Here is a 461,373-nt window from a genome sequence, read left to right as displayed (position 1 = left end):
CGGGAAAATGCAGCGGTCTGGGTTACCCGGCTGGATAACGGCAAGCCAGTGGCGAATGCCGATATACAAATTTCCGATTGCTTTGGTCGTTCGATTTGGAAAGGGCGATCTGATGTCAATGGCATAGCGATGCTGGCTAAACCACTCAGCGGATGTCAGAGCGATGAGGCGGGTGTTGAAGCTAAGCGTGGCGAGTCAAAAATTAACGGTTATTTTGTGAGTGCGCGTAAGACGGATGAAAAAGGCCGGGCTGATATGGCCTTCGCATTATCGTCATGGAATAACGGTATCGAATCGTATCGCTTCAATTTGCCAACTGAGTTTAATACAAGCGCCTCGGTGAAAGCACACACGGTATTGGATCGCAGTTTATTCCGGGCTGGTGAAACGGTGTCCATGAAGCATTTGATCCGTGCCGAGACTATGCATGGTCTGGCTTTGGTTAAAACAGAACAGTTGCCGAATCGCTTGCGCATCGTGCATCAGGGCAGTAATCAGGAATTTCAGTTCCCTGTGGTCTGGAGGGGCCGTAACGCCGCTGAAAATACCTTCGCCATTCCCGCGCAGGCAAAATTGGGGCGCTATGACATTATCCTTGATAAAGGGAACGTTAAACTGGCAACGACCAATGACGAAGGTGGTAACGAGGATTACCGATATAGTGATCAGACTTATTACACCGGTGGTTTCCGTGTCGAAGAGTTTCGTCTGCCACTGCTGCAAGGGCGCGTGATTCCGGCCAAGGGACCGCATATTACGCCGAAAGAGCTACCGCTGGGGCTGCAATTGAATTATCTGAACGGTGGCGGTGCCTCTGGTTTATCGGTGCAAGTAACCAGCCTCTTGCGTAACCGCATGCTGCACTTTCCGGATTATGAGCAGTTCTCTTTTTATACCAATGATGGTAACGAAGATGAACAAAAAATCGTTGCGAACAAGCTTCCTGTCACATTAGATAAAAATGGTAGCGGTAAAACAGTATTGAGTGCTTTGCCTGAGATACGGCGTCCGCGTGAGCTGCTGACAGAGATGACCTATGCCGATCCGAATGGTGAAATACAGACGATCAGTAGCGTAATTCCGGTGTGGCCAGCGGCTGTCGTCGCGGGGATCAAGAATGAAGACTGGGTATCGGTAAAAAACAAAACCCGTTTTACTGCGATTGCACTCGATACCAACGGTAAGCCCATGGCTGACGTACCGTTAGTCATTACAGGTATTGCGAGGCACAATGATTCACATCGGCGTCGTATTGTCGGTGGTTTCTATGCATACGAAAATACAGAATCGAGCAAGGAATTAGGCCAACTTTGTAAAGGCAAATCTGACGCACGCGGCTTACTGATCTGCGAAGTTGAGATAACAGAATCCGGCAATATCGAATTGCAGGTCAAAGCGTCTGATAATCAGGGGCGCAGTTCTTATGCGAAAACCTCGCTCTGGGTCACGGGTAAAGGTGAGGTCTGGTTTGATGGTGAGAACCAGGATCGCATGGATGTGTTACCGGAGAAAAAACAGTATAAGGCTGGCGATGTTGCAAGCTTCCAGGTACGTATGCCTTTCCGCTCAGCGACGGCATTGGTTGCGGTTGAACGCGAAGGCGTGATTGACACTATGGTCGTCGAGTTAAACGGCCGTGATCCGACTATCCGGGTACCGATCAAAGCGAGTTATGGCCCGAACGTGTATGTCTCCGTGTTGGCAGTGCGGGGTCGTATGCGTGAAGTGCCGTGGTATTCCTTCTTCAGTTGGGGATGGAAAGAACCACTCAACTGGTGGAGTGAATTCCGTGAATATCAGGCGCCAGGTGCAACGGTTGATCTGGCGAAACCAGCGTATAAATATGGGATTGCAGAAATCAACGTTGGCATTGCTGCTCAGCAGTTAGCTGTTACCGTCAGCAGTGATAAACCAGCCTACCCGATACGGGCAACATCGAAAGTCAGCATACAAGTCAGGCTGCCGGATGGTAAGCCTGCGGCCGGTGGTGAAGTTGCTATCGCGGCGGTGGATGAAGCCTTACTGGAACTGCAACCAAACGACAGCTGGAATGTACTGACAGCGCTGTTGCAACGTCGCAGTTATGGTGTTGAAACTGCCACAGCACAAATGCAGGTAATCGGGAAGCGTCACTACGGGCGTAAAGCAGTGGCTGCTGGTGGTGGCGGCGGAAAATCTCCCACCAGAGAGTTGCTTGATACCTTATTGCTCTGGAAGCCTGCAGTGCAGCTTGATGCCAACGGCCGGGCACAAATTGATGTGCCGCTCAACGATGCCTTAAGCAGTTTCCGGATTGTGGCTGTCGCACAAAGTGGTGACGGTATGTTCGGTACCGGAACGACAAGCATCAAGGCAACGCAGGATCTGCAGATTGTTTCCGGATTGCCGCCATTGGTGCGTGAAGGTGATCATTACAACGCCATGCTGACGGTGCGTAATACCACAAGCCGTGCGATGAAAGTAATGCTGCAAGCAAAAACCAACGGTGCCTCGGCATCATTGCCTGCACAAGAGTTACAGATACCGGCCGGCGAGGCACGCGAGGCGAACTGGCTGATAGAAGTGCCGCTACTCGGTGCCGATGTGCAAAGTCAGCAATTGCAGTGGGAATTCAGTGCACAGGAGCAGGGGGCAACTAATCAGGGCGCGAAAGATAGCCTGAAGTTTGTGCAAAAACTGATCCCAGCAATACCGGTGACAGTGCAGCAAGCGACCTTGATTCAGCTGGATAAGCCTTTGAGTTTACCGGTGGTCAAGCCAGCAGATGGTTTACCCGGTCGAGGTGGTATTGCAGTTTCTTTCCTGCCCAGCCTGATCAGTGGGAGTGATGGTTTGCGCCGGTATTTTGAAAACTATCCATATATCTGCCTGGAACAAAAAACATCCAGAGCCATCGGCTTGCGTGATGCGGGAATGTGGCAGAAAGTAGTCAATGAATTGCCTACTTATCTGGATGCTGATGGCCTGGCGTATTACTACCCACCAACAGACAGTGGACAAAGGCTGGGAAGCGATACGCTGACGGCCTACCTTTTGTCGGCAACGCTGGAAGCGGGCTATGCGATACCCGAATCACTCAGAGATAAGATGCTGCAAGGCTTGCAAGCTTTCGTAGAAGGAAAAATCACTCGTGATTTCTGGTCGCCACGCAAGGATTTAGATGTACGCAAACTGGCGGCGCTGGAAGCCTTATCCCGTTACAACCTTGTCCAACCAAGAATGCTTGGTTCAGTGCAAATCACTCCGAATCAATGGCCGACGGGCGCGGTGTTGGATTGGTATCTGATACTGCAAAGAAGCAGCGCTTTACCGCAACGTAGTCAGGCGTTGAAAGAAGCGGAACAGATATTAAGCAGCCGGCTCAACTATCAGGGCACGCGCATGGGTTTTTCCAATGAGCGCGATGATTACTGGTGGTGGCTGATGGGGAATAGTGACGTCAATGCAAATCGTTTATTGCTGGCGATGATGGACAATCCGGCATGGCGCGATGATTTGCCTAAGATACTCAATGGCACCTTGCAAAGGCAGGTACATGGTCATTGGATGACGACAACAGCGAATGTTTGGGGTTTGCTCGCACTGGAGAAGTTTTCGAAAAAATTTGAAGCTGAAAAAGTCAGCGGTTCCAGCCGTATCAGTCTGCAGCAAGCAGCGAATCCGGCATTGAATTCGCAAAACTTTAACTGGCCAGCGAATGGCGGTGGTAAGCTGCTGTTGCCGTGGCCGCAGACAATTGCTGCTGATACGAACCTGAAAGCGACGCATGATGGTAAAGGCAAGCCGTGGTTGCAGTTGCAAAGTCTGGCGGCAGTACCGTTGAAAACAGCATTTTCCAGCGGTTACCGGATCACGAAAACGGTAACGCCTGTGGAGCAAAAACAAGCAGGAAAATATCAGCGCGGCGATATCTTGCGCGTCAACATCGATATTGATGCGCAAACCGATATGACGTGGGTGGTGGCCACCGATCCTATCCCCGCTGGGGCGACCTTGCTGGGTTCAGGTCTGGGGCGCGATTCTGCAATTGCGGCTGCGACCGAACGTAACTCTGGACAGGCATGGCTGGCATACGAAGAGCGCAGTTTTGACAGTTTCAGAAGTTACTATCAGTTTGTTCCTAAAGGTAAATTCAGTATGTCTTACACGGTCAGACTGAATAATGCCGGTGAATTTCATCTGCCATCGACCAGAGTTGAAGCTATGTATGCGCCGGAAATGTTTGGTGAGTCACCAAATGCCTTGATGATAGTGAAGTGAAGCGGTTTTTATCCTTATCCCGAATGACGCAAATGTTTTCCGGCGGCGCTAAAGTGCCCATGTTTGCGAGGAATACTTTGCGTCAGTTCGTTTATTGGCTGAGTGCATTACTGTTGTTATGCAGTGGCAATGTTTATGCGGTGGTCAGCTATCAGGATGTTAAAGCCCGGTATTTATCCTCAGATGCCGTGTTGCTCGACAGGCACGGCGTTATTTTGCAGCAGATGCGGGTCGATGCCAGAGAGCGCAAACTGGCATGGGTCAGCCTGGAAGATATCTCTCCCGCACTCAGAAGTGCACTGATCGCATCCGAAGACAAACGTTTTTATCAGCATTCCGGTGTTGACTGGAACGCGGTCGCTGCTTCCGCTTGGGGTAACTTGTGGAATACGAAAACACGTGGTGCGTCCACCATCACGATGCAACTGGCTGGTTTGCTGGAGGAGGATTTAAGGCGCCGATCTTCCGCCCGCAGCACCTCGCAGAAAATTTCGCAGGCGATTGTTGCGCAATGGCTGGAGCGTCAGTGGCGTAAAGATCAGATTTTGGAAGCGTATCTGAATCTGGTGCCATTTCGCGGTGAAATCGTCGGTGCACATGCACTTGCACGAGTGATGTTTGGCAAGCATCCGAGTGGCATGGATCAGATTGAAGCAGCGATTGCCGTTGCGCTGATACGTGGTCCGAATGCCAGCATCAGCAAGGTCAGTGAGCGTGCCTGCCATATCCTGCGTGAGCAAAAACATCCTGAGTTCTGCGTCAATCTGGAAGGGCAGACGGCACTGGCCTTTTCTCATCTGAGCAGTAAATCCGGGACGGCCATAAACAGCATGTACACAACGACGCAGAGCGGATTAAATCTTGCGCCGCATTTTGCCCGCAGAGTCCTGACGGCGGATGAACGTCGCGTCACATCGACGCTGGATGCCCGTTTGCAGGCGTTTGCAAAAGACAGTCTGATTCGCCAGTTATCAGCCTTAGTCGATCGCAATGTTGAGGATGGCGCTATCGTTGTGCTGGATAACGCCAGTGGCGATGTTCTGGCATGGGTAGGTTCCAGCGGTAGCTTATCCGATGCGGCCCATGTCGATGGCGTGGTCGCACTGCGTCAGGCTGGCTCTACCCTGAAACCGTTTTTGTATGAACTGGGTTTGGAAAAACGCCTGATCACTGCGGCTTCGGTGATGGATGATACGCCGGTCAATCTGACGACAAGCAACGGCTTATATATTCCCCAGAATTACGATAAACACTTTAAGGGGCTGGTCAGTGCGAGAACCGCATTGGCGTCTTCGCTGAATATTCCTGCCGTCAGGATGTTGATCAGCATTCAACCCGAGGTGTTTTTCCGACGTTTGCAAGCGCTGGGTTTGCAACTGCGTGAATCTGGCGATTATTATGGTTACAGCCTCGCCTTGGGTAGTGCTGATGTCAGTTTGCTGAGTTTGACGAATGCTTATCGTAGCCTTGCAAATCAGGGCAATTTTAGTATTCCACGTTACAGAAATTCTGATCCGCGTCCATCGTCAGTGAGAGTGATGGATACCGCTGCATCTTATATCGTGAACGATATTTTGAGTGACAGAGCGGCGCGAGCCATGACTTTCGGATTAGAAAATGCGTTGGCAACCCGAGTCTGGAGCGCTGTTAAAACCGGGACTTCGAAAGATATGCGTGATAACTGGTGCATAGGGTTTTCTGAGCGTTACACCGTAGGGGTTTGGGTAGGGAATGCTTCCGGTGCGCCCATGTGGGATGTTTCCGGCGTCACCGGTGCGGCGCCTGTCTGGCAAGAAATTATGCACTATCTGCACAAAGATAGTCAGCCGGGCAGGGCAGGAAAACGCTCATTGCCCGACGGCGTTGAACAACGTCACATCAGTTTTTCTGATGAGATTGAAGCGCCCAGAAATGAGTTGTTTTTGAAAGGAACAGCGCAGGACAAGATTGTGCGGGCGCATTCAGATCAGATACAGACAAAAATCACTTATCCCAAGTCAGGGATGATTGTTGCCGTTGATCCGGATATTCCACCGGAACGCCAGCGCATGCGCTTTATCTCGGCTGGTGAAGGACAGGTACTGATATTGGATGGACAGCGTTTAAAAACAACGACTGTCATGAGTGAACAGCAAGAAAAAACTTTAAGATACGATTGGTTTCCTCTCCCCGGCAAGCATGTGCTGAGTTTGTTGACGCCTCAGGGCGTGTTGCTGGATCAGGTGAGCTTTGAAGTGCGCGGAGCAATGTTGGTCACGAATAAAAAAACGGGCCAACGCTAAGCTGACCCGTCTCTTGTTTTAATGCGCACCGCCTGCATCAACTGGTGCCGACGATTTTTTCGGCCTGGTCAACCAGACCAGCGCGATCAGACCGAGAAACATAAATGCTGACAGATAAAAAATATCTGTTGCTGCCATGGTGCTGGCTTGTACGCTGATGGTTCTGTCCAGAACTGCATACGCAGCATGCTCAGACATTCCCTGCTGCGTCAGACCTTGCATCGTCTGCACGAATGCCGGTGAAGCATAGCCAGTGCTTTCAGTGATGTGCGCGTGATGCATCGTGCTGCGACTATCCCACATCGTCGTCATAATTGAGGCGCCCATACCACCGCACATAATCCGTACAAAGTTAGACAGACCGGATGCAGCAGGAATTTTTTCCGGTGGCTGACCAGATAAAATGATCGATGTCAGTGGAATAAAGAACATCGACATTGCCGCCCCCTGAATCAGCGTTGGAATCATCAGCGACATCGTATCGACTTCGGTGTTGAAGCGTGCTCTGAGGAAAAAAACCAATGCAAATCCCAGGAATGCGAGCGACGCAACCCGGCGGGCATCCACCTTCGGTAAAATTTTTCCGATGATAGGTGACAATAAAATCGCGAAAATACCAACCGGTGCCATGACTTTTCCTGCTTCAGTCGCGGTGTACGATAACTGCGTTTGCAACCATAGCGGCATAATGACGAGGCTGCCAAAAAACAGGCCATAGCCAACAGAAATAGCAACGACACCTGCGGAAAAATTTCGTCCTTTGAATAAAGACAAGTCGACGACGGGATGGTCTTGTCCTTTTTCCCAGATGATGAAGTAAATCAGTCCAACGGCGGCAATCACCGTCAGTAAAATGATTTCACCTGAATTGAACCAGTCGAGTTCCTTACCTTTATCCAGCATCAGTTGCAAAGCGCCGACCCAGATTACAAGCAGAAACAGACCGACCTTATCAATCGGCAACGCTCGGATAGCTGATTCGCGTTTGTGGTAAATCGACCATGTCGCCCATGCAGTAAATAGCCCGACTGGAATATTGATATAGAAAATCCATGGCCAGGTGTAATTGTCTGAAATCCAGCCCCCAAGCAGAGGCCCCATAATCGGTGCGACCAGCGTCGTCATCCCCCATAGCGCAAGCGCCATCGAACTCTTGGCCGGGGTGTAACTCGATAGCAGCAAAGATTGGGACAGTGGAATCATTGGGCCAGCAACCGCACCCTGCAAAATACGCGCCGCAATCAGCGTCTCGATATTCGGTGCAATGCCACACAACCAGGACGACAACACGAATAATAATATCGAGGTCATAAACAATCGGACTTGCCCGAACTGCGTGGTCAGCCAGCCCGTTAACGGAACCGAGATCGCATTGGCAACAGCGAAGGACGTGATCACCCATGTACCTTGTTGCGGCGATACTCCAAGGTTGCCTGAAATTGCCGGAATCGATACGTTGGCAATTGATGAATCAAGCACATTCATGAACACCGCCAGAGACAGCGCAAGTGTTCCCATTGCCAATTGGGCGCCTTTCAGCGGCGGATGCGCTGCATGAGCAGCGCTGGATGCTGTACTCATTACTTCGCCTTGGTTTTAGCCGAATTGTTAGCAGTATTTGCTGTGGATAAATTGGCATTGATAATCGATGTAATGCGTTGCTCGACATCTTTACCGTTTTGCTCAAATACGCTGGTCTGGTAGGCGGGTGCGGTACGGGCTGCTGTATTTGCCGTGACTGGCGCACCTTGTTGTTGAGAGATATTGACCTGTACCTGCATGGAAACCCCGATGCGCAGTGGATGCGCTTCCAATTCTTTAGGGTCAAGAGAGATGCGCACGGGAACACGTTGTACTACTTTAATCCAGTTACCACTGGCGTTTTGCGCGGGAAGCAATGCAAATGCAGAACCTGTGCCGGCAGACAGGCCAATGACTTTCCCGTGATATTCGACATCGCTGCCATACAGATCCGAATGTAAGGTCACGTCCTGGCCTATACGCATATGGGCTAACTGTACTTCTTTAAAGTTGGCATCCACCCACAGTGAATTCAAAGGAACGATAGATAATAACGGTGCTCCTGCATTGACTCGCTGTCCGATTTGTACTGCGCGCTTTGCAATATAGCCGCTGACCGGAGCCGGTAAAGAGGCACGGTTATATGCCAGCATCGCTTCACGCACTTTAGTGGCAGCGCGCAGCACATTCGGATGTTGCGTGACGGTCGTATTCTCGGTCAGTGCACGATTCGAGCTTAACTGTTCACGCGTAGCCAGCAATGCAGCCTCTGCTGTTTTTAGCGCATTTTTAGCATGTTCCAGCTCTTCGGTAGAAATTGCACCAGAGCTGAGTAAAGTCTGGCGGCGGGCCAGATCGGATTTTGCACGTTCAACATCCGTGCTGCGCACGTCGATATTCGCTTGCAAGCTGGCATTGTTAGCAAACAACACCTTCACTTCACGTACAGTTTGCGCCAGTTGTGCTTCTGCTTGTTCCAATGCGACTTTGGCATCAGTCTTGTCGAGTTCAATCAAAGGTTTGCCAGCCTGCACCAGTTCGGTATCGTCAGCATGAATCGCAACGACAGTGCCAGCAATCTGCGGTGTCACCTGGATGACGTTACCTGCGGCATACGCATCTTCAGTGTGTTCAAAATTACGGGCAACCAGTGCCCACCAAGCGCCGTATGCAATAGCGGCGATCACAATAACGGCGGTAACAACGAGCAGGCGGCCGCGGCGCTTGCTTTTGTCCGGCGCAGCTTCAATTGCAGGCGCGGTAGGGGTATTTGTGTTTTGTGCTGGAGCGTTCATTGCGCTGCCTCCGGTTTGTTAGGTGCTGAGAAATTATTGGATGCCGCATTCGCCGATGCGATGCTTTCGGCCTTGCTGTCATAGCCACCGCCGAGTGCTTTGATCAGATTAATCTGACTGTCCGTGTGGCGAATAGCAATGTCCAGTGATAATTTTTGCTGTGCGAGCAGCGCCGTTTCTGCCGCTAAAACAGGGAGCATGTTTGCTGTGCCTGCTTTTTGTCGTTGCTGAGCGAGTTGCAAGGCGGTTCTGGCTGCTTGTTCAGCAATGATCTGCTGTTTTGCTTGCGCTTCACTGGTTTGCAAGGTCTGTAACTGATCGGCGACCTCGTGCAACGCATCTGTCAGACTCTGATTGTATGTGGCAACAGCGACGTCGTAGCCTGCGACTTTATTTTTCAATTGTGCGCGCAGACGACCGCCCTCAAAAATCGGCAGACGTATGGTTGGTCCTACGCCAACGATACTGCTGCCGCTCTTGACGAAATTGTCCAGACCCAGGCTGGATAAACCGGCAAATCCGACGATGTTGATGTTGGGGTAAAACTGATTTTTCGCCAGATCAATCTCGCTCTGACCTGCTTCAACACGCCAGCGTGCTGCAACGATATCTGGTCTTCTTGAAATTAATTCCAGCGGCAGATTGGCGGGTGCCGCAATCGCCATATTTGTCTGCAAACGAGGTGTAGGAATTTGCTGCCCGCGTTCTGGTCCTGCGCCCAGCAATGCAGCCAGTTGGTTGCGTGTTAAAGCGATGGCTTCTTTCCAGCTGATGATGTCGTTTTTGATACTGGAAATTTGCAACAAACTCTGTTGAATTTCAGATTTTGTTTCCAGTCCTGCTTTTAGCCTCTGTAATGTCAGCTGATCGATTTTTTCGCGTACGGCAAGTTGCTGTTCGCTCAGCGCGAGTTGCTGATATTGACGCGCCAGTTGCAACCAGCTACGCGCAATCGCACTGCTCAATAGAAGACGAGCGCTTTGTTTTTCTGCTTCAGCGACTTTTTCCTGAGAGACGGCAGTGCGCATTTCTGCGCTGTGTTTGCCCCAGAAATCGAGTTCGTAGCTGGCATTCAATGCCAACTGATTATTGCTCTCGTAAGTACCGGCCAGCGGTTTGGGGATCAGCCCGTGTTCGGTAAACCGCTGGTAAGTGCTGTCCAGACTTGCATTAACCGAGGGAAGGGCATTGGCACTGACCGCTGCATTGACGGCGCGTGCTGCATTGATGCGTGCGCTTGCTGCCTGCAACGATGGATTATTGCTTAATCCTGCATCAATCAATGCCTGCAGTTCGTGGCCGCCGATCACCACACCCCAGTCACTGGCAGGCCACAAGCCTTGCTGTTGCGCAAAGATGCCGGCATTTCCTTCGTTGGCTATCGACTTGAGTTGCGACTGACTTTGTATACCGTCAAAACTGACACAGGCAGAAAGCAGTGCCAGTACTCCGACAGCAATCGCATGATAAGCAATATGCTTGCTGTTCATTTTGTTTATCTCGGGAGGTTTCATTTGATTTGTATGTTCACAGTTGATATGGCGGCTGATGAATTTAATTGCCTGTGCAATGATTATTTTGACGACTCTAATAGTGGGCGATTTGCGAGTGCCTTACGCAAAAGACACTTCAGAAAACCGAGTTCTTCTTCTGAAAATCCGGTAAAGCCGATGTTAAGAACTTCTTTATAAATAGACGGCAATTGTGCTGCCATTTCTTTGCCACTCGCGGTCAGTTCCAGTTTAAAAAGGCGTTTATCTGCCGGGTCTTGCGTTCTGAGCAGAAAACCCTTTGACTCCAGTTTATCCAGCGTTCTTTTCATTGCAGCCGAATCGATGAATAAATCACGCGACAGATCCGCTGCAGTATGACATTTACCGAGCCCCAGCATTAAAAAAACACTGGCTTGTGAATGGGTGATGCCACGCGAACGCAAAGCGCCGTCGGCAGCACGGGATAGCATAGTTCTTGTTCTTGCGATCAGATACCCCACGCTGTCTTCTACGTGGCTTACGTCAAACTGTAAGGAAGATTTTTCGTCAGTCATTTCATTAAATAATCATTGCTTAGGCAATAGTTTATCTCAAGTGAAAAATAATTGCTGGGCGTAAAAAAAGCGCTGCCGTAGCAGCGCTTGAAAAGTATCTATGAATTATTTATAAAATTTCGCTCGCATGATCTGCCAGACGTGAACGTTCGCCGCGGGCTAACGTCACGTGACCACTGTGCGACCATCCTTTGAAGCGATCAACGACATAGGTCAGGCCGCTGGAGCCTTCGGTCAGATATGGCGTATCGATCTGCGCGATATTGCCAAGGCAGATGATCTTTGTGCCCGGGCCAGCTCGCGTTACCAGAGTTTTTACCTGCTTCGGCGTCAGATTTTGTGCTTCATCTATAATCAGGAACTTATTGACAAAGGTACGCCCGCGCATGAAGTTCAGCGATTTGATCTTGATTTTCGAGCGAATCAGATCCTGAGTTGCAGCACGCCCCCAATCGCCGGCATCATTGTCTGACTTATTCAGCACTTCGAGATTGTCGTCAAATGCACCCATCCAAGGCGACATTTTTTCTTCCTCAGTACCTGGCAGGAAGCCGATGTCTTCGCCAACTGGCACGGTGACGCGGGTGACAATAATTTCATTGTAGGTTTTGGTTTCCAGTACTTGCGCCAGGCCTGCGGCGAGTGCGAGCAAGGTCTTGCCGGTACCGGCCTGACCCAACAGCGTGACGAAATCACATTCAGGATCCATCAGCAGATTCAGGGCGAAATTCTGCTCACGATTGCGGGATGTGATACCCCATACGCTATTCTTCACATGACCATAATCGCGCAGGGTCTGCAAGACGGCGGTCTTGCCATTAATTTGTTTTACCTGGCCGTAAAATGATGCCTCACCATTATTCGGTTCAAGATAAACAAACTGATTGACCAGCAATGATGGAATCACAGGGCCAGTAATCCGGTAAAACGTGGTGCTGAGCCCGTTTCTGTTTTCTTGCCAGGTTTCTATACCTTTGCCATGTTTATTCCAGAAATCGTCAGGCAACTGGACGATGCCGGAATACAGTAAATCACTGTCTTCCAGAACATGATCATTGAAGTAGTCTTCTGCTGGCAAACCCAACGCCCGCGCTTTGATGCGCATGTTGATGTCTTTCGACACCAGTACGATAGGGCGTCCTGGGAATTCCTGCTCCAGTGCCTGTACAACGCCAAGAATCTGATTATCAGCTTTTCCTTGTGGCAGGCCGCGCGGTAATTCGCCGACTTGCAACTTGGTCTGAAAATACAAATGCCCCTTCGCTTCTTTATTGCCTAACTTGGATAAGGAAATTCCTTTTTCTATATCCTGATGGTCAATGTCGCCGACCAACGCATCGAGAGAACGCGAAATCTGCCGCGCATTGCGGGCAACTTCCGACATTCCCTTTTTATGATCATCCAGTTCTTCCAGCGTGATCATCGGCAGGTAAATATCATGTTCTTCAAAACGGAACAAAGACGTAGGATCATGCATCAGCACATTGGTATCGAGTACGAACAGCTTGATGATTCCCGATTTGTCAGCAGCGCGGCTGGTACTGGATTTAACGCGGATATCAGGAACTTTTGTTTCGGTGGTTCCAATTGCTCCGGTCATCGCTGGTGCGACTATTTTTTTCGTTGCTGGCATGCGCTGAGCTTTAGCCGGTGTCGTTTTTTGTGTTGAACGAGCACTGACTTTTTGGGGGGCAACAGGTGTCTGCGCTTTCTTTGCAGTGGCGGCCTGATTTTCAGCGGCTCTGGTTTTTTCGGTGTGGGCGACTTTTACCGCTTTGCTTGGCTTACCTGATTCCGCTTTTGGATAGTCTTTAGGTGACAATAATGCTGCGGGTTTGGTCGGCATTTTTGGTAATGGCATGAATACCTCAATCAAAAAGTGAGAGCTGTAAAATCAAAAAGCCGCTGTGGCGACCCCAGCTGATTGCTGGTTTTGCCCTGGCGGCTTCTAAGTATAGAAAATTGGTAGAGTTCAATTAGGTTTTTGCGCTCACGAATTCAAGTACTTCATCAACGTGTCCTGCTACTTTGACACCTCTCCATTCTTTCACTAATTTACCCGTGGCGTCAATCACAAATGTGCTGCGCTCTATGCCGCGAGCCTGTTTGCCATACATGTTTTTCATTTTCATGACGTTAAACAGCAAACACAAGGTTTCATCAGGATCGGATATCAGTTCAAATGGCAGATCGAGTTTCTTTTTGAATCCTTCGTGCGAACGCAGGCTATCGCGGCTGATGCCAAAAATTTCTGTGTTTGCGGATTCAAATTGTGGATATAAATCACGGAAAGCGATGCTTTCGGTGGTGCAGCCCGGGGTGTTGTCTTTGGGGTAGAAATAAATCACCAGATTTTTACCCACGTAATTACTTAAGTGAAATTCCTGGTCGCCTGTCATGGCGGCAGAAAATTCTGGCACCTGGCAATTCAAAGCGGAAAGTGTGTCAGCCACTGTAATCTCCTTGGTTAGTGGTGGAGAAGGTGTTGCTGGCAGACTATATCAGGGCAACCAGTTCTCCGGATCTTCCGGGTAGGCTGGCCCATGAAAGGGGATATGTCGGCAATTCTTTATCTTTGATAACGTTAAAGTAGTCAGCCATAGATATGCAACGATAACCTTGCTTATGCCAGCCTGTCAGCAATTCCTCGAATATGGGGGCAAGTTTTTGACCTTCAAGTTCTGCGTGTAAGGTAAATACGTGGTCACGCAGATTTTTTGTCAGATCCAGTATGTGTGCTGCAATCGTTGAACTGGTCAGCTCCTGACCGTTTATTGTTCGTCCCAGCAATTCATCCAGCGTAGGCAGGGTTGTCGGCATTTGTATGCATGACTTTACCTCGTTACCTACTTTTAAACGGTAAGGGCCAGCTTCTGGATTGGCAAGGCTGCCATCGTCAGTCAACATGGCGCGGCCATCAGAGGCGTATTGCATTCCAAACTGATCAAGCTGGGCAAATGCGTGCTCATTCATTTGCCAGCCAGCAGCGCCGTGCGTTACCGGTGTACGACCAAATATCTGCTGAAATTTCTTTTGCGCTTGTTGCATCTGACTGCATGTCCAGTCTTTGCCGCGCTGCCGGACATTGTCGTGCCAGACGACGTGATCCCAGGTGTGGATGCCACACTCAAAACCAGCATCAGCAACCGCGCGCATTTCTGTCGTGCAGTTACCGATGTCCGGTGCAGGCAAGAGCACGCCATACATCAGGGTCTTGATGCCGTAATGTTCTACGACTGAAGTGCGGGAAACCTTTTGAAAAAAACCCGGGCGAAATGCCCGGCGCAATGCCCAGCCGGTATGATCTTTTCCCAGTGAAAACAGAAAAGTTGCTCCGGCTTGATGTTGCTTGAGTATCCGCACCAGATTCGGCACACCTTCTTTCGTACCGCGAAAGGTGTCGACGTCGATTTTCAGAACGATGTTCGGCATGCTGATCTGTATCAGTCCATCAGGGAACGTGCTTCAGCGACTTGCGAACGATAAGCATCAAAAATATTGCGCATCGTATCTTTCATGTCGGTTGTTGGCGCCCAGCCCAATTCTTCGCAAGTATTGGTGATTTTTGGCACACGATTTTGTACGTCCTGATAACCTGCACCGTAGTAAGCGCCGGATGTGGTTTCTGTCAGTTGTACTTTTTTCGCTGTTTCTGCGTATTCAGGATACTCGGCAGCGAGTGTCAGCATCATGTTAGCAAGTTCACGAATCGAGTAATTATTGGTTGGATTACCGATGTTGTAAATTTTTCCGGAGGCGACACCATTTTTATTATCGATGATGCGCATCAGAGCGTCGATGCCGTCGTCGATATAAGTGAATGCACGTTTTTGCGCGCCGCCGTCCACCAGCGAAATGTTCTCGCCGCGGACGATATGACCGAAGAATTGCGTTACTACACGTGAGCTGCCTTCTTTTGGTGTGTGAATATTGTCCAGGCCAGCACCGATCCAGTTAAATGGACGGAATAAGGTGAAGTTCAGGCCTTCCATGCCATAGCCCCAGATCACACGATCCATCAGCTGTTTCGCGCAAGAGTAAATCCAGCGTGGCTTGTTGATCGGGCCGCAGATCAGTTCTGATTCTTCTGGATCGAATTCTTCGTCGTGACACATGCCATACACTTCAGAAGTGGAAGGGAAGACCAGATGTTTGCCGTATTTAGCAGCGGAACGTACGATAGGCAGGTTCGCTTCAAAGTCCAGTTCAAACACGCGCAATGGCTGTTTCACGTAAGTCGATGGTGTCGCGATCGCTACCAGCGGCAGTATGACATCGCATTTTTTTACATGATATTCGACCCATTCTTTATTGATGGTGATATCGCCTTCAAAAAAGTGCATGCGCGGATGGTTGATCAGGTCGCCCAGACGCTCAGTTTGCATATCCATGCCGTAGACTTCCCAGTCTGTCGTTTCCAGAATACGTTTGGACAGGTGATGACCGATAAAACCGTTCACGCCGAGAATGAGGACTTTTTTCATGGTGAGTTCTTCTTAAATGTAAATGTTGGGCTATGCCGTATGACGCAGTCTGATTGTGATCAGGCCGCCCCTGTCAATTGCTTCAATTCGTTGACCGAGATAGGTTTTCCGTCGCAGTGCAATTCAATTATGCGCAATGCTTTACCATCGCCGCATACGCCAAGGGCGACATTATCCACTACATGCAAGCCTGTCGGCAAATTTCCAGCTGGTAAATTAGATAAACGTGCTTTTTGAATAATGAAATGATGGCCTGACTGCTCGAAAAATGCCCCTGGGTAAGGCGGTGCGACAGCCCGGTGGAGGTTATATACCTGTTGTGCCGACTGCGACCAGTCTATCCGACCATCTTCAGGTTTGCGTCCACCGAAATAACTGCCTTCGCTGAGTTTGTTTTCTAATGCTTTGTATTCGCCACTGATCAGGCCGGGCAGCGCATACCAGAGTGTTTGCTCAGCAGCGACGGTTAATTTTCCGAACACTTCATAAGCAGTGTCATCCAGAAGAATCGGTACGGCTGTTTGCGCAATAATTTTGCCAGCATCCGGTTTGGCCGCCATTTCGTGCAAAGTAGCTCCCGTTTCAGTTTCGCCGTGAAAAACTGCCCAGTTAACGGGAACGCGGCCACGGTATTTCGGCAAGAGAGAGCCGTGCAGATTGTAGGCGCCACGTTTTGCCAGCGCGAGCAGATCCACTGGCAGCATGTGACGATAATAAAAACTGAAAATGAAGTCAGGTGCGATGGCAGCGATACGTTGCATCAATTCAGCGGATTTCGGATCTGCCGGCGTGATGCTCTCAATTCCATGTTCCTTGCACAAAGCAGCGACGGATTCAAACCAGATAGTTTCCGCCGGATTGTCTTCATGCGTTACGACCAGGGCGATATGAACGCCACGCGCGAGCAGGGTTTTAATGCTGCGTACGCCGACGTTATGGTAAGCAAAGACGACCGCGGTAGGTTGGGAACTCATTTCAGTTTTCCTTTGCTGCAGCAGGCAGGTCTTGCAAAATCGTTTGCACCACATAACGCGGACGCCCACGTACTTGCTGATAAATACGACCGATATATTCGCCGAGCAAGCCTATGCCAAACAGAATCACACCCATCAGGAAAAAAGCGATCGCGAACAAGGTGAACAGGCCTTCGGCTTCCGCGCCGAAAACGAAACGGCGTATCAGCAGCAACGTCACCAAGCCACCCGACAGTACCGATAGCAACATACCCAGAACAGAAAATATCTGCAAAGGCATAATGGAAAAGCCGGTCATCAGGTCGAAATTCAGGCGTATCAGGCTATACAGTGAATACTTGGATTCGCCCGCTGCACGCTCTTCATGCTCTACGACGATTTCTGTTGGCTTGCGCGAGAATGTGTAGGCGAGGGCAGGTACGAAGGTGTTAACTTCGCTACACTGATTGATCAGGTCAATCACGTTACGACCGTAGGCACGCAGCATATTGCCCTGATCGGTGATTTTGATGCGGGTGATTTTTTCGCGCAAGCGGTTCATTGCTTTCGACGCATAGGTGCGCCATGCGGAATCCTGACGCTTACGCCGTATCGAGCCCACGTAGTCATAACCTTCGCGCATTTTTTCGACCAGAGCGCCGATTTCTTCCGGAGGATTTTGCAAGTCAGCATCCAGCGTGACCACGATTTCGCCACGGGTTGCTTCAAAGCCAGCCAGAATCGCCATGTGCTGACCGTAATTGCCATTGAAAAGCACGACGCGCGTAACGTCGGGGCGAAGGCGGAACTGGTCGGATAACATCGCCGCGGTGTTGTCGCGACTGCCATCGTTGACGAAGACAATTTCATAGCTGACGCCACGCGCCGCCAGCGTATCGAGAGCGGGATAAAGGCGGCTGAACAACTTGGCGAGGCCTGCTTCCTCGTTGTAAACAGGAATGACCACTGATAGTTCGGGTTTCATCATAAGACGTGCCAGATTCAAAGAAGGCGGGATTTTACCGCAGACACGACGCGTTCGACATCGGCTTTTGTCATGGCAGGGAATAATGGCAAGGTCACGATCTGACTGCCGACACGTTCCGCAATCGGGAACATACCTTCTTTAAAGCCACGTGCGCGATACATGGTGAATAAATGAATCGGACGGTAGTGGTAGCCGAGGCCAATTTTCACATCCAGCATTTGCTGCATAAAGACCGCGCGGTTCACACGTTCTGGCAGCACTATATGGAACATGTGCCAGTTAGAGTTGGTGAAATCTGCGACCGGCAATTCGGCGCCCGTTTGCGCTTCGAAATCAGAACCAAACTGCTCGAAATAATATTGCGCCAGTTCTTTACGTTTGGCATTGAATTCCGCCAGATGTTTCATCTGACCGAGGCCGATCGCTGCGGCGATGTCGGTCATATTGAATTTTCCGCCCAGCACATCAACGTCGATGCCATCCACGCCGCTGCGGGTCACGCCTTGCAAACGGTATTTTTCGGCGAGGCGTGCTTCTTCCGCATTGTTCAGAACCAGGCAGCCACCTTCACCGGTCATGATATTTTTGTTGACCTGAAAGCTGAACGACACAAAATCGCCAAACGAACCGATGCGTTTACCTTTCCAGGTGGAGCCTATGGCTTGCGCAGCATCTTCGACCACGCGTAAATGATATTTATCGGCAAGCTCGTACAATTTATCCATGTCGCAAGGCAAACCACACATATGCACGGGAATAATCGCTTTGGTGCGTGGTGTGATCGCCGCTTCAACCAGATTCAGATCGATGTTGTGCGTTTTTGGATCGATATCGACGAACACGGGTGTTGCGCCGGTTTCAATAATCACGCTGGCCGTAGCGACCCAAGAGTTCGGCGTGGTAATGACCTCATCACCAGCGCCGATGCCGGCGATGCGCAACGCGATTTCCATGGTGCAGGTGCCGGAGTTAAAAGTACGTACCGGACGACCGCCGAAATATTCAGATAATTGTGCTTCCAACGCCTGTACTTTGGGCCCGCTGGCGAGCCAGCCGGAACGCAAAACTTCCGTGACAGCCGCAATGGTTTCTTCATCTATGCTAGGTTTGGTGAAAGGCAAAAATGCTAAAGAGTCGCTCATATTGATCCTTTAATTGCGTCTGAGACGCGTATGTACTGCATGTCTGGTGCGTATGGACGCTGTATCAGTCTGATTATACTGGGTGGAGTATATCCGGATGCCGCTTTGTTTTCGCTGACAATTAGGCGATTTTTACGGATACTCCCCCAAATTCCTGCAATTAGCCGTTTTAAATCAGCTCTTCATTAATAAGGCCACGCCGACGATGATGATGCCGATTGCGAGCATACGTTGCAAGGTCATCACTTCGCCCAGGAAATACCAGGCGCCGATTGCATTGACGATATAACCGATCGACAGCAGAGGATAGGCAATCGTCACCGGAATACGCGACAAGCCGATAATCCACACGACGACGGACAGGCCATAGCACGCCAGCCCGCCTATGATTGGCCATTGCGTTGCAATCTGCACGCCGACATGGAACCAGTTGCTGGCATTGACGTGGATTTCGCCGATGGCATTCGTACCTTTTTTCAGCAACAGTTGTGCTAACGCGTTCAACAGGATGCCGGTAATGATGAAGCCGAAAGTGTTGATATTCATTATGGTTCTTGGTTTTTCTTTTATTTTTTAAGGGCGTATCGTCGCGATAATCACGCGGCGCGGGTCTTCCCCAATCACGCGCATAGGCAGGTTTTGCTGTTGGAATTCCTTGTAAATATCGGTGCGGACAATCGCAACAGCCGCTTCACCGCGCTGATTGTGAGCACGCCAGCGTGCAACGAAATCGGCGCGATTTGGTATCCACAATTCTGGCTGTTGCTTCAGGCCGAATTCCATTTCATCCGGAAATTCTACCAGCGTCAGTGTGCGTTCCAGATAAAACGGCAGCGATTGCTCATAACGTCCAACCGCATACAATGGCGTATCGGGTTTTGTCAGTTCGGCTTTTATCGACGGAACATGCGCCGAACCGGCAATGTATTGCCCCCAAGGATCGTGACCAAGGAACGCGACTTGCCCGGCAATAAACCCAGCGCTCGCCAGCAGAATGATGGACCAGTCTTTGCCAGCATGACCTTTGCCTGCAACAAACCACGCAACGAGACCTCCTGCCAGTGTGATGCCAGCGGCGACAAACAGCCATGTGGCATAACCCTGATTCAAGGAGGTTTCAATTGAATTTGAACCCAGTCCCGCTGCTTTATTTACAAACAGCAGACCGATCAAGCCCAACAGTGCAAACAGAATGGCGGCGATTTTCAAGGCGCGCGCTTGACATTGATCGACGTAGAAGCCAATCAGCAAGGCCAGCGCCGGGAAAATCGGCAAAATATAGCCTGGCAATTTAGAGCCGGAAATACTGAAAAAGAAAAAGAAAAACACTGCCCAGATCAACAGCAGCTTACGCGGTTGAAAGCCTGCCGATGGTTCTTTGATGCCCGTCCACAAACCCTGCAGCAATACGCCTAACCACGGCACGATACCCAACAACAGGAAAGGGAAGAAGTAATACCAGGCGCCGCCACGGTTGTGCACGCCGCTGGTGAAGCGTTGAAAATGTTCGTGAATGAAAAAGAAATGTGGGTGTTCAGGATTTTTCAGCGCAATTAAAATGAACCAGGGTGCAGTGATCGCAAAAAACAGGATCAGACCTTTCCCCATATGCAGGCGTGCCCACAAAGCCCAGTCTCTGGTCAGTAAGGTGTAAATGACCAGCACAGCTCCCGGCAAAACAAAGCCAATCAAGCCTTTCGACATGGTTGCTAATGCCATGCCTGCCCAGCACACCAGCATCGCATTGCGGCGTTCGGTGTCGCTGACACCATCACGTTGGCCGAGTAAAAGCCCGCACATGCAGAGCACCATCATGCCGGATAAGCCCATGTCGAGCGAATTAACATGACCCATGCCCGCCCAGTAAAAACTGGACCCCAGCACCAGCGCCGCGATAATGCCGACACGACGGTTGAATAATTTGTTTCCCGTGTAAGCGACAGACGCAACGCCGATCAGACCGCACAGCCCGGTCCATAAACGTGCTTGCCAATCACCGAGGCCAAACACGGAAAAGGTGAGGGCATTCATCCAGTTTTGCAGCGGCGGCTTTTCGAAATACTTGATGCCGTTCAGGCGCAAAGTGATCCAGTCACCAGTGGCCAGCATTTCGCGCCCCATCTCGGCATAGCGGCCTTCATCGGTTGGCACCAGGGTTCTGGCACCCAGCATATAAAACCAGACAATCAGGAAACCGATTGCTAATGCCCACAAGGTGCGCGGTGATTCAAATGGTGATTGTGTATGTTTGGGTATATTCATACTTTCTCCATCACCAGCGCCAGCGCTACTTTACGGCCTTCCGCCATCAAAATGTTATAGGTGCGGCACGCTGCCTGATTGTCCATGCATTCAACACCGATACGTTGTGCGGTCAACGCCGCTATCAGGCGTGGATGGATGAAGCGTTGTTTATTGCCTGTACCCAAAATCACGACGTCGGGTTTAGTCGCATCGATTTGCGCAAAATCGTCAGCGCTCAGGGCATCAAAGCTGCTGACCAGCCAGACGACGGGCTTTGCTTCGGGTAAAACAATCAGACTATGACGATACAGAATCGCGTTGATTTCAACGCTGTCTTGTTCGTAACCTGTGATGGTTTGATATTGTTGTGTCGGTGTGGAATGCAGCTTCATCTTTTCGTTCTGTCTTTGAGGTAAGCCATGTGAGTGCGGCATTGTAACTTTTTTTAACAGAGAGTTCTCTGCTTTCACCTTGCTAGCGTCATCCTTCTTGCGCATCAAAATCGCTCGTATGACAAGATCTTGCGGAAAACTTGCACCATCATGGATCAGTATTGTGGTAAAGCCGTATTTTTTACGATCTTTAAAGAAAATCTCAGGCGCCAATGAATGCGATATTGCGGTTTTCTGTTACGCTCATTTGAGGTTTTGTTGTTTTTATATTATCCGAAATCAGAATCATCTTTCACGGAGGAAGTGATGTGGAATATTTCGATACGCGCTCGTCTTAATTTTGCGATGTATGGACTTGGCATCTTGCTGCTGCTGATTGCGATCGGTGGATTTATGGGCGTGAGGAAGTCAAATCAGGCATTGCAAACTGTCTACGATGACAGGCTGGTGGCAGTTGGTCAGCTCGATATCGTGATCCGAGCCATACTTCGCAATCAGATCGAACTGGCCAGCGCCTTGTCCGTTCCGCCAGAAGCAATCCCAAATTATCTTGATGAAGTCAAAAAAAATAAGGCCATCGCAGACAAAGAGTGGGCTGATTACATGGCGACGTATCTGACACCAGAAGAAAAATTGCTGGCCGATCAGTTTGCACAAAGTCGTGCCCGGTTTCTGGAAAAGGGACTGGTGCCGACGGTGAAAGCGTTGCAGGACAAAGATCAGAAAACTGCAGCAGACTTATTCCAGGGCCCCGTAAGGACTGAATTTGAATCGGTCAAAAAGAATATGGATACGCTTTTGGAGTTGCAACTGAGAGTGGGGAAAGAGGAATATCTGGATAGTCAGGCAAATTATCAGCGTTTTATCTGGATGGCAGGATGTATCGTAACGCTAGGGCTGCTGGTCGCCATTGGTATGCGTTTCTGGCTGGTGCGTTCGATTTCTGAACCATTGAACCGTGCTGTGGATTTTGCAGATGCTATAGCGGGTGGGGACCTGACGCGCCAGATCCGGGTTGATTCGCATGATGAAATCGGCGGATTGCTACTCGCATTACAAAAAATGAGCCAAAACCTGCAAGAAATTGTGCAGAAGGTCAGGTACGGAACCGAAACGATTACCACTGCTTCAACGGAAATTGCTAATGGCAATTTAGATCTTTCTGCGCGAACTGAGGCGCAGGCAGGGTCACTGGAAGAGACTTCCTCGTCAATGGAAGAACTCAACTCCACCACTAAACAAAATAGCGATAATGCACGTCAGGCGAACACGCTTGCTGCGTCTGCTTCCGCCATCGCAACCAAGGGCGGTGAGGTGGTTGCCCGTGTGGTCGATACCATGGGTTTCATCAATGCGTCGTCGCAGAAGATCGTCGATATCATCAGTGTTATTGATGGTATTGCTTTTCAGACGAATATCCTGGCGCTGAACGCGGCGGTTGAGGCTGCACGGGCAGGGGAGCAGGGCCGGGGATTCGCCGTAGTGGCATCTGAAGTGCGCAATCTGGCGCAGCGATCTGCCGCAGCCGCCAAGGAAATTAAGACGCTGATTACCGATTCGGTTGGCAATGTCGAACAAGGGAACCGACTGGTCGCCGATGCGGGCAATACGATGCAAGAGGTGGTCAGCAGCGTTCGACGGGTGACGGACATTATGGGCGAGATTACCGCCGCCAGTCGCGAGCAGGAAATCGGAATTGAGCAAATTAATGAGGCCTTAATCACGATGGATGGAGTGACTCAGCAGAATGCTGCGCTGGTGGAGCAAGCTGCGGCTGCGGCCAAATCGCTGCAGGATCAGGCGGAAGAACTAGAGCGGGTGGTCAGCGTGTTCAAACTCCAGCATCAGCAAGTGGCAAGCACGGCTGGCGGGCGTGCTCCGCAGAGCCGGAAACTGACTTTACTCGCAGGCTGAATGGCGCATTGAATTTATCTGAGTCGACTTAAAAAAAACAGACCGATCAACATTTGATGTCCGGACTGTTTTTTCATTGTCTCCTCTTGTGGGGATGCTGCTCAGAAAAACGCAGCAATCCTAGTGACTTCAGTAACTCATCAGAACTCTTCCCATTGATCGGTATCCCCTTTCTTTGGCGGTGCCTGCGTTGTCAGCGTTTTCTTCGTCGGCAAGGTTTTTACGACGTTGCGTGCAGCCTGACGCGGTGGATTTGCCTTGCTGGCAGGGCTTACCAGTTTAGGTTTAGGTTTCGGTCTGGTTGCATTGCTGCTGGTTGGCGTGACAGTTTCATTTTTTAATTGAAAAATACTGACGGCACTTAGTAAATGCGCCGACTGTTCCTGCATCGCCGCGGCCGCTGCGGCTGCCTGCTCCACTAAGGCAGCATTTTGTTGGGTGACGTTGTCCATTTCAACGATGGCCAGATTCACCTGGGATATGCCTGCACTTTGCTCGGTGGTTGCCGCCGTAATTTCCGCAATAACATCGGTGACTTTACGCACGCTTTCGAGAATATCGTTCATCGTTTCACCCGCCTGATCGACCAGCCTGCTACCGTGATTGACGCTATCCACAGAGTCATTGATCAGGGCTTTAATTTCTTTTGCTGCCGTTGCTGAGCGTTGCGCAAGATTGCGAACTTCTGATGCGACAACCGCAAAGCCGCGTCCCTGCTCACCTGCGCGTGCTGCCTCGACGGCGGCATTTAACGCCAAAATGTTGGTCTGGAATGCAATGCTGTCAATCACACCGATGATGTCAACAATCTTTTGTGATGAAGCATTGATGACGCCCATCGTGGAAACAACTTCTGCGACGACAACGCCGCCTTTCTTTGCCACATCTGACGCACTCAGTACGAGTTGATTTGCCTGTCGTGCGTTATCGGCATTGTGCTGTACGGTGCTGGTCAGTTCTTCCATTGACGACGCGGTTTCTTCGAGCGAGCTGGCTTGCGACTCGGTGCGGGATGATAAGTCCATATTTCCTGAAGCGATCTCGGTGGACGCACTGGAAATTGCTTCTGTTCCGGTACGAACATCACCGATGATTTTTGCAATGCTGTCACGCATAGCCTGTATCGAGTACAGCAGGCTGGACTGGTCGTCTGCTTTCAGTTGTATATCCGCCGTCAGATCACCTTCTGCAATTTGCCGGGTAATTTCTGCGGCATACGCTGGTTCGCCGCCAAGTTGCGACAACAATCCTTTTGCGATCAGTAACGAAATAAGTAACAAGATGCCCGTGAGTATTGCTGCTCCCACTGAGAATGAAAGTAGCCTTTCATAAAATGTGGCATTCACTGAATCAATATAAACACCGGAGCCTATGACCCAGCCCCAGGGCTTAAAACCTTTGACAAACGAGACTTTTTCTACCGGAGCCTCGCTGCCGGGTTTCGGCCACATATAGAAAACAAATCCTTCGCCATGGTCTTTTACCGTTTGCACCATCTCTGTAAAGAGATGTTTTCCGGTCGGATCTTTATTTTCCGATAAATCTGTACCTTCAAGCGCTGGTTTGATCGGATGCATCACCATGCGAGTACTCATGTCATTGATCCAGAAATACTCATCCGAACCATACCGCAATGCCCGCACGGCATCTTTCGCGGCTTGTTTGGCATCGGCTTCCGACATTTTGTTTTTGCTGGACAGATCGTAGTAATGCGCGATGAGTTTCTCAACGGTTTCGACTGTTTGCCTGACATTACTCTCACGCTCATGCAGAAGCATGGCTTTTTCGGAGAAAAGAAACAGCCCGGTTAAAACAATAATGCCTAACACCGCACTGATAATAATGATGCGTAGCTGTCTGGCAATACTCAGTCTCTGAATCGCAGATAGTAATGACATGGTGTCTCCAATCAAAAAATTTTAGTTGCTTTAGCACATCTTTACCAGTTTTGATACTACTCCGCTTTTGTAAAGTGGAATAAATAATTAACAATCTGTGGCAATTCATATTTAATTTCGAATATTCCACTGTTATTGGTTTTGGATTGATGTAAAAAACGTCAATTCTTTGCATGAAATCACGGTTGTGACATGGAATTTTCGAAAACGAATTGATCAAACAGGATGCACTGTGCAAAAATGATCCGTTTCGCAATGCAGCAAAAGCAGATGTTGTTTGAATGTCTTTGACTTTGCTGGCTTGCATGCTTATCGATTAAGGATATTTTTCAGTGCGCCCGATACAGAAATCACAAAAGTTAGCGAACGTTTGTTATGACATCCGTGGACCGGTGCTGGAAAAAGCCAAGCAGATGGAAGACGAAGGGCACAAGATCATTAAGCTCAACATCGGTAATCTGGCCGTGTTTAATTTTGATCCGCCGGATGAAATTGTGCAGGACATGATCCGTAATATGCACAATGCTGCGGGCTACACTGATTCCAAAGGCATGTTCGCGCCGCGTAAATCCATCATGCACTACACGCAGGAAAAATTTATCCGTGGCGTGACGATAGAAGACGTCTACATCGGCAATGGCGCATCCGAGTTGATTGTGATGGGCATGAATGCCTTGCTCAACAGTGGCGATGAGGTGTTGGTACCTGCGCCGGATTATCCTCTGTGGACGGCTGCCGTGAGCTTGTCCGGCGGTAATCCTGTGCATTATGTGTGCGATGAAAGTGCCGACTGGATGCCGGATATCGACGACATCAAGAGCAAGATCACACCGAATACGAAAGCGATTGTCGTCATCAATCCGAATAATCCTACCGGTGCCTTGTATCCGGTAGAGATTTTGCAGCAAATCGTCGAAGTCGCCCGCCAGCATCAGTTGATCGTGTTTGCGGATGAAATTTACGATAAGACTTTATACGACGAAGCCGAACATGTTTCGATTGCTTCGTTAGCGGATGACGTATTATTCCTCACGCTCAACGGCCTTTCTAAAAATTATCGTTCTTGCGGCTATCGTGCTGGCTGGATGGTGGTTTCCGGTGAAAAGCGTCACGCCAAAGATTATATTGAAGGCCTGAATATGCTGGCATCAATGCGCTTGTGTGCAAATGCGCCGGGGCAGTTTGCGATTCAGACGGCGCTGGGCGGTTATCAGAGCATCAAGGATCTGGTCGGGCCTGGTGGTCGTTTATTGCGTCAGCGCGATCTTGCGCACAAATTGCTGACGGCGATCCCCGGCGTCAGCTGCGTGAAGCCAAAAGCTGCACTGTATATGTTTCCGAAACTGGACCCCGAGATTTATCCGATCACGGATGACCAGGAATTCATACATGAACTGCTGACCGAGCAGCGTGTATTGTTAGTGCAGGGAACAGGTTTTAACTGGATCAAACCTGACCACTTCAGGGTGGTATTCTTGCCAAACGCGGATGATCTGACTGAAGCATTCGGACGCATCGACTATTTCCTAGAGGGATATCGTAAGCGTCACGGTACTAATTAATTCCAATTTACTGTTTAAAAATCATATGAAACCCATCAAAGTAGGTCTGTTAGGTATAGGCACTGTCGGTTCCGGCACATTCAACGTCTTGAAGCGTAATCAGGAAGAAATTACGCGTCGCGCTGGCCGTTCAATTGAAATTGCGATGGTGGCAGATCTGAACATTGAACGGGCACGTGAACTCACGAATGGTGTAGCGGAAGTCGTCAATGACGCCAATCTGGTCGTGAATAATCCCGATATCGATATCGTGATTGAACTGATCGGTGGTTACGGTATCGCCAAAGACCTGGTGTTGAAAGCGATTGCGAATGGCAAGCATGTGGTGACGGCAAACAAGGCATTGCTGGCAACGCATGGTAATGAGATTTTTAAAGCGGCACAGGAAAAAGGCGTGATGGTCGCGTTTGAAGCAGCGGTTGCCGGTGGTATTCCTATTATCAAAGCCTTGCGTGAAGGTTTGACTGCTAATCGTATTCAATGGATCGCCGGCATCATCAATGGCACAACGAATTTCATTTTGTCGGAAATGCGTGACAAGGGTCTGGATTTCGGCGCCGTACTGAAACAGGCGCAGGCGCTGGGCTACGCGGAAGCGGATCCGACCTTTGATATCGAAGGCGTCGATGCCGCGCATAAAGCGACCATCATGGCATCGATTGCGTATGGTATTCCTATGCAATTCGACAAAGCTTATGTCGAAGGCATTACCAAGCTGGAAGCCAGCGACATCCGTTATGCCGAAGACCTTGGTTATCGCATCAAATTATTGGGCATTACCAAGCGTACGCCGGAAGGCATAGAGTTACGCGTGCATCCGACGCTGATTCCTGAAAAGCGTCTGATTGCGAACGTCGAAGGGGCGATGAATGCCGTCCTGGTGCAAGGCGATGCCGTCGGTGCGACTCTGTATTACGGCAAAGGTGCAGGCGCAGAACCAACTGCTTCTGCGGTGATTGCTGACCTGGTGGATATCACACGTCTGGCAACCGCTGACCCTGAACATCGCGTGCCGCATCTGGCTTTCCAGCCAGCCGCTATCAGTGATCTGCCGATTTTGCCGATGGCAGAAATCGTGACCAGCTATTATCTGCGCATGCATGTCGAAGACAAACCCGGCGTGCTGGCCGACGTGACCCGAATTCTGGCTGATCTGTCGATTTCTATCGATGCGATGTTGCAGAAAGAGCCGGGCGAGGGTGAAACCCGTACAGACATCATCATCCTGACGCATCAGACCAAAGAGAAAAATATCATTGCAGCGATAGAAAAAATCGAGGCACTGGCCACCGTGACTGGCTCCGTCATCAAGCTGCGTCTGGAAGAGTTAAGCTAATCTGCTTTACATAAGCATTCTGATGATACTGCGTAGCAGGATGGCTTTGTCAAAGTGAGATCGTCGTCATAAAACAGTCGCCAGCGGGCGGCGCACAGAAAAAGCGTGTTCATGAAATAATGAGCGCGCTTTTTTTTTGTCGTCTGACAGCTGATCCGGCAGGCGCATGAACGACAGACTCAGATAGACTCAATCAGAAAGAGATGTGCAGGTGAAAGCTTTTTCGCTCCCCAGATTGCTGGCATATGGTTTGTTTGGTTTTCCACTGGCCTTGCTCGCCTTACCGATTTACGTCTACGTGCCGCAGTTTTATGCCGAGCGTTTCGGTCTGTCGCTGAGTCTGATTGGCTCTGCGTTGCTGGTCTCGCGCGTACTCGATGCATTTCTCGATCCCTTGCTCGGCGCATGGATAGATAAACGTCCGGCGAATCAGGGATATGGTCGCTTTATTCTGTATTCGCTGCCTTTGCTGATGCCCGGTTTTTACGCGCTGTTTCATCCGCCGCAAGCGACGATGGTGACGCCATTGCTCTGGTTTTTCTGCGCCTTGCTGATGGTGTATGCCGGATTTAGTCTGGCCAGTATCGCATTTCAAAGTTGGGGCGCAGCGCTGACCCAGTTGCCCGGTGAACGTCTGCGCCTGACTGCGACACGTGAATTATGCGGCGTCGCCGGTGTTGTTACTGCCGCATTGTTATCGCAATTCGCAGATATTTCGTGGTTGTCTGCGGCGCTGATCTGTAGCTTACTGATCAGCGCCTTTTTGCTGCTGCGTTTTACTCCTGACATGCTCAATCGCCATCTGGAACAGCAAACTAGCTTACGTTGGCGCCATCTGTTTTCGAATCCCTATTTCCGCTCATTATTCTGGGTCTTCGTGCTGAACGGAATTGCCGCGGCAATCCCGGCGACCTTGTTTTTATTTTTCGCCAAAGACCGGCTGCAACTGGCGTCGTATTCCGGCGTGTTATTACTGCTGTATTTTGTAGCTGCCGCTATGTCGCTGCCATTGTGGGTCCGAATTGCGCATCGCATCCATGAAACCCGCGCATGGTTGCTGGCGATGCTGTTATCGGTGCTGAGTTTTATCTGGGCCTACAGCCTGCAAGCGGGCGATCTGACTGCCTTTGCGGTGATTTGTGTTTTATCCGGGCTATGTCTTGGTGCCGACCTCGCTCTTCCTGCGGCGTTGCTGTCGGGTGTGATACGTCAGGCCGGACATAGCGAACGCTATGAAGGAAGTTATTTCGGCGCGTGGAACTGGGCGAATAAAATGAACCTCGCACTTGCTGCGGGTTTGTCGCTGCCTTTGCTCGATTATCTGGGCTACACGCCGGGCATCAGCACTGGAAGCGGTTTGCAAGCTTTGTCATTTGCCTACGCAGTGTTGCCCTGCGTGCTCAAATGCCTCGCCGCTTTGGTATTGTGGCGTGCGCCGTTGCGTAAGGTTTGATCTTTGCAGGTGCTGTACGCTCCAAAGCATTATTTAACAGGCTTTGAGCTTTCAATCTCAAACTTCCATGTTAAATTAACTTTTTGCAAAGTATAAAGAGTTAAACTAACCATGAATATTGATAACCTTGAGAAAAACGTTCGCCGTTCGATCTATTTTGTATCACTTGCGTCTGTCGTCGCACCTACTTTTTATATCATCTGGTTTTGGTTTGTAAATAATCGTGCAATGTCAAAGGACACTGAGGCGTGGGGGCAATTAGGTGATTTTGTCGGAGGAATCGTCAATCCCTTAATTGCCTTTTCTGCTTTTTATTGGCTTGCTACCTCAGTCCTTCTTCAAAAGACGGAACTTGCGGAGACTCGAAAATCATTGGAAGAGTCTAAAAATGTACAGGAAGAACAGGCAAAAACTGTTCTGATAAGCACAAAGCTCCAATATCTGAACATCCAGTTGGAAGCCATAAATTCCCAAATTTCCGCAGAACGGTCGTACATCAACCAACTAATTCAACAGGGGCAGATTCATGGTACTGAATACACAGTTGTAACCAGATCTGGAGTGAATATGACAATTAATAAAGTTCTTAAAGAGGTCAACGATCAAATAACGACGCATTCAGAAGAAAGAGATCGGCTTATTAATCAGGTAAAAACAATTGCCCCAAATCTGGGCTAAATAGAGAAATTAATTGAGAAACAATCTGCAAAGCAGCTTCTCATAATTTAAACGCTAGACAAACAAGGAGAAATTTATGGGGCTTTGGATTTGGGCATTCCTCTTTATCGCTGTTGGATTAGTCATTTTCATATTGCCAGGGAAAAGCATAAGTAAAAGAAAGCAGGAAATGGAATTAAAACTGAAATCGATCGATGATTTTAATTCAACACAGCAGATTATTGGATGCGATGGAAAGTCTGGATTGGCCATCGATGAAGATCAAAGAAAATTATGTCTTATAACTAACAATGGTACATCCGTTTTACAGCGAGTCATCGACTACAAGGGCATTTTATCTGTTGAATTATTTGAGGGCGGAACTTCTGTAACTAAGACTGTCAGGTCATCACAGATCGGTGGTGCTCTTGTTGGTGGTCTTTTATTGGGAGGTGTTGGTGCACTTGTCGGTGGACTATCTGGTAAGACTGAAACTTCAGGGAAAATAAATCGCATTGACTTGAGGCTAATCGTGAACGATACGAATGCGCCATTGCATGACGTAGCCTTTATGAACTTTGCAGACAAAAAGGACGGAATCATCTATACCCAAGCGATGCAGATGGCTCGTCGTTGGCATGGAATATTAGAGGTACTCGTTAAACGAGCTGATGCAGAGGAAAAGGGCTTTGATAATAAAGAACGTGAAGTACAATCAGCGTTGCCTAGCACTTCCGTTGCAGATGAAATCAAGAAACTCGCCGATCTTCATCAATCTGGATTATTGACCTTAGATGAGTTTCAACAGCAAAAAACTAAGCTACTTGGCGCTGATAAGTTGACTGCTTGAGACTTATCTAAAGGCGAGTAAATATGGATATGCTACGTTAGTTTTTACTAGCCTCACCTGAAGCCGATGCTAACGCAGACCTCAACGCAGAATTTTTTCGTGAAACTCTGCCGGGTAATCCTGATGCATTTTTACTAGCGTAGAAACGCGAGTGCCGTAGTTCGGTGAAACGATGCAGGGCGCGGAGAGCAGGCGTTCCATTTCAAACGAGACGCCGGTATCCGGCAGGCGGCAATCGGGAGCCGGATTCGTATTGGCCAGCATTTCAAAGAACGCGTCTTCAGGTGCAAGCTGGCAGAGCAAGCTGCAGAACTCTGCTTTGGTCTTGATGACTTTGTGCCAGCAGGTGTCTAAGGCCGCGTTGGAGATGCCGTAAATGCCCGGTGCCAGCGGCAGGCCGTTACGCGGATCATCGGTGTGGCGATTCGAAAACCAGATCAGATCCTGCGTGTCGCCGACGAGCAGATTAAAGCCATTGTAGTGATCAACTTTGCCGCGTAATTGGGCGACGTAGTCCTGCGCAGACATGTCATTTTGCAGATAGTCAGAAACCAGACCGCCACGCGAAGGTGCATCGTCACGTTTTTCAGAAGGCGCGCGAACGTTGGTGATGGCGGCAAATTTTCTGGCTGGCGCATCGGCTTGTGGGCTTTGTATTCCCAGCCAGGTGCCGCCGGATTGCAGATCGCGCCCTGCATAAATCTGCGGATGGTCTTGCCACCAGCCTGCGGGCGCCGCCGGGCGGTCATAGTATTCATCGCGATTGGCTGCGACCAGCAGCGGCGTGGCGGGGAGTAACTTCCATGCAAAAACGATCAGGCACATACATCTACATCCAAAAAATATTCAGCTCGACGTTCACTGTACTGCAATTCGGCTAAACCCGTTTGCTGCAGCAGTTTTTCCAATTGCTCGGCGAAATCGTCGGGCACATTCGCATACACCTCCATCCAGGTGTGCAGATCATTCGCAGATTCAGGGCGTCGTTGCAGTTTTCCCCTGACTCCCAATTGCGCCAGTACCTGCTGATGCAGGGATTTTTCTGCCGCGATCACTTTTTCCTCCAGCGCGGTTCCGGCTTTAAAATAAATATAACAATCCATCGTGTTTTTTAAGGAAAAAGGGGGAGTATCTGGCAATTTACCGTTAATGTCCGCATAGAATAAGGGCTGTAAAAAATACTCCGGGGAGTATATTTTTGCCCTGAAATCACTTTTCTGAGCTTGTTTTGCGCTTATTTTGTGCGAATCATGGGCAGACTTAACGCAGATGCGAAAGGGGCACCGCCGCAGATTTAAATAAAAGTGATATTGCCACTGGCGATTTCCAGTTGAGTTTCATGTTAAACATCCGTCTGCTCCAAACCAACCTGCTCTAAAAACGTAGAGAAATCTTTTGCAATAAAATTCACACTTTCATCAAGATCAATATTGGTCATGTCAATCGCAACAATTGGCCAAGGTTCAGGTGTTCGAATGTCGAAGGCAATGTAATCGCCGCCACCACTTCCTCCGAATACAAAAAAACCTGGAAAGAACTCTTCATAGATATTCTTAACTTTATTATTTGTGGCAACTTCGGCAGAATCCAGACAAAAATTAAACGGTGACATTGGAAGAGACCCTTCGCCACCATTACTATATGCAAGCAATTCAAAATATTCTTTTGGAAGATTAACCCCAACCACTTCTCGAAGCGATTGCAATGCATCATTCGATGCACCTGGATTTCTAAACCATGCACTGTTAGCTGAAAACATAATAATGTTTAACGCGTAATATCGGTAATCTCGTAGGGTAATGGCAAGAGTTGTGCCAGCGGTCCATCAATGCTGCCGCAACGGATCATGCCGCTTTCCTGATCTGCCAGCGTCATTTCGATTAAGGCCAGAGTGCTGCTGTCATTGATTTGTTCGGCATTGACGATCACGCCGCACGGCTGTTTGTTCTCGCCAGCATTGGTGTCGTCGCCATCGTTGACATTAAAGACATCCATGCCGTCGGTCAGCCCGGCCGCCGGAATCTGCGCCAGCGTCATGCGGCGTTTGAGTTTGCCCAGATACTGGCTGCGGGCAACGATCTCTTGACCCGGGTAGCAGCCTTTTTTGAAATTCACGCCGCCCACCAGTTCAAAGTTAATCATTTGCGGCACAAATTTTTCCTGCGTAAGCTGATTGATATGCGCGATACCGGCCTGAATTTCACTCAGATTCCAGTCGGCGGTATTTGTCGCCTGTAATTGTGAGCTGAGCGAAGCCCAGACCGCGCCAGCGTTTTCAGCAGGACAGAACCATTGATAGCGGGCGACATTCAGCACATCGGCGCAACGGATCAGCGTACCGTATTCATTGCTGACATGCGCGTTGGTCGCCGGTAAATCTGCAAACCAGTTGCTCAGCACCTGTGCCGCCTGTATGCCGCCGAGTGCAAAACTGACGTATTGATCGCAGACATCGCTGAGTTTTACCTTGGCGCGCAAAACAAACATGCCTAGTCGTTTTTGCACCGGTGCCTGTATGGATTTGGATAACTGCAAAACGATCGCTGCATCGGTCTTCCAATAGACAAAGCTGGCCAGCATCCGCCCCTTTGCTGTGCAATACGCGGCGCGGCGAACTTCGCTGGCGGACAAATGTTCTACGTCATTGCTAAGCTGGTTGTGCAAGAAACTGGCGGCATCGTCACCCGCAACTTGTATCAGCCCGGTGTCCGGCAGTACGGTCACGAAACCTTCATTGAACGCTGCGTTGTTCCAGACTGATGTTTGTCCGCTGAGTTTGCCATCGTTGATCTGTAGATGCTGTTGCTCTGTAAATTCTTGCCACATGATGAGATTTGCTTTCTGCTGAACTGTATGAAAACCGGCGGCATTTGCGTTGTCTGCGCTAATAGTCTGCTGACGGTATTTTTGATGAATTATAGTAGCCTCAGCAAATCTTGGTGCAGCAGGCGCATTTTTTGCTGTCCGACAACGGCAAGATCAGAGAATAGCGTGGTGACTTGCGTTACACTACGCGCCTCAGATTTAATTGGCATATGATTTCCGCCATCTTTTTTTCGCCGTCGTTCCGCTATCAACCCACGCGCTTGTATGAGACTGATCAAAACTCTATTTCTGTTGTGTCTATTGTCCGGCGCTGCTGCAATTGCAGGCTTCATATACTGGACCGAGCAACCGATAGCGCTGGCATCAGCATCCGTCGAATTTACGATCAAACCCGGTAGCGGCGTTCGCAGCGCGACCAAACAGATACAGGACGCGGGCATTCCACTGCCGCCGTTTGCATTTGAAATGCTGGCACGTGCGACAGGTAAAGCGAATAAGCTAAAGGCTGGTTCTTACGAATTGTTGCCAGGCAAAAACCCGGTTGAATTGCTGGATAAAATTGTCAACGGCGATTTTTCACAAGGTTCGGTTGCGATTATTGAAGGCTGGACTTTTGCGCAAATGCGCAAGGTTATTGATGCGAGTACGGCATTGAAGCACGATACCAAAGGGCTGACGGATGCCGAGCTGATGAAAAAAATCGGTGCTGAATTTAATGCGGGCGAGGGCATGTTTTTTCCGGATACTTATTTGTTCGCCAAAGGCAGCAGTGATATACAGCTCTATCAGCAGGCGTATGCAAGTCAGCTGAAACGTTTGAATGATGCTTGGGAAGCGCGTGCCGCGAATCTACCTTATCAATCGAAATATGAAGCGCTGATCATGGCATCTATCATCGAAAAAGAAACCGGTCAGCCGTCGGAGCGTGCACAGATTGCTTCGGTATTTGTGAATCGCCTGAAAACCGGCATGTTATTACAGACAGATCCAACCGTGATTTACGGCATGGGTGAGAAATATCAGGGCAAAATTTATAAGCGTGATTTGCTCACAGATACGCCATACAACACCTACACCCGTGCCGGTTTACCGCCGACGCCGATTGCCTTGCCCGGCTTGGCATCAATTACGGCAGCCTTGAATCCGGCGCGCAGCGATGCTTTATACTTCGTGGCGCGCGGTGATGGCACCAGTCACTTTTCAGAAAATTTGAGTGAACATAATCGTGCAGTGAATAAGTATCAACGCTAAGCAACAACCAATACAAATAAAAAGAAAAATGAAAGCAACCGGAAAATTTATCACGTTTGAAGGCATCGATGGTGCTGGCAAATCGACGCATATTGCGTATGTCGCCGAACGACTCAGGCAAGCGCTATCGCTGCAAAGTGTTGAGGTCATCAGCTCACGTGAGCCTGGAGGCACGCCTTTGGGGGAAACTTTGCGCGAGGTATTGCTGCAACAAAAAATGCATCTTGAAACAGAAGCGCTGCTGATGTTTGCCGTACGGCGCGAACACATCGCACAAGTCATTCAACCAGCGCTGGAGCGCGGTGACTGGGTTATTTCTGACCGTTTCACCGATGCGAGTTTTGCGTATCAGGGTGGCGGCCGCCATTTGTCGCTCGATAAGCTGAACGCTCTTGAGCAATGGGTGCATCCAGATTTGCAACCTGATCTGACCTTGTTGTTTGATGTGCCGCTGGCAGTAGCGCGGGCACGTTTGGATGCGACCCGCGAGCTGGATAAGTTTGAACAGGAAAAAGCAGATTTTTTTGCCGACACCCGTAATGAATATCTGCGCCGCGCGGCAGAATTCTCGCAGCGTTTCCGCATTATTGATTCCACGCAAAGTATCGCTGCGATTCGTGACGAGCTCGACGGCATCATTGATGCGCTGTTATTGTCTGCATCAGAGTCGCAACAGATCAATGAAGTAAAGACGAGTAACGCCTGATATGACCAATCCGCTTTTCAGCTGGCAAGCATCTGCGTGGGACTATCTGCAATCATTGCAAGGTCGCATGCCGCATGCTTTTTTGTTGCACGGACCTGAAGGCATAGGAAAGACAGTATTTGCTGAGCACATGGCAAAGTCTTTGTTGTGTGAGCAGCCGGATGCAGCCGGACATGCCTGCGGTGCTTGCGGTTCCTGCGGCTGGTTCAGTCAATACAGCCATCCTGATTACCGGCGCGTCCGTCCTGAATTGCTCGACGAAGAGGAAGCATCTTCTGCTGATGCGGAAAGCGAGCCAGCCGCGAAGTCGGGCAAAGCGAGTAAAGCGCCATCGAAAGAGATTGTGATCAATCAGATCCGTGCGCTGGCAGATTTCATGAATTTGTCCACGCACAGACAAGGGCGGCGCGTGATTGTGCTTTATCCGGCCGAGGCGCTGAATATTCCAGCGGCGAATGCCTTATTAAAATCGCTGGAAGAACCCGGCGCGGATACGGTATTTATTCTGGTTTCTAACAGCATTGATAAACTGTTGCCGACGATATTATCGCGTTGCCATAAATTACCGATGGGGATGCCAGAACGATCGGTTGCGCTGGCATGGCTCAAGCAGCGCGGCGTCAGTGATGCCGATGTCTGGTTGGCACAGCAAGGCGGTGCGCCGCTCGCGGCACTGGCGTTGGCAGAGTCGGATACGCGGTCAGAACTGGATGATTTTTTACGACAATTAGCGCGTCCCAGTGTCGATACCAGCCTGAAGTTAGCCGATAAAATGCAAAAAATGGAGATGTCGGTGACGGTTGCATGGATGCAGCGTTGGCTTTACGATATATTTTCTTACAAACAAAGCGGGAGAATCCGGTATTATCCACGCTATGAAAAAGAGGTAAGGGCGTTGGCTTCCGTAGTCTCCAATGAAGCATTACTGACGTTAATCAAGAGTAGCAATGAACGTCAGGCAATCGCGACGCACCCTTTATCGCCGAAATTATTTTTAGAAGATATGTTGCTTGAGTATTCTGCACTCTTTGCATAACCGCAGCGAAAGTATTTCTATGTCAGATTTAGCATTAGAACCGATGCATAACGCACCGAATCGCCCATCCGTATTGTCTCTGGCGATTAAGGAAAAGGCCGCGTTATTTGCTGCTTACATGCCGTTTCTGAAGAACGGCGGTATTTTTGTTCCTACCAATAAGGCGTACCGTCTCGGTGATGAAATTTACCTGATCCTGACTTTGCTCGATGACCCTGCAAAATACCCGATTGCAGGTAAGGTGGCGTGGGTGACACCGGCCGGTGCCGGCAATAATAAATCTCAGGGCATCGGTGTTCACTTTCCGAGCGACGAAAGCGGAACAAGAATACGCTTGCGTATCGAAGATGCGCTGGGTGCTGCTATACGTTCCAGTCGGCCTACACACACAATTTAGAGTATCATGCCGGATCATTTTTCATACAGAGTCGCCAATTTTGACGATTTACCAGCGATTGTCGCTATTTATAATTCGACGATTGCCTCCCGCCAGGTGACGGCCGATACAGAACCTGTGACAGTAGAATCGCGACATCAATGGTTTTACGATCACACGCCGGAGCGCCGGCCTTTGTGGGTCAGCGAGCAGGATGGTCAAATTACCGGCTGGTTGTCGTTTTCTAATTTTTACGGTCGTCCCGCATATGCAGGAACCGCGGAATTATCGATTTACCTGCATGAAAATGCGCGGGGTAAAGGTCTGGGAAAACACTTTCTGCGTCTGGCGATCGGGCACGCACCGGCAATCAATGTCCATACGCTATTAGGATTTATTTTTGGTCACAATACGCCTAGTCTGAAATTGTTTGAAAATTTCGGATTTGGAACCTGGGCTCATATGCCACGTGTTGCCACTCTGGATGGGATAGAGCGCGATCTGATTATTGTCGGCAAGCGCGTAGCCTGACATCCCCGTTATCCCTGCTCAATGGCTTGGTTATTATGGCAATCTGCGCAGGCAGGTTGCCTTTCATTTTTTATAGGAATTCAATTCATGCTCAGTTATCGTCACGGCTTTCATGCTGGCAATCATGCCGACGTACTTAAGCACCTGGTCTTAATTCAGTTGCTGCAATACATGAATCAGAAAGACGCAGCATATACATATATCGATACCCATTCCGGCGCAGGCTTGTATGCACTGGACAGTGGTTATGCCATGAAAAATGCTGAATATGAGACCGGTATTGCGCCTTTGTGGGATAAAAAGGATCTGCCGCCAGCACTGGCTGAATACATGGCGCTCATCAAAGATCTGAATCCCAGCGGCAAAATGCGTTATTACCCAGGGTCGCCGTATTGTGCGGATAAGGTCATGCGTGAGCAAGACCGATTGCGCTTATTCGAGTTACATCCGAGTGAAATCAAGATCCTCAGTGAAAACTTCCGTAAGCTCGATGCGCATGCTGCCGAACAGGGACGACGCCCAACGGTACGTGGTAAGCGGGTTATCATTTCTGATGGTGATGGTTTTGAAAGTATGAAAGCCTTGTTGCCGCCACCTTCGCGCCGTGGATTGGTGCTGATTGATCCACCGTATGAGGTGAAAGACGATTATCGCCGCGTTAAAGTAGCGCTGGAAGATGCCCTGAAACGCTTCCCGACAGGAACTTATGCGGTATGGTATCCAGCATTACAGCGTCAGGAGTCGCGGCAACTGCCGGAAAAATTGAAGCGGCTGGCGGCCAAAGATTGGTTGAATGTGACGTTGTCTATCAGTGGGCCGTCGCCTGACGGATTTGGTTTGCATAGCAGCGGTATGTTTATTCTGAATCCGCCCTGGACCTTGATGGCAACTCTGAAAGAAACGATGCCGTATCTGGTTGCCGCATTAGGACGTGATAAAGAAGCCCGTTTTGAACTGGAAAGTGGCGCTCCGTTGACGGGGATGAGCGCAAAAGCGCAACGACCGCAACGTGGTTGATGCAGGCGTAAGGAAAACCTGACGGTAGTTATTTGCACAGCAGTCATTATTCTTGCTTGTTTAATAAAAAGGGTGGCAGACATTGCGTGTCTGCCACCCTTTTTTTCGTTATAAGAAGCAGCTAATTTTTTCCATTTTTGCGCAGCGCAATATGCGGGAATGCCTTGCCAGAAAACAGTTTGTAATAAATAGAGGAAATTCTCTAAGAGCATATGTTGCTATGCAAAAAAAATAGTGATTGACGGATTAGTACGGTCGTACAAAAATCAGCTAAGAATAAAATTTAGAAAATGCAGTTAAAAACGAAGTAAACAACTTAGTAGTTCATCAGAGGAGAACAAATGTCAGCGTACCCTAAGAGTCCGGTCATGGGCCAAATGATGCAAAAGCCTATGCTTATCTCAAGTCTTATTGAGCATGCGGATCGGTATTTTGGACAAAGCGAGATCGTCTCTCGCCGCGTTGAAGGTGATATTCATCGCTACAACTACACCGAGTGCCATCGCCGCTCGAAAAAGCTGGCGAATGCTTTATCGAATTTTGGTGTCAACATCGGCGACAGAATCGCGACGCTGGCATGGAATGGTTATCGCCATCTCGAAGCGTATTACGCGGTATCCGGCTCGGGTGCAGTGCTGCATACCATCAATCCTCGTCTGCATCCTGAGCAAATCACTTACATCGTGAATCATGCTGAAGATCAGTATCTGATGTTCGACATCACGTTTTTACCGATAGTTAAAGCGATTGCGCCGCATTGTCCGACGGTAAAAGGTTTCATCATGATGTGCGGGCGTGAACACATGCCTGAAGACAGCGGGGTTCCGAATCTGTTGTGCTATGAAGAATTGATTGATGCGAATACAGATGATTTTGTCTGGCCATTATTTGACGAAAATTCGGCTTCCAGCCTGTGTTACACGTCGGGTACAACAGGGCATCCTAAAGGCGCTTTGTATTCACATCGTTCTACGATTTTGCATTCGTATGCATCGGCGATGCCGGATGGACTGAATGTGTCTGCAAGAGATTCTATCGTTCCTGTGGTTCCTATGTTCCATGTGAATGCATGGGGCTTGCCATATTCCGCACCATTAACCGGTGCGAAACTGGTTTTCCCTGGCCCCCATCTGGATGGCAAATCCTTATACGAGTTATTTGAGCAGGAAAAAGTGACTTTTTCCGCTGGTGTTCCGACGGTATGGTTAGGTTTGCTGAACTACGTGGAGCAAAATAAACTGACGTTCTCTACCTTCAGACGCACCGTTATTGGTGGCTCAGCCTGTCCTCCGGCGATGATGCACACGTTCCGGCACACCTATCACGTCGAAGTTGTGCATGCCTGGGGTATGACAGAGATGTCCCCACTGGGAACGGCTTGTTCCTTGCTGACTAAACATATGGCTCTGAGTGAGCCAGAAAAAGAAGCTGTGTTGACCAAACAGGGGCATGTGTTATACGGCGTGGATATGAAAATCGTCGGCGACGATGGCAAAGAGTTGCCTTGGGACGGTAAGACTTATGGCAACCTGCTGGTCAAAGGTCCGTGGATCATTAATTCGTACTTTAAAAATGAAGGCGGCGAAGCGCTGGAGGACGGCTGGTTCCCGACTGGCGACGTGGCGACGATCGACGCCGACGGTTTTATGCAGATTACCGACCGCAGCAAAGACGTGATCAAATCCGGTGGTGAATGGATAGGCACGATCGATCTGGAAAACGTGGCAGTTTCTCATCCAGCGGTGATGCAGGCAGCATGTATCGGAATTTTTCATCCTAAATGGGATGAACGTCCTTTACTGCTGGTAGTAAAAAAGGCAGGAGCCGAAGTAACGAAAGAAGAGCTCTTACAATTCTTTGAAGGTAAGGTCGCGAAATGGTGGCTGCCGGATGACGTCGCATTTATCGATGCATTGCCATTGGGTGCAACCGGTAAAATTTTGAAAAACAAACTGAGAGAACAATTTAAGGAGCACAAACTACCGACAGCATAAAAGATCAGATTGCATTACTTTGGCTGCCTCTTACATAAAACATTCCAATGAGGCAGCCAGCGCAAGACAAGTCAGCAGGGTAAAAAATTTCCATTCCTAAAAAACGGAGAGAGACAAATGAAATTCCCATTACGCGCATCTTTCGTCGCAGTTGCATTCGCTTTAACTTCACCAGTGTCGATGGCAGAGAATATCAAAATAGCCTACATCGACCCTTTATCTGGCCCGTTTGCACCGGTTGGCCAGAATATTCTGAATTCCTTTCAATACATCGCCGATAAGGCAAATGCTGAAAAATGGGCTGGCAATAATACGTTTGAAGTCGTTGGCTTTGACAATAAAGGCAGCCCACAAGAGTCACTGAATGTGCTGAAAACAGCGATTGATAAAGGTTTTCGTTATATCACGCAAGGGAATGGTTCTGGCGTTGGTCTGGCATTGCTGGATGCGGTCAATAAATACAATGAGCGCAACCCGGGTAAGGAAATCATTTACCTGAATCATGCCGCCGTCGATCCTGACATGACCAACAGTAAATGCAGCTACTGGCATTTCCGTTTCGATGCCAATTCCGACATGAAAATGGAAGCGTTGACGACTTATATGGCTGCCGATAAGACGGTGAAGAAGGTCTATATCATCGGTCAGAATTATTCTTTCGGTCATCAGGTCACACGGGCGGCCAAAGAATATCTGGCACGTAAGCGTCCGGATGTACAAATCGTGGGTGACGATCTTCATCCTATCGGACAGGTCAAGGATTTTTCTCCTTACATTGCCAAAATCAAAGCTTCAGGCGCAGATACCGTCATCACAGGAAACTGGGGCGCGGATCTCGCGTTGTTAGTCAAGGCTGCCAAAGATGCCGATCTGAAAGCGAACTTCTATACCTACTATGGTTCGACCACAGGTGTGCCGACAGCAATGGGCGCATCCGGTATTGACCACGTTAAATATGTCGCTTACTGGAATACGAATAATGAGACCTACGCCGGTAAAGATATCGTCGAGGGATTCAAAGCTAAATATAAAGACGACTATTACTCTCTGGCGACGTATTCCATCATTCAGGCGATGTCGCAAGCCGTAAAACAGGTGAAGAGTGCTGAGCCGGCGAAAATTGCTGCGGCTCTTGAAGGCGCGACCTTTAAAAGTCTCAATGGCGAAGTTGTAATGCGTAAGCTTGATCATCAGTTACAGCAACCTCTGTACATCGCGACTTGGGTAAAAACCAATGGTAAAGATGTAAAGTACGATCAGGAAAATACAGGGCTGGGCTGGAAAACAAATCAGAAAATTGATGCGTTTGTAGCCTCCCAGCCTTCGTCTTGCCAAATGAAGCGACCAGGTTAATTTTTTTAATCTGAAAAGAGAGTCATGCCACAATTGACTCTCTTTTTTTGTCACAAAATAGTACGATCGTTCATAAGATGTCGCTGAAAGGGATGTTGCTGTGGAATTTACCCTTATTACTTTGTTGAATGGGATCAGTTATGGACTGCTGTTGTTCATGCTGTCATCTGGCCTGACACTGATTTTCAGCATGATGGGTGTGCTCAATTTTGCGCATGCCAGTTTTTATATGCTGGGCGCCTATTTTGCCTACATGCTGAGCTCTAAATTTGGATTCTGGACGGCTTTTTTTATCGCGCCTTTGCTGGTCGGTGTGCTCGGCGCATTGGTGGAGCGTTATGGCTTACGTTCTGTCCATAAATACGGGCACATTCCCGAATTGCTGTTTACGTTCGGATTGTCGTATGTGATCGTGGAAGTCGTGCAGCTGATTTGGGGCCGATCCGTTGTTCCGTATGCGATTCCGGCATCACTGGATGGCCCGTTGTTTACGCTCTACACCACCACTTTCCCGATTTATCGCGGCTTCATGATGCTGGTCGCCTTACTCATGCTGCTATTTATTTATCTGCTACTCACCAGAACCCGGATTGGACTTGTGATTCAGGCGGCATTGACACATCCGGATGCAGTGGAAGCGCTTGGTCATAACGTACCCCGAGTCTTCATGCTGGTGTTCGGCGGTGGTTGTGCGCTCGCGGGTCTGGCCGGCGTTGTGGGCGGTAATGCGTTCGTGACCGAGCCCGGCATGGCAGCGACGCTCGGCAGCATCATTTTCGTCGTAGTCGTTGTCGGTGGAATGGGTTCGCTGGCGGGTGCGTTTGTCGCATCTTTGCTGATTGGCGTGTTGCAAACATTCGCTGTTGCACTTGATTATTCGCTGTCCACCTTACTGGCTAAGTTTGGTGTGCTGATCAGCGCAAGTTCTCCTTTGTATTCTTTGCTAAGTCTGACGATTGCGCAGATTGCCCCGGTGATGCCATATTTGTTACTGGTGTTGATTCTGATCTTCAGACCGCGCGGTTTGCTTGGCACACGTGAGGGATAAAAATAATGACAACTTTAAAATACAAACCCTTGAATTTAGGTCGCTGGCTGACCTGGAGCAGTTTTGCATTGATTCTGATCGTTGCTCCGCTGATTTTTCATGAAGGTGCTGCCTTATCTCTGCTGTCGCAGATGGGTACGCTGATGATCTTCGGTTTGTCTTTCAATATGCTGTTGGGGCAGGGCGGAATGCTGTCTTTTGGTCATGCAGTGTATTCTGGGTTGGGGGCTTTTTTTGCGGTTCATGCGATGAATATGATCGCAGAAGGCAGTCTGCCAATACCCGTTTCTATGATTCCACTGGTAGGTGGGATTGCAGGAATGGGGTTCGGAATTTTATTTGGCTACGTGACGACTAAAAAATCCGGCACCACTTTTTCCATGATCACGCTGGGGATGGTGGAACTGGTCTTTGCATGTTCTCTGATGTTTCCGAAATTTTTCGGAGGTGAGGGCGGAATCTCAACCAACAGAGTCATTGGTCAGGCCTTCATGGGCATCACTTATGGACCACAAATCCAGGTCTATTATCTGATCGCATTCTGGTTGTTCGTCAGTGCAGTCGCGATGTTTGCTTTTACGCAGACACCGCTGGGGCGCATGATTAATGCGGTTCGTGATAACCCTGAGCGTGCTGAGTTCGTCGGTTACGACACGCAATGGGTACGTTATCTGACTCTGATTCTGTCAGCGTTTTTTGCCGGTATTTCTGGTGGTTTGTCAGCGATCAATTTTGAAATCGTGACGGCTGAAAACGTCAGTGCCATTCGTTCCGGTGCGGTATTGCTGTTCACGTTTATCGGCGGCATAGGTTTTTTCTTTGGGCCTCTGATCGGTGCCATTCTTGGTGTGTTTTTAACGGTGATGCTGTCGGATTTCACAAAAGCCTGGCAATTGTATCTGGGGGTATTTTTCATCCTGATCGTGATGTACGCGCCGGGTGGTATTGCCAGCATCCTGATGATGAATCTGCGTCTGATGAAATTTTCCAAATTCGGCCGCGTCTGGCCCGTCTTGTGGAAACTGCTGGTCTCGGCTTTGATCGGTATCGCAGGTCTGGTGCTGGCTATAGAGATGCTGTATCAACTCTCACTCGAATCAACACAAAATCCGGTGATTTCCATTTTTGGTATGGCATTCAATTCTGCCGGCAACGGTTCGTGGGCAATTGCCTTGCTGACGTTGGCAGCAGGTATTGTCGGGTTTGTCCTGTTTAAAGCGCCTTTCCAAAAAGTATGGGGTGAGGTGAATACAGAAATAGAAGAAGCTATGCGGAGGGCGCAGGTATGAGTGGTTTTTCGCTGGAATTAAAAGACGTGCGGAAAAGTTTTGGCAGTGCTGAAATTATTCGTGGTGCAAATCTGCAGGTGCCAAAAGGGGAACGTTTTGCGATTATCGGCCCGAACGGGGCCGGAAAATCAACCTTGTTTAATCTGATTTCAGGACGATTCGGTATCAGTTCAGGCGATATTCTCCTGAATGGCAACAGCATACGGAATCTGAAGCCCTACGAAATTAATCGCAGTGGTTTGTCACGCAGTTTTCAGATTACGAATATTTTTCATCGGCTGACGGTCTTTGAGAATTTACGCTGTGCTGTGTTGTGGTCCTTGGGCTATAAATATTCGTTCTGGCAAAGACTGAACGGTCTGAAAGATGCGCAGGAACGTGCTGAGGATGTGCTGGAGCAAATCGGCTTGAAACGGCGACGCGATGTCACTGCGGGTTTGCTCACTTACGCAGAACAACGGGCACTGGAGATCGGCATTACGATTGCTGGCGGCGCAGACGTGATTTTGCTGGATGAACCAACTGCAGGGATGAGCCGGTCTGAGTCTGACGCTGCAGTTGAGCTCATCCGCAAGGTCACGGAGGGTAAAACTTTATTGATGGTCGAGCATGATATGAGCGTTGTTTTTGGTCTGGCCGATAAAATTGCCGTCGTGGTTTACGGCGAAGTAATTGCCTGTGATACGCCACAAAATATACGCAACAACCAGAAAGTCAAAGATGCTTATCTTGGTGGTCACGCGCCGACGGAGGAACACGCATGAGTGCGCTGCTTGAAATTAAAGATTTAAACGCGTTTTATGGCAAAAGTCATGTGCTGCATGGCGTTGATCTGCATGTCAATAATAGCGAGATTGTCAGCCTGCTCGGCCGCAACGGCGTAGGGCGTTCAACGACGGTCAAGGCAACGATGGGGCAAGTGCATGCAACTGGATCTGTCTTATTCAAAGGCGAGCAGATGATAGGCTTGAAAGCCTTTCAGATCGCGCACAAAGGCCTGGGCTACGTGCCGGAAAATCGCGATATTTTTCCGACGCTGACGGTAGAACAGAATCTGTTGCTAGGCGAAAAATCGAATACCAAAACGAAGCCACGCTGGGAAATGGAAGACATGTACCAGATGTTCCCACGCTTACGCGAAAGGCGGAATACCCTGGCAGGCGTGATGTCTGGCGGTGAACAACAAATGCTGACCTTGTGCCGGACGCTGATGGGCGACCCCGACCTGATCATGATTGATGAACCAACCGAAGGTCTGGCACCGAAGATCGTCGAGTTGGTTGCTGAATATCTGAAAGAGCTGAAAAACCGGGGAGTTTCAGTGTTGCTGGTCGAGCAGAAATTAGCGATTGCGCTGCAGATTTCGCAGCGGGTCTATGTCATGGGGCATGGCAGTATCGTGTTTGAAGGAACGCCCGAAGATTTGCTCGCCAACGACAAAATCAGGCAAGAATGGCTGGAGGTGTAAACGGTCTGTTGAAGCGTGGTAAAAGAAAATTACAAAAAATAACACGACCGTACTATTTTTAAGTTATAGTCAAGTTTGTGTGTGCTGAGTTTGAAATCGCCCACCAGATTTGATTTATTCAGAAAAACCAGTTCCATCGTATTTCAACCTTAGGAAGAGACATGAGCGCAGAATACAAAGTTGACGGCAGCATTGCCGTTATTACCTTGAACAATCCACCGGTCAATGGTCTGGGGCATGCAACCCGCCACGCGATCGTCGAAGGCATGAAGCAGGCGCAGAATAACGATGCCGTTAAAGCCATCATCATTACCGGCGCAGGCAAAGCGTTTTCCGGCGGCGCAGACATCAAAGAATTTAATTCTCCCAAAGCCTTTGCTGAGCCCAGCCTGCATACCGTAATCAGCGTCATTGAATCGTCAGACAAACCCGTGATTGCTGCGATACACAGCGTCGCGATGGGTGGTGGTCTGGAGTTGGCTTTGGGGTGCCACTATCGTGTCGCCAGCCCTGGCGCGCAGATTGCGCTGCCTGAAGTGAAGCTGGGCATTCTCCCAGGCGCAGGTGGGACACAACGTCTGCCACGTGTCGTCGGGCTGGAAATGGCCTTGAATATGATTGTTTCAGGCACTCCGGTTGCATCAGAAAAACTCGCGAAAACTGCGTTGTTCAATGAGATTGCCGAAGGCGATCTGATGACTGCCGCAACCGCATTTGCGAACAAAGTTGCAGATGTGCGTCCGCTACCTAAAGTACGCGACATCAAAATCGATTATCCGAACTACGAAGCTTTCCTGCAATTCTCCCGCAATACCGTACGCGCAATGTCAGGCCCATTCCCTGCGCCATTGAAATGCGTGGAAGCAGTTGCTGCTGCGGTAACCAAGAAGTTTGACGACGGTATTAAATTTGAGCGTGATTTATTCCTGGAACTGGTACAGACAACGGAATCAAAAGCATTGCGCCACGCTTTCTTCGGTGAGCGCGCTGCCAGCAAGCTGCCAGATGTACCTGATGACACGCCGACTCGTCCGGTGAAATCTGTCGCAGTGATCGGTGCCGGCACCATGGGCGGTGGTATTGCGATGAACTTTGCCAATGCAGGTATTCCGGTACAGATTCTTGAAATGAAACAGGAAGCGCTCGACAAAGGTTTGGCAACAATACGCAAAAACTACGAAAACACGCTGAAAAAAGGCAAGCTGACGCAAGAGAAATTTGAGCAGCGCGTTGCCCTGATTACCGGCACGTTGTCATATGAAGCGATCTCTCAGGCAGATATGGTGATCGAGGCGGTGTTCGAAGACATGGGCGTCAAAGAGCAAGTCTTTAAAAAGCTAGATGAGGTCATGAAGCCAGGTGCGATTCTGGCGTCGAATACATCGACGCTTGACGTTGACAAGATCGCGGATTTCACCAAACGTCCGCAAGACGTGGTCGGTACGCATTTCTTCAGCCCTGCTAACGTCATGAAATTGCTGGAAATCGTACGCGGTAAAAAAACGGCAAAAGATGTGCTGGCAACGGTGTTGGCGATTTCTAAAAAAATCAAGAAAACAGGCGTGGTTTCCGGTGTATGCGATGGCTTCATCGGTAATCGCATGATTGAGCAATACAGTCGCCAGGCAGGGTTCTTACTGGAAGAAGGCTGCACGCCGGAACAAGTCGATAAAGCCGTTGAAAAACTCGGTTTTGCAATGGGCCCTTTCCGCATGGGCGATCTGGCGGGGAACGATATCGGCTGGTATATCCGTAAACGTCGTTACGTGGAAAAACCACAAATCACGTATTCAAAAACTGCAGATCTGCTGTGTGAAATGGGACGTTTCGGTCAAAAAACCGGCGCTGGCTGGTATGACTACAAACCGGGCGATCGCAAGGCTTATCCATCTGCTGTGGTGAATGAGATGATCGTCAAGCACTCTGCTGATCTGGGCATAGAACGCCGCAAAATTTTCGATCAGGAAATCATTGAGCGCCTGATTTATTCGCTGGTGAATGAAGCGGCATACATCCTTGAAGAAGGCATCGCAACACGCGCTTCTGATATCGATATGGTGTATCTGACTGGCTACGGTTTCCCTCTGCATACCGGCGGCCCGATGTTCTACGCAGATACAGTCGGCTTGCCAAATGTGGTACGGGCGATGGAAAAATATGCTAAAGGTCGTCACGGTGATGCGTGGAAACCAGCGCCATTGCTGGCAAAATTGGCCGAAGATGGAAAAACGTTTAACTGAGATTGCTGTCAATCGACGCGGTAATCTAAGTTTGTATTAAAAACATATGAGTTCTTTAAAAAGCGCAACTTCCGGTTGCGCTTTTTTATTGCTTAAACTGAAACTACCCGATCTCGACCTGCCTGCTTTGCAGCATACAGGCGCTTATCTGCCTGATCTACTGCGATCGGAGCAGATTCCTGCTCTGGCTCCGCCATTGCAACTCCGATACTGACACTGATGTATCCGACTGGCTCAACATGAGACATTTTTATATTGCGCCGAATTTTTTCTGCAATGCTGACCGCATTTTCCTGATTTGTCTTTGGCAGAATAATCAGAAATTCTTCACCGCCGACCCGGCCTGCAAAATCAGTTTTACGCAGTGATGCCTGAATTTGATTGGCAACGTGTGTCAGAACTACATCCCCGGTGGCATGACCATATGTGTCATTCACTTTTTTGAAAAAATCGATATCTATCATCAGTACTGCATATTGCTCCTTACTGCGCGTCATGCGATCAAATTCATGGAGAAGTCGTTCGTTTGCTGCCAGACGATTAGGCAGTCCAGTCAGCGTATCGCGCCGGGCTAATTGCCTTAGCTCTTGATTTGCCGCTTCCAGCTTTGCCGTTCGCTCTGCCACGATTGACTGCAAATCTTTGTTGGCGTCCTCTAAAGCATGTTTGCGAGTTAGCAGTGTGGCAGCCATATCCTCCATTGCAGAATTTAATTCTTTCAGTTCCTTACTGTTGGCAGAAATATTGAACTGAATTTTATCGTCACCATCAGATACCTTCTTGGCTAATTTTGACAATTGAATAATTGGACGACTGATGTAGTCACCTAGCATCCATGCCAGCAAAACAAATACGACTGCGGCAGCTGCCACGCCGAGAGTGATACTTCTCTGGAGACTGTTCACTTCCGATATCACTTGGTCGCGTGGTTGTCTGACCATTACTTTCCAGTTCAGCGGCCACTTGTTACCCACAACAGGCTCACTGACAGAGGCGACGGTTGTCAGATAAAATTCATTCCCTCCCCAGTTATGAAAGCTTGATTCATCTGTTTTGTATTTTTTTGGTGCCACGGGCGCACCTGGAATTTTTTCCGGATGATCAGGATAAATAATTTCGTTATTGCTATTGACGATGAATATTTCAATTTTCCGTTTGTTTGCATCTTCAGGCATTACCTCTCTGATTGCTTCCGATGCCCAGCGCCAATGCGCGTGTGCTCCCAATATGGCGCGTAACTGTCCTTTTTCGTCGTATACAGGAGCGGCAAAATCAATAAAACGGATTGGCCATTCGTGAATTTTATTCCGGAGCAACTCTGCAAGCATTGCGGCCTCATGTAAGTCACCAACATAAGTTCCTTGTTGCGAATGCTGAAACCATGGACGGCTGCTTACATTCTGTCCGGTTAAATTATTGTTAGTTGCATGCAGTACCTTGCCTTTGATATCGACGAGCCCTATCCAGGAGTAATGCGCGTATGACTGATGGAGCCTGCTGAGACTGGCGTCAAAGTCGTTGCTATCTAAGGGCGCGCGCACGAATAGGGGAGTTTGTGCGAGCAATTCTACCTCGCGGCGACGTTCCCTCATATTTTTTGCCAGTATAGTTGCCGTTCCTCTGGCCAGCGCACGCAACATCATTCCGCGGTCGTTAATCAACTGCTCAGTATGAATTTTGGTGATATAAATATAGGTAGGGAAGCCCAGCAAAAAGACTAAGGTAATGAAGGAGCTTGCGATGATGGTATGTAAAGGAGGTGGTTTCAGTTTCACCAGAGTTTACCTTATCGTTTTGCCATAGTTGGCGGAGGAAAGTTTTTATTTGCGGCTCATCTTATTGATAATTTTGCGAAAAAGCAATTGAGCAAAACGGCAATCTTATGTCGCCGTATTGATATTCAATTTATTGAATTCCGTCTGATTTTATTTTTAGCCTCGTACAACGTTTGCTGAAAATCTTATTACCCGGTTCATTCACGCAAGCATTCATCTGGTGATAAAAGTCGGGTGGTATAATTGACGGTTAATTATTCATTTTTGCAAAAGGTTTTTCCGTGCTATCTACCGCAAATATCACCATGCAGTTTGGCCCTAAGCCGCTGTTTGAAAATATCTCAGTCAAATTTGGCGAGGGCAATCGTTACGGTCTTATTGGTGCCAACGGTTGTGGCAAATCGACATTCATGAAAATCCTCGGCGGTGATCTGGAGCAGTCTTCCGGCACTGTGATGCTGGATCAGAATGAACGTCTGGGTAAATTACGTCAGGATCAGTTTGCGTTTGAAGAGATGCGCGTTCTGGATGTTGTGATGATGGGGCACACAGAAATGTGGGCTGCAATGTCTGAGCGCGATGCGATCTATGCGAATCCCGACGCCACCGACGAAGACTACATGAAGGCGGCCGATCTGGAAGCCAAATTTGCCGAATACGATGGTTACACTGCAGAAGCCCGCGCAGGCGAGTTGTTGCTGGGCGTTGGCATTCCAACTGATCAGCATCAGGGCTTGATGAGTGCGATCGCTCCGGGCTGGAAGTTGCGCGTTTTGCTGGCACAGGCTTTGTTTTCTAATCCTGATATTTTGTTGCTCGATGAACCGACCAATAATCTGGATATCAACACCATCCGCTGGCTGGAAGATATTCTGAATCAGCGCAATTCAACCATGATCATCATTTCGCATGATCGCCATTTCCTGAATCAGGTCTGTACTCACATGGCAGATATGGACTATGGCACGTTGAAAATCTATCCTGGCAATTACGATGACTACATGCTGGCATCGTCGCAGGCACGTGCGCAGCAAATGGCCAACAATGCGAAGGCCAAGGAGAAAGTCGCTGAGTTGCAAGATTTCGTCCGTCGCTTCTCTGCCAATAAATCGAAGGCGCGCCAGGCTACTTCCCGTGCCAAGCAAATCGATAAAATTAAAATCGAAGAATTCAAACCATCCAGCCGTCAGAATCCTTTTGTACGTTTTGATGGCGAGAAAAAATTGCACCGTCTGGCTGTAGAAGTGCAAGGTCTGACCAAGGCATATGATCGCACACTGTTTAAGAATGTCGATCTGATGGTAGAAGCCGGTGAGCGCGTGGCGATTATCGGTGCCAATGGCATCGGTAAAACGACTTTATTGCGTTGCATTGGTGGCGACGATATTGCTGGTCTGCACGCGGATCGTGGCACTGTCAAATGGGCAGAAAATGCGAATGTCGGATACATGCCGCAAGATCCTACCGAAGAGTTCGCGTCAGATAAAAATCTGACGGACTGGATCGGCCAATGGACGCAAGAGGGCGACGATGATCAGGCTGTGCGCTCTATTCTTGGACGTCTTTTGTTCGGTGGCGACGATGTGAAGAAATCAGTGAAAGTTCTGTCCGGCGGTGAAAAAGGGCGAATGATGTACGGTAAGCTGATGTTGGGGCGTCACAATGTTTTGTTAATGGATGAACCGACGAATCACATGGATATGGAATCGATCGAGTCATTGAATATCGCATTGGAAAAATATGCGGGAACCCTGATTTTCGTTTCGCATGACCGGGAATTTGTATCGTCGCTGGCAACCCGTGTACTTGAGATCAAAGAAAATGAAATCATTGATTTCCAAGGTACCTACGAGGAATATCTGAGCAGTCAAGGGATTGAATAAACTACTGCTGTATCGCATGTGGTGCAAAAAAGCCGGGTTATCCCGGCTTTTTTACTGATTACTTTTGAGTGAAGTTGATTGCACTATCGCGTAATAGTGTATCGCTTTGGTGGACTTGTTCACCTTTGTATAGCAGATAATCCAGTCTGTCCCGCAAGCTGCGCGCCATTTCTCTGCCTTTTGATTTCATCACGGCTTCGAGATAGGGTTGGCGTAACTTTCTGAAATCGTCCAATGTGCCAGCGCGCTCAACTTTCATCTGTAGTGTGAATCCACGCAATCCGAGTACGCTTTTAATCGTTTCGTTGAAGAAGGTATAGACCTCACGAAATTGTTCGGATTCATTCATATCTTCAACCGCGACCTCGGTCGGCGGTGGTAAGTCGCTGACGAGATTAATTTCAGGCGCAGCAGTTACCAGGACTTCTCCGGCTTTGCTGACAGCGGTAATCAATTCCTGATCTAAAAGTTCCTGTACATTATTTTCATCAAACCCTAATGCGGATACTTTTTTCAATAAATCCGTAGCACTTTGTTTTCCATCTACCATGACCAGTAAAGTGCGAAGACGGTTTGCTAAATGATGTTTGCGGGTAGCGATTTCCTCGCGCCCTTTTTCTGTCTTATCGTAAATACTGTTCAACATATTGAGCATCGGCCCCAAATCATTTTTATGCCAGAAGTACTATCTGGAACTCAGCAAAAGCATACAACACACTTACCGTCGATGCTACAGGTATTCAAGGGCGCAACTGATAAAACACCCGACAATGTCAGATTTTGTGGATGGGGATGACAGGTTTAGAGTGTTGACTCAATTGTGTGGGGCGCGATGTTTCATCGCAACTATTACAAGATGAAGAACAAGAACTGGCACAGTTTTTCGCTGCATCTTCAAAGTGGCTCGCAAGCTTTGGATGGCGACCGCTCAGCTTGACCTGTATTTTTTTTCTGACAGACGCTGGCATCCATTTCAGCAAGAGATAGACCAACGCTGAAAATAACATCAGAAAAGTGATTGCCATTTGTAACATGATTAAGCCCCGGTAAAAAATAGCGCCAATCGATACGTAATAAAAGACGCAATATAGGCAAGGCCAAATAAATAGGCTGCCATCAATACAGGATATCGCAGGGTATTCGTTTCACGCCTCACCACACTCAAAGTCGCGATACATTGCGGTGCGAAGACATACCATGCCAATAAAGACAAGGCGGTCGGCAGACTCCAGGATTGTGCGATAAGTGGCTCCAGCATACTACTAAGCTCATCGCCGGATTGCGACAGGGCATAGACGGTGCCAAGTGCGGCAACGGCGACTTCACGCGCGGCAAGCCCAGGAACCAGCGCAATACAAATCTGCCAGTTAAATCCTATCGGTGCAAAAACGAATTCAAGCAGACGTCCGAGATGGCCAGCGATACTATAATAAATCGGCGGTTGCGTTGCATTTTCAGGTGCGCCAGGGAAGCTGCTGAGAAACCATAACAGGATCATTAACGCCAGAATGATGGTGCCGACGCGTGTGGTAAAGATTTTTACCCGCTCCCATAAACCCAATAATAAATTGCGTGTGTTCGGCAAGCGATAATCCGGCAATTCCAGCATGAGTGAATGCAACTCGGCTTTACCCCATTGATATTTAAAAAACAGGGCGACCAGCATCGCAGAAACAATACCGGCAATATATAAGGTAAACAAGACTAAACCTTGCAGACTCAGTATACCGAAGACTGTTTTTTCAGGAATAAAAGCTGCAATAATCAGAGCGTAGACGGGCAGCCGTGCCGAACACGTCATCAGGGGGGCGATCATGATAGTCACCAGACGATCACGCGGGTTTTGAATGGTGCGGGTCGCCATGATGCCAGGAATGGCGCAAGCAAAACTGGACAATAAGGGAATGAAAGCGCGACCAGACAAGCCTACTTTTCCCATAATTCTATCGAGCAGAAATGCTGCCCGTGGGAGATAGCCGGAGTCTTCCATCACGAGAATGAAGAAAAACAGAATGACAATCTGTGGCAAGAAAACTAAAACGCTACCTGCACCACCAATCACGCCTTTCACTAACAACTCTTGAAGCATTCCCGCAGGCAGGGTAGCTTCAACCAGGCTACCCAAACCTTCAATCGATGACTTAATCAAGTCCATTGGTAACTGCGCCCAGGCAAACACGGCCTGAAATACCAAGAACATGAGGCTGGCAAAAATCAGCGGGCCGAATACCGGATGTAATATCCATCGGTCTATGCGATAACTGAGTGGCGCATCTTCTTCGCCTGCATCTTTTACTTGCTGTACGGATGCTGCAATTAATGCATTCACGGCAAGTTGAATTTCTTCTGGTGATCGTGTTAATGCAGTCGCTGTGCGCGGAACGTTATCAGTCACACCTAATGATTGTGCAAGTATTTCCAGTTGACGAAGCAGGGCGTCAACACCTTCCGTCTCAACGGCAATCGTCTCAACAACGGGAATATTCAGCGCTGACGACAGTGCTTCGATATCAATATTAATCTGGCGTTTTTTTGCCAAATCCATCATGTTGACAGCGAGAATCAGTGGCAAGCCCAGGTCTTTAAGTTCAAAGGCAAGGCGCAGTCCCCGCTTGAGATTGGTTGCATCCACGACGCAAAGAATGGCATCAGGTAAAGCTTCGTTAGCGCGCTGACCTTTGACGACCTCTTCTGTAATTTTTTCATCGGGCGTGATCGCATTCAGACTGTAAGTGCCCGGAAGGTCAAGAATACTCCAGTGACGGCCATTTGGTGCTGTGAAGTGTCCTTCCTTGCGTTCTATCGTTACTCCAGCGTAATTGGCAACTTTTTGTCTTGCACCAGTCAGTCGGTTAAATAAAGCAGTTTTACCGCAGTTGGGGTTGCCGACTAAAGCAATGCGCTGTGGCTTAAGATGGTCAGTCATTACGCTACCTCCATTTTGCTGACGCCTATCAAGGCTGCCTCAAAATTCCGGAGGGCAAACGTCGATTCTCCAATACGAACCGCGATGGGTTCGCCGCCAAAGTAACCTTTATGCAATATTTTGATCTTCTCCCCATGAATGAATCCCAGTTCCTTCAAACGGCGGATGATATCTGTTGCCTGAATCAGATTGCTTTGGGCTGGCTGGAACAGATCAGTCACGATGGCGGCATCGCCAACGCGAAGATGATTCAGGGTGATCGGGGAGGGGGATACAGGCAAACTGCTCATGGCACCAGACGGTAATTGATGTGAAGTAACTCTAAATGATAATGAGAATATATATCAATATCGCAGTCTATTCAATCATTCTTCCTTGTTCTTCCTTGTATTGAAAGTGAGGCGATTGTTTTATTTGGTTAAATCGAATTAAATTATCCTCAGGTGATATTGGTCGTTTTAGCGATCCGGCTTGGTTGTCGGGATATCTTGCGTGAGCTGTTTCCTCTGGCTTTCAAATGCCGGACTCTCATTAAGGTTTTCGTTGGATCTAATATCATTTGCTCTTGTTTTGACGAGTTCCATTATCAACGTCTGTTTTTCATCTTCAACCTGTCTAGTTTTTATTTCAGATTGCTTCAGTTGCTCAGTCAGTACATCTTGTAATTTTGCGGAGACGGCAGCGGATGTCTGTAAGCGTTGTGATTCCAGTTGAGATGCTGACAGATCCTTTTTGAGACTGAGATTTTCCTGTTTTGTTTCTTGCAACAGAAACTCTGTCTGATAATGCTTTATCTGCAGCGCTTCCAGATCTTCTTTCCGCTTTTGTGCATTGTTGGCAATTTCAGCGTTAATTAATAGTAACTGCTGAATCTCTGCTTCTTGCTTTGTCTGAGCGCTTTCCAAAGTTTGATTGTTTTTTCTGATAAGCTGCAGATCGCTTTCCATTTGTGAAATGCGTGCCTCGTAAGCTCTTCTGTCATCTGCGCGTTGATTGGCTGTCGCGGTTTGAAAATGCTCAAACTGATGGCGCATTACCTCATTTTTCTGTTTTAACTCTTTGACTTCCTGATTTCTGTCGTCAAGCCGTAGCGTTAATCCTTCTTTTTCACTTTGCATGCCAGTGAATTTTAATTGGAGGGCTGAATATTTCTCCTCGATTGACTCCAGCACTTCCTGTGTTGCTGCTAGTTGTGTCTCAAGAGTGATTTTACTTGTGGTGAGGGACTCTATGAGGTCGCTGAGCGTTGCTTGCTGGGTTTTTGCTGCCTGAATCAATGTATCGTGCTCTGCGGTCAGCGCAGTCATCTTGCTCTCGCACTCACTTTGCAGCTGTGCGTAGACTCCACGCACCGCATTCAAGATGGATTCAGGCAGGCCGGAGTTGGCTGCCTGGGTCTCGTCCTGATGCTCCTCTTTCCATCGTTTAAGCATGGGGGTAATGGTACTTTTGCTCCCTGTGTCGCCCATCATCTTTCGCACATTATCTACGGTAGCGGCTTCCCCTTTGGCCGCGAGCTCAGTTGCAGCTCGTGCTACGTCAGAATAAAGAATGCCTGCTCTTGCCATCATTCACCTCAATATAAGATACTAAATTACGTAATACGTAATACGTAATATTACGATAAAAATTGATAGTATTAATTTTATTTTCTTCGAATTTTAAGTATTGATAATGTATATTATCGAATATCATATTTAGAATTAATCCTGTTTTTCCCGTTGCCTGTTACGAAATATGAATTCACTGCCAAAACCGAGCCAACTAAAAAATGAAACCTCTGAACCCGGCAGTAATAAGCGGGGAACTCTGGCGGAGGGCTCTCAAAATGGTGTTTTGGCTGCTTCTGCGCAGCAAATAGCCGCATTTCTCGCGGCGGCAACGTCTGACAATACCCGCCGTGCGTATCGCTCAGCCATCAGACATTTTTTGGAGTGGGGAGGGTTATTACCCGCCGATGAGGCTAGCCTGATTCGTTATATGGCAGAACATGCAGGAAAACTGAATCCTCGTACGCTATCTTTACGACTGACGGCCTTATCTCAATGGCATAAGCACCAGGGATTTCCTGATCCTTGCAGTTATCCTAACGTAAGAAAAATCCTGACTGGCATTACGCGAGTCCATGCAAAACCTAAAAAAAAGGCGAGGGCATTAGTTATCGAAGAGCTGGAGCGCATTGTGCTTTACCTCTCCGAACAGAGTGACATCAAAGCAATAAGGGACAGTGCTTTGCTGCAAATTGCCTTTTTCGGTGGTTTTCGTCGCTCTGAATTGGTAGGCTTGCGATGTGAAGATGTGAAATGGGAATCAGAGGGAATTACCCTGCTGCTGCCGCGATCAAAAACCGATCAGGCGGGGGAGGGAATTGCAAAAGCAATTCCTTATGGCGATAGCAGCTGTTGTCCTGCAACGGCATTAAAACGATGGCTCAGCATTTCGGGTGTTTATACCGGCGCAATCTTCAGGCGGATAGATCAGTGGAAGCATGTCGGCGAACAGGCTTTGCATGCGAACAGTGTGAATAAAATACTCACTGAATGTGCGGCAGCGGCGGGATTGGATTATGTCCCGGAATTCAGCAGTCATAGCTTGCGGCGCGGCATGGCTACCAGTGCTTACCGTGCCGGTGCAAGCTTCCGTGATATCAAACGGCAAGGCGGTTGGCGTTTCGACGGGACTGTTCAGGGATATATTGAGGATGCAGATCAATTCAAAGAAAACGCCATGCATAGCCTGTTGCGTCAAAAGAAATAAACTCAATGAAAAATCGTACATGCAATAGTAGTGTTCTGATCCGATGGCCAGGTGAGACATTGATGAATTTGTCGTGAATCATAGGAATTACCGAGATACTCGGATCATAGCAGCAACTCTTCTGCTATGATCATTAAGATGCTTTCTTGGTCTGGAAGGCAATTTTTCCGGTTGAACGATGCAAATAATTACAATGGTTTTGATTCTGCTGCTTGCTGTCACTGTGAGCGGCTTTATTGTCAGATTATCTCCTGTCGCATTGCCATTGCCACTGATTCAGATTGCAACCGGCGCCATTATTGCCTCGTTTTCCCCGTTTGACGTCTCGCTGGATCCAGCCATCTTTTTTCTGTTATTTATTCCCCCTTTATTATTTCTGGATGGTTGGCGCATACCGAAAGAGGCCTTTTTTCTCGATATGAAGCCCATACTGATGCTTGCCATCGGCCTGGTCATTTTTACTGTTGTTGGTATGGGGTTTCTGATCGATTGGCTGATTCCAGCAATTCCATTACCAGTAGCATTCGCTTTGGCAGCAATTTTGTCGCCAACTGATCCGGTTGCTGTTTCTGCAATAGCGTCCAAAACACCAATTCCACCGAGGCTGATGCACATTCTTGAAGGCGAATCACTATTAAATGATGCCTCTGGTCTTGTCTGTTTTCGTTTTGCTGTGTTGGCAGCGTTAACCGGGAGTTTTTCCCTCGCCAAGGCATCCTGGACTTTCATGCTGGTGGCTGGCGGTGGTGCTTTGATAGGAATTGTGCTGACCTACACCATTAATCTGGCGAATCGTTGGCTGATACGACAAACCGGAGAAGAGCCGGGCGTACAGATTATGATCAGCCTCTTGATCCCGTTCGCCGCTTATCTGACAGCTGAACATCTGAATGCTTCAGGAATTCTGGCCGCGGTAACAGCCGGGGTGACCATGCATTACTCTGATCTGACCGGACACACTTTAGCGGCAACCCGCATGCAACGGCGCACGGTATGGGATACCGTGCAAATGATATTAAATGGCATCATGTTTATGCTATTGGGTTTGCAGTTACCGCGGATACTCGAAAGCATAGAAGAAATTGCGATTGATACCGGTATCGCCAGCCTCGCACATTTATCCGCGTATATTGTGTGCATTACGTTTGCACTGACGACCTTGCGTTTAATCTGGGTTTGGGCTTCGCTTAAACTGACTTTATTTGGCAAAAAGGGAAATGTCGCAGATAAAAAATCTTTTCCCCGATTATTGCTGGTTACCGCATTTGCAGGTGTGCGTGGTGCCATTACACTGGCGGGTATCCTCACTTTACCATTGACGATGTTAGATGGCACCGATTTCCCGGCTCGTGATCTGGTGATTTTTCTCGCAATGGGCGTTATTTTGCTGTCGCTGATTGTCGCCAGCATTGCATTGCCTATTTTGGCTGCCGGCTTTGAGTTCTCCGAGCCTGTGGCTCAGATTAATAAAGAAACGGTTGCACGTAATGCTGCGGCATCTGCTGCGATCCGCCGGGTTGAAGATTTGTATCGTGGTATTTCCAATGATCAGCCTGAGAGCCTTGTGCAAATGGAGGCCGCAATGCACGTCATTGAGTTATACCGACGCCGTTTGGCGCACGGGTTGCGGCAGAATGGATCACAGTCACACCATATCCGGGAGTTAGATGTCGAACGACAGATGCGCATCGAAGCTTTACGTGCCGAGCGCGATCAACTATATCAATTACGTTTAAACAGACAGTTGGACGATGTGTTACATCGGCAGTTGGTACACGAAATTGATCTGATAGAAACGGCTCTGACCAAACAAAAACAGCACTAATGTAATACATCGGTACGAATTTTGGTTTAAGACGGCGCACAAAAAATCACTGACAATCAGTTTCTTCTCAAAAGAAAGGAATGGGTGACAAAAAAATAGCCCGCTGTGAGCGGGCTAAAATCCAAACCTTGACGGTGTTGGAGGAGACAGTTGTGACTTTACTGCAGCAAATATTCAAAATGGTTGAGTTTGCCCATCCCCCAAAAATGTAAAGTTAGCGTAAAAAATCACCATTGATCAATTCAAAGATCGCTTTTTTTTTAATTTTTGAAGCCTTCATATAAAGCTTCTTTTACATTTTTGGGGAAGTTGTAAGCACTTCAGTATTACTCTGGCTATTTCTCCCCATCCCCTCGAAAAGGTAAAAGTTTCTTGAGGTAACCTTTTTCAGGTCTATTTTTAGTAGACTTGACCTGCAGCCACACTGGTTGACCAGAAATTACGCCAAGCGACGCCACTGCTCGCTTGGTCAGACGCGACAGCAATATGACATTCCCTATCTACCAAATGCCCTCTATTAAAGGTGCTCGCAACAACCTATGTGTATCTGCCGAAATAGTTATTTCGTGCGGTTCTGGCAACTTTCGATAGTTATCTACACAGATTTCCATAAGTTGAAAAAAGCGTGCTGTTTGGCTATCGAATACTAAGTTTGCTAATTCCGTGTTATGCCCAACCAAAAAATCACCAGCATGCAGAATTTTACCAAGGCTGTTCTTACTGTCCGCTAAGTTCTTTTGTAGCACGCGGATCAAGCCCATTTCCCGTGCTGTCAGGAATGGCAACACCTGGTCATTCAATAGATCGGCTAGTTCCGAGCAATTTCCCGTGCCGTAGCGCACGTCGATATCAATCCGCTGTGCAACAAAATCCACCACTTTGAGGTAAGTCCCCAGGTGCACGTCCGTATCGGGCCAATTGGTTTGGAACCTCTCAATACGCGGCAGTAACCATTTGGCAGTGAAAGTTGGGCTGGCCTACGGGTTTTGGGGGCTAATCGACCGATTGCTGTATTTAACTCGTTAGAACTCAAAAAAACTTGAGTCGGATCAAATATTTTTTAAATGAGAATGGTTATTATTTCCATGTTTTATCAACTTGCCTAATTCCTATCTCATTGTCCAAGGTTTATTTATGTCTATTCTTGATTTCCGTTTAAAAACAGCCGTCGCCACCCTGGCACTCGGTGCTAGCCTGACTGCGCATGCGATTGAGTATCCGATCGGCACGCCGCAACAGCGCGTCGGCCTGGAATTGTCCGCGGTTTATCTGCAACCGATCACGATGGAGCCGGACGGCATGATGCGTAAGGTCGAGGAATCCGACGTGCATCTGGAACTCGATATCAAGGCGCTGGCGAATAACTCGAACGGTTTCCCCGAGGGTTCGTGGATTCCGTATTTGCTGGTCAAATACGAGTTGACCAAGGTCGGCAGCAACCAGAAAATCGCCGGCGATTTCATGCCTATGGTGGCCAACGACGGTCCGCACTATGGCGATAACGTCAAATTGATGGGGCCGGGCAAGTATCAGGTGAAATTCCAGGTCTTGCCGCCTTCAGCCAGTATGCACGGCCATTTCGGTCGTCATACCGACCGTCAGACCGGCGTGCGCCCCTGGTTTAAGCCTATCGATCTGGAATTCGAATTTACCTTTGTCGGCGTAGGCAAGAAAGGTGGTTATTGAAATGACGTTCTTGTTCAAGCGTACGGCGACCTTGTTGTTGGCCACCATGCTGGCTGCGCCTATGGTGCAGGCAGCGCCGGCCAAGGCTGATGTGAATGCCTTGCTCAAAAAATTCAGCGAGCGTCTGGAGCAGCTGGAAAAGCGCAATGCCGAACTCGAGCAGCAGCTGACGCAATTGCGCACCGAAAACAGCGCCAAGCTGGAGCCGCGCATCAAGGCGATCGAAGAGCAAAATGCCAAGATCGAGAAGGGACTGGAAAACGACGGCGTCAGCCAGTACGAGCCGGAGCTGACGGCGCGCCTGAAAGCGGTCGAATACCAGTCGCTTAACATGCAAAAATCTGCCAGAACCGTCAGTGCTCTGGACGGCGTGACCGCCGGCGTCAGCCTGACCACGGTCGCGCAACATCCGGGTGAAATGCCGGCCGGGTCGCATATTCACAACAGCCAGTTGAATTATCGCGGCGATGTGACAGTCTCCTTGCCCTTGCCCAATAGCGGCGACATTGAAAACAAGATGGTGGCAGCATTCCGGCTGGGGCAAGGCATAGGCCTGAACGGAGTGCGCTCGTTCGCCAAGCCGAATGCCAGCGCCTTCCGCGTCAGCAGCACCAGTCCCGACGACAGCGTGGCCGTGCTCGGGCAAGCCTGGTACCAGGCCACCATTCCGCTGCCGTTCGGCGGTTTCAAGCCGCGCTCGCGTGAAAAGCTGGAAATCAATTTCGGCAAGATGGATCCGTTCTCCTTCTTCGATCAGAATGCGGTCGCCAATGACGAGACGCGCCAATTCCTCAACACCGTGTTCGTACATAACCCCTTGCTGGATGCCGGCGGCGATATCGGCGTCGATGCCAACGGCTTTACCCCTGGCTTCCGCGTGTCTTATCTGAACGAAGTCAATAAGGCTGAACCGTGGCGTCTGTCTTTCGGCGTATTCGGCGCCGGCCAGGGTGCGAATTACACGCGCTTCTTCAGTTCGCCGCTGGTGATCGCCCAGGTAGAGAAGCAGTTCAAATCGTTTGGCGGCTTGAATGGCAACGTGCGCGCCTATTACTGGCGTAACGGACAGGCAGCGCAATACTCGGGCGATGTTGCCGCGCATTCGGGTTGGGGCATTTCAGCCGATCAGCGCGTCAGCGACAATGTGGCGCTGTTCGGCCGTTACGGCCATCAGTTGACCGGACGCGTCAGTTTCGATCGCGCCCTGACCTTCGGTGCAGAATTTGGCGGCGGCCTGTGGCAGCGCGGCGCCGATGCGCTCGGCGTTTCTCTGGGGTGGTTGCGTACCAGCAACCAGTTCCGCAACGATGCCCCGACCCTGGCTGATTTCGGCTTTGCCGCCAGCAATGCCGAACGCGTCGCCGAAATCTATTACCGCTATCGCGTCAACAAGCAGTTCGAGCTGTCGCCTGATTTGCAGTTGATTTCGCGTCCGGCAGGTAATTCCGACGCATCCCTGGTCAAGTTGTTCGGTGTGCGCGCCCAGATCGTATATTGAGATGTCTATGTCGCTTAAAAAATTCATCCTCGGCGCCGCGCTGGTATTTTCTTGCATCGCGCCCGCGCTGGCCGAGGAACTGCTGACTTTTCAGATCACGGCAAAAAATGGCAAGTTGATTCCAGAACGGATAGTGGTGCCGGCCGGGCGCAAGATCAAGCTGGTGCTGAAAAATGAAGGACCGGGGCCGGAAGAGTTTGAAAATCTCGAGATGCGTGTCGAAAAAGTGCTGGGGCCGGGGGCGACGTCCTTCGTCGTGTTGCATAACCTGAAACCCGGCACCTATCGTTTCGTCGATGAATTTCACCCTGAGACAGCGCAATGCCTGATCGTTGCAAAGTAGTGGGATGAGTTTTGAAAAACCGGATTGTGCCGCAATGGCGCAGAGACGCATGCCGTAGCGGATCTAGTTGCCGAAAGCGTCTCTACATTTTTGTGTTTGTATTCCTTTGTATTCGTTTATAGGTGTTTTGAGCAAGAGAGAGTTTTGAAATGATCAATGCAATTTTTATCGTCTGGCGCGAAAGCCTGGAGGCGATGCTGGTGATCGGTGTGCTGTCGGCCTGGATTGCGCGCCAGAGCGACCGGAGCGGCTTGCAACGCACACTGTGGCTGGGTGTTCTCGGTGGCGTGTTGCTGGCTGGTGCGATGGCTATGCTGACCTTTGGCGCGCAAAACCTGCTTGAAGGGAATGCGCTGGAAATTTTTCAATTGTGTATGGTATTGATTGCCGCCGTGCTGATTCTCGAAATGCTGGTGTGGATGCGCAAGCACGGTCGCCACATGAAACAGAACCTGGAAGCCGGCGCAGCGCGTGCGGCTGAAGGCAGCGGTCAATACGGTTTGGCGCTGATCGCCGCGCTGGCGGTCGGGCGCGAAGGTGCGGAAACTGTGGTGTTCCTATACGGCATGGGTATGGAGCGGCAGGGCGGGGCGCTGCTCGAACTGGCCTGGTCGGCTGTAACAGGCATCGGCGCTGCGGCGATGACCGCCTGGTTGGTGGCGCGCGGCGCGCGCTATCTGAATTACCGTACCTTGTTCCGCTGCAGTGAAGTGGCGTTGCTATTGATTGCTTGTTCGTTGATCGGTAATGGCGTCGATCGTATCCTCGGGCTCGATTGGTTACCGATGTTGAGTAACAGCATCTGGGATAGCTCGGCCTTGCTCGACGATAGCAGCCGATTCGGCAAGGTGCTAGCTGATTTCGCTGGCTATCGCGCGCAACCGAGCGTGTTGCTACTGATGGTCTACCTGGCGTTCTGGAGCGCGTCCTGGTGGCGTTTGCGCGATCACTCTAACGGGAGCGGTCGATGATCCCGATTCAAGTCGTGCGCGTCGCACCGCCCAGGAAGACGCACCTGCTGCAGCGGCTCGGTGATGCGATGCGCCGCCATGCGCGCCTGATCCGGGCGCTGCAATGGATGGTGGTGTTGTTTTATCTGGCGTTGGTAGTGTTGCCGGTATTTTTACCGCTACCACCGCAGGGCGCAAGTGTTCTGAATAACCTGACCCTGTTCGCGCAATTTCTGTTTTGGGGAATCTGGTGGCCATTCGTCATTCTCAGCGTGTTTTTACTCGGCCGGGTCTGGTGCGGTGTGCTGTGTCCTGAAGGTGCGTTGAGTGAGCTGGCCAGCAAACATGGTCTGGGTAAGGCGATTCCGCGCTGGCTGCGCTGGAGCGGCTGGCCGACCGTGGCATTTATCCTCACGACCGTGTATGGGCAACTGGTCAGCGTGTATGAATACCCGCAAGCTGCCTTGCTGATATTGGGCGGTTCGACCGTGGCGGCGATCATCGTTGGATATGTGTACGGTAAGAACAAGCGCGTCTGGTGCCGTTACCTGTGCCCGGTTAGCGGTGTATTCGGCTTGCTGGCCAAAGTGGCGCCGCTGCATTTCGCGGTCGATGAAAGCGCATGGCGGGAATTTTCCGGGCACGCAGCGCGCGTCAACTGCGCGCCGTTGATCGACATGCGGCACATGAGTAGCGCTTCCAAATGTCATTCATGCGGACGCTGCAGCGGACATCGCGATGCCATCGCACTTGAGGCGCGCTGGCCGAATCAGGAAATTCTGGCGGCAACGCCGCGCGATGCCTCGACACCGGATGCAATCCTATTAATTTACGGCATGTTGGGTGTTGCCATGGCGGCGTTCCAGTGGTCGGCCAGCCCGTGGTTCGTCGCGCTCAAGGCGTTGGCGGCAGACTGGCTGATTGCGCATGACAGTTTCGTCTTATTGCAAGACAACGCGCCGTGGTGGCTGCTGACGCATTACCCGGCCGCCGCTGACGTGTTTACCTGGTTGGACGGTTTGTGCATTCTCGCGTATATCGGTACGATGGCGCTGATTCTGGGCAGTTTAACGCTGGTCTGCATGCGCGGTGCAGCGCGACTGGCCGGCGATATCGACTGGCGTCATTTGACGATGGCGCTGATACCGTTGGCGGGATTGGGCGTATTTTTGGGCTTAAGCATGATGACCACGACCCATTTGCGCGCCGAGGGGGTGACGCTGGATTGGTTGGGGCCGGTCAGAACCTTCTTGCTGAGCATTGCGCTGGGCTGGTCGGGCTGGCTCGGCTGGCGTTTGCTGTGGCGCCAGCAGGTGCATCGTCTGGCGAGTCTTGCCGCCTGCGCACTGTATTGCATGCCTTTGCTTGCGGTGTGGGCATGCTGGTATTTATTGTTTTTTGTCTGGTAATTGGATTGTCATAGCGCCGACAAGCAATAAAACTGAATTTTCCTTATAGGCTATTCTACCCATCCCCTCGAATGGGCGCTTGTGCTCAAGGGGGGGCTAGGATCACGTTTTTTCGCCAAAAGTTAGCTAAGCGCTTGGCATTGTTGTGTACAACGTTGTTGAAACTTGGCCTGTTGCAGATTAAAGCATTCGCCCAATCCTCCGGAACCAGCCTTCCACCTCACGCTCAGCATCTCTTGCTACCAATCGTTCAGCAGCCATTAGGGGAAATGCTTTCTCCGCAAGACACAGCTTTGCTGTCCCCCATAATGCTATCATTCAGGAAATTTTCGCCAAAAAGTTATCAAAGTAATTGATGTTATTGATTTATCGTGGTTCAAAAGCCATTCCATCGAATTCGATTCGCCACCCCCTTTACCCGCAACTTGCCAAGCCAATTTAGCAGTCTTGCCTCTCTCTTCTCGATCAGCGCTGAGGAAACAAAACAGCAAGAAATACTGATGTAACTATTTGATTTATTGGTAAATGTACTTCTATGGTGACGCTAAGCATAGCATGGACATCTACGTGATCTGGCTATCAAGGCATACGATGTCAGCATTAACTATTAGTCAATATTATCGTTGCTTGGCATTTCTCTCGCATCCAAATACGTTTTCAGCTCAGCCATCATCACTTGCTGAGCATCGAGCTTTGCACGGGTTGCGGCCAGCTCAAGCTGCAGGCTGTTAAGCCGGCTAGACATTTCCTTGCTTTGATCAGCAGCATCAGCGATCTGAGCGTTCTTCTTGCCTAGCAAAGCCTCCAGTTGAATTACGCGCTGCGCTATAGCACGTTGCGTTTCGAGCTCCGCATCCAATCTGCGATGATGATTTTTCTCTTCATATAGCGACTTCTGAGCTTGCGACAACTCTGCAACCAGCCTTACTCCATCCTGATTGAGTTGCGTCACTTCTTGTTGCTTCAGTACCAGACTTTGCTTCAACTGACGAAGTTCAGCTTGGAGTTGCTGAACTTCTTGATCATGGCGCCGGATATCTTGTTCGCGCTGCTCTTTGATTGATGATCTGTAATGTTCCAGGGCATCCCTTGCGTGATTGTGTTTTTCCTCCAGCGATTGTCTGTGTACCTCGTTCTCCGCCAGACGTTCTTTGAGATCCGCCACTTGCTGCGCCAACGTGTGCCTGGCGATAGATTCGCGCTGCATAGCCTCCTTTGTCTGCTCGTGGGATTGCATTTCTTCCTTGATAGACGCTATCGCGAGATCCAGTTTCTCTTGGGTGCCCACGTTTTTTTCTGCTAGGGCTGCAATTTCAGCCTCATGTCGGTGATTGCTCTCGCTATGGCGAGATTCCAACTCAGCGATGCGGTTGCTTGCCTCTGTCTCCAACTGACTGGCGAGGCGCGTTACCAGATCCTGCAATGCTTCACTGATCGCGATTTTGCGATTAATGTTGGTGCCGTTTTCCTCTTCCAGCTCCTTCAAATACTTGTGAATAGTGGTCTTGGAGCCGGTGTTGCCCAGCGCAACTCTCACTGCATCGACTGAAGGATGGCGCCCTTGTGCCAAGAGGGAGTTACGTGCTTTTTCGACTTCAGACTTATACAATCCTGCTCTGGCCATGATCACCCCATCTAATATCATAATGTATTACATACCACGTAATTACATACTAATTTTAACCAATATTCAAGGAAAAACAGAAAGTATTTAAATGCAGGATAAGATAAGGTTATCCAGTATTAGTACTAAAAATCCGATAAAATTAGCAGAATATTTGATACAACCCCAACTCACTCAATGATGTAAAAATCTTGGTATGCCATAGCATGAGCAAAATCAATCACTACATCCATGCTGGAACGCGTGACAATACCCGCGTGGCATACCAGTCCGCCGTCCGGCACTACGAAATTGAATGGGGTGGGTTCTTGCCGGCCACCAGCGAAAATATCGCTCAGTACCTCGTTGACCACGCTGAAAAGCTGGCAATCAACACGTTGCGTCAACGTCTTGCAGCTCTCGCACAATGGCATATCGATCAGGGATTCCCTGATCCGACCAAGACGCCTCTCGTTAAAAAAGTCATCCGAGGCATACAGCGGGAACATCCTGCGCAAGAAAAACAGGCGAAACCATTTCAGCTCGAGCAGCTTGGTTCAGTAGATCGCTGGCTAGATCAAGCAATTGCGACAGCAAATAGAGGGTCGGCCGGGATTCCTTAAAATTCCGCAGAAACTGGTTTAACTATATGATTTAATTCGGGAATTTCTATTTTTTGAGGCGGCAACTACGCTCCCAGCTACCCTGCTACAAGACTATCTGGCCCCATGTGGTCCGATAGACGATACTGTTATCGAATGTGTTCCATGTCGCTGGTTCCCAGATAGCAGCCCCTACCTCAGAATATTTAAAAAAATCTGGGACTTGGTCAAATACGGCTTTTGTAACGTAAGTCTGATAGGTGTCCGGAAGTGCTGCTAACTTTGCAGCGTGATTTGCAGCTCGCCCAACCCAGACCAGATCGTTGGCCCCGCGCACGCCGGTGCGCGCCACGAATAAGTCGCTGGTATCGACCCCGATCACGTGTTTCAACGTGTAATTGGTAGTGTTGTATTGCACCGCCATCGTTGGGGCAATCACATTTTTGACCACAAAGTTGATTTGCATCGCAGCTCGTATGGCCGCAACATTCTTCCCATGCCCGAGAAAAACAGCCATGACGCGATCGCCGTCATACGCTGTGATTTCACCACCCTCATTGACGATGATTTTTGCCGCACAGTGTAGAAAAGTCTTATAAACCTCGGCCGCAAATGCGGGTATATGTCTGTCTACAAGCAACGTAGAATCGGCCAAGTCGGCATAGAGAACGGTTGCATTGAGCTTGACGGCGTCGTTGCCGAGGCCAACATCTGCATTGGCCGGAACCACTTGGCCATCGCGCGTAGTCCAGACCTCGCGAAAGATTTTGGCGACTTGTGCGTGTAAATCGTCTCGTAACGCCAAGGGAACTCCTTAAAAGTTCGGATCAGAAATCAGCAAATTTAGCCAGCAGCGCCAGTGCGGTCAGCGCTAAACCGCCGACCAAAAGCCACCCTGCACGCTCCACCCAGTTAGATTTAATTTTCAACCCGTGGCTGATAGTGTAGTGCTGCTCCAGCACCTCGTGGCACAGTTTTGTGGGGCTAAGTGCCAGGACGTCCTCAATAAATTTGTTTTCGTGGCCCTTAGGATAATATTCTGCCACGTAACCGTAAAACGAAATCGGTTTGAAATCGTTGATGTAGCGGGACTCAGCACCAAAAATCTGGGCAAGCGACCCGCGCGGGATAACCGTTAATAAGGAAAAGAGCAAGGATAAGATGGCCAGTGACGAAGCAGTCAAGGCGAACCCTTTCGACCACGGACCACACTCTAGCAAGCGTGCGCCAGTCCAGATAAACGCCAGCAAAGCCGCATTCAACGCCGACAGGAATCCAGCCTTTGTATCCATGACGGAGACCCATTTGCGCGAAGTTTCGGCGATGGCGACGTACATTTTTAAACGGTCTTCATCTTTCCATTCGTCCACTTTTTTCCCTTTTCTTGATTCGCGCTGCAGACTACCGCCCGCGCTGGCTAGTGCCGCCTAAAGTCTATTTTGTAATCGATCGGCGCACCTTTTTTATTCAGATCAAGCGTGTAATCCCCGTATCGATTGATATGGCTGAAACGGTAAGGCGACAATCCCTTCAGTACGTCCTCGTCGACTGGATAGCCTTTGGATTGCATGTCCTTCAATTTGCGGGACATCCATTGCACATTATTGAGGATCACCATATTGGCGACCAGATGATTGTATTTGATCACCTTGCGCTGCTCATGGCGGATATTTTCCGCGATAATGCCATCGCCGCCAAAGAATAGCCATTTCGTAAAATTATTGAACTCCTCGCTCTTATTGGTAGCTGCATGGATAGTGCGCCTGAGTTCTACGTCGTTGATGTACTTGAGCAAAAACTGCGTTCTGATGACGCGCCCAAGCTCACGAAAGGCGAAATACAATTTGTTCTTGCGGCTATAGGTACCAAGTCGCCTCAATATCATGGAAGGTGTGATTTTGCCGGCCTTGATCGAGATAGCGACACGCAGCATGTCAGGATAATGCAATTCGATCAGTTCCCAATCGATATTACCGCGGAACAGACCGTTAATGTGGGGATACTGCTCTTGTTTGTCCGGCCGGAAGAACGTAAGTTCCTTAATATTCCGGATCCGTGGCATCAGGTTGATTCCTAGCAGATAGGCCAAGCCGAATACCGGAGCACTTTGCGCCTGCGTATCGCCGTGGACTGTATCAGGTTGGACATCGGATTCGTTCTTGATCAGGCCGTCCAAGATATGCACTGCTTCGTAGACACCACACGGAATGAAGTGACTGAACAGAGCAATGTACATGTCGGACACATGGTAGTAACCAATGCCACCATACCCGCCATAGCGGATATGATATTCCGACAGCAAGTTTTGCTCGTACACGTTCCATTTGGTGCCGTCAGCCGATACACTCTTTCCAGTGCCCCAGTAGCGCGGCAAGGCGAAACGATTGTAAGAGTTGATGACTTTCACCAAAGCCTTCTCCAGCCGCTCCTCCGTCACATGGCGCAAATTTAGCCACGCGACCTGTTTTCGGCTCAAGCCCTTCAAGGAACGGGCGGTTTGCGTGGGCCCCAGGTTGCAGCCGTAACAGAAAAGTGTTGAGATGAAGCGCTTACGTGGATCGTCAATCTTTGACTCGAACCCGGACAGCGGGCCAAAAATGCTATGCAGATCCAGCCATTGTTCGGTCTCGGTCAAAATATCCAGGATACTCGCCGGCTCCATATGCTCAGTAATGGCCTGGTCAATGACTTCCAGGTTTGGAGGCGGTTGCTGACGCTCGGTGCGGCGGATGATCAAGCCAGACTCAGAAAAATCCACGTGCTCATTGTCTGGGAAGCGCTCATCTACCTGGCGGGCAATCTCGCTCAAGTCGTCACGTAATTTATCGACGAATTTTTCTGAGTCCATCGGCAGGTCCACTAACTTGCCATAGTTCATGATCTCCTTGCGGCACTCCTCCCAACTAATAAGGTGTACGCGATAGTCGTCATATTGGTCACTGTGCTCAACATACACGTCGCCGGACTTAAGCTCTTGCATAATCTGAGAAAACACACAGAGCTCGAAATATTTCCGATGAATGATCTTGTCAGCACCTGACGGCTGTTCTTTGCCAACAATCAGGCGTTGCCACTTCTCCGAAATCCAGTCCAGCGATGCGATGTCCAACTCGTCGGCGTTCACCAAGACATATTCACGATGGCTTGACCGGAACTGGCGCATCCATTGCAATGCCCGCAACAGCGATTCGTCTTGTGAGCTAGACTTCAAGGCCAATACATCCAGGCATTGAAATAACAGCGCCCGCTTAGCGCGATATGGCTGCAATATGAAGGGATAATAGTTATTGCCTGCATAGGCCATGTGTTCGTCGCAACGAATAATCCAGGGCTCGGGATCGCCATCCAGCACTTGCTCTATTAGTGCCAGGCGCTCCTTGTCAGGCGCCTCATTTTGCAACGCAGTCAGCACATCTCGAAACTGGCTGATGAGGCGTTCTGTTTGTTCGGCGTGCTGCAGCCGGTACTCACGTAGCCTATCTTCTGCGACGTGATGCATGTTGCGCACCGCCTTGACGAATATTTCGGCGATATCATCCATCGCCTTTTGCAACTGGGCTTGGATGAGCAATACCGTGAGCGAATAGCGTTTGGCAGGCTTGAGTTCGAGCATTTCAGAAATATCCAGTGCTCTGGCCTCGGTAACCAACTGCGTGCGTTTCGGGACTGATAGGAAGTCGCCGGCTGGAAGGCCCTCGCCCAACATCGTTAGGTCCTGGATATGCTGCAGGAAGCTTGCGATCTCTCGCACACCGGGTTGTTTTGGTTCGCGCTTTAATCGATCCCACCGAGTACGAGCCCCTCTATGGGAAAGCAACTCGTCAATCCGGAAGCGTTGTTCCTCGGAGAGTTCGCCAGCTAGGCGCTTGTATACCTGGTCGTTGTAGGTTTTGCGCATCCGGGTGGCAACGCGCAGTAGAAACGCGAAGCTGGGCAGTTCAAAGCGATGGTGCGCCAACTCTTCGATCATCACATTGATAATATCGGATAATTCTTGCTTGGTATGCGCGGCCTGTAGAGCGATGCCATCCATCCACTCGTGGTCGGTCACTTCAAACTGCCGGATATCGACGTAGGTTCGCAGGAATTTCTGATGCAGCCATTTACTGCCTGATTGCTCGTATTTGACAACGGCGCGTTTCAAGATCGGACGGACGCCTAGGTGATTGCAAACATGCTCAATAATTGGCGCAGGTATCTCGGTCGCGGGAATAAAGTTTCCGAGGCGCTGCAGCAGTTTTAAGAGAATCAACAGCATCGCGCGGGTTGGCGCCTGACGGTACCGTTCAGAGACAAAGGCAATCTCTGCCGGTGTGGGCGTAAATAACGTTAACAGCTCCCGCTCTGTAATCTCAGCATTAAGACGCGGATAGGCCGTTTCATGCAAGCTGCTCACTACATTTCCCCTTTATCGGCAATGTGTTGAATTTTGCTAGACAAGAACATTGCACCAAAGATAAGTTTCCTGTCAATAAAGAAATGATCCCAAGGTGATGCTGAGCAACTAAACTCAGATCGAGCTACTCCCAGCCATGCAATTTGGGGGGCGGTACGGCAGTGAGCCCGCTACGATGATCAGCAGAATGGAAGCCAAGATGCACCTCAGGAACACCTTTATCAGGCGTACCCGCCTTTTTCTTCAGCGGGAATGAAGCACGGCCACTCAGGCTGGCGCCTGAAAGACTGATGTTGCGACTTTTAAGGGCTCTATCGTCTTGATAAAGTGAAGTACCCAGTCGGGCATCAGTAACTCTCTCAGCTCAGTCAGAAAACTCAGCGGTATCTCTGGCCTTGATGTTGGCAGCAGGAAAGCCCGACTGGAAACCGCCTCAAAAACAGCAAGCCCCTGTATCGTCATGCAGAGAGAAAATTCTGGGTTCTGCACACTGGAGGCCAGCGTTTCAGATTGAAATTGACTACCTTCCAGGCACACCAATTCCGCCAATGAGCGAACATGGTCGCGCGCACGATCGAGTGCAAGCGTTGTCTTTAGTGCGGTCGAGGCGGATGTGATGCCCATGCCAGGTCCTATATAGGCAGATTTTCCAATCGAGAAAAATTGCGCCACCCCGCCTTTACGGGCTTGATGAATTCGCTGGGCAGATAGAGGCGTGTCCGCATGAATCCCTTTCACGCGGAACTGATCAAAATACCTTGGCCAACTCCGGGCGACGGTGTGCAGTAAGTCTGGATCGGCAAAGCCGTCTCCTTTGGGGTGCGGTAACACATCGACGAAGGCGACGGCATCGCCTCCTACTATGCAAAAAAGAATCCAGTCGGCTGGTTGAGAGAAAAACTCCCCCCGAGGGATCGGCTCGTCGCTGAGGTGAAAGTGCAAAATATTCCAGTCGGCCCACAGAAAATCAGTCCTGAATTGACGCTTTGCGCCGCTGACATCGTGATGTTTGATCAAACCTTTGCCCTGGTAGCAGTTGATGTCCTTGCCTTGACAAATCAATCTTTCCAAATTCTTGAGCGCCTTCCTGGCGCTTACCGGCAGGCGCTTGGGAAATTTATCCGAATACACTACCTTTCTCGGGATGGGGTCAACGTACCTTAACCGGAAATCGAGCCATCGAAGGAGTGGATTGTCCAGATGGGCCACCTCCCTGGCGTGCCGCAGAGAAAATAGGCCGACTAACTCCGTGGCCACGTCGTTCAAGTCTTGCTGAAACCTGTTTTCCAAAAAAATTTTATCTAGTTGGTAGATCATGTCTATTGTTTCGGGTCCGGGGCTGGCTAGACCCAATTTTAGGGGTCTTCACTACGTCTATGCAACCGACTTTAATTTGCCCAGCACAACGTCACACAATTTCAGTTCAAGGTCATTTAGTGCACTCTTCGTCAGGCCATCGCTCCAGGAAAAGCAGTTTAGTGCTGGGGTGATGTGCGTCATGGTTCATAATTGCAGTATCTTTACGCCGTGGAGGCATTCAGTTGGGAAAACTCACTACAGCGAAGTCCACATTAGGTCAGATTCCCCCCGGCGTCTGGGTACTCGGCTTTGTCAGCATGCTGATGGACATTTCCTCGGAAATGATTCACAGCCTGCTACCCTTATTCATGGTCACGGCTCTGGGGGCCAGCGCTCTGGCAGTGGGCCTGGTGGAAGGATTGGCTGAATCCACGGCCTTGATCGTCAAAGTATTCTCCGGCTCACTCAGCGACTATCTCGGCAAGCGCAAAGGCTTGGCCATATTCGGCTACGCGATGGGTGCTCTTACCAAACCGCTGTTTGCCATAGCGTCCACGACCGGCATCGTGTTGACCGCGCGCCTGCTGGACCGAGTCGGCAAAGGCATACGCGGGGCACCAAGGGATGCGCTGGTCGCGGACATCGCACCCGCGCATTTGCGTGGCGCCGCGTTTGGCTTGCGCCAGTCGATTGATACCGTCGGCGCCTTCCTTGGGCCGTTGCTCGCGGTCGGTTTGATGCTGTTATGGGCCAACGATTTCCGTGCAGTGTTTTGGGTCGCCGTGATTCCCGGTCTGATGGCGGTCGCGCTGCTGTGGTTCGGCGTGCGTGAACCACAGCCTCGTCAGGATCACAAGCGGACCAATCCGATACATCGCAGGAACCTGGCGAGGCTCGGGGCACCATATTGGCGGGTAGTCGGCGTCGGCGCCGTGTTCACGCTGGCCCGGTTCAGCGAAGCATTCCTGGTGCTGCGCGCGCAACAAGCTGGCATCCCCGTTGCCTTGGTGCCGCTGGTGATGGTGGCAATGAATCTGGTCTACGCGGTATCGGCGTACCCGTTCGGCAAGCTCTCCGACCGGATGAGCCATACCAGGCTGCTGGCGCTCGGCCTGGTTGTCCTGATTGCAGCCGATCTGGTCTTGGCAGCCAATGATCACTGGGGAGTTCTGTTGGCCGGCGTCGCACTGTGGGGCGTCCACATGGGTATGACACAAGGCTTATTGGCGACTATGGTTGCCGATACGGCTCCGGCCGACTTACGCGGTACCGCGTATGGATTCTTTAACCTGGTCAGTGGCCTAGCCATGTTGCTGGCGAGCGTGTTGGCCGGCCTGTTATGGGATAGGCTTGGGGCGTCGTTCACGTTTTATGCAGGCGCTGCTTTTTGCGCGGTTGCCCTCGTCGGCCTGGGATGGTCGGCCAGTACCGCCGTTCCCAAAAGGTAGACGGCTAACTCTGCGAAGACGGGTTGCTCCCGACCGACACAGTCGTAAAATGGGTCTGGTCAAGAAAAGTCGCCTGTTCGGAATCGGCGGATGCGTAGAATATTTTCAATTGATCAATTTTTTACGCATGTTATACTCCGTCAATCATGAAAATCTTCCGCATCGCCAATTACATCCTTTTGCTGAGTTTTATCCTCAGCATTGGCGATTGGCCGTTTGTCGATGAGATTCTGGAAGAGCAAGCGGCACTCCAGAGCATGATGGGCACCCTGGACACGGCGCAAGCAGATGCAGAATCCACGCGATTGAAACAAGAATCGATGGTCAGCCACTCCTCAGGCAGCATCTACCAATCGTTGACGAATTTTGTCGACATGCCCCGGCATAATTTAGTCGTCGCTGTTGCCAGCGAGCGCACCGCCTATTTCGCAGAGGAGCCATCCTTTGTGTCCGTAACTGCGATCCCCGCCGAACGTCCTCCGTCCCTTTCTTTGTCCTAGTTTCAAATTTTCCCGTGATTTGGGCGCATTGCGCTCGTATTGTCACGTCATTTTGAATTTCGACAGAGAATACCCATGTCCCTAGCATTTTTTCGGGACGCCCGACCTCTATTGGGGTCGCTGCGTCCATTGGTGCCGGCTGCCTGTCGCGTCTTAGCCGCGGCCACCGTCATCTTCGTTTCATTACCCTATGCCCGGGCAGCATCGTTTGCGGCCGCCCCCCAAGAACTTGCCCCTAATGTCATTGAACCGGCGGCACCACTGACTCTGACGGCGGCACTGAGGCTTGCATTACAGGCAAATCCCGACTTGTCGGCAGCCAGGCAAGAGATCGGGGCAGCGGATGGACAAGTCATGCAAGCCGGTGCCAGCCCCAATCCAGACTTGTCGCTCCAAGTTGAAGACCTGCGCAAGGATACGCGCACTACGACGCTCCAGATCAACCAGGCGCTGGAACTGGGCGGCAAGCGTAACGCCAGGATCACAGCGGCCGAACGCGGCCGGGACGCTGCACAGGCGGACCTGGCAGCCAAGCGCGCCGAAATCCGTGCCGCCGTCATTTCTGCATTTTTCGACGTCGCCGCCGCCCAGGAACGTCTGCGACTTAGCCAGGCGTCGCTCGAACTGGCGCGGCGCGCGACGACGGCCGCCGCCCATCGGGTCGCCGCAGGCAAGATCTCGCCGGTCGACGAAACCAAGGCGCGGGTGGCAGAAGCCACTGTGCGGTTGGAATTGAATCAAGCCAACGGTGAATTGACGACGGCACGCAAGCGCCTCACCACTCTCTGGGGCAATCCATCGCCCAGGTTTGATCGTGCAGAAAGTCAATTTGAGGCACTCCCCTTATTGCCAGCCCTCACGGAACTGCAGGCTCGCGCCGGCCAGGCCCCCGCATTGATGCGGGCCCAGATAGAGGTCGAGCGGCGCATCGCGCTGGTCCAGGTGGAACAGAGTAAGCGCACTCCCGACCTGACGCTCAGCGTCGGCGTCAAGCGGGCGGAAGATTTGGGGCGGAATCAGGCGGTACTAGGGGTATCGGTTCCGCTGCCGCTATTTGACCGCAACCAGGGCAACTTGTTCGAAGCCTTGCGGCGTACCGACAAGGCGCGCGACGAACTATCCGCATCCAGGCTAAGGGTGGATACCGATACCGCGCAAGCCTACGAACGCTACGCGAACGCACGCCAGGAGGCAGAAGCCTTGCGCCAAGAGATTTTGCCGGGCGCGCAAACGGCCTATGACGCTGCCACCAAAGGCTTCGAATTCGGCAAGTTTGGCTTTCTTGACGTGTTGGACGCGCAACGCACCTATTTACAAGCCAAATCCCAATATGTGCGGGCACTCCTCGACGCCTATCATGCCGCTGCCGAGATCGACCGTATTCTAGGCGACGACTCCCTCATTGAACACTTCGCCGCACCTTGAGATTCCCTATGAAAACTAATCTGAATAAAAAACAGGCAATCGCGATTGCCGCCATTGTGGTTGTCACCGTCCTATTGGGCGCTCTTATCGTGGGAAGTAAGCAAATCGCAGTAGACGACGATGACGCGCCTGCCGCAGCAAAAACGGCGAAAGAGTCCGTCGCTCCCGCCAACAGCGATAAGCCCAAAGGTCCGGGCCAGGAGGCCGACAATAAGCCGCCACAAAAATCCCCAGCCGACGACAATAAAATTGAACTAACCGAAGTCCAAATCAAGGCGGCCGCCATCTCGATTCTGAAGGCCGGACCGGCACGGATCAAGGATGTTCTGACCTTGCCCGGGGAGATCCATTTTAACGAAGACAAGACCGGGCACGTGGTGCCGCGCTTTGCCGGCGTGGTACAGAGTGTGCCGGCCAGCCTTGGGCAGCAAGTGAAGAAAGGTCAGGTTCTGGCGGTGATCGCCAGCGTGGGATTGTCCGATTTGCGCAGCGAGCTACTGACCGCGCAGAAACGCCTGTCGCTAGCGGCCACCACTTACGAACGCGAAAAGAAACTGTGGGAAGATAAAATATCTGCCGAACAAGATTACCTGCAGGCGCAACAAGCGATGCGGGAGGCCCAGATCAGCGTTCACAATATCCAGCAAAAACTCAATGCCCTAGGGGTTACGCAGGACCATGCAGACGCACTTAACCTCTACGCCGTCCGGGCGCCATTTGACGGCATGTTGATTGAAAAACATATCACCTTAGGGGACGCGGTCAAGGAGGATGCCAACATCTTCACGATTTCCGATCTTTCCACCGTCTGGGCCGACAGCACGGTTCCCGCCAATAGCCTGAACCAGATTCGAGTAGGTCAATCAGTCACCGTCAAAGCGAGCGCTTTCGATGGCAAGGCCAGCGGCACTGTTTCCTATGTCAGTGCACTCATCGGTGACCAAACCAGAGCAGCCAAGGCCAGGGTGACCCTCGCCAATCCCAACATGGCTTGGCGGCCAGGCCTCTACGTCAGCATCGAAGTCACGGCAAGCGAGACTGGAGTACCGGTGGCCGTCTCGGCAGAGGCGGTGCAAGACATCAATGGCAAGCCGACCGTGTTTCTCAGGACGCCGCAAGGCTTTATCGCGCAACCGGTCACCCTTGGCAGAACGGATGGCCGGCTAACCGAGATTGTCAGCGGCCTCAAAGCCGGCAGCGCCTACGCCGGCAACGGCAGTTTCGTGCTGAAGGCCGATCTCGGTAAGAACACGGCTAAAGACAACGATTAAACGGAGACCCTATCATGTTTGAACGCATCCTCCGCTTCGCCGTTGAGCAGCGCTGGCTGGTCTTGCTGGCCGTCTTCGGCATGGCAGCCTTCGGCCTCTACAGCTATCAAAAATTACCGATTGACGCGGTGCCTGACATTACCAACGTCCAGGTCCAGATCAATACCGCTGCACCAGGCTATTCTCCGCTGGAGGTCGAGCAGCGGCTTACCTATCCGGTTGAGACTGCCATGGCTGGCTTGCCGCGCCTGGAGCAGACCAGGTCGACGTCGCGCTATGGACTGTCCCAGGTCACGGTCATCTTCAAGGAAGGGACCGATATCTATTTCGCCCGGCAATTGATCAGCGAACGCCTGCAGCAGGCCAAAGACAGTCTGCCTGTAGGCGTGAACGCAGCGCTGGGCCCGATCTCGACCGGGCTCGGCGAGATCTATTACTGGACGGTGGAGGCGAAACAAGGCGCCAAGAAGCCGGACGGCACGCCTTACAGCCCGACCGACCTGCGCGAGATCCAGGACTGGGTCATCAAGCCGCAGTTGCGCAATGTTCCTGGTGTGACGGAAATCAATACGATAGGTGGTTACGTCAAGGAGTACCAGGTCGCTCCGAGCCTGGAGAAGCTGGCCTCCTATGGCTTAACCTTGCAAGACATCGTGGTGGCGCTGGAGCGCAACAATACTAATGTCGGCGCCGGCTACATTGAAAGACGCGGGGAGCAGCTGCTGGTGCGCGCGCCGGGGCAAGTCCGGTCGCTGGACGAGATCGGCAACATTGCACTGGCTAACGTGCAGGGCGTGCCGATCCGGTTGCGGGATATCGGGACCATAGGACTGGGCCAGGAATTGCGCACCGGCGCCGCGACCGAAAACGGCCATGAAGTGGTACTGGGAACCGTCTTCATGCTGATGGGAGAAAATAGCCGGGCCGTATCCCAGGCCGTTGGCAAGAAACTGGCGGAGATCAACCGCACCCTGCCAGAGGGGGTCCATGCCGTGACGGTCTACGACCGCACGGTCTTGGTTGATAAAGCGATCAGTACCGTCAAAAAGAACCTGGTGGAAGGCGCGGTGCTGGTCATTGCAGTTCTTTTTTTATTCCTGGGCAATATCCGCGCGGCGATCGTCACCGCCCTGGTGATTCCCCTGGCGATGTTATTTACCTTCACCGGCATGGTGACGTATAAAGTCAGTGCCAATTTACTGAGCCTGGGTGCGCTGGATTTCGGCATCATCATTGACGGCGCGGTCGTGATTGTCGAAAACTGCGTGCGACACCTTGCGCACGCGCAGCAGACGAAAGGCGCAGCGTTGAGCCGCAGCGAGCGATTGCATCTGGTGTTTCAGGCGTCCACGGAGGCCCGCCGGCCGCTCCTGTTTGGGCAATTGATCATCATGATCGTCTATCTGCCGATCTTCGCGCTCGCTGGCGTGGAAGGCAAGATGTTTCATCCCATGGCCCTGACCGTCGTGATTGCACTGGTCGGTGCCATGATCCTGTCGATCACCTTCATCCCTGCCGCAGTCGCGCTGCTGATCGGCGACAAGATCACTGAAACCGAAAACGTCTTGATGCGCAAGGCGAAACAGTTCTACCAGCCTTTGCTGACCAAAGGAATGCAGAACAAGCCGGTAGTGATCACGGCCGCAGTGGCACTGGTGTTGTTATCCGGTCTATTAACGACCCGATTGGGCAGCGAATTCGTGCCTAGCCTGAATGAGGGCGACTTTGCGCTGCTGGCGCTGCGCATCCCCGGCACCAACCTGACGCAGTCGGTCGCCATGCAGCAGAAGATCGAAGCGGCGCTGGTGCAGCAATTTCCGGAGATCGAGCGCGTCTTCACCCGGATCGGTACCTCGGAAATCGCAACTGACGCCCAGGGGCCAAATATTTCCGACGGCTTCGTCATGTTGAAACCGGAAGACCAGTGGCCCAAGCCCAGGAAGTCGCGGGAGGAACTGCTGGCGGCGATGTCTGCCGCGGTAGCCAAAATTCCGGGCAGCAACTATGAATTCTCGCAGCCGATTCAATTGCGTTTCAATGAATTGATTTCCGGCGTACGCAGCGACGTCGCCGTCAAAGTATTTGGCGACGATATGGCCGTATTGAACGATACCGCCGACAAAATCGCCGCCGCGCTGCAAAAGACGCCCGGCGCCGCTGACGTCAAGGTGGAGCAGACGACCGGGCTGCCGATGCTGACGGTCGATATCGACCGCGGCAAAGCAGTCCGCTATGGCCTGAATATCGCCGACATACAAGACAGCATCACCACGGCGGTTGGAGGCAAAGAAGCCGGCATCCTGTTCCAGGGAGATCGCCGCTTCAATATCGTGGTGCGGCTGCCGGAGGTTGCGCGCACCGACCTGGAAGCGATCAAGCGATTGCCAATTGCGTTGCCGAAGGCGGCCGGCAACGACGGCAAAGCTTACTATGTCCCGCTCTCCGAAGTGGCCAACCTGCACTTGGCGCCGGGGCCGAACCAGATCAGCCGGGAAGATGGCAAGCGCCTCGTGATCGTCAGCGCCAACGTGCGTGGCCGCGATATCGGTTCCTATGTTGCCGACGCCGAAAAGGCTTTGTCCCAGCAAGTCAACATCCCGGCCGGCTATTGGATCAAATGGGGCGGCCAATTCGAGCAATTACAGTCGGCCATCGAGCGGCTGAAGGTCGTTGTGCCAGTAGCGCTGCTGTTGGTATTCACGCTGTTATTTATCATGTTCGGCAATATGAAGGATGGGCTGCTGGTGTTTAGCGGCATTCCGTTTGCACTCACCGGCGGCATCCTGGCGCTCTGGTTACGCGGGATACCAATCTCCATTTCCGCTGCGGTCGGTTTCATCGCGCTGTCGGGAGTCGCTGTGCTGAATGGCCTGGTGATGATTTCCTTTATCCGCACTCTGCGCGAGCAAGGCATGTCGCTGGATCAGGCGATCCATACCGGGGCGCTGACTCGACTGCGACCTGTCTTGATGACGGCGTTGGTCGCGTCGCTGGGGTTCATCCCGATGGCGATCGCGACCGGTACCGGCGCCGAAGTGCAGCGCCCATTGGCCACCGTCGTGATCGGAGGAATTCTCTCGTCGACCGCACTGACCTTACTGGTGTTGCCACTACTGTACCGACGCGCGTATCGGAGCGAGGCCGAAGAAGAGGATTTAATCGCTGAGCAATCCAGCAAAGTCACTCAATAAAAAATGCTCGGCCAGGCGCAGTTGCTCGGAGCGAGTAACTCGCCTGGCCAGGATAACTTGATGGTTGCAGTAAATAGATCTGTTTGATGGATTCGTCATTCACTGGAGACTTACATGGAACGCCTCTCAGGAACTCCCATTTTGCCTTTGAATAGCACCGTCTCTCCCGCAAAAGGAGAGCAGAAACCGCTTACGATTTCTAACGGAACCTTTTCAGAGGCCTTGGCTCGCGTCAAAGAGAAAGCTGCGACAACCATTGCCACACCGGCACCTTCGGTTGGGGTGCAGAATGTAAAAAACACGTCGCCGGTAACGCCAGGATTGCAATCGCTGACCAACGCGCCGCCCGCGCATTTTCAATTGACCGGATCGCAAAACGAGGCCGGAGGCCACGCTTTCCACGAACGTGCGTTAGCGCTTCGTGCCTATCGCCAGCAGCTGTTGGCGTCAAACATCGCGAACGCCGACACGCCGGGCTACAAGGCGGTCGACATCGATATCCAAGAAGCACTTCGTACAGGAAGGACGGTCGAATCAGTCGAAGTCAAGTACGCCGTTCCAAGTCAAGGGAGTGTTGACGGCAACACCGTTGATATGGATGTGGAGCGCGTTAAATTTGCGGCAAATGCGCTGATGTATCAATATGAAGTGGACCGAGTGAAAGGACACCATAAGAAAATGGAGGATCTCTTAAAGGGCACTCCCTACTAAATAGCAAAAATGGTTCATTACAAGGAGGACGATGCCGAACCAATTACCCGCGAAGACCCGCGTCGGCGAATGGAATTTGTACGCCTTAAACCCTCATGGTCGCCGTGAGGGTTTATTTCAAGCAACATACCTTTGCCAATTAAAGCTCGTAGCGAAACCCCATGGACGCAGCCCAACGTGGAGGCAACTGAAACCCATTCCCATTTGACGGGCCGATTGCTGTAGGAAGTCAAGTATCTTGGCATGCTTAGTCACCGACACCGTCAAACCTCGGCTGAGATAAACCAACGTTCCTCCGTTACGGCCTGCATCGGCGTTCGGCCCCAAGCCACCAGGTTGCGAATTCAGCAAGATCGGCATGTCGCGAATGGACCACCGCCTGGTCCTCTCCGATGTTCGGACTTCCATTCGGTTCGCGTAGCACGAGGGCGGAATGTATGTGGCTTGGGATACCTCGTAAATAGGGCAAGTAGTCGTCGACGAACGCTATCGGATGTAATTCCTGTAGTGCTGCGGCTTTAGGGCTCGTGTGGGTGCCTGTACTAGCGGTAGCTATGACGCGCTGAATTGGGAAGCCACAATCTCGCAAGTTTTGTAGGCGCGCGGCTTGGAACTGCGATTCAATCGCGCTGACACAAACCAATTCATAGCCGGCATCGTGAAGTCGCAGACAGGCGTCGACCGCACCATTAATCGCGGGAATCGTTGACCAAAAATCCTGGTCGAAACTCGCTCGAAAATGAGCCAGTTCCTCTCCTACCAGTCGACGTACATTCCAGCGGTCGATAGGCCAATAGGCCTGAGGATCACGTATTGCCGGCATCACGTCAAATGCTTTGTTCCAGGCATATCGATAGGCTTCGTGGTAGTCGAGAAGTACGCCATCTGCGTCCAAGGCGATAATTGGTTTCATATGACGTATTCTATAACCTGTTCCCAGAGGCAAACAGTGCACGTTGCTTCAGGAATTGTTTGTAGATTTGGCTGGGTTGTGCCGAACGATTCGTACTTACTTTGTCAGAAAATAATTTGTAGTAGCTCAAAAACAGAGGCTTATCTCGCACGTATTGAGTTGTCCAATTTGCCGCTGGAAGGCGAGAAAGCATCTCGTTGAACAAGAAATTATTCAATGTCTTTACCAAACCGGTCGAGATGGCAATCGTGTTTTGAAGAGCGACATAATCCAGCTTCAAGGGTTTTTCCAACAGCGATTTATGCCCAGTCAAACCTAGTGAAATAGCGTTGCTGACGCCTAATTTTCCGAACCGATGTACCGCGCAATGCCTTAACTGGCAGACTCGGGCGTAATCTTTGATAGCGGTATCCAAATCCGGTGGCAAATTTCCTTTTATTGCTAGCATCTCCCGAATTGCTTTCGTGATGTTTTCGCTACTCACGAATGAAATACGCTCTAACATTGCCTCGGGAAGCATGTCCTTTGGCAAATGGATAGCTGCGCCGTAAGACACGTCCCGCTCGTGTACGCTTTCCTGGCAAATTGAATCGAAAGCGATTAAGCGTCTGAATAAGGTGCGGAAATAACTTTCTACGGCGGCGATGACTCCTAGCAGAACCAACTGGCCTTGAAATGGATCGAAATTCGTTGGTTGCGGTGCAAGCCTATTAATTGCTTGCAGTCGGGTGAGAAATTCATCGATCGGTGAATCAGTGGATTCTTTATATTGCTGGTCAAAAAGCTGCTCGGTAATCAAAGGCGGATTGGCGGGCGAGACACTAAGTGTTAGGCGGCAGCGGAAAGTAGTAGCCATAGGTCAGGAAAGAAATTCGTTTACCGTGAGGGTTACTTTGCCAATAATTTCGCCGGCGCGCACAGGCCCTACATAACTTGCTTGTTGCAGATCCGCAGATGCATTCTGTGCCGCATAGACGTGCCCGACTGTCCGCAGCTTGGTCGACTGATGGATTCGCGCAATCAAGGTGTCGCTAATGCCGGGGACTTCCTCCAAAGGAAGCTTCATGCATTCTTCAAACAATGAAGAGCCAACCAGTTCTGTCCCGCAGTTGTGACAAAATCTTTGAGACTCATTGATGCGGGCAGTATTGCATGCCTGACATGGTGGCAGGTCCAGCTTCAGGCTTGCCAGTTCGTCGGGATCCAACACAGTGGACAGAGTTCGCCTAATGGGCTGTTTCGCTAGCGGCCGCTGCATATATTGGGGCACATCTTTTGACGATGATCCTCTGCCTTCCCGAAAAACACCCTGCGCATGTAAAAAGGCGAGGTGGGGAATGAATCGATCATATTTTCTGTTGACGCCGTGAGACACCGCTTGCAGCGGATACAGCATGCCAACTTCGATTAAAAACCGTAGCATGCGCTCCGCTAGAGGATTTCGATCGCTGTCCTGCTTGAGCGCGAAAATAATATTGCGCGCGGACGGCTCAAGCCCTTTTGCAGCGGCAACGCTGGCAACGGCCCGTTCGAAAAATTTTCGGCCGGTTGCAACCAGTGACGAAAACTGCTTAAGTTTAATTCCTAACGAATCGTATTCCGCACCAATCAGCTCTGTTTGGCGCTCAATAATCTTATTTATTTTTTGCTGCGATGTGCCGGCTTGAACGTCCAAGTATTCACGCAATAAGCGCAAGTAAGCCCTGGGTATGCCGAAAGCAGCAAATTTGAAAGATTCGAATGTGTCCGAATTGATGCCGGCGAGTTCGGTCGACGTAAGGCGGCGCGTTGCAATATCGCCCATAATCTGGGAATACTCGGCGTCTTCAACGGAAAGCCAAAGTGGAACCTCCTCCGATTCATGCGACGCATGGAATGTGGGGCCGTATTGTGTTGATCCAGGATAGACCGACGCCTTGGGTGCAACAAATTCAGTCTTGAGCAGACGGTATATCTCAAAAAAAGCAATCAGATACTGATCTGCTAAGCTGAGGGCTGCATCGTCAAGTAGTAGCACGACGCGCTTGCGCGAGAATTTCTTCCGTAATAAATCGACAGCGTCTAACACATGGTCAACGGTTAGGTTTTGACCATAAGTTTCATATTGCTCGGTACCGCTTCCGCGCTCCAGCAATGAAACAAGCTCCCGCAGCTTGATCTCGTCAAATAAAGGGTTCTTGCCGGTCAAAAATAACGAGGCCTCTTTTTTGTCACTGAGGAAATCGAAACAACTCAACAGCAGCTTGGCCACTACCCAGGAATGAAAGCGTTTCAGGGCATCGGGGGCTTTTTTTAGCAATGGTTCCAAATTGAGGTAGCGGCTAAAATTAGCATATAGCACGAGCGGTGCAGAGTCCGTTTGCATAGCATGCAAATAGGTGTACCGCATTACATGAGTTTTTCCGGTTCCCCGCGGCCCAACCAATAGCTTTGCTCCAGTGCTAAGAAGCTTTCGTCTCGCGTTTTTAAATATTTCCCCGTCAGCCAGGGTCGTGTCTATCAAGTTTAACGAAAGTTGATCTGCGCGCTCTTCAAATTCTGCCATTTAGAGTTAATCCTGAGTCAAAAAAGTATCATTTCTTTTTTTTGGGGCAATATCAAACTGAAACGGGAAAAGTAAGCAAGTCAGCCTTTGACAACTGCTTTGCGCTGACGCCGTAACAGCGGGATGCCAACCACGCTTGCCCATCAGATGAAATGAGTTGTTTAAGTATTTTTTGCTGAGCCTTTTCCGGAACTCTGATCCTATAGACGCAATCTGTTAAAACCGGATATCCACTGGCCACACCGAGAACCTTATGTTCCAGATTTCTGCCTACTCTCGCTAACAAAATGTCTCCCGGCTCCGCACAAACGATATGTCTATCCGTCGAAGCGTGGTATTGCGACTTTCCGAACTGCCGAAGGTCACACCATTCACCTGCGAGATCGACCGGCATATCGGTGGTGTGAAAAACAGGAAAATTAAATGCTCTAGTTTCTGAACTTGTCAGCGAACCTCGCTTGATGTCCAATGCAATGGAGCCAAGTGTGATGTGAGATTTTTTGGAAGAACGCGTTTTCCCTCTGTGCGCGTGATAATCAAAATCTAGGCGATCAATCGCTGCATCTACATCCACCAGGAGTTCGGAGCTCATATCGGAGCCGACATCAAATTTTTGGAGAGGGATTTGCTGGGTCGCTGCGCTGTCCTTGCTAATAACTAGGATATAAGCCTGAGCGTCGGTGCCTTGAAACGAATGCCGCGGCAATCGAATCGCCTTTCGGATAGCGTATCTTTGCAGGAGCTCTTGGCGGAACAGTCGATATTTTGATGCGGAAATCAGACTGTCCGGAACGATGATGCCCAATGTAGCGTTGGCGCTCATCAGGCGCAAGTTTTGAGCAAGGAAAAGCAACGCAGCGTCGACTTCAGATAAAACGGGCAGACAACCACTAAAGCCTGCATCTTCAACAATCTGAGCAAAACCTTTTCGCCATTTCGGAATGATAAAAGGAGGATTGCAAACTGCAGCATCGATTGAGTTAGCTCTCGCCGAGATGAGTTTCGGTAGTCGATCGCTTAGAGCGTCCGCATGAATGTGGCTGTGCTTGACACCGTGTGTAGACTTAAAAAGCTTTCGAAGGTGAGTGCGCGCCGCGGTGTCGACGTCTACGGTCAGTAGCTCGATATTTTTCCAACGCTGTAATGCTGCCCTCGATAATGTGCCGGCGCCAGCGCCCAGGTCAAGGACTCGATTTGGGGAAAGTCCTGCCATTTGATCAATTAAGAGTCCGCCAATATCCGTCTTGGTGTAGTAGCGCCCCAGGCTATCCGAGCCCTCATTTCGTTTGACAATTGCAGGTGCGATCTGAGTCATGTATGTTGTTTGATTTGCATTGATTGTCAAGATGGCTTCGATGGCCGATTGATCATTGACCTCTGGCGGAAGCATTGTTGCTATTGTACCTATTTACTGCGAAGTGCCGATACCTTTTCCGGTGGCTTCTAGTGTGGCGCAACGCTGCAAGAGCTCGATCTTTTCCTGATTCAGGCGTTCTGACAGCAATTCGGCCTTCGTCAACTGTTCCGAAAGCAGGTATGTTTCTCGCGTCCGAACGGCGAGAAGCTGCTCATTCGACGCCAGAGTGTGCTGGCTGGAGGCTTCGCGTTCAGTCGCTATTTTGCACGTCGATGACATTACCTTTAACTCATGCGCCAAGACATTCCGTTCAGAGCGCAGCAGTGCCACCTCGTCGTTTATAGTGCTATTCAGTTCCTGCAAGCGGTCGTTTTCTGCGTTCAAATGCGAAATTTGCGTTTCCTGGACTGCGAGAGTCGACTGCTGCCCGAGCAATCTCTGGTGGCTGGCGGCGAGATCAAGCTCTAACCGTGCGGTACGATGTTCATAGGCCTGCTTTTCTTCGGCGCGCTGCGCGGCGGTCGCTTCCTGATAATGATCGAATTGAGCCCGTGCCAGCGTCAACTGTTGATTGAGCGCGGCGACTTCGGCCGACCTATCCGCCAAACGAAGCTGAAGCCCGGATCGGTCGCTTTCCAGTGTCGCCAGCGATACGCTCATTACTTGTTTTTCCGATTGCAGTTTAGCGATTGCCTGATCTGCGTTTTTCACTTCTGCCGCGAGTGCATCGCTCCTTCGGGCTAGCGCCGTCTTTTCGTCCAGCAGGAGCTGTCCCTGTTTATGCATCGCTTGGAGCTCATCCCGATGGCGTTGCTGCGCCAATTCGATTTGTTGTCCCGCCTCAGCTTGCAGATGGTCGTAGACAACTTTGACCGCCTGTATCAGCGTTGCAGAGAGGCCTGCAGTAGATGCCTCGACCTGTTCCTGGTGCTCCAGTTTCCAGCGCTTCAGCATCGGTGCGATGGTACTTTTGCTGCCGGTGCCGCCCATCGCTTCGCGCACATTGTCGACCGTGACCGATTTACCCTGTTCGACCAATAAAGATGCGGCTCTAACAACATCGGAATAGAGAATGCCTGCACGCGCCATAGTGAGCCTCGGATAAGATTATGTGTTACGTATTACGTAATATAACTATATATAATGAATTAATTAAATTCAAGAAAATCATAATTCACACACTCGATAAGGTTGTTTATCGCGTGTTATTGGGCTAAGGTTTGTGCTATGCTGAAAAATCACCATTACAAAACCCAATTCTGAGCGACATCCCATGCCAGAAAATACCATCCCGGAAATTACAAGCGCTCCAAGTCAATTGGGCAAGCCGCCACAATTGCGTAACGTCGGTACGCCTTCTACTGTGGAACTGCAGGAGCATGCCACACTGCTCGCGGCCGCCACATCCGACAATACGCGCCGCGCCTACCGCTCCGCTATCCAGCACTTCCTGGCCTGGGGTGGGGCGCTGCCGGCGGATGAACCGGTCATCATCCACTACCTGCTGGCCCATGCGGCCGCGTTGAATCCCCGCACGCTGGCGCTGCGTCTGACGGCGCTGTCCCAGTGGCACGTGCATCAGGGCTTTCCGGATCCGGCATCGCTCCCGACGGTCCGTAAAACGTTGACCGGGATCTCCCGGGTCCACGGTAAGCCAAAAAAGAAGGCCAAAGCCCTGCCGGTGGAAGACTTGGAGCGCATCATCGTTGCGCTGGAGCAGTTCGACACCGTCAAAGCTAAACGCGATAGCGCGTTGCTGCAGATCGGTTTTTTTGGCGGATTCCGCCGTAGCGAGGTGGCGAGCCTGGAGGTGGAATTCATCAAATGGCAAGCGGAAGGCATCGCGATCACCTTGCCGCGCTCCAAGACGGACCAGGAGGGGGAAGGTATCGTGAAGGCTATCCCATATGGCGACGACGTCTGCTGCCCGGCAACCGCCCTCAGAACCTGGCTCGCCGCCGCCGGTATTACGTCCGGCCCGATCTTCCGCCGCGTCGATAAATGGGGCAAGATCGGTGCCGACGCACTGCATGAATCCAGCGTGAATACTATCTTGGCTGAGTGCGCCAAGCAGGCGCAGTTGGATTACGTGCCCGAGCTCAGCAGCCATAGCCTGCGCCGCGGCATGGCCACCAGTGCGCACCGCGCCGGCGCCGACTTCCGCGACATCAAGCGCCAAGGCGGCTGGCGCCATGACGGAACCGTGCAAGGCTACATTGAAGAAGCAAGCCAGTTCGAAGAGAACGCCGCTGGAAGCCTGTTGCGCCGCAATTCAGACAATCAATAGGCAATCTTCGAATCTAAAGCTGGACTATGACGATCTGATGGAGAACGGAAAATGAAGCGGGCTACTATAAAAAGAAAAGAACTACAGAAGTTAATCAGAGCCAAATACAAACAATACAAAGATCACAAAAATATCAAACTGGGTCGCGTATTCCATTTGGGCTACCTGGATGACGTCGGTTGCAACTGGAGTATTTCTATTGCCAGGGATGACGACTGGGAGGCGGCCGCTGATTTCATTCGGCCCTATATCGTTCAATTGCGCTACCGATACAGGCTGGCTAAATAATCAACGGGCCGAAAACAGGCGAGTCCCCGTTCACTAAACATGTTCGGGGCTCGCGGGGTGTTGTCTTGGCCCGGTCAGATCGAGTTGATACGAGACCGGATTGAATAAGCATATCGAGATAAGATAGCGCTGGACTAAGGAAGCAATAGCGAATCGTCCATTTAATCGGCACGTAAAAAAAATCGAAATATCTCAATTAAATCAGTGAGTTAAATACATTCCTGCGGAATTTTAAGGAATCCCGGCCGACCCTCAAATACATCTGGAGATCGCGCTGCGGAACTACGTCACACCAGAAATCGTGCCTTGCTGCTCCTCGGTTTTTGGAGGGGTTTTCGTGGCGATGAACTTACCCGCCTGCAGGTCGAGTACATTGAAGTCTCTCCCGGTCAGGGCATGAGTTTTTTCTTGCCACACACAAAAGGTGATCGCCAGAATAAAGGCGTAACATTGAAGGCGCCGGCACTAAACCATTTCTGTCCAGTCACTGCTTATACTGCATGGAAGGAGTTGGCTGGACTTGACTCTGGACCGGTATTCCGGTCAGTAAACCGCTGGGGGAAAATCGGCAATCAGGGACTTCACATGGACAGCTTGATACCACTGCTCCGCACAATATTCAAAGATGCTGGAGTAGCTGACCCTGACAATTATTCCGCTCATTCACTAAGGCGCGGATTCGCTAACTGGGCAACAGGCAATGGCTGGGATCTGAAAACGCTCATGGAGTATGTGGGCTGGAAAAGTGTGCAAAGTGCAATGCGCTATGTGGATGCTGTTGATCCATTTTTTCAGAGACAAATCGAATCCAGATTAAACCTCCCAATGGTAAAGAATATAATCTCAAAAAATCAGGGATAGCACTCTGAACTCAATCGGTGGTTCTCCGACTTTGGCGGTAGCAACCAGAGCCGGATCGGACCTCATCGGTATCCAAAAGCGCGTAATTTTCGATAGAGCGACCGTTCGCTGATACCAAGTTTCTCAGCTAACTGCGAACGAGTGCCACGATGAGCTTGTAGTTGCACCCGGAATGCTTCCTCCTCAATTTGCAGCAGTGATTGCCCTTTGCTGAGTTCTAATAACGGAAGATTTTTTATTTCATCACTCTTTTCTGAGTTTGCAGGAGTTCCAGCACTCAAGATAGAGCCGAGTGCTTGCTTTATGTGTTCTTTCTCAATCACTGTTCCATCGCATAGTAGTGTTGAACGCTCCAGAACATTGCGTAGTTCCCGGACATTGCCAGGAAACGCATGCTCTTGAAGTGTATCCAGGGCTTCTTTCGATACAGTTAAATTCCGCTTGGGGGCAAGCTTGGAGAGAAGCGCGTGAGATATTAATGGGATGTCATCTGAGCGCTCACGCAATGAGGGTAAGTGAATCGGAAAAGTGCTCAGTCGGAAATAGAGATCCTCACGGAAACTCCTTTCTTTGACCATTGCCTGTAAATCTCGGTGAGTAGCTGAAATAATACGCACATCAGAACGCCTTAACTGGGTACTGCCCACACGTCGATATGTTCCATTCTCAAGCAAACGCAATAACTTAACTTGCATAGGTAAAGGTATGTCGCCCACTTCATCCAGAAATAACGTGCCGCCACTCGCGGCTTCCACTAAGCCTGCTTTGCTGGAACTTGCTCCTGTAAAGGCACCTCGTTCATGGCCGAAAAGTTCACTTTCGAACAGAGTATCGGTCAGGCTGGCACACTCCACCACAACCAGAGGTGAGTGAGCGCGCAAACTTGATTCGTGAACTGCGCACGCCACCAACTCTTTTCCTGTACCTGACTCTCCTAATAACAGCACATTTGCCTCCGATGGCCCGACACGGGCAACCAGTTCTAACATTCGCTTAAAGGCTGGCGCACGACCAATCAGTTTTTGTACCGCTGGCTGTCCCTTGGTTAAACGCAAGGACTCCATCTTCTCAACAAAATAGGCTTGTTCCCCCTTTGCGTTGAGCAGCGGTATCAATTCGATATTGACGTATTCCTCACCCTTAGGTGTATGGTGTAAATGCAAAATCCGTTCTCGTTGACCTGATTTACTCGCAAGCGCCAATGGGCAACTCTCTCCTGACTGATCGCAAGGGGCATTAAAGTGGTGTGCCAGCCGCTTTCAAATCGCCTATACGCCCAATGTTTGATAGCCCAACTCCTGTGCCAATCTCAATTGCTACTGGTAGTGCGTCTCCTGTAAGCATCTTTACCGTAACACCGAGGTCAAGGAGTGCTGCAATGAGTTGCTTGGCATCGGAGCGTGGCGGGTCATAAAGCGACACTAGCCCAACCAAAGATGGAGCGCCTTGCTCCAAGCCGCGGGCTACCGCTAATGTACGATAGCCCTTTGTAGCCGCCGTGCTAACGCGCTGCTCCAGTGCCTCGATTTCTGGCTGACTTAGTCCGCAAGCTTCGGCTATAGTGCGGACGGCACCTTTCATCACGCGCAGTTTCTGCCCGTTTTGTTCGACCACTGCTTCAGTCCGTCGATTTTTAGCATCAAAAGGGGAGAAAGATACAGGTGTCAAAGCGGTCAGATCGTCAAAGACGCGGCGCTCTTTGGCTATGGCAATGAATGCCTGATCAATGGGATCTTGATTGGCCTCTTGTGACGCGAGAGCACCTGCGAACAACACATCCGCTTCCGTAGCCGCCTCTAATGGAATTACATCAGTAACGGCAAGTTGGTTCATCGTGATGGTGCCGGTCTTATCGACACAGAGTATGCCCATCGTCGCAGCATCTTCGGCGGCACTTAGACGCGTGACCAGCACGCCATGCTTTGCCAACTCCTTCGATCCAAGAGCCATACTGACCGTGAACATGACAGGGAGCGCGACCGGTACGGCACTCATCAGCAAAACAAGCATGAGTGGGATCATTTCGATCATTGGTACGCCGCGATTCACCGACAGCGCAACTACTACTCCTAGCAGAACACCGACAATGACAAAGAGCCAGCGGACAATCTTGGTCACGACTGCTTCGATGTGAAGTTTCGGGCGTGCCACCTGCACAAGTTCAGTTGTGCGTCCAAAATAAGTCTTCGCCCCGGTCAGAATCACCACGCCGCTGCCTTCCCCTCGACGGGCGACAGCACCCGATGACAGAATATCGCCGGGTGCCTTGTCAGCATCTTGGGATTCGCCTGTGAGTGCCGACTGGTCCAAACTCAGTGCTCCGGTGAGAAGCTTCACGTCTGCTGGAATAACGTCGCCGGATCGAACACGAACAATATCGCCGGGTACCAGCTCACGAGCCGGGACAATCTGCCAGATTGCGTCGCGACGTACTCGAGCGCTGACCTGCAATTGTTTTCGAAGCGCCTCAACAACGCCTTCGGCACGGTGCTCCTGCATAAAGCCCAGCACGGCATTGACAACCAGTAACGCCCCTACCACGACCAGATCAGAATAATTGCCGCGTACTACGGACAACACCATAATCAATTCAAGCATCCATGCAGAGATTCCCCAAAATTTTCCGAGGAATTTTAAAACTGGGCGTTTTGCTTTTTCCGCGACTTCGTTATAGCCGTCCTGATCGCGACGAGCATTCACGTCATCACGGGCTAGCCCGGTGTCTGGATTCACATGGAGAGCAGCGAGCGTATCGGTAATCGATGCTGTACCGAAGTCAGGGGTATTGGCAGATACTGGATCTTTTTTCATGATGAATTTCTCTTTGCCATTGCCAATCTTAGGGAAATTACAAATGAACATTGCTAAATCGCTCGCTTGCATAGGTGCTGTCGGATTTTTGTTATCGGCTTGCAGCAGCACACCAACTAAACCTGTTGAGCAAAAGCCTGTGCCTACCCCAATGGCTGCCAAGCCAGTAGCAACTGCTCCTGCACAGGCATTGATTCCTGAATATCTCGATCCAAATAGCCCGATTTTTAAAGAACGCAGCGTCTACTTCGACTTCGATAATTACACGGTAAAAAGTGACTACACTGCATTGATCGAGCGTCAAGGTAAGTATTTGGCGACACACCCTCAACTGTCTATAAAAGTGGAAGGTAATGCCGATGAACGCGGCGGTGCCGAATACAATCTTGCACTTGGACAGAAACGTGCGGAAGCAGTCGTTCGTGCACTCAAAGTTTACGGTGTGAAAGAGTCGCAAATGGAAGCTATCAGTTGGGGTAAGGAAAAACCGAAAGCCAGCGGCCATGACGAAGCAGCTTGGGCACAAAACCGTCGTGTCGATCTGTCGTATCCGCAAAAATAATTAGCATCTGGATAGTTCGTGTATGAAAATTGATAGCCGGCTTAGCTTAACTGGCGGCTATCATCGCAAATCAGCCAACGGCGTATTGGCAGCAAGTTCATCCGCTCGCAATGCTGCGATAAGTTTCTCAGATTTTTCTCAGCACGTATGGTCAACCTAAACAGGCTTGGCGCTCAATAGACACCAGCGACTATACTTGTTCGCCGATGTTTTTTTTCTTCAGAACAAGCGATGCTGAGAAAATTTTTAACAGCCTTGATATTATCCATATCTTAAACACGCTGAGCACTTGGGCTCTACGGAATGTGACATCTGCAGATGAAAATCTGTAGCTGACTGTCGCTATTGGGGCGTCTCAAAAAACAAAATAAAGCACGCTAAGCTATTTTAGAGCGGCTCAGTGCCAGCTAAGTCAGCTTCCGTAATCTCTCCATTGCGCAAATACCTGCGTTCTTTTTGGAGAAACACCATGAATCGCTACAGCAAAATTTCTCTCCTGGCAACAGCCATTGCCGCTGTGGGCACCGTTGCCTATGCCGCCCAAGGCAGCATGGAAAACGATGTCATGGCCATCACGAAGGCCAAAATCCCGATGACTCAGGCTGTCACCACTGCCGAGCAACACGCCAACGGCAAGGCCGCACGCGCGGAGTACGAGAACTCGAAACAGGGCTGGGTCTACGACGTGGAGGTCGTCAGTGGGTCCAAAGTCTTCGATGTGAGGGTCGATGCCGACAAAGGCACGGTCATTTCGTCCGCCGAAGACAAAGCGGATCGCGATGACGACCACGACAAGCAAGACTAACTACGCCAACAAGGCCGGGTCGCCCCAGTTGGGTGATTCGGCCCCGGAGACCACATGGAAGACCTCAATCACGCACTATTTCTCTGGCTTAATGCACCAGGGCACCCCAGCACACTGGTACTGGCCATCGCCACTTTTTTCGCTGAGTACGCCATTTGCGCGCTTCCGGTCATCATCGGATTCGGTTGGCTACGCGGAAACGAACATACCCGCAAGGTTTTGCTCGAAGCGACCGCGTCCGGTCTGGCTGGTTTGCTCATCAACCAGATCATCGGACTGGTTTGGCAACATCCACGTCCTTTCATGATCAGTCTGGGGCACACCCTAATTCCCCATGCGGCGGATTCTTCGTTCCCGAGCGACCATTTGACGCTCCTATGGGCCGTCGCTTTTAGTTTTCTGATGCACCGCAGCCCGCGCCTGGTGGGAATGGCGCTTGCATCGCTGGGATTACCTGTTGCATGGGCGCGCATTTATCTCGGCGTTCATTTTCCGCTAGACATGGTTGGCGCGGCCTTGGTCGCCTGGCTGAGTGCCTGGCTGGCGTTTCGTGAGATGCGCGTATTTCTGCCTGCCACTTACCGCCTTGCCCTCAGCGTTCATCGAGTCATTTTCGGAAAACTCATCCAAATTGGATGGGTGCGCAAATGACGAGCCTATGGCTGGCCTAAGTTTGGCCGGTCAGACTTATCCCAAGAACAAACCACCTTTGCAGGAGATAACCTTATGAATACGCTGACCACGCCTTCCGCATCAAACTGGCTCAATAAAGTCCCTGAAGTAACGCTGTCATTCTGGGTTATCAAGATCATGTCCACGACAGTCGGAGAAACCGGAGCCGACTATCTGGCTGTCAATGCAGGCTTCGGCCAAGGCATGACTCGTACAGTGATGAGCGCACTGTTGGCAGTTACCCTATTCATGCAACTGCGCACGCGGCGCTACACGCCCTGGATTTACTGGCTTACTGTCGTGCTTGTCAGCGTGGTGGGCACCCAGATTACTGACCTACTCACCGATGGGTTAGGGATTAGCCTGTATGTCAGCACGTCAGCATTTGCCGTGGCGCTTGCGGGAATTTTTGCGGTTTGGTTTTGGGTGGAACGCAGCTTGTCTATCCATGAGATTTTAACGCGACGTAGGGAGTTGTTTTACTGGTCGGCCATTCTCTGCACATTTGCATTGGGTACCGCGGCAGGTGACTTGGCGACTGAAGCGCTTGGCCTGGGCTTTACGTGGGGAGCTGTGTTGTTCGGAACACTGATCGCTTTAACCTATGCGGCATTCCGCTTAGGCGGTAACGCCGTTCTGACTTTTTGGATTGGCTACATCCTGACGCGCCCCTTCGGTGCAGCGCTCGGTGACCTGCTGACCCAGGCCAAAACTTATGGCGGCCTTGGCATGGGTGCCATGTGGACCAGCGCTTTGTTCCTGACAGTGATTGTGATGTTGGTCGCCGTCGCGCAGTTCAGCATTGGCGGCCGCATGAATGCACAAGTAGCCGAATAACCTCTACTCAATAACTTAAGGAAAAATCATGCGCCATTTGAATTTGCTAACCCGCCCTATTGCAGCAATATCGGTTATCGCTCTCTTAGCCCTTGCGGCTGGATGTTCAAAGTCCACCGACACCGGTACCGCAGGCTCTGGAGCAATAGCGACAAGTCAGACCACCTCTTCGCAGCAGGCAAAGGCCGCGTCCAAATTGGGGGACTTATCTGCATTTCGGAACATCGCCGCAGACGTTGCCGCTATCGTGGATAAGGGCGATCTAGCAGCAGCAAAGACACGGATCAAGGACTTGGAGGTCGCATGGGACTCGGCGGAGGCAGGCTTGAAGCCTCGTGCAGCGGATGACTGGCACAGGCTCGACAAGGCCATTGATCCCGCCCTTAGTGCGTTGCGTGCAGATGCCCCCAATCAAACCGACTGCAAAAAGGCGATGGCTGATCTACTGAGCACTTTCGACTCGCTACAAGCGAAGCTCTGACCAGAGAAAACGAATCAATATGAATACTTCAGTAGAAAATGCCCAGAGCAAAGTCCCAGAGGTCACTCTCGTTTTTTGGATCATCAAGATTACGGCCACCACACTCGGTGAAACAGGTGGCGATGCCGTTTCGATGTCGATGAATTTGGGCTACTTGATTGGTACGGTTATTTTTTCAGCCGTATTTTTGGCTGCGGTCTTTGCGCAAATCAAGGCCAAGACCTTCCAGCCATTCCTTTACTGGGCTACCATCATTGCAACCACCACGGTCGGCACAACACTGGCTGATTATGCTGACCGATCCCTCGGTATTGGGTACGCGGGTGGCTCGACCTTGCTTATGGCTTTGTTGTTCGGTTCACTATTTATATGGCATCGAACGCTAGGCTCAGTTTCTGTTAGCACGGTCAGTTCGTCGAAGGCCGAGATGTTCTATTGGGTGACCATCATGTTCTCCCAGACTTTGGGAACGGCACTGGGCGATTGGACGGCGGATACGGCAGAATTGGGTTACACCGGCGGCGCCATTGTGTTCAGCGGGCTTTTGGCCTTGGTCGTTGCAGCTTACTATTGGACAAATGTGTCGCGAACCCTACTTTTTTGGGCCGCATTCATTTTGACCCGGCCTCTTGGAGCCGTGGTGGGGGATTTTCTGGATAAGCCGCTCAGTGCAGGCGGACTGGCCCTAAGTCGTTATTCAGCATCGGCAGCGCTTTTTGCTTTCATGCTCACTGCTATCTTATTGTTCAAGCAACGTGCCGCTAGAACCGCGCATTGAGTATTCGAACCACAAATAGCTACTAACAACCTTAAAATCCAGTCAAACATGAAAAATAACGTTTTTTCCCAATACGACAAACTGAGTAAAGCCTTCCATTGGGTTACCGCAATCATTGTTGTCATTGCATTCATTTTGGGACCCGGTGATTTTGGGCGTTTGCTGGATGAAGGTATTGACCCGGGTACAAGAATTGACATCATATGGCACGAGTCTTTGGGCATTGCCGTATTCACGCTCACACTTCTGCGCTTGGTCTGGGTTACGGTGCGACCAGTTGCCCCTCGGCCCCAGATGACTGCATGGATGCGACTTCTGTCGCAACTGGTGCACCTCGTATTGTGGTTTTTGCTTTTTGCGTTACCTATTACTGCTTTGCTCGCTCTGGGGACGGAGGGACACCCGTTAACGTTGCTGGGTGGGTTTCGGATTAACGAAATGCCTTTCATAGCAAACGCCCATTTGTCTGGTCTTGCCGATTGGGGCGAAGTACACAAATTTCTTGGCGATGTCATCATGTGGTTAGCGGGAATTCATGCGCTAGCTGCGGTGTATCACCACGTCAATCTGAAGGATGGAGTCCTCAAATCAATGTTACCTTGAAGATGGAATGTATCTAGGACGGGGTATGGGGCAATAATAGGAGGAGGAATGCGAGTATTGCTGATCGAAGACGACGCCATGATTGGCGAAGCCATCCAAGGGGCACTGAAAGACGCTTCATACGCTGCCGACTGGGTAAAGAACGGTCTAACTGCCCTCACGACACTGGCTTGCCAGCACTATGACCTGGTGTTGCTTGATCTCGGTCTTCCTGGTAAGGACGGGTTGGAGGTGCTGACCAGCATTCGAGCCAAAGACAATCCGGTTCCACTGCTCATCATCACCGCACGCGATGGCCTCGATGATCGACTGCGCGGCCTGGATGGCGGGGCCGATGATTATTTGCTCAAGCCTTTTGAGATGGCCGAACTGCTGGCGCGCATACGCGCGGTGCTGCGACGTAAGGGCGGGAACGCAACGTCTGTTCTCAGCAACGGTATCGTGTCGCTTGATCCGGCCACGCGGGAGGCTGCGGTCAACGATAGTGCCTTGGTGCAACTCTCCAATCGTGAGTTTGCCTTGTTGCAAGCCTTGTTGGTACGCCCCGGAGCCATTCTCTCGCGCAGCGATCTGGAGGACCGTATCTATGGATGGGGCGAAGAGGTCGAGAGCAACGCAGTCGAATTCCTGATCCATGCACTACGGCGCAAACTGGGCAGCGAAGTCATCAAGAATGTCAGGGGGGCTGGATGGATGGTTTCAAAAAACGCTTGAACGAATCGGTTCAGCTCAAGCTGTCATTTTCGCTGTCGCTGTCCATTTTGGTCATTGCGGTGGTTGCGGGCATTTTTTCCTTCGTATCAGCATTCGAGGAAGCTCACGAGCTGCAAGACGATATGTTGCGCCAAATAGCGGCGCTGTTTGATCGGCAACACCTCCCGCTTGCACATCTTGGAAAAGGTGTCCTCGGTAAAGACAGCGATGAAGAGTCCCGTGTCATCGTCCAAAATCTTGCAGATAGCAGCAAGGCGGCTGGGAAAGGCGATTCCGGAGTTTTGCTGCCACTACCGATGACCCAACCTGATGGTCTGCATACGATTGAAGTCAACGGCGAGCCGTTCCGCGTGTTTGTCAAAACGACGTCCAGTGGCGAGCGGATCGCAGTGGCGCAAGAAACCGGCGTCCGTGATGAACTTGCACGCGACAGTGCCTTGCGAACCTTGATGCCGTTTCTGATCCTGGTTCCTATCCTGCTTTTGATCGTGGCTGACCTTGTGCGCAAGATGTTCCGGCCCATCGCTTCTTTATCGGCTGAAATTGACCAACGCGCCGAACAAGAATTACATCCCGTTCAGGAGAGTCATCTTCCCGCTGAAGTGCGCCCATTCGTGGTGGCGATCAACCGTCTACTGGCTCGCGTTGACCAGTCGATGGAAACACAGCGCCGTTTTGTCGCGGATGCGGCGCATGAGCTTCGGTCCCCGTTGACCGCCTTGTCACTGCAAGCGGAGCGACTGGATCAGGCGGATATGTCTGACCTCGCGCGTGAGCGTCTCATGACACTTCGCCGAGGCATAGAGCGCGGACGAAATCTACTGGATCAACTTCTCACCTTGGCCAAGGCTCAGGCTGCGCTCGACCGACCCAAGTCGTCTGTATCGGTGCAGCAAATCTATCGCCGCGTGCTGGAAGACCTTATGCCGCTGGCCGAGGACAAGCACATCGACATTGGCGTCGAAGGAGAGCAAGACGCCCAACTCTGGGTGAACGAACTGGATGTAATTGCTGTAGTCAAAAACTTAGTCGATAACGCCATTCGCTACACGCCGGATGGTGGCAGGGTTGATCTTTCTGTCACCACGGAGGAAGGCCGCGCAATACTGAAAATCCAAGACTCAGGGGCAGGGATTCAAGTCACTGAGCGAGAGCGCGTGTTTGATCCGTTCTATCGCACTCTTGGCAGCGATCAAGTCGGGTCAGGTCTGGGGCTTTCCATCGTCAAGGCGATCACTGACCGGATTGGTGCTGAAATTCAACTAGGGTTCACAGATGAAGTGAGACAATCGGGTCTGTGTGTTCGTGTCTACTTCCCACTTACTAAACCACTTTAAGGAATATAGATGATGTCACTAAACGGCTGGTTCTATTGGGCAATTCTGTCCGCCGTTTTTGCGGCACTGACAGCCATTTTTGCCAAAATTGGCATTCAGGGCGTCGATTCCGATCTGGCCACCTTGATCCGAACGGCAATCATCATAGTCGTGCTGTCGGTGTTCGTGGCTTACACGGGCAAGTGGTCCAACCCCTTTGAGCTTTCATCGAAGACATGGTTGTTCCTTGGGTTATCCGGTCTGGCCACTGGCGCGTCGTGGGTATGTTATTTCCGGGCACTCAAGATAGGAGAAGCCTCAAAGGTTGCACCAGTCGACAAACTCAGTCTCGTTCTGGTGGCTGTATTTGCGTTCGCGTTCCTGGGAGAGAGGCCGTCGTTTCGCGAATGGTCAGGTATTGCGATGGTCGCAGGTGGAGTGCTTTTGTTAGCTTTTAAGCGTTGATGCGTCAAATTGAGCTCCTTTCCCGTTGTCAGGTGCGATGTGCAAATTCACCAGATAGAATGTTATGTCTTGGAATATCTTTACCGAATCGGATTACCGATCCTTAGAGGGGATTAAAGGCTATAAACTTGATTCCGTTGGAAAAAGAAGCGACATGGATACCAGACTCCATATCAGTAAATAAGACCATTGATACATTCCCGCAGTATTAATTGAATTGCCCTCGCTCAGATCAAATATTTATACTAGAACATCATTTTTGTTTCATCATTGACAAATGATTCCGAGAAAGGCAATGTTGATATTCTTAAACGATGACATCTGTGCACTTTCCATAAATGGCCTCCGAATCCCATCGCCTATCGATCTTAAGCGACGACGAGATCGAGGATTTATATGGACTACCGCGCTTTACCGACGATGACCGCCAGCTCTATTTCGATTTAAGTTCTGTAGAAAAGGCCGCGGCGGATGATATCCGCAGAGCGTCCGTTGCAGCCCACTTGATACTGGAACTGGGTTACTTCAAAGCAAAGCGCCAATTTTTTGCGCTTGACCTGTCTGAGGTTGAAAATGACCTTCTCTACATCATCAAAACGTATTTTCCTGAGCGTACGATTGATGATATCCGCGCGCCATCGCGGCCTACGAGAGGCTTGCTGCAAAAGACAGTATTAGAACTCTTTGATTACCGGTTGTGCGGTACAAAGGAAAGAAGCGAAATCGAAGCGAAGGCTGAACGTTTTGCAATGCTCTCAACTCAACCGATTTTTATCCTCAGGGAAATACTCCAGCAACTGTCGATCAATAGAGTCGTAGCTCCGTCGTATTCGTCGCTTCAAGATATTGTCGGAAAGGCGGTATCAGGCGAACGTGCCCGCATCACTGGATTACTAACGGAGGCGCTGACACCAGAAATTCGTAAGAAGCTGGCTGCACTTCTGGAAGCTGATGAACAGATCTACACCATCAGTGCATTGAGACGGGAAGCAAAGGATTTTTCCTATGGAGAATTACGCAGGGAAGTTGCACGTCGCGAATTTTTCGAGCCATTACACGAATTTGCGGCGACGTTTCTTTCTTCTGCAGGCTTATCGCAAGAGAGCAGCAGATATTATGCGTCGATGGTTAGTTACTATACTGTTTATAAACTGCAGCGAATGCAACGGCAGACCGCGCAACTCTTTCTCTTGTGTTTTGCATACCAACGCTTTCGTCAAATTAACGACAATCTGACAGACGCTTTCATCCATTTAGTGCACCAATACTCAAGGCAAGCCAAATCGCATGCTGAGGCGGCGATGCAGCAGGCACTGGAAGACGCACTGAAAAATCTCCAGGCAGCAGGAAAGGTTCTGAGCCTTTTTGTCGATGATACTATCTCGCATGACGCACCATTTTCTGAGATTAAAGATAAAGCTTTTTCGTTGTTAGATCGTGAGCAATTTCCTATTGTCTCCGACTATATGCGCCGGATTGCCTTCGATAAATCAGCTTTTGAATGGGCGTACTACGGGACGCTGTCGCGGACATTCAAGCAGAATCTACGTCACCTGTTTGCTGTGCTCGACTTCGCAGGGCGTGTCGAGAATGCTCCACTGATCAATGCCGTCAACCATCTGCAAGACTTGTTCAGGCGGGACAAGCATCCGGGGAAAATAAACCCTGCGTCGCTCCCATCCGACCTGATTCCTAAGCACCTTCAAAAATATCTATACGTTCCCTCTGAAGTAGATCGCCGTCGCAAAGTGATTGAACCTGACCGCTTTGAATTTTTGGTCTACCGGATGCTTCGCAACGCGCTGGAAGCTGGTGACGTTTTTGTTCAGAAGAGCACCGAATACCGGCGTTTTGAAGATGATTTGATCAACGACGAAAAATGGGAAAACAGCCAGAAGATTATTGAGGAACTGAATTTACCACTTTTATCAGCACCAATCGAAGATACTTTAGCAGCTTTTCAAGACTCAATCGAGTCGCTCCTGGAAAGAGTCAATCAGCGGATCAGCGAAGGGGAAAATAAGCATATCAAATTTCGGGGCAATGGTGAGAAGCGCCGTTGGAGGCTTTTGTATCCTACATCGGAGGAGCCTATCAACAGTCCATTTTTTACCCAGCTCCCTGGTATTGGGATTGCAGATCTGCTGTGGTTCGTCGCTGGCGAGACATCTTTTCTAAATGGATTTACGCACGTCTTGGACAGGTACGTTAAATATGATCCAGACCCCAAGGAAATCCTTGCCTGCGTAGTGGCAATGGGCACGAATATGGGACTCGGAAAAATGGCAGAAGTCTCCGGTATACCGTACTCATCACTAACATCGAGTTCGCGCAACTTCCTCCGGCAAGAAACATTGAGAGCAGCCAATGACGCCATCATCAATGCGATTGCCCAGTTACCAGCATTTCATCTTTTTGATATTGAGGATGCGATGCACTCAAGCTCTGACGGACAACGCATAGAGACGCAGATTGAAACACTAAATGCCCGCCATTCACCCAAATATTTTGGATTACAAAAGGGCGTCAGTAGCCTGACATTGGTCGCCAACCATGTCCCCGTGAATGCCAAGGTCATTGGTACTCATGAGCATGAAAGTCACTACGTCTTTGATTTGCTTTATAACAATACTTCTGATATTAGGCCGGAACGCCATTCGACCGATACACATGGAACTAACCAAGTTAATTTCATTATCTTGCGTACTTTTGAACATGAGTTTGCTCCCCGATACAAGAATTTCACTAAAAAAGCAGAATCAATCATTAGCTTTCAACATCCAAACCATTACTTAGATGTGTGGATCAAACCCTGCCGGAGAGTGAATGACGAGCTCATCATCAAAGAATGGCCGAATATCCAACGCATCCTTGTATCACTTGCGCAAAAGGACGTAACCCAGTCAACAATCGTGAGGAAGCTATCAAGTTATACCCGCCAGAATTCGACCAAACGGGCACTATGGGAGCTTGATCACCTATGTTTTACCGAATATGTGTTGAAATATATTGATGACCCGAAACTACGGCAAGGCGTGCAAAAGGCACTGAACCGGGGCGAGGCATATCATAAATTCAGACGAGCAGTTGCATTCGTCAACGGTGGCAAGTTTAGGGTTAGAACTGAAGAAGAACAGCATAATTGGAACGAATGTTCGCGCCTGATTGCAAATGCAGTCATTTACTACAACACTCTAATTTTGTCCCGGGTCTACGAACAGAAGTTAAGGTCAGGGGATGACACGGCGATTGAAATGATGCGCAGGATCTCGCCGGTTGCCTGGCAGCATATCAATCTGTTTGGAACTTTTGAGTTCACACCGAGCGGCTCTAAGCTGGACATCGAAGCGTTGGCCGAATTGTATCTGGACCCGGCATATTGGCTTAACACTACAAAAGATAGCGAAGACGTCCCACCACGATGACAGAATATTCCCCCAAAAATGTAAAAGGAGCGGTATGTGGCAGTCTAAAAATGTTGAAAAATGGAACTCAGCGAATTGATCAATAGTGATTTTTAACGCTAACTTTACATTTTTGGGGGTTGGGCAAACTTAACCAAAATCAAATTTACGGATATCGAGTATTCGTTAATTGAATAACTCTGAGCTTTGTTCTCACGTAAATAGACTGTCATAATTTCGCATAATTTATATTATGTCAAATTAACATTTGAAATTGAACAGTGAACAACACCTCTCTGCGAATGCAAAAAGGCGCTCTTCAGTTTCATACGCGTTCTATGATCATGGCGATGCCTTGTCCGACACCGATGCACATACTGCATAACGCGTAGCGTCCCTTAGTACGGTGCAACTGATACATTGCGGTCGTTACCAGTCGTGCGCCAGAAGCCCCCAATGGATGGCCCAATGCAATCGCGCCACCATTGGGATTCACGTGTGCCGCGTTATCCGGCAAACCCAGATCACGCATGACCGCCAGCGCTTGTGCTGCAAAGGCTTCATTGAGTTCGATCACATCCATCTGATCCAATGACAGATTTGCTTTTGCCAGCACTTTCCGGATTGCTGGTGCCGGGCCAAAACCCATAATGCGCGGAGCTACCCCGGCAGACGCTACTGCAATGATGCGCGCTTTAGGTGTCAGGCCGAATTGCGTAATTCCTGTATCCGAAGCCAGTAACAGCGCACACGAACCATCATTCACGCCGGAAGCGTTTCCTGCAGTAACAGAGCCATCGGTACGTACCACGCCTTTCAGCTTTGCCAATGCCTCCAGGCTGGTCACACGCGGATGTTCATCCTGACTGAAAATAACAGGATCGCCTTTACGTTGCGGCAAAGTGACCGGAATAATTTCTTCTTCAAATATGCCATTTTTTTGTGCCTGTGCTGTGCGCAGCTGGCTCGACAGCGCAAACAGATCCTGATCGGCACGTGAAATACCAAATTCCTCAGCAACGTTTTCTGCGGTTTCCGGCATGGAATCAACGCCATGCAGGGACTTCATCAAAGGATTGATGAAACGCCAGCCTATGGTGGTATCTTCTATTTTTGCTGCACGCGAAAAGGCGCTGTCTGCCTTGCCCATCACAAAAGGCGCACGCGACATGCTTTCGACGCCGCCAGCAATCATCAGGTCGCAACTGCCGCTCTTTAATGCATTCGCTGCAACGCCCAGCGCATCCAGACTGGAACCGCACAAGCGGTTAATCGTACTGCCCGGCACTTCCACTGGCAAGCCCGCTAACAGGCTTGCCATGCGTGCGACATTGCGGTTGTCTTCACCGGCCTGATTCGCGCAACCGTAGATCACGTCATCCACCCTGCTCCATTCCAGAGACGGGTGGCGACTGATCAGTGCTTTGATTGGCAGGGCTGCCAGATCATCTGTTCTGACACCGGACAAAGCGCCGCCGTAGCGGCCAAACGGGGTACGTACTGCATCACAAATAAACGCGTTTTTCATCATCTTTCCATCATCTCCAAAAACAGTCTGGCCATTTGTATTTATATGTTCATTCAGGCACTAAGCGCGGATGTTTTTATCAGCATTCCAGATACTATGCCGCAGCAAATGTTGTTCCGGACGTTTTATTTCGATACACACAAAAACATTGGTATTTTTGATGGCAGAGCCAATCAATGCTCTTGTTCAAGTGGTGTTTTATCACCCCCTTGCTCTATTAATTGCACAAACTGTGCAACAGGTACGGGGCGGCTGAATAAGTATCCTTGCGCCTCGTCACAAGCGGACGCTTCCAAAAAGGCTAGTTGCTCGGCGGTTTCAACGCCCTCTGCAATCACCGATAACTGAAGGGTGTGGCCTAATTGAATGATGGCTCTGACGATCGATGCGCCATCAGAATCACTCAGCATATCCCGGACAAATGACTGATCTATCTTGAGTTTATCGACAGAAAGTCGCTTCAGATAAGAGAGACTTGAATATCCGGTTCCGAAATCGTCAATCGACAGTTTGACGCCTAATTCTTTTAAACCGTGTAAAGACTTGATCGTTGTTTCGACGTCCTGCAGCAGGATTGATTCTGTCAGCTCCAGTTCCAGAAGTTCTGGCCGTAAGCCGGAAACAGCCAGCGCATGACTGACGATTTTAAGGACGTCGCCGCGTTTGAATTGCAAGGCCGAAAGGTTGACCGCTACCACTGGCGGCACAGAATATTTATCCTGCCACGCCCGCGCATGGCGACACGCTTCGTTGATGACCCATTCACCGATTTCAATAATATGACCACTGCGCTCGGCAAGCCCGATGAATTTACCGGGTGCAATCAGCCCATCCATAGGATGTTGCCAGCGTATCAGCGCCTCCGCAGCGATGATTTTTCCGCTTTTAATATCAATCTGAGGCTGATAGTGAAGCACAAACTCATTATTGCGTACCGCGCTGGATAAGCCTCCGGTTAAGCGGATTTGCTCGACCAGACCTGCATTCATGTCGCGTGTAAAGAAGCGGTAAGTATTGCGTCCCGCTTCTTTTGCGCTGTTTAAGGCGGTGTGAGAGTGTTTTAATAAGGTATCGAAATCATCACCATCGATGGGATAGAGTCCTATCCCAATTGAGCAGGAAAGATTAACCACATCGTTATTAATGGTGAATGGTGTGGAAAATGCTTCGCGGATTGTATTGCCAACCTCTGCTACCCCCGGAACATCATATTTTCCCGTCAGCAGAATCACGAATTCGTCGCCACTCAAACGACTCATCGTGGCGGTCGCCGGAATGCATTGCTGCAAACGGTTTGCGACTTCTACCAGTATCTGGTCGCCGATACCGTAGCCGAGGCTGTCATTGATTTGTTTGAAGTGATCAAGATCCAGATAGAGCATATTGACCGTCATGTTTTCATTGTTAGCGACAATGACTGCATGATCAAAGCGATCGCGTAGCAATAAGCGGTTTGGCAGATTGGTCAAGGGATCGAAATTCGTCAGAAATTCCAATTTCTCTCTGGTTTCTGCGTTTTCTGCACGCGTGCGTAAGGTGACAATGCAATAAGCTATGTCATCTACCAGTTCTTCCAGCAGGTGCACTTCTGCCGGATCAAAAGCATCTGCTTCACAAGAGTAAATATTCAAAGAGCCGAGAATTTTTGCATCACAGATCAGCGGTAATGAAACACTGGATTGATAGCCACGCTCTAACGCGGCTTTGCGCCACGGCGCCATACTGGCATTCGTCAGGATATTCTGAATAATATGTGGCGTACCTGTGCGGATTGCAGTACCAGTCGGGCCTTGCCCTTGTGGATTGTTACCCCACGAAATATTAATCGTTTCCAGATAGCCGCTTTCATAGCCAGCTTGCGCAACCGGGCGCACCGTTTTCGCCTGATCCTCTTCTGCATAGCCGACCCAGGCCATCAGATAACCACCATTGTCTACGCACAAGCGGCAAATTTCGGACAAAAGATGATGTTCGCTTTCGCTACGTGACAGTGCAATATTGCAGTCGCTGATAAGTCTTAGTGCCCGATTGAGTTTCTTTTGCTCGGCTTCGCTTTGTCTTAATTCACTGGTCATGCTGCGTGCGATTGCCAATGCACGGGAGCGTCCGGTAACCAACAGCCACACCACAATCGCTAAGAGTATGCTGGCGATACTTCCGGTAGCAGCAATAATATTTGCCCTGTCACTTTTCAATCTGGCGTCGAACGTTGGTAATGAACTAATGACGATATTCCACTCGTGCCCGAATAGATTTAATACCTTTGTCGTACGAAAAGCAGCATTATTATTTTCAGTGATTTGTTTTGACTCGAACATCAACTGACTTTTGTCAATTGAATTGCCGTCATAGATACGCAGATGAAAAGGCGAGCCGCTTTCGTCGAAACGATGACCGAGTACCCCTGTCATCAGATCATTCATGCGAAATGGCGCATACACCCAACCTTCAATATTCTCGTATCGCTCTTTGATGTTGGTATGCTTGCTATGCAAGCGGTAAATGGGCATATACATGAGAAAGCCCGCCTGCACGTCCTGGTCAGTCTCCTGCACCAGTTTCACCCTGCCTGAAATGATGGCGGTATTTTCCTCTGTTGCCTTATTCAGTGCAGCACGACGAACGGTTTCTGAGTACATGTCATAGCCGATTGCACGCTGATTGCGCCAGTTGGGCGGCTGCAGATAAGTAATCGGAGCGTATATCTCACGCTCACCAGATGGCCGGATATCGTATTCGGTTGACCCGGTTGCGCGCATGACGGCAATGTGTTCTGTTTTTTCTTTCGACTTAACAAAACGGGCATAACCAACGCCCTGAATGCCGGGAAATTTATCTTCAAACTTCAGTGTCTCTACGTAACGGCTGAATTCAGCCTGAGTGACTTTATGGGAGGCGGTAAACAAACCTGCCACACCTTCCAGGACTTGTTCATAGTTTTGTAATCGTCGGTTGATATTGTCAATGATCTCATTTGATCTGTATTCGAACTCATCATGCAGCGCCTGACGATTCGCCTCACGGGGCGTATCCTGCAGCGCATAGGTCAGCGCCAGTCCAAAAATCAGAATGATCCATGGGATGAACAGGAAACTGCTGGGGAGGTTTTCTTTTTTTAACATAGGCAAAAAAAATGACGATCAGTCGTTCTAAACATAATTACTAACAGCACCAACTGAGCTAACCGAGAAATCCTCGTAGATTTTATTGATCTTATGTAATTGATCTTATATATCAAACAATCTAATGCAAACCATAGCTGACAGACTTCTGTATGGTCAACGCTTTCCTGCCGCATCGTCTTTTTTTGGGTTATTCCACGAACGGACGAGGTCGAGTCCGCATTTTGATCATGCGCAATAAATAGAAACAGATGTTGCTAAGTGCGCTATTACGACATTATTTACTTTCCCGAAATGATAAACTCTCAGTCTATCGACATTGCGCGTTATTCCCGCTTCCTGATCCAGATCAACTAACAACGCTGCCAGTAATAATTAAAACAATTAAACAATCGTCGTCACCACTTCTGAATACTTATGCCTTCGTCTAGCAGCACCCTTGTAAGCTCATCCGATAGCGGAATTTTGTATGGACAGTCTCAACCTGATCTGATTCGTGAAGAAATTCTTGCTGACATTCTGGAGGCTACCGCCTCTCTTTATCCAGACAAAACAGCGCTGATTTTTGAAAATCGCTCACTGACGTATAGTGAGTTAAATCTGGCTGCCGACCGTGTGGCTTCATTTTTGATTGCATCCGGAGTCGGCCCTGGGCAAATCGTAGGTTTGTGGTTACCGCGTGGGATTGATCTGCTGGTGATGCAGGCTGGTATTGCGAAAACTGGCGCAGCCTGGTTGCCTTTTGATGCTGATACGCCCGTCGACCGCATTGCCGTTTGTCTGGCAGACGCGAACGCTATCGGTATTCTGAGTTGTGCCGAATTTGAAGCGCAGTTGCATTCATTGCCTCATCAGGTCTGGATCGCAGAAACAGCGATGGCACATCAGCCAGAAACTTGGTTGCGACGTCGCGCTAGTCAATCTGGCTCTCCTGCCTATGTGATCTACACCTCAGGCTCGACCGGAAAGCCCAAAGGCATCTTGGTCAGTCAGGCCAGCATCTGTCATTTTTTACGCAGTGAAAATCAGGTATTAGGGATCCAAGCGACTGACCGCGTCTATCAGGGATTTTCAGTGGCCTTCGATATGTCATTCGAAGAAATCTGGATCAGTTATCTGGTAGGTGCAACCTTATGGATAGCACCGAAAACCATTACGGCCGATCCTGATCTTTTGCCTGTCGCGCTCGCAGAAAATCACATCACCGTTTTACATGCCGTTCCTACCCTACTCGCGTTATTCACGCAGGATGTGTCCAGCCTGCGTCTGATTAATCTTGGCGGCGAAATGTGCCCGGAAGCGCTGGTTAATCGCTGGAGTAAACCGGGACGGCAAATATTTAATACCTATGGCCCGACGGAGGCAACAGTATCAGCCAGTCTTGCGTCGTTGCAGCCGCAGCAAGCGGTGACGATAGGCAAACCATTGCCGAATTATTCGCTGATGGTGATTGCGACCGATATTGAACATGGCCTGCGCTTGTTGCCGTGGGGAGAAACGGGTGAACTTTGCATTTCCGGTCCCGGCGTCGCAACTGGTTATCTGGGGCGGCCTGATTTAACAGCAGAAAAATTTCTGCCAAATCCGTGGGCAACACAAGCCAACGAAGCGCGTTTATACAGAACCGGTGATCTTGCCTGTATACAGCCGGATGGCAGCGTTGTTTGTCTTGGACGTGCCGACGATCAGGTGAAGATCCGTGGTTTCCGGGTTGAGTTGGGTGAAATTGAAACCGTTCTTGCCCAGCAAGCCGGTGTCGGTACCGTGGCAGTGGTTTTGCGTCAGGATCAGGGGATAGACCAGATCGTTGCGTTCATCGTCCGCGAAGACAGCCATGCAGAAAATACTGCTGCACCGATGGCGACGCAATCCGACGCTGAATTCGGCGCAGGCTTGCGGGGCATACTCAGCGCGCTTCTGCCACCATATATGGTGCCGTCGCGTTTCGAATTCATGACGGAAGTTCCGCGCCTGACCTCAGGAAAAATCGATCGCAATGAGTTAAAACGATGCGTCTTACAAGCCGCAGTCGCATCCGGCGAATCGGACGTTGCGGAGTCCGCAACCGAGGAAGTGTTGTTCAGCGCGCTGGCAAGCTTATTTCCGGGGCAAACAATACGGCGCAACGCCGATTTTTTTAATGATCTTGGCGGCCATTCGCTGATGGCGGCAAAACTGGTTTCTGTATTACGAAAATATCCCCGTTTTGCGTATTTTAAGATTGCCGATATCTATCAGAAACGCAGTGTGCGAGGTATTTCCGAGGTATTGGAGACAGCCGGCTTGCTGCAGGACGCCGCGCTTGCTGATGTTCAGAAAACGCAGGAAACCTGGAACCCTGCTCCTGCCTGGAAACGCTGGATTTGCGGTGCAGCTCAGGCAGCAACGGTGCCGTGGCTGGTAGCGATGCGCATGGTGCAATGGCTGACGCCATTTTTCGCTTACCATTTTTTTACCGGTGATCCCGGTGACTCGATTACGCGCGCAGTGTTGTTGTCGGTTGGCGTGTTTTTATTATTGACGGTGGCGGAATTCGCGATTGCGATTATCGGTAAATGGCTGATTGCCGGACGATTGAAACCCGGTCGTTATCCGTTGTGGGGTGTCACATATTTCCGCTGGTGGCTGGCAGACCGGCTGGTCGATGCAGCACCAGTCTATATGCTGAGTGGCTCTGCGTTGTATTCGTGGTGGTTACGTGCGCTCGGCGCGAAGATAGGCCGCGATGTCATGATAGGTTCGATCACTTTGCGCGCGCCGGATCTGCTGTCCATCGGTGACGGTGCCAGCATAGGTAATGCAACGAATCTGGAAAATGTACGGGTTCAACATGGTGAACTTCTGATCGGCAGTATTAACATTGCCAAAGATGCTTACGTCGGTTCGTATTGTGTACTCGAAGGCAATGTAACCCTCGAAGAAGGTGCGCATCTGGAAGGCCAGTCTGCGTTGGCAGAAGGTCAGATTATTCCACGGGATCGTATCTGGAAAGGATCGCCGGCAAAAGATATCGGCGCATTTGATGCTCATGCTTATTCGGCAAGACCAGCTTACAGTAAGCTGCGCGCCATCGGCGAAAATACATTCTTCATCGTCGGCTCGCTTTTTATCAGTGCACTGTTTTTTATGCCGGTCTTCCCCAGTTTTGTGACAATAGACTGGTTCGATAATGCCGACAATTTTCCGTGGTTGCAAACCAATTCCGTTCCTTTGCAATTGGCCAAATATTTCATCCTCGCGTTTCCGGCGACAGCTGTTCTGATTGTTTGTACTGCCCTGCTTTCTGCTGGCATACGCTGGAGCATTTTGCCAAAACTAAAACCGGGTAGTTACGCGGTACATGGCAACATCTATTGCGGAAAATGGCTGGTCAATCAGATTCAGGAATCGAGTCTGAATGTACTGCACGGCGTGTATGCAACAGTCTATGCGCCGTTCTGGTACCGTATGCTGGGGGCCAAAGTCGGCAAAGGTGCAGAAATTTCGACAGCATTGGGCGTGGTGCCGGACATGCTGACACTGGGCGATGAAACCTTCATCGCCGATGCCGTATTACTCGGAGATGAGCAGATAGATCGCGGTTGGATGACCATGCATCCAACGGTTGTTTCGCGGCGTAGTTTTGTCGGCAACGGCGCCTACATCCCGGATGGAACGGTATTGCCTGAGAATGTGCTGATTGGCGTGCATACCTGCGCGCCAGACAATGCGCAAATGAAAAATGGCGATACCTGGCTGGGTTCGCCGCCGATCAATTTGCCAGCACGCGAAGAGGTCAAGGGTTTCCCCGAATGTTTAACGTTCAAGCCTTCAGTGATGCGACGCATAGGACGCACATTGGTCGAAACTTTCCGGATTATTGCGCCCCATGCGATGGTGATTGCGGTCGGCTACACCGTCGTTCTTGATCTGATGCCGTTGGCGGGAGAAGATCGTTGGGCTGAGGTGTTGTATTACCTGGTAGCTTCAGGCTTACTGTATGGGGTCGGCAGTTTTGTCTTTGTACTGGTCCTGAAATGGTTGCTGATTTTCCGTTACAAGAAAGCCAGCGTCCCCATGTGGACGCCATTTGTCTGGTTATCGGAAGGTATTACCAATTTATACGAAGGGATTGCCGTACCAAATTTCATGCGTTATCTGCGTGGTACGCCGTGGTTACCGCTGGCATTCAATCTGCTCGGCTGCAAAATTGGTCGCGGTGTGTATATGGACACGACCGATATTACCGAGTTTGATTGCGTCAGCATTGGTGACCACAGCGAAATCAATGCCCTCGCCTGTCCACAAACCCATTTGTTTGAAGATCGTGTCATGAAAATTGATCATGTCAGCATCGGTGAACGTGTTTACATGGGGCCGCGCAGTGCCGTTTTGTATAGCGCGGTTGTCGGCAATGATGCAAGCTTGGGGGCACTGACGCTGGTGATGAAAGGGGAATTTATTCCTGCGAATTCGCATTGGCGCGGTTGCCCGGCCGCGATGACGGCAAATAACTAGCCATATGCCGGACCTGCGCGCTGTAAGCCTGCCAGATTTCCCTGTCTATGACTGGGAAACACAGCGCTGGTCTGCTCTCGATTATTTCAGGCAACAGTCCAACGTTGTGATCGGACTGTCTTTTCCACCAAATCTTCAGCGCGAAACGGCCAGGCAACAACTGCATCTCGCCATCACTGAATTACTGATGCAGGCGTTTTTCTGTGCAGCGGAACAGATACGACTGATCCGTGTCGCTGGTAGCAGACTGCAATGCTTCGTCGCCACACAAGAGGTTTTTATTTCCGTCAGCCATGAGCCCGGTTTATCGTTGGCCGCGATCAGTCAAAAACAACTGCCGGGTATCGATCTGATGGCAGTCAAGACTATCGATGATTGGCAGGATGTTGCCAGCATCTATTTCAGCCCTCAGCAAATCGCAACACTGCAACAGGCGCAAGACGGTGAACGCGCAGTGCTGTTTGCGCAGTACTGGACCATGCTGGAAGCACATTTTAAATGTGCGGGAATTGCCATAACAGAGTACAACGCAGATGTGCAGCAACAGATAGCATCAGCTTTAAAAAACTCTTGCAGCTATGCGCTGACGTTGCCCTTTGACTATGTCGGCGCACTGATACTGTGTCCTTGATCATTTCCCCAGTCTTACCTGCAAGGCTGGCGTTCAGTTTGTTGCGCTTGCTGATACTGCTGCTGCCCTACGGCATGCGCAAGCAATAACAAAAATAGCAAAATCAGACGTGCCTATTGCGAAGCATAAGGCGCGAATCCTCAGCGCTTACCAGTTTGCCTTGGATAAAATAATCAGCCATTTCTTGCAGAATAAAATTTCCAGATGCCCTGCCTGTATGCCCGTGGAACAATCCAGTACGGGATTAACGTAATACGCACGCTGTCTGTAATCGCGGCAGACGAATATCTCACGACGACCTAAGCGCAGTAAAAAAGAAGTTGGTGACAATTGCAGACTGAAACGCGTATCAAAAGATTGGTCGAGGTATGCCATAAATGAATCTCCGAGTTGGTTATAAAGGCAGTTCATACTTTTTCCCTGACACTTGAAACGCAGAGCATTTCTGGTCACTACAAAAAAAATACGAACTTCCCTGATACAAAAAAAGATCGTGAAGGACATCATCGAGTGCTTCGTTCAGTGAGGCTTTCATTCATCACTGACTCATCGTTTGTCCATGGAAAGTACTTTAACATAAAATACTGTATATGCAATCAGTATATTTAAAAGTGTCGCAAACTTTCCACTACTGAGAAATCAGCATAGCGCCGCAAAGCATTGGCTGGCTTCACTTTCCAGCGATATTGCAGATACGTCTGAAAAACTATTGCAGTTCAGATAGTCTGATTTATACTGTACGCATAATCAGTATAAATTTATTTCGGCATGAATAACAACGCGCAAACCCCTGTTTTTAATGGCCTGCAAGAACTGCACCCCGCACTCTGGCGCGCATCGCAACTCGCGCACGGCGTGGCAAAAACAGTGGCAAGCGGCTACATCGCTCTGAACCAGGAGTTGCCGGATAGCGGCTGGCCATTAGGGCAACTGACGGAAATATTGACCCAACAAGAAGGCACAGCAGAGTTACGGTTGTTATTGCCGGCAATCAAAAAAATGGGCGCCCGCCCGCTTGCATTGCTGGCCCCGCCCTACACGCCACAAGTCACGGCTTTATTGAGCCAGCAATTGTGCTCATCGCAATTACTGTGGGTGGCGAGCGATAAACATGCAGACAGTTTGTGGGCAGCAGAGCAAATATTACGGCATGGCAGCTGCGGCACCTTGCTATTCTGGCAGCCACAGATACGCACCGAGGCATTGCGACGACTGCATCTGGCAGCACAAGCATCAGAGACTTTGTTTTGTCTGATACGACCTTTAAGTGCAGCCGCCTCTGCATCGCCTGCGCCTTTGCGTGTCAGCGTGAGGCCGACAGCATTTGGTTTGCAAGTGCATTTACTTAAACGACGCGGAGCTTTGCGCGAGGCACCTTTGCCTTTGTATTTACCAGATCATCCGTATCTCAATCCCTACATCAGCCCGCGTGCGCCGGAAATCCCATCTTCTGCTGTCGAGACCGCATCGGTCCGGCATAAAGCGTCCGGTGCGTTTCGCGATCATGTGCAACCTAAGCATGCTAGCTGAGTGATGCTAAAAAAGCTAAAAAAGGCTGAAGTATGACGGCGCACTTCCCTCCGCGACATGAACGAAAAATCAGTGTAAATGCAGATGCAAATACAGAAATGTCGTCAGGAAAATCGAGCAAATCGCGCAAATCCGCAACTGTCAGCACAGCGGCTGCGCCGCCGCAGCTCTGGCTGGCCGTGCATTTCCCTTTGCTGGAGCTGGATGTGTTTTTACCGTACTGGCAGCGGCGCAGAGAAGATCACGGCAGCGTCGTCTTACAACAAAACCGCGTGACAGCGATGTCTGAAACCGCGCAACAGGCTGGCGTACGCGCCGGCATGCGGCGTGGCGGCGTTCTCATGTTGCTACCAACGGCAAAGTTGTTTCAGCGGGATTTAGTCAGACAAAAAAATGCCTTAGAGGCAGCAGCCATCGCCTTGTTGCGATATACGCCGCAGGTGGCCGTTGCAGAAGAAGCCACTATCGTGCTGGATATCGGTGCCAGCTTGCGCCTGTTCGGTGGCTTGCGTGCGCTGCGTCAGCATGTACGGCAAACCATGGAAATACTGGGTTTGCATACCACCATTGCCTGCACCCCGCTTGCCAAAGCCGCTTGCATCTTAGCCCGTGACGCTGCGCGCCAGCACCAATCCGGCGCGCAGTGTTTGCATGCGCAGCGCTTGCCCGCCAGACTGCATGCATTGCCAGTCAGTCTGCTGAGCTATGCCCGTCCATGCCTGGAATTATTACAAGGGCTGGCATGTCACACGCTTTTTCATCTGCAGCAACTGCCGCGTGCTGGTGTGCAACGCCGTTTTGGCAAAGCCCTGCTGGATGAGCTGGATCAGGTTTATGGCAGGCAAAGCACTTTATTCACTTGGGTCGTGGCAGCGCCGCAATTCCATGCCCGGCTGGAATTGCCCGACAGGCTGGAGCGCAGCGATATGATGCTGACGTATTGCCATAGCCTGCTCAGGCAATTAAGCGGCTGGCTCAGTGCGCATCGTATCGCTGTGAAGCAAATCCGCCTGCAATTGCAGCATGAGCGCGGTCGTCAGGCGGTCGCACCAAGCATACTGAACATCGTTATGGCTGAGGCTTGCTGGCAAGACGCACATTTGCTGCCGCTGTTCAAAGAAAAGTTAGCGCAACTCAGCCTGCCATCGGCTGTGATTGCGCTGGTGCTGGAAGCGCCGGAAACAGTCGCACTTAATGTGCAAAGCGAATCCTTGTTTCCTGAACCGGGAGGAAAACCGGAAGACCATCAGCGTTTGCTGGCCTTGCTGGTGGCCCGGCTGGGCGAGGATCATGTCTTGCAAGCCGCGCCATTGGCCGATCATCGGCCTGAAATTGCGAATCAATGGATATCGGTCGTGCAAAAACGCCCGGCAGATGCAGAGATGCCTGCTGCTGCCCTGCTCCACAGACCCACATGGTTATTGCCGCAGCCAGTGCCGCTGACGTTGCGGCAACATCGCCCGTATTACCGCTCAATTCTGACGATAGTTTCACCCGCAGAACGCATAGAAGCGGGCTGGTGGACTACACAAACTCAGGCCCGCGATTATTTTGTTGCCACCAGCGCCGACCATGTCCGTTACTGGATTTACCGCGAACGTTCCAGCGATCCTGAAAGCACGGCACCGCGCTGGTTTTTGCATGGGGTGTTTGGCTGATGCGCAACGATGATCATAAACACAATGCTGCTGCGTCTGCTGGCCATCAATTGCCCGGATATGCAGAATTATTCTGCCTCTCGAATTTCAGTTTTCTGGAAGGTGCTTCGCATGCTGAAGAGTTAGTCAAACGCGCGGTGAATCTCGGCTATCAGGGAATCGCGATTACCGATGAATGCTCCCTCGCCGGTATCGTGCGTGCGCATGAGGAAGCCAAAAAACATGCGCTGCCGCTGATGGTCGGCGCTTATTTCAGGCTGACTGAAACAGAGAATGGTGTTCCGGGGCCAACGCTGATTATTCTGGCCTGCAACCGCGAAGGCTATGGCAATCTGTCTGAACTCATCACCCTGGCCCGCAGCCGCTGCATCAAAGGCAGCTATTTGCTCAACACTACCGACTTCAGCCATCCGCCAGCCGGTTACGAACATCTTGCAGGCATGCCAGATTGCTTGCTGATACTGGTGCCCGAATATCCTTTGCGCCCGCCCGTTCTGGCACAACAGGCCTCCTGGTGTGCGCAGGTCTTTCCGCAACGCAGCTGGATGGGGTTGAATCTGCTGCTGCAATTAGCTGACGCTTATCAATTGCAGCATGTCAGCCACATCGCTGCTGAATATGCGTTACCGGTCGTTGCCATCGGCCATGTCACCATGCATGTGCGTTCGCGCAAGCCTTTGCAGGACACGATGACAGCCATACGTCTGGGCAAAACCATTGCCGATTGTGGTTATGCACTGTCCCCCAATGCAGAACAACATCTGCGCTCGCGATTACGGCTGGCCAGTATTTATCCACCATCGACGCTGGCTGAAACGCTGCGCATTGCCAGCTTGTGCCATTTTTCACTCGATGAATTGCGCTATGAATACCCGGATGAACTGGTTCCCGCCAGCATGACACCCGCGCTTTATCTGCGACAGGAAGTCATGGCTGGCGCGCATCTGCGTTATCCCAAAGGCATACCGGATCACATTGCGGCAACGATAGAACATGAGCTGCATTTGATTAATGATCTTGCGTACGAGCCTTATTTTCTGACGGTGCACGATATCGTCAAATTTGCCCGCAGCCAGGACATTCTTTGCCAAGGGCGCGGTTCTGCCGCGAATTCCGTCGTTTGCTATTGCCTGCACATCACGGAAGTGAATCCCGAAGTGAATACCCTGCTGTTTGAACGCTTCATTTCCAAAGAACGTGGCGAACCGCCAGACATCGACGTCGATTTTGAACATCAGCGGCGTGAAGAGGTGATGCAATATATCTACAACAAATATGGTCGCAATCGTGCTGCGCTGGCAGCTGCAGTACATACCTATCGCCCGCGCGGTGCGCTGCGCGAAGTCGGCAAGGCACTCGGCGTTGATCTGGCGATTATTGATGCCGTCGCAAAATCTCACCGCTGGTTCGACAGCAAACAGGATTTACTGCATCGTTTTGAAGAATGTGGCCTTGATACGCAGTCCATGCTGGCGCAGCAATGGGCCGCACTGGCAACACGTTTATTAGGGTTTCCGCGCCATCTGTCGCAACACAGCGGCGGCTTCGTGATTGCACGCGGCAAGTTATCGCGTCTGGTACCGATAGAAAACGCTGCCATGAAAGACCGCCGCGTGATTCAGTGGGATAAAGACGATCTTGAATCGCTGGGTTTGCTGAAAGTCGATGTGCTGGCGCTCGGCATGTTATCGGCATTAAAGCGGGCACTCGATATGATGGCGATGTTTCCCGGCAAACCATCCACGATACAAGAGATACCGCGTGAAGACATCGCCACCTATAACATGATCTGCAAAGCCGATACTGTCGGCGTTTTTCAGATTGAATCGCGGGCGCAGATGAGCATGCTGCCGCGCCTGCGTCCGCGCGAATTTTACGATCTGGTGGTACAAGTCGCGATTGTGCGCCCGGGGCCGATACAAGGTGGCATGGTGCACCCGTATCTGCGGCGGCGTCAGGGGCTGGAAGCGGTAGAAACCTATCACGATCCGGCAATGCAAAAAGCGCTGGGACGCACGCTCGGTGTACCTATTTTTCAAGAGCAGGTGATGCAGATCGCCATGCTTGCCGCCGATTTTACACCTGGCGAAGCCGATGGCTTGCGACGCGCGATGGCCGCCTGGAAACGCAAAGGCGGGCTGGAGTCTTACCATGGCCGCATCGTCAATGCGATGGTTGGCAATGGTTACAGCGAGACTTTTGCCGAAGGGATATTCGAGCAGATGAAAGGCTTTGGCGAATACGGTTTTCCTGAAAGCCATTCAGCCAGCTTTGCCATTCTGGCTTACGTCAGCAGTTGGATCAAACGGCATGAGCCTGCCATTTTTTTATGCTCGCTGCTGAATTCGCAACCGATGGGTTTTTACTCGCCATCGCAGTTGCTGCAAGACGCCCGTCGCCACGATGTGCAGGTACGCGCCGTCGATGTCATGCACAGCAACTGGGATACCTCGCTCGAGCCAGACATGCATTTCAACCGCTACACGCAAACCCCGCAACCTGTGGTGCGTCTGGGCTTATCTTTGCTGAATGGCATGTCGGCAGCGGCAGCGCTGCGCATACAGCAAGCGCGTCAGCAACAGGCGTTTACCGATGTCACCGATCTGGCGCGGCGTGCAGAGCTGAACCGCCATGATCTGCAGGTGCTGGCGGCAGGCAACGCCCTCACCTCGCTTGCTGGTCACCGGCGTCAGGCCTTGTGGCAGGCAGTCGGCTCCTTGCCGGATAAAGATTTACTGCGCCCGACCACGTTACAGGAATCTGCGCCAGAGTTGCGTGCGCCTTCGGAAGCACAAGAAATTTTCAGCGATTACCACAGCATGGGGCTGACTTTGCAACGCCATCCGGTGGCCTTGCTGCGCACGCAATTGCTGGCGAAGCGGTTTCTGCCGGCAGACACACTCAACACTTTTCAGCAAGATCAGTTTGCCCGCGCCTGCGGCATCGTCACCGTCAGGCAACGCCCGGGAACCGCTAATGGTGTTTTGTTTTTAACGATAGAAGATGAAACCGGCCCGGTGAATGTGATTATCTGGCCGTCGCTGCTGGAGCAGCAAAGGCGCGAGGTGCTGGGCGCGCGCTTATTGGGTGTGTATGGAATATGGCAGCGCCAGAATGAAGTCTGCCATCTGGTCGCCAAACGGCTGGTGGATATGTCGCATCTGCTGGGCGAGCTGGCCGTCAGCAGCCGTGATTTTTGTTGAAAATGTGCATCTCAGACGCAGCGATCTCCCAATGAACATGCGCCTTTGCAGCGTTTTTTACCATGCAAGGCGCATGCTAATTCAGTCTCGCTCAGGGTAGTTTCAATCTCAGTCTGTATTAAGCTCAATGCAGCCTTAATACTGTATCGATTGCAAATGCGTTTTGATAATCGTCGCGCTTTGCTTTAATGCCGCATGTTCTTCCGCATTCAGTGTCGGCAAGATCGTCATTTCTATACCATCACGCCCGATGATGTGCGGCAGCGAGAGGGCCACATCCGGCACACCTTCGACTTCCGTCATCACAGAACTCGCCGTAAAAACACTGCGCTCGTCAAACAAAATGCAACGGCTGAGCGCCGCAATCGCCGCACCGATACCGTAATAAGTAGAGCCTTTACCCGCGATGATTTTATAAGCGGCACGCCGCACATCCTGATCGACCTGCTGCATGATTTCTGCGCTCAACGGCTGACCGCTGGCAAGTGCAAATTGATCGAGTGGCACGCCCGCGACACTCGCGCCCGACCAGTTCAATACCTCAGAATCACCATGTTCGCCCAGCACATACGCATGCACAGAACTCGGTGCAACGTTATAACGCTGGCCCAGCAAAGTGCGGAAACGCCCGGTATCGAGCATGGTGCCGGTGCCAAGCACGCGCGATGCGGGCATGCCTTCCTGCACCGCCAGCTTGGTGGCAATCTGCGTCATGATATCGAGCGGATTCGTCGCAATCAGAATAATCGCGTCCCGCGCAGCGCGCACTATGGGCGGAATAATGCCCGCAAAAATTTCTGCGTTTCGCTGCAACAGCGCAAGCCGCGTTTCGCCGGGTTGCTGATTCACCCCCGCCGCCACAATCACCAGCGCACAGCCAGCCAGATCGGCAAACGTGCCGCCATGCACATTCACCGGATACGAAAACGGCGTCGCATGCAAAATATCCATCACATGCGCCTCTGCCAGCGCAGGAAAATGATCAACCAGCACCAGTTCGCTGCCTATGCCCTGCAACACCAGTGAATAAGCTGCAGTGCTACCAACGTTGCCGGTACCGACGATACCAATTTTCATACATACTTTCGGAAAGAAAAACCTGAATCAGACAGGTCTGAAGAAGTGAATAAGAGGCGCGAAAGATGAGCGAAAGACGATCTGCCAGCCTCAGTCGGAAGCAGCCTCGCTACCAAACCAACTCTGCAATTTTTGCTTGGCCTGCGCCTTTACGTCTGCCGTGATGTACAGCGACACCATCGCCACCGCAGCCGCCAGCGCACCCAGATCATCGCTGTAACCCGCCAGCGGAATCGCGTCGGGAATCGCATCCAGCGGCGAAATGAAATACGCCAGCGCACCGTAAATCACCGTCTTCGCCCACGCCGGTGTTTCCGGACGCTGTGCCGCATAGTACAGATACAGCGCCTTTTCTATCACCTCACGCCCTGCCTTCAGCGCAAAGCCTTTGAGCTTTTCCCAGAAACTGCTGTCCGAATAAGCGGTATGTTCCGGCGTCGTCATCGCGCATCCTTTCAAAAAAACATCCCAACACCCCTGATTTTACGCCACAGAACGGCAAAAAATACTGGGGGGAGTATATTTAATCGCCCAATGAATACGCTGAGAATAAGGCGAAAATGGCACATACTCCCCTGTTTTTATCAAAATGATTGTTATTCAGTGCAATTGAAGTGCCCAGATAGGTATGACAGCGAAACGTATTCGTCAAGACTTTTGCGTGCGCTTCTCATACCTACCGTATCAAAGCCAACTAAACATAAGTGGTTAGTTTAACTAAAGACAAGCAGCAGGCACTGCATAACAAAACACTTTTAGTATTTGGTTAATTTTTCAAAGCTAGGTTAAGATTCACGTCTGTCAAATTAGCACATCTTCGAATAGGAGTATTCAGTCTTGAGGAAACCACGGTTATTTATTGCATCATCTGTAGAGAGCGTCGCTATCGCAGAGGCAGTAAACGTAAATCTCGATCATGATTTTGAAATCACTATTTGGAAAAATGGTACGTTTAAACTTTCATCTTCAACAATTGATGATCTTATTGAGAAATCATCTTCGGTAGATTTTGCGCTCTTTATTTTTGCTCCTGATGACATCGCTACAATTAGAAGCAGAAATGAACATGTTGTGCGTGATAACGTAATATTCGAAATGGGTCTTTTTATTGGAGCTATCGGTAAATCACGTTCATTTATATTAAAACCAAGAGATGCAGAAATGCATTTACCTACTGATCTTCTCGGTGTTAATCCAACGGATTACGATGCAAATCGCTCGGATGGAGACTTGGTGTCTGCAACAAACAGGGCGTGTGCTCTTATAAAATCTGAAGTAGGGAGAATAGGTTTAATTAATCACGCCACATTGTCTGAGTCTAGAAAGCTAATAGCCAACCCTACAAATTATGAACTTACGGAAATAGATTTCCGTTTTTTAGGTGCTTGCTTACAAAGCCACACAGCAAATCCATTTGGGTTAGCGTTTTATAGAATTTCTAATAATTTACGTAGTGTAAACGAGGCATTGCTTCAAATAGCTTCTATCAAGCTTGAGCGCATGGGGTTACTCAGCAAAACCATAGAAACGGATGAGCAAGACGGATACGACTATTACGCATACTCAATTACTGAAATTGGAATTGATGTGTTACTTAAAAATGAACATATATTTCATCCAAGAGCAAAAGTAATGTCTGCGGGCTTTGATGACATGGACTTCTAGTACTAACTATTTGCTCAACATAGTAAGGTGCACCGCTTTTGCAACTACGCGCAATTTGCCAGCATCCTGCGCTAGCAAATTGAGCAGCACATTACGACGCTTTCTGCTCCGTATCTTCCGGCAAAGTCAGGCGCCCGGTGTGGTAGTCGTATTCATAGACTTCACCGTAACGACCCCATTCGATAGCGACTTCCAGCACACGTTTGGCTTCGTCGGCTTTGAGGAATTCTTCCAATAATTCCAGCAGCGGTTGCTCGGGCAGACTGGCGCTGACTTCGGCTTCGAGGTTGCGGCGGATGTGGGCGGCCAGTGGCACGTGGGTCAGCAGTTGCTGGCCGAAGAGTTCCTGTTTGTGGTTCTTTTCTGCCTCGTAATATTTTTGTCCCATCGGGGTCAGGATGATGTCGCCTTTGTCGAGCACAGCAAAGCCCAGCAAGCTCAGTGCTTCGTAAGTCGGGAACAATTCTTCGTCGGATAATTCGGATTCTTCTGCCAGTTGCGGCAAATCGGCACGGCCATTGAACGGCACGTCGGCCAGCATATCGAGCACGCCTTCGATGCGGCTGACATTGGTATCGGGTAATCGATAGCCAAGATGACGCGCGTTCGAGGTGTCGGCGGTAGCTTCGTGTGCGTGGCGCATCGTCATCAGACCATAGACTTCATCAATCAGCGCGCGCACTTCGACGGCATCCACATCACGCGGACGCGGCAGATCGATTTTGACTTCGCATCGAATGGTGCCGGGGTCGCTGGAGAGAACGATAATGCGGTCGGCCATCATCACGGCTTCTTCGATGTTATGCGAGACGATGAGTATGCCTTTAGTGGAGATTTTTTTATCCTGCCAGAGTTTCAGCATGTCATTGCGCAGGGTTTCGCCGGTCAGCACATCAAGCGCAGAAAAGGCTTCGTCCATCAGCAAAATGTCTGGGTTTGTCACCAGCGCGCGGGCGATACCGACGCGTTGTTTCATGCCGCCGGAAAGTTCGCGTGGTAGCGCACCGCCAAAACCAGCAAGACCGATCAGCTCTAACACGGCGTCGGCACGACGTTCGCGCTCGGCCGCTGGCACGCCCTGCGCTTCTAAGCCGAGTTCGACATTCTGCTGCACGGTCAGCCACGGAAATAAAGCGAACGATTGAAACACCATCGCGATACCGGCCACCGGGCCGTAGATGTCTTTATCACGATAGGCGACTTTGCCTTTGTCGGCGGGAATCAGGCCCGCCATGATGCGCAGCAGTGTCGATTTGCCTGAGCCGGATTTGCCAAGCAAGGCGACGATTTCACCGTCTTTGAGTTGAAAATCAACTTTGTCCAGAATCAGGCGCGATTTGCCGTCGGTGGCTTTGAAGGATTTGGCGACTTGATTCAGGTCGATCAGTAAAGCTTGTGTCATGTGTATTCTCCTGACAGCGGCGTTGGTTTATTGCCGCTGCGTTTCATGGTCGTTATGCGTAGGTGCTGTGTGAGCAGTATGTGCAGATAGTGATGCGCGCTAAGCAGATCAGCGGATATGGTCTTCGGCCAGCAAATACAATTTGCGCCAGAAAAACCGGTTTAGCAGCATCACAAAAATACACATCACACCAATACCGAGCGCGATGCGGTGAAAGTCCCCTGCTTCGGTCATTTGCTTGATGTAACTGCCCAGCCCATCAGCAATCAGCGTGGTTTTACCCCAGGTGACATATTCCGCAACGATACTGGCATTCCACGAGCCGCCGCTGGCGGTGATCGCACCGGTGATATAGCTGGGGAAAATCGCAGGCAGATAAACGCGCTTCCATTTCAGCCAGCCTTTGAGACCCAGATTATCTGCCGCCAGACGCAATTCATTCGGTATCGTCGCCGCACCGGCAACAACGTTAAACAGGATGTACCACTGCGTACCGAAAACCATTAAGGGGCTGAGCCAGATATTTGGCGTCAGATGCAGCGACACCATCGCCAGCACCACCAGCGGAAACATCAGATTGACCGGAAACGCCGCCAGAAACTGCGCCACTGCCTGCACTTTTTGCGAATACTGCGGGCGCAAACCTATCCACACCGCAATCGGCACCCACACCAGCGAAGCCAGCGCAATCAGTAGCATGACGCGGATCAGCGTGATTATACCCAGCCCGGCGACGTGCGCCACTTCGCTCCAGCCGACATCGCTGTGTATGAACGTCACCAGCCGGTAAATCGCCAGCATGGTCACGACAATCAGCACACCATCAAAAACACGTGACCACAGCGGGCTGATCGTTTTCTTGGCGGCGCGGGTTGATGTGCCGTCGTAACTGACACTGAACCACGACAGCGCATGGCTCATCAGGGACCAGAATTGCTCAGTCCAGGTGCGCACCCAGCGGCTATTACGCATCCAATCCAGCAGCCAGGATTGTTGCGCGGTATCGCCTTGCGATTCTTCAAAACGAAACTTGTCTGCCCACGCGAGCAAGGGGCGGAAAAACAACTGGTCGTACAGCAGTATGCCGCTCAGCATGGCTGCGATGGCCCAGGCAATCGCATGGCCGTCTTTGGCCTCAATCGCCACTGCGATGTAAGAACCGATGCCGGGTAATTTAATGTCCTGGCCAGCGACAGAAATCGCTTCGGCAGCGACCAGAAAAAACCAGCCTCCTGACATCGACATCATCATATTCCACAACAAGCCGGGCATCGCAAATGGTAATTCCAATCGCCAGAACCGCTGCCAGCTCGATAGCCTGAAAATGTGTGCAGCTTCCTGTAATTCTGCCGGTACATTGCGCATGGACTGATACAAGCTGAACGCCATATTCCACGCCTGCGAGGTAAAGATCGCAAAAATCGCCGCGCATTCAACCCCAAGTAAATTACCGGGGAACAGCGCAATAAACGGCGCAATGGCAATCGCCTGAAAACCCAGAATCGGCACCGATTGCAGAATATCGAGCGCCGGAATCATGACTTTTTCAGCGGTGATGTATTTGACCGCAATCGCCGCAAAAATCAGGCTGAATAACAGAGAAAATGCGAGTGCCGTAAACATGCGCAAGATCGTGCGCAGCAGATAGTAAGGCAGATAAAACGGATCAAGCGATACCTGCAAGGCTTCACCAACCGAGAACGGCCTGCTCATCTGCATTGCTGCAAACGCAAATATGCTTAACAGGGCGAGAATCAGCGGTAATAAAGCCCAGTCCCAACGATTCGGGCCGCTGCTATCCAATGCGTCTTCGTGTGAACGAAGTCTGAATAATTCAAACATGCGTACCTCCGGATAACAGGACATACGCAAAAAAAGAGGATGTCAGATAAGCCTGACGAAATAAGGTGATGCGCAACAAACTACCTCCCCTGTTGCTGACAATCGTGCCAGCAGCATAGACAGATGCATTCTACTCCGCAGCGGTGGCAAGCGAAACTACGCGACCACAACGGATGACAGAAAAAACGAATTGGGTAAGTAGGAGTGCAGCGAAATACGGAAGAAAACCGCTGAAGAAACTACTACCCGCCAGATGGCAAGGTAGCAGCAGAGTATCTGTGCTTACATTGCCAGGTTAAGCTCGATCGGGGATCGACAACTATAACTGTCCACAGAATTAACTCCAAAATTAAGAAGTCCGAACTTTAACACAGAGCTTCGTGAATAAACAATATGCTGCACTGCAATCAGAACAATACGAAACAAAAAATCAGCGATGTAGATTTACTTTTTCTGCGCAGCGAGCGATTGCTGTAAAAGCTCGGTCAGATCGCCATGCTGGCTTTCTTTAGCAAAATCAAGCGCTGTCATGCCGAGATCATTTTTCAATGTGAGATCAGCGCCTTCGACTATCAACAATCTGGCGGCATCGAGTTTGCCAAAACGGGTTGCCATCATCAGTGGCGTTGTTTTGTTTGGTGATTCGGTATCGATGTAGGCGTGATGTTCGAGTAATAAAGCGATCGCTTCGACACTGCCATTCGCCGCTGCGTAATGCAGCGCCGTCCAGCCCGGCTGATTAACTTCGGCGCCGTGCGCAATGATTTTTCTGATCGCGTCAGCATTCCCGAGAAAACTGGCAACCATCAGCGCGGTATCGCCATTTTTTGCGCGGGCATTGATTTTCAGATCCGGTACTTGCAGCAAAACATCGACGACACGCATGGCATTGTTTCGGAGTGCGGTCATGAGCATTGATTCGCCGCGATATTCTTCTACCGAGTTGACATCCATGCCGCGCTGTAAAAATTCCTGAACTGCAGGCGCATCATTGAATTTCACAGCAAAAACAAAATCCGCATAAGCATCGGCTTTTGCTGCAACCGGCAACAGACAAACAAGAGCAAGCAGTAATGCAGCAGGCGTTAAGCGCATGGCGAACCTCAATGAGCAAACTGAAACAGCTTGAAGAAATTTTTCGTGGTGGTTTCCTGCACTTCTGTAACGGAAACACCTTTGAGATCAGCCAGAAATTCCCCTACATGTCGCACAAAGCCTGGCTCGTTCATTTTTCCACGATGCGGCATCGGTGCCAGATAAGGTGAATCGGTTTCTATCAGTATGCGATCCAGCGGCAGGGCTTTGGCGACTGCTTGTAAATCTTTGGCACTTTTGAAAGTCAGAATGCCGGAGAAAGAAATATAAAAGCCCATTTCTATTGCCGCCAGAGCGACTTCCAGTGATTCGGTAAAGCAGTGCATCACACCGGCAACGCCACCATCTGCGACGCCAGCGCCCTCTTCACGCAGAATGCGTATCGTGTCTTCTGCTGCGGCTCTGGTATGAATAATCAAAGGCTTGCGACTCAGTCGCGAGGCGCGGATGTGTTGACGAAAACGTTCACGCTGCCATTCGAGGTCACCTTTTAAGCGGAAATAATCCAGCCCGGTTTCGCCGATGGCGATGATGCGTGGACGTTGTGCCAGTTCGACCAACTGCTCCGCGCTCGGCTCCGGCGTATCTTCGTAATCAGGATGCACGCCGACCGACGCATAAATATGCGGATATTGCTCCGCCAAGGCCAGCACTTGCGGGAAATCGGGCAAATCCACAGACACACACAGCGCATGAGTAACGCCGTTATCCGCCATTTTTTGCATGATTTCCGGCATACGCGCAGCGAGTTCAGGAAAATTGATATGGCAATGAGAATCGACGTACATAATTAATAGTTTCAGTAAATGCCTGATCAGGCGGTGTCAGCAAGAGATAGCCGCTTTCAGCGGCGTGCGATCACGTCTAATACTGCTTGTGCCGAGATATTGGCAGTATCCCGCAATAAACTGTGATGCATCGCGGTGAATCTGTCTTTCAGATTCTTTTGCATGTTGTCGTCATTGAGTTGCTGCCAGATCGCATCTGCCATCGCTTCCGGCGTGGCGGCAGATTGCAGAAACTCGGGAACCACAAATTCTTTTTCCAGTATATTCGGCAAACCAACCCAGGGCTGACAGCCCATGTGCTTCAGTATCTGCCATGATGCTTCCATCATTTTGTATGCGATCACCATCGGCTTCTTGAATAAGGCGACTTCCAAAGACGCTGTGCCCGAGGCGACCAGTACCGCATCCGCAGCTGCAATTGCCGTATGCGAGCGGCCATCAATCAATAAAATCGGCACACCTTCCAGGCGCGCGGCGACCACCAGTTTGATGTAATAACTGCGCTGTTTATTACCCGCCATCGGCACCACGATCTGTAAATTCGGATCGCGTTGTATCAGTATTTTGGCAGCGCCGATAAATGCTTCGGTGTTGTATTTAATTTCAGAAATACGGCTACCTGGCAGAATGGCGACGACCTTAAATCGAGGATCCAGACCAAGCTCTTCACGTGCCGCGGCAGTATCAATTTCCATAGGAATGACCTGAGCCAGCGGATGCCCGACATACGTCACAGGAATGCCTGCATCGCGATAAATCTGCTCTTCAAACGGAAAAATTACCAGCATGTGAGATACCGCTTCGGCAATTTTCTTAATGCGGCCACCACGCCATGCCCAGATCGACGGACCGATGTAATGAATCGTGGGAATACCTGCTTGCTTTAACTGGATTTCGAGATCCAGATTAAAGTCAGGCGCATCCACACCAATGAAAACATCAGGCTTTTCTGCGAGTAACTGCTGCTTCAGATTTTTACGTATGCCGCTGATTTCACGATAGTGCATCAGCACTTCAAACAAACCGCGTACTGACAGCTTATCCATCGGCCAGTCGTTGACAAAGCCCTGCTCTGCCATACGCGGCCCACCGATGCCATGCATCAGCGCATCAGGTAAGCGCGGCCGCAAACCAGATAATAAGCGGGCAGCCAGCATGTCACCGGAGGTTTCCCCGGCGACCATAGAGATGATAGGACGTGATGCTGCTGAAAGTGACACAGTGTTCCTTAGCGCACGATGCCACGCGTTGAGGCATCAAGAAAATCGCGCATCAGTTTTACCTGTGCTGCCGCATCTGCACCAAGGCTCAACATTTGCTCATCCAGTGCTGCTTTAGATTCTTCCAGCGTCAGCCCGGATTTATAAATCAGCTTGTATGATTGGCGGATTGCATTGAGCTGATCGCGACTGAAACCTCGGCGCTTCAGTCCTTCGAGATTAACGCCGTGCGCTTGTGCCGGATTACCGGACAACAGGACAAATGGCGGTACATCCTGCGTCAGGCTGGTATTCATACCAACGAATGCGTGCGGTCCGATTTTGCAAAACTGGTGAACTGCAGAAAAACCGCTCATGATGACCCAGTCACCGATTTCAACGTGACCTGCCAGTGCGGCGTTATTTGAGAAAATAGTGTGATTACCGACCGTGCAGTCATGCGCGATATGCACATAGGCAAGGAACCAGTTATCGCTGCCGACTCTGGTAATACCTCTATCCTGCACTGTTCCGCAATTGAATGTGCAGAACTCACGAATCAGATTGCGGTCACCGATTTCAAGATAAGTGACTTCCCCCGCATATTTCTTGTCTTGCGGTGGACCACCGATAGATGAAAACGAGTGAAAGTGATTATCTTTGCCTATCGTTGTATGTCCATCGATCACCACATGTGCAGCGATTTTTGTCCCCGCACCAATACTGACATGGGGGCCAATAATAGCGTATGCACCAACCTCAACTGTGCTGTCAAGGTTTGCCTTGGGATCAACCAGCGCTGTTGGATGAATAGCCATTATTTCTCCGTTGCGTCGTCAGTCGTACGCATGGTGCACATCAGCTCGCCTTCAAGTGCTAGCTGACCATCAACCGTACCTTTGGCTTTATATTTCCAGATGCCGCGCGCCACTTTCAGAATTTCCACTTCCATTTTCAACTGATCACCGGGTTCAACCGGACGTTTAAAACGCGCACCGTCGATACCGAGGAAATACACAATGGTTTTTTCGTCGGGCTTCTGACCCATCGTCAGAAATGACAATATCGCTGCGGTTTGTGCGAGGGCTTCTATCATCAGAACGCCAGGCATGACTGGTTTGTTCGGGAAGTGACCGTTAAAAAATTCCTCATTTGCTGTCACATTTTTGATCGCAGTAATGCTCTTGCCGAGTTCCCAATCCAATACGCGATCGACCAATAACATTGGATAGCGATGCGGCAGATATTCTTTGATTTCGTTAATGTTCAGTGTGTTCATGATGATTTCTCAGTCAATGTTTTAATTGTTTTTTCAAGTTGGCGAATTTTTTCGCGCATACCGGAAAGATTGCGGACAATCGCCGCCGTTTTTTCCCAGTCTGCATTCTTTGCCAATGGATAGAAACCAGTATATTGTCCTGGTTCCATAATTGAGCGGGATACCATACTGCCGGAAGAGATATGGACGTTATCGACAATCGTTAAATGTCCCAGCACCATCGCTGCACCACCAAAGGTGCAATGCTTACCAATTTTCGCGCTGCCGGCGACACCGACACAACCTGCCATTGCAGTGTGTTCACCGATGTGGCAGTTGTGACCGATCTGAATCTGGTTATCCAGTTTGACGCCATTTTCTATGATGGTGTCGGCCAGCGCACCACGATCAATGCTGGTGTTGGCACCAATTTCGACGTCATCGCCAATCAATACCCGGCCGGTTTGTGGAATTTTGATCCAGGCGCCACGCTCATTCGCAAAACCAAAACCATCGGCACCTATCACCGCACCCGAATGGATAATCGCGCGTTGCCCTATCACGCAATAATCATAAATACTGACATTGGCATGAATTAAGGAGCCATCACCGATCGTGACGCCACGACCGATACTGGTACCGGCCTCAATCACAACGGCGTCGCCAATAATTGCCTCAGCGTCGATGCTGACATGCGGGCCGATACTGGCGGTGGGCGAAATAAGCGCATGTGGACTGACCCAGGCGCTTGGATGTATTCCTAACACTGGCAGAATCGCTGTCAACGAAGCAAAATACTGCGCAGCGCGGGCAAAATAAACATAAGGGTTAGCGGTAATAATGCACGCGCCCTTATAGTCTGCTGCGATCTGAGCATGATCTGCTTCAGTCACAATCAAAGCTGCCGCGTTGGTCGCTGCAGCTTGCTGCCTGAATTTGGAATTGGAAAGAAACGTGATATGCGTATGATTGGCATCACTCAGCGGAGCGATACCAACCACAACGATATCTGGAGAACCAATTAATTGACCACCGAAGCGATCGACCAATTCCCCCAGCCGAGTGCTCGTGGTGGTCATAACTTATTTGGCGAGCGCTTTGAGAACCTTATCGGTTATGTCAACGCGTGGATTGTAAAAAACAGCGTCTTGTAAAACGATGTCATATTTTTCTGCTTCGGCGATTTGCTTGACGACTTTGTAGGCACGATCAACTAAAGAGGCAATCTCTTCGTTCTTACGCTGATTCAGATCTTCATTAAAAATACGCTGTTTGCGCTTGAAGTCCTGATCCAGATCGGTCAGCTCACGTTGGCGTTTGATACGGTCGGACTCAGATAAAACTGCAGAGTCTTTATCCAGTCTGTCCGCCATTGCCTTAATTTTCGTCGCCAGATCTTGCAGATCTTTACCGCGCTTGGAAAACTCTTGCTCTATCTTGGCTTCCGCGGCTTTCGCTGGTGCCGATTCACGTATCACCCGCTGCGAATCAAAAATGGCGACCCTGGAATCCTGCGCATGAACTTGAGCAACGCCGACGAAGCAAGCCGCACAAATCATCAAGCGTTGGAACAATTTGGACGGGGTAATATGTTGACTCAAAATAATCTCCGTAACACAAACTTATGTAAATCTAAATTAGAAACCTGTACCCATCTGGAACTGGAAGGCTTGTTTCTTATCATCCGGTTTCGCATTTAAAGCGCGGCCAAAGCTAAGTTTCAAAGGACCCACCGGAGATATCCAGCTTATACCGATACCCGCACCGAAGCGCAAATCACTCGTGCGCATTTTTTGACCTTCATCAAATACCTGGCCACCGTCGATGAACGTAAACCAGCGCAGGGACTTATCCGCACCAGGGAATGGAATCTGCAATTCTACATTACCCAGCAAGCGGCTGGCACCACCAGTGGAGTTATTACTTGCATCTTTGGTTCCCAAGGATGAAGGTTCATAACCCCGCACTGAACCAATACCGCCAGCATAGAAGTTTTTAAATACCGGATAAGGGTTTCCACCCAAGCCGTGACCGTAGTCAAATTCCCCATTCAGTGCCAGTGTCACAGAGCGGTAAATCGGTTTGAAATACTGCGCATTATAAATGGCACGATAGTATTTAAAATTACCGATCGCAGCAACTTCCAGATTGGCGCGCTGATAACGTCCAATCGTCGGTGTCAGTACGCTATCGCGACTATCTCTCTGCCATGCAATCGTCAACGGGAAAGAATTCGTCGTCGCGGTTCCAACGCCATAGTCAAGGGCAGTCTGATCCTTGGTGCCATTTCCGTAATTAGCAACATATTTTTTATATGTATTCGGACTGGTGAAGTCTGTTTCAACCTTCGTTCGCTCAAAGCCCATGCCAAAAAATACGGTATCGACTTCAGAGAATGGAACACCAAAGCGTAAATTACCGCCAGTTGTCTGAATTTTGTAGTAATACGCGCTACCAATCAACGGGTTCGTTGTTCTCATATACGCATCCACACTACGACTGATACCATCATCAGTAAAGTATGGATCCAGATGCGAAACAGCTACGGTACGATATTGTCGGCTGGTATTAATTTCTAAACCTATCGTGTCACCGCTACCAAAAACGTTGGCCTGTTGAATTGCACCGGACAACGTCAGTTTTTCTGCGCTGGAATAACCTGCGCCGAATGTCAGATTGCCGGTTGGTTTTTCAGTCACAGACAAATTCACATCGACCTGATCCGCACTGGTTGCCACTTCCGGCGTTTCCAATTTGACGTCGCCAAAATAACCGAGGCGTTCAACACGGTCACGTGAGGCTTTAATTTTCTCGCCGTCGTACCAGGAGCTTTCAAACTGACGGAACTCACGACGAATAACCTCGTCACGTGTCCGCGTGTTACCGGCAAGGTTAATACGGCGAACATAGACACGCTTGCCACCATCAACAAAAACGGTGAAGGCAACTTCTTTCTTTTCCTTATCCAGAATCGGGTTTGCATTTACGTTCGCAAATGCGTAACCGAAGTTCCCCATACGTTCGGAAATCCGTTTAGTGCTTTCTGTCAGACGCGCCGCATTATAAATGTCGCCCTTTTTGAGTAACATCAGCGAAGCGAGTTCATCTTCGCGCCCGAACATGTCACCTTCGAGCTTGATATTGGAAATAGTATATTTATCACCTTCGGTCAGGTTGATCGTGATGTAAATATCTTTTTTATCGGGAGTAATCGAAATCTGCGTCGAGAGTATCTGCATCTCAAGATAGCCGCGATTCTGATAGAACGAACGTAAGGTTTCGATATCGCCGGACAATTTTTGTTTGGAGTACTGATCGGCTTTGGTGTACCACGAGAACCATGTCGGCGTATTCAATGCCATCAGGTCTCTTAATTCGCCATCTGAAAACGCTTTATTGCCGATGATTTTAATTTGTGCGATCTTGGCGATCTCACCTTCATCTACCGCAAAAGTCACTTTAACGCGATTTCGTTCGATTGGCGTAATCGTGGTCGTAATTTGCATGCCGTATAAGCCTTTCGACAAATACTGGCGCTTTAATTCTTGCTCGGCACGGTCAACCGTTGCTTTATCAAAAATCCGCGTTTCGCCGATGCCAATATCTTTCAACGCTTTTACCAGGGCATCTTTTTCAAATTCTTTTGTCCCTGTGAATTCAACGCCTGCAATGGTCGGACGTTCATCAAGCAAAACGACCAACACGCCGTCTTGCTCTTCGATTTGAATATCTTTAAAAAAACCGGTCGCATATAAAGATTTGATCGCAGTCGTACTTTTAGCGTCATCAAACACTTCACCGACTTTAACTGGCAGATAGCTGAATACCGTACCTGCTTCTGTTCTTTGCAAACCTTCAACGCGAATATCTTTTACTGTGAAAGGTTGTATCGCGAATGCGCTGCCGGAACATACAGCGAGCGCGGCCAGAGCCATAGAATGAAGACGAAATTTTGGCAAAGTGAAATGCTCGATATGTAATTTCATTGGGTATAAAGTTCTTTCAATACTCTCAATATGGCGATCAGAATTGAGTTTTTTATCATCAAGCTGACTATTATGACATTAGTCGGGCTATATCATTAAAAAATGCAACTGCCATGATTGCCATCAGCAATGCTACTCCGGCACGTTGTGCAATTTCAGCAAAGCGTTCAGACACTGGCTTGCCCGTCAAAACTTCCAGCGAATAATACAACAAATGGCCGCCGTCTAGCACAGGAATAGGCAGCAAATTCATGACTCCGAGGCTGATACTAATGAGTGCCATAAAGCTGAGATAACTGATCAGTCCAATTCTTGATGTCTGGCCGGCATAATCAGCAATGGTCAGCGGGCCGGTAATGTTTTTCAAAGAAACCTCTCCGACGACCATTTTCCACAGCATTTTGATGCTAACGATGCTGGTATCCCAGGTTTTTTGTACACTCTTTCCTATCGATGCAATCAGACTTGTCTGCACAACTGTCATTTCTGGTGCCAGCATCATCTGAATTTTTAAACGCCCGATTTTTGTTCCATTTACCTCATCAGCAACTGGCGTGGCTACGACATCAATTTCATCATTGTTGCGCTTGATATGCAGAGTCAGGCGCTGCCCGGCAGAAGCATTGACCTTTTCCGTGAATGCCAGACCATCGAGCACAGGCTCATTATTAATGCTCAATATCTGGTCACCCTTTTTCAGTCCGGCGAGACTGGCCGGACCATCTGGCAGGATGTCACCGAGTATTGCAGGCGGACGCGCCAAGGAAAATCCAAGCTGCGACATAAAGTCACCCTCAAGATCCAGACTATTCAGTTGCTTGAGCGGCAATTCGATGACGCGCCGGACTTGCTGATCCGGCTGATCAGTGAAAGCACGAACAACAGAAATTTCAGCATTATTTTTTTCCAGTGCACGCTGCATTAATTCCCAGTGCACTTCGCTCCAACTCTGTATCGCTTTTCCGTTGATGTCGGAAATCACATCGCCGTGACGTAAGCCAGATTGATAAGCAACTGAAGTGGCGGATGGAACGCGAATTTTTGCGACCGGCTCAGGTATTCCGTAGACAAACAACGCTGAATACAAAATGATCGCCAGAATAAAATTCGCCACAGGGCCGGCGGCAACAATGACGATACGCTTCCAGACAGATTGGCGGCAAAATTCCCTTGGCAAGTCTTCAGGAGGAATTTCCGCCACGTCCTGCTCGCGGGAATCCAGCATCTTTACATAACCACCCAACGGAAGCAGTGATATCGCCCATTCGGTCTGATCTTTACCGAGCTTACGGGAGAAAATTACACGCCCCATACCGACAGAGAAACGCAATACTTTGACGCCACACAAACGTGCGGCCATGTAGTGCCCCAGCTCATGTATCGTCACCAGTGTGCCGAGTGTGACAATAAATGCGAGAATAGTCTGAATCAATTTCATTGCATCACTATCGTTTGGGCAACCGCACGCGCTTCTGCATCGACCGCCAGAATACCGTCAAGATCAGTCACTGGGGTGACAGCGATTTTATCCATGCATGCTGCGATCAGTTGATCTATCGCGCGGAAACCGATTTTTCCGTCTAAAAATGCTTGGACAGCAATCTCATTACTTGCGTTCAATATCGTCGGTGCAGAGCCACCTGTTTTCAGTGCCTGATACGCGAGCGACAAGCAGGGAAAGCGCGCAAAATCCGGCGCCTCAAAATTGAGCTTGGAGACTTTTACAAGATCTAACGGTGATACGCCAGAGGCGATGCGTTCGGGATAGGCTAATCCGTAGGCAATAGGAGTACGCATATCCGGGTTTCCTAGTTGCGCCAGCACAGAGCCGTCGTTATAAGAGACCATGGAGTGAATGACGCTTTGCGGATGAATCACGACTTCGATCATATCCGCAGGCGCCGAAAACAGCCAGTGCGCCTCAATGACTTCCAAGCCTTTGTTCATCATGGTCGCTGAATCGATAGAGATTTTTCTCCCCATCACCCAGTTTGGATGCGCGATTGCCTGTTCTGGCGTGACGTCAGTCAGAGTCGCAATATCGCGATGCAAAAACGGTCCGCCTGATGCGGTCAACAGGATTTTGCTGACGCCATGTTGTTCAGCCTGACCATCGTAATGCCGCGGTAAGCACTGGAATATCGCATTGTGTTCGCTATCAATCGGCAACAGAGCCGCTCCGCTTTTCCTGATCGCATCCATAAACAGGTTGCCGGACATCACCAGCGCTTCCTTATTTGCGAGCATGACTTTTTTACCGGCACGCGCGGCAGCCAGCGAAGCCGGCAAACCAGCCGCACCGACAATCGCCGCCATCACACTGTTGCACTCCGGTGACGACGCCACCTCACACAAAGCTTCAGGCCCGTATTGGATTTGTATCTGGCTTAAATTTTTTTCTGCGAGCAAATGCCGTAATGCATCTGCTGCATCGGCAGAACCCACAACAACAACTTGCGGCTGAAATTGGGAACATTGGGCTGCGAGTTTTTCTATCTGCGTATGCGCCGTCAATGCAAATACCTGATAACGATCCGGGTGTCTGGCAATCACATCCAGAGTGGAAACACCGATAGATCCCGTGGATCCTAAAATACAAATACGCTGTAAACTCATACTATTAACGCCATAAATCCAGAAGAACAGCCAGCGGCAACACGGGAATCAATGCATCAATTCTATCGAGTACGCCGCCATGGCCAGGTAAGAGATTGCTACTGTCTTTCATGCCAACCCGTCGCTTCAACATGGATTCAAATAAATCGCCGACAACACTTGCGGCGCAAAGCAAACTCATCACACAGAAAAAAACTAACCAGCCTTTGCGCAGAAAAATCTGTACCGCGAATGTGTCTTGCAGTGCCGGAATATAAACAGAGCCTGCAGACAACAAGAGTACCGCCACGCCGCCGCCAATAGCCCCTTCCCAGGATTTTCCGGGAGAAATAGATGGTGCGAGCTTGTGTTTCCCAAATGCTTTTCCTGAAAAATATGCGCCGATATCCGCGATCCAGACGATCACCATAACGGAGAGCAGATAAAGTGGCGACACCTTGAATAACACGGCAATCGCGATAAAGCATCCAAAAATAACGATGCCGTACAGCGTACTCAGAATGCCATTTGAGAATCCGAATTCAGGCGGCAAGCCCTTGGCCAGCAACGGCACCAGTCGCAACAACCAGAAGGCGACACACAAGGCAAATAATAATGGCGTAGAAAAGCTATCAAGATGAAATAAGAGATAAGCAAAGAAGGCAGCCCACCCCGCCGCCATTAGCAAAGGCAGCGGTTTTTTAAATAAACGCTGACACTCCCAGATCGCAGCACCAAAGAAGGCGACCACGATCGCCGAAAAAGCGAGGAAATTTCCTGAATACAAAACCGGCAACAAAATGGCCAGCAAAATCAACGCGGTAATAACGCGGGTTTTCAACATCAATGACTCTCTGTCTGATTAGGTTGTGCTGCACTGAATCAAAAATATGGGCGACCAATCGTTTCTTGCCCCTGCGGCAGAGTATAAACGGTTTTATCCGGCATATTCATAATTGCCCTCGCCGCAATAGCGGACACATAAAGACCAGATAATTGAGAAATAAAGCCCTCAGGACACATAAAAAAAACTACCGCCAACTCCAATCTCAACAAAGAAAGGAGTCAGAAGTAGTTTTACTTACAGCTTGTTCAAAATCTGAGCCAAAAAAAACTAGAAAATGTGACTGAGTGAATGGCTTAAACCGTCAACACTTCTTTTTCTTTTTCAGCCAATAACTTATCGACTTCAGCAACAAATTTGTCTGTCAGCTTTTGAATATCATCTTGTGCACGACGCTCATCATCTTCAGAACATTCTTTTTCCTTGAGCATTTTTTTTAAAGATTCATTGGCATCACGACGGATATTACGAATAGCGATTTTTGCGCCCTCGCCTTCAGTCTTCACCAATTTCACCATTTCTTTACGACGTTCTTCTGTCAATGGTGGTGTTGGCACACGAATCATATCGCCCTGGCTTGATGGATTCAGACCAAGATCGGAATCACGAATTGCTTTTTCTATCGTGCTCAGCATTTTCTTTTCCCACGGCTGAACACCGATTGTGCGTGCGTCAATCAGCGTTACGTTAGCAACCTGAGTGATATTTGTCGGGGAACCATAGTAATCAACCATCACGTGATCCAGAATGCCTGTATGTGCACGGCCTGTACGAACTTTCGACAAGTCTGCTTTCAGAGTCTCAATCGACTTCTGCATTCTCTGGTCACTATTTTTTTTAACGTCTGCTACGCTCATACTGCCCTCCTGTACATCAATTCTCAGTCTTTAAAAAGCAAAAGACCCTTATCAAAATTAAACCAGTCAATCAAAAACGCTGCATTATACGTGGACAAGTGTGCCTTCGTCTTCACCCATAATGACATTCTTTAAAGCACCAGGCTTAACAATAGAGAATACTTTGATTGGCAATTTCTGATCGCGGCAAAGTGCAAATGCGGTTGCATCCATTACCTGCAGATGACGTGAGATGGCTTCGTCAAATGAAATAGTGGAAAAACGTGTCGCAGTTGGATCTTTTTTCGGATCTGCAGTATAGACACCATCAACCTTCGTCGCCTTCAAAACGATTTCAGCACCGATTTCAGAGCCGCGTAAGGCAGCAGCAGTATCGGTAGTAAAGAAGGGATTGCCAGTACCTGCCGCGAACACAATTACCTTGCCTTCTTCCAGATATTGCAATGCTTTAGGGCGAACATAAGGCTCGACCACCTGATCAATTGCGATTGCTGACATGACACGCGCAGTCACCCCGGCCTGACGCATCGCATCCGCTAACGCCAAGGCATTCATTACTGTTGCAAGCATCCCCATATAATCGGCGGTGGCACGATCCATACCTTGCGCACCTGGAGCAACGCCACGGAATATATTGCCGCCACCGATGACGATAGCAAGCTCGACACCTAAGCGGGATATTTCTGCAACATCCGCCACCATACGTTCAATCGTGGCACGGTTAATGCCAAATGAATCATCGCCCATGAGGGCTTCGCCAGAGAGCTTCAAGAGCACGCGCTTGTAAGCAGGTTTTGTCATGATAGGACTCCTTCTGGAAAGTTAAGAAATTAAATTAATACAGGCAATCATTTGGTTTACTCACATTTGAAGTGACATCCAAACCAAATAACCCTAAGCCTACTTTTCTGAGCTTAAAAAAACGGGCCTTTCGGCCCGTTTTTTTATTACGCCTGATTACGCTTGTTTTGCCGCAGCTACTTGAGCTGCCACTTCTGCCGCGAAATCATCCACTTTTTTCTCGATGCCTTCACCAACAACAAACATCGTGAATGCTTTCACATTCGCACCAACTGATTTGAGCATTTGCTCCACAGTTTGCTTGTCGTTTTTAACGAAAGGTTGATTGAACAAAGAAACTTCTTTGAGGAACTTCTGTACAGAACCTTCTACCATTTTTTCAACGATATCCGCTGGCTTGCCAGATTCTGCTGCTTTCTGAGAAGCAACTGAACGTTCTTTTTCGATCAATTCCGCAGGTACTTGTTCTGTCGACAAAGCAACTGGTTTCATCGCAGCAATATGCATTGCTACGTCTTTACCAACTTGTTCATCAGCGCCTTCAAATTCAACAACAACACCGATACGTGTGCCGTGCAGATAAGAAGTCAGCTTCGCTGGCGTTTCAAAACGTGAAAAACGACGGAAGGACATGTTTTCACCGATTTTACCAACCAGCGCTGCACGAACTTCTTCTACTGTCTTGCCGTCGAGTGGTAATGCGCCCAAAGCAGCTACGTCAGCTGGATTGTGCTCAGCGATCAACTTAGCGCAAGTGTTAGCCAATGCGATGAAGTCATCATTTTTTGTAACGAAGTCTGTTTCGCAGTTAACTTCGATCAGAGCACCGACGTTACCGGAAATGTAAGAAGCAACCACACCTTCTGCAGTAACGCGGGAAGAAGCTTTAGATGCTTTGCTGCCCAGTTTTACACGCAGAATCTCTTCTGCACGATCCATATCACCATCAGCTTCTGTCAAAGCTTTTTTGCATTCCATCATTGGCGCATCTGTCTTTGCGCGCAAAGCACCAACCATCGCTGCTGTAATCGCTGCCATGTCATTCTCCTAAATCGGTAGTGCTATTCAGCACTGATCATCAAATTTTGTTTTAAAAAAAGGGGCGAACGACTGTTGCCCCATTTTTCGCGTTCCGGGCATAAATCACCCGAAACTCTCTATCTGAACAAAAATTACGCTTATTCTACTTCCACAAACTCGTCAGAACCTGGCTTTACTGCTTCCAGAACTTCATTTACTGCGTTTGCACGGCCTTCCAGGATTGCATCAGCAACACCGCGGGCGTACAGAGCAATTGCCTTAGATGAGTCATCATTACCAGGAATGATGTAAGCAACACCTTCAGGAGAGTGGTTAGTATCGACCACACCGATAACAGGGATGCCGAGTTTAGCTGCTTCAGTAATTGCACCTTTGTGGTAGCCAACGTCAACCACGAAAATTGCATCAGGAACGCCGCCCATATCCTTGATACCGCCGATAGATTTTTGCAGTTTGATCATTTCACGATCAAACATCAGCGCTTCTTTTTTGGACAACTTCTCTACGGAACCATCTTCAACAGCCGCTTCCATTTCTTTCAGGCGCTTGATCGATGTTTTCACTGTTTTGAAGTTAGTCAGCATACCGCCCAACCAACGTTGATCAACGTAAGGCATACCTGCGCGTTGCGCTTCCGCCGCGATGATTTCACGAGATTGGCGTTTTGTGCCAACCAGCAGAATTGTGCCGCGATTTGCAGACAATTGACGGATATGCTTCATCGCTTCCTGGTACAAAGCCAGTGTTTTTTCCAGGTTAACGATATGAATTTTGTTGCGGTGACCGAAGATGTACGGTGCCATTTTTGGATTCCAAAAACGTGTTTGGTGACCAAAGTGCACGCCAGCTTCCAGCATTTCACGCATTGTTACGGACATAATAAACTCCAGGGTTAGGTCTTGAATCCAGCCAGTGATCTCTCTGCCAGAGCAGAAAAGACACCCTTTTCGACCGGATTCGATTGATAAGAATATGAATTAACCTATAAGAAATTTGCATTCATTTACAAGCCAACCATCTATTCTACTATGAAATTGCGATTCTCCTCAAGTATGAAGTTGACTTCACTGCGACAGGCGCACTTTTCACGTCTATAATTATCGATTACCTGCTGATAGCACTTGTTTATCGCACTTTCTCACGCAGCGATACAGTCATTTTCAATATCGCTGCCCTACTACGAAACAACATGGAATCCATTTCAATTAAAACTGCGGAAGATATCGCTGGTATGCGCGTCGCCGGGAAACTGGCATCAGAAGTCCTTGATTACATCACCCCATTCGTTCAGGTTGGTGTAACAACCGGCGAACTGGATCGCCTTTGTCACGAATATATGGTGAATGTGCAAGGCACCATTCCGGCTCCGCTGAACTATTGCCCACCTGGTTACACGCCCTACCCAAAAGCCATCTGCACCTCCGTGAATGACGTGATCTGTCACGGCATTCCCGGCGATAAAGTCTTAAAAAGCGGCGATTCAGTCAATCTTGATATTACCGTCATTAAAAACGGCTACCATGGCGATACCAGCCGCATGTTTTTGCTGGGCGAACCATCTATTTTAAGCAAACGACTGAACCAGATCACTTATGAATGCATGTGGCTGGGCATTTCAAAAATTAAACCTGGCGCCTATCTGGGTGACATCGGACATGTGATTCAGCAGCATGCTGAAAAAGCCGGTTACAGCGTGGTTCGCGAGTTTTGTGGACATGGCATAGGCAAAGTGTTCCACGAAGCACCTCAGGTGATGCATTACGGTAAACCCGGGACCATGGAAAAGCTGGAAGCGGGCATGATTTTCACCGTAGAACCAATGATTAATGCCGGTCGGCGTGAGATTCGCGCCATGGGCGATGGCTGGACTATCCGCACCAAAGACCGCAGTTTATCTGCGCAATGGGAACATACGGTGCTCGTCACCGAAACCGGTTATGAAGTCCTGACCTTGTCGGCTGGCTATCCGCCGATTCCTGACTACATTCAACTCGTTTAAACGTACAAGGCGACCCGGAATAATGCTTTCACCAGCACTTGCATTTAAAGAAGAAATCAAGTCAGCGCAAGCGTCAGCAGTACAGGCGTTTAATGACAATCACAAAGCGGAACAGTTACTGAAGGGTTTATGCCGCAGTGTGGATCATGTGCTGGAAAAAATCTGGAAACATTTCGACATCCCCAAGGAATGTTCACTGGTTGCCGTCGGTGGTTATGGTCGCGGCGAGCTTTTTCCTTATTCTGATGTCGATGTTCTGATCTTATTAGATAAAGCGCCGACAGCCGACACACAAAGCAAACTTGAGTGCCTGGTGCAATTATTCTGGGATATCGGACTTGATATCGGGCACAGCATACGTACGGTAGAAGAATGCCTGGAGGAGTCGGCAGCCGATATCACCGTACAGACGAGCTTACTTGAGGCGCGTCTGGTCTGCGGCAGTCGCAGCCTGTTTCGTAAGCTGCAGCAATGCTATGCAGAGGCAATGAACCCGCAGAAATTTTTCCAGGAAAAACTACTGGAACTCCGGCAGCGGCATGTCAAATACGAAGACACGCCATACAGTCTGGAACCGAATTGCAAGGAAAGCCCGGGCGGTCTGCGCGACTTACAAGTCATTCTATGGGTTGCCAGGGCAGCCAATCTCGGCAACTCCTGGCGTGAACTGGCGCAGCGCGGTTTGATTACGGATACCGAAGCGCATCAACTCAAACGGAATGAACGCGCATTTAAAGACATACGCGCACGCCTGCACATCGCTGCGGGACGCCGTGAAGACCGGCTCGTTTTTGATATACAGACACCGATTGCGGAATCATTCGGATTCAAAACGACGGAATCGCGACGCGCCAGCGAATATCTGATGCAGCGCTATTACTGGGCCGCCAAAGCGGTTACCCAGCTCAATCTGATACTGCTGCAGAATATCGAAGCAGTTTTGTTTCCTCAGCCATCAGTGCCCCGCCCTATCAATGAGCGCTTTAATGAGGTCAATGGCTTCATCGATATTGCCTCTGATGATACTTTCCAAAGCAATCCGTCAGCGTTACTGGAAATTTTCCTCGTGATGGCGCGCCATAGTGAACTGAAAGGCATGACAGCGAGAACAACGCGTGCGTTATGGCATGCCCGCTTGTTAATTGATGCTGAATTCAGGCACAACATCTTCAACCGCTCACTTTTTTTACAGATATTGCAGGCACCGCAGGGAATCACGCATGCACTGCGTCGCATGAATCAGATGAGCATACTCGGTCGTTACCTGCCCAATTTCCGGCGGATTATCGGGCAGATGCAACACGATCTGTTTCATGCCTACACCGTGGATCAGCACATTCTGATGGTCGTGCGTAATCTGCGCCGCTACACGATGCCTGAGCACGCCCACGAATATCCATTCTGTAGCCAACTGATCGCCAACTTCGATCAGCCATGGGTGCTGTATATTGCGGCGCTGTTCCATGACATTGCCAAAGGTCGAGGTGGCGACCATTCCGTACTGGGAATGGCCGATGCGAAGAAATTTTGCTACGACCACGGACTGAACCGCGCGAATACGGAGCTAGTGATCTTCCTGGTGCAAAATCATCTGACCATGTCGCAAGTCGCGCAAAAGCAGGATTTATCCGATCCCGATGTCGTGCTCAATTTCGCTAAACTGGTAAAAGACGAGCGCCATCTGACTGCGCTGTATTTGCTGACCGTCTCCGATATCCGCGGCACCAGCCCGAAAGTATGGAACGGCTGGAAAGCCAAGCTTTTGGAAGACCTTTATCGTATGACTCTACGCGTTCTTGGTGGCGAAGCACCATCCAAAGACAGCGTATTAAAAAATCGTCAGAACGAAGCACTGAAGGCCTTGCGACTGGTCGGCATTCCACCAGACGCACATGAAAAACTCTGGCAACAACTGGACGTCGGCTATTTTCTGAGGCATGACGCATCTGACATCGCCTGGCAAACCAGAGTGTTGTACGACAGAATTGACAGCAGCACACCAGTAGTGAAATGTCGTTTATCGACGATAGGCGAAGGCCTACAGATTACCGTCTATGTTAAAGATCAGCCGGATTTGTTCGCACGGATTTGCAATTACTTCGACAGTAAGAATTTCGATATTCTCGATGCCAAAATCCATACCTGTAAAAATGGTTACGCGCTCGACACCTTCATGGTCAGCGAACCGAGCTTTGCGCATCAGTATCGCGACATCATTAATCTGATCGAACACGAACTGAGCGAATCATTAGCGCAGCAAACACCTTTATCGCCGCCGAATCGCGGCCGACTGTCGCGCATGTCACGCAACTTCCCTATCGTTCCAACGGTCGATTTACGACCAGACGAGAAAGGCCAGTATTATTTATTGTCGATCTCTGCGAACGACAAAAATGGTTTGCTGTATTCGATTGCCGAGGTACTGACGAAATACAAAATCAATCTGCACACCGCGAAAATCATGACGTTGGGCGAGCGCGTTGAAGACGTATTTATCGTTGATGGCGCTGCGCTGCAAGGCGCCCGCACTCAGATACAGTTTGAAACCGATCTGTTGGACGCATTACGGGTGTAAACTCGCATCCTTTTTCCATCCGGACTTGCATAGTCCGGATTCACTGCTTGATATTTCACCATGACAGAATTAGTAAGACTCTCAAAACGCATGTCCGAACTCGGATTGTGCTCCCGCCGCGAAGCGGATGAATGGATTGCCCGCGGCTGGGTGCGCGTCGATGGTACCGTCATTTCCGAACTCGGCAGCAAAGTATTGCCACATCAAAAAGTAACAGTTGAACGACAAGCTGCGGCTGAACAATCCAAGCGCGTGACTGTACTGATCAATAAACCTGTTGGTTACGTCAGTGGTCAGGCCGAAGATGGCTACACACCAGCGATTGCGCTGATCAAACCAGAAAACCGCTGGTCGGAATGTAAGGTCGATACCGCATTTCACCCTACCCAGTTGCGCAGTCTGGTACCTGCCGGGCGCCTTGATATTGATTCTGTTGGCTTATTGGTGCTGACGCAGGATGGCCGTATTGCCAAACAATTGATTGGTGAAAATACAGTCGTCGAAAAAGAATATCTGGTGCGGGTCGCTTACTCCAAACCAGGCAGATTGCCTGATGAAGATTTGCGCCGACTGAATCACGGCCTGATGCTCGATGGCAAAAAATTGCTGCCAGCCAAAGTCAGTTGGCAAAATGAAGATCAGCTGCACTTCATTTTGCGTGAAGGAAAAAAACGCCAGATTCGCCGTATGTGCGATATGGTGGGCTTGCGCGTTCTGGGTTTAAAACGGGTACGGATCGGCAAAGTCAGGCTGGGTAATTTACCCGAAGGGCAATGGCGCTATCTGCGTGAAGACGAGCAATTCTGATCGTTAAAAAACACGATCTGATATCACTAAATCAGATACTCCCCCCTATTTTTGTCTTTTTACACCTCATGTCCTTGAATAATAAGGGCTGTAAATAATACTCCGGGGGAGTATATTAAAGCCCCCCAGAGCCGGATGCAGGATTAATCGTCGTCTGCCGGGTCCAGCTCCGGAAATAAAACTTCGGTAAAACCGAATTGCGTCATATCGCGGATACGCATCGGATACAAAATACCGTTCAGATGATCACATTCATGCTGCACGACGCGCGCATGAAAACCATCGACATCACGACAGATAGAATTACCGAACTGATCAACACCTTCATATCGCAGAGACGACCAACGCGGCACCAACCCGCGCATTCCGGGCACCGATAAACAACCTTCCCAGGCCTCGTCGGTTTCATCGCTTAGTGGCGTCAGCACAGGATTAAGCAGCACGGTTTCCGGCACTACTGGCGCGTCGGGATAACGCGGATTTGATTTGAAGCCAAAAATAACCAGTTGCAAATTCACACCGATCTGCGGTGCCGCCAGACCTGCGCCATTGGCCGCAGCCATCGTCTCAAACATATCACTGATCAACTGGTGCAGTTCGGGCGTATCGTATTGTGTGACTGGCTCTGCGACGCGCAATAAACGCGGGTCGCCCATTTTCAAAATCGGATGGATCATATTTCCCCCTTACTTCAAATTGATGCTATCGAAATAGCCAAGATACACCAGTTCAAAAAAGGCGCAAAAAAAAGACCAGATCTGGCTGATCTGGTCACGTTGCAATTCTCTGGCTGATTATTTGATCGATTTTAAGAATTCGCTGAATTCTGCACTGGTTTCTTTGTGTTTCAAGCCAAGTGCCACACTGGCTTTCAGATAACCGAGCTTAGAACCGCAGTCATACCGCGTTGCAGCCGGACGGAATGCGTAAACGGGGAAATCTTTCAGCATCGCTGCAATACCATCGGTTAGTTGAATTTCACCGCCAGATCCTTTACCCAGATTTTCGAGGTAAGAGAAAATACGTCCTGACAAGATATAACGTCCCACCACGGCCAGCGTCGAAGGCGCGACATCCGGCATTGGTTTCTCAATAATGCCCTGCATGCGTTCCAGTCTGTCTTTGTATGGCGTGCCACTGACGATCCCGTACTGGCGAGTGAATTCACGTGGCACATCCTGTACTGCGATAATACTGCCGCCTTCAGCCTCATATTGCTTCGTCATCTGCGCCATGACTGATGGCTGACCGACGTCGGCATCCATCAGATCGTCAGCCAGCAGAACGGCAAAAGGATCATCGCCTATCACCGGACGGGCGCACAGCACCGCGTGGCCAAGTCCAAGTGCGGCAGGTTGACGGATATAAATACAATTGACGCTTTTCGGAATCACATTGCGCACAAGATCAAGCAAAGCCTCTTTGCCTGCGGCCTCCAGCTCACTTTCGAGTTCGTAGGCTTTATCAAAATGGTCTTCAATCGCACGCTTGTTCCGGCCGGTGATGAACACCATTTCTGTAATCCCTGCTTCCACCGCCTCTTCAACCGCGTACTGAATCAACGGCTTATCAACGATAGGCAGCATTTCCTTTGGTTGCGCTTTGGTCGCCGGTAAAAAACGGCTGCCCAAACCGGCAACAGGGAAAACGGCTTTTTTAATTTTTCTCATTTCAGCTCCTGGAACATAATTGAAGTAAATCTGCTTCTGTCAAAACAGCGACACCTAATTCTCTTGCCTTCGCCAACTTACTGCCGGCCTCTTCACCAGCTACAACATAGCTGGTCTTTTTCGACACTGATCCTGCCACCTTGCCACCTGCCGCTTCAATCATGGCGCTCGCCTGATCGCGCGTTAATGTCGGCAACGTTCCGGTAAGAACAAATGTTTTCCCGGCAAACGCACCCTCATCTTCGGCAGATTGTGGTAACTGCTGCAGTAATTCCTGCGCTATTGTTCCCAGCTCCAGCAAACGCTGGCGGTTTCCAGGAACTGCCAGCCATTGCATCAGTGCCGTATGCACATCCGACGGCAAGCCTAGATCAGTAAAGCCGCCCTCACCCAATACTGCCAGATTCGTCAGCGTCATGCCGCGATCTTGCAATTGTTTGCATCGGGTTGCCGTCAGTTTCGGAATATCCAACGCTGCCAACAACACTGAAAATTCTAGGCGGTCACGCAATTTTGCACTCGGTGCATGTTCGTCTTTTGGCGCGACATCCGCCTGTAAAAGACCGTCCAGCGCCTGCTGATTCTTTGGTTCTGCAAAAAAATCAGCGATCGCATCAGCAACGGTTGCGCCGATGTCCGGCAAGACACGTAATAAGGCCGCCGGAGCGTGGCGTATCAAGTTAAGTTGCCCCAACCAGTCGGCCAGGGTTTTCGCTGTCGATTCTCCGACATGCCGGATGCCGAGCGCAAACAAAAGACGATCCAAAGACGGCTGCTTGCTGGCTGCGATTGCGGTAAGTAGGTTTTCCGCCCATTTCGTGGCGATTTTGCCCTGCTGAACAGTTTCAGGCGTGATGCCATCACGCTCATCCGCCCGCTGCTTCATTTCCAGCAGATTATCCAGCGTCAGCTTGTATAAATCGGCAATGCCATGAACATAGCCGAGTTCAACCAGATTTTCGATGTAACGTTCACCCAGGCCCTCAACATCCATCATCCTGCGACCAGCGAAGTGACGAATCGCCTCTTTGCGTTGCGCCGAACAAAATAATCCGCCGGAACAGCGTGCGATGGCCTCGCCCTCTTCCCTGACCACATGAGAACCGCATACGGGACAAGATTTGGTCATTTCAAAAGCGACCGGTACAGGATCAGGGCGTCGCTCCAACACAACAGCAACCACCTCCGGAATCACGTCACCAGCACGGCGCACGATCACGGTGTCGCCACTCCGCACATCTTTGCGCCTGACTTCATCTTCATTGTGCAGAGTAGCGTTAGTGATTGTGACGCCGCCGACGAATACCGGTGCCAGCCTTGCGACTGGTGTCAATGCACCAGTACGACCGACCTGAATATCAATTCCCTGCACCACCGTCATCGCTTCTTCAGCAGGGAACTTGTGCGCCAGCGCAAAGCGCGGAGCGCGTGATACAAATCCCAATTCCGTCTGCTGGGCGAAATCGTTCACCTTGTAAACGACGCCGTCAATTTCATACGCCAGCGCGGGGCGCTTCTGTTGTATCGCACGATAAAAATTGAGTAAGCCAGAAGCACCGCAGACCAGCGCATTTTCATCACAAACGGGAATGCCAAGATCGCGGTACCACGCCAGCAGCGCACGATGCGATGCGGGCAACTCAGCACCTTCAAGTGCACCAATACCGTAAGCAAAAAAACGTAAATGACGCTGCGCAGTGATTTTGGAATCAAGCTGCCGTAAACTACCAGCGGCGGCATTGCGTGGATTGGCAAATTCTTTTGCCCCGGCATCACGCTGCCGCTGATTCAGTTTGTCAAAGTCGCGTTTGAACATCAGAACTTCACCGCGCACATCCAGTAACACTGGCGGGTGTGGCGTGTTCAGTCGTAGCGGTATGCTGCGTATCGTACGGATATTTTCCGTGACATCTTCACCGGTAAAACCATCGCCGCGCGTAGCCGCCTGCGTGAAAACGCCATCAATATAACGCAGGTTGATAGCGAGACCGTCAAATTTCAGATCGATCGCATACTCAATCTCAGTGTTGGTCTCAGTGTAGGTATCTAATCCTTCGCGAACCCGCTTATCAAACGCAAGCACGTCTTCATCTTCAAAGCCGTTGTTCAGCGACAGCATAGGCACTGCATGCTGCACTTGCCCGAATTCCGGCAAGGCGTGACCACCGACACGCAAGGTCGGCGAGTCGGCTGTTCTTAAGTCAGGGAAATCCGTTTCGATTTTTTGCAGTTCAGCGAATAATTTATCATATTCGCTGTCAGGAATAGTCGGCTGATCCTGCACATAATAGGCATGACTATGACGCTCAATTTCACGGCGCAAGTAAGCAGATCGCTCAGCCACCGTCACTAAGGATGGTTCAGTTGGCGCACCAAATAAATCATTTTGCATGAAACAGAACTGCCAGCTTAGCTAAATAAACGTTGTGCGCGTACGGAGCCCGCAGGAATCTGCGCCTCTGCCATCGCTGCATAGAATTCATTGACCTGTCCGGCAATTTCATCCAGGGCTGCTTTTGAAATAGGCTGATTCCCATCATCCACGACCGTGCCGCCAAGGCGAGTCGCCAGTGAACGGGCACACGCTGCCATCGCACCAAAACCATCGCGGGAAGGCGCGACGCAAGGCACATCCAGCAACAAGGTCAGGCGGGATGTCATGGTTTCGCTGACGCTGACATTGGTCGATAAAGTAAACAGGCTGCCGCCATCGCCGTCCGGCATCATCAGGCGCCCATCCGGACGCTGATCAAATCCCATTTTTTCCAAAGCAGCGATCAACGTATTGAGTGCCCATGCCGCACCGGTAGCGGCCACATTGACACTCAATTGCGCATCGTGTTCAGCCACGAACTGATGTAATTCTCGCGCATGAGAAATCACGGAATTCATGTCTGGAATATCAGGATGGGCGTTCAGATTATCGGCAATCGCCCGTAATTTCATGACAAACTCTGAATACTCCAGTTCATTCAATGCGCCGCTACGGCTGACCATCTGTATGCCCGCAAACAAGGTAGTGTAAGCGCCACCGATGGCGATTGCATCGCGCTCGCCGCTATGGGTCTGACCAATGAAATGCACCGGCTTTTTGCCGACATATTTAAGGTCTGCAATTTCCGCCAGGATTTTTTCACCACGGACAGGCGTATCAAATTCCAGCGGAATTACGCAATCAATCAGCTCATCAACCGGTAATTCTTTTTCGACTGCAACTGTTTTTGCGTCCTCATTGACTTCTGTAGTCAAGTCCGGCTCGACACTGTCTGTCAATACCGGTTCTGCCGGGCGAGTAACAGGGATGTTTTCGTCAGCAAAAACGGGTTCATGTCTTTGCGTGACATCTGCGGGCAGATCAGGATTGAGCAGTACATCATCCTGACCGTCATCGAATGCATTTTCGACGGTTTTCTTGGCTTTGTATTCCTGCCATTTATTAAAGGCGACCACACCAACGACCAAAGTACCGCTGATAGCTAATAAACTTAATTGTAGATCTGTCATGCTGCTTGAGCCTCAGTAGCAAAATTGACGGCGGACTCCATATCCACCGCCACAATTCGGGAAACCCCCTGTTCCTGCATGGTGACACCAATCAGTTGCTGTGCCATTTCCATTGCAATCTTATTGTGGGAGATAAATAAAAACTGGGTATTGGACGACATGCGTTTCACCATATTACAGAAACGCTCAGTGTTTGAATCATCTAAAGGCGCATCCACCTCGTCCAGCAGACAGAATGGCGCCGGATTGAGCTGGAACATAGAAAATACCAGGGCAGTCGCGGTCAAGGCTTTTTCGCCGCCGGACAGCAGATGTATCGTTGCATTCTTTTTGCCCGGAGGCTGCGCCATCACCTGCACGCCGGAATCCAGAATTTCGTCACCGGTCATGATCAGTTTCGCCTGACCGCCACCGAATAAAATCGGGAACAGCTCTGCAAAGTGATGATTAACCTTATCAAAGGTATCTTGCAACAGTTCACGTGTTTCGATATCAATCTTTTGGATCGCATCTTGCAAAGTGGTGATTGCCTCGGTCAGATCGGCGTGCTGTGCATCCAGGAAGGTTTTACGCTCTTTCGCCTGCACCAGTTCATCGAGTGCCGCCATATTCACTGCGCCCAGTGCGGCAATCGCATTATTCAGACGCGTCACCTCACCTTGCAGATAAGAAGGCTTCAGATCTGCATGCAGTTTCTCTGATAATGCGGCTTCATCGACTTCAAAATTACGCAATTGTTCGTCGTATTGTTCTTGCGCGAGGCGCGCTGCCTGCTCTTTCAACTGCAACTCGACGATGCGGTCACGCTGCGGCTGCAAACCACGTTCAGTCTGCGCTTTATTGTCTTCATACTGGCGTAATTGCTGCGTCAGCTGATCCAGCTCATGCCGCGCATCCGCGAGTGCACGTTCCTGATCACTACGACGATCCAGCAAATCCTGCAAACCCGCCTGCGCGGTCTGGTCGTCCATCGATTCCAGCTCGAGCTGACCTTGCTGCATGCTGGCGAATAATTGTGCAGATTGCTCCAACGCTGTTGCGATATTACGCCGCATTTCTTCCATTTTGCTGCGGTGGGATTTTTCAGCGAAAGCAGCTTCCTGCGCCGCCAGTTCCAGATCGCGCAAACGCTGGCGCGCTTGGTTTAACTGCTGTTCTTTTTCCAGATACGCCGTCTGCCCTTCTTCGTGCGACTCCTGCAACTCGGCCAATTCCATATCGAGCATTTCGAATTTTTGCTCAGACTCGGCTCTGGCCTGTTGTTGCTCGCTTTCCTGCGCGGCAATTTCGGCCAGATCGGTGCTGATCTGTGTGCTGCGCTGATTAAAGCGCTCCTGCACTTCAGCCAGTTTCATGTATTCAATTTGCAGACTGTGCGTTGTCTGCGTCAGTGTGCCAACGCGCTGACGTAGCTCCTGCAACTGCTGTGTCGCCTGGCTGTACAAAGATTCTGCACGTACCGAGCGCGCTTTCGCCTCATCTGCAAGCAGTTGTTTTGCACGGCATTGCTTGCTGATATTCTCGATTTCCTGCTGGCGCCCGAGTACACCATCCTGCTCGGAATCAGAGGCATAAAAACGCACGCTGGAGCGGGAAATCACATGGCCTTGTTTAGTAATAAATGCTGCGCCCGGCGGCAACTTTACACGGTCAATAAATGCTGATGTGACGTCTTCGACAACATATAGCTGATGCAACCAATCCTGCAGCAGGCTGCGGACACCGGCATCGTTTAACTGCAACAAGCTGATGAAAGGTTTTAAACCTGGAACCGCCAACGGCTGATCTGCCAGAATTTGCGGGCTGTACACTGCCAGTTTTGCTGGTGGCGCATCATTAAAAAATGCTTTTGCCCAATCAAGATTGGACATCTCCAGCGAGGCAGTGCGCTCACGCAAGACAGACTCGAGCGCTGTTTCCCAGCCGGCTTCAATATGCAGCTTCTGCCAAAGTTTAGGTAAGCTGCCGAGCTCGTGCTTTTCCAGCCATGGCTGGACTTTCCCTTGCGTCTGCACTTTTTCCTGCAACTGCTTTAATGCCAGCAGACGCGCTTCGAGCTGGGCTAATTCAGCGGCATCCTGATTCACCTGCTGCTGCGCCTGTTTGCGTTCGTCTTCGAGCACAGGCAAACGCTCCTGTGCTTCTTCGAGTTGCATACTCAACTCTTCCAGCATTTGTTTTTTTTCTTCGAGCTGAAAAGACAAATTATCCAGATGACTGGAGTCTGGCATTGCCAGGCCCTGTTTTTCCTGCATCAGCCGCTCTTTGCGTGAAGCCAGCGAGTTCAGAATATTCGAAGCATTACGCTGATGTGCTGATTCCAGTTCAATCTGCTGCTGCATCTGCATAATCCGGGCGCGGGACTCGGTCGTTTTCAGTTGCGATTCACGCCACACCTGCTCCATCGCAGGTAACGTATCTTGCTGGGATTGCGCCGTTTCCGATGCCTGCTCTGCGCGCATCGCAAGCTCTTCCACTTGAATTTCGGCTTCCGAAAGCTCGTCTTGCAGTTGATGACTCTGACGTTGCCACTGATCGCGCTGAGCAGTAAGGGAGTGCAACTGCGATTGCAGACGACTACGCGATTCGATCACAAACTTGATCTGAGCCTCAAGGCTGCCGATTTCAGCATTCGTCTGATACAGATGACCCTGCGCCTGATGCATGTGATCGCCGACCGCGTAATGTGCCTGACGCATTTGCTCGAGTTCAAGCTCTACGTGGCGCAACTTAGCGGTTTGTTCTTCAAGATCGAGCTGCGTTTTTTCTATTTCAGCAAAATATTTCTTTTGTTCATTGGCGGCTTCATTCTTGCGCAGCAGCCATAATAATTTCTGTTTTTCTTCCTGATCTGATTGCAGCTCGTGAAACTTATTCGCAATCACTGCCTGCGCTTCCAGTTTTTCCAGATTATTGTTCAGCTCACGCAAAATATCTTCGACGCGCACCAGATTTTCATGTGTATCGTGAATGCGATTTTCGGTTTCGCGGCGACGCTCTTTGTAGCGGGAAACACCGGCGGCCTCTTCGAGGAAAATACGTAATTCTTCCGGACGGGCCTCGATGATCCGCGAAATCATGCCCTGACCGATGATCGCGTAAGCACGCGGCCCCAAGCCGGTACCGAGGAAAATATCCTGAATATCGCGGCGGCGTACTGGCTGACCATTAATGTAATAAGTGGAGGTACCGTCCCGGGTCAAGGTGCGCTTAACGGCGATTTCGCCATACTGACTCCATTGCCCCGCCGCTTTGCCCAGACTGTTATCAAACACTAATTCAACTGAGGCGCGACCGGCAGGTTTTCTGTGGGTGGAGCCGTTAAAAATAACGTCCTGCATGGATTCGCCACGCAGCTCCGATGCTTTTGATTCGCCCAGCACCCAGCGCACCGCGTCGATGATGTTCGATTTGCCGCAGCCATTTGGCCCGACCACACCGACCAACTGACCTGGCACCTGAAAATGAGTGGGTTCAACGAAAGATTTGAATCCCGACAATTTAATAGAAGTTAATCGCACTTAATGAAATATTATTATCGTTTGCAGACAAACCCGTCACTGCTCTCAAATACCGTGCAAGGCAACATCACCAAGCCTTGCCAATACCTGACTATCAGCCCAGCATCATACCATTTGATCTGCGGAATTTTCATGCCTGAAGTTTAAGAAATCGCTAACTTTAACTTTATTTTGTGAGAATTCTTACAAATTAGCATGATGAAATATCCTCAAAGCCTGTCTCTGAAGAATCTGGCAAAGGCTATAATACGAAATTCTGTCAATTCAGTATCAGGCAAACGCAGACTGGTCATGATATTGCGCAACAAACCCGGTGAAAGCAAATACTGCCTCAAAATATTGCATCACTAAGACAGCGACCTGAGACATTCTCGTATTGATAACGAATCTAAAAATGCACTTTCATCCTCACCTCGCCAAATTACAACCGTATCCTTTTGAGAAGCTCAAACGCCTGTTTGCTGATGTCACCCCTAATCCCGCTTACACGCCCATCAGCCTTGGCATCGGTGAACCGAAACACCCTACGCCTGAATTCATTCAACAGGCACTGATCGCCAATATGGCTGGGCTGGCAAGTTATCCGGCAACGGCTGGTTCAGACGCGCTGCGTAAGTCGATTTCAGAATGGGCGGCGCGGCGCTACGCGATTCCGGCACTCAATCCAGCGACACAGATTTTGCCGGTGAACGGTTCACGCGAAGCCTTGTTTTCACTGACGCAAACCATTATCAATACAGAAGAATGTCAGGATGGTCTGCCGCTGGTGTTGTGCCCGAATCCGTTTTATCAAATTTATGAAGGCGCAGCCTATTTGTCCGGCGCAGAGCCGTATTTCGCGAATGCAGATCCGCAACGCAATTTCGCCCCGGATTACAAAAGCATTCCGGAAGACATCTGGAAGCGCGTGCAGTTATTGTTTATCTGTTCGCCGGGCAATCCTACCGGCGCTGTGCTGAATCTGGACGACTGGAAAGAGTTATTTGAGCTGTCAGACCGCTATGGCTTTGTGATTGCGGCAGACGAGTGCTATTCCGAGATTTATTTCAAGGAAGAAGCACCTTTAGGCAGTTTGCAGGCGGCACAACTATTGGGACGTCCAGACTACCAAAGACTAATTACTTTATCGAGTTTATCGAAACGTTCTAACGTGCCTGGCATGCGTTCCGGTTTTGTTGCGGGTGATGCGGAAATTATTAAAAAATTCCTGCTGTACCGCACTTATCACGGCAGCGCAATGAGCCCGATGATACAGGCCGCATCTGTGGAAGCATGGAATGATGAAACCCATGTGGAAGAAAACCGAGCCAAGTACGTCAAAAAGTTTGCCCAAATTACGCCGCTGCTGCAGGAAGTGCTGGATGTGCAGTTACCCGATGCCGCTTTTTATTTGTGGGCCAAAGTTGATCACCTGAAAGGGATCAGTGACACCGAATTCGCACGACGCTTATACCAACAATATAATGTGACGGTACTGCCGGGCAGTTATCTCGCCCGCGAGGCGCATGGCGTGAATCCGGGACAAAACCGCATACGTATGGCGCTGGTTGCTGAAGTTGGCGAATGTCTGGAAGCAGCGCAGCGCATCGTCGCGTTTTGCAAAGACCTGCGCAACGAAGAATACTGAACACACCAGATACATAAATTCAGGCTCATTTAAATATACTTTTACATTAATTCATTTCTTTAAAAGAAGATCACCATGACACAACAATTACAGCAAATCATCGATCAGGCATGGGAAAACCGCGCTGACTTTTCACCGAAATCTGCGCCTGCAGAAGTCCGCGATGCTGTTGCGCACGTACTGAGCGAACTGGATGCCGGCAGCTTGCGCGTTGCGCAAAAAATCGACGGTCAATGGCATGTCAATCAATGGATCAAAAAAGCGGTATTACTGTCGTTCCGTCTGGAAGATAATATCTGCATGCCATCCGGCGATCACATGCAATTCTTCGATAAAGTGCCGACCAAGTTTGCAAATTACACCGCAGAAGATTTCGCTAAAGGTGGCTTCCGCGTTGTACCGCCAGCAGTTGCACGCCGTGGCAGTTTCATTGCTAAAAACGTGGTGCTGATGCCTTCGTATGTGAATATCGGTGCGTATGTGGATGAAGGTGCGATGGTTGACACATGGGCGACCGTCGGTTCCTGCGCACAGATCGGTAAAAACGTGCATTTATCCGGCGGTGTCGGTATTGGTGGCGTATTGGAACCCATGCAGGCAAACCCAACCATCATCGAAGACAACTGCTTCATCGGTGCCCGTTCTGAAATCGTCGAAGGCGTGATCGTCGAAGAAAACTCCGTGATTTCTATGGGTGTGTATATCGGCCAATCAACCAAGATTTACGATCGCGCTACTGGCGAAGTCAGCTATGGCCGCATTCCTTCCGGTTCTGTTGTTGTTTCCGGCAGCCTGCCTTCAGCCGATGGCAAATACAGTCTGTATTGCGCAGTGATCGTTAAACGCGTTGATGCACAAACACGCTCCAAAACTAGCATCAATGAATTATTACGCGGCGCTTAATTCGTTGACGGACTGATTAATAAACAGGTTTGAGTCTTACCATTTATTGAAAGAAGAAATTAGCCGGGTCACGATGGTGGTCCGGCTAATTTACTCTCAGAAAAGGAATCATCATGGCGGCAATGGAACGTTTATTTCAGCTGATGAAAGAAAAACATGCGTCTGACATGTTTTTTGCCATCAATTCACCTGTGCATTTGAAGATTAACGGCAACCTGCTGCCGATTAATCAGCAAAAAATGGATCAGGCAAATATTCTGTCTTTGTTGGCAGAAGTTGTTTCTGCCGAACACCTCGCCACACTTGAACGTGACAATGAACTCAACATCGGTATCGGTGCGCCGGGCATCGGTCGTTTCCGTCTTTCCGCGTTCCGCCAACGTGGTTCCTTTTCGGCAGTATTTCGTTTTGTACCGGGAAATATTCCGGCGCTGAACACATTGAATTTACCGCCTGTATTACCCGAATTGATCATGGAAAAACGTGGTCTGATTCTGGTCGTCGGTGCGACTGGCTCTGGTAAATCAACCACCATTGCGTCGATGCTGGATTACCGTAATGAAATCAAAACAGGCCACATCCTGACCATCGAAGACCCGATTGAATACCTGTTTCACAGTAAAAAATCCATCGTCAATCAGCGCGAAGTCGGCACCGATTCCGATAGCCTGGAAACGGCATTGAGGAATTCCTTACGCCAGGCACCGGATTGTATTCTGATTGGCGAAATTCGCGATCTGAATACCATGATGTCGGCGATTGCCTATGCGCAGTCCGGCCATCTGGTACTGGCGACTTTGCATGCCAACAATAGTTATCAGGCGCTGAACCGTATCATCAGCTTCTTCCCTATGGAAAACCGCTCAGCCTTATTGCTTGATTTGGCATCATCTATCCGCGCAATTATTTCTCAACGCCTGATTCGCTCGACTGATGGCGGCCGCTGCCCGGCAATCGAAATCATGCTCAATACCCGTTATGTTTCCGAGCTGATCGAAAAAGGCGATATTTTCCAGATCAAAGAGGCGATAGAAAAGAGCTTGTCTCCAGGTTCGCAAACGTTTGAGCTGGCGTTGATGAAACTGATTAAACAAGGCTTGATCAGCAAAGAGGAAGGTCTGGCGAATGCGGATTCGGCGAATAACTTGCTGTGGTTATTGAATAATGAAACTTCAGGCTCGCCGCAGCCACAACCCGAGCCAGAACCAGAAGAGAGAGAGGAAGCCTCTTTCACTGAATTTACCCTGAACGCATAACGCACATACACGCAACATGACACAAAGCCACACACATTCAGTCACAGTTTTTGGCATTCCGAATTGCGACACCGTGAAAAAATCGCGCGTCTGGCTGCAGGAACATGCGATTGATTTTGTTTTTCATGACTTTAAAAAACAAGGTCTGGATCAACACACGATTGAACTCTGGCTGCAGCATCTGAGCCTGGATGTGCTGATCAACCGCAAAGGTACCACCTGGCGTGCGCTGAGTGATGAACAAAAAACCGCTGCCGGCAATCGTGAACAGGCGATTGCCCTGATGCTAAACCAGCCATCACTAATCAAGCGCCCGGTACTACAAATCACTCAGGGGCAGCAGATACAACATGTATCGGTTGGTTTTTCCGCCGCACAGTTTGAAGATATTTTTAAAAAATAATGATGAGTAAAACCCTCGCCCTTACCGAACAACTGATCGCACTGGATTCAGTCACTCCCGAAGATAAAGGTTGTCAGCGCACGCTGATTTCTCTGCTGGAGCCTATGGGCTTCCATTGCGAAACGATACAATCGGGTGACGTCACCAACCTCTGGGCACGTCGCGGCAATACTCAGCCTTTGGTCGTCTTCGCTGGTCATACCGACGTCGTGCCGACCGGCCCGGTAGCGCAATGGCAATCGGCACCGTTCACGCCCACCCATCGCGATGGCAAATTATACGGACGTGGCGCGGCGGATATGAAGACCTCGATTGCCGCTTTTGTGGTTGCGACCGAAGAATTCATCGCCGCCCATCCAGATCATCAAGGCTCAATTGGTTTTCTGATCACCAGCGATGAAGAAGGCCCAGCCACGGATGGTACGGTCGTTGTCTGCGAGCAGCTCAAAGCACGTGGTGAACAGCTCGATTACTGCATTGTCGGCGAACCAACCTCGGTCGATGTACTGGGCGATACCATCAAAAATGGCCGCCGCGGCACGATGTCGGGAAAGCTGATCATCAAAGGGGTGCAAGGTCACATCGCTTATCCGCAACTGGCGAAAAACCCGATTCATCTGTTCGCACCCGCCATGGCAGAACTGGTCGCAGAAGTCTGGGATGAAGGCAATGAATATTACCTGCCAACTTCGTGGCAAATGTCGAACATCCATTCCGGTACCGGCGCATCGAATGTGATCCCGGGTGATGCTGTCATCGATTTCAATTTCCGTTTTTGCACCGCCAGCACCGCAGAAAGCCTGCAACAAAGAGTGCACGCGATTCTCGATAAACATGGTCTCAGCTATGATTTGAAATGGACGATAGGCGGTCATCCGTTCCTGACACCAAAAGGCAATCTGAGTGATGCGCTGGCGGCTGCGATTCGCGCCGAAACGGGTGTGGAGACGGAATTATCAACGACCGGCGGCACTTCCGATGGCCGTTTCATTGCCAAAATTTGCCCGCAAGTGGTAGAGTTCGGGCCGCCGAATGCCAGCATTCATAAAATCGATGAACACGTAGAATTACGCTACATCGATCCTTTAAAAAATATTTACCGCCGTACTTTAGAAAATCTGCTGAAATAAGCCTCATCAACACAGCAGAAATTCGCAGAATATGCACCGCAATCCGCCTGAATCCGACCTCACAAAGACCGCATTCAGGCGATGCAGTGACAAGAAAGAATCTTATGACGACACCCGCTTCTACTTTTAAAACCCTGCGCGATTTATTGCGTTACGCAGTCAGCCGCTTCACCAAAGAACAGCTGTTTTTTGGCCATGGCAGCAGCAATGCGCTGGACGAAGCAGCTTATTTGTTGCTGCATACGCTGCATCTCCCGCTGGATAAAATTGAGCCGTTTTTAGACGCTAATTTATTGACTTCAGAAATCGATGCGGCCCTGCGCGTGATTGAACGTCGCGCCACGGATCGCGTGCCAGCCTCGTATCTGACCAATGAAGCATGGCTGGGCACGTATAATTTCTACGTTGACGAGCGTGTGATTGTGCCGCGTTCTTTCATCGCCGAATTAATTCCTGATCACTTTTCACCGTGGGTCAGCGATCCAGATAACATCAGCAACATACTCGAACTCTGCACAGGTTCCGGCTGCCTCTCTATCATGATGGCGGACATGTTCCAGAATGCACACGTCGATGCGGTGGATATTTCTACCGATGCGCTGGCCGTGGCCGAACGCAATGTCAGCAAATATGAATTGCAAGACCGCGTCACGCTGATTGCATCCGATCTGTACACCAATGTGCCGGATAAAAAATACGATCTCATCATTACGAATCCGCCGTACGTGAACTCCGGCTCTATGGATAAACTGCCGCAGGAATACCGGCACGAGCCGCAAATCGCGTTGGCTGGTGGCGATGATGGCATGGATCTGGTGCGTAAAATTGTCGCCGGTGCAGCACAACGCCTGACAAAAAATGGCTTGCTGATGGTAGAAATCGGTAATGAACGTGCGTTTGCGGAAGCCGCTTTTGCTGATCTGAATATGACCTGGTTATCGACCAGTGCCGGTGACGACATGGTGTTTCTGGTCGAAGCACGCGATCTGGCGACATTTACCGCCTGATACTGATGCGGAGCTGCAGCAATCGCACGACATCGCACCAACGTCGTACCTGAGTGACAACGAGTGTGAAAAGCGGATAAAGTATTTTTCAGCCGCTTTTTGCCTTAAATATACTCCCCGGAGTATATTTAAAAGCCCTTTATTTACGCTGACAATCACAGCAAAAAGCAACATACTCCCCTTATTTAAGTTTATATGATACGTTTGCAGCAAGTCGTTCTCGCCCGTGGCACCAAGCCTTTATTCGATAGCGTCGATGTCACGCTTAATCCTGGCGACAAAATCGGCCTGATCGGTTCCAATGGCGCAGGCAAATCCAGTTTGTTTGCGATGTTGCGCGGTGAGCTGCATCCGGATCAGGGCAGCATAGAATTTCCCGCCAAATGGCAACTCGCCCACGTTGCGCAGGAAACGCCACCACTCGAACGCAGTGCGATTGATTACGCCATTGATGGCGACGTCACGCTGCGCAAGCTCGAAGCGGAATTAGCCGAACTCGAAGCTCAGCCTGAAAGCCACGACAATGGCATTGCCATCGGCAATTTGTATGGCTCGCTGGCGGATGCCGATGCCTATACCGTGCGTTCACGCGCCGAACAATTACTGATCGGCCTCGGCTTCAAACTCGAGCAACTCGAAGAATCCGTCGCCAGCTTTTCCGGCGGCTGGCGTATGCGCCTTAATCTGGCGCAGGCGCTGATGTGCAAATCCGATTTACTGCTGCTCGATGAGCCGACCAACCATCTGGATCTCGATGCCATCATCTGGCTTGAAGACTGGCTGAAACGCTATGCCGGCACACTGATCATCATTTCGCATGACCGCGATTTTCTGGATGGCGTGGCGAATGTCATCGTGCATATCGATGAACGCAAACTGAAACGCTATTCCGGTAACTATTCGGCGTTTGAACGCCAACGTGCGGCGCAACTGATTCTGGCGGCCGGAACGATAGAAAAACAAAACCGCAAGCGCGCGCATCTGGAGTCGTTCATCAGCCGTTTTGCCGCCAAAGCCTCCAAGGCCAAACAGGCCCAAAGCCGGATCAAAGCGCTGGCAAAAATGGAAGAGATTGCGCCTTTACGTGCGGCTGCCGAATTTTCATTTGAATTCCGCGAACCACTCAGCGCACCGAATCCTATGTTGGTGATGGAAGATGTCGATTGCGGCTATCGCATAGAATCCGCCACCGATCATAGCTTCACAGAAAAATGCATCGTCAGCGATGTAAAATTTTCTCTGCAAATCGGTCAGCGCATCGGTTTGCTCGGGGTGAATGGCGCCGGTAAATCAACGTTGATCAAAACCATCGTTGGCGATATTCCACCGCTGCATGGCACCATGCAAACTGGCAAAGGTTTGTCGATCGGCTATTTTGCCCAGCACCAGGTTGAAATGCTGCGCCACGACGAGTCGCCGTTATGGCATCTGGCGCATATTGCGCCGGACGTCCGTGAGCAGGAATTGCGCAATTTCCTCGGCGGATTCAACTTCCCCGGTACCATGGTCACCAGCCCGATCAAACCATTTTCGGGCGGCGAAAAAGCCCGCCTGGCACTGGCGATGATCGTCTGGCAACGCCCTAACCTGCTGCTGCTCGATGAGCCGACCAACCATCTGGACCTGGAAACACGTGAAGCGCTGACCGAAGCACTGGCGCAGTTTGAAGGCACGCTCGTCGTGGTGTCGCATGACCGGCATTTGCTGCGCGCAACGACCGACGAATTCATCATCGTCGCCGATGGTAAATTGCAGCCATTCGATGGCGATCTGGACGACTACAAAGACTGGCTGTTTAAAAACAAACTGGAAAAATCCTCCACACCTGCAGCATTACCGCAAAAAGAAAAGAAAGAAGCCAGTCTGCCACTCGCCAAATCGATCCCGGTTGCCAAGGTCGATGATAAGGAACAACGCAAACGCGATGCCGAAGAACGTCAGCGTCTGGCGAATGTACGCAAGCCTATCGAGGCACGCATCAAACGCCTCGAAGATGAAATGACCAAGCTCAACAGCAAAAAGAAAGACATCGACGCACAACTCGAAGACAGCGATATTTACAGCGATGCCAACAAGGAAAAACTGAAAACCCTGCTGCTGGACCAGGCGTATCTGGTGAAGGAATTATCCCAGATCGAAGCCGACTGGCTGGAACAACAGGAATTTCTGGAAGCGGCTGTTTAAGGCTGTTCACTTCGCATCTTAAAAAGGACGCACTTGGCGTCCTTTTTTTATACTCGCAAACCATCAGCTTAGTGCATCCAGCCTGATCAAACCCACTCGCGCGGATCAACGCAGTAATAGCTTTTCAATTGCGCAAACAAAGCAGGATGATGCACAGCCAGCGCCGCACTTTTCTTAAAAAATGCTTCGGTGGTGACGGCGAAAAATTCTGCCGGATTCGTCGCACCGTAAGGATCTATCACCTCAGGATATGGCTGCGGATGGTGATCATGCGTGTGCTGCGTGTGCTGCGTTTGATGCATATGATGCGACTGTATCGCCTGTTGCAAGCGGTCGAACTCTGCCGTCATCACTTGCGACCACGCCTGATATGCCGCCGCGCTAGGCAATGCCGGCGCACCATTCGTACTGCCGGTTTCGCTATCGAGCTGATGTGCAAATTCATGCAATACCACGTCTTGCCCGCGCGCTTCCGTCTCGGCATTATGCGCAGCCTGATCCCAGGCCAAAATCACGCGCCCATCACTCCACGATTCCCCGCTAAGGCCCTGATTTGTGTGCGTGACCACGCCGCCATCACGCATCTCTTTGCGCGGCGCGACAAATGCCGACGGATACACCAGCACATGCGTCAATTGCGGGTACACGTCCGAGGCGCGATTCAGCAAAAGCAGGCAGGCTTTACCAGCAATCGTGACTCTGATTTCATCAGTGATGACCAGACCATCGCAGCCGACGAAGGTCTTCTGATATAAAAACTGACGAATCCGGCGCTTTAACTGCATCTGCAAATCGGTCGGCATGTGTTTGTACACAGGCAAATTTTTACGCAGAATTTTTGAATAATTCAAAGGAAACGCCCGCGACAATACATAGCGAAGCCGGGCGCGCGGCGCAACGAATACGCCCAGAATCAATGCCACCGTGATGAATAACAACCACCCCATATTTGCGCTCCATTTCATTCAACGTCATCTCTGACCGCAAATACGTGTCAGCCCCATCCTGCGGAATATGTTTGCATGCTGATTGCATACCCCATACAAAATGGGCATGAGTAGAACGAAGTCAAGTGCTGGATTTGTTTTGTGTTAGGGCAAAGGTATTGGCAGCAGAAAAACATGGCGTCGGTATCGACGTGACTTGGGCGGATGGATCAACACGTGATAGCACCGCCAGATGACACCCTCAGCAAATATTTATCTGATCATATAATTCGCATTGTAAAATTCACATTACCACGCTATTTCCATTGTCATTTCTCAACTTCCGGCCACTTATTTTTATGATGAAATTTCTCTTATCCGCTTTGCTATCATTTGCCACCGTACACAATGTCAACGCGCAGGATTATCTCGATGCAATGGCAAAGCGCTCTTGTGAATGCGTGGAAAAACTTCCGGAAAATATCAATAAACAGACCATCACAATGCAGGTAGGATTTTGCATATTGCAATCAGCCAGTCCTGATGACAAACTGAAAGTCCTGAAAGATTACCAGCTTGATATGAATAACCCCATGAAAGATGGGCAAAAAACAGGTGAACTCATCGGTACGCGGATGGCCTCCGTATGTCCCGCGACATTGATAAAGTTAAGCTCTGATGCGATAGAGGCACGCGGTTCTGTCAGCGGAAAAATCAATAAGGTTGATGCGGATAATTTTGTCGTATTTTCTCTGCAGGACGCATCTGGAAAAGTCAGTAAATATATCTGGCTGACACAGGTGAAGACGAATCTGGACCTGGCTGCCTCATACAATAATTTGATTGGCAAAACGGTAAAAATTTCATTTGAAACGAAGGATATATTCGATCCGAAAATCAGCGAATACCGCCCGTTTAAAATCATCACAAATCTGCAGGCGAATTAAATTCGCCACTATCTATGATCTATTCGCATGCCGCACCAGGTGTGCATCTGCAGGTTTGAGTTTGTATTGCCCAAACCGGGATATATAAAAAAAGACTGCGATTAAAATCGCAGTCTTTTTATTTTATCCGCACGCTTTTCACAGCAATGCGAATACGCGGTCAAAATGGATTATTTGACTTCGGTGACAAATTTCGCAGTCGGACGACGGACTTTTTTCAGATTGACTAACCAGTCTTTGTCTTCTTCGCGATAGCCCAATGGCAGGATCACGACGCTGCGCAGGCCTTTGGCGCGCAGACCGAGGATCTCGTCTAGCGCGGCAGGATCAAAACCTTCCATCGGTGTGCTGTCGACTTGCTCTTCGGCTGCCGCAACCAGCGCAGTACCGAGGCCAATGTAAGCCTGACGTGCAGCATGCTGGTAGTTAGTTTCTGCATCACGCGCAGGGTAAGTCGACAACAACATGTTGCGATAGTTTTCCCATCCTTCGTTTTTGAATCCGCGTTCATCATTGGTCAGATCAAACATCATGTTGATGCGCTCTGCGGTGTAGTTATCCCATGCAGCGAACACCAGCAGGTGTGAGCCTTCAGTGATCTGAGCTTGGTTCCAGCCGATGGCTTTGATTTTTTCGCGAATTTCAGCATTCGTCACCACCAGCACTTCGTATGGCTGCAAGCCGCTGGACGTTGCGGTCAGGCGGATCGCTTCAAGAATACGGTCCACTTTTTCTTGTGGCACCGCCTTGGCTGGATTCATTTTTTTGGTGGCATAGCGCCATTTCAGTTTTTGAATTAAATCGGACATTACTGGCTTTCGATAAGAGATTGATCTTGATCAGATCTGATTTTCTGCCACATGCGGTAAATCGTTGAGGCAGAATATTCGTTCTGATTAGGACTACTATATCAGGTTGCGCCATTTGTTTCACAAGGGGGCATTTTTCATCCCATCGCAAAAATCAAAAAGACAGAATCGTGACCACGAACGTCGATATTTTCTATAGAAATACATTATTGGGGGAGTATATAGATTTTTACCCCCTAACCTCCTTGATAAATAAGGCGCTTTAAAAATACTCCCCGGGAGTATTTTTAAAGGTTTTCAGGCACTTCTGACGCTTTTTCATTGCACGGCGCAGACAAGTTTCGGCGGGATACCGACTACAAAAAAGCCACCGTCAGCAGTTTCATTGATCTTTCGGCATAATGGCTACTGATAATTTTCGGTTTTGGATGCTGTTGTCTTGGCCTTGAATTCCTTTTACACATCCACTTATTTTTCTTTTTTGCCTGGGATCTAAAAAATGAGCACCCTCTTTTCTCCTGTCAAACTCGGCAACCTCACTCTTAAAAACCGCATCATCATTGCGCCTATGTGTCAGTATTCCGCCGTGGACGGCGCTGTTGGTGACTGGCATCTGATGCATCTCGGCAGCCTTGCCACTTCTGGCGCTGGCATGCTGATTATCGAAGCAACCGCAGTCGAACCTGCGGGTCGCATTTCGCCCTACGATGTCGGTCTGTGGTCAGATGCAACGGAAGCTGCGTTGGGCAAAGTTTTACAGTCTGTACGTCAATATTCGACGATGCCTATCGCCGTGCAACTAGCGCATGCCGGCAGAAAAGCCTCCAGTCAACGCCCGTGGGATGGCGGCCAGTTAATTGCCGAAGCGGATGGTGGCTGGCAAACCGTATCGGCGTCTGCGATTCCACACAACGCCAAAGAAACAGCACCGCTGGCGCTGGATGCAGCTGGATTAGAACGCGTCAAACAGGCTTTTGTTGATGCGGCAAAACGCGCACACGGGCTGGGCATTGATGCGATCGAATTACACGCAGCGCATGGCTATCTGATGCATCAGTTTTTATCGCCGTTATCGAATCAACGCACAGACCAATATGGCGGCAGTCTGGAAAACCGTCTGCGTTTCCCATTAGAGATTTTTGATGTGGTCAAAGCTGCGCTGCCAGAAGGCTACACCCTGGGCATACGGATTTCGGCCAGCGACTGGGTTGACGGTGGCTGGGATGTCGCGCAAAGCAGCGTCTTTACCAAAGAATTAGAGCAACGTGGCTGCGCATTCATACATGTATCCAGCGGTGGTCTCTCACCTTTACAGCAGATTCCTCTTGAACCAGGTTATCAGGTGCATTTTGCTGAGGCCATCAAAAAAGTGACGGCGATGCCGGTGATTGCAGTCGGGCTGATTACTGAGGCCGAACATGCAGAAAGTATTTTGAATCAAGGGCAAGCGGACATGATCGGTATTGCCCGTGGCATTCTGTATGACCCGCACTGGCCGTGGCATGCAGCAGCAAAGCTGGGCGCTAGCGTCGATGTACCACCGCAATACTGGCGTTCACAACCACGCGAATATAAAACTTTGTTTGGCGAAACCCGCATGGGTGGTCGCTGAACGAAGTAAGTAATAAAAAAGGACTGTCATTCACATGGCAGTCCTTTATTTTCAGATTGAAGATGAAGCCGCAGCAACGCCAATTATTGCTATCGCTGCGTTAAATCACATTGCGTTGCGTGACTGCTTGCTTATACCGGGCGACGTGGTGCCTCAACCGTTGCTGTTTTTTGTGATTTCACGACCTGCATCGCAGTCGCGATTAATCCGCTCATATCACCCAGATTCGCTGGCACGATAATCGAGTTATTCGTCTTCGCCAGATTACCAAATGCACCGACATATTGTTCAGCCACTTTCAGATTTACGGCATCGGCACCACCAGGCTCTTGTATCGCAGCAGCTGTTTTACGGATCGCTTCTGCACTCGCTTCCGCAATCGCCAGAATCGCCGCCGCCTGACCTTGTGCACGGTTAATGGATGCCTGCTTCTCACCTTCCGATTTCGCAATCGATGCTTCGCGCTCACCGGTGGCGATATTGATCTGCTCTTGCTTGCGCCCTTCAGAAGCTGCGATCAACGCACGTTTTTCACGCTCAGCCGTAATTTGCGCCTGCATCGCATGCAAAATTTCTTTTGGCGGAGTCAGATCTTTGATCTCATAACGCAGCACTTTCACGCCCCAGTTTGCAGCTGATTCATCAATCGCGCTGACGATCGTGGTATTGATGTGGTCACGTTCTTCAAAGGTTTTATCGAGTTCCATCTTACCGATTACCGAGCGCAAAGTGGTTTGCGCTAACTGAGTAATCGCGGCGATGTAGTTAGAAGAACCATACGAAGCACGCATCGCATCGGTAATCTGGAAATACAGAATACCGTCCACCTGCAACTGGGTATTGTCTTTCGTAATACACACTTGCGGCGGCACATCCAACGGAATTTCTTTGAGTATGTGTTTGTACGCGATTCTATCGATGAACGGCACAACGATATTCAGACCAGGCCCCAGCGTAGTGTGATATTTACCCAAACGCTCAACGACCCAGGCGTGCTGCTGAGGCACAACATTAATTGTTTTGATCACAAACACAATTGCCAGCACTAACAGCACCAGAGCTACGCTACCTATTTCCATATAGTCACCTTAATTTTTTTTGAACATTCATTAAAAAAACATCTGCGTTTCTCGTTTTGCTTACGAGGGTTTGACAATCAGACGACTGCCCTGCACTTCATCAATCACATACGTCCCCGGATATCCGGCCGAGTGCTGCAACTCCACATCCCACATCGCACCACGATACATCGCACGTGCAATGTATTTACCATTCCCCTGATCCTGCCAGTCCTGCACTTGCAATGTCTGGCCGATATCCATATTCACGTTCGGATCGTGCGCAACACTTTTATTTCCTTTCCAGCCGTATTTGCTGTTGTGTAATGCCAGTGTCGCCAGGCTGCCGACCAGTGCAGCAATTATCATCTGCGATGATGTCGAGAGTGTGAAAATAGCAGCAATTGCACCCGCTGCCAGCCCTATCGAAATCATCAGCAAATAAAAAGTGCCGGTGAATAATTCAAGTATGACGACCAGCCCGGCAATGACCGCCCACATCATCCATGCATTCATTTTTTGTTATCTCCTTGTTGTTCGTTGGTGATTGCTGTCTTGTTAAGGTATTGCATTGTGATTTAATACAATAAAAGAAACATCGGTAATATATATGATAATTTACCCATAAAAAAAAGCCCTTGCGACCAGTTGGTAGCGAGGGCTTTTTAACGGAATGTGTTGATGTTTTTGATTTTATTTTTATGTCGTTCTCAATGCGTCAGAGTTTAACCATTCGCTTAAAAATAACAATCAATTTATTAACTATGTGCACACCAAACAACGGAATAAAATGAAAAAACGCGAGAGAACATCACTGTTCATCCCGCGTTTTGAATAGCTGGAATCAGAAAAACTTACTTACCGACTGCTGCCAGTTTTTGCCATGTATCCACCACGGAATCAGGATTCAGAGAAATCGATTCTATGCCTTCCTTCATCAGCCATTCAGCAAAATCCGGATGATCGGATGGGCCCTGACCACAAATACCGACATACTTGTTCAGCTTACGGCAGGCTGCAATCGCTTTAGAAAGCAAAGCACGCACCGCAGGGTCGCGTTCATCGAAATCTGCGGCCAGCAATTCAAGGCCAGAGTCACGATCCAGACCCAGCGTGAGTTGCGTCAGATCATTCGAACCAATCGAGAAGCCGTCAAAGAATTCGAGGAATTCTTCTGCCAGAATCGCATTAGAAGGAACCTCGCACATCATGATCAGGCGCAAACCATTTTCGCCGCGTTTCAAGCCATTTTTTGCCAGCAGATTCACAACTTTTTCAGCCTGACCCAATGTCCGTACGAATGGCACCATGATTTCGACGTTGGTCAAACCCATGTCATTACGTACGCGCTTCATTGCCTGACATTCCATCTCGAAAGACTCATGGAAATCGGAGGCAAGGTAACGTGCAGCTCCACGGAAACCCAACATTGGATTTTCTTCATCCGGTTCGTAGCGTGAACCACCAATCAGCTTTTTGTACTCATTGGATTTGAAGTCAGATAAACGAACGATGACTTTCTTAGGCCAGAATGCCGCAGCAATCGTCGCGACGCCTTCGGCTAATTTATCAACGTAAAATGCTCTTGGCGATGCATGACCACGCGCCACAGATTCAACTGCTTTTTTCAGATCAGCGTCAATATTCGGATATTCCAGAATCGCTTTTGGATGGACGCCGATATTATTGTTGATAATGAATTCCAGACGCGCCAAGCCAACACCATCATTTGGCACCGACTGGAAATCAAACGCCAGTTGTGGATTACCGACGTTGAGCATGATTTTCAATGGCAGTTTAGGCAGGTCGCCACGCAACTCTTCCGTTACCTCGGTTTCCAGTAAACCATCATAGATCTTACCTTCGTCACCTTCTGCACAAGATACGGTGACCAATGTTCCATCTTTCAGAACGTCAGTCGCATGGCCGCAACCAACCACCGCAGGTACGCCCAGTTCGCGTGCAATAATCGCTGCGTGGCATGTACGACCACCACGGTTGGTCACAATCGCGGAAGCACGTTTCATGACTGGCTCCCAGTTAGGATCCGTCATATCGGCAACCAGCACATCACCCGGCTGTACACGTTCCATTTCAGATGGATCATGAATCACGCGCACGCGACCTGCACCGATTTTCTGACCAATCGCACGGCCAGAGGTCAGCACAGTACCAGTACCTTTGAGTTTGAAACGCTGTTGTGCTTCAGTCGCACTTTGCTGAGATTTTACGGTCTCAGGACGTGCTTGCAGGATATACAGCTTACCGTCACGACCATCTTTGCCCCATTCGATATCCATAGGACGACCATAATGTTTCTCGATGATCACTGCATACTTCGCCAGTTCAACGACTTCAGTATCGTTCAATGAATAACGATTGCGCAATTCAACAGGAACATCCACGGTCTTGACCGAGCGGCCGGCTTTTGCTTCGCCGGTGAATTCCATTTTAATCAGCTTGGAGCCGATATTGCGACGGATTACCGGCAATTTGCCTTGTTCCAGCATCGGTTTGTGTACATAGAATTCATCCGGATTCACGGCACCCTGCACCACTGTTTCGCCCAAGCCATAGCTGGAGGTGATGAATACTACATCTTCAAAACCAGATTCGGTATCGATCGTAAACATCACGCCGGCTGCGCCGAGATCAGAACGAACCATACGTTGCACGCCCGCTGACAAAGCAACCTCGGCATGAGTAAAGCCTTTGTGAACACGGTAGGAAATGGCACGATCATTGTACAGAGAAGCGAAAACGTGTTTCATCGCTTCCAGCACGTTTTCGATACCAACCACATTCAGGAAAGTTTCTTGCTGACCGGCAAAAGATGCATCTGGCAAATCTTCTGCAGTGGCGGAAGAGCGCACCGCAAACGACATTTCTGCCGTCGAATCTGCAACCAAGCGGTTGTAAAATTCTTCAATCTCTTTTTGCAAACGTGGCTGAAAAGGTGTTTCTGTAATCCATTGACGAATTTCGGCACCGGCTTTTGCCAGCTCTTTAACATCATCAATATCCAGATGCTCAAGACGGTCGGCGATGCGTTGCGCAAGCGAAAGACCGCCATCGACTGAATAGGACAAGAAATCGCGAAACGCTTGTGCTGTGGTCGCAAAACCACCCGGAACACGGACACCAGCGGAAGCCAGTTGACTGATCATTTCGCCTAAAGATGCATTTTTTCCGCCGACGGATTCAACATCCGTCATGCGTAAATGCTCAAACGAAGCGACATAAGTCGCTTCAGTATTTGCTGCGTTGGACATAACAACCTCTTTTGATGGTAAGAAATCTTTGCTAAGTACTGCTTCGTCGCAGAGCATATTTTTGTTATTCTTGGGGCTAGCGACTTTTCATATCCTGTTAACGCATTTTACATTGTGTCTCGCAAAATTGAGCTATGTGGCAAAAGAAATTGCCTACTTTTTTGTTGGATCGATATGCCACAATTTCACTTAAACTTACACGATCGACCTTATGCCTGATTTCTCTAACCCAAATTTGCCGTCGGCAAACCGTACTGTTTACTTCGTTTCTGACGGTACAGGAATTACTGCTGAAGCATTCGGGCATTCTGTTTTAACCCAGTTTGACCTCAAATTTCGCCAGATTCGCCTGCCATTTATCGATAGTGTCGACAAAGCACATGACGCCGTACGCCGCATCAATGATGCATTTGCCCTTGACGGTAATAGACCCATCGTGTTTTCCACGCTGGTCAAAAAGGAACTCGCTACCATCGTATTTAAATCCAAAGGCTTGCATATGGATTTAATTCAAACCTTTGTTTCACCTTTGGAGCAAGAATTAGGGGTTAAATCCACGCATACGATAGGCCGTAGCCATAACATCACAGACTCAGAAGAATACAAAAATCGCATAGAGGCGATTAATTTTTCACTAACACATGACGATGGGCAATCGCATAAAAATCTGGCTGCCGCCGATGTCATTCTGGTAGGTGTCTCACGCTCAGGGAAAACGCCGACCAGTTTGTATCTGGCGATGCAGTATGGAATCAAGGCCGCCAATTACCCACTGATCCCCGATGATTTCGAGCGTGGAAAAATGCCAAGTGCACTACCGGAATTCCGTCATAAGTTATTCGGACTCAGCATCACACCGGAACGGCTGTCAGAAATCCGGAATGAGCGTCGGCCAGGCAGTAAGTATGCGTCGATAGAAAATTGTCGCTATGAAGTGAATGAAGCTGAAGCGATGATGAAGCGTGAAGGCATACGCTGGCTATCTTCGACAACCAAATCCATTGAGGAAATATCAACGACAATTTTGCAAGAAATTAAAGGCGATACTAAATTGTATTAATGATAGGCGGCTGCATTGCCGCGCTGTCAGATCAGATGTCTGAAGAAATCCCAGCGCACGGCCGGGATTTTTATTTCACTGGAAAGATTGTTGGCGTACTTGCTCAAAAAAGCAGATTGCCGCACTTGCGGCGACGTTTAATGATTCAATGGCCGCTTGCTGAGGTATGGTAACGGTCATGTTTGCCAATGCCATCAGTTTATCCGAAACACCTTGTCCTTCATGTCCGAATAACCAGACCAATGGCTGTGCCAGATCTGCCTGATATATCGTGGTTTGTGTGTGTGAGCTCGTCGCAAATACCGGGACATGTGCATTTTGCAAAACAGTGTCGAGGTCAACATTTTCAAAAATATTGAGCAAAAAATGTGCTCCCATACCTGCCCGCATGACTTTAGGAGACCATGCGAATACGGTGCCGGAACTGCAAAAAACGTTTTTAATTCCGGCTGCAGCAGCGCTCCGTAAAATCGAGCCCAGATTTCCTGGGTCTTGCAAACCGTCAAGAGCAACCGAGTTTTCCGAAACATGTTCGGGCAACACAGGACTAGGTGTATTAACGAGAAACATAATACCTACACCATGCTCGACCTGACTGACGGCCTGATACAGATTGGCCGGTAAGCTTATACACTGAATATGCTGAGACTCGCACAATTCCAGTAATTTACTCACTTCCGGATCGTTTAACGCGACATCGGAGACGATGCATAACTCAGGGGAGCCAAGATGCTGCTGATAGGCTTCACACAAATGTACCCCATCAAGTAAAGTGCGCCCGGCTTTACGTCTGACCTGCGAGCTGGTCGCTAATAATTTTAATTCTTTGTATAAAGAATTCTCGCGCGAAGTAATTTGTTTCATTTCAATAAAGCCTTCACAGGCGCGTAGGATTTACGGTGAATTGGTGCAACGCCATGTTCGCGTAATCGTTCAAGGTGTAAGGCGGTCGGATAACCTTTATGCTGATCCAGCGCATATTGCGGATAAGTCAGATGCAGTTGGTACAGAGCGTGATCTCGTGCTGTTTTCGCAAGAATGGATGCGGCAGAAATTGCCGCCACCTTATCATCGCCTTTCACTATCGCTTCTGATCTGATGGACATCACCGGACAACGATTCCCATCAATTAACGCGAGTGTTGGCGTGATCGCCAAGCCCTCAACCGCGCGGCGCATGGCGAGCATGGTTGCCTGCAAAATATTCAACTCATCAATTTCCTGCTCTGAACATTCAGCCACTGACCATGCTAACGCATACTTTTTGATTTCCTCTGCCAGCACGTCCCGTCGCGCCTCGCTAAGTTTTTTAGAATCACGTAAGCCGTCAATCGGATGCTCAGGATCAAGAATCACTGCTGCCGCCATCACTGGTCCAGCCAATGGCCCACGACCGGCTTCATCCACACCGCAAATCCACTCGCCATCGTACACAAACAAATCTAAATTTTCTTGCATATCAAGCCTGAAAAAATGCCTTTAAAGCATCCTGATCTAAAAAATAATGACAAATTTCTTGCGCTGGATGACCGGGCTTTTGACCAATCAACACCGGAACCAGCTCATCATACAAATGAAGCAACTCCGCATCAGCATCGACATCGATGACATCAACAGAAAACTGATGGTGTAGAGAGTAAGCCTGCAATTGCTCCCGCATGTCATCACACAGATGGCAATAACTTCGTGAGTACAGTGTGAAAGCGATCATAAATAAGGCGACATAAATAAAGTAGCGCATTATAAGTCCACAGCACCGCCATCCATAAAGGTGCGAGCAATATTTATAAAAAAAGCTGCCCGTTTTAAGGAGCAGCTTTTTTATATGCCGGATTTAACAGGCTGAATTTATTTAGCTTGCGGTTTAATCGGAATAAACTGGGAGATATTTTCACGACGAACCAGAACAACCGCTGTTTTCTTCGTATCCAGTTTTGCAACCATGCTGGTGAATTGTTTTGCATCTTTCACATCAACATTATTTAATGTCAGAATAATATCGCCTTGCATCAAACCAGCGGCAGCGGCGGCACCATCAGCAGACTCAATTACAACGCCTCCTGCTGGCAATTCTTTTTTCTGCGCATCGCTCAAATCGCCAACGGCAAGTCCAAGGAAATTAGTCTGCTCTTTTTTCGCCTTTTTCTCGGCTTTCTGAGCAACTTTGTCCTGCTCCATTTCAGCGACAGTAATCGTCATTTCACGAATTGCCCCTTTTCTCCAGACTGTCATCGTTGCTTTCGAGCCAGGTTTGGTCGCACCGACAATGCGTGGCAGATCAGTTGATTTTTCAACCGCTTGTCCATTGAATTTCAGAATCACATCACCATCCTGCAATCCGGCTTTTTCTGCAGGGGTGCCGGCTTCAATTCGGACAACGAGTGCTCCCTGTGCCTTTTGTAAGCCAATGGAATCGGCCACATCTTTAGAGACTTCGCCGATCTGCACACCAATACGGCCCCGGGTTACCTTGCCCGTGCCTTTCAATTGATCAGCAACACGCATTGCTTCATCGATCGGAATCGCAAACGAGATGCCCATATAACCGCCGGAACGGCTATAAATTTGTGAATTGATACCAACAACCTCGCCCCGCATATTGATTAATGGGCCGCCTGAATTACCGGGATTCACCGCAACGTCGGTCTGAATTAAAGGTAAATAATCACCTGTATCACGTGCCTTGGCAGAAATAATCCCCGCAGTCACAGTATTATCCAGATCAAATGGTGAGCCAATCGCAATCACCCATTCGCCAGCCTTGATTTTGTCTGAATCACCTATGGTCAATTTCGGTAATTTCGTGCCCTCAATTTTCAATACTGCGACGTCTGTGCGTTTATCACTGCCTATGACTTTCGCTTTGAATTCACGCTTGTCTGTCAGTTTAACGTAGACATCTGTCGCACCATCAATCACGTGTGCATTGGTCAACACATAACCATCCTGTGAAATGATAAAACCTGAGCCAACGCCACGAGGAACTTCCTCTTCTTGTTGCGGTACCTGTTTGCGTCCTTTCGGTGCTGGTGCCTGCTTAGGAATAGGCATTCCGAAGAAGCGGCGGAAGAATTCCTGCATCTGCTCATCTTCCATTCCGTTCATTCCCTGAGCCTGTTGCATTTTTTCAGTAGTACGGATGTTGACAACGGCCGGTCCGGTCTTTTCGACCAACTCAGTAAAATCAGGCAGACCTGTGACTGCGGACGCTGCCTGGGCGACAGGGATAGCATTCACCGCCAGGGGCGCCACAAAACCCACGCAAGCACTGATCGCTATCGTGGAAATCAATTTTTCTAAAGGAAAAAGTTTTTTTGTTTTCATGGGGTCACTCACTTACTTAGATTGTTACTTGGTTTTAAACTCAATCGAGTTCATCACTTGTTGAATCGCTGTTGCAGGAACTTCACCAACGACAGTCAGCCAATAAGCACCTTGTCGTTTTCCCATAATAGTCATTGCGCCTTGCTGCAAACTACCTTCAGTACGGCTCTCACTATCGGGTTCTATAAATACGGAAATAGCGGCCAGACCATCAGAAAATATCATTTGTATGACCTGGTGCGAGGCGCCGGATTTGCTCCCTGCCGACGTCGGAGGAGCAGGAATCACACGCTTCATTTCCTTGGTTTTACGAAACCCGGCTGGCAGCGATCTGACTACCCAGCCGGAATTGATATTGGATTGCACCGTTAAGTTTTCAATATGCCAGCGCGAGATATTTTGAAAGCTGGGTTTCAATTTATTTTTATCAATATCGTTCAGCTTCAACTCTGTAAAAGCGATCTGCTCGATAACGTCATTCTTGGCATTCACTGTCTGCGCACGTAAAAGCAGTCCGGATTGTTTTTCCGCACAAAGACGATAGCCGTAGCGATACGCATCTTTCGGCTGCAACAAATAGGTCTGACATGTAAGTCCGGCAACACGATTCAGGTCGGCTTTTTTTATAGTGTAATTGTCTGGCAGTGACGATGCATTCTGAGTCAGCAAGGCAGGGAAAACTTCTTGCGTCACATTTTTTTCGATCTGTATCGTTTTACTCTCAGGAAGATAGCAAGATACCTCATCACCTTTGCGAATATATTCACGCGGTTTGCCATCCAGAATTTCCAGTTTTTCCAACTCACCATGCTCATCGACATAATGCGTGATTTTAGAAGTTCTGATCTGACTAGCTTGCTGATAAACGAACGTACCTGAATAATTCAGATTTTGTGCCGAGGTCTGAATTTTCTTTAATACTTCCTGTGCTGTCTTCTGATCGTCTGCTGCAACCTGCCCTGCCGCATAAACTGAGCGACCGATAACGCACAGACCCATCAGTAAAACTGACCATCGGAAACGATAAAACAACATAATCCTTACTTCTCCGCTGGGCCAGAAACTGCATTCGCCCGGGTAACATACTGCGTACCAGCACTAATTGCCGGGGAAAATTTTTGATGTGCAATCAGATAGCTATCAATTCTGGGATCACGCAACATTTCGATCGGTGCAGTCTGACGTTCATTCATCTGCTTAGATGATTCCACTGCCGGCTCAACTTGTGCAGGCTCCTGCGTTGACAAATCAGGCGTCACCGACGCTGACGCCAGTTGTAGTCTGTTTGCTGATTTTGGTGAACCACTATCAGATACCTGTACTGTCTGCACCTGATTTTGATTTAACTGCAACAACTGCGGCACAAATACGAACGCAAACAAAGCCGCTACTGCAGCAGTCGCAACGGACAGGTATGAGCGAAGATATTGCGGTTTATCCGACTCTTTCGTCTCATTCTTAACATGCATCTTTGGCATCAAAATAGCTGGTTCGCTGGCAAAGCGTGCTGCAAAGCGCTGATTAAAATCTGCGCTTAACGGCCTGGCAAGATCATCTGAGTGCAACACATCACCTATGTGATGATAGAGCCCCCAAACATCTTTGCTTTCCGTCGAATCCATATCTGCAAGTATGGCATCCAGCGCGACATCGTCTATCTCGCTATCAAGCAATGCTGATATGTTTTCGTTTTTCCTGGTTTCGGTCATCATATTTCTACAAAAATCATGCCTGTTCAATTCATTATCTGACATCAACTACCAACGCTGATCCAGATTCGTTCCTAAAATCGGCCTCAATCGTTCCGCAATCGCCTCGCGGGCACGAAATATTCTGCTGCGTACAGTGCCAATCGGGCACAACATCACGTCGGCAATTTCGTCGTAACTCAAACCTTCAATCTCTCGTAGAGTGATTGCATTCCTTAATTCTTCAGGCAAAGAAGACATCGCTGCATTAACGGTTTCCGCAATCTGCTTACTTGCCAATAAAGATTCAGGCGTATTGATATCTCTTAGTCCGTCTGCATCAACAAAAGTTTCAGCTTCATCGACATCAGCATCGGTTGACGTCGGCGCCCTGCGCCCCTGTGTGACCAGATAGTTTTTTGCAGTGTTAATGCCTATCCGGTAAAGCCAGGTATAAAAAGCTGAATCTCCACGAAAATTAGGTAAAGCCCGATAGGCTTTTATAAATGCCTCCTGCACCACATCTTCTGCCTCAGCCTGATCATAGATGAGACGAGACACGAGCCGCATTAGTTTCCGTTGGTATTTGGAAACCAGAAGCTCAAATGCCTTTTTATCTCCACGCTGCACGCGCTCAACCAATATCTGGTCTATCTCGCGCTCTGTCGTCACTCAATCATCCCGTTTTTGATAAATATTATTTTTAGTTTAATGTGCACAACGGCACTCAGCATCAATGTCTATGCGTATGAGTGAGTATCCATGTTAAAAGTTCCCAGCCCCATTCGCATTCCTTGCAGTTGCTTTGTCATGATGCATCAGTATCCATAGCAGAGCCACCCGCAATCGATGAAACGCTGTAAGGCTAACGGAATCCGGCAAGATAAGAATACGGTGAATTTTTCCATCATCGGAAACAAAACATAAAGCCATCACATACTGCCAAATGACACTACTGCGATGCAACTTAACAAGCTTCGCTGAATCAATCTGCCCTGCTATCTGAAGAAAAATATCGCCACTCTTTAATACATTAAGATCTGAGACACGGCTTCTTGACCTCGCTACGATCAGCGACAGAACACACACGATTGCAAAACCAGCTACCGCAATTACAAATGAGATAGATGGCAATCCTATATTTAACAGAAATAAATACCAGCCTATGTTTGCGAGTACGACCATCAGGCAAAGCAGATATAGCAGCAGCCTTGATGGTTTAATGGTGACCCGAACGGATATCGTCATATAAACAAAAAAGGCACTTCATTTCAAAGAAACAAAGTGCCTTTTTCTAATGTGCTGATGAATTATATTTTTGCGAAAATCAAAGTTCCGTTGGTACCGCCAAAACCAAACGAATTCTTCATTGCATAATCAATTTTCATATCCCTGGCTACGTTTGCACAATAGTCGAGATCACACTCAGGATCTTGATTAAAAATATTAATTGTCGGCGGCGACACCTGATTATGCAGCGCCAATACCGTAAATACAGATTCAATACCGCCTGCACCACCGAGCAAATGCCCCGTCATGGATTTAGTGGAATTCACCGTTAATTTATATGCATGGTCTGCAAATGTGGCCTTAATCGCATCCGTCTCGTTTTTATCACCCAACGGCGTCGACGTACCATGTGCATTCAGATAATCAATCTGATCAGCATTAATACCCGCATTTTTCATTGCGTTAATCATGCTGCGACGTGGACCGTCCATGCTAGGTGAAGTAATGTGATATGCATCACCACTCATACCGAAGCCGATCACTTCCGCATAAATTTTTGCACCACGCGCCTTCGCATGCTCATATTCTTCCAGCATCATGACGCCAGCACCTTCGCCAAGTACAAAGCCATCACGGTCTTTGTCCCACGGGCGAGAGGCGGTTGCCGGATCATCATTACGGGAAGAAAGCGCCCGCGCTGACGCAAAGCCGCCCAAACCTAACGGAGAAATCGTTGACTCTGCACCACCGGCAATCATCGCATCTGCGTCACCGTATTCAATCATGCGTGCAGCCTGACCTATACAATGCAGACCAGTCGTACATGCAGTAACTATCGCCAGATTTGGCCCTTTCAAGCCATATTTGATCGATAAATTACCCGAAATCATGTTGATGATAGACGCTGGCACGAAAAACGGGCTGATACGGCGTGGGCCACGTTCAATCAAGGTTTCTTTCGTTGCCTCGATCAGCGGCAAGCCACCGATACCAGAACCGACGATAACACCGATACGCTCGGCATTCTCTTCGGTAACAACCATTCCGCTGTCCTGAAACGCCTGCATCCCAGCGGCAATGCCGAAATGGATGAAAGTGTCCATGTTACGAGCTTCTTTTGCCGGGATGTAATCCTCGACATTGAAGTCCTTCACTTCTCCAGCGAAATGCGTGGAAAAGGGAGTTGCATCAAATTTGGTGATCGTAGCGATACCAGATTTGCCGGCCTTTGCAGCATCCCACGCGGCAGCAATCGAATTGCCTATGGGCGAGATACATCCAAGTCCGGTTACAACGACACGACGTTTAAGCGTACGACTCAAGCGCTTCTCCTGGATTTAAAAACGTGGTAACAGAATTAGGCCTTAACGTGTGCAGTAGCGTAATCAATCGCTTGTTGCACAGTTGTGATTTTTTCAGCTTGTTCGTCAGGGATTTCCATTTCGAATTCGTCTTCGAGTGCCATCACCAGTTCAACGGTATCAAGGGAATCAGCACCCAGATCATCAACGAAAGAGGATTCAATTTTGATGTCAGCTTCAGCGACGCCCAGTTGTTCAGCGACGATTTTCTTAACGCGTTGTTCGATATCGGACATGTGTATCTCCAGTGAAAAAATCAAAAATAAGGGCTTACAGAAAGTGCGCGCATTTTAGCAGGTTTGTACGCAAAAAAAGCAAGCCTGACGATTTTAGCAATAACTCCTGTTATTTTCGCAGAAATTACCGCCAACTATCGTCAAATAAATTATGCAAGGTACATCCCGCCATTAACGTGAAGGGTCGTACCAGTAATATAACCCGCATCTGGCGACGCCAAAAAGACCGTTGCTGCTGCAATATCCTCCGGACGGCCAAGTTTCGCCATCGGGATTTGCACCAAAATTGCCGCCTTTTGCTCATCCGTCAGTGCCTTTGTCATATCAGTATCGATAAATCCGGGAGCAATACAGTTAACTGTAATGTTACGGCTACCGATCTCACGCGCCAATGCACGACTCATGCCAGCCACACCCGCCTTCGCCGCAGCATAGTTCATTTGGCCCGGATTGCCGGACGAACCAACCACAGACGTAATATTAATGATGCGGCCATGTTTTGCTTTCATCATGCCGCGCAACACTGCACGGGATAAACGCGCCACCGAATTCAGATTGGTTGTGATGACGCTATCCCAATCCTCTTCTTTCATACGCATCGCCAGTTGATCCTGGGTAATTCCCGCATTATTAACGAGAATTGACAAACTGCCGTATTCCTTCTGAATTTCATCCACCAGCGATGTACAGCGCTCAACATCATTTACATTGAACGCAACGCCCTTGCCCGCACCGTGAGCAACATCAGCAAGATATGCAGAAATCGCCTCGGCGCCTGCTTCTGTGGTTGCAGTACCAATGACCTTTGCGCCAGCCTGTGCCAATGCAATAGCGATTGCCTTACCAATACCGCGCGACGCGCCGGTCACCAAAGCGACTTGATTTTCTAATTGTCGGGTCATTTTAAAGATTCCAATACTTTTTCCAGAGTAGCCTGATCGTAAATTGCGTCACCGATCAGATCTGCATTAATACGCTTTGTCAAACCAGCCAGCACCTTACCAGGGCCACATTCAATGACATTGCGGATACCACTTGCATGTACTGCCTGAATGGTTTCAACCCAACGAACCGGACTCGCGGCCTGCCGAACCAGTGCGTCCTTAATCAGCGCAGGATCAGTCACGATCGCAACATCGACGTTATTAATCAGCGGAATTGCTGGCGCAGAAAATGCGATTCCAGCCATGTATTCACGCAGCTTATCGGATGCGGGCTTGAGTAAGGACGAGTGAAATGGTGCGGAAACAGGCAGCGTCAGAGCGCGCTTGGCACCTTTCGCTTTAGCAATTTCACAGGCACGCTCAACAGCCGCTTTACTGCCTGCAATCACTACTTGCGCCGGTGCGTTGAAATTCACTGCCTCAACAACCTCCCCTTCAGCAGCTTCACGACACGCAGCAATGACATCTTCATCGCTCAAGCCAAGAATCGCTGCCATCCCGCCCTTACCAACAGGCACTGCATCTTGCATTGCCTGCGCACGAAACCGTACCAGAGGCACGGCATCTTTAAATGCAATCACACCTGCAGCCACTAATGCCGAATATTCACCAAGGCTATGGCCTGCAACCAATTTAGGCACAGCACCACCAGCAGCAATCCAGGCGCGGTAGCAGGCAACCGCTGCAGTTAACATCACTGGCTGCGTATTCGTTGTTAAATCAAGTGTTTCCTTCGGACCTTCGGAAATCAGCTTCCCCAGATCAAACTGCAAGGCATCAGATGCCTCAGTGATCGTTTGCTGAACCACAGGATTATCAGCAAAGCCATTCAGCATGCCGATCGCCTGCGAGCCCTGACCTGGAAATACAAATGCAAATTGGGTCATATTATCTATGTCTCTCTGGTTATGTTGATTGCTACATCTGCACAATGGCGGCACCCCAGGTAAATCCGCCACCGACACCTTCTAATAATATTTTGTGGCCAGACTGTATTCTGCCATCGCGCACAGCCTGATCCAGCGCCAAAGGAACAGACGCCGCTGATGTATTACCATGCTGATCAACCGTCACGACCAACTTATCCAAAGGCAAGCGCATTTTCTTGGCAGTGCTATGCATGATGCGCAGATTCGCCTGATGAGGAATCAACCAATCGATATCTTCTGCGTTCAAGCCAGCCTGTGCTAACGCTTCATTAGCCACTTTTTCTAAAACAGATACCGCCAATTTAAAGACGGCCTGACCATCCATCTGCAAATAACCGCTACCGGCAATGGCTCCGTCCTGCACCGTGCCCGGTACGGACAAAATATCTGCGTATCCGCCATCGGCATGCAACTTGGTCGCCAGCACCCCGGGCTCATTCGACGCACTCATTACCACCGCACCGGCGCCGTCACCAAACAACACACAAGTGGTGCGGTCATCAAAATTCAGAATACGGGAAAACACTTCAGCACCGATCACCAGTACATTTTTATGCGCACCGGATTTAATCATGCTGTCTGCAATCGACATTCCATACATGAAGCCACTGCAAACGGCCTGCACATCCATCGCAGGCGCGCCATTAGTCAGTCCCAGTTTATTCTGCACCACACAGGCGGTACTAGGGAATCCACCAATGAAATCGGGAGTCGAGGTCGCCAGAATAATCAGGTCGATATCGTTCGGCGTCAGCTTCGCTGCTTCCAGCGCTTTTTTGGCTGCTGCGACACCCATATCGCTGGACTTCTCTCCATCATCAGCATAATGCCGCGAAGAAATGCCGCTGCGGGAAACGATCCACTCATCAGAAGTTTCTATCCCTTTTTTGGCCAACTGGTCAGCCAATTCCTGGTTACTGACTTTTTTTGCTGGCAGATAGCTGCCAGTACCTATGATTTTACTAAAAATTGTCATGCGCTTATTTTGCCATCAGGTCATTATTATATTCGGGCGAAGCCAGGTCTGCCACTGGCATGAGTTTCGCCATCGAATTAGAAATACGAGTCAGGACATCATTTTTTGCCGCATCAAATGCGCGCTGTATTGCCCACTCATAGCTATATTTATCTGCACTGCCATGGCTTTTAAAAACCAGGCCGCGCAAACCAAGTAAACAACCGCCATTGTAATTGGAAGGGTTCATCGTCTGCGAAATCGACTTTAAAGCACCGCGCGCAATCAGCGCACCCAACATGTTCAATGGATTACTCTTAAACGCGCCTGTCAGGGTCGTTTTCACAAAGCGCCCCATACCCTCGGCTGCTTTCAAGGTCACATTACCGACGAAACCATCGCACACCACAATGTCGGTCGTGCCTTTGAATATATCATTACCCTCGACGTTGCCATAAAAATTCAACAGACCACGCTCATGATCAGCCCGCAGCAATTGCGCGGTTTTTTTAACGACATCGTTACCCTTGATATCCTCTTCGCCGACGTTCAGCAGGCCAATGCTTGGCCTTTCCTTACCTTCCAGTGCAGACACCAAAGCTGATCCCATAATCGCAAACTGATGCAAATGCAAAGGCTCGCAATCGACGTTCGCGCCGAGATCCAGCATATAAGTTGGCAGATTTTTTTGATTTGGCAGCATGCCGCTGATCGCAGGGCGATCCACGCTCTGCATGGTTTTCAGGACATAGCGCGACACCGCCATCAAAGCCCCGGTATTGCCAGCTGAAACGCAGGCTTGTGCATGTCCGTCTTTTACCTGCGTGACCGCAACACGCATCGAAGAATCTTTTTTACGACGCAGCGCAATCTCAATAGGGTCATCCATTTCCACCACTTCGGTGGCGTGGATAATTTTCATGCGTGGATGATGTTCAGCATGATTCTTTTTAAGTTCAGCCTGGATAACCGATTCAAGTCCGACCAGCAGAAATTCAACATCAGGCTCGCGATGAGCGAAAGCAACCGCCGCCGCCACTGTAACTGACGGGCCATGATCGCCACCCATGCAGTCTATGGAAATTTTTATTGTCATGTAGTGTTACTAAACTTCGATCCGAAACGACTAGTGTACCAAACGAAGAGGTAATTTCCGTCAATTCCATTTTCACGCAGAAATGAAAAAAAGAAAAAACAGAGAAAATCAGTCTGGATCCGAAAACGTGTTTATAAAATCAGGGAACAGACAACTCTGAACACCGGAATTCAGGAAAAACAGGCATAAAAAAAGCGGCGCCAAGTACGAGACTCGTCACGCCGCTTCCTTTAACAAGAACAGAGATTACTCGTCGTTCTTAGTTTTCAATACTTTACGACCACGGTAAAAGCCGTTAGGGCTGATGTGGTGACGCATATGTGTCTCACCAGTTGTTGGCTCGATACCTAACTGTGGTGCAGTCAGGAAATCGTGGGAACGGTGCATGCCACGCTTGGATGGGGACTTTTTATTTTGCTGAACTGCCATGATAACTCCTAATACTTCAAAAAATGTTTCTAAAAATTTACACACCTGGCTAAAGAATGCGCACACATAGTAATGCGAACATCGCCAACCAAGAATCCCTAACAATACTTCGACCTGAGTGTTTTTTCAGAATAATGCCACTAGGTACGCCCACTAATTTTCTTCAACACAGCAAAAGGTGATTCTTTTTTACTGACTTCTGCTTCCATCGCTGCAGTAGTACTTGCTGAAGCCATCGATACATCCGGGCATACTGCATGTTTGGGCGATTGGGGTATTGCGAGCAGCGCTTCATCTTCGATCAAATCATTGACATCAAATGTTTTGCTGCCTACTACAACATCGACCTCGTCATCATCAAGCAATGCGTCAATTTCATCAGCATTTTCTTCGTTTTTGGCGAGTATCAATACAGATTCAGAGTCAATTTCATATGCAAATGGTGTCAGGCAGCGCTGGCACATCAGATTCACGCTGCCAGTCACACTTAATACCAGCCGTGGATGACCCAGTGCATCTTTACCGCCAGACAAAGACCAGTTCAACGCACCATCGGTGTTTGCACTCTCGCCTGAAAGCCGGGGTAAATCTGCGACTAAAATGCTTCCTGAACGTTGCTCTTCGAGCCGACAATACGCGAAAGCGTCAATCACAAAAGCTTGCATAGGATTATTTGAACCCAGAAAACCTGCGATAATAACAGCACTCGGCCTTGTTAGTCAAAGGCTTACAGGCATTTTTTAAGCCAAAACGACTTATGCCGGTTATTTACCGCTGATTTCCCTGAATATGCTCAAACACCAGCCTGACTCACCACACTTCAATTCCAACCCACGCCTGATTCTCGCATCCAGCTCGGTCTATCGCCACGAATTATTAGCCCGGCTGCAAATCCCCTTCGAGTCGAGGGTGCCGGATATCGATGAAACTGCGCGACATGGCGAAATACCAGAAGCCACTGCCCTGCGGCTGGCACAACAAAAAGCCGAAGCCATCGCGAAGCAACTGACATCGTCCGCAGCAGATTTCGCAGAAAATGCGCTCATTATCGGCTCTGACCAGGTAGCGACACTGAATGGCATCCACATCGGCAAGCCCGGCGATCATGCCAGCGCCTTAAAGCAATTGCAACTGATGCGCGGCAAAGAAGTTGTTTTCCATACCGCATTATGTCTGCTGGACACCCGCTCCGGCGCGCAGCCAGCGGTACAATTGCGCAACGTGCAAACCGTCGTACGTTTCCGCGATTTACCGGATGCAGAACTCGATGCCTATTTGCGCATAGAGCAACCCTACGATTGCGCGGGCAGCGCAAAAAACGAAGCGCTCGGCATCAGCATCTTAGCGTCGATACAAAGCGATGATCCGACCGCACTGACAGGATTACCTTTGATTGCGTTGACCGACATGCTGCGCAAGGCTGGCGTTCAGTTTTATCGCTAAGCACCAAAAAATGCCCTGTTTTTAGCAAAATTTGGGGAGTATCTGCCTTTTTTGCCTTATTGTCAGCGTAAAACAAGGGCGTAAAAAGATACTCCCCCCCAGTATTTACAAGCACAAAATGACGCCGATAAGCCTGTTTTAGTTAAGTACGCAGTTAAGTACACAGTTAAGTGTCGCCATGGCAGAACGGTATAAACAAGCGCTATATCGTTACCACGACCGTTCTGCTCAGACTCAAATCTAATCACACCGGCCTATTTTCAGCTCCATTTTCAACGATATTTTTAGTTTCATTAAAAGACTTCCCCATGACAGGCACACTATTCCTCATCCCCAACACACTGGGCTACAATGAAGGCCAGCAAGACGGTTTGCTGGCGAAAATCATTCCCGATACCGTGCAAGCGATGTCCGCGCAGCTCGGTCATTTCGTTGCGGAGAATGCTAAAACCACCCGCGCCTACCTTAAATTTCTCGGTCAGCATCATCCTCTGAAGCTCGCAATGCAGGATATACAGATCAGCGAACTCAACGTGAATACGCCAGTGCAGGCACTCGAAGGTCTGCTGCAACCCTTATTGCAAGGCCATGATGTCGGCCTGATTTCTGAGGCTGGCGTTCCCGCTGTTGCCGATCCTGGCGCGAATCTGGTACGACTCGCGCATCAGCGCAACATCACAGTTCGCCCGCTGGTCGGCCCCTCATCCTTGTTGCTGGCGTTGATGGGCAGCGGCTTGAATGGTCAGAGCTTCGCCTTTCACGGCTACTTGCCAACCGATGCCACGTTACGCGCAAAACGTATCAAAGAGCTGGAAGACCGTTCGCGCAAAGAAAGGCAAACGCAATTGTTGATAGAAACGCCGTATCGCAACGCCGCCATGCTGGAAGCGCTGGCAAACCAATGTCAGGCACAAAGCCTGATTTGCGTTGCCACCGATCTGACATTGCCAACCGAATCGATACAGACGCGCACCGCGGCAGAATGGAAAAAGCGCATCGCCGCTGGTCAGAGCCCGGATTTCCATAAAAAACCGACGGTATTTCTGTTCCTTGCCAGTTAATTGCGAACGACCGATCTATTTTTTGAATTTACGCTAAGATAAGACTTTCTCAAGGAGACGCCCATGTTGAATTTCGATTTCTACAATCCGACTCACATCCTGTTCGGCAAAGGCCGTATTGCCGACATCCATCAAGCCATACCGGCAGATGCCAAAGTATTGTTGCTGTACGGTGGTGGCAGCATCAAGCAAAACGGCGTGTTCGATCAGGTCATCGCCGCACTCGGCAACCGCAGCATCACCGAATTTGCGGGCATCGAGCCCAATCCAAGTTATGAAACGCTGATGAAAGCCGTCGACGTTATCAAACAAGGCAATATTGATTTCCTGCTGGCGGTCGGCGGCGGCTCAGTGATTGACGGCACCAAATTCATCGCAGCGGCAGCCTTATTTGAAGGCGGCGATCCGTGGGCGATTATGGAAAAACATGGCCGCAATGTGACCAAAGCCCTGCCGTTCGGCAGCATCCTGACTTTACCGGCGACAGGCTCAGAAATGAATGATGGCGGCGTCGTCACCCGTCAATCGATCAAAGCCAAACTCGCATTCAGCAGCCGTCATTGTTTCCCGAAATTTTCGGTTCTCGACCCCACCACGACTTACACCCTGCCAGTACGCCAGATCGGCAACGGCGCGGTCGATGCGTTTGTGCACGTAATGGAACAGTACCTGACCTATCCGGTCAACTCGCCGGTGCAAGATCGCTTTGCCGAAGGCCTGCTCAAAACGCTGATCGAAGAAGGCCCGAAAGCCCTCGCTAATCCAGAAGATTACGACGTGCGTGCGAATCTGATGTGGTGCGCCACGATGGCCTTGAATGGTCTGATTTCTACCGGCGTACCGCAAGACTGGGCGACCCACATGATAGGCCACGAACTGACTGCCCTGCATGGCATAGACCACGCCCAGACACTGGCTATCGTCTTGCCGAGTATGCTGCGTGTGCGCAAAGAAGGCAAACGCGCGAAGTTGCTGCAATTCGCTGAGCGCGTCTGGGATATCCGCGAAGGCAGCGAAGACAGCCGCGTCGACAGCGCGATCAGCCGCATGCAGGATTACTTTGAGCAAATGGGCGTCAAAACCCGCCTCAGCGATTACAAACTCGGCGCAGACGATATATCCCCCATCATCGCCGCACTGGAATCTCACCGCATGCTGACCATCGGCGAAAAACGCGACGTCACGCTCGATGTCAGCCGTCAGGTGCTGGAATTGAGTTTGTAAGCAACTCGAACAAAAAAATGGGCGACTGTCGAAGTCGCCCTTTTGGGTCTCAGGTTACGCGTCGCGTCTCTATTACTAAATGAGTAAAGATGAGTCTGGCAGCATCTAAACATAACCCGCTAGCAATTTGTTTCAAGCTTTCGGTATTTTTTTATCTTCGTCGTAGCCCAATAGGCCTAAGAGCCTTCCCGTCGCTTGCGACAATTGTTTATCAACCCCCTCTACATCTAACAGAAATTTACGAAAATTTTTTGCTGAAAATTCTTCCAGTACGTGTGGAGGATTTTGGGGGTGAGCTTTCGTCTTCGATCGTAAAACAGGAATAATATCGGTACTGTCTTCAGGCTGACCGAGAACAAACCAGTGAGAATGAACAAATTTATTTCTACTGTCCTCAAGACGTCCAATTCGTTTAATTTCTGAATTGGCATGTTTCATTTCAAGCTCAAGTGCAGCCTTTGTTTTTTGCAATTCACAACACTTTTTATACTCTGGTCTTGATGGGAGGTAACTTATCTGCATCTCCAGCAATCGCCGTTTGGTACGAAAAGGGGCTTCAGCAATCGCTATTCTCAGAAGCTCGACCACTTCACCGCGGGGTTTTGAACTGGCGGCGGCCAATTGAAGAAGCCTATGTTCAATTGTTTGTTCCAACCCTTGAAAAGTCCGAATGGATCTACCGAGAAGCAAATCAAACTCATCAATCAATTCAGATTGATGACCGTATTTACGAGCACCTTCGTCAGCATTAGAAGTCATAAATGTTTGTTTTAGATTCAGCAAAAATAAATTTCAACGCGAAACAGTAAAAATTACCCACACACATTGAATCCCGCACTAAATTTCGCTAATGAACACACTCTAAACCCATAAACCCAAAAAGTACTAATAAATCATCACTCCGATGAAAGCTCAAATTCCTTTTTTACCAAAGATTTGAGCAACTTATTTCCCCGCCTTCTGAATATGGCAGTGCATCGTCAGGAAACGGATCGCACCAGTCAGGTAGGTGTCCCAGTCATCAAGCAGGTATTGATTGGCTTCTTCGACGAAATTGTCCCAGTCTTCCAGCAAGCCTTCCTGCTTTTCATGCGGTGCCGATTCTTTGATCCAGGCAGTCGCCAGCGCGTGATCAAAGCCATCGTTGCGGAATTGTTTGATGATGGTTTTTGCGGCTTTTTCTGTCAGCGTGGTTTTGGGCGGAACACCGGCTGAGATACATAAAAACAGGGTCATCAGCGAATCAACGTCTATCTTGCCTTTGGTCAGGCGCGTCCATTCTTTGGATACCAACGCATCGTATTCTGAGGTATCTTCGATTTCATGATCGCCGAGGTAATAACGCTCTTTCAGTGCAAACACCAGTTGCGCCAGCGGCGTTGTTTTGTTTTGCAGCAAGGGTAAATCGTGTTGTTTGATTTCGTCGATCACCCGCTGCACCACTGGCAAAAAGGCGGGTGGCACTTCAGACAAATCAGCTGATGCCAGCGCTTTATTACGTTTTGCCGGTGTCATCGCACGTATTGTTTCCAGCAAGGTTGCAAATTGAATCTGATTTTCGATCGTGGCATCAGGGCCGCCAAACATTTGTGCCAGCAAGGCGGTGCGAACCACGCCCACGGCTTCCACATCTTCATCCTGCAGATACGATGGCGTCAGCCCCAGCCATTCGCCAAACCAGTATCCAGCCTGAATTTCCAGCGCATTGAGCTGGCGGTGTTCGAGCGCATTGCGGTATTCCTGCGGTTTCTCTTTGAGCGACCAGGCATCCAGAAAATCTTCGACCTTGCCTTTGGTTTCGCGGCCGAGCAAGGCATATTCCGGCATCGCAAATAAGGCTTTCAACAAGCCGGAGCCGCCACGCGACAGGCTCAGGAAAGTATTGTCACGAATCAGTTTGGCCGCCAGTTCGAGATCGCCTTTCGATGTCTCGATCAGATACAGGCTCGCCAGATTGACGATGCGCTTGCGTGCCAATTCAATTTCCGGGCGCAGATATTTACTACCAAACGCTTCCGCAATCTGCACCATGCCTTTCGGCGCTTCGGTTTCGATCGCTGCAATCTTGCTGCTGGCGATGATGGCTTTTTGTACGCCATAGCGTAATGCTGACTCAAAAAATGGCCGGTTATCAATCAGGGCAATATCGTAAACAGAGGCTGTCATCGTATCTTCACTCGCTTTTTACTCGCAGCTGACGCACATTGGCGCAAGCAACTTACCGGAATTAGGGAAACTAACAAAAAATGCAGAACACGATCGCCGCGCTCTGCATTGATTCAGAATGCCGACAGCAAATTACAGCGCGGATTCTTCGTCATCCTTGTCGTCACCGTCATCATTATTTTTAGGACGCTCATCTTCTTCTGCCTCGCCCTCGCCGCCTTCAAGCTCATCACTTTGCTGGCTCGCCAGATACGCTTTATAGCGAGCGCGCAGCTTCATCAGCACTTCACGGAAAATTTCCGGCAACTCGTAACGCAGCAGATAGGTGACCTGCATCCAGTCGTGATCTTCCAGATTCGCCATATCAAGTGGCGACGCGAGGCTTTCGGTATCCCGATCCAGATTCATCAGATCGTCTTCCTGCGCCTGGGTTTTAGCGCCATCGCCATATTCGTATAAATCGAACGTCGCGTATTTATAAAAATGCTCGACCATCGGTGCACGATCCATCAGGTAATCAACCAGCGCATCGTAGCCACCGTCGACTTCGGCGATTTCGTACAAAAATTCTGCAGGATCAGCGCCTTCACGGAAAATAACGGAATTGATCATGCCGCGTAATTGCTCATGCGTCTGATCGCCATAACGGCGCTCCAGCACAACCGCTTGTGCGAATTGTTCCGGCGTCACCAGCAAATTCACCAACGACTCTTTGGACGCGTCGTATTCGCGGATAATCGCCAGTAAATCTTTGGCCGGAAAATCATCCAGTGCGGCGACCAGCGCCTTGTCGCCTTCTGTTTCTGCGATGTTAGCCAATGCGAATTCGGCACCGGCGATATCGCCCGCCATGATCAGGTTTTGCGCTTCAATTAATGCAGGTAAGCTCATGTTTTATCCTTAGTCTTTGCGGTCAAAACCTTGTTCAGCCAGCCAGTCTGCGCCTGCTTCGTCAAGGTCGTAATCGTCACCATCATCGCCGTCGTCGCGGCCGTGGCGACCGTAGTTTCCATCGAGGTCGCCGTTTTCTTTCAATTCTTCATCGGCGTCGTTGATTTCTTTATCTTCGTCGTCGGCTTCCAGTGTATTCGTGGCGCTGTGTTTGCGCGTTTGCTGGCCGCGATTCAGATATTCGAGCGCTGCCGCAATCACCAGAAATTTCTCACCGGCCGCTTCTTTTAAAACGATCTTGCTCAATGGTTCTGCCCAAGGCTCGAGTTTGACGGCAGCGGATAAACTTTTCCACGTTGGCAGCTTGGCTTCTTCGCGGGTCGACAGTGATTCCAGCGCCAGCGGATTCATGAATATAAATCCCATGTGGAAGGCCGATGCCAGCATTTCCGGGTTCGATTCCATCATCGGCAACAACAAAGGCAGTTGTTCGCCTTTTTCACGCAGACGCGCCTTCAGGACATTTTTGCCTTCGGAATCTGATTTCAGATCTTCGATTTCGGCGTTATACACCGCCATCAGATCTTCAAAAAAACGGGACAATTTCACTTCAATACTCCTGATAAATAATGCTTCCAGATGTCAGTCGCCGTTTCCAGCGGAGAATCGAGCAAGTTACGACGACGATTTTCATCATAAGCGGCACGCGCCGCATCGTCAGACAAAATGTCGTAGGCTTCTTTGACCGCATGAAATTTTTCTGGTGCCAGTTCCGATGTATTCCTGTCAGGATGGAACTCTGCCGCTTTCTGGCGGAAGGCTTTTTTCACATCCGACAATGACGCATTCGGCGCAATACCGAGAATGACGTAATAATCTTTCATATGCTTTTCGCTTCCATTTTTTATTCACGCTTTTTTCACGCTTTTATTCACGCTGACAAGACCATCAGCGCTACATCAACGTTCCCCTGAATGCGGCTGACACTGGCAACCAGGCGCCAGCGACTTCATCGCATGACAGCGGCTGCTGATCCTAAAAAAATACCGCCTGAGTGCCAAAAATGAGGTGTTTTTGGGGAGTATGCAGCAAAAACTGGCATTTCCCTTATATTATTCAAGGGTGTTTACATATACCCGGGGGAGTATATGTAAACTGGCAAACTGCGCCGACAGGCTGTGATCTGCACCGGCTCTCAACAAGGATCGCCGGGCACAGATCCGTCGCCAGAATTAATGGTGGTGACCGTGTTCGCCGTGTACGTGACCGTGGACGATTTCTTCGTCAGTCGCTTCACGAATATCCAGCACTTCCGTGTCGAAGCGTATCGTCATGCCCGCCAGCGGATGATTGCCATCCACAGTCACAACACCGGCATCAATCTTCGTGACGCGGAACTGCATGGTTTCTTCAGTTTCCGGATCGCGGGTTTCAAACATCATGCCGACTTCGATATCCGGTGGAAATGCGCTGATATCTTCTTCGCGCACGAATTCGGATTCGATTTCACCAAAGCCGTCTTCCGGTGCCAGCACCACAGATACCTTATCGCCAACCTTCTTGCCTTCCAACGCGGCTTCAACGGCGGGCAGAATATTGTCGTAATCACCGTGCAGATAAACAATAGGATCACGGTTCTGATCAATGATGTCGCCGTTCGTATTGAACATCGTGTAATTCAGGCTGACAACGGAGTTGGCTTTAATTTGCATGGCGTATATTGTGTAAATGTAGGTGAAATTTTGAACAAGGGCGGCGCTGTAAGCGTGCTGCACAGATAGCATCGAAAGCGCGGATTTAAAGACATGCAAGGAAAATACTACGCTCATTTGCAATAAAAATCCGTCATACCTACCCCGATCAGGGGCTGTATTGTAGCAGAGAGCGCTTTTCCGACTGAAATAACACCTAGCTGACTATGTACAAACACCTTGCGAAGCTAAAGTAACGCAAAAGACACAGCAAGAATAGCTCAAACAGGGTATATTCCGCGCCTTTCATTTCACCCACATCCGGAACCGCTATGCTCATCATCACGATCAAACAAGGTAAAGAAAAAGCATTGCTGGAGGGGCAACCCTGGATTTATCTTTCAGCCATCGAACGCATAGACGGTAAATTTGGCGAGCGAATTAAATCCGGCGCAACGGCGCTGGTCCGTTCGTCTTCCGGCCAATTTCTGGCACGTGCCGGATGGAGCCCGAAATCGCAGATTCGCGCCCGGATCTGGACGCTCGATGAAAAAGAAGCGGTGGATCACGCCATGATCAAACGTCGGGTTCAGGCGGCGTTAGCGAAATCGCGCGCAAGCAAAAACAAAGCGGGCAGCGCAAAACGACTGATTAATGCGGAAGCCGATCAGTTGCCGGGCTTACTGGTCGATTTTTACGGCGACAAACCTGGCTATCTGGTCTGCCAATTTCAGGCCGCCTGTGTGGATGCCTGGAAAGTGACCATTGTCAAAACGCTGATCGCCGAAACTGGTTGCCCGAATGTATATGAATATGCAGACGAACTGGTACGCAAAGGCGAAGGTTTACCATGGAATTCCAGCGCCCTCGCAGGTGAAGCGCCACCTGATGAATACGGGTTTGATTAACTACGCTCTTGCTATTTCGCATGGCATATCTTTGGTTTAAATGAAATCAAGTGTATTTGAACAAGCGATGGCCATTACTGACAATTCAATTTTTGCTTAATGCACTGATACAAACAAAGCAATTATTGTACTAGAGAGGCTTAGCACAGCTATGCCCACGAAAGCCTCCCCCTCTTTTCCCCGCGGGTATCAATCGTTTTTGATAAAAGTCATTAGCTGAACAACTGCGACGTTTTTTCAATTTACTAACAAAAGTGGCAAAGTTATAATAGAAAGTTAGTTAAAAATTAAAAACTATTACTCTATGAAATATAAACAAACTCTTATCTGCACTATCACGATTGGTCTACTCGCGTCCTGCGGGGGTGGGGGAAGCAGCAGTTCAACAAGTACTAACAACAATGCGATTTCGGACCCTGCCCCAACATCTACTCAATACGTAAGGCCGTTAGCTGCAGAGGGGGACACGTATACATTCAAAGTTTCCCATCGTTTCCGCTACGCAAATACCTGGGACACCTATTACAGAAGTGAAATCTACTCCGCACCTAATGCGCAAGGATTGCAAAACCGGGCGATATACGTCAGTGGGCCTTACAGCACTCACTTTACAGAAGTACTGGATAAAGATGGTGTTGTGGCGAACCGCTTCCGATTGTCCTACATCCAGTTACCTGACATTAAGTTTTACAATACCTGCAGTTACGATCCGGGCATGAGCAGTGCAAGGTCTCCCTATTTCGTCGGGCAGCAATGGAACGTCGACTCAACGATGACCTGCGCTACACCAGGTTACCGGGCAGACATTTACAAAGAAAAAAGCACTGGGAAAATTACTGCGATTGAAGAAATCACTCTTAACACAGGTAAGCACAAGACCTTGAAAGAAGTTTTCACCACGGCCGAAACTATGTTCACATCAACCGGCGAACGCCCCTCTGTTTTATCGGAACGCACCTGTTGGCGAGACGTAAGTACAGGTATTTATGTCAAATGTAATATTCGTACGACCGAAACATTTTATGACTCACCCGCATCGTCTGCATCTTTGGATGGAAGCCCATCTTACGATGACGTCAATGTGGAGTTGATTGCTTATGAAACTAAATCCAAGAGTACTGCACCTGCAGTGGAGCGATTTGCCGGACCTTGGGATTTCAGCGACACAAGTGGAACAGGCCTGAGTTGCATGGTTGTCCCCCAAAGTAATTTAACAAACTGGCGAAAGGATCAGATTCCGGCAGATGGCAACTTCAGTATGAGTTGCACTCTTGCGAATAACGGGACAAGACCTAAGCCTGTTTTTCAAGGAAAAATTGACGCCAATGGAAATGTTACACTAACCACAGCACAAAATAATATTGAGATGATTAGCATTACAGGAAAAGCAGAATCTCTGATTAAACTGAGTGGAACCTGGAGCAGTACAACAGGAAGGAAAGGTAACTGGGTCATGACAAGACCAGAGAACTAAATCAAAACAGCCCGCTTATTACATGCGGGCTGTTTTTTATTGCAGACAGCGGATTTAAACGCCGATCTTCGCCAGCATCGAGCCTAATTCACGCAATACCGGTTCCAGTTTAGGATGTTCGGCAGCGAATTTTGCCGACAGCGCCAGAGAGCGTTCGCTCAGCGTATCAAACACGGAAACATCATGCGCCTGATCGGAACTCAGTACATGATGAATGTCCTGATTTAAGTTTTCCAATAACGCCTTTAACTCATCATCGACTTTTTCGGTTCCCGCCAACTGTTGATGAGCATCAGCCAGCAGTTGTTTCAGATTTTCATGTTTCATTTTTTGTTTTCCTTTTTTATTCCAACTATTTCAGCTTTAGCCGAACAGCTTACTGACTATCAGTATGAAACACCAGCACCACGGCTTCCGCGGCAATACCCTCTTCACGTCCTAAGTAACCCAGCTTTTCATTGGTCTTGGCTTTGATATTGACCTGGCTGACATCCACCTGCAGGTCTTCGGCGATATTTCTGACCATCGCTGCGATATGCGGCGCCATCTTTGGAGCCTGAGCAATGATGGTCGCATCCAGATTACCGATGACATAACCAGTCGCATGCAAACGCTGTACTGCCTCACGTAATAACACACGCGAATCGGCACCTTTAAAACGCAAATCGGTATCGGGAAAATGTCGTCCGATATCCCCCAGCGCCACGGAACCGAAAATCGCATCGGTAATCGCATGCAGTAACACATCAGCATCCGAATGACCAAGCAAGCCCTTCGTGTGCGGAATATCCACACCGCCAATGATCAACCGCCGTTCAGATACCAGCGCATGACAGTCATAACCTTGCCCTATGCGGAAAGGACGCATCTTATTTTTCATCAAACAACCTCAATTTATTGATTCTCTACTCTTTACTGTTTTTACTGTTTACTGCTTTGCCAAATTTATTTATTTCTTTGCAGATATTGCGCCGCCATCATCAGATCTGCGGGCAATGTCACTTTCAGATTACAGGCGTGACCTTCGACCAATACGGGTGAATATCCCATTAATTCAAGCGCACTCGATTCATCGGTAACCTGCTCAGCCTGATCCAGCGCCTTGCAGAGCAAAGCATAACGGAACATCTGCGGTGTCTGGGCTAGCCATAAACCTTCGCGGGAAACGGTTTCTACTTTTCCATCCTGAATACGTTTGACGGTATCCACAACTGGCAAAGCAAGTAAGCCACCGACTGCATCTGAGCCCACCTGGTCGATCAATTTCTGCAGTAACGCAGAGGTCAGCCCTGGTCGGGCGGCGTCATGCACCAGTACCCAGTCATTGGCATCGAGCTTATCTGCCAGATACGCGAGACCATTCCGCACACTGTCACGCCGGGTCGCACCCCCGCAACGCAAAATAGTCATGCGCTCGGCGGCAAGCAAAGATGTATCTGCCACAGCGTCATCTTCACTAACCACAACATAAGTATGACTGATGCCCGGAAAATTCAAAAACGCGTTCACGGTGTGTTGCAGTATGGATTTACCAGCGATGGTCAGATACTGTTTGGGGGAGTTCGCGCCCATACGCGCACCAACACCTGCTGCCGGAATCAGGGCAACATAACGTGGCGATTGGCCTTGCTGTTGTATTAATTCTTCAGACATAATCAGATCAGTGGCGTTTGAATGCCTGACTGCCCCTTCGTTTATAATTGAACGCTCATTTTAACCGCGTATCTTGTTCCGTAAGATCGTTTTACGGCATCTTCCTGTCTAGCCGCAATGTCATTTGATTTCAGTAAATCCTTAGCAAAACCCAGCCATCGTCTGGCGCTCCCCAATCTGCATGGTTCTTCTGATGCGTATGCACTGGCGCAAGCCGCCACGGCGCTGAGGTCAGAAAAGCGCATGCTGACCGTGTTCGTCGCTAATCCCGGCGATGCCCAGCGGCTGCTGGACGAAATACCGTGGTTCAACGCTGAATTGCGCTGCCATTTGCTGCCGGATTGGGAAACCTTGCCGTATGACGCTTTTTCGCCACATCAGGATCTGGTTTCTGAGCGCCTTGCCAGTCTGTACGAAATTCAAAACGGCAATTGCGATGTCTTGCTTGCTCCGGCGACCACTGCCCTGCTGCGCATGGCACCGCCGTCCTTCCTTGCCGCCTACACCTTCTTTTTCAAAAAAGGCGACACGCTGGATGAAGCAAAACTGAAAACACAGCTGACACTGGCCGGTTACAGCCATGTCAGCCAGGTGATGTCGCCCGGTGAATATTCGGTGCGTGGCGGGCTGATCGACTTATTCCCTATGGGCTCCGCCCTGCCGTATCGCCTTGATTTATTTGGCGATACGATAGAGACCATCCGCACCTTTGATGCTGATACCCAGCGTTCTTTGTATCCGGTGCCGGAAGTTCGACTGCTGCCAGGGCGCGAATTCCCTATGGATGAACCGGCACGGGTAGCATTTCGCAGCCGCTGGCGCGAAACATTCGAAGGCGATCCGTCGCGCTCATCGATATACAAAGATATGGGCAATGGCATTGCGTCTGCCGGTATTGAATACTATCTGCCGCTGTTTTTTGAGCAAACTTCAACTCTGTTCGATTATCTGCCCGAAGCACCGCATTTCGCGCTGGTCGGCAATATCGACGAGACGATACAACGTTTCTGGACCGATACCCGCTCACGTTATCAATTCCTGAAATCGGATCGTGAGCGCCCGGTGTTGCCACCTGAATCTGTTTTCCTGCGTGACGAAGATTTTTTTGCAGCCCTGAAAACACAGGCGCGCTGGGTCATCAGTGACACCGAAAAAAACGCTGCCGCATCGGAAGTATCGAGCTTTCTGCCAGATATCGCAGTCAATCGCCGTGCGGATGATCCGCTGACGAATTTACGTTCTTTCCTGCTGCAGACGGATAAACGCGTAATGATTTGCGCCGAAACTGCCGGTCGTCGCGAGACCTTGCAGCAGTACTTCAATGAATACAATATCCAGCTCAGTCTGTGCGAAGGCTATGCTGATTTTGCGACGGCCAATGCCAAGCTGATGCTGGGCGTTGCGCCCTTACATGCCGGTTTCGTGCTGGCAGAAGATCTGGCCTTCATTACCGAAGCTGAACTGTATGCAGGCAGCGGCAAACGCATAGGCCGCAAAAAACAGGAAGCCACAACGCAAGTCGAGCACATGGTGCGCGATTTATCCGAACTTAAAATCGGTGACCCAGTCGTTCACAGCAATCATGGTATCGGGCGTTACATGGGGCTGATCAGCATGGATCTGGGCGAAGGTGACACTGAATTCCTGCATCTGGAATACGCCAAAGAAACCAAGCTGTATGTGCCAGTGTCGCAGTTGCACGTGATCTCGCGTTATTCCGGCGCGTCGCCGGACGATGCACCGTTGCACACGCTGGGTTCCGGGCAGTGGGAAAAAGCGAAGAAAAAAGCCGCACAACAAATCCGTGATACCGCCGCAGAGCTGCTGAACCTGTACGCACGCCGCGCTGCCCGTCACGGCCATGCATTTGAATATTCAGCCAAAGACTATGAAGCGTTCGCTGAGAGTTTCGGCTTCGATGAAACCCCGGATCAGGCGGCAGCCATCAACGCCGTGATCGGCGATATGACGTCGGGCAAACCTATGGATCGCCTGATCTGCGGTGACGTCGGCTTTGGTAAGACTGAAGTCGCGCTGCGCGCAGCTTTTGTTGCAGTGATGGGCGGCAAACAGGTCGCGATTCTGGCACCAACGACCCTGCTTGCCGAACAGCATGCCCAGACCTTTGCCGATCGCTTTGCTAACTGGCCGGTCAAAATCGCTGAATTATCGCGCTTCCGTTCCGGCAAGGAAATCAATCAGGCAATCAAAGGGATGGGCGATGGCACGGTCGATATCGTGATCGGTACGCATAAGCTATTGTCGGACGACGTAAAATTTTCCCGACTTGGCCTGGTGATTATTGACGAAGAGCACAGGTTCGGCGTTCGCCAGAAAGAAGCACTGAAATCATTGCGCTCCGAAGTCGATGTACTGACGCTGACTGCAACGCCGATTCCGCGGACGCTGGGCATGGCACTCGAAGGCTTGCGCGATTTTTCCATCATTGCGACAGCGCCGCAAAAACGTCTGGCGATCAAAACTTTCGTTCGCAGTGAAAATGATTCCGTGATCCGCGAAGCCTGTTTGCGCGAATTAAAACGCGGTGGTCAGGTTTACTTCCTGCATAACGAGGTAGAAACGATAGAAAACCGTAAGGCCATGTTAGAGGCGCTTTTACCGGAAGCGCGCGTGGTGGTGGCGCATGGTCAGATGCATGAACGTGATCTGGAAAAAGTCATGCGTGATTTCGTTGCGCAACGGCATAACATCCTGCTGTGTACGACAATTATCGAAACCGGTATCGACGTACCGACTGCGAACACCATCATCATGCACCGCGCCGATAAATTCGGCCTCGCGCAATTACACCAGTTACGCGGTCGGGTTGGGCGCTCGCATCACCAGGCCTATGCATATTTGCTGGTACATGATGTACAAGGCCTGACCAAACAGGCCAATCGCCGGCTGGAGGCGATTCAGCAAATGGAAGAACTTGGCAGTGGCTTTTATCTGGCGATGCACGATCTGGAAATCCGCGGTGCCGGTGAAGTGCTGGGAGATAATCAATCAGGCGAAATGCATGAGATCGGCTTCCAGATGTATTCCGACATGCTCAATGAAGCGGTACGTGCGTTGAAGAATGGCAAAGAACCTGACCTTGCCGCACCTTTATCATCCACCACCGAAATCAATCTGCATATCCCGGCCTTATTGCCAAACGACTTCTGCGGCGATGTTCACGAACGGCTGTCGATATACAAACGCCTCGCGAATTGCAGCAAAGCCAGTGCGATCGATGATATGCAGGAAGAAATGATTGATCGTTTCGGCAAACTGCCGGAACAGGTGAAGTCTTTGCTGGAAACCCATAGGCTGCGGGTCGCCGCCAAACCGCTGGGCATCATTAAGATTGATGCTCATAACGAAGCGGCGACTTTACAATTTGAACCGCAGCCACCGATCGATGCAATGCGCATCATCGAGCTGGTACAAAAGAACAAACACATCCGTCTGAATGGTCAGGACAAATTGCGCATTACTGCCAACATGCCTGACCTCGCGAGCCGGGTTGCTCAAATCAAAACCACGCTCAAAGCGCTGCATTGATTTGTCACTGAGATTTCCTTACTTATTGATCCGTTCATGACCATCACACAATTGACCATACAAGGCGTGCATCCCATTCACGGGACGCATCAGGCTTTACTGCAAGAAATTATTGAACACAGCAAGGCGAAGACATCGAAGCACTTGAATGACTACGCGCTGCGTCTCAACGGCGTCAGCCTTGACGATGCGGCATGGGCGCGGATACAGCAGCAATGCTTCGATGCTGCGCTGGATGTCACAGCGCAGGCGCAGGCACGCGCCCTCAGTGACTTCAAACTGGTCGCGATGGATATGGATTCAACCCTGATCACCATCGAATGCATCGATGAAATCGCGGACATGCAAGGTTTGAAACCGCAAGTGGCAGAAATCACCGAAGCTGCCATGCGCGGTGAACTCGAGTTCTGCGAAAGCCTGACGCGCCGGGTTGCGCTGCTCAAAGGACTGGATGCGTCTGCGCTACAACGCGTCTATGATGAACGTTTGCAACTATCACTTGGTGCAGAGAAGATGCTGAAAGCGGTGCAACAAGCTGGATTGAAAACCCTGCTGGTCTCTGGCGGTTTTACATTTTTTACCGACCGCATGAAATCTCGCCTGCAGCTCGATCACACCCATGCCAATGTACTCGAAATCGAGAATGGCAAACTGACTGGCAAAGTGGTCGGTGGCATCGTTGATGCAGATGAAAAGAAAAGAACCGTCGAGCGCGTTTGCGCAGAAATGGGCATCACGCCAGATCAAGCCATCGTGATGGGCGACGGCGCTAACGATCTGAAAATGATGAAAATTTCCGGCATGTCCGTCGCCTTTCGCGCCAAACCCGTGGTCCGCGCACAAGCCGATGTCGCATTGAACTTTGTCGGGCTGGATGGTGTATTGAATTTATTCTGAGCCGTTTTTTTGGCCTCGCTATAAAATTTTTTCCATTTCATTTTTCCGCACCATTCCGTTGAAGGGCTTCAGACGTAAGTTTGAAGCCCTTCAACATTCTTAGACACACTGAGAGCGTACTTTGAATACTTGTTTTCTTACAAAATAAAAATAGTACGAACGTTCGATTACTTGAGTTAAAATAGTTTTGACCATCTGCTCCGAAGTGCATCCGGGGTTAAGATCACATAACAATTTATATCCGCCAGGAGACATTGATGTTTGAAGAATTCATGGGCACCATGCCGGTTGCTGATCGTCAGAAATTCGATATCGGCGCACTTGCCGACTATATGCGACAACATGTCGAAGGCTTCGATGCCTCACTAACCGATCAACTGGTGGTCGAACAATTCAAAGGCGGCCAGTCTAATCCGACTTTCAAACTAACTGCCGGCAATCAACGTTATGTAATGCGCGCCAAACCGGGGCCAGTTGCCAAGTTACTGCCATCCGCCCACGCAATCGAACGTGAATTCAAGGTCATGAATGCCTTAAATAAAGCGGGCTTTCCGGCTGCCAGACAATACGCTTTGTGCGCCGATGAAGACGTGATTGGCCGTGCGTTTTACATCATGGAATTTGTCGATGGGCGGGTATTATGGGATCAATCGCTGCCTGGTATGACACCTGCGCAACGCGGTGAAATTTACGATGAAATGAACCGCGTCATCGCCCAACTGCACACCATAGACTACGCGGCGATCGGTCTGGCTGATTATGGCAAACCGGGTAATTACTTTGCGCGTCAGATTGATCGCTGGACGAAACAATACAGGGCGTCGGAAACCGAAAAAATCGAAGCCATGGATAAGCTGATCGAATGGCTGCCGCACAATATCCCCGCCGGCGATGACACCAGCATCGTGCATGGCGACTATCGCCTCGACAATATGATGTTTCACCCGACGGAGCCACGGATTCTGGCGATACTGGATTGGGAACTCTCCACACTCGGACATCCGCTGGCTGATTTTTCATATCATTGCATGAGCTGGCATGTGACGCCGGGGCAGTTCCGCGGCATTGCCGGTCTTGATCACAAGGCACTCGGCATTCCTTCTGAGCAGGAATACATCGCCAAGTATTGCGAACGTACTGGTAAAACCATACGCCCGGAAGATTTCAATTTCTACCTTGCTTACAATCTGTTCCGCATGGCGGGCATTTTGCAAGGCATCATGAAACGTTATGTCGACGGTACCGCATCCAGCGCGCAGGCGAAAAAATCTGGCGAAGCGGCAAGACCAATGGCGGAACTGGGCTGGAGCTACGTACAGAAACAAGCATAATGGTTTTTATCGTTCTTAACGTTGATTAAGAACACAAGCAGCAGGCAATTCATTTTCATCGTGAAAACAAAAACCGGAGACAAAATGGAATTCGAATACTCAGATCGCTGTAAAGAACTGCAAGGTAAATTATTGCGCTTCATGGATGAGCATATTTATCCGAACGAACAAGCCTACAAAGAAGAAATCGACCGCAATGGTCTGGAAAAAGGCAACCGCTGGATAGCAACGCAAATCATTGAAGACTTGAAACCGAAAGCCCGCGCAGAAGGCTTATGGAATCTGTTCCTGCCTAAATCAGCGCGTGCACCTGAGGGTTTGTCGAATCTGGATTACGCGCCTTTGTGCGAAATCATGGGTCGCGTCGGTTGGGCACCGGAAGTGTTCAACTGTTCCGCGCCGGACACCGGCAATATGGAAACTATCGAACGCTACGGCACCGAAGATCATAAAAAGCAATGGCTGGAGCCATTGCTGCGGGGCGAAATCCGCTCGGCTTTTGCGATGACGGAGCCTGGTGTTGCTTCATCCGATGCCACCAATGTGGAAACCCGCATTGAGCGCGATGGCGATCATTATGTAATCAACGGCCATAAATGGTGGATATCCGGTGCTGGCGATCCGCGTTGCGCCGTCTACATTTTGATGGGTAAAACCGATTTCAACGCCGCCCGCCATGCGCAGCAATCGATGATACTGGTCGATGCAAAAACACCGGGCATCACGGTGAAACGCCCTCTTCCTGTATTCGGCTATGACGATGCACCGCATGGTCATTGTGAAATTCTGTTTGAAAATGTGCGTGTCCCTGCGTCGAATATTCTGCTCGGCGAAGGCCGTGGTTTTGAAATCGCTCAAGGTCGCCTTGGCCCTGGTCGTATCCATCACTGCATGCGTGCGATTGGCGTGGCAGAACGTGCGCTGGAATTAATGTGCAAACGTCTGAACAGCCGCACCGCATTCGGCAAGAAAATTTCTGAACAAAGCATCTGGCGTGAGCGCATTGCTGAATCCCGCATACAGATTGATACAGCACGTTTGTTGACGATGAAGGCAGCGTATCTGATGGATACAGTCGGCAACAAACATGCACAGGCTGAGATTGCGATGATCAAAGTGCTGGCACCGAATGTCACGCAGCAAGTACTGGATTGGGCGATACAGGCACACGGTGCAGGCGGCGTTTCTGGCGATTTCCCACTGGCGGCACAATGGGCGGGCAACCGTACCCTGCGTCTGGCGGATGGCCCGGATGAAGTTCACCGCAATGCGATTGCGAAACTGGAACTGGCAAAACATATCGATCTGAAAGAAGATTTGGGCTTGCCGATCACCCGTTCCTGATTGAACTCAAGAGCAATCTCATCTTGCTCGATTCAAATAAAAAAGGCGAAGATAAACTTCGCCTTTTTTATTCTGCACCCCATCAACCCCAGCGTTTTTCGTGCAGTATCAGTGTGCCTTCCCGTGCCAATACGATACCGCCACCGTCGCTGAAATCACGATGGCGCAGCCGATCAAGGCACGCAGATTTGGGGTTTCGTGTAATACGAGATAAGCGATGGCGATGCCATAAACGGGTTCCAGCGAGGTCATCAGACTCGCGAATCGGGTCGAAACATAGCGCAGGCTATACATGAACAAGCCGTGTGAGATCGCCGTAAACACCACGCCCATCAGTGCCAGCCCCCACCATTCGTTAGCAGAAATCTGACTCAGCCCGCCATTCACCAACACAAATGGCAGCAAGGTAATAGTGGCGACGCTATTTTGCAGAAATGCCAGCCGGAATGGCGCAATATGACCACCCTGCCAGCGATTTGCCAGCACCAGTAACGCAAAAGTCAGCCCGGAAAAAATACCCAGCAATAAACCGGTCACTGGCGATTGTGCTGCCGCATTCGCGATATTGCCGCTACCAGTATCGCTGACCATCACGGCCATACCGATCACCACTGCAAACGCCGCGTACCAGTCCTTACCATCCCTCTTTTCCTTGAAGAGCCATGGCTCCAGCCACGTCACGAACAACGGAAAACTGGCAAACCCCATTAATCCATAGGTGACAGGTGCCACCTTCATCGCGGCAAAAAAACTTAACCAATGTACCGCCAGTAAAGCGCCGCACAGGATTACCGTTTTTGGCACCGCACGAAAAGAAAACTCACGCTGAATCAGCAACAAAGGAATCAGACTGAGGCTGGCAAACAAGGTCCGCCCGAACACCAACAATAGTGACGACACTGCCAGCAGTTTACTCAACACACCTGCACTACCAAATAAAAATATCGCAAAATGCAAAGCGACATAAGGCACAACCGAACTGTTTTTCATCAATCTGTACACACAAGCAAGACAAGGATGTCGCATGATGCCATCATTCCCTGCATCTGGTAAGACAGAAATCCTACGACAATCAAAAAGAGGATTCTGTGCGCAAATTGACAAACCTCTGCATAATAAGCATTAGAAAGCGATCCGATCAGTATTTAACACCTGTCCGACAAATTCATAATGGGAGCACACGATGATAGACGTTTATTCCTGGCCTACTCCGAACGGTCACAAAATCCATATCATGCTGGAAGAATGTGGTCTGGCATACCGCGCGATTCCGATTGATATCAGTGCTGGCGACCAGTTTAAGCCTGAATTTCTCGCGATTTCTCCGAACAATAAAATTCCGGCGATTGTCGATGCCGACGGCCCTGACGGGCAGCCGATTTCTTTATTTGAATCCGGCGCCATTCTGCTTTATCTCGCTGGGAAAACAGGCAAATTTCTCGGCAATACTGACAGAGAAAAATATGACACTCTGCAATGGCTGATGTTTCAAATGGGCGGCTTTGGTCCTATGCTGGGTCAGGCGCATCATTTTCGCATTTACGCACCGGAAAAAATTGATTACGCAATTGATCGATATACAAATGAAGCAAGACGCCTGTACGGCGTCATCGACAAAAAACTGGCAAGCTCTGAGTATCTCGCTGGCGAGGAATACACGATCGCTGATATTGCCGTTTTTGCCTGGGCGCGCTCCTTTGCCAATCAGGGAATCGACTGGGCCGATTTCCCCGATGCAAAACGCTGGTTTGATGTCATCAGCGCCCGCCCTGCGGTTCAGAGAGGTGTGCAGGTTCTCGCCAATTTACGCAAACCATTAGAAACTGATAAATCAAAAGACATCTTATTTGGCAAAACCCAGTACGCAAAAAAATAATTTTAACCACTCACAGACGGAAGCGCGGCGAAGATAATAATCCGCCCGTTTCTTACCAGGATATATATGCGCCGACCTGTAAAACGAAATAGAATCAAGCTCGCCGCAGAAAGCCAACGACTGGTCAATTTGTCGCTGGCAGTCGCACAATCAGCGAGTCGCATCGAAGATTTGACCTGGCAGGAAAAGCTTGATTTCTACGTCTCTAAAAATCTGCACCAGCATCATCAGGAAATCGTTGATGCGGCGGCAGAGAATTTATTTGCATCCCATCCCAACGGTTACGAAGTCCTCGTTGAAACACTGGAAACGGTCAGCACCTGCTCCAGTGTTGAGATACAAGGAAAAAAATTCACTACGCTACTCATCGCAGCGCCAGTGCTGGCCTGGACCCGTTTTGAAATCGCCTCAGGGGCAATTCCGGCAGACATACTGTCGCGACTCTCCGGAAAACTGATGAACAATATGCTGATGCCGACCACAAAGCTGCGTCTGCTACCGCATTTATATTCAATCGATCAGTTGCCACGCAATCACTGCGAGACTTATGCTTTACTGGAACGTCACGCGCTGGCGGTACTGAAAGACAGCAGTTATCCGGTTGAGACTGAACACGCACAAACCGTCCCATTTCTGGCGGATATACGCTACGTGCTTGGGGTGCTGGTGGCACCAGCCGATGCGCCGATTTTTCAGTGGCAGGCATTAGAAGCCCCCTATGATTGCGCAACAGCAAAAAGTAATGCGCTGCTCGCCTGGCAGGAGCAAGCTACCCCCGCCGTCAAACACCTGTTGCCGGGGTGTGGCATTGAACTCCTGTTACCAGAGGCGTTTTACACCGCTTGCCGTGAAGCTGATGTCAAAATTCGACCGGCATCGATACGCTCAGCGATATTTTATCTGACCCAGACGTTGAACAAAGAAGCGTCGCAACTCAGCGTCGTGATTGCCTCTTGTGGGGTACAGGACACACCGGGTCAGATTGACGAGTTCAGAATCAGCTTTTGCTTGGCCGATGCGCCGGAGGTGATTTATGGCGTGGTCTGGCCGCTATATCAGGCCGAAGATCAGCTCGCTGCCGTCAGCCTCGACGAAAGTGGAAAGTTGACTGGCGATATCCCAGACATACTGAATGATTGCGGCATTCGCAATATTCTCCAGTTAGACGAAATTTTTGCGATGGAATTTTGCGACGATTGCGGCACACCGTTATTCGCGGATCGCGATGCCGAACTGGTACACCCTGAAATGCCGGACGATACTCCGTCGCCCGGCACGGCACACTTCCACTGACCCATCCCGACATTCATCTGATCAGCAATCCATTTGCTGATCAGATCTTTATCCCGCTTATGTCGCAGATTTCGCCTGTTGACTTCGCCAAATCTTCGGCCAGGCTTCGTCTGAAATGATATTTTTTCAGGCAAGCACATTTGCAGTCACCTAAATTTAAATCCGTTGTACAATAAGTTTTGAACGGTCGTGCTTTTTTATTTCAATCTGAAACTGTTATCAGTTTTGTCGAAGGAAATCAGAAAGAAATAGAAACGCACACGCGCAGCAAAAACAGACCGTCAATCATCCAGGCATTCAACCTCAGGAGACAACATGGATTTGAATTACACACCGGAAGATCTCGCCTTCCGGGATCAGGTGCGCAGCTATCTGGAAGCAAACCTTCCGACCGACCTGCAGCAAAAAGTATTGAATCACAAACGCTTATCCAGAGAAGATTTTGTCCGCTGGCACAAGATCCTGGCGAAACAAGGCTGGGTTGCCACAGGCTGGCCAAAAGAATACGGCGGTACGGGCTGGACGCCGACGCAACGTCATATTTTCGAGGAAGAATGCGCGCGTGCAGGCACTCCGGCTATCCTGCCATTCGGCGTGAACATGGTGGCGCCGGTCATCATGGCATTTGGTAATCAGGCGCAAAAAGACTATTACCTGCCGCGCATACTGAATTGCGATGACTGGTGGTGTCAGGGTTACTCAGAGCCAGGCTCCGGCTCAGATCTCGCATCCCTGAAAACCCGTGCTGAACGTGTCGGCGATCATTACATCGTCAATGGTCAGAAAACCTGGACCACGCTGGCGCAGCATGCCGATATGATTTTCTGTCTGGTACGCACAGAACCTAACGGTCGCAAACAAGAAGGTATTTCTTTCCTGCTGATCGACATGAAAACGCAGGGTATCACCGTACGCCCTATCATCATGCTCGATGAAGATCACGAAGTGAATGAAGTGTTCTTCGACAACGTCAAAGTGCCGGTACAAAACCTGATCGGCGAAGAAAACAAAGGCTGGACTTACGCCAAATACCTGCTCGGTCATGAGCGCACGAATATCGCTGCAGTGGGTCGGGCAAAACGCGAACTGCAATTCCTGAAGCGCGTCGCCGCAGAACATCATAAAAATGGCCAGTCGCTGATCGATGATCCTGTATATGCGAATAAAGTCGCCAGTCTGGAAATCGAAATCATGGCGCTGGAAATTACAGTGATGCGAGTGATCTCTCAGGATAGCGGTCGTCCGGGACCAGAAGCTTCGCTGCTGAAAATTAAAGGCACAGAAATACAGCAGCGTCTGACTGAATTAATGGTCGAAGCAGTCGGCCCATATGCGCAGCCGTTTGATCCGGCTTTCCTGGAAGGCGAAACTGAACACAGTGTCATGAACGACGACGACGCTGCTGCCCTCGCCGCTTACTACTTCAACTTCCGTAAGACCTCCATTTATGGTGGCTCTAACGAAATTCAAAAAAATATCATTACCCAAATGATTTTAGGACTGTGAGGAGAGCACCATGGATTTCGCATTAACACAGGAACAGACACAATTTGCCGAAGCAGTTCGTCGTTGGGTAGAAAAAGACTACGGCTTTGAACAACGCAAACACATTATCGCTTCTGCCGAAGGTATCTCAGCAGAAGCCTGGTCAGCACTGGCAGAACTCGGCGCGACAGCCCTGCCTGTCCCTGAAGATCAGGGGGGCTTCAGTGGCAGCGCGATCGACATGATGGTCGTGATGCAAGAACTTGGACGCGGCTTGGTCATCGAACCGTATTTCGCTACCGTGTTTGCGGCTGAGTTTCTGAAGCAAGCAAAAGCGCATTTCGATGTGCTGGAACAGGTTGCTGGCGGAGAAATCAAACTCGCCGTCGCTCTGCATGAGAAACAATCACGTCACGATTTAAGCGATATCGCGACGACAGCAACAAAATCTGCTGATGGCTATACGCTGAACGGTAAAAAAACCGTGGTATTACATGGTGCGCAGGCCGATAAATTGATCGTTTCAGCCCGCACCAGCGGTGCCGCACGCGACAAGAATGGCATACAGTTGTTCATTGTCGATACCAATGCCGCAGGTGTAACACGTCAGGATTACCGCACCATCGATGGTTACCGTGCTGCTGACATCAGTTTTACCAACGTTCAGGTGCCTGCGATTGCCTTGCTCGGCCGCGAAGATGGCGGTTGGGAATTACTCGATGCAGTGTCTGACTATGGCGTTTCTTTGCTGTGTTCCGAAGCGATCGGCATTATGGAAGCGATCACCTCGGCGACACTGGAGTATCTGAAAACACGTCAGCAATTTGGCGTCCCTATCGGTAAATTCCAGGTACTGCAACACCGGATGGCAGACATGTTCATGGAAATGGAACAGGCTCGCTCAATGGCAACACTGGCGGCGGTCAAAGTGTCGTCCGACAATGCAGAGGAACGTCGACGCACCTTGTCAGCTGCCAAAGCACGTGTCGGTCAGGCCGCGAAATATATTGGCCAGCAGGCAGTGCAATTACACGGCGGCATGGGGGTAACCAATGAATTGCCGGTCGCGCACATGTTCAAACGACTGACCATGATAGAGCTGTCGCTTGGTGATACCGATCATCATCTGGCCCGCTTCGTTGCTCAGCCTGGTTTTAAAAACGCTGCGTAATAAAAAAAGTCCCGACCCTGTTCGGGACTTTTTTCTATGCCTGTCACACCATAGTGGCAAATGTCGTTTAAGCGGCGATAGTAAGAACAACACCTGAATATTCATGCGCCTGTCAGAGCAAAAATGGGCTGAGAAGCGCATGAATACTCAGAGAAAGCTAAAAAAACGTAAAAATCAGATAAAACCTGATAAAAATAATGTCATCAAGGAGACCGTATGACGACCAAGCAATTCACCTGGTATTTTGAAGATTTCATTCCCGGCAGCGTGATTCCGCTGGGACAACGCACCGTTACTGAAGAAGAAATCATCCACTTTGCGCAGCAATTCGATCCGCAATCTTTTCACGTCGATAAAGACGCTGCTAAAGCCTCGATCTTCGGCGGCGTCATCGCCAGCGGGTGGCACACCTGCAGCATGATCATGCGCATGGTGGTCGATGGTTTCATTGCCGATTCGTCGAGCATGGGGTCGCCCGGCGTGGACGAAGTGCGCTGGATATTGCCTGTGCGCCCCGGCGATACACTGACCGTCAGCGCCGAAACTGTTTCAGTCAAACCGTCTACATCTAAACCAGACCGGGGTGTCGTTAATACGGTCTGGAAAGCAGTCAATCAGGATGGTCAACTCGTCTGCACCATCAATGGCATGGGCATGTTTGGCCGTCGCCCGCAAGCATCAGGAGCATGATATGCGTGAAATCAAATCCCTCGCAGAACTCAAATCGCTGGTTGGCACGCAGGTGGCAAGCTCAGACTGGATCAGCATATCTCAAGAAAGAGTGAACACCTTTGCCGATGCCACTGGCGATCATCAATGGATACACATCGACGTGGAACGGGCAAAAAAAGAATCCCCGTTTGGTGGTCCGATTGCGCACGGTTTCCTGACCCTCTCTTTGCTACCCATGCTGATGGCAGACGCGCTGCACCTAAGTTACGTCAAAATGGGCGTGAATTATGGACTGAATAAAGTCCGCTTTCCGGCACCGGTGCCGGTCGGCAGCCGTTTGCGCGCGCACCTGACATTGCTGCAGGTCGATGACATTAAAGACGGTGCGCAAATGGCCTGGGAAGTCAGCATAGAACGTGAAGGCAGCGACAAACCTGTCTGCGTTGCGGAGTCGATTGCGCGTTGTTATTGATCAGGAAAATTTCGAGCTCAAAAAATGGCAAATCAGCGTTCATGATTTGCCATTTCCCATCTCCATCATTCAAACCGAGACATTACTTCGCCCACGAACTGTAGGGCTGCTTCAGCAAATTTGCATTTGCATAGCGACGATCATGGCTGACTTCTTCTCCCAGCCACGAAGGTCGTTCAAACACCTGATCTTCTGATTGCAATTCCACTTCCGCGACAACCAAGCCAGCGTTGTCACCAAAAAATTCATCGACTTCCCAGACCAGATCACCGGCAGCAATGCGGTAACGTTTTTTCTCTATCAATGGTTGCTGGCACACCTGATCAAGTAAGGCCTGCGCATCCGCCACCGGAATCGCATATTCCCACTCACCGCAAGCAATGCCAGTCGACAAGCCTTTAATCGTCAGCATCGCAGCATCACCGTCAATCCGTACGCGCACGATACGCCCGGGTTCAGCACTGATATAGCCCTGAAGCAAATAAGTTGCCACGCCCTGCTGCCTCCACTCATCGCCAACGACGAGAAACTTACGTTCTATTTCTATCCCCATGTCCTTTTCACCTTATTGCTTTGCATCGTAGGAAATCAATTTTCAATATGGTACAGTTTATCAATCAATTCTTATGTACAGACAAAACTACTAGTCAACATGCATTGTTAATGTACGTCTTACGTACTACGTTGAAATCCAAAGTTTCCATCTATTTTTTTGGGAATGAGAAAATTGATGGATATGGGCTATCCAATTTGTTGGACATCTTAATCAAGAGTTTTATATTCATCTGATTCCTGATATCAGCGTTATATTGCTGAAGCTTTGAAATGTAAAAATCTAAGGATGGTTTATCTTTATCAATAAAAGCAACATGACCAAGTACATATTCATTCCACTTAAATGTTGGATCGATAGGCAGGTCTGCTCTCAATGATTTGTAGAGTAATGCCTTCGCTTCTGGATAATGCTCAAGGTAGAGTTGAAGTTGGGCTTGATGGAAATTAGTACGATAAGTAGCTCCATTTTTATCATTATATTTATCAATGATTTTAACCGCCTCTGCATAGCAACCCATTAGAGAAAACCTACGCCATCCTTTTTCCTCCGAGTCAAAAACATCCAACGGTAAATTTAAAATTTCACTTTCTGAAATCGCGTCTATTTTGCATTCATTATTATTTTCTTGATCTTTTGAATAGCTACTTACTGAAATACAAAAAGCTAAAACGAATATAATTTTTTTCATTTGTACGCATCCTTGTGAATTCAATGCAGCATAAAGTAATGTACGCTGAACCAGCGCGCAAAAAAAAAGACACCGTGCAAATACCGCTGGTGTCTTTTTCTTTATTGATTAACCGTTTCAGCTATTCAAGGAAGCCAGAATCGGTTGCAACATCGCCTCACCCAGTTTGATACTGCGGGCGCCATCCCATCCGGTTTCTGCATCCGGCAAATTCGCATTATCCTTGAACGGTAATTCCAGTGTCAGCGACACACATTTAAAGGTGTGACCAATATACTTGGAAGCCAACTTCAACATGTCTTCATTGTATTTCGACGCCTCGTAACCAAACTTGGTCTGGAAATCAGGGCTGGCAGCGCAGAAGCTATCGACAAACACTTGCTGCTCTTTTGCCTGCTTCTCAGTGAAGCCTTCGATCATTTCACTGCCTGCCACAAATACATACGGCAAAGCCTCGTCGCCATGAATATCGAGGAACAGATCGCAACCGGTTTCGTGAATCTTGTTTTTTACATGGAATACTTCCGGGCTCGTTGCCAGAGTCGGCGTCATCCATTCACGGTTCAGATTGGCACCAGCCGCGTTCGTGCGCAGATTGCCGCGCGCAGCGCCATCAGGATTCATATTCGGCACGATATACAGCACTGCCTTCTGCAGAATACTGCGTGCAATTGGATTGGACGGATCAAGCAAAGCACCCAAAGTACCTTCGACCAGCCATTCTGCCATCGTCTCGCCCGGATGCTGACGTGCAATTATCCAGACCTTTTTCTCAGCAGCCGGATCACCGACGACAACCATATTCAGATCGCGGCCATCAACGGTATTACCCAGATCCACCACTTCGACCAACGGTGAATGTTGAACACTGCTCAGCAAATCGAGGTGACGTTCCCAGCTGTACGGCTCGAAATACGCGTAATATACACTGTCGTATTCGGGCGTATGACGTATCGTCATCACCTTGCCATCAAACTCCGTATCAACGCGGAACCAGGTTTCACGGTCATAACTAGCCACCGCACGATAATTTTCCCAGCCCTTGGCATAAGTCGCCTCGCCGGCATTCAGAATACGCATCACTGTTTCCTGATGACGCGCACCTTGCAAACGGAAATGAAACCATTGCCAGATATCGGCATGTGAATCTTTACGCAACTTCAGTTCGATTGCATCTGCCTCGTCCGCCTTCACCACTTCGATCGCTCCCGCGTCGAAATTCTGACTGATTTTTATGGTCATAAATATGTATGTTGTGTAGTTTTATTCCCCACCGCAGCGCCAATTCACGTCAATAACATCAGGAATTCACGCATGCGACCTGTGTGACTGTATTTTTACAGCTTTTCAGGAAATATGAAAATATTTTAGTCAAATATTCAAAATAAATTGTTAAATTCTTTCGGGGATTTTCTGCAAAACGACACTGGCAAGCATGGTAAAAACGCCATTCATGCACTATAATCTTTCGCTTAGCGTCGGGGCGTAGCGCAGCCTGGTAGCGTACGTGCATGGGGTGCACGGGGTCGTGTGTTCGAATCACACCGTCCCGACCAATAAAATCAAGGATTCAGGCCAATCATGCGATTGGCCTTTTTTCTTTCCGAGGAATTTACCTCAACATTTCCCCAGCAGATTTTTCTCTCTTTTTTTTTCTGAAGAAATGAAGCTAGCTAAGGCTTCCGTTAGTTCAATAATTTCATACGGAAGACGCTGGCACATTAATCGCTATTGGCCAACTATTTTTTGCCATCATGGGAAGGTCATATCCAAACCGCTCAGGCTGCTAAGGACGAAGGTAATCAGGCCCAAGCCCAGTAACAACAGCGTGAACACTACGATCACCTTGCCGCTCGTGCGCAGCACTGCGCGCATCTCCATTCCCCTATCCTTTTCCTTGTTCCCTTGATCGTAATGCCATTTGATGGCGAAAAACATGCCTGTGCCGAGCACGAGAAGTTTAAAGATCACGAAAACTATTGGGGTCCAATCCATCATTTGAGTACTTTCCGGCCATTACTTGCCACTAGCTATTGTGAGGAACACTACCTTAGAACACGGCTTCAGTAGCTTCATTTTTTGTTCAAACCACCGTCTCTGGCATCCTGCTTGCGTCTTTCATTGCATCTACCGATGAAATAAGACCGGTATCCAGTGGAGTAATTTTCCAACTGCAAATGTGAGAAGAGAAAACATCAACAACTGCCATACAAGGATGAGGTGCTGCACATCCTGAAACATACTACTTCAAAACAATTTTTATACCTTGAGACAAAATGTCTCAGTTAAAAAACGTATAAGAAGAAATTACCGATCTGGTTCCCGCGATTGGCCTCACTCGTCGAGCCACGCTATTTGCAGTTTGCGCATGCAGCAGACAACGAGGACATCCTGCCGGAATATCTCTCATTGCGTTCATACAATAGTTTGCTCCCCAGTGTTTATTCATGAGATCAATCGCCAACGTGAACAAACTGCAAGAACGCGATGTGACTTAAAAAAGTAACTGCAAACGTACCAAACCCTATTCCCCTTAGTGAAATCCATTCGGAAATCCGAACACTGATAGCAATCATTTTCCGGAAAACCGATCTTCCCGCGCATCTACAGCATTAAATTATCTATAGCAATCAAAAGCTTATAGATTATTTGGTAGTGGCATGATCTGTGCGATAGAAACACCAGCCTCGCACTCGCGCGGCCAACAAATAAATAACGGAGACAAACCCATGAGTGCAGTAAGAACTCACATGGAGCACGGCCAGTCCGGTAACAGCAAAACCCTTATCAACGACTACGACATCCAACGGCCGCGTGCAATGGCAAAACACGGCTTCACTGTCGTCGATGTTCGTCGTACTGGAGAAGTCGTGCTCAAACACAAAATGATGAGCCTTGGGCAACATGCTGAAATTCATCGCCCCGAAGTGCTGCTCACGCCACCAATGATCCCGAATATGACCGCCTGAAGTCCCACTTCACGTCAACACAATAGGAAGCCATTATGAAATTGAACAAATTAACGACGCTGATCATGGTTGCCATGGTACTCGGCATCATTGTCGGCTATGCATGCAACACCTTCGCAACCAGCCCGGCTCAAGCCAAGGAAATAGCCTCTTACTTCAGCATACTGACCGATATTTTTCTGCGCCTGATCAAGATGATCATTGCTCCGCTGATTTTCGCCACGCTAGTTTCAGGTCTGGCTGGGATGGGTGATACAAATGCCGTTGGCCGTATTGGAGCCAAAGCATTGGGCTGGTTCGTCGGTGCATCGCTGTGTTCGCTGGCGTTGGGTCTGGTGTTCGCTAATTTATTACATCCCGGTCTGAATCTCGGCATTCCTTTACCAGAGGTCGGCAGTTCTGTTGGTTTGAAGACCAGCGCGCTGAATCTGAAAGATTTCATCACGCATGTTTTCCCGAAAAATATTTTCGAGGCAATGGCTGCGAATGAAATTCTGCAAATCCTGGTCTTTGCGGTGTTCTTCGGTGTGGCGCTCGGTCATATTCATAACCAGTCTGCCCGTAGTCTGGTCAAAACACTGGAAGAAGTCGGCCATGTCATGCTCAAGGTCACGGATTACGTGATGCGTTTTGCCCCCGTCGGCGTCTTCGGTGCTGTTGCAGGCATTATCACGACGCAAGGTCTTGGCATGTTGATGGTTTTCGGAAAGCTGCTGATCAGTTTCTATGTCACGCTGGGCGCGCTTTGGCTGGTGCTGATTCTGGCTGGTTACTTCGTACTGGGTAAGGAAGTTTTCCGTTTGATCAAACTGATTCGCAGCCCGATGCTGTTAGGATTTTCTACCGCCAGCAGCGAATCGGCCTATCCAAAATTGATGGAGCAGCTTGAAAAATTCGGTATCCGCGACCGCATCACCGGTTTCGTATTGCCACTCGGTTACTCGTTTAACCTTGATGGATCGATGATCTATACCACCTTCGCGGCACTGTTTGTCGCCCAGGCTTACGGTATCGAACTGAGTATCACCACACAGATCGCTATGCTGTTGGTACTGATGATCTCCAGCAAAGGCATTGCTGGTGTACCGCGCGCCTCGCTGGTTGTAGTCGCCGCAGTATTGCCGATGTTCAATCTGCCGGAAGCGGGTTTGCTGCTGGTTCTCGGCATTGATCACTTTCTTGACATGGGACGTACTGCCACCAACGTGCTTGGCAATGCAATTGCCACTGCCGTCGTCGCCAAGTGGGAAAATGCGATAGATAAGGTCGACAATTCTCTCGCTGAAGCAGATGAAGCATTACCTATCGCTGATGATCTGGTGATGACTAAAGCATCCTGATTTTTACGTGCTCTATGGTTCAGTACGGCCTTTGGACTGAACCATAGAGCAACACCCGATCATTCCTGCGATACCCGTTTTTAGGCAATCAACGACGATACGTTATTGCTTCTTTCTTTCGTCAGCTTCGACGGCGACATGCTCCGCTGCCTGACTAGCGTCAGGAAAAATGGCGCCGTTTTTTAGTTTCCGCCATAGCGCTAATCACAGCGCTAACAACGACCAAAGAGCGCCTCCGGTTTGTCAAACATGGTCGCAAATTCCTCTATAATAGGCCGCTGAACCACCCCGCCACCATGTCCAGTCATCGTCCACTACGTTACCTGTTACTTCTGATATTGCTCATTATCCTGATGGTCATGAGCGGATTTGCCTCGTACCGCATTGCCCAGCAACTAGGTCTGGCTGACCTGCAAACCACGGGTTTGCATCGTCTTGATCTGTACACTGCCAGCCTGGAACGTGAAATAGGCAAATATGCGTTTCTTCCCGGCACGCTTGGTCTGGAACGTGACGTTCTGGCCTTGCTGGGAAAGAGCAACCATGAAAAGTCGCTTAAGCTGGTGCCGCAGGTCAACGCCTACCTAGAGCAGCTGAATGAGCGTGCCGGGACGCTTTCTATCTATCTGATCGATACCAACGGCCATGTCGTAGCCTCCAGCAATTGGCGTCGTGCCGACAGTTTCGTTGGTGAAGAACTCGCGTTTCGTCCGTATTTCCGTGAGGCGATGGAGAATGGTCATGGCCGCTTCTTTGGTATCGGCACAACCCGTGGCGAGCCCGGTTATTACCTGGCCTCAAAGCTGACAGACGATAACGAGACGTTGGGCGTTGCCGTTATCAAAGTCAGTCTGGAACAACTTGAAAAATCGTGGACTACCGTTGAAACCCCTGCCATGGTCAGCGATGAAAATGGCGTTGTCATCCTCGGCTCGGTCGCCAACTGGAAATTCACGACTCTGCGCCCTTTAGAAGAAAAGACCCGCACAGCCTTCGATCAGACACAGCAATACAACCGACGCGCCCTTAAACCATTGGGCTTGAAAGAGTTGCGCGAACTCGATCACGGCGCACGACTGGTCAGCATTGCGAAAGATACCCCCGAAATCGCCTCGGTCTATCCAGTGGCGGGACGTTTTCTGGCGCAATCACGACCATTGCCCGGCACGCCCTGGACGCTGACCGTCCTTTCGCATCTGAAACAAGTCGATGATATTGCACAAAGCCGTGCCGCAGTTGTCGTGGTCATCACAGCGCTGCTGTTTATGTTTGGTCTGATGGCCAACGACCGGCGTCGTCATCTGAAGGATAGGCTAGCGGCTCGCGAAGCGCTGCAACAAGCGCATGACGAGCTGGAGCGTAAGGTGAATGAACGCACCGCCGACCTGTCTGCAACCAATACCCAGTTGCAGGAGGAAATTACGGAACGTATCCGCGCCGAACGCACATTGCGTGCAGCACAGGATGAACTGGTGCAGGCTGGCAAATTGGCGGTGATCGGTCAGCTATCGACCGGTATCGCACATGAACTTAATCAACCACTGGCTGCCCTCCGTACACTCTCGGGCAACGGCGTGCGTTTTTTGGATCGCGGCGATCTCAACACGGTTCGCACTAATCTCGAAAGAATTGCCCAACTGACGGATCGCATGGGATTGATTACCGGCCAACTGCGTACCTTTGCCCGCAAGTCCAGCGGCCAGTTACAGGCGGTTCCGCTATGTAATGCCCTAGACAATTCGTTGGCACTGCTGGAGCAGCGCCTGATTCATGCCAATGCTGAGGTTCGCCGTTACTGTCCTCTCCCCGAGCCAGTCGCGCTCTGCGATGTCAACCGACTGGAGCAAGTATTAATCAACCTGATCGGTAACGCACTTGACGCCATGGAAGGTCAACCCTCGCCACTGATTGAGCTTGGCTGCGAATCAATTGGCGAACAAGCCCGACTGACGGTGCGCGACCATGGTCCGGGGCTGGATGACACAGCCCTGAGCCATTTGTTTGAAGCGTTTTTCACCACGAAACAAGCCGGTGGCGGACTGGGTCTGGGGTTGACGATCTCTGCCGACATTATTCGTGATTTCGGTGGCACCCTGACTGGCACTAATCATCCCGAGGGCGGTGCCTTGTTCACGTTAGAAATCCCTCTCATTCACGAGGCTGAGCAACATGAGTGAAGTTCTGAAAGTACTGATCATTGAAGACGACCCAGATGTCGCCCTCGGTTGTGAACAAGCGTTGCAACTCGAAGGCATTGCTGTCGAATGCGTCAGCAGCGCCGAGCAGGCACGCCGGCGGCTGAGCCGTGACTTTCGCGGCGTCGTTGTCAGCGACATCCGGTTACCGAAGATGGATGGCATGAGCTTCCTGCGTGAGACGCTCAACATTGACCCGGAATTGCCCGTGGTGTTGATCACCGGGCATGGTGATATTTTGATGGCCGTGCAGGCGATGAAAGATGGCGCGCACGATTTCATTCAGAAGCCTTTCGCTCCGGAATATCTGGTTGAAGTGGTGCGCCGTGCGCTGGAAAAACGTCGCCTTGTACTGGAAGTGCGCGATCTGCGGCGTCAACTCGACCAACGCGACCTGCTCGAAGGCAAGATGATAGGCCGTGCACCGTCGATGCAAAAAATCCGCGACATGGTTGCCCGCCTCGCCAACAGCGCCGCTGATGTGCTGATTCACGGCGAAACCGGCACAGGTAAAGAACTCGTCGCCCGCTGTCTGCATGAAGCCAGCTCGCGCCGACATGGTAACTTCGTCGCCATCAACTGTGGCGGGCTGCCGGAAACCTTGTTTGACAGCGAAATTTTCGGCCACGAAGCTGGTGCGTATACCGGTGCCGCCAAAAAACGCATCGGCAAAATTGAGCACGCCAGCGGCGGCACGCTGTTTCTCGATGAAATCGAGAGCATGCCGCTTGCCATGCAGATCAAATTGCTTCGCGTATTGCAGGAACGTACCCTGGAACGTCTGGGTTCGAACACACCGATTGCGATTGACTGCCGCGTTATTGCCGCAACCAAAACAGACTTAGTCGAACTGGCCGCCACAGGTGCGTTCCGTAACGATCTGTATTACCGGCTCAGCGTCGCTACACTGGATCTGCCGCCACTACGCGAGCGACGTGAAGATATACCGCTGCTTTTCGAACATTTCCTGCTGCTGGGTGCCGCACGCCATCAACGCGCGGTGCCAGAAACAACAGCCAACCGCATTCGACAATTAGTCGGTTACAACTGGCCGGGAAACATCCGCGAGCTGAGGAACGTTGCGGATCGCTGCGTTCTCGGGATAGAGAGCGGCTCACCACCTTTTGGCCAGCCACAAACAGAAGGCGCAATACCACTTGCAGAAACCGTGGATGCCTTCGAACGAGCGCTGATCGCCGATGCCCTGCACCGCCACCGCAGCCTCGCCCGCACGGCAGAAGCACTGGGCGTCGCTAAAACAACACTGCACGACAAGATAAAAAAATACGGACTGGATGGAAATGAACGGTAGCTAAACTATGGCGGAGTACGCTAATCCTGCCATTGACATAGACGAGGTCTTTTATAGCAGGTGATAAGGGACTCTTCTGAACGCCATCCTAACTGTCAAACACCGTTAAGCATTAACAAAAAGTAACAGTGCAAGCAAAGGCCTTTTAATATCATGGAAGATTACCCGGCCGTGTAATGGAAGACTATGTTGCAACACAGGACTCAGATATGGCATGAAACTCTGCGTAATCACCCACGAGGTCTGGTTGTTAACACCGCTGCGATTCTCGGCGCCACTTTAATTGTCGGCCATACGCATTCGCGCTGGTTCTGGCTCTGGGTTGTGATTTCTCTGGGTGTTTCCGCTGTGCGGTACGGAATTTATGTGTATTGCTGCCATTCCATCAAGCAGTACTCAACGCAAGCCATACCAAGACATCAGTTTATCCTGCTTCATTTATCAATTTTAAGCGCTGCTATCAACTGGATGATCGTTGCCTGGATAGGTATTCCTGAATTTCAGGCAAAGGATAAATTCGCCATCCTGATTATTATCTCCGCCCTTGCAGGAGGGGCGACCGGCACGCTGGCATCGTTAAAAATCACAGGCAAAATTTATATCGCGTTGCTGATTATCCCAGCATCCTTACGAATGTTGTTGATGGATGACACTAGCTTATCCGTTCTTGCAATATTGGGATTTATTTTTGCATGGGTCATGATGAGCAGCCATCAGAATAATTTCAGGCTACTTGAGCGTTCCTTGCATCTGGCAAGAAGCAATGAAGATCTGATCTCTCAGCTATCCGTCAAAAATACAGAAATCTGCAATATTAATTCAGAGCTGGAACAAACCGTTGAAGACAGAACCAAGCAATTACAATATCTGGCTAATCACGATCCACTGACGTCGCTGTTAAACCGGCGAGGATTAGCGGAACAAGCTTATCGCCCGCCAGCAGTGTTACATCATCAGTTATTTCTGTTCATCGACCTTGACCGTTTCAAACATATTAACGACGGATTAGGCCATGATTGGGGGGATTTGTTGTTACAAGCGGTAGCACAACGCCTAACCGAACTGGTGGATGAGCTGGCAACGGAGTGCGGCGCATGGCATCACTCTGTTTGTCGCTGGGGTGGTGACGAGTTTGCCATCCATTTTATCTGCGAAGCGATCCCGGTCAATGACATCCACCCTGCTTGCCATTATCTGCAAGTGATGCTGTCGCAACCTTACCAGATCAATGGCCGCCAGTTACATATCGGCGCCAGTATCGGCGTGTTTGAAAAATGCGCTGAAAAACTGACCGATATTGCTGAAGCGGTGAGTTGTGCAGATATGGCTGCGTCAGAAGCCAAACGTTTAGGTCGTGGCCGTATAGTATTTTATTCTGAGGTGCTGGCAGATATTCAGCGACGCCGACTGGCGCTGTCGATTGCGCTAGCCAATGCGCACAAAGACGGTTCCTTGAAACTGTTTTTTCAACCTATCGTCGCGGCAGCATCAACAGAAGTCGTCGCACTGGAAGCATTGCTGCGCTGGACTTGTGCTGAGATCGGCCCCGTTTCTCCCGATGAGTTTATTCCTCTGGCGGAGGAGTCCGATCATATTATCAACATCGGCAAATGGGTACTTCAGCAAGCATGTTCTGCAGCAAAAACCTGGCAAGACACAAACGATGATCACATCGCCCCAAAAGTCGCAGTGAACACATCGATCCGGCAATTGATACAAGCATCGTTTGCCGACGAGGTACAAGTTATCCTGAAAAATACAGGGCTTGCCGCCGATCATCTGGTAATTGAGGTGACGGAAAGCGTGTTCGATGAACAGAATATGCAGCAGGCACTGATCAGCCTGCTTGCTTTGCATGAGATGGGAGTAGAAATACATCTGGATGATTTTGGCACTGGCTATTCGTCGCTGTCACGCTTACATGAGTTCCCGATGGATGCGATTAAAATCGATAAGAGTTTCGTCATGTCCGCAGATGAAAAATCTCTGGCGGTTGTTGAAGGAGCTCTTCTGATTGCCAAAAAATTTGGATTGAAAGTCATCGCAGAAGGCGTAGAAACTGCGCAGCAACGTGAAAAATTACTGGCACTTGGCGTTGACGAATTACAAGGCTATTTCTTCGGGAAACCGACAAAATTAGCAACCCTGTCTGTGACAGAAACTAGCGTACCCAAGCTGACGAGAAACGCATAGTAATCAGACCGCTGCGATTCCATTTAAATCTAAGCTTTTATAAACAGTGTCAAAGAAAAAAAAGCCTGATCTTTACAGACCAGGCTCAGTAGCGTTATAAATGGCTCTTAATGCGACAGCGCAAGCTCCCCTGCCATGCGACGAAGACGATGCGCGGATCCGGCTCGTTTCATTTGCTTGCGACTCTCATTGTTCAGAGCATTCGCCTCGCGTAAGCTGGTCAGAACCCGGCAAACTGTTTCGCGGGTTGAATGCACAATCTCCGCCATATTCCCCAAACTGGGCAACGTATCCGAGGTAAATTCGCTGAACACCTGAGCGGTATCCGGCTTGAGCATATGCAGCAAGCGTTTGACACGTTCATCCACCGTACCGGTTCTCAGGCTGACAACCTGACGGCAGCGAATATGATTAGTCGCAATCGTTTTCATCAGTAAGGCCGTCATTGCCTTATCATCAGCCACATCGACCGGCTGCAATTTCACCGGCGTAATTGCCCTGACTTGCAATGTTTCGCTCAACCCTGAAAAACACTCGACACCGAGCAAATCACCGGGTAACGCCAAGCGTACAAAACTGATTTTGCTTTCGTCTGACTCATCCACACTATTGATACGTACCGTGCCAGACTCTATACGCCACAAGGCGCTTAACTCGTTCATTGTTAAGACCTGACGCGGCAGCAAATACCGCTCAGATCTGTTCATTACGCTGGATTGCATAAGATCTCCGTAAAATTAACAAAGGATGTATTTGCTCGAATTATTTATCGTCGTCTTTGTAATTCGTGGCGCTTTGCGCCTCGAACCACAAAGCATTAACAACTGCCAGCAATACCGCCATCGACGTGCCCAACATCCAACTGAAATACCACATAATGATTCCTTTCTGAGTGCGCTTAATACAGCGATTTACTATTCGCCTGAATATTGGCGACCGTGACTTTTCCTCGCATGATGCGGTAGGCCCAGCTGGTGTAACCGACGACGATTGGCGTCATCACCAGGGCAACCCAAAACATAATGTTCAGTGTGCGCTGACTGGAGACACAATCCCAAACCGTCAGACTATGATCAGGATGCGAGCTGGATGGCAGGACAAATGGAAAAATCGCGGAGCCAGCCATCAGAATAATGCCCGCACAAGCAATGCCACTGCCGATAAAGGCGATGCCACCACGGCGCGCCAGCGTTGCGATCAATCCAAGTGCAATTCCCGCATACGCAAGGCCAACCAGCAAAAAAATCAGCGGATAACGTTCATAGTTACTCCACCATGCGCCAGCCTGATGCACCACCGTTTTTGTCAGCGGTGAAATACCTGCGCCAACGAGTATGTCTGAGGTAATCCGATACCCTTCCATCCCGGAAACCATGACACCTGCCACCGTCAACACCAACGCCAGCACTAAGCCGCTGACCATACTGACACTGCGGGCGCGCTGTGCTATCTGTTGTTCGGTGCGTAATTGCAGATAGTTCGCGCCATGAAATATGAGCAGCGTCAGACTGGAAACGCCGCACAGTAATGTGAATGGCGTGAACAATGCCCAGAAACTACCGGTATAAACGGGAAGCATATTGTCTTCAAAGTGAAAAGGAACACCTTTAATGACGTTCCCAATCGCTACCCCAAATACCAGCGAAGGCACTGCACCACCAACAAACAAGCCCCAGTCCCAGGCGGTGCGCCATCGTGGATCAGCCACCTTGCTGCGATAGTCGAAACCAACTGGACGAAAAAACATGGCCCATAACACAGCCATCAGGGCAAAATAAAATCCGGAAAATGCGGTTGCATAAACCAGTGGCCATGCGGCAAAGATCGCGCCGCCAGCGGTAATAAACCAGACCTGATTACCATCCCAATGTGGACCTACCGTATTGATAATGACGCGGCGTTCATCATCATTACGACCAATGAAAGGCAGCAGTGTGCCAACGCCCATGTCGTGTCCGTCCATAATGGCAAAACCGATCAACAGGACGCACACCAGCAACCACCAGATCAATTTCAGTAATGTGTAGTCAAGCATGTCAGACCCCTTTTGAAGACAAAGCCGCCGCATAGACGGGCGCATTCACACCAGTGAGACTGGCGTCAGGATTGGCTAATTCCAGAGCATATTTCCCGGTACCGAGACTTGAAGGACCAAGGCGCACATATTTCAGCATCAGATACACCTCGGCGATCAGCAGCAGGGTGTAAAACAGCAAGAAGCCGCCAAGTGAAAACAACACATCGTTTCCACTTAATGCCGAGGTCGACAAATGCGTCGGCAACATCCCCTGTACTGTCCACGGCTGGCGCCCGTACTCAGCAACAAACCACCCCATTTCGCAGGCAATCCAAGGCAACGGCATACTCCATACGGCCCATTTCAACAACCACGGGCGTGACTCTATGCGATTGCGTGCCGCCGACCAGAAAGCCACCACAATCAGAGCCAGCATGGCAAAAGCGACAGCAACCATAATGCGGAAAGTCCAGAACATCGGCGTCACTTTAGGAAAAGCATCGCGCAAGGCCAGGGCTTTCATGTCCGGAGTTGCCAGACGTACGTCAGAGATATATTTTTTCAACAATAAGCCATAACCCAGATCTGCCTGCACCGTTTTAAAGTAAGCCAACTTCTCAGCATTTTTGGGATCTTTGCGCAAAGTCTCCAACGCGGTAACAGCGACGATGCCACGCTCGATGCGACTCGCAATCTTCACCTCCAAGGCATCAATACCGGGAATGACCTTGTCGACGCTGCGAGTGCCTATCAGCCCCAGAACATAGGGTATGCGTATCTCTGCATGGTTGGTTTTATTGACTTCATCAGGGATCGCAAACAGCGTCAGACCCGCTGGGGCGGCTTCCGTTTTCCACATACCCTCCATCGCTGCCATTTTTGTTTCCTGTGTTTCGGCAGCGGTGTACCCGGACTCATCCCCCAGCACAATGACGGATAAGACCGATGCCAGACCAAAGGCCGCAGCGATGCGAAACGAACGCAAGGCGAATCCGGTATCTCTTTTTTTCAGCAAATACCAACTGCTGACGGACAAAACGAAGATCGAACCTGTGACATAACCGGCGCTGATGGTATGCACAAATTTTGCCTGCGCTACGGGATTAAAAATCACGTCAGTAAAACTGCTTAATTCCATGCGTAAGGTCACAGGATTAAATTCAGCACCGACGGGATTCTGCATCCAGCCATTCGCAATCAATATCAGTAATGCAGACAAATTGGAGCCGATCGCCGTCAGATAAGTCACGCTGAGATGGCCAACCTTACTCAATCTGTCCCAACCAAAAAAGAACAGTCCGACGAAGGTAGATTCCAGAAAGAAAGCCAGCAAACCTTCTATTGCCAACGGTGCACCAAAAATATCACCGACGTAATGCGAGTAATACGCCCAATTGGTGCCGAATTGAAATTCCATCGTCAACCCGGTGGTCACGCCAAGCGCGAAATTAATGCCAAATAATTTCCCCCAGAATTTGGTCATATCACGATAAATTGTTTTGCCCGTCATGACATAAACGGTCTCCATAATTGCCAGTAACAGGGACAAACCCAGTGTCAGGGGAACAAATAAAAAATGGTATAAGGCGGTCGCCGCGAACTGTAGCCGCGACAAATCCACCAAAGATTCTGAAATCATTGCTTTTCCTTTGCATCTGTTTCATTTCCACTGAGATCGCCTGTGCTGCTTTGCTGATCTTTTGTTGCTGGCAGCATGCGTTCTTCCATGCCGTGCGCCGCTGCGTCTGCAGGTAAACGTTGCGGGAAAAATGCAGCTTTGATTGAAAAGAGCAGTACCAGCTTTAACAGCAACACCAGGATAATTTCCCGCTTTAGTTTGAATTGCGGCGAGCGATGCGGAGCCTCAGGGATATCAGTCGCTGATACCCCTGCTACATTTTGCACAGACATAAGCTATCTCCGGAAATGAGATAAAAATCGGAAGTAAACTGCCAGCGCGGATCACGACATGCACCAATATTGAGAGCGACTACGTCATGAGCGCATCTGAGAGCATTACTTCTGTCTGAAGAGGACGGTGCTGCGCCAGCACATCAGAAAATGATGTGGCAACACACAACGTCATCTGAAATCAGAGAGAGACCGGAGGCGCGCGAACGGAAGGTACCAGCCATGCAATTTTTTTTGCAACAGCCAGCGTTTGAAAAGAGAAAAACTGACTTTCACTGATCGTGACAGAGAAAGTAAATTCAGGAACAGGAGGTAAAGCGAATGAGGCTGCATTCGTCAGACAATAAGCACAATGCTCGAAATGCATAGTCTCAGAGACATTGGCGGGCTTGACATTCGTTTTTTCGAGTACGGCCCCGGCAGGGGAAAACAAAACCCAGCTCAATCCATTCGTAGAACAGATTTCTTTCCATTCACCCGCTTGAATAGTGCTTTTGGCAGAAGAATGATTGATAGCCTGCGAAGCCAGCGGCATCAGGGAATTCAACAGAATCGCCAAAATGGCGATCCAGCTAAAACCCTTAGTGCGTCGACGATTTCGCATAACAAATGAAATAAAAAGTAAGTCCACAGGATAGTGTACGCGCTCAAATGAAGGATTATTTGATCTGGCGCATACAGTCATTCAGCAAATCAGAAGAAATCAATCTGCGCTATTACGTCGGATAACGAATACGTAATCCAGCACCAACATCAGCAACATAGAAATCCCGACCAGAGGGAAGATGATGCCACCCACCATCAGCAATATAAAAACGACTTTTAACGCGTGACGATTGGCAGGCAACGGCGGAATTCCTATCATTCCTGTGGGACGCCGCTTCCACCACATAACAGCAGACGAAATACAGATCAGCACAATTGCGCAACAAACCGCCAGCATCAGCAGTTGATTCGCCAGACCAAATTCCTGCCCCAGATGAACATTGATGCCCCACTCCAGCCCTTTACCAATCGGGCCATAATCGGCAAAACTCATATCAAGTAACACCTGCCCTGAAAACTGGTCAAGATGAACGACTCTTTGCTTTGTCAGATCATTCGGATAGACAGCCCCGGTAAATACCCCGGTCGCGGTGACAGGCAAATTGATCGCATAGGTTTTCGCAAGACCCAGTTGATCAAAAATAGAAACCGCTTTATCCAGGCTGATCTGCATAGGCATCGCTGCATCGCTGGCAGCATGAACATGCATAGCAGACACAGGCGTTTTCGCCTGCTCCAGTGACCAGGCAACAGGGGCAACATGATTGATATGTTCATCCGACATGGGTACGCTGACGCGTACACCAGCAGGATATCCAAAGTTGCTGCCATTCGCCCACTGATTCACTTTATCGCCCCACACTATCGACCACGGCATGCCAGTTACGGCGAGGAATAGAATCAATACCCCGGCGACGATTCCGGTAACGGCATGCACATCACGCCAGAACACGCGCTGAGACGACACACCACGAACCTTGAGTACGCCTTCCAATGATAATGTTTTTTGCCGCGGCCACCATAAATAGGTACCAGTGATCACCAGCAAAATGCACCATCCTGCGGCCACTTCAATCATGCCATTCGCGATGGGACCAAAATACGCCAGACTGTGCAGTCGCCGTATTGTCCACGACACGGTGCCCCGATTCGGCATACTCCCCAACACCGTGCCGCGATAAGGATCAACATAGATCGCCATCACATCACCACCAGCACCTTTGATATCCACCTCAGCAGAGCCAGATTTACTCGCAGGAGGAACATAGCGCAAGGCCTTGCCGGGATAGACCGCTAACGCTGCCTGCACAATACTGTTATGTGAATGCGGCGATCCGCTCATCGCTGTAACGGTCTTGATATCGCGATAAATATAATCATCAATCTCGTTGTGGAATAAATAGATCGCTCCCGTTACTGCCAATATCAGCATGAACGGCAGCACCAGTAAGCCTGCATAAAAATGCCAACGCCATGCCGCCCGGTAAACATCGACAGATCGCGTTGTAGAAAAAAAAGTACTCATGCGGTATCTATTAAAATGAGTTAGCGGCCATCAGGTCTGCCTGATCACCGCATAGAAAAACAATAATCAGGCAGACCATTTCACTTAAAACTTCATATTGGCAGAAAGATAGAACGCCCGGCCATCACCAGGAGAATGACGCGTCTGATCGTTAATCCACACATATTCGTAGTAACGATTAGCCAGATTTTTCACCTGGAATTCCAGTTCCACCGATGGAGTGAATTTATATTTAGCACCGACATTAAACAACGCGTAAGCACCATATTTACTGCCGGTGTTCGCGGTGGTCAGATAATAGTCGCCCTGCCCGTTACCTGATACTGATAACTGCAATGCCGGCGTGACCTGAACATCATAGCCAGCGGAAAATATATATCCGGGTACGTGGTCAATTTCCTTACCCGCTGTGATCGGTGCAGTTGGGTCTGGCACGACAATTTTTGAACGTTGGCGTGAATAGGAAATCCATGCGCTGCTATATTGGTCAGGACGGATATTGACCTGCAGGTCTATACCGCTGCGCCTGGTACTGCCGACGTTTTCAGAATCGCCGGAGGGATCATTCAAACGGCGTTTTACTTCATCCGATGCACTTTGTTCCCACACAGAAAAGCGACCATTTATCCAGCTGGCTGGTGCTAGTTTGACACCTGTTTCCCAACCATCATTAATCGACGGCCGCAGATCATTTTTGTTCGATTTGTACGCTGCAGCGCCCGCTCCAATCTGGAATGTTCGCCCCCAATTGCCATATACGCTGGTTGACTTTAATGGCGAGTACACGACGCTCAGTTTGGGCTGACCGATCACCCCATAATCCTGAATACCGTAGTGCACATTTTTGGATACGTCAGTAAAACTGCCATCAAATTTATCCACGCGATACGCAGGAATAATTTTTAAGGTATCCGTTGCCTGAATGGCGGCCTGAATATATGCCCCGTAATTATTCAGCGTAAATTTTTGATCTCGGGTCGTCGTCACCCTTACCTTGTTCGACGTACTGTAACGCGGACTTTTATCATCCTGATGTTCGGCATTGACGCCCGCCTCAATCGCCAGATCTTTCAACCAATCTGTTAATGCAAGACTTGGGCGATACGTCACAGAATTCAGAATACCGACATGCGTTTCATCGATAACACGTTCCTGTTGCGATGTTGTACTGGAATAGCGTAACCAGCGCTGATCTTTTATCTGATTCAGATACACCTTTGTCGCTAGCGATGTTTTATCTGTAGGATCAGCATCAATATGCACACTTAATTGATTCATCTGACGATTACCACCTTCCGACTGGGCATAAGGATACGACATCGTCGGACGAGTATAAGCATCTGCTGCCGTCAGGTAGCCGGCTTCATCTCCATTACTTTCTGTATGACGCGCAATGATGCCAAATCGCATACGAGCATCATCAGTGGTGTAAAACCATTTGCCACCCACGGTGGATTTTTCAAAGGTCGCGTTATCACGATATCCGGCTGATTTCAGATAACCGGCAAAATAATTCTGCGACCAGTTATTGCTTTCCCATCCTTTTGCGAGCTGAACCTCTTTTGTATCAAAGCTGCCGTAAGTCACCCGCGCATCGTTGTAGTTGCCACCGCTACGAGTAACGATGTTCGCATTTCCGGCGATATTGTGCAGTCCATAACGTGGATCATTCGTTCCACGTACGACCTCAATCGATCTGATTTCTAATGGGAATAACATGTCCAGCAGTTGCATGCCGCCGCCATTATCATTACTCGGCACACCATCGATCAGCAGCTTGACCGCGTTCACTTCACCTTCACCATTGAAGCCACGGAAAGACAGCTTACCTGATTCACTCCCTTGCCTGAACTGGGTCATCATCACACCAGGTGCTTTGCTGAAGAGCTCCCACGTATTCACTACCTGCTGGGTCTGTATCAGATCGGAACCAAGAATATCGACGGAACTGAGGACACTTTTTGCCGCTATCGGGCCATTTTTTTGGCCGCTGATTTCGACTTTACCAATTTCCATTGCTGAATCATTGAGCCCGCCGCCACTATTGGCGACAGTTTCTGCTGAGGCGGAGTTAATACCGACAGGAGCAAATAAACTTGCAATAACAAGCGCACAAGTTCTTAAAACAGGAAGGGAAAATCGCTCTGAATGAGCTTGATGAATTACACGGTTAGCAGATGATGTACAGAAAAACATAAAGATCCTTGGTCACAATAGTGCTCACCCGTTGACCTGAAAAAGTAAGACGGGTTTTAACTTACGAATACAGCAGATGTTGCCCGCTTCAGCGCAAATAAATTCGGCTGTCTGTCGTAAATTGCGTATCAGGTAGAAAGATGTACGCCGGGATGCATTCAGCATCACAATCAGCAGCGTACAAACAATGCTGAGGTGTCATGGCGACATGAATGAATGTGCAAACGGATCGAAACAGAATGATATCTGCTCGAATCACAAAAAATTCAATAATAGTCGCGAAGACAATCAGCCAATCAATCAGCCGATAGCAGGAGGAGCGCGCGGATGCGCATGCAACCAGGAAAATAATAGCTTAGGGGAATGGTAAAACAGGAAAGGCAGCAAGGCGTGACCAACAGGCACCATCCACCGCACAGACAGATCAACCGGCAACGCAAATGTTCCGGCATGCGTCGCACAAAATGAACATTGTTTAAACTGGTGATGCGTAGTATCGGGAGAAGACTTACTGAGCAGAACTTGCTCGGCCGGAAGAAATTTTGTTCCGGCAGCAGAGCATATTTCTACCATCTCTTGTGGAGAGATCATTTTCGAAACGGCATAATCCAATGACGGTAGCAGCGCATTCAAAAAGATCGCAATACATGCGATCCAGATGCTCTTTTCATACCAGTGTCGATTGATTATTCCAAGTTTCATGTCAGTATTATAATTCAACATAACGCATTTTATAACTCAGCTTATCACTCAGTTCATCGTCCGCGCGACAAAACAATACTACGACGATGCTGCGCTTCCATCTTCGTAGCATGATGCGTATTTAAGAGCGTCTCTGTGTCAACGCTCATGCAATAATGTCCCGAAACAGTAAGCGTCCTCAATCGCCAATCATTCTTCCTTTTCATTTATGCATATTCTTTTAGTCGAAGACGATCCGGTGCTGGCAGAAGGCATCTCTCAGATGTTGCGCGAGCATGGCATGTTGGTGGATGTCGCCCGCAATGGTAAAGACGCCTGTTTTATCTCTCAGGAACAAAAAATTTCGGTCATGATTTTGGATATCGGCTTGCCAGATATGGATGGTTTTGATGTACTACATCACATACGGAAAATTCAGCGGAATAATTTTCCCGTCCTGATGTTAACTGCAAGAGATGCGATCCTGGATCGCGTCAAAGGCTTTGAAATGGGAGCAGATGATTATCTCGTCAAACCTTTTTCGACGTTGGAATTAGTCGCACGTTTAAAGGCCTTGGTCCGACGATCATCCCCTGCTTCGGTCGGAATCAGGCTTGGTCTGCTTCATCTTGACTCACAAACGAAGCGGGCTGCAGTTGATGGTCAGGTCATCGATTTATCTGCACGTGAATGGACAATACTTGAATATCTGCTTAAAAATGAAAACCGTGTCGTGTCCAAACAGCAGATCATCGATGCCATCTTGCTGCACGACGGAGATATTTCGCTCAACGCAATTGAAGTCTATGTCTCACGGATACGCTTAAAGCTCAACAACGCTAAGGTGATGATCCGCACAATTCGTGGCTTTGGCTATATGCTGGAAGAGGAAAAGTGAAACTGATGAGTTCCGGACAGCCAAGCATTCGTCGCAGTCTATTAGGATGGTTAATCATTCCCCTTTTATTAGTGAATTTCATCGGCGGCGGTCTTGTGTACTGGCTTGCATGGGAGCCGGCTCAACTTGCGTTTGACCAAAGTCTGGCTGATACATGCTGGGCACTGGCGACCCGGTTAAATAAAACAGAAGCTGGCATCAGCGTAGATCTGCCCTCTTCTGTAGAGCAGGTACTAAGGGTTGATCATATCAACACCATCTATTTTGCGATCCGCAATCAAAAAAATCAGACGCTGGCTGGCGATTCCGACTTTCCGACTCTGGCTCAGCCGGAGAATCTCGACGAACCTCATTTTTCAAACGGCAAAATGCGTGGAGAAGAGATCCGTATCATTAATATTAAATTTTCAGCCGGCGATCAGGATGTCGTCATTTATGCTGGCGAAACGCTAAAAAAGCGTAATGCGATCCGTACCAGAATATTGACAGCGTTAATATTTATCGAAGGAGCTTTAACCTTTTTACTTCTGGGCGTGGTGTGGATCGCGGTAACAAAAGGTTTGTTACCGCTGAAGAAAATACAGGCGGATCTGAATCAACGCGATTTTGATGCGTTGTCAGCGATCCCGGTTGAAGAGAACGCGCTGGAACTTGGTGCTGTGGTAACGGCCATTAACCGTTTGCTCAAAAAAATAGAAATCGGGTCCAATGCCCAACAAGAGTTTCTGGCCAATATTGCGCATCAGTTACGCACGCCTTTAGCTGGATTAAAAGCGCAAATCGAATGGCTACAGGACAAATATGCGAGCGAGACAACAACAGCCAGATCCATCTCGTTAATGATGATTTCAACCGAACGGATGATACGGCAAACAAATCAGTTGCTTTCACTCGCAAGAGCAGAACCAAGTAAATTTGAACGAAAACGACTAGAGCCCGTATCGCTCGATATGATCGTGACTGATTGCATTCCTCATTTTCTGGGCACGGCTGATAAAAAAAATATCGACTTAGGTTTTGAGCTTGCTCCGACGCGTATTTCCGGCGATGCTTTCTTACTGCGCGATCTGATAGAAAATCTGATCGATAACGCGATCAGTTATACCCCAGAGGGTGGGGTCGTCACGGTCAACACCTTTACCGAAGGCGAACAAGTAATTTTTTCCGTTGAAGATAACGGCCCGGGCATACCTGAGGCAGAGAGAGAATTGATTTTTCACCGTCACTATCGCATCTACGAAGGAACAGGTGAACGTGTCAAAGGGAATGGTATCGGACTGGCAATCGTTGCCGACATTGTCAAAGATCATAATGCGCAAATCACGATCAGTGACGCCGAAGCAGGAGGCACCATTTTTTCGGTTCACTTTCCGGCAATTCGCGATAATGAATGACGGTTAAAGAATAACGTTTATATTTTTAGTTGTCAGGATTTTGTCAGCTTACTGTCATGTTTTTGACAGTTTGCATTTGCATAATGGGGCAACGTATTACTCCCATCATGCAGGATAAAAATGACTAAACCTTGCCCTACACTGGCAAAGTTTAATTGGGTCGTCAGGATAGCCATTGCCGCAGCATGTAGCTCAGCAATACATAGCTATGCTCAGTCACTCATTGAACCAGTTCAGTACCAATCAAACAAGGCACATAACAATATCGACATTTCCGGAAACATTCCGGAAGCGGCCTTATCGCCACTCAGTCTGGAACGTGCAATTCAGTTAGCGCGTCAATACAACCATGATTTGAAGCTTGGAAAAACCAATGTCGCCAATGCAGAGGCGGCAACGACAATCGCTGGCGCAGCCCCCAACCCAAATCTGACAATTCAAACCAGCGGGATCAATCCCAGACTAGGTATAGGTCCAGGTTCGCTGAAAAATAAAACCGTCGATAGCACCCTCAGAATTGATCAGCTTGTCGAACGCGGTGGCAAGCGTGAATTACGGCTTGAAGCTGCGACGCATCTTGAAAAGGCCAGTCGGCTGGACTTTAACGACACCGAGCGTCAATTAAAACAAATGATCGGTGCTGCTTATTTTGATCTGGCGGCAGCACAACACAAATTACGTATCAGTAAAGAAAATTCTGATTCTTATCAGGCGACCTTAAATGCGGCGGATAAGCGAAAAAAATCAGGGGATATTGCCGGTGCCGATGTTGCCCGGGTACGTGTGGATGCGTTGCGCGCAGAAAATGATCTGCTGCAGTCAGCCAGTGAACTTAAACGCGCTCAAAGTGCTCTGGCCTTACTCATAGGAATCAAAGCACCGTTCATGTCGCTACAGGTCATCGATGATTGGCACACTGAAGATGCGTTGCCAGCAAGCGTTCTGTCCGACGAATTAATTCAGAAACGCACGGACGTTGCGGCGGCGAAAGCCCGATTGGATGCTGCGCTGGCGGCACGTAAATTAGCCGTCGCAGCAAGGACACGCGATGTCACTGTTGGCCTTCAGTTCGAGCATTATCCAACCAACCCCGCCAATCAACTGGGTTCCGGCAATAGCTATGGCGTTTCTATACAAATCCCTTTGTTCAGCCGCTACGAATTTCAGGGAGAAATCCGCGCTGCGGAAGTCGCCGTCGATGCAGCGCAGGAAAATTTGGCAAAAACAATCGATGCCGCACGCAACGAATTGAGCCTCCAGTCTGAATCACTGCAAACATCAAAAACTCTGCTGGCGCGCTTTCAAAATGAATTACTTCCGGCGGCTCGTAAATCAGCAGAGGCAACTGAATTCGCTTTTAAAAATGGCGCAGTCCCCGTCATGGATGTATTGGATGCACGCCGCACTTACAGAGCAATCGAGTTAGACACGATCAACGCTAAAGCTGATCTGGCGAAAGCCAGCATGACACTGCGTATCAGTCTGGAATAATTGGAACACAAATGAAATTACGTCAAACCCCTGTTGTACTTATCGCGCTCATTTTTGCTGGTGTCGCTGTCATCTATTCTGCAAAACGGGTCACCGCGACGGAGAAAAAGACAGACGCTACGCAGACAGCAAAAGCGGAAATCGGAAAAATAAACTATCCGGCAAACGCACCGCAACTTGCTTCAATCAAATTAGCAACAATCAGCGAAGTCAGCTTACCCATCGCTGACACAATGAATGGCAAGCTCGCTTACGATGAAAATGTGACGAGCCGTGTCAGCTCGCCTGTTGCGGGACGCGTCATCCGCTCCTCCGTCGAGATTGGAGATTACGTTAAGAAAGATAGCCCGTTGCTGATACTGGACTCACCGGATATGGCAACGGCAGACGCCGACTTCGCAAAAGCGAAAGCAGATCAACAGCGTAAAAAATTAAATCTGGATCGGGCGCAAAAATTACTCGAGCAAGAAGTGATTGCGCGTAAGGATGTTGAGTCTGCCGAAGCGGATTATCTGCAGGCGGCAGCAGAAACAAAACGCGCCGGCTTGCGCATGCGTAACCTGAATGCACATGGTAGCGAAAATGGGCAATTCGTTCTGAAAGCCCCGATCAGCGGGCTGATCACAGATAAGCAAATTAACCCAGGCCTGGAAGTACGCCCAGATGCAGCGACACCGTTGTTGACGATCACAGATCTCAACAGATTGTGGGTGCTCGTTGATGTGCCGGAACGGTATATCAGCAATATCAAGAACGGACAAAAGATACAGCTGGAATTTGACGCCTATCCCGATCAGATTTTTGATGCACTTGTTGATCGTGTTGGTTTAGCGCTCGATCCGATGACACGGCGTATACAAATCCGGGGGATATTAAATAACAAAGACGGGAAACTCCGTCCGGAAATGTTTGCCCGCGTGTCATTTTTAGCTGATGGCGATAAGAAAGCGTTCCGTATACCGAATGCAGCACTGATCGTTGAAGGTTTGTATAACTATGTTTTCCTGGAGAAGCGCCCAGGTGAATTTCAAAAACAAAAAATCAATATTGTGCGCAAAGACCGTGACGTCAGTTACGCCGATGTGGCATCGAACGCTGAACTGAATAACAAACAACGCATCGTTGAAGAAGGCGCGCTGTTACTCAACGCCGAGGTTGCATCACATGCTCAATAAATTTGTTGATTTTGTTCTGACCCAGCGCGTTTTTGTTTTAGTTCTGACGGTCGCCTTAATTTTCTTCGGCTATCGCGCGATGAGCAATTTGCCGATTGAAGCGTTTCCAGATGTGCAGGATGTGCAAGTACAGATTGTTACGCAATTTCAAGGGCAGGCAGCCGAAGAAGTTGAACGTGCGGTGACGTTGCCGATAGAACGCGAAATGAGTGGTGTGCCCGGGCAGACACAGTTGCGCTCCGTTTCGATTACAGGATTGTCGGTGGTCACCATCACATTTAAAGATGGAACAGATGATTATTTCGCGCGCCAACAAGTGCTCGAAAGACTGCAAGGTGTCACACTGCCCACAGGCGTACAGGCAACAATCGCACCGCTGACGACAGCCGTCGGTGAAATTTACCGGTATGTACTGGAAGTTCCTAAGGATATGTCTGAAAACGATGCGCGCAGTTTGCAAGACTGGACGATACGTCCGGAATTACGCATTGTATCCGGCGTTGCCGATGTCGTCAGTTTTGGTGGGACGGTCAAAGAATATCAGGTGCAGGTCGATCCGAATGCCTTAAAACGTTATGGAGTCACACTCGATCAGGTCAGCCAGGCACTGACCAACAATAGCAGCAATGTCGGCGGCGGCACACTCCGCCGTGGCGATGAAGCACTGGTCGTCCGTGGCCAGGGTCTGTTTGAAAAGAAAGAAGATATCGGTCGCGTCATTATCAATGCAAAAAACGGAAAAACGGTTTTAGTGTCTGATGTGGCGAACGTAGAAATTACGCATCACCCACGCTCAGGAATCGTCTCGTATAACCAGGGCGACAGCTATGTACTGGGTATCGTACAGATGACCAAAGGCGGAAATGCAGCGAAAATCATTGAAGAATTAAAGAAAAAAATAGATCTGGTCAATGCCAAGTTACCGCGGGGCGTGAAAATACGCCCGATTTATGATCGCACGGATTTATTGCATCACACGATCATGACTGTCTTTGAGAATCTGGTCGTCGGTGCTGTGTTGGTTGTCGCAATCCTGATTGTATTTCTGCGCAACTGGCGCGCTGCATTAATTGTCGTCACGGTGATTCCCTTATCCCTGATGTGTGCCTTTATCATGCTTGATCTGCGAGGGATTCCAGCCAATCTGATCTCACTGGGCGCAGTTGATTTCGGCATCATTATCGACAGCGCTGTCGTATTGGTCGAAGCATTAATGGTGAGGCTGGCACTCAAACATAATGAAGAACATGGCAACCTGTTTCTATGGCGAAAACATGTTCTTAAAGATACCGTCGTTGAAATGGGCCATCCCATCCTGTTCGCCAAAGCCATCATTATTCTGGCGTTTATTCCCATTTTCACGTTTCAACGGGTAGAGGGAAAAATATTCTCACCAGTCGCGCTGACCTTAAGTTTTGCCATGCTCGGGGCCTTGATTCTGACGATCACCCTGATTCCTACTTTGTTGACTCTGACAATGAAAAAGCACAGTCTTGCTGAGCGCCATAGTCAGTGGATGGAAAATACGCAACAGTTTTACCGGGAATTGCTGCAGTCAGCGACAAAGAAAAAACGTGGCGTTATTTTTGTCTCGACATTGATTCTTATCCTTACATTGGGTCTCGCGCCCCAGTTGGGCAGCGAATTTCTTCCTAAACTGGATGAGGGAAATATCTGGCTGACCATCAGCCTGCCGCCATCCACTGCTTTAGAAAAAACCAAAGATATTGAGCGTCAGGTGCGTTCGATTTTACTCAGCTATCCGGAAGTGAAATCCGTTGTAGCTCACGTAGGCAGACCAGATGATGGCACAGACCCCAAAGGCCCGAACAACATGGAAATTCTGGCCGAGCTGAAACCGCACAGTGAATGGAAATTTAAAGACAAAGAAAGTCTGATCTCTAATATGACTGCAAAAATCGGCGTCTTACCTGGCGTTCCGACCAATTTCTCACAGGTCATTCAGGATAGTGTTGAAGAGTCTTTATCCGGCGTCAAAGGAGAAATCGCGATCAAAATCTTCGGTCCGGATCTGGATGTTCTGACGCAGAAAAGCGAACAGATTGCCAACATTTTACGCGGCATAGAAGGCGCGGCTGATGTCGATGCAGTCAAAATCGGTGGGCAAACTGAACTCAACATCGTGATCGATCGCGAAAAAATTGCGCGATTAGGTATTAATGTGGCCGACGTCAATAGCGCTATCCAGACTGCGCTCGCGGATTATCCTGTAAATACTTTTTTCGAAGGTGACAAGCGATTTGATATTACCGTTCGTTTGAAAGCAGCTTATCGCAACTCCATTGACAGCATAGGTGCGCTGCAAGTCAATTTACCGAACGGAGCCGGAACCATCGATCTGGCTGACATTGCCAGAATATTTCTGAAACAAGGTGCCGGTCGCATCAGCCGTGAAGCCGGTGGTCGTAATGCCTCTGTGAAAGCAAACTTACTGGGCAGAGATCAGGGTAGTTTTGTCGCCGAAGCACAAAAGAAAGTCAGTGAACAAGTGAATTTACCACCGGGTTATTTTATGACCTGGGGCGGTCAGTTTGAAAATCAACAGCGTGCAGTGAAGCGTCTGGCGATCATTGTTCCAGTGACTATTTTCCTGATTTTCGCCTTGCTATTCTGGGCATTCAGATCGATCAGAATGGCGTTACTTGTACTGGTCATGGTGCCATTTACTATGGTCGGTGGCATCGCCGGTCTCGCCGTCGAAGGTCTGCATTTTTCAGTATCTGCTGCGGTCGGCTTCATCGCCGTTGCAGGTATTTCTGTGCAAAACGGCGTCATCATGCTGGAACAAATTCTTGATTTCGAAAGAAAGAACGATATGAATTTCCCTAGCGCGATTGAAGGTGCTGTTGCCCGTTTGCGCCCCATTCTGATGACAGCCTTGATGGCAGGACTGGGATTATTGCCTGCCGCACTATCTCATGGAATCGGATCAGAAACACAGCGGCCATTTGCGGTAGTGATTGTGGGAGGAATTATTACTGCAACCATTTTCACTTTACTGCTGTTGCCGCTGAGCTATTCCCTCTTCAAAGATAAAGCACGGGAGGAAGAGTAAAGTAAATGAAGATATCTGCGCTCCATTCTTTCAGTGTTTTTATCTGCCTGTATTGTGCATCCATCTTGCCGGCACATAGCGCAAATAAAACCGCCCCGTGCAAGATATTCGGTTCGTGGCGCGAATGCATCTCGGCTCCTATGGCCGACGATGTCGACGAAAAGCTAGCCAAAGAACTGCATACACCGACAGCAGAAAAGGCAAAACTGTATCTCGTTCGCTCAGGATTTGTCGCTGCACAATTGCCTACCAGGGTCAGTCTGGATCAGAAACACATTGCAACTCTTGCTCCAGATACCTTCATCGCATTGGAAGTTTCACCTGGCATACATCAGTTAGGTTCTGCGACATTCGGCGGTAATCAGATAGAACGGGATTTCAAAGCCGGAGTAGCCTATTTTTACAAAGTGAATCTCGGCATTTACTTCAATCAAAGGAATGAACATATTTCAACGATAAGTCAATCCGAGACTCAACAGTTGTTAGCCCAGCTGCATCTGGTAAAAATCGATCATGAATAAATACATAAGCCGCCAACTATTCGTTTTCTTTTTCTGTATGGCTGGAATATTCAGCTCTGCACTTGCAACGGATATACATTGGGATCAAGGTGCACGTCGTGCCTGGGTACTGTCAATTATCAACACAAAATCTCCCGAAGACGCCATACTGCCATGTCTTGATTCTTTAACCGACGACGACATTAAAAATCGGCGCTTCGTTAAAGTTCATTATCGCCACATACGGAAATTCATCACGACGATCGTTGTAGTTCCTAAAGATACCGAGATTAAAGCAGGAGATGAAATTGAAATAATCCCGGAAAAATGTAGTGAAGGGAAAATTTCGGCATTTATTCAGATTCTTCAGGAAAAATAAAACGAGTTCAAATTTCATCTGCTTCGGCACGATGGATTAGAGTAGTAACATTCAAACGACGGATAGCGGAGTAAACAATTGAAGAAAATACTGAAAATTATTGCTTTGGCTTGCCTGCTGGCTTGTACTACGGCATGTCAGAAAGCAGTCAGAGAACATGAAAACTTCATCTACAAAATTGAAGGGAATACTAATAGCAATCTGTATCCTGTCGAAGTCAGTCAAGTCAACGAAGATATCTTGATAAAATTGAAAACTGCTACCGTGACACCAGAAATATTTTCCATTGATTCATCCGGCGCAGAATCAAAATTTAACTTTGATTCTGAAGGCAAGACATTAATTGTCCCAGCGAAATTCAGTCATATCGTTTTACGCCATACAGGTGAGCCTGCTGTCGGGATTTTTAAAGAAAAAGTTAAAAACTGATGACCTGAAATTGGCGTAAAGATTGGCTTGGCGGACACCATGTTTCAGATAAAAAGTTAAAAATGAACGCCTAAGAAAAACAAATTTCACTCTTTTATTGATACAACTCACATCTGACTTTGATAGGAAGCATAGACTTAGAAAAGTAGTTTCAATTTTATTTTCTATGAACCAGCCAAAGGACATTGCCATGACGTCACGTCGCCAATTCATTTTCAAAACTATCCCAGTCGTCGCCCTCACGATTTCAGCCAGCGGACTCACGCAGGCGCAAGCACAAAAAATCGCAGAAACGGATGCAGCGGCAACCGCATTGGGCTATAAAAACGATGCGACGAAAGTCGATGCTAAAAAATTCCCTGCCTATGCAGCAGGAAAAACCTGCTCTAACTGCATGCTGTATCAAGGTAAAGCAACTGACAGCTGGGGTGCCTGCGGCGCCATGGGTAACAAGCTGGTGAATGGCAAGGGCTGGTGCGCAGCCTGGGCGAAAAAAGCGTAAGTTCGTCTGAATTTGCAAGTTTCCGGCTTCTTCAGCGGAAACTTGCCAGAGCCACAGTGATAGTTTTCTGCGGTTCATTACTGGATTCTCTGCCTCAATCAACAACCGCTTAAACAGTCTGTTTTATTCAGGTTTATAAGCCAGCATACCAACCAAAGCCGATCTACCGGCATGTTGCGTTCCTTCCTTCAAGACTTCTTCGTAAAAACGCAATTCGCGAATATCCAGTGAAGAAAAAAAATCACGCAGTAATTCTTCTGTGTAAAGGTGAGCAATATCTTGAGGGCCGCCAGTTTTATACTCAAGCTGCGCTGGGCTGTACCCCTGAAGAATCAGAACACCACCCGGTTTCAGTGCGCGCATCATATTCGAAAACAGACGTGCTCTCATTTCCGGATCAGCGAACTGGATAAAAATCGCGACGACTGCATCGTACTGCGCTGGCGTCCAATTAAAGCGATCACAGTCAGCAACAACAAAATTCACGTCAACATTTCTCTGCTGAGCAAGCTTCCTCGCTTTATCCACTCCGACAGGCGAAATATCAAACGCCGTTGTGATTAAACCTTGCCCGGCAAGCCAGACGCTATTACGCCCTTCCCCATCTGCGACAACCAAAGCACGCATGCCGGGATGGAGCACATCTTGGCAGCGAATCAGGAAATAATTGGCTTCAGTTCCAAAAATATATTCATCACAAGAAAACCGTTTACTCCAGGTTTCCTCGGGATGACTGAATCGTGACGCGGTTATTGGTGCTGTCATGATGGATTACAAACGGCAAATTTGTTTTTGCAAACGAAGCGCCAGACTGCCAACCCCGCCGCCATTGGCGACATTGGTATATCCCATGTTCGTCAGAATATTTTTTGCGGATGCGGAACGGGCACCCGACTGGCAATAGACGATGATGGGTACATCCTTGTCTGGCACGACGCTGTGAATACGGTCACCAACCTCGCCCAATGGCAAAGAAACAGCACCAGCGATGTATCCAGATTGATATTCCCCCGATGAACGGACGTCGATCAATATCGCATGTGCCGGTAAGTCCTGTTCTGTACCGGCACATGCTCCGATTATTTTTCCTAACAAACTCATTGTTTTACCTATTTTATTTATCTAAACGTTCTATGCCTAAAAGCTTCAGGACATACTTTTCATAAATCGGCTCTGAGGTTCCTGCTTTCATTTTATGCAGAAAATATTTTTCAAAAGCGATTTTGGCCAGATGTACCCACTGCCCCTTTTTAAACCAGGCGACATTCCGGGGCGGTATCTGTGGTAAAGCAACGAAAGCCGCTCCGGTATCGCCCATATCCGCAAGACAGATCGCATTCCATGACCCCTTCGCAGTCGCCGGTGTGCCCACCAGATCAGCCTCGATGTTATGGACAATCGCGGTAATCATGCTCTCTATCATGTACCCCGTTTTCGGTGCGCCCGTGGCCACCGGCGTCACTTCTACCGGTGGAATCGCAACACACACGCCTGCAGAGAAAATATTCCGGTATTTTTTACTTCGCTGATTTTCATCGATGATGACAAAACCACGCGGATTGCATAAACCGTCAACGGCAGCAACGGGATCAACACCTCGAAACGCTGGCAACATCATGCTGTATTTAAACGGTAGTTCATGCTCTTTTTTGAGATTACCCATGTCGTCCATCTCGCTGACAAACATTTTTCCATCTTCAACACGGGTAGTCTTCGCATTACAAATCCACTTAATATCATGATTACGGAACTCGCTTTCCAACATCGACTTGGAGTCACCCACACCACCAAGTCCGAGATGGCCGATATAAGGTTCACTTGTCACGTAGGTCATTGGAACTTTATTGCGCAATTTGCGCTTCTTCAGATCTTTATTGAAAATAAATGCAAATTCATAAGCAGGACCGAAACACGATGCACCCGGCATCGCCCCAATAATCGCGTGCCCGGGATCTTCTAAAAATTTCTGATATGCATGGTAAGCATGTTCTGCGTGATCGACAGAACAAATAGACTGCGTAAATCCATTCACTGGACCTGCGCCTGGCACTTCATCAAATGCTAGCTTAGGCCCTGTGGTAATGACTAAGAAATCATACTCAACAACAGTGCCATCATTGACGATCAGTGAGTTTTTTTCAGGATCAATACGTACAACAGCTTGTGCAATAAATTCTATGCCTTTCTTTTCAAGATAGGGACGAATTTGAAATGTAATCGCCTCTCGCTGACGCCAGCCAACAGCCACCCAGGGATTTGAAGGTACGAACTGGAAATAATCAACTGCATTAATCACGGTAATGCGATGCGACGTATCCAGTTTTTCGCGCAACTCATAAGCGGCTGGCATACCACCGGTGCCCGCTCCCAATATAACGATATGTGCCATGCTGTCTCCTCCTGTGTATCATTCATCGATTTGCGCTGATTACTTCTTTGGTAATATGCTGCGCACCCATGCAACTATTTGCGAAGCGGGCATCACTCCGCTCTGCCGTCCGATTTCCCGCCCCTGATACATCAGAAGCAAAGTCGGAATACTACGAATGTCATAGCGTTGACTGGCCATCGGTGCCGCATCGCTATCAACTTTTATAAAACGAATATCTGGCGCATTTTTCGCAGCCTCAGCAAATTGCGGCGCCATCGCCCGGCAGGGATCACACCACTTTGCCCAGAAATCAATCAATACCGGTAACTCCGTCTTTTCGATGAACTTCACCAAGGCCTGTTCACTGATTGGCACAGGCTCAGTCGCCATCAGATCAGCACCACACTTGCCACAGACTGGATGCTGAGATAAGCGTTCATCTGCGACACGATTCGTAGCTCCGCATACAGGGCAAACCAGGTGCATAACAATCTCCTTATCTGAATGATGTGAACGCGTGTTCAGTTACCTGCTTTGACGCCAAGTTTGCGGAGAATGCTCTCCATCAGACACCATTTAGTCAGGCCGCTCTGAAATAAGTTAATACCGACAAATGCTGTAAAAGCCAGCCACCACTGATTGACGAAAACGGGGCTACCGGGAATGCCCAGTGCCAGACTTAACAGGATGAAAAAACCTGCAATAACGCGTACTACTTGCCAACTGTTCATAAGAAGCTCCTTAGTGAGATTGAGTTTGCGATGAATATTGATGCTGATACGCCGTGAAATACAGCAATGGAATGATCACAAGGGTCAGCAATGTGGAAACAAAAATACCGAAGATCAGAGAGATGGCGAGCCCGTTAAAAATGGGATCATCAAGAATAAAAAATGCCCCCATCATGGCCGCTAACCCAGTCAGCGCAATCGGCTGAGCGCGGGTGATGGCAGAACTCACCACCGCATCTTTAAACGCCATTCCCGCCGCTACCTGAACGTGAATAAAATCAACCAGCAGGATGGAATTGCGCACAATGATGCCCGCCAGCGCGATCATGCCTATCATGCTGGTTGCCGTATATTGCGCACCAAGCAGAGCGTGCCCAGGCATCACGCCGATGATGGTGAGAGGAATTGGCGCCATGATAATCAGCGGTGTCAGATAAGAGCCGAATTGCGCAACGACCAGTAAGTAAATCAGTATCAGTCCGACCGCATAAGCCGCGCCCATATCACGGAACGTCTCGTAAGTTACCTGCCATTCACCATCCCACTTCAGACTGAAACCGCGATAGGTGTCTGCGGGCGTACTGATGAAGTACTCGTCTATCGCAGCACCGCCAGGGGTCTGCACTTTAGCAATCTCAGAACGCATTGCGAACATGCCATAGAGCGGACTATCGATGGCACCGGCCATGTCGCCGGTCACATAATTCACAGCAGCGCCATCTTTATGATAGATCGGCTGCTCTCTTACCGTATCGGAGATCGTCACCAGTTCGCGTACAGGAACAATATTGCCTTGTACATTTTTCACACCTAAGGAGAGCAACTGATCAATATTGCCCTGATCGCTGACAGGCAAATGCAGATTGACTGATGCCGGATATTTACTTTCATCATGAAGATAGCTTGCGGCATCACCAGCAAGACCAGCACGCAACGTGGTCACGATCGCCATTTGCGAAACACCCAGCTGTGAAGCCTTGCGTTTGTCGATCAGAATGATTTTTCGTGGTGCATCAACAATACTCGTGTCATCAACATCAACCACACCTTTCGTTTGTTCAAAGATCGCACGAACAGACTTCGCAACTTGCCTGCGTCCGTCGTCACTGGGGCCGTAAATCTCAGCAACAATTGGCGCCAGCACGGGTGGGCCCGGCGGTACTTCGATTATTTTCACGTTCGCAGAATAGCGCTTGCCAATTTCTTGCAACGCCGGTCTGACGCGTGTTGCGATGACATGACTTTTTTCAGAACGATGATGTCTATCGGCGAGATTAACCTGAATATCACCAAACTCAGCGGCAGAACGTAGATAGTATTGACGTACTAAGCCATTGAAATTGATTGGTGCAGCAGTACCTGCATAAGCTTGATAATCGGTGACTTCCGGCACGGTTTGTAAATAAGCCCCAAGCTCATGCAATACTGCCGCCGTTTTTTCAACGGGCGTGCCTGCCGGCATATCCACTACAACCTGAAATTCAGATTTATTATCAAAAGGCAGCATCTTTAATTGCACTAAACCCAGTACCGGCAGCAGCACAGAAAGAGCAATCAGAATCGCAACGCCAACACCTAATTTACGTCGGTTACTTGCACCAGTTTTTTGCTCCAGAAACGGCCGGAAGGCTTTACTGAATAGCGGCGCCAGTTTTGCCGCAATACCATTGCCCCCGTGATGTCCCTCTTTCATCCATAATCTTGCCAGCCAGGGCGTGACGACAAAGGCGATCGCCAGAGACAGCAACATCCCCATACTCGCATTGATCGGTATCGGACTCATGTAAGGACCCATCAAGCCACTGACAAAAGCCATTGGTAACAGCGCAGCAATCACTGTCAGCGTCGCCAGAATGGTCGGCCCGCCCACTTCATCGACCGCGCCAGGAATAATTTCCGGCAGCGTCTTTCCGGGGAATAAGGCCTGATGACGATGGATGTTTTCGACGACTACAATCGCGTCGTCCACCAGTATCCCGATAGAGAAAATCAGAGCAAACAACGATACCCTGTTCAGAGTGAATCCCCATGCCCAGGAGGCGAACAAGGTTACCGTCAGCGTCAGAATGACTGCCGTACCGACGATCGCCGCCTCACGACGTCCCAGAGCCAGAAATACCAGAGCAACGACAGATGCAGTCGCAAACAGTAATTTTTGGATTAATTTTTTTGCTTTATCATCTGCGGTCTGACCATAATTCCGCGTGGTCGTCATTTCAACGTCCGCAGGGATAATGGTATTACGCAAGATTTCGGCTCGCGCAATCACGGCAGTAGCGACATCGACCGCATTTTGGCCTGGCTTTTTTGTGATCGCAATTGTGACAGCCGGGTATTCAGCCGCATCTTTCCCAGCGACGCCGTGCCATACAAATTTTGCAGCAGGTAAAGCGCCGTCTTCAATTTTGGCGACATCTTGCAAATACACCGGCTTACCAGCCTTGACGCCAACCACCAGTTCACCGACGCTCTTTGCATCATGTAAAAATTCCCCGGCGTCCACTTGAATCGTGCGATTACCGGCAACCAGATCACCACCGGGCACAGCTGAATTGGCAGCCTGTAAGCTGTTGCGCAAATCAGCGACGGTTAAACTGTTGGCAGAAAGTTTTGCAGGATCCAGTTCTACATTGATCGCCCGCCCGGGTCCGCCAATGGTCACGACTTCCCGCGTTCCTTTCACCCGCTTTAAATCCGCTTCGATACTATGCGCAATACGTTCAATGTCAAAAGCAGCGGTTTGCTGATTTTTACTCCACAAGGTCAGGGAAACGATAGGAACATCATCTATACCTTTAGGTTTGATCAATGGATCAGATGTGCCCAGATTGGCAGGCAACCAATCATGGTTGCTGTGTACCGTGTTATACAAGCGTACTAAGGCATCTGTACGCGGCACACCGACCTCAAACTGGACAGTCATAATCGCCAAACCAGGACGCGAGACCGATGTCACGTGCTCAACATTTTCGATCTGGCTTAACACTTGCTCCGCCGGGATAGCCACCATCTGCTCAACATCTTTGACGGATGCGCCCGAGAATGGAATCAGCACATTCGCCATCGTCACGTTAATTTGCGGCTCTTCTTCCCGCGGCGTCACCATTACGGCAAACAAACCCAGCAGAAACGCCACTAAAGCCAGTAAAGGCGTGATCTGCGCGGTTTGAAAAAACGCTGCGATGCGCCCGGATATTCCTAAGGTTTTATTCATCTGAAACTCCTTAGCGGGAGGCTGCAATACGCGCTGCAGCAAGCGGATCAGCTGCGACTTGTTCACCTGCTGACACACCACTGAGTATCTCTTGCTCAGATCCCGTTACCGGGCCTAACTTTACCTGCCGTAATATGGGTTTTCCTTGCGCGTTGACGACATAGACAGCGCTAAGCTCAGCGCGGCGAAACACGGACTTGACGGGGACATATAAGCGATTCGCATCACTGCTGACAGACTTACTTTTCAGGCTGACGCGGGCAAACATCCCCGGACTTAAGCCCGCTATTTTTTGCGGTAATTCCAGTCTGATCTGTACCGTGTGCGTCGCTGCATCCACCATCGGCAAGACGGTTACTTTGTTTGCGGGAATCAAACGCTGAGAAGCAGGCATACCGGGAATTTCAACAATCACTTTTTGTTCAGCCGCGATCTCTGCAACACGTTCCTGTGGCACCGTTGCTGTAACACGCATCGCGACGGGATCGTAAACAGTCATCAACAAGCGACCAGGCATAGCCATATCCCCCAGCATCACGGGAACATCAGAAATAACCCCCGCGTACGGTGCGGCCAATACATAAAATCCGGACTGCGTTTGTAAAGCACCAGCCTGTGCAATCTGAGCATTGGCCTGTGCACTGGCGGTCTGAAATTGAGATTCGGCGCGATCTAACTGTGCCTGACTAATGTAATTTTTAGTAAAGAGTTGTTTTTGCCGTTCATAGTCTTTTTGTGCAACAACTAAACTGGCGCGCGCCGCATCGACTTGCGCCCGGCTCGCCTTCACCTCCTGATTCGCGGCTCTTGCATCCATGCGAACGAGCACCTGCCCCGCTTTCACGGCATCACCAGCTTTGACAGGAAGATCAACAATAGCACCAGAGATTTGCGCAGCAACACCAGTTTGTCTGACGGCCTCCACCACACCATCGGCAACAAAACCGACTGCATCATTCGTTGAGCGTACTGGCACTGTCGTGAGACTCCCTGCAACGACCTGGAGCGGTGCGGACACACCTGTCAGAGCAAGCAAAACGGAAGCATAAATCCATGATTTCCCCGTCATGATTCAATTTCCTCATTCAAAAAATATTAATAATTGCATTAAGCGTGAATTAATCATATACTTATTTGCGTAGTTGCGCAAATACAGTTTTAAATATTAGCTATTTATTTAAAATGAGCACGGTGATGAGCAATAATGAAAAAATATGCTCCTTGTTGAAGGAGTTACCGGATCAGGCACTAATGCAAATTGCGCAGTATTTTGCTGTGCTTGCAGAACCAACCCGCTTACGAATACTGAATGCGTTGAGAGAGTGTGAAAGAAATGTAGGAGAACTGGCAATGATTTGTTCTTGTTCTCAGGCGAATGTTTCCCGTCACCTTTCAAACTTAGCAAACCATGGGATTATTACAAGAGAAAGCCGTAAAACTTCTGTGTACTACAAGATCGCAGATCCTTCCATCTACGCACTATGCGATCTGGTGTGCCATAACGTTGCTTCTCAGTTGTCCGGGCTAGCGGCGGCGCTGGCAGGTAAGTCGAATTGACCTAAGCTGTTTAGATAGATCAATGTGAAGCAACAATTATTTTATTGTTCATTCGCGATAGTTGAAATAGTTCTATAGTGTTTCTGGTTTTTTTAAAAAACAAATAAGGAGTAAGTCATGTTGAAAATAAACGTAGGATCCGCAGACCGGGTAGTCAGAATTCTTGTTGGCGCACTTTTATTAGGTGCACACTTTGCCGGTTATATCGGTGCATGGGGATGGCTGGGTGTTGTTCCATTAATGACAGGCATTTTCCGCATTTGCCCGGCATACTTACCATTTGGTATCAGTACCTGCAAAACAAAATAATTGCATTGATGATGTGATATCAGGCCATTACAAGATTTCGACCGCCCATCACTACCCTTGCTAGCAATTGTAGTGATGCGAAGACTCGTGATGTATGGCCTGCTTTTATCCAGAATAGCGCATTCAGACTCGATGAAATAAGCCTGACATGTTGACACTATTAATCATTCTTGAATGAAAAAACCTATGAAAACAGCACATGACCTCGTTGCCGCAGCAAAATCTCAGATACAGGAAATATCCATTGCGGAGGCTGAAGATGCAATAAAAGAAGCCGATATTCTGCTCGACGTACGCGAGCCGGATGAATACGCAGCCAGTCATTTGCAAGGTGCAGTCAATATTCCGCGCGGCTTACTTGAGTTTAAATTGAGCGGTAGCCCTGAACTATCCGCACGCAATCTGAATATTGTTGTCTATTGTAAAACCAGCGGACGCGCAGCTTTAGCAGCGAGCACTTTACATGAGATGGGCTACTTACAAGTGAAATCGATTGCCGGCGGTTTTGATGCCTGGATACAATCAGGCAAAAGCATTGTTTCCCCTGCACTACCGACCTTTGAGTAACGATTTGCCGTTAAAGAAAATATATGAACGAAGCGATCATTGATTCCTTTTTTGATGCAGCGACGAGTACGGTCACGCATATCATCACAGATCCACTGACAAAAAAAGCAGCAATCGTCGACAGTGTCTTAGATTTTGATGCTAAATCAGGACGAACTTCTACCCATAACGCAGATAAATTGATTCAGCACGCAAAAGCAGCGGGGGTAACTATTGAATGGTTGCTAGAAACACATGCGCATGCGGACCATTTATCAGCGGCTCCCTATCTGAAAAAGAAACTGGGAGGAAAAATCGCCATCGGTGCTCACATTTGCGATGTCCAGCGTGTTTTCAAAAAAATATTCAATGCTGAGGACATCAGTGCGCAAGGAAAGGAATTTGACCATCTGTTTCACGACGGCGAGGAATTTCAGATCGGAGAATTAACCGTGCGCGTCATACATACGCCGGGACATACTCCGGCTTGCGTGACGTACCTGACCGGGAAAGATGCTTTTATCGGTGACACATTATTTATGCCGGGCTATGGCACTGCCCGCTGCGATTTTCCCGGTGGAGATGCGGCAATACTTTATCAGTCGATACAAAAGATTTTTCAACTTCCGGCTGATACCCGCCTGCATCTTTGCCACGACTATCCACCAGAAAACCGCTCTTCAATGTGGGTAACGACAGTAGAGGCAGAGCGCAAAAACAATATTCATGTTCACGACGGCATTTCACAGCTCACGTTTATCACTATGCGTGAAGCCCGTGATAAAACCTTGGATATGCCCAACCTGATTTTGCCTTCCGTGCAGGTCAATATACGTGCCGGGCAATTACCGCCCGTTGAAAGTAACGGTGTCAGTTATCTGAAGTTACCAATCAATGCGTTGTGAAGCGCAACAACAGCAACTATGGAATTGAGTTTTCTCACCATCATCCTCGGTACCATCGTCGGTTTTGTTTTGGCGCTGACAGGTGCTGGCGGTGGCATGCTCTCTATTCCACTGCTTGTTTACGGCCTCCATTTATCGGTACAACAAGCAGCACCTGTAGGGTTGATGGCAGTTGGCTTTGCAGCGGCTCTTGGCAGTATCACTGGCTTACGCAAGGGCATAGTCCGCTACCGTGCTGCGGTGTTAATGGGTATTTCCGGCATGCTGGCAGCCCCGGTCGGTGTTTTTTCAGCACAACGAATACCGAATCAACCGCTGCTGATTCTCTTTGCATGTATTTTATTGCTGATCGCTTTCCGATCATTCCGCCGTAAAAAAATCTCACGTAATGAACAAGATGTTGCATGCAGTTTAAATGCAGATAATCAACGTTTTCACTGGACCATGCGTTGCGCAAGAGCGATCGCAGGAACTGGCCTTATTTCTGGATATCTGAGCGGTTTAGTCGGGGTCGGCGGTGGATTTATCATCATCCCCTCACTGATACGGCACTCTCATCTCGATATACGCAGTATTCAGGCAACCTCATTGGCGGTCATCACGCTTGTCTCCATCAGCGGTGTGTCTTCGGCCGCACTTCATGGCAGTCTGCCGTGGGCAATCGCATTGCCATTCACGATAGGCAGCACATTTGGTTTATTGGGTGGACTGCAAATCGTCACACGCCTCAATCAGGCAACAATACAACTGTTATTTGCATGGCTTGTACTATTAGTTGCGGTGAGTATGCTACTCAAAGGCAGCGGACTGGTGGCCTGAAGAACTGACGGTCTGTGATTCGAGGTCTTTGTTTATCATCGACGATATATTCTACTGATGTCGTTGTGGCACGATCAGCAAATAAATTACGAATTCCGAAACGAATTTTCACAAATGAAGATGGCTTCCGCCAGCAATCAAACGGAGGTCTATACGTGGGAAAGAATTACTAAAGTAGGAATATGCGGGAGTTTTTGGCCTGCCCAGCAGGAATCGAACCTGCGACCCCGAGCTTAGAAGGCTCGTGCTCTATCCAACTGAGCTATGGACAGCCTTACTTATGTCTTCATCAGAAGAGATAAAAACTGAAGGCTGAATACTACATGGTATCAGCCGCAGTTTCAAGAATGCTTACTCAACTAAAATCAAAATTCATTCAGATTTTATCTACACAAGCCGCCAAGCGGCGTGCGCAAGCAGTGGCCAATTCATTGTCATCCGCCTCTACCATGACACGTATAACCGGCTCAGTACCGGAAGCACGAATCAATACACGTCCACGCCCGGCCAACTCCGCTTCCACTTTTGTTTTTTCCTCAACCAGTGCTGAATTTTTTTGCCAGTCGAATCCGCGACTGACACGGACATTCAACAATACCTGCGGAAATAATTTCAGTTGATCAAAACATTGGTCCAGATTTTTTCCGGTACGACGCAATGCTGATAACACCTGCAATGCAGACACAATACCATCGCCTGTTGAATGTTTATCCAGACACAGCAAATGTCCGGACCCTTCACCACCAAGTATCCAGCCACGTTCCCGCATTTGCTCAAGCACATAGCGATCTCCGACCTTTGCTCTGGTGAAACCAACCCCCAGCTCTTTGAAAGCAATCTCCACCGCCATGTTAGTCATTAATGTGCCGACAGCACCAGCAACAGGACCAACCGCCAGCCTGTCCAGTACCATTAAATACAATAACTGATCACCATCGTAAATTACTCCTTGTCTGTCCACCATGACCAGACGATCCGCATCGCCATCAAGAGCAATCCCCAGATCGGCATGATTTGCTCTGACAGCAATAGCCAGCGCCTCAGGCGCAGTCGCTCCTACTTTATCATTGATATTCAAACCATTCGGCGCGTTACCAATAGCGAGAACTTCCGCCCCCAATTCGTGAAACACATGGGGTGCAATGTCATACGCCGCACCATGGGCACAATCCACAACGATCTTCAATCCGCGCAAATCGAGTTCTGATGGAAACGTACTTTTACAAAACTCAATATAACGACCATTTGCATCGCGTAAGCGTCGTGCCTTACCAAGGTATTCAGAACTGACGCTTTGCATTGGCTTTTCAAGCTCGGCTTCGATCGCCAATTCAACATCGTCGGGCAACTTGTTTCCCTCGGCAGAGAAAAATTTAATGCCATTATCGTCAAAAGGATTATGTGAAGCCGAAATAACCACCCCCGCCGACAAACGCAAAGCCCTTGTCAGATAAGCGATAGCCGGTGTAGGCATAGGACCAGAAAGCATGACATCCACACCCGCCGCCGCAAATCCAGCTTCGAGGGAGGCTTCCAGCATATATCCGGAAATACGCGTATCTTTGCCGATCAAAACCGTCGGTCGTGAATCAGAACCACTTTGCGCAAGCACCTTACCCGCCGCATAACCAAGACGCATCACAAAATCAGGCGTAATCGGTGCGACACCGACTTTGCCACGTATGCCATCCGTACCAAAGAATTTTCTAGTCATTTTATTTATTTTATTTGCAGGAATTACTCAAAAATATCCGAACAGGATATCTGACATGTTTTTAATTACCTAATACCTGCCACACATTGAAAGCATCAACTGTTTCCTGAACATCATGAACACGGACAATTTTTGCACCGCGATCTGCCGCAGCGATTGCTGCAGCAAGACTACCAGCCAGGCGGCGTTCAACTGGCTTTCCGGTAATTTCTCCGATCACCGTTTTACGTGATATGCCAACCAACATAGGTAAACCCAGCCTGGTCTGTATTTCGTCGATACTCCGGAACAATGACCTATTATGTTCCAGCGTTTTACCAAAACCAAAACCCGGATCAATACAGATATTTTCTGACTTTATTCCAGCACTCAATAATGCATCGACACGATGCCTTAAAAAACCTTCTACATCCGTGACTACGTCTTGATAATCAGGTCGGCTTTGCATATTGGCCGGTAAATTCTGCATGTGCATCACGCATAAACCTGCATCCGTACCAGCAACTGCGTTGATAGCATCGTGTGAATTAAAGCCCCTGATGTCATTGATCATGTCAGCACCGGCGAGCAATGCTTCACGCATCACTTCAGGTTTATACGTATCAATGGATAAAGGCTTACCACAATCGCGTAATGCAAAAATGGCGGGCATCACTCTGCTTAACTCTTCGTCCAAAGAAAGAGGAGCCGAACCCGGACGGCTTGATTCACCTCCGATATCAATAATATCTACACCATCATTGATCATCTGTTCCGCACGCGAAAGCGCACCGTCTAAGGATAAATAGCGTCCGCCATCAGAGAACGAGTCGGGAGTGATATTCAATATCCCCATCACCAACGGCTTTACTTTGTTGCCCTGAAGCGAAAAACGATAACGTCCACACTGAAAGAAATTGTTCATAAAAATAAAGGCGAGGATTTCTCCTCACCTTTTTAATTGGATAGCGTTAAAACTCAATAGGTCAGGCAGGTGCCGCCGCGTTAGGAGAAACTCCTCCCGATGTGTTATCCGAAGACGAACGACCAGCAGACTGACCGATCTTAGGTGGGCGAGGCTCAAGACCATTCATGATGTCATTCACCTGATCTGCATCAATCGTTTCCCAGTCCAGCAAAGCTTTGGTCATCATTTCAACCTTTTCTCTGTTTTCCTCTAATAACTTACGCGCCAGTGCGTATTGTCTATCCAGAATAGAGCGAATTTCGGCATCTACTTTTTGTTGGGTCGCTTCAGAAATAGTTTTCGACGAGCCGCCAAAATACCCCTCCTGCTGACTATCCTCGTAGACCATCACACCCATGCTGTCAGACATACCAAAACGCGTCACCATAGAACGAGCCAGCTTAGTCGCACGTGAAAAATCGTTAGAAGCACCAGTCGACATCTGACCGACAAAAATCTCTTCAGCAATACGTCCACCAAACAAAATAGAGATTTCTTCCAGCATCTTATCTTTATAGCCGCTGATCTGGTCGTGCTCCGGCAACTGCCAGGTCAACCCCAATGCAAAACCACGCGGCATAATCGTTACTTTATGAACAGGATCCGCTTTCGGCATGAGCTTAGCAACAACTGCATGTCCGGACTCATGATAAGCGGTGTTCCGGCGTTCATCTTCACGCATCACCATAGACTTACGCTCTGGTCCCATGAAAATCTTATCTTTTGCATCTTCAAAGTCGATCATTTCAACCAGACGCTTATTCCGGCGCGCAGCAAACAACGCCGCTTCATTAACCAGATTGGCAAGATCAGCACCGGACATACCCGGGGTACCACGAGCAAGGATATCTGCCTTTACATCACTACTGATAGGCACCTTGCGCATGTGTACATTCAAAATTTGTTCGCGACCGCGAATATCCGGCAAGCCAACAGAAACCTGACGATCAAAACGTCCCGGACGCAATAAAGCCTTGTCGAGTACGTCAGCGCGGTTAGTTGCAGCAATCACAATCACACCGGAATTCGCTTCAAAGCCATCCATCTCGACCAGCATCTGGTTCAGGGTCTGTTCACGCTCATCATTACCACCACCCATGCCAGCACCGCGATGACGACCAACAGCGTCGATTTCGTCAATAAAGATAATACAAGGTGCATGTTTTTTCGCATTTTCAAACATGTCGCGAACACGTGATGCACCAACACCGACAAACATTTCAACGAAATCAGAACCAGAAATAGTGAAAAATGGCACCTTAGCTTCGCCCGCAATCGCACGAGCCAATAAAGTTTTACCAGTACCTGGAGGACCGACCATCAGAATACCGCGCGGAATACGTCCACCTAATTTCTGAAATTTTGTGGGATCACGCAAGAAATCAACAACTTCAGTGACTTCTTCTTTTGCTTCATCACAGCCAGCAACATCACTGAACGTCACATTGTTATTTGTGTCGTCAAGCATGCGGGCTTTTGACTTACCAAAGGAAAACGCACCTCCTTTGCCTCCACCTTGCATCTGACGCATGAAGAAAATCCATACGCCGATCAGCAAAAGCATAGGGAACCAGGAAATAAATACTTGCGACAGGAACGATTGCTCTTCTGGCTGTTTGACATCGAATTTGACTGAATTATCAACCAAATCGCGAATCAGGCCTTTATCCAGCACGGTTATTTGTGATTTAACTTTTTTACCGTCATTCGTCGTCGCAACGATTGAACGATTCGCCTCATCGATCGTCGCGTCTTTGATGTGCTTGGATTTGACTTCGTCTAGAAATTCGGAATAAGCCATTGGAGTTGCACCAGCACCAATACTCTTCCCTTCAAACTGCTTGAAAAGTGTGAAAAGCACTAAGGCTACTACAACCCATATAGCTGCTTTTGAAAACATATTATTCACGAGAACTCCTTGGACGTAACATACGCCATTTGATACTGTAATCGGTCATTCTACCCTCAATAGGTAGAGCTTGCTAGCCAGCATATGCTGGCGATATTGAGGATTATCAAGAGGAAAATACTCAATCAGGATTCTTCAAGCCTTTTCCCAATAAGAAAATTTCAGACGATTTATCTTTACTTGCCTTCGGTTTTTTATTAATGACAACTTTAAACTCATCCTTGAATATATTCACAATATTATTGTAGCTGGGTCCGTGAAAGCACTTGACCAGCAAAGAACCGCCGGGCTTCAGATGTGCCTTAGCGAAAGCGACCGCTAATTCGATGATGTACTCAACTCTGGCGGCGTCCACTGTTGAATTACCAGATAAATTTGGTGCCATATCCGATAAAACCAAATCAACCTTCCTGCCAACCAACCTGCTCTCCAACTGATCCAGCACGTCATCCTCCCGGAAGTCGCCTTGTATGAACTGGACATCAGCGATAGGCTCCATCGGCAGCAGATCAAGCGCGAAGATTTCCCCATTAATGCCGCCACCATCTTTTCCGGCAAGTTTATTTCTCACATATTGCGACCAACTTCCCGGAGTCGCGCCTAAGTCGACGACAACCTGACCAGAACGGATCAGTTTTTCAGCCTCATCTATTTCTTTTAGCTTATAAACGGCACGCGCGCGATAGCCCTCTTTTTGTGCAAGTTTCACATAAGGATCATTAATATGATCGTGAACCCAATTTTGATTGAATTTATTCTTTGCCATTCGCGTAAAATACTGCTTTTAAAAGAAACTGTGTTTAGCCTGGCTGAGCCAGGCGATGTATTTATCGTGCACCAAAAATAAAATGCACAAGGAAAATTTATGTTAAAACTTACTCCCGCCGAAAGAAGCGAACTCCGATCCGAAGCTCATGGGCTAAAACCTATCGTCTTGATCGGCGATGCCGGTCTGTCACCAGCAGTTCTGAAAGAAATTGATGCAGGACTAAATGCACATGGCTTAATTAAAGTACGTGTTTTCGGCGATGATCGCGAAGCCCGTAGCGCGATGTACGATACGATTTGCGCAGAACTGAATGCCGCACCTATACAACACATAGGGAAATTACTGGTTATTTACCGCCCTAAATTAGAAGGTGTAAAAGAGACCAAGCTGGTTAAAAAAGGCAGAGGTTTGCGCGAAGTGACTATTGTCAAACCAAGCCCAAGCGGCACAAAAAAACCAACGGTTTCAAAAGTAATGGTAAAAGGCAATGAGCGCGTTACCCAAGGTGGCAATGTCAAGCGCGCAAAACCACGTCAAGCCAGTGCAAAAAAATCAGCATTAAGTCATTAATTCATTAAGTAAGTGTTGGCGTCGGGTGAACTTTTCATCCGACAAAAATGACCCGGCCATCTTTGATGGCCGGGTAACGCCATCAAACCGAAGTCATCAAATATAACTGACTTCTAAAATTTCGTACTCACGAACACCTGCTGGCGCCTGCACTCCAACAACATCACCAGAATATTTACCAATCAAAGCACGGGCTATCGGTGATGTAATTGATACTTTGCTTAATTTAATATCGGCTTCATCTTCTCCGACGATCTGATAACTAACCTTCTGTTCCGTTTCCAGATCTTCCAGATGCACGGTCGCACCAAACACGACACGCCCCTCGGCATCCAAAGTAGACGGGTCAATAATTTGCGCCGATCCCAGCTTCCCCTCTAACTCAGCAATCCGCCCCTCAATAAAAGCCTGACGTTCTTTGGCAGCATCGTACTCAGCATTTTCAGACAAGTCTCCTTGCGCGCGCGCTTCCGCAATTGCGTTGATCACGTCTGGGCGCTCTTTTGTCTTCAGGTTGTGCAACTCTTGCTTCAACAACTCTGCACCGAACTTGGTAATAGGTACTGTACTCATATCGTTCACACTTTTAAAAGTAAAAATACAGAGGCCACATCCGACATCAGCGTAAGTGATGTCTTTTGTGACCTCTGTATCGAAGATGCAGTATTGGAACTCAGAGTACCAATACTGTAATTTTTATCAGTTTAAGGTCTTATGCAAACCTTGTAAATCATAAACATGCAATTCATTCAAATGATGCATACCTTCGACTGCAGCTTCAGCACCTGCAATCGTTGTGAAAGTCGTCGCACGCGCAATCAGTGCTGAGGTACGAATTGCACGTGAATCAGTAATCGCATTCCGCTTTTCTTCAACTGTGTTGATGACCATCGCAATTTCATTGTTTTTGATCATATCAACAACATGCGGCCGCCCTTCAACCACTTTATTAACGATGGAAACAGCAACCCCCTCAGCAGCAATCGCAGCAGCTGTGCCACGTGTGGCAACAACAGAAAAACCAAGCTCCACCAGGTCTTTTGCTACTTTTACCGCGCGTGGCTTATCACTATTTTTCACGCTGAGGAAAACCTTACCAGAAGTCGGCAATTTTACGCCCGCACCCAGTTGCGATTTCACGAAAGCTTCGCCAAAGGTTTTACCAACCCCCATGACTTCGCCGGTTGACTTCATTTCTGGGCCAAGAATTGTATCGACACCAGGGAACTTCACAAACGGGAAGACTGCCTCTTTAACGCTGAAGTATGGCGGTACAACTTCAGCGCCAATTCCCTGCGAATCCAGCGACTGACCGACCATGCAACGCGCAGCGATTTTCGCCAGTTGCAAGCCCGTTGATTTAGACACATAAGGCACCGTGCGGGAAGCGCGTGGATTTACCTCAAGAACGAAAACAACATCCTTACCGTCTTGTTTTTGAATCGCGAACTGCACATTCATCAAACCAACGACATTCAAGCCCTTGGCCATCAGCGCAGTCTGGCGCTTGAGTTCAGCAATAGTCTCTTGCGACAAAGAATATGGTGGCAATGAACATGCAGAGTCACCGGAGTGCACACCCGCCTGCTCAATATGTTCCATCACGCCACCGATGAACGTACGCCGTCCATCAGATAAGCAATCAACGTCAACTTCAATCGCATCATTCAGGAAGCGATCCAGCAAGACTGGAGAGTCATGCGACACCTTGACGGCTTCGCGCATGTAACGCTCAAGATCGCGTTGTTCATGGACGATTTCCATCGCACGACCACCCAACACATACGATGGACGCACAACCAATGGGTAACCAATTTCCTGTGCCAGTGCCAGCGCATCCGCCTCAGTACGCGCGGTACGATTAGGCGGCTGACGCAAGCCCAATTCCTGCAACATTTTCTGGAAGCGTTCGCGATCTTCAGCAGCATCAATCATGTCAGGCGAAGTTCCAACGATAGGAACACCATTCGCTTCCAGATCCAGTGCCAGTTTCAAAGGCGTCTGCCCACCGTATTGCACGATTACACCAACTGGTTTTTCTTTATCGACGATTTCCAGTACATCTTCCAGCGTCAGCGGCTCAAAATACAGACGGTCAGAAGTGTCGTAGTCTGTCGACACAGTTTCAGGATTGCAGTTGACCATGATGGTTTCATAACCATCTTCGCGCATTGCAAATGCGGCGTGTACGCAGCAATAATCGAATTCAATACCCTGACCGATGCGGTTAGGGCCGCCACCCAGCACCATGATCTTTTTCTTATCGGTAGGATAAGATTCGCATTCTTCTTCATAAGTCGAATACATGTAGGCGGTGTTCGTGGCGAACTCACCGGCGCAAGTATCAACGCGTTTATACACTGGGCGCACACCCAGAGTACGGCGTTTTTCACGAATCGCTGTGTCAGTCGTCTTCAACAACTTTGCCAGGCGACGGTCAGAGAAACCTTTTTGCTTCAATTGCAGCATCAGCGCTTTATCCACGCTGTCGAGCGACTGCTCATCGAGCCACAACTCAATATCCACGATATCTTTGATCTGCACCAGGAACCATGGGTCGATATGCGTCAGTTGATGCACTTCTTCCATGGTAAAGCCCTGGGCAAACGCATCGCCTACATACCAGATACGGTCCGGGCCAGGCTCACCAAGTTCCTTTTCCAGGGTTTCGCGGTCCTGGGTTTTTTCATTCATGCCATCAACGCCAACTTCGAGACCGCGCAACGCTTTCTGGAACGATTCCTGGAATGTGCGGCCGATCGCCATCACTTCACCGACAGATTTCATCTGTGTCGTCAGGCGATTATCTGCTTGCGGGAATTTTTCAAATGCGAAACGTGGAATCTTGGTGACGACGTAATCAATCGAAGGCTCGAAAGAAGCTGGTGTTGCACCACCTGTAATTTCATTACGCAATTCATCGAGTGTGAAGCCGACAGCCAGCTTCGCAGCAATCTTAGCAATAGGAAAACCAGTCGCTTTCGATGCCAACGCAGATGAACGGGACACACGCGGATTCATCTCAATGACGATCATGCGACCATCCGCCGGATTAACCGAGAACTGCACGTTAGAACCACCGGTATCCACACCAATTTCACGCAGTACCGCCAGCGAGGCGTTACGCATGATCTGATACTCTTTATCCGTCAACGTTTGCGCCGGAGCAACCGTAATGGAGTCACCGGTGTGGACGCCCATAGGATCCAGGTTTTCGATGGAGCAGACGATGATGCAGTTGTCGGCCTTGTCGCGCACGACTTCCATCTCATATTCTTTCCAGCCTATCAGCGATTCTTCAATCAGCAATTCGTTGGTTGGTGACGCTTCCAGACCGCGTTTGCAGATGGTTTCGAATTCTTCAGGGTTGTAAGCAATACCGCCACCCGTTCCGCCCATCGTGAACGACGGACGAATGATGACCGGGAAGCCCACTTCCTTTTGCACCGTCCACGCTTCATCCATCGAGTGCGCAACACCGGAGCGGGCGGAACCAAGACCAATCTTGGTCATCGCATTCTTAAATTTCAGTCGATCTTCCGCTTTATCAATCGCCTCAGGCGTTGCACCGATCAGTTCGACTTTATATTTATCAAGCACGCCATTGCGCCATAAGTCCAGCGCGCAATTCAGCGCAGTCTGGCCACCCATGGTAGGCAGGATCGCATCCGGTTTTTCTTTAGCGATGATGCGTTCAACCACTTGCCAGGTAATCGGTTCGATGTAAGTCACATCGGCCATTTCCGGGTCGGTCATGATGGTGGCAGGATTACTGTTCACCAGAATGACTTTGTAACCCTCTTCGCGCAAAGCCTTACAAGCCTGTGCGCCGGAATAATCAAATTCGCAAGCCTGACCGATGATGATAGGGCCAGCGCCGATAATTAAAATACTTTTTATGTCGTTACGTTTTGGCATTTTTATTATTCTCCTGTCTTTGCCGTGGTCATCAATGTGATAAAGCGATCAAACAGGTAGGCAATATCATGCGGTCCCGGAGACGCTTCAGGATGCCCCTGGAAGCAGAAAGCTGGCTTGTCAGTACGCGCAAAACCTTGCAGGGAGCCATCAAACAAAGACACGTGCGTAACACGGCAATTTGCTGGCAAGGAAGTCGCATCAACCGCAAAACCATGATTCTGTGACGTGATCAATACCTGTTTGGTATCCAGATCCTGTACCGGGTGGTTGGCACCGTGATGACCGAATTTCATTTTCAGAGTCTTCGCACCAGATGCGAGCGCCATGATTTGATGACCAAGGCAAATACCAAAGGTCGGAATACCCTTCTCGATCAACTCTTTGGCAGCAGTAATTGCGTAATCGCAAGGCTCAGGGTCGCCAGGACCATTCGATAAAAACACGCCATCAGGATTCAGCGCCAGCACTTCGGCAGCCGTAGATTGCGCTGGTAATACGGTGACCTTGCAACCCCGCTCAGCCAGCATGCGCAAAATATTGCGCTTGACGCCGAAGTCGAAAGCAACCACATGGAACATTGGATCTTTCAACTGACCATAACCCTGACCCAGCACCCACTCAGATTCAGTCCACTCATAAGCCTGCTTGGCAGAAACAACTTTCGCCAGATCCATACCGGACAGGCCTGGGAATGATTTCGCCAGCGCGATCGCTTTTTCAGCATCAGCACCAACCAGAATCGCACCACCTTGCGCACCTTTTTCACGCAAGATACGCGTCAGCTTGCGGGTATCAATACCGGCAATAGCAACGATGTTTTGGGACTGGAGGTAAGCAGAGAGGGATTGTTCGGAGCGGAAATTGGAAACCAGTTGCGGTAAATCTTTAATAATCAGGCCAGCGGCGTGAATTTTGTCAGATTCAACGTCTTCAGAATTAACACCAGTGTTACCAATATGCGGATACGTCAGGGTGACAATTTGAGAACTGTAACTGGGGTCGGTGAGGATTTCCTGATAGCCAGTCATGGAAGTGTTGAAAACAACTTCACCAAGAGTATGACCGGCAGCGCCAATAGAATATCCAGTGAAAATAGTTCCATCGGCAAGAGCAAGTATGGCGGTGTCCTGACCGGAACGAAGAAGGGACTGCGGAATGGGCAGCAAGGGCAACTCCTGTATTGTTACCGCCGCTGCGACGCCCCAAGTTGCGTTATCTCAGGCCGAACGATAAACGAGCGGCCTGTCAATAAGAATGGAGCGATGAGAATTTGGGTAGGCGCTACGGCGAGATTTCGAATTAGTTAAACCCTCGAATTATAGCTCAAAACCACCTCTCAGGCAAATCATAAACCCTTACAAATCCCTGAATTCCCGCGTTTCAACTTAGCCACTACGCGTCCTTGAATAAAAACGCGGGAAGATCAGCAATTACAAACCTAAGGCGGCAATCCCTGCTTTGGCAATTTGCGCATCTTCTTGAGATTTCACTCCCGAAACGCCAACAGCGCCAACACAATGGCCATCAACAAAAATAGGAACACCCCCTTCGAGCATTCCCTCAATCAGCGGCGCGCTGAGGAATGAATAGCGCCCGTTATTAATCAGATCTTCATAAATCTTAGACTCACGCTTACCTAAGGCAGCCGTCGTTGCCTTCGCTGGTGCAATATGCGCAGACACAGGCGCCACGCCATCCAGTCGTTGCAACCACATCAGATGCCCACCATCATCAACAATCGCGATCACCACCGCCCAATTGTTGGCTTTCGCTTCCGCCTCGGCTGCTGCAGCGATTTTTTTGACATCGTCCAGCGTCAGGATAGGTTTGGTTTGCATAGTCAGCTCCGTATTTAGTAGAGCGGGGATTGTACGCGATGCCGAATTTCATTGGAGTAAAAAGTGTTTTTCAATTTTTACCTTTAAAAGGGGCGATCCATGAAATGAGACCCTAAAGGTTTACATTATTGAAGACTTCGCTTAAAGTTGACCCGTTTTCTTCAATAAGTGCCAAGATGCTAATAAACGTTTCCAGACTAAAAAGAAATGCCACATTAGTGCTCGTCGCAGCAGCATTGCAACTATCCGTCTGCTATCAGGCTCAGGCAAGCGACAACCCCTTCCCTGAATCCTCCACTGCGTTCAGCAAACTGCAAGAAATCAAACAACGTGCCTCTGATCTGACCATGAAAGCGATGGACTTCATGGGCATACGCTACAAACGTGGCGGTAGCACGCCGGAAAACGGCCTCGACTGCAGCGGGTTTGTACGCCTAGTATTTAAAGATGCGTTAGGTGCCAACCTGCCCCGTACCGCAGCAGAAATCAGTCGCGTTGGCGAAAATATCGATCAGAAAGATCTTCAACCCGGCGATCTGGTGTTTTACAACACATTGCGACGCGGCTTTTCACACGTTGGCATTTACCTCGGGGATAATAAATTTATTCACTCTCCTTCCGCTGGTGGTCAGGTGCGGATAGAAAGCATGGATATTGCCTACTGGAAAAATCGGTTCAACGGCGCCCGCCGCATTAACGACAACGACACCAAGCAATAGTTAGCATTTCAACTCTCCGCATATACTCCCCCTGATTTTCAAATAAAAAAGCCTGGCGTCAGCGTCAACACCAGGCTTTGTAAAATACTCCCCGGGAGTATATTTACCGGTCAATGACTTTACAATCAGCGCTCCTGCATCGCCTTTAATTTCTGCTTCAATTCAGGCATCGCCGCCATCGCCGCGCGCTCACCCGCCAGTATCGCCAAATTACGCCCCGCAAAATCACTGCCCTTCATGCTTGGCAATTCAGGGCGAATCACCACATCCGCCTGTTTCAGCTCGAAGTGATTAATGCTCTGCCCCATGATTGTCACTGTCTGCAACAAAATATCGATCGTACTATTGCCATTTTGCGCTTCGGGTTGCTGAGAGATATTGACGGCAATCACCAGATCGGCCCCCATATCTCTGGCGAAACGTACCGGTACAGGAGCCACTAAACCACCATCGACATACTGACGGTCATTGATCCGTACTGGCTGAAAAACTGCGGGCACCGCAGACGATGCGCGTACCGCCGTACCAGTATTACCGCGTTGAAATAAAACAGCTTGCCCGCTGGACAGATCGGTTGCCACTGCACCAAACGGCTTTTTAAGTTTTTCAATCGGCGTCTGATGCACCATACGATTGACGTACGCTTGCAAAGCATCCCCTTTCAGCACACCACTGGATTTGGCAAACAAGGGTAAAGACCAGTCAGAAATCGTTGCCTCATCCATTTCCAGCGCCATCTTCTGCAGCGCAAAGCCATTGTTACCCGCAGCGTACATCGCCCCGACAACGCTGCCAGCGCTGGTACCAACCACGATATCAGCCTGTATTCCCTGCGACTCCAGTGCTTTAATAACGCCAATATGGGCAAAACCGCGCGCCGCGCCACCACCTAACGCCAGACCTATCTTGACTGGCCGGTTCGCCTTGGCAACAGGAATCGCCGTTACTGGCGTCGGCACGACCGATGGCTGCGTGCTCATACAAGCACTCATCAGGCTCAATGCGGACACCGAGGCAAAGAACGCTGTGTATTTTTTGAATTTTGAAAAACGTAATTTAAGTGTGGTAATAGAAAACACGAAGAAGGTTGGCATGTGATTGGTCAGAAACTGAATAGAGAATTGCTTCAAGACAACGCCATTAAAGCAAAACGCTTTAACAACATCTTGTTTGCAGGACAGAATTATATTTCCAAACACCGGCTCACGTCTGGATGGCGAGAAATCAGAACGAATTTTTACTTCATTTTCAGAAACAACTGTGCATTAATAAAAAGAAAATATTGTACTGTCATATCATTGACATATTCACCACTGATAATCCTCAGGTCTGCTGGGAATGAAGACAAAGAATAAAAATTCATATTTTTTAATGAAATTAGCAATCGATTGCGCAATCGCTGGCAACCGTTTCTGAACCTAAAATTGAGAAAGACAACATGAAAACAATCCATTGGCTACCGCCGCTTACAGCATTAGCTTTAACAGCCTGCGGCACCAGCTCAAATACTGTCAGCGTGATTCCTGAGGGAACTGTTTTAAAAGTCGCGTTACTTGAAACGACCGATTTACATCAAAACATTCTGAGTTATGACTACTACGGCTTAAAAGCGGATACCAGCCTCGGCCTTGAGCGCACTGCTGCGCTGATCAAATCGGCACGTGCAGAAAATCCAAATACCGTATTGCTGGATGATGGCGACGTCATTCAAGGTACATTGCTCGGCGATTATCAAGCGGTAGCCTCGCCAGTTACTTGCAGTGGCACGATGGCCATCCATAAAGTGATGAACGCGCTGCAATATGACGGTGCCGGTGTTGGCAATCACGAATTCAACTATGGCCTGAATTTCCTCAGCCAAATCACCAACACTGATTTTGGTCTGAGCGACGTCACAAAACCAGTCAACTGCGGCGCACCTAAGTTCCCAGTGGTTCTCGCCAACGTGGTTGGTATCAGTAGCCAAAAACCGATCTTCAATCCTTACTCCATCATTCCTAAAAAATTCAATGCGACGACACCAGACGGATCACCGCTGAGCGTTACGCTGAATGTCGGTATCATGGGCTTTGTCCCACCGCAGATTATGGATTGGGATCAAAAATACCTGGCGGGCAAAGTCATGGTGAATGGTGCGGTCGAAACAGCGAATAAATACATTCCGGAAATGCGCACAAAAGGTGCGGATCTGGTCGTTGCCTTGTCTCACGGCGGTCTGGATGCTTCAGCCTATAGCCCGAAAATGGAAAATGCCAGTCTGCATCTGACCAATACTGGTATTGATGCTTTGATGGTAGGCCACTCTCATCTGATCTTCCCGAAAGCCAAAGAAGCCAACGGCCCTGCGATAGACGCATCCTTAGCTGCGCTGCCAGCAAGCCAGGTGGATACTGTCAAAGGTCTGGTGAATGGTGTTCCTACCGTCATGGCGCAAAGCTGGGGGCGTCGCCTCGGTATCATCCAGATGGTATTGAAATACCAGGGTGGTAAATGGGTAGTACAAAAAGATCAGACCAACGTCGAAGCACGCGGCTTTAAATACAAAGATGGCACAACAATTGTTGATGCCGATGCCTCTGTTGCGCCGCTGGTCGATACTGAGCATAAAGCAGCACTGTCTTACGCAACTCAGCCGCTGGGAACGACAACTGACTTTGAAATGTCTGCCTATTTTGCGTTGGTCGGCGATGTCAGCGCGATTCAAATCGTGAATCAGGCACAAATCGATTACGTCAAAAATTTCATTACCAACTCGACGGATGCGACCATCGCCAGTTACAAAACGATCCCAGTTATTTCCTGCAGCGCGCCATTTAAGGCTGGCCGCAACGGTGCAACGGACTTTACCGATGTCGCACCAACAGCGACATCGACAGCACCAGTCGGTCTGCAAGTACGAAATCCTGGCGACCTGTATTTGTACGGCAACAATAATATCCAGGCAGTCAAGATCAAAGGTTCGGATCTGAAAGCCTGGTTGGAAACCGTCGCAAAACAGTTCGCGCAAATCAATCCAGCTTTGACCACAGAGCAAGATCTGGTGCCATCGTATGGAACCATCTATAACTACGATGTGTTCTACGCTGAAAACAATGCGCTGACCTATCAGATTGATGTGACGAAAGCCGCTGGTAGCCGCATCGTGAACCTGACATACGCAGGTAAGCCTATTGCCGACACCGATGATTTCATCGTTGCCACCAACGACTATCGTGCTGCAGGCGGTGGTAATGTCCCAGGCATTGACGGCAGCAAAACCATCATCAAATCACCTGATGCAAATCAGGCGGTGGTCAGCGATTACGTGAAAAAACAAGGCAAACTGACACTGGCAAAAAATGGCTCGGGCAAAAGCTGGAGTTTCGTTAAAGCCGCCACTGCTGGTCCTGTCATTCTGCGCTCAGCACCTGGCAAATTGGCCATCGCCAATAATTCTGGCTTGAGCCTGGTGAAATCCGAAGGCGCACTCGATGCCAATGGTTTCGCCAAATATGCGATTGACCTGAGCAAATAATCGTAAGGCAATCCGCATTAAACAGTTGAAAGTTGTAAGTAGTCATTTCAGCGCTAAACCTGCTCCTGGCAACAGGGGCAGGTTTTTATAATATGAAGACCATGAAAAACATCATCACCCGTGCTGCCCTCGCCTGCACCGCCAGCCTTTTCGTTGCATGCACACCTGGCATCAACAACCATCCTGGCACCGCGGAAATTGAATCGACAGGCATGCGCGCGATACAAGCACAACATCCTGATGCCATCAAAACTCTCAGAGTATGGGCCAATCAGGGGATAGTGACGGCACAAAGAGAACTCAGCTTTGCCCTTGCCGTACAACAGGATAAACAGACAGAAGCCGCGCAATGGATGGAAAAAGCAGCCAAAGCTGGCGACACAGAGGCCCAATTCGCATTTGCTGAAGCTAACTACAAAGCTAAACTTGGACTCACTCAAAACCTGACGGTTGCGTGGAAATGGTACGAGGCGGCAGCGAAAAACAATGCCAAGGCGAGCTTCATGCTGGCACGCATGGCGAAATACGGCGAAGGCACGCCGCTTGATCTGCAAAAATCGGTGCACTGGTTAAAAGTTGCCAGCGATCAGGGCAATGCCCAGGCAATGTTCTTACTCTCAAATGCCTACGCTGATGGCGACGGCATCGCCAAAGATCCCGTACAAGCCAGAACATGGCTGGAACGCTCAGCGGAAGGCGATTTTCCACCAGCAATACAGGCTCTTGCGATGGAACTGGAAGGTGATACCAAGCACCAAGACCCAGATAAACTGAGCGCTCGTCACTTGCTGAAAGAGGCCGCTGATGAACGCATGTTGCGCTGGAATAAATTTCAGTAAAGGCAGCTAAATTTTCCGTAAAAAAGCCCGCATCTCGCAGGCTTTTTTTTACGCAGACACAAAAGTCTAACGCGAAGAAACAAGTTTCAGGCCAAAACCGATCAGTGATAAACCTGCGAGTTTCTCCAATACGCGGGTCGCTGTCGGATTAGCGCGCAGGCGCTCCGCCAGAAAATGTGTCAGCAACACCGCAATCAAACCATAAATGAATGTCAGAATAGCGATAGTCGTTGCCATAAACCCAAACGTGATAAGCCCCTGATGGCGCACCGGATCGACAAATAAGGGGAAAAAAGCCATATAAAACACGATGGCTTTCGGATTCAGCAAAGTAATCGTCAGCGCCTGCTGCATGTAATGATGCGGTTTGATGTTTAACACCGGCGCAACACCCGGTTTGGCCAGCAACATCTTGCATCCCAGCCAGATCAAATACGCTGCACCCAACCACTGCACGGCCTGAAACGCAGCAGGATACGAATGCAGCACCGCAGCAACACCAGCCACTGCCATCCAGAGCAAGACCTGATCGCCGAATATCACGCCAAACGTTGCTGCCAGACCACCTTTGATACCACCTTTGCTGGTCGAGGTGATCAAAGCCAGGTTACCAGGCCCGGGAATAATCAGTAACACAATAAATGCGATGACAAACGAGCCGTAATCAGTAACACCGAGCATGATCAATCCTTAAGTTAAGCAAATACGCCAAATGATAGTCTTGCTTTATACAGTAAGAGAAAACCTGACTTGCAATCAAGCATTTCTTTATTTCTTTGTTTGCAGGCAAACAAACGATTCTGGTCATGTTTGACAGCGTTGATCAGAATGAATTACTCATTGCCTTCGCTTAGCAGTACCGCCAGCCCACTTTCATCCTGGCAAACGAACGCATTTGATTGTCATAACACTCAGAAAGTAAAGTGAAGCAGATGAGTTATGCATTTCATGAATGATTATTATCTAAATATTTGATTTTACGTATTTATTGCACTGCAGTATAGTTACACCTGTCTCCTCCAACACCGTCAAGGTTTGGATTTAAGCCCGCTAATGCGGGCTATTTTTTTTGTCCGCCGTCTTTTTTGTCCACCGTCCCTCCGCAATCGCACATCAGAAATGAAGTTCCTGCACATTTCTTGCAAAACAACTTCACAACTACATCATCCCTGAAATAAATAGAAAACCCCGGGATTAGGCTAGGTTGAAATTATTAAATTAATATTAATGATTCTGACTTCCATCATTGATCATTACTCTGTCGTCCAGAAAAAAATATCCGTACATGAGGTTTTTTACCCTCTGATTCCACTACTATTCCTACTTAAAGTAAATTTACGACAAGCTCCCGGTATCAAATTTTCATCGAATCCTGAGTTTTTTATCGAATCGACATCAACTGATTGCCCATGCCGTCCACTGTCAATTCAAATTCGTTTAAACGCCACATCTGGTACACACTGTCATTACTGGTCATCCTGGTCTGCACGTTCACCTTGTCCGTCATCGCAGAAAAAACAATCGATGCAGCGAACGAACAGCGACTGAACTCATTTCTTCTGGCCGATGAGTTGCGCCAGTCTTCCGATGACCTGACTCGCATGGCGCAACTGTATGTTGTTTCCGGTGATCGCCGGATGTTGCAGTACTATCAAGACATACTGGATATCCGCGACGGTAAAAAACCAAGGCCAGTGAACTACAGAGGCATCTATTGGGATCTGGTGCTTGCGACAGGAACGCTACCGACAGCGGAAAGCAAACAGACGAAGCCACTTCTGGAATTGATGCGGGAAGCAGGCTTTACCGAGCAAGAACTCAGTGTGTTGTCAAAAGCGAAGGTTTTTTCAGACCGTTTGACACAGACTGAACGGGAAGCAATGCAATTGCGCCAATCAGAGAACGGCAAAGAAAAAGCAAGCCAAATGTTGCACGACTTGGCGTACCTGAACGCCAAAGCAGCGATCATGAAGCCCATCGATGATTTTTATGGTTTGATGACGGCACGAACCAATAACGCAGTCAGCAGCGCAGAACATCGTGCATTGTTAATCCGGTTTCTCTTTATTGGTCTGGCGCTGCTATCACTACTGATGCTCTACCGCACCTCACGCGCACTCAGGATCATTATGGGTGGCTCGGTCAGCGAGGTCCACGCAGAGATTACACGTATTGGCAACGGAGACTTCAGCAAACCATTGCCTGTCACTGAAAGCCTGCCAGGTTCCGTGCTCGCCCGGCTGGCAGAGATGCAAAGTAAATTAAAACAAATCACGGATCAGCATCAATCAGCGCAGACAGAATTGCGTCAGAGCGAGGTGAATCTGAAAATCGCCCAGCAACTTGCGCAGATCGGTAACTGGGATATCAACCGAAACACCGGTGAAGCGATCTGGTCCGACGAGGTGTACCGTATTTACGAAGTGACTCCCGACACTTTTACGCCTACAGCTCATTCTTTCGTCGACGCAACTCACCCCGACGACCGGCTCTTGCTCAGTCGCAGTTACAACGACGCCATTGAGAACAAGACCGCGTATGAAATTACCCGTCGTTTGTTATTAAAAGACGGGCGAATAAAATACATCAACGAGCGCGGTAAACCTATCTATCAGGAAGACGGGCATGTTCTGCACTTAATCGGCACGGTGCAGGACGTCACCACCAGCAAACTCAGCGAATTGGCATTGAAACGGCTCAATCGCGATTTACGCTTGCTCAGCGACTGTAACATGGCGCTCGTGCGGGCTGAAGACGAGCATACCTTGCTCAATGAAATCAGTCGCTTGTGCGTCGAAAGTGGCGGCTATCTGATGGCGTGGGTCGGATATGCAGAGTATGACGATGCACGGACTGTCAAGCCTGTCGCACTGTCTGGTTACGAGAATGGCTATCTCGATGGCATCAATATTTCTTGGGGCGGCAACGCACTCGGTAGCGGGCCGGTCGGTTCTGCGATCAGAACCGGTGAACCGACGACAATTCAAAATGTATTAACCGACGAAAGAATGCGGCCATGGCGCACGGCGGCGATACAACGCGGCTACCGCTCAAGCATAGGTTTACCGCTGATTCATAACGAACATACTATTGGCGCCCTCACCCTTTACTCCAGTGAAGCAAACGCTTTCGATGCAGAAGAAATCAGGCTGCTGATGGAACTCGCTAACGATCTCGCGTTTGGCATTATCAACTTACGTACCCGCGCCGCGCACGCCGAAGCCAAGTTGAAACTGGATTTCCTGGCCAACTTCGACTCCTTGACACACCTGCCAAACCGGACGCTGCTGCAAGACCGTTTTGAACATGCAGCGATGATTGCTGACAGCGAAAACACAATGGTTTCGCTGCTTTATCTCGATCTTGATCACTTTAAACACATCAACGACAGCCTCGGTTATGCGACCGGAGATCGCGTATTGATTAAAGTCGTCGAGCGTCTGCGTCAGTGCATACCCGAGACCGCCACCATCAGCAGACTGAGCGGCGATGAATTCGTCGTTCTTCTGACTGGCAAACGCGATGCAATCGGCGTAGCCGGAATGGCGAATACCATCAGTGATATTTTTATCGACCCTGTTGATATCGACGGCAATACGCTGAATATTTCGTGCTCTATTGGTATCGGCTTATATCCTGAGGATGGGAAAGATTTCGACACACTGCTCAAACATACCCATGCTGCTGTCGACAGTGCGAAAGAAGCCGGACGTAACACCTATTGCTTTTTCTCGCATGAGATGAATTCTGGTCTGACAGAACAGATCAGATTGACCGGTGGTTTGGCGCACGCATTACGCAATCAGGAATTCCGCATCCATTATCAGCCCCAGTCCGACATTCACAGCGGAAAAATCATCGGCGCAGAAGCGCTGCTGCGCTGGCAACATCCGGTGGATGGCTTAATTTCACCAGGCAAATTCATCAGCCTGGCAGAGCGCAGTGGTCACATCGTGCCTATCGGCGAATGGGTACTGAACGAAGCCTGCCGTCAGGCTGCCAGCTGGTTGCGCGACTATCCTGATGCCCCGGTCGTCGCAGTCAATCTGTCGGCATTACAGTTCAAACGCGGCAAAATTCTGGATGTGGTTGCCAACGCACTCACACAGTCTGGCTTGCCGCCGCATCAACTGGAACTGGAACTGACAGAATCGATTTTATTGCAAGACGTCGGCGCGACAATAAACATCCTGCACGGATTAAAAAATCTGGGCGTCAAATTATCGATCGATGACTTTGGAACTGGCTATTCCAGTCTGTCGTACCTGAAACAGTTGGCCGTCGATAAGCTGAAAATTGATCAGTCGTTTGTGCGCGACATGCTGACCAGTGCCGATGGCGCGGCCATCGTCAAGACCATCATTCAGCTTGGACACAACCTGCAACTGACCGTCATCGCCGAGGGTGTTGAAACCAAAGAACAACTGGCATGTCTGAACGAATATGGATGTGATGAAGTACAAGGCTACTTACTCAGCCATCCGTTACCGGTCAACGAACTACACCGTTTGCTTACCGAACGATCCGCCACGCTTACAGTCGATTAAAGTCGAGCCGCATCCGGACGATGCGGCTCGCAGTCAATACTGTCGCTGATGAAATACCATCAGAAACGTCGGCGCTCACGCGGCTCGAACACAGGATCAGGGCCATTTTCCAGTTTGCGCACAATGCCAGCGTGGTCGAAATACACCGCCATCAGTGAATTCCAGACGCCACTTTCCTTGTATGGATACGACCAAGCTTCCAGCTCGACTCTGGAGTAATACACATTTTCATACGGCGCACCCAGTATCCTCAACACAGCCGCCTTATCCGATACGCCCGGTTTGATTTCGGCAAATTTCTGATCGGTCAGCACTTGTTCATACGAAAGCACTTTGCCGTCGGCAGCAACCCTGACCATGTGCGTCGCCTGTGCCCTGCGACCACGCATGTACTCAAGTAAATGGGTTTGCCCATCCTGATACACATGGGTAGGATTGCCCAGCTTGGCAAGCACGTCAGTTTCCGTTTGCAGCGCTGCAATATCTACGGAAGACCAACTGGCACATGCGCTTAAAACAGCCAGCAGACTGATCGAAGCAAGTCTGGCAAAAACGTTCATTTTGAGTTTTTTCATCTTCATCTGAGAATATCGAATCGGTTCTGGCATTAGCAACCGAAACTACCAAGCAAAGTCACTAAAAGAAATAGCGGCACACAGACGAATCGTACACCGTTACTCTATTTGCTTCAGGCCGCAACAAATCAGAATGAATAGGGGCCAATAGAAATCTAGCATAAGGAAACCGAAGCACGCGCCACATTACGGCTCTGCGATTCAGCAGACTTTCATACGTCGACGCCGCAAACGTGTGAGAAAAAATCAACAACGACAATAAAAATTCACAGAGCACTGACAAAGATGCTAATTTACCGAAGTGAGGATTTTATTGCATGATTTCATGTCTGCAAAAGGATCAACACTGGTCAGATGCGCTATTTCAGAATGGGAGCAGTCATTCATCATTTTTTGAGGGAAATATGCAAATTGATATTTATCAGAGTGTCGCGCAGCCCAAAAAACACCTGTCTGTCGCTGCCAATACCGACATCAAGCTATTAAATCTGGAAGATCCTGACTATGCCGATGTCCGGTTGATACAGCGCGGCTTCGACACATTGGGACTGGTCAAACCTGTCGCTCTGGATATCACAGCAGCAATCGCGGGTATAGAGAGCGAAGGTTATTATCTGCACAGCGCGGATATCGAAATCGGCTGGGTTCAGCAATCCTGAAGACAAGGCCGGCAGGCTTTAACACCTGAAAGGAAACCATCTTGAGAACGTTTAAAACCGGAAATTTCGAGATCACCTTTGAGCATGACATTCAGGACACCGCGGCCATCGCCCCCTATGCCACGATCAGGAATTTATTGACCGGGGAAGAAGGCGGCGTACTGGAGCTGGATATGATCTGTCAGACCGAGCCGCAAGCGGATGAAGAAGTCATCCGCGAAGCAAAACACAGAATCGCCACCGGCCAATGGCGCGACTGAATCAAGCCGGATTTTCATCGTCCAGAAGCAAAAAATACTGGGGGGAGTATATTTCAAGCCCCTTTATTTACTGGGACATTAAGGCAAAATTGGCAGATACTCCCCTGTTTTCAGTCATTTACGGGGTTGGAAAACAGTCATCTGGCCGCAGTCAGCGCATTTATCTGGCAGCACGCTGCTGCTGATATTTCTGCATCAGCGCTTCATACAAAGCATTACCGCTGCGCGCGTAACCATCTTCCGTAAAGTGCACGAGATCTGGTCGCGCCAATGGCGGGTTGGCTTCAGCATAGCGTTGTATCGCGCAATCACCGCCCATCGCCGCAGCCCAATCCCAGTACAATAATTTTTCAGCAGCCGCCGTTTCACGCTGTATGGTCTGTACGGTGCGCAATGCCATCGGCAATTTGTAGCGACACCCTGCACTCTCGCCAGGCCCGGTCTTTTTCGCTGAATTCGGCGCACCTATCAACAAAATCGCCGCCTCAGGCGCCGCGCTGCGCAATTGTCGTATCGTTGTTTGTAAATCCAATCGGTAAGCATCAAAGTCAGGTTTGCTATCAAACGCCTCGTTGGTTCCATACGACAAAATCAGCAACTGCGGACGACGCCAGCGCAACTGATCGCGCACCGCCTCTGGCTGCCAGCGGCTGATTACCCGTTGTGTCGCGCCGACGATGCCCAGCGCGTCAACACTGACACCGGGCGCAATCGCATCAATCGCAATACCGCCCAGCTCTGTTGAATTACCCTCGGAACGCAGAAACAAACTATTCAGCTCCGCGCCACTGCCGATCACATAGCTGACCTGCCAATCATTACCCACTGGCGGTGCCAAATCGCGGATATCGCCATCGGGAAAAGCCAGTTTCCAGCCGCCTGCAGCCTGATCAGACACTTTGCGCGACCATATGCTGACACGGTAAACACCGTTCAAAGGCTGCTTCGGTACAATTTCCATGTAAGCGCCTGACGACGGCATACTGGCGACACCGCCAAGCGGAAAATTTTCCGGATTCGCACGGCTGATACGGGTATTCCACTGCCCCGCCATTTTCATCAATACCTGGGCAGAACGCTGGTTTTTCACATAACCCGGAGTAATCCAGCCTATGCCTGCATTGCCGAAACGCTGCTGCATGCGCTCGCGATACGCCTGGGTAAAATAATCGCCACCGGTATGAGAGTCACCTAATTGCAGAATATGAATGACATCCTTACTCTCGCCACGCTCGAGCGCCGCCAGTTGACGCCAGAGCCGCGCTGCATTCGGATCGCCATAATCCTGCAATACAGTCGCCTCTGCGGCGGATGAAAAAAGACAGAACGTCAGCAGAGCAGACGCCAGACGCCCGAACAAAAAAGGATGGATCACAAAGGCTTACTCACTGTTGGTAAAGCAAACTGACGTAAAATCAGATCGCTCAGAATTTTCTGTCCGGCACGGGTGAAATGGATGCCGTCTTCATTGCGGACAGTCACACTTTTTCCGTCCTCCCTCGTAATCACTTTCTGATAGGTCTCGGCATTATCGCTCAATAGTTCACGGGTCGATAAATAACGCGAAGCGCTATCTTTGATCGCCGCAGAAAACAACTGATTCAAGACCTTCACACCACGATTGATATTTTCCCGCCCCATATTCGGTGCGCCCAGCCAGATCACGCGGATATGCTGCGCATGGGCATATCTGACGATACTTTCCACTCTGGACGCATAGGTCGATTGCCATTTCTCGCTGCCGAAGCGTTCATATTTGTTGCCGAACACCATATCCCAGGTATCGTTCGCACCAAGAAATACCACCAGCACCGAAATACGCTCTTTACTGATCGTGTTCTTAATCGTTGTTGGCCAGTCAAAATAACCGGGATAAGTCAGCCCGGTACTCTGACGACTCAGATCCAGCGACTTCACATTCCCATTTTGCAGTGCCCGTGCGACATGCGGCGCCACGCCCTGCATCATGGAGTCACCGACCAGCAAGACTTTGTCGCTGGGGCTGAGCACGATACGCCCGTCTTCATTGAGTGACGCAAACTGCGTCAATGGCACTGCCCGGGCTTCTTCCGTTTCAGTCACAGCTTCAGATGTATGCGGTTGCGTATCAACGCTTACGCTGGCGACCTTATCTGATTCTTTCTGACTTTGCCCGGCGTCACTGCTACTCTCTTTATTCGCTTTTTTACTGGCAACGGGCGACGTCGATACACTGGCGCCAATCCCATCCGCGTGCGCCTTCAATGACAGGCCGTTTGTCGTATGTGTTTTTTGTGCGGCGGCCAGTGCTGGCTCATCCTTTTGTACCAGCGCAGATTTACCCAGCCACAAGACATTGGTCGCAAGCATCAGGCGCTCCTGAGTCTCTGTCCAAGCCTCAATTTGCTGATTCAAAGTCCGCGATACTGCTTTGGAGACGTCCGTTCCGCTGTGCCATAACTCAGCATCCGACAAATGCGTCAGCCCTAATTCTCCGTGCCGCGTCTGCTGCCAGTAAATATCCAGCGCATCTTGCCGCAACCAGAACAATAAACCCAGCGTGAGCGCGATGACCGCCAATGTCGGCATCGAACCAGTATCGGCTTTCGTTGCGCTTAACGCTGTACTGGTTTTCGGTTTTACTCTTGTTTTGACCTTCGCCATCATGCAAGCTCTTAATAGGAATAATATAAAAACGCTGGCACCCCTGATGGTCCTAGCAAATTAATCAGTAACACCAGAAAAGCAAGTAGCACAGGTTTTAATATCAAAGGTGTTTTTTCTAATAAGCCCAGACTGCAGTCGCGCACCTGCTCAAAGTAATATGACCCCCAGAAAAATAACAATAACAAAGCACATCCGCCAAGCACATTGAGTTCAATCGCGCCGCCGTGACGAGTAAAGCCGGATAGATAATTCAGCGCTTCCTGCCAGCCATCGGCACGGAAAAATATCCAGGCAACGCAGACAAAATGGAATGTAATCACACCACTGAGAAAGCCGTCCGCTTTGCGCCCCGTGATTTTTTCCAACACGTTTTGCGCAACCATGCCCAGCCCGTGCAATGCCCCCCAGATCAGGTATTTAATAGCAGCGCCATGCCATATGCCGCTGATCAGCATAGAAGTGAGAATAGTCAGTTGCGTCGCCCACCAGCCGCCGCGATTTCCACCCATAGGGATATAGACGTAATCCCGTATCCAGGTAGAAAGTGAGATATGCCAGCGCCGCCAGAATTCACGCAGGTTAACCGCCAGATACGGTAAATTAAAATTCTGATTTAATTTGTATCCGAGCAGCATCGCCATCGCAATGACCAGATCGGAATAGCCACTGAAGTCAAAATAAATCTGAATCGCAAACGCGTACATACCTAACAACAGCTCTATGCCTTGGTACGCATCGGGATTCGCAAACAAAGGATTGACCCAGGTTGAAGCGATCCAGCTTGCCAGCCAGACTTTTTTAATCAATGCAGAAAGTAATAACCAGAAAATACGATCAGGCTGCCGAATCTGACGTACAGATTTTTGTTCAATCTGCGCCAGCAGCGTATCCGGGCGGCAGATAGGGCCCGCCATCAGAGTCGGAAAAAATGCGAGATACAAAGCGCTATCGAGCGGACTGGCAGGGTCGCGTTCGTTACGACCAACAGCGACGATATAGGCAATGGCTTGAAACGTATAAAACGAAATGCCGACTGGCAGAATAATATCCAGTGCAGGAATCACCCAATCTGACTGTAACGCACCGGCGGCGAGCTGAAAGCCCTCGCGAAAAAAATCAAAATATTTAAAAACCGCCAGATTAATCACCGACGCGGCAACACCAACAACAGTCAGTTTTTTTCTGTGCTGCGACCAGCGTTTTGCCGCAGCAAGCAACAGTAATAGCGATGCCGTATAGCATGCCAGTGTAGCGCTGAAACGCCAGTCCAGCGATGCATATATGGTGTAGGAAGCGAGCAGCAAAGCAACTTTTTGTGCAGAACTCCAACGTGCCAGCGCCCAGTAAAGCAATAGAAACAACAAAAAACAAACAGCAAATTCGGGCGACAGGTAACTCATGCTAGGTTCGGAGACAAAATACGCAAACGAAAATCAATCAACCGCCAACAATGACAACAAGCAGCGGAAAACAAAGAGGAAGACTTTACATTATCTCAATATTTTTACGCAATGCATTTCACAACAATCATGCGTGAAACCCGCAAAGCTGTTTCAATCTTGTTGCATCGCGGTTGCACAGGCGATTTGCACTGAGTGACGCAGCGAGAATTTGCGTACGCCAGTCTTGCACCCCAATCTTTTTAATACCCCTTAGCCACATCCACTAATACTGGCAAACTGCCATCATCACGATAACGGCGAATATTGCCAGCCACAATCGCCGAGGCGGTTTGCTTGTCTGTGGGGGCAGAGATATGCGGTAACACTGTGACCTGTGGGTGCTGCCAATGCCAGCTTGCTGCGGGTAACGGTTCTGCTTCAAACACATCCAACACCACATGCTGCAGATGACGAGAATCCAGTGCCGCCTGCAAATCTGCATCCTGCACAATCGCACCTCGGGCAAAATTCACTAGTGACGCCCCCTTAGGTAACTGCGCCATCCGCGCGGCATTCAACAAGCCTTTGGTGTCCGGTGTCAGTGGCAACAGGCAAACCAGAATACTGGTTCTGGCGAACATCGCCGACAATCCTGATTCGCCTGAAAAACAATCAACCCCGGCGATATTTTTCTGACTACGGCTCCATCCGCACACCTGAAAACCTGCTGCCAGCAAGCGTTTCGCCGCCGCCTCGCCCAGCGCTCCCAGCCCAAGCAAGCTGATCGTTTTTGCTTGTGGCCGGATATATTCCCGTGGCTGCCACTGGCTGTTTTTTTGTTGTTGCGCATAAGCCGGCATATCCCTGTGCAGATATAAAGTCCAGGCGAGCACTGCTTCTGCCATCGTTTCTGCCAACTGCGGATCGACTAAACGCACGATCTTTAATTTGCTCTGACCAAGATCGGCGACCAGCCTTTCTACGCCAGCCCAGACGCTATGCACCCATTTCAGCTCCGGCAGTTGCTGTAAATTCGCCGGATCGGGGTTCGCCACAATTGCGACAGTCACACTTTGCTTTTCATTGTCGGATAGTCGATCAAACGCAACGATGCGTTCGTCAGGCATCGCCTGCTGTAACGCCTGCACCCAGGCATCGGTCTGTGCATAATCAGATGCAGCGACAAAAGGAATCGGCATCCTGAGGTGATCTGGTTTCATTGTATGGTGCTTCTTTTGATTTTTAATAATGCAGGATCATACAGCGACACGCCAGCAATGGCGCAATCTGGTCAGCATGCGCTGATCGCAGAATATAATGGGCAATTGAGCTGCCTTTTAACGCTATTCAAGCGCCCTTTTATGCTTCCATCTTCTGCTCTGAAAAATTCCCGCGAAGCCGACTGGCTGGCTTGGTTTGACGGTTCAGCGAAACCGAATCCCGGCAACTGCAAAATCGCCTGCATACTGCATAGTCCTGATGGCGAAGTCACACAACACACTGCCAACATTGGCCACGGCGACAGCAGCGACGCCGAATATCAGGCGCTGATCGCCGCCTTGACGCTGCTGGCACAACATGTGACGCAACCAGAAACACAAACGATACTGCTGCGTGGCGACAGCCAGGTTGTCATTAACGATGTTCTGGCCAGCGAGGCGAAGGCATCCAAGCTGCTATCCACTTATCGCTATCAAGCGCAAGAACTGATGCAGTCTTTACCCCAATTGCAATTGAAATGGGTGCCAAGACACAAAAATACCGAAACAGACCGACTTTTACGCACCTGAAACGAATCCAAAGCCTACCTAAGGCGCCATTTAAAATACGCAAGCGTTTGATTCTTCAGCATAAATTCGGCGCTCTACAGGCAAGCTTGCAGGCTTTCCGGTACAATCGCGCCCATGAATCCTTTGCCTAAAAATCTCTTCTCACGCCCACGTTTCCGCCCTGAAGTCGGTGGTGATAACGCTGCACCTTTTCTTCCTATGTCACGCGCTGAAATGGATGCGCTTGGCTGGGACAGTTGTGACGTCATTCTGGTCACCGGTGACGCCTATATCGACCACCCAAGCTTCGGTATGGCGCTGATCGGTCGCGTACTCGAACATCAGGGTTTTCGTGTCGGCATCATCAGCCAGCCAGACTGGCATTCTGCAGATGCTTTCCGCGCTCTTGGCAAGCCGAATCTGTATTTCGGCGTCACCGCCGGCAATATGGATTCCATGGTCAATCGCTATACCGCCGACAGAAAAATCCGTTCTGAAGATGCCTACACACCCGATGGTGATCGTAGCAAACGCCCTGACCGCGCGCTGGTCGTGTATGCACAGCGCGCCCGCGAAGCTTTTCCGGATGCCAACGTTGTCATCGGCAGTATTGAAGCCAGTCTGCGCCGGATCGCGCATTACGATTACTGGTCAGATAAAGTGCGGCGCTCTGTTTTGCCAGACTCGAAGGCAGACATACTGTTATTCGGTAACGCCGAACGGGCACTGATCGACCTGACGCACAGATTGGCAGCAGGTGAACCGATTAAAGAAATTCGTGATTTGCGCGGAACGGCATTTATGGTGCCGCGTGGCTGGTTGCCAGATGAAGAATGGGTGGAAATCAATTCCGTTAAAGTCGATACACCGGGCAAAATCGATGCGCACACAGACCCGTATGCGATGACACCGCAAGAAGGCGCGAAATGTGCTACTGGTGAAAGTGACAGCACAACGGACGCCAATCTTGCACAAACTGCGGTGGCAACGGAAGTGAAGACGGACGTCGTTAAGCAACAGGCAGTGCGTATGATGAGCCGTGAAGAACGTCAGTTAATGCTGAAGAACAAGCAGCACAAATCGGTGATACGCCTGCCATCGTTCGATGAAGTCAAGGATGATCCGATAATGTACGCGCATGCATCGCGCGTATTTCATCTGGAAGCGAATCCTGGCAATGCCAAAGCGCTGCGACAAGGCTATGGTGAACGCGATGTATGGCTGAATCCGCCACCGCTGCCGCTGGCAATGGATGAAATGGACGGAGTCTACGATCGCGCCTATGCACGTGCGCCGCATCCGTCCTATGGTAAAGCCCGCATTCCAGCCTGGGAAATGATACGATTTTCCATCAACATCATGCGCGGCTGTTTTGGCGGTTGCACATTCTGCTCCATTACCGAGCACGAAGGTCGCATCATACAAAGCCGCTCAGAACCTTCTATTCTTCGTGAAATCGAAGAAATTCGCGACAAAGTTAAAGGCTTTACCGGCACCATCTCTGATCTGGGCGGCCCAACTGCGAATATGTATCGCCTTGCCTGCAAAGATAAAAAAATCGAAGAATCCTGTCGTCGGCTTTCTTGCGTTTATCCGTCCATTTGTACAAATCTCGGTACCGATCACAGCAAATTAATCTCGATTTATCGCAAGGCACGCGCGATACCGGGCGTGAAAAAAATTCTGATCAGTTCCGGGCTGCGCTACGACCTCGCTGTACGTTCCCCGGAATATGTGAAAGAACTGGTGACGCATCACGTCGGCGGTTTATTAAAAATCGCACCTGAACATACTGAGGCGGATACTTTATCGAAAATGATGAAGCCTGGCATCGGCAGCTACGATGAATTCAAGCAGATGTTTGAAAAATATTCGCGCGAAGCGAATAAGGAACAATATCTGATTCCTTATTTCATTGCCGCACATCCGGGCTCCACCGATGAAGACATGGTAAATCTCGCGATCTGGCTCAAGAAAAACGATTTCAAACTTGATCAGGTGCAGACGTTTATGCCAACGCCGATGGCACTGGCGACAACGATGTATCACACCCGCAAAAATCCGCTCAAAAAAATCACGGCAGATTCTGAAGTCGTGGAAACAGCGCGTTCAGGGAAAATCCGGAAACTGCATAAAGCTCTCCTGCGCTATCATGCGCCGGAAAATTGGGAAATCATCCACGAAGCCCTGGTACGCATGGGGCGGCGCGATCTGATTGGCAGCAGCCCGCGTCATCTGATACCGCCTCGTCAGCCTGCAATCCCTGTCACTGTCGATGAAAGCGGTGTAGCCAACGGGCGACGCGTAGCTGCACCCAAAATCAATACCTACGGCAAAAAGCCAGTTGCGCGTAGCAATGCCACGACCACACCTCGGGCGACCCCATCAACAACTGCACGCCCACCATTGGCTTACAAATCAGCAAAACCGAAAGCCAGCCCAGCGAAATCGGGCAGACGGCCATAATTCTGCACAAGCTGGCAAAGGGGCATTTCAAAGCTGCGAGCATCACCGCTCTGCAGCTTTTTTCTTTTTCTGACACTTCACCACAATTGGCTGAGGTAGAATCAATTCATCGCTGCTTCGATTCCAACATCATCCAACGGAGGAAATATGAAACACATGAAAACGGTTCTGATTCTTGAACACACTGAAGAAGTTTTTGACAAGCTTACCTGCGATGTCTGTGGCGCAGAATCTCTGTGGGATGAAAACTGGGGCACAAAAGAATACGAGAAAATTAACACCACGATTTCTATGGAAGAAGAAGAATCATTTCCGAACGGCGGCCAGTCGAAACTCACTCAATATCATATTTGCCCAAGCTGCTTTAAAGACCATCTGGCAAAATGGTTTGAAAGTCATCGCCACGCAAAACCAACGACCACAACTTCCGTCTGGTAACGCAACAATGCGCAAGCACATCAGATAAACATCCGCAGGCAGGCAAATTCAGTATTCTTGGCGCGGTACAAGGTATAATGCAAGGTTTGATTGCATAAGAAAAGCTAATATCATGGAAGCCGAACGCCTCAATAGTCTGTCATCCCTGCTTGCCGACCTGACGGTCCGTGAAGCCGAACTTCGGAGGTATCTTTGACTTCGATATCAAGTCAGAGAAACTCGAACAAGTTAACGCCGAATTAGAAGACCCGACGGTCTGGAATGATCCTAAGCGCGCACAGGATCTGGGCAAAGAAAAAAAATCCCTTGAAGCTGTTGTCAACACGCTGACCGAAGCAGAATCCGGCCTGCGCGATGCGAACGACCTGTTCGCTATGGCGAAAGAGGAAAACGACGACGATACGCTGGAATCCATCGAAACCGACGCACAGCATTTGCGCGAGCTGGTCGAAGGCATGGAATTCCGCCGCATGTTCAACAACCCTATGGACCCGAACAACTGCTTCATCGACATCCAGGCGGGTGCCGGTGGTACCGAGGCTCAGGATTGGGCATCAATGTTGTTACGTCAGTATCTGCGTTATTGCGAACGCAAAGGCTTCAAGGTCGAAATTCTTGAACAATCCGATGGTGATGTTGCTGGTATCAAGACAGCTACCCTGAAAGTCGAAGGCGACTATGCGTATGGTTTCCTGCGCACCGAAACAGGCGTGCATCGTCTGGTACGAAAATCGCCGTTTGACTCAAATAACGGACGTCACACTTCATTCTCAAGCTTATTCGTTTACCCTGAAGTCGACGATTCATTTGAGATCGACATCAACCCGGCCGATGTGCGCACCGATACGTATCGCGCCTCGGGTGCCGGTGGTCAGCATATTAATAAAACGGATTCCGCCGTTCGTCTGACGCACGGTCCATCAGGTATCGTTGTTCAATGCCAGAACGATCGCAGCCAGCATCGCAACCGTGCGGAAGCCTGGGAAATGCTGAAAGCGAAATTGTTTGAACTCGAATTGCGCAAGCGTATGAGCGAAAAACAAAATCTGGAAGATTCCAAAACCGACGTCGGCTGGGGTCATCAGATTCGTTCTTACGTGCTCGATCAGTCTCGCATCAAAGACCTGCGTACCGGTTTTGAGACGGGTAACACCAAAGCCGTACTCGATGGCGATATCGATGAATTCATCGCTGCTTCGCTGAAGCAAGGCGTTTAAAAATCGAGCATAACAAGCAAGTACAATGGCGCAACTTCCTGCATGCGAAGTTGCGCCGACACTCCTAACGGGCAGAAACACTGCCCGGACAACTGAGAGAAATTCGAGAGAAATCTTATGTCAGAACTGAATAATCAAACCGCCGCCAGCGAATTACCGGTCGATGAAAACTCCATCATCGCGGAACGCCGTGCCAAGCTTGACGCGATCCGTACCAAAGGCATCGCCTTCCCTAACGACTTCCGTCCGCAACATAAAGCCGCCAGCTTACAAGAACAGTACGGCACAATAGGCCGTGAAGAACTGGAAGCGATGAATGTCGAAGTCAGCGTTGCTGGCCGTATGATGCTCAAGCGTGAAGCAGGTAAAAAGGCAGCATTCGCGACCTTGCAAGACGCGTCCGGCATCAAGGCAGATGGCCGCATTCAGTTGTATGTGACACTGGATAAAACCGGTGAGGAAGCGATGGAAGCCTTCCGCCATTACGATCTGGGCGACATCCTTGGCGTTGAAGGCGTACTGTTCAAAACCAAAACAGATGAACTGACTGTTAAAGTCACAACATTGCGCTTGTTGACTAAATCGCTGCGCCCTCTGCCAGATAAATTCCACGGTCTGGCGAATCAGGAAACCAAATACCGTCAGCGCTATGTTGACCTGATTATGAGTGAAGATACGCGCCGCACTTTTAAAGCGCGTACTGCAGCAATGACATCGATCCGCAACTTCATGGCCAGCCATGAATTCATGGAAGTCGAAACGCCAATGCTGCATGTGATTCCAGGTGGTGCGGCAGCAAAACCTTTCATCACGCATCACAATGCGCTGGACATGGAAATGTACCTGCGTATTGCGCCTGAACTGTATCTGAAGCGCCTGGTCGTCGGCGGCTTCAATCGTGTTTTCGAGGTCAATCGCAATTTCCGTAACGAAGGTGTATCGCCACGCCACAACCCTGAATTCACAATGATGGAATTCTACGCAGCCTATGTTGATTACAAATGGCTGATGGACTTCACTGAACAAGTCATCCGTAAAGCGGCTGAAGATGCGCACGGCACTGCAGTGCTGACTTATCAGGGCAAAGAACTTGATCTGTCAAAACCGTTTGAACGCCTGACTATCGTCGGCGCAATCAATAAATACGCACCGCAATACACGCAAGAACAATTGCATGATGCTGAATTCATTAAAGCTGAATTACTGAAGTTCGGCGTCAAACCGTTTGCTACTGCCGGACTTGGTGCCTTGCAACTGGCACTGTTTGAAGAAACTGCCGAAGCACAATTATGGAATCCGACCTATATCATCGACTACCCTGTTGAAGTGTCGCCACTGGCACGTGCTTCTGACACCGTTCCCGGCATCACTGAACGTTTCGAGTTATTCATGACGGGTCGTGAAATTGCGAACGGTTTCTCAGAATTAAACGATGCCGAAGATCAGGCTGCACGCTTCCAGGCGCAGGTTGCAGCAAAAGATGCGGGCGATGAAGAGGCGATGTACTACGACGCTGATTACATCCGCGCACTCGAATACGGCCTGCCACCAACCGGTGGTTGCGGTATCGGCATTGACCGTCTGATGATGCTGATCACCGATTCGCCAAATATCCGTGACGTGATTTTGTTCCCACATCTGCGCCGCGAAGACTGATCTCCGACGCCATAGCGAAACGTCACATATCGAGAAGGGACTGTATGATGCAGTCCCTTTTTTTTACAATCTGATTGAGTCCAACATCATGTCAGCCATACATCCTCTTAAAAAATTACTGCACTATGCCAGTGCTTATAAAACTGATCTGCGGCTGGCGACACTGTATTCGATACTGAACAAATTTTTTGATGTGCTGCCGGAAGTACTGATCGGCGTGGCAGTCGATATCGTTGTTAATGGCGAAAAAAGCTTTCTCGCCAAACGTGTGCTGGGCGGATTCGGCATTACGGAAACCTGGCATCAGTTGGTGTTTCTCGGTGTCGTCAATGCGTTTATATGGATGGGCGAATCGTGGTTTGAATATTTACTGTCGCTGAAATGGCGCAAGCTGGCGCAGAACCTGCAACATGATTTACGACTGGACACTTACGATCACGTACAAAAACTGGAGATGGCGTATTTTGAAAATCAGCGTACCGGCAATCTGATGTCGGTGCTGAACGAAGACATCAATCAGATGGAACGTTTTCTGAACGGTGGCGCGAATCAGATCATTCAGGTGATCTGCTCTTCCGTGATGGTCAGTGCTGTCTTCTTTGTGCTGCAACCTTCGTTAGCAATCATTTCTCTGTTGCCGGTACCGGCAATTTTGTTCGGCGCATTCTGGTTCCAGAAACGGCTGGCGCCGCGTTATGCCGAAGTCCGCGAGGCCGCTGGCGATGTCAGCGCCCGTCTGAACAATAATCTGCTCGGGCTGGCCACGATCAAAGCGTTTGCCACCGAAGATTTTGAAAAAAAGCATATTGCCGAAGCCAGTAATACTTATCGCGAAGCCAATGCGCGGGCAATTGCGGTCAGCGCTGCCATTACCCCGGTGATCCGCATGGCGATTCTGGCCGGCTTTACCGCAACACTGGTGTACGGCGGCTGGCTGACGCTGCATGATGAGTTGGCGGTCGGCGCATATTCAGTACTGGTCTATCTGACGCAACGCCTGTTATGGCCGATGACCAGCCTGGCGGAAGTCGCAGACATGTATCAACGCTCAATGTCAGCGATTGACCGCGCCATGAATTTGCTCGACACGAAAATCAACATCGCCTACGAAGGGCAACACTTACCGGCAACCGATGTAAAGGGACATATCCGTTTCGACAGCGTCGGTTTTGCCTATGGCGAGCAACAAACCTTACACAATATCAGTCTCGATATACCGGCAGGCAAAACGATCGCCTTCGTTGGTTCTACCGGCTCCGGAAAGTCAACGCTGGTCAAACTGTTATTGCGCTTCTACACTCCTCAAAGCGGAAAAATTTTTATCGATGACGTTGCAACCGATAGCGTCAATCTGCAAGACTTACGTCGTCAGATCGGCTATGTTGCACAAGATAGTTTTTTAACGGATGGCACCATCGCTGAGAATATTGCCTACGGCTCAAACAACGTGTCGGAAACAGCAATTGCCGCTGCCGCTCAGGCCGCGGAAGCCACTGAATTTATCAGTAAGCTGCCGCTGGGTTTTGCCACCCGTATCGGTGAGCGCGGTCAGAAACTTTCCGGCGGTCAGCGTCAACGGCTGGCGCTGGCACGGGCCATCTTAAAAAATCCACCGGTCCTGATTCTTGATGAAGCGACCAGCGCAGTTGACAATGAAACCGAGGCCGCAATACAGCGCAGTCTGGATGTTGTCAGTCGTGACCGCACCACCATCGTCATCGCACACAGGCTCTCAACAGTGCGACAAGCCGATTGCATTTATTTACTGGAAGCAGGCCGAATTGTCGAAAGTGGCACCCATGACGATTTACTGAAATTAAATGCTGGCTACGCAGCGTTATGGCGTCTGCAAACAGGCGAACGCGCACAAGGTCAAACGCAATCTGCCACGTAATGCTGTCTGCTTAAATTTAATTTTTTCGCGTGATAAATGCGCGCAATATTCGGAGTCAGCAGACTTTTTATCTGCAACAATAATTAAATTGACTGGCGGTGCTGACAACCCTTGCAATTGGGGTTGTCAGCACTCTCAGCGCATCAGGAAATGGTCTTTGCCAGCGCGAGTGCGCTGAGGAAAGCGTGCTCTACTCTGCCGTTACCTTCGAGCTCGCCCGCAAACCAATCGCCACAGACGCCGATTCCCAGTTTGCCATCCCATAAACAATCCTGCGCCAATGGATGCTCTGCCTGTGCAAAGCGCCAGCGATGAACAACCGCATAAATGGGCTGCACCCAGGATCCGGTAGCTTCATGAAAAGCTTTTAATAGTTTTTCTTTGGCGCGTTCGGGATCTTCCTCAAGATGCTCCAGACTCCATGCCGGGGTTGCGTGCGCAACCCAGCGTTCGCCTACGCGGTGTTCTGGCTTGGAGGTATCTCTGGCGATCCAGCCAAGACGCGACTGATTGATCCAGGCACCATCGTAAGGCAGTTCCAGAGAATTCTGAAATCCCAGCATCATCGTCCAGCAAGGCGCCAGCTTTGCCTGTTCCGCTTGTTTAGCAAATTTAGGCACGACTGCAAGTAAAGGCGCCGCCTGATCAGCTGGAATTGCTAGTACGACCGCGTCAAATGGCCCTGCCGTCGCTGGAATCGCCACCGTATTTGACTGAATTTTGAGTAGCCATTGTTTATCATGCTGCTCCAGCGCCAGCACTTGTTGCTCTTTCCGCACATCCAGACCATGTGCCAGTTGCTTACCAAGTGCATTCATACCAGGCACGGCAACATAGCGTGTCGAGCTACGTCCCGCAGGCTTAGCTTGTCCCGCGTCCAAGGTTGCCAGACGTGCATCCCAGGCGGCAACCCAGCCCAGTTTTTTCCAATCAGCGACTTCTTTTTTAAAGCGGTCAGACGTCGCGGTGAAATACTGAGCGCCGTGATCAAAACCGCCAACCTCAGTTTGTCGTGTACTCATGCGCCCGCTGACACCCAGGCTTTTTTCGTACACGGTGACATGATGTCCCTGCGATTGCAATTGACGGGCTGCGGTGAGTCCGGATAATCCGGCACCTACGATGGCGATATGCATAATTTCCCCTTTTCCAGACAATAAAAAACGCCCGCATCTGATTATTTGCGGGCGTTATTTCGAATCAAACCGGCATCAGGCGGTTACCTATTCTTCATTTTCAGCAACGGGCCAATCGCGAATATACGCTTTCAGCATTTTATTTTCGAAACTCTGCGCTTCGAGCACTGCACGCGCTACGTCATAAAACGAAATCACACCCATCAGCGTTTTTGCATCCATGACAGGCAGATAGCGAGAATGTTTTTCCAGCATCATGCGACGTACTTCGTTGACCTCGGTTTCCGGCGTGACCGTCATAGGATGGTCGTCCATATATTTACGGACAGTACCACCTCCGAGAGAACCATTATTCGTATGAATCGCGCGAATAACTTCGCGGAAGGTCAGGATACCGACCAGATCACCGTATTCCATCACAACCAGAGAACCGATGTCTTTTTCTTCCATGACACTGATCGCATCTGCAATCGGCGTATCAGGTGTGATAGTGAAAAGGATGTTGCCTTTTACCTGAAGAATTTCCGAAACTTTCATGGGGCTCCCCTCCTGTGTATTCTGTTTTTTAAAAACAGTTTTCAATGTATCGCAAGCCATGCAAAAAATCCAGCAAGTTCAACATGAAAACGGCATTTCATTTTGCAGTCTTAATGGTAGCATTGACTGATCACAATACGGAGACCAGAGTTTATGAGTGCCCCCCATTATCCCGGATTCGACACACTTTCTTTACATGCCGGTGCGACACCCGACCCAACAACAGGCGCACGTGCGACGCCTATCTACCTGACATCCTCGTTTGCGTTTAAAGATTCGGATCACGCCGCATCGCTGTTTAATATGGAGCGGGCCGGACATGTCTATTCACGCATCTCGAATCCGACGAATGCCGTACTCGAAGAACGGATTGCGGCACTCGAAGGCGGCGTTGCCGGGATTGCCGTCGCCAGCGGACAAGCCGCATTGCATCTGGGCTTAACAACCATCGCTGGCGCTGGCTCACATATTGTTGCTTCTCGCGCTTTGTATGGTGGGTCACATAACCTTCTCGCATACACCTTAAAACGCTTTGGGATAGAAACCACCTTCGTTGATCCGCGTGACCCAGACGCTTGGCGGGCAGCAATACGACCAAATACTAAAACCTTGTTTGCTGAAACTCTCGGCAATCCCGGATTGGATGTGCTGAATATACCTTTGATCGCAGACATTGCCCACGCACACGATTTACCGCTGATGCTGGATTCAACATTCACCACGCCGTATTTATTGCGCCCGTTTGATCACGGTGCTGATCTGGTTTTTCACTCTGCAACTAAATTTTTATGCGGTCACGGTACCGCTATTGGTGGCTTACTGGTCGATGGCGGCACATTCGACTGGCAGAAAGCGCATGACAGAACCGGACGTTTTGCCGAGCTTTGCGAACCCTATGATGGCTTTCACGGCATGGTGTTTTCCGAAGAGTCGACTGTCGGTGCATTTTCTTTGCGAGCACGACGCGAAGGATTGCGCGACTTCGGTGCCTGCATGAGCCCGCATAATGCATTCGCCATCCTGCAAGGCATAGAAACACTGGGCTTGCGCATGGACAGACATGTTGCCAATACCCGTAAAATCGTTGATTTCCTGGTGAAACATCCGACTGTTGCTGCCGTTTCGTATCCGGAATTAGAAACCCATCCCGACTATGAATTGGCCAAAACCCTGCTGCCCAAAGGTTGCGGCGCTGTCTTCTCATTCAACCTGAAAGGTGATCGCGCCGCTGGCCAGCGTTTCGTTGAAGCGCTGAATGTGTTTTCACATCTGGCGAATGTCGGCGATGCGAAATCGCTGGTGATACACCCGGCCTCAACTACGCATTTCCGTGTTCCGGCAGAACAGTTGCAGGCCTCCGGCATCACGGAAGGAACACTGCGCTTATCTGTGGGTCTGGAAAATGTTGAAGACCTGATTGAAGACCTGACACGCGGCTTGAAAGCTGCTCAGAAAGGAGCCTGAGATGCTGTTTCAGATTCAATGCAAAGATGCTTATTGCTACACCGGCGGCAAAACATTCAATCCTGCGCTGCCAAGCATCGTGTTTATTCATGGCGCGCAGAATGATCATTCCGTCTGGGCTTTACAGTCCCGCTATTTCGCCCATCATGGCTACAACGTGCTCGCTGTCGATTTACCGGGGCATGGCCGCAGCAAAGGTCAGGCGCTGAATAGCGTAGAGCAGATGGCGACCTGGCTGATCGCTTTGCTTGATGCTGCCGGTATCGAGCGCGCCGCTCTGGCTGGACATAGCATGGGCTCGCTGATTGCCCTGGAAGCCTGTTATCAGGCGCCTGCCAGAGTCAGCCATCTGGCCATGATAGGGACTGCCTACCCGATGAGAGTATCAGACCTGTTGTTGAATGCCGCTCGCGACGACGAGCAGGCTGCAATTGATATGGTGAACATCTGGTCACACAGCAGCATTGCGCATAAGCCGTCCTGTCCAGGGCCTGGATTTTCCGTCCTTGGTGGCAGTAAACGACTGATGCAACGTATTTCTGCGATCAACCCTGAGCTGGTTTTTTACACGGATTTTTTCGCCTGTAACGCCTACAGCAACGGCGAAATCGCTGCGCAATCCGTCAGGTGTCCAACCTTATTCCTGCTCGGCAAAAAAGATCAGATGACCCCGCCGAAAGCCATCGCTGGCCTGCGTAGTCTGATTTCTCAAAGCAAAACTTCCGTGATAGACAATTGCGGACACGACCTGATGGCAGAACAGGCTGATGCGGTGCTCGACACCTTATTCGATTTCGTGCGGGGTAGCTGAGGGTGGCGATGAATCTTGAAAGCTGGGCCTTATTCACCGCGACAGAAGCGGCAATGTCACTCTCACCCGGTCCGGCTGTCATGATGGTTGTTGCGGTTGGCATTGCCCGCGGCTGGAGGACATCCTTGTTTGTCACGCTAGGGATTCTGACTGCAAATGCGATTTACTTTGCGCTCTCGGCGACCGGTATCGGCAGCTTGCTGCTGACATCGCCGATACTGTTCATGGGAATCAAATATCTTGGCGCGGCTTATCTGGTCTATCTGGGTTTATCGGCAATACTTGGGAAGCCTTCTCCCATCAGCATTTCCAGACTGGACGGGCCGCCACAAAAAGGCAGCCGCATCTTTTTCAGCGCTCTTAGCCTGCAATTGACCAATCCCAAGATCTTGCTGACTTTTGTTGCCATCCTGCCGCAGTTTATCGATCAGCATGAAACAGTCGGTTTGCAAATGCTGATTCTGGCGCTCTGCTCCATCATTCCTGAATTTTTTATTTTGCTGGGATATGGCGTGTTGGCAAGCAAAGCCAGCCATTGGGCGACACAAGAAAAATATGCCTTAATCACGGAGCGCATCGCAGGTGGATTAGTACTGTGTGCTGCCACACTGGTTGCCACCGTTTGAAAAAAGGGAGAATAGTCTCTCCCTTTTTACCCGACATCAATTTAAATCGATTTAAATTGATCTTAACGGATTTCCAATCATCAAAACTCTTCCCAGGCATCTGACGCTGCTTTTTTTTCGGGAGCAGCATCATTCACCTGTCTCAGTCTTTTAATACTTGAGGTCTGCGCCCTCGCCACAGCCGCTTTTTTACCAGGCAAAGTCGTGGTTGCACGCTTTGTGACCGGTTCAGCGCCAGCAAGCGGGATCGCTGTCATCGCTGTCATCGACGTCATATTCGCGAGCTGAAATGTACTGACAAGCTGGCTGAGATGATCTGCCTCATTCTGCAAAGCCGAGGCTGAAGCTGCGGCTTGCTCCACCAATGCAGCATTTTGCTGCGTCACATCATCCATCTGAACGATGGCTTCATTGATTTGTTCTATGCCTGCGGTTTGCTCTTGCGTCGCCATCATAATTTCACTCATGATGCTGGTCACGCGCTGAATACTATTGACGATTTCGACCATGGTCGATCCCGCCTGATCAACCAGTTTCGCACCAATTTCCACCTTACTGACCGAATCATCAATCAACTTTTTAATCTCTCTGGCAGCTTCAGCCGAACGCTGCGCAAGACTTCTTACCTCTGTCGCAACCACGGCAAAACCACGCCCCTGTTCACCTGCGCGGGCAGCCTCAACGGCGGCGTTCAGCGCGAGGATATTGGTCTGAAAAGCGATGCCATCAATAACCCCGATGATGTCGACAATCTTGCGCGACGATTCGTTGATCGAGCCCATCGTCTGGACGACCTCGGCAACAACGGTACCGCCTTTAACAGCAACATCTGAAGCGGACACCGCAAGTTGATTGGCCTGACGCGCACTATCGGTATTCTGCTTCACGGTTGACGTCAGCTCTTCCATTGAAGAAGCCGTTTCTTCCAGCGAACTGGCCTGTTGTTCTGAACGGGAAGATAAATCCAGATTTCCAGAAGCAATCTGTTTTGAGGCTGACGCTATCGTTTCGGTACCTGCACGCACCATACCGACAATATCAGCGAGGCCATCACGCATGACACGCATTGCGTGCATAAGGCTATGCTCGTCGCCAGCGGCCAGTTGTATATCGACACTCAGATCCCCTGCGGCTATTTTTTCGGCAATTTTTACTGCATAACGTGGCTCGCCACCTAACTGCCTCAGCAGGCTACGTATAATCAGCCACGAAGCAACAACACCAACCAGGATCGCCAGCAACCCCAATATGATCAGCATTTTTCGTGCGTCACGATAATCTGATTCTGCTTTAATGACGGCTTCTTTATTCTCTTTTTCCTGATCTACGACAAAATCATTGATCAGTTCCCACCATTTCTTTTGTACCGGACGATATTCATAGCGCAGTAGCTTATAAGAATCATCTTTATTACCCTGCTGAATTAATTGCAGACTTTTAGCAATGAAAGGCTCAGATAATGTTGCCTGTTCACGGATTTTATTTAACAAACTAAGTTGTGCATCATTAGTTTCGCTATCCCGCTTCATGAGTTGCTCTAATTTATCCTCTGCCTCATGGTATTTTTTATTCTGGGCAGCAATACGGTCCACTTCTATCTGTATCTCTTTTTGTTCAGTCAGCAGTAGCAAATTCCGCAGTGCCAATGCTCTCTCAGTGACCGTCAGATACATACTCTGCGCCAACCGTATTTCCTCATCGTTAAAGTGAACGATTTGCTCCATCCGCTTGTTCATCTGATGCAGATAGCTGATACCCAGCACGAGCACGATTAACAAACAACTCAATACCAGACCAAATCCGGCGATTAAGCGACTTGATACTTTGGTGTCTTCAATTCTCATGATTTGTGTCTCCCGATAATGAAATGAATACTGAAATACTCAATGTCTGATACGGTGTAGCTCACTATCTGAATCGTTTTTTTTATCGTCTACTGTCGTCTACTGCCTATATACGTTAATGTAATTTATTAATACTTATAAATCTAACACCATATTTAATAACATATTAATATTTGTCAATTTAAATATGAAAATACGCCGTACGAAAATATTTTTGCCAGGATGCTGTCTCCGTCCGGCATCAGATTTATGAAGGGTGCGTGACACAAATAAAAAAGCGCACCGTCTACACAGTGCGCTTTTTAAGGATGCCATCGGTTTTTACAAAGGCGTGCTTTCTGCAGGGTCAGGCAAGGGAGTCCCCCAAGCTGCCATTCATTACCTCGTCAGTTCACAAGGGATGAGACATCGACACGTGTGGAATGCCAGCTTCCATAAAGACCTCACCATCACGCGAAAATCCCTCTTTCACGTAGAAATTTTCAGCTGTCTGCTGCGCATTCAATCGCACACCGGTATCTCCGCGCAGTTTTGCCTGCTCCATCAGGATACGCAGTATCTGCGCACCGACACCGGAATTACGGGCGGATTCCAACACAGCCATGCGACCAATATGACCGTCAGGCAGCAAACGACCTGTGCCTATCGCCTGATTCTGTTCATCGTAAGCAACAGCATGCAGACACTGGGCATCCATTACATCCCATTCCAACTCGACGGGAATATGCTGCTCAATCACAAAAACGGAATAACGTACTGCCTGTGCGTCTTTTTGCAAGGTAGTCCAATCACCTAAAACAATGCGTGCGGGAGTCATCATCACAAGTCACTCTACTGGTTTCAATTTTTCAAAGCTGGTGATTATCGCACGCCAATCTGCCGGAAATGCAACTCCCTTGCGCAGTGTGGTATCGGCGTACACATAAGTTAATTCACCGGAAATCAGATGTTCTTCACCCCGGAAAATTTCAATCACAAACTGGACGGACGAGCGCCCAATTGCATGACAACGCACCCCTATGTCCAGCACATCATCAAACCTGGCGGACGCCAGATATTCTATGCCGGCCTTGCGGGCAAACAATTCTTTGCCTTCTTTGGCCTGGGTGATTGCGCTGGGCAAACCTGTGGCGCGCCAGTATTCGGTAAAGGCGACATCAAAATAAGTCAGGTAATGGCCGTTAAAGACGATCGCCTGCATATCGACTTCCGACCAGCGTACTCGTAAGGCATGAAAAAAAGAAAAATCAGATCTTGCCATCATGAATCCCTGCTAAAAATCACTACGCTGCATCATTGTCACCGCATCAGCTGATGCAGCGGATGCACACACTTATTCAGTAAGAAACCGCCGTATCAGTTGATTGATGCGTTCAGGCTGCTCATGAATAATCCAATGCGAACCTTCAGCGATGCGTTCAACGCGAACATCGGCAACGAAATCCTCGATCCCATCCAACAGGGTTTTCGGCAAGGCTTTATCGTTCTCGCCCCAGATAATGCGGGTCGGTACGTTGACCTTGAAATCATCCGGATTCAGATGTAATTGCAAAGGCCCCTGATTTTCAGCGGTAGGCGGGTGCAGCGGCGAAGCGCGGTAATAATTCACGCCGCCTGACAAGCCCTTGCGCCAGCAATCGTGATACTGCGCACGGGTTGCGTCGTCAAACCAGATCGCTGGTGCCTGCCCCATACCGTTAAAAAAACCATCCATCAACGCAAAATCATCTTTTGCCAGAGCGACTTCAGAGTCAGGCTTGCGCAACCAGTTCATGTATTCGCTGGCAGCCTTTTGTGCCGGATCATTCGCCAGCGCCTGCATAAACAGATAAGGATGCGGGGAATTAATAATGATCAGTTTTTCTATCATCGCCGGTAAGGCGATGGCCATATTCCAGCACACCGCACCACCCCAGTCATGCGCGACCACAATCGCTTTCTGATAACCCAGATGCTGTATCAGCAAGCGCAAATCATCGACGATATGCTTTGCTTTGTAAGCGCTCAGATCGGCGGGCATATCGGATAAATTAAAACCACGCAAATCCGGTGCAACTGCAAAATAATCCCGACCAAATTCGGGTAACTGCGCAGCCCATTCGTACCAAAATTCAGGAAAGCCATGTACAAATAAGATCAGCGGTTGCCCCTGCTGACCAGCGCTGGCGTAATGCAGGCGGGTACCATTATCTACAGTGGCAAATTGATTTGCCTTTATCGTTACGGTCATCGTGTCTCCGGATTATCTGAAAATGGTAGCGTCAAGGGAGGCACTATCAGCACCTGAGTCTGCGCTCTTCGTGCTCACAGCGACCTGCCCCAACTCATTTTGCTGAAGGATTGTTCTGCTCTGTTTTTTTAACTGATTGATACCTTCAGCTTTTCTCTGAGCATATCGCGGATATGCGGTGCTGCCTTGTACGGGTCACCCGGATTGCGTTGCAAGACGATATCTTCCATGCGTTCCTGCACATTACTTAAAGCCCCCGGATGCGAGAACACGTAGAACTGTTCTTCGCTGATCGCTTTAAACGTATTTTCCGCCACTTCCTGCGCCGTCACTTTGCCTGAGCTGACTGCCTTATCCGACATCGCTTGTGCGGCACGCTGACTGGCCGTTGGCGCTGCACCGGGAACGTCTTCCGGACGATTTCTGTGTGATTGCGAAATACCGGTCGGTACAAAATAAGGGCAAAGTACGGAAGCGCCTATCGGTGCAGCAACCAGCTTCAGATCCTGATACAGCGATTCAGTCAGCGACACAACTGCATGCTTGGAAACATTATAAACACCCATGGTCGGCGCATTCAGCATACCGGCCATCGATGCTGTATTGACGATATGTCCTTCGTATTCCGGATCTTTTTTTGCACACTCCAGCATCAGATTGGTAAAGATACGAACACCATGTATCACGCCCCACAAATTCACGCCCAATACCCATTCCCAGTCGGCCTGGGTATTTTCCCAGACCAGGCCGCCAGAGCCGACACCGGCATTATTAAAGACCAGATGAACTGCACCGAATTTTTCCATCGCAGCATCCGCCAGCGCCTGCACCTGTTCGGCATGACGGACATCACAACGCATGGCGATCACCTGCGCACCAAGCTGCTCCATCTCAGCCTTTGTCTTCTCCAATGCATCTTGCTGTACATCCGCCAGTACCAGCTTCATGCCCAGACGGGCACCGATCAATGCAAATTCACGGCCAAAACCGCTGGCAGCACCGGTAATGACGGCGACTCGGTCTTTCAATACTTTCATTTTGTCTCCTGATTTTTACGAATGAAACAGGAAGTTCATTTCCTGATCACACAATTGTTGGAATGATTTATGAATTTATTTTTGAATCTATTTTTTGACTACGTTTTAACTCAGCTTAACAAGCTGTTTACCAAAGTTCTGGCCTTTCAGCAGACCGATAAATGCATCCGGCGCTTGCGCAATACCTTCAGCGATGGATTCGCGGAATTTCAATTTTCCGGTTGCCACCAGCGTCCCCAGTTCTTTCAAACCCTGCGGCCATAAATCCATGTGCTCCGACACAATAAAACCACGCATCGTCAAACGCATCGTCAGAAATGCACGCGCATTTTTAATGGCAATCGGCTCACCGTTGTAGCCAGAAATCATGCCGCACATGGCGATACGGCCAAACGGGTTCATACGCGCCAGACTCGCATCAAACACGTCGCCGCCGACGTTTTCAAATACAGCGTCAATCCCATCCGGCGTTGCGGCTGCCAGATCAGCGTCCAGCTTGCCCGCTTTATAGTCAACGCAAGCATCAAAACCCAGTTCGTTCACCACGTAAGCACATTTTTCAGCGCCACCGGCTATGCCAACCACGCGGCAGCCCATTTGTTTCGCCAATTGCCCGACCACGCTGCCAACCGCACCACTGGCAGCAGAAACGACCACCGTTTCCCCGGCTTTCGGCTGCATGATTTGCGTCAGTCCATACCACGCGGTCAGGCCCGGCATACCCACCGCACCCAGGTAAGCCGATAAAGGTATCGGCGACGCGGCATCGAGCCGGCGCAATAATGCACCATCGGATACCGCCACTTCTGTCCAGCCCAACATGCCCAGCACTTTGTCACCAACAGCGAAGCGCGGATTTTTGCTGGCGATGATCTCGCCGACCGTGCCACCGATCATGGTTTCATTTAAAGGCTGTGGTGCAGCGTAACTTTTCGTTTCCTCCATACGACCACGCATATACGGATCGAGCGATAAGAAATGATTGCGGACTAATACCTCGCCATCCTTAATTTCTGGCAGCGGCAAGGTCTCAAGACGGAAATTGTCTGCCCTGACGTTACCTTGTGGACGGGAAGCTAAAACGATACGTTGATAAGTAGAAGACATAAATAAATCTCACTTCATTAAATGATTAGCCAGCGCCTGAAACGCACGGTAAGTGACAGGGTCACTCGCGCCATTCGCAGCGATGGGATGGGATGAAAACTTGACGATGACCATTTCAGCCATCGGATCAATATAAATACGCTGGCCATGAATGCCGCGCGCTTCAAAGGTCTGATGGGTATTGTGTCCTACCCACCACATATTCCGGTAAGAATAACCGGGCAGCGTCTTGTAGCCAGCCAGCGCAAACTTTGCCGGATCACCGCCTTTGCGAATATCGGCCACCACTTCCTTAGGAATAATCTGCTGGCCGTTAAACTGACCGCCGTTGCGCATCATTTCACCGAAACGCGCCATATCGCGCAGGGTCAGATTCAGGCCGCCACCACCCTGCTCTGTACCCAGACTATCAACCGCAAAATAGGCATCGTTTTCTGTGCCCAGTTTTTGCCACAGACGTTCCGACATCAGTTCAGCTAAAGACTGACCGGACGCGCGGCGAACTATCCACGCCAGCACTTCTGCATTCACGGTCTTGTAAGCAAAGGCCTGATCGTGTTCGCCTTCTTTTTTCAGTTTGGTCAGAAAATCATAAAAATTCTTAGGCCCGCTGTAACCCGGTGCTGTCGGCAGCAAACCACCGGCGCGTGCGTAATCCCATATCTCGGCTTTCGGGTCTGCGTAATTTTCTGAATACTGCACACCGATCGTCATATCCATGACCTGGCGTACTGTTGCATCGGCATACGCACTATCCTTGAGTTCAGGAATATATTTCGTCACCGGATCAGCCGGATTGATTTTGCCTTCGGCTGCCAGCGTGGCCGCTAAAGTACCGACAAAAGATTTGGTGACTGACATCGCAATATGCGGCAAATATGGTTTGCTGATGCCGAAATATTTTTCGTAGATCACCTTGCCTTTATGCATGACCAACACGCTATCGGTGTAGGTATTGGCAAGCATATCCGCCCAGCGGATTTCGGTATTTTTTTCGCCTTTAAAACGCAGATCATCAAGCGGCTGCAATGCCTGCGGTAACACTGAAACATGCCCGGCACCATGCCAGACATTCGTGGTTGGCCCCAGCTCACGCGCATGTGAGAACGACCAGCGTGTACGCGGGAATTGATAGCTGCTGCCATTCGCAAACTGAACGAGTTTGTCCGGCGCGGGCGGGAAGCCCTGCATCCAGCCCAGTTTTTGCGGGTCGGTGGCAACTGGATCAGGTAAGCTGCTCTGGGCGATGGCGCTGCTGATACAGAGCCCGCCCAGTATCGTTGCCAGCGCGGTGGTGGTGAAAGTCTGCTGCATGTTGTCTCCTGTTTTTTTAGTTGGACTTGCAAGCACTGCTTTTACTTTGGGTATTGACTGAAATTCTGCGAGCCGTATGCGATCAGGTTTCTTTGCCCTGTATCGTGATGCTCACAATGTCTCTCTGACTCAGTCAGACAATGTGTTAATCGCTGCCATATAACTTCTTCATGTTTTCACCTGATTTAAGACGTCGCAGATATTTGAACGTTCCCATCGCCTTCGCAACGAGGCGGTCGCCATTCCAGACTTCGCCTTCGCAAAAACACATCGTCGTCGATTGATGAAACGCTTTACCACGTGCCTCGATACGGCCACCAGCAACGCCGCCCGGTTGCAGAAAACTGGTTTTCATTTCTACTGTGACGACCCCTTTCAGATCCTCATGCAATGAGCGCCCGGCCATCGCCATCACCACGTCCAGCATGGTCATGATGACGCCGCCGTGGGTGATCCGCCAGCTGTTCATGTGGAGTTCCGTCAGATCGAGCGACAGCCGCGCATGTCCGTCTTCCATTTCCAGAAACTCGACACCCAGATCATGCAAAAAAGGATTTAAGGTCTGGCTGGGCTGCTGCAATGGCTGCGCTGTTGAAGTTTCGCTGCTCATGCTTACACCGCCGACACACCGCCATCGACCGCCAGCGTCTGCCCGGTGATATGTTTGCCGGCATCCGTCGCAAACAACAGCGCAACGCCTTTCAGATCTTCGTCATCACCAATACGTTGCAAAGGCGCTTCTTTGGCGATTTTTTCTTCGCCCAGATGTTCGAGTAAACCCTTGGTCATTTTGGATGGGAAAAATCCCGGTGCAATCGCATTCACGGTAATGCCGTGGACACCCCATTCACCGGCCAGCGTGCGGGTGAAATTAATTACCGCCGCTTTCGAAGTGTTGTAGGCAATCGTCTGCATTGTTCCCGGCGCATTCCCTGCCAGACCGGCAATCGAAGCAACGTTGATAATCCGCCCTGATTTACGTGGAATCATGGAACGTTTACCGACCGCCTGCGACAGTAAAAAAATACTGCGGATATTCAGATTCATGACTTTATCCCAGGCATCCACCGGATAATCTTCGGCCGGTGCGCCCCAGGTGGCGCCAGCGTTATTGATCAGAATATCGATATGCCCAAGACGTTTTAATGCCTCATCCACCATCGGTGTCACTGCTTCTTCTTTAGATAAATCGGCAGCGATGGCGCTGGCCTGAATGCCACGGCTTTGCAAATGCACAACGGCTTCATCCAGATCGGATTGCTTGCGCGACGACAAAACAATGCTGGCACCCTGCTCACCCAGCGCTTCGGCCATTTGCAAACCCAGACCACGGGAACCACCTGTGATCAATGCGGTTTTGCCACTCAGATTAAATAATTGCTGAACTGTACGTGCTGTGCTCATCGGTCGTCTCCATTTATGTCGGATTTATATCGAACTTATGCCGAAATTTGTTCTGAAAAATGAGATAAAAAGAGGATAAATGGGGAGTATCCTTCAAAATCCCCTTTATCTCCTTATATTCATTAGGCTTTAAAATATACTCCCAGGGAGTATTAAAACCAGTTATCTTGCATGTCGTAGGTCGTTGTATCGATACTGGCGAGTAAATCCAGCTGTGGATGGACCTTCGGCAATTCCCACTGGAAGAAATATTTACACGCCTGCAGCTTACCGGCATAAAAGTCGGCATCGTGCGCATCCTCTTTATGCAGACTCAGCAATGCCTGCTCCAGCCATATCCACGCCAGCACGGTGTGACCAAAAGCTTCCAGATAGGCGGATGCATTTGCCAGTGTTTTATTGGTGTCGCCACAGGCATGCAATTGCTGCGTCACCTGCGCGAGACGCTGCAGCACCCGCGCCAGGGCTTTGTCATAAACCGCCAGCTCAGGATGTGCAGCGGCTTTCAACAGAGTTTTATGTATCTCGGTACCCAACGCTTCCAACGCCGCGCCATCCTGCATCACCACTTTGCGACCCAGCAAATCCAGTCCCTGAATACCGTGCGTTCCCTCATGAATCGGATTCAGACGGTTGTCGCGGTAAAACTGTTCGACATTGTATTCACGGGTATAGCCATAACCACCATGCACTTGTATCGCCAAATTATTCGCTTCCAGACACCATTGTGAAGGCCAGGATTTAGCAATCGGGGTCAGGATTTCCAGCAACAGACTGGCGTTTTTCCGCGCTTCCGCCGTGGTTCCTGTGCGCTCTTCATCAACCAAACGCGCGCAATACAAGGTCAATGCAAGACCACCTTCGACATACGATTTTTGCGCCAGCAACATGCGTTTCACATCGGTATGCTGAATGATAGGCAGTTGCGGTGCGGCTGGATCTTTGTTCAACGGCGCACGTCCCTGCGGACGATTGCGGGCGTAATCAAGCGCATGCAGGTAGCCGGTATAACCCAGCATCACCGCGCCAAGACCGACGCCGATACGAGCCTCGTTCATCATGTGGAACATGTTCGCGAGCCCACGATGCAAAGTGCCAACCAGGAAGCCAATCGCCCCGGCTTTGCCTTGCGGCTTGAACTTGCCTTCACCAAAATTCAGCAGACAATTCGTGGTGCCACGGTAACCCATTTTGTGATTCAGACCAGCCAGCACCACGTCATTTCGTTCACCCGGATTGCCTTGCTCGTCGAGCACAAATTTTGGAACGATAAATAAAGAAATACCTTTGACACCCGGAATCAGCTTGCCGTTTTCATCCGGCACTTTTGCCAGCACCAGATGCACAATATTTTCTGATAACTCATGTTCACCGGCAGAGATCCACATCTTGTTACCGGTCAGTCGGAAGCTGCCATCAGCCTGCGGCTCTGCACGGGTAACGATATCGGACAAGCTGGAACCGGCCTGCGGTTCAGACAGACACATGGTGCCGAAGAAACGCCCTTCCAGCATAGGTTTGACATACAACTCGATTTGTTCCGGCGTGCCGCATTTCAGCAAAGTATTCGCATTGCCTATCGTTAAAAATGGATAAGATGCGGTACCGACATTGGCGCCTTTGAAATACGCAAAGCCCGCTTTTTCAACCACGCACGGCAATTGCATACCGCCGAAATCAAAGTCCTGACCTGCGGCCAGCAAGCCCGCATCGCGAAACGCGTTCAGGGCAGTTTTGACTTCGGGAATCATGTGCACTTTTTCGCCATCGAAATGCGGCTCATTCTGGTCGCTTTTCTTGTTGTGGGTGGCAAATAAGTCGGTCGCGATTTGTTCGCAGGTATCTAGCGCTGCGCTGAAAGTTTCGCGGCTGTGTTCAGCAAAACGGGGGCGTTGATTGAGGGATTCGACATTCAGCCATTCATACAGCAAGAAATCGAGATCGCGGCGGGAGAGAATTTTGGATGACATGGCAGTTCCGGTGAAGTTTCGGAAAATGGTGATCAGACCTTGAATCAGACAGTTAGTAAGACCATAAGACAGTTCATGCAAGCCGGTGTCAACGACACGGGCTCACATGAACTACCAAGACCAGACTTTATCAGACGACTTCAAATAAGCCGGCTGCGCCTTGACCGCCGCCGATACACATCGTCACCACGACATACTTCACACCACGGCGTTTGCCTTCGATCAGGGCATGGCCTGTCAGACGCGCGCCGGACACACCGTAAGGATGGCCAACCGCAATCGCACCACCGTTCACATTCAGTCTGTCCATAGGAATGCCAAGCTTATCAGCGCAATACAAAACTTGTACCGCGAACGCTTCATTCAATTCCCACAGACCGATGTCTTCGACTTTTAATCCGGCTTTCTTTAACAGCTTAGGAATCGCAAACACTGGACCGATACCCATTTCATCCGGTTCGCAACCAGCGACAGCGAAACCACGGAAAATACCCAGCGGTTGCAAGCCTTTCGCCTCAGCGACTTTACTGTTCATGACGATAGCGACGGAAGCGCCATCGGAAAACTGACTCGCATTACCAGCAGAGATCACACCACCAGGAACCGCAGAACGGATTTTTGATACCGCTTCCAGCGTCGTATCTGCGCGAATACCTTCATCCGCCGCAATCGTGACTTCACGTGTCACCAGCATGCCGGTTGCTTTATCTGCGACACCCATCGTGGTCGTCATCGGTACGATTTCAGCGTTGAACAAGCCTGCGGCTTGCGCTGCAGCTGCGCGTAATTGACTTTGCACGCCGTATTCATCCTGACGTTCGCGAGAAATGTTGTAACGCTTGGCGACTGTTTCTGCGGTCTGCAACATCGGCCAGTAAACTTCTGGCTTGTGCTGTTTCAACCAGGGTTCGACCAGCATGTGCGTGTTCGCTTCGTTTTGTACGCAGGAAATAGACTCAACACCGCCCGCTGCATAAATATCACCTTCACCGGCAATAATGCGCTGCGCTGCCATCGCGATCGTTTGCAAACCGGACGAGCAAAAACGATTCACAGTCATGCCGCTGGTCGTTACCGGGCATCCAGCACGCAATGCGATCTGACGGGCGATATTGCTACCGGTCGCACCTTCAGGTGTCGCACACCCCATGACGACATCTTCCACTTCAGCTGAATCGATACCAGCACGAGATATCGCTGCGGCCAACACATGACCACCGAGAGTGGCGCCATGCGTCATATTAAATGCGCCTTTCCAGGACTTAGCTAAACCAGTGCGGGCGGTAGAAACAATAACTGCATCATTCATGGGGTGTCTCCTGTGAGTTGAATTTTAAGTAATTCTTGGTACTACTAAAAACTGACTACTGAAAAACTGATCTGCACAACCTGAGCAGGTAATGCACCTGCCAATGCCGCCTCGTTACCACATTTATCTCTGTGCACATCTCGCACATGAAGATGCAGCAATGCAGAGAAAAACGGAAGCGAAACAGATTGCTTGCGAAGCAGAATAGCATAATTTAGTACGACCGTTCGCAAAAATTTCAGCTTATTTTATTCCTCTTTTACCGGGGAAAATTTAGCAAAAAAATTTTCACTCTTGTAAGTTTCTGTAAGTTTGAAGAAAGCATGCCGTAAGTTTCAGCTTGCACACTCAAGTTGTGCAAAAAATGTCAGAAGTTCTATTTCCACCAATGACAGGCTTTGCCGACATACTTTATATATATAAAACATAAATCAGGAGACAAGCATGGCGACAGCACCTATTGCAACGTCAAGCGGAATGACAGCGGAAGAGCGCAAAGTAATTTTTGCATCTTCTCTGGGGACCGTTTTTGAATGGTATGACTTTTATCTGTATGGCTCACTGGCAGCCATCATTGCTAAGCAATTCTTTGCTGGCACCGATCCTAACACTGCGTTCATTTTTGCCTTGCTGGCATTTGCTGCTGGCTTCATCGTCCGCCCTTTCGGCGCGTTGGTATTCGGTCGCCTCGGCGACATGATCGGCCGTAAATACACTTTCCTGGTCACGATTCTGATCATGGGCGGTTCCACTTTCTGCGTCGGTCTGCTGCCAGGCTACGCGAGTTGGGGCATTGTTTCACCGATTATTCTGGTCTCTTTGCGTATTCTGCAAGGTCTGGCTCTCGGTGGTGAATACGGCGGTGCGGCAACCTACGTTGCAGAACATGCTCCGCATGACAAGCGCGGTGCTTACACTGCATGGATACAAACCACTGCAACACTGGGCTTGTTTTTGTCATTGATGGTGATTCTCGGTACTCGTCAGGCAATCGGCGAAGAAGAATTCTCATCCTGGGGCTGGCGCGTTCCGTTCCTGGTATCTGTGTTCCTGCTGGCGATTTCCGTCTGGATTCGCTTGTCTATGAACGAGTCACCAGCATTCGCGAAAATGAAGGCTGAAGGCAAAACATCAAAAGCACCACTGACAGAATCTTTCGGCCAATGGAAAAACCTGAAAATCGTTATTCTGGCTCTGGTTGGTCTGACAGCGGGTCAGGCAGTGGTCTGGTACACAGGTCAGTTCTATGCACTGTTCTTCCTGCAACAAACATTGAAGGTCGATGGTGCTACAGCGAATCTGCTGATCGCCGCATCGCTCGTGATCGGTACACCGTTCTTTATCGTGTTCGGTTCACTGTCCGATAAAATTGGCCGCAAGCCTATCATTCTTGCTGGTTGCCTGATTGCTGCAGTAACTTACTTCCCGATTTTCAACGCACTGACACACTATGCAAATCCAGCATTGGAATCTGCATTGAAAAATGCGCCAGTGGTTGTGACTGCTGATCCTGCTGATTGCCAATTCCAGTTCAACCCGACAGGCACGAAGAAATTCACTTCTTCCTGCGACATCGTGAAAGCAAAATTGGCTGCAGCATCGGTCAACTACTCGAATGAAGTTGCGCCAGCTGGCACAGTTGCATCCGTTAAAGTCGGCGATAAAGTCATCACTTCTTTCAATGCAACAAGTTTGCCAAAAGAAGAAGCAGCAGCAAAAGACAAAGCATTCTCGAAAGAACTGGCTGATGCGATCAAAGCTGCTGGCTACCCAGCAAAAGCTGATCCAAAACAAATCGATAAGCCTATGGTCTTGGTATTGCTGGTCATCCTGGTGATCTATGTGACGATGGTCTATGGCCCTATCGCAGCGATGCTGGTAGAAATGTTCCCAACTCGCATCCGCTACACATCCATGTCCTTGCCTTACCATATCGGTAACGGCTGGTTTGGTGGTTTGCTGCCAACAACTGCGTTTGCACTGGTGGCATTCAAAGGCGATATTTACTATGGTCTCTGGTACCCGATCGTGATTGCATTGATGACGTTTGTCATTGGAGCCTTGTTCATCAAGGAAACCAAAGATAACGATATTTACGCTGACGATTAAGTCTCAAAACGGGCAAGTAATTGCGCGATAACCTACCGGTAAAAAGAGAAAGCCGCCCAATAATCTGGGCGGCTTTTTTATTCGGTCGCGGCTTATTCTGGTAGCACGCAGCACTCGCACAAAAAATTAAAACTGATAATCCATCATGAGTTGCGCCTGCTGATCAGCCGTTTTTAATGTCGCAGCACTGCCGACAACCAGACTTGCGCGATCAGGAATATGGCCGAAAGGTAAGCCTGTAATGATAGGTACATCGACGACGCTACGCACATAATTGAGCATCTCGGAAAAATCATAACCACGATCATGTGCTGCCAGTTGGTAGCCGGAAAAATTACCTAATACAATGGCTTTTTGCTTTTCAAGAATACCTGCAAAATGCATTTGTAATAGCATGCGCTCTACCCGGTATGGATGTTCGCCTATATCTTCGAGGAACAATATTCCATCTTCCAGTGCTGTCCAGTATGGCGTCCCTATAATATGCGTTAGCATCGCCAGATTCCCACCCCACAAACGCCCCTGCACTTCCATTGCCGTCGTCTCTGCACAAGAAAATTCGACTTGATGATGTTGATGAGAAATGCAGTGGATGAATTGCGATAAGGTATATTCCGACAGCGTGTCACTGGTGAAATCGCCATACAGCATAGGCCCGGCAATACTGAGTCTTCCACGCGCCAGCATAGCCTGATGCATTAAGGTGAAATCGCTGTAACCGACAAACACCTTGCCGCTATTCGCCAGCAAATCGAAGTCCAGATGCGGCAACAGCCGTGAAAAACCATAGCTGCCACGCAACGCCATCACGATACTGACATCAGGATTGCTTGCCGCCGCGTGCAACTGGGCGACACGCTGTTCATTACTGGCACCGAACCGTTGAAATCGTTGTTCTGGCTGGTAATAACTCTGCACCGCAAAACCTTGTTGCCGCAAAATGTCGATCCCACGGACAACTGCCGCCTCATCGAGTGGCGCACCACTCGGTGCAACGATCGCAATACCAACAGGTGTTTTTAATGCAGGGAGTGAGATTTGCATGGAAATCCGTTATTCAGGGAGTGAGGATGAAACGGCCGCCCTTGCCTGTAATTTCTGAGCGGCTGCGGCCTGACGGCGACTGGCAAAAAAATCCTTCAACAGTGCCGCACATTCGTCAGCGAGCACGCCGGGCGTCACTTGCGTGTGATGGTTTAACTGCGTCTGATCAAAAATATTCAATAAAGACCCAGCGACACCGGTTTTAGGATCCGGCGCGGCAAAAATCACGCGCGATAATCTCGCATGCATCATCGCACCAGCACACATCACGCAAGGCTCCAAAGTGACGTATAGCTCGCATCCGGGCAAGCGGTAATTGCCAAGTGCCTCTGCGGCAGCGCGCAGAGCCATAATTTCAGCATGCGCGGTCGGGTCGTGATCCACAATCGGACGATTGTAGCCGGTCGCGATCACCACGCCCTCTTTTACCACCACCGCTCCAACCGGGACTTCTCCCGCCGCCCATGCGAGCTTCGCCTGCTCGTAAGCCAGACGCATAAATGCAATATCCGACTCGGCTTGCATGGTCGTCAACGCATCCGTCACAATCAGCCGTCTATCTCTGCCCAGCAATTAGGCGTTTCGTACAGAGTCACTTTGGTCAGTTTCAGACTGCGACCATAACGATCATGGTAGACATCTTTGAGAATATCAAAAGCAATCTTCGCGAGGTTTTCAACGGTAGGAACGCGATCAATCACGACTGTTTTATGATCGGGAAGCTGCGCAAGAAAATTCTTAATCACGTGATCGTTTTCATAAACGATAAAGGAATGATCCCACAGGCCCACCAGGTGCTGATTTGCCAGTGCCTTGATATCGCCAAAATCCATAATCATGCCGTTATCGGACTCACCGTCCTGTTGCACCACATCGCCAGTCAGCGTGATTTGCAAAGTATAGCGGTGACCGTGCAAATTACGACACTGGCTGCTGTGATCGGGAATACGATGACCTGCATCGAATTCCATTTTTCGGGTAATCGTTAACATGTAAAACTTAAGGAATTTGTAGGAGTTTATGTGTCTGCAAACTCAGCTTCCACTGCGGATGCTGCTTGCAGAAATCTATCGCGCGACGCAGATTATCGTCTCTTAACGGGCCATCCATTGCTTGCACGAAGTAATGTTCAAAATCAAGATTGGCGTATGTCGTCATGTCTTGCCCGATTTGCGGAATCACGACCTTGATTTCATTGCCCTGACGAACCACCAGTTCAGATCCCATTTTAGGGCTCACGCAAACCCAGTCAACACCAGCTGGCACAGGTAAAGTGCCATTTGTTTCAATCGCGATTTCAAAGCCAACCGCGTGCATCGCAGCGATCAGTTCTGTATCCAGTTGCAATAAAGGTTCGCCGCCAGTGAAGACCACGTATTTATTATCAGGGTAAGACAGCGGCCACAAGGTGTTGATCGCTTGCGCCAGCTCCTGTGCAGTTTTGAACTTGCCGCCACCTTCGCCGTCAATGCCGACAAAATCCGTATCGCAAAACTGACAAACCGCTGATGCGCGATCTTCTTCCCTGCCCGTCCATAAATTGCAACCGGAAAAACGGCAAAACACTGCTGGGCGACCGGCATGATTGCCTTCGCCCTGCAGCGTATAAAAGATCTCTTTGACGCTATAGGTCACGTCTTATTCCCACTCAATTGTTGCTGGTGGTTTACCGGAAATATCGTAAACCACGCGGTTGATGCCACGCACTTCATTAATAATCCGGTTAGAAACCTTGCCCAATAACTCATGTGGCAGATGTGCCCAGTGTGCCGTCATGAAATCCTGAGTCTGTACTGCACGTAGCGCGACCACGTAATCGTAAGTGCGGCCATCGCCCATCACGCCTACGGATTTTACCGGCAGGAAAACCGCGAATGCCTGGCTAGTCGCGTCATACCAACTGACTGGTTTTTCAGCGTTTGGATCAACGAAGTTCGTGCGCAATTCCTCGATAAAAATAGCGTCGGCTTTACGCAGTAAATCGGCAAATTCTTTTTTAACTTCTCCAAGAATACGCACACCAAGACCAGGCCCTGGGAATGGATGACGATAGACCATGCCATGCGGCAGACCCAGTGCCACACCAAGCTTACGGACTTCGTCTTTGAACAGTTCGCGCAGTGGCTCCAGCAATTTCAGGTTCAGTGTATCTGGCAAACCGCCGACGTTATGGTGGCTCTTGATGGTATGTGAACCCTTTTTACCTTTACCGGCGCTTTCGATGACATCAGGATAAATCGTGCCTTGCGCCAGCCATTTGGCATTGCTCAGTTTGGCTGATTCTGCCTGGAACACCTCAACGAATTCACGACCAATAATTTTGCGTTTTGCTTCAGGATCAGTAACGCCATTCAAATGCCCCATAAATTGGGCAGTTGCATCGACGTGAATCACTTTGACGCCAAGGTTTTTGGCGAACATATCCATCACCATTTTGCCTTCATCGAGACGCAGCAGGCCGTGATCGACAAACACGCAAGTCAGCTGATCACCGATTGCGCGATGGATCAATGCAGCAGCAACGCTGCTGTCTACACCACCGGACAAGCCGAGAATAACTTCATCGCTGCCAACCTGTGCACGGATTGCAGCCACAGCTTCGGCGATGTAATCCGGCATATTCCAGTCAGATTTACAGCCGCAGATCTCATGTACAAAACGGCCAATGATTGCCTCACCTTGCACCGTGTGGGTGACTTCCGGATGGAACTGGACGGCGTAGAAACGGCGCTCTTCATCCGCCATCGCCGCAATCGGGCAATTATCGGTGGATGCCATCAGTTTGAAGCCCGGTGGCATTTCATTGACTTTATCGCCGTGACTCATCCAAACCTTCAGCATGCCGTGGCCTTCAGGCGTCACGAAATCATTGATGCCATTTAACAATGCTGTATGGCTGCGGGCACGGACTTCAGCATAGCCAAATTCACGCACGAGACCATTTTCTACTTTGCCGCCAAGTTGCTCTGCCATGGTCTGCATACCGTAGCAAATACCCAGTACTGGTACACCCGCGTCGAATACTGCCATCGGCGCGCGTGGCGTATCGCCTTCGGTCACACTGCTCGGTCCGCCCGACAAAATGATGCCAGCAGCGCCGTAATTGCGGATAAATTCATCACTGACATCGTAAGGGTGAACTTCAGAAAATACACCGGCATCACGAACACGGCGGGCGATCAATTGAGTGACTTGGGAGCCAAAGTCGAGAATAAGAATTTTTGAGTGCATAAATCAAATCATCATGTCAGGTTGCCCGGGCATAGCCTGTACAACAGTATTGTTTCCCACCCTCTTTGCAGAGAGCAGGGCTTTTTCAGCTAAGCTGATTAATATTTCCGGATCCGCATCAGGGTACACATCTGTCGATGCCAATCCAACGCAAACTGTCAATGCAACTTCTGCGTTTTCTATCCATTCAGAATGCATCATGACTGACAGTCTGATTCTTTCCGCAACTGCCATCACGACCAAACGCGATGCGCCAGGCAACACTATCAGGAATTGGTCATTATCAAACCGCCCTAAAGCATCAAATGGACGGATACAAGAACGAATACGGCTCACCATTCGTACCAATATCTGATCAGTCAGAACCATGCCATGCTTTACCCGTAATTCAGCAATCTGATCCGGAAGCAAAAACAACAAGGACATTGGTTTACCAGCCTTAGCACAGCGTTCCATCTCAAGACGCAATGATCTTACGATGGCAGGCTTGTTCCAGGTGCCAAGCAAGGGATCAACTAAGGTATCCCGCTTTAAGCGCCGGTTCTGCTTCATCAGTTCAAGCTGATTCTGGCAAACCGCGCTCAACGCCAATTCCCGCTCGACCATAATCGCGAGATCAGCCAACAACAAGCGCTGCTCGTCATTAAAAACGTGTGACTGATAATCCAGTAAACGCAAACACGCCACCAGTTTGCCATCCTGACCGTAGACAGGAAACGAAGCAAAAAAACGGATCATTGGTGGGCCAGCGACAAAGCGGTGTTGCCCGAATTCGGCATCAGCACTAAGGTCAGACAAAACCAACACTTCGTCGCTTAATGGAAACTCGTCAGAAAACGCAGCTTCCATTTCAGTGATCGAGCGCTCAGTCAGACCGGAACGACCAACAACGCGGCCAAATGTCACAAAACAATTGGCAACACCAAACAGCCCCATGCCCACACGCTCAAAGCGGGCAATTTTTGCTTCAAATTTTTCAGCTAATATTTTGCTGAAACCAGAATTAACCTGAAGCGTTGTCAAACCAAAATCTGTCGAATTCAAAGACATGCAACACCCCAGGCGTATCGTTCAGATATTAATCGGCGCGATAATTCGGAGCTTCTTTCGTAATCTGCACGTCATGCACATGCGACTCACGCATACCGGCAGAAGTGATTTCAACAAACTCAGCTTTCGTCCGAAGGTCTTCAATCGTCGCGCAACCGCAATATCCCATCGACGAACGAACACCACCGACCAGTTGATACAAAATCGCCAGCACACTGCCTTTATAAGCAACACGTCCTTCAATACCTTCCGGCACCAGTTTATCTGCATTATTTGCCGCATCCTGGAAATACCGATCAGCAGAGCCATCCGCCATCGCGCCCAGACTGCCCATGCCACGATAAGATTTATAGCTACGCCCCTGAAACAGAATCACTTCACCCGGTGCCTCTTCTGTACCAGCGAACATACTACCCATCATCACGGTTGACGCACCTGCCGCCAATGCTTTGGATACATCGCCAGAGAAGCGAACACCACCGTCTGCGATACAGGGCACGCCTGTTCCTTTGAGTGCATTTGCCACATTCGCAATCGCTGTAATTTGTGGCACACCAACACCAGCAACGATACGCGTTGTGCAAATAGAGCCAGGGCCTATACCCACTTTAACCGCATCGGCACCGTGTTCAACCAGCGCCAGCGCTGCAGCAGCCGTTGCGATATTGCCACCGATAACTTCAATATGCGGGTAATTGTCTTTCACCCAGCGAACACGATCCAGCACACCTTTAGAATGACCGTGTGCCGTATCGACCACAATCACATCCACACCAGCTTTAGCCAGCAGATCGATGCGTTCTTCGTTATCAACCCCAACGCCAACCGCTGCGCCCACGCGCAATTTTCCATGCTCATCTTTCGATGCAAATGGATGTTCTGTCGACTTCTGAATGTCTTTAACGGTAATCAGGCCACGCAACTCGAAAGCGTCATTCACAACTAAAACGCGTTCGAGGCGATGTTTATTCATCAAACGTTTTGCTTCCGCCAGGTCAGCCGTCTCATTGACGTACACGAGCTTTTCACGCGGAGTCATTTTGGTGCGAGCTTCCGCATCCAACTCCTGTTCAAAACGCAGATCGCGGTTAGTGATAATACCAACGACAACTTTACCTTCAACGACAGGAAAGCCACTGATACCGTGTTGCTGAGACAGGGCAATCACTTCTCGGATTTTCATACCAGGCGGAATCGTGATCGGGTCACGCAATACACCGGACTCAAAACGTTTCACCTTCGCCACTTCACGCGCTTGCTCTTTGGCGGTCAGGTTTTTATGGATGATACCAATACCGCCCTCCTGCGCCATGGCAATTGCCAGTCTGGCTTCAGTAACGGTATCCATCGCAGCAGAAACCAACGGTATATTCAAATGAATATTACGCGTCAATTTAGTCGCAAGAGAGGTATCTTTCGGGAGAATGTCCGAATATGCCGGAACGAGGAGCACGTCATCGAACGTGAGTGCTTTTTGAAGTAAACGCATACTATTTCCTATAGGCGCAAAAGCGAATTATACAGAAAACTTGCGAAGTAGTCTCGCTACGTGTAAAACTCTTGCATCTTTTGCCCTCTTTGAAAGAACGATTTCATGTTAAAACTCAAGCTTACCAGTGGATTTATCATTGCCACGCTCACCTGCGCAAGCGCTTTTGCTCAATATATATGGGTGGATGAAAAGGGCAATAAACAGTTTTCTGACACACCGCCTCCGGCATCAACCCCAAAAAACCGTATCATCAAATCACCTGGGCTGTCAGCAGCAAAACCAACAGAATCCAGCGACGTTGCGAGCGCATCAAAAGACGCTGCAAATGCACAGCAAAAACCGATGACAACATCAGCGAGAAACGAAGATTTTAATAAACGCCGTGCTGAACAAGCTGAAAAAGACAAGAAAGCAAGTGAGGATCAACAGGCTAATGCTGATAAACAGAAAAATTGTGAGCGCGCAAGGTCGTATCAGAAAGTTCTGGAATCGGGACAACGGGTAGCGACTACCGATAAAAACGGTGAGCGCAATTACCTGTCAGATTCACAGCGGGAAAAAGAATCTGCGGATGTCAAAAAAGCGCTGGCTGGCTGCCAGTAATTTTAGTAATAGCGTTACACCGCCAATTTTTGCTGTTTCTGCGCGCGCCGCCGCCTTGCCTCCATAGGATCGGCAAGCAAGGGGCGATAGATTTCCACCCTGTCGCCCGCATGCAGAACCGCACTTTCATCTTTTAGTTTGCCGTAGACCCCTAATTTGAGGGTATTCAGATTCAGATTCAGTTCAGGATGTAGTTCCAAAATACCACTGGAATCAATCGCCTGACGAACACTGGCGCCAAGCGGTACACTGACATCCAGCAAACTGACAGCATCACCGGATGAATAGCAAACCTGCACCTGAATTTTTTTTTCATCAGGCATAAATCGCCTCTGCTCTGGAGCAAAATGAATCAACAAAACTATTTGCAATCTTGCTGAATACCGGACCAATCAAATGTTCCAGCAACTTACTGGAAAAATCATAATTGAGGTCAAACTCGATCTTGCAGGCATCAGGGCGCAATTCAGTAAACTTCCAGCCGCCAGTCAGTTGCTTAAACGGACCATCAACTAGATTCATCTGCATAGAATGCGGCGGTTGATTAATGTTTTTCGTCGTAAAGCTTTGCTTGATGCCATGAAAGTTAATAGCAAGGGTTGCAATCAGATTCGTTTCTGATCTCTCCGCCACCTTAACTCCGCCACACCAGGGCAAAAATTCAGGGTATTTTTCAACCTGCTCTACCAGCGCAAACATCTGAGCGGCGCTGTATCCGATAAAAACTGTTTTATGTACGACTGCCATCTAAAGAAACCATTTGGTAGAATCACAGGTTCGCATTTTAACCGAGTCGCCACCGTATCGAAATTATCATAAGAAATTTTGAAACGGCAAGATAACCAATTTCCTTATTACATGAGTATTGCTGATAACAAAAAAGCCTTCCACGATTACTTTATCGAGGAACAATTCGAAGCAGGTGTGGTGTTGCAGGGCTGGGAAGTCAAAGCAATCCGCGCCGGACGTCTTCAATTAAAAGAAGCATACGTGATTGTGCGTAATGGTGAGATTTTTCTGTTTGGCGCACATATCGGTGCACTGCCAACCGCCTCAACTCACATACATCCCGACTCGGTGCGGACACGCAAATTGCTGCTGAACAAAGCAGAGATCAGCAAACTCATCGGCAAGGTCGAACGTTCTGGCTATACGATGGTGCCGCTCAACATGCACTTTAGCAATGGCAGAATCAAATGTCAGATCGGGCTTGCCAAAGGTAAAAAACAACACGACAAGCGAGAATCAGAAAAAGAAAAAGACTGGCAGCGTGAACAGCAAAAGATAATGAAACAACACCGCCGTTAATATCGGCACAAGATTTTTTCTTACTTGTTATTTGGCGGCATCAAATTCTTGTTCAACGTCACGGATTTGGCTGCGCAGTACCTTTCGTTCGTCCACGCTGAGCTTGTTTTTCTTTACATCAGCCAAAGGACTTTCACAGGAGGACGTCGCGGACACTTTTTTATGGCCGCAGTTTTTGTGTTTGTCCGTCGTCGCAGATAAAGAAACATCTGCAACACTGGCTTGTGTATGCTTTCCAGCGGCAAATCCAGAAGTCGGATTTGCAACTCCGGAACCAGGCGAAGGTATTGCAACCACGGAGCCTATCGACATCAGCACCAGCAAGGTGGCAAAAAATATAGCGAGAGCTTTATTCATTCACTGTTTTCAGTTTTTGCAGCATAGAATTTTATAGATACCACCATTTTTCGTATCAGGCGCTTGCTCCAGTCAACTCTAACGACGGCAAAAAACAGAAAACGCATGACCAATGATCAGATTGTCATCGCAGTTTAATTTAATTACATTGTTATTCCTCTCCCGTAGAAGTAAAGTATGTAACTCTTTGTAATCCTCTCTGCCTGACTGTTCCCAGGCGGTAACGATGCCAGTACCATTACAGACATGACAAACCTTCAAACACCTACAGAGAACACTCCGACTCCCGCCAACAACGCTCCGAAAGCAAAAATTCTGGTTGTGGATGACGACTTACGACTCCGCGAACTGTTGCGGCGTTACCTGACCGAACAAGGTTTTCATGTTGTCGGCGCAGAGAATGCGCAGACCATGAATAAACTTTGGATGCGTGAACGCTACGACATGCTGGTACTGGATTTAATGCTGCCGGGCGAAGACGGTCTCGCCATTTGCCGTCGGCTGCGCGGTGCAGGCGACAAAACGCCTATCATCATGCTGACGGCGAAAAGTGAGGAAGTGGACAGGATTATCGGCCTGGAAATGGGAGCCGACGACTATCTGCCGAAGCCATTCAATCCACGTGAACTGGTTGCCCGCATCAATGCCGTGTTACGTCGCAAAGTCCCGGATGAATTGCCAGGAGCACCTTCCGATGGACCGCAGACATTTGCTTTCGGCGATTTTGTTCTGGATCTCGGCACTCGCACACTGAGAAAAAACAACGAAGCCATTTCACTGACGACTGGCGAATTCTCCGTACTCAAAGTCTTTGCCCGTCATGCACGCCAACCATTATCTCGTGAAAAACTGATGGAACTGGCACGTGGCCGCGAATATGAAGTATTTGACCGCAGCCTGGATGTACAGATTTCACGTCTGAGAAAACTGATAGAACCAGATCCATCCAACCCTTTATACATCCAGACTGTATGGGGACTCGGTTACGTCTTCATTCCGGAAGCAAGCAAGGAATAGCGTTCCCGCTGAAGACGTATGCGCTCATATTTGAATAGTCTCGAATGGCTGCGCAGCGGTCTTTTCTGGCGTACATTTTTTTTACTGGCCATCCTTGTGATGGCCAGTATGATGATATGGTTCGTCAGTTTCAAGACCCTTGAACGAACACCGCGCGCTCAGCAACTGACGGCACAAATCACTTCCATCGTCACGATTACGCGCGCTGCACTGACACATTCTGCGCCTGAAAAACGCAAAGAGCTTTTGCTCGATCTGGCGCATAGCGAGGGAATACGGATTTATCTACGGAATGATGCCGACACCCTGGAGAAACTTGAGCCCACCGTTTTTCTGACCGAATTCAGTGAAATGATGAAAACACAGCTGGGCAAAGAAACCCGTTTCGCCCGCTCGGTGAATGGTAACAGCGGATTCTGGATCAGTCTGGAGATCGAGGGCGACCATTACTGGCTGCGGCTGGATGAAGACCGGCTGGAGCCACCAACAACCTTACCAGTACTCAGCTGGATCACCGCCACCTTGTTGATTACACTGCTGGGTGCAGCAGTGATTTCTAAATTCATTAACGATCCACTTTCCCGCCTGAGTAATGCGGCACGCTTACTCGCCCAGGGTAAGCAGGCACCGGCCCTACCTGAACGTGGACCGAAAGAAATTCGCGAAACCAATGCCAGCTTTAATAACATGGTGGCGGATCTGGCCAGAATCGATGCCGACCGCACCATCATTCTGGCCGGGATTTCACATGATTTGCGTACACCGCTCGCGCGTATGCAACTCGAAGTGGAAATGGCAGATCTGGACGAGCAGGCGCGATCCGGCATGCAATCAGATCTGTCGCAAATGGACGCAATCATCAATCAATTCCTTGATTATGCGAAACCAATCGACAGTCTTCGTTTTGATAAAGTAAATATCAGTGAACTCCTGAAACAAGTGATTCAGGAGTATTCGCGGGTGAACTACCTTCACCTGCATTCAGCGATTGCAACAGACATGTATATTTCGGGAAATGCGACAGAACTCAGGCGACTGTTCAGCAACCTGATTGAAAACTCCTGCCGTTACGGCAAAAATCCCGACAAACTCAACACCGTTGTAGAAATTCAATGCAGCTACAAAACTAAAGGGAAAAAACAAGGTGTATTGATCAGTTTCCGGGATTACGGTGAAGGCGCCCCGAGCGACGATGATATCGGACGTCTGCTGAAACCCTTTACTCGCGCCGATGTCTCACGCAGTCAGGCAAACGGCTCAGGTCTCGGTCTGGCGATTGTCGATCGCATAGTCCGCCGCCATCGTGGCAGATTACGGATTTATAATCATGAGCACAAAGGCTTTGTTGCCGTCATGATATTTCCAGAAATGAAGTTCAAATAAAAAATCCCGGCTATATTACAAATAATCGCCGGGATTTTTTATTTATTTACTACACAAGCGTTGTTTTCTGCCGCTCTTATCTGCTGCTATTACTTTGCCGCCATAGCTAATTGCAAGGCCGCCTTTTCTTCTGCTTTCACCGGTTCAGTTTGTTGCGCAATGCCGTTTGCCGCAGATTTTTTCATCTGTGTTGCTGATGTTGTCAGTTCATAGCTCAATTGCATACCACTGTTCAGTTTTACAGACGGTGCGGCGACATTCGCAGGGCTGCCAACGACTGGTGCAGCCTTGGCTGCCATCGCGTTGGCAACAGACATCGGTGTAGAGAAATTAGCGAAACCCGCGCCAGCAACGCCAGCACACAACATCAAACCAGCCAGCACGGAAGGACGCAGGCGCAGACGGAAGCGTTCCTGTGCATCCTTTTCCGCTTGCTGCCCGATGTCGTAAGTAATTTCCACTGGCGCACTCGACAACATTTGCTGTGCCTGCAAACGCCATTCAGCACTTTGCTGTTGGTTGTTGCGCAACTTGGAGATCAATTCCTGCGCCAGATTTTCTGCCTGTGCATGTTCCGCGACCAGACTCAGATTTTCTTGCTCGGCTTCTGCTTTCAATGCAGCCTGCATCTCAGCCAACTGCGCTTTCAGCAAGTCAGCCTGCTCCTGACGCTGTTGTTTTTGTTGTTCAATTGCCTGTTGTTGTTCCGCAAACTGTTGCTGTAATTCCGCCAGCTCTGTTTCTTCCGCAGATAATGCCAGAGCATTTTTCTTTGCCTGTTCCAATGCGGCTTTTGCTGCCGCAAGTTCGGCGCGACGTTGCAACATCAGATCTGCCAACGCAGCCTCTTGCTCTTCCTGTTGCTGCAAGTCTGCCAGCAAAGCCTGTTCTGCTTGCAAACGTGCGGCAATGTCTTGCGCCAGCTTGTTCTCAGCTGCAATTCTTTGCGCTTCAATTTCTGCCAGTTGCTGTTGTTGTTCGAGTCGGGCGTTCATCTCAACTGCCGCCATTCTGGCTTGCTCTGCCAGCGCTTCCGATGCCGCGATCAATGCTTGTTCTGCCGCGACTTTTTCCTGTTCCGCCGCATTGGCCTCGGCTGCTTTTTGTGCACGCAACTGGCTATGCTTCGCCAATTCCGCCTCAACTTGCAATCTGTCTTCCGAGGCTTTGAGTATCAATGCCTCCGCTTCCATTTTCTGGCTGATCGCCGTCAATGCCTGCTGCTTCAATTGCAACTCATCCTGCTCACGTTGCTTCTGCAGTTGTATCGCCTGAATTTCACGCTGAGCCAGCTCAGCCTTTTGCGCTTCCATCTGCTGCAAAGCTAACAGCTCATCCGCGCGAATCTGCGCGAGTTCAGCGGCTTCTTTTTCTGCGGCTGCGTGCATTTGCGCTAATTCTGTCGCCTCTTTCTCTGCGCTCAGTTTCATTTGCATCGCCACGTTCGCATCTTGCTCAGCCTGAGCACGAATCTCAGATAATTGCAGATACGCTTGCTCGGCTTGCTGACGTTGTTCAGCTTCCGCCAGCGCCTTTTGTTCTGCCAGCATCTTTTGTTCGATAGCGGCCAACTCTTCAAGCTCAGCGGCTGCACGGCGGTTTTCCATCAACGCCAGGGTTTCTGCCTCACGCAATTTGGCTTCCATCGCCTCTGCCGCTGCACGTTGCGCCTCAGCATGTTGTACCGATTGAGCAAACATGGCTTGCTCGGTTTCCAGTTGCAATTGTGAGGCCTGAGCAGCCGCCTGCTCTTGCTCAAAGCGCGAGGCAGCGATCTGTGCCGCTTCCTGCTCTGCCTGCAAACGTCGTTGCAGGGCTTGCTGTTGCTGTTGCTCTGCCAATAATTTTGCCTGCAACTCTTCACTCAGTTGTTGCTCGGTCGCCAGGCGTTGTTGCTCTGCACGGCTAGATTCCAGCAACAAAGAGGTTTTTTCTTCGAGTGCAGCTGCGGTCTGACGCTTGATCAATGCCTCTTCAGCCGCTTGCGCCAGCCATTCTTTTTCTTTCGTATTCAGATTTTCTATTGCCAGGCGCGCTTCTTCGTCGCTATTTTTGCGCGCTGCCAGCAATTCCACTTGCTCCGCTTCGGCATTCAGACGCGCCTGCACTTCCGCTGCCGCAGCAACTTCAGCCTCTTGCTTTGCTGTCAGCATTGCCACCAGCGCCTGTTCCGCTTCGATGCGTTCTTGTTGCGCCTTCAGCAATTGCTGTTCTTGCTGCAAACGCTGTTGTGCGATTTCTGCCATCAGCTTTTGCGCATCGGCATGCGCAGCCAATTCCTGATGTAAAGCCTGCTCTGCAGCAAGCGTTGCTTCGCCTGCCAGACGTGCCACCTGTTGTGCGTATGCATTGGCCTGGGCAAATTCATTGGCCTGTTTTTCGCTGACCAGACGGGTTTGTACGTCTTGCTGAGCGCTTTGCTCTGCCTGCAATTTTGCTGTTGTTGTTGCCAGCAAAACCGCTTCATCAGCAGAACGTTGCTGTACCACTTGTTCCAACTCTGCGATGCGACGATTTTTTTCAACCACCAACTGATGCGCTTTTTGCTGGCTGGCCGCATACGCCTGCGCTTGTAATTGCAAGGCTTTTTCTGCCTGCAGTTTCGCCTCGGCCATCTGGCTTGCCTCTTGCTCGGCACGCGCACGCTCTGCTGCCGCAACGGCTTGCTCTTGCTCTGCAATCGCCTTTGCCTGCGCTACGGTATGGGCGATTTTTTCTGCTGTCAGTTTTTCTGCGGCGGCTTTAGCGATGGCTTTTTCAGCATCAGTACGTTCTTGTTCCAGTTTCGCCTGTTGCTCCAGCGCTGCTGCTGCCTGTTGCTGCGACTGCGCCTTTTCCTGCTCCAGACGCGTGATCTGCGCTGCCGCTTTAACACGTGCCGCTGCAGCCTGCGCTGCCTGCTGTTCCGCCTGCGCCTGCGCTGCATTTTGCTCGAACAGTTTCTTTTCTTCAGCGAGTTTTAATTCTGTGGCAGTACGCAATGCCTGCTCTGCTTCCAGTCTGGCCAGATGCTGATCACGCTCTTCCTGCTCGACTTTTGCTTTCGCCTGCAATTCTGCCGTTAATTTTTTTTCTGCCTGTAATTTTTCCTGCACCAGCCCGAGCGCTTTTTGTTCGGACTCTGCACGCAAGCGCAAGGTTTTACCTAACTCTTCGGCTTCCGCGGCTTTCGCCTGTGCTGCACTGGCGGCTTGCTTTTGCAACTCAGCATGTTCCTGCATTTTTTGCAGACGGGCTTGCTCCGCCTGAATCAATGCCTGGCGTGCAGCGCGAGCTTCCGATTCCTGCTGCTGACGCGCCTGCAATACATTGACGTGCTGACGATCAGCATGGGCGCGGGCGATCACTTGTTCTGCCGTGGCTTTTTCTGCTTCCAGCTTATCCTGCGCCGCGCACACTGCCTGCTTTTCCGCTTCGGTGCGAACCTGCTCAGCGCGGGTCAACTCAACCGCCTGCTGCGATTTCAACAATGCCAACGCTGCCGCTTTGCGTTGCACTTCTTTTTGAATTTCCGCCTGTTCCAGCGCTGTCAGTTCTGCCTGATTAGCCGCTTCCTGCGCCAGTCTTTGCTCACGCTCTGCCTGCTCTTTTGCTGCAGCAATCGCTTTCATTTCCTCTTCAGCGCGCTGTTTTGCTTCGAGTTCCAGTTGTGCTGCCTGCTCCAGCGCCAGCTTTTCTTCTGCGGTTTTCAGCATTTGCTGAACAGCCTCAGCGCGACGACGTTCTACATCCAGTTTTTCATCGAGTAGTTCCATTGCTTTCGCCTCATCTTGAGCACATTGCTGCTGAACACGCAGCAGTTCGCTGACATCCCTACTCTTTTTCACTGTTGCTTCTGCCATTTTTTGCTGCAACTCAGCTTGTTCTATCGCTTTTTGCAGTGCAATTTTTTCGGCAATATATTCAGTTTCTTGCGCCACACGTGCTGCACGATCTGCCGCTTCCTGCATGCGTAATAATTCAGCATGTGCTTCATCTGCTTTGGCACGGGCTTCCGCTTCTTCCGCTTTCTGACGTTCTGCCTGCAGTTTTGCGTCAAGCGCATTAGCTGCTTTTTGCTCAGCTTCAGCGCGGCGTTTTTCGGCTGCGAGTAATTCTTCCGCCTTTTTCGCTTTCAACTCTGCCGCAGCACTGGCACGTTTGAGCAAATCTGCCTGATAGGCGCTGGCGCTCAGGGCTTGTTGTTCAGCATTTGCCTGCTCGCGTGCCGCCTGCACTGCGACCCGCTCAATCTCAATGCGTTCTTTGGCGAGCTTAGCTGCGCGCTGTTCTTCGGCTGCACGCTGACGTGCTGTTTCAGTTGCTTCCTGTTCAGCGATGCGGCGTTGACGTGCCTCTTCAGACGCTTCCGCCTCAGCCTGCAAGCGGGCACGCGCCTGTGAATCTGCCTGTTGTTCATTCTCTATGCGATGCATCGCCGTCGATTGCAATTCGCGCTCGGCACGGATACGGGATTCCGTCACCTGACGGATTTTGTCTTCTGCTTCGCGGCGGGCTTGTGCCGTCGCCGTCGCGATCACTTCCGCCTGTTCGCGTTTTGAGGCGGCGGCATACAGCTCTTGTTCCGCCTGCATACGCATCTGGATTGCTTCGGCAGCGCGACGTTCGGATTCCATGCGTGCCTGCGCAATCGCTTCCTGCTCCTGCTCAATCGCCACACGTGCCAGTGCATCTTCACGCGCACGGGCTTCCACCGGGGCGCGGTTGATCGCAAATTCCAGCGCCATCGCTTCGGCATGATCGCGCTCTTTACTTGCCTGCAGTGTTTCGCTGCGTACCTTAACCAGCAGCTCTGCCGTTTCACGCGCTTCGCGTTCACGTTTTTCACGTTCACGCGCCAATTCAGCAATACGCGCATCCGCACGAGCACGCTCAACAGCTTGCTGACGCGCACTTTCGGATGCAGCAAAACGTTCAGCCGCCCAGTTTTTGGCTACTTCAGTTTGCTTGCTTAACTGGCTGACTGTTGCCTGTGCTTTAGCAGTAATTTCCGATTCGGCCTTCAACTGCATTTCGGCGCGGGCTTTGGCTTCCTGCTCTATCTTTTGGCGTTGTTCGGATTGAGCGCGGGCCCGGCTTTCCATCTGTGCACGCTCTTGTAATTCACGTGCTTCCTGTTCATTCGCTGCAATTCTGGCTGCGGCGGCAGCCTGCGATTGCTTTTCAGCGAGCAATCTGGCGCGGCTGCTTTCTGCGGCTTCCTGTTCCAGCTGCAGCTTTCTCTGCGCCAGCTCAGCTGCTTCAGCTTCTGCCTGAGCGCGTGCCTCTGCCATCGCACGCGCCTGCGCCTCTGCTTTCAGACGGGTTTCAGAGGCAACGGTGGCGCGGGCTTCCGCCTCAACACGGGCAATCGCTTCGCGTATGCCTTTGACGTCGATACGGGAATTCGACTCCAGATCATCAGGAGAAGATAAAAAATCTTCTTTCTGATCCATACGCTGATCAAGGGAGAAATTCCCTAAAGAAAATTTATTTAATAATGACTGATTGCTGTCCATTCTTCACTCCTGAGATAGTAGTCGTTCCCTAAAGTCGCTGGCCTGGCGGCTCCGGAACTTCTTACCCTGAATTATCAATGAAGAAAAAACAAACAATCGCCGGAGTAAAGCCAGAAAAACCCCTCTATTCCCAATTATTCGTGAATGCACGTCTCCCCTAAAGCGGCGCGGGGACGTAAAATAGCGGTCACACCAAAATCAGCAGGAGAATGACCTTGAACGAATTAGTGACTGAAATCAAACATCCGTTAGTGCAGCACAAACTGTCGCTGATGCGTAGCAAAGACACCCCGACGGATAATTTCCGCCGTCTGCTGCGCGAAATCAGCCAGATGCTGGCGTACGAAGTCACACGCGATCTGCCTATCGAATTCACCCGTATCGAAACCCCTATTCAGGTCATCGATGCGCCGACGATCAGTGGTAAGAAGCTCTGCGTGATCTCCGTCCTGCGTGCCGGTAACGGTATTTTGGATGGCATGCTGGATCTGTTGCCGAATGCGCGTGTTGGTCATATCGGTCTGTACCGCGACCCGGCAACGCTGGAACCGGTCGAGTATTACTACAAAGTGCCGGAAGATATCGCCGACCGCCTGGTGATCGTGGTTGATCCTATGCTGGCCACCGGTAACTCTGCCGCTGCCGCAATCACCCGCCTGAAGCAAGGCGGCGCGAAGTCGATTAAATTCGTCTGCCTGCTGGCCGCACCGGAAGGCATCAAGGTCATGCAAAATGCGCATCCTGACGTGCCAGTGATTACGGCTTCCATCGATCAATGTCTGAACGATCATGGTTATATCGTCCCGGGCTTGGGCGATGCCGGTGACCGCCTGTTCGGCACCAAATAAATTCAAGCGAATCGCCCCGGCAGCCTGACAGCGCCGGGGCTTTTTTGTTTCTGTTTTCAGAATAACGTATCTATTTCCCTGCACCGAATATGACAACGACCGCCAGTTTCATTCCAGCTTCCAAATTACCTGAAGTCGGCACCACAATTTTTTCAGTGATGTCTGCACTTGCCACTGAGAAAAAAGCCGTGAATCTGGGACAAGGATTTCCGGATTTCGATTGTGACCCGGCGCTGCCAGCAGCAGTCGCCCGCGCCATGGCTGACGGGCACAATCAGTATCCGCCGATGCCGGGTGTTGCCGTATTCAGAGAGCAGATCGCGGCTAAAATCGCGGCGATTTACGGTTACCAATATGATCCCGCCAGCGAAATCACAGTTACCGCCGGAGCCACGCAAGGCATACTGACCATCTTGCTGGCCTGCGTACATGCGGGCGATGAAGTGATTGTGATCGAACCTGCGTATGACAGCTATGTGCCCTCAATCAGGCTCGCAGGCGGCGTGCCGGTGTTCGTCAGCATGGAATTAGGCGAACACGGTTACAGCATACCGTGGGATCAGGTTCGCGCCAGCATCACGGACAAAACCCGGCTGATCATGCTCAATTCGCCGCATAATCCGACTGGCTCTGTCCTGACTGCCAGCGATATCGCCGCGCTGACCGATATTGTGCGTGACACCCGCATCCTCATTGCCTCAGATGAGGTATATGAACACATGGTCTATGACGGGCAACGCCATGAATCAATCGCGCGCCACCCGGAACTGGCGCAGCGCAGCTATATTATTTCGAGTTTTGGCAAAACCTATCATGTCACTGGATGGAAAGTCGGCTATGTCGTCGCCCCGGCGGCGCTGATGGCAGAATTCCGCAAGGTGCACCAATTCAACGTCTTCACCGTGAATACGCCTATGCAGGTTGGGCTCGCGCACTACATGCAAAATCCCGCACCCTATCTGGAATTGCCCGCGTTTTACCAACGTAAGCGCGACCTGTTCCGCGATGGCCTCGCGCATTCCCGTTTCCGACTGTTGCCGTGTGCGGGCACGTATTTTCAAAGTGTGGATTACAGCGCGATTTCAGATTTACCGGAACTCGATTTTGCGCGCTGGCTGACCAGCGAAATTGGCGTTGCCGCGATTCCCGTGTCAGCTTTTTATCAGCAGGCGAAAGAATCCGGCGTGGTGCGCTTTTGTTTTGCGAAACAGGACGCGACACTGGAAACGGCGATCGCCAGGCTGGCTGCGCTGTAAGCTTGAACAATAACGGCAGATCAGCAGCAAGATTGCGGCGACATTTTTTAATTATCGTCTTTCGCCGCTGCCGCTTGCTGCGCCGCCAGGGCGCGTAATTTGTCTTTTTTACTCGGACGTTTCCCTTTTACGCCACCATTGACATCAGGCACACGCTCGCTGACAGGCACTGGTAAAGCACTTGCCTCAAAACCCGGGATCGATTCCAACTCTAAACGCAAACCTTGCTTACGCGCGATCAGCGCAAAATGGGCGGCGGATTCCGGCGTCACAAAGTTGTACGCTAGTCCGCTGAGACCAGCACGGCCGGTACGGCCTATGCGATGAATATAATCATCGCTGGAACGCGGCAAATCATAATTGACCACCACCGGCAACTGGGCAATATCAATCCCACGCGCAGCGACATCGGTTGCCACCACCACTTTCAGGCGCGATGCCTTGAAATCAGCCAGCACCTGTTCGCGCTTGCCTTGCGTCAACTCGCCATGAAATGGTTCTGCTGCAATATGCGCACGACGCAATTTCACCGCCACCAACTCCGCCGCATACTTGGTCGCGACAAACACCAGCACCCGCGGCCATTTTTCAGTGCTCAGCAGATGTCGCAATAATTGGGTACGACGCGCAGCATCAACACGAATGGCTCGTTGCGTGATATCCGGCTTACCGGCGTCGGTGACTTCGATACGAATGCGTTGCGGTTGCGGGCTGATACGCGCCGCCAGGCTTTCCACTTCCGGTGCAAACGTCGCGGAGAATAATAAATTCTGACGCTGTGCAGGCAACATCGCCACAATGCGGTTTAACTCATCGGCAAATCCCAGCTCCAGCAAACGATCGGCCTCATCCAGCACCAGCGTAGTCACGCACGCCAAGGACAAGGCATTGTGATCGATCAGATCCAGCAAACGTCCCGGCGTCGCGATCACGATGTCGGCACCGCCGCGTAAATGCAGCATTTGCGGATTAATCGAGACACCGCCAAACACCACCGCCAGTTTGGCAGCAGGCGCGACCGATTTACACAGACTGCTCAGCGTCGTGCCCACTTGCGCGGCAAGCTCACGGGTCGGCACCAGAATCAACACCTGCACCGCCCGCGGACGCGCCGCCGTCAGCACCAGATTTTGCAAGAGCGGCGCACAGAAGGCGATGGTTTTGCCGGAGCCGGTCTGCGCCTCGGCAATCACATCCTTGCCTTGTAAGATCACAGGAATCGCGGCAGCCTGAACGGCTGTCGCATCGGTATAACTACGGTCGCGCAAAGCGCTCAAAAGTGCGGGCGTGAGACCCAGGCTGGAAAATGACATGACTATGCTTTACTGAAAGATGGTCGGCACTATACCGTATTCTGAGGGTGTGAAATGCAACTTACTCGCATCATTCCTATTCAGCGCGTCGTGGCAGCGATTACACGCCTGGATTGGAGTAAAGTACGGCAAGCATTAATTCAATTGCATGTTCTGCTTCCGCTTGCAACTCCTCCCTATTTCCCCACTGCTGATCTACAGTAATCCCTGGTTCTTCTAAGCGCAGATGTAGCAATCGGTTCCTCCTCAACCTCAGAGTTTGATATTCCTCCCCTAAACTAGTTTGTTCAAGCAATTGCTTTGCGTTTGGCGGAGCAGTTCCATTTGCTAAGTCAACCAAGTGGGCTTCTACGACACTAAAGGCCAAAGCGGTTGCAGCAACCCACGCACCAACGCAGTAGCACGCCTGAACCTCTACGGTCAAAGCGGACGCCTGCTCTCCAATGAGGTAACTTCCCCATTCTTCATGTGCAAAAACTTTTGACTCAAACCACTTTTGCCGCTGCTGCCAATAATTTCTTGCGTTGGATTGAGATGTTCCATAAGTCATGACTTGTATAAAAAAACCGAAATTAGCATGCATTTATAAATGCAACAACAATATCCAAATCCCCGCAAAACGAATGGTCGCTACGTTCTCGCATCCGACTGTTCCGACTAAGTAGCTGGATTCAGACTGAAAAACACGATTTTGGAGCCTGATAGCCTGCCAAATGAGGCTAAAAATACTGGGGGGAGTATATTTTAAAGCCCAGTATTTACGCTGAGAATAAGGTGAAAATGCCACATACTCCCCTTTTTTATCACTTTTTACGGTTCAAAAAACGATCTGGGGAGTGTCGCCACAGGCTGTGGCGACGGGCGGTGGGGTGAGGAATAAGTGAGGAATAAGCGAGGATTAAGCGAGGATTAAGCGAGAATTAATCGACTTGTTTGCGGGCTTGTTCGCGGTCTTTTTCGATCACGCGGATCTGGCGCTGCACGGCTTTGGCTTCGATAGACATGCGTTGCAGCGTCGGCAGGTAACGGCGGCGCTGGACTTTGATGTCTTGCAGGCAGTCGTTAACAAAGAAAATGTCATAGCAATGGCGCTCTGATGCCTGATACCAGGTTTGCAGGCGACGTTGCAGCGCCTCGCTTTCGGCAATAACGGCATCGGCAACTTCGTTGGTTTGTATGCTGTTGACCGGATAGCGTCCATCCATATCTTGCACGAGCTGGGCGATGCTGGCGAGTTCTGCTTTTCCCTGATCAGCCACGGTATCAGCATGCGCCGCGCTGATGCCAGTCAGCAGCAGGCTGGAAATAAATAAGTGTGAGAGAAATTTCATCAGGCTAGGTTATCGGCAAGTTGGCGTTGATCGGCTTCCATGTATTCTTTCGATTGCATTTCAACGATACGTGAAACCGTGCGGTGAAACTCGTTCGAGAGTGTGCCGTTAGTATACAGCTCTTCGGGCGCAACTTCGGCAGACATAATCAGCTTGACCTTGTTATCGTAAAACACGTCGATCAGCCAGGTAAAACGCCGCGCCTCGGATGACATGGCAGCGGACATGCACGGAATAGCGGACAAAATCACAGTATGAAAGCGGCTGGCAATTTCAAGATAATCGTTCTGCGAACGTGGGCCACCACACAAGGTATGAAAATCAAACCAGATCACACCACCGGCACGACGCAGTGCTTTCAGTGTGCGGCCTTCGATATCGACATGCGGGTCTTCGTCTTTGGTGTCGGCAATACGCGAAAACGTATCGCGCAGCGCTTTATCGGTCGCGGCTGACAGCGGCGTCAGATACGCCTGCACTTGTTCCAACGCACGTTTGCGATAATCGTTACCTGAATCGACGTTCATCACATCGAGTTTTTCTTTGAGCAAGGCGATTGTCGGCAGCATGCGATCGCGATGCAGACCATCGGGGTACAGCAGATCGGGCTGGTAATTGGATGTCATCACAAACGACACGCCGTTATCAAACAAGGCCTTGAGCAGGTTATACAGCAGCATTGCATCAGCAACGTCGGACACATGGAACTCATCAAAACAGATCAGGCGGTATTTTTTGGCGATGCGTTTCGCCACTTCATCGAGTGGATCAGCGACGCCTTTGAGTTCGTCTAACTGACGATGCACGGCGCGCATGAATTCGTGGAAATGCAGACGGGTTTTACGCACGACAGGCACAACGGAATAAAAGCTGTCCATCAAGAACGATTTGCCGCGCCCCACTCCGCCCCACATATAAACGCCGCGCGGCACTTCAGGACGCGTGATAATGCGGGTCAGCTTGTTGGCACGCTTGCCTTTGTACAGCACCCATTCTTCATAGGCTTGCTGCAGGCGATCAACGGCGCGTTTCTGCGCTTCATCGGCTTTAAATCCACGCTGGGTCAGCGCTTCGTCGTAAAACTGTTGTACATCCATAGTCTGTTTTTTCAAGCTGTTTCCTCACGTACTGTGCGCTCTGCGCATCGACAGCGTCGTCTTTGTTGGCACTGATCCAGACCGGCAATCGCACTTACTGCGTCTGCCAGTCAGAAAAATACGGGACCAGTCTGGCTGGTCGTTGACCGTTGCTGCAACAGCTACGGCAATAATAAAAATGGACGAGTATCCGACTCGTCCATTTTTATCGTGGCGCAGATAAGGTATCGATCAGAAATTGAGCGAACGTTTATCTACTGCCAACGCAGCTTCTTTCGTCGCTTCCGACAACGAAGGATGGGCGTGGCAAATACGGGCGATATCTTCAGAAGAAGCACGGAATTCCATTGCCACCACCGCTTCAGAAATCAATTCTGAAGCCATAGGACCAACGATGTGCACACCGAGGATTTCATCGGTCGTTGCATCGGCGAGGAATTTCACCATGCCGGAAGTATCTCCCAGCGCGCGTGCGCGGCCATTCGCCATGAATGGGAAAGTACCGGCTTTGTATGCAACGCCATCGGCTTTCAATTGCTGTTCGGTACGACCTACCCACGCGATTTCAGGGGAAGTGTAAATCACCCAAGGAATCGTGTTGAAGTTCACGTGACCGTGCTGACCAGCGATACGCTCTGCAACGGCAACGCCTTCTTCTTCTGCTTTGTGCGCGAGCATAGGGCCGCGTACCACGTCACCAACCGCCCAGACGTTAGGCAGATTCGTTTTGCAATCGCCATCCACCGCGATGAAACCGCGTTCGTCGAGTACCAGGCCAACGCCTTCGGCGTTCAGGCCGTTGGTGTTTGGTGTACGGCCGATAGAAATGATCAGCTTGTCGAATACGGCTTTGTGTTCCGCGCCTTTGTCATCCGTGTAATTGACGGTCACGTCTTTACCACTGTTGACGATCTCGCCGATTTTCACGCCGAGGTTAATTTTCAGGCCTTGTTTGTCGAACAGTTTTTTCGCTTCTTTCGCGATTTGTTCGTCCACAGCACCGAGGAAGGCTGGCAAAGCTTCGAGTACGGTGACTTCAGCACCGAGACGACGCCAAACGCTGCCCATTTCCAGACCGATTACGCCAGCGCCGATCACGCCGAGTTTTTTCGGTACTTCAGCGATATTCAATGCGCCTTCGTTAGACAAAATCGTCTTTTCATCGAACGGTGCGGCTGGCAATGCGCGGGCATTGGAACCAGTTGCAACGATGATGTGCTTACCAGTGATGCTTTCTTCTGTTTTACCGGCCACCTTGATTTCGTAACCAGCCGCATCGGCTTTGACGAAGGAACCATGACCGTGGAAGAAAGTGACTTTATTCTTTTTGAACAGGAACAGAATACCGTCGTTATTTTGTTTAACGATGGTGTTTTTACGACCCAGCATTTTTGCGACGTCCATACCCAGACCGGACACGGAAATACCGTGGTCAGCAAATGCATGACCCGCATGTTCAAAGTGTTCGGATGATTGCAGCAAGGCTTTAGATGGAATGCAACCAACGTTGGTGCAGGTACCACCCGGTGCCGGGCCACCTTTGTCGTTGCTCCAGGCATCGATACAGGCAGTAGAAAAACCGAGTTGTGCAGCACGGATTGCTGCGATATAGCCGCCAGGGCCGCCGCCGATTACGACGACATCAAATTGTTTGCTCATGGATTTATCCTGATTTCTGAATGTTTCTGATTACGCGTGAGGAAAAGACATACGGTGAACAGGCGGATTCACTCTTCTTCCGGCACAAAAATCCACGCTAAGACATAAGCGACCAGACCGGCACCGAAATAACAAGTGAAAAAGACAAATAACAAACGCCATATCCAGGATTCCAGGCCGGTGAACTTGCCTAAACCACCGCAAATACCGCCCAGCCACCGATCAGTATTTGAACGACGGAAGCGGTTCAACTGGTTCAGAGAATCATCGATACCGGAAAAAGAATTGCTATTTGCGTTTTGAGAAGAAGCTCCGCTTCCAACGGAAGACAAGAGCTTCGCCTTTGCTTGCGCGAACTCTGCATCAGTCAGGGCTCCTGCCTGATGCAGTTCATGCAGACGTTTGATGTCGTCAGCGATGTTCACGACGTTTGCCTCTTACAGATCCAGCAACAGGCGTGATGGATCTTCCAGTGCGTCTTTCATCGCAACCAGAGCCAATACTGCTTCACGACCATCGATGATACGGTGATCGTAAGACATCGCCAGATAGTTCATTGGACGAACAACGATCTGACCATTTTCAACTACTGCACGGTCTTTGGTTGCATGCACACCCAGAATCGCAGATTGTGGTGGGTTGATGATCGGTGTGGACAACATAGAACCGAAAGTACCGCCATTAGAGATGGAGAATGTACCGCCAGTCAGATCGTCCAGCGTCAATTTACCATCTTTCGCTTTGGCACCGAATTCGCCGATTTTCTTTTCGATTTCAGCGATCGACATCTGATCGGCATTACGCAGAATAGGCACCACCAGACCGCGTGGAGAACCCACTGCGATACCGATATCAAAGTAACCGTGATAGACGATGTCGTTACCATCAACAGATGCATTGACGATAGGATATTTTTTCAGCGCAGCAACGGCTGCTTTGACGAAGAAAGACATAAAACCCAGTTTCACGCCGTGTTCTTTTTCAAATTTGTCTTTGTATTTATTGCGCAATTCCATGACTGGCGCCATGTTGACTTCGTTGAATGTCGTCAAAATCGCGTTAGTGGATTGCGATTGCACCAGACGTTCAGCGATACGTGCACGCAAACGGCTCATAGGTACGCGCTCTTCAGGGCGATCACCCAGATTCACAGCAGCAGGTGCATTCACCTGTTGCAATGCTGGTTTCGTTGCCACAGGTGCAGCCAGAGGCGCTACTGCCGGAGCAGCTTTGCCGGCAACAGCAGCCAATGCATCGCCTTTCGTTACACGGCCATCTTTACCTGAGCCATCAACCTGACCAGCAGACAAACCGTTTTCAGCCAGAATTTTTGCAGCTGCTGGCATCGCAACGCCAGCCGACGATTTTGCATCAGCAGAGGCAGCAACTGCCGGTGCTGCGGCGACCGCCGCAGTTGCAGCAGGTGCTGCAACTGCGGCGGTCGCTGCTGTATCAAGAATAGCGATGACTTCGCCGGCAACAACTGTGCTGCCATCACCCTTAATGATTTGTGTGATCACACCAGCGTCAGGTGCTGGCAATTCCAGCACAACTTTATCTGTTTCAACGTCGATCAGGTTCTCGTCACGAGCGACGGATTCACCTACTTTTTTATGCCATGTCAGCAAAGTCGCTTCAGCGACGGACTCAGATAACTGAGGAACTTTAACTTCGATAATTGCCATTTTTTACTCTCCGATTCGGGTAGCCAAACACTGCACCAGTTTCTGGTGCAGTGCCGCGTCATTATTTAGTCAGGACAAAGCCCTTGAGTTTGGAAAATGCCGTTTCCAGCAATGCTTTTTGCTGCGCATAGTGCTTGTCGTAGTAACCGACAGCTGGCGATGCACTCGCTGGACGACCTGCGTAAGCAAGTTTCTGGCCTTCTTCCAGACTTTCAAAAATATTGTGCTGAATCTGGAACCATGGACCTTGATTTTGCGGTTCATCCTGCGCCCATACCAGCTCTGCCAAATTAGGGAATTTTTTCAATTCCGCAGCGAAGCTCTTATGTGGGAATGGATACAACTGCTCAACACGGATGATCGCAGTATCTGTTTGCGCACGTTCTTTACGTGCATTGACCAGATCGTAGTACACCTTGCCGGAGCAAGCGATAACGCGTTTAACTTTCTTCGCATCGATCGTTTCGTCAACTTCACCAATCACGGTATGGAAGCTGCCTTTTGCCAAGTCAGACAATGGAGAGCCAGCATCTTTGTTACGCAACAAGGATTTCGGCGTCATGATCACGAGTGGCTTGCGGAACTGACGAATCATCTGACGGCGCAACAGATGGAAAATCTGTGCCGCAGTTGTCGGCTGAACCACTTGCATATTGTTATCTGCGCACAATTGCAGGAAACGTTCAGGACGAGCGGATGAATGCTCAGGGCCCTGACCTTCGTAACCGTGTGGCAGCATCATCACCAGACCGCAGGCACGACCCCATTTCACTTCACCGGAACTGATGAACTGATCGATCACGACCTGTGCACCGTTAGCGAAATCGCCGAACTGCGCTTCCCAGATGGTCAGTGTGTTTGGTTCCGCTGTGGAATAGCCATATTCAAAGCCCAGTACGGCTTCTTCTGACAAAACGGAATCGATAACAGTAAATGGTGCCTGTTTATCAGAGATATTTTGCAGAGGAATGTACGTACCGGCATCCCAGCGTTCACGTTTCTGATCATGCAGAACAGCGTGACGATGAACGAAGGTACCACGACCAGCATCCTGACCTGTCAGGCGAATGGCATAACCGGAGGAAACCAGAGAAGCGTAAGCGAGGTGTTCGCCCATACCCCAGTCCAGATTCATTTCGCCACGACCCATCGTAGCGCGGTCGCCGAGAACTTTTTCTACCAGACTATGCGGTTTGAAGCCTTCAGGCACGACGGTGATACGCTCAGCCAGACGCTTGAGTTCAGTCAATGGAACAGCTGTATCGGCCGCATCGGTCCATTTACGGTTCAGGAATGGAATCCAGTCAACCGCAAATTTATTTTTAAAGTTAGAGATAACAGGGTCATGGGTATGCTTACCTGCATCCATCGCATCGCGATACGCTTTCACCATCTGATCGCCACCATCGGCAGGAATCGTACCTTGTGCAGCCAGCTTGTCCGCATACAATTTACGTGTGCCCGGATGTTGTCCGATTTTTTTGTACATCAGCGGTTGCGTCAATGCTGGTGTATCTTGTTCGTTGTGACCCAATTTACGGTAGCAGATGATGTCGACAACGATGTCTTTCTTGAATTCCATACGGTAGTCAAGAGCAATTTGCGTCGCCAGAACAACGGCTTCCGGATCGTCCGCATTCACGTGTAATACCGGTGCTTCAATCATCTTAACGACGTCAGAGCAATACAATGTGGAACGGGAATCGCGTGGATCAGATGTCGTGAAACCGATCTGATTATTAATCACGATGTGCACTGTACCACCGGTGCCGTAGCCACGTGTCTGCGCCAGATTCAGGGTTTCCATCACAACGCCCTGCCCTGCAAAAGCGGCATCGCCATGTACCAGAATAGGCAACACTTGTGAGCCATCTTTGTCACCGCGACGATCCATGCGCGCTTTGACAGAGCCTTCAACCACAGGGTTAACGATTTCCAGATGGGAAGGATTGAATGCCAGAGACAGGTGAACCGGACCGCCTGGAGTAGAAATGTCGGATGAGAAGCCTTGGTGGTATTTAACGTCACCTGCTGGCAAGTCGTCACCGTGTTTGCCTTCAAATTCAGCAAACAAATCCTGTGGCATTTTACCCAGAGTATTGACCAGAACATTCAGACGGCCACGATGAGCCATACCGATAACGATTTCCTCAACACCGCGCTCACCTGCGCGCTGAATTGTTTCATCGATCGATGCGATGAAACTTTCACCACCTTCGAGAGAGAAACGTTTCTGACCAACATATTTAGTATGAAGATAGCGTTCCAATCCTTCTGCAGCCGTCAAACGGTCGAGAATGTGTTTTTTCTTCTCTGGAGAAAAGGAAGGTGTAGAACGGATGGATTCAAGTTTTTGCTGTATCCAGCGTTTTTCAGCCGGATCGCTGATATACATGAACTCAGCACCGATAGAACGGCAGTAAGTATCACGTAAAAAATTAATCAGATCACGTAAAGAAGCTAATTCAGGTCCGAAATAAGTATTTGAGATATTGAATTTGATGTCCATGTCGGCATCGGTGAATCCGTAAAAGCTAGGATCCAGCTCAGGGATGCCTGGACGCTCCTGACGCTGCAAAGGATCAAGGTTAGCCCAGTGGCTACCCAGGAAACGATAAGCTGCAATCAGTTGCTGTGCGAAAACACGCTTACGACCCATATCGGCATCGGCGTTCGCGCTGACGGCACGGATAGGACCTTGTTTTGCACGTTCTGCAAAAGAAGCAATCACTGGTGCGTGAGCGACGTCGGGCTTACTGGAGCCGTCAACTGCTGGCACATGTTGCATGGCGTCGAAATACGCACGCCAGTTTTCAGGAACAGAACCGGGATTATTCAGATACGCTTCGTAAAGTTCTTCTACATACGGCGCATTGCCGCCGAACAAATACGAATTAGCGTTATATTGTTGCATCATCTTGCTCACCTTTCTTCGCGTTTCGCGAGATTAGCGGGTTAGTCTAACCTTCCGCGACACGGCCTGACCGGTTAGCGGATTGCACATCAAGTTGTGGGGAAGGGCTTGTTTCAAACTATTCTCGTATCGGAGTCAAAACGCACATCAATCACAATATATTTTTTGATTCCAAAACGAAAAAACATCTAAAATTTACATTCGAGCCGAAGCATAGCATATTTAACGAATAAAAAAAAAGCGAGCCTCAAAGACTCGCTTTTTTCGATGTTGCAGCGCGGTAGCTGACTGACAGAATTAACGCTTATCGATCGCAGGAACGTCGCGCTTTGCGGCGCCGACGAACAATTGACGTGGGCGGCCAATTTTTTGCTCAGGATCAGAAATCATTTCTTTCCATTGAGCGATCCAACCAACTGTACGCGCCAACGCGAAAATACCAGTAAACAAAGCAGTTGGGATACCCAGTGCACGTTGTACGATGCCGGAGTAGAAGTCAACGTTCGGGTACAGCTTACGGCTCACGAAGTATTCGTCTTCCAACGCGATTTTTTCCAGAGCCATTGCCAGTTTAAACAATGGATCATCTTGCAGACCCAGTTCTTGCAATACTTCATAGCAAGTTTCGCGCATCAGTTTTGCACGTGGATCATAGTTTTTATAAACGCGATGGCCAAAGCCCATCAGCTTGACGCCAGAGTTTTTGTCTTTGACTTGGGCGATGAAGTTAGGAATATTATCGACACTGCCGATTTCTTCCAGCATGCTCAGTGCAGCCTCATTTGCACCGCCGTGAGCAGGCCCCCACAAGCAAGCGATACCAGCAGCAATACATGCAAATGGATTCGCGCCAGAAGAACCAGCCAGACGCACTGTCGATGTCGATGCGTTTTGCTCGTGATCTGCGTGCAAAATCAGGATGCGATCCAAAGCACGAACCAGAACTTCATTGACTTTGTATTCTGCGCATGGTGTCGAGAACATCATATGCATGAAGTTCGCGCTGTAAGACAAATCGTTACGTGGGTAAACGAAAGGCTGACCAATAGAATATTTATATGCCATAGCTACCAGCGTCGGCATTTTTGCGATCAGACGAATCGCTGATACTTCACGATGATGAGGATCGTTAATATCCAGAGAATCGTGATAGAACGAGGACAAGGCACCAACCGTACCAACCAGCACAGACATCGGATGCGCATCACGGCGGAAGCCACGGAAGAAAAATTGCATCTGTTCGTGAACCATCGTGTGATTAGTCACGGTCGCAACAAATTTTGCTTTTTCTTCTGCTGTAGGCAATTCACCATTCAACAGCAAATAGCAAGTCTCAAGAAAATCACCGCCGTTGACCGCCAATTGCTCAATCGGATAGCCGCGGTACAGCAACTCACCTTTGTCGCCATCAATATAGGTGATCGAAGAATTACATGCCGCAGTCGACATGAAACCTGGATCATATGTGAACATGCCGGTAGAGCCATACAACTTACGGATGTCTATAACATCAGGACCAATCGATCCCTTGTAAATCGGCATATCCAATGATGGCGAGCCATCAGAGAATGAGAGGGTTGCTTTTGTTTCAGAATTAGTCATGGCTCTTCCTTCAGATAAGAGGTGAGTCGTTAATCAAAAAAACACAAAAAAAATCATTTCCAGTCAGGCAATCCGCAGACGAGAGAGCAAAGCGTGAACATGTGGCAAATCCACTTCTGCTTCCGGCTCTTTCTTCGCCATTATCAAGTCCATCAGGACACTGTCTGACAATTCCATCAGGCGACTGAAGGCATCCACCTCTTCATCACTTAATGACTCTTCATTGATATCCAGAAATCGCGTCAGTATCAGATCGTTTTCCAATAATCCGCGTCGTGCACGCCAGCGAAGACGAGCACGCTTCACCGGATCACTTTGATGAGAATTTCCTGCAAGCTCAGACATAGTTACTTTCTCTTTTAATGCTTCCATTTCATGCAGCTCTTCAAAAAAAACTGCATGAAATAGAAGTGGCGCCTGACAGCGCCACTTCAAATTGATCAGACTGCGCGACGAACCATTAATTCTTTGATTTTGCCGATTGCCCGGGTCGGATTCAGACCTTTAGGGCAAACATCAACACAGTTCATGATTGAGTGGCAACGGAACAGACGATATGGATCTTCCAGATTATCCAGACGCTGCGCAGTTGCTTCATCGCGTGAATCAGCGATAAAACGATATGCCTGCAACAGACCGGCAGGACCTACGAATTTATCAGGATTCCACCAGAACGATGGGCATGAGGTTGAGCAGCATGCGCAAAGAATACATTCGTACAAGCCATCTAACTCTTCACGCTCTTCAGGTGATTGCAGACGCTCTTTTTCCGGAGGAATAGAGTCATTCATCAGGTAAGGCTTAATGGAATTGTATTGCTTGAAGAATTGCGTCATATCCACGATCAGATCGCGAATCACAGGCAAACCTGGCAATGGACGCAAAACGATAGGCTCAGACAATTCATTCAGATTAGTAGTACAAGCCAGACCGTTCTTACCATTGATATTCATCGCATCAGAACCGCACACACCTTCACGGCATGAACGACGCAAGGCCAACGAATCATCAACGTCAGCTTTGATGCGCTGCAATGCATCGAGTAACATTTTGTCGGTATCTTGCAATTCGACGGTGAGATCCTGCATGTAAGGCTTTGCATCCTTATCAGGATCATAGCGATAAATTTTAAATTTCAGTGTACGTGCCATAGTGTTATCTCTTTAGAATGTACGAGCTTTTGGCTTGAAGGTTTCAACAGTCAGAGGCTTAGTCACAACTGGTTTGTAGTCGAGGCGATTGCCTTCGGAATACCAGAGGGTATGCTTCATCCAGTTATCGTCATCACGTTTTTCGTAATCGCGGTGAGCATGCGCACCACGAGATTCTTTACGTGCATTCGCCGATGTGATGGTCGCTTTCGCTGTTTCAATCAGGTTATCCAACTCCAGCGCTTCAACACGGGCTGTGTTAAACACTTTGGATTTATCTTTAAACGAAACATGCTTACGGCGCTCATCAAGCTCCATAATTTCTTTGTAGCCTTCTTGCAGTAACTCGTCTGTACGGAATACGCCGCAATGCTGCTGCATCGTTTTCCGGATCGCATTTGCCACATCCTGAACGCGCTCTGAACCAGTAGAGTTTTCAATGCGTGATAAACGCTCCAGGGCAACATCAGCCGCGTCAGCAGGCAACTCTTTATTGCTGCGTGCTTTGAGGTTACTTGCAACGATATGATTACCCGCAGCACGTCCAAACACCAACAGATCAAGTAAAGAATTTGTACCCAGACGATTTGCACCATGCACGGATACGCAGGCACATTCGCCGATCGCATACAAGCCGTTTACAATTTCATTGCTGCCGTTTTTAGTCGTAACAACCTGACCGTGAATATTGGTCGGAATACCGCCCATCTGGTAGTGGATTGTTGGAACGACAGGAATAGGCTCTTTAGTTGCATCCACGTTCGCGAATTTATGTGCGATTTCGAGAATGGATGGCAGACGCTTCTGAATTGTGTCAGCACCAATGTGACGCAAATCGAGCATAACGTGATCTTTATTCGGACCACAGCCGCGACCTTCTTTAATTTCCTGATCCATAGAACGGGAAACGAAATCACGTGGAGCCAGATCCTTCAGCGTTGGCGCGTAGCGTTCCATGAAACGCTCACCCTGGCTATTCACCAGAATACCGCCCTCACCGCGCACACCTTCAGTGATCAAAACACCCGCACCAGCAACACCAGTCGGGTGGAACTGCCAGAATTCCATATCCTGCAAAGGCAAACCAGCCCGTGCCGCCATACCCATACCGTCGCCGGTATTGATAAATGCGTTAGTAGAAGCAGCCCAGATACGACCAGCGCCGCCGGTAGCAAAAATCGTTTGCTTCGCTTCCAGCATCATCACTTCGCCAGTTTCCATTTCCAGCGCAACGACACCAACAACATCGCCTTCAGCATCACGAATCAGGTCAATCGCCATCCACTCAACAAAGAAGTGTGTACGGGCGCGAACGTTACGCTGATACAGCGTATGCAACAACGCGTGACCGGTACGATCAGCTGCCGCGCAAGCGCGCTGAACTGGCTTTTCACCAAAATTCGCAGTGTGACCGCCAAATGGACGTTGATAAATCGTACCATCAGCATTGCGGTCAAATGGCATACCAAAGTGCTCCAGCTCATAGACCACTTTTGGTGCTTCGCGACACATAAATTCAATTGCGTCCTGATCGCCAAGGTAATCACCACCCTTGACCGTATCAAACATGTGCCAGAACCAGTTATCCTCAGACATATTCCCTAAAGAAGCACCGATACCACCTTGTGCTGCAACCGTGTGAGAACGCGTTGGAAAAACCTTAGAGAGCACCGCGACATTCAGACCAGCTTCAGCCAATTGCAACGAAGCACGCATGCCTGAACCACCAGCACCGACGATAACCGCATCAAAACGACGGGTAGGAATTGCGGATTTAATTGCAGCCACTTTTATACTCTCCACAAAATCTGTGCTGCATAACCAGCACTAGCAACCAGCCACAAAATAGTGGCAACCTGAAATACCAGACGGACAAACACATTGTGTGTCACATAATCCATCCAGACATCACGCATACCAACCCAAGCGTGATACAACAAGCAGATAACTACAGAAAACGTCGCCAACTTAAACCATTGGTGAGCAAAAATCCCGGCCCAACCTTCGTAAGTAAAGTTACTGCCCGTCAAAAACATCGCCAGCAAAATAACTGTGTACGATGCCATGACAATCGCCGTAACACGTTGTGCCAGCCAATCACGCACACCGTAATGTGCACCTACAACGAGGCGCTTAGGGCCAATGTTGTTATTTGCCATTTAAAATACTCCAAACAATTTCAAGCCGATCAAGGCAGCCAAAGAAACACTGACGATCAACACGCTTAAAGCAGATTTACGCGCTGTATGCTTATCAAGACCGTAGTGCAGATCCATAATCAGATGGCGTACACCTGCACAAAAGTGATGCAGATAGGCCCAGACGAGTGCGAGAATAACCAACTTAACAAATACGCCGGAAGTAAAACGCTGCAACTCCGCGAACGACACCTCAGAAGTAACGCTCTTGTCCAACAAATACAGAATGAAAGGCAACAACAAGAACATCAACATTCCACTAATGCGGTGCAAAATAGAAACCACACCCGCCAGCGGCAAGCGGTATCCAGTTGCATCTACCAGGCGCATCACTCCATAGCGCGGCCTGTTTTTCACTACTTCAGACATAAATAATCTCCCCATTAACTAGTCTGTACAAAAACCCTGCAATTTTCGCTCATTTTGGTGCATTGCACCAACAAAAATGACCTCATTCTGCAAAACTTCTCTATCTTAATACTAAATACAATTATGCGCTGAGCTGACTCCGGCTAAAATCGCGCAAAAACCAGCCCAATTCACTAGCTCAATTCATTCCGGTAATGATGACTGGTCGTCAAATACAAACCCCGTCGCAACTCCACCGGCTTATCACCATAAGTAAAGGAAACACGCTCAACATTCAGCAGCGGCGTTCCCATATTCACATGCAGCAAATGCGCGGCAACATCGTCAGCACAAACCGCTCTGATCTGCTCGGAAGCACGAATCATATGCGTACCGAACTCGGTCTCAAACAAACCGTACATCGGCCCTTTATATTCATTCAGCCGTTCAGCCGTCAACCCCTTAAAAATAGAGCCCGGCAACCACAGATCATCAAGAATTGTCGGCACACCTGAAAATGACTGAACCCGACGAATAAAGACTACGGAATCACCGGACTTAATTTCAAGCAAACGCGCAACCTCAGCCGGCGCCCGCAAACGGCGAACCTCAATAATTTGATTTTCGGGATAATGTGGCACACCTTCATCCGGCGCCAATCTGAGAAAACGGAACTGCGCTCTGGCCTCGTGATGAGTCGCAACGAAAGTCCCCTTCCCCTGGCGGCGTACCACCAGATTTTCAGCAGACAATTCGTCGATTGCTTTGCGCACCGTACCTTGACTAACTTTAAAGCGACTCGCCAACTCCATCTCGCTGGGAATGAGCTCGCCCGGCTTCCACTCTCCGGATTGCAAACCCTGAGTAATCAATGCTTTGATTTGCTGATAAAGAGGACTAAAGGTTGGCGCCGCACCGGCAACCGAACCTGCAACGCCAGCGCCGGAACTCATCGAGCTCCCCGGATAAATATTGGCATTTGGTGTGATAGAAGTCATAGTCCGCAATTTCACCACAAAAACACCCGTCACGTCCAGAAATAACTTCCGACTTATATGTCTTATATAAGACATAAGATAGTGATTGACATGGTAAAACTTAGAGCCTACACTCGCGTCCGAGCGATTAACACTGATAGCAGCAAAGGCGTAAATGCAGCAAACAACTATCAGGCAATATAGTTTAAATATCTGCAATGTAAAGCGAAAAGCACATGGAAACATGTATTTTGGCTGACCAGCAGACAATTTCAGCGGTATCATTGAGTATTTTCCGTTGCGGGCAAGTATCGTCGCAACATGTTTGAACATCATTTTTCATACCACTTTTCGGAGATGCATCATGGCTAAATCACCTATGCGCGTAGCTGTTACCGGCGCTGCTGGTCAAATCGGTTATTCCCTTCTGTTCCGTATTGCTAATGGCGATATGCTTGGTAAAGATCAGCCAGTCATTCTGCAATTACTGGAAATCCCAGACGAAAAAGCTCAAAAAGCGCTGAAAGGCGTGATGATGGAAATCGACGATTGCGCGTTCCCATTGCTGGCTGGCATGACAGCACACAGCGATCCAATGACAGCATTCAAAGATATCGACGTTGCTTTGTTAGTTGGTGCACGTCCACGTGGCCCAGGCATGGAACGTAAAGATCTGCTCGAAGCCAATGCGCAGATTTTCACAGTTCAAGGTAAAGCCTTAGATGCAGTTGCATCACGCAATGTCAAAGTTCTGGTGGTTGGTAATCCAGCTAACACGAACGCTTACATCGCAATGAAATCGGCACCTAATCTGCCTGCGAAAAACTTCACTGCGATGCTGCGCCTGGATCACAACCGCGCCCTGTCTCAAGTCGCTGCAAAAATTGGCAAGCCAGTTGCTGCAATCGAAAAACTCTGCGTATGGGGCAATCACTCCCCAACAATGTATGCTGACTATCGTTTTGCGACTGCAGATGGCGCTTCCGTTAAAGATCTGATCAACGATCAAGTCTGGAACAAAGACGTATTCCTGCCAACAGTCGGCAAACGCGGCGCAGCAATTATTGAAGCCCGTGGCCTGTCTTCTGCAGCGTCTGCAGCGAATGCCGCAATTGACCACGTGCGTGACTGGGTTTTGGGCACAAACGGTAAATGGACAACCATGGGCATTCCTTCCGATGGCTCTTATGGCATCCCTGAAGGCACGATGTTCGGCTTCCCCGTAACAACAGAAAATGGCGAATACAAAATCGTTCAGGGTCTGGAAATCGACGAATTCTCCCGTGAACGCATCAACATCACACTCAACGAATTGCAAGAAGAGCGTGATGGTGTAAAACATCTGGTTGGCTGATTTTAATAAAGGCAGAATTCATGCAAATGTGAGCTCTGCCTGTCAGCATTTATTGCCATAGCCTGATGCATCCTTCTCAAGCCTTATTTCAGGATCAGCTAACACCGGTATTTTTACCGGTTTGCGATCACTATGCAGGTTCAGAAAAGTTAATGCGTAAGTCTATGGCGCTTCAGCAGCAGCTTGGCGCCATATTTGACATCACGTTTGACTGTGAGGATGGTGCCGCGACTGGCAATGAAACTGAGCACGCCAGGCTGGTAGTAGATCTGCTGAATAGTCAGGAAAATCATCACAACCGCATCGGTGTCAGAGTACACGACATCCATCACGCGGCGTTTGAACAGGATTTATCCATCATATTGCCAGCCGCAGCACATAAACTGGCTTATGTCGTATTACCCAAAGTTGACTCAGCACCACAGGTTGCAGATGCGATAAAAAGAATAAATTTGCATGCGGAAGCCGCTGGCAGAAAGCATTTACCCGTTCATGTTCTGATTGAATCGCACGAAGCAATCGCGAATGTGATGGCGATCGCAGCGCTCCCACAAGTTGAATGCCTGTCATTTGGCGTTATGGATTTTGTCTCAGCTCATTTTGGCGCAATTCCTGCTTCTGCAATGCGTTCGCCGGGACAATTTGAACATCCCTTAGTCGTTCGCGCAAAACTGGAAATAGCGGCAGCTTGCCATCGCTACGGAAAAGTACCATCACACAATGTAACAACAGAGATCAAGGACTCCAGTATCATCGCCAATGATGCGAAGCGAGCGAAAAATGATTTAGGTTACACACGCATGTGGAGTATTCATCCGGATCAGATTCAAACGATCATCAACGCAATGGCCCCCAAATATGATGAAGTGGCTGAAGCAACCGCTATACTGGTGGCCGCACAAGAAAAACAATGGGCCCCGATTCAATTTCAGGGAAAATTGCATGACAGGGCCAGTTACCGTTACTACTGGACTATCTTGAAACGCGCCGAATCAGGTGCAACTGACTTGCCAGCAATGGCGCAAGATTTACTTAAAGGAGACTAACTATGAATACCTTGTCACTCCGCATTGCAGGCTTGGTGTTTGCCGGCAGCTTTATTTTTTCGCCGATGACAGCACACGCTGAAATCGCAAAGAACAAAGCAAAAGTGTCATCCAAAGCAAGCAAGACCACGGCGCATGCCGTCAAGGACGAGGAAGAAGCTGAACCGGATGTGCAATTACATGCCAGCGCTGATTACAAATGCGAACTGGGTAATTCCCTCACGATGTACAGCAATGCAGAGGATCCGCAACATATCGCCATGCGTTGGAAAAAGCGCCTGTACCGTATGTCACGCGTAGAAACGACGACCGGTGCCAATCGCTTCGAAAATACGAAGGCTGGCTTTATCTGGATCGGCATTCCTGCGAAAGGACTACTGCTTGACTCTCGCAAAGGTCTGCAACTTGCAAACGAATGCAAGACCCAGCAGCAGGTATTAGCCGAATCGTCAGCAGGCACCGACAGTGCTGTACAAACAAAATAGTTTTCAAGCTTTTTAAGTTCAAGCCCACTTCACCCAATGTGCACACACATCTGTGTATGCATCGGGTGGCGTGGGATAGTAGTAAACATGTTATTTGATCTTTGATTTTTGTAAATAAGGAACAGCCATGAGCCAAAATGCGTATCAAGATGCATTCAAAACCCTGAAAGATTTTAAAATTTCAGACACGAAGAAAGGCAAGTTCTTCTCTTTGCCTGCACTGGAAAAAACCCTGGACGTTAAAATTTCCCGTCTGCCAGTTTCCATTCGCGTGGTTCTGGAATCTGTTCTGCGTAATTGCGACGGCAAAAAAGTTACGGAAGAACACGTCAAGCAATTAGCTAACTGGGGTGCGACTGCAGCCCGCGTAGACGAAATTCCTTTCGTGGTTTCCCGCGTAGTATTGCAAGATTTCACCGGCGTTCCTTTGCTGGCCGATCTGGCAGCGATGCGTAACGTCGCCGCAAAACAAGGCAAAAATCCAAAAAATATCGAACCACTGGTACCAGTTGATCTGGTCGTGGATCACTCTGTACAAATCGATCATTTCCGCGAAAAGAAAGCGCTGGATCTGAACATGAAACTGGAATTCTCACGCAACAACGAGCGTTATCAGTTCATGAAATGGGGTATGCAAGCGTTTGATACATTCGGCGTGGTTCCTCCTGGCTTCGGTATCGTTCACCAAGTGAATCTGGAATACCTGGCACGTGGCGTACACAAAGTTAAAGACGCGAAGAAAAACGAAGTTTACTATCCGGACACATTGGTAGGTACTGATTCTCACACCACCATGATCAACGGTATCGGCGTGGTCGGCTGGGGTGTTGGTGGTATCGAAGCGGAAGCCGGTATGCTGGGTCAACCGGTCTACTTCCTGACTCCTGACGTTGTTGGTGTAAATCTGACAGGCGCATTGCGCGAAGGCTGCACTGCAACCGATCTGGTACTGACAATCACTGAGTTGCTGCGTAAAGCAAAAGTTGTTGGAAAATTCGTTGAATTCTTCGGTGAAGGCACACGCACATTGTCTCTGACAGATCGCGCAACCATCGCCAACATGGCACCGGAATACGGCGCAACGATGGGCTTCTTCCCAGTTGATGAAGCAACCATCGACTACTTCAAAGGCACTGGCCGTACTAAAGCAGAAATCGATGCATTCGAAGGCTATTTCAAAGCGCAAAAAATGTTCGGTATTCCGAAAAAAGGCGACATTGACTACACCACCGAACTGAACCTCGATCTGTCCACCGTAGCTCCTTCCCTGGCTGGTCCTAAACGTCCACAGGATCGTATTGAAATCGGCAACGTCAAATCGACTTTTGCTGACCTGTTCTCCAAGCCTGTTGCAGAAAACGGCTTCAACAAGAACGCTGACGATCTGAGTAAAGAGTACACCAACGCAGATGGCGTCAAAGTGAAAAACGGTGACGTTCTGATCGCGGCGATTACATCTTGCACTAACACATCCAATCCTAGCGTATTGCTGGCAGCTGGCTTGCTGGCGAAAAAAGCAGTTGAAGCTGGCTTGAAAGTAGCTCCACATATCAAAACATCGCTGGCGCCTGGCTCCCGCGTTGTGACTAAATATCTGGAAGCCGCTGGTCTGTTGCCTTACCTGGAAAAACTGGGTTTCGGCGTAACTGCATACGGTTGCACCACCTGTATCGGTAACGCCGGTGATCTGACACCAGCAATGAACGAAGCGATTGTCGCCAACGATGTGGTTGCCGCAGCAGTATTGTCCGGTAACCGTAACTTTGAAGCGCGTATCCATCCGAATATCCGCTCTAACTTCCTGGCATCCCCTCCACTCGTCGTTGCTTACGCTATTGCTGGCAACATGACGAAAGATTTGATGACAGAACCAGTTGGTCGCGTTAAAGGTAAAGACATTTTCCTGGGTGACATCTGGCCAACCAGCGCAGAAATTCAAAAACTGATGAAGTTTGCGATGAATGCAAAAACATTCAAAGACAACTATGCTGACGTGAAAGGCGCGCCAGGCAAATTGTGGGAAAACATCAAGGGTGTGGCAGAAGGCGAAGTCTACAACTGGCCTGCTTCCACTTACATTGCTGAACCACCATTCTTTGCTGACTTCGCTATGGAGCCAAAAGCTGCTGCGACTGGCATCACTGGTGCACGCGCACTGGGCGTATTTGGTGACTCCATCACGACTGACCATATCTCTCCAGCTGGCTCTATCAAAGAATCCAGCCCAGCAGGTAAATGGCTGAAAGAAAATGGCGTATTGAAGGCTGACTTCAACTCCTACGGTTCACGTCGCGGTAACCACGAAATCATGATGCGCGGTACGTTTGCCAATGTACGTATCAAAAATCTGATGATCCCTGCGAAAGAAGATGGCTCCCGCGTTGAAGGTGGCGAAACATTGTTCCAGCCAACAGGTGAACAGATGTCAATCTACGATGCAGCGATGAAATACGTTGCTGAAGGCACACCAACCATGATCTTCGGCGGCGAAGAATATGGTACAGGCTCCTCCCGTGACTGGGCTGCGAAAGGTACGCAATTGCTGGGCGTGAAAGCAGTTATCGCTCGCTCTTTCGAACGTATTCACCGCTCCAATCTGGTTGGTATGGGTGTATTGCCATTGCAATTCCTGGGCAGCGACAGTGTTGATTCCTTAGGCATTACAGGCAATGAGTCTTTCGATCTGAAAGGTATCGAAAACGACATCAAACCTCAACAGGAAGTTACTCTGGTCATCCACCGTGCTAACGGTGAAACTCAGGAAGTGAAAGTGCTGTTGCGCATTGATACGCCTATCGAAGTTGATTACTACAAACATGGCGGTATCCTGCCATTCGTCTTGCGTCAATTATTGTCGGCAGCGTAATGCATCAATGCCGCTGTCAAAACAGCGGCATTGTGAAATAAAAATGGGGTGCACTCCTTCTGGAATGCACCCCATTTTTTTGCCTGATAATCCATAAGCTTGTGTGTGATTGCAAGGAAGTTGTAAGCCAGCCCGTTTAATGTAACGCTATGCCTGAATTACATCTGCCGTGTCGCAGACGGCATTCAAACAATCAGCTACTAAAACAGTTTCAAATTCTTTCAGGAGACAATTATGTGGAAAATTCTCGTCGGCTTTATTATTTTTGCCGCTGCAGCTTTGTTTTTAATTTTCAAAGCTGGCGACAAAGTTGACATGCAAGGCGAAGCGGCTGGTCACAATCCAACCGAAGTTCATTCAGCGTCCGCCAGCGCCGAAGCAGCAACACCAACACCGGTTGCCGCGCCTGCTCCAGCCAGCGATGCCGCTACCGGCAGCAAATAATTTAGTCGCTCTTCTCTGCATCAATCCATTAATTTTCCGCATTGATTAGTGAGTAAAAAAAGCTGCCTTATTTCAGGCAGCTTTTTTCATTTCTGCCAGCGCCTGCTCAATGTCGGCAATCAAATCTGCCGGCTCTTCCAGACCAATATTAAAGCGCACCAAAATACCACGTGCCTGCCAGCGATCCCGCATCTGCTCTATGCGATAAGGCAGACACAAGCTGTGCGCACCACCCCAGCTGAAACCAATCTTGAATAAGTTCAGACTATCGACAAAACGATCCGTTTGCTGCTCTGTATAACGCTCATCAAACAGCACAGAAAACAAGCCTCCGGCACCGCTGAAATCACGTTTCCAGATCTCATGTCCGGGACAATCGGGCAATGCGGGATGCAGCACGGTACTGATCTCCGGCCGCTGCGCCAGCCAGGCAGCAACTTCACGCGCACTGCGGTCATGCGCCTCAAAACGTAATTTCAGGCTCGGTAAGTTACGCAATACCAGATACACATCATCCATGCCCACACCAAACCCCAGACGCATGTGTGCAAGCTGCAAACGGGTATGTATTGCTTTGTCTTTGGTAATCACTGCCCCCATTAAGACATCCGAGCCACCACTCTGGTATTTCGTCAGGGCCTGCATAATGATATCGACGCCATGTTCAAATGCTGGAAATGCGATGCCTGCAGACCAGGTGTTATCAAGCGCTACCAACACTCCCCGGGCATGTGCAGCAGCGCAAATGGCCGGGATATCCGGCACTTCCATCGATACCGAGCCCGGTGCTTCAGTCCAGATCAGGCGGGTATTTTCCTGAATCAAACCAGCAATATCTGCACCAATCAACGGGTCATAAAAACGTGCGCTGACAGCATAATTCTGACTCAGCCAATTCGCCAGATCTCGATTCGGGTTATAGACGTTATCCGGAATCAGGACATCATCTCCACTTTTCAACAACGCCAGATTGATCAGCGTAATCGCCGCCAGACCACTCGGCACCAACAGGCAATGATCACCCTGCTCTATTTCTGCTAAACGCGCCTCGAGGGTAAAACTGGTTGGCGTGCCATGCAAGCCATAGGTATATGAGGATTTATCCTGCCAACTGCGTGATCGCATCGCCGCGACACTGTCAAACAACACTGTCGACGCGTGATGAATCGCGACCGGAAACGCACCAAAACCATCCGGCGCTGTATAAGCACTATGAATCGCACGGGTAGCAACACCAGATATCTGAGCTTCTTTTTTTGTCATATAACACCTTGATTGATTCAGTAATATCAAAACATTCCAGCACACATCTGAGCAAAGAATATACTCCCCCCAGTATATTGAGAGACCCATATTCGACAAGGAGATTTCATACATTTACTCAAAAAAATGGGGGAGTATCCATCAAAACCAGATTTTCCCAGATAAATCACCTATCTCATTAGCGTAACGGAAACAGATCGGCGCCAATTATTCCCGCCATCAAAAACAGAACATCATCGTCATTTTGTAAAACATCGTTTCAACGCAGCAAAAACCAGTATGACTGAGGACCAACATAAATTTCCTGTAATAAAAGTCGATTAGAATGACACCTTTGTATCCAAGAGGACATCGCTATTTTTCACCCTTGTCTCAGTCCGACCAGCAGAAGGAAAAATGCGGCCATATCAATCATTGACTACACCACGACTAAAACGAAAGTACACCCCCGTATTTGCAATGAGATGAATGCCCTCCTTTTAATACTCCGCAGTAGCTTACTCGTCTATCTGATTCTGATTCCAGTCTTCACCCAGGCAGCAGTCACCCGGGTCATCTATTCAGCCGGTGAAGTTCAGAATGAAACGCGCTTTAATGACGTGATTGAAATTCTGTGTACTGCACTGGAAAAAACCCGCTCACGATACGGTGATTATGAGTGTCTGCCAGACGCGCAAATCATGCCGAAAAAACGGGTATTACAAGAACTGGAAAAATCCGAACATAACATTAATGTCACGTGGAATCCAACCTCGATCGAGTTGGAACAACGCTTTGCGACGATACGCTTTCCTTTGCGCAAAGGCTTGCTCGGTTATCGCGTTCTTTTGATCAACAAAGAAAATCAACAGAAATTTGACCAGATAAAGACGCCGGAAGACCTGAAAAAAGTGAGTCTGGGTCAGGGTGTTGCCTGGAATGACAATGCAATCTATGAGAATTACGGCATCAGGGTTATACAGGGAAAATATTCCCAGCTTTTCAAAATGCTGACCGCCAATCGTTTCGATGGATTCCCGCGTGGCATTGGCGAAATCCTGAGCGAGTACGAAAAAAACAAAGAACGCAATCCAGAACTGACCATAGAAAAGAATCTGCTGATTTACTACCCGTTCCCCTACTACTTTTTCTTTAACAAACAAGACACCGCGATACGGGACAGAGTGGAAGCCGGTTTACGTATCATGCAAAAAGATGGCAGCTTCGATGCGATCTTCAATAAATACCATCAAGATGCAATCGAAAAGCTGAATTTAAAAGGACGAAACCTTATACGCCTGAGCAACCCGCTGCTTCCGAAAAATACACCAGTGAACGATGCAAAACTTTGGTATGTTCCCGTCAAATAGCATGAGCATACGTCGTATTTGCCACTCAGGTTTGCGGATACTATTCGTATAAAAAAAGGCGCTATATGCGCCTTTTTTTATTTCTTGCTACGTAGCTTCTTCGTTTTCTGTGGTTCAGTATTCACTATCTCTAACGTAAAATCCTGCCGGATATTGCCATCAGCGGATAACCAGATACCACGCACAGTTTGACCTTGAAGATCACCATCCCATTGACCGGAAACATCCGTACCATCCACCGATTCTTCCATACTCAGCCTGTCTGCGGTCACTTCCCCGGCCAGCAAAATTTTCTGACTTTGCTGCGCACCTGCGATAACGACATAATTGCCTTCAACACTGTCGCGATCTTCGGTTTTCGGTTGCAAATGCATACGCACCTGCTTAGTACCCAAGTGACCACGCAATTCTATGGCTCTGGTAAACACGGGATTTGACATCGCGCCAGCAGTTTGCAGCTCCTGCGCCTGGACTGTCCCTATACACAGGCAAGCTAGCAGCGATAGTCCGACTGATAACATCAACTTCATCAAACAGCCTCACCCCACAAATCATGCGCATCTGCCGCGGTAATGGTGACGTTAACGAATTCTCCCACCTTCAACTTGCGATGCGGTTCAAATGGGGGTTTGACATAAACAACACCATCAATTTCCGGTGCATCCGCAGACGAGCGGCCAACGCCGCCACTACGGTCGAGAGAATCGATCAACACGCGTACCGTTTTACCGATTTTCGCTTGCAAACGTTTTTTAGAAATTTCTTCCTGCAACTCCATTACACGACGACGGCGATCTTCGCGAACATCATCCGGTAATTGATTAGCTAATTCGTTCGCTGTTGCGCCTTCCACCGGTGAATACGCAAAACAACCAAGTCGGTCGATTTCTGCTTCTTTCAGGAAATCCAGAAGGTATTCAAATTCTTCTTCTGTCTCACCAGGGAAACCGGCGATAAAGGTCGAGCGTATCGTGATTTCCGGGCACATCTCGCGCCAGGCCTTGATACGTTCTATATTTTTTTCGCCACTGGCTGGGCGCTTCATCCGTTTCAGCACATCGGGGTGCGCATGTTGCAGTGGCACATCCAGATAAGGTAAAACATGGCCGTTGTTCATGAATGGAATAATCTGATCCACGTGCGGATACGGATAGACATAATGCAGACGCACCCATGCATCGTATTGCTTCGCGAGTTCACCGAGCGCTTCAACCAGTTGCGTCATGTGTGTCTTAACTGGTTTGCCGTTCCAGAAGCCAGTGCGGAACTTCACGTCCACGCCATAGGCACTGGTATCCTGCGAAATAACCAGCAACTCTTTCACTCCAGCTTTGAACAGGTTTTCCGCTTCCAGCATCACGTCCGCGATTGGACGCGACACCAGATCGCCGCGCATAGAAGGAATAATACAGAAACTGCAGCGATGATTACAACCTTCAGAAATTTTGAGATAAGCAAAATGCTTAGGTGTCAGCTTCACGCCCTGCGCTGGCACCAGATCAATGAAAGGTTCGTGCGGCTTAGGCAAATGCTTATGAACAGCATTCATTACTTCACCGAGAGCGTGTGGCCCGGTCACTTCCAGAACTTTGGGATGAATAGACTGAATCATGTCGTTGCCATCTGCATCCTTCTTCGCACCAAGGCAACCAGTCACAATCACCTTGCCGTTTTCAGCCAAAGCTTCGCCGATGGCATCAAGAGACTCCTGAACCGCCGCATCAATAAATCCGCAGGTATTGACGATGACCAGATCGGCACCGTCATAAGATTTCGCAGTTTCATATCCTTCAGCACGAAGCTGGGTCAGGATTTGTTCAGAGTCAACCAGTGCCTTCGGGCATCCAAGGGATACAAATCCAACTTTAGGAGAGTTCGTGGCTTCGGTGCGGCGTATTTCAGTAATGGACATAACGGTGCGTAGATAACAAAAAGGGTACAAAAGCGAATCCGCCATTGTACCCTTTACCACCTTTTTTTGCCCAGCTCAGGATGAAAATTCCTGAAAAATCAGAGGCTTAAGCTGCTGCAATTAAAATGCTTGCTTACTTTTTATTCACATCTTCCGGGTTAAACGGAAAAACATTGAATATATTTTTAGCCTGATTTTGCATCTGCTCCTGCATTTGTACGAACAGATTTTTACTTTGATCGATGTAATTACCCATCATGCCCTGCATCATCGGCCCCTGAACATTCATGAATTGCGTCCACATTTCAGGGCTGAACGGCTTACCTTCGTAGATTCCTTTGGAATTTTCAGCCAGTTTATTCTGGATATCAATGAATGCCTGTACGTTTTTCTCAAGGTAATTACCCATCATCCCTTGCATAGCATGGCCGTAGTAACGAATGATTTGGGATAACACAACGCTGGAAAACATAGGTGAGCCACCGGCCTCTTCTTCGAGAATAATCTGCAGCAAAATACTACGCGTCAGATCTTCACCTGTTTTAGCATCAACCACGGCGAAATCGTCGTTTTCAAGCACAAACTGCTTTACATCCACCAAGGTAATGTAACTACTCGTTTGCGTATCGTAGAGACGGCGATTCGGATATTTTTTAATCAGATGCTGTGTTGATTTTTTTGCGCTATTCATTGAAATCTCAATTGATAACTTACACATCTGGCTTCATCGCGAAATCAAATTTCGACTAAATAAAACCAAGACTCACTCAAACAAACGCTTGCACTCCGACGTGACTGAGTACAGCAATTTGATTGTCCCCTTTTTTTATCGCTATTTTTAACGTTGTTTTTAAATCGGCAAAAAAATATGCCCACCAAAATCCTTACTTTGGTGAGCATATTCTACCGCATTGCAGTAAAAAAACAGTAGCAAACTTGTTTAAATTGACATCGAACAACAAACAACCGTGACCACTGGCATCACTGTTATCCCATATGCAAACCGCCATTAATCGAGAAGTCGGACCCTGTTGCATATCCACCTTCATCCGATGCGATCCAGGCGACAATAGAAGCGATTTCTTCAGGTTCTGCCAGACGTTTTACCGGGATGCCGGAAACGATTTTTTCAAGCACATCTGGGCGAATCGCTTTCACCATATCCGTACCGACATAACCTGGAGAGACCGTGTTAACCGTCACACCTTTGGTCGCAACTTCCTGTGCCAGCGCCATCGTAAATCCATGAATACCAGCTTTCGCAGTGGAATAATTAGTCTGACCAAATTGCCCCTTCTGCCCATTGACTGAAGAGATATTAATAATCCGCCCCCAGCCACGATCAACCATGCCTTCAATAACTTGCTTAGTGACGTTAAACAAAGAGTTCAAATTGGTATCCATCACAGCATCCCAATCGGCCTTGCTCATTTTCCGGAACTGACCATCACGGGTAATGCCGGCGTTATTCACCAACACATCAATTTCACCAACTTCTGCCTTAACTTTATCAAAAGCAGCTTTGGTCGATTCCCAGTCTGAAACATTCCCCTCAGAAGCGTGAATATCCAGTCCCTCGGCACGCATATCGGCCAACCATTTATCCTTACGAGGAGAGTTCGGGCCGCAACCTGCAATGACGGTATAGCCTTCTTTGCACAAACGTCTGCAAATTGGAGTCCCGATTCCACCCATACCACCAGTTACGTACGCAACACGTTTCGCCATACTTTTTCTCCTGTTTTAAATTTAAACTGCAGAAATATCTACCATTACCCTAATTTGCTCTGACTTTGACGTAGCGTCCGGGGGCCGCTTCGATTTCCGCATATTCTGCATTTCCCGGTTTCGCAGGTGCCTTCACCATTTTCCCGCCATGTTTTGCCAGAAATTCTGACCATACCGGCCACCAGCTACCTTGATGTTCAACTGCGCCGGAAAACCAGGCATCAGCGCTCTCCGTTGCAACCGGATTAAACCAATAGCTACGTTTTTTCTTTGCCGGAGGATTGATAACGCCAGCGATATGACCTGAAGCACCGAGCACAAACATATTTCGCTCCTTGTGCTCCGGATTCAATATTTTCAGCGATGCAAAAGCGGCCTTCCAGGGCACGATGTGATCCTCGCGGGAACCGTACACAAATACAGGCGCATCAATCGCGCCCAGAGAAACCTGATTACCTGCAACGGTCAACTCGCTGGTTTGTCGTAATTTATTTTCCAGGTAAGTATTTCTCAGATACCAGCAAAACATAGGCCCCGGTAAATTAGTGCTGTCGGCATTCCAATATAAAAGGTCGAACGGCGGTGGTGCCTCTCCTTTCAGATAATTCGATTGCACATAGCTCCACACCAGATCATTTGCACGTAAGCTTGAAAAAGTGCTGGCCAGATCACGGCCCGGCATGATGCCTTTTCGTCCGATACTTTGCTCACGCAATGCAACCTGCACTTCATCTACAAACACGTCCAGCACACCTGTGTCTGAAAAGTCCAGCAAGGTGGTCAACAGTGTGAGGCTGCTTGCGGGATGAATTCCACGTGCCGCCAACACCGCTAAAGCCGTCGAAATAATCGTGCCACCGACGCAAAAACCAAAGGCGTTCACCTTTTCCTGTTTACTGATTGTGCGTACGACCTCAAAAGCTTTGATTGCACCGTCTTCAATGTAGTCGTCCCATGTCACTTCAGACATAGACTCATCGGGGTTGGCCCAAGAAACGAGAAATACCATATGCCCTTGCTCAACGGCATAGCGCACCAGCGAGTTCTCCGGCTGCAGATCAAGAATGTAATATTTATTAATGCAAGGCGGAATCATCAGCAACGGGCGCTGATGAACTGTTTTCGTCAGGGGGGTATATTGAATCAACTGAAATAAATGGTTTTCAAAAACCACTTTACCTTCTGTTGTCGCTACGTTTTTACCCACTTCAAATGCTGACTCATCCGTCTGCGAAATGCGTCCTTTTTGCATATCAGCGAGCATCTGACTGATACCTCTGGCCAGACTTTCCCCTTTGCTTTCTATGAGCTTTGACTGCGCCTCGGGGTTTGTGACCAGAAAATTGGCTGGCGACATCGCATCAATCATTTGCTGCACCGCAAAACTGATTTTTTGTTTAATTTTTTGCGGCGCTTCAACTGCCTCAGCAATTGCCATCAGAAACCGTGCATTCAGCAAATAGCTGGCAGCGCTATAAGAGTGCATCGCATGATTATGCCAGTCAGTGGCGGAGAAACGCTTATCGTTCAATTCCGGCAATTTCGATAAAGCGAAATCCTGCCATAAACGCCCAAACTCCTGCATGTATTCGTTCTGCAAGCGTGCCAGCACCGCCTGGTCTATCGTCGCCCCAATATCTTTTAACACATCTGATACCGGCATTTCCGCCATAGCCTTTACTGGCTGAATCCAATCCTGCCAAGGCGCCTGACTTCCCAACTGTGACATCCATTCGGAGTACATAGCTTGAGGATCGAAAGTCTTCATGCGAGTCTCCTGATTTTCGCGTATCGTTTCACATTAATAATTGAACGTCCTGCCATTCTGATATTTCATTGCCTCGCCGGACAGACTGATTTTAGAAAGAAATTTTATGTACATTGTCGCAATCGCCTGGATCTATGTTGTTTTACTGATGGCAATGACTGAACCTTCATTTATCACAGGATGCATGACTTTTATCATGTACTGTGTTTTTCCTTTGTCTATTGTTTTATACCTGATGCGCGCCCCTCAACGCAAGCATAAGCAAGCAGAAAATCAAGCTGCACCGCAACAATCCGTCTCTGATAAAGCGCATTCAGAAACATAAGCCGAAGACACTTATTCATCTGCGGCGTCAAACCAAATCAGACTGATCATGCGCCCGGTCACACCATCGCGCCGATACGAGTAAAATTTTTCTTTATCGCTAAAGGTACAAAAACTGCCGCCAAAAATATCATTGACCCCTTCATGCAATAAAATTTCTCTCGCTAACTGATAGATATCAGCAAAATACTTTTCCGTAGTATCAAGCGAAGACGTTTTTTTGCTGAAGCAGTGTACAAAATTTTTACCCGTAGATGTAAAAATATCAACTACATCTTGACCAACCTCAAATGCGTCCGGGCCTATTGCTGCACCCATCCACGCAAAAATCCGGCCAGCTCCCCGAGCATGCATTTCGGCCACCGTATTCTGCAATATCCCACTCGCCAACCCACGCCAACCCGCATGTGCGGCAGCAACAACTTTTCCACTTTCATCACAAAACAAAACTGGCAGACAATCGGCGGTCAGGATTGCGCACACCTTCCCGCTGACCGAACTGACGACGGCGTCAGCCTCTATTCCAGACTCAAGGACGCCAACATCCACGACAATATTACCGTGAACTTGTGATGGCAAGATGACATCGGAAGGCAGGCATGCATTTATTTTTGCGCGATTCTCAAGAACTGCCGCAGGATGTTCCTGAACATGCAACCCGAGATTCATTCCATGCACGCCGAAAGCATCCCCATACACTCCGGAACTCACTCCGCCACTACGTAACGTTGAAAATGCCTTTACTGAAGAATGAATGCCGCACCAGTCAGGTTGAATTACGGGAAACGGTAAGGTATCTAGCGGCCTACGACTCATGGCAAGGAAATTCCAGCCTCGTTCAGCAACTGAAGAAAATCATCGGCAACAGCCACTTCCCACCCCACATGTTCCCCCGTCTGCGGATGAATTAATCCCAGCTTCCTCGCTTGCAATGCTTGTCGGGGGAAAAAACGTGCGAGATGCTGTTTGCCGTACAAAGGATCCCCCACCAAAGGAAATCCCAGAGAATGCATGTGAACGCGAATCTGGTGGGTACGACCAGTTTCCAACTGACATGCCACTAGACTGACAGGAAATTTCTCTAACATTCCCGTCGCGATACGTTGAAAATGCGTGACGGCAGGCTTGGCAGAAATACTGCGCGAAACAGCCATCTTGATACGATCACGCGGATGTCTTGCCATCGGGGCATCAACGGTGCCCGAAACGTTAGGCGTTCCCCATACCAACGCATAGTATTCGCGTTTCACGCTACGGTCTTGCAGCTGACGCACCAAATCCGTGTGCGCTATCAGGGTTTTGGCAACAACCATTAATCCCGATGTATCTTTATCTAAACGGTGAACAATGCCAGCTCGCGGGACGCCTAACAGCGCTGGCCAGCGAAACAATAAGCCATTCAACAAAGTTCCCGACCAATTGCCCGCGGCGGGATGCACCACCAGTCCGGCCGGTTTGTTCACAACGATAACGGCGTCATCTTCATAAACGATATCCAGCGGAATGTCTTCTGGCGCAAAAGCACCTTCATCGGGAGCTGCCTGCGGCTCAATAATAATTTTTTCATCGCCAAGCATCGTCATTTTGGTCCGGCCTGGCTTACCGTCAACCGTCACGAAGCCATCCTCTATCCATTGCTGAATGCGGCTGCGGGAATATTCCGGAACCAATTTTGAGATGGTCTTATCCAAGCGCTCGCCGCATGCAGCGGAGGTCAGTTTTAATTCTATATTTTCAGCTGTTGACGAGAAGTCTTCGTCCACTTCTGTATCGTCAACTGCCAGGTCTAAATCGACGTCAACATCAGAATCTGACAAAATCACTGTTGTAGTTGGTTTCACATTTTTCGTCATCGGCTATAATCCGTAAATTGTTTTCATGCTCACGCACAAATCTATGCACATTAAATCTTTGAAATTGCTGGTTCTGGCTATGGCCGCGTCGTTGACTTTAAGCGGCTGCGGGGCTTTTGGTGACAAGGGCGACGAGACCAGAACATGGTCCGCATCAAAATTATACGCTGAAGCAAAAGACGAAATGGCGAATGGCGGATATGAAAAAGCAATTCAGTACTTCGAAAAGCTGGAATCTCGCTTTCCCTTTGGTACATACGCCCAGCAAGCACAGATGGATACCGCTTATGCTTACTATAAACAAGGTGATCAGGTGCAGGCACTGGCTGCAGTAGAGCGTTTCATTAAATTGCATCCGAATCACAGTCATGTCGATTACATGTATTACCTGCGTGGTCTGATTAATTTTAACGATCAATTAGGCTTACTCAATTTCCTGGCAAATCAAGACATTACAGAGCGCGATCCGAAAGCCTCTCGCGATGCTTTCGATGCGTTCAAACAACTGGCTACTCAGTTTCCGGATAGTCAGTACACGCCAGATGCAATCTCGCGCATGAAATACCTGGTGAATGCGCTGGCGCAATACGATGTTCACGTTGCACGTTACTATGTCCGCCGTGGCGCGTACCTTGCTGCAGCCAACCGCGCTCAGGCTGCGATTACCGAATATCCTGATGCGCCAGCAATTGAAGAAGCGATGTTTTTACTGGTGAAATCTTACGATGCAATGGGAATGACTGAATTACGTGACGACGCAAACCGCGTATTTCTGAAAAACTTTCCTAACAGCGCTTACCTGACGGGTACCGCGAAAAACAAATCCGCATGGTGGAAGTTCTGGTCCTGAAGTAGAAAAACTTTAAATAGCAAAGCCGGTCTATGACCGGCTTTTTTGTCTACGCTTAAATCTCCTCTATTCTTCGCCTGAAAACCCAACGTCCATTCTCAGAAGCCTCCTCGTCGTATAAATAACCATCAACGTTGAAGTTTTTCAATAATTCCGGATCTGCAATCGCATTTTCAGCGCAATAACGCGCCATCAAGCCGCGCGCGCGCTTGGCATAAAACGAAATAATTTTGTACCGTCCATTTTTCCAGTCCTGGAAAACCGGATTAATAATGTCCGCATTCAATGAGGTCGGTTTAACAACTTTAAAATACTCTTCCGATGCCAGATTAATTAATACTTTTTTGTTTAAAGAGCGCAATTGCCCGTTCAACACGTCTGTTACTTTTTGCCCCCAAAATTGATACAGATTCTTGCCGTGTGGAGTGATTAAAGAAGTCCCCATCTCCAGCCTGTACGCCTGCAATTGATCCATAGGTCTCAGCACGCCATACAAACCAGATAAAATCCGGACATGCTTCTGCAAATAATTTAAGTGACGCGCTTGCAGACTGGTCGCATTCAACCCTTCGTAAACATCCCCATTAAATGCAAAAATGGCTTGCCTGCTCTGATTAGAGTCTGGTGTTTTAGTCCATTGCTGAAAACGATCCACATTTAAACGAGCCAAGGCCGGTGAAATTTCCATCAGCTTGATTAAATCAAGCTCAGATAGTCCTCTTGAAATGGATACCAATTCTTCCGCCTCGTTCAAAAGCTCAGGTATCGTAGAAATATTTGTAGAAATCGGGGTTTGGAAATCAAGACTTTTGGCTGGAGATAATACAATGAGCATAAAAATTAACGAGATTAAACATAATGACCGCAATCATACCCAAGCACATCGTCATTGACACAAATGTCTGTCTGGATTTATTCGTTTTCAATGATCCGCGCTGGCTAGACATTCTTCACGGATTAAAAAATGAACAGTTAAAAGCCATTACCCGCGCCGACTGCAGAGAAGAATGGCTGGCAGTTCTGAAGTATCCACACCTGCCGGTGACTCAGGACAATCTGCCAAATATTTGCCAGCAATTCGATCTATTTATCGAGTGTGTTGCACCACCATTAAAAACGGATATACGGTTACCGGTTTGTAGCGACAAAGATGATCAGAAATTTCTTGAGATCGCCAGAGACAGTTCCGCAACAACTCTCGTCACAAAAGACAAAGCGCTACTTAAGTTGGCAAGAAAAATACGCAAAGCCGGTCTCTTTTCTATAGAGACACCTGAGCAATTTTTAATTGCATGGACTCAGGAAAACAGCAAAACCAACGACAATCAAGTAAAACAATGATAAATTTTATTCCCATAGATCATTCTGCGATAAAGTACTGCTACTATGTTGCAGAGACTTGAAATGCAATTTACGGGCAGAAATAAAAAGATTGCTGAAAATAAAATTGCACGATGAATTAAATAGACAGATAACGCACTATTGAGTACAAAAAAACACTCATTTTTGCCTAAAATTAACAATAACCCATGATATTTGTGGAAAAATTGCACAAAAGTCACAGCGATTATGGAGAGTGAAGAATTATGACTGATTCAGCAGATGATCTTGATGCATTGTTTGAAGAGATGGCAAGTCAGCGCCAGGAAACAGAAACGTCACCCTCCGCAGGAACGGACACTGCTTCAGCAACGACAAACAGCGCGTTAATGCAGGTTGGTGAACAACCTCCGAAACTGAATCCACGCAATACGGACATTGAGTCTACAAAGCCCATTTTTGATCGTTTAGGTAATGTTGTCCGCATGCTGCATGATTCAATGCGACAGCTGGGCTACGATCGATCTCTCTCCGATGTGGCGATTCAGGTTGCAGACGCGCAGGACAGACTCGAGTATGTCGCAACATTGACAGAACAAGCGGCAAACAAAGTACTCAACGCAACTGACCTCGGAATGCCAGAGCAAGATGAGCTGGCCAAAAAAGCGAAGAGCATGGATGTGCGTTGGACCGATTTGTTTGAAGGCAAACTCAGCGTAGAAGAATTCAAGGCGCTGGCATCAGACTCCAAAGCTTTTGCCAATGCGGTTCTGACAGCGACTGATGCTGAGAAAGCTCGCCTTCTCGATATCATGATGGCGCAAGATTTTCAGGATCTCACCGGTCAGTTAATCAAGAAAGTCGTTGCAATTAATAAAGCGGTAGAGCACGAATTGGCTCAGATACTTCTTGATAATGCGCCGACAGAACTGAAAGAGAAAGCAGTCGAATTGATGGAGGGGCCATCCGTACCGAACGCCGCACTGGAACAGGATGACGTAGATAATCTTCTTGATAGCCTGGGTTTCTGATGGATGATATGCTCAAAGAATTTGTCGTTGAGGCACTCGATCTCGCGACAAACGTAGAAGAACACCTGTTATCTCTCGAACGTAATCCGGGAGATATGAACACACTGAATGCCGTCTTCCGATCCTTCCATACGATCAAAGGTGGGGCAGGTTTTATGAACCTGTCTGCAATGGTTTCTGCATGCCATTTAACAGAAAACCTGTTTGATGCATTGAGAACCGGTCAGGTCGCGGTCACACCAGAAGCAATCGAGGCAGCGTTGGAAGCCAGCGGTTTTGTCGCAGATCAACTCACCGCTCTGAACAACGGCATCCCTCCTGAGCAACTGTCAACGATGCCGAAAGCGTTGGAAGCAATGTTGACAGATGCAATTGAAAGCAAGGGAGTCAGCAAAAAAGCCGCAGTACCAGCTGCACCTCAAGCAACGGCAACAGCGCCTGAACCGGTTGCGGTTAGCACATCATCGCCATCGGCCAACAATACTGATGGCGTCGATTGGGAAGCATATTACAAAGCAGTGACGCCGGTCGGCACATTACCAGAACCAGTCGCCGTTGCCGTAGCAACGACTCCCAAAGCGCCTTCGGCAAAAGAAGAACACGAAGCAGTTAAATCGTCGTTGTCCAGCACAGACGTCAAGCATACAGCTCCAGCCAAAGAAGAAAGCATACGAATAGATGCCGTCAAGCTGAACGTTCTGCTTGAGGTGGCAGGCGAATCTGTACAAGCCGCAAATCAGGCTGCGGTGTTGCTGGAAAAATTATCGCAATTCAAGTTCGATGGCCAGGCTGCGCCTCTGATGGCAGCGCTGACAGAGACGCTGACCCGCGCATCTCGTTATTCAACGGAACTGCAACGCGCAACATTAGCCACCCGCATGCAACCTGTCGGGCGCCTGTTTCAGAAATTCCCTCGCCTTGTCCGCGAACTGGCAAGAGACTTGGGCAAAGAGGTGGATTTAAATATAGAGGGAGCAGAAACAGAAGTTGACCGCGTTGTTGTTGATAGTCTGTACGATCCATTGGTGCATATGCTGCGCAATGCGCTCGATCATGGTATCGAAACTGCAGAAGAACGTTTGGCAAGCAATAAAACAGCGAGATCAACCATTTCCCTGAAGGCATGGCAAGAGGCCAGCAGCGTCATGATTGAAGTGTCTGATGACGGCAAAGGCATGGACGCGCAACGACTCCGGGATAAAGCCATATCAAAAGGTCTGATCAACGCACACGATGCACGAACTGATGATGAGGCTTTCCAGCTGGTGTTTTTACCTGGCTTTTCCACCAAAGAAGTGGCCTCCAGCGTTTCAGGTCGCGGCGTCGGCATGGACGTTGTAAAAACAGCCGTGGAACGTCATCGCGGCGCGATCCGCATTTCATCCGAACTGGGCAAAGGGACAACGTTTTTAATTCGCTTACCAATTGAGCTTTCGATCGTCCCAACGATGCTGGTACGTACCGATGGCGCATCCTTGGCGCTTCCTATGGCGACAGTGCAACGTGTTGTGGAATTGCCTGAGACATTCGAAAGTGTCGGCGGTCAGCCTGTGCTTCGTGATCTGGGTCGCCCATTGCCGGTTAAATCTCTGGGTAAAGTACTCGGTTACATGCCATCCTCAGAACGGGTCGGCATTGTTATCGCTGCACCAAACCCTTATATCTTGTCGGTAGATTCGGTCGATGGAACTGCAGATCTGGTGATTAAACCGCTAACCTGCATCAGCACCCCAGGCATTACCGGTACTGCTCGCTCGGCTGAAGGTGAACTCGTTCTGGTTACTAGTTTATCTTTCCTCATTGACGGCTGCAAAGTACGCGAGATGATGACGGCGTAATTTTTCTTACACGTCATTTAATTAAATCTAAGGGCTTCACTCCGATTGGATTGAAGCCCTTAGGTTTTTTTTCCCTCTCTTTTTACTCCCACTCGGCTCTTTCAGCACGACAAAAACAGACTTCCCTGCACTCTGTCAGAATAACGGCATTGATATTCATACTTTTGCGGAATGCCTACACCATCCTTAACAAAGCAAGCACTTGATCTGGACGATTTTTTACAACCCAGCACATATTCAAGCCTGCCAGCTAATTTCTTTACCTACTTGCAGCCGACACCTCTGCCACAGCCCTACATCGTCGCTGTAAGCACACCGGTTGCGCAGCAATTTAATCTGGATCCAGCATCACTGCTGACGCCAAGGTACGTTAATGCCTTCACAGGTAACATAGATATCCTCGGAGCGAATCCACTAGCCAGTGTTTATTCTGGTCATCAATTTGGCTCATGGGCCGGACAACTCGGTGATGGCCGGGCAATTCTTTTAGGCGATGCTATCGACAAACACCAGCAACGGTTTGAAGTGCAATTAAAAGGTGCAGGCCCGACCCCCTATTCCCGCTCTGGCGATGGCCGCGCCGTACTAAGATCGTCGATCCGTGAACTCTTGTGCTCTGAAGCAATGCAGGCATTGGGAATACCGACGTCCAGAGCGCTGGCAATCACGGGCTCTGATCAGGGCGTAATGCGAGAAACGGTAGAAACCAGCGCCGTTGTTACCCGACTCGCCCCCAGCTTTATTCGTTTTGGATCATTTGAGCACTGGTACTACAACAACCGCCCTGACGAATTAAAAATTCTGGCGGATTTTGTGATCCGGCATCACTATCCTGAATCACTGGGACAGCCTAATCCCTATCAGGCACTCCTCAGTACAGTAACGAAAAAAACAGCAGAATTAATCGCCTGCTGGCAGTCAGTCGGATTCATGCACGGGGTTATGAACACGGACAACATGTCCATTCTGGGCTTAACGCTGGACTATGGTCCGTTTGGATTTATGGAAAAGTATGATGAAAGGCACATTTGCAATCATACAGATCAACAAGGCCGATACTCCTACCGTATGCAGCCAACAATTGGGCATTGGAACACACACGCACTAGGTCAGGCACTACTGCCACTGATAGGCAGCGTCGAAGAGACGCAACAGGCACTGGATTGTTACTCGTCTTCTTTTACGAATAAGTGGGAAGCGCTGCTACGTAAAAAACTTGGATTATTGACCATTCAAAACGACGATAAGGAACTGACTGATCAGCTGTTTAATATCATGCAGGAAGACCATGCTGATTTCACACACACCTTCAGATATCTGAGTTATCTCGACAATCACACCAGCTCAAAAGACGACGATTTTGTCAGTTTATTCAGCAACGCTCAAGCCGCGAGTAATTGGCTGGAACTTTACCGGGCGCGGCTGGTCTCTGAAGGCAGTCAAGCCGAAGAAAGACAAGGCCGTATGCAAGCGAGCAATCCTAAATATGTGCTGAGAAACTATCTTGCGCAAATTGCGATTGAAAAAGCGCAGAATAAGGATTTCAGTGAAGTACAAAAACTGCTGACAATTCTCGAACACCCTTTTGATGAGCAGCCCGAGCATCATCTATACGCAGGCGAACCACCGACATGGGCACAACATCTCGAAATCAGTTGTTCATCGTAAACGAAAGAAGATATGAATAAAATACAAAAGACCGATGCTGAATGGCGCGCTCAACTTGATCCGATTGAATATCAGGTAACCCGACATGCAGCAACGGAAAGGGCATTTACCGGACAATACTGGGATCATCACGATATCGGCATCTACACTTGCGTCTGTTGCAACACGCCCCTCTTTGCATCCGACGCAAAATTTGACTCTGGCTGTGGATGGCCCAGTTATTTTCGTTCACTCAACCCAGCAAATGTTCTGGAGAAAGTGGACACATCTCACGGCATGACTCGTACCGAAATTGTGTGTAATATCTGCGACGCTCACCTTGGGCACGTCTTCCCTGATGGCCCACCGCCGACAGGACTACGTTATTGTATTAATTCTGCGTCCTTGAAATTTGAACCTTTGCCTGAGTAACTTTTTAATGAAATTTTTATTTGATATTTTCCCTGTCATTCTGTTTTTTGTGACGTTCAAATGGGGAGAGAGCCACCCTGGTGCTGCACAGGCGTATGTAACCGAATTTCTTTCCGGACTTGTGTCCGGTGGCGGCAGCGCCCAGGAGGTTGCTCCAATTCTGCTTGCCACGGCTGTGACACTAGTTGCATCTGTGTGCCAGATTGCCTATCTGCTTTTACGTAGAAAAAAAGTCGATGCAATGCTCTGGATTTCATTCATCGTTATCATGGTATTCGGCAGCGCAACTATTTATTTCCACAGCGAAGCATTTATTAAATGGAAACCGACCGTTCTTTACTGGTGTTATGCCGTCGCGTTTATGTTGGCACAGTTTGGTTTTAAGAAAAATCTGATCCGCACCGCAATGGAATCGCAGGTGAAACTTCCGGAGCTAATCTGGTCTCGTCTCAGTCTTGCGTGGATCTGCTTTTTTTTAGTAATGGGAATCGCGAATCTGCTGGTCGCCTACAATTTCACGACGTCAGCCTGGGCGAATTTCAAGCTGATATCGATGATAGGGATCATGCCCGCATTCGTTATTATTCAAAGCTTATTTTTAACAAAATACATGGAAGAAACTGAGTCATGACCCGTTTTGAAAAACTACGCATACGCCTGACAGAAAATTTGCACCCTGTGCTGTGTGAACTTCAAGATGACTCCCATGCACATGCAGGACATGCAGGCGCCGCATCCGGCGGAAGCCATTACAGTTTGAAAATAATTTGTCCTCAATTTGAGGGCTTAAATCGCATTTCCCGCCATCGTCTGGTGTATGATGCCATTGGCGATATGATGCACACGGAAATTCATGCACTGGCTATCAGTGCACTTGCTCCGTCAGAGATACCGACCTAACCTAAGCAGTTTACTTATAATCCGTTTTTTATTTTGTTATTTTAGGAACAGACAATGACTTTTAAACCTGCTCATTTGCTGGTAGTACTTCTTGCAGCAGCGGTGCCTGCAATGGCTCAAAATCTCGCTGTAGTCAATGGCAAAGCAATTCCTTCTTCTCGCGTAGATGCCATGGTCAAACAACTGGCATCGCAAGGTCAGCAAGACAGCCCGCAGTTGCGCGCAATGGTGAAGCAAGAGCTGATTAATCGTGAAGTATTAATGCAGGAAGCTGAAAAATCTGGCCTCGCTTCAAATGCAGAAGTAAAAAATCAACTGGAAATCGCTCGCCAATCCTTACTGATCCGCGCCCTGATGATTGATTATGTAAAGAAAAATCCGGTTTCCGATGCAGAAGTTCAAGCTGAATACGACAAGGCAAAAGCACAAGCTGGCGACAAGGAATATCACGCCTATCATATTCTGGTAGAAAAAGAAGATGATGCTAAAGCGATCATCTTGAAATTGAAAGCTGGCGCTAAATTTGAAGAATTAGCTAAACAGTCTAAAGACACAGGATCCGCAGCAAAAGGCGGCGATCTGGACTGGGCAACACCAGCAACATTTGTTCCTGCATTCTCTCAAGCAATGACTGCTTTGCAAAAAGGTCAGTTTACCGAAACACCGGTGAAAACTGAATTTGGCTTTCACATCATCAAATTAGATGACATCCGTACTGCAAAATTCCCGACTCTGGAAGAAGTAAAACCACAGATCGTTGATGGACTGCAGCAACAAAAAGTGCAAGCTTATCAACAAGCGTTGGTGAAAAAAGCGAAAATCCAGTAATTGCAAGCTGATTCAGTTAAAAAAGAGGCGTTTAATACGCCTCTTTTTTATTTTCTACGCAGTTAAATAAAATCAGCAAAGTCACAAAAATAAGAAAGGGGGCAAAAGCCCCCTTTCTTAATTCAACCACAAATCAAGCTACCCATTTCCTTGCATTACGGAACATGCGCATCCAAGGGGAATCATCGCTCCAATCATCTGGATGCCAGGAATGAATCGCTGTACGGAATACACGTTCGGCGTGCGGCATCATCACTGTAAAACGCCCGTCCTGATTCGTTACAGAAGTAATGCCCTGCGGTGAACCATTCGGATTGTACGGATAACTTTCAGTAACATCGCCGCTATTGTTAACGAATCGCATTGCCACTTGTGCTTTAGCGATATCGCCGGTCGTGGAAAAGTCAGCAAAACCTTCGCCGTGAGCGACCGCGATTGGGGTTTGCGTCCCCGCCATGCCACTGAAAAAGACAGAAGCAGAATCCAACACTTCCACCATGGAAAAACGTGCTTCGAATTGTTCAGATTTATTCTTTGTAAATTTCGGCCACGCTTCCGCCCCGGGAATAATCGATTTCAGATTACTCATCATCTGACAACCATTACAAATACCCAAACCAAACGTGTCAGTTCTGTGGAAAAATTCTGAGAACTGCTGCGACAGCATGGAATTAAATAATATGGTTTTTGCCCAGCCCTCACCTGCCCCCAATACGTCTCCGTAAGAGAAGCCACCGACAGCGATCAGGCCTTTAAAATGACTCAGATTCGCTCGACCAGCAATCAAATCGCTCATGTGCACGTCAACAGATTCGAATCCCGCCTTATGCATAACATACGCAGTTTCAATGTGAGAATTCACACCCTGTTCGCGCAAGATTGCCACCTTAGGACGAACACCGGTAGCGATAAAGGGCGCAGCAACATCATCATTGATATCAAAACTCAACTTAGGCTGCATCCCTGGGTCTTGCACATCACTGATGCGGGCATACTCTGCATCAGCGCAAGCCGGATTATCACGCAGGCGTGCAATCTGCCAACTGGTTTTGCTCCATGTCTGATGAAGTTCTGATCTGAGTTTTTTGAATATCTGTTTTACGTCACGGTAAAACTCAATAGAGTCACTGGCATTCGGCTTACCAATAATGTGGCTACAGGCACCGAGATTATGTGAGCGCAAAACATCCATGACTTCAGAGCGTTGTTCCGTGCGCACCTGAATCACAGCGCCCAATTCTTCATTGAATAGCGCCCGCAATGTCAGATCATTTCTTCTTTCCGCTACTTGACCAGCCCAATTTTTGGCATCGCCCTGATCAGCAGCATGCTCAGTTTCCATCGTCAGGATATCGAGATTAATCGCCAACCCTGCGCGACCAGCAAACGCCATCTCACACAAAGTCGCAAACAAACCACCGTCAGATCGATCATGGTAAGCCAGCAATTTATCTTCACTGTTCAATTGTTGAATAGCAGCGAAGAAAGCCTTGAGGTCAGCGGCGCTGTCAACATCAGGTACCTCATTGCCAATCACTTGCATCACTTGTGCAAAAGCCGAAGCGCCGAGGCGATTTCGTCCACGACCAAGATCGATCAGAATCAGGCTTGTATCACCTTTATCCAAGCGTATTTGCGGTGTCAGTGTCTTACGCACATCGTAGACAGGTGAGAAACCCGATATGATCAATGACACTGGTGACGTGACAGACTTATTGTCGCCACTATCTTTCCACGTAGTACGCATGGAAAGCGAATCTTTACCGACAGGAATACTGATGCCAAGCGCCGGACACAAATCCATCCCTACGGCTTTCACTGTATCAAACAAGGCTGCATCCTGACCGGGCTGACCGCAAGCCGCCATCCAGTTTGCAGACAATTTGATATCTGAGATATCTTTGATCGGTGCCGCAGCAATATTCGTAATCGCCTCACCAACGGCCATACGACCCGAAGCAGGCGCATTAATGACCGCGAGTGGAGTACGCTCCCCCATCGCCATTGCTTCACCCAAAAAGCCCTCAAAACTCATTGTTGTCACGGCACAATCAGCCACAGGTACCTGCCATGGCCCGACCATCTGATCACGTACGGTCGTGGCACCAACTGTTCTGTCGCCGATCGTAATCAGAAACGATTTATCCGCAACTGTAGGTAAACTTAAAACGCGCTCCGCCGCATCATCAAGACTGATACCCGTCAAATCCAAAGGCTTATATGATGCCTGCAGGCGCTCAACGTTTCTGTGCATCTTAGGCGGTTTGCCCAACAATACATTCATCGGCATATCGACAGGTGTATTGCTATGTTCTGGATCGATCACTTTCAGTTGACGCTCTTCTGTCGCAGTACCGACTACAGCAAATGGACAACGCTCGCGCTCACAAAATCCACGGAAAAGTTCCAGGCTCTCAGGAGCGATTGCGAGCACATAACGTTCTTGTGATTCGTTACTCCAGATTTCTTTTGGAGCCATACCACTTTCTTCCAAATGCACTTTGCGTAAATCAAATATGGCACCACGCTTTGCGTCATTGGTTATTTCAGGAAACGCATTCGACAAACCACCGGCACCAACATCATGAATAGACAAAATTGGATTCGCGTCAGCCATTTGCCAGCAAGAATTGATCACCTCCTGCGCGCGCCGCTCCATTTCAGGATTTCCGCGCTGAACTGAATCGAAATCAAGATCTGCTGTGTTGGTTCCTGTCGCCATAGAAGAAGCAGCGCTGCCCCCCATCCCGATACGCATACCAGGCCCACCAAGTTGTATCAACAAGCTGCCTACCGGCAAATCATTTTTCTTGGTGTGTTGGGCGGAAATACTGCCAATACCACCAGCGATCATGATGGGTTTATGATAGCCGTACACAGTACCAGCAACATTTTGCTCGTAAGTACGGAAATAGCCGCCCAAATTAGGACGACCAAACTCATTGTTAAATGCCGCGCCGCCTAAGGGGCCATCAATCATGATTTGCAACGGCGAAGCGATGCGGTCGGGTTTTCCGTACGCAGATTTTGTTTTTGCGCCGCCATCACAATCCGTCGCGTTTTCCCAAGGCTGAGTCATGCCAGGCAGTGACAGATTAGAAACCGTAAATCCCGTCAAACCTGCTTTCGGTTTTGCCCCTCTGCCAGTCGCACCTTCATCTCGAATTTCGCCGCCTGCTCCCGTAGATGCGCCAGGAAATGGTGAAATTGCGGTCGGATGGTTGTGCGTCTCCACCTTCATTAGAATATGGGTTAATTCTTCCGACAACGCATAAATACCCGTTTTACTGTCACGAGGATAAAAACGCTGAACCTTTGCACCTTCGATAATTGAAGAATTATCGCTGTAAGCAACGACAGTTCCCTGCGGATGCAGCTCGTGGGTGTTTTTAATCATCTGAAACAAAGACTTATCTTGCTCAACGCCGTCAATGGTCCAATCTGCATTAAATATTTTATGACGGCAATGCTCGCTGTTTGCCTGTGCAAACATCATTAATTCAACATCTGTCGGATTACGGTTGACGGAATTAAAAGCGTCTACCAGATAATCGATTTCATCATCGGATAAGGCGAGACCTAACTCGGTATTGGCATTCAGTAAGGCATTTTTACCACCACTCAGAATATCAACAGATTCCAGAGGCTTTGCTTGCAACTCGGAAAACAGCGCAGCAGCATCACCAAGATTCGTCAACACCATTTCCGTCATACGATCATGCAATAAAGCAGCGATGGCTTCTCGCGACGACTGCTTCACTTCTTTGGTTCCACCAAAAAATCCTGTTTTCATTTGCACAAAGTAGCTGATACCACGCTCTATGCGATGCACCTGATGCATACCACAATTGCGCGCAATATCAGTTGCTTTACTTGCCCACGGAGAAATTGTGCCGATACGAGGGATCACGATAAAAGTTTCGCCGTCCTGAGATCCATTGAAATGGTCGCCATAAACTAATAAGGCTTCAAGGCGTTCAATATCATTCTTTTGCAATTCAACGCTGACATCAACAAAATGTTGGTATCTTGCAGTGACGCCGATAATATTTGCATCGACTTCCTGCAAACGATTCAGAAGATTGGATGTACGGAAAACAGACAGGGCATTGGAGCCTGGCAATATCAACATGGCTAGAGGAGTAGTTGAGGCAATAGCAGGAGACAGTTTCTCTCTAACTATCGCAGGTTGGATGAGAAAACCGTGATTATACCTTGATGCCCTTACAGGCTCCAGAAGGCGTCGGTTTTAAATTCAGTAAATATCTGAATTAATTGGTAAAAATCAGAGTATTACCAGATTCTCTTGTTAGTTTAAATTCAGAAAAATACTTCTTTTGTCTGAAATCAGGTAAATCTTCTTTCAGAACCATCAATGCAATCTTTTGCTTATCAAGCAGATTCTGAAACTGCATATCACTTAGCACGATATTATTTTTTTGAAGCTTGTTGCCCCAAAATAAATCACTACTTCGGCTATCAACGATTCGAACGGGAGATTTCAAATAGAATGGCAATGAAGATTGATGCTCAAAAACACGGTATAAGACAACCTCAGACTGAGGAAAATCTGTCCTCAACCATGCAGCAACTGCTTTTGTGGAAATATAATTTTGCCTCACGTCGATCACTTGCAACATGGCCGGCAAACTCATCATCGGAACCAAAACGTATAACAACACTCCCAGTTTACGTATGCGAAATGAGAAAAATGTCACCAGGATTGATGTGATCAACAAAATTTCCGCAAAATACCGGGTAAAAATCCCCTTAATAAACAGGCCATTCAGGGCCTCGTTTTTTCCATTCAAAAACCACCAGGTCAGCGCAAAAAATAAAATTGACAACAGCACACCCGGAATTACCAGTCCCCACTGACCACCAAACTTCGCATCCTCCAACATGATAGCCAGTTGAATAGCCACAAATGGCATCACAATGACGAGGTAATAATTTGCCTTCGCACTGGACACAGAAAAAAATACCATAGGTATCAGCCAGGCAATGCACAAGAACAAATGTATATCCCGGTGACGCGCAATATTCGTTCGGGCCAATGCTAAGACCGGAAGAAAAAATGACCATGGGAATAGAAACAGCAACGCCCGTGGAAGGTAATACCACCAGGCACCTGCATAGTAATCATGAGGCTCCCTCTTACCCAGGAATCTTAAGATGTGCTCGTTAATGAAATAAAACCACGGGAAGATAGGCTCAACCAGCATTGCAGCGATATGCCACGGAGTCGCAATGAGGAAAAAAACCAACAAACCCTTCCAGTGCAAACATTCATATAAACGCGACAGGAAATTTTTCAACGTTGACGAGCTTAACGCGAGATAAGAGCCCATCACCGCGAAAAATAAAATCAGCGCAACAAATCCCTTCGCCAGCAAAGCAAGTGCCAGCATGGCCATACAGACGTAAAGTAATTTACGTTGTTTTCGTACGCAGAACAGATATCCCGACATCACTGCCGCCGTCAGCAATACCGTCAGCAACATATCAAACATCAGGATACGGGACATCGCGGTAACACCGAGACTGCTGATAAACACAATAGCTGCTAACCTGCCAGCGTACTCTCGCCCTATCGATTTTGTGAACCACAAAATCAGCCCCACACATCCAATACCAGAGGACACAGGAACCAACCTGGCAACCCACTCTGACTCACCAAATACTGCAAAAAAAACGGCAGTCAACCAATACAAAAGAGGTGGCTTCTCCATGTACGGTAGTCCGTTCAGATGAGGAATAATCCACTGGTGCCAATCACCGGAACGTAACATCTCACGAGGAATTTCTGCGTACAATCCTTCGTTGTTATCCAGAATCGGATAGCTACCCAACTTAAAGCTCACAAAATAACAAACAATACCCCATACCAACCAAAGAGGTATTTCTGGAAATTGAATGTTATGCTCGCGCTTCATCAGTAATTTTGTATCAAATCAATGAATAAAAAAAACGGCAAGCATGAAGGCTTGCCGTTTTTGCCAATCAATATCGTTATGCAGCTGTCGCTACATTTTTCGCCCACACTAAAGCAGCCAAATGAGCTGTATTAACGTCCTCGGCCGAAATCTTTAACGACTCAGCCAAAGAACCAACCAGCATACTATTCAACTCACATGCCTCTGCCAAGGCAAGGTAAGGGCCAAAAACCCCTCCCCTGGAAATCAATGCCTCTGTAACGACTTCAGGCAACTGTATCGTCGAGAGTACATCCTCCATAGGCAAACCAAGTAAGCGATCCAGCAAGGAAAACATCCCTGCGACAAAAAGATTCTCAGCTTCAGACTTCGGCATTTTCATTTGACCGAGTAACTCTGCAAAGCGCCCCCTGACAATTGCTGTTTCCAGCAACACTGGTGAATATCCGCTCGTACTAGCTGTTGCAAGTAAAACAGTTAACCATCTGTATAGCGGACTGTACCCCAACATTTGCACCGCATGCTTCAACGACTGAATTTCTGTGCGCAGGCCAAAACCAGCAGAGTTAATATAACGCAACAACTTGTATGCCAGCGTAGCATCACGTTTAACAACCAACTCCAGTTGCTGGACATCCGCATTCTTTCTGACCATTTCCATCAACTGCAATATCGTAGTCTGCGCTGGATTCAAGCTTTTTGGTGCGGAACTTGGTCTTGGAATCAAATGCAACTTTCCAACAAAACTATCCAAGCCCAAAGCTGCGCAAGCATCAAAATCCTGCCAAGTAGACACATTACGCGCCACCATCTTTACCGAGGATTGCTTCAGCGATGCATATACTTTTGCCTGAGACGCAAAGTTAGCCGCATTTAACTGCACTTCAATATGAGAGACAAACGCAAAAAATGAACGTTCCAACGTTGTAACTTCAGCCCCACGAAGGCAAATGCCAAAGCCCAAAGCCCGCAGCTCCTTTACTGCTGCCAGTGTAGATTCATCCGCAAAATACTTCTTATGCAGAATCAAGACTGTATTTTTTGGTGGAAACGATTTGAGTCCATCAGCATGCAATAATTCAGGCAATGCTTCAAGAAACACCAAGCTGTCCGCAAGTAAAAAACCGTCATCATCATTCAGATGACCAGCAACAAATTCCAATAAATAATCGAGATTTTGGCTATCTACCTGAGCGTTGGAATCCGCTTGTTGCCATGAAAACTGAAAACCAATAACACGCTGTTTAGGATCAAGCAACGGTTCTCTTAAGATGAAATTATCTTCAATCATATAGAATTTATTATTTATTTAACCACAAAGACAAAGTCATCAGGAACAGAATTCATTCAACAGGTCATTTGATTTCACTGATGGGCAAAAACATTTTTTGTCTCGAGGTTTTTGCGGACAATTTAAAAACGTCAGTCACTTTTTCAAAGTCATCCGACTAAGACAAGCATCTCATTTAAGACTATTTGGCAGGTACTCTGTCACAGAGTACCGACAAAACTAAGACTACGGTCAAATAGAAAGTCTGACGATAAACCAACCACCCAGATGCATTCACATTTAGCAGCAGCTTAAATCAGGCGCTCTTACCCAATTTCTCAAAAATTTTTGAAAGCTTTTCATCCAAGGTTGCGGCAGTGAACGGCTTAACAACATAGCCATTGGCGCCCGCTTGTGCGGCAGCAATAATATTTTCTTTCTTCGCCTCTGCTGTCACCATCAAAACTGGAATTTTAGAAAGTGCAGGATCAGCACGAATATGTTGCAGCATAGTGAGGCCATCCATATTAGGCATATTCCAGTCAGAAATAATAAAGTCGAAATCACCGTTTTTCAACTTCGCAAGCCCCATCGCTCCGTCCTCAGCCTCGTCCACATTGGAGTAGCCTAACTCTTTAAGCAAATTTCTTACAATGCGACGCATAGTAGAAAAATCGTCCACAACTAAAAATTTCAGGTTTTGATCGGCCATGAATTACTCCATTATTTCTTTGAATACAATTACTAATATTATCGGTCAATTTAAGAATAAGAGGTGGGTTAAATTGCATTAAAGCATGTCTCCTCGCTCCGTCAGACCCTAAGTGCACGGCTTCCATGTGTTGCTAAATAATGTAATACCTTTGTTGGCAATTCATTTAAGGGTGCAACTTCATGTGTCGCACCAATTGCAATTGCTTCCCGAGGCATTCCAAATACTACACAAGTTGCTTCATCTTGCGCAAAATTATAAGCACCGGCATTCTTCATTTCTAACATACCAGCTGCACCATCTTTCCCCATACCTGTCAATATAACACCAACGGCATTTTTACCGGCATAAACAGCGGCTGAACGGAACAGGACATCAACTGATGGGCGATGCCGATTTACAGGCTCGCCGGTATCGAGTTGGGTTACATAATTAGCGCCACTACGGGCAAGGAGTAAATGCGAATGTCCTGGTGCAATATACGCATGCCCTGGCAAAACACGCTCGCCCCCCACGGCCTCAGATACAGAAATTTTACACAAACCGTCAAGTCGCTTTGCAAAAGAGCGGGTAAAACCTTCTGGCATGTGTTGAGTAATTAAGATACCCGGACAATCTGACGGCATTTGCACAAGAAAATTCTTTATCGCTTCGGTACCCCCGGTCGAAGCGCCAATAATAATCAGTTTCTCACTACTGGTTAAAGGATTCCGTACCAATGGCAAAGCACCCGGTGTATCTTTCGTATGATCGACAGCAGAAAGCACTCTTGGTCGGATTTTTGCTTTTGATGCAATGCGGATTTTATCGGCGATTAACTCAGCATAATCAAGCATGCCACTCTGAATCGACATTTTTGGCTTTGAGACAAAATCAACCGCCCCTAATTCCAGTGCCTTCATCGTGATCTCCGACCCTCGTTCAGTCAGTGAAGACACCATAATCACCGGCATCGGCCTCAAACGCATCAGGCGTTCAAGAAAATCCAAACCATCCATTTTTGGCATTTCGACGTCTAAAGTCAAAACATCTGGGTTCGTCTGTTTAATCAGTTCTCTGGCAACCAGCGGATCAGGCGCGACGCCAACAACTTCCATATCCGGTTGGCTACGAATAATTTCACTCATGACGCTACGAATGAGCGCCGAATCATCAACAATTAATACTTTTATTTTCATCTGGAAAAATTCCATATTCGCCTGAAGCTTACAAAAAATTCAGGTCAAAATTAAAACAAATCGACTTCCCCACCCACAGAGGTCGTTTTTAAGCGACTTGCATAATCCTGCTCACGTTTTCTCAGTGTGTCATTGTGTTCTACTTTTAATTTTTTGACGAGAACCTTACCGGTTTTTGGGAAAAAATATACTTTGCGAGGATAAATATCATTCAGATCCTCCGCAATCACGCGCATGCGCTCCGCCTTTAAATAATCCAGGACAAACTTTGCGTTTCTCTCGCCCACGTTGATAGCTGTAAAACCACGCAAAACATTTCCACCGCCAAAAACTTTTGCTTCCATGTTTTCTCGCTTCGCTCCGGCTTTCAGTAACTCATTAATAAGCACTTCCATTGCATAGGTACCGTAACGCATAGAGGCAGAAACAGGATTGTCAGCATCCCCACCAGTATCCGGAAGCATGAAGTGATTCATTCCCCCTACGCCAGTCACACGATCACGAATGCAAGCAGAAACACAAGAGCCGAGAACCGTCACGATCAACATATCTTTGTTCGTGAAATAAAACTCTCCAGGTAAAATTTTTGCAGCGTCACAATCAAACGTCCTATCAAAATATACGTTCGTTGCAAAATGCTCTTCACTCAACTTACTCATAAGCTACCTTTGTGCAAATGATTTGTTGAAACTCGTCCATTGGCAGCATTACCAGAAGAAAGCTCGTACACGGTTTTCCCCTTCAACTTAAAATCATCCGACACGTATAAAAAATTCTCTGAATGCCCAGCGAACAATAATGCATCGTGCTTCATTAATGGAACAAATTTCCTGAGAATTTTGCCCTGAGTAGGCTTATCAAAATAGATCATCACGTTTCGACAAAAAATCGCGTCAAACTCCCCTGACAGCGGCCAACTATCAGCAAGCAAATTAAGCTGTTTGAAGGTAATCATATCGATTAGCTCTTGCCTTACTCTGACAAGTCCATCTTGGTTACCTTTTCCTTTAAGGAAAAATTTTTTCACCCGGTCTGGAGATAATTTTTCTACCCTATCGATGTTATACACACCTTTTGACGCAGTATTCAAAACGTTAGTATCAATATCCGTAGCCACAATGTGCGCAGGGGGACGCAAAGTACCAAAGGCCTCACAAAGAGTCATGGCGATCGAATAAGGTTCCTCTCCGGTCGAACTGGCGGAACACCAGATTTGAATCGGTTGCTTACGATGTTTTACAAAATCCGCAAGAATAGGAAAATGATGTTCTTCCCGAAAAAAGGAAGTCAAATTTGTGGTTAAGGCATTCGTAAACGCCTCCCACTCCAAACTGTCGTGCTCTCTCTCCAAACTGTTAAGATAATCCGAGAATGAATTTATTCCTGTCGCCCGTAAGCGCCTTGCGAGACGACTATAAACCATCTCTTGCTTGCTATCGGCGAGAGATATGCCTGCCCGCTTGTAAATCATTTCTCTCACACGATCAAAGTCACGAGAGTTAAATTCAAACTCCTTTGAATTTTCTGATCTTTCTTTTGCGCCAGTATTTCTCATCAAAGACTTTCAAAACTAAACTCAGAACTTATTAAGCACCAAAGAACACCCGAATCCACATACGAACACGCATTCATTAAAAATCAAAACTCTTCCCATGAGTCATCTGCAGCAACCTTCTTAACATTGGAAGATTCGGTATTTTTTGATGCCGCAGGCAATGCCGCTGGCTTAGTGTGATTTGGTTTGGCTGATGGTTCACGATATTGCGCGACAGGCCTCGCCACTGGCCGCAGTGAATTAGACAATTTAAATACACTCACCGCTCTGGCCAATTCGACAGCTTGCTCTTCCATACTTTCAGCTGCAGCTGCGGCCTGCTCAACTAACGCAGCATTTTGCTGAGTCATTTCATCCATCTGAGTAATTGCCAGATTGACTTGCTCAATTCCAGCACTTTGCTCCTGACTTGCAGCGGCTATTTCACTCATGATATCGGCAACATGTTGAACGCTAGTGACGATTTCATCCATCGTTTTACCAGCCTCATCAACCAGCTTACTTCCTTGATCAACCTTATCAACCGAGTCGTCAATCAAAGATTTAATTTCTTTTGCTGCGCCGGCACTGCGTTGAGCTAAATTTCTCACTTCGGCGGCGACAACTGCAAAGCCTCGTCCCTGCTCCCCGGCTCTGGCGGCTTCAACCGCAGCATTCAACGCGAGAATATTCGTTTGAAAAGCGATCCCATCAATAACACCAATAATATCGACAATTTTTCTCGAACTGTCTTTAATTGATCCCATGGTATTCACAACCTGACCGACAACCGCTCCCCCTTTAACTGCAACGCCGGTCGCAGATACGACCAACTGATTTGCCTGTCGCGCATTATCTGCATTTTGCTTCACTGTACTTGTCAACTCTTCGATAGAACTGGCAGTTTCTTCTAAAGAACTCGCTTGAGATTCGGTACGCTGGGAAAGATCCGCATTTCCTGACGCAATTTCCTGAGCTGCAAAAGTAATTGTTTCGGTTCCTTCCCTTACTTTGCCAACGGTTGCAGCCAAGCTGCTGTTCATATTTTTGAGCGCGAGCAATAGCGAAGATACTTCATCATTACCGGCAACAACAACATCACTACACAAATCACCACTGGCAACTGTTTCAGCCAAACCAAGCGCTTCAGATAGTGGTTTGGTGATGCTGTTAGTCAGTATCCAGGCAATCAATGCCCCTATACAGAGCGCAAAAAACAGTATCACATAAAGAATGTAAGACAACTTTTTAGCTGCAGAATCTGCATGATCAAAAGCCTGAGTAGCGGCGACGGCTTGTAACTCAACCAACTTATTGATTTCAATAATTTGTTTATTACTAATTGGGTCTAAAACCGTTGCAATTATTTTTACGGCACCCTCAGCGTTAAAAGCCAAAGCCTGACCAACCGCATCTTTAAAAGGACCTGAGGCCTCTTTATCTAGTTTAGCTATCTCGTCAACGATCTTTTTTTCGTCGTCACTTAATCCTAAGGCTGAAATTTTTTCTTTTGAATCATCGTATAACTTACGCTGAACCTTGACTCGTCCTTCTTCTTTTTGCATCTCACCGACATCCGATTGGATACCGATATTACGCATCGCAATACCACTTTCATAAAGAGAGCTTTTCATCAGATTAGCCAATGCCTGCTTTTGGTTCGCCAAGCGCAGGCTTTCTGACATATCTTTACGATTCGACGCATTCAACGCATTGACCAGCAACATCACCGCGACAATACCGCCAAGAATAAGGGCGAATCCTAAAGCTAAACGAGTACCAATTTTCAAATTACGTAAATTCACAACTATCTCCCTGATAAACAGTTATTCTGTTTTTATTATGATCTTAAAGAAAAATTTACTACTTAAGCTAACTGATCGACGAGCCCCATTTCTGGGCTAGACATCAATTTATCTATATCGACCAGAATCAGCATACGATCTTCTAACGTTCCTAAACCAATCAGAAAATCAGTGCTGAAGGTCGTTCCCATTTCCGGCGCGGGCCTGACCTGACTAGGCAACAAGGTTGTGACATCTGACACACTGTCTACCACCATCCCAACAATTCTGCCTTCAATGTTTAAGATGATGACAACTGTAAACTGATCGTAAGTCGGACTTCCGAGATTAAACTTAATTCTCATGTCTACAACCGGAACAATAATTCCTCGCAGATTAATCACACCCTTCAAAAAGTCGGGCGCATTTGCAATCCTGGTAACGGCTTCGTACCCACGAATTTCCTGGACTTTTAAAATATCGATGCCGTATTCCTCATTTCCCAGTGTAAACGCAAGAAACTCATTGCCCGCGACATCAGAATTTCCTTCGTGAGCGGAAGTTTTAGTTTCGTTGGCTAATTGTGTCGGTTGTGACATTTTCAATCCTTTATTTACGTTTCTAACTATGACTATCTGTTTGACCGGAGCAATGCAGAAACATCCAGAATAAGAGCAACGCCTCCATCGCCCAAAATTGTCGCCCCAGAAATTCCCGGCACTTTTTTATAATTTGATTCAATATTTTTAACAACGACTTGTTGTTGTCCCACTAAATCATCAACAAATAAAGCTGCTTTTTTTCCATCCACTTCAACAATGACGAGAATACCTTCGGACGGATTAAGAAATTTAGGTGTTAAATTAAAGCGCTGATAAAGAGGAACTAAGGGTAAGTATTCATCTCTGACCTTAACAACGGTTCCTTTGCCACTGACCTCTTTAACATCTACTGCGGCTGGTTGCAGAGATTCGACTACAAAACCAAGTGGCAATATGTATATTTCATCACCGAGCTTAATTGACATCCCATCCAAAATCGCTAATGTCAACGGTAACGAAATCGTTATGGTAGTACCCAACCCCATTGCAGAACGAATATCAACAACACCTCCCATCGCAGAGATGTTTCTCTTGACGACATCCATACCCACACCACGTCCTGAAACATCCGTCACAATTTCTGCCGTTGAAAACCCTGGGGCAAAAATAAGTTGCCAAACATCAGAATCTGACATCGAATCTGGCGCCACTAAGCCATTTTCACGAGCCTTTGAAAGTATTCTTTCCCGATTCAGTCCGCCACCGTCATCACTCACTTCTATGACAATATTTCCACCTTGATGAACGGCCGACAGAGATAATTTCCCAATTTCACTTTTACCGCTTTGCGTTCTGATTGCTGGTATTTCTATCCCGTGATCGATACTATTTCGCACCAAATGCGTCAGAGGATCAACGATTCTCTCGATCAACCCCTTATCCAGCTCAGTCGATGCTCCGTGGGTAATGAAATCGACTTTTTTACCTAACTTTGTCGCAAGGTCTCTCACCATGCGTGGGAAACGAGAAAAAACATAATCCATCGGCATCATGCGAATTGACATGACGGCCTCTTGCAGATCACGTGTATTCCGCGTCAAGTGCGCGACACTCCCCAATATGCGCTCGTGAACGATAGGATCTAATTCCTGTGTTCGCTGCTCGAGCATCGCCTGAGTAATGACAAGCTCGCCGATTAAATTAATGAGTTGATCGACTTTTTCTATTCCTACACGGATTGTTGAAGTTTCTTGGGAGGCAATATGCTTTTCCGCGTCTTTCTTTACTGAACTCTTCTTCTCTACATGATTCGCAGGCGAAGCAACACTGTTAGCTTGCATTGTTAGTTCAGTGGATTTATCTGAATCCGAAGCAGACTCTAAAGGAGGGAACATAGAATCAAGTGGCTCAAAAAAGCCGTACCCCAATTCATCTTCAGTTTTTTCCTTACTTTGCTCGGCAGCTTGCGCAGAAACTGGCACTTCTGTAACGGTAAAGCAATCTGGATTCAGAATAAATAAGCAAATAGAAACGATATCGTCAGCAGCTTCGTTTGTACTCAGATAAAAAATGGTTTTATCTGATTCAGATTCAATCTTATAAATCGATCCAAGCAACTCCAGCTCAACTTGCAACGCCTTCGCATCATTCTCACTCAAACCCGCCATTTCAATTTTGAATGCAGATTTATATTCAGTATTATCCAACTCAATAACAGGAGTTGGTGGCGGCGGAGCGACAACTGGCGCGGCCTCATTTGAAAAAGATTGCAACAGCATTCTGGCATCACCAACGGCATCCTGATCCACCGGGGTGCCAAGCCGATGACCGTTCACTTGCATTTTCAGAATATCTTTTGCGATAAGAAACGCATCAACGTGCTCAGCAGTCAACGCCATTTCACCTTTTCTGATTTTATCTAACAGGGATTCTAAAACATGAGTCACTTCACTCATGTCATTAAGTCCAAAAGTAGATGCTCCTCCCTTTATTGAGTGAGCTGTACGAAAAATAGCATTTAAGTCCTCTGGTTCAGGGGACAAAACATCGACGGCAAGCAGCAGCTTTTCCATTTCGGCAAGAAGTTCATCCGCCTCGTCAAAAAAGACTTGAAAAAACTGACTCATGTCAATCGTCATTATTAAACTCCGGGATATACATTAATAAACTGGAAATCAGCCTATTACTTTTTTAACGACTTCTGTGAGCTTTTGCGGATCAAAAGGTTTTACTAACCAACCATTTGCGCCAGCTGCACGTCCTTTAGATTTCATGTCATCGCTAGACTCGGTGGTCAACATCAGAATTGGCACTCTTTGGTAAGTAGCCAATCCTCTTAACGATTTAATTAAAGTCAACCCATCCATTCTTGGCATATTCTGATCAGTTAAAACGAGATCCACTACTTGATTCCTCGCTTTCTCAAGGCCATCTTGCCCATCAACCGCTTCAATTACCTGATACCCGGCAGCCTTTAAACTAAATGCAACCATCTGTCTCAATGAACCAGAGTCATCTACCGCTAAAATCGTTTTGGCCATAATTACTCCATTTTTCGAATTAAATGCAACATACCTGAAAGCCTGAAGTGCAACTTAAAACAGCTCAACATCTCCGCTTTCCAAATGTTTCTGATGAACTACCTTTCTCAACAAATTCTGCAGATCAGCGCTCTGTTTTTCGAGTCGTGAGGTGGTTTCTTTCAAAAGACAAGCGATATCGTCACTGTCAATATCCAGTGTGACATCCCCCCCGAATAAGCCTAATGTTGTTAACACTTCTCGGAGCCCCTCGCAGCGTTGCATCGTGCGGGAAAGTAACTGACTCGTCATATCCTGAAACTGCAAACCAGTTACTGCGGCGTTAACATGGGTAGCAATTTCAATTTGAATTGTTTTCAATTTATCGCTTGTTGCCTCAGGAATCACACCGGAATTAATGATCAGTTGAATTTCTTCTTGCTCCCTCAAAATCGCAGAGTGAAGCGCAAAAAAACTGGCACTAAGTTTTTCAATGGCCTCACCGAGCAAAATTGCTGTTTGCGCCAAGTCGGTTTCAACCTCAGAAAGATGGGCGTTTCCATGATCTGACACTCCCGTTAACAACTGCTTTACCTGAGAACTCAACAGTTTCTTTTCGGACATCTTAAGCATCCTCTCTGCATAATTTTTCAATGGCTAAGTGCAATTAAAAGTTACTTTGCAGACTTAACAGAAACTTCAGCGCTTGAATCTGCCTGATTTACTACCTCAACCGCACCACCATCCTGCGATGCAGATTCTTCCGCTTTCTTATTCATCACGATAATACTAATACGCCGATTAATCGGATTGAGCGGGTCTTGCTTGTCAAATAAAACAGATGAGGATAGACCCACAACCCGTAAAACCTTAGACTCGTCCATTCCGCCAAAAATCAATTCACGCCTGGATGCATTCGCCCGGTCCGCAGATAACTCCCAATTGCTGTATCCCTTTTCCCCCAAACCATAAGGAGCCGAGTCAGTATGCCCAGACAAACTGATTTTATTCGGAACCTCATTTAATGCTTTGCCAATCTCATGCAAAATCTCTTTTGTATAAGGTTGCAATTCAGCCTTTGCCAACGCAAACATTGGGCGATTCTGCTCGTCAACCATCTGGATACGCAAACCCTCAGTTGTTATATCCAGCAGCAACTGCTTTTTATACATTTTCAGCGTGGAATTGGACTCAATTGCCGCTTCGATTTTCCCCTTCAAAGCTTTAAGCCTATCTGCATCAGCTTTTGCTAACGCAGCCTCAGCAGCCTGAAGGTTATAGGAGCGTTTCTGCGACTCGATATCTCCCTTGCGGTTCTGCCCCTCACGCAAACTAAGATCCTTCCCACCACCTTTAATCACGCTCGAGCTATCACCGCTACCATCACCGCCGGCCATTGCGACTTTTAGCGGAGTCTGAAAATATTCAGCAATACCTTGCAAATTTCCTTTCGCCGTAGAACCAAGAAGCCACATAAGAAGAAAAAATGCCATCATTGCGGTCACAAAATCAGCATAGGCAATCTTCCACGCGCCGCCATGGTGACCACCACCAGATTTTTTAATCCGCTTTACTATTATCGGCCGCAGCTCTTCATTTGCCATTGGAAAACCTTGCTAGACTCACTATTTTGACTTCGATTGTTTTATATGCTCTTCCAACTCACTGAAAGTTGGTCGCTCAGTTGAATATAAAACTTTGCGCCCAAACTCAACTGCCAATGCGGGGGCGTAACCATTTAAACTGGCAAGCAAAGTTACTTTTATGCATTGAAAAGTTTTTGATGACTCCTCCAATTGCTGCTCCAGCAAACTTGCCAGAGGTGCCACGAATCCATAAGCAATCAAAATACCCAAAAAAGTCCCAACCAAAGCGTGCGCAATTAAAATCCCTAATTCAGCAGGAGGAATACCAACAGATTCCATTGTATGCACCACGCCCATTACCGCAGCAACAATACCAAAGGCCGGCAAGCCATCTCCCAATCTAGCGATAAAATGAAAAGGCATTGCTCCTTCGTGGTGATGCGTTTCCAATTCATTATCCATAAGATTTTCAATCTGAAAAGCATCCATATTTCCTGACACCATCAATCTTAAATAATCACAGATAAACTCCATCATGTGATGATCATGGACAATTGATGGGTATTTACTGAACAACGGACTTTCTTCTGGCTTTTCAATATCACCCTCAATCGACATCAACCCTTCTTTCCGAACTTTTGTAAGCACATCGAACAGCATGGTCATCAGTTCCATATACAGAGCTTTTGAGTATTTGGATCCCTTGAAAACGTTTGGCAGAGTCTTAATTGTTGCTTTTAAATTCTTAGCGTTATTTCCCACAAAAGAAGCACCAAGAGCAGCGCCACCGATCATGAGCAACTCTAATGGCTGAAATAAAACAGCAAGGTGCCCACCTGCTAGCGCATAGCCACCAAACACAGACCCTAAAATTACAATATAGCCAACAATAACTAACACGGAAAATTACTCCCTGACTGGAAAATTACGCTCAAATATCTTACGTCAATCATATCAGCACGATTGATAGGAATCATCAGAAATTGATGTAAATCTATGCGGAAATGATGTTTCTTTCAAAGAATTTACGATGGAGATCACATTTGCCACACATACAATATCGCCCCTTTTTCACTCACTTGAATTTCGAAACTAGGAGGCTCACCATCAACAGGAAATTCGTAACTCATAAAAATACTTCCAGGCACCATTTCATATTGCACCTTTTTCCAAATTTCTGACATCACTACTGGCGACAAATAAGCAAAAACAACATCAAATTTTTCAAAATTTAAATATTCGTAACTCCCAAGTTGAAATTTGACGTTTTGACGACGTAAGATTTTTGACCTTAGAAAACTAAACAACCAGGGAAATGAGGAAATTTCAACACCAGTTAACTTCCAATCCGGTCTGGCTTTAGACAAATCGATAATCAAGCCACCCAAACCACTTCCCGCATCAAGTAGCTGCAACTTTTCTTTATCAGAGAAAAATTCTAAAAGCCGTTCCGACAACGACGAATGAGAGGGGAAATATGGCACCCTTGTAGTGAGAGTGGTACCGAAGACAAAAAAAAGAAAAAGAAATATAACCAAGCTAAGCGCGGACGAAATCTGCAAATACAAACCAAGGGAGACAAAAATGGGAAAGATGAATGCAATAACATTCCACCACCACTCAGATTTAAGCAGAAGTGAAATTAGGAGAGATAGAAATGAATGAAATAAAAGAAGGAGAAGAAATGTGAACGGAATAAATACGTATCCGTAAAATTTTTTGGCAATGACAGCAAAAGCAAAACAAACGACAAATGATAAAACCTGAACCAGTAGAGCCTTTAATAAGGGATATTTGGCCTGAACGCTTGAAGGACTAAGGCTTTTGTGACTAACACGCAATGCCTCCAAAGCAACTCCTATTTAATTAATTATTAAGCCACCATCGCCAAAGGAATGTCAGCCTCTCTCGTTTTTTTAGTTTTACCTGCGCGGGAAGGCACGTGGCAAAGCCCACACTTATAATGATTATTCAAATCCAATGAATGTGCAACAAAATGACCGCCGCATTCAGAACATTTTGCAAATGTTAGCATTTTCCCTTCGAAAAACCGAACCAAAGTCCACGCTCTCGTCAAAGACAGCACCGCTTCATCAGGCGATACACAACCAACCTGCTCAAGATAAAGCCGATAAGACTTAACAACTGCTTCGATACCAGAAACTTCAGCATGCTCATTCAAGTATTTATAGATATTCATAAATAGCGATGAGTGGATGTTTGGTTGCCAGGTCGTAAACCAATCCGTTGAAAATGGAAGCATTCCTTTAGGGGGAGACACACCTTTCAGCTCTTTATAAATTTTCAAGAGCCTCTCGCGTGAGAGTGATGTTTCAGACTCCAACAATTGCAAGCGAGCACCAAGATTCACTAAATCTATCGCCAATTGAATCTCTGACGCTTCATTCAAAACACTTTTGCTAGCCATATCAACCTCTCTTCATTACTTAAAAGATACTCAACACACAGTTTTAATGAATTTCTTCAACAGGTTGTCCTGCCATTAAAATCGCTGCGTGAGAATGAGCAAGAGAACGCTCTTTATTGTAGTTAGTAAGCATGCAAAGAATCGAGCTGTCTTCAAAACGAAATCTTGCCAGCATCATATTGGAGCCAGCCAGCTTGAGGATTTGTGAATTATTCAAACCCTCAATTAAGTCAGCAATTTCCTTACCTATTCCGAGGCGAAAAATGGCAGTTGCCTTATCAGCACGAATCATTTGCTGAGCAAGCATTAAGTAACTCAAGTTTGCATCACGTATTTCAGCCATCATGTCGTTCTGTGTCATTTTCCTACCCTCCAATACATGTTCAAAGGCGAAGTATCTTGCCGTTGAGATACATTGTGAGTGACCACAAAATCCGGGTGTATAGGAAAAAACAGGTATTTAGATGAAGGAAAAACAGAACAAGCTTGTAAGACAAATTCTTACAAGCTTTATTTTTGAATGTACGCTGATTTTTTATTTTTTTATTTCAAGAAAGCTAAAGTAAGCTCAAAAATTAAAATTCTATAAAAATCAAATACTTAGATATATTAATACCCAATATCAATTGGACTTAATACCATTAACGGCAGCATTTTTTAAAACTTTAGGGTAATTAGAAAATAAATTTAAAAATATTTTCCGGTTAATTTCTTAACGGCAGCATCAGAAAAAACTTTAATTTTTTTTGGATTTTTTTAAAGTTTTTTCTGTTTTTGTGCAATGTCGCAACAAACTGCCTAGATTTGATGTGGAGAACCCACGAAAAAGAAGGTAAAAATACAAAACAAATATAACGAAACAGCAACGACTTATTTATATTCAAATCTATGTAGGTGGACTTCGCCACACACAACTCTGCTTTAACTGCTTATCCAAACCAGACAACAGTGCTTCGTGCTCACGTAACTCGTCGGATGACGCCGTCTTAAGAATAACTTCGTCGATAGGAGTATCAACAAACACAACCTCTTCAATTACCGGCTTTTCTTCAACAGGCAAATCAATTTCAAAACTATTCTGCCCTCGGGACATTGCCAAAAATACGTCAGCCAAAAGCTCCGCATCAAGCAACGCTCCATGCAACTTTCTGTGCGAATTAGATATTTCGTAACGATCACATAAAGCGTCAAGAGAATTTCTCTTCCCCGGGTGCAGCTCTTTAGCCTGAACCAACGTATCGGTAACGATTTCAACATAATCAGTAAACAGCCCCAGACCAACTCTGGCAAACTCAGCGTTCAGAAAAGAGATATCAAAAGGCGCGTTGTGAATAACAATTTCAGCGCCTTTAATATATTCGCAAAACTGATTGACCACTTCAGAAAATTTTGGCTTATCACTGAGAAATTCTGTGGTCAATCCATGCACTGCAAGCGCGCCTTCTTCAGAGTCACGCTCAGGATTAATATATTGATGATAATTATTACCGGATAATTTCCGGTTAATTAACTCAACGCAGCCAATCTCAATAATTCTATTGCCGTCACGCGCGCTTAAACCGGTTGTTTCAGTATCTAAAACAATTTGCCTTAAATTCTTTTCCATTACATGGATACCTTATTCGATTGATCAGCAACCCACTTTAATAAAATCCTGTTTCCACTCCCTTGCGAACAAAAACTGGACTGCATCCCCACGCCTGCAGCGAATATAAGTTGATCACCAATTGATACGAAAGGGAGCTGCTGCCTTACCCAAAACGGGATTTTTAAGGATTGATAGTGACTTTTCATATCACGGGTAGATCGATTTTCTGCCAACTTCAGGCGCTCGCCACCTCGGCGAAAATGAAGCTCAAGTGATCGCTCTTTTAGCCATTCACAATCAACACCAAAATCTGAATATTGAAAATACAAAGTACCGCCCATGCCCGGGAACTCTAACTTATCTTCCCCTGACCATTTAAAGATCTCAGACTTTTCCGATCTATCCTGCTCCTCCAGTCTGGAAGTTGCATAGATTCTGTCTCGGTATCGATGTATCGCCAAATTATCATGGAAAACTGTAACGCGGGCATCATCACGCGCATCGAACAATTGCTTGAGTATCTCCGTCAGCCTTGAGGTAGTTGGCATTTTTGATCGAAGCTTAACAAACCACAGTCGCAATAAATTATTAACACGCTCAGGCGACAGCGAACGAATAGATTGCAAACTTAAACCATCGTCATCCGAGCAAGTACGTAAATCATGCCCAGCTAGATCCTCCAACAATATACGTGTGGATCGCATGTGCGTTGCTGTTCTTGCTATACGTTTAGAAAACCCTGGTGACACCTCTTCCAGCATGGGCATCACTTTATGTCTTAACGCGTTTCTCAGAAATCGTGCGTCATCATTTGACTCGTCGTGTACGTGCAAAATGTTACGCGAATCAACAAATTTCTCTAAGTCTCCCCTGGTTTCCTGCAACAAAGGACGCATCAACATCAAGGTGCCAACACCAAGCAAGCTCTCAGCAGTATTAAATCGATCCATCCCTGACAATCCAGCAACACCAGACCCCCTCAACATCTGCATTAAAAGAGTTTCGGCCTGATCATCCTGATGATGAGCGGTCAGGCAAAAATTGATCTGGTGCTCTTGGCAAATTCGCCCAAGAGCCAGATACCGAGCACTTCGTGCGCTGCCCTCTATTCCCTCCGTTTTAGTAACATCGAGCGTAATTTTTTCATATAAAAAAGTTACGCTATGTGCAAGACATACCGATCGACAATGCTCAAGCCATGAATCAGCATTTGTGCTGAGTCCATGATGTATATGAATTGCGACTAGGGAAATTTTACGAAGACGACAATACTCAATTGCCAGCATAAGGAGAGCAGAAGAATCAAGCCCGCCACTATATGCAATAGCCATCCCGGGGACTGACTCAACCCCTAACTCTGCAAAGTAGGAGTCCAGTACTTCAGAAAAGCGGTGCTGTAAAGCACCGCTGTTACCACGTTGATTCATTCAGAAATCTTTGTTTCCTTGAACTTACCATAACTCATCAGTTTTTCATGGCGAGCACTAAGCAAATCTTTAGTTTTAACACCCTGGAACTGGCGCAGTGTATCAGCCAGCGCACGCTTAACCAGAGAACACATCTGTTTAGGATCTCTGTGCGCACCACCAAGCGGCTCGTTGATAATCTTATCAATCAATCCCATTGCTTTTAAACGATGAGCCGTCAACCCCAACGCCTCTGCAGCATCAGATGCCCGGTCCGATGTTTTCCATAAAATAGAGGCACATCCTTCAGGTGAAATCACGGAATAGGTCGCATACTGCAACATCAATACCGCATCGCCAACGGCTAAAGCCAAAGCACCACCAGAACCGCCCTCACCAATAATTGTTGTGATCAGCGGTACTTTCAGTTCAGCCATCACATATAAATTATGTCCAATCGCTTCCGATTGCCCACGCTCTTCCGCATCAATCCCGGGCCACGCACCGGTAGTATCAACAAAAGTGAAAACGGGAATATCAAATTTCTCTGCCAGCTTCATCAAGCGCATGGCTTTACGGTAGCCTTCGGGTTTCGGCATACCAAAATTACGCATGGCCCGCTCTTTCGTATCGCGTCCTTTTTGATGGCCGATGACCATGCAGGACTGCCCATTAAAACGAGCTAGACCACCAACAATCGACTGATCATCAGCGAAGCTACGGTCACCGTGTAGCTCATGAAAATCGGTAAATACGTTATTGACATAGTCCATCGTATATGGACGCTGAGGGTGACGAGATATCTGCGACACCTGCCATGGTGTCAACTTTGCATAAATATCTTTTGTCAGCATCTGACTTTTTTTGGAAAGCCTGTCGATCTCTTCAGAGATATCTACAGCAGAGTCATCCTGTACGAAGCGCAACTCTTCAATTTTAGTTTCGAGCTCAGCTATTGACTGCTCAAAACTCAGGAATGTCGTTTTAGTCATCGTGCCTCCTTAAATCCACACGAGTTGAGAAAATTCTTACGAATTGACAAAGTCAATATATATATAGTTCACCTGCATAGATTGCTTGCCGCGCTGAAGCCCTCGTGCGCAATAACTTCAATTGGCCGCAACCCCAAAATACAAAATCAGTTGATGGAACAACTTTACAAATAAATAATCAGAGATTTCTCAAAGAAATGCTGTAAATATTCGAACGACGCAGATTAAATATCAAAATTGCCCATTCTGTCCAGCATCCGTTCGCTCTCAAACCAAATCAACAGATAAATACTGCCTTCATCTTTTATCTGCAGCCATTTCCCTATCGATAAAATTCAGCCTTATTCAAAATGGACTGAATATTCAAAACATAAGGTATTTCATTGTGTCCAAAAATAAAGATGAATTCACGAATCTCTGATGTTTACTTGAGCAAAAGCCCAATGAGCACACTTATTTGATAAGATGACGCTTACGTATAGCTTTAGTATAACATTGCCGCTCTTATGTTCAGTCAATCTCAGATAAATCCAAGCCAGAACGCCATGCGCCAAATCTTAAAAAGTGTTTTCGTCATATCAAATTTATCGTTCGCGTTATTCTCCGCCCCCTCGTTCGCTGACGATGCAGCCGATGTAGGAAAATTGCTTCGCGCAGGCCAAATATCTGAAGCACTTCAAAAAGTAGACAGTGCGCTGGCTGTTCGCCCTAAAGACGCTCAAATGCGTTTTTTAAAAGGATTGATTCTTACGGAACAAAACAAAAGCGCTGAAGCGATTAATATTTTCACCAAGTTAACTGACGACTATCCGGAATTACCTGAGCCCTATAATAATCTTGCTGTTTTATATGCGGCGTCAGGACAATATGATAAAGCCCGGGCATCTTTGGAAATGGCAATCAGAACAAATCCGACGTATGGCACGGCGCACGAAAATTTAGGCGATGTCTATGCGAAGTTAGCCAGCCAAGCGTACGACAAGGCGCTGCAACTTGATTCGGGAAATACCACTGCCAAGTTAAAACTGACCTTAGTTCGTAATCTGGTTGGCAATACCACCGGTGGAACAAATCCTAAAACAAGCCCATCGCCAGCAATACAAATTGCACAGGCGGCGTCTCCCAAGGCGTCAGTTGCGCCGACTCCAACAAAGCAAGTCACTGCGCCAGTAAAGGCCGAACCAGAACCAGTTAAAGCCGAAACAAGCAGTAAATCAAAAGCGTCACAGATCCAGGATAAGGACGAAGATGACGTCATGAAAGCTATTGAAAATTGGGCGAAAGCATGGAGCAACAAAGATACCAACGCCTATCTGGCACACTATGCCAAAGACTTCCAGACACCTAAAGGCGAGTCGCGAAAAGCTTGGGCAGAAGAAAGGCGCGAGAGAATTGAGGGCAAAGGTCGCATCAGCGTAAAAATTGAAAGTGCCAAAGTCAACATCGACGGCAACAATGCAACCGTTAAATTCCGCCAGATATACACCTCTGACCGACTGACCGCCAACAGCCGCAAAACCATCAACATGACGAAGCAAGATGGTAAATGGCAAATTAAGCAGGAGCGCGCGGGTAGCTGATGTTTTTCGCTGTCAATAGAAATGCTTCGATCGTCAACATCGCCGCGAAGCGGGTTTTTTGCGCCCTCCTTATCTACTGTATTTCAATCTGCATCGCTACGTTTGATGCTAAGGCCAGAACGCGCCCGCAAAAAATGCCTGCTGAACAAATTTCAAGTACAGCGAATCCTGATCAGCTTTTAATTGAAGTTTATAAAAATCTTGCAGAAAATAAGCTTCAAAACGCTCAAGTTAAAATTGATGAGTTAATCGAAGCCTATCCTCACTTTCAATTAGCGCACCTGATCAGGGGGGACTTGTTACTCATGCACACACGTCCGGTAGCCAGTTTTGGTGCGGGAGCGAATGTTCAGGGTGAAAAATTAAAAGAACTACGCGATGAAGCTGCAGCGAGAATCAGATCTTTTCGGGAACGCCCGGCTCCAAATTTGCTTCCGAGACCAGTTATTCAGCTACGTGAAGATCAAAAACAAGTAATTCTCGTCGACGCAAAAAAATCTCGCTTATATCTCTACGAAAACATTGCAGGGCAACTCCGGCTTATCAGCGATCATTACATCAGTCAGGGTAAATTTGGTACAAATAAATTTAAGGAGGGGGATCAAAAGACCCCGCTCGGAGTCTATTACATTACCAGTCGTTTATCCGGAAGCAAGCTTCCCGATTTTTACGGCCCGGGAGCACTTCCACTGAATTATCCTAATGAATGGGATAAAATTAACGGCCGCAGTGGTTCCGGTATCTGGCTACATGGCATGCCCTCCAGTAGTTTCAGTCGACCGCCCTTAGCGTCAGATGGCTGCGTCGTACTGACAAATCCAGATTTTTTAAAAATCGCTGCATCAGTCGATATAGGCAGAACTCCGGTCATCATCAGTGAGCACATTGAATTCGTTAATCAAGCAAAATGGAGTCTTGATAAACAGTTTGCGGCAAAGTTACTGGAAGAATGGCGCCTTGATCTTGAAAGCCAGAATGCCAACCGGATTTTTGCAAATTACTCGAGAAATTTCAGAGCAAACCAAGGGGAAGATTTAAACTCATGGTTTTCCAAGCAGAGACAGACATGGGATAACTGGGTTACTCCCATTATTAAAGTGAAAGACGTGACTCATTTTATTTATCCAGGTAAGGATGAAATGATAGTCAGCACCTTCACACAAGAAGTTACTTCAGGAAAAGCCAGGACCACTACCAGAAAAAGGCAATACTGGAGGAAAGAAGCAGCCAAATGGCGAATTGTGTATGAAGCAAACGTATAACAGGCGAAAAAAATGACATCCTTGTACAAAAAAATTTCAGGTTTTATTTTTGCTGGTGTAACTTTATTCAGTTCACAGCTTTTAATGGCGGAAGAGTTACCCAAAGTCTCCATAAAAACAAGCGTTGGAGAAATCGTGGTGGAACTTTACCCTGATGCTGCCCCCAATACTGTAGACAATTTTCTGAAGTATGTTAAAGCCGGACACTACAAAGCAACGATTTTTCATCGTGTGATCAATGACTTCATGATCCAGGGTGGTGGCTACGATAAAAATATGAAGGAAAAGCAAACGCGCAAACCTATTCCTCTGGAAGCACGTCGCGCCTTGGATAAGGGCCTGAAAAATGAGCTTGGTACCATTGCTATGGCGAGAACCGAAGATCCAAACTCTGCGACTGCACAATTTTTTATTAATGTAAAAAATAACGAATTTTTAAATCACCAGATATTGCCAGATGGTGATCCCGTAGAATTCAACTACCGTGGCAGTATGGTAAAAGCACCAAGAAACAAAGCCTTGCTCGCGACTGCTGGTTACACACCGTTCGGCAAAGTCATCAAAGGGATGGATATTGTCGACAAAATCAAAGCCGTAGAGACCAGCGATGCACACATGATGCAAAATGTGCCTAAGCAAAACATCATCATCGAATCTGCAAGCATAGTTAAATAATTTTCTTTTATCTTCACTTCATTACCAAGGAATATCATGGCCGTCATTCTGACTACAAATTTAGGTGCTATCAAAATCGAACTGGATGCAGAAAAAGCACCGAAGACCGTTGCTAATTTCATTGCGTATGTTGAATCCGGTCACTACGCAGGCACTATTTTTCATCGCGTCATCGATGGCTTTATGATTCAAGGCGGCGGTTTCGAGCCAGGCATGAAACAAAAAGAAACGCAAGCACCAATCGAGAATGAAGCTAACAACGGCCTCAAAAACCAGCGTTACTCAATCGCGATGGCGCGTACCGGCGCACCGCATTCTGCGTCCGCTCAGTTTTTTATCAATACAGCTAACAACAGTTTTTTAGACTATCCAGGTCAGGATGGTTGGGGCTATTGCGTTTTCGGAACAGTAACAGAGGGTACGGACATCGTTGATAAAATCAAAAGCGTAAAAACGTCACGTTCAGGTATGTTCCAAGATGTACCAGTTGAAGACGTGATCATCGAAAAAGCAGAAGTGGTCTAAATAAAAGCTTCGCAACACAGTGAACTCTCAGCATTCACAGGAACTAGCGCAACCAGAATTGGTTGCGCTGTTTGTTTCCGATATCCACCTGTCTCCCGCCCTGCCAAAGACAACCAGTGCCTTTCTGACTTTTCTGAGGCAAAAAGCGACGCAAGCAAAACAACTCTATATTCTTGGTGATTTATTTGAATACTGGGTCGGCGATGATGACATCACTGATGACTACAATCAAGAGATCGTGTCTACACTGAATGCCCTGACCAAATCAGGAGTCGAGCTATTCTGGATCGCCGGAAACAGGGATTTTTTAGTCGGTAGCATTTTTGCGGAAACGACTGGAGCCAAACTCCTCCCAGATCCCAGCACAGTGAGCATTGCCGGGCTTCATATCGTTATTTGTCATGGTGATGCTCAATGCACCGACGATACTGACTATATAAAATTCCGGACCATGGTGCGTAATCCTGAGTGGCAAAGACAATTTCTGAACAGACCGTTATCTGAGCGAAAATTGATTGTTCAGAGCATGCGCATGAACAGCAAGAGTGAACAAGCGCAAAAAGACAGCAACATTATGGACGTCAATAGTGACGCCATTGCAAAGCTGTTCGAAGTATCAGCGTCCGACATCATGATTCATGGCCACACGCACAGACCCGCCAGACACACAGAAAAGGGCAAATATCGTTATGTACTGCCTGACTGGGATATCGATACCAACAAACACAGAGGTGGTTGGCTTGGCATCTTTGACGACGGAAAAATAATCCTATCGGATCTCAACGGTCAGGAAATATAAGGAACTGTTATTTCCTGACCAAAGGACTATTCAGACACCAAATGCCCGGCTGAAATCTTCAGTGTTCGGCCGCATCTCGCCGCAATCGACAAATCATGCGTAACTAAGACCAGAGTTGAATGTCGTTCACGATTCAGCGTGAACATCAATTGAATAATCGATTCTCCCGTCTGCGCATCCAGACTACCGGTTGGCTCATCTGCAAACAAGAGCGGCGGCTCCGTCACAAAAGCGCGTGCCAGCGCCACACGCTGCTGTTCGCCTCCGGACAAATACTTTGGATAATGCCGCAGGCGTGCAGCAAGCCCGACTCTATCAAGCATCGCCTCTGCTTTTTCTTTGGCTTGTTTATCGCCACGTAATTCTAACGGCAACATCACATTTTCAAGCGCAGTCAGATGCGCGAGTAACTGAAAAGACTGGAAAACAAAGCCCAATTTTTCTTTACGAAACCCGGCACGCTCATCCTCACTTAAGGAAAACAGATCAACACCATCTAACAACACCTGACCCGAACTCGGCACATCCAACCCGGCGATAATACCAAGCAAGGTAGACTTACCAGAACCAGATGCACCAACTATCGCAAGCGTCTCCCCTGCATGCGCGGTAAAATCAATACCGTTGAGTATCGTTAAATGGCCAGTCGCATCATCGACCTGCTTAACAATATTTTTTACTTCAATTGCTACTTTTGCTGATTCTTTAGGATGTGTCATGCTGTCTTTTCGATCTGTGTACCAATTTTTATCTGAACCGCTAAAAATAGTGTTCGTTGTCAGTTTGGGAATGACGACTGTGCACGCTCATTCTGCATCAAAAACCATACTTGTGCTCGGCGATAGCCTGTCAGCCGAATATGGACTGGCAAGAGGAGAAGGTTGGGTCAGCCTGATGGAAAAACAACTGGCTGAAAAGAAAATAAGTGCGCAGGTTATCAATGCAAGTATCAGCGGAGAAACTACTGTCGGTGGAAAAACCCGACTCCCGTCTTTAATGGAAAAACACCATCCGGACATTGTGATCATCGAACTCGGCGGCAATGATGCCTTGCGCGGCTTATCATTGAAAGCATCCGAAGATAACTTTCGCGCCATGATTACCTTCGCAAAAAAAGAAAAGGCACAGGTGATCCTTACCGGTATGCAAATACCGCCAAATTACGGGAAGGAATACGCGCAGAAATTTTTCTCTTTATATTCAATGCTGGCCACCGAACAGAAAATCGTACTGGTGCCCTTCCTGCTACAAGGTATCGCCGATTCAAATGATTTTTTTCAGGCGGACAGAATCCATCCTGTAGCGAAAGCACACCCTGTTATTCTCAATAATGTCTGGCCACACCTTTACCCATTACTCAGAAAATAATTTATGAAATATCCTGAGGTCTGTTTTTTTGATGACATCGTCCCGGACTTACATCAGTTCGATTGCATCATTGATGTCCGTAGCCCATCCGAGTTTGCTGAAGATCACATTCCTGGCGCCATTAATTGCCCTGTCCTCAACGACGAGGAAAGAATCCGTGTCGGCACCATGTACAAGCAAGTCGGCGCATTTGAAGCCAAACGCCTTGGCGCAGCGTTGGTGGCGATCAATATAGGAAACCATCTGACACAGTTATTTCAGGATAAGCCAAAAGAATGGCGCCCTCTGATTTACTGCTGGCGCGGAGGTAATCGTAGTGGTTCAATGGCGCACATTTTTTCCAGAATCGGCTGGCCCGCAGCACAACTACATGGAGGCTACAAAGCATACCGCCAGCATGTTAACGAAAACATTCCGCTTCTAGCGCAAGGAATCAACTGGAAGGTTTTATGCGGACCAACCGGTAGTGCTAAAAGCCGGCTATTGGAGGCACTGGATAACGTTGGGCAACAAGTGTTGGATCTGGAAAAATTTGCTTGTCACCGAGGATCAGTACTGGGTGATATTCCGAATGAAAAGCAACCCTCACAAAAACATTTTGAAAGTCGCATCTGGGAAACTTTACGCAAGATTAATAAAACCCAGTACGTATACGTCGAAGCCGAAAGCAAGAAAGTTGGAAACCTGCGGGTGCCGGATTCTATTATGGAAGGAATCAGAGCTGCAGCATGCATTTCACTGAAACTCGACATCCGGGAGCGGGTCAATTTACTGATGGAAGATTATGCGCACTTTATTGATAACGCTGACCATCTGGGGCAGCAGTTAGATTTTTTAACCTCACTCCACGGCAAAGAAAAAATCACTCAATGGAAAACCCTCGCATCTCAACAGAACATTCAGGCTCTGGTGCGGGCATTACTGGAGGAACACTACGACCCTGCGTATCACAAATCAATCAACAAAAATTTTTCTCAATTTCTGGCAGCACAGGAAATTCACCTGCCCGGAATTGATGTCAAGAGTATGCAAGACGCAATCAGAAATATCGTCGCTGAAAAATGATCAGATCAACCTTCGACATCATCCAGAATGCGCTGCCCTTCCTGATCCAGTTCGTCAAACTGACGATGATTCACAGCCCACCAGAATAAGGCGCCAATCGCAAAGACAGCTACCAGACTCACAGGTATCAGCAAATACAAAATATCCATAATTAATTCAAGGTCTCCGTCATCACAAATTCTGGCTGAGGTAAAAGATATAAACGCAGCGCATTTAAAACGACTAACAGCGAGCTCAAGGACATACCTAATGCCGCATGCCAAGGCTCCAGCCAGCCAATGATAGCAGCAGGAATCGCAATCAGATTATAAAGAACTGCCCAAGCCAGATTTTCCCGGATTAAGCGGAATGCCTTGTTCCCAACAACAAACCCAAAGGTCAGATCATTTAACCGGTTTGACATGAGTAACAAATCGCTTCTGGTCTGAGAAATCGGTGCGCCTTGCCCCATTGCGACAGCGACATCTGCAATCGCCAGAACTGGTCCGTCGTTCATCCCGTCACCTACCATCACAACCTTTGCCCCTTCTGCCTGAAGCATTTGTACTACGTTGAATTTGTCACGCGGACTCAAACCAGAATGGGCTTCAGTGATTCCACATTGCTGCGCAACCGCCATCACCACATCGTCTCTGTCGCCTGACAACAGCACTATTTTTTTCCCTGCGGCTTTTAGTTTTTGTATTGCATCTACCGCATCATCGCGCAAGACATCTGCCATGGCAAACAACAAAATTACCCCGTCTTTATCTGCCAACATTGACAGGGTTTTATTCGCACAAGCAGCAGGTGCAACAAAATCGGTATGTGTGAGCTCAGAAACGAAATCCGCATTGCCGAGTCGATAGAGTCTGCCGTCGATCTGCGCCTCCACGCCGCCGCCAGCGATTTCTTGTAACATCGCTGGGTTCATGCCTGACGACTGCGCATGTTGTGCAGCTAAACTGTCTGCAATGGCCTTTGCTGCAGGATGTGTTGAGCCGGAAGCCATAACAAATGCAATAGCCTCTGCCTGTACATGCTCCCGCAGAGCCATCGTATCGGATACGCGCAGCTTACCGACTGTGAGCGTACCGGTTTTATCAAAGACAAAGTGTGTCGCTTCCGCCATTGCCTGTATCGCCTTGCCATTTCTGATCAGCACGCCATTTTTTGCCAGCAACCCGATTGCAGCGGACATAACCCCTGGCGTCGCTAAAGATAAGGCACAAGGACAAGTCACCACAATCACACTCACGGCTATCCATAGTGCCCTTGACGAGTCTATATAAAACCATCCGATCGCCGTGAAAGCAGCAATGATCAGAATAATTGTTAAAAACCGACTGGCGTGTTTATCTGCCAGTAAAACGATAGGAGGTTTTTCCGTTGCCGCATTTTCCATCAGGCTGATCAGCGTCGATAATTGCGTATCGCTACCAACTTTTGATGCCTGCATTGTCAGAGCGCCCGTCAGATTAATCGCTCCTGCAATTAACTGATCGCCGACGACCTTAACGACAGGATGAGACTCTCCCGTCATCAACGCCTCATCACATTCACTACGTCCTTCCAGCACAACGCCATCGGCGGGAATTTGCTCTCCGGGAGCAACTAACAGATAATCCCCCACCTGCAAGTCTGACGCATTCACAGTCTGGGTTTGCCTGCTATGCGGGTAATTCATCATTTTTTGTGCTGCTACTTCTGTCAGTTGCGTCAGCACGCGCAAGGCTGCCGTCGTTTTCTTTTGCACCAGGCTTTCAATTAACCTCGCGCCAAGCAACAGAAAAACAAACATGATGGCCGAGTCATAATAAACAGCCCCGCCTTTAAAAGTCGCCCAGACGCTTGCGAAAAACGTCAACAAGATTCCTAACGATACCGGCACATCCATCCCGATATGCCGGTTGCGTATATCGCGCCAGGCGGATTTGAAAAATGGCATCGAAGAAAAGCCTATCACTGGCACCGCGATCAGCATGCTCGCAATTTTCAGTAATTTATCCAGATCAGGCGTCAGATCTCCATCCACTTGCGGCACCGGAACAAGGTAAGCAGGAAACGCATACATCATGATCTGCATCATCGCGAAACCAGCAACGAATAAACGCCAGATCGCTAATTTATTTTCTTTCTTTTCAGCTTCATCTGTGTCGTAACTGACCGGCAACGCACCGTAACCAAGCTGGACAATCGAATTAATGATATTTTTTAGATTATTCTTATCCGCCTGCCATGCCAATTCGGCGCGGTGACTCGCGGCATTAATCTTGAATGCAGTGACGCCAGGAAGCTGACGGACACGAAATTCGATCAGTTGCATGCATGCGGCACAACGCATACCGGACAAACTGAGTTTTTCATGCTGCAACTGATTGCTTTCTGCAGACTCTGCAGCGAACGCGGGGGATGGGTTAACACCAGACATGAATGTGATTAAGTTTCCGTTTGAACGGACTTCGCTTTTAAATATTCTGAAATCATATTGTTCTGCTCAACAGTCCGCAGAATAGCCAGGCAACCGTGACAACAAACCGGTTGCTCTTTCCCATTGAATTTGACGTAAAGAGCTTTGTTCTTACGCATTTTCTCACCGCAATGATAGCAATCAATCTTCTCAGCGCTGTTCTGCGCCGAAGAAAACAGAGCTAATAAGTGACTGAAGGTTATTGCCATGGGAAATTAGAATACAAAGCGGTATTACGAGCTATCTTACATTAAATGGCATATTACCGATTGATTTGACGCAACGCAGAAAGGGACTGAAGCACGGATACTGAAGAAAGACACGCTGCCGACTTACAAATTAAAAAAGACGGCAGCATTGCACTACCGTCTTTTAAGTGTAAGCCCTGAAAGGTGAGGATTCCTAGAAACCTCTGATCCATGTCTAAGATGGAAATAGCAATTCAAATTGTCATCCTTCTACTTCGCACAAAACCGGTACAACGATGAAGTCCGGATCTCATAGAACAACGAACATGGAAACGAAATATTGTCTATATCGACCTCCTGTTTTGAACCAGCTACGTGTCCAATATAAATGAAGAGGAAAAGATAGAAAAGAAAATTAAAACTATGTATGCCGGAAGACAGATTTAAAAAAACAACTAAACAAAATAGATCAAATTAGATCAGCGTATTGATAAACTATTGCTCTTTAGCAGAGAACTGACTGCGCTGCTTCCAAATGAAGCACCAAATTTTTTCAGAACACGTTCAGGCAAGCCCTCTTTCTGTGTGTAATCAACGATATCTTCTGCCTTGATCACATCGCGTGAAACAGACTCCACTGTACCAAAGTCATCCGCCAAGCCCATCTCAACAGCTTTGCTGCCGATCCAGAATAAGCCAGAAAAAGTTTCCGGTGTTTCCTTCAAGCGCTTACCTCGACCTTTGCGAACTACGTCAATAAATTGCGCATGAATTTCGTTCAGCATGGCTTGAGATAATTCTTTTTGTTTTTCGGTCTGCGGTGAATAAGGATCCATAAAACCTTTATTTTCACCTGCCGTCATCAGGCGGCGCTCAACACCGACCTTATTCATCAATCCCGTAAAACCAAAGCCATCCATTAAGACACCGATGGAACCAAGAACACTGGCTTTATTGACATAAATTTTGTCAGCGGCTGCAGCGATGTAATAACCTCCAGACGCGCAAATCTCATCCACTACCACATACAGTTTTTTGTCGGGATAATGCGAGCGCAAGCGGACAATCTCATCATTGATCATACCAGCCTGAACCGGGCTGCCACCGGGACTGTTAATACGTAATATCACGCTCACTGATCCGGCATCAGCAAATGCGCGATTTAATGCAGGAATCACATCTTTAGCACTGGCACTGCCACCAGCATCAATTTCACCATCAATTTCGACCAGGGCGGTGTGATGCCCCAGATTTTCCGTCTGAGCATCGGAGAAACCGGAAAAATAGTAAAAGCCACCAAGAATAAGCAGAAGAAAGGTGAATTTAAAAAATATCCCCCAACGACGGCGCAATCGTTGCTCACGCAGCGACTCGAACAGCAGCTTCTCTAAAACTGCCCTATCCCAGGATGAAGATGTATTTTCTACACTGTCAGCGGGCTTTTTTTCAAACAACGGGTCGTTCATCATCTTACCTTTGTATTCTTTCAGGCAATTACTGCCTGAATATAATCATCCGGATGCCAGTAAACCGTTCCGTCCGACTCGCTGACCTCAATTTTTCTGAGCCGACTTCCACGGCAAGGCCCGCCAGAGCAATATCCTGTTTCCGGCTGATAAATTGCTCCATGCGTTGCACACATAATGAATAAGCCACTGGATTCAATAAACTCACCCGGATTCCAATCCAGCTCAACCGGCACATGAGCACAACGGTTCAGGTAAGCATGTACTTCATTGGCGTAGCGAATGACAAAACCAACGGCATCGTCACTGCCGGCTGTCAGCGGAAAACGCACCCCTTTTCCACCGTTGATCAGTTCTTCAGATTTACAGATTGCGATAGATTTCATTCAGCGCGACTCCACTCAGGCATTTTCTCTGAGCCATTGATGCAACTCCGCTACGGTCTTTGCTGAATACAGAGGATTGAAACCAGACAGCAAATGCGCGTCGTGTGCGCCATACTCGACGGCGACAGCGGCCGCACCGGCGTTATTTGCCATTTGCAAATCATGGGTTGTATCACCGACCATCAATGTCCGCTGCATATCCTGCCCTAATTCTCTGGTCAGCTCTTGCAGCATCGCCGGGTGTGGCTTGGAGAACGTTTCATCTGAACAGCGTGTCGCATCAAACAAAGATGTCAGCTCTGCCGTATGCAATGCCCGGCTCAGGCCAACACGGCTTTTGCCGGTTGCAACAGCCAAAAAATAACCATCCTGAGATAATTCATTGAGCATATCGCGCACACCATCAAACAATGGCAACTCATGGTCTTTTAACAAATAGTGATAACGATAACGCTCCACCATGCGCGGATAGTATTTCGGGTCAACATCGGGCACCGCAGCTTTCATTGCCTCAAGAAGTGATAAGCCAATCACATACGCTGCCGAATGATCGCCAGGTATGGGCAAACCCAGATCTTTTGCTGCCGCCTGAATACATTTGACGATGGTGGCAGTACTGTCCATGAGGGTGCCATCCCAGTCAAACACGATAAAATCAAATTGCTTTTTTGCCATATTAAGAATGAATTCCCCGCCATTTCAGACGGGGACTGATGTTGCTTGTGAGTACCTCGATCATACCATTAATAAACGTTCAAGTTTTTCCGCTACGCCTCCAGGCTGCGCAGAAAGTGTTCGCACTCTTCCGGAAGCCGGGCATTGACTGTCATCGGTTTGCCGCTCTCAGGATGCGTGAAAGTAATCTGATGCGCATGCAAGAACATACGCTTGAGAGCACCGCGTGTTGCCGTTGCTTTCTGCAATGCTTTATTTAAGGGAAAATCCCCATATTTATCATCGCCGGCAATCGCAAACCCACTGGCAGACAAATGCACACGAATCTGGTGCGTACGCCCAGTTTTTAATTCTGCCTCTAACAAAGCAAATTCTTTAAACTTCTTCTTGAGTGTAAAGATCGTGTGCGACGCCATGCCATCCGCTTGCACCCGCACTCGCCGCTCGCCATCGCCTGTGGTGTACTTATGCAACGGCAATTTCACGTGTTGACGGGCATTTTTCCAATCGCCAGAGACCAGTGTGTAATAACGCTTATCGGTCAGGCCATCGCGCATCTGCTCATGCAAATTTGTTAAGGCTGTCCGTTTTTTTGCGATCAGCAGAATGCCGGATGTTTCGCGGTCAAGCCTATGCACCAGCTCCAGAAACTTGGCATCCGGGCGCGACGCCCGTAATTGCTCAATCACGCCATAACTGACACCCGAACCACCATGCACCGCAACTCCGGCAGGCTTATCGATGATCAGCAGATAGTTATCCTCAAACAAAATCGGGAACTCAAGTTTAGGAACGACTTGCGTCGATTGCTCAGCCATACGTATAGGAGGAACGCGGACAACATCCCCCTCCACCAGTCTGTATAACTGATCTATACGCCCTTTATTCACCCGCACTTCCCCAGAGCGCAACACACGGTAAACGTGACTTTTCGGCACGCCTTTACATATACGTAAAAGAAAATTGTCGATGCGCTGACCTGCCTCTTCTTCAGAGATTGTCAGGAGCTGTACCCGGGGCGCAGAAGCTGAAGGCTCTTGCGGAGGCGTTGTTTGCATCTGTTTTTGATGCCTTCCCCCATTAATTATCGCTAAGTCCTTCATTTTGAATATATAATCATTTTCGCTTCAGCAATTACGCTTTAGCAGTGTAATAGAAATAAACAGCTATTTTACACAGGGGTCAGTCCATCAGCCTCGCCAGTTTGCAAATATGATGGAAAAGATGTGTATGCGACGTCGTTGACGGGTCAAGGTGGCAACCAACTGTTGCTGTCGGACTTCAGTGAAACGAGGTTGGATCAGAGAGTTTGAATAGTAAGGATAAGTTAGGCAAGAGGTGCTGGTTTATTGATGAATAAGCATGCTTGCCTATGATGATTCTGGTAGTAAAGGCGATTCCGTCAGACACAACACAATAAGATGGTCTGACACCAAAGTTGCTCATCGCCTGGCGTTGTACTTCGCTATTGCACAAATTTAGCAAGTTCAGACAACGCGGGGGACATGTGCACTCGACTTCGTACCCGAATCAGACGCGCCCGGCGCGAAGCAGAATAAAAATTGAAATTAATTTTCGTCGCAAAGCAGTTTCATCACTGACAGCGATATTATCCTGCTGCGCCACAGGCATTTCCCCCTCCTTCAGACGCTCCGTCCTGGCATACATCCCCATATCAGTACAGTCACATGCTCAGCGATGAATGTGTGACAAAAGATGACCAACAGGTCACGGAGTAAAAACATGAAACGTATGCTGTTCAACGCAACACAGCAAGAAGAACTGCGTGTTGCTATCGTCAATGGGCAAAAACTCATCGACATTGATATCGAGACCGCCGGTCGCGAATTACGCAAGTCCAATATCTACAAGGGTGTTATCACCCGCATCGAACCTTCTCTCGAAGCCTGCTTCGTCAACTACGGCGAAGAACGTCACGGTTTCCTTCCATTTAAAGAAGTCGCCCGCTCTTATTTCAAAGAAGGTATCGACGTCCGCAACACCTCCATCAAAGAAGCCCTGCGCGAAGGCCAGGAAATCATGGTGCAGGTGGAAAAAGAAGAACGCGGCAACAAAGGTGCCGCACTGACTTCCTTCATTTCACTGGCAGGTCGCTATCTGGTGCTGATGCCAAACAACCCACGTGGCGGCGGTGTATCGCGCCGGGTGGAAGGCGAAGACCGTCAGGAATTGCGCGACACAATGGATAAGCTGGATCTGCCGACTGGCATGTCCGTAATTGCCCGCACTGCAGGCATCGGCCGTAATGTCGATGAATTGCAATGGGATCTGAACTACCTGATGCAACTCTGGCGTGCGATTGAAGGCGCTGGCAAATCCACACCGGGTGCCTTCCTGATTTACCAGGAATCCTCACTCGTCATTCGTGCGATTCGTGATTACTTCCAGCCGGATATCGGCGAAATCCTGATCGATACCGACGAAATTTACGAACAGGCACAGCAGTTTATGAGCCACGTGATGCCCGACATGGTGCATCGTGTGAAGCGTTACAGCGACGACGTGCCGCTGTTCTCGCGTTTCCAGATCGAACATCAGATCGAGACTGCTTACAGCCGCACAGTACCATTGCCATCCGGTGGCGCAATCGTCATCGATCATACTGAAGCTTTGGTCTCTGTTGACGTCAACTCAGCACGCTCTACCCGCGGTGGCGACATTGAAACCACGGCGTTCAACACCAATCTGGAAGCTGCAGAGGAAGTTGCCCGTCAACTGCGTTTGCGTGACTTAGGCGGTCTGATCGTGATCGATTTTATCGACATGGAAAACGCCAAGAACCAACGCGAAGTCGAACAACGCCTGAAAGATGCGCTGCGCTATGACCGCGCCCGCGTACAGATGGGTAAAATTTCCCGCTTTGGCCTGATGGAATTATCACGCCAGCGCTTGCGCCCTTCCCTGTCCGAAGGCAGCCACGTCACGTGCCCACGCTGCAATGGCACTGGCCACATCCGCGACACCGAATCTTCTGCATTACAAGTCCTGCGTATCATCCAGGAAGAAGCAATGAAGGAAAACTCTGCCGCGATTCATGCGCAGGTTCCGGTCGATGTTGCTGCGTTCCTGCTGAATGAAAAACGTGGCGAAATTCTGAAGATCGAAACGCGTCATCGCGTGACGGTGATTCTGATTCCGAACACACATCTCGAAACGCCGCATTACAAACTTGATCGTCTGAAAACGGATGATCCACGTCTGGAAGAACATCACGCCAGCTACGCCATGGCTGAGCAAGCGGATACGGATATCGGCTATAGCAAACGCCAGAAAGAAGATATCAAACCACGTCAGGAAGCTGTCGTGAAAAGCATCACGCCTGATCAGGCACCTATCGTCGAACGCAAAGAGGTAGCGACTCCGGTTGCAGTTGCAGCGCCTGCGCCGGGCTTCTTCAGCAAGGTAATGGGCTTCCTGTTCGGCAAATCAGAAGCGCCTGCCACTGTCGAAACACCTGTCGTCAGCGACGATAAATCGGCTGAACGCGATCGTAATGGCCGCAACTCACGCAACAATCCACGCAATCGCAACCGTCGCAATCGTGACCGCGACGAGCGTGAAGATCGCCCGACCAACGCAAATGGCCGTAACGACAAAGCTGAAAAAACGGAAAAACCGGATACCGACAAACCGGCGGTAACACAAGAATCAGCACGTCCCCCAAAGCAAGCGAAGCAAGCCCGTGAACCACGCGAGCCACGTGAGCCAAAAGAAGGTCAGGAAAATCGCCGCGAACGTCAGCAACGTCAACGCGATGAACGCAAAGAAGCAATGACAGCCGATGCAAAGGCCGACGAGCAGATTCAGAAGCATCTTGATCCGGTGCCGGTACAAGTCGTTCCGGAAACTTTGCCAGTCAACGGTGTTGAGCCTGTTGCGGACAACGAGAATACGGAGCAAAGCGAAGAGCGTCGTCGTCGTCGTCGTCGTGGTGGCCGCAACCGTAACCGCCGCGATCGCGAACCAGGTGAATTGAATGAGCAAGGCGAAGTCATCGCGGAATCTGGTACCGAAGCCTTTGTCCCCGTTGCGACTGATGCAAGCAGTGGGGCAGCACCGGTAACGATAGTGACGCCAGCGCCTGTTATTGAGGCAATGGCACCTGTCGCCGCAACTGTTGCAGCAAGCATTACAGCAACACCAGTTGTGCAGCCTGCGCAGGAAACGCCTGTCATCTCAGTAGCTCCGGTTGCACCAGTGATCGCTGTCGCGACGCAACCTGCACCTGCTGAGGTTTCAGCGCCAGCAACAGAAGTCAACAGCGCACCAGTTGCGCCAGCGGTCATCAATGCTGTCGATGTTGTTGCAGCGCCGGTTGAAGTTGCCGAAGTAAAAAATGCCCCTGTTTCTGCACCAGCGGAAGTTGTGGAACCGGTAGTAACCGCACCAGCAGCAACGCAGACTGAATCGGTAGCAGTTGCGGCTGAACCAGCACCAGCCATCGTTGTCAGCGTGATTGAGCCGGTCGCAGTTGTCGCAACAGAAGCAGCTGAAACAGCAAAAGCAGCAGAAGTAGCAGAAGTACCGGCGACACCGGTGCCAACGCCTGCGCCAGTTCGCACCAAGCCTGCTGCAGCCAGCATGCCTGTTGAGGAACTGAAGCAAATGCTGAACGCCGCAGGTCTGGAACTGGCAGTGACCAATCCTGAAAAGCTGCGTGCAGCACAGGATAGCGTCAGCCAGACGACAGCACCGGCACGTGTGCCACGCGAGCGCAAGCCATTGCCGCCGGCATCGACTGAGCCGCTGGTTCTGGTTGAAACTCGTCGGTAATCCGAGGCGATCGTTCAACGCTGACATGCAGCGTTACACAAAGTCGGCAAACTCAAAAAGTTTGCCGACTTTTTTACTTTTATTGGATACTCCCCCCATTATTGAGATAAATCGGGCTATCCTCAGCATATTTAAAGGGCTAGAAAATATACTCCCCGGGAGTATATTTACCCCGATAATCAGGCATTTTTGCATCGTGCGTTGCGACAACGGCATGCTGAAGCGCAACTCCTCGCTCCATTCAATCCTCACCAGCCAATATCAATATCAACGCCATGGAAACAACGACGCATCCTGATCAGGCTATTTCTCTCAAAACGGCTTTCTGGTACTGGCTGAAATTAGGTTTTATCAGCTTCGGCGGTCCGGCCGGACAAATTGCGATGATGCATGCCGAACTCGTCGATCAGCGGCGCTGGATTTCCGAGCGGCGTTTTTTACATGCGTTGAACTACTGCATGCTGCTGCCAGGGCCGGAAGCGACGCAACTCGCGGTGTACATTGGCTGGCTGATGCACAGAACGATAGGCGGGCTGATGGCGGGCATTTTGTTTATCCTGCCCAGCCTGTTTATTCTGATTGGTCTGTCGTGGGCGTATATGGTGTTCGGCAAACACCATCTCGTTTCCGGCGTACTGTATGGCATCAAACCGGCCATCGTCGCGATTGTGCTGGCTGCCGCCTGGCGTATCGGCAGCCGTAGCCTGCGCACGCATTTTCTGAAGGGAATTGCTGCCTGCGCCCTCCTTGCCATCACTGTATTTAAACTACCCTTCCCCGCCATCGTTCTGTTCGCCGCGTGCGCTGGTGCCTTGTTCAGACAGCATTGTCAATTGCCAACCGCACACCCTGATGCAGACAGCGGACAAAGAACACATCCGCACGCGCTGATCGACGATGACACGCCAACGCCGCCGCATGCACGCTTTTCACTGCGCCATCTGATACTGGTTGCTCTCGCTGGCCTGGTATTGTGCGCTGGCGGCTGGAGCCTGATTGCTTATGCGACGGGCTGGCACAATCCATTGAGCGAAATGGCATGGTTATTTACCAAAACAGCCTTATTGAGTTTCGGCGGCGCCTACGCCGTGCTGCCGTATGTTTTTCAGTCTGCAGTCGATCATTTTCAATGGCTGAGCGCGGCGCAGATGATGGATGGTCTGGCACTCGGTGAAACCACACCCGGACCGCTGATTATGGTGGTGGCCTTTGTCGGTTTTGTCAGCGGCTGGAATCAACTGCCATTGGGCGCAGACAGCCAGTTATTGGCTGGATTGCTGGGTGCCTGCATCGCTTTTTTCTTCACCTTTCTGCCATCGTTTATTTTTATTCTGGCAGGCGGCCCACTGGTCGAATCGACCCGCAACCAACTGCGCTTCACCGCGCCGCTGAGTGCGATTTCAGCCGCGGTGGTCGGCGTCATCGTCAGTCTGGCCGTATTTTTTGCGAGCCACGTTTTTTATACCGAGCAACAGCAATGGGATCTGCCCGCCATCGCCTTAACGATGCTCGCCTGCATCCTTGTATTTCGCTTCAAACCCGGCACAATAACTTTGCTGGCAATATTTGGCGCACTCGGTTTGTTGTGTCAAAAATTGATCTGAATCTAGCTGAAACAAGCGGGGAAAAATCTTCTTTTCGTTCTCATGGTATTGTCTCGGCTTATGCAAAAAACAGTCTGAGTTAGCACTTCAATGACGGAAAAATTTATCCCCCTGACCGACCTGAGACAGCAGTTATCACAACTGAAAATACCGCCCCGGCTGATCGAGCCGGACGGATTTCTCAGTGATACGCTGGCGCGGCCTTTGCACGATTTACGCATATCGGTCACAGATCGCTGCAACTTTCGTTGCGTTTACTGCATGCCAAAAGAAGTCTTCGATAAAGACTATCAATATCTGCCGCACACCTCATTACTGAGTTTCGAAGAAATCACCCGCATTGCGCGTATTTTCATTGCACATGGCGTCAAAAAAATCCGCCTGACCGGTGGCGAACCCCTGCTCAGAAAAAATATAGAAAAACTGGTTGAGATGCTGGCCAGTCTGCGCACAGCCGATGGCAATCCACCCGATCTGACCCTGACGACGAATGGCTCGCTACTCACAAAAAAAGCGCAAAGCCTGAAAGATGCCGGATTAAATCGCGTAACGGTGTCGCTCGACTCGCTGGATGACGTCATTTTCAAACGCATGAACGATGTCGATTTTTCTGTCGCGCAAGTACTCGATGGCATCGATGCGGCGCAGGCGGCGGGACTGGGCCCGATCAAAATCAACATGGTGGTCAAAGCTGGCGTCAACGATCACGAAGTAGCGGCCATGGCGCGCTATTTCAAAGACACACCGCATATCTTGCGCTTCATCGAATACATGGATGTCGGCGCCTCCAACGGCTGGAAACTGGATGAAGTTATTCCATCGGCACAGATCGTTCAGCGCATTCAGGATGCGGGCATGCCGCTCAAAGCGATGACTGCAAACTATGTCGGAGAAACGGCAGAACGCTGGCAGCATCTGGGAAGCCAGAGTGAAATTGGCGTCATTTCCAGCGTCACTCACGCTTTCTGTCACGATTGCAGCCGCGCACGCTTATCCACCGAAGGCAAGTTATACACCTGCCTGTTTGCCACCCACGGCCATGATTTGCGGGCATTATTGCGCGATCCGGCCAAGCATTCCGACCTGGCAATCGCCAATGTTGTCGCCAGTATCTGGCAATCAAGAAGTGATCGTTATTCTGAACTGCGCAGCCAGCAAACGGCTACCGATCAGGAGCAGCGTAAAAAGATAGAAATGTCATACATCGGTGGCTGACCGGCAACGGTTCTGCCTGAAATGCAGCAATGCAGCAATGCAGCAGATCACTCCAAAGAAATCAGCGCCACAATAAACCAACACTTCAGAGTAAAGACAAACAACATGACAGGCATAGACAAACAACTGATCACCGGCCTGATTCTGGCTGGTGGACGTGGTACCCGCATGGGGCAAGTCGATAAGGGCTTGCAGAGTTTTCGCGGTGCGCCAATGGCGTTGCATGCCCTGATGCGGCTGTCACCGCAGGTCGGCGAAATGATCATTAACGCGAATCAGAATCTGGCGGTCTATGAAAGTTTCGGCACCCAGGTCTGGCCCGATCAGATTGAGGGTTACGCCGGCCCGCTGGCGGGAGTACAGACCGGTCTGGTCCATTGCGAAACACCGTATATGCTGACAGTGCCGTGCGACTCACCTCTATTACCTGCCGATCTGGCAGAGCGTTTATCGCTGGGCCTGCTCAGCAATGATGCCGATCTGGCGGTCGCGGTTACCACAGAATATGAAGATGGCGTTGCCCGCCGTCAGTCTCATCCGGTATTTTCTCTGATGAAAGCCTCGCTGCTGGACGACCTGACCGCTTTTCTGACGCAGGGTGGCCGCAAAGTTGACGCATGGTTCCAACATTTACGTATTGCTGAAGTCGTTTTCGAGGACAATACTGGCTTTCGCAACATTAATACTCTGCAAGAACTAAGACAATTCGAGACCTGATATGACTCACGCTTCCAGCACATCCAGCTTGCACGACATCGTCAGTTGTATGTCGGATTACGATCCGCATGCACTTCCCGTCGCCAAGGCGCAAGACATCATCGCGCAATTCATCGCACCTGTTCAGGCAATCGAAAAGCTGGCGATCCGTCAGGCATTAGGCCGCGTGCTGGCGACGGATATCGTTTCCGGTATTGACGTTCCGGCGCACGATAATTCGGCGATGGACGGTTATGCGCTCAATGGCAGCGACCTGCCAGCGACCGGCATCCGCGATTTCAACATAGTCGGTACCGCCTTTGCCGGGCGGGCTTATCACGGCGACGTCGGTGCCGGAGAATGTGTACGCATCATGACAGGTGCGGTCATGCCAGCTTCGTGCGACACCGTGATCCCACAAGAATTTACTACCAATGCCAGCGAGGCGCAGGTCGGTATTCCCGCCGGCAAAGTACGTACCGGAGACAACCGGCGTCTGAAAGGTGAAGACCTGGCGAACGGCAAAACAGCTCTGCAACGCGGCAAAATTTTGCGCCCGGCAGATCTTGGTCTGCTAGCCTCGCTCGGCGTTGCCGAAGTGCCGGTACAGCGTCGGCTGCGCGTCGCGTTTTTTTCAACCGGCGATGAATTGCGTTCACTTGGCGAACCACTCGATGAAGGCTGCGTTTACGACAGCAACCGCTACACTTTGTATGGCATGCTGAGCCGTCTTGGCTGCGACATCGTAGACATGGGTGTCATCAAGGATGATCCAGCAGAGCTGGAAGCCGCCTTCCGCTCCGCCTGCGAAAATGCCGATGCCATCATTACCTCGGGCGGCGTATCCGTTGGTGCCGCCGACTACACCAAGCAAATCATGGGCAAGCTGGGCGACGTTGCATTCTGGACGATAGGTATGCGCCCCGGGCGACCTATGGCCTTCGGCAAAATTCACTCACAAGGAAAAAGCGCCTACCTGTTCGGCTTACCGGGTAATCCGGTTGCTGTGATGGTGACGTTTTATTTCTTTGCACGCCAGGCTTTGCTACACATGATGGGTGCGAATGCAGCACCGCTGCCATTGATTCCGGTCATCAGTAAAACCGCGATACGCAAGCGTCCCGGACGCACTGAATACCAACGCGGCATTCTCACGACGAACGCGAGTGGCGAATTAGAAGTCAGCGTGACCGGCTCGCAAGGTTCCGGTATTCTTCGTTCGATGTCCGAAGCCAATTGCATGATCGTTTTGCAGCACGATCAGGATCAGGTGTCCGCTGGCGACAAAGTCACCGTTTTGCTGTTCGACGGAATGCTATAAAACCATCATTTCCAGCTATTCTGGCATGAGACAAAGTACAATTCATTTTTCTATTTAGACGGAGATCAGAGTGAAAGCTTCAACATGGTTACTGGGTACATGTACATCCCTCGTTTTACTGAGCGGCTGCGGTGGATCTAAAGAGACGACGACCGTGCTCGCCACGGTCAGCAGCGTCGAAAATTCCCAGATTGCTTATCGCAAAACATACACGATGACGATCAACGGCCAGAATCTGGATAAGGGAATTACTGTTGTCAATCCACTCTGCCTTAGTCTGACGGAAGTCGCAGGCGGTTCTGCCACAAAACGTACGTTCACGTGCAAAATCGTCGGTGTTGGTACAGGCGTAGCAACCATCACTAACGCCAGCGGCGGCAGTTTGTATCAGGCTTCACTGACATCCTCACTGAGCGCGCAGCCACAAGTCACAATGGGTACCAGCAAAGGAAATATCGTCATTGAATTGAATCCGGCCAAAGCACCTGTCACCGTTGACAATTTCCTCAACTATGTTGAGAGCGGTTTTTATCCAAGCAAAATCTTCCATCGTGTTGAAGCCAATCTTGTGGTTCAGGGTGGTGGTTACACAGCAGATCTGCAACTGGCACCAACCTCTGCGGCAATTAAACTGGAGTCAAGTAATGGTCTGAGCAATACCCGCGGCACCATTGGTATGGCACGTACCAGCGTCGCCGATTCTGCAACATCCCAGTTCTATTTCAACACTGTCGATAACACTGCTTTTGATTACAGCAGCACGAATGCCGGTTATGCGGTGTTCGGCAAAGTCGTTGCAGGTCTGGATGTGGTTGATCTGATCCGCGTGGTACCGGTATCAACACAAGGAGGTTTGAGTAACGTTCCTGTGACTCCGGTCTTCATTACTTCAGCAACGCAAACGCAATAAGATGCGCAAGTATGGATAGCTGCTGTATGCTATCCATACCAATCGCATTTCGTCGACAAATCGACGATTAAATCATCAATCAAATCAGGTACGCATCACGTACAACACGGCCTTAATTATTCAACCTCTGGTATGGGAGTTCATATGAAGAATACGTTAAAGAAATTGTTGATATGCGCGGGTTTTACTTTGCTCGCAACTGGTGTCGTTCATGCTAAAGATGAGGCAAAGAAAGCGCCAGCGGCGGCCTCTGCGTCCGCAAGTGCAAAAACTGAACTGCTCGATATTAACAACGCCAGCAAAGAAGAATTAGCAACCCTGCCAAAAATTGGCGATGTCCGTTCCGATGCCATCATCAAAGGTCGCCCTTACAAAGGCAAAGATGAATTGTTGACGAAAAAGATACTGACTAAAGACGTGTACAACGGCATCAAAGATCTGATCATCGCCAAACAAAAACCAGCTGAAAAGAAATAAGCCCTTTGTTCAGACAAGAATCAGAGCATTATTCGACGCTGCCGGAATCCGCTACCCGCTGCTAAACACAACGGGTAGCGCAATATAAAAATGTATCTATGTCTGCTTGGTCATTAAAACTTTCCATCCTGGCGCTTGTCGTACTCAGCACACAAAACACTGCCGCTGCTGGCGAAAAAGACTATTCAATTACAGGTTTTGGTACCCTCGGCATATCACACAGCGATACCCGTCAGGCAGACATTGTGCGTGATTTATCGCAAGATTCTGGGGTTGGCTACACGCGACAGACCGACGCTGGTATCGACAGTAATCTGGGGCTGCAAATCAACCGCAGTTTCAGCGACAATTTTGATGCAGCAATCCAGGTCGTCAGCCGGAAAAGCGCAGATAACTTCGCCCCCACTGTAACCTGGGCATACGCCAGCTACAGCCCCGATGACAAATTTCAATTACGCGCCGGACGTTTAGGATTTGACGTCTATATGCTGGCAGATTCGAGAAATATCGGCTACTCCTACACGTGGGTACGGCCGCCGATCGACTTTTTCGGCAGACTTATTGTGTCTTATTTTGACGGAGCTGACACAGTGCTATCCCATCCTCTGGGCAATGGTCATCTCAAGGCGAAGTTTTTTTATGGATTGGCACGTGAAAAAATTTACCTCGGGTCAGCGAACAAACACTACTCGCTGAATCATTCGGCGTTAAGTGGCGGTCATCTTGAATACCAGCAAAAAAACTGGACAATCAGAGCGGGCTATTCTGAACTGAAACTCGCCGACGACTACAGCCAGTTTGATCCCATCGTGGCTGAGTTAACATCCCCGTCAATTACGGCAAGTGTTCCGGCCTCGTTGGGTATCGCAGATCAGCTGACTACGCATGGAAAAAAATTAAAATATACGTCGATTGGTGCCGTGCTTGATCACGGGTCGCTTCAGGCGCAACTCATGCTAGGCCGCATCGAGTCCGATTCAGTGCTGTTGCAAAACTCAGATGCAGCGTATCTGACGATGAGTTACCGCATAAAAAAATGGACACCCTACGCTACCGTTTCCGCTTCCCGCCAGCAAGGCGCCGATAAACAAATAACGACAGACCCGGCGCTATCACCGCGGCTGAAAAATACAATCTCCGGAATCAACAAACAGCTGACGCCAAACGGTCAGCAGACTTTTACCGCAGGGATCCGTTACGATCTGGGCGACAACGCCAATATCAAAGTGCAATTCGATCATATCCGTAGTCAGAAACATTTCCTGGTTCGCAATCCGCAAGAAGGATGGGATGGCCATGCGAACCTGCTGAGTGTTGCCTACAACTTTGTATTCTGAATCTGCATGCCATATCTGATCAATTTTTTATGTCTGGCGTTGCTGCTTATCTGCGGCAATGCGTCAGCAGAGCTTGCCGTGATTGCGAATCCCAATAGCGGTATAGAAAAACTCAGCAAAGACGAAGTCATCAACATTTATATGGGAAGAACCAGAAAGTTACCGAATGGTTTAACTGGCATGCCGATTGATCTGAGTAATACCAATCATGAAAAAATGCAGTTTTACTCTCTGTTGGTGGGTAAAGAGCTGGCAGAGATCAACTCGTATTGGGCCAGATTACGTTTCTCCGGACTCGGGCAACCGCCATTACAAGTCAACAGTATGGAAGACGCAATCAATCTGGTCAGTGAGAATAAAGGGGCAATTGCCTATATTGACAGCAAGAAGATCGACAAAAGAGTTAAACTCATACTCCTTCTGAGCAACTGATTCCCCTTCTGCATGCGCCAACTGATTCGAAATAATATTGCGATACGCAGCTCCCTCGCCTTGCTGGGAGTCAGCTTAATTATCGGCATCTTTTTTTCATTGGCCAGCTATGTTTATTTTTTTGATGACGAACAAAAGCACACCATCAGCACCATGCAGGATCTGCTGAATTCGGCAGAAAATACCGCCAGCATTGCCTGCTATCTGTCTGACAAAAATCTTGCCAATGAAGTCGTCAACGGCATCAGCAAAAATAATGTCGTCAGCAAAGTTACGATTCATAGCGGTAAAACAATGCTGGCCGTCTCACAAAAAACTTCGATTCCCACCTCATTTGAATTGCCGTTTTTCTTCAAACACTATCCGGATTTCATCAGCAGAGAAATTTTCTCGCCGTTCAATCCCAGAGAAAAAGTCTGTACGGTGAACATGGAAATCAATCAGGCAACCGTTAATAAAAACAGTACGGAGAAAGCCCTGTTTATTGTTGAATTGCTGTTGTTTCAGAATCTGCTGATCGCATCTGTTTTATCGTTGATCGTCTTCGTATTTTTTACACGCCCGATCAAAATCATTTCTGACCGATTACATGCCCTGTCACCACAAAAAGGTGAATTACTGAAGCACCCTGAAAACAATAAGGAAAATGAATTGGGGCGTTTAGTTAACGATGTGAATCAAATTATTGCAGATCTGGTTTCGTCGCTCGATGAAGAAAAAAATTTGCGGCTTCAACATGCGCTGGAAGAAAGAAAATTTCAAACCTTTTTTGAAAATGCTGAAACAGGTATTTTCAAAATGAATGGTAAGGGTGAACTGCTCTCTTACAATCAGGCCCTGACACGCATGCTCAGCATTGCAACTGACAACGGCTCTCCTTCCGCGGCGCTGCTTGATCTGATCAGCGGGCAGGAATTACGTCTGCATCTGATGATCGACGCGGCCTTAAATGAATCCCGGGTGGTATCGGAAGATTTTTGCATAGAGCCAGGCAGACTGAAAGAGAAAAAGTGGATCAATATTGTGTTGCATGCGGCTGAAAATGATTTATTGCAAGGCCTAATCAACGACATTACCGAGCGCAAGTACAAAGAAGAAGCAGCCCAGCAACTGGCGATCACCGATCATTTAACCGGTCTGAACAATCGCTTGGGTCTGGAACGAAAACTCGCTTATCTGATGAAAGAAAACGCACACGGACATCCCTCTCCATTTTTTCTGTTATTGATCGACCTGGATAAATTTAAGGAAGTCAACGACACTTATGGTCATAAAGCGGGTGACTTGGTGCTGATCCATTTCAGCACCGTCTTGACAAATATTTTAAGAAAAACCGACTTCATTGCCCGCCTTGGTGGTGATGAATTTGTCGTCTTGTTATGCGATATGACGGATCAGGAGAAAGCGATAGAAATCGCCGGCAAGATCATTACCGAAGCATGTCGCCCTATCGATGTCGGCCATGGAATCAGCGCAAGTACAGGTGCCAGCATCGGTATCAACTATGCGTCCGGGGGCATTTTTTCGGCGGAAAAATTACTCGCAGAAACGGATCTGGCCATGTATGAAGCGAAACAAAGTGGTCGCAGCGCGTATGCGATTGCCAGATACGAATCCAGCCCGGATCAGGCACAATCTATCTGAGCGCGGGCAATTCAAAGTGCAGCAACAGAATAAAAACAGCGATGCGACCAGGTCGCTATTCTGAACTTAAATCATCTTCCGCAACACCGAGCAAGCTTTGCGCAACATCGGTCGGCAACGCCTCTACTTGCTTGAGTTTGCGCGTCATCTGACGGGTCCGGACTTCGGCATTGTCGATATTTTTTGCTGCCCGCTCCAGTGTCAGTTTAGTCGCTGCCAGCACATCTCCAAACTTGCCGAATTCCGTTTTCACGGCACCCAGCACCTGCCAGACTTCAGATGAGCGCTTTTCCAGTACCAGCGTACGGAATCCCATTTGCAGACTATTCAACAAGGCCGATAACGTGGAAGGCCCGGCAATAGAAACGCGGCAGGAACGTTGCAATTCATCTGCCAGGCCGGGACGACGCATGACTTCCGCATACAAACCTTCGGTCGGCAAAAACAGAATCGCAAAGTCAGTCGTCAATGGTGGTGACAGATATTTTTCGGAAATTGTTTTTGCTTCGCCACGTATGGCACGCTCCAGTTCTTTACCGGCCGTCGCCACACCTTCGGCATCGGCACGCTCAGCAGCATCGAGCAAACGCTCATACTGCTCTTTCGGAAACTTCGCATCGATCGGCATCCAGACCGGTGCTTTGTCATCTTCCTTACCCGGCAATTTAATCGCGAACTCGACCCGCTCGCCTGTGCCCGGTATCGTTTCAACATTCTTTGCGTATTGATCCGGTGTCAGCATTTGCTCCAGCACCATTTCCAACTGCACTTCACCCCAGGTGCCACGGGTTTTCACATTGGTGAGCACACGTTTCAGATCGCCGACACCGATCGCCAGTTGCTGCATCTCACCGAGTCCCTGATGCACTTTTTCGAGACGATCAGACACCAGCTTAAATGATTCGCCTAAACGCTGTTCCAGCGTTGCGTGGAGTTTTTCATCCACGGTCTTGCGCATTTCTTCGAGCTTGCTGGCATTTTCCGCTTGCAGTTGCTGTATTTTTTGTTCCAGCGTCGCACGGATTTCCCCCATGCGCTGGGCGTTGGATTCGGTCAGACTGGTCAAAGTCTGATTCAGCGTGTCCGCAAATGCTTTCAGACTGACGCCCTGCTCTTCACGCGCATTCTGGCTTTGTTGTATCAAGGCCAGACGCATCTGTTCCAGCTGCTGGGCATTGCTTTCGCTGAGCTTGACTAATTGCTGGGAAAAACTATCGATCTGATTTTTCTGTAAGGTTGCGACACTGGTTAATTGTGTTGCCAGCCCCTGCTGAAACCGGCTGAAATTGGCGCCTAATTCCTGACGGGTTGCCAGAGCGGTTGACTGTACTTGTTCACGTAACGAACGTTCAGTGCGCTCCTGACTCAGCATTTGCTGTTGCTGCGCCTGCTGTAAAAAATTTTGCAGCGCCAGCAAATCCAATGTCGGCACGTCATTCTGCCCGGAACGATGACGCAGCAAGATGATCGCTGTTAAGACGATCAGAACCGCCAATGCAAGCAGAATCAGGATTTCAAATAAAGTCATGGATGAAAAATATCGACTACAAAAAAACAAGAGACACCTAACATCAGGCGGCTTTTCTGCCTGAACCGCGTTAGCGCTTATCCCGGCGTGTTGCGCATCCAGTCAGCGGTCTGATAAAACGACTGCATCAGATGCTGCTGCAAGGGTTCGGCAATGCCGACATCCTGCATCGCCCACGCCATGCAACGCAGCCATTGATCGCGCTCATCACTGGCTATTGCATACGGCAAATGACGCGCCCGCAAACGCGGATGACCGAACTGACTGATATATAAATCCGGCCCGCCCATCCAGCCGGATAAAAACCAGAACAGCTTGTCACGCGAACTATCTAGCGGCGTCGGATGCATCGCCCTTACACCGGCAAACTCCGGCTCCAGCTCCATCAGGTCATAAAAACGATCGACCATTTCGCGTAATTTATCCGCGCCACCGATCAGTTCATACAGATTGGATTTTTCTTCTTCAGTGTCAATGCTTGTCGTTGTTGTTGTCGCTGCTGCGTTTGCTGTTTGCTCGTCTTGATTCATGGTTCACTCTTTGCTACTAAACGTGTAAGTCACTGTTTCACTGTGATGTTATCTGTCCGCCGTCAGAAACGCGTCTGCGATAGTTTTGTTATAAAGCCGGACGTTCCTGATGAACCCAGCTTTGTACCGATGCACGCTGCCATTGATGCCGCGCATAGTCACACAAACGAGCAGGAACTTCATCACCGTGCATCGCCAGACGATTCAGCATCAATGCCAGATCGGTATCGGCAATACTCCATTCACCAAATAAATTTTCTGCTCCGGGTGGTAATAAAGATTCAGCAAAAAATATCAGGCTGTCTGCCGCAGCTTTAGCCTCCGCCGACAAAGGAGGATACTTTTGTCCGTAAAAATTCACCAGTGTGCTGCGCTCTACGCGAATCGGCATCAGATCGCTGCGCAGCCATGCCTGCACCTGACGCGCGCGGGCGCGCAATTCTGGCGACTTCGGATACAAAGCAGTACCCGGAAAAACTTCATCAATATATTCGGTGATCGCCGAAGATTCGGAAAGCTGAAAATCCCCGCGCTGCAGCGTCGGTACGCGCTGGGTTAATGAAATGCTGGTGTATTCGTTCTGGTAATTGATTTTCGCCGCCAGATCAACCGTCACCAGCTCAAATTGCACGCCCTTTTCGAGCAGCGCGACATAGGCCGACATCGCATACGGGCTGGTGTACTTTGCGTCAACGTACAAACGTATCGTGTCTTTAGTATTCTGATTCATGCTCATTCCTTTCTTGTTCGGCGAAATTCTGCCTGATATATTTTTTGTGATCGCTTGCTGATCGCTTTTAATTTACGCCTCACGCAGACTCAGCAATGGCGGTTGATTCAGCACATTGCGCAAGCCCAGCCAGCCACCGATCATCGCGCAGACAGCGCCGACAAACAAACCTGCAATCCAGACCAGCGGTGAAAACGTCCATTCAAAATTGAAACTGAATTTCGCCAATGCCCAGCCTATCGCCGAAGCGCCGCTGGCAGCGAGTAATCCGGCAAGGCCACCGATCAGTAAAAACTCTACCCACTGCGCGCGGGATAATTGCGCACGGGTCGCGCCTAAAGCTCTGAGCAACGCGGCTTCACGCATACGCACATCCTGCGAGCCAGCCAGCGCCGCATACAACACCAGTACGCCTGAAGCCAGTGTGAACATGAATAAAAACTCCACCGCCGTAATGACCTGCTCCAACACATCCTGCAGTTGCTTAATCATTGCGCCGACGTCCACTACTGTCAGATTCGGATAATCCAACGTTAACTGGTTAATGAATGCCATTTGCGTTGGCGGGACACGAAATGCCGTAATCCAGGTTTGTGGCATATCAACCATGGCCTTGGGGTTGATCACCACAAAAAAATTCACCCGCATAGAACCCCAATCCAGCTTACGCAAGCTGGTGATTTTCGCCGTGGTCTGTTGCCCGGCAATATCAAACGTCAACTGATCGCCAAGTTTGAGTTTCAGCGTTTTGGCAATCCCCTCTTCTACTGATGCTTCAGGTGCCGTCGCGTTTGCATCGTCATACCATTTTCCGGCAAGCAGCTTATTCATCTCCGGTAATTCTGTCATCGTCGAGAGATTAAACTCTCTGTCCACCATGCGCCGCGCCTGATCCTCCGCATAGGTATCAGGACCAATCGCATTACTGTTCACCGCGATCAGACGACCACGTATCATCGGATACATGCGCGGCTGCCCAAAACTCGCGAGGCGCTGCGCAATTTCCTCTTTCTGATCAGGTTGGATATTGATGATGAACTGGTTAGGGGCATCCGGTGGGGTCGATTTTTTCCATGCCGTAATAAGATCACCGCGCACCACGGTCAGCAACAGCAAGGCCATCAGACCCAGTGCCAGCGAAACCACTTGTATCACCGTGGCACCCGGGCGCCGCTGTAATGCGGTGACGGCAAAACGCCACGCAGAAAAGTGGAACAGATTCCGCATACGTTTGAGCGACAACACGCCAGCCCACGCAATCAATGCAAACAACAACATGCCGCCGAGGAAGCCCACCGCAGTCAGCATGCCGAGCTTGATATCGCCGGTCTGCCATAACAGCAAACCAAGAAACATCGCCAGACCCAGCGCATAGGTTGCCAGTGTCAACGGCTGCGGCGCATCCTGTTCGCGACGGATGACGCGGTTGTGCGGCACATTGCGCAATTGCAGCACCGGCGGTAACGCGAAACCCACCAGCAGCAACAAGCCCGTCGCAACACCCTGCGCTGCAGGCAACCAGCCTGCCAGCGGCAGATCTTTGGCCACCAGCGCGCCCAGCCATTCCAGCAACACATAATGTCCTGCATAACCAAGCACGACGCCCGCCACGCTGCCGACCAGCCCCAGCATCAGAAATTCGATCAGATACATGGCGCTGACCTGATTCTGCGTCAGCCCCAGACAACGCAACATCGCACAAGCATCCAGATGACGCAGCATGAAACGCCGCGCAGCCATCGCAATCGCGACCGCCGCCAGCATTGCCGACAACAGGCTCACCAGCGATAAAAACTGCTCGGCACGATCCAGCGTTGCGCGCATTTCAGGGCGGCCGGAATCCAGCGATTCCAGACGTACGCCTTTCAGTTGTTCTCGTTCTATTGTTTGCTTGAGTTGCGTCTGATAAGCCGCAATCGCTTTCGCATCTCCTGCCATCAGCAGGCGATAAGTCACGCGTGAGCCGTCCTGTATCAGTCCGGTCGCGGCTAAATCGTCTAATGAAATCATCGCGCGTGGCGCAAAGTTCATAAAACCTGCACCACGATCAGGTTCGTTCGCAATCGTCTGCGTAAAACTGAATTCCAGATCACCCAGCTTCAGTTTATCGCCAACATTCAGGTTCAGCGCCAGTTGCAAAGCAGGATCAAGCCAGACCGTGCGCGAAGCCGGAATATCCCGCGTCAGAACTTCAGCCACCCCAGACTTGTTTTGCGCACCGCCAGGCTGATGTAATTTGAGATTGCCGCGTAGAGGATAGGCATGACTGACCGCTTTCAGAGACACCAGTTTCGCTTGCGCCTGATCGCCCTCACCGGCAATCGCCATGCTCGGAAAAACGACCGTTTCTGCGATACGCAAGCCGCGCCGTTCTGCCTCGGCGCGCCATTCCTGCCTCACCGGCTGGTCTGCACTGACGAGTAAATCCGCCCCCAGCAACTGATGCGCGTCACGATTCAGACCGCTGCGCAGCCTGTCAGTAAAAAATCCGACCGATGATAACGATGCCACTGCAACCATTAATGCAATGATCAGAAACCGCAACTCACCCGCACGCCAGTCGCGCATGGTCATACGCCAGGATAAACCAAATATCATTCGCCTACCTTTGCCAGAAAGATCAACATCGACTACATCAGGGTAACAACCGTCTCCACATACCAGGCAGTTCGCTGCGCAAAAAGATAGCGTCAAAAGTCTTACCACACCGCTGACATGAGTAAAAAATAGGGAGTATCGACCAGAAATCAATTACTCCCTACATAGCTAAATGGGGATAGATGCACGTTTTAACATACTCCCCCCAGTATATTTTTGCCTTCTGAACGTTTTCTGAACATAGACAGACGCCCGACAGCGTTCAGCGCAAACGCAGATACTCAGAAATTTAACGCCTGACTGAAATCGTCCAGCAAATCCTGCGTATCTTCGATGCCGACAGAAACGCGGATCAGAGAATCCGCTATCCCCATTTCGGCACGGCGTTCAGCGCCCATTTCAAAGAAAATGGTATGCGCCACCGGTATCACCAGCGTACGCGTATCACCAAGATGGGTCGCACTAATCGCCAGATTCAAACGGTTCAGATAATCAAAACAATCGATTTCTGGTTTCAGCTCAAAACTGAACAAAGCGCCATAGGCGAGAAACAATTCATTCGCCAGCGCATGTTGCGGATGCGATGCCAGCCCCGGATAATGTACTGCCGCCACGCGGGAATCTGCTGCCAGCATCGTCGCAATCGCCATCGCATTTGCACATTCGCGCTCCATCCGCAGCGCCATGGTTTCAGCGCCAACCGCGATCTGATGGGCAGCTTCCGGCGATAAGGTCGCGCCGAAATCGCGCAAAGCTTTGGCACGCACCTGCGCCATGCCTTGCTGCGCCGGTGCCTGCTTACGGAAATTATCGGCAATATTCGGATACGCAGCCCAGTCAAACAGACCCGTGTCGGTCAATGCCCCGCCCAGTACATTGCCATGTCCGGCGATATATTTGGTCAGCGAATTCACGACCAGGCTGGCGCCCACGGTTTTAGGCTGAAATAAATACGGCGAAGTAATGGTGTTATCTACGACAAATAAAATCCCGCGTTCCTGACATAAACGACCGATGCGCTTGAGATCGGCGATCTGCGTGCGTGGATTAGCAATAGTCTCCACAAACACCATGCGGGTCGCCGGCGTCAGCGCGGCTTCAACATTGACAACGGCAGTCGCATCAACCAAAGAGACATCCAGCCCCTGCCCACTCGCTGTTTGCCACAGACTATTCGTGTTTCCGAATAAAAATTTCGATGAAACGATGTGATCGCCTGCGCGCAGCAAAGCCTGAAACACCGCGCCAATCGCGGCCATGCCAGTCGCAAAGGTGATCGTAGAAACACCCGCTTCCATGCTGGTTATTTTATCTTCGAGCGCAGACACCGTGGGATTACCCTGACGTCCGTAACGATAACCGGATTGCTTCCCCTGAAAGACGGCGGCTAAATCGCGCGCGTCCTTATATCCAAATAAAACGGAAGTATGGACAGGTTTATGAACAGAGCCGTGTTCAATGTTTTTTTGTCTATCGCTATGTAGAATAGTCGTAGTAAAACCGTAGGAATTTTTTTCGTTCATGATCAGAAATACGCAAGGTTGCTGCTAACAGGAATACTGTCAGTGTACTCCAGATGACCGCCTGCGACCGAGCGGGCAAACACGTATCCGGCTCAATGCGGTGAAAAATACGTCCCGGCAGAGAAAATAAACGGTGACAAAACCTGCGCTGACATCAGCAAGCAGCGCCATCACCTGCAGCCGGTATCTTGTGCCAGCGCCTGCGAGGCGCGTTGATAGCCGTATTCCCATTGCAGTCTGACCATCGCAACGAAGTCGTCGTAACGCTCAGGCACCCGCAAAACAATACGATTGCGCAGCCATAGAATTTGTTTGCTGATCTGATGCTGCACCAGTGCCGTTTCCATATCAGCCGTGTCGATCCAGACATCCGCTTCTTGCTGCAACACTTGGCGCAAACGATGGTTGCCGTTGATACCCAACACCATGCGCAAGGCAGGCAATTCTATATGCCGGCCATACCATCCTTTGCGTTCCATCATGACTTCTTTTGCCAGACGACGCGCAATCTCTATCGGAAACAGATCAATCACACCACCCGAATAATGATGCTCACCAATCCGGTGACAACGGAAATAATACATATCCGCAATCGAGGCACGCACTGCATCGGCAACCGCAATCTGCGTTTCAAATTCTATCTGCGGCGCAACCACACTGTTTTTGTGGGCGTTGCTGGCAATCGGTGAAGGCATGCCGGCTAACATCGCGGCAACACGCGGCTCGGTAAAAATGGTTTCAGCAAATAATTTTTTTTCGCCGCGGAGTGTGCCTACTTCGTTCTGCCCGAATAACATGCGTCCCGCAACGATTGCCAGCGCAGGCGCGCCGGGATAACTGCGTTCCGGTGGCACGGGTAAATCAGGAGGAATATCGAACAGATAATCCTGAAACAAATCAGGAATACGTCTGGCATCGTTGGCAAACAAAGCACGCCCGGCTAAGGCCCGGATTGCACGCCATAAACTTGTATCAGGATTCGCTTGCAGACCGCGCCAGAATGCATGCATCTGCGGTGAACTGATCCACGCCAGACGTTGTTCGTCTTCCGGCAGATGGCGAATCAGTGCACCGGCAATCGCCGCACCGCAACTGGCAACGATCACATCGGGCGTTTTCCCCTGCAACTGACATGCGCGATACATGCCCAGATAATAGCCAAAGCGAAAGCCACCGCCTGCCATGACCAGACAACGCTGAAACTGCGCACCGTCAAGCACGCGCGCTGACTGTTTTTCTTCAATAGATGAGACTAAATTCTGATCCGGCAAAACACATCCTTTGCAACGCTTTTTTTTACCGCAGCACTGATACGCCGAACACCGCGATCACGCTGTGTGCCGCGCGTCGGACTATGCTTTATTTTAAGAGAAACGCTTCGATCAATTGTGCCAGTAATTCAGGCTGATCGTGATGCAACATGTGGCCCGCATCGGCAATCATTTCTTTTTGCAGATCAGGAATGTGCGCCAGGCGACGATCAATTTCTATCTGCGCCTGCTCTCTTGGCCCCATCCAGTGCCAGACATCGGTGTCGTCAGCCTGCATCCAGAGCACAGGCGCACTGATTTTTTTCCAGCACTCCATCACCTCTTCTACCTGAAACAGCAAAGGGCTGGTTTGTTTATGCGCAGGATCACCGAGAATTTCCCAGCGCTCGTCGGCATTCTGTTTCGACCAGAATGCCGATAAAAAGTGGGCACGCTCATCTGATAAGCGTGGATTGGTTTTTTGCAGACGTGCCGCCACCTCTGCTTGTGATGCATAAGTGCGCAATACCGGCGGCTGGCGCAATTCATTCAGCCATTTCACGTAACGCCCCGGTGCCTGTGTCGGGAACGTTGTCGGCAAACCGAAACCTTCCAGATTCACCAGACGGCGCACGCGCTCAGGGCGCACACCGGCATACAAGCCAACCACGTTCGCGCCCATACTGTGCCCCAGCAGATTGATCGCGCCTTCCGGTGCGTAATGCAACAAAATCGCATCCAGATCACCCAGATAATCGGGGAACCAGTATGTGTCGCTGCCCGGCGCTTCCGTCAGACCAAAGCCGCGCAAATCAGGCGCAATCACATGCCAGTCCTGCTGCAAATGATCAACCACAAACTGAAACGAGGCCGACACATCCATCCAGCCATGCAGCATAAAGATTTTTGGCGCGTCTTCATTCCCCCAGTGGCGGATATGGTATTGCAAACCACGGATAGGGATGAATTCAGAGCGCGAGGCATTACGGGCAATTGTCATGGCAAATTAATTTTTTTCATCAAGAAACTCTGCGCTATCCATCTTCAGACGCAGAGATATGCAGTAGGATGCAAATGTAGGACGTCAAAATAACAACAATAGAACGACCGTTCGATAATTATAACGGAGACAGAATGAAGCCGCTGAAAACAACATCCACAAAGAAAAAATCAACACCCGCAGATCACTATCCGCAACTGTACCAAGACTTCCGCTGGAACGTTCCCGAACACTTCAATATCGCCGAGGTCTGCTGCCATCGCTGGGCCGATGATCCGAAACGGGTTGCGATTTTTCATGAAAACAGTGAAGGAATCAGCGGTCGCCTGACCTATGCCGAACTGCAAAAACAGGCAAACCAGCTCGCTAATTTACTCCGCCTGCAAGGCGTAGATCGCGGCGATGTCGTCGCCAGCATCATGCCGCAACGGCCAGAAACTGCCGTTACGCTGATGGCCTGCCTGCAACTGGGGGCGATTGCGATGCCGCTGTCTTTTTTGTTTGGCCCGGAAGCATTGGAATACCGCTTACAACACAGCGAAGCCGTTGCGCTGGTACTTGATGCTAGTGGCCTTGATGCTTACCTGTCGATTGCAAACCAATGCCCGCACCTGAAGACCGTGATCACGGTCGATTGTCCCAATGCGCCTGCCGATTTTCATCCTATGGAATGGGAAGCTTATGTTGCCAACATGCCTGCTGAGTTCACTTGCGAAAAAACACGGGCGACTGACCCGGCAATCCTGATTTACACCAGCGGCACCACCGGCGCACCGAAAGGCGCGCTGATTCCGCATTCGGCGATGATAGGCAATCTCAGTGGCTTTGTTGCTTCACAAAACTGGTTTCCGAAAAAGCATGATGTGTTCTGGTCACCGGCAGACTGGGCATGGACAGGCGGCCTGATGGATGCGTTGTTACCGGCGCTGTATTTTGGCAAACCTATCGTTGGTTATCGGGGCAGATTTACCGCTGAAACTGCGTTTTACCTGCTCAACAAATACAAGGTCACCAATACGTTTTTGTTTCCGACTGCCCTCAAAATGATGATGAAGGCCGTCCCTGCGCCACACGACAAATACAGGCTGAAATTGCGCGCGATTATGAGCGCGGGCGAAGCGGTTGGTGATACCGTATTTCACTGGTGTGAAACAGCGCTGAAAGTCACACCGAATGAAATGTTCGGGCAAACCGAGATGAATTACATCGTCGGCAATAGCCATCAGCAATGGCCAGCAAAGCCCGGCAGCATGGGTCGCCCTTATCCAGGCCACCAGGTCGCTGTCATCGACGACGATGGCAAAGAAGTCAGCACAGGTGAAACCGGCGAAGTCGCCGTGAATCGCTACGATATTCACGGTCACCCCGACCCGGTATTTTTCCTCGGCTACTGGAAAAACGATGAAGCGACCCGCAATAAATTTACCGGTGACTGGTGCCGCACTGGCGATCTGGCTCTGCGCGACGAAGATGGTTATCTCTGGTATCAGGGGCGTGCGGACGATATGTTTAAAGCAGCCGGGTACCGAATCGGCCCGTCTGAAATAGAAAACTGCCTGATCAAACATCCGGCAGTTGCCAACGTGGCAGTCGTACCCAAGCCAGACAAAGAGCGCGGCAATCTGGTCAAAGCCTACGTCGTATTAAGCCCCGGCATTAAAGCGAATGACAAACTGACTAAGGAATTGCAAGCGCATGTGCGCGGCAAACTCGCGCCGTATGAATATCCGAAAGAAATTGAATTTATCGCGGCCCTGCCGATGACGACGACAGGCAAAGTGCAAAGGCGGGTATTACGTTTGCAGGAGCTGGAACGTGCGAATAAAAACGGCGATTGAGCCGTGAAGGCGCAGCAGATAAGCTGTCGCTTATTGCGCCTGACTCAGCAAGGTGGCGCTCAGTGCCTGCGTCGCCTGCTCTATCACTTCATCAATTGCCTTGCCATACGCGGTTGCACGAAAAGCATCACCAGCGAAGACATGCTCCGCCCCGATCAGCACATCGCCACTGGCCTTGCCGCTGAAATCAAAACGCCCCAGCAGGCTGCCAGCGCGCGCATCATAAACCCTGATCTCAACATCAATCACGCGACTCTGCTTTTCCCGCAATCCCCACAACATCGACTGTGTATTGATACCTGCATCGCGGACTTCACCCGCCACCACATAACGCACATCGTATAAACGGGCGATTTGCCCCAGCAGTTGCGGGCTCGGCGGAGACAAACGCCATTCCGTCGATAATAAATCCGGCGTCGTTTTCACTTTCCATAACTGCTTTTCAAGGCGATGCCCGATTTCCCTTGGCAAGCCTTGCGCGATATTATCGATGTCTTTGAGTTGCGCCTGCTTGTTCACGGCAAACCCCGTCAACAAAATACTCCGAGCACCTTCTGGCGATAGCTCAGACGTCTGCGCATGCATCGTCAAAGGCATGACGCACGCAAGAGCAAGCAAAAAATAGTGAATGACCGCCAATCGATGAACGCGCATGATTTTCTCTCAGGTTGAATGCCGTTTAAATACCGTTTCATCATAGCAGCCCGCCGGATTCAGATAAACTGCCAACAGAAACGGATGATGCGCTTCTGCTGATAAATCCGAACGCAAATGCCGCCTGAATATCGCATAACTCAAGCATAACTCAAGCATCACTGAAACCACGATCTGACACGCACATGGACCACCACTTAAGCATCACACTCGCCATGCCAGAGCACACCGATGCCCTGCTCGCGTTTGAACTTGAAAATCGCACGCATTTTGAACAGTGGATCGCCAGTCGCGGCGATAGTTTTTATACTCCCGCAGCCGTTCGCAGCAGCCTGCAACAGGCGCAATGGGCGAGGAATGCGCAAAAGGAATATCACTATCTGGCCTGGGTCAACGATGCCATCGTCGGCCGCGTGACTCTGCGCGGCGCAGAACGCGAACATTATTTCAAAGCCTCGCTCGGCTATCGCTTCAGCGCACGTCACGGCGGCAAAGGCTACGCCAGTCAGGCGGTCAATCATGTGGTCGAAGAAGCATTCCGCTCACTCAATCTGTGGCGCATCGAAGCCGTGGTGATAGCCGATAATCTGCCGTCACAGGCCGTGATGCGCAAATGCGGATTCCAACAATACGGCCACTCACGGCAGGCCGTATTGCGTCACGGTGTCTGGATGGATTTGCTGCATTATGAAAAACATGCGAGCGAGTTTGCGATTATCTGAGAGTTTCAGAAGAGTATTGTTTTGCGTGTTTTGCAAACAAGCCTGACGTCAAAGATCACCAATGTCCGTCAGGGCGTCCGGTTCATCGACACTCTGGAGCAATGCAGTGTATTGATCCGGGTCTTTCTCTTGAATTTTTCGTAGGATAAATTTTGCGACTGTTCTCATTTCTGGAACATCTATTGGCTGAACGCTCCGCTCAAATATCCCCTCTAAGTGCGAATATTCATTATTGATGCGATCTGTTAATGATACAGCTAGCGCATCACCTCCGAAAAAGCGCGCAAGTTTATCATCCTTTTCTACTGCATTTGGATACTTGTAGTATAAGAATGCCTCAAGAAACTTCCTAGCATTGTTGCCGAAGTTATAGTAGTAGTCGTAGTTCTCACATGATTCGATGTTTGCATTGGCGCATTTATAAATCTGATGGAACAGAAAATTGAACTCTGTGACGTATTCCTTCAGGTATCGTGGCATCAAAGTGATGTTGCTTTCTTGATCCGTTCTTGTGAGGATAAAGTATTGAGATTTGTTTTTATTTAAAGCTCCCGGAAGTCGCTTCAAGTATTTCAAAAAGTCTAAGTTGTGAGTCGAAATAAACAATTGCTTAAAACGGTCACGTTCTTTTATTTCACCGCCATCTTCATACTGCTCAGGCTTTACAATTTCAGCATTAATAAGGCTGTACACAAAAAAGATATGATTTGCATCCAAGCTACAAATGGGATCATCTATCCAAATGATCGGCTGGTTACCTTTTGTCTCTATGTCTTCAAGCTTAGCCATAAAGTAACAAAAAGCTATCAAACTGCATTCTCCCTCACTAAGATGGAATGCTTTTTCGTCGTTTCGAGTTACCTCAAACCGGTATCCAGATGATGCGTTCCCTGGGGTTTCTTCAATGGCTTCTAGAGAGAGCGATTGGTGGCCAAAAAAATTGTTTAGGTAATCATTTACCCGATCAGCTCCCTTACTTTCATCTTTTAACTGAGCCTTCAGTTCAGCAATCTTTTCTCGTTTTACGTCAACTTTTTCTTTTGCGGCATTTCTAACTTCTTCCGCGTTAAAAATAACTTTATGCAAAGCCTCAATGGCAGCAAACTCGTCTTCATACTTAATGTTGGTTACGAATGTATAGACTTCATAGAGACGGAGAGCCGCGCGAGCATCAGATTGACTGGCGCTTAATGAAGCTGTAAATTCGTTAGATCCGTTTCTGAGTTCCTCGTATGAATCCCTGATAGCATTCAAATCTTTCTCAACAGAATCCGTGGTTTTAAATTCAAGAGGCGTAAAAATGTCATCTCTTCGTTTTTCGATCTGTTCTTTTATAGAGACCAGACTCTCGCTGTAAGATTTTGATAAAGTTGACAGTTGATCTGTCAACGAATCTAAGTCGGCCGTAAAGCTAGAGTAGAAATCCGAGTTTTTGATTTTTAGTAAATTAGGAACTCGGGACCGCTCCCGCTCAATCGACCCAAGCAGGGCTTCCAACGCCTGACGAAGCTCTTCGGAATCCTGATTAAAATGTTTGTCCAGCTTCTCCCACAAATCTTGAGGAAGATCACTGCCACAAAACGCGCACTTGTCTTTTTTCCCATGATGGTGGCTCCGACCAGTCCTCACCCATGCTGCGAGAGCCGCATCGTTTAGCAATTCCTGAATTGGATCAGATGCCTGAATCTTTTTTCCAATTAGTTCATTAGCCTTTGTAGCGATAGCAGTGTATTGAAGATTAAATAATGATGATTCAGGGATATTCGGTTTGGGTTCTTCTCTGAGGAGGTCATGAAATTTACCCACCTGCTCCGTAGAAAGCGGAGAATAGGTATCTTCAGTAACAACCGCGATATCTTTTTTTATTTTTGGAACATTGTAGGTGGCGTCACCAAAAAATTTATTATGCTTAATTCCAGTGCCTGATTTATTGGCTTTATCACTTAGTTTTTTCTCCAATTCTGACGATTTTTCGTCATAAGCTTTTCGAGACTCTTTAAACTTTTCCTCCGCACCGAAGAGTTCCCCCAGCAGTCCTGACTTATCCTCCTCACTGCCAAGTTCGGCTTCATGCTTTTCAATTTCTTCCTCAAGCTTAGTATTGTCTTCACCCAAGATGGCGAATGAATTAATGGTCTGCTCGTCATCAACAATGAAACGCAGGTTGTCCTTGACAAAGTCTTCGTTGAAGACTCGAACGACTTGGCCGTGATTGCTTAATGAGCTTTGCGTGGCATTGCTGCCGCCGTCAAACGATAATTGAAACTCAGGTGAACGATATTTGTCAGATATCGAACCGGTTTCGAGAGCTCTTAAAATTCGCGAGAGCGTTGTTTTTCCGGAGTAGTTCCGGCCATAAAAAATATTGATCTTTTTAAACTCAGCGATGTTATTGCCGCCATCCCTAACAGATGACGACCACCTGAAGTCCCTAAAGACCGCCATGTTTTTGATTAAATCAATTTTTTTTATTTCATTGCTCATAAAAGTCCCTGATTATGACACCAACGTTTCGCTTGAAGGCTACCCGAAAGTGGAGAAAGCACTCTGTTGAACAGCCCCCTCCTTTAGAGCGAATGTTATGTACTTTGCTCTTCAATCTCTTCTGCTGCGGTTTTTCCACAATTCGAGCAGGTATCTCCATAAGAGCCATCATCTTCTTGAGAAGAGACGACCCTAGAGTCCTCTTCATCTGCTCTCATTTCGCTGAAGCATTCATCGCAGAACAAGTCTGTGGGGTAGTTTTCGCTTGACTTATCAGAGGACATGTCACCCCAAACTGTACAAATTTTCATGGCTGCATCTCCTTCGTGGTTAAAGCAGAAATTAGTTGAATGCCTAACGACGCTAACATATCAATGCAATTATGGTAACAATTTTTCAACATCCGCAATACGCTTGTTACTATTAATTTTCGCCTACGCTTCCGTTAACAGTGATCTCATGGTAAACGCACGATCAACACACGTCATTTTTAGCGTATTCAAACAACGCAATTAGAAAACGTTCATCACCCCGCCCCGCCGTGCAGAACGACGATTACGCAGCCTAAACCACGGATTTTGCATTCCATCGCAAATCGCTGGGCTTTCCATTTTTCGCGGCACATACTCTGCCCCATCACTCAGCGGTCACGCATCGTTGATGCAAGAATTCCTACTGGATCATCACCGTTTCAACTTTACCGGAGAGCCTCATGCGCTATATGTTGATTTTGCCTTTACTGTTCATGTCTTGCATGGCGTCAGCAGAAGATGTCAGCCGCGATGTGCCTGCCTTCAATACCATCCGCAGCCGCAGTGCGTTTAATGTCACGGTCGAAGTTGGCAAAGCGCAGTCCATCACTATCCGTGGCAATGACAAATTTACCGGTAAGGTGGTGACGGAAGTATTCGGCAATGAACTGCTGATCTCGTATAAAGAAAAAAATTCGGTGCGGATTGCCGATGATGCGCAAGTCATCATCACGGTGCCGGAATTAAACAGTTTCAAAATGGAAGGCGCAGGTGTGACTCGCCTGAAAAATATCAATGCCAATGATTTTTCCATTTCTTATGAAGGTGCTGGCAAACTGGTGGCGAGTGGCAAAGCCCGCTCGCTGCATCTCGCAGCACGCGGTATCGGTTTAGTCGATACCAAAGAATTACTGGCCGAGCGTGTTGATGCCAACATCGAGGGCGTGGGTGCCGTTTCTGTGTATGCGCGTGACAGGCTGAATGCTTCGGTGCAAGGCATAGGCAGTCTGACGTATTACGGTAATCCGCGCAGCCTGAGTAAATCGGTCGAAGGCATAGGCAGCATCAAGGCGGGCGACTGAGTGTAGATTCAGTGCAAAGCGGAGTCAGATGAAGCATACGCGGCGCTTGATCCTTTCAGCGCCGCAAGCAAGCGTAAGAGCAAGAAGGTGTTACCCCGGAAGGCAGCCTTCCGGGGATTTTTTTTGCCTTAATCCCACTTGCACGATATCCGGAAAATCAAACGCAGAAAAGCAGAAACATAGGCTATGCCTGATGCAATGCTGTCAACTCATTCAGCTCATCTTCATTGAAACCGGCGCTGCGTCTGGCTTCCAGATTGAAAGGCCCGCGTAATTTCGGTGCTGCGTATTGCTCCGCCAGACGCGCATAGGTCGCGATCACATCCAACCCCTGCTCATCGCACAAACGCTTGTACCAGGCATTGCCAATCGCGACATGGCCGATTTCATCGCGATAAATAATCATCAGAATATCTGCCCCGGCTTTATCCCCTGCCTGCGCCAGTTTCGCGGAAACGCCAGGTGTCACATCCAGCCCGCGTGCTTCAAGTGTGCGCGGCACCAGCGCCAGCCTTGCCAGCAAATCGTCACGGGTTTTTTCTGCCATTTCCCACAAACTATTGTGGGCAGGATACGCGCCGTAATAACTATCCATAGCCTGCAAATGCGCTTCCAGTAATTGAAAGTGATATGCCTCTTCTTTCGCCACTTTCAGCCAGTCGCGATAAAACTGCTCCGGCATTCCGGCGAAACGCCACAAAATATCTGCAGCCAGATTAATCGCATTCATCTCGATATGCGCGAGTGCGTGGATCAGTATGCGTCGGCCCTCCAGCGTCTGCATAGACCTGCGCCCGACCTGACCGGGTGGAATCAGCTCTGGCTTCTCCGGACGCCCGGGGATGCCGTCGGGAATGGCAAACTGCTGTTGCGTATCGATGGGCACGTCATCTGGTATCGCCCGCAAGATCGCGCATTTAACGCCGGTGTCGCTGGACAGCAGAGCGGAAAGTGCCGCAGCACGTAATTCCATAGGTGAATGTGTTTGCAAAATACTCTTCTTCTTGATTACTCCGGCATCATCGGGCGCGGAGCGTTAAAATAACGGGTTAAATACTTGTCGATGCATCAGTAAGGCCAGCCCGCAGCTTCATCCGAGACACGGCCATGCGGCATCGATACCAGTTCAGAATGCAGTCTTTGTTACTATCGTCACACAACTATTCCCTTGCTTGTGTGAGCGACCGCAAACAAAGTTTTATCAGCCGCTATTTTACGGAATTATCATGCCCATCTACCAATTAGGCGATATCGCGCCGGAAATCGATGCCTCTGCTTACATCACCGATACCGCAAAAATCATCGGTAAAGTGAAAATCGAAGCGCAAGCCAGCATCTGGTTTGATGTCACGATACGCGGCGACAATGAACTGATCACGATCAGCGAAAAAAGCAATGTGCAGGAGGGCTGCATCCTGCATACCGACCCTGGCTATCCACTGACTGTGGGTAAAAACGTCACGATAGGCCATCAGGCGATGCTGCATGGCTGCACCATCGGCGACGGCTCACTGGTCGGCATACAGGCGGTGATATTGAACGGCGCGAAAATCGGTAAAAATTGTCTGGTCGGTGCCGGTGCGCTAGTCACTGAAGGCAAAGAATTTCCCGATAATTCGCTGATTATCGGCACCCCGGCCAAAGCCGTACGCCAACTGACAGAACAAGACATTCTGGGCATGCGCTACAACGCTGAAAACTATGCCAGCCGTGGTCAGGCTTATAAAACCCAACTTAAACGTATTGATTAGTATTGATTAATCTTGATTAAAAATGAAAGGACGCTGGCTTGTATTAGCAGCATCCTGTAAATTTTTACCCGTATCAGAAAAACAGAATCACCATGACAGACACCTTACAAAAATTTATGTTCGAACACGCTGGCGTACGCGGCGAGCTGGTCGAAATGGAAAGCGCCTGGCAACAAATGCAGTCGCACCAAACCTATCCGCCAGCGGTGCAAACCATGCTGGGCGAACTGATGGCCGCCGCTGCCCTGCTCTCTGCCAATCTGAAGTTCAACGGCACGATGATCATGCAGATTCACGGTGATGGCCCGGTCAAACTGATGGTGGTTGAATGCGACTCAGAACTGCGTCTGCGTGCCACCGCAAAACTGGCCGACGACGCCGTCATTGAAGACCATGAAACCCTCAAAGATCTGGTGCATGCACATGGACATGGACGCTTTGTGATTACGCTGGACCCGAATGACAAGCTGCCGGGACAACAGGCGTATCAGGGCATCGTTCCGCTGGATGGCGACAGTATTGCGACGGTCATTGAAAACTATATGCAGCGCTCAGAACAGCTCGACACCAAACTCTGGCTGGCGGCAAACGATAAAGTCACGCGCGGCATGTTGCTGCAAAAGTTGCCGAAAGTCGGCGGCAGCGAGTCGCAGGTAGAAGACGAAGCTGAAGCATGGAACCATGCGGTGATGCTGGGCGACACCCTGAAAAAAGACGAAATGCTGAATCACGATATTGCCACGCTGATGCACCGCTTATTCTGGGAACAGACGCTGCGCGTATTCGACCCGCTGCACCCAAGTTTTCATTGCAGCTGCACCCGCGAAAAAGTCGGCGATATGCTGAAAATGCTGGGGATAGATGAAGTCGAAAGCGCGATTGCTGAATTCGGCAAACTCGATATCAACTGCGATTTTTGCGGCAAACATTATGGCTTCGACCCGGTAGATTGCGCCCAGTTATTCGTTGCAAAAACACTGGCAGAAGGCATCCTGCCCGCAGGCGACAGCAAGCACTGATCTGCCGTATTTTTTTCAAAGAAGGCTGCCACACTCTGGCAGCTTTTTTTATTTCGCTGCGTATTCTCATCTATTTCCGCCAGCTGTTCTCGCTCAAACCATGCCACTCGTTCCGGCCCAATGCCGTCCATTCGACGGATAACTTAAAGCTTGGCTAGTGTTCGTGGAATTGTCGGCATCGCCGTTCGAAGTTGTGATATTCCACGTATTTTTCAGCTAAGCAAGATGCTATCCTTACGGACACAGGCCGAGTTCGGCCACAAGCGGTCACTCGAAAATGTTTCTGAAAGCGGCTGTTCGGAATTTGAATAAATATGGCTTCCATCGCAGTTGAAATTACACAGTTAGTTGACGAGCAATTCCCAGGCTTCGTCGAATGTCGCCTCGTTGATGCAACTGGTGTTGAGCATCGATTTGTAGAAAAAGGGCCAGTCGTAAGTCAGGCCCCCCTTTCGAGTGAGAGCCAATATCCGCAGCCCGGTTTCATTGTTTGTGTAATCGAGCGAGAGTGGATAGATGAGCATGGCAGAAGTCTGGTTTGTGCCAACACAGATAAGCCATGTTCAATTGAGTCGGTAGCAGGGTGTTCAATCTTCGTGATTCTTGATGCGCAGGTAAATCGAGAGTGAAAGTGAATTCAATTGCAGAGATCGGCCAGGAGCGGAAGTTCACGACATATTGAAAACAAACTAAGGCTGTCGCATGATTAGTAATGAAAAGACCTCGGTTGGCTGGGCTATGCTGATGTACGAGCTGGAAGATGCCCAAGAACACTTGACCTCGCTGATTTCGAAGATGAGCAGCGAACCCGATTATGATGAGGTCAACTTTCGCATAGACCTTGCTCATGTGTTTTCACACTTGAATCGAGCTTGGCACAGACGAGATGTAGTTGACGACCTGGATGATGATGGCTGGCAACGTGCCAGCCAATTTCCAACTGACCTAGACCCACTATAAGCCGGCTTATAAGGTGAGCCAAGTTCGGCCAGAAACCGTCCTCTACTCAACACACATAAATTTTCTGAACTTGCGCGTACTATGTTCTCGAATGAATCCGCCTCTCGTGCCAAACTACTAGTGGAGTTGCCCGCATAGCGCTATAGGGTGCTCTCACCGGAAGGTCGAGTTCCGCGTATCGGGGACTTGGTCGTCCTAGACCAGGGGTTCATTGGTCCGGCTGGGTTGCCGATGGTGTTGGCGTATTTCACTGAATCAGGCAACAGCTTGTACGAGGCCGAAATTTATGAGTCGGAGTTGGAGTAGGTTTGACCGTCCGCTTTGGGGCGAAAGCCGTCGGTCATATAAAATCATCAGTCCAAATTTACATGATCACTTCTGCCGTGTCGGTATCGACTGTAATCAATGGACTACTGCAGATCGGAATCACTGGCCGCCATTGAACGAGAATGGTTGGCTGTTTTTGAACTGGAATGGATGGTTGGTTTTTACTGGAATACGCATGTCGCCGCCATTTTTTTCTTCAAGGCTGACTGTCCAAAACTGGCAGATCACTGATGCCAGCTTTACTCACAGCTCGCCACAGGCAGGCAAAAACAGATGAAAACAGCTAAAAACAGGGAAAATATACTCCCCCCTAGTATATTTTAAAGCCCAGCATTAACGCTGAGAATAAGCCTAAAATGCAATATACTCCCCTGAAATTGCTATTTTATTGGGTCTGGAAAGCGGATATGCGTGCCCCCCCGGGCGATGCGACGCTGTTGCTGGCAACATACGGAAATAAAAAAACCGCAGCGAACACTGCGGTTTTTTTGATTGGCGACGCAATCAGAAGGCGGCGATGCCGGTTTGTGCACGCCCCAGAATCAGGGCGTGAATATCATGTGTACCTTCGTAGGTATTCACGACTTCCAGATTCACCAGATGGCGCGCAATGCCGTACTCATCTGAAATACCATTTCCGCCCAGCATGTCGCGTGCAGTACGGGCAATTTCCAGCGATTTGCCGCAAGAATTGCGCTTCATGATCGAGGTAATTTCGACAGCGGCAGTGCCTTCGTCTTTCATACGTCCGAGGCGCAGGCAACCTTGCAGCGCGAGTGTGATTTCGGTCTGCATATCCGCCAGTTTTTTCTGTACGAGCTGATTTGCCGCCAGCGGACGGCCAAACTGCAGACGGTCGAGCGTGTACTGGCGTGCCGTATGCCAGCAAAATTCTGCGGCACCCAGCGCACCCCAGGCAATACCGTAACGCGCCGAATTCAGACAGGTGAATGGCCCTTTCAAGCCTTCGACATGCGGCAACAGGTTTTCTTCGGGAACAAAAACCTCATCCATCACAATTTCACCGGTAATCGATGCACGCAAGCCGACCTTGCCATGAATCGCCGGTGCAGTCAGACCTTCCCAACCTTTTTCCAGAATAAAACCACGGATACGGCCATCGTCAGTTTTTGCCCAGACCACAAAAATATCCGCAATTGGGCTATTCGTAATCCACATTTTGGCACCGGTCAGCAAATAGCCGCCCGGTACGGTTTTGGCGCGAGTGACCATGCTGCCAGGGTCGGAACCATGATCCGGCTCGGTCAGGCCGAAGCATCCTATGTATTCACCCGACGCCAGTTTCGGCAGATATTTCTGCTTTTGCGCTTCGCTGCCGAATTCATTAATAGGCACCATCACCAGCGAACTTTGCACGCTCATCATAGAGCGATAGCCTGAGTCAATGCGTTCAACTTCACGCGCAACGAGGCCATAACAAACGTAATTCAGACCCGCACCGCCATATTGGGCAGGAATCATGGAACCAAGCAAACCCAGCGCCCCCATTTCGCGGAAAATCGATGGATCAGTGCGCTCGTGACGGAAAGCCTCCAGCACGCGCGGTGCCAGCTTTTCTTCGCAATACGCGCGCGCCGCTTCCTGCACCATGCGCTCTTCATCCGTTAACTGCGAGGACAACAATAAAGGGTCTTCCCAACTGAATACTGCCTTGGCCATTAAATTCTCCTGAATGATTTTTAAATTTTATTCATCTGAGTGCCGCAAGCACATAAACCGCGACAGATCGGACTGATGACGCTGGTAAGGTATTTTGATATGCCTTCATACACCAATGATATGTCCAGATTCATGCACTGCTTTCCACTCTGAATGATGTCTCTTGAAATTTGTTTTCCATGCATCGGGCTACCGTAACGGAATCACTTAATTGAGCGGAATTCCTTCTGACGGTGATACATGCAACAACGATAAACCCAGTTGCGCCCGGCGCACCAGCCACGGACTGGGGCGATAACGGGGATCACCTGTGCTGTTCAACAAATTTCTTAGTATCAATAGTATACGTAAAGCACCCAGTTTGTCGCCCCACGCGAGCGGCCCGAGTGGATAAGCGAGGCCAGCGACGACCGCTTTATCGAGATCCTGCGGCGTACAAATGCCCTGCTGCACAATATCGCAGGCGACATTGACGATGCTTGCCAGCATACGCTGCACGACAAAGCCGTAGCTATCTTGTATCAGGCTGACAGACTGCCCGTATTTGCCTAAACTCAGCGCCAGACCTTGTGCCAGCGCCGGATCAGATGCAGGATTCAACATCAGGGTTAGGTGACCGTGAGCACCGGTCAGACAATCGATTCCAAAGGTGCGGCGAGCGTCGAGACCCAGTCGCGCAACGCAGGTGCTGACGTCTCCACCATCGGGGCTGACGATGCAAATTGATTCTGGTAATGGCGTCAGACTCTCATCGATCACGAGATCACAACGGACAAATAAATCTGTCAGGGCATCGGATGCCAGCCTGTTTTCATGACTGAGCCAGACCTTACCTGTCCAGGCCGCGCTATCAGGCAGGCGCGGCACGACAGGCTCTGCCGGATACGTGTAAAACCCGCGCCCTGTCTTGCGCCCTAGTATGCCGGCCTGCACGCGTTGTGCGGCAATCACGCTGGGGCGATAGCGTGGTTCTTCATAATATTGGTGATAGATCGCTTCCATCACCGGATGCGAGACATCGAGGCCAGTCAGATCCATCAATTCAAACGGGCCCAGCCTGAATCCGGCTGCTTCGCGCATGATCTGGTCGATCTGTGAAAAGTCAGCGACGTTTTCCTGCAGCAAGCACAACGCCTCCGTCACGTAAGCGCGCCCGGCATGATTCACGATAAAGCCGGGGGTATCTTTTGCCCGCACGGGAGTATGACCAAGTTCGCCGACAAAATTCATCAGCCGTGGCGCAATCGTTGCATCGGTCAGCAAACCGTCAATGACTTCAACCACTTTCATCAGCGGCACGGGATTAAAAAAATGCAGACCCGCCACGCGTTGTGGCAGCTTGCCAGACGCAGCAATCGCCGTCACAGAAAGAGAAGAGGTATTCGTCGCCAGTATGCAATCGTCACGGACAATCTGATCAAGCTGGCGGAACAGGTCGCGTTTGATGTCAAGATTTTCGACGATGGCTTCGATCACCAGATCGCTGGCAGCCAGCGCCTGCAACTCATCGACGATATGGAGTTTTGTTTTAGCGACAGCACATTGATGAGGGGTGATTTTTTCTTTTTGCTGCAGCTTATCCCACTGCGCAAAAATATCAGCCCGGGCTTTCTCTAAGACCGCCGCATTGGTGTCGAATAACAATACCTGCAAGCCAGCCTGAGCACTGATCTGCGCAATGCCGCGCCCCATCGCACCAGCACCAACGACAGCGACTACTCTTATCATATTCACGACTCCTGCATCATTAGACTCAAGCTGTTTGCCCGTTTGCATCATGCAGAATTCAGGCAAGCAGAAAGACTGACATCATTGGATATTTTTTAACTGTTTTCTTATGATAACGCGAGACGTGGCAACTTCACGTTGATCAAGCAAAGAAAAAACGAAGAAACAAAAACAGAAAAAAAATGGCAACAACATCGGCGTTGCATCAGCGTCACATCGGGGATGGATCAGTGATTAATCGCGGCTTGCGACTTTTCGGCGGGAGAGGTGCTGGAGATAGAAGCAGGAGATGGCGCATTTTTATCCAGAATCTGCACAAAAATCTCATCTTTTTTGATCATACCTAATTCAAAGCGGGCGCGCTCTTCGACAGAGTCGGTACCGGTTTTCAGATCGGCGACTTCCGATTCCAGTTTGGCATTACGTTCTTTGAGTTTTTCATTCTGACTTTGCGCCTGAGCGACCTGACGTTCAAATTCCCACACGCGCAACCAGCCGCCCTTCCCCAACCACAAAGGATATTGGATCAGCGCCAGCAAAATAACGAAGGAAACAGCAATCAGTCGCACAAAAACTCACATCAGAATAAAAATAGTAAAAAGGGGAACAGCGTTCCCCTTTTTTTGCACCATGTTACCAGATCACTTCAGATTGTAGAATGCATCACGACCTGGATAGCTCGCAATTTCACCCAAATCTTCTTCAATACGCAGTAACTGGTTGTATTTTGCCATGCGATCAGAACGCGACATAGAGCCGGTTTTGATCTGCAACGCATTCATACCGACCGCGATATCAGCAATCGTGCTGTCTTCTGTTTCACCGGAACGATGAGAAATCACAGCGGTATAACCAGCACGTTTCGCCATTTCAATCGCAGCGAAAGTTTCTGTCAGCGTACCGATCTGGTTGATTTTGATCAGGATAGAATTGGCGATATTTTTCTGTATGCCTTCTTTCAGGATCTTGGTGTTCGTGACGAACAGATCATCACCGACCAACTGTACTTTTTTGCCCAGTTTTTCAGTCAGGATTGCCCAACCTTCCCAATCGCCTTCTGCCATCGCATCTTCAATCGAGATGATAGGATATTTGTCAACCCAGGTCGCCAGCAGATTAGTGAAATCAGTGGAAGACAAAGTCAGGCCTTCACCTTCGAGGTGATATTTACCATCTTTGTAAAATTCAGATGCAGCGCAATCCAGACCCAGAGCGATCTGTGTACCTGGCTCGTAACCTGCCGCTTCAATCGCCTGAATGATCATTTTGATCGCAGACTCATGATTATCCACGGAAGGCGCAAAACCACCTTCATCACCAACGGCCGTTGTCAGACCTTTGTCGTGCAGAATTTTTTTCAGAGCGTGGAATACTTCCGCACCATAGCGAATCGCTTCGCGGAAAGTTGGCGCGCCAACCGGGATAATCATGAATTCCTGAATATCCAGATTATTGTCTGCGTGCGCACCACCGTTGATCACGTTCATCATAGGTACAGGCAATTGCATTGCACCTGAACCGCCGAAATAACGATACAAAGGCAAACCAGCTTCTTCTGCCGCGGCTTTTGCCACCGCCATCGATACCGCCAGAATCGCATTGGCGCCAAGACGGCCTTTGTTTTCTGTACCATCGAGATCGATCAATGTGCGGTCAAGAAAAGCTTGCTCGTTTGCATCCAGACCCATGATCGCTTCAGCGATTTCAGTATTGATGTGTTCGCAGGCTTTCAACACGCCCTTACCGAGGTAACGGGATTTGTCGCCATCGCGCAATTCAATCGCTTCGCGCGAACCTGTCGAGGCACCGGATGGCACTGCAGCACGTCCCATCACGCCGGATTCCAGCAAAACATCACATTCAACTGTTGGGTTACCGCGTGAATCGATCACCTCACGGCCGATAATATCAACGATGGCACTCATTTAATTCTCCTCAACGATCAATATAGATAACAAAGTAAAACCTGTTCTGACTCCGCACACAGCAAAAAACTAAGCTGCAGATAAAACGATCGCGACGCCCCACTCATCACAGAGCCGGACATCGCGGAGAAAACGTCGCTTTATCTTTCGCCGCTTGCCATTGACTGACAACAGCGGCGCATCATGCAGATGTCAATTTATGCGAAGCTGGATTCGAGGAATCCGTTCTTTTTAACCACACGATCCAGATCAATCAGCGTGGATAATAATTCTTTCATGCGTCCCAAAGGTACTGCATTCGGGCCATCAGACATTGCCACCGCCGGATTCGGATGTGTTTCCATGAACAAGCCAGCCACACCAACCGCAACCGCTGCACGCGCCAGTACAGGCACGAACTCACGCTGCCCACCGGACGTTGTACCTTGCCCACCGGGTAATTGCACAGAATGCGTTGCATCGAAAACGACCGGGCAATTGGTTTCACGCATAATCGCCAGCGAGCGCATGTCTGACACCAGATTGTTGTAGCCGAACGAAGCACCGCGTTCGCACGCCATGAAATTATCTTCATTCAGGCCAGCCGCTTTCGCTGCCGCGCGCGCTTTGGCAATCACGTTGACCATATCATGCGGTGCCAGAAACTGGCCCTTCTTGATATTCACAGGCTTACCGGAACGACCGCAAGCTTCGATAAAGTCTGTCTGGCGACACAGAAAAGCAGGCGTTTGCAGCACATCGACCACCGCTGCAACCGGGGTGATTTCATCAATCGCATGTATGTCCGTCAGCACTGGAACGCCGATTTGCTTTTTAACTTCAGCCAGAATGTCCAGACCTTTTTCCATGCCGAGGCCGCGGAAAGAAGTGCCGGAGGAACGATTCGCTTTATCAAAAGAGGATTTGTAGATAAACGGAATCCCCAACGCCTGCGTGATCTCTTTCAACTGACCGGCAGTATCAAACGCCATTTGCTGAGATTCAATCACGCAAGGACCTGCGATCAAAAAGAATGGCTGGTCGAGACCAACATCAAATCCGCATAATTTCATGCTTATTTTCCTTGAGCCTTTTTATGGGCAAGTGCAGCTTTGGCGAAAGAAATGAACAATGGGTGACCATCGCGTGGCGTTGATTTGAACTCTGGATGGTATTGCACGCCCATGTACCAAGGATGTACATCACGTGGCAATTCCATGATCTCGCACAGGCCTTCTGTCGCCGTACGGGAAGAGACCACCAGACCAGCCGCTTCAACGCGATCAAGGTAATGGTTATTCGCTTCGTAGCGATGACGGTGACGCTCAGTCACTGAGTTACCGTAGATTTCAGCCGCCAGCGTACCAGGTTTAATGTCGCAAGTCTGCGCACCGAGACGCATGGTACCGCCGAGATCCGAATTTTCATCGCGGCTCTCAACTTTGCCATCATGGTTCTGCCATTCATTGATCAGGGCAACCACTGGCTGTTCTGTCTCAGGATCAAACTCTGTGGAATTTGCCAGCGTCAGACCAGCTTTATTGCGGGCATATTCAATCAGTGCGACCTGCATACCGAGGCAGATGCCGAGGTAAGGAATTTTGTTTTCACGGGCATAACGTGCGGCAAGAATCTTACCTTCGACACCGCGTTTACCGAATCCGCCTGGTACCAGAATCGCATCATATTTTTCCAGCGCTTTAGTACCATGTGCTTCGATTTCTTCGGAATCCACGTATTCGATATTCACGCGGCTTTCGGTATGAATACCGGCGTGACGCAAGGCTTCTGTCAATGATTTGTATGACTCTGTCAGATCGACATACTTACCAACCATGCCAATCGTAACTTCTTCTTTTGGATTTTCCAGTGCATAGATCAGTTTGTCCCACATGGACAAATCTGCTGGTTTCGGTGACAAAGCCAGTTTGTCGCAGACGATTTTATCCAACCCCTGATCGTGCAACATCTGAGGAATTTTGTAGATGGTGTCGGCATCCCATACCGAAATCACAGCATCTTCAGCCACGTTGGCGAACAAAGAAATTTTTGCCCGTTCATCATCAGGAATACGACGGTCAGCGCGGCACAACAAGGCATCAGGGAAGATACCGATTTCACGCAACTTTTGCACACTGTGCTGAGTCGGTTTAGTTTTCAATTCACCGGCAGCAGCAACATAAGGCACCAGCGTCAGGTGTACGAAGGCAGCAGCATTACGCCCTGCGCGCAGACTCAACTGACGTGCGGCTTCGAGGAATGGCAATGATTCGATATCGCCGACAGTACCGCCAATTTCAACCAGCGCCACATCTGCGCCTTCAGCACCACGGTGAATAAATTCCTGAATTTCATTGGTGATATGCGGAATCACTTGCACGGTCTTACCGAGATATTCGCCGCGACGTTCCTTGCGGATCACGGATTCATAAATCTGACCAGTCGTGAAGTTGTTTACTTTCTTCATTTTTGAAGAAATAAAACGCTCATAGTGTCCCAGATCCAGATCAGTTTCAGCACCGTCGTCGGTAACGAATACTTCACCGTGCTGGAATGGACTCATGGTACCCGGATCAACGTTAATGTACGGATCCAGTTTGAGCATGGTAACTTTGAGACCGCGCGATTCAAGGATGGCGGCGAGAGAGGCGGCAGCGATGCCTTTACCCAATGAGGAGACTACGCCCCCCGTAACGAATACAAACTTAGTCATTGCAGAAGGTGCCGAACGGCACAAGCGGGAAATTCGAATTATACATCACTCTCGGACATGTAAGCGAATTCCCCCTTTGCACTGACAACTTATTTTGTCTTACATTGCATAGGAAAATTGCAATCTGACAAAATTCTGCGCACCAGTTGCGTCTGATATTTCCTTGATTTCATTGGCTCTGCGCAACAGGGATGCACTGACCGCATATTTGTCCGCCTGCCATAGATAACCAAGCTCTATTTCACCACCGGATCGTTTCGGCGTCAGTTTGCCCGGCTCGTTATTGAAATAGCCTCCTTGTATCGTCGCGTTATAGCCCACAACTTTTGCCTCTGCTCTGGCAAACGCATAACTTGCGGGCTGGTGCGGCAAACGATTTAAAGTGCCGGCACGCAACTCCAGTTGCGCGCTGGCATCCGTAAATATATTGCCGAAACGTGCTTTGAAACGTGGCGAAATATCCACTCCCTCAAACGGCAATAAACGTCCCGGAGACATTTCCCCACCCAAAACCAGACCCCACTCGTTACGCAGTTGGGTGCTCCATGCTTGAGGCTGCGCCTGCTGCAAAATACGATGCAGATGATTTTGCGTCCACTCACCGCCAGCGCAAGGTCCCAGACATCCGACATCCACACTCCAGCGCCAGCTACGTCCTGTCATTTGTGTTTTCTGACCGAACACGCCGGCATATAACCAGCCAGCATAGGGATGATCATTTCGCGCCAGCTGCGACGGCAATAATTTAATGTCGGACGATGTATATAAATCCTGCCCAACACGCCATCCGTACTCGGTTGATTGTTCGGCAGTCTGACGGACAAAGCTTTGCTGCAAATGATTACCGGCGGTATAGAAACGATCATCCTTATTCATCAACAAACTATCGTTCTCAATTTCCAGTTGCCATATGGCCTTTCCAGATTCCCTGACCTGAACAAACTCAGACCAGGATGGCAAGATAAGGTTGTCATCGGCAACAGCGAAACGGCACAGACCCAACATCGTCAGCGCCGATAAAGATAAAACTAATTTTTTTGATCTCATCATTTTTATTTCGGATATAAATTTAATTCAGTCAGCATCTGCCTGACTGCAGCCGCAGTTTGCAAGGGGACTTCCATCGGAATCAGGTGCCCGCCCTGTATCAGCGTGTAGTGCTTACCCATCAGTTTTTTCGTGTAGAAATCTCCCGCCTGACGACACTCAACAGACTCAGTTCCACCGACAAAACCAATCGGCACCTGCGGTGGATGCCTTAGCAAACGCCCCAGAGTATGCGGCAGCGTCCGGTAGATTGCGGTTTCCACTTCGCGCGTGAATCGCAAAGTTACACCCTCAGGATCAGGCTTCAGTCCTGCGTGTATGTAATCCCACAATACCTCAGGAGGCCAGATCGCGAATAATTCTTTCGCTGCGAAATGCTGGTACGCAGCCTCTTTATCTTTCCAGAGATGTTTGCGTTTTTCAGCGAAACGGGCGGGCGATACTTTTTTATCCAGATTAAACGCTTTAAATATACGTAACAAGAAAGCACGCCAGCCAGCAACGATCGGCGAATCCAGAACAACCACACCCCGCACCAAATCCGGACGTTCAGAGGCAGCAAGCAAACAGAGAATACCACCCAGCGAATGCCCTACCAGCACCACTGGCTGCGTATAGCGTTCAAGCAGAGTGACTATCAATTCCTGCACGAGGCAAGGCCAGCCGTCGGTTACGGGATAAGCGGGGTCATGCCCAACCATATCCGTGGAATGCACATCATAGGCATCGCGCAACTGCTCAAGAAAAAGCCTGTAAGTACCGGAGGGAAAACTGTTCCCGTGAACAAAATGAAGGACTGGCTTAGCGGTTTGTTCCACCATAATGAATACCGCATTATTGTGCGTACCAATAACGCGCATGCTCCTGTCTGAATTGAGAAAACTGCAATGATGTACTGAATTGTAATGTGATTGCACCTGATTCATCGGTTCTTAGACGTTTTATTCCAAAATCAGCGTAACGATTCCAGACTTCCGTTTTAGGATGACGATAACGATTCAGATAGCCCAGCTGAAAAATAGCAAGCTCTGGCCGCACGGCTTGCAGAAACGCAGGCGTGGACGATGTACCGCTGCCGTGATGCGGTGCCAGCAACACATCCGCTCTGAGCTTATCCGGGACACTATTCACCAACTCATCTTCCTGCACCGCCTCAATATCGCCCGGCAGTAACATGGCGTAATTGCTGGTCGACAATTTCAATACACAACTGCGCGCATTCGGCTTCCACTTCATGCTGTCATAGCTCGCGGCAACCGGCTGCAATATCTCAAACGTGACGCCATCCCAGTGCCATACCTGGCCGGATTGACAGCGCCGGTGCTGTCGCGATTCAGCCACAATCGCACTATCCGAACTTAATGAGCTCAGCACCAGACTGACCGACATTTGCTTCAGTATGCTCAGTGCACCGCCCGAATGATCGCTGTCGTTATGCGACACAATCATCGCGTCAAGCGTGTTAATGCCCTGCGCTTTCAGGTAGGGCAAAATAATTCTGCTGCCACTGTCCGAATCGGCAGAATAGGCGGGACCTGTGTCGTACAGCAGACGATGAGCACTGGTTTCAATGAGTAAAGCCATGCCCTGCCCGACATCCAGCGCCGTCACTCTCAGTTGCCCCTCAGCGACCGGCGCAGGCTGAAAAGAAATTAAAGGCAGGCAGCAACATACTCCCAACCAGCGCATAGGCCAGGCTTTTGGCAACAACATCCAGACAACGCCTGCCAGCGCCAGCGCAAACACCCAGAACGGTGGATAAGCCGCAGTCCATACGGCTGCCGGGAAAGCACTCAGCCAGCTCAGAACGGTCGCCAGCATTTGCACAGTCTCATGCGCCAGCGACAACACAAAAGCAGACGCGTCTGCAGGCAACGCACTTCCCAGTAAAGCGAGCGGCGTCACGATAAAACTGATCAAAGGAATCGCGATGGCGTTAGCGAGTGGGCTGATCAGGGAAAACTGCCCGAACAAAAACATCGTCAGAGGAACCAGTCCCACGGTCACTGCATATTGCGTTCGCGTCGCCGTACGCAAAGACGATGTCAATTTCTGCCTCCAGGTTGTAGCGGCACCATCCTCTTTAGCCGCTGCAGCAAATAAAATCACCGCGACCGCACCAAAAGAAAGCCAGAACCCGGGCGACAACACGGCCCACGGATCAAGTACTACAACCAGTCCCAGTGCCAGACACAACACCGATGAAAAACTCGTCATCCTACCATTCCAGACAGCGAGCGCAACGACGCACAACATGTATAAGGTGCGCTGGGCAGGCACTCCAAATCCCGCTAATGCCACATACAAAAACGCAATAAGCGCTCCGGCAAGCGCTGCTATTTTTTGTGCAGGCACCAACAACGGCAGCGACAAATTGAGGAAAAATGAATGTCGCCAGAGAAAAGAAACCAGCCCGGCAAACAAACCGGCGATCATTGTGATGTGTAATCCTGAGATACTTATTAAGTGACCTATTCCCACGCGATTGAACACTGTCCAGTCCGATTGCGAAATTTCGCGCTGGTCGCCAATCACCAGCGCAATAATCACTCCCGCGTAGGTTTTCCCTGGCAACGCAGCATGAATACGATCGCGCAGAATGCCACGACAACGTTCAACGACATTAGAAATACTCCAGACAAATTCTTGCAGACGTTGATTCGGATAAGCGGCCGAAGCAGGCCTGATGGTTCCCGTTGCACGTATCCCCTGCTCCAGCAACCAGACTTCGTAATCAAAACCATGCTGATTCGCAGAACCATGGGGACGTTTTAAACGTAAATTGAATTGCCAGCGTTCACCCGGCTGCACATGCAAATCTTCCGTGCCTTGATACGCCGACAAAGCGAGTTTTTCAGGAAAATACTGCCGTTCATCAATCGATAAATCGGGACTGATGACGCGCTCCACAGCAAAATTAAAACGTTCACCCTGATCAAAATAAGCGGGCAGACTATCTATCGTTCCCACCACAACCAGATCTTTGCCTTCGTACTTTGTCGGCAAAGATGTCGTCAGATAAAAATGGGCAAACAGACTAGCCCAGACAAAACCGACAATGCCAGCAAACAGCATCTGCCACAGCAGTTTTACGACACCATGCAGCCTCTGATATAAAGAAAAACGATAGCCTGCCAACATCAGCAAGACTGCAGCAAACAACATCAGGAAAAGAAAATGCACCTCCGGCAAGGCAGCCTGCTGCTGCAACAAAGTGACACCGATCGCCAGGCCGATGCAAAGTGCCTGCATATCAGACTCTGCGCATGCGCGGCAGCACCGCCTGTGCGTTGGCGGTCGTTACCACGCCGATGTCGGCCGGGGTCACGGCGCGCAACCCGGCAAGCACCGCAGCGATGGCGGGCAACTCAGCGGGGGTATTGATCGTGTGCGGAATCCAGCTGGGCGACATATCCGGAGCATCTGTTTCCAACACCAGTGAAGTCAGAGGCAACTCTGTCGCCAGCCGCCGGATTTGCAAGGCACGCGTATAGGTCATCGCGCCGCCGAATCCCAGTTTAAAACCAAGATCGATATAGGTCTGCGCCTGCTGATGGCTGCCGTTAAACGCATGAGCAATGCCACCCGGCACGCGGATACGCCGTAGATACTTGAGTACCGTATCCTGCGAACGTCGCACATGCAGCAGTACCGGAAGTTCAAACTCACGCGCAATTTTCAGTTGTTCACTAAAAAAAAATTCCTGCTTTTCCCGCAAAGGCATTTCTTTCAATGCAGGGACAAAAAAATCGAGACCGATTTCCCCGATGGCGACAAAGCGATTTCCTGGTGCGTGTTTCGGCTGACCCGTCCCCTCATCCTGCGTCTGATCCTGACTCATCAGTGTCGCGACTTTTTCACGCAGCCACAAAAGATCTTTCTCATCGGACGTCGGCACATACATAGGATGAATACCGAGCGCGTAAAAACAGTCCTCACGTTGTTGCGATAAAGCTTCAACGGCTGCGAAATTATTTTTATGCACGGCAGGAATCACGATTGCAGACACACCTGATTTCGCCGCCCTCTCCGCCAGAGCAAGGGATGCCCCTGCAAATTCGGAGGCATCAAGATGGCAGTGCGTGTCTATCCACATGCAGATAACTTTCCTTGAGTTTTTGCTTTGAGTTTTTACTCTGAGTTTTGACGGTATATCAGCGTTTGCAGGTCAGTGTAATTGTTGTCTGGCAACCAGCACGCCGTCTGCATCGGCATAAATCCAGTCACCCGGAGAAACCGCAACACCAGCAATAGTAATGCGCAGATTCTGCTCGCCGCCGCCCCGTTTAATGCTTTTGACAGGCATTGCAGCCAACGCGCGAACCCCGATGTTACACGCGTTGATTTCGTCGACATCGCGAATGCAACCATGAACGACGATACCGGCCCAGCCATTTTTCTCTGCCAGTACGGCCAGATTACCGCCCACCAAAGCACAACGCAGACTACCACCGCCATCAATCACGAGTACATGACCATTGCCCGGCGTCTCCAGCACGGTGCGCACCATGCCATTATCTTCAAACGCTTTCAGCGTCGTGGCGGGTCCGCTGAATTTTGTCTGCGCACCATAACTCTGAAATACCGGTGGCAGTGCCGCCAGCTCTCCGCTGACCAGTTTATCTTCGTTCGCATCACAGATGTCGCAGCTTGCAAAGCTCATGAGTCGTCCTCTTTCTTATGATTCAGGTCTGCCAAAAGTGGCAGGCCAACTCATTTTAGCCTGAGACTATACAGCAGCCAATGCCCGGGTACGACCACCGACATTGACTGCAGTCAGTATCGTCAGCACCTGAAATACACCAACACAGATAAATACCCATGAAGAATGACGGCCATCCATGATGGCACCAAACAGTAACGGTGCGACCGCCAGCCCTGAATCGAGACCGGAATACACAATGCCATACACACGACCAGTCGCATTTTTCGGCGTTGCAGAGCGAATCAACAAATCACGGGATGGTCCGGCGATGCCAGAACCAAAGCCGATTCCCGCCATCAGCACAATCGCCATCGGCGTATTCGACCAACCGGTTGCCAGCAACAGTGAAAACACACCGGCCAGACTGAAAGCAAGCGTAATAATTCTGTCGTGGTGACTGGCTCTGGCCGCAAGAAAGCCGCCCAGCAACATACCGCATGCCGACGCCAGCATGAACATGGTGTAAGCCGTGGTTGCCGCATTTAAGGACATGCCGTACAAATCACGCAAACCCGCGGCAGAAAAACTTTGTATGCCGCCCAGCGCCATGGCTGACATAAAAAAGAAACCGAAGCACATCCAGATTGCGGGAAGTTTCAGGAAATCGAGCACACCCTCTTTCGCATGGGCACTGGCATGTGGATGTGTGGCGGGAACAATGTCGGTATGCAATAAATCGCGATAAATGAACAATAACGTCAGCACCATGAAAGGCAGAAACGCCGCACAAAATAAGGCTGTGCGCCAGGTCGTAAATTGGGCAATCGTGACCAGAAACACAGGCGCAGCAGCCCAGCCCAGATTACCGCTGATGCCATGCACAGAAAACGCATATCCCAGCCGTGCCGGTGACACCCGTTTATTCAGCAAAGTATAGTCAGAAGGATGGAACACACTGTTACCAACACCGGCCAGCATCGCCCCCATCAGCAACATCGCATAATTTTGTGCCGATGACAGCACCAGCGCAGCAAATCCCAGGCAACTGATACCAAAAAATAAGACCGTACGCGCACCGAGTTTATCGACCACAAATCCGGACAAAGCCTGCCCTATACCTGAGATAACAAAGAACACCGTCATCAACAATCCCAGTTCGGCATACGACAAACTGAAAGCTTCTTTAATCCAGGGGAACAAAGGCGCCAGAATCATGTGGAAGAAATGTGAAATCGCATGGGCAAATCCCACCAGACCTATCACCATCGCATCTTGTTTTACCTGAGTAGGCGGCACTGGTGAGCCGGGCACAATTTCTGCTGCAGACATAAAAACTCCGGAATTTGAAGAAAACAGCATCAGTCTAAGGAATTTCTATCAGGCAGATTTAAGATAACATGACATTATTTATCTCAAAACTGCCATATTTTAATTATGCGTACTCGCCAACTGACGCGCTATCAACCACATCCGCCGGAAAGACATCCGACACCAATGCGTCCGATACGGCTCAATTCCAGGGATATGAAACATGCCAGAAATCTGGAAGCACATCAGCACGCATGGGGACAACTCACCTATACCCCTCAAGGAATGCTGCAGGTACTTGCTGATGGCAATATCTGGTTTGTACCACCAATGCGTGCAGTATGGATCCCACCAGACATGGTGCATGAAGTACGCACCCTCGCAAATTCGCAGTTACGCGTGCTACAAATACACAAGGATTTCAATCCATTTCCCACCGACAGTTGCGTAATCATCGACGTATCTGGCCTGTTACGCGAGCTGATCGCGGCAATGGCACAATTTGAGCGGGGATGCAGTCGTGAAACCCACCTGTTTGAAGTGATCTTTGACGAATTGCGGGCAGCCAGACCGCTGCCCATTCACTTACCAATGCCTCAAGACAAAAGGCTCAAAAACCTGTGCGAACGTCTGCTCAGCAACCCTGCCAATCAGGAAAGTCTGGATCTGTTGGCAAAACATAGTGGCGCATCAGCGCGAACTCTGAGCCGTTTATTTCACAAAGAGCTAAGCATGAGTTTCAGTCACTGGCGTCAGCAAATGCGTCTTGCGATGGCAACACCGCTCATCGCATCAGGCATGCCATTATCACAAGTTGCAACAGAGCTCGGCTATACCAGCCAGTCTGCTTTTTCTGCGATGTTCAAAAAAACGCTGGGTACAACTCCAACTCTGTTCTTTGATAGAAAACCGCTTAGCAGAAAAAAATAACAACCCAATTCAGTCAAAAAAAAGGCGGTGCATTTGCACCGCCGTAACTTGCTCCCGGCTATTTAATCACACTTTACCGAAAACAAGTTCACCATCTTTCGCATCAATAGAAATAAGGTCTTTCGGCCCGAATTTTCCTTGCAAAATTTGCTTAGACAAAACATTTTCGATTTCCTGCTGTATCGCACGTTTCAAAGGACGCGCGCCATACACAGGATCGAAACCGGCTTCGGCAATCTTCAGCAAGGCTGCATCACTGACTTGCAAGCCCATCTCCATTTGCGACAAACGTTGCTCCAGCGTTTTGAGCTGTATCTTCGCAATCGCACCGATGTTTTTGGCGTCCAGCGCATGGAATACCACGATCTCATCAATACGGTTGATGAATTCAGGCCGGAAATGGGTTTTGACTTCGCCCATCACTGCCATTTTCACTACCTCAGGGTCGCTGCCTTCCATCGCCTGTATCTGATGCGAGCCCAGATTCGATGTCATCACGATCACGGTGTTTTTAAAGTCCACAGTACGGCCTTGTCCGTCGGTCATACGACCATCGTCCAGCACCTGCAACAAGACGTTAAACACATCGTGATGCGCCTTTTCCACCTCATCAAGCAAGATCACGCTGTACGGTTTGCGGCGCACCGCTTCGGTCAGATAACCGCCCTCTTCATAGCCAACATAACCCGGTGGTGCGCCGATCAGACGAGCCACGCTGTGTTTTTCCATGAACTCACTCATATCGATACGAATCAATGACTCTTCAGTATCGAACATGAAATTAGCCAACGCTTTACACAGCTCTGTTTTACCAACACCGGTCGGCCCAAGGAACAGGAAAGAACCGTACGGACGGCCAGGATCCCCCAGACCGGCACGCGAACGGCGGATCGCATCGGAAACGGCAACGATCGCCTCGTGCTGACCAACTACGCGTTCATGCAACGCATCTTCCATGTGCAGCAATTTTTCGCGCTCGCCCTGCATCATGCGGGAAACCGGGATACCGGTAGCACGTGACACGATTTCTGCAATTTCTTCGGCACCCACCTGCGTGCGCAACAGCTTGTTTTTAGGCACATCGTCCTGTCCTGCATTCGCAGCATCAGCTTGTTTCAGCTGCGCTTCCAGCTCAGGCAAACGTCCGTACTGCAATTCAGACATGGTTTGCCAGTCACCCTTGCGTTTGGCCTCATCCATCTGCACGCGGATTTTCTCTATCTCTTCCTTGATGTGCGTACTGCCCTGCACCATCGATTTTTCTGCCTTCCAGACTTCCTCCAGATCAGCATATTCGCGTGACAGTTTGTCGATTTCTTCCTCGATCAGCGCGAGACGTTTATGCGATGCTTCATCCTTCTCACGTTTCACCGCTTCACGTTCGATCTTCAACTGAATCAGGCGGCGGTCCAGCTTATCCATTACCTCTGGTTTGGAGTCGATCTCGATCTTGATTTTCGATGCAGCTTCATCAATCAGATCAATCGCCTTGTCGGGCAAAAAGCGGTCGGTGATATAGCGATGCGAGAGCTCTGCAGCCGCCACAATTGCCGGATCGGTAATGTCAACGCCATGATGCACTTCGTATTTTTCCTGCAAACCGCGCAGGATCGCGATCGTTGCTTCAACACTGGGTTCATCGACAATAATTTTCTGGAAACGACGTTCCAGCGCGGCATCTTTCTCGATGTATTTGCGGTATTCATCCAATGTGGTCGCACCGACGCAATGCAACTCGCCGCGTGCCAGTGCCGGTTTCAACATATTGCCCGCATCCATCGCACCTTCTGCTTTACCAGCACCAACCATGGTATGCAACTCGTCGATAAAGACGATGGTTTGCCCTTCGTCGAGCGCGATTTCTTTCAGTACTGCTTTCAGGCGCTCTTCAAACTCACCACGGAATTTCGCCCCCGCCAGCAATGCGGCCATGTCCAGCGACAACACGCGTTTCGACTTCAGACTATCCGGTACTTCGCCATTGACGATACGTTGCGCCAAGCCTTCCACAATCGCAGTTTTACCAACGCCTGGTTCACCGATCAGCACTGGATTATTTTTACTGCGGCGTTGCAAAATCTGGATCGCGCGGCGAATTTCATCATCGCGCCCAATCACAGGATCGAGCTTGCCCAGACGTGCCCGCTCGGTCAGATCGAGCGTGTATTTTTTCAGTGCTTCACGCTGCCCTTCAGCATCTTGCGAATTGACGTTACCGCCACCGCGTACCGCTGAAATGGCCGCCTCTAAGGATTTACGGGTCAGGCCGTTTTCACGCGCCAGTTTGCCTGCTTCCGATTTGTCATCGGACAGTGCCAGCAACACCATTTCGCTGGCTAGAAACTCGTCGCCGCGTTTTTGCGATTCTTTGTCAGCCAGATTCAGTAAGCCCGTTAATTCACGGCCGATCTGCACCTGACCATCGTTACCTGTGACTTTCGGCAGGCGTTCGACCGCACTTTTCAGCACATTCACAAGCGCATTGACGTTCACACCTGCGCGTTGCAGCAGTGAACGGCTGCCGCCGTCATCCTGATTGATTAAGGCCAGCAGCACATGTACTGGCTCTATATATTGATTGTCGTTACCGACTGCCTGACTTTGCGCGTCAGCCAGTGCTTCCTGTAACTTGGTAGTGAGTTTATCGAGACGCATTTGCTGCTCCTGTATGATGAATTATCGCTACAATTTGGGACGGCTATGCTGATTTCAAGCATTCTCAACGATACTGCCTGCCTTATTTTTCGGCAAATAAAAATGAGAAATCTATGCCTTGAATTACGCTTTGTTTGCGCCATATCAGGCTTTTCCGGCGGCACTTTCTGGCAGCGCAAATTTCGGCAAGCCAGAAACAATCTGAGCTGTTCAGAAGAACAGCTCAGAGGCAATCGATGAGCGAATACAACTGATCTGGCCGGACTCAGGAAAACCGGCGCTGCGTTTTAAAATCTTCGGTGGCCTGCACCAGCGCAGAGGCAATCCCCGGCTCCATCGCGGCATGACCGGCGTCACCAATCACATGATAAGCGGCTTCCGGCCACGCCCGATGCAGGCGATAAGCGGATACCGGCGGGCAAATCACATCGTAACGGCCTTGCACGATCACGGCCGGCAGATGGCGGATCCTGGCGATATTGCGGATTAAAGCATCGTCTTCCATGAAAGCGCCGTGCAGCATGTAATGCGCTTCCAGGCGACCGATGCCGAGGCTGACCTCATCCGACTCAAAACTCGCAATTGCCTCGGCTTGTGGCTTCAGAAACAGGCAGGAACCTTCATAACGACTCCAGTTACGCGCTGCTTCCATGTAGATCGCAGGATCATCGCAAAACAGGCGTTTCACATACGCCTGCAGCAGATCACCGCGCTCCTCAACAGGAATCGCTTCAGCAAAGCGCTGGTGAATTTCAGGATAAAAATATCCCATGCCGTTGACGAACCAATCGACCTCGGCCTTGGTACACAGGAAAATGCCACGCAGGATAAAGCCGAGGCAGCGTTCAGGATGCGCTTCGCCATACGCCAGTGCCAGCGTGGAACCCCACGAGCCACCAAACACCAGCCATTGCTGTATGCCGAGCATGACACGGATTTTTTCTATATCTTCAATCAGCAACGCTGTGGTGTTGTTGCGATATTCTCCCAGCGGGGTGGATTTACCGGCGCCGCGCTGATCGAACAACACGATGCGGTAATGCGCTGGATCAAAAAAACGACGGTGTGACGGCGAGGTACCGGCACCGGGGCCACCGTGCAGGAACAGCACAGGCTGCCCTTCAGGATTACCGCACTCTTCCCAGTACAGCGTATGTAATTCGTCCACCGCCAGCGTGCCGGTACGGTAGGGTTCAATTTCAGGAAAAACAGTGCGCATGGTGTTGCTTGTCATGATGTCAGCTCAGTCAGATGATGTGGTTTACTGTGATTTACGGAAGAGCAAGGATGTGCAGCACCACCCGGCTCGGCACGGCGACATAGTTGCGACAAGCCCAAAACCAGAAAAAACAGCCTTTTCAGAGCAAAATATACTCCCCCCGAGTATATTTTAAAGCCCTTTGTTTTCGCTGAGAATAAGGCAAAAACAACATATACTCCCCTTTTTTTGCTAATTCAGCCAGCGATGGCACGGTAACTGGCAAAGCCGGCAAAGCAGCACAGAATCGAGCCCAGCAAATGCACGCTGATATGTGCCAGCGCCCAGCCAAACTCGCCCCTTTGCAGCAAGGTCATGGATTCGGCAGAAAACGTGGAAAACGTGGTCAGGCCACCGAGAAAGCCGGTCACCAGAAATAATCGCCACGCCGGGGATAAATCAGGGTAAGCCGTAAAAAAAGCCACTGCCAGCCCGATGATATAACCACCGCCCAGATTCGCGGCCAGCGTTCCCACCGGCAATTGCGTCAGTACACCATTGAGCCACACCCCCAATCCCCAGCGTGCCCACGCTCCTATCGCAGCACCGCTGCCAACTGCGAGCCAGCCCAGCCAGTTCATGCTGACGCTCCGTCAGGTGAGGCGGAATCTGTCGCGGCATTGTTGACAGAAATACCCCATTTGCCGAGCGCCTGATCATCGGCTTCACGCGCATCAACCCAGCGTGCGCCTTCCGGTGTCTGCTCTTTTTTCCAGAACGGTGCCTGCGTTTTCAGATAATCCATGATGAATTCGCAGGCCGCAAATGCTTCGCCTCGGTGTTTCGATGCCGTCACCACGAGCACAATCTGATCGGCAGGCATTAAAGCACCGACGCGGTGAATCACCAGCGTATCGAGCAGCGCCCAGCGCGCATTCGCCTGTGCAACGATGTCGGCTAGCGCTTTTTCCGTCATCACGGGATAATGTTCCAGCTCCATCGCCGACACATTCTGACCATCATTCAGATCACGCACAACGCCGACAAAACTGACGATGGCACCAATCGCGGTATTGTTTTTGCGCAGCTTGGCGACTTCGCTACTCAGATCAAAATCTGCTGTCTGTACGCGCACAGTCATGATTTAACCTCCGGTCACAGGTGGGAAAAATGCCACTTCGCCGCCCTCGCTGATGGGTGTTTCCGCGTCGCACATCACATGTGCAAACGCCATACGCAACGCGCGGTCATCGGCCAGCACTTCCGCCCAGAGGCCACCGCGCGACTGCAGATAAGCGCGCACACCGCCGACGGTAGTGATTTCAGCCGGCAAAGTGAGCGTTTCTTCAGATAAGCCGAGTTTTTCACGAACGCTGGCAAAAAAACGTAATTGAATTTTCATGATGCAATTTTATCGGTAAGGCACAGAAATCTAAAATGATGTAAACGGCAAAAAGCGCACCTGGTCGCCAGCCTGAATGACCTGCCCCGGTGCCACGTCAATCAGGCCATCTCCCCACACGGTGGATGTCAGCACGCCTGAACTCTGATTCGGGAACAAATCCAGCCCACCTTGCGAATTGATGCGGGCACGTAAAAATTCATTACGCCGGTCAGGTTTCGGCCAGTTGAAATCGGCACGCATGACATAAGATTGCGGCGCCACCTGTTCAACACCTTGCATGCGTAACAGAAACGGTCGCACAAACAACAAGAAGGTCACGTAACTCGACACTGGATTTCCCGGCAAGCCAAGGAAAAATGCCTGCCCGACTTCACCAAAGGCGAGCGGTTTACCCGGCTTCACAGCGATCTGCCACATATTCAGACGCCCTTCGGCTTCCACCGCGGGCTTGATGTGATCCTCTTCACCGACGGAAACACCGCCGGAGGTAATAATTAAATCGTGTTCCTGCGCCGCTTGACGCAAGGTGTCGCGTGTCGCCGCCAGTGTATCCGGTACGATGCCGTAGTCGGTAATGTCACAGCCCATGTCCTGCAGCAGGCCAGTCAGCGTGAAACGATTGGAGTTATAGATCGCCCCCGGCTTCAGCGCTTCACCCGGCATCGCCAGTTCATCACCGGTAAAAAATACCGCAACGCGTGGTTTGCGAATGACGGGTAATTGCGCCAGACCAACCGACGCTGCCAGTCCGAGTTCCTGCGCACGCAAGCGGGTTCCCGGCTGCAATATGGTCGCACCAGCGGCGATATCTTCACCCTGACGGCGTATCCATTCGCCTGTTTGCGGTTGATGACGGATCACAACATCGTCACCATCAACCACGCATTGCTCTTGCATGACCACGGCATCGGCTCCGGCTGGGATCATCGCTCCCGTAAAAATTCGGGCGGCCGTTCCGGCTTCCAATGGTGCGCCTATATGTCCGGCCGGAATCCGCTGGGCGACCCGCAGACGGGCTTGGCCGCTGGCACAATCGGCTGCCCGCACCGCGTAGCCGTCCATTTGCGTGTTATCCATCGGTGGCACATGCAACAGTGAGGACTGCGCCTGTGCCAGCACGCGGCCATGCGCATCGATCGTCGGAATGAGATTAGTGTCAGTCAGCGGGCGTACCGCTGACAATAAAAATTTGAGCGCCTGATCGACGCTCAACATAGATTTTTTTTCGGTCATATCAAATGCTCAGGAATGATGAAGTACGTATTCCTGCATTGTATCCCGAAGGCAGCAATGACACACTGCTACCTTCGGGGGATACGACTTCTCGGCATTACTGCATAGGAACGAGCTGACCGTTTTGCGTTGTTACCCGTATCCGATCACCAATACGGTAACCGGCGTGGTTATCGATCAGCATAGTGCGTGTTTCACCGTTAGGAAATTGTACCGTCAGTTCGGTGCGCAGTTTCTGCCCTGCCGAACCGCGCTCCATCTGATTGCCAACGATGCCGCCAGCAATTGCACCACCAATCGTCGCCAAATCATTACCATTGCCCTTGCCGACCTGATGGCCGAGCACACCACCAACCAGCGCACCAACAACGGTTCCGGCACCCGATACATTGCCGTCAACAGCGACATTGCGCATACCGATGATGGTCGCCAGTTCACCGTAATTTTGCTGATTCTGATACTGGTTCTGGTATTGATTCTGATACTGCGGATATGTGTTCGTCTGGCGATCAGGATATTGCCGGGAATGCTGATGCGGATATTGATTCGGATATTGCTGTGGGTAATTTTCGGTATAGCGTTGATTTGCACAGCCGGAAACTGCGGTGATCACTAATGTCGTTACCAGTATTTTAGTTCGCATGTCTGACTCCAAAAAAGATCGCATCTGCTAATAACGCAAAAGCATGCAACATGTTGACAGCAACAGATAAAGAAGATCACAGCCCAAACATAAAAAGAGATCACCAAAAGCAAAACCCCCGGTTACGGTAGGTAACGGGGGGTTAGCAGAATACAAGCCTGACGATAACCTACTTTCACACTGGTTGCAGCACTATCATTGGCGCAGAGTCGTTTCACGGTCCTGTTCGGGA

Annotated in this window: 402 protein-coding genes, 2 tRNA genes and 1 pseudogene (1 of these 405 only partly in view); 167 read left to right on the top strand and 238 right to left on the bottom strand. The window is 49.3% G+C overall.

Annotated features, from left to right (window positions below; translation table 11 throughout):
- On the top strand, nucleotides 1–4,260 hold the 3' portion of the coding sequence (locus tag KDM87_RS06380) for an alpha-2-macroglobulin family protein (protein WP_212678294.1). The gene continues 1,533 nt to the left of window position 1, outside the view; only the last 4,260 of its 5,793 coding nucleotides appear in the window; its start codon lies off the left edge, out of view; it ends in the stop codon at nucleotides 4,258–4,260.
- A 59-nt stretch (nucleotides 4,261–4,319) separates the two neighbouring features.
- Nucleotides 4,320–6,542 (top strand): penicillin-binding protein 1C, encoded by a 2,223-nt coding sequence (pbpC, locus tag KDM87_RS06375; RefSeq protein ID WP_212678686.1) that lies wholly within the window; start codon nucleotides 4,320–4,322, stop codon nucleotides 6,540–6,542.
- An 18-nt stretch (nucleotides 6,543–6,560) separates the two neighbouring features.
- On the opposite strand, the gene KDM87_RS06370 is transcribed toward pbpC, so the two are convergent.
- The 14 genes from KDM87_RS06370 to KDM87_RS06305 form a co-directional block, all read right to left on the bottom strand.
- Nucleotides 6,561–8,123, bottom strand: a complete 1,563-nt coding sequence (locus KDM87_RS06370) for a DHA2 family efflux MFS transporter permease subunit (RefSeq protein WP_212678293.1) — start codon at nucleotides 8,121–8,123, stop codon at nucleotides 6,561–6,563.
- Nucleotides 8,123–9,358 carry an HlyD family secretion protein gene (locus tag KDM87_RS06365; protein ID WP_212678292.1) on the bottom strand — a complete coding sequence of 412 codons (1,236 nt, stop codon included), beginning with the start codon at nucleotides 9,356–9,358 and terminating at the stop codon, nucleotides 8,123–8,125. Before KDM87_RS06365 ends, KDM87_RS06370 begins: the two co-directional genes overlap by 1 nt.
- Nucleotides 9,355–10,848: an efflux transporter outer membrane subunit gene (locus KDM87_RS06360; protein WP_230407617.1), complete on the bottom strand. Its 1,494-nt coding sequence runs from the start codon at nucleotides 10,846–10,848 to the stop codon at nucleotides 9,355–9,357. Before KDM87_RS06360 ends, KDM87_RS06365 begins: the two co-directional genes overlap by 4 nt.
- 83 nt (nucleotides 10,849–10,931) lie before the next feature.
- A complete protein-coding gene (locus tag KDM87_RS06355; protein ID WP_212678290.1) occupies nucleotides 10,932–11,321 on the bottom strand; it encodes a MarR family winged helix-turn-helix transcriptional regulator in 390 nt (129 codons plus the stop codon).
- 193 nt (nucleotides 11,322–11,514) lie between these two features.
- Nucleotides 11,515–13,266: a PhoH family protein gene (locus KDM87_RS06350; RefSeq protein WP_212678289.1), complete on the bottom strand. Its 1,752-nt coding sequence runs from the start codon at nucleotides 13,264–13,266 to the stop codon at nucleotides 11,515–11,517.
- Nucleotides 13,267–13,381: 115 nt separating this feature from the next.
- Nucleotides 13,382–13,858 (bottom strand): peroxiredoxin, encoded by a 477-nt coding sequence (locus KDM87_RS06345; RefSeq protein ID WP_212678288.1) that lies wholly within the window; start codon nucleotides 13,856–13,858, stop codon nucleotides 13,382–13,384.
- 43 nt (nucleotides 13,859–13,901) lie between these two features.
- A complete protein-coding gene (locus KDM87_RS06340; protein ID WP_212678287.1) occupies nucleotides 13,902–14,837 on the bottom strand; it encodes a polysaccharide deacetylase family protein in 936 nt (311 codons plus the stop codon).
- Between the two features lie 11 nt (nucleotides 14,838–14,848).
- The gene (locus tag KDM87_RS06335; RefSeq protein ID WP_212678286.1) at nucleotides 14,849–15,889 is read right to left on the bottom strand and encodes a bifunctional UDP-4-keto-pentose/UDP-xylose synthase; all 1,041 of its coding nucleotides are present in this window, start codon (nucleotides 15,887–15,889) and stop codon (nucleotides 14,849–14,851) included.
- Nucleotides 15,890–15,948: 59 nt separating this feature from the next.
- Entirely contained in the window at nucleotides 15,949–16,863 is a 915-nt protein-coding gene (locus KDM87_RS06330; RefSeq protein WP_212678285.1) for a formyltransferase, read from the bottom strand.
- Between the two features lies 1 nt (nucleotide 16,864).
- Entirely contained in the window at nucleotides 16,865–17,827 is a 963-nt protein-coding gene (locus KDM87_RS06325) for a glycosyltransferase (RefSeq protein ID WP_212678685.1), read from the bottom strand.
- A gap of 17 nt (nucleotides 17,828–17,844) precedes the next feature.
- A complete protein-coding gene (locus KDM87_RS06320; protein WP_212678284.1) occupies nucleotides 17,845–18,972 on the bottom strand; it encodes a DegT/DnrJ/EryC1/StrS family aminotransferase in 1,128 nt (375 codons plus the stop codon).
- 174 nt (nucleotides 18,973–19,146) lie between these two features.
- On the bottom strand, nucleotides 19,147–19,518 hold the full coding sequence (locus tag KDM87_RS06315) for a DMT family transporter (RefSeq protein WP_212678283.1): 372 nt from the start codon (nucleotides 19,516–19,518) through the stop codon (nucleotides 19,147–19,149).
- A 27-nt stretch (nucleotides 19,519–19,545) separates the two neighbouring features.
- The gene (locus tag KDM87_RS06310) at nucleotides 19,546–21,234 is read right to left on the bottom strand and encodes a glycosyltransferase family 39 protein (protein WP_212678282.1); all 1,689 of its coding nucleotides are present in this window, start codon (nucleotides 21,232–21,234) and stop codon (nucleotides 19,546–19,548) included.
- Nucleotides 21,231–21,608 carry an Mth938-like domain-containing protein gene (locus tag KDM87_RS06305; RefSeq protein ID WP_212678281.1) on the bottom strand — a complete coding sequence of 126 codons (378 nt, stop codon included), beginning with the start codon at nucleotides 21,606–21,608 and terminating at the stop codon, nucleotides 21,231–21,233. The genes KDM87_RS06310 and KDM87_RS06305 overlap by 4 nt, the downstream gene beginning before the upstream one ends.
- A gap of 306 nt (nucleotides 21,609–21,914) precedes the next feature.
- Here KDM87_RS06305 and KDM87_RS17930 point away from each other — a divergent pair, with 306 nt between their 5' ends.
- Complete coding sequence (locus KDM87_RS17930) at nucleotides 21,915–23,522, top strand: methyl-accepting chemotaxis protein (RefSeq protein WP_212678280.1); 1,608 nt, start codon at nucleotides 21,915–21,917, stop codon at nucleotides 23,520–23,522.
- Between the two features lie 140 nt (nucleotides 23,523–23,662).
- Here the strand turns inward: KDM87_RS17930 and KDM87_RS06295 are convergent, their stop codons facing one another.
- Nucleotides 23,663–25,420, bottom strand: a complete 1,758-nt coding sequence (locus KDM87_RS06295) for a methyl-accepting chemotaxis protein (RefSeq protein WP_212678279.1) — start codon at nucleotides 25,418–25,420, stop codon at nucleotides 23,663–23,665.
- A gap of 332 nt (nucleotides 25,421–25,752) precedes the next feature.
- Between KDM87_RS06295 and KDM87_RS06290 the strand changes: the two genes are divergently transcribed.
- From KDM87_RS06290 to KDM87_RS06270, 5 genes are all read left to right on the top strand, one after another.
- Nucleotides 25,753–26,982, top strand: coding sequence for a pyridoxal phosphate-dependent aminotransferase (locus KDM87_RS06290; protein WP_186883409.1), 1,230 nt, complete (start codon nucleotides 25,753–25,755; stop codon nucleotides 26,980–26,982).
- 25 nt (nucleotides 26,983–27,007) lie between these two features.
- Complete coding sequence (locus KDM87_RS06285; RefSeq protein ID WP_212678278.1) at nucleotides 27,008–28,318, top strand: homoserine dehydrogenase; 1,311 nt, start codon at nucleotides 27,008–27,010, stop codon at nucleotides 28,316–28,318.
- A gap of 211 nt (nucleotides 28,319–28,529) precedes the next feature.
- The gene (locus tag KDM87_RS06280) at nucleotides 28,530–29,771 is read left to right on the top strand and encodes an MFS transporter (RefSeq protein ID WP_212678277.1); all 1,242 of its coding nucleotides are present in this window, start codon (nucleotides 28,530–28,532) and stop codon (nucleotides 29,769–29,771) included.
- Nucleotides 29,772–29,882: 111 nt separating this feature from the next.
- Complete coding sequence (locus KDM87_RS06275; RefSeq protein WP_212678276.1) at nucleotides 29,883–30,449, top strand: hypothetical protein; 567 nt, start codon at nucleotides 29,883–29,885, stop codon at nucleotides 30,447–30,449.
- A gap of 76 nt (nucleotides 30,450–30,525) precedes the next feature.
- Nucleotides 30,526–31,278 (top strand): SHOCT domain-containing protein, encoded by a 753-nt coding sequence (locus KDM87_RS06270; protein WP_212678275.1) that lies wholly within the window; start codon nucleotides 30,526–30,528, stop codon nucleotides 31,276–31,278.
- A gap of 81 nt (nucleotides 31,279–31,359) precedes the next feature.
- On the opposite strand, the gene KDM87_RS06265 is transcribed toward KDM87_RS06270, so the two are convergent.
- From KDM87_RS06265 to ygfZ, 4 genes are all read right to left on the bottom strand, one after another.
- A complete protein-coding gene (locus tag KDM87_RS06265; protein WP_212678274.1) occupies nucleotides 31,360–32,103 on the bottom strand; it encodes an NRDE family protein in 744 nt (247 codons plus the stop codon).
- Entirely contained in the window at nucleotides 32,094–32,381 is a 288-nt protein-coding gene (locus KDM87_RS06260) for a DUF4936 family protein (protein WP_212678273.1), read from the bottom strand. The genes KDM87_RS06265 and KDM87_RS06260 overlap by 10 nt, the downstream gene beginning before the upstream one ends.
- A gap of 239 nt (nucleotides 32,382–32,620) precedes the next feature.
- Nucleotides 32,621–33,037, bottom strand: coding sequence for an SMI1/KNR4 family protein (locus KDM87_RS06255; RefSeq protein ID WP_212678272.1), 417 nt, complete (start codon nucleotides 33,035–33,037; stop codon nucleotides 32,621–32,623).
- Nucleotides 33,038–33,045: 8 nt separating this feature from the next.
- The gene (ygfZ, locus tag KDM87_RS06250; RefSeq protein ID WP_212678271.1) at nucleotides 33,046–34,104 is read right to left on the bottom strand and encodes a CAF17-like 4Fe-4S cluster assembly/insertion protein YgfZ; all 1,059 of its coding nucleotides are present in this window, start codon (nucleotides 34,102–34,104) and stop codon (nucleotides 33,046–33,048) included.
- 264 nt (nucleotides 34,105–34,368) lie between these two features.
- On the opposite strand from ygfZ, the gene mltG reads away from it, so the two are divergent.
- The 13 genes from mltG (at nucleotide 34,369) to KDM87_RS06185 (ending at nucleotide 48,413) form a co-directional block, all read left to right on the top strand.
- Nucleotides 34,369–35,355, top strand: a complete 987-nt coding sequence (gene mltG / locus KDM87_RS06245; protein ID WP_212678270.1) for an endolytic transglycosylase MltG — start codon at nucleotides 34,369–34,371, stop codon at nucleotides 35,353–35,355.
- Between the two features lie 28 nt (nucleotides 35,356–35,383).
- Nucleotides 35,384–36,061 (top strand): dTMP kinase, encoded by a 678-nt coding sequence (gene tmk, locus KDM87_RS06240; RefSeq protein WP_212678269.1) that lies wholly within the window; start codon nucleotides 35,384–35,386, stop codon nucleotides 36,059–36,061.
- A gap of 1 nt (nucleotide 36,062) precedes the next feature.
- Nucleotides 36,063–37,097: a DNA polymerase III subunit delta' gene (holB, locus tag KDM87_RS06235; RefSeq protein ID WP_212678268.1), complete on the top strand. Its 1,035-nt coding sequence runs from the start codon at nucleotides 36,063–36,065 to the stop codon at nucleotides 37,095–37,097.
- Between the two features lie 19 nt (nucleotides 37,098–37,116).
- A complete protein-coding gene (locus KDM87_RS06230) occupies nucleotides 37,117–37,494 on the top strand; it encodes a PilZ domain-containing protein (RefSeq protein ID WP_212678267.1) in 378 nt (125 codons plus the stop codon).
- Between the two features lie 6 nt (nucleotides 37,495–37,500).
- Nucleotides 37,501–38,004 (top strand): GNAT family N-acetyltransferase, encoded by a 504-nt coding sequence (locus tag KDM87_RS06225; RefSeq protein WP_212678266.1) that lies wholly within the window; start codon nucleotides 37,501–37,503, stop codon nucleotides 38,002–38,004.
- 87 nt (nucleotides 38,005–38,091) lie between these two features.
- Nucleotides 38,092–39,021, top strand: a complete 930-nt coding sequence (locus tag KDM87_RS06220; RefSeq protein WP_212678265.1) for a 23S rRNA (adenine(2030)-N(6))-methyltransferase RlmJ — start codon at nucleotides 38,092–38,094, stop codon at nucleotides 39,019–39,021.
- A 341-nt stretch (nucleotides 39,022–39,362) separates the two neighbouring features.
- On the top strand, nucleotides 39,363–41,015 hold the full coding sequence (locus tag KDM87_RS06215) for a 3-(methylthio)propionyl-CoA ligase (RefSeq protein ID WP_212678264.1): 1,653 nt from the start codon (nucleotides 39,363–39,365) through the stop codon (nucleotides 41,013–41,015).
- A gap of 117 nt (nucleotides 41,016–41,132) precedes the next feature.
- On the top strand, nucleotides 41,133–42,368 hold the full coding sequence (locus KDM87_RS06210; protein ID WP_212678263.1) for a branched-chain amino acid ABC transporter substrate-binding protein: 1,236 nt from the start codon (nucleotides 41,133–41,135) through the stop codon (nucleotides 42,366–42,368).
- A 100-nt stretch (nucleotides 42,369–42,468) separates the two neighbouring features.
- Nucleotides 42,469–43,416 (top strand): branched-chain amino acid ABC transporter permease, encoded by a 948-nt coding sequence (locus tag KDM87_RS06205; RefSeq protein WP_212678262.1) that lies wholly within the window; start codon nucleotides 42,469–42,471, stop codon nucleotides 43,414–43,416.
- A gap of 5 nt (nucleotides 43,417–43,421) precedes the next feature.
- Entirely contained in the window at nucleotides 43,422–44,705 is a 1,284-nt protein-coding gene (locus KDM87_RS06200) for a branched-chain amino acid ABC transporter permease (RefSeq protein ID WP_212678261.1), read from the top strand.
- A complete protein-coding gene (locus KDM87_RS06195) occupies nucleotides 44,702–45,469 on the top strand; it encodes an ABC transporter ATP-binding protein (protein ID WP_212678260.1) in 768 nt (255 codons plus the stop codon). The genes KDM87_RS06200 and KDM87_RS06195 overlap by 4 nt, the downstream gene beginning before the upstream one ends.
- The gene (locus KDM87_RS06190) at nucleotides 45,466–46,173 is read left to right on the top strand and encodes an ABC transporter ATP-binding protein (RefSeq protein WP_212678259.1); all 708 of its coding nucleotides are present in this window, start codon (nucleotides 45,466–45,468) and stop codon (nucleotides 46,171–46,173) included. Before KDM87_RS06195 ends, KDM87_RS06190 begins: the two co-directional genes overlap by 4 nt.
- 161 nt (nucleotides 46,174–46,334) lie before the next feature.
- Entirely contained in the window at nucleotides 46,335–48,413 is a 2,079-nt protein-coding gene (locus KDM87_RS06185; protein WP_212678258.1) for a 3-hydroxyacyl-CoA dehydrogenase NAD-binding domain-containing protein, read from the top strand.
- Nucleotides 48,414–48,505: 92 nt separating this feature from the next.
- On the opposite strand, the gene KDM87_RS06180 is transcribed toward KDM87_RS06185, so the two are convergent.
- Nucleotides 48,506–50,188 carry a diguanylate cyclase gene (locus KDM87_RS06180; protein WP_212678257.1) on the bottom strand — a complete coding sequence of 561 codons (1,683 nt, stop codon included), beginning with the start codon at nucleotides 50,186–50,188 and terminating at the stop codon, nucleotides 48,506–48,508.
- A gap of 281 nt (nucleotides 50,189–50,469) precedes the next feature.
- On the opposite strand from KDM87_RS06180, the gene KDM87_RS06175 reads away from it, so the two are divergent.
- Nucleotides 50,470–52,071, top strand: coding sequence for an ABC-F family ATPase (locus KDM87_RS06175; protein ID WP_212678256.1), 1,602 nt, complete (start codon nucleotides 50,470–50,472; stop codon nucleotides 52,069–52,071).
- 58 nt (nucleotides 52,072–52,129) lie between these two features.
- On the opposite strand, the gene KDM87_RS06170 is transcribed toward KDM87_RS06175, so the two are convergent.
- From KDM87_RS06170 to KDM87_RS06155, 4 genes are all read right to left on the bottom strand, one after another.
- Nucleotides 52,130–52,717, bottom strand: coding sequence for a hypothetical protein (locus KDM87_RS06170; protein WP_212678255.1), 588 nt, complete (start codon nucleotides 52,715–52,717; stop codon nucleotides 52,130–52,132).
- Nucleotides 52,718–53,107: 390 nt separating this feature from the next.
- Nucleotides 53,108–54,997, bottom strand: coding sequence for a ferrous iron transporter B (gene feoB / locus KDM87_RS06165; RefSeq protein WP_212678254.1), 1,890 nt, complete (start codon nucleotides 54,995–54,997; stop codon nucleotides 53,108–53,110).
- Complete coding sequence (locus KDM87_RS06160) at nucleotides 54,997–55,287, bottom strand: FeoA family protein (protein WP_212678253.1); 291 nt, start codon at nucleotides 55,285–55,287, stop codon at nucleotides 54,997–54,999. The genes feoB and KDM87_RS06160 overlap by 1 nt, the downstream gene beginning before the upstream one ends.
- Before the next feature lie 168 nt (nucleotides 55,288–55,455).
- A complete protein-coding gene (locus KDM87_RS06155; RefSeq protein WP_212678252.1) occupies nucleotides 55,456–56,568 on the bottom strand; it encodes a DNA-binding protein in 1,113 nt (370 codons plus the stop codon).
- Nucleotides 56,569–56,734: 166 nt separating this feature from the next.
- On the opposite strand from KDM87_RS06155, the gene KDM87_RS06150 reads away from it, so the two are divergent.
- Together KDM87_RS06150 and KDM87_RS06145 are read left to right on the top strand one after the other, a co-directional pair.
- Entirely contained in the window at nucleotides 56,735–57,754 is a 1,020-nt protein-coding gene (locus KDM87_RS06150; protein WP_212678251.1) for a tyrosine-type recombinase/integrase, read from the top strand.
- 178 nt (nucleotides 57,755–57,932) lie between these two features.
- Complete coding sequence (locus tag KDM87_RS06145; protein ID WP_212678250.1) at nucleotides 57,933–59,579, top strand: Na+/H+ antiporter; 1,647 nt, start codon at nucleotides 57,933–57,935, stop codon at nucleotides 59,577–59,579.
- Between the two features lie 335 nt (nucleotides 59,580–59,914).
- Here KDM87_RS06145 and KDM87_RS18010 read toward each other — a convergent pair whose 3' ends face one another.
- Both KDM87_RS18010 and KDM87_RS17925 read right to left on the bottom strand, forming a co-directional pair.
- Entirely contained in the window at nucleotides 59,915–60,064 is a 150-nt protein-coding gene (locus KDM87_RS18010) for a TOBE domain-containing protein (protein WP_212678249.1), read from the bottom strand.
- Nucleotides 60,065–60,079: 15 nt separating this feature from the next.
- Complete coding sequence (locus tag KDM87_RS17925) at nucleotides 60,080–60,454, bottom strand: hypothetical protein (protein ID WP_329604904.1); 375 nt, start codon at nucleotides 60,452–60,454, stop codon at nucleotides 60,080–60,082.
- 259 nt (nucleotides 60,455–60,713) lie between these two features.
- On the opposite strand from KDM87_RS17925, the gene KDM87_RS06130 reads away from it, so the two are divergent.
- The 5 genes from KDM87_RS06130 to KDM87_RS06110 all read left to right on the top strand — a co-directional run bounded on the left by KDM87_RS06130 (nucleotide 60,714) and on the right by KDM87_RS06110 (nucleotide 65,465).
- On the top strand, nucleotides 60,714–61,265 hold the full coding sequence (locus tag KDM87_RS06130; protein WP_212678248.1) for an iron transporter: 552 nt from the start codon (nucleotides 60,714–60,716) through the stop codon (nucleotides 61,263–61,265).
- A complete protein-coding gene (locus KDM87_RS06125; protein ID WP_212678247.1) occupies nucleotides 61,255–62,763 on the top strand; it encodes a carbohydrate porin in 1,509 nt (502 codons plus the stop codon). Before KDM87_RS06130 ends, KDM87_RS06125 begins: the two co-directional genes overlap by 11 nt.
- 7 nt (nucleotides 62,764–62,770) lie before the next feature.
- The gene (locus KDM87_RS06120) at nucleotides 62,771–63,106 is read left to right on the top strand and encodes a cupredoxin domain-containing protein (RefSeq protein WP_212678246.1); all 336 of its coding nucleotides are present in this window, start codon (nucleotides 62,771–62,773) and stop codon (nucleotides 63,104–63,106) included.
- A 149-nt stretch (nucleotides 63,107–63,255) separates the two neighbouring features.
- A complete protein-coding gene (locus KDM87_RS06115) occupies nucleotides 63,256–64,077 on the top strand; it encodes an FTR1 family iron permease (RefSeq protein ID WP_212678245.1) in 822 nt (273 codons plus the stop codon).
- Nucleotides 64,074–65,465: a 4Fe-4S binding protein gene (locus tag KDM87_RS06110; RefSeq protein WP_212678244.1), complete on the top strand. Its 1,392-nt coding sequence runs from the start codon at nucleotides 64,074–64,076 to the stop codon at nucleotides 65,463–65,465. The genes KDM87_RS06115 and KDM87_RS06110 overlap by 4 nt, the downstream gene beginning before the upstream one ends.
- 607 nt (nucleotides 65,466–66,072) lie before the next feature.
- Here the strand turns inward: KDM87_RS06110 and KDM87_RS06105 are convergent.
- On the bottom strand, nucleotides 66,073–67,089 hold the full coding sequence (locus KDM87_RS06105) for a DNA-binding protein (protein WP_212678243.1): 1,017 nt from the start codon (nucleotides 67,087–67,089) through the stop codon (nucleotides 66,073–66,075).
- Nucleotides 67,090–67,295: 206 nt separating this feature from the next.
- On the opposite strand from KDM87_RS06105, the gene KDM87_RS06100 reads away from it, so the two are divergent.
- Nucleotides 67,296–67,691 carry a hypothetical protein gene (locus KDM87_RS06100; protein WP_212678242.1) on the top strand — a complete coding sequence of 132 codons (396 nt, stop codon included), beginning with the start codon at nucleotides 67,296–67,298 and terminating at the stop codon, nucleotides 67,689–67,691.
- Between the two features lie 85 nt (nucleotides 67,692–67,776).
- Here the strand turns inward: KDM87_RS06100 and KDM87_RS06095 are convergent, their stop codons facing one another.
- The 4 genes from KDM87_RS06095 to KDM87_RS06080 form a co-directional block, all read right to left on the bottom strand.
- Entirely contained in the window at nucleotides 67,777–68,475 is a 699-nt protein-coding gene (locus KDM87_RS06095) for an adenylate/guanylate cyclase domain-containing protein (RefSeq protein ID WP_212678241.1), read from the bottom strand.
- A 22-nt stretch (nucleotides 68,476–68,497) separates the two neighbouring features.
- Nucleotides 68,498–69,040 carry a hypothetical protein gene (locus KDM87_RS06090; protein ID WP_186861721.1) on the bottom strand — a complete coding sequence of 181 codons (543 nt, stop codon included), beginning with the start codon at nucleotides 69,038–69,040 and terminating at the stop codon, nucleotides 68,498–68,500.
- Between the two features lie 47 nt (nucleotides 69,041–69,087).
- Nucleotides 69,088–72,066: a Tn3 family transposase gene (locus tag KDM87_RS06085; protein ID WP_186861720.1), complete on the bottom strand. Its 2,979-nt coding sequence runs from the start codon at nucleotides 72,064–72,066 to the stop codon at nucleotides 69,088–69,090.
- Nucleotides 72,067–72,333: 267 nt separating this feature from the next.
- Entirely contained in the window at nucleotides 72,334–73,383 is a 1,050-nt protein-coding gene (locus KDM87_RS06080; RefSeq protein WP_212678240.1) for a hypothetical protein, read from the bottom strand.
- 299 nt (nucleotides 73,384–73,682) lie between these two features.
- On the opposite strand from KDM87_RS06080, the gene KDM87_RS06075 reads away from it, so the two are divergent.
- The 6 genes from KDM87_RS06075 (at nucleotide 73,683) to KDM87_RS17920 (ending at nucleotide 81,911) form a co-directional block, all read left to right on the top strand.
- The gene (locus KDM87_RS06075; RefSeq protein WP_212678239.1) at nucleotides 73,683–74,813 is read left to right on the top strand and encodes an MFS transporter; all 1,131 of its coding nucleotides are present in this window, start codon (nucleotides 73,683–73,685) and stop codon (nucleotides 74,811–74,813) included.
- A 146-nt stretch (nucleotides 74,814–74,959) separates the two neighbouring features.
- A complete protein-coding gene (locus tag KDM87_RS06070) occupies nucleotides 74,960–75,313 on the top strand; it encodes a hypothetical protein (RefSeq protein WP_212678238.1) in 354 nt (117 codons plus the stop codon).
- A 75-nt stretch (nucleotides 75,314–75,388) separates the two neighbouring features.
- Nucleotides 75,389–76,738 carry a TolC family protein gene (locus tag KDM87_RS06065; protein WP_212678237.1) on the top strand — a complete coding sequence of 450 codons (1,350 nt, stop codon included), beginning with the start codon at nucleotides 75,389–75,391 and terminating at the stop codon, nucleotides 76,736–76,738.
- 8 nt (nucleotides 76,739–76,746) lie between these two features.
- Nucleotides 76,747–78,009, top strand: a complete 1,263-nt coding sequence (locus KDM87_RS06060; RefSeq protein WP_212678236.1) for an efflux RND transporter periplasmic adaptor subunit — start codon at nucleotides 76,747–76,749, stop codon at nucleotides 78,007–78,009.
- Nucleotides 78,010–78,023: 14 nt separating this feature from the next.
- A complete protein-coding gene (locus KDM87_RS06055; RefSeq protein ID WP_212678235.1) occupies nucleotides 78,024–81,200 on the top strand; it encodes an efflux RND transporter permease subunit in 3,177 nt (1,058 codons plus the stop codon).
- Nucleotides 81,201–81,314: 114 nt separating this feature from the next.
- Complete coding sequence (locus tag KDM87_RS17920; protein WP_212678234.1) at nucleotides 81,315–81,911, top strand: flagellar basal body rod protein FlgB; 597 nt, start codon at nucleotides 81,315–81,317, stop codon at nucleotides 81,909–81,911.
- A 298-nt stretch (nucleotides 81,912–82,209) separates the two neighbouring features.
- On the opposite strand, the gene KDM87_RS06045 is transcribed toward KDM87_RS17920, so the two are convergent.
- From KDM87_RS06045 to KDM87_RS06025, 5 genes are read right to left on the bottom strand one after another with little or no spacing between them, the layout of a single operon-like run.
- Nucleotides 82,210–82,824 (bottom strand): HAD family hydrolase, encoded by a 615-nt coding sequence (locus KDM87_RS06045; protein ID WP_212678233.1) that lies wholly within the window; start codon nucleotides 82,822–82,824, stop codon nucleotides 82,210–82,212.
- Nucleotides 82,825–82,834: 10 nt separating this feature from the next.
- Nucleotides 82,835–83,680 carry a hypothetical protein gene (locus KDM87_RS06040; RefSeq protein ID WP_230407616.1) on the bottom strand — a complete coding sequence of 282 codons (846 nt, stop codon included), beginning with the start codon at nucleotides 83,678–83,680 and terminating at the stop codon, nucleotides 82,835–82,837.
- A gap of 3 nt (nucleotides 83,681–83,683) precedes the next feature.
- Complete coding sequence (locus KDM87_RS06035) at nucleotides 83,684–85,369, bottom strand: hypothetical protein (RefSeq protein ID WP_212678232.1); 1,686 nt, start codon at nucleotides 85,367–85,369, stop codon at nucleotides 83,684–83,686.
- Nucleotides 85,370–85,421: 52 nt separating this feature from the next.
- A complete protein-coding gene (locus tag KDM87_RS06030; RefSeq protein WP_230407615.1) occupies nucleotides 85,422–86,759 on the bottom strand; it encodes an N-6 DNA methylase in 1,338 nt (445 codons plus the stop codon).
- Nucleotides 86,760–86,777: 18 nt separating this feature from the next.
- Nucleotides 86,778–87,815, bottom strand: a complete 1,038-nt coding sequence (locus tag KDM87_RS06025; RefSeq protein ID WP_186861710.1) for a DNA-binding protein — start codon at nucleotides 87,813–87,815, stop codon at nucleotides 86,778–86,780.
- Nucleotides 87,816–87,999: 184 nt separating this feature from the next.
- Here KDM87_RS06025 and KDM87_RS06020 point away from each other — a divergent pair, with 184 nt between their 5' ends.
- Together KDM87_RS06020 and KDM87_RS06015 are read left to right on the top strand one after the other, a co-directional pair.
- Nucleotides 88,000–89,013, top strand: coding sequence for a site-specific integrase (locus tag KDM87_RS06020; protein WP_212678231.1), 1,014 nt, complete (start codon nucleotides 88,000–88,002; stop codon nucleotides 89,011–89,013).
- Nucleotides 89,014–89,514: 501 nt separating this feature from the next.
- Nucleotides 89,515–90,162, top strand: a complete 648-nt coding sequence (locus KDM87_RS06015) for a site-specific integrase (RefSeq protein WP_212678683.1) — start codon at nucleotides 89,515–89,517, stop codon at nucleotides 90,160–90,162.
- Nucleotides 90,163–90,224: 62 nt separating this feature from the next.
- Here KDM87_RS06015 and KDM87_RS06010 read toward each other — a convergent pair.
- Both KDM87_RS06010 and KDM87_RS06005 read right to left on the bottom strand, forming a co-directional pair.
- A pseudogene (locus KDM87_RS06010) lies at nucleotides 90,225–91,415 on the bottom strand (sigma-54 interaction domain-containing protein); the annotation flags it as partial.
- Complete coding sequence (locus KDM87_RS06005) at nucleotides 91,399–92,973, bottom strand: HAD-IC family P-type ATPase (RefSeq protein ID WP_230407653.1); 1,575 nt, start codon at nucleotides 92,971–92,973, stop codon at nucleotides 91,399–91,401. The pseudogene KDM87_RS06010 and the gene KDM87_RS06005, both read right to left, overlap by 17 nt.
- A gap of 43 nt (nucleotides 92,974–93,016) precedes the next feature.
- Between KDM87_RS06005 and pal the strand changes: the two genes are divergently transcribed.
- The 11 genes from pal to KDM87_RS05950 all read left to right on the top strand — a co-directional run bounded on the left by pal (nucleotide 93,017) and on the right by KDM87_RS05950 (nucleotide 103,631).
- On the top strand, nucleotides 93,017–93,535 hold the full coding sequence (gene pal / locus KDM87_RS06000) for a peptidoglycan-associated lipoprotein Pal (RefSeq protein WP_212678229.1): 519 nt from the start codon (nucleotides 93,017–93,019) through the stop codon (nucleotides 93,533–93,535).
- Between the two features lie 469 nt (nucleotides 93,536–94,004).
- Entirely contained in the window at nucleotides 94,005–94,340 is a 336-nt protein-coding gene (locus KDM87_RS05995) for a PepSY domain-containing protein (RefSeq protein ID WP_212678228.1), read from the top strand.
- Between the two features lie 54 nt (nucleotides 94,341–94,394).
- Nucleotides 94,395–94,991, top strand: a complete 597-nt coding sequence (locus tag KDM87_RS05990; RefSeq protein WP_212678227.1) for an undecaprenyl-diphosphatase — start codon at nucleotides 94,395–94,397, stop codon at nucleotides 94,989–94,991.
- A gap of 75 nt (nucleotides 94,992–95,066) precedes the next feature.
- Entirely contained in the window at nucleotides 95,067–95,849 is a 783-nt protein-coding gene (locus tag KDM87_RS05985) for a COG4705 family protein (RefSeq protein WP_212678226.1), read from the top strand.
- A 28-nt stretch (nucleotides 95,850–95,877) separates the two neighbouring features.
- The gene (locus tag KDM87_RS05980) at nucleotides 95,878–96,330 is read left to right on the top strand and encodes a hypothetical protein (RefSeq protein ID WP_212678225.1); all 453 of its coding nucleotides are present in this window, start codon (nucleotides 95,878–95,880) and stop codon (nucleotides 96,328–96,330) included.
- A gap of 19 nt (nucleotides 96,331–96,349) precedes the next feature.
- A complete protein-coding gene (locus KDM87_RS05975; RefSeq protein WP_212678224.1) occupies nucleotides 96,350–97,108 on the top strand; it encodes a COG4705 family protein in 759 nt (252 codons plus the stop codon).
- 48 nt (nucleotides 97,109–97,156) lie between these two features.
- Nucleotides 97,157–97,711 (top strand): cytochrome b, encoded by a 555-nt coding sequence (locus KDM87_RS05970; RefSeq protein ID WP_212678223.1) that lies wholly within the window; start codon nucleotides 97,157–97,159, stop codon nucleotides 97,709–97,711.
- A gap of 48 nt (nucleotides 97,712–97,759) precedes the next feature.
- Entirely contained in the window at nucleotides 97,760–98,425 is a 666-nt protein-coding gene (locus tag KDM87_RS05965; RefSeq protein WP_212678222.1) for a response regulator, read from the top strand.
- Nucleotides 98,401–99,762: an ATP-binding protein gene (locus tag KDM87_RS05960; RefSeq protein ID WP_212678221.1), complete on the top strand. Its 1,362-nt coding sequence runs from the start codon at nucleotides 98,401–98,403 to the stop codon at nucleotides 99,760–99,762. Before KDM87_RS05965 ends, KDM87_RS05960 begins: the two co-directional genes overlap by 25 nt.
- 9 nt (nucleotides 99,763–99,771) lie before the next feature.
- Nucleotides 99,772–100,206: an EamA family transporter gene (locus tag KDM87_RS05955; RefSeq protein WP_176805142.1), complete on the top strand. Its 435-nt coding sequence runs from the start codon at nucleotides 99,772–99,774 to the stop codon at nucleotides 100,204–100,206.
- A 338-nt stretch (nucleotides 100,207–100,544) separates the two neighbouring features.
- Nucleotides 100,545–103,631, top strand: a complete 3,087-nt coding sequence (locus KDM87_RS05950; protein ID WP_212678220.1) for a Tn3 family transposase — start codon at nucleotides 100,545–100,547, stop codon at nucleotides 103,629–103,631.
- A 304-nt stretch (nucleotides 103,632–103,935) separates the two neighbouring features.
- Here KDM87_RS05950 and pcaF read toward each other — a convergent pair whose 3' ends face one another.
- Nucleotides 103,936–105,141, bottom strand: coding sequence for a 3-oxoadipyl-CoA thiolase (gene pcaF, locus KDM87_RS05945; RefSeq protein WP_329604902.1), 1,206 nt, complete (start codon nucleotides 105,139–105,141; stop codon nucleotides 103,936–103,938).
- A gap of 170 nt (nucleotides 105,142–105,311) precedes the next feature.
- A complete protein-coding gene (locus tag KDM87_RS05940; protein ID WP_212678219.1) occupies nucleotides 105,312–108,260 on the bottom strand; it encodes a bifunctional diguanylate cyclase/phosphodiesterase in 2,949 nt (982 codons plus the stop codon).
- Nucleotides 108,261–108,677: 417 nt separating this feature from the next.
- Between KDM87_RS05940 and KDM87_RS05935 the strand changes: the two genes are divergently transcribed.
- Nucleotides 108,678–112,757, top strand: a complete 4,080-nt coding sequence (locus KDM87_RS05935; protein ID WP_212678218.1) for a Pls/PosA family non-ribosomal peptide synthetase — start codon at nucleotides 108,678–108,680, stop codon at nucleotides 112,755–112,757.
- A 4-nt stretch (nucleotides 112,758–112,761) separates the two neighbouring features.
- Nucleotides 112,762–113,388 (top strand): 4'-phosphopantetheinyl transferase family protein, encoded by a 627-nt coding sequence (locus tag KDM87_RS05930; protein ID WP_212678217.1) that lies wholly within the window; start codon nucleotides 112,762–112,764, stop codon nucleotides 113,386–113,388.
- A gap of 147 nt (nucleotides 113,389–113,535) precedes the next feature.
- Here the strand turns inward: KDM87_RS05930 and KDM87_RS05925 are convergent, their stop codons facing one another.
- Nucleotides 113,536–113,763: a hypothetical protein gene (locus tag KDM87_RS05925; protein WP_186883374.1), complete on the bottom strand. Its 228-nt coding sequence runs from the start codon at nucleotides 113,761–113,763 to the stop codon at nucleotides 113,536–113,538.
- A gap of 393 nt (nucleotides 113,764–114,156) precedes the next feature.
- Between KDM87_RS05925 and imuA the strand changes: the two genes are divergently transcribed.
- From imuA to KDM87_RS05910, 3 genes are read left to right on the top strand one after another with little or no spacing between them, the layout of a single operon-like run.
- The gene (imuA, locus tag KDM87_RS05920) at nucleotides 114,157–114,918 is read left to right on the top strand and encodes a translesion DNA synthesis-associated protein ImuA (protein ID WP_212678216.1); all 762 of its coding nucleotides are present in this window, start codon (nucleotides 114,157–114,159) and stop codon (nucleotides 114,916–114,918) included.
- Between the two features lie 32 nt (nucleotides 114,919–114,950).
- Nucleotides 114,951–116,576: a Y-family DNA polymerase gene (locus KDM87_RS05915; RefSeq protein WP_230407613.1), complete on the top strand. Its 1,626-nt coding sequence runs from the start codon at nucleotides 114,951–114,953 to the stop codon at nucleotides 116,574–116,576.
- Nucleotides 116,576–119,779 carry an error-prone DNA polymerase gene (locus KDM87_RS05910; protein WP_212678215.1) on the top strand — a complete coding sequence of 1,068 codons (3,204 nt, stop codon included), beginning with the start codon at nucleotides 116,576–116,578 and terminating at the stop codon, nucleotides 119,777–119,779. The genes KDM87_RS05915 and KDM87_RS05910 overlap by 1 nt, the downstream gene beginning before the upstream one ends.
- A gap of 135 nt (nucleotides 119,780–119,914) precedes the next feature.
- Here the strand turns inward: KDM87_RS05910 and KDM87_RS05905 are convergent, their stop codons facing one another.
- Entirely contained in the window at nucleotides 119,915–120,856 is a 942-nt protein-coding gene (locus tag KDM87_RS05905; RefSeq protein WP_212678214.1) for an L-lactate dehydrogenase, read from the bottom strand.
- A 90-nt stretch (nucleotides 120,857–120,946) separates the two neighbouring features.
- Nucleotides 120,947–121,300, bottom strand: a complete 354-nt coding sequence (locus tag KDM87_RS05900) for a YkvA family protein (protein ID WP_212678213.1) — start codon at nucleotides 121,298–121,300, stop codon at nucleotides 120,947–120,949.
- Nucleotides 121,301–121,693: 393 nt separating this feature from the next.
- Here KDM87_RS05900 and KDM87_RS05895 point away from each other — a divergent pair, with 393 nt between their 5' ends.
- Nucleotides 121,694–122,521 carry a TIR domain-containing protein gene (locus KDM87_RS05895; protein WP_212678212.1) on the top strand — a complete coding sequence of 276 codons (828 nt, stop codon included), beginning with the start codon at nucleotides 121,694–121,696 and terminating at the stop codon, nucleotides 122,519–122,521.
- 91 nt (nucleotides 122,522–122,612) lie between these two features.
- Here KDM87_RS05895 and KDM87_RS05890 read toward each other — a convergent pair whose 3' ends face one another.
- From KDM87_RS05890 to rpsB, 17 genes are all read right to left on the bottom strand, one after another.
- Nucleotides 122,613–123,923 carry an ABC transporter ATP-binding protein gene (locus KDM87_RS05890; protein WP_212678211.1) on the bottom strand — a complete coding sequence of 437 codons (1,311 nt, stop codon included), beginning with the start codon at nucleotides 123,921–123,923 and terminating at the stop codon, nucleotides 122,613–122,615.
- A 108-nt stretch (nucleotides 123,924–124,031) separates the two neighbouring features.
- Entirely contained in the window at nucleotides 124,032–125,765 is a 1,734-nt protein-coding gene (locus tag KDM87_RS05885; protein ID WP_212678210.1) for an ABC transporter permease, read from the bottom strand.
- Between the two features lie 444 nt (nucleotides 125,766–126,209).
- Nucleotides 126,210–126,860: an ankyrin repeat domain-containing protein gene (locus tag KDM87_RS05880; RefSeq protein ID WP_212678209.1), complete on the bottom strand. Its 651-nt coding sequence runs from the start codon at nucleotides 126,858–126,860 to the stop codon at nucleotides 126,210–126,212.
- Between the two features lie 8 nt (nucleotides 126,861–126,868).
- A complete protein-coding gene (locus KDM87_RS05875) occupies nucleotides 126,869–127,648 on the bottom strand; it encodes a TatD family hydrolase (RefSeq protein WP_212678208.1) in 780 nt (259 codons plus the stop codon).
- Nucleotides 127,649–127,704: 56 nt separating this feature from the next.
- Nucleotides 127,705–128,868 (bottom strand): lipid-A-disaccharide synthase, encoded by a 1,164-nt coding sequence (gene lpxB, locus KDM87_RS05870; protein WP_329604901.1) that lies wholly within the window; start codon nucleotides 128,866–128,868, stop codon nucleotides 127,705–127,707.
- 8 nt (nucleotides 128,869–128,876) lie between these two features.
- A complete protein-coding gene (lpxA, locus tag KDM87_RS05865; protein ID WP_212678678.1) occupies nucleotides 128,877–129,668 on the bottom strand; it encodes an acyl-ACP--UDP-N-acetylglucosamine O-acyltransferase in 792 nt (263 codons plus the stop codon).
- Nucleotides 129,665–130,126, bottom strand: coding sequence for a 3-hydroxyacyl-ACP dehydratase FabZ (gene fabZ, locus KDM87_RS05860; RefSeq protein WP_186885340.1), 462 nt, complete (start codon nucleotides 130,124–130,126; stop codon nucleotides 129,665–129,667). Before fabZ ends, lpxA begins: the two co-directional genes overlap by 4 nt.
- Nucleotides 130,123–131,184 carry a UDP-3-O-(3-hydroxymyristoyl)glucosamine N-acyltransferase gene (gene lpxD, locus KDM87_RS05855; protein WP_212678207.1) on the bottom strand — a complete coding sequence of 354 codons (1,062 nt, stop codon included), beginning with the start codon at nucleotides 131,182–131,184 and terminating at the stop codon, nucleotides 130,123–130,125. The genes fabZ and lpxD overlap by 4 nt, the downstream gene beginning before the upstream one ends.
- A gap of 3 nt (nucleotides 131,185–131,187) precedes the next feature.
- Nucleotides 131,188–131,664: an OmpH/Skp family outer membrane protein gene (locus KDM87_RS05850; protein ID WP_212678677.1), complete on the bottom strand. Its 477-nt coding sequence runs from the start codon at nucleotides 131,662–131,664 to the stop codon at nucleotides 131,188–131,190.
- 78 nt (nucleotides 131,665–131,742) lie between these two features.
- Nucleotides 131,743–134,091: an outer membrane protein assembly factor BamA gene (gene bamA, locus KDM87_RS05845; RefSeq protein WP_212678206.1), complete on the bottom strand. Its 2,349-nt coding sequence runs from the start codon at nucleotides 134,089–134,091 to the stop codon at nucleotides 131,743–131,745.
- Between the two features lie 70 nt (nucleotides 134,092–134,161).
- On the bottom strand, nucleotides 134,162–135,529 hold the full coding sequence (gene rseP / locus KDM87_RS05840; RefSeq protein WP_212678205.1) for an RIP metalloprotease RseP: 1,368 nt from the start codon (nucleotides 135,527–135,529) through the stop codon (nucleotides 134,162–134,164).
- Nucleotides 135,526–136,707 carry a 1-deoxy-D-xylulose-5-phosphate reductoisomerase gene (gene ispC, locus KDM87_RS05835; protein ID WP_212678204.1) on the bottom strand — a complete coding sequence of 394 codons (1,182 nt, stop codon included), beginning with the start codon at nucleotides 136,705–136,707 and terminating at the stop codon, nucleotides 135,526–135,528. Before ispC ends, rseP begins: the two co-directional genes overlap by 4 nt.
- 4 nt (nucleotides 136,708–136,711) lie before the next feature.
- Nucleotides 136,712–137,530, bottom strand: a complete 819-nt coding sequence (locus KDM87_RS05830; protein ID WP_212678203.1) for a phosphatidate cytidylyltransferase — start codon at nucleotides 137,528–137,530, stop codon at nucleotides 136,712–136,714.
- A 296-nt stretch (nucleotides 137,531–137,826) separates the two neighbouring features.
- Nucleotides 137,827–138,387 (bottom strand): ribosome recycling factor, encoded by a 561-nt coding sequence (gene frr / locus KDM87_RS05825; protein ID WP_186885346.1) that lies wholly within the window; start codon nucleotides 138,385–138,387, stop codon nucleotides 137,827–137,829.
- Nucleotides 138,388–138,471: 84 nt separating this feature from the next.
- The gene (pyrH, locus tag KDM87_RS05820) at nucleotides 138,472–139,188 is read right to left on the bottom strand and encodes a UMP kinase (protein ID WP_186885347.1); all 717 of its coding nucleotides are present in this window, start codon (nucleotides 139,186–139,188) and stop codon (nucleotides 138,472–138,474) included.
- A gap of 156 nt (nucleotides 139,189–139,344) precedes the next feature.
- Complete coding sequence (gene tsf, locus KDM87_RS05815; RefSeq protein WP_212678202.1) at nucleotides 139,345–140,226, bottom strand: translation elongation factor Ts; 882 nt, start codon at nucleotides 140,224–140,226, stop codon at nucleotides 139,345–139,347.
- A gap of 140 nt (nucleotides 140,227–140,366) precedes the next feature.
- Nucleotides 140,367–141,107 (bottom strand): 30S ribosomal protein S2, encoded by a 741-nt coding sequence (gene rpsB, locus KDM87_RS05810; protein WP_212678201.1) that lies wholly within the window; start codon nucleotides 141,105–141,107, stop codon nucleotides 140,367–140,369.
- Between the two features lie 311 nt (nucleotides 141,108–141,418).
- Here rpsB and map point away from each other — a divergent pair, with 311 nt between their 5' ends.
- From map to KDM87_RS05795, 3 genes are read left to right on the top strand one after another with little or no spacing between them, the layout of a single operon-like run.
- A complete protein-coding gene (gene map / locus KDM87_RS05805; protein ID WP_212678200.1) occupies nucleotides 141,419–142,228 on the top strand; it encodes a type I methionyl aminopeptidase in 810 nt (269 codons plus the stop codon).
- A gap of 22 nt (nucleotides 142,229–142,250) precedes the next feature.
- The gene (locus KDM87_RS05800) at nucleotides 142,251–144,803 is read left to right on the top strand and encodes a [protein-PII] uridylyltransferase (RefSeq protein ID WP_212678199.1); all 2,553 of its coding nucleotides are present in this window, start codon (nucleotides 142,251–142,253) and stop codon (nucleotides 144,801–144,803) included.
- Between the two features lie 60 nt (nucleotides 144,804–144,863).
- Complete coding sequence (locus tag KDM87_RS05795) at nucleotides 144,864–145,610, top strand: pseudouridine synthase (protein WP_212678198.1); 747 nt, start codon at nucleotides 144,864–144,866, stop codon at nucleotides 145,608–145,610.
- Between the two features lie 143 nt (nucleotides 145,611–145,753).
- Here KDM87_RS05795 and def read toward each other — a convergent pair whose 3' ends face one another.
- From def to smc, 5 genes are all read right to left on the bottom strand, one after another.
- A complete protein-coding gene (gene def, locus KDM87_RS05790) occupies nucleotides 145,754–146,287 on the bottom strand; it encodes a peptide deformylase (RefSeq protein WP_212678197.1) in 534 nt (177 codons plus the stop codon).
- A 117-nt stretch (nucleotides 146,288–146,404) separates the two neighbouring features.
- The gene (gene galU / locus KDM87_RS05785) at nucleotides 146,405–147,280 is read right to left on the bottom strand and encodes a UTP--glucose-1-phosphate uridylyltransferase GalU (protein WP_212678196.1); all 876 of its coding nucleotides are present in this window, start codon (nucleotides 147,278–147,280) and stop codon (nucleotides 146,405–146,407) included.
- A gap of 1 nt (nucleotide 147,281) precedes the next feature.
- The gene (gene ligA / locus KDM87_RS05780; RefSeq protein ID WP_212678195.1) at nucleotides 147,282–149,672 is read right to left on the bottom strand and encodes an NAD-dependent DNA ligase LigA; all 2,391 of its coding nucleotides are present in this window, start codon (nucleotides 149,670–149,672) and stop codon (nucleotides 147,282–147,284) included.
- Between the two features lie 17 nt (nucleotides 149,673–149,689).
- Entirely contained in the window at nucleotides 149,690–150,784 is a 1,095-nt protein-coding gene (locus KDM87_RS05775; protein WP_212678194.1) for a cell division protein ZipA C-terminal FtsZ-binding domain-containing protein, read from the bottom strand.
- Complete coding sequence (smc, locus tag KDM87_RS05770; RefSeq protein ID WP_212678193.1) at nucleotides 150,781–154,305, bottom strand: chromosome segregation protein SMC; 3,525 nt, start codon at nucleotides 154,303–154,305, stop codon at nucleotides 150,781–150,783. Before smc ends, KDM87_RS05775 begins: the two co-directional genes overlap by 4 nt.
- 394 nt (nucleotides 154,306–154,699) lie before the next feature.
- Between smc and dapC the strand changes: the two genes are divergently transcribed.
- From dapC to KDM87_RS05735, 7 genes are all read left to right on the top strand, one after another.
- Nucleotides 154,700–155,932, top strand: coding sequence for a succinyldiaminopimelate transaminase (dapC, locus tag KDM87_RS05765; protein WP_212678192.1), 1,233 nt, complete (start codon nucleotides 154,700–154,702; stop codon nucleotides 155,930–155,932).
- A 75-nt stretch (nucleotides 155,933–156,007) separates the two neighbouring features.
- The gene (gene dapD, locus KDM87_RS05760) at nucleotides 156,008–156,835 is read left to right on the top strand and encodes a 2,3,4,5-tetrahydropyridine-2,6-dicarboxylate N-succinyltransferase (RefSeq protein WP_212678191.1); all 828 of its coding nucleotides are present in this window, start codon (nucleotides 156,008–156,010) and stop codon (nucleotides 156,833–156,835) included.
- A 113-nt stretch (nucleotides 156,836–156,948) separates the two neighbouring features.
- On the top strand, nucleotides 156,949–158,091 hold the full coding sequence (locus KDM87_RS05755) for a PilT/PilU family type 4a pilus ATPase (protein ID WP_230407611.1): 1,143 nt from the start codon (nucleotides 156,949–156,951) through the stop codon (nucleotides 158,089–158,091).
- A gap of 16 nt (nucleotides 158,092–158,107) precedes the next feature.
- Nucleotides 158,108–158,494, top strand: coding sequence for an arsenate reductase (locus KDM87_RS05750; protein WP_212678190.1), 387 nt, complete (start codon nucleotides 158,108–158,110; stop codon nucleotides 158,492–158,494).
- A gap of 2 nt (nucleotides 158,495–158,496) precedes the next feature.
- Nucleotides 158,497–159,624: a succinyl-diaminopimelate desuccinylase gene (dapE, locus tag KDM87_RS05745; RefSeq protein ID WP_212678675.1), complete on the top strand. Its 1,128-nt coding sequence runs from the start codon at nucleotides 158,497–158,499 to the stop codon at nucleotides 159,622–159,624.
- Between the two features lie 104 nt (nucleotides 159,625–159,728).
- Complete coding sequence (gene prmB, locus KDM87_RS05740; protein ID WP_212678189.1) at nucleotides 159,729–160,631, top strand: 50S ribosomal protein L3 N(5)-glutamine methyltransferase; 903 nt, start codon at nucleotides 159,729–159,731, stop codon at nucleotides 160,629–160,631.
- 195 nt (nucleotides 160,632–160,826) lie between these two features.
- Nucleotides 160,827–162,815, top strand: a complete 1,989-nt coding sequence (locus tag KDM87_RS05735) for an ATP-binding cassette domain-containing protein (RefSeq protein ID WP_212678188.1) — start codon at nucleotides 160,827–160,829, stop codon at nucleotides 162,813–162,815.
- Nucleotides 162,816–162,901: 86 nt separating this feature from the next.
- On the opposite strand, the gene KDM87_RS05730 is transcribed toward KDM87_RS05735, so the two are convergent.
- Entirely contained in the window at nucleotides 162,902–163,780 is an 879-nt protein-coding gene (locus KDM87_RS05730) for a M90 family metallopeptidase (RefSeq protein WP_230407610.1), read from the bottom strand.
- Between the two features lie 320 nt (nucleotides 163,781–164,100).
- Here KDM87_RS05730 and KDM87_RS05725 point away from each other — a divergent pair, with 320 nt between their 5' ends.
- Nucleotides 164,101–164,688: a hypothetical protein gene (locus tag KDM87_RS05725; RefSeq protein WP_212678187.1), complete on the top strand. Its 588-nt coding sequence runs from the start codon at nucleotides 164,101–164,103 to the stop codon at nucleotides 164,686–164,688.
- 170 nt (nucleotides 164,689–164,858) lie between these two features.
- Here the strand turns inward: KDM87_RS05725 and KDM87_RS05720 are convergent, their stop codons facing one another.
- Nucleotides 164,859–165,497: an NAD(P)H-dependent oxidoreductase gene (locus KDM87_RS05720; protein ID WP_186897371.1), complete on the bottom strand. Its 639-nt coding sequence runs from the start codon at nucleotides 165,495–165,497 to the stop codon at nucleotides 164,859–164,861.
- 499 nt (nucleotides 165,498–165,996) lie between these two features.
- On the opposite strand from KDM87_RS05720, the gene KDM87_RS05715 reads away from it, so the two are divergent.
- On the top strand, nucleotides 165,997–167,109 hold the full coding sequence (locus tag KDM87_RS05715; RefSeq protein WP_212678186.1) for an NADH:flavin oxidoreductase/NADH oxidase: 1,113 nt from the start codon (nucleotides 165,997–165,999) through the stop codon (nucleotides 167,107–167,109).
- A gap of 131 nt (nucleotides 167,110–167,240) precedes the next feature.
- Here the strand turns inward: KDM87_RS05715 and KDM87_RS05710 are convergent, their stop codons facing one another.
- The 3 genes from KDM87_RS05710 to ppsA all read right to left on the bottom strand — a co-directional run bounded on the left by KDM87_RS05710 (nucleotide 167,241) and on the right by ppsA (nucleotide 171,439).
- On the bottom strand, nucleotides 167,241–168,188 hold the full coding sequence (locus KDM87_RS05710) for an SPFH domain-containing protein (RefSeq protein WP_212678185.1): 948 nt from the start codon (nucleotides 168,186–168,188) through the stop codon (nucleotides 167,241–167,243).
- 60 nt (nucleotides 168,189–168,248) lie between these two features.
- A complete protein-coding gene (locus KDM87_RS05705) occupies nucleotides 168,249–168,683 on the bottom strand; it encodes an NfeD family protein (RefSeq protein WP_212678184.1) in 435 nt (144 codons plus the stop codon).
- Between the two features lie 338 nt (nucleotides 168,684–169,021).
- Nucleotides 169,022–171,439, bottom strand: coding sequence for a phosphoenolpyruvate synthase (gene ppsA, locus KDM87_RS05700; protein WP_212678183.1), 2,418 nt, complete (start codon nucleotides 171,437–171,439; stop codon nucleotides 169,022–169,024).
- Nucleotides 171,440–171,650: 211 nt separating this feature from the next.
- Here ppsA and ppsR point away from each other — a divergent pair, with 211 nt between their 5' ends.
- Nucleotides 171,651–172,499 (top strand): posphoenolpyruvate synthetase regulatory kinase/phosphorylase PpsR, encoded by an 849-nt coding sequence (gene ppsR / locus KDM87_RS05695; protein WP_212678182.1) that lies wholly within the window; start codon nucleotides 171,651–171,653, stop codon nucleotides 172,497–172,499.
- Nucleotides 172,500–172,574: 75 nt separating this feature from the next.
- Here the strand turns inward: ppsR and KDM87_RS05690 are convergent, their stop codons facing one another.
- From KDM87_RS05690 to KDM87_RS05615, 16 genes are all read right to left on the bottom strand, one after another.
- Nucleotides 172,575–173,363, bottom strand: a complete 789-nt coding sequence (locus KDM87_RS05690) for a TrmH family RNA methyltransferase (RefSeq protein WP_212678181.1) — start codon at nucleotides 173,361–173,363, stop codon at nucleotides 172,575–172,577.
- Nucleotides 173,360–173,956 carry a ribonuclease HII gene (gene rnhB, locus KDM87_RS05685; protein WP_212678180.1) on the bottom strand — a complete coding sequence of 199 codons (597 nt, stop codon included), beginning with the start codon at nucleotides 173,954–173,956 and terminating at the stop codon, nucleotides 173,360–173,362. The genes KDM87_RS05690 and rnhB overlap by 4 nt, the downstream gene beginning before the upstream one ends.
- 1 nt (nucleotide 173,957) lies before the next feature.
- Complete coding sequence (locus tag KDM87_RS05680) at nucleotides 173,958–174,239, bottom strand: glutaredoxin family protein (protein ID WP_230407609.1); 282 nt, start codon at nucleotides 174,237–174,239, stop codon at nucleotides 173,958–173,960.
- 107 nt (nucleotides 174,240–174,346) lie between these two features.
- Complete coding sequence (locus KDM87_RS05675) at nucleotides 174,347–175,822, bottom strand: DegQ family serine endoprotease (protein ID WP_212678179.1); 1,476 nt, start codon at nucleotides 175,820–175,822, stop codon at nucleotides 174,347–174,349.
- Nucleotides 175,823–175,846: 24 nt separating this feature from the next.
- Nucleotides 175,847–176,857, bottom strand: a complete 1,011-nt coding sequence (locus KDM87_RS05670) for a MucB/RseB C-terminal domain-containing protein (protein WP_230407608.1) — start codon at nucleotides 176,855–176,857, stop codon at nucleotides 175,847–175,849.
- Nucleotides 176,858–176,862: 5 nt separating this feature from the next.
- Nucleotides 176,863–177,576: a sigma-E factor negative regulatory protein gene (locus tag KDM87_RS05665; protein WP_212678178.1), complete on the bottom strand. Its 714-nt coding sequence runs from the start codon at nucleotides 177,574–177,576 to the stop codon at nucleotides 176,863–176,865.
- A 3-nt stretch (nucleotides 177,577–177,579) separates the two neighbouring features.
- Entirely contained in the window at nucleotides 177,580–178,182 is a 603-nt protein-coding gene (rpoE, locus tag KDM87_RS05660) for an RNA polymerase sigma factor RpoE (protein WP_186885374.1), read from the bottom strand.
- 93 nt (nucleotides 178,183–178,275) lie between these two features.
- Nucleotides 178,276–178,758 carry a protein YgfX gene (locus tag KDM87_RS05655; protein ID WP_212678177.1) on the bottom strand — a complete coding sequence of 161 codons (483 nt, stop codon included), beginning with the start codon at nucleotides 178,756–178,758 and terminating at the stop codon, nucleotides 178,276–178,278.
- 62 nt (nucleotides 178,759–178,820) lie between these two features.
- Nucleotides 178,821–180,062 carry a beta-ketoacyl-ACP synthase II gene (fabF, locus tag KDM87_RS05650; RefSeq protein ID WP_212678176.1) on the bottom strand — a complete coding sequence of 414 codons (1,242 nt, stop codon included), beginning with the start codon at nucleotides 180,060–180,062 and terminating at the stop codon, nucleotides 178,821–178,823.
- Between the two features lie 35 nt (nucleotides 180,063–180,097).
- Nucleotides 180,098–180,337 carry an acyl carrier protein gene (gene acpP, locus KDM87_RS05645; RefSeq protein ID WP_008449912.1) on the bottom strand — a complete coding sequence of 80 codons (240 nt, stop codon included), beginning with the start codon at nucleotides 180,335–180,337 and terminating at the stop codon, nucleotides 180,098–180,100.
- Nucleotides 180,338–180,486: 149 nt separating this feature from the next.
- The gene (gene fabG, locus KDM87_RS05640) at nucleotides 180,487–181,239 is read right to left on the bottom strand and encodes a 3-oxoacyl-ACP reductase FabG (protein ID WP_212678175.1); all 753 of its coding nucleotides are present in this window, start codon (nucleotides 181,237–181,239) and stop codon (nucleotides 180,487–180,489) included.
- On the bottom strand, nucleotides 181,236–182,168 hold the full coding sequence (gene fabD, locus KDM87_RS05635; protein WP_212678174.1) for an ACP S-malonyltransferase: 933 nt from the start codon (nucleotides 182,166–182,168) through the stop codon (nucleotides 181,236–181,238). The genes fabG and fabD overlap by 4 nt, the downstream gene beginning before the upstream one ends.
- A gap of 31 nt (nucleotides 182,169–182,199) precedes the next feature.
- Nucleotides 182,200–183,186, bottom strand: a complete 987-nt coding sequence (locus tag KDM87_RS05630) for a beta-ketoacyl-ACP synthase III (protein WP_212678173.1) — start codon at nucleotides 183,184–183,186, stop codon at nucleotides 182,200–182,202.
- A 4-nt stretch (nucleotides 183,187–183,190) separates the two neighbouring features.
- Complete coding sequence (gene plsX, locus KDM87_RS05625; RefSeq protein WP_212678172.1) at nucleotides 183,191–184,261, bottom strand: phosphate acyltransferase PlsX; 1,071 nt, start codon at nucleotides 184,259–184,261, stop codon at nucleotides 183,191–183,193.
- Between the two features lie 246 nt (nucleotides 184,262–184,507).
- On the bottom strand, nucleotides 184,508–184,690 hold the full coding sequence (gene rpmF, locus KDM87_RS05620; protein ID WP_212678171.1) for a 50S ribosomal protein L32: 183 nt from the start codon (nucleotides 184,688–184,690) through the stop codon (nucleotides 184,508–184,510).
- 140 nt (nucleotides 184,691–184,830) lie between these two features.
- The gene (locus KDM87_RS05615) at nucleotides 184,831–185,355 is read right to left on the bottom strand and encodes a YceD family protein (RefSeq protein ID WP_212678170.1); all 525 of its coding nucleotides are present in this window, start codon (nucleotides 185,353–185,355) and stop codon (nucleotides 184,831–184,833) included.
- Nucleotides 185,356–185,479: 124 nt separating this feature from the next.
- On the opposite strand from KDM87_RS05615, the gene KDM87_RS05610 reads away from it, so the two are divergent.
- From KDM87_RS05610 to KDM87_RS05600, 3 genes are all read left to right on the top strand, one after another.
- Nucleotides 185,480–186,133: a Maf family nucleotide pyrophosphatase gene (locus KDM87_RS05610; protein WP_212678169.1), complete on the top strand. Its 654-nt coding sequence runs from the start codon at nucleotides 185,480–185,482 to the stop codon at nucleotides 186,131–186,133.
- A 308-nt stretch (nucleotides 186,134–186,441) separates the two neighbouring features.
- Nucleotides 186,442–187,194 carry an SAM-dependent methyltransferase gene (locus KDM87_RS05605; RefSeq protein WP_212678168.1) on the top strand — a complete coding sequence of 251 codons (753 nt, stop codon included), beginning with the start codon at nucleotides 186,442–186,444 and terminating at the stop codon, nucleotides 187,192–187,194.
- Between the two features lie 63 nt (nucleotides 187,195–187,257).
- Entirely contained in the window at nucleotides 187,258–188,418 is a 1,161-nt protein-coding gene (locus KDM87_RS05600; RefSeq protein WP_212678167.1) for an iron-containing alcohol dehydrogenase, read from the top strand.
- A 132-nt stretch (nucleotides 188,419–188,550) separates the two neighbouring features.
- Here the strand turns inward: KDM87_RS05600 and KDM87_RS05595 are convergent, their stop codons facing one another.
- The 6 genes from KDM87_RS05595 to KDM87_RS05570 form a co-directional block, all read right to left on the bottom strand.
- A complete protein-coding gene (locus KDM87_RS05595) occupies nucleotides 188,551–189,177 on the bottom strand; it encodes a hypothetical protein (protein ID WP_212678166.1) in 627 nt (208 codons plus the stop codon).
- Nucleotides 189,178–189,363: 186 nt separating this feature from the next.
- Nucleotides 189,364–190,584 (bottom strand): hypothetical protein, encoded by a 1,221-nt coding sequence (locus KDM87_RS05590; protein WP_212678165.1) that lies wholly within the window; start codon nucleotides 190,582–190,584, stop codon nucleotides 189,364–189,366.
- 132 nt (nucleotides 190,585–190,716) lie between these two features.
- The gene (locus KDM87_RS05585; protein ID WP_212678164.1) at nucleotides 190,717–191,475 is read right to left on the bottom strand and encodes a hypothetical protein; all 759 of its coding nucleotides are present in this window, start codon (nucleotides 191,473–191,475) and stop codon (nucleotides 190,717–190,719) included.
- A gap of 9 nt (nucleotides 191,476–191,484) precedes the next feature.
- Nucleotides 191,485–192,084 carry a hypothetical protein gene (locus KDM87_RS05580; RefSeq protein ID WP_212678163.1) on the bottom strand — a complete coding sequence of 200 codons (600 nt, stop codon included), beginning with the start codon at nucleotides 192,082–192,084 and terminating at the stop codon, nucleotides 191,485–191,487.
- Entirely contained in the window at nucleotides 192,081–192,359 is a 279-nt protein-coding gene (locus KDM87_RS05575; RefSeq protein WP_186885388.1) for a DnaJ domain-containing protein, read from the bottom strand. The genes KDM87_RS05580 and KDM87_RS05575 overlap by 4 nt, the downstream gene beginning before the upstream one ends.
- A gap of 348 nt (nucleotides 192,360–192,707) precedes the next feature.
- Nucleotides 192,708–193,187, bottom strand: coding sequence for an FKBP-type peptidyl-prolyl cis-trans isomerase (locus KDM87_RS05570; protein ID WP_212678162.1), 480 nt, complete (start codon nucleotides 193,185–193,187; stop codon nucleotides 192,708–192,710).
- A gap of 311 nt (nucleotides 193,188–193,498) precedes the next feature.
- Between KDM87_RS05570 and KDM87_RS05565 the strand changes: the two genes are divergently transcribed.
- Nucleotides 193,499–194,074, top strand: a complete 576-nt coding sequence (locus tag KDM87_RS05565; protein ID WP_212678161.1) for an SAM-dependent methyltransferase — start codon at nucleotides 193,499–193,501, stop codon at nucleotides 194,072–194,074.
- 304 nt (nucleotides 194,075–194,378) lie between these two features.
- The gene (locus KDM87_RS05560) at nucleotides 194,379–195,548 is read left to right on the top strand and encodes a hypothetical protein (protein ID WP_212678160.1); all 1,170 of its coding nucleotides are present in this window, start codon (nucleotides 194,379–194,381) and stop codon (nucleotides 195,546–195,548) included.
- Between the two features lie 54 nt (nucleotides 195,549–195,602).
- Here the strand turns inward: KDM87_RS05560 and KDM87_RS05555 are convergent, their stop codons facing one another.
- The 3 genes from KDM87_RS05555 to ispD form a co-directional block, all read right to left on the bottom strand.
- A complete protein-coding gene (locus KDM87_RS05555) occupies nucleotides 195,603–195,875 on the bottom strand; it encodes a DUF4404 family protein (RefSeq protein WP_212678159.1) in 273 nt (90 codons plus the stop codon).
- A gap of 49 nt (nucleotides 195,876–195,924) precedes the next feature.
- The gene (ispF, locus tag KDM87_RS05550; protein ID WP_230407607.1) at nucleotides 195,925–196,428 is read right to left on the bottom strand and encodes a 2-C-methyl-D-erythritol 2,4-cyclodiphosphate synthase; all 504 of its coding nucleotides are present in this window, start codon (nucleotides 196,426–196,428) and stop codon (nucleotides 195,925–195,927) included.
- A gap of 65 nt (nucleotides 196,429–196,493) precedes the next feature.
- A complete protein-coding gene (ispD, locus tag KDM87_RS05545) occupies nucleotides 196,494–197,201 on the bottom strand; it encodes a 2-C-methyl-D-erythritol 4-phosphate cytidylyltransferase (RefSeq protein WP_212678158.1) in 708 nt (235 codons plus the stop codon).
- A gap of 117 nt (nucleotides 197,202–197,318) precedes the next feature.
- Here ispD and mfd point away from each other — a divergent pair, with 117 nt between their 5' ends.
- From mfd to KDM87_RS05525, 4 genes are all read left to right on the top strand, one after another.
- The gene (gene mfd / locus KDM87_RS05540) at nucleotides 197,319–200,750 is read left to right on the top strand and encodes a transcription-repair coupling factor (protein WP_212678157.1); all 3,432 of its coding nucleotides are present in this window, start codon (nucleotides 197,319–197,321) and stop codon (nucleotides 200,748–200,750) included.
- A 36-nt stretch (nucleotides 200,751–200,786) separates the two neighbouring features.
- Nucleotides 200,787–201,647, top strand: coding sequence for a phosphoserine phosphatase SerB (gene serB / locus KDM87_RS05535; RefSeq protein WP_212678156.1), 861 nt, complete (start codon nucleotides 200,787–200,789; stop codon nucleotides 201,645–201,647).
- A 257-nt stretch (nucleotides 201,648–201,904) separates the two neighbouring features.
- Nucleotides 201,905–202,978, top strand: a complete 1,074-nt coding sequence (locus KDM87_RS05530; RefSeq protein WP_212678155.1) for a phosphotransferase family protein — start codon at nucleotides 201,905–201,907, stop codon at nucleotides 202,976–202,978.
- A gap of 84 nt (nucleotides 202,979–203,062) precedes the next feature.
- Nucleotides 203,063–204,322 carry an acyl-CoA dehydrogenase family protein gene (locus KDM87_RS05525; protein WP_212678154.1) on the top strand — a complete coding sequence of 420 codons (1,260 nt, stop codon included), beginning with the start codon at nucleotides 203,063–203,065 and terminating at the stop codon, nucleotides 204,320–204,322.
- 108 nt (nucleotides 204,323–204,430) lie between these two features.
- Here KDM87_RS05525 and KDM87_RS05520 read toward each other — a convergent pair whose 3' ends face one another.
- Nucleotides 204,431–205,312, bottom strand: coding sequence for a DMT family transporter (locus KDM87_RS05520; RefSeq protein WP_212678153.1), 882 nt, complete (start codon nucleotides 205,310–205,312; stop codon nucleotides 204,431–204,433).
- 193 nt (nucleotides 205,313–205,505) lie between these two features.
- On the opposite strand from KDM87_RS05520, the gene KDM87_RS05515 reads away from it, so the two are divergent.
- The 6 genes from KDM87_RS05515 to KDM87_RS05490 all read left to right on the top strand — a co-directional run bounded on the left by KDM87_RS05515 (nucleotide 205,506) and on the right by KDM87_RS05490 (nucleotide 211,291).
- A complete protein-coding gene (locus tag KDM87_RS05515) occupies nucleotides 205,506–206,198 on the top strand; it encodes a glutathione binding-like protein (protein ID WP_212678152.1) in 693 nt (230 codons plus the stop codon).
- Nucleotides 206,199–206,264: 66 nt separating this feature from the next.
- A complete protein-coding gene (locus tag KDM87_RS05510) occupies nucleotides 206,265–207,491 on the top strand; it encodes a DUF2863 family protein (protein WP_212678151.1) in 1,227 nt (408 codons plus the stop codon).
- 315 nt (nucleotides 207,492–207,806) lie between these two features.
- Nucleotides 207,807–208,997, top strand: a complete 1,191-nt coding sequence (locus KDM87_RS05505) for an acyl-CoA dehydrogenase family protein (protein ID WP_212678150.1) — start codon at nucleotides 207,807–207,809, stop codon at nucleotides 208,995–208,997.
- A 10-nt stretch (nucleotides 208,998–209,007) separates the two neighbouring features.
- Nucleotides 209,008–210,147: an acyl-CoA dehydrogenase family protein gene (locus tag KDM87_RS05500; protein WP_212678149.1), complete on the top strand. Its 1,140-nt coding sequence runs from the start codon at nucleotides 209,008–209,010 to the stop codon at nucleotides 210,145–210,147.
- A gap of 216 nt (nucleotides 210,148–210,363) precedes the next feature.
- Nucleotides 210,364–210,837 carry a MaoC family dehydratase gene (locus KDM87_RS05495; protein WP_212678148.1) on the top strand — a complete coding sequence of 158 codons (474 nt, stop codon included), beginning with the start codon at nucleotides 210,364–210,366 and terminating at the stop codon, nucleotides 210,835–210,837.
- Nucleotide 210,838: 1 nt separating this feature from the next.
- Nucleotides 210,839–211,291, top strand: a complete 453-nt coding sequence (locus KDM87_RS05490) for a MaoC family dehydratase (RefSeq protein WP_212678147.1) — start codon at nucleotides 210,839–210,841, stop codon at nucleotides 211,289–211,291.
- Between the two features lie 82 nt (nucleotides 211,292–211,373).
- Here the strand turns inward: KDM87_RS05490 and KDM87_RS05485 are convergent, their stop codons facing one another.
- The 3 genes from KDM87_RS05485 to KDM87_RS05475 form a co-directional block, all read right to left on the bottom strand.
- On the bottom strand, nucleotides 211,374–211,844 hold the full coding sequence (locus KDM87_RS05485) for a CYTH domain-containing protein (protein ID WP_212678146.1): 471 nt from the start codon (nucleotides 211,842–211,844) through the stop codon (nucleotides 211,374–211,376).
- Nucleotides 211,845–211,995: 151 nt separating this feature from the next.
- A complete protein-coding gene (locus KDM87_RS05480; protein ID WP_212678145.1) occupies nucleotides 211,996–212,535 on the bottom strand; it encodes a hypothetical protein in 540 nt (179 codons plus the stop codon).
- Nucleotides 212,536–212,652: 117 nt separating this feature from the next.
- Nucleotides 212,653–213,777 carry a M14 family metallopeptidase gene (locus tag KDM87_RS05475; RefSeq protein ID WP_212678144.1) on the bottom strand — a complete coding sequence of 375 codons (1,125 nt, stop codon included), beginning with the start codon at nucleotides 213,775–213,777 and terminating at the stop codon, nucleotides 212,653–212,655.
- A 237-nt stretch (nucleotides 213,778–214,014) separates the two neighbouring features.
- On the opposite strand from KDM87_RS05475, the gene KDM87_RS05470 reads away from it, so the two are divergent.
- Nucleotides 214,015–214,091, top strand: a tRNA-Pro gene (locus tag KDM87_RS05470).
- A gap of 196 nt (nucleotides 214,092–214,287) precedes the next feature.
- Here KDM87_RS05470 and KDM87_RS05465 read toward each other — a convergent pair.
- The gene (locus tag KDM87_RS05465; protein WP_212678143.1) at nucleotides 214,288–214,533 is read right to left on the bottom strand and encodes a hypothetical protein; all 246 of its coding nucleotides are present in this window, start codon (nucleotides 214,531–214,533) and stop codon (nucleotides 214,288–214,290) included.
- Between the two features lie 731 nt (nucleotides 214,534–215,264).
- Here KDM87_RS05465 and KDM87_RS05460 point away from each other — a divergent pair.
- The 5 genes from KDM87_RS05460 to KDM87_RS05440 all read left to right on the top strand — a co-directional run bounded on the left by KDM87_RS05460 (nucleotide 215,265) and on the right by KDM87_RS05440 (nucleotide 222,544).
- Nucleotides 215,265–215,504, top strand: coding sequence for a hypothetical protein (locus KDM87_RS05460; RefSeq protein WP_212678142.1), 240 nt, complete (start codon nucleotides 215,265–215,267; stop codon nucleotides 215,502–215,504).
- Between the two features lie 35 nt (nucleotides 215,505–215,539).
- The gene (locus KDM87_RS05455; RefSeq protein ID WP_212678141.1) at nucleotides 215,540–216,844 is read left to right on the top strand and encodes a dicarboxylate/amino acid:cation symporter; all 1,305 of its coding nucleotides are present in this window, start codon (nucleotides 215,540–215,542) and stop codon (nucleotides 216,842–216,844) included.
- A gap of 296 nt (nucleotides 216,845–217,140) precedes the next feature.
- A complete protein-coding gene (locus KDM87_RS05450) occupies nucleotides 217,141–219,021 on the top strand; it encodes a sensor histidine kinase (protein WP_212678140.1) in 1,881 nt (626 codons plus the stop codon).
- Nucleotides 219,014–220,351, top strand: a complete 1,338-nt coding sequence (locus KDM87_RS05445; RefSeq protein ID WP_212678139.1) for a sigma-54-dependent transcriptional regulator — start codon at nucleotides 219,014–219,016, stop codon at nucleotides 220,349–220,351. Before KDM87_RS05450 ends, KDM87_RS05445 begins: the two co-directional genes overlap by 8 nt.
- Before the next feature lie 186 nt (nucleotides 220,352–220,537).
- A complete protein-coding gene (locus tag KDM87_RS05440; RefSeq protein ID WP_212678138.1) occupies nucleotides 220,538–222,544 on the top strand; it encodes a putative bifunctional diguanylate cyclase/phosphodiesterase in 2,007 nt (668 codons plus the stop codon).
- A 107-nt stretch (nucleotides 222,545–222,651) separates the two neighbouring features.
- Here KDM87_RS05440 and KDM87_RS05435 read toward each other — a convergent pair whose 3' ends face one another.
- From KDM87_RS05435 to KDM87_RS05395, 9 genes are all read right to left on the bottom strand, one after another.
- Nucleotides 222,652–223,266: a Crp/Fnr family transcriptional regulator gene (locus KDM87_RS05435; RefSeq protein ID WP_212678137.1), complete on the bottom strand. Its 615-nt coding sequence runs from the start codon at nucleotides 223,264–223,266 to the stop codon at nucleotides 222,652–222,654.
- Nucleotides 223,267–223,306: 40 nt separating this feature from the next.
- Nucleotides 223,307–223,420 carry a cytochrome bd-I oxidase subunit CydX gene (gene cydX, locus KDM87_RS05430; RefSeq protein ID WP_212678136.1) on the bottom strand — a complete coding sequence of 38 codons (114 nt, stop codon included), beginning with the start codon at nucleotides 223,418–223,420 and terminating at the stop codon, nucleotides 223,307–223,309.
- A gap of 22 nt (nucleotides 223,421–223,442) precedes the next feature.
- The gene (gene cydB / locus KDM87_RS05425; RefSeq protein WP_212678135.1) at nucleotides 223,443–224,579 is read right to left on the bottom strand and encodes a cytochrome d ubiquinol oxidase subunit II; all 1,137 of its coding nucleotides are present in this window, start codon (nucleotides 224,577–224,579) and stop codon (nucleotides 223,443–223,445) included.
- Nucleotide 224,580: 1 nt separating this feature from the next.
- Nucleotides 224,581–226,200, bottom strand: coding sequence for a cytochrome ubiquinol oxidase subunit I (locus KDM87_RS05420; protein WP_212678134.1), 1,620 nt, complete (start codon nucleotides 226,198–226,200; stop codon nucleotides 224,581–224,583).
- The gene (gene cydP, locus KDM87_RS05415) at nucleotides 226,197–226,472 is read right to left on the bottom strand and encodes a cytochrome oxidase putative small subunit CydP (RefSeq protein ID WP_212678133.1); all 276 of its coding nucleotides are present in this window, start codon (nucleotides 226,470–226,472) and stop codon (nucleotides 226,197–226,199) included. Before cydP ends, KDM87_RS05420 begins: the two co-directional genes overlap by 4 nt.
- Nucleotides 226,473–226,653: 181 nt before the next feature.
- A complete protein-coding gene (locus tag KDM87_RS05410; RefSeq protein WP_212678132.1) occupies nucleotides 226,654–227,076 on the bottom strand; it encodes a DUF2946 domain-containing protein in 423 nt (140 codons plus the stop codon).
- Between the two features lie 99 nt (nucleotides 227,077–227,175).
- Nucleotides 227,176–228,543 carry a PepSY-associated TM helix domain-containing protein gene (locus KDM87_RS05405; protein WP_212678131.1) on the bottom strand — a complete coding sequence of 456 codons (1,368 nt, stop codon included), beginning with the start codon at nucleotides 228,541–228,543 and terminating at the stop codon, nucleotides 227,176–227,178.
- An 84-nt stretch (nucleotides 228,544–228,627) separates the two neighbouring features.
- Nucleotides 228,628–230,559 carry a TonB-dependent receptor gene (locus KDM87_RS05400; RefSeq protein ID WP_230407606.1) on the bottom strand — a complete coding sequence of 644 codons (1,932 nt, stop codon included), beginning with the start codon at nucleotides 230,557–230,559 and terminating at the stop codon, nucleotides 228,628–228,630.
- A gap of 480 nt (nucleotides 230,560–231,039) precedes the next feature.
- Nucleotides 231,040–231,441, bottom strand: coding sequence for a DUF2946 domain-containing protein (locus tag KDM87_RS05395; RefSeq protein WP_190477939.1), 402 nt, complete (start codon nucleotides 231,439–231,441; stop codon nucleotides 231,040–231,042).
- Between the two features lie 208 nt (nucleotides 231,442–231,649).
- Here KDM87_RS05395 and KDM87_RS05390 point away from each other — a divergent pair, with 208 nt between their 5' ends.
- The 9 genes from KDM87_RS05390 (at nucleotide 231,650) to KDM87_RS05350 (ending at nucleotide 241,264) form a co-directional block, all read left to right on the top strand.
- A complete protein-coding gene (locus tag KDM87_RS05390) occupies nucleotides 231,650–232,318 on the top strand; it encodes a response regulator transcription factor (RefSeq protein ID WP_186885426.1) in 669 nt (222 codons plus the stop codon).
- A gap of 5 nt (nucleotides 232,319–232,323) precedes the next feature.
- Entirely contained in the window at nucleotides 232,324–233,712 is a 1,389-nt protein-coding gene (locus KDM87_RS05385; protein WP_186897319.1) for a sensor histidine kinase, read from the top strand.
- A 120-nt stretch (nucleotides 233,713–233,832) separates the two neighbouring features.
- A complete protein-coding gene (locus KDM87_RS05380) occupies nucleotides 233,833–235,203 on the top strand; it encodes a TolC family protein (protein WP_212678129.1) in 1,371 nt (456 codons plus the stop codon).
- Nucleotides 235,204–235,214: 11 nt separating this feature from the next.
- Nucleotides 235,215–236,378, top strand: a complete 1,164-nt coding sequence (locus KDM87_RS05375; protein WP_212678128.1) for an efflux RND transporter periplasmic adaptor subunit — start codon at nucleotides 235,215–235,217, stop codon at nucleotides 236,376–236,378.
- Nucleotides 236,368–239,454, top strand: coding sequence for an efflux RND transporter permease subunit (locus KDM87_RS05370; protein ID WP_212678127.1), 3,087 nt, complete (start codon nucleotides 236,368–236,370; stop codon nucleotides 239,452–239,454). Before KDM87_RS05375 ends, KDM87_RS05370 begins: the two co-directional genes overlap by 11 nt.
- Before the next feature lie 5 nt (nucleotides 239,455–239,459).
- The gene (locus tag KDM87_RS05365; RefSeq protein WP_212678126.1) at nucleotides 239,460–239,975 is read left to right on the top strand and encodes a hypothetical protein; all 516 of its coding nucleotides are present in this window, start codon (nucleotides 239,460–239,462) and stop codon (nucleotides 239,973–239,975) included.
- Nucleotides 239,968–240,333, top strand: coding sequence for a hypothetical protein (locus tag KDM87_RS05360; protein ID WP_212678125.1), 366 nt, complete (start codon nucleotides 239,968–239,970; stop codon nucleotides 240,331–240,333). The genes KDM87_RS05365 and KDM87_RS05360 overlap by 8 nt, the downstream gene beginning before the upstream one ends.
- A gap of 78 nt (nucleotides 240,334–240,411) precedes the next feature.
- A complete protein-coding gene (locus KDM87_RS05355) occupies nucleotides 240,412–240,762 on the top strand; it encodes a TrbG/VirB9 family P-type conjugative transfer protein (RefSeq protein ID WP_212678124.1) in 351 nt (116 codons plus the stop codon).
- 190 nt (nucleotides 240,763–240,952) lie between these two features.
- Complete coding sequence (locus KDM87_RS05350; protein ID WP_186885434.1) at nucleotides 240,953–241,264, top strand: high-potential iron-sulfur protein; 312 nt, start codon at nucleotides 240,953–240,955, stop codon at nucleotides 241,262–241,264.
- Nucleotides 241,265–241,387: 123 nt separating this feature from the next.
- Here KDM87_RS05350 and KDM87_RS05345 read toward each other — a convergent pair whose 3' ends face one another.
- From KDM87_RS05345 to KDM87_RS05315, 7 genes are read right to left on the bottom strand one after another with little or no spacing between them, the layout of a single operon-like run.
- On the bottom strand, nucleotides 241,388–242,029 hold the full coding sequence (locus tag KDM87_RS05345) for a class I SAM-dependent methyltransferase (protein WP_212678123.1): 642 nt from the start codon (nucleotides 242,027–242,029) through the stop codon (nucleotides 241,388–241,390).
- 6 nt (nucleotides 242,030–242,035) lie between these two features.
- The gene (locus KDM87_RS05340) at nucleotides 242,036–242,365 is read right to left on the bottom strand and encodes a rhodanese-like domain-containing protein (RefSeq protein WP_212678122.1); all 330 of its coding nucleotides are present in this window, start codon (nucleotides 242,363–242,365) and stop codon (nucleotides 242,036–242,038) included.
- Nucleotides 242,366–242,378: 13 nt separating this feature from the next.
- Nucleotides 242,379–243,653, bottom strand: a complete 1,275-nt coding sequence (locus KDM87_RS05335) for an NAD(P)/FAD-dependent oxidoreductase (RefSeq protein ID WP_212678121.1) — start codon at nucleotides 243,651–243,653, stop codon at nucleotides 242,379–242,381.
- Between the two features lie 39 nt (nucleotides 243,654–243,692).
- Entirely contained in the window at nucleotides 243,693–244,121 is a 429-nt protein-coding gene (trxC, locus tag KDM87_RS05330) for a thioredoxin TrxC (RefSeq protein WP_212678120.1), read from the bottom strand.
- Between the two features lie 35 nt (nucleotides 244,122–244,156).
- The gene (locus KDM87_RS05325) at nucleotides 244,157–244,366 is read right to left on the bottom strand and encodes a YgaP family membrane protein (protein ID WP_212678119.1); all 210 of its coding nucleotides are present in this window, start codon (nucleotides 244,364–244,366) and stop codon (nucleotides 244,157–244,159) included.
- A gap of 10 nt (nucleotides 244,367–244,376) precedes the next feature.
- Nucleotides 244,377–247,580, bottom strand: coding sequence for an efflux RND transporter permease subunit (locus tag KDM87_RS05320; RefSeq protein ID WP_212678118.1), 3,204 nt, complete (start codon nucleotides 247,578–247,580; stop codon nucleotides 244,377–244,379).
- Between the two features lie 10 nt (nucleotides 247,581–247,590).
- Entirely contained in the window at nucleotides 247,591–248,649 is a 1,059-nt protein-coding gene (locus tag KDM87_RS05315) for an efflux RND transporter periplasmic adaptor subunit (protein ID WP_212678117.1), read from the bottom strand.
- Nucleotides 248,650–248,774: 125 nt separating this feature from the next.
- On the opposite strand from KDM87_RS05315, the gene KDM87_RS05310 reads away from it, so the two are divergent.
- From KDM87_RS05310 to KDM87_RS05290, 5 genes are all read left to right on the top strand, one after another.
- The gene (locus tag KDM87_RS05310; RefSeq protein ID WP_408058689.1) at nucleotides 248,775–249,137 is read left to right on the top strand and encodes an ArsR/SmtB family transcription factor; all 363 of its coding nucleotides are present in this window, start codon (nucleotides 248,775–248,777) and stop codon (nucleotides 249,135–249,137) included.
- Nucleotides 249,138–249,254: 117 nt separating this feature from the next.
- Nucleotides 249,255–249,446 (top strand): YgaP family membrane protein, encoded by a 192-nt coding sequence (locus tag KDM87_RS05305; protein WP_408058688.1) that lies wholly within the window; start codon nucleotides 249,255–249,257, stop codon nucleotides 249,444–249,446.
- 186 nt (nucleotides 249,447–249,632) lie between these two features.
- Entirely contained in the window at nucleotides 249,633–250,013 is a 381-nt protein-coding gene (locus tag KDM87_RS05300) for a rhodanese-like domain-containing protein (protein WP_212678116.1), read from the top strand.
- Nucleotides 250,014–250,036: 23 nt separating this feature from the next.
- The gene (locus tag KDM87_RS05295; RefSeq protein WP_212678115.1) at nucleotides 250,037–250,897 is read left to right on the top strand and encodes an MBL fold metallo-hydrolase; all 861 of its coding nucleotides are present in this window, start codon (nucleotides 250,037–250,039) and stop codon (nucleotides 250,895–250,897) included.
- Between the two features lie 18 nt (nucleotides 250,898–250,915).
- Nucleotides 250,916–251,716 (top strand): sulfite exporter TauE/SafE family protein, encoded by an 801-nt coding sequence (locus KDM87_RS05290; protein WP_212678114.1) that lies wholly within the window; start codon nucleotides 250,916–250,918, stop codon nucleotides 251,714–251,716.
- A 195-nt stretch (nucleotides 251,717–251,911) separates the two neighbouring features.
- On the opposite strand, the gene KDM87_RS05285 is transcribed toward KDM87_RS05290, so the two are convergent.
- From KDM87_RS05285 to KDM87_RS05265, 5 genes are all read right to left on the bottom strand, one after another.
- Nucleotides 251,912–251,988, bottom strand: a tRNA-Arg gene (locus KDM87_RS05285).
- A gap of 104 nt (nucleotides 251,989–252,092) precedes the next feature.
- A complete protein-coding gene (glmM, locus tag KDM87_RS05280; RefSeq protein WP_212678113.1) occupies nucleotides 252,093–253,430 on the bottom strand; it encodes a phosphoglucosamine mutase in 1,338 nt (445 codons plus the stop codon).
- A 61-nt stretch (nucleotides 253,431–253,491) separates the two neighbouring features.
- Complete coding sequence (gene folP / locus KDM87_RS05275; protein ID WP_212678112.1) at nucleotides 253,492–254,334, bottom strand: dihydropteroate synthase; 843 nt, start codon at nucleotides 254,332–254,334, stop codon at nucleotides 253,492–253,494.
- A 61-nt stretch (nucleotides 254,335–254,395) separates the two neighbouring features.
- Entirely contained in the window at nucleotides 254,396–256,285 is a 1,890-nt protein-coding gene (gene ftsH / locus KDM87_RS05270; protein WP_212678111.1) for an ATP-dependent zinc metalloprotease FtsH, read from the bottom strand.
- A 121-nt stretch (nucleotides 256,286–256,406) separates the two neighbouring features.
- Nucleotides 256,407–257,051 carry an RlmE family RNA methyltransferase gene (locus tag KDM87_RS05265; RefSeq protein ID WP_212678110.1) on the bottom strand — a complete coding sequence of 215 codons (645 nt, stop codon included), beginning with the start codon at nucleotides 257,049–257,051 and terminating at the stop codon, nucleotides 256,407–256,409.
- 99 nt (nucleotides 257,052–257,150) lie between these two features.
- Between KDM87_RS05265 and KDM87_RS05260 the strand changes: the two genes are divergently transcribed.
- Nucleotides 257,151–257,624 (top strand): YhbY family RNA-binding protein, encoded by a 474-nt coding sequence (locus KDM87_RS05260; protein WP_212678109.1) that lies wholly within the window; start codon nucleotides 257,151–257,153, stop codon nucleotides 257,622–257,624.
- A gap of 96 nt (nucleotides 257,625–257,720) precedes the next feature.
- Here the strand turns inward: KDM87_RS05260 and greA are convergent, their stop codons facing one another.
- The 4 genes from greA to KDM87_RS05240 all read right to left on the bottom strand — a co-directional run bounded on the left by greA (nucleotide 257,721) and on the right by KDM87_RS05240 (nucleotide 263,383).
- Nucleotides 257,721–258,197 (bottom strand): transcription elongation factor GreA, encoded by a 477-nt coding sequence (greA, locus tag KDM87_RS05255; RefSeq protein ID WP_212678108.1) that lies wholly within the window; start codon nucleotides 258,195–258,197, stop codon nucleotides 257,721–257,723.
- A 126-nt stretch (nucleotides 258,198–258,323) separates the two neighbouring features.
- Nucleotides 258,324–261,542: a carbamoyl-phosphate synthase large subunit gene (gene carB, locus KDM87_RS05250; RefSeq protein ID WP_212678107.1), complete on the bottom strand. Its 3,219-nt coding sequence runs from the start codon at nucleotides 261,540–261,542 to the stop codon at nucleotides 258,324–258,326.
- 5 nt (nucleotides 261,543–261,547) lie between these two features.
- Nucleotides 261,548–262,702, bottom strand: a complete 1,155-nt coding sequence (carA, locus tag KDM87_RS05245; protein WP_212678668.1) for a glutamine-hydrolyzing carbamoyl-phosphate synthase small subunit — start codon at nucleotides 262,700–262,702, stop codon at nucleotides 261,548–261,550.
- 273 nt (nucleotides 262,703–262,975) lie between these two features.
- Nucleotides 262,976–263,383: a GlcG/HbpS family heme-binding protein gene (locus KDM87_RS05240; protein WP_212678106.1), complete on the bottom strand. Its 408-nt coding sequence runs from the start codon at nucleotides 263,381–263,383 to the stop codon at nucleotides 262,976–262,978.
- Nucleotides 263,384–263,559: 176 nt separating this feature from the next.
- Here KDM87_RS05240 and KDM87_RS05235 point away from each other — a divergent pair, with 176 nt between their 5' ends.
- Nucleotides 263,560–264,102 (top strand): C40 family peptidase, encoded by a 543-nt coding sequence (locus tag KDM87_RS05235; protein ID WP_212678105.1) that lies wholly within the window; start codon nucleotides 263,560–263,562, stop codon nucleotides 264,100–264,102.
- Nucleotides 264,103–264,227: 125 nt separating this feature from the next.
- Here KDM87_RS05235 and KDM87_RS05230 read toward each other — a convergent pair whose 3' ends face one another.
- The gene (locus KDM87_RS05230; protein WP_212678667.1) at nucleotides 264,228–265,082 is read right to left on the bottom strand and encodes a patatin-like phospholipase family protein; all 855 of its coding nucleotides are present in this window, start codon (nucleotides 265,080–265,082) and stop codon (nucleotides 264,228–264,230) included.
- A 458-nt stretch (nucleotides 265,083–265,540) separates the two neighbouring features.
- Between KDM87_RS05230 and KDM87_RS05225 the strand changes: the two genes are divergently transcribed.
- On the top strand, nucleotides 265,541–267,616 hold the full coding sequence (locus tag KDM87_RS05225) for a bifunctional 2',3'-cyclic-nucleotide 2'-phosphodiesterase/3'-nucleotidase (RefSeq protein WP_212678104.1): 2,076 nt from the start codon (nucleotides 265,541–265,543) through the stop codon (nucleotides 267,614–267,616).
- A 92-nt stretch (nucleotides 267,617–267,708) separates the two neighbouring features.
- Nucleotides 267,709–268,455, top strand: a complete 747-nt coding sequence (locus KDM87_RS05220) for a tetratricopeptide repeat protein (RefSeq protein ID WP_212678103.1) — start codon at nucleotides 267,709–267,711, stop codon at nucleotides 268,453–268,455.
- A gap of 66 nt (nucleotides 268,456–268,521) precedes the next feature.
- On the opposite strand, the gene KDM87_RS05215 is transcribed toward KDM87_RS05220, so the two are convergent.
- A complete protein-coding gene (locus tag KDM87_RS05215; protein WP_212678102.1) occupies nucleotides 268,522–269,136 on the bottom strand; it encodes a LysE family transporter in 615 nt (204 codons plus the stop codon).
- Between the two features lie 728 nt (nucleotides 269,137–269,864).
- Here KDM87_RS05215 and KDM87_RS05210 point away from each other — a divergent pair.
- Nucleotides 269,865–273,002 carry an EAL domain-containing protein gene (locus tag KDM87_RS05210; protein WP_212678101.1) on the top strand — a complete coding sequence of 1,046 codons (3,138 nt, stop codon included), beginning with the start codon at nucleotides 269,865–269,867 and terminating at the stop codon, nucleotides 273,000–273,002.
- A 59-nt stretch (nucleotides 273,003–273,061) separates the two neighbouring features.
- Here the strand turns inward: KDM87_RS05210 and KDM87_RS05205 are convergent, their stop codons facing one another.
- Entirely contained in the window at nucleotides 273,062–273,577 is a 516-nt protein-coding gene (locus tag KDM87_RS05205; protein ID WP_230407605.1) for a hypothetical protein, read from the bottom strand.
- A gap of 404 nt (nucleotides 273,578–273,981) precedes the next feature.
- Here KDM87_RS05205 and KDM87_RS05200 point away from each other — a divergent pair, with 404 nt between their 5' ends.
- Complete coding sequence (locus tag KDM87_RS05200) at nucleotides 273,982–274,236, top strand: hypothetical protein (protein WP_212678100.1); 255 nt, start codon at nucleotides 273,982–273,984, stop codon at nucleotides 274,234–274,236.
- Nucleotides 274,237–274,277: 41 nt separating this feature from the next.
- Nucleotides 274,278–274,496: a hypothetical protein gene (locus KDM87_RS05195; protein ID WP_186885459.1), complete on the top strand. Its 219-nt coding sequence runs from the start codon at nucleotides 274,278–274,280 to the stop codon at nucleotides 274,494–274,496.
- Between the two features lie 160 nt (nucleotides 274,497–274,656).
- On the opposite strand, the gene KDM87_RS05190 is transcribed toward KDM87_RS05195, so the two are convergent.
- The 4 genes from KDM87_RS05190 to KDM87_RS05175 form a co-directional block, all read right to left on the bottom strand.
- Nucleotides 274,657–275,871: an SGNH/GDSL hydrolase family protein gene (locus KDM87_RS05190; RefSeq protein WP_212678099.1), complete on the bottom strand. Its 1,215-nt coding sequence runs from the start codon at nucleotides 275,869–275,871 to the stop codon at nucleotides 274,657–274,659.
- A complete protein-coding gene (locus tag KDM87_RS05185; protein WP_212678098.1) occupies nucleotides 275,868–277,142 on the bottom strand; it encodes an SGNH/GDSL hydrolase family protein in 1,275 nt (424 codons plus the stop codon). Before KDM87_RS05185 ends, KDM87_RS05190 begins: the two co-directional genes overlap by 4 nt.
- 8 nt (nucleotides 277,143–277,150) lie before the next feature.
- The gene (locus KDM87_RS05180; RefSeq protein ID WP_212678097.1) at nucleotides 277,151–278,542 is read right to left on the bottom strand and encodes an MBOAT family O-acyltransferase; all 1,392 of its coding nucleotides are present in this window, start codon (nucleotides 278,540–278,542) and stop codon (nucleotides 277,151–277,153) included.
- A gap of 242 nt (nucleotides 278,543–278,784) precedes the next feature.
- On the bottom strand, nucleotides 278,785–279,744 hold the full coding sequence (locus KDM87_RS05175) for a 2-hydroxyacid dehydrogenase (RefSeq protein WP_212678096.1): 960 nt from the start codon (nucleotides 279,742–279,744) through the stop codon (nucleotides 278,785–278,787).
- Between the two features lie 141 nt (nucleotides 279,745–279,885).
- On the opposite strand from KDM87_RS05175, the gene KDM87_RS05170 reads away from it, so the two are divergent.
- The 6 genes from KDM87_RS05170 to KDM87_RS05145 all read left to right on the top strand — a co-directional run bounded on the left by KDM87_RS05170 (nucleotide 279,886) and on the right by KDM87_RS05145 (nucleotide 287,964).
- The gene (locus KDM87_RS05170; RefSeq protein ID WP_212678095.1) at nucleotides 279,886–280,314 is read left to right on the top strand and encodes a reverse transcriptase-like protein; all 429 of its coding nucleotides are present in this window, start codon (nucleotides 279,886–279,888) and stop codon (nucleotides 280,312–280,314) included.
- Between the two features lie 198 nt (nucleotides 280,315–280,512).
- Nucleotides 280,513–282,759: a YgiQ family radical SAM protein gene (locus KDM87_RS05165; protein WP_212678665.1), complete on the top strand. Its 2,247-nt coding sequence runs from the start codon at nucleotides 280,513–280,515 to the stop codon at nucleotides 282,757–282,759.
- A 147-nt stretch (nucleotides 282,760–282,906) separates the two neighbouring features.
- Complete coding sequence (locus KDM87_RS05160; RefSeq protein WP_186885466.1) at nucleotides 282,907–283,197, top strand: hypothetical protein; 291 nt, start codon at nucleotides 282,907–282,909, stop codon at nucleotides 283,195–283,197.
- Nucleotides 283,198–283,309: 112 nt separating this feature from the next.
- Nucleotides 283,310–284,414, top strand: a protein-coding gene (gene prfB / locus KDM87_RS05155; RefSeq protein WP_212678094.1) for a peptide chain release factor 2 whose coding sequence is annotated in 2 segments (ribosomal slippage) — nucleotides 283,310–283,390 and nucleotides 283,392–284,414 — 1,104 coding nt in all. Because the reading frame shifts where the segments join, the coding sequence is not laid out codon by codon here.
- A 117-nt stretch (nucleotides 284,415–284,531) separates the two neighbouring features.
- Nucleotides 284,532–286,070, top strand: coding sequence for a lysine--tRNA ligase (lysS, locus tag KDM87_RS05150; protein WP_212678093.1), 1,539 nt, complete (start codon nucleotides 284,532–284,534; stop codon nucleotides 286,068–286,070).
- Between the two features lie 88 nt (nucleotides 286,071–286,158).
- Nucleotides 286,159–287,964 carry an ABC transporter ATP-binding protein gene (locus KDM87_RS05145; protein WP_212678092.1) on the top strand — a complete coding sequence of 602 codons (1,806 nt, stop codon included), beginning with the start codon at nucleotides 286,159–286,161 and terminating at the stop codon, nucleotides 287,962–287,964.
- A 143-nt stretch (nucleotides 287,965–288,107) separates the two neighbouring features.
- Here KDM87_RS05145 and KDM87_RS05140 read toward each other — a convergent pair whose 3' ends face one another.
- A complete protein-coding gene (locus KDM87_RS05140) occupies nucleotides 288,108–289,100 on the bottom strand; it encodes an NAD(P)/FAD-dependent oxidoreductase (RefSeq protein WP_212678091.1) in 993 nt (330 codons plus the stop codon).
- 87 nt (nucleotides 289,101–289,187) lie between these two features.
- Complete coding sequence (locus KDM87_RS05135; protein ID WP_212678090.1) at nucleotides 289,188–289,637, bottom strand: CBS domain-containing protein; 450 nt, start codon at nucleotides 289,635–289,637, stop codon at nucleotides 289,188–289,190.
- 153 nt (nucleotides 289,638–289,790) lie between these two features.
- On the opposite strand from KDM87_RS05135, the gene KDM87_RS05130 reads away from it, so the two are divergent.
- Genes KDM87_RS05130 through KDM87_RS05120 form a run of 3 tightly spaced genes read left to right on the top strand, consistent with a single transcriptional unit; the run spans nucleotide 289,791 to nucleotide 292,538 of the window.
- Entirely contained in the window at nucleotides 289,791–291,101 is a 1,311-nt protein-coding gene (locus KDM87_RS05130) for an O-acetylhomoserine aminocarboxypropyltransferase (protein ID WP_212678089.1), read from the top strand.
- A gap of 1 nt (nucleotide 291,102) precedes the next feature.
- Nucleotides 291,103–291,912, top strand: a complete 810-nt coding sequence (locus KDM87_RS05125) for an alpha/beta fold hydrolase (protein WP_212678088.1) — start codon at nucleotides 291,103–291,105, stop codon at nucleotides 291,910–291,912.
- An 8-nt stretch (nucleotides 291,913–291,920) separates the two neighbouring features.
- Nucleotides 291,921–292,538: a LysE family translocator gene (locus KDM87_RS05120; RefSeq protein WP_212678087.1), complete on the top strand. Its 618-nt coding sequence runs from the start codon at nucleotides 291,921–291,923 to the stop codon at nucleotides 292,536–292,538.
- 80 nt (nucleotides 292,539–292,618) lie between these two features.
- Here the strand turns inward: KDM87_RS05120 and KDM87_RS05115 are convergent, their stop codons facing one another.
- The 11 genes from KDM87_RS05115 to KDM87_RS05065 all read right to left on the bottom strand — a co-directional run bounded on the left by KDM87_RS05115 (nucleotide 292,619) and on the right by KDM87_RS05065 (nucleotide 304,753).
- On the bottom strand, nucleotides 292,619–294,382 hold the full coding sequence (locus KDM87_RS05115) for a methyl-accepting chemotaxis protein (protein WP_212678086.1): 1,764 nt from the start codon (nucleotides 294,380–294,382) through the stop codon (nucleotides 292,619–292,621).
- A 391-nt stretch (nucleotides 294,383–294,773) separates the two neighbouring features.
- Nucleotides 294,774–295,202: a GNAT family N-acetyltransferase gene (locus KDM87_RS05110; protein WP_329604898.1), complete on the bottom strand. Its 429-nt coding sequence runs from the start codon at nucleotides 295,200–295,202 to the stop codon at nucleotides 294,774–294,776.
- Between the two features lie 6 nt (nucleotides 295,203–295,208).
- Nucleotides 295,209–295,646, bottom strand: coding sequence for an acyl-CoA thioesterase (locus tag KDM87_RS05105; RefSeq protein ID WP_230407604.1), 438 nt, complete (start codon nucleotides 295,644–295,646; stop codon nucleotides 295,209–295,211).
- A 69-nt stretch (nucleotides 295,647–295,715) separates the two neighbouring features.
- Nucleotides 295,716–296,612, bottom strand: a complete 897-nt coding sequence (locus KDM87_RS05100; protein ID WP_212678085.1) for an alpha/beta fold hydrolase — start codon at nucleotides 296,610–296,612, stop codon at nucleotides 295,716–295,718.
- Between the two features lie 128 nt (nucleotides 296,613–296,740).
- Nucleotides 296,741–297,649, bottom strand: coding sequence for an SDR family oxidoreductase (locus KDM87_RS05095; protein WP_212678084.1), 909 nt, complete (start codon nucleotides 297,647–297,649; stop codon nucleotides 296,741–296,743).
- Nucleotides 297,650–297,754: 105 nt separating this feature from the next.
- Nucleotides 297,755–298,756: an NADP-dependent oxidoreductase gene (locus KDM87_RS05090; protein ID WP_212678083.1), complete on the bottom strand. Its 1,002-nt coding sequence runs from the start codon at nucleotides 298,754–298,756 to the stop codon at nucleotides 297,755–297,757.
- 9 nt (nucleotides 298,757–298,765) lie between these two features.
- On the bottom strand, nucleotides 298,766–300,070 hold the full coding sequence (locus KDM87_RS05085; protein WP_212678082.1) for a serine hydrolase domain-containing protein: 1,305 nt from the start codon (nucleotides 300,068–300,070) through the stop codon (nucleotides 298,766–298,768).
- A gap of 145 nt (nucleotides 300,071–300,215) precedes the next feature.
- A complete protein-coding gene (locus tag KDM87_RS05080; RefSeq protein ID WP_212678081.1) occupies nucleotides 300,216–300,680 on the bottom strand; it encodes a PaaI family thioesterase in 465 nt (154 codons plus the stop codon).
- 2 nt (nucleotides 300,681–300,682) lie between these two features.
- The gene (locus KDM87_RS05075) at nucleotides 300,683–301,474 is read right to left on the bottom strand and encodes an SDR family oxidoreductase (RefSeq protein WP_212678080.1); all 792 of its coding nucleotides are present in this window, start codon (nucleotides 301,472–301,474) and stop codon (nucleotides 300,683–300,685) included.
- Nucleotides 301,475–301,626: 152 nt separating this feature from the next.
- Entirely contained in the window at nucleotides 301,627–303,444 is a 1,818-nt protein-coding gene (locus KDM87_RS05070) for an acyl-CoA dehydrogenase (RefSeq protein ID WP_212678079.1), read from the bottom strand.
- 130 nt (nucleotides 303,445–303,574) lie between these two features.
- A complete protein-coding gene (locus KDM87_RS05065; RefSeq protein ID WP_212678078.1) occupies nucleotides 303,575–304,753 on the bottom strand; it encodes an acetyl-CoA C-acyltransferase in 1,179 nt (392 codons plus the stop codon).
- A gap of 444 nt (nucleotides 304,754–305,197) precedes the next feature.
- On the opposite strand from KDM87_RS05065, the gene KDM87_RS05060 reads away from it, so the two are divergent.
- Nucleotides 305,198–306,862 (top strand): MFS transporter, encoded by a 1,665-nt coding sequence (locus KDM87_RS05060; RefSeq protein ID WP_212678077.1) that lies wholly within the window; start codon nucleotides 305,198–305,200, stop codon nucleotides 306,860–306,862.
- A gap of 126 nt (nucleotides 306,863–306,988) precedes the next feature.
- On the opposite strand, the gene KDM87_RS05055 is transcribed toward KDM87_RS05060, so the two are convergent.
- From KDM87_RS05055 to guaB, 7 genes are read right to left on the bottom strand one after another with little or no spacing between them, the layout of a single operon-like run.
- A complete protein-coding gene (locus tag KDM87_RS05055) occupies nucleotides 306,989–307,906 on the bottom strand; it encodes an LD-carboxypeptidase (protein ID WP_212678076.1) in 918 nt (305 codons plus the stop codon).
- 9 nt (nucleotides 307,907–307,915) lie between these two features.
- A complete protein-coding gene (tadA, locus tag KDM87_RS05050) occupies nucleotides 307,916–308,431 on the bottom strand; it encodes a tRNA adenosine(34) deaminase TadA (protein ID WP_212678662.1) in 516 nt (171 codons plus the stop codon).
- 23 nt (nucleotides 308,432–308,454) lie between these two features.
- Complete coding sequence (gene queD / locus KDM87_RS05045) at nucleotides 308,455–308,898, bottom strand: 6-carboxytetrahydropterin synthase QueD (RefSeq protein WP_212678075.1); 444 nt, start codon at nucleotides 308,896–308,898, stop codon at nucleotides 308,455–308,457.
- Between the two features lie 7 nt (nucleotides 308,899–308,905).
- Nucleotides 308,906–309,541, bottom strand: coding sequence for a 7-carboxy-7-deazaguanine synthase (gene queE / locus KDM87_RS05040; protein WP_212678074.1), 636 nt, complete (start codon nucleotides 309,539–309,541; stop codon nucleotides 308,906–308,908).
- 3 nt (nucleotides 309,542–309,544) lie between these two features.
- Nucleotides 309,545–311,137: a glutamine-hydrolyzing GMP synthase gene (gene guaA / locus KDM87_RS05035; protein WP_212678073.1), complete on the bottom strand. Its 1,593-nt coding sequence runs from the start codon at nucleotides 311,135–311,137 to the stop codon at nucleotides 309,545–309,547.
- 3 nt (nucleotides 311,138–311,140) lie between these two features.
- A complete protein-coding gene (locus tag KDM87_RS05030; protein ID WP_212678072.1) occupies nucleotides 311,141–312,187 on the bottom strand; it encodes a GGDEF domain-containing protein in 1,047 nt (348 codons plus the stop codon).
- Nucleotides 312,188–312,215: 28 nt separating this feature from the next.
- A complete protein-coding gene (guaB, locus tag KDM87_RS05025; protein WP_212678071.1) occupies nucleotides 312,216–313,676 on the bottom strand; it encodes an IMP dehydrogenase in 1,461 nt (486 codons plus the stop codon).
- A gap of 105 nt (nucleotides 313,677–313,781) precedes the next feature.
- On the opposite strand from guaB, the gene KDM87_RS05020 reads away from it, so the two are divergent.
- A complete protein-coding gene (locus KDM87_RS05020; protein ID WP_212678070.1) occupies nucleotides 313,782–314,282 on the top strand; it encodes a DUF4124 domain-containing protein in 501 nt (166 codons plus the stop codon).
- 14 nt (nucleotides 314,283–314,296) lie between these two features.
- Here KDM87_RS05020 and KDM87_RS05015 read toward each other — a convergent pair whose 3' ends face one another.
- Both KDM87_RS05015 and KDM87_RS05010 read right to left on the bottom strand, forming a co-directional pair.
- Complete coding sequence (locus KDM87_RS05015) at nucleotides 314,297–314,605, bottom strand: RnfH family protein (RefSeq protein WP_212678069.1); 309 nt, start codon at nucleotides 314,603–314,605, stop codon at nucleotides 314,297–314,299.
- Nucleotides 314,598–315,029 carry a type II toxin-antitoxin system RatA family toxin gene (locus KDM87_RS05010; RefSeq protein WP_212678068.1) on the bottom strand — a complete coding sequence of 144 codons (432 nt, stop codon included), beginning with the start codon at nucleotides 315,027–315,029 and terminating at the stop codon, nucleotides 314,598–314,600. Before KDM87_RS05010 ends, KDM87_RS05015 begins: the two co-directional genes overlap by 8 nt.
- 111 nt (nucleotides 315,030–315,140) lie before the next feature.
- Here KDM87_RS05010 and smpB point away from each other — a divergent pair, with 111 nt between their 5' ends.
- Entirely contained in the window at nucleotides 315,141–315,590 is a 450-nt protein-coding gene (gene smpB, locus KDM87_RS05005; RefSeq protein WP_186885633.1) for an SsrA-binding protein SmpB, read from the top strand.
- A gap of 27 nt (nucleotides 315,591–315,617) precedes the next feature.
- Here smpB and KDM87_RS05000 read toward each other — a convergent pair whose 3' ends face one another.
- On the bottom strand, nucleotides 315,618–315,947 hold the full coding sequence (locus tag KDM87_RS05000) for a hypothetical protein (protein ID WP_212678067.1): 330 nt from the start codon (nucleotides 315,945–315,947) through the stop codon (nucleotides 315,618–315,620).
- Nucleotides 315,948–316,193: 246 nt separating this feature from the next.
- Here KDM87_RS05000 and ompR point away from each other — a divergent pair, with 246 nt between their 5' ends.
- Entirely contained in the window at nucleotides 316,194–316,964 is a 771-nt protein-coding gene (ompR, locus tag KDM87_RS04995) for an osmolarity response regulator transcription factor OmpR (RefSeq protein WP_186885495.1), read from the top strand.
- A gap of 18 nt (nucleotides 316,965–316,982) precedes the next feature.
- Nucleotides 316,983–318,347, top strand: a complete 1,365-nt coding sequence (locus KDM87_RS04990) for an ATP-binding protein (protein ID WP_212678066.1) — start codon at nucleotides 316,983–316,985, stop codon at nucleotides 318,345–318,347.
- A gap of 89 nt (nucleotides 318,348–318,436) precedes the next feature.
- Here the strand turns inward: KDM87_RS04990 and KDM87_RS04985 are convergent, their stop codons facing one another.
- Nucleotides 318,437–323,845: a hypothetical protein gene (locus KDM87_RS04985; protein WP_212678065.1), complete on the bottom strand. Its 5,409-nt coding sequence runs from the start codon at nucleotides 323,843–323,845 to the stop codon at nucleotides 318,437–318,439.
- A gap of 215 nt (nucleotides 323,846–324,060) precedes the next feature.
- On the opposite strand from KDM87_RS04985, the gene upp reads away from it, so the two are divergent.
- Entirely contained in the window at nucleotides 324,061–324,693 is a 633-nt protein-coding gene (upp, locus tag KDM87_RS04980; protein ID WP_223826859.1) for a uracil phosphoribosyltransferase, read from the top strand.
- 89 nt (nucleotides 324,694–324,782) lie between these two features.
- Nucleotides 324,783–325,949 (top strand): pyridoxal phosphate-dependent aminotransferase, encoded by a 1,167-nt coding sequence (locus KDM87_RS04975; RefSeq protein ID WP_212678064.1) that lies wholly within the window; start codon nucleotides 324,783–324,785, stop codon nucleotides 325,947–325,949.
- 47 nt (nucleotides 325,950–325,996) lie between these two features.
- On the opposite strand, the gene KDM87_RS04970 is transcribed toward KDM87_RS04975, so the two are convergent.
- From KDM87_RS04970 to KDM87_RS04900, 15 genes are all read right to left on the bottom strand, one after another.
- Nucleotides 325,997–327,262 (bottom strand): DEAD/DEAH box helicase, encoded by a 1,266-nt coding sequence (locus KDM87_RS04970; RefSeq protein ID WP_212678063.1) that lies wholly within the window; start codon nucleotides 327,260–327,262, stop codon nucleotides 325,997–325,999.
- A gap of 100 nt (nucleotides 327,263–327,362) precedes the next feature.
- A complete protein-coding gene (locus KDM87_RS04965; protein WP_212678062.1) occupies nucleotides 327,363–327,845 on the bottom strand; it encodes a hypothetical protein in 483 nt (160 codons plus the stop codon).
- Between the two features lie 337 nt (nucleotides 327,846–328,182).
- Nucleotides 328,183–328,593, bottom strand: a complete 411-nt coding sequence (locus KDM87_RS04960; RefSeq protein WP_212678061.1) for a hypothetical protein — start codon at nucleotides 328,591–328,593, stop codon at nucleotides 328,183–328,185.
- Nucleotides 328,593–329,690 (bottom strand): cell division protein ZapE, encoded by a 1,098-nt coding sequence (gene zapE, locus KDM87_RS04955; RefSeq protein ID WP_212678661.1) that lies wholly within the window; start codon nucleotides 329,688–329,690, stop codon nucleotides 328,593–328,595. Before zapE ends, KDM87_RS04960 begins: the two co-directional genes overlap by 1 nt.
- Before the next feature lie 231 nt (nucleotides 329,691–329,921).
- On the bottom strand, nucleotides 329,922–331,349 hold the full coding sequence (gene lpdA, locus KDM87_RS04950) for a dihydrolipoyl dehydrogenase (protein WP_212678060.1): 1,428 nt from the start codon (nucleotides 331,347–331,349) through the stop codon (nucleotides 329,922–329,924).
- Nucleotides 331,350–331,417: 68 nt separating this feature from the next.
- Nucleotides 331,418–331,774: a PspC domain-containing protein gene (locus tag KDM87_RS04945; protein WP_212678059.1), complete on the bottom strand. Its 357-nt coding sequence runs from the start codon at nucleotides 331,772–331,774 to the stop codon at nucleotides 331,418–331,420.
- 12 nt (nucleotides 331,775–331,786) lie between these two features.
- Entirely contained in the window at nucleotides 331,787–333,034 is a 1,248-nt protein-coding gene (gene odhB, locus KDM87_RS04940; protein WP_212678058.1) for a 2-oxoglutarate dehydrogenase complex dihydrolipoyllysine-residue succinyltransferase, read from the bottom strand.
- A 61-nt stretch (nucleotides 333,035–333,095) separates the two neighbouring features.
- Nucleotides 333,096–335,951, bottom strand: a complete 2,856-nt coding sequence (locus KDM87_RS04935; RefSeq protein ID WP_212678057.1) for a 2-oxoglutarate dehydrogenase E1 component — start codon at nucleotides 335,949–335,951, stop codon at nucleotides 333,096–333,098.
- A gap of 294 nt (nucleotides 335,952–336,245) precedes the next feature.
- Nucleotides 336,246–337,550: a citrate synthase gene (gene gltA, locus KDM87_RS04930; protein WP_186885506.1), complete on the bottom strand. Its 1,305-nt coding sequence runs from the start codon at nucleotides 337,548–337,550 to the stop codon at nucleotides 336,246–336,248.
- A gap of 63 nt (nucleotides 337,551–337,613) precedes the next feature.
- Nucleotides 337,614–337,922 carry an FAD assembly factor SdhE gene (locus KDM87_RS04925; RefSeq protein WP_370589952.1) on the bottom strand — a complete coding sequence of 103 codons (309 nt, stop codon included), beginning with the start codon at nucleotides 337,920–337,922 and terminating at the stop codon, nucleotides 337,614–337,616.
- Between the two features lie 68 nt (nucleotides 337,923–337,990).
- Complete coding sequence (locus KDM87_RS04920) at nucleotides 337,991–338,701, bottom strand: succinate dehydrogenase iron-sulfur subunit (protein WP_186885508.1); 711 nt, start codon at nucleotides 338,699–338,701, stop codon at nucleotides 337,991–337,993.
- Nucleotides 338,702–338,713: 12 nt separating this feature from the next.
- Nucleotides 338,714–340,489: a succinate dehydrogenase flavoprotein subunit gene (gene sdhA, locus KDM87_RS04915; RefSeq protein WP_186897253.1), complete on the bottom strand. Its 1,776-nt coding sequence runs from the start codon at nucleotides 340,487–340,489 to the stop codon at nucleotides 338,714–338,716.
- A 2-nt stretch (nucleotides 340,490–340,491) separates the two neighbouring features.
- Nucleotides 340,492–340,860 carry a succinate dehydrogenase, hydrophobic membrane anchor protein gene (gene sdhD, locus KDM87_RS04910; RefSeq protein WP_212678056.1) on the bottom strand — a complete coding sequence of 123 codons (369 nt, stop codon included), beginning with the start codon at nucleotides 340,858–340,860 and terminating at the stop codon, nucleotides 340,492–340,494.
- Nucleotides 340,861–341,268, bottom strand: a complete 408-nt coding sequence (gene sdhC, locus KDM87_RS04905) for a succinate dehydrogenase, cytochrome b556 subunit (RefSeq protein WP_186885511.1) — start codon at nucleotides 341,266–341,268, stop codon at nucleotides 340,861–340,863.
- 173 nt (nucleotides 341,269–341,441) lie between these two features.
- On the bottom strand, nucleotides 341,442–342,245 hold the full coding sequence (locus KDM87_RS04900) for a GntR family transcriptional regulator (protein ID WP_186885512.1): 804 nt from the start codon (nucleotides 342,243–342,245) through the stop codon (nucleotides 341,442–341,444).
- A gap of 343 nt (nucleotides 342,246–342,588) precedes the next feature.
- On the opposite strand from KDM87_RS04900, the gene KDM87_RS04895 reads away from it, so the two are divergent.
- The 5 genes from KDM87_RS04895 (at nucleotide 342,589) to KDM87_RS04875 (ending at nucleotide 348,419) form a co-directional block, all read left to right on the top strand.
- Complete coding sequence (locus KDM87_RS04895) at nucleotides 342,589–343,578, top strand: malate dehydrogenase (protein ID WP_186885513.1); 990 nt, start codon at nucleotides 342,589–342,591, stop codon at nucleotides 343,576–343,578.
- A gap of 65 nt (nucleotides 343,579–343,643) precedes the next feature.
- Nucleotides 343,644–344,624 carry an HpcH/HpaI aldolase/citrate lyase family protein gene (locus KDM87_RS04890; protein WP_212678055.1) on the top strand — a complete coding sequence of 327 codons (981 nt, stop codon included), beginning with the start codon at nucleotides 343,644–343,646 and terminating at the stop codon, nucleotides 344,622–344,624.
- A gap of 2 nt (nucleotides 344,625–344,626) precedes the next feature.
- Nucleotides 344,627–345,109 carry a hypothetical protein gene (locus KDM87_RS04885; RefSeq protein ID WP_212678054.1) on the top strand — a complete coding sequence of 161 codons (483 nt, stop codon included), beginning with the start codon at nucleotides 344,627–344,629 and terminating at the stop codon, nucleotides 345,107–345,109.
- A 127-nt stretch (nucleotides 345,110–345,236) separates the two neighbouring features.
- Nucleotides 345,237–347,975, top strand: a complete 2,739-nt coding sequence (acnA, locus tag KDM87_RS04880) for an aconitate hydratase AcnA (protein WP_212678053.1) — start codon at nucleotides 345,237–345,239, stop codon at nucleotides 347,973–347,975.
- Between the two features lie 234 nt (nucleotides 347,976–348,209).
- Entirely contained in the window at nucleotides 348,210–348,419 is a 210-nt protein-coding gene (locus tag KDM87_RS04875; protein WP_212678052.1) for a hypothetical protein, read from the top strand.
- Nucleotides 348,420–348,491: 72 nt separating this feature from the next.
- On the opposite strand, the gene KDM87_RS04870 is transcribed toward KDM87_RS04875, so the two are convergent.
- Nucleotides 348,492–349,682 (bottom strand): cystathionine beta-lyase, encoded by a 1,191-nt coding sequence (locus tag KDM87_RS04870; protein ID WP_212678051.1) that lies wholly within the window; start codon nucleotides 349,680–349,682, stop codon nucleotides 348,492–348,494.
- A gap of 464 nt (nucleotides 349,683–350,146) precedes the next feature.
- On the opposite strand from KDM87_RS04870, the gene KDM87_RS04865 reads away from it, so the two are divergent.
- Complete coding sequence (locus tag KDM87_RS04865; RefSeq protein ID WP_212678050.1) at nucleotides 350,147–351,031, top strand: type 2 periplasmic-binding domain-containing protein; 885 nt, start codon at nucleotides 350,147–350,149, stop codon at nucleotides 351,029–351,031.
- A gap of 77 nt (nucleotides 351,032–351,108) precedes the next feature.
- Here the strand turns inward: KDM87_RS04865 and KDM87_RS04860 are convergent, their stop codons facing one another.
- From KDM87_RS04860 to KDM87_RS04830, 7 genes are all read right to left on the bottom strand, one after another.
- Nucleotides 351,109–351,561 (bottom strand): hypothetical protein, encoded by a 453-nt coding sequence (locus KDM87_RS04860; RefSeq protein ID WP_212678049.1) that lies wholly within the window; start codon nucleotides 351,559–351,561, stop codon nucleotides 351,109–351,111.
- A complete protein-coding gene (gene rimO, locus KDM87_RS04855) occupies nucleotides 351,561–352,943 on the bottom strand; it encodes a 30S ribosomal protein S12 methylthiotransferase RimO (protein ID WP_212678048.1) in 1,383 nt (460 codons plus the stop codon). Before rimO ends, KDM87_RS04860 begins: the two co-directional genes overlap by 1 nt.
- A 133-nt stretch (nucleotides 352,944–353,076) precedes the next feature.
- Complete coding sequence (phaR, locus tag KDM87_RS04850; protein WP_186885522.1) at nucleotides 353,077–353,634, bottom strand: polyhydroxyalkanoate synthesis repressor PhaR; 558 nt, start codon at nucleotides 353,632–353,634, stop codon at nucleotides 353,077–353,079.
- A 296-nt stretch (nucleotides 353,635–353,930) separates the two neighbouring features.
- The gene (locus KDM87_RS04845; RefSeq protein ID WP_186885523.1) at nucleotides 353,931–354,671 is read right to left on the bottom strand and encodes a 3-ketoacyl-ACP reductase; all 741 of its coding nucleotides are present in this window, start codon (nucleotides 354,669–354,671) and stop codon (nucleotides 353,931–353,933) included.
- Between the two features lie 49 nt (nucleotides 354,672–354,720).
- Nucleotides 354,721–356,439 (bottom strand): class I poly(R)-hydroxyalkanoic acid synthase, encoded by a 1,719-nt coding sequence (gene phaC / locus KDM87_RS04840; RefSeq protein ID WP_212678047.1) that lies wholly within the window; start codon nucleotides 356,437–356,439, stop codon nucleotides 354,721–354,723.
- 336 nt (nucleotides 356,440–356,775) lie between these two features.
- On the bottom strand, nucleotides 356,776–357,579 hold the full coding sequence (gene pgeF, locus KDM87_RS04835; protein WP_212678046.1) for a peptidoglycan editing factor PgeF: 804 nt from the start codon (nucleotides 357,577–357,579) through the stop codon (nucleotides 356,776–356,778).
- A complete protein-coding gene (locus KDM87_RS04830) occupies nucleotides 357,576–358,616 on the bottom strand; it encodes an RluA family pseudouridine synthase (protein ID WP_212678045.1) in 1,041 nt (346 codons plus the stop codon). The genes pgeF and KDM87_RS04830 overlap by 4 nt, the downstream gene beginning before the upstream one ends.
- Before the next feature lie 43 nt (nucleotides 358,617–358,659).
- Here KDM87_RS04830 and KDM87_RS04825 point away from each other — a divergent pair, with 43 nt between their 5' ends.
- Nucleotides 358,660–359,466 (top strand): outer membrane protein assembly factor BamD, encoded by an 807-nt coding sequence (locus KDM87_RS04825; RefSeq protein ID WP_212678044.1) that lies wholly within the window; start codon nucleotides 358,660–358,662, stop codon nucleotides 359,464–359,466.
- 55 nt (nucleotides 359,467–359,521) lie between these two features.
- On the opposite strand, the gene yaaA is transcribed toward KDM87_RS04825, so the two are convergent.
- A complete protein-coding gene (gene yaaA, locus KDM87_RS04820) occupies nucleotides 359,522–360,301 on the bottom strand; it encodes a peroxide stress protein YaaA (RefSeq protein ID WP_212678043.1) in 780 nt (259 codons plus the stop codon).
- 23 nt (nucleotides 360,302–360,324) lie between these two features.
- On the opposite strand from yaaA, the gene KDM87_RS04815 reads away from it, so the two are divergent.
- The 8 genes from KDM87_RS04815 to KDM87_RS04780 all read left to right on the top strand — a co-directional run bounded on the left by KDM87_RS04815 (nucleotide 360,325) and on the right by KDM87_RS04780 (nucleotide 367,462).
- Entirely contained in the window at nucleotides 360,325–360,807 is a 483-nt protein-coding gene (locus tag KDM87_RS04815) for a putative toxin-antitoxin system toxin component, PIN family (RefSeq protein WP_212678042.1), read from the top strand.
- Between the two features lie 245 nt (nucleotides 360,808–361,052).
- Nucleotides 361,053–361,817 (top strand): protein phosphatase CheZ, encoded by a 765-nt coding sequence (locus KDM87_RS04810; RefSeq protein WP_212678041.1) that lies wholly within the window; start codon nucleotides 361,053–361,055, stop codon nucleotides 361,815–361,817.
- Nucleotides 361,817–363,655 (top strand): chemotaxis protein CheA, encoded by a 1,839-nt coding sequence (locus KDM87_RS04805; RefSeq protein ID WP_212678040.1) that lies wholly within the window; start codon nucleotides 361,817–361,819, stop codon nucleotides 363,653–363,655. Before KDM87_RS04810 ends, KDM87_RS04805 begins: the two co-directional genes overlap by 1 nt.
- A gap of 171 nt (nucleotides 363,656–363,826) precedes the next feature.
- Nucleotides 363,827–365,323 (top strand): protein adenylyltransferase SelO, encoded by a 1,497-nt coding sequence (locus KDM87_RS04800; RefSeq protein ID WP_212678039.1) that lies wholly within the window; start codon nucleotides 363,827–363,829, stop codon nucleotides 365,321–365,323.
- Nucleotides 365,324–365,335: 12 nt separating this feature from the next.
- A complete protein-coding gene (gene msrB / locus KDM87_RS04795; RefSeq protein ID WP_212678038.1) occupies nucleotides 365,336–365,734 on the top strand; it encodes a peptide-methionine (R)-S-oxide reductase MsrB in 399 nt (132 codons plus the stop codon).
- A 7-nt stretch (nucleotides 365,735–365,741) separates the two neighbouring features.
- Complete coding sequence (locus KDM87_RS04790) at nucleotides 365,742–366,365, top strand: septation protein A (protein ID WP_212678037.1); 624 nt, start codon at nucleotides 365,742–365,744, stop codon at nucleotides 366,363–366,365.
- The gene (locus KDM87_RS04785; RefSeq protein ID WP_212678036.1) at nucleotides 366,362–366,634 is read left to right on the top strand and encodes a BolA family protein; all 273 of its coding nucleotides are present in this window, start codon (nucleotides 366,362–366,364) and stop codon (nucleotides 366,632–366,634) included. The genes KDM87_RS04790 and KDM87_RS04785 overlap by 4 nt, the downstream gene beginning before the upstream one ends.
- Nucleotides 366,635–366,688: 54 nt before the next feature.
- Nucleotides 366,689–367,462, top strand: a complete 774-nt coding sequence (locus KDM87_RS04780; protein WP_212678035.1) for a peptidylprolyl isomerase — start codon at nucleotides 366,689–366,691, stop codon at nucleotides 367,460–367,462.
- Nucleotides 367,463–367,595: 133 nt separating this feature from the next.
- Here the strand turns inward: KDM87_RS04780 and purL are convergent, their stop codons facing one another.
- From purL to KDM87_RS04680, 20 genes are all read right to left on the bottom strand, one after another.
- Entirely contained in the window at nucleotides 367,596–371,594 is a 3,999-nt protein-coding gene (gene purL / locus KDM87_RS04775; RefSeq protein ID WP_212678034.1) for a phosphoribosylformylglycinamidine synthase, read from the bottom strand.
- Between the two features lie 139 nt (nucleotides 371,595–371,733).
- Nucleotides 371,734–373,398, bottom strand: a complete 1,665-nt coding sequence (locus KDM87_RS04770; protein ID WP_212678033.1) for an ArnT family glycosyltransferase — start codon at nucleotides 373,396–373,398, stop codon at nucleotides 371,734–371,736.
- 76 nt (nucleotides 373,399–373,474) lie between these two features.
- Nucleotides 373,475–374,689 (bottom strand): EAL and HDOD domain-containing protein, encoded by a 1,215-nt coding sequence (locus KDM87_RS04765; RefSeq protein WP_212678032.1) that lies wholly within the window; start codon nucleotides 374,687–374,689, stop codon nucleotides 373,475–373,477.
- A 295-nt stretch (nucleotides 374,690–374,984) separates the two neighbouring features.
- Nucleotides 374,985–375,380, bottom strand: a complete 396-nt coding sequence (cheY, locus tag KDM87_RS04760) for a chemotaxis response regulator CheY (protein ID WP_186885540.1) — start codon at nucleotides 375,378–375,380, stop codon at nucleotides 374,985–374,987.
- A 101-nt stretch (nucleotides 375,381–375,481) separates the two neighbouring features.
- Nucleotides 375,482–376,558 carry a protein-glutamate methylesterase/protein-glutamine glutaminase gene (locus KDM87_RS04755; RefSeq protein WP_212678660.1) on the bottom strand — a complete coding sequence of 359 codons (1,077 nt, stop codon included), beginning with the start codon at nucleotides 376,556–376,558 and terminating at the stop codon, nucleotides 375,482–375,484.
- Between the two features lie 50 nt (nucleotides 376,559–376,608).
- Nucleotides 376,609–377,217, bottom strand: coding sequence for a chemoreceptor glutamine deamidase CheD (gene cheD, locus KDM87_RS04750; protein WP_186885542.1), 609 nt, complete (start codon nucleotides 377,215–377,217; stop codon nucleotides 376,609–376,611).
- Nucleotides 377,214–378,113 (bottom strand): CheR family methyltransferase, encoded by a 900-nt coding sequence (locus tag KDM87_RS04745; protein WP_212678031.1) that lies wholly within the window; start codon nucleotides 378,111–378,113, stop codon nucleotides 377,214–377,216. The genes cheD and KDM87_RS04745 overlap by 4 nt, the downstream gene beginning before the upstream one ends.
- Nucleotides 378,114–378,196: 83 nt before the next feature.
- Nucleotides 378,197–379,897, bottom strand: coding sequence for a methyl-accepting chemotaxis protein (locus KDM87_RS04740; RefSeq protein ID WP_212678030.1), 1,701 nt, complete (start codon nucleotides 379,895–379,897; stop codon nucleotides 378,197–378,199).
- A 62-nt stretch (nucleotides 379,898–379,959) separates the two neighbouring features.
- Nucleotides 379,960–380,475 carry a chemotaxis protein CheW gene (locus KDM87_RS04735; RefSeq protein WP_212678029.1) on the bottom strand — a complete coding sequence of 172 codons (516 nt, stop codon included), beginning with the start codon at nucleotides 380,473–380,475 and terminating at the stop codon, nucleotides 379,960–379,962.
- 32 nt (nucleotides 380,476–380,507) lie between these two features.
- Nucleotides 380,508–382,556, bottom strand: coding sequence for a chemotaxis protein CheA (gene cheA / locus KDM87_RS04730; protein ID WP_212678028.1), 2,049 nt, complete (start codon nucleotides 382,554–382,556; stop codon nucleotides 380,508–380,510).
- A gap of 36 nt (nucleotides 382,557–382,592) precedes the next feature.
- Complete coding sequence (locus tag KDM87_RS04725) at nucleotides 382,593–382,958, bottom strand: response regulator (protein WP_186885547.1); 366 nt, start codon at nucleotides 382,956–382,958, stop codon at nucleotides 382,593–382,595.
- A 54-nt stretch (nucleotides 382,959–383,012) separates the two neighbouring features.
- Nucleotides 383,013–383,561 (bottom strand): chemotaxis protein, encoded by a 549-nt coding sequence (locus KDM87_RS04720; RefSeq protein WP_212678027.1) that lies wholly within the window; start codon nucleotides 383,559–383,561, stop codon nucleotides 383,013–383,015.
- A 50-nt stretch (nucleotides 383,562–383,611) separates the two neighbouring features.
- Entirely contained in the window at nucleotides 383,612–384,541 is a 930-nt protein-coding gene (motB, locus tag KDM87_RS04715; protein WP_186885549.1) for a flagellar motor protein MotB, read from the bottom strand.
- A 21-nt stretch (nucleotides 384,542–384,562) separates the two neighbouring features.
- A complete protein-coding gene (gene motA / locus KDM87_RS04710; protein WP_186885550.1) occupies nucleotides 384,563–385,423 on the bottom strand; it encodes a flagellar motor stator protein MotA in 861 nt (286 codons plus the stop codon).
- A 137-nt stretch (nucleotides 385,424–385,560) separates the two neighbouring features.
- Nucleotides 385,561–386,373: a class I SAM-dependent methyltransferase gene (locus KDM87_RS04705; RefSeq protein WP_212678026.1), complete on the bottom strand. Its 813-nt coding sequence runs from the start codon at nucleotides 386,371–386,373 to the stop codon at nucleotides 385,561–385,563.
- Nucleotides 386,374–386,396: 23 nt separating this feature from the next.
- On the bottom strand, nucleotides 386,397–386,951 hold the full coding sequence (flhC, locus tag KDM87_RS04700; RefSeq protein WP_212678025.1) for a flagellar transcriptional regulator FlhC: 555 nt from the start codon (nucleotides 386,949–386,951) through the stop codon (nucleotides 386,397–386,399).
- Between the two features lie 43 nt (nucleotides 386,952–386,994).
- A complete protein-coding gene (gene flhD / locus KDM87_RS04695) occupies nucleotides 386,995–387,312 on the bottom strand; it encodes a flagellar transcriptional regulator FlhD (protein WP_186885553.1) in 318 nt (105 codons plus the stop codon).
- 525 nt (nucleotides 387,313–387,837) lie between these two features.
- Nucleotides 387,838–388,557 carry a DNA polymerase III subunit epsilon gene (gene dnaQ, locus KDM87_RS04690; RefSeq protein ID WP_212678024.1) on the bottom strand — a complete coding sequence of 240 codons (720 nt, stop codon included), beginning with the start codon at nucleotides 388,555–388,557 and terminating at the stop codon, nucleotides 387,838–387,840.
- Entirely contained in the window at nucleotides 388,557–389,966 is a 1,410-nt protein-coding gene (gene tilS / locus KDM87_RS04685; RefSeq protein WP_212678023.1) for a tRNA lysidine(34) synthetase TilS, read from the bottom strand. Before tilS ends, dnaQ begins: the two co-directional genes overlap by 1 nt.
- Nucleotides 389,963–390,937 carry an acetyl-CoA carboxylase carboxyltransferase subunit alpha gene (locus KDM87_RS04680; protein ID WP_212678022.1) on the bottom strand — a complete coding sequence of 325 codons (975 nt, stop codon included), beginning with the start codon at nucleotides 390,935–390,937 and terminating at the stop codon, nucleotides 389,963–389,965. Before KDM87_RS04680 ends, tilS begins: the two co-directional genes overlap by 4 nt.
- A 545-nt stretch (nucleotides 390,938–391,482) precedes the next feature.
- On the opposite strand from KDM87_RS04680, the gene KDM87_RS04675 reads away from it, so the two are divergent.
- The 5 genes from KDM87_RS04675 to KDM87_RS04655 are packed head-to-tail and all read left to right on the top strand — an operon-like array spanning nucleotide 391,483 to nucleotide 395,778.
- On the top strand, nucleotides 391,483–392,517 hold the full coding sequence (locus KDM87_RS04675) for a nuclear transport factor 2 family protein (RefSeq protein WP_212678021.1): 1,035 nt from the start codon (nucleotides 391,483–391,485) through the stop codon (nucleotides 392,515–392,517).
- Nucleotides 392,517–393,779, top strand: a complete 1,263-nt coding sequence (locus KDM87_RS04670) for a L,D-transpeptidase family protein (RefSeq protein ID WP_230407602.1) — start codon at nucleotides 392,517–392,519, stop codon at nucleotides 393,777–393,779. Before KDM87_RS04675 ends, KDM87_RS04670 begins: the two co-directional genes overlap by 1 nt.
- Before the next feature lie 12 nt (nucleotides 393,780–393,791).
- On the top strand, nucleotides 393,792–394,454 hold the full coding sequence (locus KDM87_RS04665) for a peptidylprolyl isomerase (RefSeq protein WP_212678020.1): 663 nt from the start codon (nucleotides 393,792–393,794) through the stop codon (nucleotides 394,452–394,454).
- A gap of 36 nt (nucleotides 394,455–394,490) precedes the next feature.
- Nucleotides 394,491–394,979: a peptidylprolyl isomerase gene (locus KDM87_RS04660; RefSeq protein WP_186885559.1), complete on the top strand. Its 489-nt coding sequence runs from the start codon at nucleotides 394,491–394,493 to the stop codon at nucleotides 394,977–394,979.
- Nucleotides 394,980–394,998: 19 nt separating this feature from the next.
- The gene (locus KDM87_RS04655) at nucleotides 394,999–395,778 is read left to right on the top strand and encodes a UDP-2,3-diacylglucosamine diphosphatase (protein WP_212678019.1); all 780 of its coding nucleotides are present in this window, start codon (nucleotides 394,999–395,001) and stop codon (nucleotides 395,776–395,778) included.
- 26 nt (nucleotides 395,779–395,804) lie between these two features.
- Here the strand turns inward: KDM87_RS04655 and KDM87_RS04650 are convergent, their stop codons facing one another.
- Entirely contained in the window at nucleotides 395,805–396,497 is a 693-nt protein-coding gene (locus KDM87_RS04650; RefSeq protein ID WP_212678018.1) for an ABC transporter ATP-binding protein, read from the bottom strand.
- Nucleotides 396,498–396,513: 16 nt separating this feature from the next.
- Between KDM87_RS04650 and KDM87_RS04645 the strand changes: the two genes are divergently transcribed.
- Together KDM87_RS04645 and mnmH are read left to right on the top strand one after the other, a co-directional pair.
- Nucleotides 396,514–397,146 (top strand): arylesterase, encoded by a 633-nt coding sequence (locus KDM87_RS04645; RefSeq protein ID WP_329604897.1) that lies wholly within the window; start codon nucleotides 396,514–396,516, stop codon nucleotides 397,144–397,146.
- Between the two features lie 3 nt (nucleotides 397,147–397,149).
- Nucleotides 397,150–398,211 (top strand): tRNA 2-selenouridine(34) synthase MnmH, encoded by a 1,062-nt coding sequence (gene mnmH, locus KDM87_RS04640; RefSeq protein WP_212678016.1) that lies wholly within the window; start codon nucleotides 397,150–397,152, stop codon nucleotides 398,209–398,211.
- Between the two features lie 5 nt (nucleotides 398,212–398,216).
- On the opposite strand, the gene ccoS is transcribed toward mnmH, so the two are convergent.
- From ccoS to KDM87_RS04605, 7 genes are all read right to left on the bottom strand, one after another.
- A complete protein-coding gene (gene ccoS, locus KDM87_RS04635; RefSeq protein ID WP_212678015.1) occupies nucleotides 398,217–398,360 on the bottom strand; it encodes a cbb3-type cytochrome oxidase assembly protein CcoS in 144 nt (47 codons plus the stop codon).
- Nucleotides 398,361–398,362: 2 nt separating this feature from the next.
- Nucleotides 398,363–400,621: a heavy metal translocating P-type ATPase gene (locus tag KDM87_RS04630; protein WP_212678014.1), complete on the bottom strand. Its 2,259-nt coding sequence runs from the start codon at nucleotides 400,619–400,621 to the stop codon at nucleotides 398,363–398,365.
- A gap of 8 nt (nucleotides 400,622–400,629) precedes the next feature.
- Nucleotides 400,630–400,869 (bottom strand): heavy metal translocating P-type ATPase metal-binding domain-containing protein, encoded by a 240-nt coding sequence (locus KDM87_RS18005; protein ID WP_212678013.1) that lies wholly within the window; start codon nucleotides 400,867–400,869, stop codon nucleotides 400,630–400,632.
- A 458-nt stretch (nucleotides 400,870–401,327) separates the two neighbouring features.
- Complete coding sequence (locus tag KDM87_RS04620; protein ID WP_230407642.1) at nucleotides 401,328–402,314, bottom strand: S49 family peptidase; 987 nt, start codon at nucleotides 402,312–402,314, stop codon at nucleotides 401,328–401,330.
- 20 nt (nucleotides 402,315–402,334) lie between these two features.
- Entirely contained in the window at nucleotides 402,335–402,700 is a 366-nt protein-coding gene (locus tag KDM87_RS04615; protein ID WP_212678011.1) for a Rieske (2Fe-2S) protein, read from the bottom strand.
- A gap of 15 nt (nucleotides 402,701–402,715) precedes the next feature.
- A complete protein-coding gene (locus tag KDM87_RS04610; RefSeq protein WP_186885569.1) occupies nucleotides 402,716–403,375 on the bottom strand; it encodes an HAD-IIIA family hydrolase in 660 nt (219 codons plus the stop codon).
- 92 nt (nucleotides 403,376–403,467) lie between these two features.
- Nucleotides 403,468–404,433 carry an RluA family pseudouridine synthase gene (locus KDM87_RS04605; protein WP_230407601.1) on the bottom strand — a complete coding sequence of 322 codons (966 nt, stop codon included), beginning with the start codon at nucleotides 404,431–404,433 and terminating at the stop codon, nucleotides 403,468–403,470.
- 685 nt (nucleotides 404,434–405,118) lie between these two features.
- Here KDM87_RS04605 and KDM87_RS04600 point away from each other — a divergent pair.
- From KDM87_RS04600 to KDM87_RS04555, 10 genes are all read left to right on the top strand, one after another.
- Entirely contained in the window at nucleotides 405,119–408,169 is a 3,051-nt protein-coding gene (locus tag KDM87_RS04600; RefSeq protein ID WP_212678009.1) for a ribonuclease E/G, read from the top strand.
- A 275-nt stretch (nucleotides 408,170–408,444) separates the two neighbouring features.
- Nucleotides 408,445–409,773: a chromate efflux transporter gene (chrA, locus tag KDM87_RS04595; RefSeq protein WP_212678008.1), complete on the top strand. Its 1,329-nt coding sequence runs from the start codon at nucleotides 408,445–408,447 to the stop codon at nucleotides 409,771–409,773.
- Nucleotides 409,774–409,863: 90 nt separating this feature from the next.
- On the top strand, nucleotides 409,864–410,988 hold the full coding sequence (gene moaA, locus KDM87_RS04590) for a GTP 3',8-cyclase MoaA (protein ID WP_212678007.1): 1,125 nt from the start codon (nucleotides 409,864–409,866) through the stop codon (nucleotides 410,986–410,988).
- A 105-nt stretch (nucleotides 410,989–411,093) separates the two neighbouring features.
- Complete coding sequence (gene mobA, locus KDM87_RS04585; protein WP_212678006.1) at nucleotides 411,094–411,705, top strand: molybdenum cofactor guanylyltransferase MobA; 612 nt, start codon at nucleotides 411,094–411,096, stop codon at nucleotides 411,703–411,705.
- Between the two features lies 1 nt (nucleotide 411,706).
- Nucleotides 411,707–413,005 carry a molybdopterin molybdotransferase MoeA gene (gene moeA, locus KDM87_RS04580; protein WP_212678005.1) on the top strand — a complete coding sequence of 433 codons (1,299 nt, stop codon included), beginning with the start codon at nucleotides 411,707–411,709 and terminating at the stop codon, nucleotides 413,003–413,005.
- Nucleotides 413,006–413,075: 70 nt separating this feature from the next.
- Complete coding sequence (locus KDM87_RS17915; RefSeq protein ID WP_329604895.1) at nucleotides 413,076–413,915, top strand: peptidylprolyl isomerase; 840 nt, start codon at nucleotides 413,076–413,078, stop codon at nucleotides 413,913–413,915.
- A 144-nt stretch (nucleotides 413,916–414,059) separates the two neighbouring features.
- The gene (locus KDM87_RS04570; protein ID WP_212678004.1) at nucleotides 414,060–414,392 is read left to right on the top strand and encodes a ComEA family DNA-binding protein; all 333 of its coding nucleotides are present in this window, start codon (nucleotides 414,060–414,062) and stop codon (nucleotides 414,390–414,392) included.
- Between the two features lie 98 nt (nucleotides 414,393–414,490).
- Nucleotides 414,491–415,729, top strand: a complete 1,239-nt coding sequence (locus tag KDM87_RS04565; protein WP_212678003.1) for a porin — start codon at nucleotides 414,491–414,493, stop codon at nucleotides 415,727–415,729.
- A 6-nt stretch (nucleotides 415,730–415,735) separates the two neighbouring features.
- Nucleotides 415,736–416,161, top strand: a complete 426-nt coding sequence (locus KDM87_RS04560) for a type 2 periplasmic-binding domain-containing protein (RefSeq protein ID WP_212678002.1) — start codon at nucleotides 415,736–415,738, stop codon at nucleotides 416,159–416,161.
- A 12-nt stretch (nucleotides 416,162–416,173) separates the two neighbouring features.
- Nucleotides 416,174–417,805: a sensor domain-containing diguanylate cyclase gene (locus KDM87_RS04555; protein WP_212678001.1), complete on the top strand. Its 1,632-nt coding sequence runs from the start codon at nucleotides 416,174–416,176 to the stop codon at nucleotides 417,803–417,805.
- A 55-nt stretch (nucleotides 417,806–417,860) separates the two neighbouring features.
- Here the strand turns inward: KDM87_RS04555 and KDM87_RS04550 are convergent, their stop codons facing one another.
- From KDM87_RS04550 to KDM87_RS04520, 7 genes are all read right to left on the bottom strand, one after another.
- Nucleotides 417,861–419,333 carry a DNA recombination protein RmuC gene (locus KDM87_RS04550; RefSeq protein ID WP_212678000.1) on the bottom strand — a complete coding sequence of 491 codons (1,473 nt, stop codon included), beginning with the start codon at nucleotides 419,331–419,333 and terminating at the stop codon, nucleotides 417,861–417,863.
- Between the two features lie 77 nt (nucleotides 419,334–419,410).
- Nucleotides 419,411–419,863, bottom strand: a complete 453-nt coding sequence (locus KDM87_RS04545) for a group II truncated hemoglobin (protein ID WP_212677999.1) — start codon at nucleotides 419,861–419,863, stop codon at nucleotides 419,411–419,413.
- A gap of 88 nt (nucleotides 419,864–419,951) precedes the next feature.
- Nucleotides 419,952–420,593 carry a glutathione transferase gene (gene yfcF, locus KDM87_RS04540; RefSeq protein ID WP_408058683.1) on the bottom strand — a complete coding sequence of 214 codons (642 nt, stop codon included), beginning with the start codon at nucleotides 420,591–420,593 and terminating at the stop codon, nucleotides 419,952–419,954.
- A gap of 72 nt (nucleotides 420,594–420,665) precedes the next feature.
- The gene (locus tag KDM87_RS04535; protein ID WP_230407600.1) at nucleotides 420,666–423,191 is read right to left on the bottom strand and encodes an ABC transporter permease; all 2,526 of its coding nucleotides are present in this window, start codon (nucleotides 423,189–423,191) and stop codon (nucleotides 420,666–420,668) included.
- Nucleotides 423,192–423,472: 281 nt separating this feature from the next.
- Entirely contained in the window at nucleotides 423,473–424,714 is a 1,242-nt protein-coding gene (locus tag KDM87_RS04530; protein WP_212677997.1) for a cystathionine gamma-synthase family protein, read from the bottom strand.
- A 170-nt stretch (nucleotides 424,715–424,884) separates the two neighbouring features.
- A complete protein-coding gene (locus KDM87_RS04525; protein ID WP_212677996.1) occupies nucleotides 424,885–425,985 on the bottom strand; it encodes a patatin-like phospholipase family protein in 1,101 nt (366 codons plus the stop codon).
- Nucleotides 425,986–426,073: 88 nt separating this feature from the next.
- Entirely contained in the window at nucleotides 426,074–426,964 is an 891-nt protein-coding gene (locus KDM87_RS04520; protein ID WP_212677995.1) for an alpha/beta fold hydrolase, read from the bottom strand.
- Between the two features lie 134 nt (nucleotides 426,965–427,098).
- On the opposite strand from KDM87_RS04520, the gene KDM87_RS04515 reads away from it, so the two are divergent.
- On the top strand, nucleotides 427,099–428,802 hold the full coding sequence (locus tag KDM87_RS04515) for an acyl-CoA synthetase (protein WP_212677994.1): 1,704 nt from the start codon (nucleotides 427,099–427,101) through the stop codon (nucleotides 428,800–428,802).
- Nucleotides 428,803–428,832: 30 nt separating this feature from the next.
- Here KDM87_RS04515 and KDM87_RS04510 read toward each other — a convergent pair whose 3' ends face one another.
- Complete coding sequence (locus KDM87_RS04510; RefSeq protein WP_212677993.1) at nucleotides 428,833–429,456, bottom strand: flagella assembly protein FlgT middle domain-containing protein; 624 nt, start codon at nucleotides 429,454–429,456, stop codon at nucleotides 428,833–428,835.
- A 185-nt stretch (nucleotides 429,457–429,641) separates the two neighbouring features.
- On the opposite strand from KDM87_RS04510, the gene KDM87_RS04505 reads away from it, so the two are divergent.
- The gene (locus KDM87_RS04505) at nucleotides 429,642–430,178 is read left to right on the top strand and encodes a GNAT family N-acetyltransferase (RefSeq protein ID WP_212677992.1); all 537 of its coding nucleotides are present in this window, start codon (nucleotides 429,642–429,644) and stop codon (nucleotides 430,176–430,178) included.
- A gap of 48 nt (nucleotides 430,179–430,226) precedes the next feature.
- On the opposite strand, the gene KDM87_RS04500 is transcribed toward KDM87_RS04505, so the two are convergent.
- Nucleotides 430,227–432,662 carry an AAA family ATPase gene (locus tag KDM87_RS04500; RefSeq protein WP_212677991.1) on the bottom strand — a complete coding sequence of 812 codons (2,436 nt, stop codon included), beginning with the start codon at nucleotides 432,660–432,662 and terminating at the stop codon, nucleotides 430,227–430,229.
- Between the two features lie 95 nt (nucleotides 432,663–432,757).
- Nucleotides 432,758–432,973 carry a hypothetical protein gene (locus tag KDM87_RS04495; RefSeq protein WP_212677990.1) on the bottom strand — a complete coding sequence of 72 codons (216 nt, stop codon included), beginning with the start codon at nucleotides 432,971–432,973 and terminating at the stop codon, nucleotides 432,758–432,760.
- A 401-nt stretch (nucleotides 432,974–433,374) separates the two neighbouring features.
- Between KDM87_RS04495 and KDM87_RS04490 the strand changes: the two genes are divergently transcribed.
- Nucleotides 433,375–433,995, top strand: coding sequence for a GIN domain-containing protein (locus KDM87_RS04490; protein WP_212677989.1), 621 nt, complete (start codon nucleotides 433,375–433,377; stop codon nucleotides 433,993–433,995).
- 184 nt (nucleotides 433,996–434,179) lie between these two features.
- On the opposite strand, the gene KDM87_RS04485 is transcribed toward KDM87_RS04490, so the two are convergent.
- Entirely contained in the window at nucleotides 434,180–434,968 is a 789-nt protein-coding gene (locus tag KDM87_RS04485; RefSeq protein WP_212678656.1) for a ferritin-like domain-containing protein, read from the bottom strand.
- A gap of 253 nt (nucleotides 434,969–435,221) precedes the next feature.
- On the opposite strand from KDM87_RS04485, the gene KDM87_RS04480 reads away from it, so the two are divergent.
- The 5 genes from KDM87_RS04480 to KDM87_RS04460 all read left to right on the top strand — a co-directional run bounded on the left by KDM87_RS04480 (nucleotide 435,222) and on the right by KDM87_RS04460 (nucleotide 438,283).
- The gene (locus KDM87_RS04480; protein ID WP_186885591.1) at nucleotides 435,222–435,746 is read left to right on the top strand and encodes a gamma carbonic anhydrase family protein; all 525 of its coding nucleotides are present in this window, start codon (nucleotides 435,222–435,224) and stop codon (nucleotides 435,744–435,746) included.
- Between the two features lie 92 nt (nucleotides 435,747–435,838).
- On the top strand, nucleotides 435,839–436,765 hold the full coding sequence (hslO, locus tag KDM87_RS04475) for an Hsp33 family molecular chaperone HslO (protein ID WP_212677988.1): 927 nt from the start codon (nucleotides 435,839–435,841) through the stop codon (nucleotides 436,763–436,765).
- A gap of 314 nt (nucleotides 436,766–437,079) precedes the next feature.
- Nucleotides 437,080–437,394 (top strand): hypothetical protein, encoded by a 315-nt coding sequence (locus KDM87_RS04470; protein ID WP_212677987.1) that lies wholly within the window; start codon nucleotides 437,080–437,082, stop codon nucleotides 437,392–437,394.
- Between the two features lie 73 nt (nucleotides 437,395–437,467).
- Nucleotides 437,468–437,725, top strand: a complete 258-nt coding sequence (locus KDM87_RS04465; protein WP_212677986.1) for a hypothetical protein — start codon at nucleotides 437,468–437,470, stop codon at nucleotides 437,723–437,725.
- A 405-nt stretch (nucleotides 437,726–438,130) separates the two neighbouring features.
- A complete protein-coding gene (locus KDM87_RS04460; RefSeq protein WP_212677985.1) occupies nucleotides 438,131–438,283 on the top strand; it encodes a hypothetical protein in 153 nt (50 codons plus the stop codon).
- Nucleotides 438,284–438,556: 273 nt separating this feature from the next.
- Here KDM87_RS04460 and KDM87_RS04455 read toward each other — a convergent pair whose 3' ends face one another.
- The 12 genes from KDM87_RS04455 to KDM87_RS04400 form a co-directional block, all read right to left on the bottom strand.
- The gene (locus KDM87_RS04455) at nucleotides 438,557–439,732 is read right to left on the bottom strand and encodes an acyl-CoA dehydrogenase (RefSeq protein WP_212677984.1); all 1,176 of its coding nucleotides are present in this window, start codon (nucleotides 439,730–439,732) and stop codon (nucleotides 438,557–438,559) included.
- A gap of 207 nt (nucleotides 439,733–439,939) precedes the next feature.
- Nucleotides 439,940–441,466 (bottom strand): 3-hydroxyacyl-CoA dehydrogenase, encoded by a 1,527-nt coding sequence (locus KDM87_RS04450; protein WP_212677983.1) that lies wholly within the window; start codon nucleotides 441,464–441,466, stop codon nucleotides 439,940–439,942.
- Between the two features lie 221 nt (nucleotides 441,467–441,687).
- The gene (gene ftsB, locus KDM87_RS04445) at nucleotides 441,688–442,029 is read right to left on the bottom strand and encodes a cell division protein FtsB (protein WP_212677982.1); all 342 of its coding nucleotides are present in this window, start codon (nucleotides 442,027–442,029) and stop codon (nucleotides 441,688–441,690) included.
- A gap of 72 nt (nucleotides 442,030–442,101) precedes the next feature.
- Entirely contained in the window at nucleotides 442,102–443,385 is a 1,284-nt protein-coding gene (eno, locus tag KDM87_RS04440) for a phosphopyruvate hydratase (protein WP_212677981.1), read from the bottom strand.
- 197 nt (nucleotides 443,386–443,582) lie between these two features.
- Nucleotides 443,583–444,437, bottom strand: coding sequence for a 3-deoxy-8-phosphooctulonate synthase (gene kdsA / locus KDM87_RS04435; RefSeq protein WP_212677980.1), 855 nt, complete (start codon nucleotides 444,435–444,437; stop codon nucleotides 443,583–443,585).
- A gap of 2 nt (nucleotides 444,438–444,439) precedes the next feature.
- The gene (locus KDM87_RS04430) at nucleotides 444,440–446,077 is read right to left on the bottom strand and encodes a CTP synthase (protein ID WP_212677979.1); all 1,638 of its coding nucleotides are present in this window, start codon (nucleotides 446,075–446,077) and stop codon (nucleotides 444,440–444,442) included.
- A gap of 99 nt (nucleotides 446,078–446,176) precedes the next feature.
- Nucleotides 446,177–447,127: a lipid A deacylase LpxR family protein gene (locus KDM87_RS04425; RefSeq protein ID WP_212677978.1), complete on the bottom strand. Its 951-nt coding sequence runs from the start codon at nucleotides 447,125–447,127 to the stop codon at nucleotides 446,177–446,179.
- A 2-nt stretch (nucleotides 447,128–447,129) separates the two neighbouring features.
- A complete protein-coding gene (locus KDM87_RS04420; protein ID WP_230407598.1) occupies nucleotides 447,130–447,984 on the bottom strand; it encodes an alpha/beta hydrolase in 855 nt (284 codons plus the stop codon).
- Nucleotides 447,959–450,376, bottom strand: coding sequence for a DNA internalization-related competence protein ComEC/Rec2 (locus tag KDM87_RS04415; protein ID WP_212677977.1), 2,418 nt, complete (start codon nucleotides 450,374–450,376; stop codon nucleotides 447,959–447,961). Before KDM87_RS04415 ends, KDM87_RS04420 begins: the two co-directional genes overlap by 26 nt.
- Before the next feature lies 1 nt (nucleotide 450,377).
- The gene (locus KDM87_RS04410; protein WP_212677976.1) at nucleotides 450,378–451,220 is read right to left on the bottom strand and encodes a TatD family hydrolase; all 843 of its coding nucleotides are present in this window, start codon (nucleotides 451,218–451,220) and stop codon (nucleotides 450,378–450,380) included.
- Between the two features lie 72 nt (nucleotides 451,221–451,292).
- Nucleotides 451,293–451,787, bottom strand: a complete 495-nt coding sequence (rraA, locus tag KDM87_RS04405) for a ribonuclease E activity regulator RraA (RefSeq protein WP_212677975.1) — start codon at nucleotides 451,785–451,787, stop codon at nucleotides 451,293–451,295.
- Nucleotides 451,788–451,853: 66 nt separating this feature from the next.
- Complete coding sequence (locus KDM87_RS04400; RefSeq protein WP_212677974.1) at nucleotides 451,854–453,098, bottom strand: MFS transporter; 1,245 nt, start codon at nucleotides 453,096–453,098, stop codon at nucleotides 451,854–451,856.
- A gap of 105 nt (nucleotides 453,099–453,203) precedes the next feature.
- Between KDM87_RS04400 and KDM87_RS04395 the strand changes: the two genes are divergently transcribed.
- A complete protein-coding gene (locus KDM87_RS04395; protein ID WP_212677973.1) occupies nucleotides 453,204–454,007 on the top strand; it encodes an AraC family transcriptional regulator in 804 nt (267 codons plus the stop codon).
- Between the two features lie 66 nt (nucleotides 454,008–454,073).
- Here KDM87_RS04395 and clpB read toward each other — a convergent pair whose 3' ends face one another.
- The 7 genes from clpB to KDM87_RS04360 form a co-directional block, all read right to left on the bottom strand.
- Nucleotides 454,074–456,662 carry an ATP-dependent chaperone ClpB gene (gene clpB, locus KDM87_RS04390; protein ID WP_212677972.1) on the bottom strand — a complete coding sequence of 863 codons (2,589 nt, stop codon included), beginning with the start codon at nucleotides 456,660–456,662 and terminating at the stop codon, nucleotides 454,074–454,076.
- Between the two features lie 265 nt (nucleotides 456,663–456,927).
- The gene (pip, locus tag KDM87_RS04385; RefSeq protein WP_212677971.1) at nucleotides 456,928–457,896 is read right to left on the bottom strand and encodes a prolyl aminopeptidase; all 969 of its coding nucleotides are present in this window, start codon (nucleotides 457,894–457,896) and stop codon (nucleotides 456,928–456,930) included.
- 221 nt (nucleotides 457,897–458,117) lie between these two features.
- On the bottom strand, nucleotides 458,118–458,492 hold the full coding sequence (gene crcB / locus KDM87_RS04380; RefSeq protein WP_212678654.1) for a fluoride efflux transporter CrcB: 375 nt from the start codon (nucleotides 458,490–458,492) through the stop codon (nucleotides 458,118–458,120).
- Nucleotides 458,493–458,497: 5 nt separating this feature from the next.
- Nucleotides 458,498–459,001, bottom strand: coding sequence for a molybdopterin synthase catalytic subunit MoaE (gene moaE, locus KDM87_RS04375; RefSeq protein WP_212677970.1), 504 nt, complete (start codon nucleotides 458,999–459,001; stop codon nucleotides 458,498–458,500).
- Between the two features lie 3 nt (nucleotides 459,002–459,004).
- On the bottom strand, nucleotides 459,005–459,262 hold the full coding sequence (gene moaD / locus KDM87_RS04370) for a molybdopterin converting factor subunit 1 (RefSeq protein WP_212677969.1): 258 nt from the start codon (nucleotides 459,260–459,262) through the stop codon (nucleotides 459,005–459,007).
- A gap of 30 nt (nucleotides 459,263–459,292) precedes the next feature.
- Nucleotides 459,293–460,498, bottom strand: a complete 1,206-nt coding sequence (locus tag KDM87_RS04365; RefSeq protein WP_230407597.1) for a molybdopterin molybdotransferase MoeA — start codon at nucleotides 460,496–460,498, stop codon at nucleotides 459,293–459,295.
- A 97-nt stretch (nucleotides 460,499–460,595) separates the two neighbouring features.
- Nucleotides 460,596–461,141: an outer membrane lipoprotein gene (locus KDM87_RS04360; protein ID WP_230407596.1), complete on the bottom strand. Its 546-nt coding sequence runs from the start codon at nucleotides 461,139–461,141 to the stop codon at nucleotides 460,596–460,598.
- Between the last annotated feature and the right edge of the window lie 232 nt (nucleotides 461,142–461,373).

The sequence above is a fragment of the Cognatundibacterium rivi genome, assembly GCF_018139565.1.
Taxonomy (GTDB): Bacteria; Pseudomonadota; Gammaproteobacteria; order Burkholderiales; family Burkholderiaceae_D; genus Undibacterium; species Undibacterium rivi.
The sequence above is the reverse complement of the archived record's forward strand: the minus strand, read 5'-3'. Positions and strand labels throughout refer to the sequence as shown.

What these genes read in the sequence shown, in the direction of transcription:
- pbpC (WP_212678686.1), top strand. Translation starts at nt 4,320, where the DNA reads ATGTTTGCGAGGAATACTTTGCGTCAGTTCGTTTATTGGCTGAGTGCA.
- KDM87_RS06370 (WP_212678293.1), bottom strand. Translation starts at nt 8,123, where the DNA reads ATGAGTACAGCATCCAGCGCTGCTCATGCAGCGCATCCGCCGCTGAAA.
- KDM87_RS06365 (WP_212678292.1), bottom strand. Translation starts at nt 9,358, where the DNA reads ATGAACGCTCCAGCACAAAACACAAATACCCCTACCGCGCCTGCAATT.
- KDM87_RS06360 (WP_230407617.1), bottom strand. Translation starts at nt 10,848, where the DNA reads ATGAACAGCAAGCATATTGCTTATCATGCGATTGCTGTCGGAGTACTG.
- KDM87_RS06355 (WP_212678290.1), bottom strand. Translation starts at nt 11,321, where the DNA reads ATGCTATCCCGTGCTGCCGACGGCGCTTTGCGTTCGCGTGGCATCACC.
- KDM87_RS06350 (WP_212678289.1), bottom strand. Translation starts at nt 13,266, where the DNA reads ATGCCATTACCAAAAATGCCGACCAAACCCGCAGCATTATTGTCACCT.
- KDM87_RS06340 (WP_212678287.1), bottom strand. Translation starts at nt 14,837, where the DNA reads ATGCCGAACATCGTTCTGAAAATCGACGTCGACACCTTTCGCGGTACG.
- KDM87_RS06335 (WP_212678286.1), bottom strand. Translation starts at nt 15,889, where the DNA reads ATGAAAAAAGTCCTCATTCTCGGCGTGAACGGTTTTATCGGTCATCAC.
- KDM87_RS06330 (WP_212678285.1), bottom strand. Translation starts at nt 16,863, where the DNA reads ATGAGTTCCCAACCTACCGCGGTCGTCTTTGCTTACCATAACGTCGGC.
- KDM87_RS06325 (WP_212678685.1), bottom strand. Translation starts at nt 17,827, where the DNA reads ATGAAACCCGAACTATCAGTGGTCATTCCTGTTTACAACGAGGAAGCA.
- KDM87_RS06320 (WP_212678284.1), bottom strand. Translation starts at nt 18,972, where the DNA reads ATGAGCGACTCTTTAGCATTTTTGCCTTTCACCAAACCTAGCATAGAT.
- KDM87_RS06315 (WP_212678283.1), bottom strand. Translation starts at nt 19,518, where the DNA reads ATGAATATCAACACTTTCGGCTTCATCATTACCGGCATCCTGTTGAAC.
- KDM87_RS06310 (WP_212678282.1), bottom strand. Translation starts at nt 21,234, where the DNA reads ATGAATATACCCAAACATACACAATCACCATTTGAATCACCGCGCACC.
- KDM87_RS06305 (WP_212678281.1), bottom strand. Translation starts at nt 21,608, where the DNA reads ATGAAGCTGCATTCCACACCGACACAACAATATCAAACCATCACAGGT.
- KDM87_RS17930 (WP_212678280.1), top strand. Translation starts at nt 21,915, where the DNA reads ATGTGGAATATTTCGATACGCGCTCGTCTTAATTTTGCGATGTATGGA.
- KDM87_RS06295 (WP_212678279.1), bottom strand. Translation starts at nt 25,420, where the DNA reads ATGTCATTACTATCTGCGATTCAGAGACTGAGTATTGCCAGACAGCTA.
- KDM87_RS06285 (WP_212678278.1), top strand. Translation starts at nt 27,008, where the DNA reads ATGAAACCCATCAAAGTAGGTCTGTTAGGTATAGGCACTGTCGGTTCC.
- KDM87_RS06275 (WP_212678276.1), top strand. Translation starts at nt 29,883, where the DNA reads ATGAATATTGATAACCTTGAGAAAAACGTTCGCCGTTCGATCTATTTT.
- KDM87_RS06270 (WP_212678275.1), top strand. Translation starts at nt 30,526, where the DNA reads ATGGGGCTTTGGATTTGGGCATTCCTCTTTATCGCTGTTGGATTAGTC.
- KDM87_RS06265 (WP_212678274.1), bottom strand. Translation starts at nt 32,103, where the DNA reads ATGTGCCTGATCGTTTTTGCATGGAAGTTACTCCCCGCCACGCCGCTG.
- KDM87_RS06260 (WP_212678273.1), bottom strand. Translation starts at nt 32,381, where the DNA reads ATGGATTGTTATATTTATTTTAAAGCCGGAACCGCGCTGGAGGAAAAA.
- KDM87_RS06255 (WP_212678272.1), bottom strand. Translation starts at nt 33,037, where the DNA reads ATGTTTTCAGCTAACAGTGCATGGTTTAGAAATCCAGGTGCATCGAAT.
- ygfZ (WP_212678271.1), bottom strand. Translation starts at nt 34,104, where the DNA reads ATGTGGCAAGAATTTACAGAGCAACAGCATCTACAGATCAACGATGGC.
- mltG (WP_212678270.1), top strand. Translation starts at nt 34,369, where the DNA reads ATGAGACTGATCAAAACTCTATTTCTGTTGTGTCTATTGTCCGGCGCT.
- tmk (WP_212678269.1), top strand. Translation starts at nt 35,384, where the DNA reads ATGAAAGCAACCGGAAAATTTATCACGTTTGAAGGCATCGATGGTGCT.
- holB (WP_212678268.1), top strand. Translation starts at nt 36,063, where the DNA reads ATGACCAATCCGCTTTTCAGCTGGCAAGCATCTGCGTGGGACTATCTG.
- KDM87_RS06230 (WP_212678267.1), top strand. Translation starts at nt 37,117, where the DNA reads ATGTCAGATTTAGCATTAGAACCGATGCATAACGCACCGAATCGCCCA.
- KDM87_RS06225 (WP_212678266.1), top strand. Translation starts at nt 37,501, where the DNA reads ATGCCGGATCATTTTTCATACAGAGTCGCCAATTTTGACGATTTACCA.
- KDM87_RS06220 (WP_212678265.1), top strand. Translation starts at nt 38,092, where the DNA reads ATGCTCAGTTATCGTCACGGCTTTCATGCTGGCAATCATGCCGACGTA.
- KDM87_RS06215 (WP_212678264.1), top strand. Translation starts at nt 39,363, where the DNA reads ATGTCAGCGTACCCTAAGAGTCCGGTCATGGGCCAAATGATGCAAAAG.
- KDM87_RS06210 (WP_212678263.1), top strand. Translation starts at nt 41,133, where the DNA reads ATGAAATTCCCATTACGCGCATCTTTCGTCGCAGTTGCATTCGCTTTA.
- KDM87_RS06200 (WP_212678261.1), top strand. Translation starts at nt 43,422, where the DNA reads ATGACAACTTTAAAATACAAACCCTTGAATTTAGGTCGCTGGCTGACC.
- KDM87_RS06195 (WP_212678260.1), top strand. Translation starts at nt 44,702, where the DNA reads ATGAGTGGTTTTTCGCTGGAATTAAAAGACGTGCGGAAAAGTTTTGGC.
- KDM87_RS06190 (WP_212678259.1), top strand. Translation starts at nt 45,466, where the DNA reads ATGAGTGCGCTGCTTGAAATTAAAGATTTAAACGCGTTTTATGGCAAA.
- KDM87_RS06185 (WP_212678258.1), top strand. Translation starts at nt 46,335, where the DNA reads ATGAGCGCAGAATACAAAGTTGACGGCAGCATTGCCGTTATTACCTTG.
- KDM87_RS06170 (WP_212678255.1), bottom strand. Translation starts at nt 52,717, where the DNA reads ATGTTGAACAGTATTTACGATAAGACAGAAAAAGGGCGCGAGGAAATC.
- feoB (WP_212678254.1), bottom strand. Translation starts at nt 54,997, where the DNA reads ATGACTGACCATCTTAAGCCACAGCGCATTGCTTTAGTCGGCAACCCC.
- KDM87_RS06160 (WP_212678253.1), bottom strand. Translation starts at nt 55,287, where the DNA reads ATGAGCAGTTTGCCTGTATCCCCCTCCCCGATCACCCTGAATCATCTT.
- KDM87_RS06155 (WP_212678252.1), bottom strand. Translation starts at nt 56,568, where the DNA reads ATGATGGCAAGAGCAGGCATTCTTTATTCTGACGTAGCACGAGCTGCA.
- KDM87_RS06150 (WP_212678251.1), top strand. Translation starts at nt 56,735, where the DNA reads ATGAATTCACTGCCAAAACCGAGCCAACTAAAAAATGAAACCTCTGAA.
- KDM87_RS06145 (WP_212678250.1), top strand. Translation starts at nt 57,933, where the DNA reads ATGCAAATAATTACAATGGTTTTGATTCTGCTGCTTGCTGTCACTGTG.
- KDM87_RS06130 (WP_212678248.1), top strand. Translation starts at nt 60,714, where the DNA reads ATGTCTATTCTTGATTTCCGTTTAAAAACAGCCGTCGCCACCCTGGCA.
- KDM87_RS06120 (WP_212678246.1), top strand. Translation starts at nt 62,771, where the DNA reads ATGTCGCTTAAAAAATTCATCCTCGGCGCCGCGCTGGTATTTTCTTGC.
- KDM87_RS06115 (WP_212678245.1), top strand. Translation starts at nt 63,256, where the DNA reads ATGATCAATGCAATTTTTATCGTCTGGCGCGAAAGCCTGGAGGCGATG.
- KDM87_RS06110 (WP_212678244.1), top strand. Translation starts at nt 64,074, where the DNA reads ATGATCCCGATTCAAGTCGTGCGCGTCGCACCGCCCAGGAAGACGCAC.
- KDM87_RS06105 (WP_212678243.1), bottom strand. Translation starts at nt 67,089, where the DNA reads ATGGCCAGAGCAGGATTGTATAAGTCTGAAGTCGAAAAAGCACGTAAC.
- KDM87_RS06100 (WP_212678242.1), top strand. Translation starts at nt 67,296, where the DNA reads ATGAGCAAAATCAATCACTACATCCATGCTGGAACGCGTGACAATACC.
- KDM87_RS06080 (WP_212678240.1), bottom strand. Translation starts at nt 73,383, where the DNA reads ATGATCTACCAACTAGATAAAATTTTTTTGGAAAACAGGTTTCAGCAA.
- KDM87_RS06075 (WP_212678239.1), top strand. Translation starts at nt 73,683, where the DNA reads ATGCTGATGGACATTTCCTCGGAAATGATTCACAGCCTGCTACCCTTA.
- KDM87_RS06070 (WP_212678238.1), top strand. Translation starts at nt 74,960, where the DNA reads ATGAAAATCTTCCGCATCGCCAATTACATCCTTTTGCTGAGTTTTATC.
- KDM87_RS06065 (WP_212678237.1), top strand. Translation starts at nt 75,389, where the DNA reads ATGTCCCTAGCATTTTTTCGGGACGCCCGACCTCTATTGGGGTCGCTG.
- KDM87_RS06060 (WP_212678236.1), top strand. Translation starts at nt 76,747, where the DNA reads ATGAAAACTAATCTGAATAAAAAACAGGCAATCGCGATTGCCGCCATT.
- KDM87_RS06055 (WP_212678235.1), top strand. Translation starts at nt 78,024, where the DNA reads ATGTTTGAACGCATCCTCCGCTTCGCCGTTGAGCAGCGCTGGCTGGTC.
- KDM87_RS17920 (WP_212678234.1), top strand. Translation starts at nt 81,315, where the DNA reads ATGGAACGCCTCTCAGGAACTCCCATTTTGCCTTTGAATAGCACCGTC.
- KDM87_RS06045 (WP_212678233.1), bottom strand. Translation starts at nt 82,824, where the DNA reads ATGAAACCAATTATCGCCTTGGACGCAGATGGCGTACTTCTCGACTAC.
- KDM87_RS06040 (WP_230407616.1), bottom strand. Translation starts at nt 83,680, where the DNA reads ATGGCTACTACTTTCCGCTGCCGCCTAACACTTAGTGTCTCGCCCGCC.
- KDM87_RS06035 (WP_212678232.1), bottom strand. Translation starts at nt 85,369, where the DNA reads ATGGCAGAATTTGAAGAGCGCGCAGATCAACTTTCGTTAAACTTGATA.
- KDM87_RS06030 (WP_230407615.1), bottom strand. Translation starts at nt 86,759, where the DNA reads ATGCTTCCGCCAGAGGTCAATGATCAATCGGCCATCGAAGCCATCTTG.
- KDM87_RS06025 (WP_186861710.1), bottom strand. Translation starts at nt 87,815, where the DNA reads ATGGCGCGTGCAGGCATTCTCTATTCCGATGTTGTTAGAGCCGCATCT.
- KDM87_RS06020 (WP_212678231.1), top strand. Translation starts at nt 88,000, where the DNA reads ATGCCAGAAAATACCATCCCGGAAATTACAAGCGCTCCAAGTCAATTG.
- KDM87_RS06005 (WP_230407653.1), bottom strand. Translation starts at nt 92,973, where the DNA reads ATGAAAAAAGATCCAGTATCTGCCAATACCCCTGACTTCGGTACAGCA.
- pal (WP_212678229.1), top strand. Translation starts at nt 93,017, where the DNA reads ATGAACATTGCTAAATCGCTCGCTTGCATAGGTGCTGTCGGATTTTTG.
- KDM87_RS05995 (WP_212678228.1), top strand. Translation starts at nt 94,005, where the DNA reads ATGAATCGCTACAGCAAAATTTCTCTCCTGGCAACAGCCATTGCCGCT.
- KDM87_RS05990 (WP_212678227.1), top strand. Translation starts at nt 94,395, where the DNA reads ATGGAAGACCTCAATCACGCACTATTTCTCTGGCTTAATGCACCAGGG.
- KDM87_RS05985 (WP_212678226.1), top strand. Translation starts at nt 95,067, where the DNA reads ATGAATACGCTGACCACGCCTTCCGCATCAAACTGGCTCAATAAAGTC.
- KDM87_RS05980 (WP_212678225.1), top strand. Translation starts at nt 95,878, where the DNA reads ATGCGCCATTTGAATTTGCTAACCCGCCCTATTGCAGCAATATCGGTT.
- KDM87_RS05975 (WP_212678224.1), top strand. Translation starts at nt 96,350, where the DNA reads ATGAATACTTCAGTAGAAAATGCCCAGAGCAAAGTCCCAGAGGTCACT.
- KDM87_RS05970 (WP_212678223.1), top strand. Translation starts at nt 97,157, where the DNA reads ATGAAAAATAACGTTTTTTCCCAATACGACAAACTGAGTAAAGCCTTC.
- KDM87_RS05965 (WP_212678222.1), top strand. Translation starts at nt 97,760, where the DNA reads ATGCGAGTATTGCTGATCGAAGACGACGCCATGATTGGCGAAGCCATC.
- KDM87_RS05960 (WP_212678221.1), top strand. Translation starts at nt 98,401, where the DNA reads ATGGATGGTTTCAAAAAACGCTTGAACGAATCGGTTCAGCTCAAGCTG.
- KDM87_RS05955 (WP_176805142.1), top strand. Translation starts at nt 99,772, where the DNA reads ATGATGTCACTAAACGGCTGGTTCTATTGGGCAATTCTGTCCGCCGTT.
- KDM87_RS05950 (WP_212678220.1), top strand. Translation starts at nt 100,545, where the DNA reads ATGGCCTCCGAATCCCATCGCCTATCGATCTTAAGCGACGACGAGATC.
- pcaF (WP_329604902.1), bottom strand. Translation starts at nt 105,141, where the DNA reads ATGATGAAAAACGCGTTTATTTGTGATGCAGTACGTACCCCGTTTGGC.
- KDM87_RS05940 (WP_212678219.1), bottom strand. Translation starts at nt 108,260, where the DNA reads ATGTTAAAAAAAGAAAACCTCCCCAGCAGTTTCCTGTTCATCCCATGG.
- KDM87_RS05935 (WP_212678218.1), top strand. Translation starts at nt 108,678, where the DNA reads ATGCCTTCGTCTAGCAGCACCCTTGTAAGCTCATCCGATAGCGGAATT.
- KDM87_RS05930 (WP_212678217.1), top strand. Translation starts at nt 112,762, where the DNA reads ATGCCGGACCTGCGCGCTGTAAGCCTGCCAGATTTCCCTGTCTATGAC.
- KDM87_RS05925 (WP_186883374.1), bottom strand. Translation starts at nt 113,763, where the DNA reads ATGGCATACCTCGACCAATCTTTTGATACGCGTTTCAGTCTGCAATTG.
- imuA (WP_212678216.1), top strand. Translation starts at nt 114,157, where the DNA reads ATGAATAACAACGCGCAAACCCCTGTTTTTAATGGCCTGCAAGAACTG.
- KDM87_RS05915 (WP_230407613.1), top strand. Translation starts at nt 114,951, where the DNA reads ATGACGGCGCACTTCCCTCCGCGACATGAACGAAAAATCAGTGTAAAT.
- KDM87_RS05910 (WP_212678215.1), top strand. Translation starts at nt 116,576, where the DNA reads ATGCGCAACGATGATCATAAACACAATGCTGCTGCGTCTGCTGGCCAT.
- KDM87_RS05905 (WP_212678214.1), bottom strand. Translation starts at nt 120,856, where the DNA reads ATGAAAATTGGTATCGTCGGTACCGGCAACGTTGGTAGCACTGCAGCT.
- KDM87_RS05900 (WP_212678213.1), bottom strand. Translation starts at nt 121,300, where the DNA reads ATGACGACGCCGGAACATACCGCTTATTCGGACAGCAGTTTCTGGGAA.
- KDM87_RS05890 (WP_212678211.1), bottom strand. Translation starts at nt 123,923, where the DNA reads ATGACACAAGCTTTACTGATCGACCTGAATCAAGTCGCCAAATCCTTC.
- KDM87_RS05885 (WP_212678210.1), bottom strand. Translation starts at nt 125,765, where the DNA reads ATGTTTGAATTATTCAGACTTCGTTCACACGAAGACGCATTGGATAGC.
- KDM87_RS05880 (WP_212678209.1), bottom strand. Translation starts at nt 126,860, where the DNA reads ATGCGCTTAACGCCTGCTGCATTACTGCTTGCTCTTGTTTGTCTGTTG.
- KDM87_RS05875 (WP_212678208.1), bottom strand. Translation starts at nt 127,648, where the DNA reads ATGTACGTCGATTCTCATTGCCATATCAATTTTCCTGAACTCGCTGCG.
- fabZ (WP_186885340.1), bottom strand. Translation starts at nt 130,126, where the DNA reads ATGAACACACTGAACATTAACGAAATCAAAGAATATCTGCCGCATCGC.
- lpxD (WP_212678207.1), bottom strand. Translation starts at nt 131,184, where the DNA reads ATGACCACCACGAGCACTCGGCTGGGGGAATTGGTCGATCGCTTCGGT.
- KDM87_RS05850 (WP_212678677.1), bottom strand. Translation starts at nt 131,664, where the DNA reads ATGATTTGTGCGGCTTGCTTCGTCGGCGTTGCTCAAGTTCATGCGCAG.
- bamA (WP_212678206.1), bottom strand. Translation starts at nt 134,091, where the DNA reads ATGAAATTACATATCGAGCATTTCACTTTGCCAAAATTTCGTCTTCAT.
- rseP (WP_212678205.1), bottom strand. Translation starts at nt 135,529, where the DNA reads ATGAAATTGATTCAGACTATTCTCGCATTTATTGTCACACTCGGCACA.
- ispC (WP_212678204.1), bottom strand. Translation starts at nt 136,707, where the DNA reads ATGAGTTTACAGCGTATTTGTATTTTAGGATCCACGGGATCTATCGGT.
- KDM87_RS05830 (WP_212678203.1), bottom strand. Translation starts at nt 137,530, where the DNA reads ATGTTGAAAACCCGCGTTATTACCGCGTTGATTTTGCTGGCCATTTTG.
- frr (WP_186885346.1), bottom strand. Translation starts at nt 138,387, where the DNA reads ATGAGCGTAGCAGACGTTAAAAAAAATAGTGACCAGAGAATGCAGAAG.
- pyrH (WP_186885347.1), bottom strand. Translation starts at nt 139,188, where the DNA reads ATGACAAAACCTGCTTACAAGCGCGTGCTCTTGAAGCTCTCTGGCGAA.
- tsf (WP_212678202.1), bottom strand. Translation starts at nt 140,226, where the DNA reads ATGGCAGCGATTACAGCAGCGATGGTTGGTGCTTTGCGCGCAAAGACA.
- rpsB (WP_212678201.1), bottom strand. Translation starts at nt 141,107, where the DNA reads ATGTCCGTAACAATGCGTGAAATGCTGGAAGCTGGCGTGCACTTTGGT.
- map (WP_212678200.1), top strand. Translation starts at nt 141,419, where the DNA reads ATGGAATCCATTTCAATTAAAACTGCGGAAGATATCGCTGGTATGCGC.
- KDM87_RS05800 (WP_212678199.1), top strand. Translation starts at nt 142,251, where the DNA reads ATGCTTTCACCAGCACTTGCATTTAAAGAAGAAATCAAGTCAGCGCAA.
- KDM87_RS05795 (WP_212678198.1), top strand. Translation starts at nt 144,864, where the DNA reads ATGACAGAATTAGTAAGACTCTCAAAACGCATGTCCGAACTCGGATTG.
- def (WP_212678197.1), bottom strand. Translation starts at nt 146,287, where the DNA reads ATGATCCATCCGATTTTGAAAATGGGCGACCCGCGTTTATTGCGCGTC.
- galU (WP_212678196.1), bottom strand. Translation starts at nt 147,280, where the DNA reads ATGAGAAAAATTAAAAAAGCCGTTTTCCCTGTTGCCGGTTTGGGCAGC.
- ligA (WP_212678195.1), bottom strand. Translation starts at nt 149,672, where the DNA reads ATGCAAAATGATTTATTTGGTGCGCCAACTGAACCATCCTTAGTGACG.
- KDM87_RS05775 (WP_212678194.1), bottom strand. Translation starts at nt 150,784, where the DNA reads ATGACAGATCTACAATTAAGTTTATTAGCTATCAGCGGTACTTTGGTC.
- dapC (WP_212678192.1), top strand. Translation starts at nt 154,700, where the DNA reads ATGCACTTTCATCCTCACCTCGCCAAATTACAACCGTATCCTTTTGAG.
- dapD (WP_212678191.1), top strand. Translation starts at nt 156,008, where the DNA reads ATGACACAACAATTACAGCAAATCATCGATCAGGCATGGGAAAACCGC.
- KDM87_RS05755 (WP_230407611.1), top strand. Translation starts at nt 156,949, where the DNA reads ATGGCGGCAATGGAACGTTTATTTCAGCTGATGAAAGAAAAACATGCG.
- KDM87_RS05750 (WP_212678190.1), top strand. Translation starts at nt 158,108, where the DNA reads ATGACACAAAGCCACACACATTCAGTCACAGTTTTTGGCATTCCGAAT.
- dapE (WP_212678675.1), top strand. Translation starts at nt 158,497, where the DNA reads ATGAGTAAAACCCTCGCCCTTACCGAACAACTGATCGCACTGGATTCA.
- prmB (WP_212678189.1), top strand. Translation starts at nt 159,729, where the DNA reads ATGACGACACCCGCTTCTACTTTTAAAACCCTGCGCGATTTATTGCGT.
- KDM87_RS05735 (WP_212678188.1), top strand. Translation starts at nt 160,827, where the DNA reads ATGATACGTTTGCAGCAAGTCGTTCTCGCCCGTGGCACCAAGCCTTTA.
- KDM87_RS05730 (WP_230407610.1), bottom strand. Translation starts at nt 163,780, where the DNA reads ATGAAATGGAGCGCAAATATGGGGTGGTTGTTATTCATCACGGTGGCA.
- KDM87_RS05725 (WP_212678187.1), top strand. Translation starts at nt 164,101, where the DNA reads ATGATGAAATTTCTCTTATCCGCTTTGCTATCATTTGCCACCGTACAC.
- KDM87_RS05720 (WP_186897371.1), bottom strand. Translation starts at nt 165,497, where the DNA reads ATGTCCGATTTAATTCAAAAACTGAAATGGCGCTATGCCACCAAAAAA.
- KDM87_RS05715 (WP_212678186.1), top strand. Translation starts at nt 165,997, where the DNA reads ATGAGCACCCTCTTTTCTCCTGTCAAACTCGGCAACCTCACTCTTAAA.
- KDM87_RS05710 (WP_212678185.1), bottom strand. Translation starts at nt 168,188, where the DNA reads ATGGAAATAGGTAGCGTAGCTCTGGTGCTGTTAGTGCTGGCAATTGTG.
- KDM87_RS05705 (WP_212678184.1), bottom strand. Translation starts at nt 168,683, where the DNA reads ATGAATGCATGGATGATGTGGGCGGTCATTGCCGGGCTGGTCGTCATA.
- ppsA (WP_212678183.1), bottom strand. Translation starts at nt 171,439, where the DNA reads ATGTCCAACGCAGCAAATACTGAAGCGACTTATGTCGCTTCGTTTGAG.
- ppsR (WP_212678182.1), top strand. Translation starts at nt 171,651, where the DNA reads ATGCCTGATTTCTCTAACCCAAATTTGCCGTCGGCAAACCGTACTGTT.
- KDM87_RS05690 (WP_212678181.1), bottom strand. Translation starts at nt 173,363, where the DNA reads ATGAAACAAATTACTTCGCGCGAGAATTCTTTATACAAAGAATTAAAA.
- rnhB (WP_212678180.1), bottom strand. Translation starts at nt 173,956, where the DNA reads ATGCAAGAAAATTTAGATTTGTTTGTGTACGATGGCGAGTGGATTTGC.
- KDM87_RS05680 (WP_230407609.1), bottom strand. Translation starts at nt 174,239, where the DNA reads ATGCGCTACTTTATTTATGTCGCCTTATTTATGATCGCTTTCACACTG.
- KDM87_RS05675 (WP_212678179.1), bottom strand. Translation starts at nt 175,822, where the DNA reads ATGAAAACAAAAAAACTTTTTCCTTTAGAAAAATTGATTTCCACGATA.
- KDM87_RS05670 (WP_230407608.1), bottom strand. Translation starts at nt 176,857, where the DNA reads ATGTTGTTTTATCGTTTCCGATGGTCAGTTTTACTGATGGGTCTGTGC.
- KDM87_RS05665 (WP_212678178.1), bottom strand. Translation starts at nt 177,576, where the DNA reads ATGTCAGATAATGAATTGAACAGGCATGATTTTTGTAGAAATATGATG.
- KDM87_RS05655 (WP_212678177.1), bottom strand. Translation starts at nt 178,758, where the DNA reads ATGACGATATCCGTTCGGGTCACCATTAAACCATCAAGGCTGCTGCTA.
- acpP (WP_008449912.1), bottom strand. Translation starts at nt 180,337, where the DNA reads ATGTCCGATATCGAACAACGCGTTAAGAAAATCGTCGCTGAACAACTG.
- fabG (WP_212678175.1), bottom strand. Translation starts at nt 181,239, where the DNA reads ATGACCCGACAATTAGAAAATCAAGTCGCTTTGGTGACCGGCGCGTCG.
- fabD (WP_212678174.1), bottom strand. Translation starts at nt 182,168, where the DNA reads ATGACCCAATTTGCATTTGTATTTCCAGGTCAGGGCTCGCAGGCGATC.
- KDM87_RS05630 (WP_212678173.1), bottom strand. Translation starts at nt 183,186, where the DNA reads ATGACAATTTTTAGTAAAATCATAGGTACTGGCAGCTATCTGCCAGCA.
- plsX (WP_212678172.1), bottom strand. Translation starts at nt 184,261, where the DNA reads ATGACAATAAAAATTTCCATAGACTGCATGGGTGGCGATCATGGCCCG.
- rpmF (WP_212678171.1), bottom strand. Translation starts at nt 184,690, where the DNA reads ATGGCAGTTCAGCAAAATAAAAAGTCCCCATCCAAGCGTGGCATGCAC.
- KDM87_RS05615 (WP_212678170.1), bottom strand. Translation starts at nt 185,355, where the DNA reads ATGCAAGCTTTTGTGATTGACGCTTTCGCGTATTGTCGGCTCGAAGAG.
- KDM87_RS05610 (WP_212678169.1), top strand. Translation starts at nt 185,480, where the DNA reads ATGCTCAAACACCAGCCTGACTCACCACACTTCAATTCCAACCCACGC.
- KDM87_RS05605 (WP_212678168.1), top strand. Translation starts at nt 186,442, where the DNA reads ATGACAGGCACACTATTCCTCATCCCCAACACACTGGGCTACAATGAA.
- KDM87_RS05600 (WP_212678167.1), top strand. Translation starts at nt 187,258, where the DNA reads ATGTTGAATTTCGATTTCTACAATCCGACTCACATCCTGTTCGGCAAA.
- KDM87_RS05595 (WP_212678166.1), bottom strand. Translation starts at nt 189,177, where the DNA reads ATGACTTCTAATGCTGACGAAGGTGCTCGTAAATACGGTCATCAATCT.
- KDM87_RS05590 (WP_212678165.1), bottom strand. Translation starts at nt 190,584, where the DNA reads ATGACAGCCTCTGTTTACGATATTGCCCTGATTGATAACCGGCCATTT.
- KDM87_RS05585 (WP_212678164.1), bottom strand. Translation starts at nt 191,475, where the DNA reads ATGAGCTTACCTGCATTAATTGAAGCGCAAAACCTGATCATGGCGGGC.
- KDM87_RS05575 (WP_186885388.1), bottom strand. Translation starts at nt 192,359, where the DNA reads ATGAAAGATTATTACGTCATTCTCGGTATTGCGCCGAATGCGTCATTG.
- KDM87_RS05570 (WP_212678162.1), bottom strand. Translation starts at nt 193,187, where the DNA reads ATGCAAATTAAAGCCAACTCCGTTGTCAGCCTGAATTACACGATGTTC.
- KDM87_RS05565 (WP_212678161.1), top strand. Translation starts at nt 193,499, where the DNA reads ATGCTCATCATCACGATCAAACAAGGTAAAGAAAAAGCATTGCTGGAG.
- KDM87_RS05560 (WP_212678160.1), top strand. Translation starts at nt 194,379, where the DNA reads ATGAAATATAAACAAACTCTTATCTGCACTATCACGATTGGTCTACTC.
- KDM87_RS05555 (WP_212678159.1), bottom strand. Translation starts at nt 195,875, where the DNA reads ATGAAACATGAAAATCTGAAACAACTGCTGGCTGATGCTCATCAACAG.
- ispF (WP_230407607.1), bottom strand. Translation starts at nt 196,428, where the DNA reads ATGAAAAATAAGATGCGTCCTTTCCGCATAGGGCAAGGTTATGACTGT.
- ispD (WP_212678158.1), bottom strand. Translation starts at nt 197,201, where the DNA reads ATGTCTGAAGAATTAATACAACAGCAAGGCCAATCGCCACGTTATGTT.
- mfd (WP_212678157.1), top strand. Translation starts at nt 197,319, where the DNA reads ATGTCATTTGATTTCAGTAAATCCTTAGCAAAACCCAGCCATCGTCTG.
- serB (WP_212678156.1), top strand. Translation starts at nt 200,787, where the DNA reads ATGACCATCACACAATTGACCATACAAGGCGTGCATCCCATTCACGGG.
- KDM87_RS05530 (WP_212678155.1), top strand. Translation starts at nt 201,905, where the DNA reads ATGTTTGAAGAATTCATGGGCACCATGCCGGTTGCTGATCGTCAGAAA.
- KDM87_RS05525 (WP_212678154.1), top strand. Translation starts at nt 203,063, where the DNA reads ATGGAATTCGAATACTCAGATCGCTGTAAAGAACTGCAAGGTAAATTA.
- KDM87_RS05520 (WP_212678153.1), bottom strand. Translation starts at nt 205,312, where the DNA reads ATGAAAAACAGTTCGGTTGTGCCTTATGTCGCTTTGCATTTTGCGATA.
- KDM87_RS05515 (WP_212678152.1), top strand. Translation starts at nt 205,506, where the DNA reads ATGATAGACGTTTATTCCTGGCCTACTCCGAACGGTCACAAAATCCAT.
- KDM87_RS05510 (WP_212678151.1), top strand. Translation starts at nt 206,265, where the DNA reads ATGCGCCGACCTGTAAAACGAAATAGAATCAAGCTCGCCGCAGAAAGC.
- KDM87_RS05505 (WP_212678150.1), top strand. Translation starts at nt 207,807, where the DNA reads ATGGATTTGAATTACACACCGGAAGATCTCGCCTTCCGGGATCAGGTG.
- KDM87_RS05500 (WP_212678149.1), top strand. Translation starts at nt 209,008, where the DNA reads ATGGATTTCGCATTAACACAGGAACAGACACAATTTGCCGAAGCAGTT.
- KDM87_RS05495 (WP_212678148.1), top strand. Translation starts at nt 210,364, where the DNA reads ATGACGACCAAGCAATTCACCTGGTATTTTGAAGATTTCATTCCCGGC.
- KDM87_RS05490 (WP_212678147.1), top strand. Translation starts at nt 210,839, where the DNA reads ATGCGTGAAATCAAATCCCTCGCAGAACTCAAATCGCTGGTTGGCACG.
- KDM87_RS05485 (WP_212678146.1), bottom strand. Translation starts at nt 211,844, where the DNA reads ATGGGGATAGAAATAGAACGTAAGTTTCTCGTCGTTGGCGATGAGTGG.
- KDM87_RS05480 (WP_212678145.1), bottom strand. Translation starts at nt 212,535, where the DNA reads ATGAAAAAAATTATATTCGTTTTAGCTTTTTGTATTTCAGTAAGTAGC.
- KDM87_RS05475 (WP_212678144.1), bottom strand. Translation starts at nt 213,777, where the DNA reads ATGACCATAAAAATCAGTCAGAATTTCGACGCGGGAGCGATCGAAGTG.
- KDM87_RS05465 (WP_212678143.1), bottom strand. Translation starts at nt 214,533, where the DNA reads ATGATGGATTGGACCCCAATAGTTTTCGTGATCTTTAAACTTCTCGTG.
- KDM87_RS05460 (WP_212678142.1), top strand. Translation starts at nt 215,265, where the DNA reads ATGAGTGCAGTAAGAACTCACATGGAGCACGGCCAGTCCGGTAACAGC.
- KDM87_RS05455 (WP_212678141.1), top strand. Translation starts at nt 215,540, where the DNA reads ATGAAATTGAACAAATTAACGACGCTGATCATGGTTGCCATGGTACTC.
- KDM87_RS05450 (WP_212678140.1), top strand. Translation starts at nt 217,141, where the DNA reads ATGTCCAGTCATCGTCCACTACGTTACCTGTTACTTCTGATATTGCTC.
- KDM87_RS05445 (WP_212678139.1), top strand. Translation starts at nt 219,014, where the DNA reads ATGAGTGAAGTTCTGAAAGTACTGATCATTGAAGACGACCCAGATGTC.
- KDM87_RS05440 (WP_212678138.1), top strand. Translation starts at nt 220,538, where the DNA reads ATGTTGCAACACAGGACTCAGATATGGCATGAAACTCTGCGTAATCAC.
- KDM87_RS05435 (WP_212678137.1), bottom strand. Translation starts at nt 223,266, where the DNA reads ATGCAATCCAGCGTAATGAACAGATCTGAGCGGTATTTGCTGCCGCGT.
- cydX (WP_212678136.1), bottom strand. Translation starts at nt 223,420, where the DNA reads ATGTGGTATTTCAGTTGGATGTTGGGCACGTCGATGGCGGTATTGCTG.
- cydB (WP_212678135.1), bottom strand. Translation starts at nt 224,579, where the DNA reads ATGCTTGACTACACATTACTGAAATTGATCTGGTGGTTGCTGGTGTGC.
- KDM87_RS05420 (WP_212678134.1), bottom strand. Translation starts at nt 226,200, where the DNA reads ATGATTTCAGAATCTTTGGTGGATTTGTCGCGGCTACAGTTCGCGGCG.
- cydP (WP_212678133.1), bottom strand. Translation starts at nt 226,472, where the DNA reads ATGTCTGTGCAAAATGTAGCAGGGGTATCAGCGACTGATATCCCTGAG.
- KDM87_RS05410 (WP_212678132.1), bottom strand. Translation starts at nt 227,076, where the DNA reads ATGCGAAATCGTCGACGCACTAAGGGTTTTAGCTGGATCGCCATTTTG.
- KDM87_RS05405 (WP_212678131.1), bottom strand. Translation starts at nt 228,543, where the DNA reads ATGAGTACTTTTTTTTCTACAACGCGATCTGTCGATGTTTACCGGGCG.
- KDM87_RS05400 (WP_230407606.1), bottom strand. Translation starts at nt 230,559, where the DNA reads ATGGAAATTGGTAAAGTCGAAATCAGCGGCCAAAAAAATGGCCCGATA.
- KDM87_RS05395 (WP_190477939.1), bottom strand. Translation starts at nt 231,441, where the DNA reads ATGAAACTTGGAATAATCAATCGACACTGGTATGAAAAGAGCATCTGG.
- KDM87_RS05390 (WP_186885426.1), top strand. Translation starts at nt 231,650, where the DNA reads ATGCATATTCTTTTAGTCGAAGACGATCCGGTGCTGGCAGAAGGCATC.
- KDM87_RS05385 (WP_186897319.1), top strand. Translation starts at nt 232,324, where the DNA reads ATGAGTTCCGGACAGCCAAGCATTCGTCGCAGTCTATTAGGATGGTTA.
- KDM87_RS05380 (WP_212678129.1), top strand. Translation starts at nt 233,833, where the DNA reads ATGACTAAACCTTGCCCTACACTGGCAAAGTTTAATTGGGTCGTCAGG.
- KDM87_RS05375 (WP_212678128.1), top strand. Translation starts at nt 235,215, where the DNA reads ATGAAATTACGTCAAACCCCTGTTGTACTTATCGCGCTCATTTTTGCT.
- KDM87_RS05370 (WP_212678127.1), top strand. Translation starts at nt 236,368, where the DNA reads ATGCTCAATAAATTTGTTGATTTTGTTCTGACCCAGCGCGTTTTTGTT.
- KDM87_RS05365 (WP_212678126.1), top strand. Translation starts at nt 239,460, where the DNA reads ATGAAGATATCTGCGCTCCATTCTTTCAGTGTTTTTATCTGCCTGTAT.
- KDM87_RS05360 (WP_212678125.1), top strand. Translation starts at nt 239,968, where the DNA reads ATGAATAAATACATAAGCCGCCAACTATTCGTTTTCTTTTTCTGTATG.
- KDM87_RS05350 (WP_186885434.1), top strand. Translation starts at nt 240,953, where the DNA reads ATGACGTCACGTCGCCAATTCATTTTCAAAACTATCCCAGTCGTCGCC.
- KDM87_RS05345 (WP_212678123.1), bottom strand. Translation starts at nt 242,029, where the DNA reads ATGACAGCACCAATAACCGCGTCACGATTCAGTCATCCCGAGGAAACC.
- KDM87_RS05340 (WP_212678122.1), bottom strand. Translation starts at nt 242,365, where the DNA reads ATGAGTTTGTTAGGAAAAATAATCGGAGCATGTGCCGGTACAGAACAG.
- KDM87_RS05335 (WP_212678121.1), bottom strand. Translation starts at nt 243,653, where the DNA reads ATGGCACATATCGTTATATTGGGAGCGGGCACCGGTGGTATGCCAGCC.
- trxC (WP_212678120.1), bottom strand. Translation starts at nt 244,121, where the DNA reads ATGCACCTGGTTTGCCCTGTATGCGGAGCTACGAATCGTGTCGCAGAT.
- KDM87_RS05325 (WP_212678119.1), bottom strand. Translation starts at nt 244,366, where the DNA reads ATGAACAGTTGGCAAGTAGTACGCGTTATTGCAGGTTTTTTCATCCTG.
- KDM87_RS05320 (WP_212678118.1), bottom strand. Translation starts at nt 247,580, where the DNA reads ATGAATAAAACCTTAGGAATATCCGGGCGCATCGCAGCGTTTTTTCAA.
- KDM87_RS05315 (WP_212678117.1), bottom strand. Translation starts at nt 248,649, where the DNA reads ATGACGGGGAAATCATGGATTTATGCTTCCGTTTTGCTTGCTCTGACA.
- KDM87_RS05310 (WP_408058689.1), top strand. Translation starts at nt 248,775, where the DNA reads ATGAGCAATAATGAAAAAATATGCTCCTTGTTGAAGGAGTTACCGGAT.
- KDM87_RS05305 (WP_408058688.1), top strand. Translation starts at nt 249,255, where the DNA reads ATGTTGAAAATAAACGTAGGATCCGCAGACCGGGTAGTCAGAATTCTT.
- KDM87_RS05300 (WP_212678116.1), top strand. Translation starts at nt 249,633, where the DNA reads ATGAAAACAGCACATGACCTCGTTGCCGCAGCAAAATCTCAGATACAG.
- KDM87_RS05295 (WP_212678115.1), top strand. Translation starts at nt 250,037, where the DNA reads ATGAACGAAGCGATCATTGATTCCTTTTTTGATGCAGCGACGAGTACG.
- KDM87_RS05290 (WP_212678114.1), top strand. Translation starts at nt 250,916, where the DNA reads ATGGAATTGAGTTTTCTCACCATCATCCTCGGTACCATCGTCGGTTTT.
- glmM (WP_212678113.1), bottom strand. Translation starts at nt 253,430, where the DNA reads ATGACTAGAAAATTCTTTGGTACGGATGGCATACGTGGCAAAGTCGGT.
- folP (WP_212678112.1), bottom strand. Translation starts at nt 254,334, where the DNA reads ATGAACAATTTCTTTCAGTGTGGACGTTATCGTTTTTCGCTTCAGGGC.
- KDM87_RS05265 (WP_212678110.1), bottom strand. Translation starts at nt 257,051, where the DNA reads ATGGCAAAGAATAAATTCAATCAAAATTGGGTTCACGATCATATTAAT.
- KDM87_RS05260 (WP_212678109.1), top strand. Translation starts at nt 257,151, where the DNA reads ATGTTAAAACTTACTCCCGCCGAAAGAAGCGAACTCCGATCCGAAGCT.
- greA (WP_212678108.1), bottom strand. Translation starts at nt 258,197, where the DNA reads ATGAGTACAGTACCTATTACCAAGTTCGGTGCAGAGTTGTTGAAGCAA.
- carB (WP_212678107.1), bottom strand. Translation starts at nt 261,542, where the DNA reads ATGCCAAAACGTAACGACATAAAAAGTATTTTAATTATCGGCGCTGGC.
- KDM87_RS05240 (WP_212678106.1), bottom strand. Translation starts at nt 263,383, where the DNA reads ATGCAAACCAAACCTATCCTGACGCTGGACGATGTCAAAAAAATCGCT.
- KDM87_RS05235 (WP_212678105.1), top strand. Translation starts at nt 263,560, where the DNA reads ATGCTAATAAACGTTTCCAGACTAAAAAGAAATGCCACATTAGTGCTC.
- KDM87_RS05230 (WP_212678667.1), bottom strand. Translation starts at nt 265,082, where the DNA reads ATGAGCACGCAGCCATCGGTCGTGCCGACGCCAGTAACGGCGATTCCT.
- KDM87_RS05225 (WP_212678104.1), top strand. Translation starts at nt 265,541, where the DNA reads ATGAAAACAATCCATTGGCTACCGCCGCTTACAGCATTAGCTTTAACA.
- KDM87_RS05220 (WP_212678103.1), top strand. Translation starts at nt 267,709, where the DNA reads ATGAAGACCATGAAAAACATCATCACCCGTGCTGCCCTCGCCTGCACC.
- KDM87_RS05215 (WP_212678102.1), bottom strand. Translation starts at nt 269,136, where the DNA reads ATGCTCGGTGTTACTGATTACGGCTCGTTTGTCATCGCATTTATTGTG.
- KDM87_RS05210 (WP_212678101.1), top strand. Translation starts at nt 269,865, where the DNA reads ATGCCGTCCACTGTCAATTCAAATTCGTTTAAACGCCACATCTGGTAC.
- KDM87_RS05205 (WP_230407605.1), bottom strand. Translation starts at nt 273,577, where the DNA reads ATGAAAAAACTCAAAATGAACGTTTTTGCCAGACTTGCTTCGATCAGT.
- KDM87_RS05200 (WP_212678100.1), top strand. Translation starts at nt 273,982, where the DNA reads ATGCAAATTGATATTTATCAGAGTGTCGCGCAGCCCAAAAAACACCTG.
- KDM87_RS05185 (WP_212678098.1), bottom strand. Translation starts at nt 277,142, where the DNA reads ATGATGGCGAAGGTCAAAACAAGAGTAAAACCGAAAACCAGTACAGCG.
- KDM87_RS05180 (WP_212678097.1), bottom strand. Translation starts at nt 278,542, where the DNA reads ATGAGTTACCTGTCGCCCGAATTTGCTGTTTGTTTTTTGTTGTTTCTA.
- KDM87_RS05175 (WP_212678096.1), bottom strand. Translation starts at nt 279,744, where the DNA reads ATGAAACCAGATCACCTCAGGATGCCGATTCCTTTTGTCGCTGCATCT.
- KDM87_RS05170 (WP_212678095.1), top strand. Translation starts at nt 279,886, where the DNA reads ATGCTTCCATCTTCTGCTCTGAAAAATTCCCGCGAAGCCGACTGGCTG.
- KDM87_RS05165 (WP_212678665.1), top strand. Translation starts at nt 280,513, where the DNA reads ATGTCACGCGCTGAAATGGATGCGCTTGGCTGGGACAGTTGTGACGTC.
- KDM87_RS05160 (WP_186885466.1), top strand. Translation starts at nt 282,907, where the DNA reads ATGAAACACATGAAAACGGTTCTGATTCTTGAACACACTGAAGAAGTT.
- lysS (WP_212678093.1), top strand. Translation starts at nt 284,532, where the DNA reads ATGTCAGAACTGAATAATCAAACCGCCGCCAGCGAATTACCGGTCGAT.
- KDM87_RS05145 (WP_212678092.1), top strand. Translation starts at nt 286,159, where the DNA reads ATGTCAGCCATACATCCTCTTAAAAAATTACTGCACTATGCCAGTGCT.
- KDM87_RS05140 (WP_212678091.1), bottom strand. Translation starts at nt 289,100, where the DNA reads ATGCATATCGCCATCGTAGGTGCCGGATTATCCGGACTCACCGCAGCC.
- KDM87_RS05135 (WP_212678090.1), bottom strand. Translation starts at nt 289,637, where the DNA reads ATGAAAGTTTCGGAAATTCTTCAGGTAAAAGGCAACATCCTTTTCACT.
- KDM87_RS05130 (WP_212678089.1), top strand. Translation starts at nt 289,791, where the DNA reads ATGAGTGCCCCCCATTATCCCGGATTCGACACACTTTCTTTACATGCC.
- KDM87_RS05125 (WP_212678088.1), top strand. Translation starts at nt 291,103, where the DNA reads ATGCTGTTTCAGATTCAATGCAAAGATGCTTATTGCTACACCGGCGGC.
- KDM87_RS05120 (WP_212678087.1), top strand. Translation starts at nt 291,921, where the DNA reads ATGAATCTTGAAAGCTGGGCCTTATTCACCGCGACAGAAGCGGCAATG.
- KDM87_RS05115 (WP_212678086.1), bottom strand. Translation starts at nt 294,382, where the DNA reads ATGAGAATTGAAGACACCAAAGTATCAAGTCGCTTAATCGCCGGATTT.
- KDM87_RS05110 (WP_329604898.1), bottom strand. Translation starts at nt 295,202, where the DNA reads ATGATGACTCCCGCACGCATTGTTTTAGGTGATTGGACTACCTTGCAA.
- KDM87_RS05105 (WP_230407604.1), bottom strand. Translation starts at nt 295,646, where the DNA reads ATGATGGCAAGATCTGATTTTTCTTTTTTTCATGCCTTACGAGTACGC.
- KDM87_RS05100 (WP_212678085.1), bottom strand. Translation starts at nt 296,612, where the DNA reads ATGACCGTAACGATAAAGGCAAATCAATTTGCCACTGTAGATAATGGT.
- KDM87_RS05095 (WP_212678084.1), bottom strand. Translation starts at nt 297,649, where the DNA reads ATGAAAGTATTGAAAGACCGAGTCGCCGTCATTACCGGTGCTGCCAGC.
- KDM87_RS05090 (WP_212678083.1), bottom strand. Translation starts at nt 298,756, where the DNA reads ATGTCTTCTACTTATCAACGTATCGTTTTAGCTTCCCGTCCACAAGGT.
- KDM87_RS05085 (WP_212678082.1), bottom strand. Translation starts at nt 300,070, where the DNA reads ATGCAGCAGACTTTCACCACCACCGCGCTGGCAACGATACTGGGCGGG.
- KDM87_RS05080 (WP_212678081.1), bottom strand. Translation starts at nt 300,680, where the DNA reads ATGAGCAGCGAAACTTCAACAGCGCAGCCATTGCAGCAGCCCAGCCAG.
- KDM87_RS05075 (WP_212678080.1), bottom strand. Translation starts at nt 301,474, where the DNA reads ATGAGCACAGCACGTACAGTTCAGCAATTATTTAATCTGAGTGGCAAA.
- KDM87_RS05070 (WP_212678079.1), bottom strand. Translation starts at nt 303,444, where the DNA reads ATGTCATCCAAAATTCTCTCCCGCCGCGATCTCGATTTCTTGCTGTAT.
- KDM87_RS05065 (WP_212678078.1), bottom strand. Translation starts at nt 304,753, where the DNA reads ATGAATGATGCAGTTATTGTTTCTACCGCCCGCACTGGTTTAGCTAAG.
- KDM87_RS05060 (WP_212678077.1), top strand. Translation starts at nt 305,198, where the DNA reads ATGGCGACAGCACCTATTGCAACGTCAAGCGGAATGACAGCGGAAGAG.
- KDM87_RS05055 (WP_212678076.1), bottom strand. Translation starts at nt 307,906, where the DNA reads ATGCAAATCTCACTCCCTGCATTAAAAACACCTGTTGGTATTGCGATC.
- tadA (WP_212678662.1), bottom strand. Translation starts at nt 308,431, where the DNA reads ATGCAAGCCGAGTCGGATATTGCATTTATGCGTCTGGCTTACGAGCAG.
- queD (WP_212678075.1), bottom strand. Translation starts at nt 308,898, where the DNA reads ATGTTAACGATTACCCGAAAAATGGAATTCGATGCAGGTCATCGTATT.
- guaA (WP_212678073.1), bottom strand. Translation starts at nt 311,137, where the DNA reads ATGCACTCAAAAATTCTTATTCTCGACTTTGGCTCCCAAGTCACTCAA.
- KDM87_RS05030 (WP_212678072.1), bottom strand. Translation starts at nt 312,187, where the DNA reads ATGTCTTTGAATTCGACAGATTTTGGTTTGACAACGCTTCAGGTTAAT.
- guaB (WP_212678071.1), bottom strand. Translation starts at nt 313,676, where the DNA reads ATGCGTTTACTTCAAAAAGCACTCACGTTCGATGACGTGCTCCTCGTT.
- KDM87_RS05020 (WP_212678070.1), top strand. Translation starts at nt 313,782, where the DNA reads ATGTTAAAACTCAAGCTTACCAGTGGATTTATCATTGCCACGCTCACC.
- KDM87_RS05015 (WP_212678069.1), bottom strand. Translation starts at nt 314,605, where the DNA reads ATGCCTGATGAAAAAAAAATTCAGGTGCAGGTTTGCTATTCATCCGGT.
- KDM87_RS05010 (WP_212678068.1), bottom strand. Translation starts at nt 315,029, where the DNA reads ATGGCAGTCGTACATAAAACAGTTTTTATCGGATACAGCGCCGCTCAG.
- smpB (WP_186885633.1), top strand. Translation starts at nt 315,141, where the DNA reads ATGAGTATTGCTGATAACAAAAAAGCCTTCCACGATTACTTTATCGAG.
- KDM87_RS05000 (WP_212678067.1), bottom strand. Translation starts at nt 315,947, where the DNA reads ATGAATAAAGCTCTCGCTATATTTTTTGCCACCTTGCTGGTGCTGATG.
- ompR (WP_186885495.1), top strand. Translation starts at nt 316,194, where the DNA reads ATGACAAACCTTCAAACACCTACAGAGAACACTCCGACTCCCGCCAAC.
- KDM87_RS04990 (WP_212678066.1), top strand. Translation starts at nt 316,983, where the DNA reads ATGCGCTCATATTTGAATAGTCTCGAATGGCTGCGCAGCGGTCTTTTC.
- KDM87_RS04985 (WP_212678065.1), bottom strand. Translation starts at nt 323,845, where the DNA reads ATGGACAGCAATCAGTCATTATTAAATAAATTTTCTTTAGGGAATTTC.
- KDM87_RS04975 (WP_212678064.1), top strand. Translation starts at nt 324,783, where the DNA reads ATGACAACGACCGCCAGTTTCATTCCAGCTTCCAAATTACCTGAAGTC.
- KDM87_RS04970 (WP_212678063.1), bottom strand. Translation starts at nt 327,262, where the DNA reads ATGTCATTTTCCAGCCTGGGTCTCACGCCCGCACTTTTGAGCGCTTTG.
- KDM87_RS04965 (WP_212678062.1), bottom strand. Translation starts at nt 327,845, where the DNA reads ATGCATGCTAATTTCGGTTTTTTTATACAAGTCATGACTTATGGAACA.
- KDM87_RS04960 (WP_212678061.1), bottom strand. Translation starts at nt 328,593, where the DNA reads ATGAAATTTCTCTCACACTTATTTATTTCCAGCCTGCTGCTGACTGGC.
- zapE (WP_212678661.1), bottom strand. Translation starts at nt 329,690, where the DNA reads ATGGATGTACAACAGTTTTACGACGAAGCGCTGACCCAGCGTGGATTT.
- lpdA (WP_212678060.1), bottom strand. Translation starts at nt 331,349, where the DNA reads ATGAGCAAACAATTTGATGTCGTCGTAATCGGCGGCGGCCCTGGCGGC.
- odhB (WP_212678058.1), bottom strand. Translation starts at nt 333,034, where the DNA reads ATGGCAATTATCGAAGTTAAAGTTCCTCAGTTATCTGAGTCCGTCGCT.
- KDM87_RS04935 (WP_212678057.1), bottom strand. Translation starts at nt 335,951, where the DNA reads ATGATGCAACAATATAACGCTAATTCGTATTTGTTCGGCGGCAATGCG.
- gltA (WP_186885506.1), bottom strand. Translation starts at nt 337,550, where the DNA reads ATGACTAATTCTGAAACAAAAGCAACCCTCTCATTCTCTGATGGCTCG.
- KDM87_RS04925 (WP_370589952.1), bottom strand. Translation starts at nt 337,922, where the DNA reads ATGGAAGCATTAAAAGAGAAAGTAACTATGTCTGAGCTTGCAGGAAAT.
- KDM87_RS04920 (WP_186885508.1), bottom strand. Translation starts at nt 338,701, where the DNA reads ATGGCACGTACACTGAAATTTAAAATTTATCGCTATGATCCTGATAAG.
- sdhD (WP_212678056.1), bottom strand. Translation starts at nt 340,860, where the DNA reads ATGGCAAATAACAACATTGGCCCTAAGCGCCTCGTTGTAGGTGCACAT.
- sdhC (WP_186885511.1), bottom strand. Translation starts at nt 341,268, where the DNA reads ATGTCTGAAGTAGTGAAAAACAGGCCGCGCTATGGAGTGATGCGCCTG.
- KDM87_RS04900 (WP_186885512.1), bottom strand. Translation starts at nt 342,245, where the DNA reads ATGACTTCTATCACACCAAATGCCAATATTTATCCGGGGAGCTCGATG.
- KDM87_RS04895 (WP_186885513.1), top strand. Translation starts at nt 342,589, where the DNA reads ATGGCTAAATCACCTATGCGCGTAGCTGTTACCGGCGCTGCTGGTCAA.
- KDM87_RS04890 (WP_212678055.1), top strand. Translation starts at nt 343,644, where the DNA reads ATGCATCCTTCTCAAGCCTTATTTCAGGATCAGCTAACACCGGTATTT.
- KDM87_RS04885 (WP_212678054.1), top strand. Translation starts at nt 344,627, where the DNA reads ATGAATACCTTGTCACTCCGCATTGCAGGCTTGGTGTTTGCCGGCAGC.
- acnA (WP_212678053.1), top strand. Translation starts at nt 345,237, where the DNA reads ATGAGCCAAAATGCGTATCAAGATGCATTCAAAACCCTGAAAGATTTT.
- KDM87_RS04875 (WP_212678052.1), top strand. Translation starts at nt 348,210, where the DNA reads ATGTGGAAAATTCTCGTCGGCTTTATTATTTTTGCCGCTGCAGCTTTG.
- KDM87_RS04870 (WP_212678051.1), bottom strand. Translation starts at nt 349,682, where the DNA reads ATGACAAAAAAAGAAGCTCAGATATCTGGTGTTGCTACCCGTGCGATT.
- KDM87_RS04865 (WP_212678050.1), top strand. Translation starts at nt 350,147, where the DNA reads ATGAATGCCCTCCTTTTAATACTCCGCAGTAGCTTACTCGTCTATCTG.
- KDM87_RS04860 (WP_212678049.1), bottom strand. Translation starts at nt 351,561, where the DNA reads ATGAAGTTGATGTTATCAGTCGGACTATCGCTGCTAGCTTGCCTGTGT.
- rimO (WP_212678048.1), bottom strand. Translation starts at nt 352,943, where the DNA reads ATGTCCATTACTGAAATACGCCGCACCGAAGCCACGAACTCTCCTAAA.
- phaR (WP_186885522.1), bottom strand. Translation starts at nt 353,634, where the DNA reads ATGAATAGCGCAAAAAAATCAACACAGCATCTGATTAAAAAATATCCG.
- KDM87_RS04845 (WP_186885523.1), bottom strand. Translation starts at nt 354,671, where the DNA reads ATGGCGAAACGTGTTGCGTACGTAACTGGTGGTATGGGTGGAATCGGG.
- phaC (WP_212678047.1), bottom strand. Translation starts at nt 356,439, where the DNA reads ATGAAGACTTTCGATCCTCAAGCTATGTACTCCGAATGGATGTCACAG.
- pgeF (WP_212678046.1), bottom strand. Translation starts at nt 357,579, where the DNA reads ATGAGTCGTAGGCCGCTAGATACCTTACCGTTTCCCGTAATTCAACCT.
- KDM87_RS04830 (WP_212678045.1), bottom strand. Translation starts at nt 358,616, where the DNA reads ATGACGAAAAATGTGAAACCAACTACAACAGTGATTTTGTCAGATTCT.
- KDM87_RS04825 (WP_212678044.1), top strand. Translation starts at nt 358,660, where the DNA reads ATGCACATTAAATCTTTGAAATTGCTGGTTCTGGCTATGGCCGCGTCG.
- yaaA (WP_212678043.1), bottom strand. Translation starts at nt 360,301, where the DNA reads ATGCTCATTGTATTATCTCCAGCCAAAAGTCTTGATTTCCAAACCCCG.
- KDM87_RS04815 (WP_212678042.1), top strand. Translation starts at nt 360,325, where the DNA reads ATGACCGCAATCATACCCAAGCACATCGTCATTGACACAAATGTCTGT.
- KDM87_RS04810 (WP_212678041.1), top strand. Translation starts at nt 361,053, where the DNA reads ATGACTGATTCAGCAGATGATCTTGATGCATTGTTTGAAGAGATGGCA.
- KDM87_RS04805 (WP_212678040.1), top strand. Translation starts at nt 361,817, where the DNA reads ATGGATGATATGCTCAAAGAATTTGTCGTTGAGGCACTCGATCTCGCG.
- KDM87_RS04800 (WP_212678039.1), top strand. Translation starts at nt 363,827, where the DNA reads ATGCCTACACCATCCTTAACAAAGCAAGCACTTGATCTGGACGATTTT.
- msrB (WP_212678038.1), top strand. Translation starts at nt 365,336, where the DNA reads ATGAATAAAATACAAAAGACCGATGCTGAATGGCGCGCTCAACTTGAT.
- KDM87_RS04790 (WP_212678037.1), top strand. Translation starts at nt 365,742, where the DNA reads ATGAAATTTTTATTTGATATTTTCCCTGTCATTCTGTTTTTTGTGACG.
- KDM87_RS04785 (WP_212678036.1), top strand. Translation starts at nt 366,362, where the DNA reads ATGACCCGTTTTGAAAAACTACGCATACGCCTGACAGAAAATTTGCAC.
- KDM87_RS04780 (WP_212678035.1), top strand. Translation starts at nt 366,689, where the DNA reads ATGACTTTTAAACCTGCTCATTTGCTGGTAGTACTTCTTGCAGCAGCG.
- purL (WP_212678034.1), bottom strand. Translation starts at nt 371,594, where the DNA reads ATGTTGATATTGCCAGGCTCCAATGCCCTGTCTGTTTTCCGTACATCC.
- KDM87_RS04770 (WP_212678033.1), bottom strand. Translation starts at nt 373,398, where the DNA reads ATGAAGCGCGAGCATAACATTCAATTTCCAGAAATACCTCTTTGGTTG.
- KDM87_RS04765 (WP_212678032.1), bottom strand. Translation starts at nt 374,689, where the DNA reads ATGATTGAAGATAATTTCATCTTAAGAGAACCGTTGCTTGATCCTAAA.
- cheY (WP_186885540.1), bottom strand. Translation starts at nt 375,380, where the DNA reads ATGGCCGATCAAAACCTGAAATTTTTAGTTGTGGACGATTTTTCTACT.
- KDM87_RS04755 (WP_212678660.1), bottom strand. Translation starts at nt 376,558, where the DNA reads ATGAAAATAAAAGTATTAATTGTTGATGATTCGGCGCTCATTCGTAGC.
- cheD (WP_186885542.1), bottom strand. Translation starts at nt 377,217, where the DNA reads ATGAGTAAGTTGAGTGAAGAGCATTTTGCAACGAACGTATATTTTGAT.
- KDM87_RS04745 (WP_212678031.1), bottom strand. Translation starts at nt 378,113, where the DNA reads ATGAGAAATACTGGCGCAAAAGAAAGATCAGAAAATTCAAAGGAGTTT.
- KDM87_RS04735 (WP_212678029.1), bottom strand. Translation starts at nt 380,475, where the DNA reads ATGTCACAACCGACACAATTAGCCAACGAAACTAAAACTTCCGCTCAC.
- cheA (WP_212678028.1), bottom strand. Translation starts at nt 382,556, where the DNA reads ATGACGATTGACATGAGTCAGTTTTTTCAAGTCTTTTTTGACGAGGCG.
- KDM87_RS04725 (WP_186885547.1), bottom strand. Translation starts at nt 382,958, where the DNA reads ATGGCCAAAACGATTTTAGCGGTAGATGACTCTGGTTCATTGAGACAG.
- KDM87_RS04720 (WP_212678027.1), bottom strand. Translation starts at nt 383,561, where the DNA reads ATGTCCGAAAAGAAACTGTTGAGTTCTCAGGTAAAGCAGTTGTTAACG.
- motB (WP_186885549.1), bottom strand. Translation starts at nt 384,541, where the DNA reads ATGGCAAATGAAGAGCTGCGGCCGATAATAGTAAAGCGGATTAAAAAA.
- flhC (WP_212678025.1), bottom strand. Translation starts at nt 386,951, where the DNA reads ATGGCTAGCAAAAGTGTTTTGAATGAAGCGTCAGAGATTCAATTGGCG.
- flhD (WP_186885553.1), bottom strand. Translation starts at nt 387,312, where the DNA reads ATGACACAGAACGACATGATGGCTGAAATACGTGATGCAAACTTGAGT.
- dnaQ (WP_212678024.1), bottom strand. Translation starts at nt 388,557, where the DNA reads ATGGAAAAGAATTTAAGGCAAATTGTTTTAGATACTGAAACAACCGGT.
- tilS (WP_212678023.1), bottom strand. Translation starts at nt 389,966, where the DNA reads ATGAATCAACGTGGTAACAGCGGTGCTTTACAGCACCGCTTTTCTGAA.
- KDM87_RS04680 (WP_212678022.1), bottom strand. Translation starts at nt 390,937, where the DNA reads ATGACTAAAACGACATTCCTGAGTTTTGAGCAGTCAATAGCTGAGCTC.
- KDM87_RS04675 (WP_212678021.1), top strand. Translation starts at nt 391,483, where the DNA reads ATGCGCCAAATCTTAAAAAGTGTTTTCGTCATATCAAATTTATCGTTC.
- KDM87_RS04670 (WP_230407602.1), top strand. Translation starts at nt 392,517, where the DNA reads ATGTTTTTCGCTGTCAATAGAAATGCTTCGATCGTCAACATCGCCGCG.
- KDM87_RS04665 (WP_212678020.1), top strand. Translation starts at nt 393,792, where the DNA reads ATGACATCCTTGTACAAAAAAATTTCAGGTTTTATTTTTGCTGGTGTA.
- KDM87_RS04660 (WP_186885559.1), top strand. Translation starts at nt 394,491, where the DNA reads ATGGCCGTCATTCTGACTACAAATTTAGGTGCTATCAAAATCGAACTG.
- KDM87_RS04650 (WP_212678018.1), bottom strand. Translation starts at nt 396,497, where the DNA reads ATGACACATCCTAAAGAATCAGCAAAAGTAGCAATTGAAGTAAAAAAT.
- mnmH (WP_212678016.1), top strand. Translation starts at nt 397,150, where the DNA reads ATGAAATATCCTGAGGTCTGTTTTTTTGATGACATCGTCCCGGACTTA.
- ccoS (WP_212678015.1), bottom strand. Translation starts at nt 398,360, where the DNA reads ATGGATATTTTGTATTTGCTGATACCTGTGAGTCTGGTAGCTGTCTTT.
- KDM87_RS04630 (WP_212678014.1), bottom strand. Translation starts at nt 400,621, where the DNA reads ATGTCTGGTGTTAACCCATCCCCCGCGTTCGCTGCAGAGTCTGCAGAA.
- KDM87_RS18005 (WP_212678013.1), bottom strand. Translation starts at nt 400,869, where the DNA reads ATGGCAATAACCTTCAGTCACTTATTAGCTCTGTTTTCTTCGGCGCAG.
- KDM87_RS04620 (WP_230407642.1), bottom strand. Translation starts at nt 402,314, where the DNA reads ATGAACGACCCGTTGTTTGAAAAAAAGCCCGCTGACAGTGTAGAAAAT.
- KDM87_RS04615 (WP_212678011.1), bottom strand. Translation starts at nt 402,700, where the DNA reads ATGAAATCTATCGCAATCTGTAAATCTGAAGAACTGATCAACGGTGGA.
- KDM87_RS04610 (WP_186885569.1), bottom strand. Translation starts at nt 403,375, where the DNA reads ATGGCAAAAAAGCAATTTGATTTTATCGTGTTTGACTGGGATGGCACC.
- KDM87_RS04605 (WP_230407601.1), bottom strand. Translation starts at nt 404,433, where the DNA reads ATGCAAACAACGCCTCCGCAAGAGCCTTCAGCTTCTGCGCCCCGGGTA.
- KDM87_RS04600 (WP_212678009.1), top strand. Translation starts at nt 405,119, where the DNA reads ATGAAACGTATGCTGTTCAACGCAACACAGCAAGAAGAACTGCGTGTT.
- chrA (WP_212678008.1), top strand. Translation starts at nt 408,445, where the DNA reads ATGGAAACAACGACGCATCCTGATCAGGCTATTTCTCTCAAAACGGCT.
- moaA (WP_212678007.1), top strand. Translation starts at nt 409,864, where the DNA reads ATGACGGAAAAATTTATCCCCCTGACCGACCTGAGACAGCAGTTATCA.
- mobA (WP_212678006.1), top strand. Translation starts at nt 411,094, where the DNA reads ATGACAGGCATAGACAAACAACTGATCACCGGCCTGATTCTGGCTGGT.
- moeA (WP_212678005.1), top strand. Translation starts at nt 411,707, where the DNA reads ATGACTCACGCTTCCAGCACATCCAGCTTGCACGACATCGTCAGTTGT.
- KDM87_RS04570 (WP_212678004.1), top strand. Translation starts at nt 414,060, where the DNA reads ATGAAGAATACGTTAAAGAAATTGTTGATATGCGCGGGTTTTACTTTG.
- KDM87_RS04565 (WP_212678003.1), top strand. Translation starts at nt 414,491, where the DNA reads ATGTCTGCTTGGTCATTAAAACTTTCCATCCTGGCGCTTGTCGTACTC.
- KDM87_RS04560 (WP_212678002.1), top strand. Translation starts at nt 415,736, where the DNA reads ATGCCATATCTGATCAATTTTTTATGTCTGGCGTTGCTGCTTATCTGC.
- KDM87_RS04555 (WP_212678001.1), top strand. Translation starts at nt 416,174, where the DNA reads ATGCGCCAACTGATTCGAAATAATATTGCGATACGCAGCTCCCTCGCC.
- KDM87_RS04550 (WP_212678000.1), bottom strand. Translation starts at nt 419,333, where the DNA reads ATGACTTTATTTGAAATCCTGATTCTGCTTGCATTGGCGGTTCTGATC.
- KDM87_RS04545 (WP_212677999.1), bottom strand. Translation starts at nt 419,863, where the DNA reads ATGAATCAAGACGAGCAAACAGCAAACGCAGCAGCGACAACAACAACG.
- yfcF (WP_408058683.1), bottom strand. Translation starts at nt 420,593, where the DNA reads ATGAATCAGAATACTAAAGACACGATACGTTTGTACGTTGACGCAAAG.
- KDM87_RS04535 (WP_230407600.1), bottom strand. Translation starts at nt 423,191, where the DNA reads ATGATATTTGGTTTATCCTGGCGTATGACCATGCGCGACTGGCGTGCG.
- KDM87_RS04530 (WP_212677997.1), bottom strand. Translation starts at nt 424,714, where the DNA reads ATGAACGAAAAAAATTCCTACGGTTTTACTACGACTATTCTACATAGC.
- KDM87_RS04520 (WP_212677995.1), bottom strand. Translation starts at nt 426,964, where the DNA reads ATGACAATTGCCCGTAATGCCTCGCGCTCTGAATTCATCCCTATCCGT.
- KDM87_RS04515 (WP_212677994.1), top strand. Translation starts at nt 427,099, where the DNA reads ATGAAGCCGCTGAAAACAACATCCACAAAGAAAAAATCAACACCCGCA.
- KDM87_RS04510 (WP_212677993.1), bottom strand. Translation starts at nt 429,456, where the DNA reads ATGCGCGTTCATCGATTGGCGGTCATTCACTATTTTTTGCTTGCTCTT.
- KDM87_RS04505 (WP_212677992.1), top strand. Translation starts at nt 429,642, where the DNA reads ATGGACCACCACTTAAGCATCACACTCGCCATGCCAGAGCACACCGAT.
- KDM87_RS04500 (WP_212677991.1), bottom strand. Translation starts at nt 432,662, where the DNA reads ATGAGCAATGAAATAAAAAAAATTGATTTAATCAAAAACATGGCGGTC.
- KDM87_RS04495 (WP_212677990.1), bottom strand. Translation starts at nt 432,973, where the DNA reads ATGAAAATTTGTACAGTTTGGGGTGACATGTCCTCTGATAAGTCAAGC.
- KDM87_RS04490 (WP_212677989.1), top strand. Translation starts at nt 433,375, where the DNA reads ATGCGCTATATGTTGATTTTGCCTTTACTGTTCATGTCTTGCATGGCG.
- KDM87_RS04485 (WP_212678656.1), bottom strand. Translation starts at nt 434,968, where the DNA reads ATGGAATTACGTGCTGCGGCACTTTCCGCTCTGCTGTCCAGCGACACC.
- KDM87_RS04480 (WP_186885591.1), top strand. Translation starts at nt 435,222, where the DNA reads ATGCCCATCTACCAATTAGGCGATATCGCGCCGGAAATCGATGCCTCT.
- hslO (WP_212677988.1), top strand. Translation starts at nt 435,839, where the DNA reads ATGACAGACACCTTACAAAAATTTATGTTCGAACACGCTGGCGTACGC.
- KDM87_RS04470 (WP_212677987.1), top strand. Translation starts at nt 437,080, where the DNA reads ATGGCTTCCATCGCAGTTGAAATTACACAGTTAGTTGACGAGCAATTC.
- KDM87_RS04465 (WP_212677986.1), top strand. Translation starts at nt 437,468, where the DNA reads ATGATTAGTAATGAAAAGACCTCGGTTGGCTGGGCTATGCTGATGTAC.
- KDM87_RS04460 (WP_212677985.1), top strand. Translation starts at nt 438,131, where the DNA reads ATGGACTACTGCAGATCGGAATCACTGGCCGCCATTGAACGAGAATGG.
- KDM87_RS04455 (WP_212677984.1), bottom strand. Translation starts at nt 439,732, where the DNA reads ATGGCCAAGGCAGTATTCAGTTGGGAAGACCCTTTATTGTTGTCCTCG.
- eno (WP_212677981.1), bottom strand. Translation starts at nt 443,385, where the DNA reads ATGAGTGCCATCGTTGATATTATCGGCCGTGAGGTGATCGATTCACGC.
- kdsA (WP_212677980.1), bottom strand. Translation starts at nt 444,437, where the DNA reads ATGAAATTATGCGGATTTGATGTTGGTCTCGACCAGCCATTCTTTTTG.
- KDM87_RS04430 (WP_212677979.1), bottom strand. Translation starts at nt 446,077, where the DNA reads ATGACTAAGTTTGTATTCGTTACGGGGGGCGTAGTCTCCTCATTGGGT.
- KDM87_RS04425 (WP_212677978.1), bottom strand. Translation starts at nt 447,127, where the DNA reads ATGATGAGATCAAAAAAATTAGTTTTATCTTTATCGGCGCTGACGATG.
- KDM87_RS04420 (WP_230407598.1), bottom strand. Translation starts at nt 447,984, where the DNA reads ATGCGCGTTATTGGTACGCACAATAATGCGGTATTCATTATGGTGGAA.
- KDM87_RS04415 (WP_212677977.1), bottom strand. Translation starts at nt 450,376, where the DNA reads ATGCAGGCACTTTGCATCGGCCTGGCGATCGGTGTCACTTTGTTGCAG.
- KDM87_RS04410 (WP_212677976.1), bottom strand. Translation starts at nt 451,220, where the DNA reads ATGTGGATAGACACGCACTGCCATCTTGATGCCTCCGAATTTGCAGGG.
- rraA (WP_212677975.1), bottom strand. Translation starts at nt 451,787, where the DNA reads ATGAGCTTTGCAAGCTGCGACATCTGTGATGCGAACGAAGATAAACTG.
- KDM87_RS04400 (WP_212677974.1), bottom strand. Translation starts at nt 453,098, where the DNA reads ATGTCTGCAGCAGAAATTGTGCCCGGCTCACCAGTGCCGCCTACTCAG.
- KDM87_RS04395 (WP_212677973.1), top strand. Translation starts at nt 453,204, where the DNA reads ATGCGTACTCGCCAACTGACGCGCTATCAACCACATCCGCCGGAAAGA.
- clpB (WP_212677972.1), bottom strand. Translation starts at nt 456,662, where the DNA reads ATGCGTCTCGATAAACTCACTACCAAGTTACAGGAAGCACTGGCTGAC.
- pip (WP_212677971.1), bottom strand. Translation starts at nt 457,896, where the DNA reads ATGACAAGCAACACCATGCGCACTGTTTTTCCTGAAATTGAACCCTAC.
- moaE (WP_212677970.1), bottom strand. Translation starts at nt 459,001, where the DNA reads ATGACTGTGCGCGTACAGACAGCAGATTTTGATCTGAGTAGCGAAGTC.
- moaD (WP_212677969.1), bottom strand. Translation starts at nt 459,262, where the DNA reads ATGAAAATTCAATTACGTTTTTTTGCCAGCGTTCGTGAAAAACTCGGC.
- KDM87_RS04365 (WP_230407597.1), bottom strand. Translation starts at nt 460,498, where the DNA reads ATGACCGAAAAAAAATCTATGTTGAGCGTCGATCAGGCGCTCAAATTT.
- KDM87_RS04360 (WP_230407596.1), bottom strand. Translation starts at nt 461,141, where the DNA reads ATGCGAACTAAAATACTGGTAACGACATTAGTGATCACCGCAGTTTCC.